The organism is Haloarcula sp. DT43, from assembly GCF_037078405.1.
GTDB classification, from domain to species: domain Archaea; phylum Halobacteriota; class Halobacteria; order Halobacteriales; family Haloarculaceae; genus Haloarcula; species Haloarcula brevis.
Genome location: NZ_JAYMGZ010000002.1, coordinates 57,672 through 498,264, shown reverse-complemented (window position 1 = coordinate 498,264; position 440,593 = coordinate 57,672). Strand labels below are relative to the sequence as shown.

The 440,593-nt window shown below is 67.7% G+C and carries 472 protein-coding genes, 5 tRNA genes, 1 other RNA gene and 2 pseudogenes (2 of these 480 only partly in view); 237 read left to right on the top strand and 243 right to left on the bottom strand.

Annotated elements, in window-relative coordinates; all coding sequences use genetic code 11:
* The 10 genes from VI123_RS09895 to hpt all read left to right on the top strand — a co-directional run.
* Positions 1-353: the 3' portion of a cation:proton antiporter subunit C gene (locus VI123_RS09895; RefSeq protein ID WP_336337889.1), read on the top strand. 4 nt of this gene lie to the left of the window's left edge; 353 of the gene's 357 nt are visible here — the last part of the coding sequence; its start codon lies off the left edge, out of view; the stop codon is at positions 351-353.
* Positions 346-1,839 carry a monovalent cation/H+ antiporter subunit D family protein gene (locus VI123_RS09890; RefSeq protein ID WP_336337888.1) on the top strand — a complete coding sequence of 498 codons (1,494 nt, stop codon included), beginning with the start codon at positions 346-348 and terminating at the stop codon, positions 1,837-1,839. The genes VI123_RS09895 and VI123_RS09890 overlap by 8 nt, the downstream gene beginning before the upstream one ends.
* Positions 1,836-3,506, top strand: a complete 1,671-nt coding sequence (locus VI123_RS09885) for a cation:proton antiporter (RefSeq protein WP_336337887.1) — start codon at positions 1,836-1,838, stop codon at positions 3,504-3,506. Before VI123_RS09890 ends, VI123_RS09885 begins: the two co-directional genes overlap by 4 nt.
* Positions 3,506-5,284, top strand: coding sequence for a Na(+)/H(+) antiporter subunit D (locus VI123_RS09880; RefSeq protein WP_336337886.1), 1,779 nt, complete (start codon positions 3,506-3,508; stop codon positions 5,282-5,284). Before VI123_RS09885 ends, VI123_RS09880 begins: the two co-directional genes overlap by 1 nt.
* Positions 5,285-5,478: 194 nt before the next feature.
* Entirely contained in the window at positions 5,479-5,937 is a 459-nt protein-coding gene (locus VI123_RS09875; protein ID WP_336338267.1) for a type IV pilin N-terminal domain-containing protein, read from the top strand.
* A gap of 111 nt (positions 5,938-6,048) precedes the next feature.
* The gene (locus VI123_RS09870) at positions 6,049-6,627 is read left to right on the top strand and encodes a DUF7344 domain-containing protein (RefSeq protein WP_336337885.1); all 579 of its coding nucleotides are present in this window, start codon (positions 6,049-6,051) and stop codon (positions 6,625-6,627) included.
* 257 nt (positions 6,628-6,884) lie between these two features.
* On the top strand, positions 6,885-7,343 hold the full coding sequence (locus tag VI123_RS09865; RefSeq protein ID WP_336337884.1) for a type IV pilin N-terminal domain-containing protein: 459 nt from the start codon (positions 6,885-6,887) through the stop codon (positions 7,341-7,343).
* A gap of 142 nt (positions 7,344-7,485) precedes the next feature.
* Positions 7,486-7,974: a hypothetical protein gene (locus tag VI123_RS09860; RefSeq protein ID WP_336337883.1), complete on the top strand. Its 489-nt coding sequence runs from the start codon at positions 7,486-7,488 to the stop codon at positions 7,972-7,974.
* A complete protein-coding gene (locus tag VI123_RS09855) occupies positions 7,971-9,905 on the top strand; it encodes a hypothetical protein (protein WP_336337882.1) in 1,935 nt (644 codons plus the stop codon). Before VI123_RS09860 ends, VI123_RS09855 begins: the two co-directional genes overlap by 4 nt.
* A 44-nt stretch (positions 9,906-9,949) precedes the next feature.
* Complete coding sequence (gene hpt / locus VI123_RS09850; RefSeq protein WP_336337881.1) at positions 9,950-10,519, top strand: hypoxanthine/guanine phosphoribosyltransferase; 570 nt, start codon at positions 9,950-9,952, stop codon at positions 10,517-10,519.
* Positions 10,520-10,737: 218 nt separating this feature from the next.
* On the opposite strand, the gene VI123_RS09845 is transcribed toward hpt, so the two are convergent.
* From VI123_RS09845 to VI123_RS09835, 3 genes are all read right to left on the bottom strand, one after another.
* Positions 10,738-10,812 (bottom strand) — tRNA-Met (locus VI123_RS09845).
* 74 nt (positions 10,813-10,886) lie between these two features.
* Positions 10,887-11,372 carry a GtrA family protein gene (locus tag VI123_RS09840; protein ID WP_336337880.1) on the bottom strand — a complete coding sequence of 162 codons (486 nt, stop codon included), beginning with the start codon at positions 11,370-11,372 and terminating at the stop codon, positions 10,887-10,889.
* Positions 11,369-12,136 carry a glycosyltransferase gene (locus VI123_RS09835; protein ID WP_336337879.1) on the bottom strand — a complete coding sequence of 256 codons (768 nt, stop codon included), beginning with the start codon at positions 12,134-12,136 and terminating at the stop codon, positions 11,369-11,371. The genes VI123_RS09840 and VI123_RS09835 overlap by 4 nt, the downstream gene beginning before the upstream one ends.
* Before the next feature lie 117 nt (positions 12,137-12,253).
* On the opposite strand from VI123_RS09835, the gene VI123_RS09830 reads away from it, so the two are divergent.
* The gene (locus VI123_RS09830; RefSeq protein WP_336337878.1) at positions 12,254-14,572 is read left to right on the top strand and encodes a DUF2298 domain-containing protein; all 2,319 of its coding nucleotides are present in this window, start codon (positions 12,254-12,256) and stop codon (positions 14,570-14,572) included.
* Positions 14,573-14,602: 30 nt separating this feature from the next.
* Here the strand turns inward: VI123_RS09830 and VI123_RS09825 are convergent, their stop codons facing one another.
* Complete coding sequence (locus tag VI123_RS09825; protein WP_336337877.1) at positions 14,603-14,875, bottom strand: HAH_0734 family protein; 273 nt, start codon at positions 14,873-14,875, stop codon at positions 14,603-14,605.
* Between the two features lie 182 nt (positions 14,876-15,057).
* Here VI123_RS09825 and VI123_RS09820 point away from each other — a divergent pair, with 182 nt between their 5' ends.
* The 8 genes from VI123_RS09820 (at position 15,058) to VI123_RS09785 (ending at position 19,757) form a co-directional block, all read left to right on the top strand.
* The gene (locus VI123_RS09820) at positions 15,058-15,324 is read left to right on the top strand and encodes a hypothetical protein (RefSeq protein WP_336337876.1); all 267 of its coding nucleotides are present in this window, start codon (positions 15,058-15,060) and stop codon (positions 15,322-15,324) included.
* Positions 15,325-15,436: 112 nt separating this feature from the next.
* Complete coding sequence (locus tag VI123_RS09815; RefSeq protein ID WP_004593654.1) at positions 15,437-15,715, top strand: 50S ribosomal protein L44e; 279 nt, start codon at positions 15,437-15,439, stop codon at positions 15,713-15,715.
* 2 nt (positions 15,716-15,717) lie between these two features.
* Positions 15,718-15,891 (top strand): 30S ribosomal protein S27e, encoded by a 174-nt coding sequence (locus VI123_RS09810; RefSeq protein WP_004518703.1) that lies wholly within the window; start codon positions 15,718-15,720, stop codon positions 15,889-15,891.
* 1 nt (position 15,892) lies between these two features.
* Entirely contained in the window at positions 15,893-16,693 is an 801-nt protein-coding gene (locus VI123_RS09805) for a translation initiation factor IF-2 subunit alpha (protein ID WP_336337875.1), read from the top strand.
* 18 nt (positions 16,694-16,711) lie between these two features.
* A complete protein-coding gene (locus VI123_RS09800) occupies positions 16,712-16,894 on the top strand; it encodes an RNA-protein complex protein Nop10 (protein ID WP_336337874.1) in 183 nt (60 codons plus the stop codon).
* Between the two features lie 5 nt (positions 16,895-16,899).
* Positions 16,900-17,658, top strand: coding sequence for a proteasome assembly chaperone family protein (locus VI123_RS09795; protein WP_336337873.1), 759 nt, complete (start codon positions 16,900-16,902; stop codon positions 17,656-17,658).
* Positions 17,659-17,717: 59 nt separating this feature from the next.
* Positions 17,718-18,341: a J domain-containing protein gene (locus VI123_RS09790; RefSeq protein WP_336337872.1), complete on the top strand. Its 624-nt coding sequence runs from the start codon at positions 17,718-17,720 to the stop codon at positions 18,339-18,341.
* 84 nt (positions 18,342-18,425) lie between these two features.
* A complete protein-coding gene (locus VI123_RS09785) occupies positions 18,426-19,757 on the top strand; it encodes an outer membrane protein assembly factor BamB family protein (protein ID WP_336337871.1) in 1,332 nt (443 codons plus the stop codon).
* A gap of 77 nt (positions 19,758-19,834) precedes the next feature.
* On the opposite strand, the gene VI123_RS09780 is transcribed toward VI123_RS09785, so the two are convergent.
* Both VI123_RS09780 and VI123_RS09775 read right to left on the bottom strand, forming a co-directional pair.
* Complete coding sequence (locus VI123_RS09780; RefSeq protein WP_336337870.1) at positions 19,835-20,848, bottom strand: alcohol dehydrogenase catalytic domain-containing protein; 1,014 nt, start codon at positions 20,846-20,848, stop codon at positions 19,835-19,837.
* Between the two features lie 83 nt (positions 20,849-20,931).
* A complete protein-coding gene (locus VI123_RS09775) occupies positions 20,932-22,104 on the bottom strand; it encodes a threonine synthase (RefSeq protein WP_336337869.1) in 1,173 nt (390 codons plus the stop codon).
* Between the two features lie 83 nt (positions 22,105-22,187).
* Between VI123_RS09775 and VI123_RS09770 the strand changes: the two genes are divergently transcribed.
* The gene (locus VI123_RS09770; RefSeq protein ID WP_336337868.1) at positions 22,188-23,441 is read left to right on the top strand and encodes an NAD(P)/FAD-dependent oxidoreductase; all 1,254 of its coding nucleotides are present in this window, start codon (positions 22,188-22,190) and stop codon (positions 23,439-23,441) included.
* A gap of 21 nt (positions 23,442-23,462) precedes the next feature.
* On the opposite strand, the gene VI123_RS09765 is transcribed toward VI123_RS09770, so the two are convergent.
* A complete protein-coding gene (locus VI123_RS09765; RefSeq protein ID WP_336337867.1) occupies positions 23,463-23,618 on the bottom strand; it encodes a hypothetical protein in 156 nt (51 codons plus the stop codon).
* A 37-nt stretch (positions 23,619-23,655) separates the two neighbouring features.
* Entirely contained in the window at positions 23,656-24,336 is a 681-nt protein-coding gene (locus tag VI123_RS09760; RefSeq protein WP_336338266.1) for a metallophosphoesterase, read from the bottom strand.
* A 126-nt stretch (positions 24,337-24,462) separates the two neighbouring features.
* On the opposite strand from VI123_RS09760, the gene VI123_RS09755 reads away from it, so the two are divergent.
* From VI123_RS09755 to VI123_RS09745, 3 genes are read left to right on the top strand one after another with little or no spacing between them, the layout of a single operon-like run.
* Positions 24,463-25,230 carry a DUF7839 domain-containing protein gene (locus VI123_RS09755; RefSeq protein WP_336337866.1) on the top strand — a complete coding sequence of 256 codons (768 nt, stop codon included), beginning with the start codon at positions 24,463-24,465 and terminating at the stop codon, positions 25,228-25,230.
* 45 nt (positions 25,231-25,275) lie between these two features.
* Positions 25,276-25,431 (top strand): hypothetical protein, encoded by a 156-nt coding sequence (locus tag VI123_RS09750; RefSeq protein WP_336337865.1) that lies wholly within the window; start codon positions 25,276-25,278, stop codon positions 25,429-25,431.
* Between the two features lie 47 nt (positions 25,432-25,478).
* Positions 25,479-26,642: a thiolase family protein gene (locus VI123_RS09745; protein ID WP_336337864.1), complete on the top strand. Its 1,164-nt coding sequence runs from the start codon at positions 25,479-25,481 to the stop codon at positions 26,640-26,642.
* A gap of 130 nt (positions 26,643-26,772) precedes the next feature.
* Here the strand turns inward: VI123_RS09745 and VI123_RS09740 are convergent, their stop codons facing one another.
* Positions 26,773-27,567 carry a spondin domain-containing protein gene (locus VI123_RS09740; protein ID WP_336337863.1) on the bottom strand — a complete coding sequence of 265 codons (795 nt, stop codon included), beginning with the start codon at positions 27,565-27,567 and terminating at the stop codon, positions 26,773-26,775.
* Positions 27,568-27,764: 197 nt separating this feature from the next.
* Between VI123_RS09740 and VI123_RS09735 the strand changes: the two genes are divergently transcribed.
* From VI123_RS09735 to VI123_RS09720, 4 genes are all read left to right on the top strand, one after another.
* On the top strand, positions 27,765-28,886 hold the full coding sequence (locus VI123_RS09735; protein ID WP_336337862.1) for a pyridoxal phosphate-dependent aminotransferase: 1,122 nt from the start codon (positions 27,765-27,767) through the stop codon (positions 28,884-28,886).
* Between the two features lie 217 nt (positions 28,887-29,103).
* Positions 29,104-29,382 carry an ArsR/SmtB family transcription factor gene (locus VI123_RS09730; protein WP_336337861.1) on the top strand — a complete coding sequence of 93 codons (279 nt, stop codon included), beginning with the start codon at positions 29,104-29,106 and terminating at the stop codon, positions 29,380-29,382.
* 52 nt (positions 29,383-29,434) lie between these two features.
* A complete protein-coding gene (locus VI123_RS09725) occupies positions 29,435-29,731 on the top strand; it encodes a hypothetical protein (protein ID WP_008310576.1) in 297 nt (98 codons plus the stop codon).
* 103 nt (positions 29,732-29,834) lie between these two features.
* Positions 29,835-30,065, top strand: coding sequence for a DUF2249 domain-containing protein (locus VI123_RS09720; RefSeq protein ID WP_336337860.1), 231 nt, complete (start codon positions 29,835-29,837; stop codon positions 30,063-30,065).
* Positions 30,066-30,411: 346 nt separating this feature from the next.
* On the opposite strand, the gene VI123_RS09715 is transcribed toward VI123_RS09720, so the two are convergent.
* The 5 genes from VI123_RS09715 to VI123_RS09695 all read right to left on the bottom strand — a co-directional run bounded on the left by VI123_RS09715 (position 30,412) and on the right by VI123_RS09695 (position 33,681).
* On the bottom strand, positions 30,412-31,059 hold the full coding sequence (locus VI123_RS09715) for a helix-turn-helix domain-containing protein (RefSeq protein WP_336337859.1): 648 nt from the start codon (positions 31,057-31,059) through the stop codon (positions 30,412-30,414).
* Positions 31,060-31,124: 65 nt separating this feature from the next.
* Positions 31,125-32,198: a radical SAM protein gene (locus VI123_RS09710; protein ID WP_336337858.1), complete on the bottom strand. Its 1,074-nt coding sequence runs from the start codon at positions 32,196-32,198 to the stop codon at positions 31,125-31,127.
* Positions 32,199-32,504, bottom strand: coding sequence for a CGCGG family putative rSAM-modified RiPP protein (locus tag VI123_RS09705; RefSeq protein ID WP_336337857.1), 306 nt, complete (start codon positions 32,502-32,504; stop codon positions 32,199-32,201).
* A gap of 138 nt (positions 32,505-32,642) precedes the next feature.
* On the bottom strand, positions 32,643-33,158 hold the full coding sequence (locus VI123_RS09700) for a hypothetical protein (RefSeq protein ID WP_336337856.1): 516 nt from the start codon (positions 33,156-33,158) through the stop codon (positions 32,643-32,645).
* 109 nt (positions 33,159-33,267) lie between these two features.
* Positions 33,268-33,681, bottom strand: a complete 414-nt coding sequence (locus VI123_RS09695) for an SRPBCC family protein (RefSeq protein WP_336337855.1) — start codon at positions 33,679-33,681, stop codon at positions 33,268-33,270.
* A 193-nt stretch (positions 33,682-33,874) separates the two neighbouring features.
* Between VI123_RS09695 and VI123_RS09690 the strand changes: the two genes are divergently transcribed.
* The 3 genes from VI123_RS09690 to VI123_RS09680 all read left to right on the top strand — a co-directional run bounded on the left by VI123_RS09690 (position 33,875) and on the right by VI123_RS09680 (position 35,884).
* The gene (locus tag VI123_RS09690) at positions 33,875-34,510 is read left to right on the top strand and encodes a helix-turn-helix domain-containing protein (RefSeq protein ID WP_336337854.1); all 636 of its coding nucleotides are present in this window, start codon (positions 33,875-33,877) and stop codon (positions 34,508-34,510) included.
* 47 nt (positions 34,511-34,557) lie between these two features.
* Entirely contained in the window at positions 34,558-35,121 is a 564-nt protein-coding gene (idi, locus tag VI123_RS09685) for an isopentenyl-diphosphate Delta-isomerase (protein ID WP_336337853.1), read from the top strand.
* 64 nt (positions 35,122-35,185) lie between these two features.
* A complete protein-coding gene (locus VI123_RS09680; protein ID WP_336337852.1) occupies positions 35,186-35,884 on the top strand; it encodes an SDR family NAD(P)-dependent oxidoreductase in 699 nt (232 codons plus the stop codon).
* 5 nt (positions 35,885-35,889) lie between these two features.
* Here the strand turns inward: VI123_RS09680 and VI123_RS09675 are convergent, their stop codons facing one another.
* The 3 genes from VI123_RS09675 to VI123_RS09665 all read right to left on the bottom strand — a co-directional run bounded on the left by VI123_RS09675 (position 35,890) and on the right by VI123_RS09665 (position 38,332).
* On the bottom strand, positions 35,890-37,683 hold the full coding sequence (locus VI123_RS09675; protein ID WP_336337851.1) for a histidine kinase N-terminal 7TM domain-containing protein: 1,794 nt from the start codon (positions 37,681-37,683) through the stop codon (positions 35,890-35,892).
* 42 nt (positions 37,684-37,725) lie between these two features.
* Positions 37,726-38,046 (bottom strand): hypothetical protein, encoded by a 321-nt coding sequence (locus VI123_RS09670; protein WP_336337850.1) that lies wholly within the window; start codon positions 38,044-38,046, stop codon positions 37,726-37,728.
* 127 nt (positions 38,047-38,173) lie between these two features.
* The gene (locus VI123_RS09665; protein ID WP_336337849.1) at positions 38,174-38,332 is read right to left on the bottom strand and encodes a hypothetical protein; all 159 of its coding nucleotides are present in this window, start codon (positions 38,330-38,332) and stop codon (positions 38,174-38,176) included.
* Positions 38,333-38,444: 112 nt separating this feature from the next.
* Between VI123_RS09665 and VI123_RS09660 the strand changes: the two genes are divergently transcribed.
* Positions 38,445-39,365 (top strand): molybdopterin-binding protein, encoded by a 921-nt coding sequence (locus VI123_RS09660; RefSeq protein ID WP_336337848.1) that lies wholly within the window; start codon positions 38,445-38,447, stop codon positions 39,363-39,365.
* A 192-nt stretch (positions 39,366-39,557) separates the two neighbouring features.
* Entirely contained in the window at positions 39,558-40,523 is a 966-nt protein-coding gene (locus VI123_RS09655) for a beta propeller repeat protein (RefSeq protein WP_336337847.1), read from the top strand.
* A gap of 13 nt (positions 40,524-40,536) precedes the next feature.
* Here VI123_RS09655 and VI123_RS09650 read toward each other — a convergent pair whose 3' ends face one another.
* Complete coding sequence (locus VI123_RS09650; RefSeq protein WP_336337846.1) at positions 40,537-41,046, bottom strand: hypothetical protein; 510 nt, start codon at positions 41,044-41,046, stop codon at positions 40,537-40,539.
* 257 nt (positions 41,047-41,303) lie between these two features.
* Between VI123_RS09650 and VI123_RS09645 the strand changes: the two genes are divergently transcribed.
* The 3 genes from VI123_RS09645 (at position 41,304) to VI123_RS09635 (ending at position 44,175) form a co-directional block, all read left to right on the top strand.
* A complete protein-coding gene (locus VI123_RS09645; RefSeq protein WP_336337845.1) occupies positions 41,304-42,128 on the top strand; it encodes an aldo/keto reductase in 825 nt (274 codons plus the stop codon).
* 223 nt (positions 42,129-42,351) lie between these two features.
* Positions 42,352-43,461: a glutamate-cysteine ligase family protein gene (locus VI123_RS09640; RefSeq protein ID WP_336337844.1), complete on the top strand. Its 1,110-nt coding sequence runs from the start codon at positions 42,352-42,354 to the stop codon at positions 43,459-43,461.
* Between the two features lie 39 nt (positions 43,462-43,500).
* Positions 43,501-44,175 (top strand): MBL fold metallo-hydrolase, encoded by a 675-nt coding sequence (locus tag VI123_RS09635; protein ID WP_336337843.1) that lies wholly within the window; start codon positions 43,501-43,503, stop codon positions 44,173-44,175.
* Here VI123_RS09635 and VI123_RS09630 read toward each other — a convergent pair whose 3' ends face one another.
* The 6 genes from VI123_RS09630 to VI123_RS09605 form a co-directional block, all read right to left on the bottom strand.
* On the bottom strand, positions 44,176-44,490 hold the full coding sequence (locus VI123_RS09630) for a DUF7126 family protein (protein ID WP_336337842.1): 315 nt from the start codon (positions 44,488-44,490) through the stop codon (positions 44,176-44,178).
* Positions 44,487-45,404, bottom strand: coding sequence for a glutamine-hydrolyzing GMP synthase (gene guaA, locus VI123_RS09625; RefSeq protein ID WP_336337841.1), 918 nt, complete (start codon positions 45,402-45,404; stop codon positions 44,487-44,489). Before guaA ends, VI123_RS09630 begins: the two co-directional genes overlap by 4 nt.
* Entirely contained in the window at positions 45,404-47,065 is a 1,662-nt protein-coding gene (locus VI123_RS09620) for a CTP synthase (protein WP_336337840.1), read from the bottom strand. The genes guaA and VI123_RS09620 overlap by 1 nt, the downstream gene beginning before the upstream one ends.
* Before the next feature lie 77 nt (positions 47,066-47,142).
* Positions 47,143-47,325 carry a hypothetical protein gene (locus VI123_RS09615; RefSeq protein ID WP_336337839.1) on the bottom strand — a complete coding sequence of 61 codons (183 nt, stop codon included), beginning with the start codon at positions 47,323-47,325 and terminating at the stop codon, positions 47,143-47,145.
* Between the two features lie 48 nt (positions 47,326-47,373).
* Positions 47,374-47,547 (bottom strand): hypothetical protein, encoded by a 174-nt coding sequence (locus VI123_RS09610; protein WP_336337838.1) that lies wholly within the window; start codon positions 47,545-47,547, stop codon positions 47,374-47,376.
* 82 nt (positions 47,548-47,629) lie between these two features.
* Positions 47,630-48,220: a dienelactone hydrolase family protein gene (locus VI123_RS09605; RefSeq protein ID WP_336337837.1), complete on the bottom strand. Its 591-nt coding sequence runs from the start codon at positions 48,218-48,220 to the stop codon at positions 47,630-47,632.
* 60 nt (positions 48,221-48,280) lie between these two features.
* On the opposite strand from VI123_RS09605, the gene VI123_RS09600 reads away from it, so the two are divergent.
* Positions 48,281-49,120 (top strand): PspA/IM30 family protein, encoded by an 840-nt coding sequence (locus tag VI123_RS09600; RefSeq protein ID WP_336337836.1) that lies wholly within the window; start codon positions 48,281-48,283, stop codon positions 49,118-49,120.
* A 33-nt stretch (positions 49,121-49,153) separates the two neighbouring features.
* Here VI123_RS09600 and VI123_RS09595 read toward each other — a convergent pair whose 3' ends face one another.
* The 5 genes from VI123_RS09595 to VI123_RS09575 all read right to left on the bottom strand — a co-directional run bounded on the left by VI123_RS09595 (position 49,154) and on the right by VI123_RS09575 (position 55,796).
* Positions 49,154-51,082: an SLC13 family permease gene (locus tag VI123_RS09595; protein WP_336337835.1), complete on the bottom strand. Its 1,929-nt coding sequence runs from the start codon at positions 51,080-51,082 to the stop codon at positions 49,154-49,156.
* Positions 51,083-51,178: 96 nt separating this feature from the next.
* Positions 51,179-52,081: a diacylglycerol/lipid kinase family protein gene (locus tag VI123_RS09590; RefSeq protein ID WP_336337834.1), complete on the bottom strand. Its 903-nt coding sequence runs from the start codon at positions 52,079-52,081 to the stop codon at positions 51,179-51,181.
* A 49-nt stretch (positions 52,082-52,130) separates the two neighbouring features.
* Entirely contained in the window at positions 52,131-53,171 is a 1,041-nt protein-coding gene (locus tag VI123_RS09585; protein ID WP_336337833.1) for a hypothetical protein, read from the bottom strand.
* A gap of 80 nt (positions 53,172-53,251) precedes the next feature.
* On the bottom strand, positions 53,252-55,180 hold the full coding sequence (gene thrS / locus VI123_RS09580) for a threonine--tRNA ligase (protein ID WP_336337832.1): 1,929 nt from the start codon (positions 55,178-55,180) through the stop codon (positions 53,252-53,254).
* Between the two features lie 49 nt (positions 55,181-55,229).
* Complete coding sequence (locus VI123_RS09575) at positions 55,230-55,796, bottom strand: HTH domain-containing protein (RefSeq protein WP_336337831.1); 567 nt, start codon at positions 55,794-55,796, stop codon at positions 55,230-55,232.
* A gap of 170 nt (positions 55,797-55,966) precedes the next feature.
* On the opposite strand from VI123_RS09575, the gene VI123_RS09570 reads away from it, so the two are divergent.
* The 4 genes from VI123_RS09570 to VI123_RS09555 all read left to right on the top strand — a co-directional run bounded on the left by VI123_RS09570 (position 55,967) and on the right by VI123_RS09555 (position 59,517).
* Positions 55,967-56,398, top strand: a complete 432-nt coding sequence (locus VI123_RS09570; protein ID WP_336337830.1) for a universal stress protein — start codon at positions 55,967-55,969, stop codon at positions 56,396-56,398.
* Positions 56,399-56,486: 88 nt separating this feature from the next.
* Entirely contained in the window at positions 56,487-56,999 is a 513-nt protein-coding gene (locus VI123_RS09565; protein ID WP_336337829.1) for a gamma carbonic anhydrase family protein, read from the top strand.
* Positions 57,000-57,052: 53 nt separating this feature from the next.
* A complete protein-coding gene (locus tag VI123_RS09560) occupies positions 57,053-58,966 on the top strand; it encodes an ICP22 family protein (RefSeq protein ID WP_336337828.1) in 1,914 nt (637 codons plus the stop codon).
* Positions 58,967-59,043: 77 nt separating this feature from the next.
* Positions 59,044-59,517, top strand: a complete 474-nt coding sequence (locus VI123_RS09555) for a redoxin domain-containing protein (protein WP_336337827.1) — start codon at positions 59,044-59,046, stop codon at positions 59,515-59,517.
* A 33-nt stretch (positions 59,518-59,550) separates the two neighbouring features.
* Here the strand turns inward: VI123_RS09555 and VI123_RS09550 are convergent, their stop codons facing one another.
* The 8 genes from VI123_RS09550 to VI123_RS09515 all read right to left on the bottom strand — a co-directional run bounded on the left by VI123_RS09550 (position 59,551) and on the right by VI123_RS09515 (position 65,792).
* Complete coding sequence (locus tag VI123_RS09550; RefSeq protein WP_336337826.1) at positions 59,551-60,201, bottom strand: DUF7504 family protein; 651 nt, start codon at positions 60,199-60,201, stop codon at positions 59,551-59,553.
* Positions 60,198-61,091, bottom strand: coding sequence for a GAF domain-containing protein (locus VI123_RS09545; protein WP_336337825.1), 894 nt, complete (start codon positions 61,089-61,091; stop codon positions 60,198-60,200). The genes VI123_RS09550 and VI123_RS09545 overlap by 4 nt, the downstream gene beginning before the upstream one ends.
* A gap of 83 nt (positions 61,092-61,174) precedes the next feature.
* Positions 61,175-62,224 carry a dipeptide epimerase gene (locus VI123_RS09540; protein ID WP_336337824.1) on the bottom strand — a complete coding sequence of 350 codons (1,050 nt, stop codon included), beginning with the start codon at positions 62,222-62,224 and terminating at the stop codon, positions 61,175-61,177.
* Complete coding sequence (locus tag VI123_RS09535; RefSeq protein ID WP_336337823.1) at positions 62,221-63,231, bottom strand: DUF1611 domain-containing protein; 1,011 nt, start codon at positions 63,229-63,231, stop codon at positions 62,221-62,223. The genes VI123_RS09540 and VI123_RS09535 overlap by 4 nt, the downstream gene beginning before the upstream one ends.
* Positions 63,232-63,305: 74 nt before the next feature.
* Positions 63,306-64,199: a Vms1/Ankzf1 family peptidyl-tRNA hydrolase gene (locus VI123_RS09530; RefSeq protein WP_336337822.1), complete on the bottom strand. Its 894-nt coding sequence runs from the start codon at positions 64,197-64,199 to the stop codon at positions 63,306-63,308.
* Between the two features lie 69 nt (positions 64,200-64,268).
* Entirely contained in the window at positions 64,269-64,934 is a 666-nt protein-coding gene (locus VI123_RS09525) for a helix-turn-helix domain-containing protein (RefSeq protein WP_336337821.1), read from the bottom strand.
* A gap of 228 nt (positions 64,935-65,162) precedes the next feature.
* Complete coding sequence (locus VI123_RS09520; protein ID WP_336337820.1) at positions 65,163-65,300, bottom strand: hypothetical protein; 138 nt, start codon at positions 65,298-65,300, stop codon at positions 65,163-65,165.
* Between the two features lie 126 nt (positions 65,301-65,426).
* The gene (locus VI123_RS09515) at positions 65,427-65,792 is read right to left on the bottom strand and encodes a DUF5802 family protein (RefSeq protein WP_336337819.1); all 366 of its coding nucleotides are present in this window, start codon (positions 65,790-65,792) and stop codon (positions 65,427-65,429) included.
* A 126-nt stretch (positions 65,793-65,918) separates the two neighbouring features.
* Here VI123_RS09515 and VI123_RS09510 point away from each other — a divergent pair, with 126 nt between their 5' ends.
* The 3 genes from VI123_RS09510 (at position 65,919) to VI123_RS09500 (ending at position 68,939) form a co-directional block, all read left to right on the top strand.
* On the top strand, positions 65,919-66,551 hold the full coding sequence (locus VI123_RS09510; RefSeq protein ID WP_336337818.1) for a DUF1405 domain-containing protein: 633 nt from the start codon (positions 65,919-65,921) through the stop codon (positions 66,549-66,551).
* A 108-nt stretch (positions 66,552-66,659) separates the two neighbouring features.
* Entirely contained in the window at positions 66,660-68,192 is a 1,533-nt protein-coding gene (locus tag VI123_RS09505) for a hypothetical protein (RefSeq protein ID WP_336337817.1), read from the top strand.
* A gap of 99 nt (positions 68,193-68,291) precedes the next feature.
* Positions 68,292-68,939 carry an ArsR/SmtB family transcription factor gene (locus VI123_RS09500; RefSeq protein WP_336337816.1) on the top strand — a complete coding sequence of 216 codons (648 nt, stop codon included), beginning with the start codon at positions 68,292-68,294 and terminating at the stop codon, positions 68,937-68,939.
* A 7-nt stretch (positions 68,940-68,946) separates the two neighbouring features.
* On the opposite strand, the gene VI123_RS09495 is transcribed toward VI123_RS09500, so the two are convergent.
* On the bottom strand, positions 68,947-69,423 hold the full coding sequence (locus VI123_RS09495; RefSeq protein ID WP_336337815.1) for a hypothetical protein: 477 nt from the start codon (positions 69,421-69,423) through the stop codon (positions 68,947-68,949).
* A 73-nt stretch (positions 69,424-69,496) separates the two neighbouring features.
* Positions 69,497-70,096, bottom strand: coding sequence for a DUF5789 family protein (locus VI123_RS09490; protein WP_336337814.1), 600 nt, complete (start codon positions 70,094-70,096; stop codon positions 69,497-69,499).
* 196 nt (positions 70,097-70,292) lie between these two features.
* On the opposite strand from VI123_RS09490, the gene gatD reads away from it, so the two are divergent.
* From gatD to VI123_RS09475, 3 genes are all read left to right on the top strand, one after another.
* On the top strand, positions 70,293-71,540 hold the full coding sequence (gene gatD, locus VI123_RS09485; protein ID WP_336337813.1) for a Glu-tRNA(Gln) amidotransferase subunit GatD: 1,248 nt from the start codon (positions 70,293-70,295) through the stop codon (positions 71,538-71,540).
* Between the two features lie 42 nt (positions 71,541-71,582).
* Positions 71,583-72,470: a GNAT family N-acetyltransferase gene (locus VI123_RS09480; RefSeq protein ID WP_336337812.1), complete on the top strand. Its 888-nt coding sequence runs from the start codon at positions 71,583-71,585 to the stop codon at positions 72,468-72,470.
* Between the two features lie 71 nt (positions 72,471-72,541).
* Positions 72,542-74,194 (top strand): sensor histidine kinase, encoded by a 1,653-nt coding sequence (locus tag VI123_RS09475; protein ID WP_336337811.1) that lies wholly within the window; start codon positions 72,542-72,544, stop codon positions 74,192-74,194.
* 12 nt (positions 74,195-74,206) lie between these two features.
* On the opposite strand, the gene VI123_RS09470 is transcribed toward VI123_RS09475, so the two are convergent.
* The 3 genes from VI123_RS09470 to VI123_RS09460 form a co-directional block, all read right to left on the bottom strand.
* A complete protein-coding gene (locus VI123_RS09470) occupies positions 74,207-74,485 on the bottom strand; it encodes a ubiquitin-like small modifier protein 1 (RefSeq protein WP_336337810.1) in 279 nt (92 codons plus the stop codon).
* 88 nt (positions 74,486-74,573) lie between these two features.
* The gene (locus tag VI123_RS09465) at positions 74,574-76,244 is read right to left on the bottom strand and encodes a TrkA C-terminal domain-containing protein (RefSeq protein ID WP_336337809.1); all 1,671 of its coding nucleotides are present in this window, start codon (positions 76,242-76,244) and stop codon (positions 74,574-74,576) included.
* Positions 76,241-77,518 carry a potassium channel family protein gene (locus VI123_RS09460; RefSeq protein ID WP_336337808.1) on the bottom strand — a complete coding sequence of 426 codons (1,278 nt, stop codon included), beginning with the start codon at positions 77,516-77,518 and terminating at the stop codon, positions 76,241-76,243. The genes VI123_RS09465 and VI123_RS09460 overlap by 4 nt, the downstream gene beginning before the upstream one ends.
* Before the next feature lie 29 nt (positions 77,519-77,547).
* Between VI123_RS09460 and VI123_RS09455 the strand changes: the two genes are divergently transcribed.
* Positions 77,548-78,756: an NAD-binding protein gene (locus VI123_RS09455; protein ID WP_336337807.1), complete on the top strand. Its 1,209-nt coding sequence runs from the start codon at positions 77,548-77,550 to the stop codon at positions 78,754-78,756.
* Here the strand turns inward: VI123_RS09455 and VI123_RS09450 are convergent.
* The gene (locus VI123_RS09450; RefSeq protein WP_336337806.1) at positions 78,753-80,261 is read right to left on the bottom strand and encodes an HPP family protein; all 1,509 of its coding nucleotides are present in this window, start codon (positions 80,259-80,261) and stop codon (positions 78,753-78,755) included. The genes VI123_RS09455 and VI123_RS09450 overlap by 4 nt on opposite strands.
* A 64-nt stretch (positions 80,262-80,325) precedes the next feature.
* A complete protein-coding gene (locus VI123_RS09445; RefSeq protein ID WP_336337805.1) occupies positions 80,326-81,051 on the bottom strand; it encodes a nucleoside phosphorylase in 726 nt (241 codons plus the stop codon).
* An 85-nt stretch (positions 81,052-81,136) separates the two neighbouring features.
* On the opposite strand from VI123_RS09445, the gene VI123_RS09440 reads away from it, so the two are divergent.
* A complete protein-coding gene (locus tag VI123_RS09440; protein ID WP_336337804.1) occupies positions 81,137-81,358 on the top strand; it encodes a hypothetical protein in 222 nt (73 codons plus the stop codon).
* Between the two features lies 1 nt (position 81,359).
* Here VI123_RS09440 and VI123_RS09435 read toward each other — a convergent pair whose 3' ends face one another.
* Both VI123_RS09435 and VI123_RS09430 read right to left on the bottom strand, forming a co-directional pair.
* On the bottom strand, positions 81,360-81,836 hold the full coding sequence (locus VI123_RS09435) for a hypothetical protein (protein ID WP_336337803.1): 477 nt from the start codon (positions 81,834-81,836) through the stop codon (positions 81,360-81,362).
* Between the two features lie 157 nt (positions 81,837-81,993).
* Entirely contained in the window at positions 81,994-82,830 is an 837-nt protein-coding gene (locus tag VI123_RS09430; protein ID WP_336337802.1) for a DUF63 family protein, read from the bottom strand.
* Between the two features lie 166 nt (positions 82,831-82,996).
* Here VI123_RS09430 and deoC point away from each other — a divergent pair, with 166 nt between their 5' ends.
* Both deoC and VI123_RS09420 read left to right on the top strand, forming a co-directional pair.
* Entirely contained in the window at positions 82,997-83,692 is a 696-nt protein-coding gene (deoC, locus tag VI123_RS09425) for a deoxyribose-phosphate aldolase (RefSeq protein WP_336337801.1), read from the top strand.
* 50 nt (positions 83,693-83,742) lie between these two features.
* Positions 83,743-85,026, top strand: coding sequence for a tRNA (N(6)-L-threonylcarbamoyladenosine(37)-C(2))-methylthiotransferase (locus VI123_RS09420; protein ID WP_336337800.1), 1,284 nt, complete (start codon positions 83,743-83,745; stop codon positions 85,024-85,026).
* A 24-nt stretch (positions 85,027-85,050) separates the two neighbouring features.
* Here the strand turns inward: VI123_RS09420 and VI123_RS09415 are convergent, their stop codons facing one another.
* From VI123_RS09415 to VI123_RS09405, 3 genes are all read right to left on the bottom strand, one after another.
* On the bottom strand, positions 85,051-86,079 hold the full coding sequence (locus tag VI123_RS09415; RefSeq protein ID WP_336337799.1) for a HAMP domain-containing sensor histidine kinase: 1,029 nt from the start codon (positions 86,077-86,079) through the stop codon (positions 85,051-85,053).
* 67 nt (positions 86,080-86,146) lie between these two features.
* Complete coding sequence (locus tag VI123_RS09410; RefSeq protein ID WP_336337798.1) at positions 86,147-87,061, bottom strand: cation diffusion facilitator family transporter; 915 nt, start codon at positions 87,059-87,061, stop codon at positions 86,147-86,149.
* 84 nt (positions 87,062-87,145) lie between these two features.
* On the bottom strand, positions 87,146-87,685 hold the full coding sequence (locus VI123_RS09405; RefSeq protein WP_336337797.1) for an HIT family protein: 540 nt from the start codon (positions 87,683-87,685) through the stop codon (positions 87,146-87,148).
* A gap of 242 nt (positions 87,686-87,927) precedes the next feature.
* Here VI123_RS09405 and VI123_RS09400 point away from each other — a divergent pair, with 242 nt between their 5' ends.
* Positions 87,928-88,125 carry a DUF7835 family putative zinc beta-ribbon protein gene (locus VI123_RS09400; protein WP_336337796.1) on the top strand — a complete coding sequence of 66 codons (198 nt, stop codon included), beginning with the start codon at positions 87,928-87,930 and terminating at the stop codon, positions 88,123-88,125.
* 165 nt (positions 88,126-88,290) lie between these two features.
* Here the strand turns inward: VI123_RS09400 and map are convergent, their stop codons facing one another.
* On the bottom strand, positions 88,291-89,187 hold the full coding sequence (gene map / locus VI123_RS09395; RefSeq protein ID WP_336337795.1) for a type II methionyl aminopeptidase: 897 nt from the start codon (positions 89,185-89,187) through the stop codon (positions 88,291-88,293).
* A gap of 278 nt (positions 89,188-89,465) precedes the next feature.
* Between map and icd the strand changes: the two genes are divergently transcribed.
* Positions 89,466-90,728 (top strand): isocitrate dehydrogenase (NADP(+)), encoded by a 1,263-nt coding sequence (gene icd, locus VI123_RS09390; RefSeq protein WP_336337794.1) that lies wholly within the window; start codon positions 89,466-89,468, stop codon positions 90,726-90,728.
* Between the two features lie 186 nt (positions 90,729-90,914).
* Here the strand turns inward: icd and VI123_RS09385 are convergent, their stop codons facing one another.
* Entirely contained in the window at positions 90,915-91,142 is a 228-nt protein-coding gene (locus VI123_RS09385) for a DUF7860 family protein (protein WP_336337793.1), read from the bottom strand.
* 80 nt (positions 91,143-91,222) lie between these two features.
* Between VI123_RS09385 and VI123_RS09380 the strand changes: the two genes are divergently transcribed.
* Positions 91,223-91,447, top strand: coding sequence for a hypothetical protein (locus tag VI123_RS09380; RefSeq protein ID WP_336337792.1), 225 nt, complete (start codon positions 91,223-91,225; stop codon positions 91,445-91,447).
* 5 nt (positions 91,448-91,452) lie between these two features.
* Here the strand turns inward: VI123_RS09380 and VI123_RS09375 are convergent, their stop codons facing one another.
* Entirely contained in the window at positions 91,453-92,244 is a 792-nt protein-coding gene (locus tag VI123_RS09375) for a hypothetical protein (protein WP_336337791.1), read from the bottom strand.
* A 37-nt stretch (positions 92,245-92,281) separates the two neighbouring features.
* On the bottom strand, positions 92,282-92,620 hold the full coding sequence (locus VI123_RS09370) for a cupin domain-containing protein (protein ID WP_336337790.1): 339 nt from the start codon (positions 92,618-92,620) through the stop codon (positions 92,282-92,284).
* A 95-nt stretch (positions 92,621-92,715) separates the two neighbouring features.
* Between VI123_RS09370 and VI123_RS09365 the strand changes: the two genes are divergently transcribed.
* Together VI123_RS09365 and VI123_RS09360 are read left to right on the top strand one after the other, a co-directional pair.
* The gene (locus tag VI123_RS09365) at positions 92,716-93,240 is read left to right on the top strand and encodes a DUF5817 domain-containing protein (protein ID WP_336337789.1); all 525 of its coding nucleotides are present in this window, start codon (positions 92,716-92,718) and stop codon (positions 93,238-93,240) included.
* A complete protein-coding gene (locus tag VI123_RS09360; protein WP_336337788.1) occupies positions 93,237-93,587 on the top strand; it encodes a hypothetical protein in 351 nt (116 codons plus the stop codon). Before VI123_RS09365 ends, VI123_RS09360 begins: the two co-directional genes overlap by 4 nt.
* 18 nt (positions 93,588-93,605) lie before the next feature.
* Here the strand turns inward: VI123_RS09360 and hmgA are convergent, their stop codons facing one another.
* Together hmgA and VI123_RS09350 are read right to left on the bottom strand one after the other, a co-directional pair.
* Positions 93,606-94,823, bottom strand: coding sequence for a hydroxymethylglutaryl-CoA reductase (NADPH) (hmgA, locus tag VI123_RS09355; protein ID WP_336337787.1), 1,218 nt, complete (start codon positions 94,821-94,823; stop codon positions 93,606-93,608).
* A 49-nt stretch (positions 94,824-94,872) separates the two neighbouring features.
* A complete protein-coding gene (locus VI123_RS09350) occupies positions 94,873-95,292 on the bottom strand; it encodes a hypothetical protein (RefSeq protein WP_336337786.1) in 420 nt (139 codons plus the stop codon).
* Positions 95,293-95,518: 226 nt separating this feature from the next.
* Between VI123_RS09350 and nadA the strand changes: the two genes are divergently transcribed.
* The 3 genes from nadA to nadC are packed head-to-tail and all read left to right on the top strand — an operon-like array spanning position 95,519 to position 99,032.
* Positions 95,519-96,646 (top strand): quinolinate synthase NadA, encoded by a 1,128-nt coding sequence (gene nadA / locus VI123_RS09345; protein ID WP_336337785.1) that lies wholly within the window; start codon positions 95,519-95,521, stop codon positions 96,644-96,646.
* A 2-nt stretch (positions 96,647-96,648) separates the two neighbouring features.
* Complete coding sequence (locus VI123_RS09340) at positions 96,649-98,211, top strand: L-aspartate oxidase (RefSeq protein ID WP_336337784.1); 1,563 nt, start codon at positions 96,649-96,651, stop codon at positions 98,209-98,211.
* Positions 98,211-99,032 carry a carboxylating nicotinate-nucleotide diphosphorylase gene (nadC, locus tag VI123_RS09335; RefSeq protein ID WP_336337783.1) on the top strand — a complete coding sequence of 274 codons (822 nt, stop codon included), beginning with the start codon at positions 98,211-98,213 and terminating at the stop codon, positions 99,030-99,032. Before VI123_RS09340 ends, nadC begins: the two co-directional genes overlap by 1 nt.
* Positions 99,033-99,039: 7 nt before the next feature.
* Here nadC and VI123_RS09330 read toward each other — a convergent pair whose 3' ends face one another.
* Positions 99,040-99,531 carry a pyridoxamine 5'-phosphate oxidase family protein gene (locus VI123_RS09330; protein WP_336337782.1) on the bottom strand — a complete coding sequence of 164 codons (492 nt, stop codon included), beginning with the start codon at positions 99,529-99,531 and terminating at the stop codon, positions 99,040-99,042.
* A 192-nt stretch (positions 99,532-99,723) separates the two neighbouring features.
* Between VI123_RS09330 and VI123_RS09325 the strand changes: the two genes are divergently transcribed.
* Complete coding sequence (locus VI123_RS09325) at positions 99,724-100,410, top strand: RNA 2'-phosphotransferase (RefSeq protein ID WP_336337781.1); 687 nt, start codon at positions 99,724-99,726, stop codon at positions 100,408-100,410.
* 21 nt (positions 100,411-100,431) lie between these two features.
* On the opposite strand, the gene gpmI is transcribed toward VI123_RS09325, so the two are convergent.
* A complete protein-coding gene (gene gpmI / locus VI123_RS09320) occupies positions 100,432-101,991 on the bottom strand; it encodes a 2,3-bisphosphoglycerate-independent phosphoglycerate mutase (RefSeq protein WP_336337780.1) in 1,560 nt (519 codons plus the stop codon).
* 159 nt (positions 101,992-102,150) lie between these two features.
* Between gpmI and VI123_RS09315 the strand changes: the two genes are divergently transcribed.
* Positions 102,151-102,543, top strand: coding sequence for a DUF7522 family protein (locus tag VI123_RS09315; protein ID WP_053966265.1), 393 nt, complete (start codon positions 102,151-102,153; stop codon positions 102,541-102,543).
* Between the two features lie 50 nt (positions 102,544-102,593).
* Positions 102,594-103,844 carry a DNA double-strand break repair nuclease NurA gene (locus tag VI123_RS09310; protein ID WP_336337779.1) on the top strand — a complete coding sequence of 417 codons (1,251 nt, stop codon included), beginning with the start codon at positions 102,594-102,596 and terminating at the stop codon, positions 103,842-103,844.
* 4 nt (positions 103,845-103,848) lie between these two features.
* Here the strand turns inward: VI123_RS09310 and VI123_RS09305 are convergent, their stop codons facing one another.
* The 3 genes from VI123_RS09305 to VI123_RS09295 form a co-directional block, all read right to left on the bottom strand.
* Positions 103,849-104,112 carry a DUF7521 family protein gene (locus tag VI123_RS09305; RefSeq protein WP_336337778.1) on the bottom strand — a complete coding sequence of 88 codons (264 nt, stop codon included), beginning with the start codon at positions 104,110-104,112 and terminating at the stop codon, positions 103,849-103,851.
* A gap of 38 nt (positions 104,113-104,150) precedes the next feature.
* Positions 104,151-104,501: a winged helix-turn-helix domain-containing protein gene (locus VI123_RS09300; protein WP_336337777.1), complete on the bottom strand. Its 351-nt coding sequence runs from the start codon at positions 104,499-104,501 to the stop codon at positions 104,151-104,153.
* Between the two features lie 71 nt (positions 104,502-104,572).
* Positions 104,573-104,908: a DUF7113 family protein gene (locus VI123_RS09295; protein ID WP_137682713.1), complete on the bottom strand. Its 336-nt coding sequence runs from the start codon at positions 104,906-104,908 to the stop codon at positions 104,573-104,575.
* A gap of 694 nt (positions 104,909-105,602) precedes the next feature.
* Here VI123_RS09295 and VI123_RS09290 point away from each other — a divergent pair.
* Positions 105,603-106,337 (top strand): MBL fold metallo-hydrolase, encoded by a 735-nt coding sequence (locus VI123_RS09290; protein ID WP_336337776.1) that lies wholly within the window; start codon positions 105,603-105,605, stop codon positions 106,335-106,337.
* 57 nt (positions 106,338-106,394) lie between these two features.
* On the opposite strand, the gene VI123_RS09285 is transcribed toward VI123_RS09290, so the two are convergent.
* Positions 106,395-107,186 carry an endonuclease/exonuclease/phosphatase family protein gene (locus VI123_RS09285; RefSeq protein WP_336337775.1) on the bottom strand — a complete coding sequence of 264 codons (792 nt, stop codon included), beginning with the start codon at positions 107,184-107,186 and terminating at the stop codon, positions 106,395-106,397.
* An 87-nt stretch (positions 107,187-107,273) separates the two neighbouring features.
* On the opposite strand from VI123_RS09285, the gene VI123_RS09280 reads away from it, so the two are divergent.
* Together VI123_RS09280 and VI123_RS09275 are read left to right on the top strand one after the other, a co-directional pair.
* Complete coding sequence (locus VI123_RS09280; protein WP_336337774.1) at positions 107,274-109,142, top strand: ATP-binding protein; 1,869 nt, start codon at positions 107,274-107,276, stop codon at positions 109,140-109,142.
* Between the two features lie 69 nt (positions 109,143-109,211).
* The gene (locus VI123_RS09275; protein ID WP_336337773.1) at positions 109,212-109,643 is read left to right on the top strand and encodes a universal stress protein; all 432 of its coding nucleotides are present in this window, start codon (positions 109,212-109,214) and stop codon (positions 109,641-109,643) included.
* On the opposite strand, the gene VI123_RS09270 is transcribed toward VI123_RS09275, so the two are convergent.
* On the bottom strand, positions 109,644-110,087 hold the full coding sequence (locus VI123_RS09270) for a universal stress protein (RefSeq protein ID WP_336337772.1): 444 nt from the start codon (positions 110,085-110,087) through the stop codon (positions 109,644-109,646).
* A 156-nt stretch (positions 110,088-110,243) separates the two neighbouring features.
* Here VI123_RS09270 and VI123_RS09265 point away from each other — a divergent pair, with 156 nt between their 5' ends.
* Positions 110,244-110,957 carry a DUF4013 domain-containing protein gene (locus tag VI123_RS09265; protein WP_336337771.1) on the top strand — a complete coding sequence of 238 codons (714 nt, stop codon included), beginning with the start codon at positions 110,244-110,246 and terminating at the stop codon, positions 110,955-110,957.
* Here the strand turns inward: VI123_RS09265 and VI123_RS09260 are convergent.
* Positions 110,954-112,003: a KaiC domain-containing protein gene (locus tag VI123_RS09260; RefSeq protein ID WP_336337770.1), complete on the bottom strand. Its 1,050-nt coding sequence runs from the start codon at positions 112,001-112,003 to the stop codon at positions 110,954-110,956. The genes VI123_RS09265 and VI123_RS09260 overlap by 4 nt on opposite strands.
* Positions 112,004-112,111: 108 nt before the next feature.
* Between VI123_RS09260 and VI123_RS09255 the strand changes: the two genes are divergently transcribed.
* On the top strand, positions 112,112-112,963 hold the full coding sequence (locus VI123_RS09255; protein WP_336337769.1) for an NAD(+)/NADH kinase: 852 nt from the start codon (positions 112,112-112,114) through the stop codon (positions 112,961-112,963).
* Here VI123_RS09255 and VI123_RS09250 read toward each other — a convergent pair.
* Both VI123_RS09250 and VI123_RS09245 read right to left on the bottom strand, forming a co-directional pair.
* Positions 112,960-113,247, bottom strand: a complete 288-nt coding sequence (locus VI123_RS09250; RefSeq protein ID WP_004593774.1) for a hypothetical protein — start codon at positions 113,245-113,247, stop codon at positions 112,960-112,962. The two genes, VI123_RS09255 and VI123_RS09250, sit on opposite strands and share 4 nt — an antisense overlap.
* Positions 113,248-113,305: 58 nt before the next feature.
* Positions 113,306-113,911, bottom strand: a complete 606-nt coding sequence (locus VI123_RS09245) for a hypothetical protein (protein WP_336337768.1) — start codon at positions 113,909-113,911, stop codon at positions 113,306-113,308.
* Positions 113,912-114,035: 124 nt separating this feature from the next.
* Here VI123_RS09245 and VI123_RS09240 point away from each other — a divergent pair, with 124 nt between their 5' ends.
* The gene (locus VI123_RS09240; RefSeq protein WP_336338265.1) at positions 114,036-114,578 is read left to right on the top strand and encodes a response regulator; all 543 of its coding nucleotides are present in this window, start codon (positions 114,036-114,038) and stop codon (positions 114,576-114,578) included.
* Here the strand turns inward: VI123_RS09240 and VI123_RS09235 are convergent.
* A complete protein-coding gene (locus VI123_RS09235; protein WP_336337767.1) occupies positions 114,575-115,195 on the bottom strand; it encodes a TetR/AcrR family transcriptional regulator in 621 nt (206 codons plus the stop codon). The genes VI123_RS09240 and VI123_RS09235 overlap by 4 nt on opposite strands.
* Positions 115,196-115,397: 202 nt before the next feature.
* Between VI123_RS09235 and VI123_RS09230 the strand changes: the two genes are divergently transcribed.
* The 3 genes from VI123_RS09230 to VI123_RS09220 all read left to right on the top strand — a co-directional run bounded on the left by VI123_RS09230 (position 115,398) and on the right by VI123_RS09220 (position 121,328).
* Positions 115,398-117,323, top strand: coding sequence for a COG1361 S-layer family protein (locus tag VI123_RS09230; protein WP_336337766.1), 1,926 nt, complete (start codon positions 115,398-115,400; stop codon positions 117,321-117,323).
* 3 nt (positions 117,324-117,326) lie between these two features.
* Positions 117,327-119,843 carry an efflux RND transporter permease subunit gene (locus VI123_RS09225; protein WP_336337765.1) on the top strand — a complete coding sequence of 839 codons (2,517 nt, stop codon included), beginning with the start codon at positions 117,327-117,329 and terminating at the stop codon, positions 119,841-119,843.
* 75 nt (positions 119,844-119,918) lie between these two features.
* Positions 119,919-121,328, top strand: a complete 1,410-nt coding sequence (locus tag VI123_RS09220) for a dihydrolipoyl dehydrogenase family protein (RefSeq protein ID WP_336337764.1) — start codon at positions 119,919-119,921, stop codon at positions 121,326-121,328.
* Here the strand turns inward: VI123_RS09220 and VI123_RS09215 are convergent.
* The 3 genes from VI123_RS09215 to VI123_RS09205 all read right to left on the bottom strand — a co-directional run bounded on the left by VI123_RS09215 (position 121,316) and on the right by VI123_RS09205 (position 125,141).
* On the bottom strand, positions 121,316-123,235 hold the full coding sequence (locus tag VI123_RS09215; protein WP_336337763.1) for a hybrid sensor histidine kinase/response regulator: 1,920 nt from the start codon (positions 123,233-123,235) through the stop codon (positions 121,316-121,318). The two genes, VI123_RS09220 and VI123_RS09215, sit on opposite strands and share 13 nt — an antisense overlap.
* 83 nt (positions 123,236-123,318) lie before the next feature.
* Positions 123,319-124,047 carry a 5-formyltetrahydrofolate cyclo-ligase gene (locus VI123_RS09210; RefSeq protein WP_336337762.1) on the bottom strand — a complete coding sequence of 243 codons (729 nt, stop codon included), beginning with the start codon at positions 124,045-124,047 and terminating at the stop codon, positions 123,319-123,321.
* A 2-nt stretch (positions 124,048-124,049) separates the two neighbouring features.
* Entirely contained in the window at positions 124,050-125,141 is a 1,092-nt protein-coding gene (locus VI123_RS09205) for a PGF-CTERM-anchored ABC transporter substrate-binding protein (protein ID WP_336337761.1), read from the bottom strand.
* A gap of 58 nt (positions 125,142-125,199) precedes the next feature.
* Between VI123_RS09205 and btuC the strand changes: the two genes are divergently transcribed.
* The 3 genes from btuC (at position 125,200) to VI123_RS09190 (ending at position 129,994) form a co-directional block, all read left to right on the top strand.
* Positions 125,200-126,270, top strand: coding sequence for a vitamin B12 ABC transporter permease BtuC (gene btuC / locus VI123_RS09200; RefSeq protein ID WP_336337760.1), 1,071 nt, complete (start codon positions 125,200-125,202; stop codon positions 126,268-126,270).
* Between the two features lie 29 nt (positions 126,271-126,299).
* A complete protein-coding gene (locus tag VI123_RS09195) occupies positions 126,300-127,514 on the top strand; it encodes an ATP-binding cassette domain-containing protein (protein ID WP_336338264.1) in 1,215 nt (404 codons plus the stop codon).
* A 74-nt stretch (positions 127,515-127,588) separates the two neighbouring features.
* Entirely contained in the window at positions 127,589-129,994 is a 2,406-nt protein-coding gene (locus VI123_RS09190) for a DEAD/DEAH box helicase (RefSeq protein WP_336337759.1), read from the top strand.
* A gap of 23 nt (positions 129,995-130,017) precedes the next feature.
* On the opposite strand, the gene VI123_RS09185 is transcribed toward VI123_RS09190, so the two are convergent.
* From VI123_RS09185 to VI123_RS09170, 4 genes are all read right to left on the bottom strand, one after another.
* Positions 130,018-131,118 (bottom strand): AI-2E family transporter, encoded by a 1,101-nt coding sequence (locus VI123_RS09185; RefSeq protein WP_336337758.1) that lies wholly within the window; start codon positions 131,116-131,118, stop codon positions 130,018-130,020.
* An 86-nt stretch (positions 131,119-131,204) separates the two neighbouring features.
* Positions 131,205-132,080, bottom strand: coding sequence for a mechanosensitive ion channel family protein (locus tag VI123_RS09180; protein ID WP_336337757.1), 876 nt, complete (start codon positions 132,078-132,080; stop codon positions 131,205-131,207).
* A gap of 91 nt (positions 132,081-132,171) precedes the next feature.
* Positions 132,172-133,626 carry an ATP-binding protein gene (locus VI123_RS09175; protein ID WP_336337756.1) on the bottom strand — a complete coding sequence of 485 codons (1,455 nt, stop codon included), beginning with the start codon at positions 133,624-133,626 and terminating at the stop codon, positions 132,172-132,174.
* 142 nt (positions 133,627-133,768) lie between these two features.
* Positions 133,769-134,182 carry an Lrp/AsnC family transcriptional regulator gene (locus tag VI123_RS09170; protein WP_336337755.1) on the bottom strand — a complete coding sequence of 138 codons (414 nt, stop codon included), beginning with the start codon at positions 134,180-134,182 and terminating at the stop codon, positions 133,769-133,771.
* A 102-nt stretch (positions 134,183-134,284) separates the two neighbouring features.
* Here VI123_RS09170 and carA point away from each other — a divergent pair, with 102 nt between their 5' ends.
* Together carA and VI123_RS09160 are read left to right on the top strand one after the other, a co-directional pair.
* Positions 134,285-135,331, top strand: a complete 1,047-nt coding sequence (gene carA, locus VI123_RS09165) for a glutamine-hydrolyzing carbamoyl-phosphate synthase small subunit (protein WP_336337754.1) — start codon at positions 134,285-134,287, stop codon at positions 135,329-135,331.
* A gap of 543 nt (positions 135,332-135,874) precedes the next feature.
* Complete coding sequence (locus VI123_RS09160; RefSeq protein WP_336337753.1) at positions 135,875-136,390, top strand: hypothetical protein; 516 nt, start codon at positions 135,875-135,877, stop codon at positions 136,388-136,390.
* Between the two features lie 160 nt (positions 136,391-136,550).
* Here the strand turns inward: VI123_RS09160 and VI123_RS09155 are convergent, their stop codons facing one another.
* The 10 genes and pseudogenes from VI123_RS09155 to VI123_RS09110 form a co-directional block, all read right to left on the bottom strand.
* Positions 136,551-137,171, bottom strand: a complete 621-nt coding sequence (locus VI123_RS09155) for a hypothetical protein (RefSeq protein ID WP_336337752.1) — start codon at positions 137,169-137,171, stop codon at positions 136,551-136,553.
* A 195-nt stretch (positions 137,172-137,366) separates the two neighbouring features.
* Positions 137,367-137,531 (bottom strand): annotated as a pseudogene (locus VI123_RS09150) (ATP-binding protein); the annotation flags it as partial.
* Between the two features lie 3 nt (positions 137,532-137,534).
* On the bottom strand, positions 137,535-140,786 hold the full coding sequence (carB, locus tag VI123_RS09145) for a carbamoyl-phosphate synthase large subunit (protein ID WP_336337751.1): 3,252 nt from the start codon (positions 140,784-140,786) through the stop codon (positions 137,535-137,537).
* Positions 140,787-140,927: 141 nt separating this feature from the next.
* Positions 140,928-141,158 (bottom strand): hypothetical protein, encoded by a 231-nt coding sequence (locus tag VI123_RS09140; protein ID WP_336337750.1) that lies wholly within the window; start codon positions 141,156-141,158, stop codon positions 140,928-140,930.
* Between the two features lie 68 nt (positions 141,159-141,226).
* Positions 141,227-142,006: a hypothetical protein gene (locus VI123_RS09135; RefSeq protein ID WP_336337749.1), complete on the bottom strand. Its 780-nt coding sequence runs from the start codon at positions 142,004-142,006 to the stop codon at positions 141,227-141,229.
* A 44-nt stretch (positions 142,007-142,050) separates the two neighbouring features.
* Positions 142,051-142,584, bottom strand: coding sequence for a DUF5815 family protein (locus VI123_RS09130; RefSeq protein ID WP_336337748.1), 534 nt, complete (start codon positions 142,582-142,584; stop codon positions 142,051-142,053).
* Positions 142,585-142,639: 55 nt separating this feature from the next.
* Complete coding sequence (locus tag VI123_RS09125; protein WP_336337747.1) at positions 142,640-143,419, bottom strand: DUF7847 domain-containing protein; 780 nt, start codon at positions 143,417-143,419, stop codon at positions 142,640-142,642.
* 83 nt (positions 143,420-143,502) lie between these two features.
* Entirely contained in the window at positions 143,503-144,351 is an 849-nt protein-coding gene (locus VI123_RS09120; RefSeq protein ID WP_336337746.1) for a hypothetical protein, read from the bottom strand.
* 74 nt (positions 144,352-144,425) lie between these two features.
* Positions 144,426-144,842: a DUF7124 domain-containing protein gene (locus VI123_RS09115; RefSeq protein WP_336337745.1), complete on the bottom strand. Its 417-nt coding sequence runs from the start codon at positions 144,840-144,842 to the stop codon at positions 144,426-144,428.
* Positions 144,843-144,961: 119 nt separating this feature from the next.
* Positions 144,962-146,212 (bottom strand): NAD(P)/FAD-dependent oxidoreductase, encoded by a 1,251-nt coding sequence (locus VI123_RS09110; RefSeq protein ID WP_336337744.1) that lies wholly within the window; start codon positions 146,210-146,212, stop codon positions 144,962-144,964.
* A gap of 131 nt (positions 146,213-146,343) precedes the next feature.
* Here VI123_RS09110 and VI123_RS09105 point away from each other — a divergent pair, with 131 nt between their 5' ends.
* Positions 146,344-146,952: a DUF6149 family protein gene (locus tag VI123_RS09105; RefSeq protein WP_336337743.1), complete on the top strand. Its 609-nt coding sequence runs from the start codon at positions 146,344-146,346 to the stop codon at positions 146,950-146,952.
* A 54-nt stretch (positions 146,953-147,006) separates the two neighbouring features.
* On the opposite strand, the gene VI123_RS09100 is transcribed toward VI123_RS09105, so the two are convergent.
* The gene (locus VI123_RS09100; RefSeq protein ID WP_336337742.1) at positions 147,007-148,362 is read right to left on the bottom strand and encodes an NAD(P)/FAD-dependent oxidoreductase; all 1,356 of its coding nucleotides are present in this window, start codon (positions 148,360-148,362) and stop codon (positions 147,007-147,009) included.
* A gap of 8 nt (positions 148,363-148,370) precedes the next feature.
* Positions 148,371-150,602 carry a sensor histidine kinase gene (locus tag VI123_RS09095; protein WP_336337741.1) on the bottom strand — a complete coding sequence of 744 codons (2,232 nt, stop codon included), beginning with the start codon at positions 150,600-150,602 and terminating at the stop codon, positions 148,371-148,373.
* Positions 150,603-150,723: 121 nt separating this feature from the next.
* Here VI123_RS09095 and VI123_RS09090 point away from each other — a divergent pair, with 121 nt between their 5' ends.
* A complete protein-coding gene (locus VI123_RS09090) occupies positions 150,724-151,599 on the top strand; it encodes a homoserine kinase (protein WP_336337740.1) in 876 nt (291 codons plus the stop codon).
* Positions 151,600-151,705: 106 nt separating this feature from the next.
* Here VI123_RS09090 and VI123_RS09085 read toward each other — a convergent pair whose 3' ends face one another.
* Entirely contained in the window at positions 151,706-152,158 is a 453-nt protein-coding gene (locus tag VI123_RS09085) for a peroxiredoxin (RefSeq protein WP_336337739.1), read from the bottom strand.
* A gap of 100 nt (positions 152,159-152,258) precedes the next feature.
* On the opposite strand from VI123_RS09085, the gene VI123_RS09080 reads away from it, so the two are divergent.
* The 9 genes from VI123_RS09080 to VI123_RS09040 all read left to right on the top strand — a co-directional run bounded on the left by VI123_RS09080 (position 152,259) and on the right by VI123_RS09040 (position 159,830).
* Positions 152,259-152,909 carry an adenylate kinase gene (locus VI123_RS09080; RefSeq protein ID WP_336337738.1) on the top strand — a complete coding sequence of 217 codons (651 nt, stop codon included), beginning with the start codon at positions 152,259-152,261 and terminating at the stop codon, positions 152,907-152,909.
* An 87-nt stretch (positions 152,910-152,996) separates the two neighbouring features.
* Positions 152,997-153,887: a DUF106 domain-containing protein gene (locus VI123_RS09075; RefSeq protein WP_336337737.1), complete on the top strand. Its 891-nt coding sequence runs from the start codon at positions 152,997-152,999 to the stop codon at positions 153,885-153,887.
* A gap of 45 nt (positions 153,888-153,932) precedes the next feature.
* Complete coding sequence (gene cmk, locus VI123_RS09070) at positions 153,933-154,511, top strand: (d)CMP kinase (RefSeq protein ID WP_336337736.1); 579 nt, start codon at positions 153,933-153,935, stop codon at positions 154,509-154,511.
* Positions 154,512-154,515: 4 nt separating this feature from the next.
* Positions 154,516-155,406, top strand: coding sequence for an RNA-guided pseudouridylation complex pseudouridine synthase subunit Cbf5 (locus tag VI123_RS09065; RefSeq protein WP_336337735.1), 891 nt, complete (start codon positions 154,516-154,518; stop codon positions 155,404-155,406).
* A gap of 49 nt (positions 155,407-155,455) precedes the next feature.
* Positions 155,456-156,076 (top strand): hypothetical protein, encoded by a 621-nt coding sequence (locus VI123_RS09060; protein ID WP_336337734.1) that lies wholly within the window; start codon positions 155,456-155,458, stop codon positions 156,074-156,076.
* A gap of 45 nt (positions 156,077-156,121) precedes the next feature.
* A complete protein-coding gene (locus VI123_RS09055) occupies positions 156,122-156,313 on the top strand; it encodes a DUF1328 family protein (RefSeq protein ID WP_004518555.1) in 192 nt (63 codons plus the stop codon).
* Positions 156,314-156,384: 71 nt separating this feature from the next.
* A complete protein-coding gene (locus VI123_RS09050; RefSeq protein WP_336337733.1) occupies positions 156,385-157,062 on the top strand; it encodes a nucleotide exchange factor GrpE in 678 nt (225 codons plus the stop codon).
* Between the two features lie 164 nt (positions 157,063-157,226).
* Positions 157,227-159,140, top strand: a complete 1,914-nt coding sequence (gene dnaK / locus VI123_RS09045; protein WP_336337732.1) for a molecular chaperone DnaK — start codon at positions 157,227-157,229, stop codon at positions 159,138-159,140.
* Between the two features lie 381 nt (positions 159,141-159,521).
* Positions 159,522-159,830, top strand: a complete 309-nt coding sequence (locus VI123_RS09040; protein WP_336337731.1) for a HalOD1 output domain-containing protein — start codon at positions 159,522-159,524, stop codon at positions 159,828-159,830.
* A gap of 60 nt (positions 159,831-159,890) precedes the next feature.
* Here VI123_RS09040 and VI123_RS09035 read toward each other — a convergent pair whose 3' ends face one another.
* Positions 159,891-160,403 carry a hypothetical protein gene (locus VI123_RS09035; protein ID WP_336337730.1) on the bottom strand — a complete coding sequence of 171 codons (513 nt, stop codon included), beginning with the start codon at positions 160,401-160,403 and terminating at the stop codon, positions 159,891-159,893.
* A 226-nt stretch (positions 160,404-160,629) separates the two neighbouring features.
* Between VI123_RS09035 and dnaJ the strand changes: the two genes are divergently transcribed.
* The 3 genes from dnaJ to VI123_RS09020 all read left to right on the top strand — a co-directional run bounded on the left by dnaJ (position 160,630) and on the right by VI123_RS09020 (position 163,034).
* On the top strand, positions 160,630-161,778 hold the full coding sequence (dnaJ, locus tag VI123_RS09030) for a molecular chaperone DnaJ (protein ID WP_336337729.1): 1,149 nt from the start codon (positions 160,630-160,632) through the stop codon (positions 161,776-161,778).
* Between the two features lie 165 nt (positions 161,779-161,943).
* Entirely contained in the window at positions 161,944-162,693 is a 750-nt protein-coding gene (locus VI123_RS09025) for a hypothetical protein (RefSeq protein WP_336337728.1), read from the top strand.
* A gap of 149 nt (positions 162,694-162,842) precedes the next feature.
* Complete coding sequence (locus tag VI123_RS09020; protein ID WP_336337727.1) at positions 162,843-163,034, top strand: DUF7333 family protein; 192 nt, start codon at positions 162,843-162,845, stop codon at positions 163,032-163,034.
* Between the two features lie 207 nt (positions 163,035-163,241).
* Here the strand turns inward: VI123_RS09020 and VI123_RS09015 are convergent, their stop codons facing one another.
* The gene (locus VI123_RS09015; protein WP_336337726.1) at positions 163,242-163,991 is read right to left on the bottom strand and encodes a hypothetical protein; all 750 of its coding nucleotides are present in this window, start codon (positions 163,989-163,991) and stop codon (positions 163,242-163,244) included.
* A 117-nt stretch (positions 163,992-164,108) separates the two neighbouring features.
* Between VI123_RS09015 and VI123_RS09010 the strand changes: the two genes are divergently transcribed.
* Positions 164,109-164,768, top strand: a complete 660-nt coding sequence (locus VI123_RS09010; RefSeq protein ID WP_336337725.1) for a halocyanin domain-containing protein — start codon at positions 164,109-164,111, stop codon at positions 164,766-164,768.
* Between the two features lie 9 nt (positions 164,769-164,777).
* On the opposite strand, the gene VI123_RS09005 is transcribed toward VI123_RS09010, so the two are convergent.
* On the bottom strand, positions 164,778-165,308 hold the full coding sequence (locus tag VI123_RS09005) for a type II toxin-antitoxin system RatA family toxin (RefSeq protein ID WP_336337724.1): 531 nt from the start codon (positions 165,306-165,308) through the stop codon (positions 164,778-164,780).
* Positions 165,309-165,449: 141 nt separating this feature from the next.
* Here VI123_RS09005 and VI123_RS09000 point away from each other — a divergent pair, with 141 nt between their 5' ends.
* Both VI123_RS09000 and VI123_RS08995 read left to right on the top strand, forming a co-directional pair.
* On the top strand, positions 165,450-165,725 hold the full coding sequence (locus tag VI123_RS09000) for a MarR family transcriptional regulator (RefSeq protein ID WP_336337723.1): 276 nt from the start codon (positions 165,450-165,452) through the stop codon (positions 165,723-165,725).
* An 83-nt stretch (positions 165,726-165,808) separates the two neighbouring features.
* Entirely contained in the window at positions 165,809-166,882 is a 1,074-nt protein-coding gene (locus VI123_RS08995; RefSeq protein WP_336337722.1) for a tubulin/FtsZ family protein, read from the top strand.
* A gap of 5 nt (positions 166,883-166,887) precedes the next feature.
* On the opposite strand, the gene VI123_RS08990 is transcribed toward VI123_RS08995, so the two are convergent.
* The 3 genes from VI123_RS08990 to VI123_RS08980 all read right to left on the bottom strand — a co-directional run bounded on the left by VI123_RS08990 (position 166,888) and on the right by VI123_RS08980 (position 169,097).
* Entirely contained in the window at positions 166,888-168,231 is a 1,344-nt protein-coding gene (locus VI123_RS08990) for an alkaline phosphatase family protein (RefSeq protein ID WP_336337721.1), read from the bottom strand.
* Positions 168,232-168,318: 87 nt separating this feature from the next.
* Complete coding sequence (locus VI123_RS08985; RefSeq protein WP_336337720.1) at positions 168,319-168,444, bottom strand: hypothetical protein; 126 nt, start codon at positions 168,442-168,444, stop codon at positions 168,319-168,321.
* Between the two features lie 119 nt (positions 168,445-168,563).
* Positions 168,564-169,097 (bottom strand): inorganic diphosphatase, encoded by a 534-nt coding sequence (locus tag VI123_RS08980; protein WP_004593839.1) that lies wholly within the window; start codon positions 169,095-169,097, stop codon positions 168,564-168,566.
* A gap of 298 nt (positions 169,098-169,395) precedes the next feature.
* Between VI123_RS08980 and VI123_RS08975 the strand changes: the two genes are divergently transcribed.
* Positions 169,396-169,755: a PadR family transcriptional regulator gene (locus VI123_RS08975; protein ID WP_336337719.1), complete on the top strand. Its 360-nt coding sequence runs from the start codon at positions 169,396-169,398 to the stop codon at positions 169,753-169,755.
* A 78-nt stretch (positions 169,756-169,833) separates the two neighbouring features.
* On the opposite strand, the gene VI123_RS08970 is transcribed toward VI123_RS08975, so the two are convergent.
* Genes VI123_RS08970 through VI123_RS08960 form a run of 3 tightly spaced genes read right to left on the bottom strand, consistent with a single transcriptional unit; the run spans position 169,834 to position 171,412 of the window.
* Complete coding sequence (locus VI123_RS08970) at positions 169,834-170,388, bottom strand: DUF7108 family protein (RefSeq protein WP_336337718.1); 555 nt, start codon at positions 170,386-170,388, stop codon at positions 169,834-169,836.
* Positions 170,381-170,977, bottom strand: coding sequence for a ribonuclease HI (rnhA, locus tag VI123_RS08965; protein WP_336337717.1), 597 nt, complete (start codon positions 170,975-170,977; stop codon positions 170,381-170,383). The genes VI123_RS08970 and rnhA overlap by 8 nt, the downstream gene beginning before the upstream one ends.
* A 39-nt stretch (positions 170,978-171,016) precedes the next feature.
* Positions 171,017-171,412, bottom strand: a complete 396-nt coding sequence (locus VI123_RS08960; protein WP_336337716.1) for a hypothetical protein — start codon at positions 171,410-171,412, stop codon at positions 171,017-171,019.
* 100 nt (positions 171,413-171,512) lie between these two features.
* Here VI123_RS08960 and nreA point away from each other — a divergent pair, with 100 nt between their 5' ends.
* The gene (nreA, locus tag VI123_RS08955) at positions 171,513-172,790 is read left to right on the top strand and encodes a DNA repair protein NreA (RefSeq protein ID WP_336337715.1); all 1,278 of its coding nucleotides are present in this window, start codon (positions 171,513-171,515) and stop codon (positions 172,788-172,790) included.
* A gap of 12 nt (positions 172,791-172,802) precedes the next feature.
* Here nreA and VI123_RS08950 read toward each other — a convergent pair whose 3' ends face one another.
* Complete coding sequence (locus VI123_RS08950) at positions 172,803-172,958, bottom strand: DUF7560 family zinc ribbon protein (protein ID WP_336337714.1); 156 nt, start codon at positions 172,956-172,958, stop codon at positions 172,803-172,805.
* Positions 172,959-173,170: 212 nt separating this feature from the next.
* Between VI123_RS08950 and VI123_RS08945 the strand changes: the two genes are divergently transcribed.
* The gene (locus VI123_RS08945; protein ID WP_336337713.1) at positions 173,171-173,584 is read left to right on the top strand and encodes an arsenate-mycothiol transferase ArsC; all 414 of its coding nucleotides are present in this window, start codon (positions 173,171-173,173) and stop codon (positions 173,582-173,584) included.
* Between the two features lie 32 nt (positions 173,585-173,616).
* On the opposite strand, the gene VI123_RS08940 is transcribed toward VI123_RS08945, so the two are convergent.
* The 4 genes from VI123_RS08940 to VI123_RS08925 form a co-directional block, all read right to left on the bottom strand.
* Positions 173,617-174,474, bottom strand: coding sequence for a hypothetical protein (locus tag VI123_RS08940; protein WP_336337712.1), 858 nt, complete (start codon positions 174,472-174,474; stop codon positions 173,617-173,619).
* Between the two features lie 110 nt (positions 174,475-174,584).
* A tRNA-Ile gene (locus VI123_RS08935) sits at positions 174,585-174,658 on the bottom strand.
* An 81-nt stretch (positions 174,659-174,739) separates the two neighbouring features.
* On the bottom strand, positions 174,740-175,285 hold the full coding sequence (locus VI123_RS08930; protein ID WP_336337711.1) for an FxsA family protein: 546 nt from the start codon (positions 175,283-175,285) through the stop codon (positions 174,740-174,742).
* Between the two features lie 63 nt (positions 175,286-175,348).
* Positions 175,349-176,725 (bottom strand): cytochrome P450, encoded by a 1,377-nt coding sequence (locus tag VI123_RS08925; protein WP_336337710.1) that lies wholly within the window; start codon positions 176,723-176,725, stop codon positions 175,349-175,351.
* An 81-nt stretch (positions 176,726-176,806) separates the two neighbouring features.
* On the opposite strand from VI123_RS08925, the gene VI123_RS08920 reads away from it, so the two are divergent.
* A complete protein-coding gene (locus VI123_RS08920; RefSeq protein ID WP_336337709.1) occupies positions 176,807-178,420 on the top strand; it encodes a DUF255 domain-containing protein in 1,614 nt (537 codons plus the stop codon).
* 81 nt (positions 178,421-178,501) lie between these two features.
* On the top strand, positions 178,502-179,308 hold the full coding sequence (locus tag VI123_RS08915) for a TrmB family transcriptional regulator (RefSeq protein ID WP_336337708.1): 807 nt from the start codon (positions 178,502-178,504) through the stop codon (positions 179,306-179,308).
* Between the two features lie 72 nt (positions 179,309-179,380).
* On the opposite strand, the gene mptA is transcribed toward VI123_RS08915, so the two are convergent.
* The 3 genes from mptA to ahbB form a co-directional block, all read right to left on the bottom strand.
* Entirely contained in the window at positions 179,381-180,310 is a 930-nt protein-coding gene (gene mptA, locus VI123_RS08910) for a GTP cyclohydrolase MptA (RefSeq protein WP_336337707.1), read from the bottom strand.
* A gap of 85 nt (positions 180,311-180,395) precedes the next feature.
* Positions 180,396-180,995 carry a HalX domain-containing protein gene (locus VI123_RS08905; RefSeq protein WP_336337706.1) on the bottom strand — a complete coding sequence of 200 codons (600 nt, stop codon included), beginning with the start codon at positions 180,993-180,995 and terminating at the stop codon, positions 180,396-180,398.
* Positions 180,996-181,040: 45 nt separating this feature from the next.
* Entirely contained in the window at positions 181,041-182,078 is a 1,038-nt protein-coding gene (gene ahbB, locus VI123_RS08900; protein WP_336337705.1) for a siroheme decarboxylase subunit beta, read from the bottom strand.
* Positions 182,079-182,187: 109 nt separating this feature from the next.
* Between ahbB and VI123_RS08895 the strand changes: the two genes are divergently transcribed.
* The 3 genes from VI123_RS08895 to VI123_RS08885 all read left to right on the top strand — a co-directional run bounded on the left by VI123_RS08895 (position 182,188) and on the right by VI123_RS08885 (position 184,972).
* On the top strand, positions 182,188-183,273 hold the full coding sequence (locus VI123_RS08895; RefSeq protein ID WP_336337704.1) for an anthranilate phosphoribosyltransferase: 1,086 nt from the start codon (positions 182,188-182,190) through the stop codon (positions 183,271-183,273).
* A 50-nt stretch (positions 183,274-183,323) separates the two neighbouring features.
* Complete coding sequence (locus VI123_RS08890) at positions 183,324-184,256, top strand: alpha/beta fold hydrolase (protein ID WP_336337703.1); 933 nt, start codon at positions 183,324-183,326, stop codon at positions 184,254-184,256.
* Between the two features lie 167 nt (positions 184,257-184,423).
* Positions 184,424-184,972 (top strand): peptidylprolyl isomerase, encoded by a 549-nt coding sequence (locus VI123_RS08885; protein ID WP_336337702.1) that lies wholly within the window; start codon positions 184,424-184,426, stop codon positions 184,970-184,972.
* Positions 184,973-184,993: 21 nt separating this feature from the next.
* On the opposite strand, the gene VI123_RS08880 is transcribed toward VI123_RS08885, so the two are convergent.
* The gene (locus VI123_RS08880) at positions 184,994-187,327 is read right to left on the bottom strand and encodes an amino acid permease (RefSeq protein WP_336337701.1); all 2,334 of its coding nucleotides are present in this window, start codon (positions 187,325-187,327) and stop codon (positions 184,994-184,996) included.
* Positions 187,328-187,494: 167 nt separating this feature from the next.
* Here VI123_RS08880 and VI123_RS08875 point away from each other — a divergent pair, with 167 nt between their 5' ends.
* The 4 genes from VI123_RS08875 (at position 187,495) to VI123_RS08860 (ending at position 189,774) form a co-directional block, all read left to right on the top strand.
* Positions 187,495-188,280 (top strand): MOSC domain-containing protein, encoded by a 786-nt coding sequence (locus VI123_RS08875; RefSeq protein ID WP_336337700.1) that lies wholly within the window; start codon positions 187,495-187,497, stop codon positions 188,278-188,280.
* A 57-nt stretch (positions 188,281-188,337) separates the two neighbouring features.
* The gene (locus VI123_RS08870; RefSeq protein WP_336337699.1) at positions 188,338-188,679 is read left to right on the top strand and encodes a ferredoxin; all 342 of its coding nucleotides are present in this window, start codon (positions 188,338-188,340) and stop codon (positions 188,677-188,679) included.
* A gap of 226 nt (positions 188,680-188,905) precedes the next feature.
* Positions 188,906-188,990, top strand: a tRNA-Leu gene (locus tag VI123_RS08865).
* A 271-nt stretch (positions 188,991-189,261) separates the two neighbouring features.
* Complete coding sequence (locus VI123_RS08860; RefSeq protein ID WP_336337698.1) at positions 189,262-189,774, top strand: DUF5813 family protein; 513 nt, start codon at positions 189,262-189,264, stop codon at positions 189,772-189,774.
* Between the two features lie 38 nt (positions 189,775-189,812).
* On the opposite strand, the gene VI123_RS08855 is transcribed toward VI123_RS08860, so the two are convergent.
* Both VI123_RS08855 and VI123_RS08850 read right to left on the bottom strand, forming a co-directional pair.
* Positions 189,813-190,043, bottom strand: a complete 231-nt coding sequence (locus VI123_RS08855; protein ID WP_336337697.1) for an Lrp/AsnC family transcriptional regulator — start codon at positions 190,041-190,043, stop codon at positions 189,813-189,815.
* A gap of 1 nt (position 190,044) precedes the next feature.
* The gene (locus tag VI123_RS08850; protein WP_336337696.1) at positions 190,045-190,731 is read right to left on the bottom strand and encodes a potassium channel family protein; all 687 of its coding nucleotides are present in this window, start codon (positions 190,729-190,731) and stop codon (positions 190,045-190,047) included.
* Between the two features lie 139 nt (positions 190,732-190,870).
* Between VI123_RS08850 and VI123_RS08845 the strand changes: the two genes are divergently transcribed.
* Both VI123_RS08845 and VI123_RS08840 read left to right on the top strand, forming a co-directional pair.
* Positions 190,871-191,101, top strand: a complete 231-nt coding sequence (locus VI123_RS08845; protein WP_336337695.1) for an Lrp/AsnC family transcriptional regulator — start codon at positions 190,871-190,873, stop codon at positions 191,099-191,101.
* A gap of 56 nt (positions 191,102-191,157) precedes the next feature.
* A complete protein-coding gene (locus VI123_RS08840) occupies positions 191,158-191,478 on the top strand; it encodes a hypothetical protein (protein WP_336337694.1) in 321 nt (106 codons plus the stop codon).
* On the opposite strand, the gene tmk is transcribed toward VI123_RS08840, so the two are convergent.
* A complete protein-coding gene (tmk, locus tag VI123_RS08835) occupies positions 191,475-192,059 on the bottom strand; it encodes a dTMP kinase (protein ID WP_336337693.1) in 585 nt (194 codons plus the stop codon). The genes VI123_RS08840 and tmk overlap by 4 nt on opposite strands.
* 118 nt (positions 192,060-192,177) lie before the next feature.
* Between tmk and VI123_RS08830 the strand changes: the two genes are divergently transcribed.
* The 5 genes from VI123_RS08830 (at position 192,178) to cofG (ending at position 196,913) form a co-directional block, all read left to right on the top strand.
* Positions 192,178-193,077 carry a complex I NDUFA9 subunit family protein gene (locus VI123_RS08830; RefSeq protein WP_336337692.1) on the top strand — a complete coding sequence of 300 codons (900 nt, stop codon included), beginning with the start codon at positions 192,178-192,180 and terminating at the stop codon, positions 193,075-193,077.
* A 137-nt stretch (positions 193,078-193,214) separates the two neighbouring features.
* A complete protein-coding gene (locus VI123_RS08825) occupies positions 193,215-194,396 on the top strand; it encodes a tubulin/FtsZ family protein (RefSeq protein ID WP_336337691.1) in 1,182 nt (393 codons plus the stop codon).
* Entirely contained in the window at positions 194,374-195,150 is a 777-nt protein-coding gene (locus VI123_RS08820) for a hypothetical protein (protein ID WP_336337690.1), read from the top strand. Before VI123_RS08825 ends, VI123_RS08820 begins: the two co-directional genes overlap by 23 nt.
* A complete protein-coding gene (gene cofC, locus VI123_RS08815) occupies positions 195,150-195,773 on the top strand; it encodes a 2-phospho-L-lactate guanylyltransferase (protein ID WP_336337689.1) in 624 nt (207 codons plus the stop codon). The genes VI123_RS08820 and cofC overlap by 1 nt, the downstream gene beginning before the upstream one ends.
* Positions 195,774-195,806: 33 nt before the next feature.
* Entirely contained in the window at positions 195,807-196,913 is a 1,107-nt protein-coding gene (cofG, locus tag VI123_RS08810) for a 7,8-didemethyl-8-hydroxy-5-deazariboflavin synthase subunit CofG (protein WP_336337688.1), read from the top strand.
* A gap of 284 nt (positions 196,914-197,197) precedes the next feature.
* On the opposite strand, the gene cofH is transcribed toward cofG, so the two are convergent.
* On the bottom strand, positions 197,198-198,550 hold the full coding sequence (gene cofH / locus VI123_RS08805) for a 7,8-didemethyl-8-hydroxy-5-deazariboflavin synthase subunit CofH (RefSeq protein ID WP_336337687.1): 1,353 nt from the start codon (positions 198,548-198,550) through the stop codon (positions 197,198-197,200).
* A gap of 89 nt (positions 198,551-198,639) precedes the next feature.
* Positions 198,640-199,656, bottom strand: a complete 1,017-nt coding sequence (locus VI123_RS08800; RefSeq protein ID WP_336337686.1) for a sodium:calcium antiporter — start codon at positions 199,654-199,656, stop codon at positions 198,640-198,642.
* Positions 199,657-199,745: 89 nt separating this feature from the next.
* On the opposite strand from VI123_RS08800, the gene VI123_RS08795 reads away from it, so the two are divergent.
* Positions 199,746-200,780: a phosphoribosylaminoimidazolesuccinocarboxamide synthase gene (locus tag VI123_RS08795; RefSeq protein WP_336337685.1), complete on the top strand. Its 1,035-nt coding sequence runs from the start codon at positions 199,746-199,748 to the stop codon at positions 200,778-200,780.
* Between the two features lie 104 nt (positions 200,781-200,884).
* Here VI123_RS08795 and VI123_RS08790 read toward each other — a convergent pair whose 3' ends face one another.
* A complete protein-coding gene (locus tag VI123_RS08790; RefSeq protein WP_336337684.1) occupies positions 200,885-201,862 on the bottom strand; it encodes a formyltetrahydrofolate deformylase in 978 nt (325 codons plus the stop codon).
* 116 nt (positions 201,863-201,978) lie between these two features.
* On the opposite strand from VI123_RS08790, the gene VI123_RS08785 reads away from it, so the two are divergent.
* From VI123_RS08785 to VI123_RS08750, 8 genes are all read left to right on the top strand, one after another.
* Positions 201,979-202,857, top strand: a complete 879-nt coding sequence (locus tag VI123_RS08785; RefSeq protein ID WP_336337683.1) for a GAF domain-containing protein — start codon at positions 201,979-201,981, stop codon at positions 202,855-202,857.
* Positions 202,857-203,516, top strand: a complete 660-nt coding sequence (locus tag VI123_RS08780; RefSeq protein WP_336337682.1) for a DUF7504 family protein — start codon at positions 202,857-202,859, stop codon at positions 203,514-203,516. Before VI123_RS08785 ends, VI123_RS08780 begins: the two co-directional genes overlap by 1 nt.
* Positions 203,517-203,567: 51 nt before the next feature.
* Entirely contained in the window at positions 203,568-203,822 is a 255-nt protein-coding gene (gene purS / locus VI123_RS08775; RefSeq protein WP_336337681.1) for a phosphoribosylformylglycinamidine synthase subunit PurS, read from the top strand.
* Between the two features lie 49 nt (positions 203,823-203,871).
* Positions 203,872-204,549: a phosphoribosylformylglycinamidine synthase I gene (purQ, locus tag VI123_RS08770; protein WP_336337680.1), complete on the top strand. Its 678-nt coding sequence runs from the start codon at positions 203,872-203,874 to the stop codon at positions 204,547-204,549.
* A 310-nt stretch (positions 204,550-204,859) separates the two neighbouring features.
* Complete coding sequence (locus VI123_RS08765; RefSeq protein ID WP_336337679.1) at positions 204,860-205,807, top strand: substrate-binding domain-containing protein; 948 nt, start codon at positions 204,860-204,862, stop codon at positions 205,805-205,807.
* Positions 205,808-205,809: 2 nt separating this feature from the next.
* Entirely contained in the window at positions 205,810-206,526 is a 717-nt protein-coding gene (locus VI123_RS08760) for an ABC transporter permease (protein ID WP_407066992.1), read from the top strand.
* Entirely contained in the window at positions 206,526-207,290 is a 765-nt protein-coding gene (locus tag VI123_RS08755; RefSeq protein WP_336337678.1) for an ABC transporter ATP-binding protein, read from the top strand. The genes VI123_RS08760 and VI123_RS08755 overlap by 1 nt, the downstream gene beginning before the upstream one ends.
* Positions 207,291-207,339: 49 nt before the next feature.
* Positions 207,340-208,065 (top strand): TOBE domain-containing protein, encoded by a 726-nt coding sequence (locus tag VI123_RS08750; protein WP_336337677.1) that lies wholly within the window; start codon positions 207,340-207,342, stop codon positions 208,063-208,065.
* A 14-nt stretch (positions 208,066-208,079) separates the two neighbouring features.
* Here the strand turns inward: VI123_RS08750 and VI123_RS08745 are convergent, their stop codons facing one another.
* The 4 genes from VI123_RS08745 to arcS form a co-directional block, all read right to left on the bottom strand.
* Complete coding sequence (locus VI123_RS08745) at positions 208,080-208,241, bottom strand: hypothetical protein (RefSeq protein WP_336337676.1); 162 nt, start codon at positions 208,239-208,241, stop codon at positions 208,080-208,082.
* 67 nt (positions 208,242-208,308) lie between these two features.
* Positions 208,309-209,385 carry an archaeosine biosynthesis radical SAM protein RaSEA gene (locus VI123_RS08740; protein ID WP_336337675.1) on the bottom strand — a complete coding sequence of 359 codons (1,077 nt, stop codon included), beginning with the start codon at positions 209,383-209,385 and terminating at the stop codon, positions 208,309-208,311.
* A 38-nt stretch (positions 209,386-209,423) separates the two neighbouring features.
* A complete protein-coding gene (locus VI123_RS08735) occupies positions 209,424-209,831 on the bottom strand; it encodes a VanZ family protein (protein ID WP_336337674.1) in 408 nt (135 codons plus the stop codon).
* 85 nt (positions 209,832-209,916) lie between these two features.
* Positions 209,917-211,704: an archaeosine synthase subunit alpha gene (gene arcS, locus VI123_RS08730; protein ID WP_336337673.1), complete on the bottom strand. Its 1,788-nt coding sequence runs from the start codon at positions 211,702-211,704 to the stop codon at positions 209,917-209,919.
* A gap of 352 nt (positions 211,705-212,056) precedes the next feature.
* Here arcS and VI123_RS08725 point away from each other — a divergent pair, with 352 nt between their 5' ends.
* Both VI123_RS08725 and VI123_RS08720 read left to right on the top strand, forming a co-directional pair.
* Complete coding sequence (locus tag VI123_RS08725; RefSeq protein ID WP_336338262.1) at positions 212,057-213,202, top strand: alginate lyase family protein; 1,146 nt, start codon at positions 212,057-212,059, stop codon at positions 213,200-213,202.
* 54 nt (positions 213,203-213,256) lie between these two features.
* On the top strand, positions 213,257-214,132 hold the full coding sequence (locus VI123_RS08720) for an NAD-dependent epimerase/dehydratase family protein (RefSeq protein WP_336337672.1): 876 nt from the start codon (positions 213,257-213,259) through the stop codon (positions 214,130-214,132).
* A 17-nt stretch (positions 214,133-214,149) separates the two neighbouring features.
* Here VI123_RS08720 and tgtA read toward each other — a convergent pair whose 3' ends face one another.
* The 3 genes from tgtA to VI123_RS08705 form a co-directional block, all read right to left on the bottom strand.
* Positions 214,150-215,622, bottom strand: coding sequence for a tRNA guanosine(15) transglycosylase TgtA (gene tgtA / locus VI123_RS08715; RefSeq protein ID WP_336337671.1), 1,473 nt, complete (start codon positions 215,620-215,622; stop codon positions 214,150-214,152).
* Positions 215,623-215,724: 102 nt separating this feature from the next.
* Entirely contained in the window at positions 215,725-215,979 is a 255-nt protein-coding gene (locus tag VI123_RS08710; RefSeq protein ID WP_336337670.1) for a hypothetical protein, read from the bottom strand.
* 44 nt (positions 215,980-216,023) lie between these two features.
* Positions 216,024-216,569 (bottom strand): NUDIX hydrolase, encoded by a 546-nt coding sequence (locus VI123_RS08705; protein WP_336337669.1) that lies wholly within the window; start codon positions 216,567-216,569, stop codon positions 216,024-216,026.
* 94 nt (positions 216,570-216,663) lie between these two features.
* Here VI123_RS08705 and VI123_RS08700 point away from each other — a divergent pair, with 94 nt between their 5' ends.
* Complete coding sequence (locus VI123_RS08700) at positions 216,664-216,789, top strand: hypothetical protein (protein WP_336337668.1); 126 nt, start codon at positions 216,664-216,666, stop codon at positions 216,787-216,789.
* Positions 216,790-216,798: 9 nt separating this feature from the next.
* Here VI123_RS08700 and VI123_RS08695 read toward each other — a convergent pair whose 3' ends face one another.
* Entirely contained in the window at positions 216,799-218,883 is a 2,085-nt protein-coding gene (locus tag VI123_RS08695; protein WP_336337667.1) for a hypothetical protein, read from the bottom strand.
* 127 nt (positions 218,884-219,010) lie between these two features.
* On the bottom strand, positions 219,011-219,607 hold the full coding sequence (gene trmY / locus VI123_RS08690) for a tRNA (pseudouridine(54)-N(1))-methyltransferase TrmY (protein WP_336337666.1): 597 nt from the start codon (positions 219,605-219,607) through the stop codon (positions 219,011-219,013).
* A gap of 176 nt (positions 219,608-219,783) precedes the next feature.
* Between trmY and VI123_RS08685 the strand changes: the two genes are divergently transcribed.
* Both VI123_RS08685 and VI123_RS08680 read left to right on the top strand, forming a co-directional pair.
* On the top strand, positions 219,784-220,200 hold the full coding sequence (locus VI123_RS08685; RefSeq protein WP_336337665.1) for a CBS domain-containing protein: 417 nt from the start codon (positions 219,784-219,786) through the stop codon (positions 220,198-220,200).
* 124 nt (positions 220,201-220,324) lie between these two features.
* Positions 220,325-221,032, top strand: a complete 708-nt coding sequence (locus VI123_RS08680) for a YqjF family protein (protein WP_336337664.1) — start codon at positions 220,325-220,327, stop codon at positions 221,030-221,032.
* A 105-nt stretch (positions 221,033-221,137) separates the two neighbouring features.
* On the opposite strand, the gene VI123_RS08675 is transcribed toward VI123_RS08680, so the two are convergent.
* From VI123_RS08675 to VI123_RS08665, 3 genes are all read right to left on the bottom strand, one after another.
* Positions 221,138-222,280: an outer membrane protein assembly factor BamB family protein gene (locus VI123_RS08675; protein ID WP_336337663.1), complete on the bottom strand. Its 1,143-nt coding sequence runs from the start codon at positions 222,278-222,280 to the stop codon at positions 221,138-221,140.
* Positions 222,277-223,497 carry an outer membrane protein assembly factor BamB family protein gene (locus VI123_RS08670; RefSeq protein ID WP_336337662.1) on the bottom strand — a complete coding sequence of 407 codons (1,221 nt, stop codon included), beginning with the start codon at positions 223,495-223,497 and terminating at the stop codon, positions 222,277-222,279. The genes VI123_RS08675 and VI123_RS08670 overlap by 4 nt, the downstream gene beginning before the upstream one ends.
* Before the next feature lie 245 nt (positions 223,498-223,742).
* A complete protein-coding gene (locus tag VI123_RS08665) occupies positions 223,743-224,222 on the bottom strand; it encodes a hypothetical protein (protein WP_336337661.1) in 480 nt (159 codons plus the stop codon).
* A 284-nt stretch (positions 224,223-224,506) separates the two neighbouring features.
* On the opposite strand from VI123_RS08665, the gene VI123_RS08660 reads away from it, so the two are divergent.
* The 3 genes from VI123_RS08660 (at position 224,507) to VI123_RS08650 (ending at position 226,519) form a co-directional block, all read left to right on the top strand.
* Positions 224,507-225,148 (top strand): hypothetical protein, encoded by a 642-nt coding sequence (locus tag VI123_RS08660; RefSeq protein ID WP_336337660.1) that lies wholly within the window; start codon positions 224,507-224,509, stop codon positions 225,146-225,148.
* Position 225,149: 1 nt separating this feature from the next.
* On the top strand, positions 225,150-225,677 hold the full coding sequence (locus VI123_RS08655; protein ID WP_336337659.1) for a PH domain-containing protein: 528 nt from the start codon (positions 225,150-225,152) through the stop codon (positions 225,675-225,677).
* Positions 225,678-225,799: 122 nt separating this feature from the next.
* Entirely contained in the window at positions 225,800-226,519 is a 720-nt protein-coding gene (locus VI123_RS08650; RefSeq protein ID WP_336337658.1) for a LamG-like jellyroll fold domain-containing protein, read from the top strand.
* Positions 226,520-226,620: 101 nt separating this feature from the next.
* Here VI123_RS08650 and VI123_RS08645 read toward each other — a convergent pair.
* Positions 226,621-226,693 (bottom strand) — tRNA-Pro (locus VI123_RS08645).
* 275 nt (positions 226,694-226,968) lie between these two features.
* On the opposite strand from VI123_RS08645, the gene VI123_RS08640 reads away from it, so the two are divergent.
* From VI123_RS08640 to VI123_RS08615, 6 genes are all read left to right on the top strand, one after another.
* Positions 226,969-228,141: an NAD-dependent epimerase/dehydratase family protein gene (locus tag VI123_RS08640; protein ID WP_336337657.1), complete on the top strand. Its 1,173-nt coding sequence runs from the start codon at positions 226,969-226,971 to the stop codon at positions 228,139-228,141.
* Positions 228,142-228,144: 3 nt separating this feature from the next.
* Positions 228,145-229,077: an NAD-dependent epimerase/dehydratase family protein gene (locus tag VI123_RS08635; protein ID WP_336337656.1), complete on the top strand. Its 933-nt coding sequence runs from the start codon at positions 228,145-228,147 to the stop codon at positions 229,075-229,077.
* Positions 229,070-230,065, top strand: a complete 996-nt coding sequence (locus VI123_RS08630; protein WP_336337655.1) for an NAD-dependent epimerase/dehydratase family protein — start codon at positions 229,070-229,072, stop codon at positions 230,063-230,065. Before VI123_RS08635 ends, VI123_RS08630 begins: the two co-directional genes overlap by 8 nt.
* A gap of 49 nt (positions 230,066-230,114) precedes the next feature.
* Entirely contained in the window at positions 230,115-232,454 is a 2,340-nt protein-coding gene (locus VI123_RS08625) for an STT3 domain-containing protein (protein WP_336337654.1), read from the top strand.
* A 65-nt stretch (positions 232,455-232,519) separates the two neighbouring features.
* Positions 232,520-232,993 (top strand): single stranded DNA-binding domain-containing protein, encoded by a 474-nt coding sequence (locus tag VI123_RS08620; protein WP_336337653.1) that lies wholly within the window; start codon positions 232,520-232,522, stop codon positions 232,991-232,993.
* Entirely contained in the window at positions 232,986-233,480 is a 495-nt protein-coding gene (locus VI123_RS08615; protein WP_336337652.1) for a hypothetical protein, read from the top strand. Before VI123_RS08620 ends, VI123_RS08615 begins: the two co-directional genes overlap by 8 nt.
* Before the next feature lie 5 nt (positions 233,481-233,485).
* Here the strand turns inward: VI123_RS08615 and aglM are convergent, their stop codons facing one another.
* Positions 233,486-234,790, bottom strand: coding sequence for a UDP-glucose 6-dehydrogenase AglM (gene aglM, locus VI123_RS08610; protein ID WP_336337651.1), 1,305 nt, complete (start codon positions 234,788-234,790; stop codon positions 233,486-233,488).
* Between the two features lie 88 nt (positions 234,791-234,878).
* On the opposite strand from aglM, the gene aglF reads away from it, so the two are divergent.
* Positions 234,879-235,634 (top strand): UTP--glucose-1-phosphate uridylyltransferase AglF, encoded by a 756-nt coding sequence (gene aglF, locus VI123_RS08605; RefSeq protein WP_336337650.1) that lies wholly within the window; start codon positions 234,879-234,881, stop codon positions 235,632-235,634.
* 157 nt (positions 235,635-235,791) lie between these two features.
* Entirely contained in the window at positions 235,792-237,198 is a 1,407-nt protein-coding gene (locus VI123_RS08600; RefSeq protein ID WP_336337649.1) for a sugar transferase, read from the top strand.
* A gap of 126 nt (positions 237,199-237,324) precedes the next feature.
* On the opposite strand, the gene glmS is transcribed toward VI123_RS08600, so the two are convergent.
* From glmS to VI123_RS08585, 3 genes are all read right to left on the bottom strand, one after another.
* Positions 237,325-239,115: a glutamine--fructose-6-phosphate transaminase (isomerizing) gene (glmS, locus tag VI123_RS08595; RefSeq protein ID WP_336337648.1), complete on the bottom strand. Its 1,791-nt coding sequence runs from the start codon at positions 239,113-239,115 to the stop codon at positions 237,325-237,327.
* A complete protein-coding gene (glmU, locus tag VI123_RS08590) occupies positions 239,115-240,305 on the bottom strand; it encodes a bifunctional sugar-1-phosphate nucleotidylyltransferase/acetyltransferase (protein WP_336337647.1) in 1,191 nt (396 codons plus the stop codon). The genes glmS and glmU overlap by 1 nt, the downstream gene beginning before the upstream one ends.
* Before the next feature lie 151 nt (positions 240,306-240,456).
* A complete protein-coding gene (locus VI123_RS08585) occupies positions 240,457-241,317 on the bottom strand; it encodes a CheF family chemotaxis protein (RefSeq protein WP_336337646.1) in 861 nt (286 codons plus the stop codon).
* A 157-nt stretch (positions 241,318-241,474) separates the two neighbouring features.
* Between VI123_RS08585 and acs (VI123_RS08580) the strand changes: the two genes are divergently transcribed.
* The 8 genes from acs (VI123_RS08580) (at position 241,475) to VI123_RS08545 (ending at position 250,664) form a co-directional block, all read left to right on the top strand.
* On the top strand, positions 241,475-243,418 hold the full coding sequence (gene acs, locus VI123_RS08580) for an acetate--CoA ligase (RefSeq protein ID WP_336337645.1): 1,944 nt from the start codon (positions 241,475-241,477) through the stop codon (positions 243,416-243,418).
* Positions 243,419-243,557: 139 nt separating this feature from the next.
* Positions 243,558-245,249, top strand: coding sequence for a bacterio-opsin activator domain-containing protein (locus tag VI123_RS08575; RefSeq protein ID WP_336337644.1), 1,692 nt, complete (start codon positions 243,558-243,560; stop codon positions 245,247-245,249).
* A gap of 69 nt (positions 245,250-245,318) precedes the next feature.
* Positions 245,319-247,313, top strand: a complete 1,995-nt coding sequence (gene acs / locus VI123_RS08570; protein WP_336337643.1) for an acetate--CoA ligase — start codon at positions 245,319-245,321, stop codon at positions 247,311-247,313.
* A 53-nt stretch (positions 247,314-247,366) separates the two neighbouring features.
* Positions 247,367-247,828 (top strand): DUF4212 domain-containing protein, encoded by a 462-nt coding sequence (locus VI123_RS08565; protein ID WP_336337642.1) that lies wholly within the window; start codon positions 247,367-247,369, stop codon positions 247,826-247,828.
* Positions 247,825-249,498 (top strand): sodium:solute symporter family transporter, encoded by a 1,674-nt coding sequence (locus VI123_RS08560; RefSeq protein ID WP_336337641.1) that lies wholly within the window; start codon positions 247,825-247,827, stop codon positions 249,496-249,498. The genes VI123_RS08565 and VI123_RS08560 overlap by 4 nt, the downstream gene beginning before the upstream one ends.
* A gap of 4 nt (positions 249,499-249,502) precedes the next feature.
* Positions 249,503-249,976 (top strand): universal stress protein, encoded by a 474-nt coding sequence (locus VI123_RS08555; RefSeq protein ID WP_336337640.1) that lies wholly within the window; start codon positions 249,503-249,505, stop codon positions 249,974-249,976.
* Positions 249,977-250,021: 45 nt separating this feature from the next.
* Positions 250,022-250,237, top strand: a complete 216-nt coding sequence (locus tag VI123_RS08550) for a hypothetical protein (RefSeq protein ID WP_336337639.1) — start codon at positions 250,022-250,024, stop codon at positions 250,235-250,237.
* A 202-nt stretch (positions 250,238-250,439) separates the two neighbouring features.
* On the top strand, positions 250,440-250,664 hold the full coding sequence (locus tag VI123_RS08545; RefSeq protein WP_336337638.1) for a hypothetical protein: 225 nt from the start codon (positions 250,440-250,442) through the stop codon (positions 250,662-250,664).
* A gap of 166 nt (positions 250,665-250,830) precedes the next feature.
* On the opposite strand, the gene VI123_RS08540 is transcribed toward VI123_RS08545, so the two are convergent.
* Both VI123_RS08540 and VI123_RS08535 read right to left on the bottom strand, forming a co-directional pair.
* Positions 250,831-251,697 carry a CheF family chemotaxis protein gene (locus tag VI123_RS08540; protein ID WP_336337637.1) on the bottom strand — a complete coding sequence of 289 codons (867 nt, stop codon included), beginning with the start codon at positions 251,695-251,697 and terminating at the stop codon, positions 250,831-250,833.
* 55 nt (positions 251,698-251,752) lie between these two features.
* Positions 251,753-252,565 carry an undecaprenyl-diphosphate phosphatase gene (locus tag VI123_RS08535; protein WP_336337636.1) on the bottom strand — a complete coding sequence of 271 codons (813 nt, stop codon included), beginning with the start codon at positions 252,563-252,565 and terminating at the stop codon, positions 251,753-251,755.
* A 90-nt stretch (positions 252,566-252,655) separates the two neighbouring features.
* On the opposite strand from VI123_RS08535, the gene VI123_RS08530 reads away from it, so the two are divergent.
* From VI123_RS08530 to rnhB, 3 genes are all read left to right on the top strand, one after another.
* Positions 252,656-253,756: a mechanosensitive ion channel family protein gene (locus VI123_RS08530; protein WP_336337635.1), complete on the top strand. Its 1,101-nt coding sequence runs from the start codon at positions 252,656-252,658 to the stop codon at positions 253,754-253,756.
* A gap of 65 nt (positions 253,757-253,821) precedes the next feature.
* On the top strand, positions 253,822-255,099 hold the full coding sequence (locus VI123_RS08525; RefSeq protein WP_336337634.1) for a tRNA pseudouridine(54/55) synthase Pus10: 1,278 nt from the start codon (positions 253,822-253,824) through the stop codon (positions 255,097-255,099).
* A 56-nt stretch (positions 255,100-255,155) separates the two neighbouring features.
* Positions 255,156-255,791, top strand: a complete 636-nt coding sequence (rnhB, locus tag VI123_RS08520; protein WP_336337633.1) for a ribonuclease HII — start codon at positions 255,156-255,158, stop codon at positions 255,789-255,791.
* A 482-nt stretch (positions 255,792-256,273) separates the two neighbouring features.
* Here the strand turns inward: rnhB and VI123_RS08515 are convergent, their stop codons facing one another.
* Entirely contained in the window at positions 256,274-257,830 is a 1,557-nt protein-coding gene (locus VI123_RS08515) for a preprotein translocase subunit SecD (RefSeq protein ID WP_336337632.1), read from the bottom strand.
* Positions 257,827-258,687, bottom strand: coding sequence for a protein translocase subunit SecF (gene secF / locus VI123_RS08510; protein ID WP_336337631.1), 861 nt, complete (start codon positions 258,685-258,687; stop codon positions 257,827-257,829). The genes VI123_RS08515 and secF overlap by 4 nt, the downstream gene beginning before the upstream one ends.
* 100 nt (positions 258,688-258,787) lie before the next feature.
* Between secF and VI123_RS08505 the strand changes: the two genes are divergently transcribed.
* Positions 258,788-259,102 (top strand): hypothetical protein, encoded by a 315-nt coding sequence (locus VI123_RS08505; protein ID WP_336337630.1) that lies wholly within the window; start codon positions 258,788-258,790, stop codon positions 259,100-259,102.
* Between the two features lie 6 nt (positions 259,103-259,108).
* Here the strand turns inward: VI123_RS08505 and VI123_RS08500 are convergent, their stop codons facing one another.
* Both VI123_RS08500 and VI123_RS08495 read right to left on the bottom strand, forming a co-directional pair.
* Positions 259,109-259,576 (bottom strand): DUF5812 family protein, encoded by a 468-nt coding sequence (locus VI123_RS08500; RefSeq protein WP_336337629.1) that lies wholly within the window; start codon positions 259,574-259,576, stop codon positions 259,109-259,111.
* A gap of 80 nt (positions 259,577-259,656) precedes the next feature.
* The gene (locus VI123_RS08495) at positions 259,657-260,196 is read right to left on the bottom strand and encodes a hypothetical protein (RefSeq protein ID WP_336337628.1); all 540 of its coding nucleotides are present in this window, start codon (positions 260,194-260,196) and stop codon (positions 259,657-259,659) included.
* Between the two features lie 103 nt (positions 260,197-260,299).
* Here VI123_RS08495 and VI123_RS08490 point away from each other — a divergent pair, with 103 nt between their 5' ends.
* From VI123_RS08490 to VI123_RS08480, 3 genes are read left to right on the top strand one after another with little or no spacing between them, the layout of a single operon-like run.
* On the top strand, positions 260,300-261,610 hold the full coding sequence (locus VI123_RS08490; RefSeq protein WP_336337627.1) for a glucose-6-phosphate isomerase: 1,311 nt from the start codon (positions 260,300-260,302) through the stop codon (positions 261,608-261,610).
* 23 nt (positions 261,611-261,633) lie between these two features.
* Positions 261,634-262,776 carry a CPBP family intramembrane glutamic endopeptidase gene (locus tag VI123_RS08485; RefSeq protein ID WP_336337626.1) on the top strand — a complete coding sequence of 381 codons (1,143 nt, stop codon included), beginning with the start codon at positions 261,634-261,636 and terminating at the stop codon, positions 262,774-262,776.
* 56 nt (positions 262,777-262,832) lie between these two features.
* A complete protein-coding gene (locus VI123_RS08480) occupies positions 262,833-262,979 on the top strand; it encodes a CopG family transcriptional regulator (RefSeq protein ID WP_336337625.1) in 147 nt (48 codons plus the stop codon).
* Here the strand turns inward: VI123_RS08480 and VI123_RS08475 are convergent.
* Positions 262,976-263,434, bottom strand: coding sequence for an NOB1 family endonuclease (locus VI123_RS08475; protein ID WP_336337624.1), 459 nt, complete (start codon positions 263,432-263,434; stop codon positions 262,976-262,978). The genes VI123_RS08480 and VI123_RS08475 overlap by 4 nt on opposite strands.
* Positions 263,435-263,674 carry a PRC-barrel domain-containing protein gene (locus VI123_RS08470; protein WP_162412324.1) on the bottom strand — a complete coding sequence of 80 codons (240 nt, stop codon included), beginning with the start codon at positions 263,672-263,674 and terminating at the stop codon, positions 263,435-263,437. It abuts the gene before it with no gap.
* Between the two features lie 164 nt (positions 263,675-263,838).
* On the opposite strand from VI123_RS08470, the gene VI123_RS08465 reads away from it, so the two are divergent.
* From VI123_RS08465 to VI123_RS08455, 3 genes are all read left to right on the top strand, one after another.
* Positions 263,839-264,369, top strand: coding sequence for a plastocyanin/azurin family copper-binding protein (locus tag VI123_RS08465; protein ID WP_336337623.1), 531 nt, complete (start codon positions 263,839-263,841; stop codon positions 264,367-264,369).
* A 94-nt stretch (positions 264,370-264,463) separates the two neighbouring features.
* Complete coding sequence (gene infB / locus VI123_RS08460) at positions 264,464-266,269, top strand: translation initiation factor IF-2 (RefSeq protein WP_336337622.1); 1,806 nt, start codon at positions 264,464-264,466, stop codon at positions 266,267-266,269.
* A 70-nt stretch (positions 266,270-266,339) separates the two neighbouring features.
* Entirely contained in the window at positions 266,340-266,534 is a 195-nt protein-coding gene (locus VI123_RS08455) for a hypothetical protein (protein ID WP_336337621.1), read from the top strand.
* Positions 266,535-266,568: 34 nt separating this feature from the next.
* Here the strand turns inward: VI123_RS08455 and VI123_RS08450 are convergent, their stop codons facing one another.
* The 3 genes from VI123_RS08450 to VI123_RS08440 all read right to left on the bottom strand — a co-directional run bounded on the left by VI123_RS08450 (position 266,569) and on the right by VI123_RS08440 (position 268,731).
* Positions 266,569-266,922 carry a DUF5811 family protein gene (locus VI123_RS08450; protein WP_336337620.1) on the bottom strand — a complete coding sequence of 118 codons (354 nt, stop codon included), beginning with the start codon at positions 266,920-266,922 and terminating at the stop codon, positions 266,569-266,571.
* Positions 266,923-267,003: 81 nt separating this feature from the next.
* Positions 267,004-267,474, bottom strand: coding sequence for a pyruvoyl-dependent arginine decarboxylase (locus tag VI123_RS08445; RefSeq protein WP_336337619.1), 471 nt, complete (start codon positions 267,472-267,474; stop codon positions 267,004-267,006).
* A gap of 42 nt (positions 267,475-267,516) precedes the next feature.
* Positions 267,517-268,731 carry an outer membrane protein assembly factor BamB family protein gene (locus tag VI123_RS08440; protein WP_336337618.1) on the bottom strand — a complete coding sequence of 405 codons (1,215 nt, stop codon included), beginning with the start codon at positions 268,729-268,731 and terminating at the stop codon, positions 267,517-267,519.
* Between the two features lie 352 nt (positions 268,732-269,083).
* On the opposite strand from VI123_RS08440, the gene VI123_RS08435 reads away from it, so the two are divergent.
* The 6 genes from VI123_RS08435 to glpR all read left to right on the top strand — a co-directional run bounded on the left by VI123_RS08435 (position 269,084) and on the right by glpR (position 274,593).
* Entirely contained in the window at positions 269,084-270,409 is a 1,326-nt protein-coding gene (locus tag VI123_RS08435) for a sugar ABC transporter substrate-binding protein (RefSeq protein ID WP_336337617.1), read from the top strand.
* A gap of 28 nt (positions 270,410-270,437) precedes the next feature.
* Positions 270,438-271,376, top strand: coding sequence for a carbohydrate ABC transporter permease (locus tag VI123_RS08430; protein WP_336337616.1), 939 nt, complete (start codon positions 270,438-270,440; stop codon positions 271,374-271,376).
* On the top strand, positions 271,373-272,293 hold the full coding sequence (locus VI123_RS08425; RefSeq protein WP_336337615.1) for a carbohydrate ABC transporter permease: 921 nt from the start codon (positions 271,373-271,375) through the stop codon (positions 272,291-272,293). Before VI123_RS08430 ends, VI123_RS08425 begins: the two co-directional genes overlap by 4 nt.
* Before the next feature lie 6 nt (positions 272,294-272,299).
* A complete protein-coding gene (locus VI123_RS08420; protein WP_336337614.1) occupies positions 272,300-273,430 on the top strand; it encodes an ABC transporter ATP-binding protein in 1,131 nt (376 codons plus the stop codon).
* Between the two features lie 2 nt (positions 273,431-273,432).
* Entirely contained in the window at positions 273,433-273,603 is a 171-nt protein-coding gene (locus VI123_RS08415; protein WP_336337613.1) for a hypothetical protein, read from the top strand.
* Positions 273,604-273,819: 216 nt separating this feature from the next.
* A complete protein-coding gene (glpR, locus tag VI123_RS08410) occupies positions 273,820-274,593 on the top strand; it encodes an HTH-type transcriptional regulator GlpR (RefSeq protein WP_336337612.1) in 774 nt (257 codons plus the stop codon).
* Positions 274,594-274,619: 26 nt separating this feature from the next.
* Here the strand turns inward: glpR and pan2 are convergent, their stop codons facing one another.
* The 3 genes from pan2 to truA all read right to left on the bottom strand — a co-directional run bounded on the left by pan2 (position 274,620) and on the right by truA (position 278,620).
* A complete protein-coding gene (gene pan2 / locus VI123_RS08405) occupies positions 274,620-275,840 on the bottom strand; it encodes a proteasome-activating nucleotidase Pan2 (RefSeq protein ID WP_336337611.1) in 1,221 nt (406 codons plus the stop codon).
* A 108-nt stretch (positions 275,841-275,948) separates the two neighbouring features.
* Positions 275,949-277,739: an oligoendopeptidase F gene (gene pepF / locus VI123_RS08400; RefSeq protein ID WP_336337610.1), complete on the bottom strand. Its 1,791-nt coding sequence runs from the start codon at positions 277,737-277,739 to the stop codon at positions 275,949-275,951.
* A gap of 38 nt (positions 277,740-277,777) precedes the next feature.
* On the bottom strand, positions 277,778-278,620 hold the full coding sequence (gene truA / locus VI123_RS08395) for a tRNA pseudouridine(38-40) synthase TruA (RefSeq protein ID WP_336337609.1): 843 nt from the start codon (positions 278,618-278,620) through the stop codon (positions 277,778-277,780).
* 95 nt (positions 278,621-278,715) lie between these two features.
* Here truA and VI123_RS08390 point away from each other — a divergent pair, with 95 nt between their 5' ends.
* Together VI123_RS08390 and VI123_RS08385 are read left to right on the top strand one after the other, a co-directional pair.
* The gene (locus VI123_RS08390; RefSeq protein WP_336337608.1) at positions 278,716-279,222 is read left to right on the top strand and encodes a GNAT family N-acetyltransferase; all 507 of its coding nucleotides are present in this window, start codon (positions 278,716-278,718) and stop codon (positions 279,220-279,222) included.
* 239 nt (positions 279,223-279,461) lie between these two features.
* Positions 279,462-280,034 (top strand): hypothetical protein, encoded by a 573-nt coding sequence (locus VI123_RS08385; protein ID WP_336337607.1) that lies wholly within the window; start codon positions 279,462-279,464, stop codon positions 280,032-280,034.
* A 381-nt stretch (positions 280,035-280,415) separates the two neighbouring features.
* Here VI123_RS08385 and VI123_RS08380 read toward each other — a convergent pair whose 3' ends face one another.
* Positions 280,416-280,838 carry an SHOCT domain-containing protein gene (locus VI123_RS08380; RefSeq protein WP_336337606.1) on the bottom strand — a complete coding sequence of 141 codons (423 nt, stop codon included), beginning with the start codon at positions 280,836-280,838 and terminating at the stop codon, positions 280,416-280,418.
* Between the two features lie 61 nt (positions 280,839-280,899).
* Positions 280,900-282,207 carry a histidine--tRNA ligase gene (gene hisS, locus VI123_RS08375; protein WP_336337605.1) on the bottom strand — a complete coding sequence of 436 codons (1,308 nt, stop codon included), beginning with the start codon at positions 282,205-282,207 and terminating at the stop codon, positions 280,900-280,902.
* A gap of 234 nt (positions 282,208-282,441) precedes the next feature.
* On the opposite strand from hisS, the gene VI123_RS08370 reads away from it, so the two are divergent.
* Positions 282,442-283,107 carry an RAD55 family ATPase gene (locus tag VI123_RS08370; RefSeq protein ID WP_336338261.1) on the top strand — a complete coding sequence of 222 codons (666 nt, stop codon included), beginning with the start codon at positions 282,442-282,444 and terminating at the stop codon, positions 283,105-283,107.
* A gap of 30 nt (positions 283,108-283,137) precedes the next feature.
* Here the strand turns inward: VI123_RS08370 and VI123_RS08365 are convergent, their stop codons facing one another.
* From VI123_RS08365 to VI123_RS08350, 4 genes are all read right to left on the bottom strand, one after another.
* Entirely contained in the window at positions 283,138-283,749 is a 612-nt protein-coding gene (locus VI123_RS08365) for a DUF7411 family protein (RefSeq protein WP_336337604.1), read from the bottom strand.
* Entirely contained in the window at positions 283,750-284,094 is a 345-nt protein-coding gene (locus VI123_RS08360; protein WP_336337603.1) for a DNA-binding protein, read from the bottom strand.
* Between the two features lie 85 nt (positions 284,095-284,179).
* A complete protein-coding gene (locus VI123_RS08355) occupies positions 284,180-284,641 on the bottom strand; it encodes a 30S ribosomal protein S19e (RefSeq protein WP_336337602.1) in 462 nt (153 codons plus the stop codon).
* Between the two features lie 106 nt (positions 284,642-284,747).
* Positions 284,748-285,782 carry a lysylphosphatidylglycerol synthase transmembrane domain-containing protein gene (locus VI123_RS08350; RefSeq protein WP_336337601.1) on the bottom strand — a complete coding sequence of 345 codons (1,035 nt, stop codon included), beginning with the start codon at positions 285,780-285,782 and terminating at the stop codon, positions 284,748-284,750.
* A gap of 96 nt (positions 285,783-285,878) precedes the next feature.
* Between VI123_RS08350 and thiL the strand changes: the two genes are divergently transcribed.
* The gene (gene thiL / locus VI123_RS08345; protein WP_336337600.1) at positions 285,879-286,745 is read left to right on the top strand and encodes a thiamine-phosphate kinase; all 867 of its coding nucleotides are present in this window, start codon (positions 285,879-285,881) and stop codon (positions 286,743-286,745) included.
* A 20-nt stretch (positions 286,746-286,765) separates the two neighbouring features.
* On the opposite strand, the gene VI123_RS08340 is transcribed toward thiL, so the two are convergent.
* Both VI123_RS08340 and VI123_RS08335 read right to left on the bottom strand, forming a co-directional pair.
* Positions 286,766-287,974 carry a site-2 protease family protein gene (locus VI123_RS08340; RefSeq protein ID WP_336337599.1) on the bottom strand — a complete coding sequence of 403 codons (1,209 nt, stop codon included), beginning with the start codon at positions 287,972-287,974 and terminating at the stop codon, positions 286,766-286,768.
* A 91-nt stretch (positions 287,975-288,065) separates the two neighbouring features.
* Positions 288,066-288,314 (bottom strand): DUF7123 family protein, encoded by a 249-nt coding sequence (locus VI123_RS08335; protein WP_336337598.1) that lies wholly within the window; start codon positions 288,312-288,314, stop codon positions 288,066-288,068.
* A gap of 398 nt (positions 288,315-288,712) precedes the next feature.
* Here VI123_RS08335 and pyrH point away from each other — a divergent pair, with 398 nt between their 5' ends.
* Positions 288,713-289,399 carry a UMP kinase gene (gene pyrH, locus VI123_RS08330; protein ID WP_336337597.1) on the top strand — a complete coding sequence of 229 codons (687 nt, stop codon included), beginning with the start codon at positions 288,713-288,715 and terminating at the stop codon, positions 289,397-289,399.
* On the top strand, positions 289,400-291,037 hold the full coding sequence (gene lysS, locus VI123_RS08325) for a lysine--tRNA ligase (protein ID WP_336337596.1): 1,638 nt from the start codon (positions 289,400-289,402) through the stop codon (positions 291,035-291,037). It begins immediately after the preceding gene.
* Positions 291,038-291,081: 44 nt separating this feature from the next.
* On the opposite strand, the gene VI123_RS08320 is transcribed toward lysS, so the two are convergent.
* Both VI123_RS08320 and VI123_RS08315 read right to left on the bottom strand, forming a co-directional pair.
* Positions 291,082-291,252 (bottom strand): hypothetical protein, encoded by a 171-nt coding sequence (locus tag VI123_RS08320; RefSeq protein ID WP_336337595.1) that lies wholly within the window; start codon positions 291,250-291,252, stop codon positions 291,082-291,084.
* A 58-nt stretch (positions 291,253-291,310) separates the two neighbouring features.
* The gene (locus VI123_RS08315) at positions 291,311-292,198 is read right to left on the bottom strand and encodes a universal stress protein (RefSeq protein WP_336337594.1); all 888 of its coding nucleotides are present in this window, start codon (positions 292,196-292,198) and stop codon (positions 291,311-291,313) included.
* 103 nt (positions 292,199-292,301) lie between these two features.
* Between VI123_RS08315 and VI123_RS08310 the strand changes: the two genes are divergently transcribed.
* Together VI123_RS08310 and argS are read left to right on the top strand one after the other, a co-directional pair.
* A complete protein-coding gene (locus VI123_RS08310) occupies positions 292,302-294,068 on the top strand; it encodes a site-2 protease family protein (RefSeq protein ID WP_336337593.1) in 1,767 nt (588 codons plus the stop codon).
* Between the two features lie 44 nt (positions 294,069-294,112).
* Positions 294,113-295,852 (top strand): arginine--tRNA ligase, encoded by a 1,740-nt coding sequence (argS, locus tag VI123_RS08305; RefSeq protein ID WP_336337592.1) that lies wholly within the window; start codon positions 294,113-294,115, stop codon positions 295,850-295,852.
* A 57-nt stretch (positions 295,853-295,909) separates the two neighbouring features.
* On the opposite strand, the gene VI123_RS08300 is transcribed toward argS, so the two are convergent.
* Positions 295,910-296,701: an alpha/beta fold hydrolase gene (locus VI123_RS08300; RefSeq protein ID WP_336337591.1), complete on the bottom strand. Its 792-nt coding sequence runs from the start codon at positions 296,699-296,701 to the stop codon at positions 295,910-295,912.
* Between the two features lie 127 nt (positions 296,702-296,828).
* Here VI123_RS08300 and VI123_RS08295 point away from each other — a divergent pair, with 127 nt between their 5' ends.
* Positions 296,829-297,515 (top strand): helix-turn-helix domain-containing protein, encoded by a 687-nt coding sequence (locus VI123_RS08295; RefSeq protein WP_336337590.1) that lies wholly within the window; start codon positions 296,829-296,831, stop codon positions 297,513-297,515.
* Positions 297,516-297,548: 33 nt separating this feature from the next.
* Here VI123_RS08295 and VI123_RS08290 read toward each other — a convergent pair whose 3' ends face one another.
* Entirely contained in the window at positions 297,549-298,367 is an 819-nt protein-coding gene (locus tag VI123_RS08290) for a MinD/ParA family ATP-binding protein (RefSeq protein WP_336337589.1), read from the bottom strand.
* A 338-nt stretch (positions 298,368-298,705) separates the two neighbouring features.
* On the opposite strand from VI123_RS08290, the gene prf1 reads away from it, so the two are divergent.
* Positions 298,706-299,962, top strand: coding sequence for a peptide chain release factor aRF-1 (prf1, locus tag VI123_RS08285; protein WP_336337588.1), 1,257 nt, complete (start codon positions 298,706-298,708; stop codon positions 299,960-299,962).
* A gap of 24 nt (positions 299,963-299,986) precedes the next feature.
* On the opposite strand, the gene VI123_RS08280 is transcribed toward prf1, so the two are convergent.
* From VI123_RS08280 to ahaH, 11 genes are all read right to left on the bottom strand, one after another.
* Positions 299,987-300,379, bottom strand: coding sequence for a DUF6276 family protein (locus VI123_RS08280; protein WP_336337587.1), 393 nt, complete (start codon positions 300,377-300,379; stop codon positions 299,987-299,989).
* Between the two features lie 38 nt (positions 300,380-300,417).
* Positions 300,418-301,107, bottom strand: a complete 690-nt coding sequence (locus tag VI123_RS08275) for a V-type ATP synthase subunit D (protein WP_336337586.1) — start codon at positions 301,105-301,107, stop codon at positions 300,418-300,420.
* Between the two features lie 104 nt (positions 301,108-301,211).
* Complete coding sequence (locus VI123_RS08270) at positions 301,212-301,964, bottom strand: bacteriorhodopsin (protein WP_336337585.1); 753 nt, start codon at positions 301,962-301,964, stop codon at positions 301,212-301,214.
* Positions 301,965-302,057: 93 nt separating this feature from the next.
* Positions 302,058-303,470, bottom strand: coding sequence for an ATP synthase subunit B (locus tag VI123_RS08265; protein WP_336337584.1), 1,413 nt, complete (start codon positions 303,468-303,470; stop codon positions 302,058-302,060).
* 2 nt (positions 303,471-303,472) lie between these two features.
* Positions 303,473-305,233, bottom strand: coding sequence for an ATP synthase subunit A (locus VI123_RS08260; protein WP_336337583.1), 1,761 nt, complete (start codon positions 305,231-305,233; stop codon positions 303,473-303,475).
* Positions 305,234-305,235: 2 nt separating this feature from the next.
* Positions 305,236-305,559: a V-type ATP synthase subunit F gene (locus VI123_RS08255; protein ID WP_336337582.1), complete on the bottom strand. Its 324-nt coding sequence runs from the start codon at positions 305,557-305,559 to the stop codon at positions 305,236-305,238.
* Positions 305,556-306,629, bottom strand: a complete 1,074-nt coding sequence (locus VI123_RS08250; RefSeq protein WP_336337581.1) for a V-type ATP synthase subunit C — start codon at positions 306,627-306,629, stop codon at positions 305,556-305,558. Before VI123_RS08250 ends, VI123_RS08255 begins: the two co-directional genes overlap by 4 nt.
* Positions 306,626-307,210, bottom strand: a complete 585-nt coding sequence (locus tag VI123_RS08245; RefSeq protein ID WP_336337580.1) for a V-type ATP synthase subunit E — start codon at positions 307,208-307,210, stop codon at positions 306,626-306,628. The genes VI123_RS08250 and VI123_RS08245 overlap by 4 nt, the downstream gene beginning before the upstream one ends.
* 22 nt (positions 307,211-307,232) lie before the next feature.
* A complete protein-coding gene (locus tag VI123_RS08240; protein ID WP_336337579.1) occupies positions 307,233-307,490 on the bottom strand; it encodes a F0F1 ATP synthase subunit C in 258 nt (85 codons plus the stop codon).
* Positions 307,491-307,708: 218 nt separating this feature from the next.
* Positions 307,709-309,955, bottom strand: a complete 2,247-nt coding sequence (locus tag VI123_RS08235; protein ID WP_336337578.1) for a V-type ATP synthase subunit I — start codon at positions 309,953-309,955, stop codon at positions 307,709-307,711.
* Positions 309,942-310,274: an ATP synthase archaeal subunit H gene (ahaH, locus tag VI123_RS08230; protein WP_336337577.1), complete on the bottom strand. Its 333-nt coding sequence runs from the start codon at positions 310,272-310,274 to the stop codon at positions 309,942-309,944. The genes VI123_RS08235 and ahaH overlap by 14 nt, the downstream gene beginning before the upstream one ends.
* Positions 310,275-310,389: 115 nt before the next feature.
* On the opposite strand from ahaH, the gene VI123_RS08225 reads away from it, so the two are divergent.
* Positions 310,390-311,010, top strand: a complete 621-nt coding sequence (locus tag VI123_RS08225) for a methyltransferase domain-containing protein (protein ID WP_336337576.1) — start codon at positions 310,390-310,392, stop codon at positions 311,008-311,010.
* A 202-nt stretch (positions 311,011-311,212) separates the two neighbouring features.
* Here the strand turns inward: VI123_RS08225 and VI123_RS08220 are convergent, their stop codons facing one another.
* Positions 311,213-312,445: a DUF7096 domain-containing protein gene (locus VI123_RS08220; protein ID WP_336337575.1), complete on the bottom strand. Its 1,233-nt coding sequence runs from the start codon at positions 312,443-312,445 to the stop codon at positions 311,213-311,215.
* 154 nt (positions 312,446-312,599) lie between these two features.
* Here VI123_RS08220 and VI123_RS08215 point away from each other — a divergent pair, with 154 nt between their 5' ends.
* From VI123_RS08215 to VI123_RS08180, 8 genes are all read left to right on the top strand, one after another.
* Positions 312,600-313,691 carry a helix-turn-helix transcriptional regulator gene (locus VI123_RS08215; protein ID WP_336337574.1) on the top strand — a complete coding sequence of 364 codons (1,092 nt, stop codon included), beginning with the start codon at positions 312,600-312,602 and terminating at the stop codon, positions 313,689-313,691.
* Positions 313,692-313,770: 79 nt separating this feature from the next.
* Positions 313,771-314,556, top strand: coding sequence for an electron transfer flavoprotein subunit beta/FixA family protein (locus VI123_RS08210; protein WP_336337573.1), 786 nt, complete (start codon positions 313,771-313,773; stop codon positions 314,554-314,556).
* A complete protein-coding gene (locus VI123_RS08205; protein WP_336337572.1) occupies positions 314,556-315,506 on the top strand; it encodes an electron transfer flavoprotein subunit alpha/FixB family protein in 951 nt (316 codons plus the stop codon). Before VI123_RS08210 ends, VI123_RS08205 begins: the two co-directional genes overlap by 1 nt.
* A 61-nt stretch (positions 315,507-315,567) precedes the next feature.
* Entirely contained in the window at positions 315,568-316,410 is an 843-nt protein-coding gene (locus VI123_RS08200) for a polyprenyl synthetase family protein (protein ID WP_336337571.1), read from the top strand.
* 45 nt (positions 316,411-316,455) lie between these two features.
* On the top strand, positions 316,456-317,019 hold the full coding sequence (locus tag VI123_RS08195) for an AAA family ATPase (protein ID WP_336337570.1): 564 nt from the start codon (positions 316,456-316,458) through the stop codon (positions 317,017-317,019).
* A complete protein-coding gene (locus VI123_RS08190; protein ID WP_336337569.1) occupies positions 317,016-317,435 on the top strand; it encodes an RNA-binding domain-containing protein in 420 nt (139 codons plus the stop codon). Before VI123_RS08195 ends, VI123_RS08190 begins: the two co-directional genes overlap by 4 nt.
* Positions 317,432-318,052 (top strand): HAD family hydrolase, encoded by a 621-nt coding sequence (locus VI123_RS08185; protein WP_336337568.1) that lies wholly within the window; start codon positions 317,432-317,434, stop codon positions 318,050-318,052. The genes VI123_RS08190 and VI123_RS08185 overlap by 4 nt, the downstream gene beginning before the upstream one ends.
* A gap of 114 nt (positions 318,053-318,166) precedes the next feature.
* On the top strand, positions 318,167-319,078 hold the full coding sequence (locus VI123_RS08180; protein ID WP_336337567.1) for a hypothetical protein: 912 nt from the start codon (positions 318,167-318,169) through the stop codon (positions 319,076-319,078).
* Between the two features lie 5 nt (positions 319,079-319,083).
* On the opposite strand, the gene VI123_RS08175 is transcribed toward VI123_RS08180, so the two are convergent.
* The 3 genes from VI123_RS08175 to VI123_RS08165 all read right to left on the bottom strand — a co-directional run bounded on the left by VI123_RS08175 (position 319,084) and on the right by VI123_RS08165 (position 321,557).
* Entirely contained in the window at positions 319,084-319,428 is a 345-nt protein-coding gene (locus VI123_RS08175) for a hypothetical protein (RefSeq protein WP_336337566.1), read from the bottom strand.
* Positions 319,429-319,520: 92 nt separating this feature from the next.
* The gene (locus tag VI123_RS08170) at positions 319,521-320,576 is read right to left on the bottom strand and encodes a molybdopterin-dependent oxidoreductase (protein ID WP_336337565.1); all 1,056 of its coding nucleotides are present in this window, start codon (positions 320,574-320,576) and stop codon (positions 319,521-319,523) included.
* Positions 320,577-320,621: 45 nt separating this feature from the next.
* Positions 320,622-321,557 (bottom strand): lamin tail domain-containing protein, encoded by a 936-nt coding sequence (locus VI123_RS08165; RefSeq protein ID WP_336337564.1) that lies wholly within the window; start codon positions 321,555-321,557, stop codon positions 320,622-320,624.
* A gap of 85 nt (positions 321,558-321,642) precedes the next feature.
* On the opposite strand from VI123_RS08165, the gene VI123_RS08160 reads away from it, so the two are divergent.
* Both VI123_RS08160 and VI123_RS08155 read left to right on the top strand, forming a co-directional pair.
* Positions 321,643-322,536, top strand: a complete 894-nt coding sequence (locus VI123_RS08160) for a CBS domain-containing protein (RefSeq protein WP_336337563.1) — start codon at positions 321,643-321,645, stop codon at positions 322,534-322,536.
* 102 nt (positions 322,537-322,638) lie between these two features.
* Positions 322,639-323,373: a GNAT family N-acetyltransferase gene (locus VI123_RS08155; RefSeq protein WP_336337562.1), complete on the top strand. Its 735-nt coding sequence runs from the start codon at positions 322,639-322,641 to the stop codon at positions 323,371-323,373.
* On the opposite strand, the gene VI123_RS08150 is transcribed toward VI123_RS08155, so the two are convergent.
* The 4 genes from VI123_RS08150 to VI123_RS08135 all read right to left on the bottom strand — a co-directional run bounded on the left by VI123_RS08150 (position 323,374) and on the right by VI123_RS08135 (position 326,526).
* Complete coding sequence (locus VI123_RS08150) at positions 323,374-324,420, bottom strand: nucleoside recognition protein (RefSeq protein WP_336337561.1); 1,047 nt, start codon at positions 324,418-324,420, stop codon at positions 323,374-323,376. It lies immediately after the preceding gene.
* Between the two features lie 74 nt (positions 324,421-324,494).
* Positions 324,495-325,061 (bottom strand): magnesium transporter, encoded by a 567-nt coding sequence (locus tag VI123_RS08145; protein ID WP_336337560.1) that lies wholly within the window; start codon positions 325,059-325,061, stop codon positions 324,495-324,497.
* Complete coding sequence (locus VI123_RS08140) at positions 325,062-325,640, bottom strand: magnesium transporter (RefSeq protein WP_336337559.1); 579 nt, start codon at positions 325,638-325,640, stop codon at positions 325,062-325,064.
* Positions 325,641-325,683: 43 nt separating this feature from the next.
* On the bottom strand, positions 325,684-326,526 hold the full coding sequence (locus VI123_RS08135) for a hypothetical protein (protein WP_336337558.1): 843 nt from the start codon (positions 326,524-326,526) through the stop codon (positions 325,684-325,686).
* Positions 326,527-326,657: 131 nt separating this feature from the next.
* On the opposite strand from VI123_RS08135, the gene VI123_RS08130 reads away from it, so the two are divergent.
* The 6 genes from VI123_RS08130 (at position 326,658) to VI123_RS08105 (ending at position 332,391) form a co-directional block, all read left to right on the top strand.
* A complete protein-coding gene (locus VI123_RS08130) occupies positions 326,658-328,052 on the top strand; it encodes a substrate-binding protein (protein ID WP_336337557.1) in 1,395 nt (464 codons plus the stop codon).
* A gap of 133 nt (positions 328,053-328,185) precedes the next feature.
* Entirely contained in the window at positions 328,186-329,124 is a 939-nt protein-coding gene (locus VI123_RS08125) for a branched-chain amino acid ABC transporter permease (RefSeq protein ID WP_407066997.1), read from the top strand.
* The gene (locus VI123_RS08120; RefSeq protein ID WP_336337555.1) at positions 329,121-330,212 is read left to right on the top strand and encodes a branched-chain amino acid ABC transporter permease; all 1,092 of its coding nucleotides are present in this window, start codon (positions 329,121-329,123) and stop codon (positions 330,210-330,212) included. Before VI123_RS08125 ends, VI123_RS08120 begins: the two co-directional genes overlap by 4 nt.
* Positions 330,209-330,967: an ABC transporter ATP-binding protein gene (locus VI123_RS08115; RefSeq protein ID WP_336337554.1), complete on the top strand. Its 759-nt coding sequence runs from the start codon at positions 330,209-330,211 to the stop codon at positions 330,965-330,967. Before VI123_RS08120 ends, VI123_RS08115 begins: the two co-directional genes overlap by 4 nt.
* Entirely contained in the window at positions 330,964-331,707 is a 744-nt protein-coding gene (locus tag VI123_RS08110) for an ABC transporter ATP-binding protein (RefSeq protein WP_336337553.1), read from the top strand. Before VI123_RS08115 ends, VI123_RS08110 begins: the two co-directional genes overlap by 4 nt.
* Positions 331,708-332,391, top strand: a complete 684-nt coding sequence (locus tag VI123_RS08105) for a thioredoxin family protein (protein ID WP_336337552.1) — start codon at positions 331,708-331,710, stop codon at positions 332,389-332,391. It abuts the gene before it with no gap.
* A gap of 7 nt (positions 332,392-332,398) precedes the next feature.
* Here VI123_RS08105 and VI123_RS08100 read toward each other — a convergent pair whose 3' ends face one another.
* Both VI123_RS08100 and VI123_RS08095 read right to left on the bottom strand, forming a co-directional pair.
* Positions 332,399-332,797, bottom strand: coding sequence for a universal stress protein (locus VI123_RS08100; protein ID WP_336337551.1), 399 nt, complete (start codon positions 332,795-332,797; stop codon positions 332,399-332,401).
* Positions 332,798-332,905: 108 nt separating this feature from the next.
* The gene (locus VI123_RS08095) at positions 332,906-334,312 is read right to left on the bottom strand and encodes a signal recognition particle protein Srp54 (protein ID WP_336337550.1); all 1,407 of its coding nucleotides are present in this window, start codon (positions 334,310-334,312) and stop codon (positions 332,906-332,908) included.
* A 161-nt stretch (positions 334,313-334,473) separates the two neighbouring features.
* Between VI123_RS08095 and VI123_RS08090 the strand changes: the two genes are divergently transcribed.
* The 4 genes from VI123_RS08090 to VI123_RS08075 are packed head-to-tail and all read left to right on the top strand — an operon-like array spanning position 334,474 to position 336,826.
* Entirely contained in the window at positions 334,474-335,382 is a 909-nt protein-coding gene (locus tag VI123_RS08090; protein ID WP_336337549.1) for an AEC family transporter, read from the top strand.
* A gap of 44 nt (positions 335,383-335,426) precedes the next feature.
* Positions 335,427-335,801: a cupin domain-containing protein gene (locus VI123_RS08085; protein WP_336337548.1), complete on the top strand. Its 375-nt coding sequence runs from the start codon at positions 335,427-335,429 to the stop codon at positions 335,799-335,801.
* Between the two features lie 54 nt (positions 335,802-335,855).
* Positions 335,856-336,140 (top strand): hypothetical protein, encoded by a 285-nt coding sequence (locus VI123_RS08080; RefSeq protein ID WP_336337547.1) that lies wholly within the window; start codon positions 335,856-335,858, stop codon positions 336,138-336,140.
* A gap of 35 nt (positions 336,141-336,175) precedes the next feature.
* Complete coding sequence (locus VI123_RS08075; RefSeq protein ID WP_336337546.1) at positions 336,176-336,826, top strand: bifunctional 4-hydroxy-2-oxoglutarate aldolase/2-dehydro-3-deoxy-phosphogluconate aldolase; 651 nt, start codon at positions 336,176-336,178, stop codon at positions 336,824-336,826.
* Positions 336,827-336,879: 53 nt separating this feature from the next.
* Here VI123_RS08075 and VI123_RS08070 read toward each other — a convergent pair whose 3' ends face one another.
* The 5 genes from VI123_RS08070 to VI123_RS08050 all read right to left on the bottom strand — a co-directional run bounded on the left by VI123_RS08070 (position 336,880) and on the right by VI123_RS08050 (position 339,872).
* Positions 336,880-337,320, bottom strand: a complete 441-nt coding sequence (locus VI123_RS08070; protein WP_336337545.1) for a cell wall anchor protein — start codon at positions 337,318-337,320, stop codon at positions 336,880-336,882.
* A 476-nt stretch (positions 337,321-337,796) separates the two neighbouring features.
* Positions 337,797-338,993 (bottom strand): signal recognition particle-docking protein FtsY, encoded by a 1,197-nt coding sequence (gene ftsY / locus VI123_RS08065; protein ID WP_336337544.1) that lies wholly within the window; start codon positions 338,991-338,993, stop codon positions 337,797-337,799.
* 6 nt (positions 338,994-338,999) lie between these two features.
* Positions 339,000-339,461, bottom strand: coding sequence for a prefoldin subunit alpha (gene pfdA, locus VI123_RS08060; RefSeq protein WP_336337543.1), 462 nt, complete (start codon positions 339,459-339,461; stop codon positions 339,000-339,002).
* On the bottom strand, positions 339,458-339,631 hold the full coding sequence (gene rpl18a, locus VI123_RS08055) for a 50S ribosomal protein L18Ae (protein WP_336337542.1): 174 nt from the start codon (positions 339,629-339,631) through the stop codon (positions 339,458-339,460). The genes pfdA and rpl18a overlap by 4 nt, the downstream gene beginning before the upstream one ends.
* 103 nt (positions 339,632-339,734) lie before the next feature.
* Positions 339,735-339,872 carry a hypothetical protein gene (locus VI123_RS08050; protein WP_336337541.1) on the bottom strand — a complete coding sequence of 46 codons (138 nt, stop codon included), beginning with the start codon at positions 339,870-339,872 and terminating at the stop codon, positions 339,735-339,737.
* Between the two features lie 95 nt (positions 339,873-339,967).
* On the opposite strand from VI123_RS08050, the gene VI123_RS08045 reads away from it, so the two are divergent.
* Positions 339,968-340,132 (top strand): hypothetical protein, encoded by a 165-nt coding sequence (locus VI123_RS08045; protein WP_336337540.1) that lies wholly within the window; start codon positions 339,968-339,970, stop codon positions 340,130-340,132.
* Positions 340,133-340,144: 12 nt separating this feature from the next.
* On the opposite strand, the gene VI123_RS08040 is transcribed toward VI123_RS08045, so the two are convergent.
* The 3 genes from VI123_RS08040 to VI123_RS08030 are packed head-to-tail and all read right to left on the bottom strand — an operon-like array spanning position 340,145 to position 341,243.
* Positions 340,145-340,810, bottom strand: a complete 666-nt coding sequence (locus tag VI123_RS08040; protein ID WP_336337539.1) for a translation initiation factor IF-6 — start codon at positions 340,808-340,810, stop codon at positions 340,145-340,147.
* A 2-nt stretch (positions 340,811-340,812) separates the two neighbouring features.
* The gene (locus tag VI123_RS08035) at positions 340,813-341,091 is read right to left on the bottom strand and encodes a 50S ribosomal protein L31e (protein ID WP_336337538.1); all 279 of its coding nucleotides are present in this window, start codon (positions 341,089-341,091) and stop codon (positions 340,813-340,815) included.
* Positions 341,091-341,243: a 50S ribosomal protein L39e gene (locus VI123_RS08030; RefSeq protein ID WP_004518346.1), complete on the bottom strand. Its 153-nt coding sequence runs from the start codon at positions 341,241-341,243 to the stop codon at positions 341,091-341,093. The genes VI123_RS08035 and VI123_RS08030 overlap by 1 nt, the downstream gene beginning before the upstream one ends.
* A 123-nt stretch (positions 341,244-341,366) precedes the next feature.
* Between VI123_RS08030 and VI123_RS08025 the strand changes: the two genes are divergently transcribed.
* Positions 341,367-341,882: a twin-arginine translocation signal domain-containing protein gene (locus VI123_RS08025; protein WP_336337537.1), complete on the top strand. Its 516-nt coding sequence runs from the start codon at positions 341,367-341,369 to the stop codon at positions 341,880-341,882.
* Here the strand turns inward: VI123_RS08025 and VI123_RS08020 are convergent.
* Complete coding sequence (locus VI123_RS08020) at positions 341,879-342,691, bottom strand: ZIP family metal transporter (protein WP_336337536.1); 813 nt, start codon at positions 342,689-342,691, stop codon at positions 341,879-341,881. The two genes, VI123_RS08025 and VI123_RS08020, sit on opposite strands and share 4 nt — an antisense overlap.
* 263 nt (positions 342,692-342,954) lie before the next feature.
* A complete protein-coding gene (gene thpR / locus VI123_RS08015) occupies positions 342,955-343,518 on the bottom strand; it encodes an RNA 2',3'-cyclic phosphodiesterase (protein ID WP_336337535.1) in 564 nt (187 codons plus the stop codon).
* Positions 343,519-343,682: 164 nt separating this feature from the next.
* Here thpR and VI123_RS08010 point away from each other — a divergent pair, with 164 nt between their 5' ends.
* The 6 genes from VI123_RS08010 (at position 343,683) to VI123_RS07985 (ending at position 348,063) form a co-directional block, all read left to right on the top strand.
* Positions 343,683-344,411 carry a tetratricopeptide repeat protein gene (locus tag VI123_RS08010; protein WP_336337534.1) on the top strand — a complete coding sequence of 243 codons (729 nt, stop codon included), beginning with the start codon at positions 343,683-343,685 and terminating at the stop codon, positions 344,409-344,411.
* Positions 344,408-344,698, top strand: coding sequence for a DUF424 domain-containing protein (locus tag VI123_RS08005; RefSeq protein WP_336337533.1), 291 nt, complete (start codon positions 344,408-344,410; stop codon positions 344,696-344,698). The genes VI123_RS08010 and VI123_RS08005 overlap by 4 nt, the downstream gene beginning before the upstream one ends.
* Before the next feature lie 52 nt (positions 344,699-344,750).
* Entirely contained in the window at positions 344,751-345,215 is a 465-nt protein-coding gene (locus VI123_RS08000; RefSeq protein ID WP_336337532.1) for a hypothetical protein, read from the top strand.
* Between the two features lie 44 nt (positions 345,216-345,259).
* A complete protein-coding gene (locus VI123_RS07995) occupies positions 345,260-346,507 on the top strand; it encodes an aminotransferase class V-fold PLP-dependent enzyme (RefSeq protein ID WP_336337531.1) in 1,248 nt (415 codons plus the stop codon).
* Positions 346,508-346,827: 320 nt separating this feature from the next.
* A complete protein-coding gene (sufU, locus tag VI123_RS07990; protein WP_336337530.1) occupies positions 346,828-347,256 on the top strand; it encodes a Fe-S cluster assembly sulfur transfer protein SufU in 429 nt (142 codons plus the stop codon).
* Positions 347,257-347,304: 48 nt separating this feature from the next.
* Positions 347,305-348,063, top strand: a complete 759-nt coding sequence (locus VI123_RS07985; protein ID WP_336337529.1) for a class I SAM-dependent methyltransferase — start codon at positions 347,305-347,307, stop codon at positions 348,061-348,063.
* A 15-nt stretch (positions 348,064-348,078) separates the two neighbouring features.
* Here the strand turns inward: VI123_RS07985 and VI123_RS07980 are convergent, their stop codons facing one another.
* Positions 348,079-350,058: a heme-binding protein gene (locus VI123_RS07980; protein WP_336337528.1), complete on the bottom strand. Its 1,980-nt coding sequence runs from the start codon at positions 350,056-350,058 to the stop codon at positions 348,079-348,081.
* A 123-nt stretch (positions 350,059-350,181) separates the two neighbouring features.
* Between VI123_RS07980 and VI123_RS07975 the strand changes: the two genes are divergently transcribed.
* Positions 350,182-351,108 carry a S49 family peptidase gene (locus VI123_RS07975; RefSeq protein WP_336337527.1) on the top strand — a complete coding sequence of 309 codons (927 nt, stop codon included), beginning with the start codon at positions 350,182-350,184 and terminating at the stop codon, positions 351,106-351,108.
* A 1-nt stretch (position 351,109) separates the two neighbouring features.
* Positions 351,110-352,165, top strand: coding sequence for a DUF4350 domain-containing protein (locus tag VI123_RS07970; protein WP_336337526.1), 1,056 nt, complete (start codon positions 351,110-351,112; stop codon positions 352,163-352,165).
* A gap of 48 nt (positions 352,166-352,213) precedes the next feature.
* Here the strand turns inward: VI123_RS07970 and VI123_RS07965 are convergent, their stop codons facing one another.
* The 4 genes from VI123_RS07965 to VI123_RS07950 all read right to left on the bottom strand — a co-directional run bounded on the left by VI123_RS07965 (position 352,214) and on the right by VI123_RS07950 (position 354,971).
* On the bottom strand, positions 352,214-352,531 hold the full coding sequence (locus VI123_RS07965) for a DUF5783 family protein (protein WP_336337525.1): 318 nt from the start codon (positions 352,529-352,531) through the stop codon (positions 352,214-352,216).
* A gap of 42 nt (positions 352,532-352,573) precedes the next feature.
* A complete protein-coding gene (locus VI123_RS07960; protein ID WP_336337524.1) occupies positions 352,574-352,807 on the bottom strand; it encodes a hypothetical protein in 234 nt (77 codons plus the stop codon).
* Between the two features lie 95 nt (positions 352,808-352,902).
* Positions 352,903-354,366, bottom strand: a complete 1,464-nt coding sequence (locus tag VI123_RS07955; RefSeq protein ID WP_336337523.1) for a DHH family phosphoesterase — start codon at positions 354,364-354,366, stop codon at positions 352,903-352,905.
* Positions 354,367-354,434: 68 nt separating this feature from the next.
* Entirely contained in the window at positions 354,435-354,971 is a 537-nt protein-coding gene (locus tag VI123_RS07950; protein WP_336337522.1) for a hypothetical protein, read from the bottom strand.
* Between the two features lie 216 nt (positions 354,972-355,187).
* On the opposite strand from VI123_RS07950, the gene VI123_RS07945 reads away from it, so the two are divergent.
* Positions 355,188-355,913, top strand: coding sequence for a PspA/IM30 family protein (locus VI123_RS07945; RefSeq protein ID WP_336337521.1), 726 nt, complete (start codon positions 355,188-355,190; stop codon positions 355,911-355,913).
* A 16-nt stretch (positions 355,914-355,929) separates the two neighbouring features.
* Here VI123_RS07945 and VI123_RS07940 read toward each other — a convergent pair whose 3' ends face one another.
* From VI123_RS07940 to VI123_RS07915, 6 genes are all read right to left on the bottom strand, one after another.
* Positions 355,930-356,712 carry a uroporphyrinogen-III synthase gene (locus VI123_RS07940; protein WP_336337520.1) on the bottom strand — a complete coding sequence of 261 codons (783 nt, stop codon included), beginning with the start codon at positions 356,710-356,712 and terminating at the stop codon, positions 355,930-355,932.
* Entirely contained in the window at positions 356,712-357,473 is a 762-nt protein-coding gene (gene cobA, locus VI123_RS07935; RefSeq protein WP_336337519.1) for a uroporphyrinogen-III C-methyltransferase, read from the bottom strand. The genes VI123_RS07940 and cobA overlap by 1 nt, the downstream gene beginning before the upstream one ends.
* Entirely contained in the window at positions 357,470-358,606 is a 1,137-nt protein-coding gene (hemC, locus tag VI123_RS07930) for a hydroxymethylbilane synthase (protein ID WP_336337518.1), read from the bottom strand. The genes cobA and hemC overlap by 4 nt, the downstream gene beginning before the upstream one ends.
* A 53-nt stretch (positions 358,607-358,659) precedes the next feature.
* Positions 358,660-358,932, bottom strand: a complete 273-nt coding sequence (locus VI123_RS07925; RefSeq protein ID WP_336337517.1) for a hypothetical protein — start codon at positions 358,930-358,932, stop codon at positions 358,660-358,662.
* A 43-nt stretch (positions 358,933-358,975) separates the two neighbouring features.
* Positions 358,976-359,521, bottom strand: a complete 546-nt coding sequence (locus VI123_RS07920; RefSeq protein WP_336337516.1) for a CDP-2,3-bis-(O-geranylgeranyl)-sn-glycerol synthase — start codon at positions 359,519-359,521, stop codon at positions 358,976-358,978.
* 154 nt (positions 359,522-359,675) lie between these two features.
* On the bottom strand, positions 359,676-360,050 hold the full coding sequence (locus tag VI123_RS07915) for a NifU family protein (RefSeq protein ID WP_336337515.1): 375 nt from the start codon (positions 360,048-360,050) through the stop codon (positions 359,676-359,678).
* A 170-nt stretch (positions 360,051-360,220) separates the two neighbouring features.
* Here VI123_RS07915 and VI123_RS07910 point away from each other — a divergent pair, with 170 nt between their 5' ends.
* Positions 360,221-360,718 (top strand): helix-turn-helix domain-containing protein, encoded by a 498-nt coding sequence (locus tag VI123_RS07910; protein ID WP_336338260.1) that lies wholly within the window; start codon positions 360,221-360,223, stop codon positions 360,716-360,718.
* Positions 360,719-360,730: 12 nt separating this feature from the next.
* Here the strand turns inward: VI123_RS07910 and VI123_RS07905 are convergent, their stop codons facing one another.
* A complete protein-coding gene (locus tag VI123_RS07905; RefSeq protein WP_336337514.1) occupies positions 360,731-361,204 on the bottom strand; it encodes a DUF6789 family protein in 474 nt (157 codons plus the stop codon).
* Positions 361,205-361,352: 148 nt separating this feature from the next.
* Between VI123_RS07905 and VI123_RS07900 the strand changes: the two genes are divergently transcribed.
* Positions 361,353-361,925: a peroxidase-related enzyme gene (locus VI123_RS07900; RefSeq protein ID WP_336337513.1), complete on the top strand. Its 573-nt coding sequence runs from the start codon at positions 361,353-361,355 to the stop codon at positions 361,923-361,925.
* A 5-nt stretch (positions 361,926-361,930) separates the two neighbouring features.
* Here the strand turns inward: VI123_RS07900 and VI123_RS07895 are convergent, their stop codons facing one another.
* Entirely contained in the window at positions 361,931-362,098 is a 168-nt protein-coding gene (locus tag VI123_RS07895; RefSeq protein ID WP_336337512.1) for an FmdB family zinc ribbon protein, read from the bottom strand.
* Between the two features lie 145 nt (positions 362,099-362,243).
* Here VI123_RS07895 and VI123_RS07890 point away from each other — a divergent pair, with 145 nt between their 5' ends.
* From VI123_RS07890 to VI123_RS07865, 6 genes are all read left to right on the top strand, one after another.
* Positions 362,244-362,381 (top strand): hypothetical protein, encoded by a 138-nt coding sequence (locus VI123_RS07890; RefSeq protein WP_336337511.1) that lies wholly within the window; start codon positions 362,244-362,246, stop codon positions 362,379-362,381.
* Between the two features lie 74 nt (positions 362,382-362,455).
* Complete coding sequence (gene twy1, locus VI123_RS07885; RefSeq protein WP_336337510.1) at positions 362,456-363,436, top strand: 4-demethylwyosine synthase TYW1; 981 nt, start codon at positions 362,456-362,458, stop codon at positions 363,434-363,436.
* A 187-nt stretch (positions 363,437-363,623) separates the two neighbouring features.
* Positions 363,624-364,322 carry a DUF120 domain-containing protein gene (locus tag VI123_RS07880; RefSeq protein WP_336337509.1) on the top strand — a complete coding sequence of 233 codons (699 nt, stop codon included), beginning with the start codon at positions 363,624-363,626 and terminating at the stop codon, positions 364,320-364,322.
* Positions 364,309-364,983 (top strand): 3,4-dihydroxy-2-butanone-4-phosphate synthase, encoded by a 675-nt coding sequence (gene ribB, locus VI123_RS07875; RefSeq protein WP_336337508.1) that lies wholly within the window; start codon positions 364,309-364,311, stop codon positions 364,981-364,983. Before VI123_RS07880 ends, ribB begins: the two co-directional genes overlap by 14 nt.
* 117 nt (positions 364,984-365,100) lie before the next feature.
* Positions 365,101-365,529: an RDD family protein gene (locus tag VI123_RS07870; protein ID WP_336337507.1), complete on the top strand. Its 429-nt coding sequence runs from the start codon at positions 365,101-365,103 to the stop codon at positions 365,527-365,529.
* 150 nt (positions 365,530-365,679) lie between these two features.
* On the top strand, positions 365,680-366,612 hold the full coding sequence (locus VI123_RS07865) for a branched-chain amino acid transaminase (protein WP_336337506.1): 933 nt from the start codon (positions 365,680-365,682) through the stop codon (positions 366,610-366,612).
* Positions 366,613-366,621: 9 nt separating this feature from the next.
* Here the strand turns inward: VI123_RS07865 and VI123_RS07860 are convergent, their stop codons facing one another.
* The 3 genes from VI123_RS07860 to VI123_RS07850 form a co-directional block, all read right to left on the bottom strand.
* On the bottom strand, positions 366,622-367,281 hold the full coding sequence (locus tag VI123_RS07860) for a DUF502 domain-containing protein (protein WP_336337505.1): 660 nt from the start codon (positions 367,279-367,281) through the stop codon (positions 366,622-366,624).
* Positions 367,282-367,385: 104 nt separating this feature from the next.
* A complete protein-coding gene (gene dgoD / locus VI123_RS07855) occupies positions 367,386-368,561 on the bottom strand; it encodes a galactonate dehydratase (protein WP_336337504.1) in 1,176 nt (391 codons plus the stop codon).
* 186 nt (positions 368,562-368,747) lie between these two features.
* The gene (locus tag VI123_RS07850) at positions 368,748-369,629 is read right to left on the bottom strand and encodes a ketopantoate reductase family protein (protein WP_336337503.1); all 882 of its coding nucleotides are present in this window, start codon (positions 369,627-369,629) and stop codon (positions 368,748-368,750) included.
* An 87-nt stretch (positions 369,630-369,716) separates the two neighbouring features.
* Here VI123_RS07850 and VI123_RS07845 point away from each other — a divergent pair, with 87 nt between their 5' ends.
* Entirely contained in the window at positions 369,717-370,271 is a 555-nt protein-coding gene (locus VI123_RS07845; protein WP_336337502.1) for a hypothetical protein, read from the top strand.
* Between the two features lie 43 nt (positions 370,272-370,314).
* Here VI123_RS07845 and VI123_RS07840 read toward each other — a convergent pair whose 3' ends face one another.
* The 3 genes from VI123_RS07840 to VI123_RS07830 all read right to left on the bottom strand — a co-directional run bounded on the left by VI123_RS07840 (position 370,315) and on the right by VI123_RS07830 (position 373,178).
* Positions 370,315-370,617, bottom strand: coding sequence for a DUF7130 family rubredoxin-like protein (locus VI123_RS07840; protein ID WP_336337501.1), 303 nt, complete (start codon positions 370,615-370,617; stop codon positions 370,315-370,317).
* A 75-nt stretch (positions 370,618-370,692) separates the two neighbouring features.
* On the bottom strand, positions 370,693-371,895 hold the full coding sequence (gene metX / locus VI123_RS07835) for a homoserine O-acetyltransferase MetX (protein WP_336337500.1): 1,203 nt from the start codon (positions 371,893-371,895) through the stop codon (positions 370,693-370,695).
* Positions 371,892-373,178 carry an O-acetylhomoserine aminocarboxypropyltransferase/cysteine synthase family protein gene (locus VI123_RS07830; RefSeq protein ID WP_336337499.1) on the bottom strand — a complete coding sequence of 429 codons (1,287 nt, stop codon included), beginning with the start codon at positions 373,176-373,178 and terminating at the stop codon, positions 371,892-371,894. The genes metX and VI123_RS07830 overlap by 4 nt, the downstream gene beginning before the upstream one ends.
* 142 nt (positions 373,179-373,320) lie before the next feature.
* Between VI123_RS07830 and VI123_RS07825 the strand changes: the two genes are divergently transcribed.
* On the top strand, positions 373,321-374,274 hold the full coding sequence (locus tag VI123_RS07825; protein ID WP_336337498.1) for an AAA family ATPase: 954 nt from the start codon (positions 373,321-373,323) through the stop codon (positions 374,272-374,274).
* A gap of 62 nt (positions 374,275-374,336) precedes the next feature.
* On the opposite strand, the gene VI123_RS07820 is transcribed toward VI123_RS07825, so the two are convergent.
* Genes VI123_RS07820 through VI123_RS07805 form a run of 4 tightly spaced genes read right to left on the bottom strand, consistent with a single transcriptional unit; the run spans position 374,337 to position 380,693 of the window.
* Positions 374,337-375,950, bottom strand: coding sequence for a DUF7519 family protein (locus VI123_RS07820; protein WP_336337497.1), 1,614 nt, complete (start codon positions 375,948-375,950; stop codon positions 374,337-374,339).
* Positions 375,951-375,952: 2 nt separating this feature from the next.
* Complete coding sequence (locus tag VI123_RS07815; protein ID WP_336337496.1) at positions 375,953-377,359, bottom strand: DUF58 domain-containing protein; 1,407 nt, start codon at positions 377,357-377,359, stop codon at positions 375,953-375,955.
* Positions 377,360-377,361: 2 nt separating this feature from the next.
* Positions 377,362-377,961 (bottom strand): DUF7269 family protein, encoded by a 600-nt coding sequence (locus tag VI123_RS07810; RefSeq protein ID WP_336337495.1) that lies wholly within the window; start codon positions 377,959-377,961, stop codon positions 377,362-377,364.
* On the bottom strand, positions 377,961-380,693 hold the full coding sequence (locus VI123_RS07805) for a transglutaminase TgpA family protein (protein ID WP_336337494.1): 2,733 nt from the start codon (positions 380,691-380,693) through the stop codon (positions 377,961-377,963). Before VI123_RS07805 ends, VI123_RS07810 begins: the two co-directional genes overlap by 1 nt.
* A gap of 170 nt (positions 380,694-380,863) precedes the next feature.
* Between VI123_RS07805 and VI123_RS07800 the strand changes: the two genes are divergently transcribed.
* The 3 genes from VI123_RS07800 (at position 380,864) to VI123_RS07790 (ending at position 383,150) form a co-directional block, all read left to right on the top strand.
* Positions 380,864-381,139, top strand: a complete 276-nt coding sequence (locus VI123_RS07800) for a hypothetical protein (protein ID WP_336337493.1) — start codon at positions 380,864-380,866, stop codon at positions 381,137-381,139.
* 86 nt (positions 381,140-381,225) lie between these two features.
* Positions 381,226-382,152, top strand: coding sequence for an ABC transporter ATP-binding protein (locus VI123_RS07795; RefSeq protein ID WP_336337492.1), 927 nt, complete (start codon positions 381,226-381,228; stop codon positions 382,150-382,152).
* On the top strand, positions 382,149-383,150 hold the full coding sequence (locus VI123_RS07790) for an ABC transporter permease (protein WP_336337491.1): 1,002 nt from the start codon (positions 382,149-382,151) through the stop codon (positions 383,148-383,150). Before VI123_RS07795 ends, VI123_RS07790 begins: the two co-directional genes overlap by 4 nt.
* Here the strand turns inward: VI123_RS07790 and ligA are convergent, their stop codons facing one another.
* The 3 genes from ligA to VI123_RS07775 form a co-directional block, all read right to left on the bottom strand.
* Positions 383,151-385,226: an NAD-dependent DNA ligase LigA gene (gene ligA, locus VI123_RS07785; protein WP_336337490.1), complete on the bottom strand. Its 2,076-nt coding sequence runs from the start codon at positions 385,224-385,226 to the stop codon at positions 383,151-383,153.
* A gap of 128 nt (positions 385,227-385,354) precedes the next feature.
* Positions 385,355-385,672: a HalOD1 output domain-containing protein gene (locus tag VI123_RS07780; protein ID WP_336337489.1), complete on the bottom strand. Its 318-nt coding sequence runs from the start codon at positions 385,670-385,672 to the stop codon at positions 385,355-385,357.
* A 141-nt stretch (positions 385,673-385,813) separates the two neighbouring features.
* Positions 385,814-386,917, bottom strand: coding sequence for a pyridoxal-phosphate-dependent aminotransferase family protein (locus VI123_RS07775; RefSeq protein ID WP_336337488.1), 1,104 nt, complete (start codon positions 386,915-386,917; stop codon positions 385,814-385,816).
* 149 nt (positions 386,918-387,066) lie between these two features.
* Between VI123_RS07775 and VI123_RS07770 the strand changes: the two genes are divergently transcribed.
* Entirely contained in the window at positions 387,067-387,222 is a 156-nt protein-coding gene (locus VI123_RS07770) for a hypothetical protein (RefSeq protein ID WP_336337487.1), read from the top strand.
* On the opposite strand, the gene VI123_RS07765 is transcribed toward VI123_RS07770, so the two are convergent.
* Positions 387,188-387,727, bottom strand: a complete 540-nt coding sequence (locus VI123_RS07765) for a hypothetical protein (RefSeq protein ID WP_336337486.1) — start codon at positions 387,725-387,727, stop codon at positions 387,188-387,190. The genes VI123_RS07770 and VI123_RS07765 overlap by 35 nt on opposite strands.
* A 73-nt stretch (positions 387,728-387,800) precedes the next feature.
* Between VI123_RS07765 and VI123_RS07760 the strand changes: the two genes are divergently transcribed.
* Together VI123_RS07760 and VI123_RS07755 are read left to right on the top strand one after the other, a co-directional pair.
* The gene (locus tag VI123_RS07760; RefSeq protein WP_336337485.1) at positions 387,801-388,421 is read left to right on the top strand and encodes a hypothetical protein; all 621 of its coding nucleotides are present in this window, start codon (positions 387,801-387,803) and stop codon (positions 388,419-388,421) included.
* Between the two features lie 33 nt (positions 388,422-388,454).
* The gene (locus VI123_RS07755) at positions 388,455-390,200 is read left to right on the top strand and encodes an excinuclease ABC subunit C (protein ID WP_336337484.1); all 1,746 of its coding nucleotides are present in this window, start codon (positions 388,455-388,457) and stop codon (positions 390,198-390,200) included.
* A 97-nt stretch (positions 390,201-390,297) separates the two neighbouring features.
* Here the strand turns inward: VI123_RS07755 and VI123_RS07750 are convergent, their stop codons facing one another.
* From VI123_RS07750 to VI123_RS07740, 3 genes and pseudogenes are all read right to left on the bottom strand, one after another.
* Positions 390,298-391,014, bottom strand: coding sequence for a fumarylacetoacetate hydrolase family protein (locus VI123_RS07750; protein ID WP_336337483.1), 717 nt, complete (start codon positions 391,012-391,014; stop codon positions 390,298-390,300).
* 443 nt (positions 391,015-391,457) lie between these two features.
* Positions 391,458-391,715, bottom strand: a complete 258-nt coding sequence (locus tag VI123_RS07745) for a hypothetical protein (RefSeq protein ID WP_336337482.1) — start codon at positions 391,713-391,715, stop codon at positions 391,458-391,460.
* Positions 391,716-391,719: 4 nt separating this feature from the next.
* Positions 391,720-392,454, bottom strand: a pseudogene (locus VI123_RS07740) (MMPL family transporter); the annotation flags it as partial.
* 139 nt (positions 392,455-392,593) lie between these two features.
* On the opposite strand from VI123_RS07740, the gene VI123_RS07735 reads away from it, so the two are divergent.
* The 6 genes from VI123_RS07735 to VI123_RS07710 all read left to right on the top strand — a co-directional run bounded on the left by VI123_RS07735 (position 392,594) and on the right by VI123_RS07710 (position 400,220).
* A complete protein-coding gene (locus tag VI123_RS07735; protein WP_336337481.1) occupies positions 392,594-392,932 on the top strand; it encodes a DUF7521 family protein in 339 nt (112 codons plus the stop codon).
* A 129-nt stretch (positions 392,933-393,061) separates the two neighbouring features.
* The gene (locus VI123_RS07730; protein ID WP_336337480.1) at positions 393,062-393,997 is read left to right on the top strand and encodes a M48 family metallopeptidase; all 936 of its coding nucleotides are present in this window, start codon (positions 393,062-393,064) and stop codon (positions 393,995-393,997) included.
* 1,086 nt (positions 393,998-395,083) lie between these two features.
* Positions 395,084-396,529: a 2,5-dioxovalerate dehydrogenase gene (xacF, locus tag VI123_RS07725; protein WP_336337479.1), complete on the top strand. Its 1,446-nt coding sequence runs from the start codon at positions 395,084-395,086 to the stop codon at positions 396,527-396,529.
* Between the two features lie 408 nt (positions 396,530-396,937).
* Complete coding sequence (gfo6, locus tag VI123_RS07720; protein ID WP_336337478.1) at positions 396,938-398,020, top strand: D-xylose 1-dehydrogenase Gfo6; 1,083 nt, start codon at positions 396,938-396,940, stop codon at positions 398,018-398,020.
* Positions 398,021-398,063: 43 nt separating this feature from the next.
* Positions 398,064-398,930 (top strand): MBL fold metallo-hydrolase, encoded by an 867-nt coding sequence (locus VI123_RS07715; RefSeq protein ID WP_336337477.1) that lies wholly within the window; start codon positions 398,064-398,066, stop codon positions 398,928-398,930.
* Positions 398,931-399,044: 114 nt separating this feature from the next.
* Complete coding sequence (locus tag VI123_RS07710; RefSeq protein ID WP_336337476.1) at positions 399,045-400,220, top strand: mandelate racemase family protein; 1,176 nt, start codon at positions 399,045-399,047, stop codon at positions 400,218-400,220.
* 31 nt (positions 400,221-400,251) lie between these two features.
* Here VI123_RS07710 and VI123_RS07705 read toward each other — a convergent pair whose 3' ends face one another.
* Positions 400,252-401,178 (bottom strand): nucleoside hydrolase, encoded by a 927-nt coding sequence (locus VI123_RS07705; RefSeq protein WP_336337475.1) that lies wholly within the window; start codon positions 401,176-401,178, stop codon positions 400,252-400,254.
* Between the two features lie 347 nt (positions 401,179-401,525).
* Here VI123_RS07705 and VI123_RS07700 point away from each other — a divergent pair, with 347 nt between their 5' ends.
* Together VI123_RS07700 and VI123_RS07695 are read left to right on the top strand one after the other, a co-directional pair.
* Positions 401,526-404,972 carry a CehA/McbA family metallohydrolase gene (locus VI123_RS07700; protein ID WP_336337474.1) on the top strand — a complete coding sequence of 1,149 codons (3,447 nt, stop codon included), beginning with the start codon at positions 401,526-401,528 and terminating at the stop codon, positions 404,970-404,972.
* Between the two features lie 3 nt (positions 404,973-404,975).
* A complete protein-coding gene (locus tag VI123_RS07695; protein ID WP_336337473.1) occupies positions 404,976-405,692 on the top strand; it encodes a hypothetical protein in 717 nt (238 codons plus the stop codon).
* A gap of 45 nt (positions 405,693-405,737) precedes the next feature.
* Here the strand turns inward: VI123_RS07695 and VI123_RS07690 are convergent, their stop codons facing one another.
* Positions 405,738-405,932 (bottom strand): XapX domain-containing protein, encoded by a 195-nt coding sequence (locus tag VI123_RS07690; RefSeq protein WP_336337472.1) that lies wholly within the window; start codon positions 405,930-405,932, stop codon positions 405,738-405,740.
* Positions 405,933-406,407: 475 nt separating this feature from the next.
* Between VI123_RS07690 and VI123_RS07685 the strand changes: the two genes are divergently transcribed.
* On the top strand, positions 406,408-407,448 hold the full coding sequence (locus VI123_RS07685) for a zinc-binding dehydrogenase (RefSeq protein ID WP_336337471.1): 1,041 nt from the start codon (positions 406,408-406,410) through the stop codon (positions 407,446-407,448).
* A gap of 4 nt (positions 407,449-407,452) precedes the next feature.
* Here the strand turns inward: VI123_RS07685 and VI123_RS07680 are convergent, their stop codons facing one another.
* Together VI123_RS07680 and VI123_RS07675 are read right to left on the bottom strand one after the other, a co-directional pair.
* The gene (locus VI123_RS07680; RefSeq protein WP_336337470.1) at positions 407,453-408,664 is read right to left on the bottom strand and encodes a cation:proton antiporter; all 1,212 of its coding nucleotides are present in this window, start codon (positions 408,662-408,664) and stop codon (positions 407,453-407,455) included.
* 31 nt (positions 408,665-408,695) lie between these two features.
* Positions 408,696-409,184, bottom strand: a complete 489-nt coding sequence (locus VI123_RS07675; RefSeq protein WP_336337469.1) for a cation:proton antiporter regulatory subunit — start codon at positions 409,182-409,184, stop codon at positions 408,696-408,698.
* Between the two features lie 165 nt (positions 409,185-409,349).
* Between VI123_RS07675 and VI123_RS07670 the strand changes: the two genes are divergently transcribed.
* Positions 409,350-410,123: a CbiX/SirB N-terminal domain-containing protein gene (locus VI123_RS07670; protein ID WP_336337468.1), complete on the top strand. Its 774-nt coding sequence runs from the start codon at positions 409,350-409,352 to the stop codon at positions 410,121-410,123.
* Here the strand turns inward: VI123_RS07670 and VI123_RS07665 are convergent.
* The 4 genes from VI123_RS07665 to cobN form a co-directional block, all read right to left on the bottom strand.
* Complete coding sequence (locus tag VI123_RS07665; RefSeq protein WP_336337467.1) at positions 410,120-410,338, bottom strand: hypothetical protein; 219 nt, start codon at positions 410,336-410,338, stop codon at positions 410,120-410,122. The genes VI123_RS07670 and VI123_RS07665 overlap by 4 nt on opposite strands.
* The gene (locus VI123_RS07660) at positions 410,339-411,103 is read right to left on the bottom strand and encodes a cobalt-precorrin-7 (C(5))-methyltransferase (protein ID WP_336337466.1); all 765 of its coding nucleotides are present in this window, start codon (positions 411,101-411,103) and stop codon (positions 410,339-410,341) included. It lies immediately after the preceding gene.
* A 66-nt stretch (positions 411,104-411,169) separates the two neighbouring features.
* Positions 411,170-411,883 (bottom strand): precorrin-8X methylmutase, encoded by a 714-nt coding sequence (locus VI123_RS07655; RefSeq protein ID WP_336337465.1) that lies wholly within the window; start codon positions 411,881-411,883, stop codon positions 411,170-411,172.
* The gene (gene cobN, locus VI123_RS07650) at positions 411,873-415,769 is read right to left on the bottom strand and encodes a cobaltochelatase subunit CobN (protein ID WP_336337464.1); all 3,897 of its coding nucleotides are present in this window, start codon (positions 415,767-415,769) and stop codon (positions 411,873-411,875) included. Before cobN ends, VI123_RS07655 begins: the two co-directional genes overlap by 11 nt.
* A gap of 35 nt (positions 415,770-415,804) precedes the next feature.
* Here cobN and VI123_RS07645 point away from each other — a divergent pair, with 35 nt between their 5' ends.
* From VI123_RS07645 to VI123_RS07635, 3 genes are read left to right on the top strand one after another with little or no spacing between them, the layout of a single operon-like run.
* Positions 415,805-417,943, top strand: a complete 2,139-nt coding sequence (locus VI123_RS07645; protein ID WP_336337463.1) for a VWA domain-containing protein — start codon at positions 415,805-415,807, stop codon at positions 417,941-417,943.
* A 57-nt stretch (positions 417,944-418,000) separates the two neighbouring features.
* A complete protein-coding gene (locus tag VI123_RS07640; protein ID WP_336337462.1) occupies positions 418,001-418,207 on the top strand; it encodes a CbtB domain-containing protein in 207 nt (68 codons plus the stop codon).
* The gene (locus VI123_RS07635) at positions 418,207-418,914 is read left to right on the top strand and encodes a CbtA family protein (RefSeq protein WP_336337461.1); all 708 of its coding nucleotides are present in this window, start codon (positions 418,207-418,209) and stop codon (positions 418,912-418,914) included. Before VI123_RS07640 ends, VI123_RS07635 begins: the two co-directional genes overlap by 1 nt.
* A gap of 9 nt (positions 418,915-418,923) precedes the next feature.
* Here VI123_RS07635 and VI123_RS07630 read toward each other — a convergent pair whose 3' ends face one another.
* The 17 genes from VI123_RS07630 to VI123_RS07550 form a co-directional block, all read right to left on the bottom strand.
* Complete coding sequence (locus VI123_RS07630; protein ID WP_336337460.1) at positions 418,924-419,688, bottom strand: hypothetical protein; 765 nt, start codon at positions 419,686-419,688, stop codon at positions 418,924-418,926.
* Between the two features lie 147 nt (positions 419,689-419,835).
* A complete protein-coding gene (locus VI123_RS07625) occupies positions 419,836-421,104 on the bottom strand; it encodes an outer membrane protein assembly factor BamB family protein (RefSeq protein ID WP_336337459.1) in 1,269 nt (422 codons plus the stop codon).
* Positions 421,097-421,468: a DUF3209 family protein gene (locus VI123_RS07620; RefSeq protein WP_336337458.1), complete on the bottom strand. Its 372-nt coding sequence runs from the start codon at positions 421,466-421,468 to the stop codon at positions 421,097-421,099. Before VI123_RS07620 ends, VI123_RS07625 begins: the two co-directional genes overlap by 8 nt.
* 24 nt (positions 421,469-421,492) lie before the next feature.
* Positions 421,493-422,716 (bottom strand): CbiX/SirB N-terminal domain-containing protein, encoded by a 1,224-nt coding sequence (locus tag VI123_RS07615; protein WP_336337457.1) that lies wholly within the window; start codon positions 422,714-422,716, stop codon positions 421,493-421,495.
* The gene (locus VI123_RS07610) at positions 422,713-423,372 is read right to left on the bottom strand and encodes a cobalamin biosynthesis protein (RefSeq protein ID WP_336337456.1); all 660 of its coding nucleotides are present in this window, start codon (positions 423,370-423,372) and stop codon (positions 422,713-422,715) included. The genes VI123_RS07615 and VI123_RS07610 overlap by 4 nt, the downstream gene beginning before the upstream one ends.
* The gene (locus tag VI123_RS07605) at positions 423,369-423,680 is read right to left on the bottom strand and encodes a ferredoxin (RefSeq protein WP_336337455.1); all 312 of its coding nucleotides are present in this window, start codon (positions 423,678-423,680) and stop codon (positions 423,369-423,371) included. The genes VI123_RS07610 and VI123_RS07605 overlap by 4 nt, the downstream gene beginning before the upstream one ends.
* Positions 423,680-424,687: a precorrin-3B C(17)-methyltransferase gene (gene cobJ, locus VI123_RS07600; RefSeq protein WP_336337454.1), complete on the bottom strand. Its 1,008-nt coding sequence runs from the start codon at positions 424,685-424,687 to the stop codon at positions 423,680-423,682. Before cobJ ends, VI123_RS07605 begins: the two co-directional genes overlap by 1 nt.
* 2 nt (positions 424,688-424,689) lie before the next feature.
* Entirely contained in the window at positions 424,690-425,616 is a 927-nt protein-coding gene (locus VI123_RS07595; RefSeq protein ID WP_336337453.1) for a precorrin-3B C(17)-methyltransferase, read from the bottom strand.
* A 137-nt stretch (positions 425,617-425,753) separates the two neighbouring features.
* Complete coding sequence (cbiG, locus tag VI123_RS07590) at positions 425,754-426,725, bottom strand: cobalt-precorrin 5A hydrolase (protein WP_336337452.1); 972 nt, start codon at positions 426,723-426,725, stop codon at positions 425,754-425,756.
* Between the two features lie 345 nt (positions 426,726-427,070).
* A complete protein-coding gene (locus VI123_RS07585; RefSeq protein WP_336337451.1) occupies positions 427,071-427,955 on the bottom strand; it encodes a cobalt-precorrin-4/precorrin-4 C(11)-methyltransferase in 885 nt (294 codons plus the stop codon).
* Positions 427,948-428,745 carry a cobalt-factor II C(20)-methyltransferase gene (locus VI123_RS07580; RefSeq protein WP_336337450.1) on the bottom strand — a complete coding sequence of 266 codons (798 nt, stop codon included), beginning with the start codon at positions 428,743-428,745 and terminating at the stop codon, positions 427,948-427,950. Before VI123_RS07580 ends, VI123_RS07585 begins: the two co-directional genes overlap by 8 nt.
* Positions 428,742-429,356 carry a precorrin-6Y C5,15-methyltransferase (decarboxylating) subunit CbiT gene (cbiT, locus tag VI123_RS07575; protein WP_336337449.1) on the bottom strand — a complete coding sequence of 205 codons (615 nt, stop codon included), beginning with the start codon at positions 429,354-429,356 and terminating at the stop codon, positions 428,742-428,744. Before cbiT ends, VI123_RS07580 begins: the two co-directional genes overlap by 4 nt.
* 171 nt (positions 429,357-429,527) lie before the next feature.
* A complete protein-coding gene (uvrB, locus tag VI123_RS07570) occupies positions 429,528-431,588 on the bottom strand; it encodes an excinuclease ABC subunit UvrB (RefSeq protein WP_336337448.1) in 2,061 nt (686 codons plus the stop codon).
* A gap of 44 nt (positions 431,589-431,632) precedes the next feature.
* Entirely contained in the window at positions 431,633-432,244 is a 612-nt protein-coding gene (locus tag VI123_RS07565) for a rubrerythrin family protein (protein WP_336337447.1), read from the bottom strand.
* A gap of 61 nt (positions 432,245-432,305) precedes the next feature.
* Positions 432,306-432,756: RNase P RNA component (rnpB, locus tag VI123_RS07560), an RNA gene on the bottom strand.
* A gap of 325 nt (positions 432,757-433,081) precedes the next feature.
* A complete protein-coding gene (locus VI123_RS07555; protein WP_336337446.1) occupies positions 433,082-434,845 on the bottom strand; it encodes a nitrite/sulfite reductase in 1,764 nt (587 codons plus the stop codon).
* Positions 434,846-434,937: 92 nt separating this feature from the next.
* Positions 434,938-435,279, bottom strand: a complete 342-nt coding sequence (locus tag VI123_RS07550) for a hypothetical protein (RefSeq protein WP_336337445.1) — start codon at positions 435,277-435,279, stop codon at positions 434,938-434,940.
* Positions 435,280-435,551: 272 nt separating this feature from the next.
* Here VI123_RS07550 and VI123_RS07545 point away from each other — a divergent pair, with 272 nt between their 5' ends.
* The 4 genes from VI123_RS07545 to VI123_RS07530 all read left to right on the top strand — a co-directional run bounded on the left by VI123_RS07545 (position 435,552) and on the right by VI123_RS07530 (position 437,042).
* Entirely contained in the window at positions 435,552-435,698 is a 147-nt protein-coding gene (locus tag VI123_RS07545) for a hypothetical protein (RefSeq protein WP_336337444.1), read from the top strand.
* A 127-nt stretch (positions 435,699-435,825) separates the two neighbouring features.
* On the top strand, positions 435,826-436,503 hold the full coding sequence (locus VI123_RS07540) for a DUF7119 family protein (RefSeq protein ID WP_336337443.1): 678 nt from the start codon (positions 435,826-435,828) through the stop codon (positions 436,501-436,503).
* A 34-nt stretch (positions 436,504-436,537) separates the two neighbouring features.
* Positions 436,538-436,611 (top strand) — tRNA-Lys (locus VI123_RS07535).
* Positions 436,612-436,820: 209 nt separating this feature from the next.
* The gene (locus VI123_RS07530) at positions 436,821-437,042 is read left to right on the top strand and encodes a hypothetical protein (RefSeq protein ID WP_336337442.1); all 222 of its coding nucleotides are present in this window, start codon (positions 436,821-436,823) and stop codon (positions 437,040-437,042) included.
* Between the two features lie 38 nt (positions 437,043-437,080).
* Here VI123_RS07530 and VI123_RS07525 read toward each other — a convergent pair whose 3' ends face one another.
* From VI123_RS07525 to VI123_RS07515, 3 genes are all read right to left on the bottom strand, one after another.
* Entirely contained in the window at positions 437,081-437,947 is an 867-nt protein-coding gene (locus VI123_RS07525) for a hypothetical protein (RefSeq protein ID WP_336337441.1), read from the bottom strand.
* A 90-nt stretch (positions 437,948-438,037) separates the two neighbouring features.
* Positions 438,038-438,211 carry a hypothetical protein gene (locus tag VI123_RS07520; protein ID WP_336337440.1) on the bottom strand — a complete coding sequence of 58 codons (174 nt, stop codon included), beginning with the start codon at positions 438,209-438,211 and terminating at the stop codon, positions 438,038-438,040.
* Between the two features lie 90 nt (positions 438,212-438,301).
* Positions 438,302-438,610 carry a hypothetical protein gene (locus VI123_RS07515; protein ID WP_336337439.1) on the bottom strand — a complete coding sequence of 103 codons (309 nt, stop codon included), beginning with the start codon at positions 438,608-438,610 and terminating at the stop codon, positions 438,302-438,304.
* Between the two features lie 78 nt (positions 438,611-438,688).
* Between VI123_RS07515 and VI123_RS07510 the strand changes: the two genes are divergently transcribed.
* Entirely contained in the window at positions 438,689-439,102 is a 414-nt protein-coding gene (locus VI123_RS07510) for a hypothetical protein (protein WP_336337438.1), read from the top strand.
* Positions 439,103-439,195: 93 nt separating this feature from the next.
* Complete coding sequence (locus VI123_RS07505; RefSeq protein WP_336337437.1) at positions 439,196-440,341, top strand: signal peptidase I; 1,146 nt, start codon at positions 439,196-439,198, stop codon at positions 440,339-440,341.
* A gap of 6 nt (positions 440,342-440,347) precedes the next feature.
* On the opposite strand, the gene tafC is transcribed toward VI123_RS07505, so the two are convergent.
* On the bottom strand, positions 440,348-440,593 hold the end of the coding sequence (gene tafC / locus VI123_RS07500) for a TafC family fimbrial protein (protein WP_336337436.1). The gene runs 855 nt beyond the window's last position; only the last 246 of its 1,101 coding nucleotides appear in the window; its start codon lies off the right edge, out of view; it ends in the stop codon at positions 440,348-440,350.

The following is a 440,593-nucleotide window of genomic DNA, read 5'->3' as shown; positions in this document are numbered from 1 at the left end:
TTGAACTGCTGGATACGCACTACAACTACTTCGCGGTGATGCTCCTGCTGGGTATCGGCCTCTACATGCTCATCGAGTCCCGGAACCTCGTGAAGAAGGTCATCGGGATGAACATCTTCCAGACGGGCATCTTCCTGTTTTTCATCACGCTCGCGTTCCGGGCGGGCGGGAACCCGCCAATAATCGAGGACGGGGGCGGCCCCTACGTCAGCCCGCTGCCGCACGTCCTCATCCTGACCGCTATCGTCGTCGGGGTGAGCCTGACCGCGGTGGCGCTGGCGCTCATCATCCGCATCTACACTGAGTACGGGACGCTGGACGAAGACAAACTCAAACAGCTCTACTATGATTGAACAACTCCCTGTGTTGCTGGTGGTCCTGCCGATAGTCGGCGGCGCGGTGCCGCTGGTCGCCAGCCTCGTGAGCGACCGGGCCGGCTGGCCCGTCGCGACGCTGACGCTCGTCGGTCAGGTCGGCCTGGCCGGACTGCTCGCCTGGACCGTCAGCACGAGCGGGACCGTCTCCTACGCGGTCGGCGGCTTCGCCGCCCCGTACGGCATCGAACTCGTGGTCGACGGGCTCTCGGGGGCCGTCGCCGTGCTCGTGGCCGTCGTGTCCCTGGGCGTGCTCGCGTACGCCCGGCAGGCCGGCCCGCACTCGAACACCTTCTACGGCCTGTTCCTGCTGCTGGTCGCCGGGCTGACGGGCATGACCGTCACCGGCGACGTGTTCAACCTCTACGTGTTCCTCGAAATCACGGGGCTTGCGGCCTACGGCCTCGTGGCGAGCGGGCGCGACGCCAGCGCCGCCGTCGCGGCGCTGAAGTACCTCATCATCGGGACCGTGGGGGCCTCGCTGTACCTGCTCGGCGTCGGCTACCTGCTGGCGGCGACGGGGACGCTCAACATGGCCGACCTGGCGACGAAACTCGGTGAGATGGCGGCCTACGACTCGACGCTCGTGCTGACCGCCTTCGGGCTGATGGTCGGCGGGCTGACGGTGAAAGTCGCCCTGTTCCCGCTCCACACCTGGCAGCCCGACGCCTACGCGAACGCCCCGGACACGGTGAGCGCGTTCATCTCGGCGCTCGTCTCGACGGTCTCGGCGTACGCGCTGGCCCGCCTGCTGTTTTCCGTGTTCACCGTCGAGTTCCTGACGGCCGTGCCCGTCGCCCGGTGGGCACTGGTCGGCCTGGCCTGTGTGAGCATCGTCGCCGGGAGCGCGCTCGCCGTCTCGCAGGACAGCGTCCAGCGGATGCTCGCGTACTCCTCGGTGTCGCAGTTCGGCCTCGTCGTCGCCGGGTTCGCCATCGCGACCCCGCTGGCCGTCGTCGGCGCGACGGTTCACCTGCTCGGCCACGCGGTGATGAAGGGCGGGCTGTTCGCCGCGACGGGGGTAATCGAGCGGAAGACGGGTGCGACGACCGTCAACGGCTACGCCGGGATGGCGAGCCGCGTCCCGCTCCCCGCCTTCTCCTTTGCCGTCCTCTCGCTGGCGATGGTCGGCGTCCCGCCGGCGGTCGGCTTCGTCGGCAAGTGGTACATCGTCCTCGGCGCGGTCAACGCCGAGAACTGGCCCGTCGTGGTCGTGTTGCTCGCGAGTACGCTGCTGACGCTGGCGTACTTCGCCCGCCTCGTCGAGCGGCTCTACTTCGCCGAGCCGACCATCCACGCGGAGGCCGACGAGACGACCGTCGCGGACGGGAGCGGACAGGCAGTCTCGTTCGGGATGGTCGCCGTCATCGTCGTCGCGGCCGCCCTCGCGGTCGCACTGACCGCAGCCGTACCGGAGTTGCAGAGAGTGCTCGAAGAGACGCTTCCACCCCTTCTAAACCAATGACTGAGTTACGACCCATCCTGGCAATCCTGGTTTCGGCGGCGGCTATCCCCGTGATTCTCTCGCTCAAGGGCCGGCCGAATCTGCGAGAGGGGGTGACCCTGACCGTCGCGTTCGCGAAGTTCGGTATCATCGCGAGCATGGTCCCCGGCGTCCTCGGCGGGACGGAGTACGGGTTCGTCGTCGGACAGTTCGCCACCGGCATCGAACTCGCGTTCCGCGTCGACCCGCTGGGGCTCCTCTTTGGCCTGCTTGCGAGCCTGCTGTGGATAGTGACGAGCTTCTACAGCATCGGCTACATGCGCGGGCTGGACGAACACGCCCAGACGCGCTACTTCGCCGCCTTCGCCGCCAGCCTCGCGTCGGCGGTCGGCGTCGCGTTCGCGTCGAACCTGCTGACGCTGTTCGTCTGCTACGAACTGCTGACGGTGTCGACGTACCCGCTCGTCACCCACGACGAGACCGACGAGGCCCGCGCCGCCGGCCGGAAGTACCTCGCGTACACCTTCGGCGGCGGCGTCGCCGTGCTGGGCGGGACGGTGCTGGTGTTCGTCCTCGCGGGAACGACCGCGTTCACGCCGGGCGGACTCGAAGGCCTCGCGACCGCCGACCCGACGCTGGCGAGAGCCGCGTTCGCGCTGCTGGCGGCCGGCTTCGGCGTCAAGGCCGCGCTGATGCCGATGCACTCCTGGCTCCCGGACGCGATGGTCGCGCCGACGCCGGTGTCGGGCCTGCTTCACGCCGTCGCCGTCGTTAAGAGCGGCGTGTTCGGCATCGCCCGCGTGGTGCTGGACGTGTACGGGACCGGGACGATGGAGCAACTCGGCGTCGGCCTCCCGCTCGCCGCGATTGCCGCGTTCACCCTGCTGACCGCGAGCGTCATCGCGCTCAGACAGGACAACCTCAAGCGGCGGCTGGCGTACTCGACGATTAGCCAGCTGTCCTACATCGTACTCGGGCTGGGACTGCTCCACGGGCAGGCGCTGACCGGCGGCCTGCTCCACATCCCCGCTCACGCGTTCATGAAACTCACCCTGTTCTTCTGTGCCGGCGCGATTCACGTCGAGACCCACACCGACGACATCAGCGACATGGCCGGCATCGGGAAACGGATGCCACTGACGATGGCCGCCTTCGCCGTCGCCGCCGCGGGGATGGCGGGTATCCCGCTGGTCGCCGGCTTCGTCAGCAAGTGGTACCTGGTCATCGGGGCGCTGAGCCTCGACGGCGGCCTCGTGTTCGCCGCCGCACTCCTGGTCTCGGGCGTGCTCAACATCGCGTACTTCTGGCCCATCGTCTACCAGGCGTACTTCGAGTCGCCGGAGGGCCACGACGAGAAACCCCTGCTGGAAGGGCCGTTCGGCGGCCGGAGCGAGGTGCGAGCCGACGGCGGGGACGCGGACGACCACGCCGTCGAGGGCGACGTTCCGGACCCCCAGCACGTCGACCACCTCGGCAAACACCGCGAGGAGCACGAACACCACGGTGGCCCGCCCGAGGGCGGCTGGGACGACCGCGGCTGGCGCGGCGGCGAGAGCACGTGGTTCATGCTCGGGCCGATACTGACCGCGGCCACGCTGTCGCTCCTGCTCGGGACGATGCCGTACACGGCCGTGTTCCTGCGAATCGTCGACACCATCGTCGGTAACCTCCCGGGGGTGACCGCCTGATGTCGGCGCTGACGACGGTGCCGCCGGTCGTCGTTCTGCTCGCGCTGGCAGTCGCGGTCTCGCGGCTCCCGCGGCGTGCCGGGCACGCGGTCGGGGCGCTCGTGCCCGCGCTGGCGGTGCCGTGGGCGCTCGCGGTGCCCGAGGGCGCGCATCTACAGACCCAGTTCCTCGGGTTCGACGCCGTGTTGCTGAACGTCGACCCGTTCTCGCGGCTGATGGGAATCATCTTCGGGCTCATCGCCGCCGTCGCCGTTCTCTACTCCTACGCCAGCGAGGCCGACACGACACAGACCGGCTACGCCCTCTCGTACGTGGCGACGAGCTTCGGAGCCGTCTTCGCCGGCGACTGGCTGACGCTCCTCTTCTTCTGGGAGCTGATGGCCGTCACCAGCACCTTGCTGGTGTGGCACTACGGCGGCAAGGCGGTCCGGGCCGGGTTCCGGTACGCGTTGTTGCACGGCCTAGGCGGCACGCTGCTGATGGCCGCCATCCTCCGACACTACGTCGAGGTCGGGACGTTCCTGTTCTCGTCGGTGCCGGGCGGGCCGGAGACGGCCGGCATCACGTCCGGGCTGGCCGCCGCCCTAGCGGCCATCGGTATCGGCGTCAACGTCGGCTTCATCGGCCTGCACGCGTGGCTGCCCGACACCTACCCGCGCCCGCACATCGCCGCCAGCGTCTTCCTCTGCGTGTTCACCACCAAGACCGGCGTCTACGGGATGTACCGGGCGTTCCCCAACGGCCACGAGGCCATCGCGTACATGGGCGGCGGGATGGCTATCTTCGGGGCGCTGTTCGCGCTGTTCCAGAACGACATGCGGCGACTCCTCTCCTATCACATCCAGTCCCAGGTCGGGTACATGGTCGCCGGCGTCGGCATCGGGACCTCACTGGCCCAGGCCGGCGCGTTCGCCCACGTGTTCAACCACATCCTCTACAAGGGCCTGCTGTTCATGACCGCCGGCGTCGTCGTCTACCGGACCGGCACGGAGAGCCTGAAGAAACTCGGTGGCCTCTGGCGGGAGATGCCCGTCACCGCGGGTGCGTTCTCCGTCGCTGCGCTGTCTATCGCCGGGTTCCCCGGCTTCAACGGGTTCGTTAGTAAGGGGATAATCATCTCTGGGAGCCACTACACCTTCGGAAAGGGACCGCTCCCACTCGGAGAGTTCTACACGCTCGAGTGGATGCTGCTGCTTGGCGGCGTCGGCACGTTCATGTCGTTCATCAAGTTCGGCTACTACGCGTTCTTCCACGGGGAGTACGAGGGGAGCGTCCCGGACGCGAACCGACTGCAGAGCGTCGCAATGGTGACCGTGGCTGCGCTCTGTATCTTCTACGGGGTGTCGGACGCGTCCCTGTTCGCCCTCCTTCCCTTCGACGTGACGAGCGAGGCCGTCGTCGACCACGTCTACGAGACGTACACCGTCGCCCACATCGTCGAGGGCGTCGTCCTCGCCGTACTCGGCCTCATCGGATTCGCGGCGACGAAGAAGCCGCTCTCGAAACTCGGCCGCGTTCCAGACATCGACCGACTGTACAACCCCGCCGTCTTCTACGGCTCGCGCGCCCTCGTCGTCGGCGTGACCGAACTGTACGCCGCGGTGGACCGCGCAGTGGTCGGGGCCACGGCTGTCGTCACGCGGACGGTGACGGCTCCGAACGACGTGATTGAACGACGGCACGGCGACGACCTCGTACACCCGATGCGGGCCGGCATCGGCCTCAGCATCCTCATCCTCGCCGTTTTCGTCACGGTGGCCCTGCTGGCCCTCTCCTGATTCCTAATACATCGTCTATGATAATGACGGGGCCGACCACCCGCAGCGGGGTTGAGAAGTCCTGGGAATAGTTATCAATAGCGAAGGTAATTACAGGCTCTGATAATACAGGTGCAGACTTATATATCTCCATAGCCACGTTTCCGATAAGCACTGCATAACAGGACGCCCTGTTGATGCGTGCGGACATAACCATGGAACTCAAACGATTCTTCGACGACGACGACGCTGTGTCGCCGGTCATCGGGGTCATCCTGATGGTCGCAATCACGGTCATCCTCGCGGCCGTCATCGCGACGTTCGTCCTCGGCCTGGGTGACCAGGTCAGCAATACGGCCCCGCAGGCCAGCTTTAGTACGGACTACGATAGCGGGAACAGTCACCTGACGATAACGCACGACGGTGGTGACTCGATTAAGGCTAGCAATCTCTACATTCGAGGCACTGATATCGGTGGTTCGGGCGACGACATCAACAGTAATAATCAAAACTGGCCGTCGGGCCAAGCAAGCGGCAGTAATTCACAGGTCGTCGCTGGCGACCAGATTGACGTCGGCGTGAGTAGCGGGTCCTTCGAAATCAACGTCGTCTACCAGTCGGCCACCGGCGACAACTCCGCGACGCTCGCCACCGCAACCGGCCCGAGCGCGTAAGCTCGCGTCGTCTTGTTTTTTCCGGGTTCGAACCCGTGATTTTATAACATATGAACACCCTGATTTCCGCTGTATTCCTCGATATGGGTCCTTGGAACCGGAGACTGCGACATGAGTAAGCAGGTAGAGCGGACGGACGCGGACACGGAGACCGACCTCTCGAAGGGGGAGATATTCGACGTGCTGCAAAACGAGCGGCGTCGGTACACGCTCCAGTATCTCCGCGAACACGACGGGCCGGTACAGCTCGGCGACCTCGCGTCACACGTCGCGGCACAGGAGTACGACTGCCCGAACGCCGAAGTCACGAGCGCGCAACGGAAGCGCGTCTACACCACGCTACAACAGTCCCACCTCCCGCGGATGCACGACGCCGGTATCGTCGAGTACGACGACGAGAACGGGACAATCGCTCGGACCGCACACACCGAAGAGCTTACCGTGTATCTCGAAATCGTGCCCGGCAGCGAGTTCCCCTGGCGCGAGTACTACCTCTCGCTGGGCGCGGTCAGTCTGGCAATCGTAACGGTTCTCTGGGTCGGCGTCTACCCGTTCACGGTGATACCGCCGCTGGTCTGGACCACGCTGATAGCTGTCGTGCTCAGCGTCTCCGCGGTCTATCACACCTACGCCGGCCGCGAGATGACGCTGACCGAGTTTGCGGCTCGGGAAGCCGAGTCCGAGGACTGAACGCCACAGCGTCGCAAGCGACCGTCGTTTTCGCTGTACCGTATCGAGGACCACTCCGACGCGGCCACGTCGAAAACCGGCAGTACAGCCAGCCTTGAAGGGTTTCAATCCAGTGTTGAACGGCTAAAACGTCTTCGGAGTATAAGTGGGCACGTCACATGTGATTGAGTCAGCACACCTCCGCGAGTCAGTAAGGGCATCCTTCATCGTATAAGGTGGTCTTACTCGGGTCATGCTCGCGGTGTGCGCCGATAACCATGGACATCAAACAACTCATCCACGACGACGACGCTGTGTCACCGGTCATCGGGGTCATCCTGATGGTCGCAATCACGGTTATCCTCGCGGCCGTCATCGCGTCCTTCGTGCTCGGTCTCGGCGACCAGGCACAGCAGGCAACGCCACAGGCTAGCTTCTCATGGGAGTACAGCGAAAATGCCAGTAACTCCCCTGACGGGAACGTGACGATTACGCACGATGGCGGAGATTCCATCGAAGCTCAAGAGCTGTACGTCCGAGGAGACTTTGACGGAGGCGAGGGAAGCGGAAGTTGGGGGGAGATGTCGAAATCTACTGCTAGCGGTGCGTCTGAGGTCACTGCCGGTCTGAGTGTCGAGCCAGGAGTCGGGTCTGAATACGACCTCCGTGTTGTCTATCAGACGCAGGAAGGCGACACCTCCGCAACGCTGTCGCAGGACACCGGTCCGGACGCGTAATCGGCTTCGATTCTCTATTTTTTCGGCGACGAGAGATGCTGACAGTTGAAGCGACAGGTCCGCGACCCCTGTGTCGCCACGGAATCACATGTGAGAAACCGCCATGATGTTTTTATTCCGTGGTGTCCAGTGACCGACAACGATGGAAAAAACGCGGGCCGTTGTTACCAGTGTGGCCGCCGTTATCCTCGTCATAACACTCCTTTCCGGCCCGCTCGTCCCCGGTGTCACGGTGGCATCAGAACCAGCCCCGGTCGAACTCGAAACTGGCAACGTCACGGTTTCTGCGGTCGAGATGCCGAGCCAGGTGACGCTCGAAGGGGGGTCCTACGGCGCGGCGAGCTACTACCTCGACGCGCCGCCGGTCCGCGTGCAGTTCTCGAAGCTCACCGGCCGGCCGACACTCGTCTACGAACTCAGAATCGAGGAACTCAGCTACAGCCGGACGACGAACCACTTTCTGGACGACTCGACCGGTGACACCTACGACCTGACGCTGGCGTCGGACACGTTCACCGAAGGGGAGATAGACCGCGATCAGTACAACGGGACCGTTACCGTGCGGAAACGCGACGGCGCGGGCCACGGCGTGGTGGCGGCGCGAAACGTCACGATACCGGTGGTCGAATGACGGCGACGGAGTTCGTCGGCCACCTACGGCAGCGAACGCCCGCGCTGTCGAACGCCCGACAGACCGCGTACGCGGTCCTGTTCGGCGACCGAATCGGCCTGACCGTGTTTCTCGCGACGGTCGTGCTGTTCGGGCTGGTATGGCGGACGGCGTTTCTGATTACTGACTCTTACACGCTGGCGAACGGCCTGTATACCCTCTCGAACGGACAGCTAGCGATGACCGGCGCGGCCTACGGACCCGGGCTCGATACGCCGGGAGCGAACAGCTACGGGGGCCAGTGGTACGCGCGCAACTACGGCGTCATCGTGCTCTCGCTGCCGGTCGTGTTCGTGTTCGACTTGCTCGCCGCCGCCGTCGACCTGCGCATCGCGCTGGTCGCGCTGTGGGCGCTCGCGCTGTTGGCGCTCGTGGTCCAGGCCAGTCACTACGCCGACGGCGACTGGCTCCTCTACGGCGGTAGCGTCGTCGTCCTGGGGGTGTTCGGGCTGAACGTCGCGGTGGCACAGCCGCTCGACGCCGGTCGAATCCACCTGTACGCGCTGCAACTGACGCATCTCCTCATCGCGGCGTTCTCACCGGTGGTTCTCTACAGGCTCTTCGCCCGGATGCACACCCGTCGGCTGGGGCTTCTGAGCGCCGTCGTGCTCACGGCCGGGACGCCGCTGGCGTTCTGGGCGCCGGTGCCGAAACGCCACGTCGTCACCGGCACGGTGGTCGTTTGCGTCGCGTACTGCCTCTACCGGAGCCGCAAGCCGGCAGACGGGGTCCTTATCAGACGGCGACAGACGTTCCGTGCGCTCTCTTACGGGCTGGTCGGGCTGTACGCCTGGGTCCACTCTCCCGAGGCGCTACTGCTCTGTGTCGCGCTGGCGCTGGTCGATTTCCCGACGGCCCCGGACAACAGTCCCCGGACGCTCATCCGTGTCGGCGTCGTCTTCGCTCTCTCCCTGCTGCCGTTCGCTCTCACCAATATCGCTCTCTTCGGCTCCCCAATCAAACCGCCGAGAATGGTTTCCAAGGTCGGTACCCTCAGCGGGGAGGCTGCGAGCAGTGCCAGCGGTGGCACTGGTGGCGGTAGCGGCAGTGGTGCCACTGGCAGCGGTAGCGACAGTGTCGGAACCGGTCGATTCGTCACGTTGCTGGCGTCCGTGGTCGGCCTCGTCGAGAGCGCGATACGGCCGCTGGCTCTCCTGGAGGACCAACTCGCGTTGGGGCTTCACACGGTCCAGCAGCGGCCGAACGACGTGTACCACGCGTTCGTCAGGTCGGGGGGCGCGACCGGGGCGCTCGATATTGACGGCGAGGAATCCGTCAACCTCTCGCTGCTCGAATCCGCGCCGGTGCTCGCCGCTGTGGTCGGTGCGCTCCCGGTCGTCCGCCGGTTGCGGTTGCCGTCGTCGCTAGCTGCCCGAACGCTCAGCGCCGACCGCGCCGTGGACGCGTTCGCGGTGACGACGTTCGTCGGGGTCGTCCTGCTGTACACCGGTCGCTTGCCTCTGCACGCGCAGGTGACCGCCCGGTATCTGTTCCCGCTCTATCCGCTGGGCGTGTATCTGGTCGTGCGGCTTCCGGTCGTGCGCCACAGCCTCACCAGACATTGGCGTCCGTTCCTCTGGACGGTCGCGGGCACGGTGTTGCTCGGCGGGCAGGTGACGGTCGTTCTCGTCGCGCTGACGGTGAACGGCATCGGGGAAGCGTTCCAGTTGCACGCCCTGCTCGGGCTCGGGGTGGCAGTCCCGCTCGGTGTCTGGGCACTGTGTGGTCGCTCCGAGGGATTGACTGGGCGAGCCGGAGCGGTACTTCTCGGAGCGGCGACGGGTTTGTCGGCCGTGTTCGTACTGCTGACGTGCATCGAGTACTACGCGCTGGACGATACGCAGTTCCTGCCGATGATGCGGGTGCTGGGCGAGTTGTTGACGCTCTACTGAGCCGGTGACGGTGAATTTTAGTACGGCCTTGTAGTACCGCCAGCATGGACCGACTCAAGAAGTCCCTGCTCGATGCGCCGATTATAGAGAAGGACGGGTATCACTACTTCGTCCACCCCATCAGCGACGGGGTCCCGATGCTTCGACCGGAGCTTCTGCGCGAAATCGTCATCAAAATCATCCGGAAGGCAGAACTCGACGACGTCGACAAAATCGTCACACCGGCGGCGATGGGCATCCACATCTCGACAGCGGTCTCGCTGATGACCGACATCCCGCTCGTCGTCGTCCGCAAGCGCCAGTACGGCCTCGACGGCGAGGTGTCGCTGTCGCAGGTGACCGGCTACTCCGAGAGCGAGATGTACGTCAACGACGTGTACGAGGGCGACCAGGTGCTCGTCCTCGACGACGTGCTCTCGACCGGCGGGACGCTGGCCGGCCTCACAGGCGCGCTCGAAGACATCGGCGCGGACATCCGCGATATCGTCTGTGTCATCAAGAAAGCCGACGGGACGAACAAGCTCGACGAAGCGGGCTACGACGCCAAGACGCTCATCAACGTCCAGGTCGTCGACGGCGAGGTCACTATCGTCGACGAGCACGGCGACGACTAGGGCGAGTTGCTACGGGAACTGTAAGCGAGTCGGAATCGGCTCGAACGGGGGCGTGTGATATCCGTACCGACACTGGCTCTTTCCGTCATGCGGCCCGTCGGCCGGGATTCGTCGGCGCTATGCGAATCTGGAAGGACTGTCCGCGTTCGAGTTGGGTATCACGTTTTCACAACGACTGGGGGAGCTACGTCGCTCACGGAGTTGTGGGCGGCAAAACATAGCGGGAGGTAGATTTGAACTACCGATCTGCGGGTTATGAGCCCGCCGGAATCTCCTGGCTATCCCATCCCGCTACCTTCTGGTAGTCCGGTCCCCTCATTAAGGGTTGTGATTCGAGAGCCGTCCGTGAGTTAGTACCGCGCTATGGTCACCCGTCCAGGTGGACCTGCCAGGTGAAGACGCTCTCGGCGACGTAGTTGACCAACATTGCGACGCCGATAGCGAGCGGGCTCGCGGCGATGAACCACAGGTCAGTTCCGGCGATAATAAGTTCAATCGTCAGCCACTGCGTGAGCAGCCAGTACACGGCGAGCTGTACCGCGACGCCGCCGGACCGGACCAGATGCGATTTGCCGAGGCGCTTGGCGAACGAACGGCGGCCGGTCTCGCCCTGGCCCGCGAACGTCCAGTGTTCGTTGACCAGAAACATCACGAGAATCGCCGTCTCGACGCCCGCGGCTTTGGCCCACATGTCGCTGACGCCGAAGACCAGGCCGAGCACGGCGAGGACGGTGTTGTCGCTTATCGCGCCGACGACGCCGACGGAGACGAACTGGCCGAACCGGACGCCGGACACCAGCGACTCGAACCGGTCCGGAACGAGGCCTCGGACCCGCCGTTCGAGGTCCGTCATCGGTCCTTCTCGACGAGGGCGGTCGGCTCGTCGAGGTGCTCGGCCAGGGCCGTGTGGAACCCGTCGTCGCGCAACTGTTTCGACCGGTGGCGGGCCGTCAACAGCGCTTCGAGCAGGTCTATCGACGTTCGTATCGGTGAGACCGTCGAGCCGGGCTTGTCTTCCCACTCTATCGGTACCTCTTCGATACACAGGTCCAGCGCGGCCGCCATGGCTATCAGTTCGACGTCCCACGCGAAGCCGGGCTCGTACAGGTGGTCGCGGACGCGCTCCCAGGCGACCGCGTCGATGGCCTTCGCGCCACATTGGTAGTCGTACAGCCTGGCGTCGAGCAACTGACCGGCGAGCCACGCGAAGCCGTCGCCGAGGAACCGGCGGGCGAACGTCTGGTGGCTGGCGACGGTGGCGTCCGGGTGACGGCGGGAGCCGACGGCAAGGTCCGTCCGACCGTCGGTGACCGGAGCCAGTATCCGTTCGAGCGAGGCGACCGGTGTGGACCCGTCCGCGTCGACGAAGGCCAGCACGTCGGTGTCTAACCGCTCGAAGCCGGCGGTTATCGCTGCGCCCTTGCCGCGGCGGTACGGGACCGTGTGGACCTCGACCGGCAGCGAGCGCAGTCGTGCGGCAACGCCGTCACGGGGCGCGTCGAGTTCGACAGCTATCGTCTGAGGGGCCAGGGCGTCGTCGATAGCGGCGACGTAGGTCCCGAGCTGGTCCGTGTCGGGACGGTAGGCAGGGAGAACGACCCCGACGGAACGCGACATTGCCGGATAGTGGGACAGGCGGAAGTAAAAACAGTTCGGAGCTATCGGTCCCTAGCCGGTCGATAGTCGCGGGAGCAACGAAAAAGCGTATAGGCCAGCGAACCGGTCCCTTCACTGATGGAATACGGGCTCCTCGCCACCTGGCTCGCCCTCTACCTCCTGTTACTGTACGCTGGCGGCACCCTCGCCGGAGTGCTGTTTCCCCGCTTTGTCGACCGCGGAGTCGCCTTCGGCGTTCCGGTCGCCGTCTCGATACTGTGGCTCGTCACCTATTTCGTCGGTCGCCTGTCGCTGACGCTGGGCGTCTGGCTCGGCGTCGCGGTCCTCGCCGCAAGCACCGTCGCTGTCTGGCGGTTCGACGGCGCAGTCGACCCCCGGGCCTACGCCGAGACGGCCGGCGTGTTCACGGCCGCGTTCCTGTTTCTCGTCGGCGTGCGGGCGCTCGACCCCGCTATCGTCCCTCTCGGCGGCGAGAAGTTCCTCGATTTCGGCCTGTTGCAGTCGCTGGTCCGGGCCGACAGCCTCCCGCTGGAAGACATGTGGTTCGCCGGCGAGTCGGTCGCGTACTACTACGGCGGGCACCTCGCCGCGGCGGTGCTCACCAGACTCACGGGGACCGCCGGCCAGTTCGCGTACAACCTCGCACTGGCGGGCTTTTACGCCACGCTGGTCACTGCGGCGTACGGACTGGCTGGTACCGTCGCGAGCGACCGAGGCCTCCCGCGGCAGCTGGCCGCCGGCCTCACGGCGTTCTGCGTCGGCCTCGCGAGCAATCTGTCGACGCCCGCGAAGTTCGTCCTCTGGCTCCTCCCCGACGGACTGAGCCGGACAGTTGCCCGGCGGGCCGGTTACGAACTGGAGGGGCTCGCGGCCGGGCCGGACTCGTTCAGCTACTGGGACGCGAGCCGCGTCATCGAGGACAGCGCGGCCGACTTCGCCACGTACGAACCCGGTGCGGCGCTGGTCATCGACGAGTTCCCGCTGTTCGCCTGGCTCAACGGCGACATGCACGCCCACATGATGAGCACGGGCTTCCTGTTGCTGGCCGCCGCGCTCTGTTTCAGCTACTACCAGACCCCGGCAACTGAACGCCGGCGGCGGCTCGCGCTGCTTTTCGGCGCGCTCCCGGCCGTCGCCGGCATCGTGGCCGTGACGAACACGTGGTCGTTCCCGTCGATGGGCGGACTGGCACTGCTGACGGTCACCGTCGCGCCGGCCGACCCGACGACGCTCCTGCCGAAATCCGCCGGACTGCGGCTCCGGCTGAACGGACCCGGTCAGGAGGGCGTCAGGGTCGGGATGGGGCTGGCCGTCGCCGCCGGCGTCCTCGCGCTGGGACTGCTCTGGTCGCTCCCGTTCTGGCTCGGGCCGGCCAGCGGGCGCGAGATAGCGGTCCTGCCCGACCGGACCTCGCTGCTGGAGTTGCTGGCCGTCCACGGCCTGTTCGTCGGCCCGTTCTGGCTGTACCTGTACGCCCAGACCGGCCGTGCCGTCGGGCGGGAGACGGCTCGGGTCGTCGGCCTCGTGGCCGTCGGAACGGCGGCGCTGGCGGCGACGCTTGACGTCGCGGCGGTGGGCCTGCTCGTGCCACTGCTGGTCGGCGCGTGGCTGTTCGCGCGCTCGCCGACGCTCGACCGCACCGTCGACGCGGTCCCGGCGCTGGCCGACGGCGGCGACCGTCCCGTCGGCTTCGAAGCCGTGTTGGTTCTCGCCGGTGCGGGCCTGGTCCTGCTCGTCGAGTTCGTCTTCGTCAGGGAGAACATCGGCCGGATGAACACCGTGTTCAAGACGTACATGCAGGTGTGGGTGCTCTGGGGGGTCGCCGCCGGCCCCGTGCTGGCGTGGCTGCTCACCAGCTGGCGGCCGACAGGCGAACGGGCGCGAGCGTGGGCCGGGACCGGCGTCCGGGTGTTCGTCGCCCTGCTGGTCTGTTCGGCGTCGCTGTACGGCGTGTTCGCGCTCTCGAACCACGTCGAGTACGCCGGCGACCCGACGCTGGACGGCCTGGCGTACCTCGACGACGACCACCCCGCGGAGGCCGAGGCGATTCGGTGGCTCGACGCGACGACGGAGGGCCGGCCGACCATCGTCACGGCCGCGCCGGCGGGCTACCAGTGGGACGCCAGCGAGGGCGAGGGCGCGAGTGCGCCCGCGAGCCTGACCGGCCTGCCGACCGTCGCGGGCTGGACCCACGAGGCCCAGTACCGCAACGACACGGTGTACGACCGCCGCGTCGACGACGTGGAGACGATATACACGGGCGAGCCGACCGAGCAGCGTCGCCTCCTCGACGCCTACGACGTGCGCTACGTCTACGTCGGCCCCGCCGAGCGGGCCCGCTACGGCGAAGTGACGGTCGACCAGCTACAGGGCGTGACCGTGGCAAAACGGACCGAGGGAGTCACGATATATCGGGTCCGGCCGGCGCAGTTCTGAGATGGGGAGGACGGCGAAAAGACGGGCCGTTCAGGACTCGGCGTTCGGCGGCGCGCGCTCGCGGAGGACGGTGACGGCTTCGGCCTCGATGTCTTCGGTGTCCAGGTGCATCGGGATGTACTCCTGTGTCTTGAACGTCTCCTCCTCGTCCTCCGAGCCGATGGTACACCACAGCTGTGGCCGGTCCGGGCCGTGCCAGTCGCCCTGCCGCGAGACCGAGAACACCTCGTACTCCTCGTCGTCGTACTCGATGCGGCCGCCCTTTCGGAGCCCCGGGTCGCCGTGGATAATGAGCTTCTTCATGCGCCCTCCTTCGCCAACAGCGTACTTAGTGACTTCGAAGGCGACTGCGACACCGAACGCGGGCTGGCAGGAGCAGCGGGCCGACCTGTAGCTAGAATGCCCTTATATTCTTACGAATGGTGTTTAGATGCTTAACATCCTGATAGCGGAGATTTATATATCCGAATCGACGACAGTCATGTATGTTGAAACAACAGCAGCGGGCGTGCGAGCGGGCCTCGGTCGTGGTCAACGCGATGGACGACGGGGGACGGATGGAACTCAGGGACGTCGAGACCGACGAGACCTACGAGGTCGTGGACTACATCGACGACGAACTGGCCGCGAAACTGGGGTCGCTCTCGGCCGGCGAAGCGGTGAATCTCGAACTCGTGGCCGGGACGGACGCGTCCGACGTGTTCGGCGCGGTCCGCATCGAATCGACCGGTCCTTCCGCGCGGTTCCAGTAGAGTGTCACGGGCGGGCGGAGCGAAGCAGACGCGGGAAGCGGGGGCAAACGGTAGGTGCGAACCAAACGGGTTTTAAGCGGTCACGTCAAATCGCTCGGTAAGGCCGATATCTATGCAGATGCCACGACGATTCAATACGTACTGTCCGCACTGTAACGAGCACCAAGAACACGAGGTCGAGAAAGTCCGGAGCGGCCGCCAGACGGGAATGAAGTGGATCGACCGCCAGCGCGAGCGCAACTCCGGTATCGGGAACGACGGGAAGTTCTCGAAGGTTCCGGGTGGCGACAAGCCCACCAAGAAGACGGACCTCAAGTACCGCTGTGGCGAGTGTGGGAAAGCCCACCTCCGCGAGGGATGGCGCGCCGGCCGACTGGAGTTCCAGGAGTAACGATGGCAGGAAGCTTCATCACCGTCGAATGCCCCGACTGCGAGAACGAACAGACCCTCTTCGAGAAGGCCGCGAGCGAGGTCTCGTGTGCCGTCTGTGGCCACACCATCGCTCGCCCCACCGGCGGGAAGGCCGACATCGAAGGCGAAGTGACCGCCGTCGTCGAGGCCCGATAGGATGAAATACAGCGGCTGGCCCGAACCGGGCGAACTCGTCGTCGGCAAAATCGACGAGATCGAGGACTTCGGCGTGTTCGTCGACCTGGACGAGTACGAGGGCAAGCGCGGCCTCTGTCACATCTCAGAGGTCGCCAGCGGATGGATAAAGAACGTCCGCGACCACGTCAACGAAGGGCAGACAGTCGTTGCCAAGGTGCTCGACGTCGACGAGAGCGCCCAGCAGATAGACCTCTCGATAAAGGACGTCAACGACCACCAGCGAAAGGAGAAGATTCAGGAGTGGAAAAACGAGCAGAAGGCCGACAACTGGATGGAGCTGGCCTTCGGCGAGGACCTGGACGACGAGACCTACGCCGCCATCGCCAACGAGCTGCTCGCGGAGTTCGGCTCGATGTACGACGGGTTCGAGTCGGCGGCGATTCACGGCGAGGACGCCCTCGAAGACGTCGACCTCTCCGAGGAGGAAATCGACGCCATCGTCCAGACGGCTCGGAACAACGTCTCCGTCCCGTACGTCCAGGTCACCGGCTACGTCGACCTGTCCTGTCCCGAAAGCGACGGCGTCGACGTCATCAAGGAAGCCCTGCAGGCCGCGGAGGGTAACGGCGAGGTCCCCGACGAGATAGAACTCGAAGTGACCTACGTCGGCTCGCCCGAGTACCGCATCCAGGTCCAGGCACCCGACTACAAGACCGCCGAGGACGCCCTCGAAGAGAGCGCGGACCGCGCGGCCGCGGTCGTCGAACAACACGGCGGCGCGGGGCAGTTCCACCGCGAGCGCAGCGAAGACGACGAGTAAGCGGTCTCGGTCACATCGATGAAATCGGACATCCGCGTCTGTGCCGCCTGGACATCTGAACACGACCGGCCGGTGTACACGCTCGCGTCGACCTGTCCGGACTGTGGAGGCGAGGCGGTCAACAGCGCACCCGCTCCGTTCTCGCCTGAAGACAGCTACGGCGAGTATCGACGTTCTCTTAAGCGACGCCGCCGCGAATAAGCCGTATGGACGAATTCGACATCGAGACTGTAGCGGACCCCGACCTCGAGGACCCGGTTCTGGTCGAGGGGCTGCCCGGCGTCGGCCACGTCGGCAAACTCGCCGCCGAGCATCTGCTGGAGGAACTCGAAAGCGAACTCGTGCGCCGCGTCTACTCGACGCACTTCCCGCCCCAGGTCAGCATCGACGAGGGGCAGGCACAGCTCGCCTGTGCCGAGTTCTACGCCGTCACGCCCGACGAGGGCCAGGACCTGCTCGTGCTCTCCGGGGACCACCAGGCCCAGGACAACCAGGGCCACTACGGCCTGACCGACACGTTCCTCGACATCGCCGACGAGTTCGGCGTCCAGCGGGTGTTCGCCCTCGGCGGCGTCCCGACCGGCGAACTCATCGAGGAGTACGACGTGCTCGGTGCGACGACGACCGAGGATTTCAAGGAAACGCTGGAAGACGCCGGCGTCGCCTTCCGCGAGGACGAGCCCGCCGGCGGCATCGTCGGCGTCTCCGGCCTGCTGCTGGGCCTGAGCAAGCGCCGCGACGTTCCGGCCGGCTGCCTCATGGGCGAGACCTCCGGCTACCTGGTCGACCCCAAGAGCGCACAGGCGGTCCTCGAAATCCTCCAGGACGTCATCGGGTTCGAGGTCGACTACAGTTCGCTCGAGGACCGCGCCGACGAGATGGAGGAGGTCGTCCGGAAGATACAGGAGATGGAACAGCAGAACTCCCCGTCGCCCGCCGACGAGGACCTCAGATACATCGGCTGAGGCGGACAGCCTCGCGGAGAGCGAGAATTTCTTTACCGCCGGGGCACTAACGACTGCCCGTGCAGACACAACCGGGCGTAGTGCCGGAGTGGCTGGTCCTCGGACTCGTCCTTGGTGTCGCTGGAACTATCGTCGTCGCCGGGCTGTTCGTCCTCGCGAACCGCGTGTTTCCGGCCGAGCGGCCCAACCGACAGGCGACCGACGGCGGCGAGATGCGGCGGCGCGCGGAGCTACGGGAGTACCTCACCGCCATCGACGAGCAGTTCGCCGAGAACCACTTCGTCGAGGGGCAACACGTCGCCTTCTACCTGCCGAAACGCGACGTGGCGATAACGTTCGACGCGCGGGCGTACTACCGCATCGAGCGGTCCCCGACAGTCCCGGTACTGGTCGAACACGAGATGCCCGGGGCGGCTCTCGGTGCGCGCCTGCCCTTCGAGACGCCGACGGTCGACCTCGGTCCGGACCCCGAAGAGCAGGTCCACCCGGCGGTCCAGGCGTTCGGCGAGCTGGGACTGACGCGGAACGCCACCCTCGACGACGTGAAATCGGCCTACCGCGAGCGCGTCAAGGAGGTCCACCCCGACCACGGCGGGACCGAAGCCGAGTTCAAACGCGTCCGCGAGGCGTACACGACGGCGAAACAGCACGCCGCCGAGCCCTCGACACAGCGAGCGTCCTGAGAGCGGGGGTTCGGGCCCGGAGCGTGCCCCGCCGGGCGGTCGCTCGGTCAGTAGGCTTTTGTCGAACTCTTTGGAAGTCGGCCTATGCCCGAGTTGCCCTCCGTTTCCCGACGCCGTGCCCTCGCGGCCGTCGGCGCTACCGCGATAGGGGTCGGGAGCTACGTCGCGGGACTCCGGTCGGCAGACGCCGCGCCCGACTGGCTCGCCGGCCGCGACTGTGCCCCGTCCCCGCTGGTCACGAGTCCGACCGACTGGTCGTTTCCGCGCCACGACCGGGCGAACACCGGTCACGCCCCCGCCCGCGCCGGCCCGGACTGGCCGCTCGACCGTCGCTGGGAGCGGTCGTGGCCCGTCGGGGACCTCCACGAACTCCGAGCGCTCGCCGTCGCCGACGGCGTCGTTGTCGCCCTCCTGGTCGCCAGCCCGCGGAGCCACCTGCTCGCGCTCTCGCTCGCTGACGGGCGAGTGCGCTGGCGTCGCCCGGTCGGGGACGCGGGCTACGGATACGCCTTCGCCGCTGGCGGGACGGCCTTCGTCGAGGGGGCGGTGCCCGATTCGTCGGCCAGGTTCGCCGCCCGCTCGCTCGGCGACGGCGAGGCGTTGTGGACCGGCCCCGTCTCCGCACACGTCCCACAGACGCTCGCTGACGGCCGGCTGCTCGCGGTCACCCGGTCCCCGGACCGGACGCGCGACGAGGCACACTTCGCCGTCACCGCGTTCGACGCCCGGACCGGCGTCGAGTGCTGGCGCGCCGTCCACCGGGGACGCCCGCACGACATCGCGGTCGCCGACGGCCGGCTCGTCCTCCCGACGCGCGACCGCGGCGTTCTCGCGCTGGACCCCGCCTCGGGCGACCGACAGTGGCGGTCCGACCACGGGGGCGACGGGGTCGCCGTCGTCGACGGACACGTGGTAGCTCAGCGGTTCCCGGGCGAGTTGCGAGCCGTGTCGCTTGCGGACGGGTCGAGCGAGTGGCACGTCCGGAGCGAGCACTTCCTCGACGGTGGGGAGAGCGACGACGGGACGCAGTACGCCCGCCCGGGCTTCGAGGTCGGCGCGGTCACGCCGGCGGCGGTCGTGTACACGCTAAACGTGTACAGCGACTATCCTCGGCGACTGCGGGCCCGCAGTCTCGACACCGGCGACCTCCTGTGGAACGTCGGACCGGAGCCGACTCCCGTCGAGTTCCACGGCTACTCGCGGCCGATAGTGGTCGGAGACGAGGTCCTGGCGGTCCGGTACGCCCGGCGAGCGGAGACCGACGACCCGCCGGACGCGCTCCTGCGGCTCGACGTCGACAGCGGGACCGAACGCGGCCGGATTCCCTTCCCCACCGACGAGCGCGTCTACGCCCCGGTAGTCGCCGACGGCACGCTCGTCGTCCCGACGGACGAGCGGGTGCTCGCCTACACGTAACGCCGGCTGGGGCCGGGACTTCGAGGGCAGCCAGGAAGTGCCGACCGACGCCAGCTTCGGGCGCGGTCGGACAGCGACTACGGCGTCACGACGAGCTTGCCGACGCTGTCGCGGTCCTGCATCGCGGCGAAGGCCGCACCGGTCGCGTCGAGCGGGTACGTCGCGTCGATTTCCGGGGCGAGTTCGCCGTCTGCGAGGAGCCCGACGAGCCGTTCCAGGTCGCTCTGTGTTCCCATCGTGCTCCCGATGACGCGCTTGTGACCGAGGAACAGGTCGGGGACGTCGATTTCGGACGTGCCGCCGGCCGTCCGGCCACAGACGGCCATCCGGCCGCCGCGTCGCAGCACGTCCAGGCCGACCTGCGTGTACTCGCCGCCGAGGTGATTGAGCACGCCGTCGACCGCTCCGATATCGCCGACTGCCGCCCGAATCTCGTCCGGGTCGGTGCTCTGGATGGCGTGGTCCAGGCCGAGCGACTCGACGCGGTCCAGTTTCGCCCGAGCGGAGGAGGTGCCGACGGTGTGAGCGCCGAGCACATCGGCCAGTTGGACGCCCGCGACGCCGACGCCGCCGGTGACGCCCGGGACGAACACCAGGTCGCCCGGGCCGGCCTCGACCCGCCGGAGCATGTGGAAGGCGGTCATGTAGGCCGTCGGCAGCGCGGCCGCCTCGACCGTGTCCACGCCGTCGGGAAGCGCGACGAGGCGGTCGGCCTGCACGCGGGCCGCCTCGGCGAGGCCGCCGTGGTACAGCGAGAAGTTCGCACAGAGGTTCTCCGGCCCCTCCCGGCAGTAGCGGCAGGTCCCGCAGGTCTCGTTCGGGCAGAGGACCACGCGGTCCCCGGGTTCGACGCCGGTGACGCCCTCGCCGACGGCGTCGACGGTCCCGGCGACGTCGAGGCCGGTGACGAACGGCAGGTCGTCCGCGTCGACCATCGCGGAGTCGCCTTCGAGAATCCAGAGGTCGTGGCGGTTGATGGCACACGCCTCGACGGAGACCACCGCCTCACCGCGTCCGGGGTCGGGGGTCGGTTGGTTGACAATCGAGACGCCGTCCGGGCCAGTGAGTTCGCTGAACGCTGCGGCGCGCATCGGGCCATCCTTGTGCCACGACGGTCTAAACGACACCGAAGTGTGCGGTGCTGTGTCACGACGGTTCCACGCCGACCGCGCCCTCAGATACCCTGGCTCATGAGGTGACTCCGCAGCAGGTCCGCCTCCTTGCTGCCGGCGACGGGGTTCACGAGGACGACCACGTCGTCGCCGTCGAAGGCACCGTCGTCGGAAAGCGCCCGCGCACCGGCGACGGCCGTCCCGCCGGTCGCGCCCGTTTCCGGCCCCATCTCGCAGCCGTCAACGGCACCGGCCAGGATGTCCTTGTCCGGGACGGCCACGCCGCCCCCGCCCGAGCGCTCCAGCGAGTCCAGCGCCGCCGTGCCGGCCGCGGGGTCGGGGACTTCGAGCGGGCCGACGATGGTGTCGGGGTGCTCGACCGTCGTCGGCTCGTCGTCGCCCTCGCGTGCGGCGTCGGCGATGGCGGCCGCTGAATCCGGCTGTGCGGCGTAGATTCGCGGGACCGAGTCCGCGAGGCCGCTGTCGACCGCCGCCCGGAACCCGCGTTCGAGGCCGACGACCGTCTCGCCGTGGCCGGTGGGGTGGACCACCGCGTCGGGAGCCGCCCAGCCGAGGTCGTCGGTGGTCTCGAAGGCGACGGACTTGGCCCCCTCGACGCGGAAGGGGTGGCCGGGCGCGACGGGAACCCAGTCCCCGTCGGCCCCGGCCAGTTCCTCGTCGAAGGCCGAGACAGCGTCGTCGTAGCGGCCCTCGACGACGCGCATGTCGCCGCCGTGGACGTTCACCATCGCCTTGTTGAGGAACGGACACCGCGAGGGAACGAAGCCCTTCGACTCGACGCCGGCGCGGGCCGCGTAGGCGGCGCTGGCCTGTGCGCCGTTGCCCGTCGAGGGCGTCACGACGCGCTCGGCCCCGCGCTGCGTGGCGGCGGTGACCGACAGCGAGAGCTTGCGGTCGCCCAGCGAGGCCGTCGGATTGCGTCCCTCGTCTTTGACGTACACCGAGTCGACGCCGAGTTCGTCGGCCAGGTCCGGGACCGGGACGAGCGGCGTCGCCCCCTCGCCGAGCGTCACCGTCGCGTCGCGCGGGAACGGTCGCAGCGGTTCGTACCGACTCGGCCCCGTCGCGTCGGGTAGCGCCGCGGGCGTCAGGGGCGGGAGGTCGTAGTCGCCGACGAGGACCCCGCCGCAGTCGGGACAGCGGTCGGCCGTGCTGTCGGTTGTTGCGCCACACGCCGTGCAGATGAGGCCGCGAAACGCCGCAGTCGTCTCCATGTCTCACCCTCTGGCCGGGACGACCAAGTGTGGTCCGGTCCGGCTTCAGCACGCTCTTGTCCCGGGCGCTCGAACCGGAGGGTATGACAGATGTCGTCGTCGCCGGGGGCGGACTCGCCGGGCTGGTCGCCGCCCGGCACCTGGCCGAGTCGGGCCGTGACGTGACCGTCTTCGAACAGGCCCCGGAGGTCGGGGGCCGCGTCCGGACGGTCCGCGAGGACGGCTACACGTTCGACCGCGGGTTCCAGGTCATGTTTTCGGCCTACCCCGCGGCCGAGCGCGAACTCGACATCGAGGCGCTGTCCCCGCGCACCTTCACGCCGGGGGCGACAATCGCCGGCCCGAACCACCGCTCGGTGCTGTCGGACCCGCTTCGCAACCCCACGGCCGCGCCACAGACGCTGCTCAACACCGACGTGCGCACGGCCGACAAGCTCAGGCTGTTCCGGCTCCAGCGCGAACTGGCCGGCGTCGAGCCGGCCGAACTGCTCTCCCGTGGCGGGCAGACAATCCGGGAGTACCTCGCCGACTACGGGTTCTCGAAGCGGTTCGTCGAGCGGTTCGCCGCGCCCTTCTACGGCGGTATCACGCTCGACCGCTCGCTGGGGACCGACAGCAGCATCTTCCAGTACACCTACAAGATGCTGAGCGAGGGCGAGATATTCGTCCCCGCCGAGGGGATGCAGGCGATGCCGCGCCAGCTCGCCGACCGCGCTCGTTCGGCGGGCGCGACCATCGAGACCGACGCGGCCGTCACGGGCTTAGAGGCCCACGAGGACGAGGTCACGGCCGAGGTGGGCACGGAGACGGTGACGGCCGAGAGCGCCGTCGTCGCGACGGACCCGGAGACGGCGGCGAAGCTGACCGGCATCGGGGCGATTCCGACCGAGCCCGTCGGCTGTGTCACCCAGTACTTCGCGCTCCCGACGAACCGCGCGCCGACGACCGGCAAGCGTATCGTCCTCAACGCGGCCGACGACCGGCCCAACACCGTCGCGCCGCTGTCGGCGGTCGCCAGCGAGTACGCACCCGCCGGCATGGAGCTGTACAGCGCCACGTTCCTCGGGACGCCCGACGCGAGCGACGCTGACCTGGCCGACGAGGTCCGCGACGCGCTCCGGTCGTGGTACCCGAACGCGAGCTTCGAGGCGCTCGAACACCTCCGGACCGACCGGGTCCCGTTCTCGCAGTTCGCCCAGCCGCCGGGGTACCGGGAGTCGCTTCCGGACCCGACAGCGCCGGACGGGAACGCGGTGCTGGCCGGTGACTACACCCGCTGGTCGTCGATACAGGGCGCGCTGGAGAGCGGAAAAGTGGCCGCCGACCTGCTCCGATAAAAAAAAACCGACTGCGACGGTCTACGCGGCCGGACCGCCGCTATTCGTGTTTCCCTCGTGGTCGTGTCCCTCCCCTTCGAGGACTTCCGAGACGTACTTTATCGTCGCGAAGTACAGCGCCACGAGCGAGAGCAGCGTAATCGCGATGAGACCCAGCGCGATTTCTGTCTGAACCATATTCCAGCGTCCACCGTCGCGGGTCAAATACTTACCGTTATAGCATGCGGCGGAACTCCCCCAGCGGCGGGAACGACAGCGTCTCGCGCCCGCTCTCGTCCCAGACCACTGGCTCCAGTCGGTCGGCGTCGGTGACCAGCGGGGACTGGAAGTCACCGGCGCGCATCTCGTTGACCTCGACGCCGGCGTTCAGCCTGTTGAACGACGGGAGCATCACCACGTCGCTGCCGCGGTACTGGCCGGGCCCGGCGAGATAGCAGGGCCGGCGCTGGCCCTCGATGGAGATCGTGGGATGGTCGTGCCCGACGACGTAGCGGTCAGCGTCGGCCGCGGGGGCCTCGTGGCCGTGGCAGACGACCGTCTCGCCGACCCGGTACTCCGGTTCAGTCGGGCCGTCCCACACGCTGTCGAGCATCGTGTCGTGGTTGCCCGGCGTTACGAGGAGACGGGCACCAGCCCCCTGACAGGCGCTTTTGAGCCCCGCAACAGTGCTCTCGACCGACCGGGGGACGGTCCGGAACGAGTGCAGCAGGTCGCCCGCGACGACGACCTCGTCGGGGTCGTGGCGCTCCACGAGCGACTGGAACCGCTGGACCATGTCGGAGCCGGAGCCGACCGGGAGTTCGAGGGAGCCGCCCGTGCCGCGGCCGACGTGGAGGTCCGCGACGACGAGCGTGCCGTCGAGCAGGAGCGCCCGGTCGTCGTAGCTGACTGCCATCGCCGTGAGGTCGGCGCTGACGACGCTTATATTGTCGGTCACGCGGACGGTCAGCGCGGGGCCGCCCGCCTATCCGGCCCTGACAGTGTCGGTGGTATTTTTACCTGCGACTCCCGTGAATCCTGTATGGTCGACGTCCTGGAGAACAAGCGGGCCGCGACGCGGTTTCGGGTCCTCGTGGAGATCGCCGAGCGCCAGCCCGCTGTGAGTCAGGGCGAAATCGCCGAGGCTGTCGGCGTGACGAGCCAGGCCGTCAGCGAGTACATCCGCGAACTCGTCGACGACGGCCTGGTCGAGAAGGAGGGGCGGTCCCGCTACCGCGTCACCAAGGAGGGCGTCGACTGGGTGTTCCAGTCCGCGACCGACGTGCGCCGGTTCGCCGACCACGTCACCGACGACGTGCTCGGCAGCGTCCAAGAGGACGCCGCCATCGCTACGGCGGACCTGGCGGAGGGCGAGACGGTCACGCTCTCGCTGGCCGACGGCCTGCTACACGCCCACCCCGGCGGCGGCGACGCGACGGGCGTGACGACGACCAGCGCCGCGGAAGGCGAGGTCGTCGGCGTCACCGGCTTCGAGGGCGTCATCGACCTCGACCCCGGCCACGTCAGCGTCATCCAGGTCCCGCCGGTCCGGTCGGGGCCGGTCGAGAACGTCGACGACATCGCCGCGGCCTGCGCCGACGTGCCAATCGTCACCGCCGCCGGGGTCGAGGCCGTCGTCGCGCTCCGGAACGCCGAGGTTGAGCCGACGACGCACTTCGCGGCGGGCGAGGTGGCCGCCGCCGCCGCGTCCAGGGGACTGGACGCCGTCGTCGTGGCCACGCAGGACACCGTCGGGCGCGTGACCGACGCGCTCCGGGACGCGAGCGTCGACTACGACGTGACGCAGTGACCGCGAGTGGCGGGACTTTTCCGGCCGGCTACCGTCGGGACAGCCATGAGTGACCACGACGTACACGACGCCGTCGAAGCGTTCTTGGACGAAGCCGACGACGCCTACGGCGAGTACGAGCAGGGGTACGCCGACGCCGACGCGACGCTCCGGCGGCTGGAGACAGCCATCGAGGAACTGCGGACGGCGAGCGCGGAGTAACGCCCGGTCGGGCGAACAGATTTGTAGTCACAGAGTCATGTAGCCGTATGACCGACGTGGTTCTGGTCGACGGCGCACGCACCGCACACGGCGACCTGCTCGGGGGGCTCTCGGGGCGGTCCGCCGTCGAACTGGGCGGTGCGGCCGTCGAGGGGCTGCTCGACCGGACCGGACTCGACCACGGCGTGCTGGACTGGGTCGGCCTCGGCAACGCGGTTCAGGCCGGCGTCGGCCAGGTCCCCGCCCGACAGGTCGTCGTCGAGTCGCCGCTTCCCGACGGCGTGGCCGCGACGACGCTGAACGAGGCCTCGGGGTCCGGCCTGCGGGCGGTTACGACCGCCGTCGACCGCATCGAAGCGGGCCGCGCCGCGACCTGCATCGCCGGCGGCATGGAGTCGATGTCGAACGCGCCGTACCTCGTGCCGGACATGCGCGGCGGCCGACGGCACGGCAACGGCGAACTGGTCGACGCGATGATATGGGACTCCCTGTGGGACAAACAGTACGACGCCCACATGGGGACGCTGACCGAGGAGTTCGCCGCCGAACACGACATCAGCCGGGAGGCACAGGACGAGTACACCCGCCGGAGCAACCACCGGGCCGCCGACGCCATCGAGGCGGGGACGTTCGGCGAGGAGCTGGTGCCCGTCGAGACGGCGGACGGGCTCGTGACCGAGGACGAGGGACCGCGGGCCGACACCACGGTCGAGCAGTTGGCGGCGCTCCCGCCGGCCTTCGTCGAGGGCGGCACCATCACCGCCGGCAACGCCTCGAAGCTCTCGGACGGCGCGGGCGCGGTGGTGCTCGCCGACGCCGAGACCGTCGAGCGCGAGGGCATGGGGCCGATGGCTCACGTCGAGGACTACGCCGTGTCCTATCGCGACCCTGCAGAGTTCTCGCTGGCTGTCGCCGACGCCGTCGAGGAACTGCTGGAGCGCAACGACCTCGCCGTCGCCGACGTGGAGCACTTCGAACTCAACGAGGCCTTCGCCGCCCAGATGGTCTACGTCGCCGACGAACTGGGGATTCCCAGCGAGAAGCACAACCCGCTCGGCGGCGCGGTGGCGCTCGGTCACCCAATCGGGGCCAGCGGCGGCATCCTTACGACGACGCTGCTGTACGCGATGGAGCGCGAGGACCATCACCGCGGCGTGGTGGGGATGAGCGTCGGCGGTGGCGGCGCGATAGCGATGTCGGTCGTCCGGTAAGTCCCGTCAGCGCCGAGGCGAGTGAGCGTCGGCGGTGGCGGCGCGATAGCGATGTCGGTCGTTCAGAAAACACGCCAGCGGGCCGGGAGTGGGCGGCGGTTCCCCCGTTGCAGTCGCTCTCGGTCGGCGTTCACCCGGTTTCGTTCGGCGTGATCCGCACTCTGATGACGTCCTCGGTCGCCGGGTAGTCGTACCCGTTGACATCCGCGATGGGCGCGACGGTGCCGCGTTCGACGAGACCGACGTTCGCGCCGCGCTGGCGGGGAGCCTGGTCGCCTCCGACGCCGGGTTCCTCGTTGACCTCGGTCCCGGCGTCCCAGAGGCCGGCCCGGTCGGTCACGTCGCCGGCCACCGGGGCGTTCCCGTCGCCGGTGAAAAGCGCCATCCCGGCGGCTCCGCCGAGGGCGTAGAACAGGTCGTTGGACTGGATGAACATCGTCACCAGCGAGAGGTACTGCGTCGGGCGGCCGCTCGCCGCCTCGACAGTGAACTCGTAGGCGTCGCCGGGACCGATGGGCGCGGGGCCGTCGGCACCGACCGGGGTCGTGAACGCGCCGCTTTCGAGCACGGTGTCGCGGGCGTGCAGCGACTCTACGAGGCGGCCGGGCATCCCGTCCTCGGCGATCTCTTCAAGGCCGTTGTCGCGCTCGGGATGCCCAGCGGAGAACATCGGCTCGTCGCGCGTGTGGACGGCGTAGGCGCCGGGCGAGAGCGGAACCGGTTTCGTCCCGTCCGTGGTGTCGAGCGTCGACCCGTCGGAGACGTTCTCGATGCGGACGGTGAAGGTCCTGCTCGTCGACTGTGCGTCGTTCTGTGCCGCCGTCGCGCCGATGCCGATGGCACCGAGGCCGACCGCGGTCCCCGCGGCCAGGAACCCGCGGCGACTCAAGCGGGCGTCGGCGGCTGTGGATTCGTCTGAACTCATGGCGTCTCTGTCCCGAGTGGGACGTCGGGAACGTCGCCGAGCAGCGATATATCAATATTTCAAACTTTCGATCGAAACAGTACCAACTCTGTGACCAGTTCGGCCCGGTTCCGGCGGTCGACGCAAGCGTGCCCGCGCGTCGACCGTGGCTCGCGGAATCGGGAAGAATTATCGGGCCGGCCCACTCCAGAGAGAGTATGACAGGGTTCTCTCGACGAGTCGAGCAGGTATCGATTTCGGGCATCCGCGAAGTGTTCGAGGCCGCCGGCGAGGACGCCATCAACCTCGGGCTGGGTCAGCCGGACTTCCCGACGCCGGACCACGCCCGCGAGGCGGCCGTCGAAGCCATCCGGAGCGGGAAGGTCGACGCCTACACGTCGAACAAGGGGACCGAGGCGCTGCGCGAGGCCATCGCCGCCAAACACGCCCGGGACAACGACCTCGACGTGGACCCGGAGGACATCATCGCCACGTCGGGCGGGAGCGAGGCGCTGCACATCGCGCTCGAGGCCCACGTCGACGCGGGCGAAGAGGTCATCTTCCCCGACCCCGGCTTCGTCTCCTACGACGCGCTCACGCACCTCGCCGGCGGGACGCCGCGGCCGGTTCCGCTGCGCGACGACCTGACGATGGCCCCCGAGACGGTCGAGGAAGCCATCACGGACGACACGGCGGCGTTCGTCGTGAACTCGCCCGCGAATCCCACGGGCGCGGTGCAGTCGCCCGAGGACATGCGGGCGTTCGCCCGCATCGCCGACGAGCACGACGTGCTGTGTATCTCCGACGAGGTGTACGAACACCAGGTGTTCGAGGGCGAGCACCGCTCCCCGGCGGAGTTCAGCGAGACGGGCAACGTCGTCGTGGTCAACGCCTGCTCGAAGGCGTACTCGATGACTGGCTGGCGACTCGGCTGGGTCACCGGCGCGAACGACCGTATCGAGCGGATGCTGCGCGTCCACCAGTACGCACAGGCCTGCGCGTCGGCCCCCGCGCAGTACGCTGCCGAGGCGGCGCTGCGCGGGCCACAAGACCCCGTGGCGGAGATGCGAGCGGCGTTCGAAGAGCGCCGAGACGTCTTGCTAGACGGGCTCGAATCCATGGGACTCGACTGTCCCACGCCGAAAGGCGCGTTCTACGCGATGCCGAAGGTCCCCGAGGGCTGGGTCGACGAGGTCATCGACCGCGGCGTCGTCGTCGTCCCCGGCGAGGCCTTCGGCGAACACGGCGCGGGCTACGCCCGAATCTCCTATGCGACGGACATGGAGACGCTGAAAGAGGCTATCGAGGTCATGGCCGACGCGACGGCGGCCGTCCGCTGAGGCCGGAACGCGGCCGCGTGACCCACTATCGGTCCGGCGACACTGGACCCGAATTTGGAACAGTCTCGGAAGGGAGTGCGAACAAGGGTTATGCCGGTCGCTGTCCTGTCTCCGACAATCCACCGTGTCACATGCGAACGAAACCGGAGGCGGACTGTTCGGCGGGGAGAGACAGGACTATAAAACGGGCCGACGCAGTTCTCGGGAGGACAGTGGGATGGAGAAAGCGCTCTGGTATCTGCTGACGGCGACGCGCGGCGGCGCCAACCGAGCGCGCATCATCGACGCCCTCTCGGACCGACCGATGAACGCGAACGAGCTCGCCGACGAACTGGACGTGGGCTACAAGACCATCAGACACCACATGGAACAGCTAGAAGAGCACGGCGTCGTTGAGTCCGGCGACGAGAGCTACGCCAGACTGTACTTCCTGACCGACCGGTTCGACAACTACCGCGACACCTTCGAGGAAATCGTGGAGAAGATGGACGAATGAGGCGACGAACCAGCATCCGGGCCGCGCTCGGCGGGCGGGGGGAGCGGCGCTGATGGCGATGGGACCGCTCATCACCGCCGCGGCGGCGCTCGCGGGGCTCAACGTCCTGCTGTTGCTCCCGCTGCTTGGCGTGTGGGTCCGCAACTACGCGACGTTCCGGACGGGACTGGTCGCCGGTCTCATCGCCTTCGCCGTCGCCATGCTCGCGGAGAACGCCATCGCCGTCTACTTCTTCTTCTCGATGCAAAGCTTCTACGCCGGCGACCCGCACGTTCAGCAGGCCGTGCTGGTCCTGCGCTCGCTGCAGTTCGTGGCGATTGCCGGGCTGAGCTACACGACGCTGCGGTGACCCGTCACAGCGGCGGCCGTTCTGGCCGGCCCGAACTGACCCACACCGCCGAGCGAACACGTTCGGGGCAAGTGCCTGCCCAAACGGGACCGTCGTCGGACGTATGCACACGGACCGGGAGACCGTACGTGAACTCGACGTTCGACAGGTCGACGGGGAACCGTTCGGACACATCATGGACGCGCTGGACTCGGTCGGCGAGGGTGAGACGCTCCGGCTCGTGAACAGTTTCGAGCCGGTGCCGCTGTACGACGTGCTCACGAGGAAGGGGTACCAGTACGACGCCGAACAGGTCGCCGACGGGGAGTGGCACGTCACGATACGACCGGAGTGAGATGCGGACCGAGCGCGTCTCGCGGTGGTTCGTCGCCGCCAGCGCGCTGTTTTTCGTCTGCTTCCACGCCGCGATGGCGGTCGCCGTGCCCCGCCGTGTCGTCGTCACGCTCGGGCTCTACCCGCCGGCAGTCGGCGTCTGGCCCTGTGCAGATGACCGGACGGCGCTGCTCTCGATTGCACTGCTTGGGAGCGGACTCGGCATGCAGCTACTCGGTCTTGTCGGCCGTGTCGGCTGGACGAGACCGGTCGGCGCGGCGGCTGGCGTTCTCGGCGCAGTTCTCTATACGTATCTCCTGGGAGCAGCGTTCGCTCGCCGATGGGGGTCGTGGCGACCCACTGTAGGCCTACTCCGCGATGATGCTGTCGAGCAGTTTCGTCTGGGCGGCGGCGAGGTGTTCCGCGAACGTCGAGACGGAGATGTCCAGTTCCGCCGCCACGTCGCCGGCGTTGGCCCCCTTCGGGTACTCGAAGTAGCCCATCTCGACGGCCGTTTCGAGCACTTCCCGCTGGCGGTCGGTGAGCTGGCTCCGGTCGACCAGAATCGAGTCGACCGGGTCCACGTCGCCGTTGCGCCGCATCGACCGGAGCGAGACGCCGTCGTACAGTTCCTTCAGCCGCGTCACGATGGCGCGCACCCGGTCGACGTCGGGGGCGTGAAACGTCAGCTGGAGCCGGCCGCCCTCGGCGCGGATGTCCGCGACCGGGCAGTCGAAGGTCTCGATGGCCTCACAGGCGCAGTCGGTCCGGGACCGCGAGAACTGGTAGCGCGCCCCGTTGCCCGTGGCGAACACCTTGTCCATGTCCCCCCGTGCCTCGATTGTCGCCTCGTCGCTGTCCGTCGCGGTGAACTCCTCGATGACCTGGCCGTCCGAATCCGGGCTACTTCTGGCGATGTCGGTCACCGCCGCGCCCGCCTCGTCCGAGACGCTCGCCACCGGACAGGCCTCCGGGGCGTCGACCGATAGTTCCACTCTGATGCCGGAGTCGCTCATACCGAATACTGTGACACCGTGTTACAAAACGGGCGAGGCGCGTTCCCACGGAATGAAAAACCCCCTCAATCTGCCGGGTGCTGGTCGGGAACGGACCCATCGAACCCCTCGGGCCGGTAGTCACACAGCGGGTCCGCCGCCAGCGGGTCCCCCGTCGTCGCGTAGGCCCGCGACCGACTGCCGCCACAGACCGACCGGTACCGGCAGGCCCCGCACTTGCCCGTCAGCGCGTCGTCGTCCCTGAGCTGCTGGAACAGCGACGACTCCCGGTAGATGTCCACGACGCTCTCCTCCCGGACGTTGCCCGCCGACTCCGGCAGGAATCCGGATGGGTACACCTCGCCGGTGTGGCTCACGAAGGCAAAGCCCTTGCCGGCGCGGATACCCAGTCGACGCTTGAGCCCGCTGGCCCCCTCGTCCTGGTTCTGTATCGCCACGCGCCGGTAGTGGGGCGCTTCGGTCGTCTTGAGGCCGAACGACGCCTCGTCGCTGACCTCGCGGAGCCACTCGAGCACGCGCTCGGCCCGCTCGGGGGGAATCGGCGTCAGCAGCCGCCCGCGGCCGACCGGGACGAGGAAGAACACCGACCACAGCACCGCGTCGAGGTCCGCGACGAGGTCCCGTATCGCCGGCAGTTGCTCGACCGTCTCCGCGCAGACGGTGGTGTTTATCTGCAGCGGGATGTCGAGGTCCCGGGCCGCCTCGGCGGCCTCCATCGTCGCCTCGAAGCTCCCGGACTCGCCGCGGAAGGCGTCGTGCGCCTCGCCGTCGCCACCGTCGAGCGACAGCGCCAGCCGCCGGAGCCCGGCGTCGTCGAGGTCGGCCAGCCGGTCCCGCGTCAGCGAGGTCGTCCCACTTGGGGTCAGCGTCATCCGGAGGCCCTGCTCGGTCCCGTAATCGATGAGTTCCGGGAGGTCCGCACGGGCGAGCGGGTCCCCGCCGGAGAGGACGACGAGCTGGCCCTCGCCGAACTCGCGGGCCTGGTCCAACAGCGCCTTCCCCTCCGCCGTCGACAGTTCGTCGGGATGGCGGCGGGGCTGGGCGTCGGCCCGACAGTGTTTGCACGCCAGTTCGCAGGCCTGGGTCACTTCCCATATCAGCACCAGCGGCTGGCGGTCGAGGTCGAGGGTCCCCCGCATCTATGCCTCCCGGTGGACGCGGGTGACGTGGCCCCCGCAGCCACACTGCTGGACGTACTCCACCGAGACGCTCTCGCCGAACGCCGCCGCCAGCGCGTCGAACAGGTACGTCTCGGGGTGGCCGTGGTCGGCATGGCTCACCAGATTGACGTGGTTCCCCGCCGTCGTCTTTTCGACGGCGTCGATGGCCTGCTCGACGACGACGTCGGGGTCCTCGGCGTGTGCGGGCGTCTCCAGGTTCGCCGACCAGGAGTTGTCGTGCACCTCGGTCGTGACCGGCGGCAGGTCCTCGTGGGAACGGCTCATGGATACCCGTTACCGGCGGATGTTCCTCGGTTCTCTCCCGAAGATGTTCGGGCATTTATCCGTCGGTGGGAACGCCAGGAAGCTCCTCGTGGCGGTCGGGACAGGGGATGGCCCTATCGGTTAGCACAGTGAACACCACTAACAGCCCATATTCGTGGCGACGGTCCGGGAGTCGACGTCGCCATCGCTATCGATACGGACCTCTGCAAACCGGGAATTGCAGTCGAACTGGTCGGTCGTGACTGGGTACGTTCCGGTGGTCTGTGTCGATTCGTCGGTCACTTCGAGGAGATACCCCGGAGACCGAATCTCCAGGCGAAGTGTCCCGTTCGGTGGAAGCGGTTCTGTACGGGTCAGGACCGTCGAACCACTGGCATTGTGGAGTAATGCTACAGACACGGTCCGGTTCGCCGGGCTGTCGTTCCAGACCTGGATTGGCAGGCCACCCCTGCCTCCCCCGACCTGGATGACCGCAGTGGGTTCGGCTTTCGTACCGTCGTACGGGGCGGGAACGGACGGGTCGACCGTCGGTGTGTCAGCTGTCGTTACCTCGGGAGGAGGGCTGAGATGAGAGAGTGTGGGAAACAGGACCAGCGAAGCCACGATGCCGGCACAGATGATGAGAGCCACCGTCAGAAGTGGACGGAAAGCCATGTCGCAAGCAACCTCCCCTGACCGTATCGGTCTTCTGGTTGTCATATTCGGGGACACACAGAACAGTTACTTCACGCCCGTGAGGCGGGCGACCGTAGCCACGCGGCCGCTAGTCCACCTGCTCGATGAGCCAGTCGAACTGCCTGTTGAGTTCCTTCGTGCGCTGGCGGGAGATGACGGTCGAGTCGAGCATCTCGCCCAGCACCGGGAGGTCGAGGGCGCTGTACTCCGTCGTCGCCGTCACGTCGGTCCCCTCATCGACGGCTTCGACGCTGTACTCCGTCATCATCGACTCGAAGATGCCCTGGCGCTGTTCGTACCGCAACACGGCGTCGGTCTCGACGAGTTCGAGGTCGAGGTCGATTTCGAACAGCCCGACGCGGTTCGTGATGCCGAGGGTGTCCCCGTCGAGGGTCACCTCGTCGAACCCCGCCGCGCGCATGAACGGCGCGACGTCGGTCATCAGGTCGGTGACTGTCGCCGGGTCGGCCGGGACCGTCCGGGTCAGCGAGACGCGCTCCATATCGGACGGCGAGTGGCCGACGGAATAAGCGTTCGCCATAGCCGGAGATGTTCGGCACGTCGGTCTTGCGTGGTCGCTGCCCGCGCCGACAGCGGACGGCAGTTCCCCCCAAGATTCTTTTCCCAGCCACCGGTAGCCGAACATGTTCGGGAGCAGGGCCGCAGGGGCCGGGCGAATATATTCGGATATACCCATGCCACACGCTGAACTCACGCTCACGATTCCGGAGGAAATCTGGATCGGCGAGGTGTCACGCACGTACGCCGACGCGACGTTCCGAATCCTCTCGGCGCTCCCCGGCGAGGACTCCGGCGTCGGCCTGGCGGAGATAACGTCCGACGACCTCCCGGCGGTGCTGCGTGACATCGAAGCCCGGGACTCGGTCACCACGCTGGAGATACTCTCCCACCGCGACGACAGCGCGCTGGTCCAGTTCGAGACGTCGATGCCGCTCCTGCTCTTTCCAGTCCAGGGGTCGGGCGTCCCGCTGGAGATGCCGTTCACGCTCTCGGACGGCGAGGCCGTCTGGGACATCTCCGCGCCACAGGAGCGACTCTCCGAGCTCGGCGAGCAACTGGAGGAGTTCGGCATCTCCTTCAGCGTCGACCGCATCCGGCAGCACCTCGAAACCGAGCAGGTGCTCACCGAGAGCCAGTTCGAACTGGTCGAGGAGGCCATCGACGCGGGCTACTACGACACGCCGCGGGAGTGTTCGCTGACGGAACTGGCAGACCGCGTCGGCATCGCCAAGTCGACCTGCAGCGAGACGCTCCACCGCGCGGAAGAGCAGATACTCAAGCAGTTCGTCTCGGAGCATCCGGCGCGGTGACGGGAAGTCGAAGGGCGTAATACGCGCCTCTGTGAGAGGTACGACATATGAGTTCCGACGCGGTCGACGAGACACACGAGAACGCCCGACAGGAGGTCGTCGCGGTGGACGCCGACGACAACGAGGAGGGGCTGGTCAATCGGCTCGATGCCCACACCGGTGACGGGGTTCGCCACCGCGCGTTCACCGCCCTGCTGTTCGACGAGGACGGCCGAATCCTGCTCGCACAGCGGGCCGCCAACAAGCGCCTCTGGGACACCCACTGGGACGGCACCGTCGCCTCCCACCCCGTCCAGGGCCAGACGCAGGTCGAAGCCACCGAGGAACGGCTCGAAGAGGAACTGGGTATCGAGCCCTCCCAGTACCGGGACCTCCGCGTGACCGACCGGTTCGAGTACAAGCGCTACTACGAGAACGCCGGCCTCGAATGGGAGGTGTGTGCGGTTCTGCAGGCGACGCTGACCGACACCACGCTCGACCCGAACCCCGAGGAGGTCGACGGTGTCATGTGGGTCCCTTACGACCGACTGCGCGAACACCCCGAGTACTACCGCCAGCTCCGCCTCTGTCCCTGGTTCGAAATCGCGATGCGTCGGGACGAGGAACGGTAGGTCGGCCCCGGCACCGCGTCGCCACGACCCCCCTCCTTTTCGGCCCGGCCGCCCAACGCCGCGTATGGACGTTCCGCTCTACGACAGCCTCGACGGGCAGGTCGTACTCGTCACCGGCGCGACACGGGGCATCGGGAAGGCAATCGCCGACGGGCTGGTCGACCTCGGCGCGACGGTGTACGCCGGCGCGCGCGACACCGACGACATCGGGGCGTCGGACCGCCGCGCCATCGAACTCGACGTGACCGACGACGAGGGGATGGTCGCCGCCGTCGACCGCATCGAGCGCGAACAGGGCCGTCTCGACGCCCTGGTCAACAACGCCGGGGTGATGGACTCGCGGGAGCCACTCGACGAGATGCCGGCCGACGTCATCGACCACACCCTCGACACGAACCTCCGGGGGGCGGTCCTCATGACGAAGTACGCCCTCCCGCTGTTGTTGGCCGACGAGGGCGGCCGCGTCGTCAGCATGTCCTCCGGGCTGGGGGCCATCACCGAGAGCCAGTCCGGCGGCACGCCGGCCTATCGAATCTCGAAGACGGGCGTCAACGGGCTGACGAAGTACCTCGACGGCGAGTACGCGGCCGACGGCCTCGTCGCAAACTCGGTGTGTCCGGGCTACGTCCAGACGGACATGACCGAGGGCAGCGCCCCGCGGACGCCCGAGAAGGGGGCCGAGACGCCGGTCTGGCTCGCCCGCTTCCGGCCTGATGCGCCCAGCGGACGGTTCTGGCGCGACAAGGCCGAAATCGACTGGTAACGGACTCAGTCGGCGCGGTCGCCGCGGGCCGGTGTCGCCTCGTCCGGGACCGAGTCGTCGGGTACCGAACCGCCCGGGACCGAGTCCGTCGGTGACGTCCCGTCCGGTTTCGGGTCGGCCGCCGGCAGTTGCAGTTCAACGGTCGTTCCCGGCCCGTCCGTGTCGGGGAAGGACATCCGGCCGCCGAGGTTCCGGACTATCCAGTTGACGAGCCAGAGGCCGACTCCGGAGCCGTGCTTGAGCGGCGTCTCGGTGCCCGAGCGGATGACCTCCCGCTCGTGGGCGGCGATACCGGGCCCGTTGTCGTGGACGGCCACGCGGACGCCCGGCGTCCCGTCGGTCCGGCTCGCGGTAATCTCGACCTCGACAGGCCCCTCGGCCGTTGCCCGGTGTTCGACGGCGTTCTCGACCAGTTCCTCCAGCGCGATGTGGACCGACGGCCCACCTCGGACCCAGATGGTCCCGTCGCAGGAGAACGTGACCGACGCGTCGGGGTTGCGCCGTCGGGCGTCGCTCACGACCGACGCCAGCAGTTCGTGCAGTTGCGTCGGGCTGTGCTGTTCGGTCTCCAGGGCTTCGGTGACCCGCCCGATTTTGTTGCTCCGGTCGACGATGTCGTCGACCGTGCTGATGATGCGGCCGAGTCGCTCGCGCTCCTCGGTGTCGGCCGTGTCCCGGAGCAGGTCCGCGTTCCCCTTGACGACGTTCATCTCGTTGCGGATGTCGTGTCGGAGCAACCGATTGAGCACGTCGAGGCGCTGCTCGCGCTGTCGGCGGTCGGTGACGTCACGGAGGCTGACGAGATGGCCCGAGACGACGCCGTAGGCGCGGTACAGCGGTATCACGCGGACGTCGTAGTACCGGACGCCGCCGTCGTGTTCGAGGGGCGTCTCGGTTCGCGCCCGCTCGCCGGGGTCGGGGACCGTCTCGGCGAGTGCCGGTAGCGTCCGCGCCAGCGAGCGGCCGAGCAGCGCGCCCCGGTCGGCGTCGAACAGCGCCGTGGCGGCCTCGTTGACGTCGACGATGCGGCCCTCGCCGTCGACGATGATGACCTGGTCGTCCATCTCGGCGAACACCGCCTCCCGGCCCAGTTCCCGGGTCACCGGGGCCACGTCGAGCAACTGGCCGCGGAGGATGGCGACCGAGAGGACGACCCCCGACGCGACGTAGCCGAGGCTCGTCGGGTCGAAGGCCGTCGGTACCGCCCCGAGCACGAACAGCATCTGGATAATCGTCGGAACGGCGATAGCGGAAAGTAGCGCGATGCTCTGCCCTCGAAACACCTGGTTCGACCGGAACAGCATCCGCAACAGGAGGCCGCCGCCGGCCAGAACCAGCAGCAGAATGTAGGACATGTGGCCCCAGTACACGACGCCGTACTCGGGAACGAGCGTCACCGACGACGCCGAGACGTGCTGGGTCCCGCTCCCGGACCAGATGAGCTGGTGGGCGCGGTTCGACCACACGAGCGTGACAAACACCGCCGGTTCGGCGAGCAACAGCGCCGTCCGGCGTCGGGTGAGCCAGTGTGGGTGGCCGGTGTACTCGACGACGGTCACGAGCCACGCGACGGGGATGACGACCGATAGCGTCAGCTGGAACTGGACGAGCCGCTCCATGGTTGGCAGTCCCGGCACCGCGAGTTCGATGCCGTACGTGACGGCCCAGAGGCTCGCCGCGACGACGAACACCGCCAGCGGTCCCGCGCCCGGTCGGTCCCGGTGGAGCCACACCAGAAAGGCGACGCCCATCCCGACGACACCTGACAACAGGACGACAGCGAGCGGCGACAGGACCATTCGATAGCGTAGTAATGGCGACCCTGATATAACTAACCTCGGTCAGTTCGACTGCGAGCGGACCGCGGACCAGACGGCGAGGACGCCGAGGACGAACGCCGGCACGAGCGGGAGCGTGAGGTAGGCGTCCCGGAGCGTGAGCCCGAGGCTGCTGATGACGCCCTGTGCCGACGGCAGGAACAGAATCGCCCCGGGGACGAGCAGGAAGGCGACGCCGACCATCCCAACGAGAACCCAGCCGCTCGCCCCGAACTCGGGGCCGTCGGCCGATTGCGCGTCCGCCTCTCCGTCCACGGCGGTGGCGTCCGCGGACGGGGGCTCCCTGTCGGGGCGGTGGACGTAGCCCGATTCGTCGTCAGCCATCGGCACGCACCCCGCCGTGGCCGCAGGAACGGTGTGTCACGATGGGTCCACCCCGGAGAGACCGTCGGAACAGCGTGGCTGCATGTCTCGGAGTCAGGCAAGCGAGCGCAAAACGCTAACGGTCCCGCTACCGCCCGACCGCGTCCCGGCCCGAGATGTCACACAGGCTCATCCGGTGCCCGCTGGCGGACGCGTGTGCGTCCCGCCGGCCCTCCGCGACCGACGGCTCCTCGTACAGTCCCTCGAACGCACACTCGTGGCAGACGACGTGGTAGGTCCCGGCCATATATTCTATATTTTTCTAACATATTTTAACTCTGTTGATAGCAGATATTATTCACGCCACAGTTCCGGAAACTGTCGTCAGGGTATTTATCGACCGGGACCGGTGGGGGAGTATGGTGGATTTCCAGTCCCGCGACACGCGCCGGGGCCCGACTGACGACGACGCGGGGGACGACGAGGCGAGCGACGACGAATCCACGGAGGGCGACACCGAGACTGCGAGCGAAGAATCGACCGAGCCAGCGGCGAGCGGCGACGAAACGGCGAGCGAGGAGGCAGAACCCGGAGCCGACGACGCGGCGGCCGCCGAGTCCGATCCGCTGGCGACCGAGAGCGACACCACCGTCGCGGACAGAATCGACGAGGCGGCGGACCGAACGGCCGACAGCCAGCCGGACACGGAACCGCAGGCTACCGAGCAGTCTGCCGAGGGGCCACGGGAGACGGCTGAGGACGCTGTTCCGGAGACGCAGTCGGGTGGTCCATCGGAGGAGACGCCAGCCGCCGGGGAACAGACGGCTGACGGGCGGCCAGAGCAGACGGCACCCCGGACCGACGCTTCAGCGGACCGGGGGGTCGCCGCCGCCGTCGTCACGGTCGGGACGGCGACGGCCGAGGGCGACCCGACGGGCGAGGCAGTGGAAGCGGCTCTCGAAGCGACCGGACAGACGGTCACGGCCCGCGAACGACTGCAGGGGGGCTACGACGGCATCCAGGGAACCGTCGACAGGCTGGTCGGCCGCGAGGACGTGGAGGTCGTCGTCACCGCTGGCGGCCTCGGCGTCACGCGGTCGGAGCAGACCCTCGAAGCGGTCCACCCGCTGTTCGAGAAGGCCCTGCCGGGGTTCGAGGAGGTCTACCGGAGCCTCCTGTTCGAACACAAGGGGACCGGCGTCATCGCCGTTCGCGCGACCGCGGGGGTCGCCGACGGGACGCCGGTGTTTTGCCTGCCCGCGGACCCGGCGGCGGCCCGCGTCGGTATCCAGGAGGTCATCGCGGCGGAGGCCCCGTCGCTCGTCGCTGAACTGTCCTGAGGCTGCCCGGTATCAGTCTTGTGTCCGTTTAGCCGGCTTAATGTGATATTTGCCGGTTGTGCCGCGCCGACCGGTTTTCTGCCGAAACCGGCCCAATACCGCTATATCGGCCGTTTAAACGTTTAAATCGGCGTGAAAGGTCGTTAACTGCGCCGCCCATTGAAGTGCAGCCAACCCACAGAGTCGGGTGCCATGTCCGAACGCAACGCGACGCGACGCGGCGTGCTCAAGGGTATCGGCGCGACAGTTGCGACTGCGCTGGGCGGTGCGGCCGTCTCCGGCACGGTTGCGGCAACCGGTCCCTGGGAGTCCGTCGAGTCCCCGACCGGGAACACCCTCCACGACGTCGAATACACCGCGGCCGGCGCGTACGCGGTGGCGGGCGGCGGCATCGTCCTCGAACGGACCGGCGTGGGCTGGCAGAAGGTCCTCGGCGGCGGCCCGACCGGCAACGGCAACAGCCTCTACGGGGCCGACGTGACCGACGACGGCAAGGCCCTCTGGTTCGTCGGCGCGTCCGGTGCAATCGGCGAGTACGACGTGGAGTCCGGCGTGCTCACCGACCACAGCGCCCCGATGGACGTCACGAACAACTTCAACGACGTGTCCGTGACCGGAGCGGCCGGCGAGGCGAACGTCTACGTCGCCGGCGACTCCGGGAAGATGTACTACTCCTTCGAGAACGGCGCGAGTCAGACGTGGGACTACACCACGCCCGGCTCCGGGTCGGCCATCAACGCCGTCGACTTCCACGGCGTCCGCTCGGGGCACATCGTCGACGGCAACAAGAGCGTCTTCGTCACCGACGACGGCTCGACGTGGGACAAGATAGGGCTGGCCGACGCCAACGTCAACTTCTACGGCGTCGACTCCGACGGCCCGGACGACGTGTGGATATCCGGCGGCGGCGGCATGATATTCCACTGGAACGGCTCCGAGTGGACGCCGACCGACACGGGCGACGCCGGCCTGCGCGACATCGAGGTCACCGACGACGACAGCACCGGCTACACCGTCGGGGGCGGCGGCAAGGTGTACGGCCTCGGCGGCGGTGACTGGACGCAGGAGGAGACCCCCGCCGGCGAGAACCTGAAGGCCGTCGTCCGCGGCGGCACCGACATCGCGGTCGGCGCGGGCGGGACTATCCTCGAGAAGTAGTCGGCGAGGCTCGCTACTTCCGGTCGCGCTGGCACTCGGCCTCTCCGTCCGCGGGGATGCGCGCGTCCCGATAGGTCCCCTGGTGGAACGACTCGGCCAGCCAGACCTTGTGTCCGTACTCGTTTCCGAGGCGTGCCGTCCCGGTCGAGACGAACTGTCGGGTCGACGACCGCGAATGGAGGTTGACGTGACACTCGTCTAACTCCCAGTAGTCGTCGCCCGACGTCGTCCGGTTCCCCTGTTTGCGGAGATAGACGTGCGTGACGTTCGGCAGACAGATGGTCATCCGGTCGAGTTGGTCCGCCGCGGTCCGAGGGTCCTTCCCACCGTAGAAGTTCGCGTACTGTCCGAACGAGTACGTCACGACGCTTCCCTCCTCCCAGTCGTCGAAGTTTTCGACGTCAAGCGCGAACTCGCGGCCGCCGACCGTGCCACAGATGCCGAGGTACACGTGGTCGTCGGTGCCCGCGTATTGTCCGGCACCGGTCGTCAACGAGACGAACACACCTGACAGCTCGCTCATGTGCGATACCCCCGGACCGCGGACTGTTCGTGTGCTGACACCAGCAGTCGTCGTAGGCGGTAGTTGTCCATGAAGCTCATTCCTGTCCCTCGTGAGACAGGACCAGTAAAACGGACGCAGTGTTAGTACCTAGCAATTGTTCATAAAGAATACCGGTGGCCTCCGCCGGTAGCCCCGACATACCCCTGACCTGTAACCGCTTGCCGTGCCGCCCGTACGGACACCGACGTTTTACCTGCGTGACGCGAACGAACGGTATGGACGAGATTCAGGTCCAGGGAACGTCGGTCCCCGCAATCGGCCTCGGAACGTGGCAGCTGACCGGGCCGTCCTGTACCGAGACCGTCGAGGCGGCCCTGGAGATGGGCTATCGCCACGTCGACACCGCACAGGCCTACGGCAACGAACGACAGGTGGGCCTGGGGATAGAGGCCGCCAGCGTCGACCGCGAGGACGTGTTCCTGACGACGAAACTCGACGGTTCCAACCGCGACGAGCGCAGCGTCCGCCGGTCGACCCGGGAGAGCCTGAACAAACTGGGGACGGACTACCTGGATCTCCTGCTCATCCACTGGCCGAACACCCCGTGGATGGCCCCGCTGTCGGAGACCCTCGGCGCGATGAACGACCTCGTCGAGGAGGGACTGGTCCGGAACGTCGGCGTCAGCAACTTCTCGCCGTCGCTGCTGGACGAGGCCCGAAGCATCTCCTCGGCCCCGATCCTGACCGACCAGGTGCAATACCACCCATACTGGGACCAGCGCAAACTGCTCGACTACTGCCGCATCCACGACGTGCTCCTGACCGCCTACAGCCCGCTGGCCCGCGGCGGCGTCCTGGACGACCCCGCGCTCGTCCAGATAGGGAACCGCTACGGCAAGTCCCCCGCACAGGTCGCGCTCCGGTGGCTCGTCCAGCAGGACGGCGTGGCCGCGATTCCGAAGGCGTCCAGCCGCGACCACCTCGAAGCGAACCTCGCGGTGTTCGATTTCGAACTCACCGACGCGGAGATAGAGCGGATTCGGGACCCGTCGAAACTCAAGACCGGCGTGCAGTTCGTCCGGTCGCAGTGGCCGTTCTGAGCGGCGTTCCGCCTCGACCCGAACCGGGACGTACGGGGATTCGACGGATTGTGGCCTGTCCGTTCGGTTTCACGGCGGCTATCCCGATAATCGTGGCCGCAGGTGTGGGCAAATATTACTAATCACACAACAATCATTAGCTGTCTGGCCCCAGGATTCATGTGGTGTGTTATCATTAGGGCCCAACACGGGGACACACCGCGGCACCCACAGCGAGGCCACTGTGTCAGTACACGAATCCGAACCGATACGACGGAGCATCGAAGTGGAATACTGGGTCGTCGACGACGCGGGCCGACTGGTCGAACCGGGCGCGCTCGTCGACGCAACTCCGGGGGCGGAGCGGGAGTTCGTCGAGCCTCTGCTGGAAATCAAGACGACGCCGTGTGAGACAGCGACAGAGCTACACGAGGAACTCCTCGACCGACTCGAGAGCGTGCTGCGGCGGGGCGACGACCTCGGGAAACGGCTCGTTCCGCTCTCGACCCCGGTCAACACCGACGAAATCGCGGAGCTACCGAGCGACCGGACCCGGATTCAGAACCGCGTCGTCGGCGAGGACTTCGAGTACGTGCGCCACTGCGCCGGCACGCACATCCACGTCGAACAGCAGCCGGGGCGGGCCATCGACCAGCTGAACGCGCTCATCGCCGTCGACCCCGCGCTGGCGCTCGTCTCGTCGTCGCCGTACTTCCGCGGCCGGCGGCTGGCCGACAGCGCCCGCTCGAAACTGTACCGCTGGATGGCGTACAACTCGGTGCCACACCAGGGGTGGCTGTGGTCGTACCTCGACGACGCCGAAGAGTGGGACCGCCGGCTCGAACGGCGCTACGACGACTTCGTGACCGCGGCTATCGACGCCGGCATCGACCGCCGGACCGTCGCGGCCTGCTTCGACCCCGAGAGCGCCATCTGGACGCCGGTCCAGCTCCGGGAGGAGTTCGGCACCGTCGAGTGGCGGTCGCCGGACGCCGCGCTCCCGAGCCAGGTCCTGCGGCTGTCCGACGACGTGGCGTCCCTGATGGACCACCTCAGGGGTACCGAGGTGCGAATCGACGGGGCGACGGGCCGCGTGACCGACGACGAAATCGTGCTCCCGGAGTTCGACGCGGTGCTCGAGTACGCCAACGACGCTATCCGGGACGGGGTCAGCGCCGACGTGGCGTCGTACCTCGACCGGATGGGGTTCGACGTGGACGCCTACGAGCCGGTCTCGCCGACGTTCGACAGGCCGGAACCGGTCACGGTCAGCGAGGCCCGCGAGATTCGACTGGAACACGCCGACCGACTCCAGGACGACGTGCGACAGGCCGAGCCGGTCGCGCTCGACTGAGACGGGACAGTTTAGGGACCGCCACACTAACGCCGCGGTATGGTAACGGCGCTCGCCGACGACAGCTGGTGGTACGACCTCACGGGCGTCAACGCGACACTCGTCGACGACGGCGGGGCGCTGACGCTCGTGGACACTGGCCTGCCCTGGCACGGGAACGAACTCGTCGCCGGTCTGCGCGACGCCGGCTACGAGCTCCGGGACCTCGACAGAATCCTGCTGACGCACTTCGACTTCGACCACGTCGGCGGCCTTCCCGCCTTCGACGGCGTCGACGTGACCGTCTACGTCGGGGCGCGGGACGCGCCGCTGGTCACCGGCGAGCGGGCCCCGCCGCTTGGCAACCACAAGGGCGCGTTCCAGCGCCTGCTCTCGCCGTTCCTCGACGCGCCGGCCAACGACGTGGTCACGCTCGCCGACGGCGACACCGTCGGCAGTTTCACCGTCTACGAGACGCCCGGCCACACGCCGGGCCACGTCTGCTACGTCAGCGAGTCGCTGTCGCTTGGCCTGCTGGGCGACCTCGTCCGGGAGGACGGCGGCCGCTTCGAGCCCTCACCGCGGCTGATGAGCTACGACATCGACGCCGTCGCCCGGAGTATCAGTGACTTCGCGGACCGGTCGCCCGCGTTCGAGGTCGCGGTCCCGGGCCACGGCGTCCCCTTCGAAGAAAACGGCTCGGAGCGGCTCGACCGCCTGGCCGGGACGCTGTAGTCAGTCCAGTTCCTCGGCGACGGCTTCGGGGCCGAGCAGGGCCGGGTCGACGACGAGGTCGGCCTGCCGGCTGGCGAAGTCCGGCAGCGACCCCTCGGCGTAGACGACGACCCGCAGGTCGGGGTTGAGGTCCTTGGCGACGGCGATGGAGGTGGCCTGGGACATCTCCGTCAGCAGGTACACGTCAGCCTCGTGGACGCCGGCCTCCTCCAGGCCCGGCCGGTTGCCGACGTCGGCGACCGTGATGGCGTGTCCCTCGGCATCGAGCGCGTCGGTCAGCCCGTTGGGGTCCGTCCCGACGAGGACGACCTTCATTCGTACTCGATGGTCGCCGGCGGTTTGTGGGTCACGTCGTAGACGACGCGGGCGACGTTCTCGTGGGCCCCGGTGATGCGCGACTGGATGCGCTGGAGCGTGTCCCAGTCGAGTTCCTGCGCCCGGGCGGTCATCCCGTCGCGGCTCTCCACGGAGCGGACGGCGACGACCCAACCGTGGACGCGGTTGTCGCCCTTGACCCCCGTGGCCTTGCCGATGACGGCGGCCAGCGCCTGCCAGGGCTCGTACTCCTCCAGTTCCTCCTCAACGACGTGGTTGGCCTCGCGAGCCACCGCCAGTTTCTCCTCGGTGACCTCGCCGATGATGCGGACGGCGAGTCCGGGACCGGGGAACGGCATCCGCTCGGAGATTATCTCTTCGAGGTCGAGCGCGCGGGCCACTTCCCGCACCTCGTCCTTGTAGAGGTCCCGCATCGGCTCGACGATGCCGTCGAAGTCGATGCGCTCGGGCAGGCCGCCGACGTTGTGGTGGGACTTGATGGTCCCCTCGCTCTCGATGCGGTCGGGGTAGATGGTCCCCTGAACGAGGTAGTCGGCGTCGACCTCGCGGGCGACCGTCTCGAACTCCCGGATGAACTGCTCGCCGATGATATGGCGCTTCTCCTCGGGGTCGGTCTCGCCTTCGAGTTCGTCGAGGAAACGGTCCTGCGCCTCGACGATACGCAGCGAGTCCATGTAGTCGAAGGTCTCGCGGATCTCGTCGGTCTCGCCCTTCCGCATCAGCCCGGTGTCGACGTAGACGGCGGTGAGCTGGTCGCCGATGGCCTCGTAGGCCAGTGCGGCAGCGGTCGAGGAGTCGACGCCGCCCGAGAGCCCGATGACGGCGTGTTTGTCGCCGATTTCCTCGGCGATTTCGGCTTTCGCCTCCTCGATGAACTCGTCGACGTTCACCATCAGTGGCTCACCTCCTCGGTCGTCGCGGTGTGCGGGTCCTCGCCGAGCACGGCTTCCAGCAGGCCGACGAACGGCGGGCTGGCACGGGTCGGTCGGGAACGGAACTCGGGGTGGAACTGCGTCCCGATGAAGTAGGGGTGGTCGTCGGACGCGAGTTCGAGTATCTCCATGCGGTTGCCGGCGCGGCCCGAGAACGTCAACCCTGCGGCTTCGAGGTCGTCGATGTACTCGGGGTTGACCTCGTAGCGGTGGCGGTGGCGCTCGGTGCAGGACTCGCCGCCGTACAGCGCCGCGGCGAGCGTGCCGCCGTCGATGTCGGTCTCGTGTGCGCCGAGCCGCATCGTCCCGCCCATGTCCTCGATTTCGTACTGCTCGGGGAGGATGTCGATGACGGGGTGGGGCGTGTCCTCGTCGAGTTCGGCGGAGTGGGCCCCGTCGAGGTCCAGCACGTTCCGGGCGTACTCGACGACGGCCATCTGGAAGCCGAGACACAGCCCGAGGAAGGGCACGTCGTTCTCGCGGGCGTAGCGGATGGCGTCGATTTTCCCCTCGGTCCCGCGCGCGCCGAACCCGCCGGGGACGACGATGGCGTCGGCCTCGCGCATCCGGTCGGCGTGGTGGTCGCTCATCTTCTCGGAGTTGACCCACCGGACGTTCACGTCGACGTTCTTCTCCAGGCCGGCGTGTTTCAGCGCCTCGTGGACGGACATGTAGGCGTCCTCGAGGTCGTACTTGCCGACGAGCGCGACCTCGACCTCGCCCTCGGTGTTCTGGGTGACGAGGTCGCGCCAGCGGTTCTCCCGCTCGTCTTCGGGCAGGGCCTCGTCGGCGATGTCCAGCCGTTCCATCACGTACTCGTCGAGCCCCTCCTCCTCGACCATCAGCGGGACGTGGTAGATGTCGTCGACGTCGGGGTTCGAGAAGACCGCCTCCGTCGGCACGTCACAGAACAGCGCGATTTTCTCCTTGGTGTCGATGTCGAGCTTGTCCGAACACCGCCCGACCAGGATGTCCGGCTGGAGACCGATAGAGCGCAGTTCCTTCACGGAGTGTTGGGTCGGCTTGGTCTTTTGCTCGCCGTTCTTCGAGTAGGGGACGAGCGTGACGTGGGTAAAGAGAATGTCGTCCTCGTCCTCCTCGTGGGCGAACTGGCGCAGGGCTTCGAGATAGGGCATCCCCTCGATGTCGCCGACGGTGCCGCCGACCTCGATGATACAGACGTCGTTGCCCTCGGCGGCCTCGCGGATGCGCCGCTTGATGTCGTCGGTGATGTGCGGGATAATCTGGACGGTGCGACCGAGGTAGTCGCCGGCGCGCTCCTTCTCGATGACGTGCTGGTAGGTCTTGCCCGTCGTGACGTTGTGGTCGAACGTCATGTCGATGTCGAGGAACCGCTCATAGTTCCCCAGGTCGAGGTCGACCTCCCCGCCGTCTTTCAGCACGTACACCTCGCCGTGCTGGAACGGGTTCATCGTGCCGGCGTCGACGTTCAGATACGGGTCGATTTTGACCGCTGTAACGTCGAACCCGGCGTTTTTGAGTAACCTGCCTGTGCTGGCGGCGGTGATGCCTTTCCCCAGGCCAGACATCACGCCGCCGGTGACGAAGATGAACTTCCGACCCAGCTCGGGGTCGTAGTCCGTTTCGGGTTCGGTCGGCATACCGACGGTGAACCCCGCGTGGTCTAAACGGTTTCGGAGCGCGCCATCTTCGCCACCCCGTCGCACTGTCAGCCCGGCTACAACGCGAGGACGCGCCACGCGGCGACGAGACCCGCGAGAGACAGCGCCGAGAACAGCGCGTCGCCGTGGCTGGAGCCGATAGCGACGAACAGGGCGTAGCCGGCGACGAACCCACCCAGAAGCGAGACCGCGCCGTGGCGCGTCGACCGCGACACCGCGTCCCTGGTGTGTGTCGCCATACTACATTATTAATCAGTACATAGTATAAACCTACCCTCGACTGCCCGTCAGGATTTGAGCACGCCGGACCTGATGGCGAGGTATGTCCCGAGGCTCCCCAGAGCGGCGAGGACGAGCGCCCGGGCCGGTCCGCCGGCGACCAGCGCCGTCTGCATCAGGACCAGCAGCGCCAGAAGCGTGGCGACGAACGAGACGACGGCGAACGCGAGCGGGCGATTCATGTCCCGTGATTGGGTCGGCCGGGCCTCTGTCTTTCGATACCGTCCGGCGGTCGTGGCTGTCGTCGGTCGGGCTGGACGACGGCTACAGGTGGCCCCGGAGGAAGGGGCCGACGGTCTCGCCGATACGACCGCGCTGGCCGACGAAGTGGTGATCGGCCGGCAGGCGCTCGACGGCGTGTCCCAGGTCGGCGGCGCGGTCGGCGACCGGTTCCCAGTCGACGGTGTCGTCGCGCTCGCCGACCACGACCTGTACCGGGCAGTCGAGAGCGTCGAGCGCGGCGACGGCGTCGAGGTGCTCGGTCAGTCGGGCGGGCGGGGCGAGGACAGAGAGGACCGCCGGCCCCGCCTCGCCGACCTCGGCGGCCGCACGGAGCGCCACGGCCGCGCCGAAACTGTACCCGAACAGGCCGACGGCGTCCGCCCGTTCGCGGGCCCACCGGAGCGCGTTCTCGGCGTCGGCCCGCTCGCCGCGGCCCTCGTCCCACGGACCGTAGTCGAAGCGGAGACAGCCGACCTCGGGGGCGAGGGCGTCGCTGACCGCCTCCAGGCGGCTGTCCGAGCGAGTGCCGCCGTACTGTGGGTGTGGCGGGCACGCGACGACGAGAGCGTCCGACCCGGGGCGGTCGAGCGACGCGGTGACGCCACGCCCGCCCGGTATCCCGACGGGAGCCATACGTGTTCAGACAGCACAGTGCTGTAAGAAATTTAAGGTTGGAGGGACCAATGCGCATGTATGGGAATCCTCTCGCGCGCGTCGTACGTCATCCGCTCCAAGCTCAACGCCGTCCTGAACCGGGCGGAGGACCCGACAGAGACCCTCGACTACAGCTACGAGCAGTTGCGCGACGAACTGCAGGACGTCAAGCAGGGCATCGCGGACCTGACGACCCAGAAGAAGCGACTGGAGATACAGAAGCGCCGCCTCGAAGAGAACGTCGAGAAGCACAACGAACAGGCCCGCCAGGCGGTCGAGCAGGACCGCGAGGACCTCGCCCGCCAGGCCCTCGAGAAGAAAAAGCAGAAGATGAGCCAGATAGAGGAACTGGAGGGCCAGATACAGGACCTGCAGGCCCAGCAGGACCGGCTGGTCGAGCAGAAAGACGAACTCCAGAAGCAGATAGAGCAGTTCCGCACGAAGAAGGAGACGATGAAGGCCCGGCACGAGGCCGCGAAGGCCTCCGCCCGCGTCAACGAGGCGATGACCGGTGCCGGCGACGAGATGCAGGACATCAACCAGGCCATCGAGCGCGCGGAGGAGCGCACCGAGGACATGGAGGCCCGCTCGCAGGCGATGGACGAACTCCGCGAGGACGGGGTGCTCGAAGACCAGCTCTCCGACAAGAGCACGCTGGAGCGCGAACTCGAAGAGGTCCAGCAGCAGGGCTCGGTCGACGCCGAACTCGACACGCTGAAAGCCGAGATGGGGAAAGGCGACGCCGACGGCGGGTCGAGCGACGCCGACGTCTCCGAATCCGAACTCGAACGGGAACTGGCCGACGAGAGTACGCAGGTCGACGTCGACGAAAGCGAGGTCGAAGCCGAACTGGACGAGCTGAAAGAGGACGAGCAGTAGCCCGCCGGGGCCGGGCATCGCGGACGGTGGTTTTCACAGCGGCCAGACGACCGACACCGAGAGCGTCGTGACCACGCACAGGAGCAACTGTAGCGGGCCGCCGACCCGGGCGAAGTCGGTGAACCGGTAGCCGCCGGGGCCGTACACCATCAGGTTCGTCTGGTAGCCGATGGGTGTCAGGAACGCCGTCGCGACGGCGAACGTCACGACGACGAGGAACGGGAACCCGGCGACGCCGACCTCGGCGGCGGTGGCGACGGCGATGGGGACCATCAGCACGACGGTCGCAGCCGGGGTGATGACGCTGGCGAGGACGGCCGTCAGGAGGTACACCAGCGCCAGCAACGCGAGCGGCGGGAGGACGCCGGCGGCGTCGACGAGGAGTCCGCCCACGAACGCGGCCCCGCCGGTGGCCTGCATCGCCTGGCCCAGCGGGAGCAGGCCGGCCAGCAGGAACACGACGTTCCAGCTCACCGCGTCGTAGGCCCGCGACGCGCTCAGCGTGCCGGTCGCGACCGTGGCGACGACGCCGCCCAGCGCGGCGATGTAGATGGGGAGCAGGTCCAGCGCCGCGAGCGCGATGACGGCGAGCAGCGTCGCGAGCGGGACTGCCGCCGCGGCGTCGAGCGACGGCGGGCCCCCGTCGAGCGCGTCGAACAGCTCCGGCGGCCCCTCGGTCAGGGTCAGGTACCCCTCGTCCTGGAGGTGGCCCACCTCGTCGAGGGGCGTCTGGAGCAAGAGCAGGTCGCCGGCGGACAGTTCGACCGCCGCGAGGTCCTCGTGGATGATGTCGTCGCCGCGGCGGACGGCGAGGACCGTCACGTCGAACCGGCTGCGGAGTTGCACGTCGGCGAGCGTCCGCCCGCGGAGCCGCGACTCCCTGTCGATGACGGCCTCCGCGAGAACGCCCGGATGGCCGCTCTCCGCGAGGAGGTCCGCCGTGACGGACTCGCGGGCGAGGTCCCGCAGGTCGAGCGTCTGTGCGAGCCGATTGACGGCCTGGCGGTTCCCCCGGACGGTCAGTACGTCGCCGGGTTCCAGCGGCCGGTCGGTGGCGGTCGCGAAGAACGACTCGCCGTCGCGGTCTATCTGGAGCACGTCGACGTCGAGCGGGTCGCTCGCGGCGAGGACCTGTTCGGCGGTGGCGTCCGCCGGAAGCGACTCCCCCGCGCCGGCCACGTCGGCGACCGCCGCGACCGCGTCGTCGGGGACGCCGCCGTCGAGCGCTTCCTGCACCGTCAGCCCGACCAGCGGTGACGCCTCGCGTACCTGCAACTGCGCCAGGTGCCGGTCCATGTCGAACTCCTCGGTGAAGTCGGCTGCGGGGTGGACCCGCTCGGGGACGAGCGCCCGGCCGACCGTCAGCAGGTAAGCCACGCCGACGGCGAGGACGACGAGCCCGACGGGCGTCAGCGTGAACATCGAGAAGGGGCGACCGAGCAACTGCGCCGAGAGGTCGCTGGCAAGGAGGTTCGTCGCGGTGCCGACCAGCGTGAGCGTCCCGCCGAGCATCGCGGCGAAGGACAGCGGCATCAGCAGGTTCGACGGCGAGATGCCGTAGCGCTCCGAGAGCCCGGTGACGAGCGGGATGAAGACGGCGACGACCGGCGTGTTGTTGACGAACCCCGCGCTGACGCCCGTCGTGCCCACGATGGCGGCGAGCAGGCGCTGCTCGTCGCCGCCGGTCAGCGCCGCCAGCCGCCCGGCCAGCCAGTCGACCACACCCGCGGACTCGACGCCGGCGCTGAGGACGTACATGGCGACGATTGTGACCACCGCCGGGCTGGCGAACCCCTCGATGGCCGTCCGGGCCGGCACGCCGGTGTACGGTTCGAGCACGACCAGCGCGACGAGGACGGCGACGGCCGTCATGTCCGGCGGGAGCCACTCGGTGACGAACAGCGTCAGGGCGGCGGCGACGAGCGCGAAGACCACGAGCGCACCCGTCGAGAGGGGAGCCATACCACCCTTCTCGACGGACGGCGACAAAAACACCGGGGACGCCGTCGGGGGATTTCGCGCAGGTGGCCGCTGTCGCCCTCCGGTCGCGCCGGCCGGTCACTCCGGGGTCGGCTCGTAGCCCGGGCCCACGCGGAGCGTGAGGGAACGCTCGCGCACCGACAGCGAGAGCGTCTCGTGCGTGCTGAGTTCGCCGTCGCGGCTGAACCGGAGCGGGGCGTCGTGGCCGTCGACGGTAATCTCGTTCGCCCGGACGTGGGTCACCCCGTCGGTGTCGAGCGCCAGCAGGCGCTGGCCGATGGCTTCGGCGACCAGATTTCCGGCGGGCATCTGTTCGACGACGGCGACGTCGAGCAGTCCGTCTTCCATGTTCGCCTGGCCGCCCTCGGCGACGAACTTGCGGGCGTTGCCCACCAGCAGACACGTGGCCTCGCCCGACCAGGTGAACGGCCCGTCCTCGCCGACGGCCTCGATGGTGATGTCGAGCCCGTCGAAGCGCAGCGCCTCCTGGGCCCCAGTGAGGAGAAACGCCAGCGTGCCGAACCGCTCTTTGAGGTCGCCGGGCGTCGAGACGCTGGCGTCGGCGGGGAGGCCCGCGATACACGAGACCAGGAACGGCTCGCCGCCGGCGACGCCCACGTCGACGGTCCGTTTGGTCCCGGTGTCGGCGATTTCGACGCCGTGTTCGACGTCCCTGATACCGACGGTCCCGGCCAGGAGGTTCGCCGTCCCAGCCGGGACGACGCTCAGCGTCACGTCCGAGAGGTGACCGGCGTCGTCGAGTCCGCGGACGACCTCGTTTACCGTCCCGTCGCCGCCACAGACGGCGACCTCAGCGGCCTTGGCCCGACCCGCCTCGCGGCCGAACTCGACGGCGTCGCCCGCCGCCTCGGTCTCGTACACCTCGAACCCGCGTGCCGCCATCAGCCGCGGAACGTAGTCGGCGTGCTCGCCGTCGCCGCTGACGGGGTTGAGGATACACCGGCGCGAGCCAATCTGCATACGACTACCGAGTCCGGACCGATACTTATACCGTGGTGGTGTGTCGCCGTCACTCCCAGTCGACGTCGGCGCTCCGGTCCGTCTCCCGGAGAATGAACGGGCCGATGGCGAGGGTCCGCTTGGTTATCGTGACGATGCGGAGGATGTACGACAGCAGGACGGTGAAGGGAAGGACCGCCGCCGTCGTCGCCACGGCGACGAGCCACAGTACGTCGGGCACGCCGGCCGTGAGGCCGATGAAGTCCTGCGTATCCAGGAACAACAGCGACGTGACCGCGACGGTAAGCGCCGGAATCGCGACATACAGCAGCGTCCGGGAGAGGTTCGACAGCTCCCACTGGAAGTACAGCGTCTTGAAGTGTTCCCGGGCCGGGCCGAACAGTTCGAGCGTCTCGACGAGTTCCGCCAGCGAGTCGTCGAGTTCGTCGGTGAGTTCGTCGGCGTAGGACTCCTGGATGCGCCGGCCGACGTACAGTTTCCAGGAGTAGTTGTAGTTCAGGGCGGCCTTGATGACGTCGAACTCCCCGAAGGTCCCGCCTTCGAGCTGGTCAGTGACCCTGTCGGCGTTGCTCGTCACGTCGTCCAGATACGTCGACAGCAGCGCCGTCAGGTCGTCGTCGAGCGCGGTGTCGTCGACGGCGTCCCGGACCGTTTCGGCCCGCTCGGCGGTCCCGCGGACCAGCGACCGGAGGAACGCCGAGGGCTCCGCGGGACTGACCTGGGCGTCGACGGCGTCGGCTACGTCGGCACGGAACTGCATCGCCCCGTCCATCCGCTCGCGCTGGTCGCCGGCCGCGCCGAGTTCCTGTGACAGGACGAGCTGGCTCAGCGTCAGGACCAGCGTCACGGCGGTTATCGTCCCCGTAATCAGCGCCTGGAACAGCGTTTCCACCGGGTCGCCGCGGGTCAGCAGCGCCAGGGCCGGCGTGGGGTGGAGGAGGCCGACGGCGAGAATGCCACAGAACAGGACGCCCGAGAGGAGGGCAGTGACGAGCCAGCGGTCCGCGTCGAGGAGGAGCCAGAGGAGTCGGGTGTCACCCGCGGCACGCTCCCGCATGGTGTCGCTCGACTCCCCGTTGTCGGCGGTCATACAGGTCGGCTCGCCCGCCGGGTACAAAAGGGCGCGCCCGGCGAGTGCCGGATGTGGGCGCGGTCAGCGCGTCGCGGCGACTACCGCCCGGCGAGGAACGTCACGGCGGTCCGCTGTTGCTCGATTTCGGTTTCGAGGTGGTCGCGGAACGCCGCGACGTCGATGTCCTTCTCCTCGCGCTCCTTGCGGTCCCTGACCGAGATGGTGCCGGCTTCCTCCTCGTCGTCGCCGATGACGCACATGTAGGGGACCCGGTCGTCGTGAGCCTGCTGTATCTTCTTGCCGACGGTCCAGGAGCGGTCCTCGATGGTGACGCGGATGTCCTCGAGTTCGTCCCGAACCTCCTCGCAGTACTCGATGTTGTCGTCGCTGACCGGCAGCAGACGGACCTGTTCGGGGGCGAGCCACGGGGGGAACTTCCCGTTGTAGTGCTCGGTCAACACCATGAAGAACCGCTCGTAGGAGCCATACAGCGCGCGGTGAATCATCACCGGGCGGTGGTCCTCGTTGTCCTCGCCGGTGTAGGTCAGGTCGAAGCGCTCGGGCATGTTGAAGTCCAACTGGACGGTCGGGCCGTCCCAGTGGCGGCCGAGCGCGTCCTCGAAGGCGAAGTCTATCTTCGGGCCGTAGAAGGCCCCGTCGCCCTCCTCGACGACGTAGTCGATGTCCTGCTCCTCCAAGACGGCCGCCAGCTGGGACTCGGCTTTCTCCCAGATTTCGTCGCCGCCGACGGACTTCTCGGGCCGGGTGGCGAACTGAACCGTGTAATCGAGGTTGAAGGTATCCAGCGTGTCGAGGATGATGTCGACCGTCGCCAGCACCTCCTCCTCTATCTGGTCGGGACGGACGAACAGGTGGCCGTCGTCGATGGTGAAGGCCCACGTCCGGGAGAGTCCGGAGAGTTCGCCGCGCTGTTCCTTGCGGTAGACCTTCCCGTCCTCGAAGTACCGGACCGGCAGGTCCCGGTAGCTCCAGGAGTTCTGCTCGAAGATGGTCGCGTGGCCCGGGCAGTTCATCGGCTTCAGGCCGTACTCCTCGTCGTTGACGTCGAGCAGGAACATGTCGTCGACGTAGTTCTCGTAGTGGCCCGACTTCTTCCACAGTTCGGTGCGGAACACGTGGGGCGTCTCCACCTCGTCGTAGCCGGCGTCGCGGTTCAGGCCGGCGACGTACTCGGAGAGCTCGTTGAGTATCGTCTTGCCGTTTGGCTCGTACAGCGGCAGGCCCGGCCCCGTGGTGTCGTCGATTGAGAACAGGTCCATCTCCTGCCCTATCTTGCGGTGGTCGCGCTCCTCGGCCTTGCGCCGGCGTTCGAGGAAGGCGTCGAGTTCGTCCTGCGTCGGGAAGGCGGTGCCGTAGACGCGGGTCAGCGTGTCGTTGTCCTCCTCGCCGCGCCAGAACGCCGCCGAGATTTCCAGCAGGGCGAACCCGCCGATCTCGCCGGTCGACTCGACGTGTGGCCCCTGACAGAGGTCCTCGAACTCGCCCTGGGTGTAGAAGGAGACGGGGTCCTCGTCGGCGGCCTCGGTTTCGAGGATGTCCTGTTTGAAGGGGTTGTCCTCGTAGCGCTCGAAGGCGTCCTCGCGGTCGACGAGTTCGCGCTCGATGTCGTAGTCCTCCGCGATGACGTCCTGGGCTTCGTCCTCGATGGCTTCGAGGTCGTCCTCGTCGATGTCGACCCCGGTGATGTCGTAGTAGAACCCGTTGTCGGTCCACGGCCCGATTGTGAGCTTCGCGTCGGGGTAGAGCCGCTGGAGCGCCTGTGCGAAGACGTGGGCCGCCGAGTGGCGGAGCACGTCGAGGTACTCGTCACTGCTCTCGGTGACGATTTCGAGCTCGACGTCGGCCGTCAGCGGCGCGTGCTTGTCGACGAGTTCGCCGTCGACGACGCCGGCGACCGTGTCGTCACCCAGCCCTGGCCCGATTTCGTAGGCGACATCCTCGACCGTGCTGCCGCGCTCGACCTCTAGGGGGGTCCCGTCGGGCAGCGTGACCGTGACCGTACTCATACCCGGGAATACGATGGCGGCCGGGGATAAGTGTATTGAGACGCGGGCGCTACTCTGGCAACAGCGGGTCCGAGTCCTCGTCGAGGGCGTCGGCGGCCGGCGAGTCGGACCGGGTCGGCGGCCGCGGCGCGTGTGCCCGTTCGAGCGCGGCGAACGTCGCTTCCTCTTCCCCTTCGAGCATGGCGAGCCGGTCCGTGACGGTGACCGTCTCCCCGTCGGCCGTGTGTGGCGTCACGCACCTGAGTTCCGACCCCTCGTACTCCGCGAGTAGTTGGATAGGGAACACGAGTGCGCGGTACTGCTCGCCCGAGAGTTCCGAGTCCACCGACCGAACCCGGAACGCGGGTTCGAGTGAACAATCGTTTCGTTTCGCCCACTCCTGAAAGACGCTGACCCGGTTCAGCGCGAACAGCCCGAACTCGGTCCGCGCCTCCGCGGGCGTGGACGGAAGCTGCCGTCCGATGACCTGAACCGAGATATCCGAAAGAACGTCGGCGTCCGACAGCCACTCCAGGCGGTCGAGTATCGCAGCCTGTTGCTGCGTGTGACCGTCGGGCAGTAGTGAACGGACGTACAGTTCTGCCCGCGTGTCGTCCGGCTGCGTGCTCCCCTGCATCGTAAGACACGAATGGGTAGCGACGGGCAAAAGCATTCGTGTTGACAAATAATGGTTAGAAGGATTATAATCTGAGCGACGGATGCCGAAGGAACCGCTCCCGGCGCGACCGGCCCGTGTCAGCGTGATAGGGAATACTATGTGGGCACAGTTCGCATGAGAAGCCGCATATGTACGACTCGGTGCTCGTAGCCACGGACGGCAGTTCGGGAACGACGGAGACGCTCGCCCACGCGGCCTCGATTGCGCGCGACAACGACGCGACACTCCACGGCCTGTACGTCGTGGACAAGCGGCTGTACCTCGCGGCCGACAAGGCCAACCAGGACGAGGTGCGCCAGTCCCTGGAGGAGGAGGGCGAGGTCGCGCTCGACGACATCGTCGTCGGCGGCGAGGAGTCCGGGGTCGAGGTCGTCACGACAATGGCGGAGGGGATTCCCCACAAGACGATTACCGACTACGCCGAGGCGGAGGACATCGACCTCATCGTGATGGGGACCCACGGCCGGACCGGTCGGGACCGGGTCGCAAACCTCGGGAGCGTCACCGAGCGCGTCGTCCAGAGCGCGCCCGTCCCCGTCCTCGTGGTCCACATCGAGTAGCGCTCGCACCTGTCGACGGCGGGACACACCGCCAGGAGACCCCGTTCTGACCGGTATCTTTTCCAGCCGCCGACACGATGGGACGCGTATGGACAGCCGAGAGTACGCGTTCGAGGGGGCCACACCGGACATCCACGGCTACGCTCACGTCAGCCGCGAAGCGACGCTGGTCGGCGATGTGACCGTCGGCCCGAACGCGAACGTCTGGCCCGGCGTCGTGTTGCGCGGCGACGTGGCACCGGTCGAAGTGGGCCGCGAATCGGCCATCGGTGACGGAGCTATCGTTCACGCCTCGACCGTCGGCGAGAAGGCGATGGTCGGTCACGGGGCCGTCCTCAACGACGCGGCGGTCAGCGACGGGGCACTCGTGGGCTTCAACTCGACGGTCAGCGACGCCACCATCGGCGAGGGCTCCATCGTCGCCATGGGGACCGTCGTCCCGCCGGGCTACGAGGTGCCCGCGGAGTCGTTCGTCCGCGGGAGCCCCGCGACGGTGACGCCGCTGTCCGAGACGACCATCGACCCCAACGAGGTGTTCGAGGCGTTCAGCTCCGGTGATTACGCCAACCTCGCGGCCCGCCACGAGGACCTCTTCGAGTAACGGCCGGACAACGACGGGTCACTTATAGTGGAAGAACACACACAGTACCGAGCATGGACGATATCGTCGACCTGGTGACCCGGTCGCTCGCCGACGAGACTGCCGCGGAGTTCACTGAACGGGTCGACGAACAGGCGATGCAGCTCCGGCGTGCAATCGAAGCCGGGGAGTTCGACAACGAGGCGTTCTCCGTCGGACTGGAGGTCGAACTGTACGCCGTCAACGCCGAGCCGGAGCCGCCCGAACCGGACGAGGGGGAAGACGGCGAGGAGCTCGCGGAGGAGGACCTCGACGACGACCTGAGCGGGTCGGGTGAGGCCGCCTGGAGCGGGTCGCTGGACGCCCCGGCGGAGCCGGCGGACGGCGGTGGCGCGTCGCTGGAGCCGGACGACGGGTCGCTGGAACCCCTGGGAGACGAGTCAGCGGACGGGGAGACGGCCGAAGCCGGCGACCGGGCCGACGACGCGTTCGGCCCCGGCGAGGGACCGTCGCTGGACGTCGACCCGGACAGCCCGCTGGCCGAGGAGGAGCCCGAGACGCCCGACGCGGAGGCCGAACCGGGCGTCGAGCCGTCGGTCGAGGAAGCGGCCGACGAGCCGTACATGGACCCCGAGGACTGGCGCGGGCGGCTGACGCGCCTGCCCGACGTGGTGTTCGAGGGCGAGGCCAACAAGGAGCTGGGCCTGCACAACGCCGAGGTCAACACCGAGCCCAACAGCTTCGACGAGACGGGGATGGAGGTCCAGACGACGGCGGTGGAGATGCAGACGAAACAGGCCCGCCAGCAGGCGAGCAAGCACAACTGCGAACTCGTCCTCGACGCGATGTGGACCGTCCCGCCCGAGGGCGGCAGCGAGCAGTACCTCTCGGCCCACGAGACCCGCGACGGGGTCGTCCTGGCGGACAACATGCGGCAGGCCCCCAGGTACGTGGCGCTCGACAACGAGGCGCTGGACCACGCCGACGGCAGCATCGGCTTCGACGTGCCGGGGTACAGCGGCTCGTTCCCGACGATTCTGTTCGAGTCGCTCGCCACGTCGATTCAGCCCCACCTCCAGATTCCCGACGCAGGGGCGTTCTCCGAGTACTACAACGCAGCGATACGGACGCTCGGACCCCTGCTCGCGCTGTCTGTAAACTCGCCGTTCCTCCCGGCGGACATGTACGACGACACCGACGGCGAGTGGCTCTGTGCCAACACCCACCACGAGCTCCGCATCGCGGCCTTCGAGCAGTCGGTCAACACCAGCGCGAACCCGAAGGTGCGGGTCCCGCGGGACCTCGACTCGACGACGGACGTGGTCGGCCGCGTCGTCGAGGACGACCTGTTCGCCCCGTTCCTCCGGGAGTGGCTCGAAGAGAGCGACCGCGACGGCCTCGCCGACGACATCTGGGAGTTCGACCACAAGCGCGGGACCTACTGGCGCTGGCTCCGCTGTGTCGTCGGCGGGACGCCGGTCGAGGGGGCCAGCACCGAGCGGTCGCTGCGCATCGAGTACCGCCCGCTCCCGACCCAGCCCCACGTCAAGGACATGATAGGGCTGCAGGCGCTGACGGTCGGACTCATCCGCGGGCTGGTCGCCGCCGACCACCCCGCCGCGGAACTCCCCTGGCAGGAGGCCCGACGGAGCTTCTACAACGCCGCACAGGACGGCTCCGCGGCCGACCTCTCGTGGGTGACCGCCGGGGGCGAACGGACGGCCGACCGCGCGGCCATCTACGACGAGGTCTTCGAGTACGCCCGCCTGGGACTGGCCGAGCAGGACGTGCCGGAGGCCAGCATCGACGAGTACCTCGGCCCCATCGAAGCGCGGTACGAGGCCGGCACGACCCCAAGCGACTGGAAAATTGCCCGCGTTCGCGAGTCTCTCGACGGCGGCGACGACCTCTCGACGGCCATCCAGTCGATGCAGCGGGACTACCTCGCGGCGAGCCGCGAGCACCACTCCTTCGACGAGTGGCTGTAGACGAGCAGTGCCGCGGCGGCGGGGACTCCCTGCCGGATGGCGGGTATTTATTCGGGTGACGCCGTTATATTCGGGTGATGGTATCCACAGGCGACACAGCGCCGGACATCTCGGCGACACTCGCGAACGGTGAGGTAGAGGCCTTCGAACTGAGCGACCACCTGGGCGACGGCCCGGTCGTGCTCGCCTTCTTCCCGGGCGCGTTCACGCCGCCCTGCTCCAACGAGATGGTGGCCCTACAGGAGCACCTCGGGGACTTCCACGACGCCGGCGCGACGGTCCTCGGCGTCAGCGCCGACTCGGCGTTCTCGCTGAACTCCTTCCGGGAGGAGCACGGCCTGGAGTTCGACCTGGTCAGCGACATGGGCCGGTCGGCGATACAGGACTACGGCCTCGAAATCGACATCGAGGACCTCGGCCTGCTCGGCGTCGCCAACCGCGCCGTGTTCGTCGTCGACGGCGACGGCGAGGTCACCTACAGCTGGGTCGCCGACGACCCGACGAACGAGCCGGACTACGAGGCGCTGGTCGACGCCGCCGCGTCGGCGTAAGCGGGCCACCACACACTTTTCGCGTCGCGGCCGTCAGACCGACACGTCGACCGTCCGCTCGCCGTCGTCGTCAGAGATGGTCAGCGTCGCCTCGGTTCGGCCGGTCGATTCCACGTCAACGTGGGTCTTGAACGACGTTTTCAGGCCGGTGACCGTGCTGTTCATGTTCGACCCGATGTCGGCGCTCGTATCGAGCGCGCAGACGCCGATGCCGTCGCTCCGCCGGATTTCGGTCAGGAACGTGGAGTTGAGGAATCGGTACAGCGACCGGGTGTCGTCGAGTTCGCCGGCAATCGTCGAACAGAGGAAGATGCCGGTCCGGAACCCCGCCGCCGCCTGCTGTGAGTCGGCGGCGAGCGCCGAGAACTGCATCCCCATGCCGGTGAGGTCCGAGAGGTCGTCGACCGTCTCGATGTCGTCGCCGCTCGAACGCCCCGCGGCGGTGAGGACGGCCGACCGGTCCCCGGCACCGCGTTTCGCGCCGTTCAACGACCGCTTGACCGCGCGCCCGCGGCTGTCCGTGGCGATGACGACGCTTCGCTCGCCGTCGGCCGGGGCCGCGACGCGGGCGAACACCGATTCCAGCGCGTCCGTGTCCTCGCCCGTCAGCAAGACGCTCGTGCCGCTGTCCAGCGGTCCGATGTCGCCGGGTACGTCGAACTTGTCGGCCGAGACGGTGTTCATGGTGTGACCTCCGTCCGCTCGGCGTCACGAACGGTCTGTCTGAGTTCCAGGATTTCCATCGCTGTGTCGGCGAAGTCCTCGAGTTCGGCCTGCTCCTCGGCGTCGTAGCTGCGGGGCACGTGGTCGAGCAGGCACACCTGCCCGATGACCTGCCCGTTGCTCGCGGTCATGTTCGCGCCGGCGTACGAGCGGATGCCGAGGTTCTGTAGCTGCTCGTTCTCGGCGAAGCGGGCGTCCTCCATAATGTCCTCGACGACCATCACGTCCTCCTGGAGCATGCTGTGGGTGCAGATGGTGTTCTCGCGGGTCAGCGTGTCGAAATCGCCGCCGTGACAGGAAAGGAAGTTCTCCTCCTCCTCCTCGATGAGCCCGATGAACGCCACGGCGGCGTCGAAGTGGCTGGCGATGAGGCCCGTCAAGCGGTCGAAACTGTCCTCGATGGGGAGCTCCTCGACGTCGTACTGGGCGAGCGTCTCCAGTCGCTCGTCCTCGTCGTCCGGGCGGATGAAACTCGCCTGGGCACTGTAGTCGATGACGTCGTTGGCGACGAACGCCAGCCGGTCGTGGGCGTCGGGGAGGTCGCGGTTGAGGTACTCGACGATGCTCTGCTCGAACGACGCCGTGTCTATCTCCGCCGGCTGGACGTCCGTGAACAGGACGCAGGGCGTCTGGGGCGCGATGTCCCGAATCGCACCGACGATTTCGAGCCCGGTCCCGTCCGGGAGGTCGTACGCCGTGACCACGCAGACGATTGGCTCCGATTCGAGCGTCTCGCGCGCCGCCTCGACCGTCGTCGCCGTCCGTGCCGTCAGCGACTCGTCGTCCTCGACCGCCGCCGCGACGTCGTCGATTCGCTCTTCGATATCAACACAGAGAACTGCACGTGTCATAACCGGGAATCACAAGACTCGTACAAAGTAGTTAGTCTCTAAGTATCAATAATGATTATATGAACGCACCTCACAGCCGTCGCTCAGTCCGGGCCACCGCCGGACGAGCGCCGAGTCGCGCCGGTGCCGGCCGCCACCGTCCGCAGGTCGAAGACGTCCCCGTCCAGTGACACGCCGGCGTAGGGGTCAGACTCCAGTAGGAGCGCGCCGTCGAGGTCGAGGTAGTCGACGAGCGGCGCGAGGTGAACCGCGGCGGCGATACTGGCGTTGGACTCGACCATACAGCCGAGCATCAGGTCGAGGCTGTGGGCTGTGGCGGCGTCGAGCAGACGCATTGCGGGGCGGAGCCCGCCGCATTTGAGCAGTTTGGCGTTGACGACATCGCAAGCGTCCGCGACTCGGGGCACGTCCGCCGCGGTCAGGCAGGACTCGTCGGCCGCCACCGGGATGTCGGTCGCGCCGGTCACGCGCCGGAGGCCGTCGATGTCATCGGCTGCGACGGGCTGTTCCAGCATCGTGACGCCGGCATCGGCGAGCCACGCCGCCTTGTCGATAGCCTCGTCGGCGGTCCAGGCGGCGTTTGCGTCGACGCGGACCTCGGCGTCCGGGGCGGCGTCCCGGACCGCGTCCAGCCGCGCCCGGTCGTCGTCCGTGCCGAGCTTGACCTTCAGGTGGCCGAAGCCGTCGTCGGCCGCTCGTTCGGCTTTCTCGGCCATCCGCTCGGGCGAGTCGATGCCGACCGTGTAGGTGGTCGGCGGCACCGCGTCGGGGTCGAGCCCCCACTGGCGGTACAGCGGCAGGTCCAGGCTTCGGGCGGCGAGGTCGTGGACGGCGATGGAGACGGCCATCCGCGCGGCCGGCCGGGCCGGCGCGAACTCGGCGAGGTCCCGCTCGATGCGCTGGTGGTTCCACGGGTCGCCGATTCGGTCGACGCGTTCGAGCAGGGCCGGGAGGGCGTCGGCGACCGACGGCGCGCGCTCGTCGTAGTACACGGAGGGCGTGACGGCCCCGATACCGGTCGTTCCTTCGTGGGTGAGTTCGACCACGACGGCCTCGCTGGTCTCGCTGGTCTCCCGCGAGATGCCGAAGGGGTCCGACAGCGGCAGGTCGTGTCGCTCGACGGCCCAGTTCATACGACGGCGTCCAGTACCGCGTCGGGGACCCCGTGGCGGACGGGGTCGGTCGCCGGCACGCCGAGGTCGTCGGCGTAGTCCGCGACGGCGTCGGCGGCCGCTTCGTCGGCGAGGTGGCGCGTGTTCAGCATGCCCGCCGTGACCGCCGCGTCCGAGACCGGCGCGGCCAGGCGCTCGTAGATGTCGACGTACTCCGACAGGGGCGGGATGGCGAACGACTCGTAGCCGTGAATCGCCTCGCGGCCGGCCTCGTGGCACATCACGAGCGCGTCGGGAGCCGACCCGTGGAGGATGCTCGTCGTCACGCCCGAGTAGGCCGGGTGGGCGAGCGCGCCCTGGCCCTCGACGACCAGCAGGTCCCGGTCGCCCGCCTCCTCGACCAGTCGCTCGACCGCGCCAGCGGCGTAGTCGGCGATGACGCGGTCGACGACGATACCCCGGCCGGTGATGGCGATGCCGGTCTGCCCGGTCGGGACGACAGCGGCGTCGAGGCCCCGTTCCCGCGCCGCGTCTCGGATTTCGAACGACGCGGTCATCTTCCCCGTCGAGCAGTCCGTCCCGACGGTCGTGACGACCGTCGCGTCCACGTCGCCAGCGGTGCCCGCCGCCACGGTCAGGTCCTCGGGCGGCTTGCGCAGGTCGTGCAGTTCGGCGTCGTGTGCCGCGGCGAGGCGGGCGAACTCCTCGTCGTCAGCCAGGAAGTCGTGCAGGCCCGAGTACACGTCACAGCCGCGTTCGAGCGCCGTGCGTACGTCTTCGCGCCAGGACTCGTCGAACTCCCCGCCGATGGGCGAGATGCCGACGACGAGCGCGTCCACCTCGGGCACGTCGGCCATCGACGCGACGATGGGGGCGTCCTGTACGTCCGGAAGCGTATCGTGGACGCGCTGTCCGGCCCGCTCGCGGTCGACGAGGGCGTGGACCGTTCGGTCACCGTACCGCAACAGCCCGACGGCCGTCTTGGCCCGGTCGGGGAACGCGTCGTGTGTCAGAATGGCTACGGCCATAGCCGGAGAGAGTCGCCGCCCCGCGAAAAACCTACGGAACCGGCCCCAGCTGGATTCTGACGTGCGGGACCGCGCTACGGGACGCGGAGCCGGACGGTCCACAGCGACCGCACGGCGTCTTCGAGTGCCTCGGCCGGCTCCCCGGTCGCGTCGACGGCCTTCGTCGCCGTCGCGCGGTCCTCGAACTCGTGGATGACCGACCCCTCGCCGACGACGTACAGTCGGTCGGGCGATACCTCCTCGATAGCCGCCTGACAGCGGTCCAGATGGGTGTCTATCTGCTGGTCGCGGAGCCGCTCGAACCGGCCCTGCGAGAAGCCGCCCTTCGAGTGCTGGCTCTTCAGGTCCGAGTCGAAGCCGTGGAAGGCGGTCCGCTCGCGGCCGTCGTACTCGCCCAGCGCGAACAGGTCCGAACGGACCAGGGCGACGACGTGTTCGCCGGTCGGTTCGAACCACGACCGCTTCAGCCGGACCCCGTCGGCCCACTCGGTAAACGGCGACGGCGGCGCGGGGACGGACAGACACGCCGACAGGAGGCCGGCGTCGTCGGTGACCGCGAGACACGGCGCGGCGCTCGCGACCAAGGACGCGCGGTCGCCGAAGGCGTCCCGGACCGGACCGGGCAGGGAGCGCTCCGCCTCGACGTAGGCCGTGAACACGCCCTCGGGCCCCGTCTCGAACGATTCGAGGCGGTCGAGGACGGCCCCGAGCCGCGCCCGACTGAGCGTCTCCTCGGCCCGGAAGGTCGATTCGCCCTCCTCGTTCTGGAGTCGCTGGACGCGGTCTTCGAGTTCGGCGACGCGGTCCTCCAGCCGATTGACCTCGGCCTCGGCCCGCTGGCGCTCGGTCGCCGCGTCGGCACGGCGCTCCTTCTCGGCGTCGAGTTGGCGTTCGAGGTGGTGGTTCTCCTCTTCGAGTTCGGCCACCCGCTCTTTCAGCGACGCGCGTCCCAGCAACCGGTCAAGCATCGGATTGATGGCAGGCGGGGACGGGCTTAAAAGTGACTTCCCGGAGCGTCGCTGCGCCGGGGCGCCGTCTCACTTCGGGGTTTCGCCGTCGTCTCTCAGTGACGACATGATGAGCCGCTTGACGCCGCGCCGAAGGAGACCGCTGGCCGCAGGTTGGGAGATGTCCAGTTCGGCGGCGACGTCGCTGAGCGTCGCGTTCCGCGGTTCTTCGAAGTACCCGGTTTCGAATGCGACGAGGAGCGCTTCCCGCTGGCTGTCGGTCAACCCGGCGTCCGTGTTCCCCAGACTGGCGTACTCGTTCACGCGCACCAGGTCGATGTCGATGTCGTTCCCCTGTGCGTAGTCCCAGAGGTGGGCCAGGTCCGTTCGGTCGGACATCCACACCGTCAGAATCCAGGCGCGCCCGTCGTTCTCCATGTCGAGGATGACGCCGTTGGCGGCGGAAATAACGGGCGAGAGTATCTTCGCCTCGTCCGTGTACTCGAAACTGTAGATGGCCTCGTCGTCCCTGGTCTCGATGACGCGTTCGAACTCGCCGACGGTGCTGTCGCCCCGCAGTCCGTCTTCGAACCGGTGGAAGTCGGACGACTCGATGTGGTAGAAGAACTTGCCCGACGTCGGGTCCGTGCCCGCCTCCGACACGGACCTGACTTTCGAACTCCGGTCGTGGGCGACGGTCTGTGTGAGGACGATGTCGGGGTGTTCGGCCCGGACGACCGCCTTGATGTCGGTCATTGTGCTGTGTAGTTTGGGTGTGCCGAGTCGTACGGTCTGATGGCTGTTCGAGGCGCGTGGGACCGATATCGAGTTCCGAGTGGCATAATGGTGGCGTGCTGTATCGTAACCGGGTCGGTCGGGTGTGGAGCGTGAAGCCGCTGTCCGGGCTGTCGCGTCCCGCACGTGCCAGTCGGCCCGAAACCACCCCACTGCAGTACCGTAGTCCCGCGAAACGGTGTCGGTGAGTCAGACGCGGTGGTTGAACAGCGCGGCCCAGAGCCGCCCGAACCAGTTGCTCTCGGACGACGGGGTAGTCCCGGCGGGGAGGTAAAATTTCGATTCGGTAGCGTCGTCCCGGTCGTCGGCGTGGGTCCGCTGTGGCATACAGGTGAACGGACGCCGCTGGACCGCATCGGTCTGTAGCTTAAGCGTATAACCCACTTATATCGGGGTCCGGGAATCCGACCGTTCTGTCCCAGCAAGAACCTCACCGGAGCCGTGTCTGCGCCGTCAGACCGCTGTATCGGGCAGTGTCGGCGTCCCCTCGGAGATAGAGAGCAGTTGTGCGGCGTGGTCGGCCTTCGCCAGGAACACTTCTTCGAGGCTGGGTGGGTTCCGGACGTTGGCGTCTTCGAGCATCGATTCGGGAACGACGAGTGTGTCCGCCGGGACCTGTTCGTCCCCGTGGACGGCGAAGTGCTGGGAGCCGAGTTTCATCACGAGCGGATAGTCTGTGCGCTCGATTCCCTCGCCGGAGGCGTACAACTGTTCGTTCACTCGTTCGTGCTGCTCACGACACATCGCGGCCGCCGCGTCGTCTCTCGGTTCGACGTAGAGGCGGCCGAGGTAGTATCCGCGCGAAAACTGTTCGAACATCGGTGCACCCGAATGTGTGTCATTGACATACATAAGTGTTCGCCGGCACGCTTTTGCCGTCGTGCAAACAGCGCGGACTCGGCCCCGTCCGACAGGGCTTTGCCGCGAGCGGTCCCGAGTCGACCCATGAGCGAGCAGCGGGGGCCGTTGCCACGTCGGTACGCGCGGTACTACCTGGAACAGACGCCGAGTCTCGTGTGGCTGCTGGTCGTCAACGCCGTGGCGATGCTCGTCGGCGTCCGGTACTACGTCGAGACGATGCCCGAGGTGTCGACGTTCCTCTGGCCGCTGTACGCCGACTCGCCGGCCGCGCTGTTCCTGATGACGCTGTCGGTGGCGACGCTGCTGCCCTTCCTCGGGGAGTCGCTCGACGAGGTCCCCCTGACGGTCCCGCTCGCGTACCTCCACACGATTGCGCTGGTCTGGCTGGTCAAGATGGGGCTGTGGACCGTCGTGGCGTTAAACATCGGCTTCGACGCCTACTTCCCCGCGCCGTGGGCGTACTTCGGCATCATCGTCACCCACCTCGGCTTCGTCGCCGAGGGGCTGTTAGTCCCCCACTACGCCCGGACGACGAAGGGCGCGCTGGCGACTGCGATGGTGCTGGCCCTGTGCAACGACGTGCTCGATTACGGCTTCGGCTACCACCCGCCGTTGCGCTACGAGCCCGGCCTCGCGCTGCCCGCCGCCACCGTCGCGCTTTCCGTGCTGTCGGTTGGACTCGCCTGGCGATTGCTCCCGTCGGGGAAGCCGACTTAAATTCGCTGTTAAACACTCTTGGACTATCTGCGGTCGTTTCAGACGCTCGTGAACGACACGAACGAAGGCGTTTCTTTTTGACGTGGGAGGGCAGAGATAGTGGTACGAATGAGCCCACGCCAGGCCACGCTCCTCGCCGTACTGGTCATCGTCGGGAGTGTCGCCGTCGGCCTCCCGGCCGTGGCGGCGCAAGAGACCACGACGGAGACGGTGGCCACGCAGAACGACTCTGGCAGCGGGATGGGGGCCCAGCTCACGGCGTTCCTGCAGTCGAACTCGGCCGCCGCGAACGACACGGTGGAAAACGGGATGTGGCGGTCGGCGTACAACCAATCGAACGACACCGAGCGTGCCGAACTCGTCACGAGCCGGGCCGGTTCGCTCGAGCGCCGGCTGGAACGGCTACAGGAGCGCAACGCCACAATCGAACAGCGACACGAGAACGGCTCGCTCCCGGAGCAGGCCTACGTGGCCCAGCGGAGCCGTCTCACCGCCGAAATCACCGGCCTGCAGGCCGCGATTAACGACACCGACACGGCCGCCGAACAGGCCGGCGTAGACGACACCGAACTGGAGCGGTTGAAACGGAACGCCAACGAGTTCTCCGGCCAGCAGGCGGCGTCGGTTGCCCGCGGCATCGCCGGTCCGCCGAACACCGCCGGCCCGGACGACCAGGGTCCGCCGGAGGACGCGGGAGTCAACCGAAGTGAACAGGGCCCGCCGGAAGTCGCGGGCGTCAACGAGAGCGAGCGGGGACCGCCAGCCGAGACGCCCGAACGGGGAGCCAACGAGAGCGACCCGGGACCGCCCGACGAGGCACCCCGCCAGCAGGGAAACGAGAGCGAGCGGGGCCCACCTGACGATGCTCCCGGACAGCAGGAAACCGGTAGCGAACAGGGCCCACCCGCTGACAGGGGCACCGACGGCGATAACGGGGCGTCCGACGACGCGGCCGAGAGCGAGGGAAACGGGTCTGACAGGGCTGCGGAACGGGGCAACGGGAACGGGGAGCGTGGAGCGTCCGGCACCGAGAACAGCGACGGAGGCGACAGCGGTGACGATGCCGGGAACGGCGCTGGTGGGGAGAACGGTTCTGACGCCGACGGGTCCGGCGACGGTACCGACGGCTCGTCCGAGACGGATTCCAGCGGCGATGCGGACGGTGCGAACGACGAGGGAAACGATAACGGGAACGAGCGAGGCAGTGACGGCGGCGACCAGGGCAACAGCCAGGCCGGCGGCGGGGGAGACGGTGACGCGGATGACCGGGGAAATAACGGAGACGACCAGGCCGGTGACCGAGGAAACAGCGGCGGAAACGACCAGGGCACCGGCGACGAGACCAACCAGGGCGACAACGGAGACGACCAAGGGAACGACAGCGGAGAGGGGCAGGAGGATAATGGAGACGCCCAGACCGGGGACCAGGGAGATAACGGAGACGACCAGGGGAACGACCAGGCCGGTGGCCAGGGAGACGGTGACGCGGGTGACCGGGGAAATAACGGAGACGACCAGGCCGGTGACCGAGGAAACGGCGGCGGAAACGACCAGGGCACCGGCGGCAGTGACCAGGGAAACGACCAAGGTAGTGGCCAAGGAGACAGCGGCAATCAGGGCAACGGGAACGGCGGCGCGTAGGTGGGGCGTGGGCTCGGTCAGTAGCTGAGCAGGTCACTCACCAGCAAACCGCCCGACGAGAGTCATGCTTTTGAACCGTGACCCGCTACCTACGACTCGATGGACTCCGCCGAGTTACTCAATCTCCTTGGAAACGCCAACCGCCGGCGGATTCTCAAACTACTCGCCCACAAGCCCTGCTACGTCACTGAAATCAGCGAATACATCGGTGTCAGTCCGAAAGCGGTCATCGACCACCTCCAGAAGCTCGAAGACGCCGGGCTCATCGAGTCCCGGACCGACGACCAGCGCCGGAAGTACTTCTCTATCGCCCGGAACCTCCGCCTGGAGGTCCGCGTCTCGCCCTACGAGTTCGGTACCAAGAGCGCATACCCGGCCAACCCCGAGTTCGAGATGCCGTCCTGTCGCCACCTCTCGATAGACGTGGGTGCCGCCGCCGACGGCGACTTTCACGACCTGGCGCGGGAACTGGAACACCTCCAGCAACTGGAGAACGAACTGTCGCTGGCCCAGCGGTGGGTCCAGGCCCGCATGACCGACGTGCGGGACCGCATCGACTCCGGCTTCGAGAACGGGGACGGCCGGCTGTACGCGGAACTCGTCAGCGGGCTGGCGAACGGTATCGACACCGTCCCGGCGCTGGCCCGGGAGATAGAGGCCCCGCCGGAAATCGTCGAGGAGGCGCTCAGCCGACTCGAAGACGACGACGTGGTCGAGCGGACCGACGACGGCTGGGAAATCGTCTGAGAGCGAGTCAGTCCAGGTCTTTCGTCAGCCCGCTGCGGAGGTCACGGCCGAAGTAGTGGCCGACGACCGCGAGTACCAGCCCGACGCCGCCGGCGATGGCGAACAGTCGAGTGCCGTTCAGCCCCGCGGCCAGCTGTGGCAGGAGGGACAGGACGGCCGTCGTGCCGCCGCTGACGCCGCCGGCGACCGCCAGTTCGAGATAGCGCCGTTCGCTGGCGAACAGCCCGTAGACGAACCCGCCCAGCAGGACGCCGAGCAGTTCGGTAAACGGTAGGAGGGGAATCAGCCCGCCCAGCACCATCCCGCCGCCGACTGCGCCGAAGGCGTACAGCAGCGCCCGCAGGGAGAAGTAGCTGTGCGTGGACTCCGACGACTGCGACGCGGCGTCGGTCGTCCCGGACAGCGACTCGGTCGCGTCGACGCCGAACTCGCCGCTCGACTCGGCGTCCGCGTCGCGGGTCCGTTCTTTGGTACGTTCGGCCATACCGGAAGTGGGACGGCGAGCGGTATGGTCCTTGTGGGGAGCACCTGCCGTTCGTTTGGCCGTGCCGCCGCTCTCAGACACCGAGCCAGTCGTCGTTTCGGACCGAGTAGCCGTTCGACCGGCAGAACTTCGCCGCTCGCCGGCGAACGTCACGGGAGCTCGGAAGCCGCTCTTTCTCGTGGACGCGTTCGACGATCCAGTCGGCGACGACCCGGATTCCCTCGTCGTCGTCGTCCTCGTCGATAGCCTGCAACTCCCGGAAGGTTCGCTCGTAGCCGTCGCGCTGTGAGGTGCCAAAGGACGCGCTCTGGTGTGCGTCGGCGGCCTCCACGACGCGCTTCATCGCCCCGGCAATCGTCGGCCGCTGGACCCGCGTCCGAACCGCGGCGGGCGATTCGAACGACTCGACCGTCGCATCCGGGAGGAGGTCCGCGACGGCGTACGCTCCCTCGACGGACTCGACTTCGTGGTCGCCCACGGCATCCACCACGTCAGCCGCTGTCGCCGGGAACTCGAGCGTGTCGAGTTCTGTCTCGAAGTAGGCGAGCGCCGCCGGGTCGACCGGCGGCTCCGGATCGTCCGCGCGTTCGAGTTCCTCTGCGATAGCGCGTTCTCGCTGGCGGCGCTCGTCGTTCCGGGCCTGGTTTTCCCGTCCGGTCTTGTTGTCAGCCATACTTGTTAGGAGAGTGTCTAGTCGGATAACCTTGTGGCCTGGTATCCCTCGGAAGTTTCAGTCGCGAAATTGAGTGGTGTTCGGTGAGTCCGCTGGCCGCTGGTCGGTCTGGGACGGTCCGTGCCAGACGCACCCTCGGTTGGACACGCTGGCCGAAACGAGTGGGTTCAAGTCCCACCGGCGGAAAGTCCCGCGCATGAACGCAGGCGACCGGGTCCGCGTCGAGCGCGCGGCCCAGACCTACGAGGGCGTGTTGCTCCCCTCCAGCACGCCGGACCACCTCGTCGTCAAGCTCGACGGCGGGTACAACGTCGGTATCGACCGCGAGGACGCCGAGGTCGACGTGCTGGAGTCGGACGTGTACGACGTCGAGAGCGCACAGGACGAACAGGGTACGTCGGAAATCGAGTTCGACGACGACCTGCCGACGGTGTCGCTCATCTCGACCGGCGGGACCATCGCCTCGACCGTCGACTACCGGACCGGCGCGGTGACGGCGCAGTTCGACGCCGAGGACGTGCTGCGGGCGGTCCCGGACCTCGCGGGGATGGCGAACTACCGCGGCCGCGTCGTCGCCAACATCCTCTCCGAGAACATGACGCCCGCGGTCTGGCAGGACCTCGCCCGCGCCGTCCACGAGGAGATCGAGGCCGGCGCGGACGGCGTCGTCGTCATGCACGGCACGGACACGATGCAGTACACCGCGTCGGCGCTCGCCTTCATGCTCGATACGCCGGTCCCCATCGTCTTCACCGGGAGCCAGCGCTCGGCCGACCGCCCGTCCTCGGACAACGTCATGAACGCCGTCTCGGCCGTCGAAGCGGCCACGAGCGACTGCGCGGAGGTGCTGGTCTGCATGCACGCCGACGAGTCCGACGACCGCTGTGCGCTGCACCGCGGCACGCGCGTCCGCAAGAACCACACCTCGCGCCGGGACGCCTTCGAGACCGTCGGCGCGAAACCCCTCGGCGAGGTCGACTACGACATCGACGGCGAGAGCCGCGTGACCTTCCGCCGCGAGTACGCCGAGCGCGGCGCGACCGACCTGGCGCTGCACGACGCCGTCGAGACCGACGTGGAACTGGTGAAGTTCTCGCCCGGCATGGACGCCTCGCTGCTCGACACGGCCGCCGCCGACAGCGAGGGCCTCATCATCGAGGGGACCGGCCTCGGCCACGTCAACACCGACTGGATAAGCGTCATCGAAGACCTCGACATCCCGGTCGTCATGACCAGCCAGTGCCTCGAAGGCCGGGTCTGCGACCGCGTCTACGACACCGGCCGCGACCTGCTCGACGCCGGCGTCGTCGAGGGCGAGGACATGCTGCCCGGCACGGCGAAGGTCAAACTCATGTGGGCGCTGGCAAACAGCACCGACGTCGCCGACGCCATGCAGGAACCGCTCGCCGGCGAGATTCAGCAGCGGTCGACCCCCTGGCTGTAACGAGCGACCGAACTTTTCACGCCCCGTCCCGCAGTGTGGAGTATGTCATCGACGGTTCGACAGGCGCGAGCGGACGACTACGACGACGTGGTGGCGTTCGTCCAGGAGGTCTGGAGCGACCGCGACACGGCGGAGTACATCCCGGCGGTGTTCCGCGACTGGGTTGCCAGCGACGGCCCGGACCAGCGGACCGTCGTCGCGACCGTCGACGGGACCCCCGTCGGCCTCTGCCAGGGCGTCGTGCTGAGCGACCACGAAGCGTGGCTCCAGGGCATCCGCGTCGACCCGGCCCACCGGGGCGAGGGCCACGGGCTGGCGATGGTCGAGGACCTCCTCGAGTGGGCGGCCGACGGCGGGGCGACGGTCGCCCGGAACATGGTGTTCTCGTGGAACGACGCCGGCCTCGGCCAGTCCGTCGCGGCGGGGTTCGAGCCGACCTGTTCGTTCCGGTGGGCGTCGCCGGAGCCGCGCGAGGCGACCCCGTCGCTGTCTGTCACCGACGACCCGACGGTCGCCTGGACCTACTGGACCGACAGCGACGCGCGGACCGCCCTCTCGGGGCTGGCACTGGACCGCGAGCAGTCGTGGGCGCTCTCGGAACTCACGCGCGACGACCTGCGGGCCCTCGCCGACGAGGAGGCCGTGTTCGCCGTCACGGACGGCGGGACCCACGGCGCGGCGTGTCGCGCCCGCGTGACGCGCGACCCGGGCGACGACGTTCGTCTGGCAGAGTACGCCGTCGGCGCGTGGGACGACGCCGACGCCGCCGCGGCCCTGTTCGATGCGATTCGGGACGACGCCGCCGCCCTCGGCGTCGACCGGACGCGGGTCCTCATCCCCGAGACGCCGCGGCACGTCGCACAGGCGGCCGCCGTCCGCGGGGCGACGAGCGACTGGCCCACCTTCGTCTGCAGCGCGGACCTCACCTGAGCCCCGTCCCGTTATCAGCCATGGAAACGAGGCCAGTGCGTTCATGACCCGAACGGTCTGTACTAGAGTCCATGTCGGTTTCCGGACTCTCGCTCTCGTTTGCGGTCTACGTGGCGGCGTACGCCGTCGCCACGCTCGGGTGTCTGGCCGCCGTGCCGCGGGCGCTCAGCGTCGCGGAGCCGGACACACGGCGCGGGCTCGTCGGCCTGCTCGCCGGGAGCGGCGGGTGGGCCGCGCTGGAACTGGCGTTCCTGGTCGCACCGACGCCAGGGCTGCGGTACGCCGCCTACGTGCTCAGCCTCGTCGTGGGGCTGACGACCGTCGGGTCGTGGCTCTACTTCACGTCGGCGTACACCGGTCGCTCGCTCCACCGGACGGCATCGTACCGCCGCCTGGCCGTCGGCGTCTACCTCGCCATCGTCGCGGTCAAAGTGACGAACCCGCTCCACGGGCTGTACTTCCGGACGGTGTTCGTCCAGACGCCGTTCCCGCACCTGACGATAGAACACCAGACGTTCCACTGGCTCGTGGCCGGCCTCTCGTACGCGCTCGTCGCCGTCGGCTTCTTCATGCTGTACGAGCTCTGTGCGGAAGCGGACTACGACACGCGCCCGCTGGTCGCGCTCGTCGGCGTGACCGGGCTGCCCGTGCTCCTCGACATCGTCGGGTTCACGAGCGACCGGCTGCTGGACATCAACTACGAGCCGCTCGGGGTCGTCGTGTTCGCCCTCGGCGTCCTCTACGTCTTCGACACCACGTTCCTGGCCGTCCAGTTGACCGACGGGGTCGACGGACCAATCGTCTACCTCGACGACACCGGGCGAATCCGCGAGTACAACGACCTCGCGGCGTCGACGTTCCCGGCCCTCGATGGGACGGTCGGGGAACAACTCGGCGACACGCTCCCGAGCGTCGCGGGCGCGCTCGACAGCGACGACCAGATACTCGAATACGTCGAAGACGGCGAGGTCCGCTACTACCTCGTCAGCGGGACCTCGTTCTCCCTCGGGCAGACCAGCATCGGCGAAATGGTCGTCTTTTCGGACGTGACGGAGGTAGAGCGCCAGCGGCGCGAGCTCTCGCGGCAGAACGAACAGCTAGAGGGGTTCGCCGCCGCCATCCGCCACGAACTGCTCAACACGCTCCAGACCGTCAACGGACGGGTCGACATCGCCGGGAGCGCCCTGACCGACGGGAACGTGACCCGGGCCCGCGAATCGCTCCGGGCGGCGTCCCGGTCGGCCGACCACATGGCCGACGTCGTCGGCAAACTCGCACAGCTCGCACAGCACGGGCAGACCGTCGAATCGACGCGGCAGGTGACTGTGAGCGAGGTCGCCGAGCGCGCGCTGGCAGCGGCCGACGTCGGCGACCTCACGCTCGTCGTCGCGGCGGACGGCGCGGTGGAGGCCGACCCGCCGCGCTTGCAGACCCTCTTCGAGAACGCGTTCCGGTTCGCGGCCCACAACGGCGCGGCGTCGGTGTCGGTCGCGGTCACCGACGACGGGTTCACTATCACCGACGACGGCCAGCCGCCGGCCCGGGACGACCCCGCGCCGTTTTTCACCTACGGGCAGGCGATTCCGGACGGCCAGTCCGGGCTGCCGCTCCCGAACCTGCGGTTGCTGGCCGAAACGCACGGGTGGGAGGCCACCGTCGACACGGCCTACCGGGACGGGTTCCGCATCGTCGTCACCGGCCAGGTCGGGACGAGGCGAGCGTGAGAAGTCGGGCCGTCACCCGCCGCTGACCGGCGGAAACAGCGCGAGTTCCGTCCCCTCGTCGACCGGCGTCGCCAGCCCGTCGCCGGCGGAGAACGGGTCTTCACCGTCGACGAGCACACGGATGTGGTCGGCCAGTTCCTCGTTTTCGTCGAGCACCTCCTCGGCGAGCGCCGGTCGCGCCGCGAGCAGCGCATCGAGCGCCGCTTCGACCGTGGCGTCGCCCTCGACATCGACGCTGACCGACTGGCCGTCGGCCGCGTCCCGGAGGTGTGCGAACAGTTTCCACTCCATACCGGTACTGCGGGCGTCCGTCAAAAGAGGGTTCCGGACCGCGGCGTGTCCGGTCGGGGCTCCGCCTCCGAGCGTCCGCTGGTGGCGGTCAGCTCTGTTTCTCCGGGTCCTCGTCGGCGTTCGATGTGTCGCCGCCCTCGTCGGCCGGCGGGTCGGGGGCAGTCGGGTCGTCGGTGGCGCCGTCCGCCTCGCCGATTCGCTCCTCCGGGTCCCACACCTCGACGGTGTCGTCGTCCGCCGCCGGCTCGTCGAACGGCTCGTCAGCCGAGAGGTCGTCGGGCTCCTCCGCGTCGGCGTCCGAGAGCGCCGACAGCGGGTCCTCGTCCGGGGCGTCGTCGGATTCGTCCGTCGGCCCGTCGGCGGGTTCGGCCGTCGATTCGTCCGCGCCGGTGTCGGGCTGGTCCGTGTCGGCGGCGGTATCGGCCGTCCCGTCGTCGATAGCGTCGGCGTTCCCGTCGTCGGTCCCGGCCGGTGTCTCCGCGGCGTCGCTGTCGGGTTCGGCCCCAGCACTGGAGGCCGACGCCGACGCGACATCCTCGCCGTCGGCGTCTGCCTCGTCCGCCGGGGCGGCCGTCGCGGGCGGGTCGCCGGTCCCCGCCGTGGCTTGCTCCAGTCGCCGGAGCGCGTCCGGGGTGGCGATGGCGTAGATGGTGTCGCCGGCCGCCAGCACCCGGTCGCGGGACGGAATCGTCTCCGGTGCCGCGTCGTCGCGGGTGATTGCGACCACCGCGACCGCCAGGCTCCCGACGGGCGCGCCGTCGAGCGCGCTCCCCGGCCCGACGGTGGCCGTGCCCATCGTCTCGTCGGCCGCCCGGAGCAGCGAGGCGAACTCCCGGTCCGAGCGGTCCTGTACCGGGAGCGTGACCAGTTTGTACTCGGTCTGGGGGTCGAGTTTCGGCGTGTCTGCGGCGTCGATGGCGACCGTCACCACGTCGTCGGCGACTCCCCGGAGTTCGCCGGTGAGCACGCGCCTGGCCGGCGCTCGCTCCCAGACCTGGACGAGGTCCCCGGCGCTCGCGGCGTGGGCCGGGTCGGCGCGGATGGCGACGGCGTTCGTCGAGGGCGGCAGTGTCGGGCCGATACCGGCCGCCCGCGAGCCGACCGCGAGGTAGTTGACGGTGCCGTCATCGGCCAGTTCGACGTCCACGTGGCCGACGCCGTAGTCGGTCTTGAGCCGGGCGACCAGCCGGTCCCTGAGTTCGTCTTTCGTCAGCCGCCGCGGGAAGAGGAACCGCCGGTCCGCGAGGGTCTCCTTCGTCTCCTCCGGCATCGGGTCGTAGCCGACGATGTCGTCGACGTCCTCGGGGAGGCGGACCGAGGTAACCCGGCCGACGGTCTGGACGATTTCGCTCACGTCGGCGTCGATGTTCCGGCCGCCGGTCGCGGCGAAGAGGTCGACGCCCAGCCGGTCCCCGATACGCATTCCCCCGTAGGCCCCGGCCCCGCCGGCGAAAAAGGCCGCGAGGTTCAGCAGGACCGCGCCGGCCGCCAGCACGTCCTCGTCGCCGAGGATGACCTCGCTGAGCGCGGTCGTCGCGCCGATGACGAGGACGACGGCGGTCAGCCCGAACAGGAGCGCGAGCCCGGTCTGAATCCGCTCCCGGACGTACCAGCGGTAGAAGACGGCGATAGCGCCCGCCGGCGTCGCGGCGAGGACGGCGATGGCGAGGAGCCACGCCACGCCCTCGACCACCACCTGCGATAGCAGCCCCAGTTGCAGGTTCGCACCGACCTGTGCCAGCGGTCCGGCGAGCGTCATGCGACCGCCTCCTCGAAGGCCTCGAGGTCGGCGCGGCGGCCAATCGCGTACAGTTCGTCGCCGCCCTCGACGGCCGCGTCACCCCGCGGCGCGACCTGCCAGCCGTCCGGCGTCCGGATGGCGACGATGGCGACGCCGTGGGTCTCGCGGACGTGGGCGTCCCTGAGCGTCGTCCCGTCGAGGGGGCCGTCGGCCCGGACGGTCAGCCGCCGGAACCGGTTGCCGGCCCGCCGGAGCAGAGAGACGAGTTCGTACTCCCGATGTGTCCCGCGGGGCTCGACCACGACCTTCGGCTGGGCCGACCGCAGGAGCGGCTGGACGTCGGTCCGGGTCACGGCGACCGTGAGCCGGCCCTCGCCGCCATCGGTCGTCGGTGCCTGGACCGGTGCCGGGGACGCCTCGTCGTCGACCTCGGGCGGCGTGGGCGTCTCGGCGGCCGTCTCGTCGTCCGCCGACGCCGACCGGGCACTGACGACGGTCCCGCGAACCTGCGCGTCCTCAGTCAGCACCGTCACCTCGTCGTTGCGGGCCAGGCCGGTCGGCAACAGCGCCTCGACCGAGACGGCGTGGCGGTTGTCGCCGACGCGCTTCGACAGCCCGGAAAACGGCGGCGCAGCGACGACCGTCGCCCGCCCCTGTTCGTCTATCGAGACGGCGGCGTCGCCGAGGTCGAACTCCGATTTCAGCCGCTCCTCCATGCGGTGTTCGAGTTCGCCGATGCGGAGGTCCGCCGGGAAGCGCCACTCCTCGGTTCGTATCTCGGCCCGGAGTGGCTCTGACAGCGGGGGATACCCCTCCATGTCGGCCACGTCGCCGACGACGCGGATGCGGACCTCGTCGCGGCCGCCGACGAACTCGACCACGTCGGCCGAGAGCTTCTTCTCGCGTAGCCCCTTCAGCGAGAGCCGCTTCGGGAACTCCGCCCCGAGCTTGTCCCCCTTGCTGTGGGCGTACAGCGACACCATCCCGACGAGGATGATGGCAGTGATTATCCGCTCGGCGTTGGGGGCCTGCGTTATCGACTTGTCCGCCAGCGACATGAGCCCGCCGCTGACGCCGGCCAGCGCGATTGCCAGCACGACGACACCGAACCCGGGCACGGTGATGCCGGTAAAGTACTTGAAACTGAACCCCAGCGCCCACGACACGAGCGCCGGTATTACCCCCACCAACAACCCCAGATAAATCCCCATCAATACCTCAATCGGGAGCGACGCCATGTCCCCATCCTGCGTGTCCGGTAGTAAATCGCTTCCGGCCCGCGGACAGTACATTTACACCGGGCGCTGTAATCTGGATGGGTATGGACAGACCACGGGACTGGCTCGGGGCGCGGGCGACCATCATCCTGCCGGTGATAGTGGCGGTGCTGTCGTTCGTCACCGGAGTGGTCAACATCAGCGCCGTGTCCATCAGCGGGCCGCTCGGGGACTTCATCCCGCCGAGCATCCAGCGGACCGCCGGATTCACCGGCGCGCTCACGGGGTTTACGCTGCTGGTCAGCGTCGTCGGGCTCCGTCGCCGCCTGCGGATCGCGTGGTACGCGACCGTCGTCTTGCTCCCCGTGGCGGCGATACAGGGGCTGGTACAGAGCTCCGCAGTGACGATTCCGTTCGTCGGCGTCGTGCCGAGTTCGGCGGTTTCGGTCCCGCTCGTCGTCCTCTCGCTGGTATCGCTCCCGACGATGCTGGTGAACCGGCGGCGGTTCGACCGGCCGATAGACCTCTCGACGGCGCAACTGGCGGCCGGGGCGGCGCTGATAGGCTCGCTCATGTACGGGACCGCCGGCTCGTACGCGCTCCGGGACGAGTTCGCCAACCTCTCGACGGCGACCGACGCGTTCTACTACACGCTCGTGACGGCCAGTACCGTCGGGTACGGCGACATGACCCCACAGAGCCAGCAGGCGAAACTGTTCGGCATGTCGGTGGTCGTCCTCGGGACGGCCAGTTTCGCCATCGCCCTAGGGTCGCTGCTGGGGCCGGCAATCGAGAAGCGGCTTTCGGAGGCACTCGGAAACATGACTGACGCACAACTGGACCTGCTCGAGAACCACGTGCTGGTGCTCGGCCACGGCGACCTGACGGAACCGATTATCGACGAACTGACTGGCGCGATAGAGTTCGTGGTCATCACCCCGGACACGGAGACGGCCACGCAACTCCAGCAACGGGACATCGCCGTGCTGACCGCCGACCCGAGCGACGAGGACCCGCTCTTGCGGGCCGGAATCGAGGACGCCACGGCGGTCGTCGCGGCGACGAACAACGACGCCCAGGACGCGCTGGCGATACTGACGGCACAGACGCTCAACCCGGAGGTCAACATCGTCGCCGCGGCGACCGACCGCGAGAACGTCGAGAAGCTCCGCCGGGCAGGGGCCGACACCGTCATCAGTCCGGCGGTGCTCGGCGGGCACCTCATCGTCCAGTCCGCGCTGGGTCGGGAGGGGATGGAGAACGTCGCCGACCACCTGCTCGACGTGAGAGACGAGGAGGACGCGGACATCTAGGCCCGGCCGCGGTCGACGATGGCCACGTCCGTCTCGACGTCTTCCAGCCGCTCGAAGGTCGGCGGCGAAATGAACCGCGACGCCTTGCTCCGGTCGCGGCTCGCCCCGATAATCACCAGGTCGTACTGCGGGGCGGTGTCGGCGAGGAACGCCTGGATGTCCGTCCGCGGGACCCGCGTCTCGAAGGCCCCCTCGTACGGTTCGATGAGGTCCGCGAGCATCTCCTCGGCCCGGCGGCGGTCGCCGCGGGAGCCGATGCAGGTGGCGACGGCCACCCGCCCGCTCCGGCCGGCCAGCCGCGTGGCGAAGTCGACCATGTTGTGGGCCACGTCGCTGACGGACCGCACGGGGACCAGGACCTGCTTCCAGCGGGTCCGGTCGCTCACCGACCGGTGGACGACAACGTCGCTCTCGCTGCGGAACAGCCGCTGGAGGTACGGCGTCAGCGCGCCGTGGCGGCTCTCGTAGGGCGCGACTATGAGGTCGCAGTTGGTCTCGGCCGCGGTCTGTAGCGTCGTCTTGGCCGGCGACCCGTCGTCGCTCGCGACGACGACCTGACAGGAGACGCCCGTCCGCGTCTCGATGCGTGCGGCGTGGGTCTCCAGCCAGTCGATTTCCGCTTCGAGGTCGGTCCGGTCGGGCGACGCCGGGGCGGTCGCCGGGTCGCCGCCGTCGCCGACCGGACGGGTCTCGGCCGACGGCGGCTCGGCCCCGTTCTCGGACCGGATGTCCAGCTGTATCGTCTCCCGCGTGAGCGAGTGCTCGGCGGCGTCGCCGGCGGAGACCATGTCCAGCAGGACGACTTTGCCGGCCTCGTGGGCGGCCGCGAGGCGCGCGCCCAGCATCGCCGTCCGGCCCGCCGACTCGCCGCGCATCGGGACGAGGACGTGGTCGTCGCCGGACATCGACTCGTAGAGGTACGTCGCCCGCCGCTCGTAGAACTCCTCGCGCCAGACGACGAAGATGGCCGCCACGAGCGAACTGGCAACGAAGACGCTGGCGACGAACGCCGCCCGCTGGTTCGGTTCCACGAGCAGCGCCAGCAGAGCGGTCGAGTACGACGACGGCTCCTCGATGTCCAGCGGCCAGGTGACCACGCCGGTGGCGAAGACGGCTAGCCCGGCACCGAGGGCGTTGACGCCGAACTGGCCGCCCGGGACCGGGAGGTAACTGTTCGAGACGGCGAGCGCGACCAGTCCACAGACCGCGCCGATGGTCAGCCCCGCGACGAACCGCTTCGGGTCGGAGTACTTGCTCGTCGGGTCGACGAACAGCGTGTACGTCCCCGCCGCGAGCGGCGGGAAAAGCAGGAAGCTCAGTTGCGGAACGACGTTCGCCAGCGTCGTCACCAGCACGATAGCCAGCGGGACGAACACCAGCATGGAGATGTGAACGAGGTTCTCGGTCACCTCTGCCCAGCGCCTGAAGTCCTGGAGTTCGCGGCGCTCGACCCGCCGGAGCCGCCTGGCCGCCGCGCGGAGCCGCTTCCGGAACTGGTCGAGCATACAGGGGTGCACGAGGGAGCGTCTGTTAAGCCCTCCGCCGGGCAGCGGCCCGTCCGGCCTCGACCTACAGCGACGCGGCCGCGGTCAGGCTGATTTCGATGGCGCGCTCGACGTTGTCCTTGGCCTTCTCGGGCAGTTCGTCGGCCTCGGTCTCGCCCTTCTGTGTCCCCTCGACGAGGTTCCCGTCGACGGTACAGATAGCGCCCGAGCGCAGGCCCTTGCGGCGACACAGCGAGAACAGCGCGGCGGCCTCCATCTCGACGGCGAGCAGGCCGGCGTCCTCCCAGTCGTTGATGTACTCGTCCGTCTCGGCGTAGAAGGCGTCGTCCGTGGCGATGGGGCCGACGTGGACGTCCTCGTCGTTGGCCTCGGCGGCGTCGACCAGCGACGAGAGCACGTCGTAGTCCGGGACCGCCGGCACCGTGTCCGACTCGTAGCGGCCGGTCGTCCCCTCGTCTTTGGCCGCGCCGTTGGCGACGACCATGTCGCCGATTTCGATGCCCTCCTGGAGCGCGCCGGTCGTCCCGACGCGGATGAGCGTCTCGACGCCGACCGCCTCCAGTTCCTCGACGGCGATGGCCGTCGAGGGCGACCCGATGCCGGTCGAGCAAACTGTCAGTTCGCGGCCATCGTAGGTCGCGTTGACGAGCTTGTACTCGCGGTTCTCCGCGACGACCTCGTGGTCGTCACAGAGGCCCGCGATGCGGTCGACCCGGCCGGGGTCGCCCGGCACGAGCGCGATGTCTGTCAGGTCGCCCGGTTCGACGAGCAGATGCGGCTGTTTCGCCATACCGGCCCGTCGGCCGGCACGGTTTAGTAGCCAGTGGATTCCCGCCGGCACAACAGTGACGGCGGTCCCGCGACAGAGGGAACGTATGGGAAACGACGTCTCGCTGTTCGACAGGCGGATGCGGGGGCCAGCAGGTATCGCCGTCGGTGCCGGGGTCGTCCTCGGTCTGCTGACCGGCTACACCGTCGACGCGGGCACGCCGGACGGCCCGTCGTGGGCCCTCGTCGTCCCCTTCGCAGTGCTTGCGACCGCGTTCCTGTATTTCGGTGCCTACAGGAACCTCTCGAAGCGGGTCCGGGACCAGTAGCTCAGAGTTGGGTGACCAGCACCGGGACGAACAGGGCCAGCGCCGTGCCGAAGATGAACGCCGTCAGCGCCCACTGTCTGACGGTCTCGTCGGCCCTGTCCTGGAGGCTCCCGCCGAAGCGGGGCATGGCGACGCGGGCGAAGAAGGCGTAGATGAACGCGGTGACGCCCGCAGCGCCGAGGACGTGTGGGAGCAGCGGGACGCCGTTGAGCGAGACTGCCGTCGGGAGCACGACCGAGAGGACGGCGACCACCGCACCGTACAGCAGCGCCGCGAGGAGGGCGGTGACGTGGTGGACGGCGACGGCGAGAGGACGGCTCACCGCGGCCGGGTCGGCGCGGGTGAGTCCGGCCGCGGCGACGTACGCCGGCAGGTACCCCTCGTCCTGTGTCACCATCGGGATGTTCAACAACAGACCGACGACCGCGCCGGCGACGGCACAGACGAACGCCCACTGGGAGAGGGGGTATTCGAGCACGTGTGGTCCCTCACTCGCGGTGCCAATGAGCGTTGCGTCACGTGTCCTAACAGTAGCAGAGTCGACACGTGTCGCTGGGGCGCGACAGCGCAGTGAGTCGCTCCGCCGGGGTTGCGTCCGGCTCCGGAACTGTCGCCTGGATACACGAAACGCCCACTCAGACCGGGATGAACAGGAACAGGACGATGTTGTTCGTCGCCGGGCCGATGCCGACGGCGGTCACGAGCGAGAGCAGGAGGCTCGCCTCGGCGGGTTCCTCTTCGAGGTACTCGTCGAGCAGGAAGACGATCCCGACCGCGACGAGCAGTTTGACGAGGACGAACAGCCAGCCCGTGCCGAGGTACGGGGCCGTCGGGAGCGTGCCGGCGAACTCCATGATGCGGGCCGGAATCGGCGTTCGCTCGCTGATGCCGATGACGTCGGCACCGACCGCCGTCGAGACGCCGTCGAGCATGTGCGCGAACACGACCGTCGGGGCCGCGTAGCGCATCCGGACCACCACCGGCGTCCGCCACAGCGCGACCACCAGCACCGCCACGGCGGTGGCGACGATGGCGACGACGACGGCGACGGTCGGCCAGACCAGCCCCAGCAGGTCGGACTCCAGTGCCATCACGACGGCGATGACGACCAGCACCGTCAGGAAGCCGGTCCCGATGAGCCCCAGGTTCCGCGATATCGTCTCGCTGTGGCCCCGCCGGACGCTGAACAGCGTCAGCGTGACCCAGACGACACCCAGCGTGACGAACGTCGTGAGATACACCGCCGGCGCGCCGAAAAGCGGCGCGACCACGGGCCGGTAGGCCTCGATGGGGGGCTGGGAGAAAGCGTGCAGCGCGCCCCCGAGCGCCATCCACGGTGCCAGCGCGACCACGGTCCGCTGGCCGAGTGGCGGTTCGAGGGCGTACAACAGCGCTGTCACCACGAGCGTGCCCGCAAGGAGCGCCACGGCGTACTCGAGCGGCGGGAGCGCCAACCCCGAAGGCAGTACCATGTCCCCCACGCCGACCCCGACGATGGAAAACCTTCCGAACGCGAGCGGCGGTGCGGTCCCGGCGGAGACAGCGCCCCGCAACGGTGGTTTCGACGGGAACGGGACGGCTCGACCGCGGGCCCGTCGCCCGCCGTCTTTACGTAGGCACCACGCCTCACCCCGTGGTATGGACGACGTACCAGACCGCATCGAGCACACGGTCCTCGGACCGACGACGACGCCGGACGACGTGCGGACCTGCCTCGACGAGGCGCTCCAGTACGGGATGCGGGCGTGCATCCCGCCGTGTTACCTCCCGCTGGCGACGGAGTACGCGAACGTGCCGCTGACGGCCGTCGTCGACTTCCCGCACGGGCAGGGCCAGACCGACGCCGTCTGCCGGGCGGCCAAACTGGCCTGGGACGCCGGGGCCGACGAACTGGACATGGTGTGTAACGTCGGCCTGCTCAAGGCCGGCGAGGACGACGCGGTGGCCGACCACCTCACCGAAGTCGTCGCCAGCGTCCCGGTCCCGGTGAAGGTCATCGTCGAAGCGCCGCTACTGACCGACGAGGAGCTCGAACGGGTCGGACAGCTCGCCGCCGACGCCGACGCCGCCTACCTCAAGACCGCGACGGGGTTCAGCGAGGGCGGCGCGACGGTCCACGACGTGGAGATTCTGAGCACGTATCTGCCCGTGAAGGCGAGCGGCGGCGTCGGGTCGTGGGCGGAGGCGAAGGCGATGTTCGAGGCCGGAGCCGAGCGCATCGGGGCCTCCAGCGGCGACACCATCGTCCGAGAGTGGCGAGCGGAGACAGAGGGCGACGCCACGGCGGAACCGGAGCCGGGCGGGAACGACGCCGACGCGGCCGACGGCTACTGACCGGGGCAATCCGTCGCCCTTTTGCCGCCCTGGCGACAGTGTTGTGATGAATGGCCCGGTATCACATCGAGACGTACGGGTGCACCTCCAACAGAGGTGAGACCCAGCAGATAGAGCAGGCGCTCCGGGAGGGCGGCCACCACCCCGCCGGCGGCCCCGAGAGCGCCGACGTGGCGATTCTCAACACCTGCACGGTGCTCGAGAAGACCGAACGCAACATGCTCGCACGGGCCAAAGAGCTCGACAGGGAGACGCCGGCGGACCTCGTCGTCACGGGCTGTATGGCGCTGGCCCAGGGCGAGCAGTTCCGGGACGCCGACATCGACGCGGAGGTACTCCACTGGGACGACGTGCCCCAGTACGTCCTCAACGGCGAGTGCCCGACGGTGACGCCGGACACCGAGACGGTGCTCAACGGCGTCGTCGGCATCCTCCCCATCGCCCGGGGCTGTATGTCCGACTGCTCGTACTGCATCACCAAGCAGGCGACCGGCCGCATCGAGTCACCGTCGGTCGAGGAGAACGTCGAGAAGGCCCGGGCGCTGGTCCACGCCGGCGCGAAGGAAATCCGCATCACGGGCCAGGACACCGGCGTCTACGGCTGGGACACCAACCAGGGGACGAGTCTCCTGCCAGAGCTACTGGACCGCATCTGCACCGAAATCGACGGCGGGTTCCGCGTGCGGGTCGGAATGGCGAACCCGAAGGGCCTCCACGGCGTCCGCGAGGAACTGGCGGCGGTGTTCGCCGACCACGACGAGCTGTACAACTTCATCCACGCCCCGGTCCAGTCCGGCAGCGACGACGTGCTGGCGGACATGCGCCGGCAACACGCCGTCTCGGAGTACCGCGAGGTCGTCGCGGCGTTCGACGAGGCGCTGGACTACTGGACGCTCTCGACGGACTTCATCGTCGGCTTCCCGACCGAGGAGCCGGCCGACCACGACGAGTCGATGGCGCTGCTGCGGGAGACCCGCCCGGAGAAAATCAACGTCACGCGCTTCTCGAAGCGGCCCGGCACCGACGCCGCCGACATGAAGGGACTGGGCGGCCAGGTCAAGAAAGACCGCTCGAAGGCGATGAGCGAGGCGAAGATGGAGCTGATGGCCGAGGCCTACGAGGAGATGGTCGGACGTACCTCGTCGGTGCTGCTCGTCGAGGACGGCACCGACGAGTCGCTGGTGGGCTACGACGAGGCCTACCGGCAGGTCGTCATCGCCGACGCACAGGACCGCGGCCTCGAAATCGGCGACACGGTCGACGCGGAGATCACGAGCCACAACACCGTCTACGCCTTCGGCGAGCCCGTCGAGCGGGCGCAACTGGCGGACTGAGCGCCCGTCGCACGGGGCGTCGGCTCACTCCGAAAGCATCGGGACGGTGAACTCGGCGACGTTCCCTCTGGGCTCGTTCTCGCGGATTTCGAGACTGCCGCCGAGCGACTCTGCACACCACTGCATCACGAACAGGCCGACGCCGGTCCCGTGGTGAATCTCGGAGAACTCCACGTCGGCGTCGATGGCGTCGATTTCCCGCTGGGGTATCGGCGGACCGTCGTCGACGATACGGACCACGACGCGCGGGGGCTCGGTTTCGACCGTCGCCTCCAGCCGGACCTCGGGATTGGAGCCGTCGTGGTGTTCGAGCGCGTTCTCGATTGCGTGTTCGAGCCCGTACTCGAACCCCCGGTCCGCAGCGATGCGGGCGGTTTCGTCGGCGTCGACCGACACCGTCGCGTGAGGGTAGCCCGACTCGAACTCGTCGGCCAGCCGTTCGAGGACCGCGGGGACGTCCGTCGGCGTGAAGTCCGAGGCGTCGTTGGTCGCGATGTCCTCAATCTGGGCGACGGACCTCGTCATCCCGCCCACGTCCTCGGCGACGTCCTGTATTATCTCGGCCTGGCGCTCGTAGTCCTCGTCTTCGAGGGCGCGTTCGAGGCTCTCGGCGTGGCCCATGACGACGGTCATCTCGTTGCGGAGGTTGTGCCGGATGATGCGGTTGAGCAACTGGAGGCGGCGCGCTCGCTTCTTGAACTCGGTGATGTCCTGAATCTCCGCGAGGACGAGCGTCTCGTCGGCGGGGGCGAACGGCCGGAGTCGAACCGTGACCCAGCGCATCTCGCTGTCGGCCCGCCGTATCTGCCACTCGAAGGCCGGCCGGTCCCCGGTGGCGGCGGCGTGGATGGCCTCGACGGCTTTGTCGCGGCTGAACCGCGGCGACTCCGTGCTGATGTCGCCGACGGTCAGGTCCCGGAGTTCGGCCCGCGTGTAGCCGTACAGCGACTCGGCGGCCGCGTTCGCGTCGAGTATCGCGTCGGTCTCGGGGTCGTGAAGGAGGAGCGTCACGTCCAGGAGCTCGGCGAAGTCCGGGAGCGCTGCGGGAGACATGTGACTGAATCGCTCCCGGCGGTATTGGGTGTTCCGGACATCGTAAAAGCCGCGGGCACGAGGGCGCTCACTCCAGGTCGGCCAGCCGCTCGACCTCGGCGTCGTCTTTCCACTCGCCGAGTTCCTTCGGGTCGACGTGGACGAAGGCGTCGTCGACCTCCGGCAGGTCCTCGATGGAGCGAATCACCGCCGTCTCGATGTCGTGGGCCTCGAACAGCGTCAGGTCCCCCTCGACTTCGATGTGGAGGCTCACGTCTATCTCCGGCCCGACGTAGTGGGCGATGACGTCGTGTGCGCCCTCGACTTTCGGGTGGTCCAGCGCCCGCCGGAGAATCTCCCGGCGGAGGTCCTCGGGGGGCGCGCCGCCCACGAGGTAGGTGACGTTGTCCTGGACGACTTCGATGCCGGTGTAGATGATACCGACGGCGACGACGATGGCCGCCAGCGGGTCGGCGATCGGGTAGCCCGCCATCGCGCCGGTGACGCCGACGAGCGCCGCGACGGCGGTGAGGATGTCGTTGCGGTTGTCCTTCGCCGTTGCCACGAGCGCGGGGGAGTGGCTGTTCCGGCCGGCACGGAGGCAGTAGCGATACAGCCCGTACTTCGCGGCGGCCGACAACACGAGGACGCCGACGGCCGTGGGTCCCTGGGTAACCTCGATGTCACCGGTCATGAGCGCGTTCCCGGCTCCCCAGAGGACGACGCCCCCCGCGAGGAAGATGCCCGCGGCGACGAACAGCGAGACGAACGGCTCGATGCGCTCGTGGCCGTGGGGGTGCTCGAAGTCCGGCGGCTGGGTCGTCAGGTACAGTCCGGCGACGATGACCAGCGAGTAGGCGGTGTCGGCGGCGCTGTTGACCGCCTCGGACTGGACGGCCAGACTGCCCGTCGAGAACCAAACGGCCCCTTTCGCCAGCACGAGAACGAGGTTCACGACGAGCACGAGCAGCCCGACCCGTCGGAGCGTCACGCGGCGCGACATCGACCGATGGTTGTCGGGCCCCGGTCAAAGCCGCTTCGACACCCGTTCGGGACCGGGTCGTCCCCGGCCCGTCGCGCGCGGCAGTCAGTCGATTCGGACCGCGGCGTCGTCGCCGACGACGGTCGTGCCCGCCTGCTCGGCGAAGGCCTCGTGGAGGCGGTCGTAGGTGTCTTCGACGGCCTCGACGACGACCTTCGTGTCGCTGACGACCGGCATGAAGTTCGTGTCGCCCTCCCAGCGCGGCACGACGTGGGTGTGGAGGTGGTCGTCGATGGACCCGCCGGCCGCCGAGCCGCCGAGGTTCAGACCGGCGTTGAAGGCGTCGGGACCGAGCGCCGCCTCCAGCGCGTCGAACGTCCGCTGTTTCAGCCGCGCGTGGTCGAGTAAGGTCTCGTCGTCGAGGTCGCCGTACTCGCCGGTGTGGTCGTGGGGGATGACCATCGCGTGGCCGGGGTTGTACGGGTAGTTGTTCAGGAGGACGAACGCGCGGTCGCTCCGGGCCACGAGGTTGTTCGCCCGGTCGTCGTCGTCCTCCCGGAACGCACAGAACACGCAGTCGGCGTCGGGGTTCGTCTCCTCGCGCTCGACCCACTCGATGCGCCACGGCGCGAACACCTTGTCCATACCGCCGGTTGTCGACCCACCAGCAAAAGCGGCGTGACTGGCGCCGAAAAGTGGTATATAAATGCGTTGGCCGTTCACGGTCGAATAACGGATTTGGAAGCCACAGACCGGGTATTAAACGTTCTCCACCCCTCTGAGACTGTATTCGGCGAAAACCGCTTCCCGTCCGGCGATAAACAGTGCTGAACGGACCAGAACGGAATGCGGTTTTTATACTGTCTACCCGACTCATATCGACCGGGATGGCAGCGACAAACGACGGCGTTGACATGGCAGAACACTGTACGGCGTGTGACCGCGAGACACCACACGCCGTCCGTGTCCAGATACAGACGGAGTCCGACGAACCGGAGAACGCGGCGTTTTCCCGCGAACCGTACCGGGTCAGCGAGTGTCAAATCTGTGGCACGACGACGTCGACGCGGATGAACAACGCCTGACCATCCCCACACCCCACCCTTTCAGTACGCCACGTGGTCTCTGACTACGTGGCCACACACCCCCCACCCCACCTTTCCATACGCTGCACACCAACGAGACGCGGGGCTCGCGTTCTGTCACGCGACGCCGAACCTGAACCGCTGTCGCCCGAATAACAGTCCGCCCTACCGCGACCGCGTCGTCACTTCGCAGCCGTCCTCGGTGATGATGACGGTGTGTTCCTTCTGGCTGACGTACGCCCCGTCCTGCTCTTTGAGCACGGGGTAGCCGTGGACGATGTCCTGCTGTTTCAGGCGGCGCAGCGCCATCTCCGCCCGCGGCGAGTCCAGCCAGCGGGCGGCGAACGGCAGCGTCCGGTACTCCTCGGTTATCTGTTCGAGGACCTGCCGGGCCTGCCGGTTCCGGACCGAGCCCTCGCGTTCGAGCGCGAAAATCTCCTCGTCGGCCCCCTCCTGGACCTTGCCGCGGCCGTCGGTGGCGAACGGTTCGATGGCGACCACGTCGCCGACGTTCAGCGTCGCGCCCTGTGCGACCTCGCGGTTCGGGATGTTCGGCGACGTGTGCTGCTCCCAGTGGCCCAGGCCGTGGCCGGTGAGGTTCACGACGGGGTTGTAGCCGTACCCCTCGATGACTTCCTCGACGGCCGCGCCGATCTGACCCACGTCGACGCCGGGACCGGCGACCTCCAGCGCGGCGTCCAGGGCTTCCGCGGGGGCTTCGGCGAGTTCGGGCTGCCCGGAGAGGTCGACCGTGACGGCGGTGTCGGCGAGCCACCCGTCGACGTGGACGCCGATGTCGAGGTTCACCATCTCCTCGCCGAAGGTGGCGTCGTCGTCGCGCTCGGGCGTGGCGTGGGCCGCCTCCTCGTCGATGGAGATGTTCACCGGGAACGCCGGTTTGCCGCCCAGGTCCCGGATTTTCTCCTCGGCCCACTCGGCGACTTCGAGATGGGAGACGCCCACCTCGACGCGCTCGGCGGCCTCGTCGCGTACCTGTGCCAGAATCTCGCCCGCTTCGCGACACTTCTCGTACTGCTCGCCGTCGAGGTCCACGTCGGTCATGCACGCCGGTTGGTCGCTGGCGGGCAAAGGGGTTTCCCTCTGGCGTCCGGAGGGTTCCGACGACCCCCGATGACGCTCCGAGGGCGTGCGACCACAGTCGAACTGCCGTCCGACCGCAGTCGAAACCGAGCCGCGGTCGATTCGCACCACGCTTCGAGAAGGGAGGGTTCAGACGCTCACGGTCCCGGAAATCCCAACAAAATGATTATTAGTGAGGTTTGTTACCAAAGGATGCGCAAAACGGCACGCCTTTAGGGGCGACTGTCAATTGGCGGAATATGGGCTACGACTACGACAAGGTGGAAGTTCCCGACGAGGGACAGCAGATTCAGGTCACGGAGGACGACGAACTCGACGTTCCGGAGAACCCCATCATCCCCATCATCCACGGGGACGGTATCGGGACCGACGTGGGGCCGGCCGCACAGAAGGTGCTCGAAGCCGCCGCGAACGCGACCGGCCGTGACATCTCCTGGATGCGCGTCTACGCCGGCCAGTCCGCCCGGGACAAGTACGACGAGAACCTCCCCGACGACACCGTCGAGGCCATCAAGGAGTTCAACGTCGCCATCAAGGGGCCGCTGACGACGCCGGTCGGTGCCGGCTTCCGCTCGCTGAACGTCGCGCTCCGGAAGACGCTGGACCTCTACGCGAACGTCCGCCCGACCTACCACATCGAGGGCGTCCCGTCACCGGTCAAGGACCCCGAGGAGATGGACATGGTCACCTTCCGGGAGAACACCGAGGACGTCTACGCCGGCATCGAGTGGGAGGCCGGCACCGACGAGGTCGAGGAGGTCAAGGAGTTCGTCGAGGACGAGATGGGCTTCGACAGCACCATCCACGACGGCCCGGTCGGCATCGGCGTCAAGCCGATAACCGAGTTCGGGACCAAGCGCCTCGTCCGCGAGGCCATCGACTACGCCCTCGAAGAGGACCGCGACAGCGTCACGCTGGTCCACAAGGGCAACATCATGAAGTTCACCGAGGGTGCCTTCCGTGACTGGGGCTACGAGGTCGCCGAAGAGGAGTACGGCGAGGACGTCATCACCGAGGACGAGCTGTGGGACGAGTACGACGGCGAAGCGCCCGAGGACGCGCTGGTCGTCAACGACCGCATCGCCGACAACATGCTCCAGCAGCTCCTGACCCGCACTGACGAATACGACGTCATCGCGACGATGAACCTCAACGGGGACTACATGTCCGACGCCGCCGGCGCACAGATCGGCGGGCTCGGCATCGCCCCCGGCGCGAACTTCGGTGAGGCCCGCTGTCTCGCCGAACCGGTCCACGGCTCCGCCCCGAAGTACGCCGGCGAGGACAAGGTCAACCCGACCGCGATGATTCTCTCCGGCCGCCTCATGCTCGAATACATGGGCTGGAAGGACGCCGGCCAGCTCGTCCGCGACGCCGTCGAGGAGACCATCTCCTCCGGGAACGTCACCTACGACCTCGAACGCCAGATCGAGGGCGGCACGAAGCTCGCCACCAGCGAGTTCGCCGACAAGGTCGTCGAGAACATCGAGAAACTCGCATAAGCGGGGTTCCGGGCTCGCGCGGTGAACCGCGCGAACACCCAGAAGCGCCCGTAATTGAGCGAACCGCCTACCGGACATCTATTTTTCGCGTGTCACAGCCCGAGACTGGCGAGACGAGCGGTCATCCGGCGGGGGAACGGACCAGCCGCTCGGGAGCCGGTCTCCCGAGTTCCCGACCGGGAGCCGTCACTCCGTCAGCGGGAGGACGACGCCGAACACGAGCGGCGAGAGGAGGCCGACGAGAATACCGAGCAGTTCCATGTCGACCAGCAGCGTGTCGCCCCAGGCGGGGAGCGTCCCGAGGACGGCACCCCCGGCGACTTCGCCCGCGATGCCGAGCAGGAACAGCCCGGCCCCGAGCATGAACCCGCGCTTTGCGAGTGTCGCGTAATCCGCGTTCCAGTTCTGGCTCATACGGGTCCGTTCTCGTGAGCCTACTAAGCTCTCTCGAATCGAAAGAGCTACAACGCGTTTGGAGAGATATTCGGGCAGACATGGCCACAGAATCGATTCCGGAGCTACTGGAACTCCTCCTTTCGGCGCTTCTCGCAGCCGGGCTCACCGTCGGCGGGGCACTCACCGAACAGGCCGCTCTCGCCGAGCTGTCCGGCGGCGTCTCCGCGTTCGCTGCCTGGGAGGTGTACATGGGGCTGGTCCTCCTGTACGCCGGCTACACGCTCGGCACCCGGCGGGTCCTGCCCGCGCTCGGTAGCGCCTGAGTCTGTCAGTCCTGAAGTCTGGTGGTGTTCGTGGCCCACTCCGGCCGCACGACCGTCGTGGACCCGATAGCCGTCACCCTGAGGTCGTGCGTGACACGCACCCGCTGACTGCTCCGCTCGGCGTCGTAGGCCAGTCGGAGCGCCTCGACGATGCCGGCGTGGCTGACGCGGAGCCTGACCGAGACGTTGCTGGGCTCGCTGACGAACAGCGGAGTGACGAGCCTGTCGGGGTCGGTGAACCGGGTGCCGGCGAGGACGACGCCACCACCGACCCGGTCAGTCACGGAGAGGTCGACGGCCGCCGCGACGCCGTGGACCGTCCGGCGCTCCGGGAGGTCCGAGACGGGGCCGTCGTTCCGGACGGTCCACTGGACCCGGCGGGGACGGTTCACCCGCTCGTCGTACCGGGCCACGACGACGGAGCCGTTCGTCCAGTAGTCGATGCGGTTGGTGAAGACGTTCAGCTCCGTCCCGTTCTGCTGGAACCGCCCCGCGTACGTCGCGTTGCTCGCCGCGACGTAGCGCCTGTGGGTGGACCGCCGGAGCACCGTCCCGTTGCGGTCGGTGACCCACTGGCGAGTAGTCACCGTGTAGTTCCGCGTCGCGAGCGTCCGTGCGTGGGCACTGGACAGCGCCGACGGCACCACGGCGTCGTCGCTCACGCCCGGGGGATAGCCGGCCCCGTCGGTCGGCACCGCCGCCGGCGTGACCGTCTCGGGGCCGTCCCCGCCGACGAACCCCGAACACCCGGCGAGCAGGAGCGCGAGCGTCACGGCGGTAGCCACTGCGCGCGTCATCGATTGTCATAGGGCCGCGGGACTCAAACAGTTGTGGTTAGTCCTGCCAGTCCGGGTCCGGTCTGGGCGGGCTGAACACGTCGATGCCCCGAACCGACTCCTCGCCGTCGTTGCGCGCCTCGTGTGGCTCCCCGCTTGGGATGACGTAGGAGTCGCCGGGGCCGATGACGTACTCCTCGCCGTCGACGTGGAAGGTGAAGGTCCCCGCCGCGACGTAGCCGACCTGCTCGTGACGGTGGCTATGTTCCGGGACGGCCGCGCCGGGTTCGATGTGGAACCCCTGAACGCTCATCCGCTCGCCGGCCGCCAACTGGGTGAGGTGGACGCCCTCGACCGCTTCGACCGTCTCACAGGCCGCCTGTGGTACTTCCTCCATGCACCGTGGTGTCGCGCCCGGCCCACCTAAGCGTTCTCCGTTCACAGCAGTTCGCTGTCGGTGGATTCAGTACCGTCCGGCCCCGACGAGGAGGTATGTACGCGGTCGTCGGGTGTAGCGAGTGTAGCGCGCTGTGGGTCACCGAAGGCCGGCCGGAGACGACCCAGTGCCCGCGGTGCGGGACGCGCCGGAAACACGCCAAACGCCGGAAGTTCGTCGAGACAGACGACGAGGCCCACGCCCGCGAGGTCCGGGCGTCGATGCTGGCGAACCGGCAGGGGGAGGGCGACGCCTTCGCGGAACTGGACTCCTACGCCGAGATGGAGCGACAGGTCGACGACGCGGGCGTGGACGACGAGACGTACCTCTCGGATTCGGGGGTGGACACCGAGGCCGTGTCGGCGGCCGCCGACCGCGCCGAGCAGGGCGCGACCGGCGGAGCCAGCCGCAAGGAGACGGTCACGAACGCGCTTCGGGACCTGGACGAGCCGACCGAGGACGAGGTCGTGGCCTACGCCGAGGAACGCGGCGTCCCGGCGTCGTACACCCGGACGGCGCTGGAGAAACTCGTTCGCGCCGGCGAGGTGTCAGAAAGCCGGGGACGGTACCGCCTCCTATGACCGCGGCGCTGGACTTGGAGCCAGGCCCCGTCGCCGTCGGCTCGCTCGTCGGCCTCGCGGGGCTGCTGTTTCTGCTCACGCCGGTTGTCGAACCGGTCGCAGTCGGCTCGCTTCGCGTGAGTACGGTCGCCCTCTCAGCGGTCGTCCTCACGCTCGGGTTCGCGCTGGGGACGGCCGTGTTCGCCCGGCGGGGCCGCCGCCTGTTCGCCATCGCACACGGCGTCTTCGCCGTGGCGTGGGCGCTGCTGGTGCTCGGGCCGCTGCTCGGACGGGAAGCGCTCCTGCTGGCCGGCGTGGTCGTCCTGGTAGCCGGAGCGGGGTTTCTGGTGAGCCAGCGCCGGCAGTGACGGCACACCGACGCGGCGCTACCGCCCGAGGTCGGCGTGTGCCGAAGACAGATGCCGGGAAGACAACGCGGCGAGCAGAGAGAGTTCGCCGGCCAGCGCCGCGGCGGCGATGACCTCCGCGAGCGCGTCGGCGTTGCTCCCGGCCGGGTCGCCGCCGCCGGCGTACCCCAGCACGTCGAGCGCTTCGGCCTGCGTGGGGAGCTTCGTCCCGCCGCCGACGGTGCCGACCTCCAGCGAGGCGATGGTGACGGAGGCGTAGAGGCCGTCCTCGCGGGCGTCGACGGTGGTGATGGCGTTGCTCCCCTCGACGACCTGCGCGATGTCCTGGCCGAGCGCGAGGAAGGCCGCGGCGACGATATTGGCGGCGTGGGCGTTGAACCCGAGCGCGCCGGCCTTCGCGGAGCCGACGAGGTTCTTGCGGGTGTTGGCCTCGACGATGGCCTCGGTGGTCGTGTCAAGTCGCTCCTCGACCTGTTCGTGGGGGACCAGCACGTCGGCGGCGACGGTGCGGCCACGGCCCTCGACGGCGTTGATGGCGGCGGGTTTCTTGTCCGAACAGAGATTGCCCGAGAGCGCGACGAGTTCGGCGGGCGTCTCGGCCTCGACAACCTCACAGGCCGCCTCCGTGGCGATGGTGGCCATGTTCATCCCCATCGCGTCCTTGGTGTCGTAGGAGAATCGCAGGAAGACGCTGTCGCCGACGACGTACGGCGTCACGCCCTGTAACTCGCCGTGGCTCGTCGTCGACTCGGCGGCGTCGGCGAGGTCCTCGACGTGCTCGCGCACCCAGGCCGACACCTCGCCGGCGGCGGCCACGTCCTCGACCTTGAACACCGGCGCGCGGGTCATTCCCGACTTGAGGACGCGTGCCGTCGCGCCGCCGGCGTTCCGGATCGTCGAGACGCCGCGATTGACCGAGGCCAGCAGCGCGCCCTCGGTGGTCGCGAGCGGGAGGTGGTGGTCGCCCGAGGCGGCCCCGCCGTCGACGGGCAGGGGGCCGACGACGCCCATGGGGACCTGCGCCGCGCCGATCATGTTCTCGATGTTGCTCTCGGCGTCGGCGGCGTCGAACGTGTAGTCGCCGACCGCCGCGAGGTCGGCCCCGGTCTCCGCGGCGAGCAGGCGTCTCCGGGCCGCGGCGGCGGTGTCGGCGTCGGCGTGGTCCTCCAGTTCGTACAGCCGCAGGTCCCCCTCGCGGACCCGCTGTGCGAGGTCGGCGGCGTCAGCGTCGGTCATACAGGGCCGGTTGCGGGCCGCCCCCCTAACAGTTGCTCTTGCGGGCCGCCTAGTCGTCGGCCGTCGGCGTCCCGGTCGGTCCGCTCTCGGTCCCGCCGCCCTCCCCGGTGACCGTCACGTAGAACATGATGAGCATCGAGGCGATGAGACACCCGCCCCAGAGGAACCCGGTCGGCATGAGGAGCGTCAGCCCCGCGCCCTCCCCCAACCAGACGATGCCGGGGATGCCCCACTGACCAGCGACGTACAGCCCCGTCACGGCCGACCTGAGGGTTCCCGTCACGCCCAGCGCCGGGACGGCGAAGCCCATCACGATGGCCAGAATCGACAGGACCCCGAGGTGTGCGTGCCCGCCTATCATCCACCCAGGAACCCCGCTCCCGCCCGAGAGGAGGATAAACTGGTACATGCCCACAGTCATCATCACTGCCAGTCCGAGGAAGCCGGAGGCTTTGAGTGTGCGTGTCATACACAAGGAAATGTAGTTTAGATAATAATAACGTTTTCTCTCGGTCGCCAATCCACCACTCGCGGGATTCGTGGTCGATATTGGCTGGTGGTAACACGTGTCGTAACTGAACGACGACCCCGTTACCCGCTTCGATGTTCACCACACCCCAGTGTTGAAGATAAAATCTTTTCAATAAAGCAGTCCGAACGCTAGTACACCCACAGGTGGGCATATCGTGCCAGAAATGGAAACCGCAACGTTCGAAACGGACCTGAGTCTCTTCAAGTACGACAACCTCGAACAGCTTCCCCCTGAATACCGGGAACTGGAGGAAAACGAGCGAACGGAGCGCATCGAGTCGGCGCTCGACGAACTCGGCGACGACGTGGTCATCCTCGGCCACAACTACCAGCGCCGGGAAATCGTCGAGCACGCCGACTTCATCGGCGACTCCTACCAGCTCTCGAAGGAGGCCGCCGACTCCGACGCCGAGTACGTCATTTTCGGCGGTGTGACGTTCATGGCCGAGTCCGCGGACATCATCACCGACGACGACCAGAAGGTCATCCTCCCGTCGATGGAGGCGTCCTGCCCGATGGCCGGCATGGCCGAGGCGCTCCAGGTCGACGCCGCGTGGGCGGAGCTGACCGTGGCCCTGGACGACGACGAGGACATCATCCCGATAACCTACATGAACAGCTACGCCGACCTGAAGGCCTTCTGCGCCGAGCAGGGCGGGCTCGTCTGCACCTCCTCGAACGCTCACAAGGCGTTCGAGTACGCTTTCGAGAAGGGCGACAAGGTCCTGTTCCTGCCCGACAAGCACCTGGGCGAGAACACCGCCCACCGGCTCGGCATGGCCGACGAGACCGTCGAGTGGGACCCCTGGGACGCCGAGGGGACCGACGCCGCGGCCGCCGTCGAGAACGACGTGATTCTCTGGGAGGGCTACTGTCAGGTCCACGAGCGGTTCCGGACCGACCACGTCGAGCAGGTCCGCGCCGACCACCCCGGGGCGAACGTCATCGTCCACCCCGAGTGCCGCCGCGAGGTCGTCGAGGCCGCCGACAGGGCCGGCTCGACCGCCGACATCTGCCAGACCGTCGCGGACGCAGAGCCCGGCGACACCTGGGCTATCGGCACCGAGATCCACCTCACGCACCACCTCCAGCGGTGGCATCCCGAGGTGAACGTCCTGCCGCTGTGTGGCGACGCCTGCATGGACTGCAACGCCATGCGCCAGATCGACCCGAACTACCTCGCGTGGGTCCTCGAAGAGCTCGTCGAGGGCCGCGAGCGCAACGTCATCGAGGTCGCGCCCGAGGAGAAGGACCTCGCCCGGGTCGCCCTCGACCGGATGCTGGAGATATGACCATGACGGACGACGCTCTCACGACGGACGTGCTGGTCGTCGGCTCCGGCATCGCCGGGCTGGCGGCCGCGCTGGCTGCCGCGCGCGCCGGCGACGAGGTGCTGCTCGCCACGAAGGCCACCCGGCCGGAGGGGGCCTCCTCGTGGTGGGCGCAGGGCGGAATCGCCGTGTCCCGCGACGACCCCGAGCAGTTCAAGCGCGACATCGTCGCCGCCTCCGACGGAACCGCCGACCCAGACGCCGTCGACGTGCTCGTCGAGAACGCCAACGAGGCCGTCGAGGACGTGCTGTTCGACACGCTCGACGTCGAATTTGACGAGAACGGGGCCGGGCTGGACTACACCCGCGAGGCCGCCCACAGCGAGGACCGCATCCTCCACGTGGACGCCTCGACCGGCAAACACGTCCACGTCCCGTTCCTGAACTCCCTCGACGACCGCGAGGACGTGGACATCCGCGACGACACCGCCGTGCTCGAACTCATCCGCCACGAGGGCCGCGTCCACGGCGCGATGCTCGAATCCGACGGGGCCGTCGACCCGTGTTTCGCCGGCAGCGTCGTGCTGGCGACCGGCGGCATCGGCGACCTCTACCCGCGGACGACGAACCCGGCCGACACGACCGGCGACGGCATCGCGATGGCCGCGCTGGCCGGAGCCGAGGTCGAGGACATGGAGTACGTGCAGTTTCACCCCACCGCCTGTACGCTGGACAGCGAGCCACCCCATGGCTCGGACGGAGGCGGTGGAACCGCCGGAGCGGGCGAGGTCGCCTTCCTCGTCAGCGAGGCCGTCCGCGGCGAGGGCGGCCTGCTGAGAAACGGGGATGACGAGCGGTTCATGCCCGACTACCACCCGGACGCCGAACTCGCGCCCCGCGACGTGGTCGCCCGCGCCGTCAAAGCCGAGCGCGAGGCTACGGGGGAGGTCACGCTCGACGTCTCGCCGCTCGATTTCGCCGAGGCGTTCCCCGACCTCGCACAGCGCTGTGCGGACCACGGCGTCGACTGGACCGCGGGCATTCCGGTCGCCCCCGCCGAACACTTCCTCTGTGGCGGCGTCAGCGTCGACGACCGCGGGCGGACGACGCTCGACCGGCTCTACGCCGTCGGCGAGTGCGCACGCACGGGCGTCCACGGTGCGAACCGCCTCGCCAGCACGTCCCTGCTGGAGGGCCTCGTCTGGGGCCTCCGCGCCGGCGCGGACGCCGCCGGCACCGACCCCGAGCCCATCGACGCCCCGGACCTGCTGGAGCGCGACCCGGACCTGCCGGACCGTTTCGCCCGCGACAAGTTCCACCGGCTCACCCGCGTGATGGACGAGTACGTCGGCGTCGAGCGCGACCCCGACGACCTCCGGCGCGCGATGGCCGTCCTCCGCCGGCTCAAGGGCGAGGTCGACGCCTACGTCCGCACGCGGACCAGCCGGTCGCTGTACGAACTCCGCAACGCGAGCGTCACCGCCCTGCTGGTGGCTCGTCACGCCGCCGAGAACGACGAGAGCGTCGGCACGCACACCCTCGTCTCCGGCGAGCGCGACGAGCGCCGGGAGCAGACGGCAGACTGATGCTCACCGACGCAGACGTGGAGCGCTGGCTCCGCGAGGACGTGGGCCACCACGACGTGACCAACGACGTGCCCGGCGAGACGACCGGGCGGCTGGTCGCCAGAGAGTCCGGCGTCGTCGCCGGCCTCGACGCGGCCACCGCCGTCTTCGAGTACCTCGGTTGCACCGTCGAGACCCCGGTCAACCCCGGAAACCGCATCGACGCGAGCGACGTGGTGCTCCGCGTCGAAGGCCCGGCCAGAGCCGTGCTCCGCGGGGAGCGCGTCGCTGTGAACGTCACCGGCCACGCGTCCGGGGTCGCCACCAAGACCCGCGCGGCCGTCGACGCAGCGGCGGCGGCCGACGTGGATTCGATTCCACGCATCGCCGGCACGCGCAAGACCACGCCCGGCCTGCGCGGCGTCGAGAAGCGCGCGGTGGCCGCCGGCGGCGGTGACACCCACCGCCTCGACCTCTCGCACATGGTGATGGTCAAGGACAACCACGTCGCCGAGATGGGACTGGTAGACGCCGTCGAGCACTTCCGCGAGCGCGTCTCGTTCGCGACGAAGCTCAACGTGGAGGTCGAAGCTCCGGACGACGCGCCGCGGGCCGCCGCGGCCGGCGCGGACATCGTCCTGCTCGACAACATGACGCCCGCCGAGACCGAGCGAGCCGTCGACCTCGTGGCGGCGGCCGACGCCGACACGCTGACCGAGGCCAGCGGCGGTATCACGGTCTCGGACGTGCCCGCCTACGCCGAGACCGGCATCGACGTCGTCTCGATGGGGACGCTGACCCATTCAGCGCCGACGCTCGATCTCTCGTTTCGGACGGGCTGAGCCGCGTTCAGTCCGGCCCGCTCGTCGAGGAGTCGGTCCTGAGCTCGGGCGGGAGTTCGAGTTGCTTGATTCCGGACTTGTCCGTGATCCGGAATCGATACAGCGCCGTGATCTCCGACTCGGCCGCCCGTTCGAACAGGTCGGGCTTCCAGTCGGTATCGATCCGTGCTTCGATCGCCGCGCGTTCGTCGTCGGACACGCGCTCGATTGTCCCCGTGAGCAGGACGCTGCGCCAGTTGAACGTCGTCTCGATGTCGTAGACGAGAAACCCGGCAACGTCCGCCTCGTCGCTCACCGTCGCTTTCCGGCTGTCGGAACCGAGGACGTAGACGAAATAGAGGTCGGACTCGCCGTCGTACCAGTAACTGAGCGGCCGCAGTAGCGGTTCGGCGTCGGTCGAGACGCCGAGCACCCCGACGCTCTTCCGTTCGAGGGTCCGTTCGATGTCTTCATCGTCCATCCGGAGCATTCCGTAGTCGTCGAGTTCGTCGACTGTCATGTCTGGATTTGTCTGGAGACGGTCATAAAGCCACGGGCGATTGCCGAGAGTTCGCTGTTCGCCACGCAGATGCCCCCGCTGACGATCTGCCTCAGTCCAGCCGCCGCGCCAGCATCACCTCGTCACGTCGCCGTCGACTGGCACGCCGAACACCGCGTGACGCTTTTGGCCCGCGGGGACGGACCACCGGTGATGCCAGACCCGATTCGCCGCTGTCCGGACCACGGCTTCTTCGAGGGCACGGCGTGTCCGACCTGCGACGTGGCGGGCGTACACGTTCTCGGCGGTAAGCGCCGGCGGCAGCTCTCGAAGTACGTCTCCGGGGCGCTCCGGCACTTTCCCGACGACGCGGGCCTCGAACTCGATTCGTCGGGCTGGACGCCCTTCGCGGCGCTGGTCGACGCCGTCGAGAAACAGTACGACTGGGCCGACGCCGACGCGCTCGCGGGCGTCGTCACCACCGACCCGAAGGGACGATTCGAACGGACGGGTGTCGAGGAGACGGCGACCGCATCGGGAACCGGGGACGTGGACAAGGTCGGTCGAATCCGCGCCGCGTACGGCCATTCCGTCGACGTGTCCCTGGAGGCGACGGACGCCCCGGTCCCGGAGACGCTGTACCACGGGACCGCGCCGCGCAACGTCGCCGCCATCCGCGAAGACGGTCTCCGACCGATGTCGCGTCAGACGGTCCACCTCTCCGGGACGGTCGCCGAGGCCGAGGCGGTCGGCCGCCGCCACGCGGACGACCCGGTGGTGTTCGCCGTCGACGCCGCGGCGATGGGCGAGGACGGTCGCCGCGTCGTCAAGCGCGGGACCGGGACCTACACCACTGACCGCGTGCCCCCGCGATACCTCACCCTGCTTGACGACTCGTGAGGTCGCCGTCGTCTCTGGACCCTACTCCAGGAGCGGCGTGCCGGTCATCGCTGCGGGCCGGTCGACATCCATGAGCGCCAGCGCCGTCGGCGCGAGGTCGGCGAGCGTCCCGCCGTCGCGGGCCGTGCGACCGTCGGCCGTGCCGTCCGGCGAGAGGTAGACGAACGGCACGGGATTGGTCGTGTGAGCGGTGTGGGGGTCGTCTTCGGTCCCCATGTCGTCGGCGTTGCCGTGGTCGGCGCAGACGAGCACGTGCCCGCCGGCGGTCTGAATCGCGTCGACGAGTCGCCCGAGTTGCTCGTCGACGGCCTCGACGGCGGTCACGGCCGCGTCGAAGTCGCCGGTGTGGCCAACCATGTCCGGGTTCGCGTAGTTCAGCACCAGCGCGTCGGGGTCCTCGTCCTCGATGAACGCGATTGCGGTGTCGGTCAGCGCCGGCGCGCTCATCTCGGGCTGGAGGTCGTAGGTCGCCACGTCGGGGCTGTCGACGATTTCCCGGCTCTCGCCCTCGAAGGCCACCTCGCGGCCGCCGTTGAGGAAGTAGGTGACGTGGGGGTACTTCTCCGTCTCGGCCATCCGGAGCTGGGTGTGGCCAGCGTCCGAGAGGACTTCGCCCAGCACGTCCTCGGGCTGGTTCGGCGGGAACGCGACCGGGAGCTCGAACGTCTCGTCGTACGCCGTCATCGTCACGAGCCTGGTCTCCGGCGGCTCGGTGTCGGCCCCCCAGTCGTCTGGCCGGATGTCGCCGAGCATCCGGGTGAGCTGTCGGGCGCGGTCCGAGCGGAAGTTGAAGAAGATCACCGCGTCGCCGTCCGCGGGTTCCTCGTGGTCGCCGACCGTGGTCGGTTCGACGAACTCGTCGGTGGTGTCGCGGGCGTACGACTCCGTGACGGCCGAAACGGCGTCGGCTGCGTGGTGGTCGCCCTCGCGGCCGACGATGGCGTCGTAGGCCCGGCGCGTGCGCTCCCAGTTCTGGTCGCGGTCCATCGCGTAGTACCGGCCGCAGACGGTGGCGACGTGGCCCGTGCCGTGTTCCTCGGCCTGAGCCTCGAGGGCTGCGAGGTAGTCCTCGCCGCCGGTCGGCGAGGTGTCCCGGCCGTCGGTGAAGGCGTGCGAAACGGCGTCGGTGCCGCGCTCGCCCGCGAGTTCGATGAGCGCGTGGAGGTGGTCCTGGTAGGAGTGGACGCCGCCGTCGGAGACCAGTCCCATGAAGTGGACCCGGCCGCCGTGGTCCTCGGCGTACTCGAACGCCGACAGTATCGTCTCGTTCTCGAAGAAGGGCGGGTCCCGCGCCTCGTCGTCCGGCGGCGACTCGCCGCGCGAGCGGGCGATGCTGTCGCTGACGCGCGCGGAGTCCTGCTTGACGACGCGGCCGGCCCCGATGTTGAGGTGGCCGACCTCGGAGTTGCCCATCTGGCCCTCCGGGAGGCCGACCCGGCGGCCGTGGGTCTCAAGCGTCGACGTCGCGCCCGCGTCCCAGTACCGGTCGAAGTTCGGCGTGTCGGCGGCGGCGACCGCGTCCCGGACGCCCTCGTCCGGGTTCAGTCCCCAGCCATCCAGGATGATGAGTCCGACGTTCATGTCCGGAGGGTCACGCGACCGGCCTAATACACTGTCGGTCAGGCCCGAACGCCACGGTCGATGATGCGGAATCCGGCGGCTCCGGCGGCCCAGCCCCTCGCTATCGGTGCCGATACTGAGAACCCCGAAATTAAGAGGGTGGCCCGCCTTCGGTCGGGCATGACTCGGAATATTCTCTCGGACGATCTGGCCGACGCAATCGTCACGACAGCCCGGACCGCGACGGGCGACTCGCTCCGGTCAGTGACGTATTTCACACGTGCGAACTTCGAGCAACTCTACCTGCGGGACGACCTCGAACAGGACGCCGACCTCAACGACTTCGTCGGCCACGAGTGGCAGGGGTACAAGCAGACCAAGAACGCCTACCAGGAGTCCGAGCTGGGCGACTACCGCTTTACCGTCCGCGCGTTCTCGAACGGCTACCTCCTCCGGGCGACGACCGAGCGCCAGGGCGTGCTCATCACCACGGACGGCCTGACGATGCAGTCCTACGAGGAAATCGCCGAGGCCATCGAGCGCCTGCTCCGCGAGGAGTCCGGCAAGGAGTGAGCGCCGGCAAGTGACCAAAGCGTTATGCCCGTCCCGGCGAACCCACGGGCATGACGCTCGACCCGGTCCACGTCGACGGTATCGCGCAGCTTGCCGAGCAGGTGCGCGAGACCGTCGAGACGAGCGACCAGGAGGCCGCCGCCGAGGAGGTGTGGGAGCACTTCCTCGACCCGCTGTGGCAGGACGGGACGAAGGTGCTGGAGCCGCTGGGCGAGCAGCGCCGGCGGAAGGTTCCCGTCGAAGACATCGCGCTCGCTGACCCCCCGTTTCCGACCCAGCACGGCCTGGACTCGGGCACCATCAACCCCACGACGTTCAAGAACGGGCTGGTCCTGGACGTGGCGCAGGCGGCGATGGGCAGCGTCCCCTCGGACGTGGACCTCCACCGCGGCCGGACCATCATCATGGCCGTCCACTCCAACGACGCGACGCTGGGGTTCGACGGCGACTGGCAGGGCGGGGACCGCGGCTACGCGAAGCGGCGCGTCCTCGACGTGCCCCAGGTCGACCGCTACGAACAGCGGGTCGTCCACGCGCTGGCGCTGTACCTCGCGGAGAGCCAGCACGCCCTGACCAACGCCGACGTGGTCGACGACCTCTTCATTCTCGACGGTCCCATCTACCCGACTGGCGTGCTCCGCTGGGCCGACCGCGACACCGAACTCGCGGACCTCCTCGCCGAGGACGACCGCCCGAAGACGGTGGTGAACAACTACGTCGACCTCGTCGAGCGGTTCGTCGAGCGGGACGTGCCGCTGGTCGGCTTCGTCAAGAACTCCTCGACGAAGGCGCTCACGCGGGCGGTGCGGCGCAAGACCAACGCGCCGTGGGTGAACGACACCGCCTTCTTCCGCCGGGTACTGGAGCGCCGCGACGACGACGGCGAGACGCTGACCGACTGCCTGACCGCGACGAACTGGTTCCGTTCGCGGGCCGGCACCGACGGCATCATGGCCGCCGACGGCGACGCCCTGGGCATCGAGCGGTCGCTCGACCCGGAGGCCTACGAGGTGACCTTCTTCGTCTGCTACGACCCGCGCTCGGACCTCGTGTTCCGCGTCGAAGCCCCCTACGCGTTCACAGAGGACCCGGAGTGTCGGGCCAGGCTCACGCGCCAGTTGCTCCACGACGTGGCCGCCCAGCAGGGGCCGCCGCTGGCTATCGGGAAGGCCGACGAACTCGCCAAAATCGACCGGCAGGGCAGCGAGGAACTCACCCGCCGCATCGAGCGGACCTTCGAGACCGACCGCGAGCGGGAGTTCAACGACATCCGGTGGGGTGCCGTCGAAGAATCGTTCTGAAGGGCTAGTCTCGGCGGGCCAGAACGATAGCGTAGAGGAGGACGAGGAGGCCGACGAGTTCCGTGATAGTGCCCGGAAGGGGAAACACCATCCGCGGGAGGAACTGCACGGCACTAAGGGTAACAAGGTACGAGACGAAGGTGAGGAGGCTGATGCCGATAGCCAGTGCGAGCATGGAGCGGGTCCGCCGTCGACGGTAGCCAACGAGCGCCAATGCAGCAATGAGCAGTCCGACCCCCGTCTGTGCGAGGTGGAACGCAGTGTTCACAGTAACCCACGTTTCGGCAGAGAGGCCGGCAACCGCCATCAGAGCCCCTCCCAGAGGTCCACCAGCGCATCGGCGAACTCGTGTGTCCGCGACTCGACGGAAAGGCTCACGTCGAAGGTCCCGTCGGTGAGACGGACGGTGAGTTCGTCCATCTGTGCCTCGTACACGTCCGCATGGTGCCCGTCGTCCGCGATTTGCGTTCGAGCGACGACGAGGCCGCAGTCTTCGAGGGCGTCGAGACGGCGATACACGGTCGAGAGTGACATGTCGCAGTCGTTGCTGAGTTCAGTTGCTGTCATCGGTCTGTGACTCGTGGCTGCAAGGAGCGCGCGAGCGTACTCGTCATCGAGGAGGGCGAACACCTCAGTCGGGGACGGATCCTCGGCCACGGGCAGTGGTTTCACCCGGCGCTGTGGTATAACTCACCGGTCGTTCGCTGGCTCAGAAAACGGCGGCCAGACTACGCCGTCTCGGCCTGCTGGACCGTCACGTCGACCGTCTCGCCGGCCACGCCGAGCCGGGCGAACTGCGTCCGGACGTGTTCCTTGGCCGCGTCGATGGCCGCATCGCGTGTCTCGAAACCGCGCGGCATCGGGGACTCGAAGGCGATGCGTATCTCGCGGTCGCCGATGGCCTGGACCTGCCCACCGCTCTCGACCTCGTAGAAGGCGTCACAGACCCAGACGTAGGGGGTTCCCTCGTCCGGCGCGCCGTTGAACTCGGGCGGCTCCTCGCCCGGTTCGTACAGCGTCCCGGTCAGCGCCGTCCCGCCCGCCGTCCCCCGAATAAGCAACATAGTTTCACGTAAGGGCCCCAACGACAAAAGATTCTCCCCCGGGGCAAGCGCCGCGACAGCCGCGGCCGATAGCCGGCGGCGTCTGTGGTCGGAGGACTGCCCACCAAGAGGGAGCGGCACCGGCTGGGACCGACGCATCCGATTCGGTCTCCGAGAGGGAAACACCCGCAGGCCGAGTGAGAGGGGCCCGTACACCGAAAATCACCTACACCGCGAGGGCTTGATTGTAGGTGGGTGGTCGAAGTGAACGCCGAACGCATCGACGTTTCGATACTTGCGGCCGCAGCAGCCGTCGCCGGCGGAGCGTCCCTCGCAGTCGACGTCGAAAGCAGCGTTTTCGGGATATGGATCTTTCTCGACGTAGCGACGTCGTTCCTCCTGTACAGCGGTGTGACTATGACGACGACACCGGAATGGAATGTCGCCACGCGGGAACGACTCGTTCCCGCGGGACCGCTCGCATCCCGACGGAGTCCTCGACCGGTGGCGGCCCCGCAGATGGCCGACGGTCGGGAGAACGGGGAGTGTACGGTGGCTCCGCGGTCACCGGCACCCCGCGACGACTCCGCTCACGAATCACAGCGGAGTTGCTCACCCGCACCGAGCTGGTGGGGCTGAACGACCGTCCCGAGTGCCACGGAGGTTGGCACGTGCCAAGGCAAGTCGCATAACGGTGGGTGCCACAGATGGTCGTATGTCAGCCTCGACTGGCCCCAGTGTTCGGTTACTCCGTAACGCGACTGTACTCGTGGACATCGGGGACGTGACGTTCCTCGTCGACCCGATGTTCGCGCCACCTGGCGAGAACCCGCCCGTGCCGAACTCGCCGAACGACCGTCGAAACCCGCTGGTCCCGATGCCGGACAGTGACCTGTCCTACGACGCCGTGGTTGTCACGCACCGCCACCAGGACCACTGGGACGCGGCGGCCAAGGCGGCACTCGACGCCGACGTGCCGCTGTTCTGTCAGCCCGAGGAGGCGGACGAGTTCACTGACGAGGGGTTCACCGACGTCCGACCCGTCGACGACGAGGCGTCTATCGAGGGTATCTCGATTCACCGAACGCCCGGCCGGCACGGGCACGGAGAGCTGGCGGCGGAGATGGGCCCCGTTTCGGGATTCGTGTTCGAGGGTGACGAGACGGTGTACGTCGCAGGCGACACGGTCTGGTACGAGCCGGTCGCGGAGACGCTCGACCGGTTCGAGCCCGACCTGGTCGTGTTGAACGGCGGCGAAGCGCGGTTCGAACAGGGCGACCCCATCACGATGGGCGTCGAGGACATCACGGCCGTCCGGGATGCGACCGACGCCACGGTCGCCGTCGTCCACATGGAGGCGATAAACCACTGCCTGCTCAGTCGGGACGAGCTACGGTCGGCGACAGAGGGCGTTCGGGTTCCCGACAATGGGGAGTGGGTCGACCGATAGGCACTGCCAGTTAGCAGGTGCTTCGGCGATGGCGGGTGCCACGGCGACACCGCCGGGTCAGGGCCGGCAGTCGACCACGACCGGCAGGTGGTCGGAGCCGTAGTGGTCGTCGTCGCGGTCGGCGACGACCGCCCTAGTGTCGACGGCCACGTCCTCGGTGACGAACACGTGGTCGATGCCCATCTCGGGGAGCAGGTCGTGGAAGTCGGTCCGACTGGTCGTCGGTCCGTGGGTGACCGTCGCGGTGTCGCGGGCGTCGACGAGCCGGCGGCCGTCGGGGAGTTCGTGGCCCGCGGCGCGTTCGTAGGCCGGCTCCCCGACCACACAGTTGAAGTCACCGGTCACCACGGCGGGGGCCGCGCGGGCGATGGAGTCGAGGTGGTCGAGCACCAGTTCGATGCCCTCGACGCGCGCGTCTGCCCCCTGGTGGTCCAGATGCGTGTTCAGACACAGCAGGTCGTCGTCCGTCTCGCGGTCCCGGAGGCGGGCCCACGTCGCCACGCGGGGGTACGCGGCGTCCCAGCCGACGCTGCTCGGCTCGGCCGGCTGTTCGGAGAGCCAGAACGTGTTCGTGGCCGCGCAGTCGAACCGGTCGGTCCGGTAGCCGATGGCCGTGTGTTCCCCGCCGGCGTCGACGGACTCGCGCGGGTCGCCGACCCACTCGTAGCCGTCCAGCAGGACCTCTAGCTCCCGGAGCTGGTGGGCCATCGCCTCCTGGACCCCGACCACGTCGGGGCTGTGGTACTGGATTGTACTCGCCACCAGCCGTCGTCTGTGGGGCCACCCGTCCAGCCCATCCCCGGCGGTGTCGTACCGCACATTGAAAGACATCACCCGCGTCGGATTCATATGCGTTCGTTGACAGCCACCGGGGTAAGGTTTCACTTTCACGCCGCTGGGGAAAGGTGTTAATCCCCGGCTACCCTGGAGTCGGGTATGTCCGACCTCGGGGATTTCACCGATTTCGACGGCGACGACGCGGCCGACGACGAGCCGGCCGGTTCGACCGACGACGGCGAGCAGGCCGTCGACGCGGCGAGTACCGACCCGACAGACGACGACTTCGAGGAGATGGCGGTCGCGTCGGCGGGGACTGACTCCGGGCTGGGCGTCCTCTCGGCGGCGAACGGCCTCCGAATCAGCGAGGAGGAGGGGGAGTCGGTCCTGCGGGCGTACGTCACCGCCCGGAACCGCTCGCGCCTGCGAATCGGGACGTACCTGCTGGTCCCGTACCCCGACGGCGAGCGCCTGTTCTGTCGCATCGAGGCCCTGGAGTACGCACAGGAGTTCCACGCCGACGACGCGACAGAAATCCACGCCCGGCGGGCGATGCGCGAGCGAGGCATCGACGAGCGGGACTTCAAGTTCATCGCCGAACTGGACCCGGTCGCGGTGCTGTACAGCGACGGAGCGACGTCGGGGACGTCGCAAGCAGCCGGCGGAGCCGGCGACGGCGGCGACCTCAAGCGCCGGATGACCGACCGGGTGCCCAAACCCGAGACCGTCGTCCGGGAAGCCACCGACAAGTCGGAAATCAAGACCGGCCTGAAGATTCCCGAGGACGGCGTCTTCCTGGGCCATCTCGCCGTCGGCGGCGAGAAGGTCCGCACCGCCGCCGAACCGCCGACTATCGACTATCGGCTGAAAGACGACTACGAGGCCGGCGACCCGCTCGTGTTCCGCCACACGCTCGTCGCGGGCGGGACGGGGTCCGGGAAGACCCACAGTTCCAAGAACGTCCTGCGGCAGTATCTCGGGCGGACCTACGAGATGGGCGACGGCCGGACGCCCGAACTCGCTGTCGTCCAGTTCGACCCACAGGACGAGTACGCCCAGATGCACGACGACAACCCCGCGATGACAGACGAGTTCAGGCGGCGTTGCGAGCGCGAGGGCGTCGCCTACGGCGGCCACGACGACACCATCGCGTTCGTCCCGAAGGTCGCGGGGGCCGACTACAACGCCAGCCACCACCGGGCCGAGCAGGTGGAGTTCACCATCCCGTTCTCGCTGGTCCACGAGAACCCCTGGCTCATCGCGGGGTCGAGCCTGAACGACAACCAGTACGGCGCACTCGTGAACACGCTCCTCCCGCGGTTCGAGCGCGAGTACGGGGAGAGCGGGACCTACAGCGACTTCCGGACCTTCCTCGGGGACCCCGCGCTCAAGGAGGAACTGGACGAGGCCGGCGACGTCCACGAGGCCACCTTCGACGCCGTCAAGCGCCGCGTCCAGGGCTTCGGTGCGGTGTTCGACCAGGACGCCCGCCCCATCACCGACCAGATATCGCAGTTCGTCCGCGACGGCGGCCTGACGGTCATCCCGACCTACCACATCACGGACTCCCGGACCGCCTCGACCGTCGTGCTGGCCGTCTCCAGCCTGCTCATCGACCAGAAGCTCTCGAACGACCCGACCTACGACCGCATCAAGGAGACGCCGCTCGTCCTGGGGATGGACGAGGCCCACAACTTCCTCACCGACGCAGACAGCGTCCAGGCCCGGAAGGTCATCGGGAAGTTCACCGAGGCCGCCAAACAGGGGCGGAAGGAGCGACTGGGACTGTACCTCATCACGCAGGACCCACAGGACATCGCCGACCCGGTGTTCAAGCAGATAAACACGACGATGGTGCTCAACCTCGGCGACGAGGACGCCATCAAGGCCGTGAACATCCCGAGCAACCTCGAATCGAAGGTCCCCTACATGGAGAAGGGCCAGCGCGTCGTCCACTCGCCGGACAACTCGGAGTCGGTGGAGCTCATCGGCCTCTCGACCTGCGTGACCCGCCACGGTCGGGAGTGACGAACCGCAGGCCGGCCCGTGGATTGCAGCGGGCCGAAGATTCAAACCGCCCCCAGCGGAAGTGGGCGTATGGCAAAGCGAATCCTCGTTCCGGTCGACAGCTCGGACCAAGCGACGGCGGCCTGTGAGTTCGCGGCCGAGGAGTACCCCGATGCGACGCTCGTGCTCCTGCACGTCATCAACCCCGCGGAGGCCGGCTACAGCGCAGAGGCGTCGATTCCGTCCTTCTCCGAGGAGTGGTACGAGACACAGAAGGCCACGGCCGAAGAGCTGCTCGACGACCTCGAAGCGACGGTGACCGAGGCCGGCGTCGAGTCGGTCGAGCGCGTCGTCGAGGTCGGGCGGCCGACGAAGGTCATCGTTGACTCGACCGACGACCACGACATCGACCAGATTATCATGGGGAGCCACGGCCGCTCGGGGATGTCCCGTATCCTGCTGGGCAGCGTCGCCGAAATCGTCGTCCGGCGCGCCTCCGTCCCCGTGACCGTCGTCAGATAGCTACGCGTGGCGAACGATGTGGACGTCGTACTGGGGGTCTTCCGACACCGGCGAGCCGACGCTGTAGACCGGCGACGACACCCGTCCGGCGTTCTCGCTGCCGATGAACACGATTGAGGCCCTCGTGTCGTGGGCGACCTCCCTGATGGTCCGGCTGACGTCCGTCGTCGTCGACGCCATCGAACTCACGTCCTCCGGGGTTTCGTAGCGAAACGTCGCCGTCGGGGCTATCGCCTCGGCCTGCTCCCGCATCCGGTCGGCGACAGTCTCGACAGAGAACGCCTCGTCGGCGTCAACCCAGCCGCGCTCCCGCGCGTACGCCGCGTCGTCCGGAATGACCGACAGGACGGTGACCTCTTCGTCGCGGTAGTCCGCGAACTCCGTCGCCCGCTCCAGGGCGGCTTCCGACAGCGCCGAGCCGTCGAAAGGCACGAGTAGTACCATAGCCCATCTGTCTCACGGTCGTGATTTATTGGTTCCGCAAGCCGACAATATACGAGCGACGCGGCGCGTGACCGGGGCAGCGGAGTCCCCCGGTAAGCCGAGCGAACAGGTCGGCAAGGTGTCTGTAACTAACTGTGCGGAGTGTGGACAGCCCCCATGGACTCGCTAGAAGAGACGCTCAGGTATCCCATGGAAGACGACGACTGGACCACGACTGTACTCATCGGCGGCGTCCTCAGCCTCCTGTCCGTGCTCGTCGTCCCCGGCATCCTCGTGTACGGCTACCTCGTCCAGGCAGTCCGCGAGCGGGCGGCCGGAGCGACGCGACCGCCGGGATTCGAGGACTGGGGCGACCTGTTCGTCGACGGCCTCAAGGCCTGGGTCATCGGCATCGTGTACATGCTCGTCCCGCTCGTCGTGTTGGGAGTGACCGTCGGCGGCAGCCTGATTGCGATGGCGACGGGTACCCGCGCCGGAGCGGGGGCCGGCCTGGCCGGCCTGTTCGGTGGCCTGGTGATATCGACCGTCCTGTCGCTGGTGTTCGGGTACGTGGCGACGGCGGCTATCATCCACTTCGCCTGCACCGGCGAGTTCGAGGCCGGGTTCGACTTCGGGACGCTCCGGAAGCTGGTCCTGTCCCCGGAGTACGCGACGCCGTGGCTCGTCTCGGTCGGGCTGGTCGTCGCCGCCAACATCGTGGTGAACCTGCTCAACGTCATCCCGTTCCTCGGCTCGCTCGTCGCCGTGCTACTCAGCCCGTTCGCCACCTTCTACGTGGCGGTCGTCGCGACGGACCTCTGGGCGGGCGGCTACAACGCCGCGCTCGACGAGCGGGAGGAGACCGGGTCGGTCGGGACGGCGACCGTCTAGAAGATGTTGGCCTGCTGATAGACCGAGATGCCGTCGTTCGTTATCTCGTAGGGTTTCGTCTCCCGCGAGTGGTTCGCGTTCCGTATCTTCTGTATCTCGACGGCGAGTCGCGTCTCGCCGGTGTCCGACCGGACGTACTGGAGGATGAACACGGCGTCGGTCAGGTACTCGATGATGCCGTGTCTGGAGGCGAAGGGGTTGCTCTCGCTGGCCTCGGAGACGAGCATCGTCGTCACGCCGGCCTGTTTCAGCGACCGGGTGAAATCGAACACCTCGGTGCGCCGCCGGGACTGGTCGTCGTACATCATCTCCAGCAGGGAGACGGAGTCGAGCACCAGTCGGTCGGCGTCGAACCGCTCGATGAGGTCCGGGAGCTCCCCGCGGATGTTGTCGAGGCTGTTGGCCATCTCGACCGGGTCGAGGTCGACGACGGCTAGCTGGCCCGCCTCCTCGTACTCCTCGAATCCCCAGTCGCGGTCACTGGCGGTGTCCAGTATCGCGTCGTGGGACTGTTCGAGGGTGAGAAACACCGCGTTCTCGCCGTTCTCCAGCCCGTGCTGGAGGAACTGCAGTCCGAACGTCGTCTTCCCGGTCCCGGCCGAGCCGATGGTGACGATGAGATGGCGTTCGGGAATCCCGCCCTGAATCATCTGGTCGAGCCCCTCGATGCCGATGTCGACACGCGGGATGTCGGACTCGAACTCCTCGTCGAAACCGTCGCCGTCGCCGTCGCCGTCGCCGCTGCCGGCGGACTGAAAGGCGGTGGCGAAGTCGTCGTCAAAGAGGCCGCCGTCGCCGCCAGCCCCGTCGTCGGCGTCGGCTCCCTCGCCGTCGAAAGGGCTGTCTTCGGTCCCGTCCTCGAAGGGGCTGTCGTCGCCTCCGTCGAAGGGACTGCTGTCCTCGTCGTTCCCGGTCTCGAACGGTCCGGCATCCGCGGACGCCGTCCCGTCGGAGTCGCCCTCGGACGGCGTCTCCGTCGGTTCGGCGTCCTCGTCGTCAAGCGCGCTTTCGAACCAGTCGTCGTCGGACCCGTCGTCCCCGCTCATACGCACGACCACCGGCCACACGAACGGCCCATGGAAGGGGATACGCGTCGGGACGGATATAAGTGCCGTCGTAGAGGGTTTATGTACGGCCGGCCGGAACGTCCGGCAATGACTGTCGGCATCGTCGCGCAGCGGGACAACGACCGGGCCATGTCGCTTGCGAGCACACTGTGTGACCGACTGCGCGCCACCTCCGCGGCCGTCGTCGTCGACGAGACGACCGCCGGCGCGCTCGGCGACCACGACGCGTGGGAGGCCGCCGTGCCCGAGTCGGCCCCGGTCGAGGAGATGTCCGCCTGCGACCTGGTCGTGAGCATCGGCGGCGACGGGACCTTTCTGTACGCGGCCCGGGGGGCGGGGTCGACACCGATACTGGGGGTCAATCTCGGCGAAGTCGGCTTTCTGAACGCTATCGCGCCCGAGGAGGCCGTCGAGACGGTCGTCGCGGAGGTCGAGCACATCCAGAAGACCGGCAGCGCCCGGACCCGGGCCAAGCCGCGGCTCCAGGCCAGCGGCGATGACTGGGAGCTGTCGCCGGCGCTGAACGAGGTCGTCGTCCAGGGCGAGCGCCGCGGTCACGGCGGCGGGGCGACCCTCGACGTGTACGTCGACGGCTCGCTGTACGCGTCCGGCCACGCCGACGGCGTGCTCGTGGCCACCCCCACGGGGTCGACGGCGTACAACCTCAGCGAGCGGGGGCCGCTCGTCCACCCCGACGTGTCCGGCCTCATCGTCACGACGATGGCGGACGAGGCCGGGACGCCGCCGCTAGTCGTCGACGTCGACAGCGAAATCGTCATCGAACTCGCGGACGCCGACAGCGGCGTCGTCGTCAGCGACGGTCGCGTCCGAAAAGACGTGGTTCCGCCGGAGCGAATCGCGCTCTCGCGTGCGAGCGAACCGGTCCGGCTCGCCGGTCCGCCCCTGGACTTTTTCACCGCACTGGACAAGCTCGCCTAACGCCGACCGACGGCGTACAGCACCGGTGCGAGGACGAGCAACACCAGGCCGAACAGTTTGTACTGGAACGACGACGCGAGGACGCTCGCGCTGTTCGGTTCCATCGCCGACGCCGGCGTGATGACGAGCAGCGCGCCCAGCGCAATCGTGTGCAGTCCGAGCATTCGGAGCGACCGTTGTGGGAGAATGGCGACGAGCCCCCCGACAAAGCCGAGCAGCAGGACATCACCGATGGTGTAGTTCAGCAGGAAACTATCGATGAGTTGCAGCGGTGACGCGAGCATTCCTATCCAGGATTTCGCCGTGATGGAATCTTTAAAGTTCCGTTCCGCCGCCGACCGCTCAGTCGCCCGCCGTCCCAAGCGGCGTCAACAGGAGGTAGCCGGTCGAGGGGACGCCGGCCGTCCGCAGCCGGAACCGTGTCGGTTCGTCGTGGGCCGTCGAGAGCGCCACGACGTCGAGGTCGGCCGTGTTGACCGACTCCGCGTCCACTTCGTCGATGCCGGCCACGAGCAGGGCCTCGGAGAGCGCCGTCCCGGTGAGCCGGTCGGCGGGCACGTCGAACGTGGTGCCGAACGCCTCGTTGGCCGCGCGCACGACCGGACCGTGGCCGTCGTCGGCGAAGTACAGCACCGGGTCCGGATGGCCGTCGAAGAGGTCGACCGGCTGTGGCTCCGGCGTGGCCTCGGCGTCTGCCGACACCGACACCGTCTCGTCGGCCGACTCGCCCGGCGAGTCGGTAAACAGGAGGTAGGAGACGCCGCCGACCCCACCGCCGAGCGCCAGTCCGAGGCCGACGGTGACCTGTTCGGACAGCCCCAGCGACAGCGTCGACTGTACTAGCAGCGCGACGGTCGCCAGCACGACCGCTCCGGCCCCAATCCACCCGAGGATGGCGGCGAGGCTCCCGAGACGGCGTCGGCCTGCGTCCGTCGACGACTTGCTCATCATGGGACACTCCGGAGGCCATGGGTTAACGCTTTTCGAGAACACGCCGCTGGCAAGACATATACAGCTACCAGCCCTACCACTCGCTACGACTGTGTCCAGAACTACAGGCGGTCCGCCGCGAGTGCTCGTCGTCGACGACGAACACGACGTCGCCGACACCCAGGCGCTGAAACTCGGCGACCGGTACGAGACCGCTGTCGCCTACAGCGGCCAGGCGGCGCTCGACACCGCCGGGCCGGAGTTCGACGCCGTGTTGCTCGACCGCCGAATGCCGGACGTACACGGGGACGAGGTGCTCTCGCGGTTGCGCGAGCGGGGGTACGACGGCACCGTCATCATGCTGACGGCGGTCGGCGCGGACCTGAACATCCTGGAGATGCCCTTCGACGACTACCTCCAGAAGCCGGTCGACCAGTCGACGCTCCTGTCGACGCTCGACCAGCACCTCGACAGGGCCGACGGGGACGACCGGCTCGACGAGTACTTCCGCATCTCCTCGAAGCTCTCCGTGCTGGAACGGGAGAAATCAACGTCACAGCTGGAGGGGAGCACGGAGTACACCGAACTGAAAGAGCGGGCCAAGAAACTGGAGTGGGTCCTGCAGGCCGAAACCGACGACTTCGAGGAGCTGAAACGGACCCACCAGTCCATCAGCCGGAACTAGGCGTCGAGAATCAGCGTCTCGTCGATGTACTCGTCGATGGTGTCACGGACCGTGGCGACGGGGTTGTCGTTTCTGGTCGCGTTCTGCAGAATCACGCCGTCGAGGACCATTATCATGAACTGCGAGACCTCCTCGGGGTCGACGTCGGCGAACTTCCCCTGTTCGATGCCGTCCTCGATTATCTGTGCGAACTGCCGGGCGAACAGTTTGTCCGTCTCGGTGAACTTCTCCCGGAAGTCCGGGTTCTGGACCGCCTGTGCGCGCATCTCGACGTAGGAACCGAGCACCGCGTTCTTCTCCGGCGTCTCGACGCAGTCGGTGAAGTCGTCGAGAATCAGGCTGACGAACGTCTTGATGTCCTGTTCGGGGTCGCCGGTCGATTCGAGCTGAAAGATGCGGTTGAACTCCGTGAGAATGAACTCCTGAAACGACAGCAAGAGGTCCTCTTTCCCGTCGAAATGGTGGTAGAACGTCGATTTGCTGAGGTCGGCCTCGTCCGCGATTCGCTGTATCGAAAGTCCGGCGTACCCGTATTCCCGGAGCGCCCGGAACGTGGCTCGCATTATCGCCTCGTGGGAGTCCTCCGGCTCCCCGGCGAACGGAATTCCATCACTCATCCCGACCGAATATTCGGTCGGTCGATAAATACCTTCCCACTGTCACCGAACCACAACGTTGATAGGCGACCGAACGTTCGTTCGATGTACACGGTTCGGGCGGGCGTCCCCGCAGAGGAATGTGGGGTGGTACCCAAGCGCTCTGTCACAGCATCCGTTCCGAACAGAAACGACCCATGGAATGTCCGAAGTGTCCCTACGTATGAAACCACGAACACTGCTGACGCTGACTGTTGTCGCATTGCTCATGGCGTCCGGCACGGCGCTTGCCGCCGTGACCGGGAGCCCGGACTTCGACGCGACGTTCGTCGATGACACCGTCGCACCCGGCGAAGAAACGACCCTCGACATCGTGCTCGTCAACAGCGGGACCGTCGACTCCGGGTCCTCGACCCAGGGCGTCCAGAACAGCGAGGTGACGACCGCCCGCGGGACCATCGTCAAGGTCAACAGCGGCGACGCCCCGATTACGGTGACGACGAGCAAACGGGCCGTGGGGTCCGTCCCCGAGGGGCGGACCGACCCGCTCTCCTTCGACATCAGCGTCGAGGACGACGCGAGCCCCGGCAGCTACACCGTCCCCGTCATCGTCGAGTACGAGTACACGAGCTACATTTCCGAAGCCGACGGCGCGCGCGACGAGAGGAGCACGACCGAGCGGATAGAGCTCGAACTCGAAATCGACGACGACGCGGCCTTCGACGTGGTGGACGTCGACTCCGGCGCACGCGTCGACTCGACCGGTACGGTCGCCGTCACCGTCGAGAACACCGGCGACGAGCCGGCCCGCGACGCCTCCGTGACGCTGTCGTCGACGAACCCCGAACTCACGGTCGGGAGCGACACCAGCAGCGCCCGGTTCATCGAGACCTGGGAGCCCGGCGAACAGCGCACCCTCCGCTACCGCGTCGGCGCGAGCAGCGATGCCCGGGCCGAGCCGTACCAGTTCGACCTCCAGGTGGACTTCGACGACACCGACGGGGTTCGCAAGAGCGCCACCGCGTCCTCGCTCGGCATCACGCCCGAGCCGGAGCAGACGTTCAGCGTACGCGGGGTCGAGAGCGACGTCGCCGTCGACGACTCGGGAACCTACAATGTCACGCTCCACAACGACGGGCCGGTGACTGTCAACGACGCGACGGTCTCCCTGCGCTCACAGAGCAGCCAGATTACGTTCGGCGGGTCCGAGACCGCCGAGCAGTACATCGGGACGTGGGAACCCGGTGAGAGCCGCACCATCAGCGTCGAAGCGTCCGCGAGCGGGGACGCGTCCGTCAGGGGGTACGCGCTCTCCGCCACGGTCGGCTACACGGACCCCGAGGGCGACGCCGGTGCCGACGACGGAATCGCGCTCGGCATCCGGCCCGAGCCCGAGCAGTCCTTCGAACTCGAGAACGTCGAGTCGACGCTCCAAGCCGGCGACGACGGGACCCTCGAAGCCACGCTGACCAACACCGGCGACCAGGCGGTGCGCAACGTCGTCCTGAACTGGGAGAGCGACCACGCCAACATCTCGCCGAAGGAGACCCAGTACGCCGTCGGCGACCTCGAACCCGGCGAGTCGGCCACCGTCTCCTTCGACGCCGACGTGTCGGACAACGCCAACGCCGGCCCGCGGCAGTTCGACTTCGTCGCCAACTACCGCAACAGCGAGGGCGACAGCCGCGAGAGCGACACGCTCGAAATCCAGCAGAACGTCGGCGGGAGCGCCGACGAGTTCACCATCGAGACGACGAACGCGTCCGTCGACGTCGGGGGCTCCAGCACGCTCGAAGTGACTATCACCAACGACGCCGGCGAGCGACTGACCAACATCGAGGCGAAACTGTTCGCCGAGTCCCCCATCTCCGTCTCCGACGACCAGGCCTACGTCGCCGGCCTCGACCCCGGCGAGTCCGCGACCATCGAGTTCGGCATCAGCGCAAGCGGTGCCGCGATGACCAAGGACTACCCCGTCTCGGTGGACTTCCAGTACGAGGAGCCCGACGGGGACACGCCGGTGTCGGACACCTACCGGCTGCCGGTCTCCGTGACGAGTTCCGGCGGTGGCGGCTCGCCGCTGACGGCGATTATCGGCCTCGGACTCGTGGCCGTCCTGGCCATCGGCGGCTACTTCAGGTTCCGCTAACGCATGGACTACCAGCGCTACATCGACTGGGCGGACGACCGCATCGTCAACGACTCTCGGAAGGTGGTACTCGCCTTCCTGGTCGTGACGGTGGTCTTCAGCGCCGGCCTCGGCGGCGTCTCGACCAATTCCGGGACCTCGCAGTTCACGACCGGGCTGCCGGCCGAGGAGGCACTTCAGGAGGTCAACGACAAGTTCTCCCCGCCGTTCTCGCCGGACACGGGAAGCACACAGCTCATCCAGCAGAACAACAACGTGCTCTCGAAACCGGCGCTGTTGCGGATGCTGCGGTCACAGCACCGGCTTGAACAGCACCCGGAGCTACGCGTCACGTCGACGTCCAGCGCCGCGAGCATCGTCGCCCAGCAACTGGACACCGAGGCGACGACGACCGAACAGCAGATATACGCGGTCGAGTCCGCGACGGCGAGCGACACCGACGCCGCGGTCAGGCGTGCGGCGGAGCAAAACACCCGGTTCGAGTCGCTGCTGAGCAAGGACTTCAACCGCAGGGCCGCCTCGGCGTCGGCGACAATCGGCGTCGTCACACACGAGGTCCCGGCGGGCATCTCCTCCGGGTCGGGCCAGGGCGGTTCGAGCCCGCTGACGAGCATCCAGCAACAGGCGGGGTTCACCGTCTCCAGCGCCGACCACGGTAGCATCACCCTGTTCGGCAGCGGTATCGTCGCCGAGGAGTTCTCGAACGTGGTCGGCGACTCGCTCATCCTGACGGTCCCCGCGGCGGTGCTTTTCATCCTGTTTTTCCTGACGATTGCCTACCGCGACCTCGCGGACATGGCGCTTGGCCTGCTGGCGCTGTTTATGGCCGTCGTCTGGACGTTCGGCTTCATGGGGCTCGCCGGCATCCCCTTCTCGCAGATGCTCATCGCAGTGCCGCCGCTGATACTCGCCGTCGGGATCGACTTCGGCATCCACGCGGTCAACCGATACCGGGAGGAGCGCGAGGACGGGACGTCGATACAGCAGTCGATGCGAATCACGACCGACCAACTGCTCGTCGCCTTCTTCATCGTCACCGGGACGACGGTCATCGGGTTCGCCGCGAACCTCACGAGCGCCTTGCCGCCGATTCAGGACTTCGGCTACGTCGCCTCCGTCGGCATCACCTTCACGTTCCTCATCTTCGGGGTGTTCCTGCCAGCCGCGAAGGTGGAACTGGACCGGCTCCGGCAGCGCTACCCAATCCCGACGTTCAGCGAGACCCCGCTGGGCGCGGAGGACTCCGCCCTCAGCGACGTGTTGCGCGGCGGCGTCGTCATCGCGGACCGGACCCCGATACTCTTCCTCGTGCTCATCCTCGCCTCGACGGTCGGGGCCGGCTACTACGCCACCGGCGTCTCGACGTCGTTCAGCCAGGAGGACTTCCTGCCGCCCGAGGAGAACCCTGACTTCGTCGAGGCCCTGCCGGAGCCGTTCGCCCCCAGCGAGTACACCGTAACGGAGGTGACGAACTTCCTCGACGAGCGGTTCGACACGACACAGTCCAGCCAGGCGACAATATACGTAGAGGGGCCGATGCGGAACGACGCGGCGTTAGAGCAGATGTACCGGGCGGGCAACGACCCGCCGGACTCGTTCATCCGCGAGGACGGGCGCGCCGATTCCACGTCTATCATCACCGTCATCCAGGACCGAGCAGCAGATGACCCCGAGTTCCGCCGGATGGTCGAGCGCAACGACCGGAACGACAACGGCGTCCCGGACGACAACCTCGGGGAGATATACGAGTACCTGCTCGACTCGTCGTCCCGAAGCGAGGCGCTGAACTACATCACCGAGGACTACCGGAGCGCACGCGTCGTCTACACGGTCGAGTCGGACGCAACCGACGCCGAGGTGACCGCCGACGCGCAGGACGTGGCCGGCGACTTCCGGTACCAGGCGACGGCGACCGGGTCGGTCGTCGTGTTCCAGGCCGTCTCGGACCTCATCCTTGAGTCCGCGATTCAGTCGCTGGCTATCGCGCTCGCCGGGGCGGCGGTGTTTCTCATCCTCGTCTACAACATGCTGGAGGGCCGCCCGTCGCTCGGCCTCGTGAACATCGTCCCCGTCGTCGTCACGGTGGCGTGGCTCGGCGGGACGATGCGGGTTCTCAACATCCCGTTCAACGCGCTCACGGCGACGATGCTTGCCATCACCATCGGGCTGGGGGTCGACTACTCGGTCCACGTCACCCACCGGTTCGCCGACGAACTCGACGAGAACGACCTCGAAACGGCGCTTGACCGGACCGTTCGTGGGACGGGCGGCGCGCTGTTGGGCAGCATGCTCACGACGACGTTCGGCATCGGCGTGCTCGGACTGGCCGTGTTCCCCGCAATCGGGCAGTTCGGCATCCTGACGGCGCTGTCGGTCGCGTACGCCTTCGTCACCTCGCTGCTCGTGATTCCCTCCGCTCTCATCGTCTGGGACCGGGTGTTCAACGCCGACTGGTCGGTCAGTGGCCTGGTCGGGTTCGGCCGGTCGCGGCCGCCCGCGCCCGTCGACGGCGACGACTGAGGCCGCGACACCGGTCGTGTCCGGCGCCGACACGCCACTGAAGCCTTTATTTGACGGCACGGTCCTAGCACGAGTATGACTCACGTCGTCATCATCGGCGCGTACGGGAGCGCCGGGGCCGCGGTCGCCGGGGAACTCGTCGGGGAAGAGGACATCGAACTCACGCTCATCGACAACGGCGAGCCCGGCGGCGGCCTCTGTATCCTGCGGGGCTGCATGCCGTCCAAGGAAGTCCTCTCCGCGGCCGCACACCGGTTTCAGGCGCGCCACGACGAGCGCCTCGTCGGCGACGTTCCCGAGGTCGACCTGGAGGCGGTCGTCGAGCGCAAGGACGACCACGTCCTCGGTTGGGCCGGCCACCGGCGGGCCTCCATCCACGAGATGGCCGAGCGCGAGGACGTGACCTTCGTCCACGACACCGCGACGTTCGTCGACGAGCACACGGTCCGGGCCGGCGGCGAGGACCACGAGGCCGACTACGTCGTCGTCGCCACCGGCTCCAGCGTGAACGTCCCGGACACGCCCGGCATCGGCGGGGTGGATTTCATGACCAGCGACCAGGTGCTCGACGCCACGGAGTTCCCCGACTCCGGCATCGTGATGGGCTTTGGCTACATCGGGATGGAGTTGGTCCCGTACCTCGCCGAGGCCGGCGGGATGGAGCTCACGGTCGTCGAACACGACGACCGGCCCATCGACGAGGGCGACCCGGAGTTCGGCGACGAGGCACTGGACATCTACGAGGACAACTGGGACGTGACCATCCCGACGAACTGCCACGAGAAGGCCCTGGAGGAGACCGACGACGGCGGCGTCCGGCTCACCGTCGAGTACGACGACGGGCGCGAGGAGACCTTCGAGGCCGACCAGCTGTTCCTCTTTACCGGCCGCCGCCCGACCGTCGAGGGGCTGGGGCTCGAAAACACGCCCGTCTCCGTCGTGGGCGACTGGGTGCGGGACACGATGCAGACCCGCGACGCCGACCACATCTACGCCGTCGGCGACGTCAACGGGAAGGAGCCGATTCTCCACGTCGCCAAGGAGCAGGGCTTCACCGCCGCCGAGAACATCCTCCGGCAGGAAGCCGGCGGGACCCTCGAAGAATACCGGAACGTCCACCACCACGTCATCTTCTCCGGGCTCGGGGTCTACCCGTTCGCCCGCGTCGGCCACAGCGAACAGACCGCGAGAGAGGCGGGCTACGACGTGGTCACGGCGACGCGCCAGGCCAGCGACGACGGCGTGTTCAAGTCGAAGGACGTGCCCGAGGGGCTGGCGAAGCTCGTCGTCGACGCCGACGACGGGACGGTGCTGGGCTGGCAAGGCATGCACTACCACGCCGACAGTTTCGCCAAGACGTTCCAGATTGTCGTCGAGCTAGGGCTGGACGTGCGTGACCTGCCCGACCGGGCCTACCACCCGACGCTGCCGGAGAACGTCGACGGGCTGATTCGGGACTGCGTCGACGAGCTTCAGTCGACCTGAATCCCGGTCACGTCGAAGCGGACACCGCCGTCCTCGCTCTCCGCGACGGTGATGCGGCCACCGTGTGCGTCGACGATTTCGGAGACGATTGCCAGCCCGAAGCCGGTCCCCTCGTCGCTCGTGGTGTAGCCGCGTTCGAACACGTCCTCGCGCTCGTCCTCGGGGATGCCGGGGCCGTCGTCGGCCACGTAGAACCCCCGCCCGCCCGAGAGGGTTCCGACGCTGACGGTTACGGGGCCATCGCTGTGTTCCACGCTGTTTCGAAAGAGGTTCTCGAACAGTTGCTGGAGGCGCGTCTGGTCGCCGGTGATTTGCGCGTCCGTGTCGGTCCGTTCGAGCGTCGCGTCCGAACTCTCGACGGTGTCCCAGGCGGCCGTGATGATGTCGTCCAGCGACCCGTCGGTCGCGTCGACGACCTTGTGGCCCCCGCGCGCGAGCGCGAGCACGTCGTCGATGAGTTCGTCCATCCGTTCGAGCGCGCGGCGGAGCGACTCGACGTGGTCCGGGTCCCCGTCGTACTCGTCGTCGATGAGCGCGAGGCGGCCGAAGGCGACGTTCAGCGGGTTCCGGAGGTCGTGGGAGACGACGCTCGCGAACTCCTCCAGCCGGTTCCGCTCGCGGGTGAGTTCCCGCTCGCGACGTTCCCGTTCCTGCTCGTAGCTGACCCAGTTGCCCATCAACTCGACGAGCGTGACCTCCCACTCCGAGAAGGAGTCCCGGGGTTCCGTCCCGTAGAAGCAGAACGTGCCGTACACCGACCCGTCGACAACGACCGGGGTTCCGAGGTAACAGGAGACGCCCATCTCCGTGTACCCCGCCCTGTCGGTCAGGTCCGGCCGGTCCGCGGCGACGTCGGCGAGCACCAGCGTCTGCTCCTCGGCGACGGCCCGCTCGCAGTTCGTCGCCTCCAGCGGGACCGTATCGCCCGCCTCGGTGGCCCCCGTCCGGTCGTGGACGATTTCGAAGACGTACCGGTCGCCGTCGATGTGCGAGAGGGCGGCCGTCGACGTCCCGAGGACGTTCTGGCCGATTTCGAGCAGTCGCTCGACCTTCTCCTCGAACGCCAGGTCCTTGCGGGAGACGACCCGGTAGACCTCCCTGACCGTCCGCTCTCGCTCGCGTATCTCCTCCTCGCGTTCGTGGCGCTCGGTGATGTCCCGGAAGTACACCGAGATACCCGTCGGCGACGGGTACACGGACACTTCGAACCAGGTCTGCAGCGGCTCGAAGTACGCCTCGAACGACGTCGGCTCCTGGTTGGCCATCGCCTTCCGGTACTGCTTGCTGAACTCCGTCCCCTCGAGGGACGGGACCGCCTCCCAGACGTTGCGCCCCAGCAGGCCCGACGTCTCCCCGTCCTCCGCCATCGCGCGGCCGATGACGCGCCGGCCGCGCTCGTTGGCGTAGGTGAACTCCCAGTTCTCGTCCACCGCGAAGAACGCGTCGGTCATCCGGTCGAGGATGTCCGCCTCCTCCTGGTAGCGGGTGACGGCCGACGTGATGCGCTGTCGGAGCCGTTCCGTCTGTTCCGGGAGGGGCGTCTTCGTCACGTAGTCCGTGACGCCGGCCGAAATCGCGTCGCTGGCCACGCGTTCGTCGCCGTCGTCGGTAAAGAGGAGGAAGGGGAGGTCACGCGACCGCTCTCGGACGGACTCAAGCAGTTCGACCCCGTCGCGGTCCGGCAGCCGGTACTCGCTGACGACGCAGTCGTACGCCGCACTCTCCAGGGCTTCGAGCGCGTCGTCCGCCGTCTCACACACCGTCAGGGTAAACTCGTCGGTGTTCTCGGTCAGCGCCTCTCTGACCGCAGTGACGTCGTCACAGTCAGGGTCGACGTAGAGGAGACGGAGCCGCCCGGCCGCTTCGTCGCTCCCGTGACGGTCCGACGCGGCCACGGGTGTATCCATACCTGTTCAAGGGTGTGTGGGGCTAAAGTTGTACCGCCAGTAAGGAGTCGCTACCACGGGTGGCCCGCCGTCGCGGGTGCGATTCAGTCGGGCCGGCGGGTCGAAAGCACCGGCATCTCGTCGACGCGGGCCGCCGAGAGCGCGTCCCAGTCGACGCCAGTCGGTCGCGGGTGTGGCGTCTCGGTCTCGACGGTGCGGTCCGGCGTCACGACCCAGTCCATCGGCACGTCGTGGTCGTCGACGGGCACGGCGGTGTCGACAACACCCTCAGGGCCGCCCACAATCTGAAGTTCGTGGACCGTCGTCGCGACCGGCGTGTCGTCGTCGACCAGCCCCAGTTCCCGGAGGACGGCGTATTCGAGGTCGCTGTACCCCTCGCCCTTGCCGATTCGCGCGCCGTCTTCGGTGACCGCGACCGACCCCGAGACGACGAGGTCGACAGTCCCGACGGCCTCGGGCCCGACCTGGCGCGCGTGGTCGGCGACGTTCGACACCGCCGGGGCGGCCTCGATGTCGGTCAGTTCGGCGGGGTCGAGTTCGTAGAAACACCGCTCGTCTCGCAGGCGCGGCACGGCCATGTACACCGTCTTGCCCGCCCGGAGCGCCGCCCGTCGGACCGCCAACTGCGGCGCGTCGGGGTTCGCCTTCACCGTCTCGGCGGCGTCCCAGACCGGTGTCTCGGTCAGGCGCTGTGCGGCCGCCTCCGCGCCCGCGAAGTTCGGAATCCGGTCGTGTGGCGGGAACGGAAAGCGGGCGACGCCGCGCTCTTCCAGCGCGTCCCACACCCGCTCTCGGATGGCTTGCTTGTCCACGGCTACTCCCGCCGTCGGACCCCGAGCGCACAGAGGAGCGCGAGCAGTGCGACGAGCGCCCCGACGGCGGTGAAGCCGGGGCCGCTGGCCGCCGTCGTGGGCTGGTCCGTGCTCGGCGTGTGGTCCGCGGGCGTCGGGTCGCTCGTCCGGGTCTCGGTCGGCGTCGCCACCGACCGGGGGACGTAGCTGTCGGCGTCGTAGCGGTCGGGATACAGCTGTGCGGTGGCGTTGTGCGCGACGTTGACGACGCTCCGGGGCGCGGGCTGATTGAGGTTCCTGACCAGCAGGGACACCGTGGCGTTTCGCTCGCCGGCGGTGGTGCTCGCGTACGGTTCCGTCGCCGCGATCCCCGCCGAGTTCTCGGTGACGAACAGCACCTCGGGGTCCAGTCGCAGGATCACTTCGTCGCTGAGTTGCGGGTACCCCGTGTGGTTGCGCGCGGCGACGTTCTCCGCGCCGGCGAGGTCGATGAGCGAACTGATGAACGTGTCCCCGGCGGCCACGTAGCCGCTCCCCAGCGGGTACAGCGCCTTCGGGCGGTCCTCGACGCCGGCGGTCACCTCGTCGACGGCCGCGACGTTCGCGTCCATCCAGGCGTTGGCCGCGGCCGCACCGTCGCAGTTCCCGGTCAGCCGACCGGTCGTGGTCGTCTTCTCGCGGATGTCGTCGACGGTCGTCGCGGCGCGGAAGTGATACACCGTCAGGCCGGCCTGTCGGAGCGGTGCCACGTCGCCGGCGCTGGCGTTCGGGGCGAGCACGAGGTCCGGCTCGGTCCCGACGACTCTCTCAACGCTGACGCCGAAACTGGCCGAGACGTTTTCCCGGCTCTCAGCGCCGTCCAGGTAGCCGGCGTACTGGGTCAGCCCGACGACCTGCGACCGGCCGCCGATTTCCCACATCGTCTGGGCGGCCGAGGGGTTCGTCGTCGTGACCCGCTCCGGGCGCTCCTCGATGGTGACCTCGGTCCCGGTCGCGTCGGTCACGGTCACCGGGAACGAGCAGTCGTCGGCCTGCGTGGTCGCCGTCGCTGCGGTCGGGGCCGCAATCGAGCCCGCGAGCAAGACGAGGACACAGACGAGAGACAGGCGTCGCATGGTCTATGCGGGTGCCAGGAGCAATAAATACTTATCTACTGCAACTGGGCTTTCATACATGCGTTTCGCGGGGCGTTCCGTCGGGTGGTCGGTCGGCCTCACCGCCGTCCTCGGTGTCGTTGTGACGGTTAGCGCCGGCATCGGCCCGGTGTGGATACCGCCGGCCGCGGTCGCGAAGGTGCTGCTCAACGCCGTCGCCGTCCCGACCGGCGTCTCCCTCTCCGGCCCCGCGCTCGACGTGTCCACGACCCGCCTGTTCGTCTATCCCGTCACCGACCTCCAGACCCAAATCGTCATGCAAGTCCGTCTGCCCCGCATCCTGCTCGGCGCTGTGGTCGGCTTCTCGCTCGCCGCCGCGGGCACCATCATGCAGGGCATCTTCCGGAATCCGATGGCCGACCCCTCCATCATCGGCGTCTCCTCCGGCGCGGCGGTCGGTGCTGTCGGCTACATCGTCGCGCCGGTCGCGATTCCGCTCGGTCTCGGCCTGCGCGGCGCGGCCTTCGCGGGGGCGATCCTCTCCGCCTTCGGCGTCTACCTCATCGCGACGCGCAACGGCGAGACGCCCGTCGCCACGCTCCTGCTGGCCGGCGTCGCCGTCCAGACGTTCCTCGGCGCGGTCGTCTCCTTTCTGCTCCTCCACAGCGGCGAGAGCATCCGTCGGGCGCTGTTCTGGCTGATGGGCCACCTGAAGGGGGCGTCCTGGCCCGAGGTCACCACCAGCGTCCTCCTGGTCGCCGTCCCGTTCGTCGTCCTGCTGGCCTACGCCCGCGACCTGAACGTCATGCTGCTGGGCGAGGAGGACGCCCAGAGCCTCGGCATCGAAGTCGAGCGGACCAAGCGGGTCCTGCTCGCCCTGTCCTCGGTCGTCACCGCCGCGGGCGTCGCCGTCGCCGGAATCATCGGCTTCGTCGGCCTCATCGTCCCCCACGTCATGCGACTGCTCGTCGGCCCGGACCACCGGATACTGCTCCCGACGGCGGCGCTCGCGGGGGCCTCCTTCCTGGTCGCGACGGACACGCTCGCGCGCTCGGGCAGCGCCGAGGTCCCGGTCGGCATCGTCACCGCCGCGCTGGGCGCGCCCTTCTTCCTGTACCTGCTCCGCAAACGGGAGGTGCGAGAGCTGTGAGCGACCGCGCCCGAGACCGCCGTCGACCGATGCTCGACGTGTCCGACCTCTCGGTGACGTTCGGCGACCAGCACGTGCTCTCGGGGGTCGACTTCGCGGTGGACCGCGGGACGTTCGTCGGCCTCGTCGGCCCCAACGGCGCGGGCAAGACGACGGCCCTGCGGACGGTCAAGGGGACGCTGGCTCCAGACCACGGGACGGTCCGCGTCGACGGCGACGCGGTCTCGGACCGCTCGGCGAAGGCGGTCGGCCGCCTGGTCGCGAGCACGCCCCAGGGCACCGACCTCTCTTTCGACTTCACGGTCAGGCAGACCGTCGAGATGGGGCGGACGCCCCACCTCGGTCGCTTCGACCGGATGGGCGAGCGCGACCACAGCGCCGTCGAGAGGGCGATGGAGCGCGCGAGCGTCGACCAGTTCGCCGACCGGGCGTTCACCTCCCTCTCCGGCGGCGAGCGCCAGCGCGTCCTGCTGGCCCGCGCGCTGGCCCAGGAGACGCCCGTCCTCATGCTCGACGAGCCGACGGCGAACCTGGATATCAACCACGCCGTCCAGACGCTCGAACTGGTGCGCTCGCTCGTCGCCGACGGGAAGACGGCCGTCGCCGCCATCCACGACCTCAATCTGGCGGCGCGGTACTGCGACGAACTGGTGTTGCTCGCCGACGGCACGGTCCGCGCCGCGGGCCGTCCCGCCGACGTGCTCACAAGCGAGACGCTCCGGGACGCGTTCGACGCGGAGACGCTGGTGACGACCCAGCCGGGCACCGACGCGCCGCTGGTGACGCCGCTGGCCGAGCGCGAGTCGGTCGCCCGCCGCGTCCACGTCGTCGGGACCGGTGGACCGGCGGCCGACGCCGTCGCGAGACTGGTCGGAGCCGACTGCCGGGTGAGCGTCGGCGTCGTTCCGGCCGGCGACGCGGCCGCCGAGCGGGCCGCCGACCTCGGTTGCGAAACGGTGACGGTCCCGGCGTTCGCCGGCGTCGACGACGCGGCCCGCGAGCGCGCGGTCGCCCTCGCCCGGGCTGCCGACGCCGTCGTGGTCGCGGGGGCGGTCGGCGACGGGAACGCGCCGGTGGTCGAGGCCGGCCGCGTCCGCCTCGGCGTCGAGACGGGGGGCGCTGGCCACTCACAGACCGTCAGCGACACGATACCGCTGGCCGCGCTCCCGACCGCTGTCGCGACGTTGCCACCGCCCAGGCAGGCGGACGCGGCCCCGCCGGTCGGCCGGTCCTCGACCGACTGAACGGGTGACGGTCAGCGGCCGATCCGTGGGTCGAAAACAGCAACACCGATACTTCTCGTCCCCGTAGCCCGCCCGTGGACGACACCATCGCGTGGCTCCGCGAGCGCCCGTACTACGAGGGCCAGATCGTCGACGAGCGGACGATCCCCGGACGGTCCGGGCGGACGGCCGACTGCGACGTGCACGACCGCCTCGCCGGCGTCCTCGCCGACGAAGGGATCGAGGACTTCTACGCCCACCAGGTCGCGGCAATCGAGGCGGTCCGCGGCGGCGAGAACGTCGTGCTCGCGACCGAGACGGCCAGCGGCAAGAGCCTCGCCTACACCGTCCCCGCGTTCGAGCGAGCGCTCGACCGGCGCGCGACGGCGCTGTACGTCGCCCCGCAGGTCGCGCTCATCAACGACCAGACGGAGACACTCTCGGAACTGGCGCGGGGCCTCGGCTTCGCGTCCGGCGTCTCGGTCGCGCAGTACACCGGTCGGCAGTCCAAATCGGAGAAGGAGGCCATCAGGGAGCGCCAGCCGACGGTCCTGCTGACGACGCCGGACATGCTTCACTACGGCATCCTCCCCCACGCCTACCGCCTGTGGGACTGGTTCTTCCAGCGGCTCGAAACCGTCGTTATCGACGAGGTCCACGGCTACCGCGGCGTCTTCGGCAGCCACGTCTCGCTCGTGATGCGCCGCCTCCAGCGGGTCGCCGAGCGCTTCGACGCGGGGAGCGACGGCGGGACCGCGGGCGGTCCGGAGTGGGTCTGTTGTTCGGCGACCATCGGGAACCCGGTCGAACACGCCGCGGCGGTCACCGGACAGGCCGAATCGTCGTTCGCGCTGGTCGACGAGGACGCGAGCGCCAGCGGCCCGCGCCACTGGCTGCTGTGGAACCCCCCCGAGTACGAGGGCGCGGGCTGGGGGAGCGGCCGCCGCCGGTCGAACCACGTCGAGACCAAGCGGCTGTTCGTCGACCTCGTGTCGCGGGGGCTCCAGACGGTCGTCTTCGCCGGGTCGCGCCAGACCGCCGAGCGCTACGCCAGCGACAGCGCCGACGAACTCCACGACCGCGGCCACCACGACCTCGCCGACGCCGTCGGGGCGTACCAGGCCGCGCTGACCGACGAGCGGCGCCGCGAACTGGAACGCGGCCTCCAGTCCGGCGACCTCCAGGGCGTCTGGTCGACCAGCGCGCTCGAACTCGGCGTCGACGTGGGCGGTCTCGACGCCGTCCTGCTCGACGGCTACCCCGGCACGCGGATGCGGGCGTTCCAGCAGGCCGGACGGGCCGGCCGCGGGACCGACCCGGCGCTCGTCGCGCTCGTCGGCGGCGAGGACCAGCTCGACCAGTACGTCCTGCGCAACCCCGACGCGCTGTTCGAGACCGGGGCCGAGCAGGCCGTGACGAACCCTGAAAACGAGCAGTTGCTCCCCGACCACGTCCACGCGGCGGCCTGCGAGAACTGGCTCTCGCCCGACGACGACCGCCACTTCGGCGAGCGCTTCCCCGACGTGGTCGCGGACTTGGAGTCCGCGGGCGCGCTCGACCGCCGCCAGACCGACCAGGGCATCCGCTGGCTCGGCACCGGCAGCCCCCACCACGAGATGAACCTCCGCACGGTCGACGACCGCGAGGTGAAATTGGTGGCGAAAGGCGACGTGATCGCGACGCTCCCTTTCGAGGACGCGCTGCGCGACGCCCACCCCGGCGCGATATACCACCACCAGGGCCGGCGTTACGAGGTGACCGACCTGGACCTCGCGACCGGCGTCGCCGAACTCTCTCGCACGTGGGCGGACTACTTCACGCGCGTCCTGCACGACAAGACCATCACGGTCGAGGCCGACCTCGACGAGCGGCGTCTCCCGGCCCGCGAGGACGTTCCGGTCCGCTTCGCCTCGGTGACGATGCGCAAGCAGATCACCGGCTACGAGCGCCGCGACGGCTCATCGGGGGAGGTTCTCGGCCAGCGCGCGCTCGACCTGCCCGAGACGACGCTGGAGACGAAGGCCCTGTATCACACCGTCCCGTCGGAACTGGACGCCCAGATTCGCCGCGGCGAGTACGGGCCCGACGGCGGTCGCGGGGACAGTCGTGCCGGCGACACGGCCGCGGACGGCGGCGAGGCCGGTGACTTCCCGGGTGCGATTCACGCCGCCGAGCACGCGATGATATCGATGTTCCCCTTCGAGTACCTCTGTGACCGCGGCGACATCGGCGGGCTCTCGACGCCCCGCCACCCCCACACCGGGGAGCCGACGATATTCATCTACGACGGCTACCCCGGCGGCATCGGCCTGACGCGAGCCGGGTATCGGGACATCGGACCGCTGATGGACACCACGCTCTCGATGCTGCGCTCGTGTGACTGTGCCGACGGCTGCCCGGCCTGCGTACAGTCGCCTCACTGCGGGAACGCCAACGACCCGCTGGACAAACACGGCGCGATACACCTGCTGGACGGGCTGACGACCGACGGGGTGGAGTGAGAACGCGAGCGTGCCAAGCGGCGTTACCGGAAGTCGCTGAGCCGCATCTGGTCCGGCGACAGGCTGTCCGGTTCGCTCGCACCGAGCAGTCGGGGCAGCGCCGTGTTGGCGAACGTCAGCCCGACGACGAGCAGTATCGGGGCGAAAAAGAGCCCGTAGAACCCCAGCACGACCGGCCCCAGCGTGTACGCGAGCATCAGGAGACCGACGTGGGTGCTCTCGCCGCTGAGAAGCGGCCGGAGCAGCAGGTCCGGAACCGTGTCGACGACGACCGCCGCGAGCAGGAGGAACCCGAGCACGTACACGAGCAGCGAGGACCGGCCGTCGAGGACGACCGGGAGGGCGGTGATGCCGGTCAGCGGGAGGTAGATGACTTTCATCCCGACGACGGGAATCAGGCTCGCGATACCGGTCAGCGCGCCGGCGAGCGCCGGGTACGGGACTTCGACGGCCGCCGGTGCCACGGTGTTGTAGCCGGTGAACGCGGCGATGGCGATGAGCGAGATGGCCAGCACGTTCAGGAGATTGCCGAACAGCACCGCCTCCAGTTCCTCGTCGACGGCTTCGAGGTACTCGCGGATGACGGTCCCGTCGTCGAATCGGAGCAGCCACTCGCGGATGCGCCGCCCGTCGACCAGGAGGTAGTACGTGACGATGGTCGTGACGAACAGATTGAGGACGAACTCGGAGACGACCGAGGTGAGCACCATGGCGTGCTGGCCGAGGAAATCGACGAACGGGGAGAGCCGTCCCGACTGGTAGGCGCTGTACAGCCCCTCGACCGTGAGGTCCGGCACCGACTCCGCCCCGTCCAGCCAGGAGACGTGCACCGCGGCCGCGTCGACGAGCGCGTACTGCGTGACGAACTGCCGGGCCTCGACGACCAGGAGGACGGTCGCGTAGCTGACGAGCAACAGGAGGGGAATCACCAGCGACGCCATGACGACGACGGCGCGCACCCGCGCCGGGAGTCGGAGCCGGCGCAGCGAACTGTAGTACCGTCGCGTCGAGTAGTAGAGGAACACGGAGACGGTCAGCGCCGCGACGAACTGGTAGGCGAGCGCGCCGACCACCACCGCGACGGCGAGACCGAAGAGGGCAACGACAAGGCGGTTCTCGTCCATATACGTACCATTTTAGGGGCAAATATAAACGTACGGGCGCAGAGATGTCGACGACGGAACGGGGCGGCTGCCGTCCCGAGCGATGCTCACTCGGGGCGGTCGTCGAGTGGTTCTGCGGGGTCCTGAAGCGCCACTTCGCCCGACAGCGAGTGCTGGGTCGTCTCGCTGAGGTCGATGCCCTCGGCGCGACAGGCCTCGTGGACGCCGCGGACGAACGCCGAGTGGACGCTGGGCAGTCGGTTCCGGCGGTTGTTCGGAATCCAGATGCGCCCGGTCACCACGACGGCGGTGTCGGCGAGGTCGTCGACCCCGACCACCGGTTCGGGCTTCTCGGCGACGTGGTCGATGTCGCGGGCGACGTTCTTGATGATGGCCTCCACTTCGTCGAGGTCGGCGTCGTAGCCGACGCCGAAGTCGTATGAGATGCCGATGGGTCCCGTCGAGGTCCGGTTCGTCACCGCGCTCGTCGCCAGGTCGGTGTTCGGGACGATGACCCGCTCGTTGTCCGGCGTCCGGACCCGCGTGACCCGGAGGTCGATGTCGACGACGACGCCGCGCTTGCCGTTCCACTCGATGGTGTCGCCGACGTTCAGGTCCGGGTCGGTGACGATGAACACGCCCGAGACGAAGTTCCCCAGCACGTCCTGGGCGGCCAGTCCGACGGCGACCGTCACGCCGGCCGCGACGAGCGTCGACCCGGCGAGGGTCCCCTGGAATCCAGCGACGCTCGCCGCGACGACGACCGCGAGGACGACGACGAGGAGGTGGCTGGCGCTACCCAGCGCGCTCTCGAGCGTCCGGTCGATCCGCGACCGCTCCAGTCCCCAGCGGATGGCCGGGACGACGAGGAGCCGCCCCAGAAAGTAGAGGGCCGCTCCGACGACGAGAAACTGCGCGCCGTCCTCCGCGAGCTGCGCGTACGTCGAGGCGAGGTCGCCCGAGAACGGGTCGGTGGCCTGCATACACGCCCCTACTGTCGGCGGTACCGTAAACGCTGGCTGTCAGAACTGTCGCGGGTCCCGTGTCCGACGGCAGCCACGGGTGGCGGTGTGGTCACGATGACGTCGCCGTCGGGACCGTCACCGTCACCTCGTTCCCGCCGTCGATTCGGTCGAAACTGACCGTGCCGTCGGCGTGCTTTACCACCCATCGGGTGATCCACAGTCCCAGCCCAGTGCTGTGGCGCAGTTGGTCGGCCGACTGCCGACCGGTCAGTATCGCTACCTCGAACTGCGGAATGGGGGCACACTCGTCGGCGACGCGCAACGCCACTTCGTCGTCGCGTTTTTCCAGCGTTACCTCGACTCGGGGTTCGGAACGGTCGCTGTGGACGACCGCGTTCTCGACCAGTTCCGCGACGGCGTGTGAGATATTCTCCGTAGCGGACCCGACCACTCCGTCTTCGACGTCCGAGTCGATAGTCGCGTCCGGGTAGCGCCGGGCGAGCAGTTCGAGTTCCGACCGGAGCGTCGTCGAGAGGTCGACCGGATGGGGGTCCGGTTCGCCCACCATGATGTCAAGTATCGTCTGTTGCTTGTCCAGTTGCTCTATCAGCTCCGCGGCGGCGTTCAGGATACAGTCGACTTCCTCGGAAGCGGCGTCCATGTTGTCGCGGAGGTACTCGGCCCGGCCGCTGATGACGTTGAGTTTGTTTCGCAGGTTGTGGCGAAGGAGGTGGTTGATAATCCCTAACTGCCGCTCGCGCTCCTTCCGGTCGGTAATCTCCTGCGCGATACCGAGAACACCGAGCGACTGGCCCGTCTCGCTCTCCCACGGTACTTTCGAGGTCAGAAACCACCGCTCGCTCTCCGCGTAGTACTCCACTTTGTTGTGAATCCGCGCACCGGACTCGATGACCGCGATGTCGTCCTCGTACGGTTCTGCCGCCTCTGCGTCGGGGACGATGCCGTCGATGTCCCGCCGACCGAGGTACGCGTCGCTCTGCCGGTGAATCCGGTGGTCGACTGCGCTCTCGCTCACGACGACGTGCCGAGCCCTGGCGTCCTTGACGAACATGTGCAGGGGAATCTCGGTGAACAACTGGTCGAAAATGTCGGCCTTCCAGTCGTTCATCGCCCGCGAGTCGGGCAGGGGGAGAGCGGCGATGTCCGGGTCGGTGGTCTTCGGCAGCACCCCGTCGACGACCTCGGCAAGCTCGGCCGCGTCCACGTCGCCGGTGACGGGGACCACGTCGGCGAAGGGTTCCGACACGGCGCAGACCGGGACGGTGCCGTCGCTCGCATCAGCGACGAGGACCACCGGCGGGTCGGGATGGTCGGTCGCCGCTCCGTCGAAGAGGTCGACGGCGGTGCCACCGGGAACCTCGAACCCCGAAATCAAGCAGTCGACCGTTTCCGAACGGCGGGCCTGTGCCTCGGCGAGCGTGTCGACGATTTCGACTGTGGCCCCTGGAAGGTGCTGGCTGAGTGCCTCGGCTGTGACGTTCCAGTCCTGTTCGGCCGGTAGACAGAGAACGTGGCGCTGGGAGCTATCGGTCGGACTGGACATGTTACCGATGTGATGGTGCGTGGTCTTAAGACATCGCTCTCGGTATCGACCGTGGTCGGGAAGCGAGCGCCCACTGGGGGCCATCTGAAACGAGGCCGAGTCCGGTTCGACGCCGTCGGTTCGCACGCGGCGCTGCCGGACGTCACCCGACGCGCTCGTTCAGAATCAACCTCGTCTTCGTGCCCACGACCTCCTCCAGTTCACGCGCCTGGGTGATGAGTTCGTTGACGGCGTCGGTGTCGGCCGCGTCGACGACGACGACGATGTCCTCCTCCCCGGAGACCTGCCAGACGAAGTCGACCTCCTGCCACTCGGCGATGCGGTCCGAGACCTCGGCGGTGTCGACGTTCACGTCGACGCTGACCTCGATCATCGCTTTCACGTTGCCGGTCCGCGTCGCGACGGTGAAGCGCTCGATGACGCCGTCGTCGACGAGGCGCTCGACGCGGTTCCGTACGGTCCCTTCCGACGTTCCGACTCGGTCTGCGATTTCCGTGTACGGGGTCCGAGCGTCCCGGCGGAGTATCGAGAGTATCTCTCTGTCGAGGTCGTCCATCGAGATGTGACGGTACCACCGGTCGTGACTTGAGGATTACGAAATTCGAAATTCGTCTTCGAAAGCAACCCTTATGGCCGACTGTAGTATACGCATCTCGTAATGGCTGATGCATACGTGGCCCTGGAGGGTGACCGCGTCATCGAAGCGCGCGCTCGCGCTCCCGGCACCGCTCGCGGCGAACTGGTATTTACAACGGCGTACACCGGCTACGAGGAGAGTCTCACCGATCCGTCCTACGAGGAGCAGGTCCTGACGTTCTCGTACCCGCTCATCGGGAACTACGGCGTCCGGGAGGAGCGCTTCGAGTCCGACCGCGTGCACCCGCGTGCGGCCGTCGCCCGCGAGATGACCGACGACGTGGCCGAGTGGCTGGAATCCGAGGGCGTCCCCGCCGTCGACCACCTCGACACGCGCGACATCGTCACCGAAATCCGGGACGAGGGGGCGATGAAGTGCGGCATCGCCGCCGGCCCGGACGTGACCGAGCAGGACGCGCTCGACGAACTCCACGAGTGCAAGCACATGTCCGACCACACCGACATCGGCGCGCAGGTCTCCGTCGACGAGGTGGAGGTCCACAACGAGGGCGGCGACGGCGCGACGGTCGCGCTCGTCGACTGCGGCGCGAAGGGCTCTATCGTCGACTCGCTGGTCGAACGCGACGCCGAAGTCCACGTCTTCCCGTACGACGCCAGCGAGGACGACGTGGCCGCCGTCGACCCGGACCTGCTGTTCATCTCGAACGGCCCAGGTGACCCCCAGAACTTCGAGCAGGCCGGCGACCTCGTCGAGACCTACGTCGGCGACGTGCCGCTCGCGGGCATCTGCCTCGGCCAGCAGGTCGTCGCCAACGCGCTCGGCGGCGAGACCGAGAAGATGGAGTTCGGCCACCGCGGCGTCAATCAGCCCGTCCGCGACCTGCGCTCGAACCAGGTCGTGATGACGACCCAGAACCACGGCTACACCGTCGCCGACCCCGGCGACAAACTGGACGTGACCCAGGTCAACGTCAACGACGATACGCCGGAGGGACTGGAGAACGACGACCTGAACATCATCACGCGCCAGTACCACCCCGAGGCCAACCCCGGTCCGCACGACTCGCTGGGCTTCTTCGACGACGTGCTGGGGATGGCTGGAGAGTAGCGAGGACTCGAACGGAGTGAGAGGCATCGTTTTGTTGCGAACGGCGAGCGATAGCGAGCCGTGATCAGGGAGAGCCCAAGCGTAGCGAGGGGTCTCCAGATATCCGAACGGTGAGTGATAACAGTGGTTGTGAATACGGCAGTTCTATTCGTGGGCCTTCTGGTCAGTACAGAGGGTGAATCTACCAATCTACCTTTACCAGATGTCAATAATATTCATTTCAAATATGGGAATTAACTAACTTGCCGAGAATAAGCACGACGACGAAAACACCGACCCAGATTACCACGGCCAAAAGGAAGTCGACCGGGCTTCTAGACCCTTCAAGCCCAATTTGTAGAATGGAATACATGCTGCTGAAAGACATATATGGGCTATCCTTACAAAAATACTGGGGATGATGAATACGCACACCCATCTAACGGCTGTTTCACCACAAATCAATCGGTGAGAACTGGCTTTAATGCGATGAATCACTTCGGTAAGTACAGAGTGTGGGTGTAACGTTATAGAGTGGAGATACGTACGGGCGAGGAGAAGCTAATGAGCGAACTATCCGTGACGGGGCCGTCAGACGAGACTGAATACTACCTCTACCGTCCCCGAATGACCGAACACGAGTACCAGGATGTCGCTCGCTCGCTGACTCGGCAGGTGCTTGCGATCAGTCCTCGTCAAGTGAACGAAATCAGAATACAGGGAACGGTTTCACTGATGAAGTCGGGAGGAGCAGAAGACAGTTCATTGGAAACACTCCGTGAGGCAGGGTTCACGATTACTGACGGACACATCAACGGGCAGGCTGCGTCGTCACCAGATGTCGTTGACGCCATTCTTTCGGCGTACACGCCTGGGCTCCATCACGCGCTGTTCGTCGATACTGATGGCTACGGTATCGCCGCTCGCTATGATGGGTCTCTTCAGCACTACTGGCTCCCCACGACGACCGCTTCTGAACTAAAAGAATCGCTTGATCCAGCGGTTCGTAGTGCATTCCTCAGCACAGATGAATTGGAAGACATCAAGGAGGAGGGGCGGACCGAGAATGGGGTGTCCTGAAAGGCTTGCAAGTGTATTGAGCAAGGCTTTCAGCCAGTCTAACGAATAAAGAAACCGTATTCACGACAACTGACGAACCGTGAGGAGGGAGTCCGAGCGAAGCGAGGGGGCACGCGAAACGCGGCTCTCGGAACAGCAGTAGCGCAGTACGCCGCGTAACTCAGTCGCCGTCGTCGATTGGCTGGCCGCGGTAGTACGTGGTCTGGTCGCTGTCCGTCTCTTCCGGGGTGTCCTGTGGCGCGACGGGACGGCCGCGGTACATCACCCGGTTGGCGGTGTCGTCGCCGTCGATTGCGTCGGGCGTCTCCTGCTGGTGGTTCTCGATGAACTCGGCGGCCGCTTCGAGCGTCTCGGTGTCGGTCTTGCGGTGGACCCAGCAGTGATACATCTTCCGCGGCGTCCGGAGCGCGAGCCGGTGTGCGCGAAACCCGGTCTTGGTGGTGACGTCGGCGACCGACTCGTGGGGGACCTCGATGACCTCGTCGTCCTCGTCTTTCCCGATGAGACAGAGCGTCCGGCGGCCGGTGACCATGATGACGGTGCGGCGGTCGCCGACGGGGGACTCGGTCTTGCGTTTCGTCCCGCGCCCGATGCCGCGTTTCCCGTTCGTCAGGAGGTACGCCGGGGCCTCAGCGCCGTCGAGGTACGTCAGCGGCGGGTCGTTCAGCGGCGGGTGTGCCGAGAAGCGGCTCGCGTGCCCGGCGAGAACCGCCGTGGTCACCGAGCTACTGGGAGCCATCTCCGCGACTGTCTCCGCCCGTCGGGTGATGTCCTCTATCATCGGGGTCCCGAGGCGGCGACAGCAGTTTCAACGCTATCCATACAGGTAGTGCCACAGCGCCTGGAAATGAGTGTTACGAACGTGCCATTATTGTCCCAGAAGAAAACAGACGGACACCGAGACGCAGCCAGTTACGTTCAGTCGGCACTCTCCCGACCGAACGGTCCGGACTTGTAAGCCGAAGACGGGAGGGCCTCAGCACCCCCGGTCGACGCCCGTGAACTCGAACCGCGCGCCGCCGGCGTCGCTCTCGGTCACCGACACGGACCAGTCGTGGGCCGCCGCTATCTCCTTGACGATGGCGAGACCGAACCCGGTGCCGCCGTCGGTGGTGGTGTACCCGCTCTCGAACACCGCCTCGCGTTACTCGCTGCCCCACTCGCGCTGGGTCTTTGGCCGTTCGTCGATGGCCTGGACGGCGAGTGGCTGGTCGGCGGAGTTGATAGCCTCCAGCGCCGCCTCGGCGCTCTCGCGGGTCGAGAAGTACGTCACGGTCTCCTCGACGCAGGCCTCCAGCACGTCGCGGTTACGGGAGACGACGAGGTCGACCTCGCCGCTCTGGATGGCCTCGATGATGGCGTCGGTGTCCTCGTAGTCGTCGAAGTCCTGCACGTCGAAGTGCTCCTCGAAGCCGAGGATGGGCAGGTCGACGATGGCCGTACCGGAGAGCGGAATCGGCTTGCCGACGGCCATCTGGGCCTTCTGGTAGGCCTTGCCGAAGGAGCCGGCGGTGCCCATGACCTCGCCGGTGGACTTCATCTCCGGGCCGAGACGCGGGTCCGAGCCCGGCAGGCGGTCGAACGGCAGGACGACCTCCTTGACAGAGACCTGCTCGGGAATCTGCTCCTGGACGTCGAGGTCGGACAGCGACGCGCCGGACATCACCTTGGCGGCGATTTTGGCGATTGGGACGCCGGCGGTCTTGGAGATGAACGGCACAGTCCGCGAGGAGCGCGGGTTCGCTTCGAGGACGAACACCTCGCCGTCACGCACCGCCAGCTGGACGTTCAGCAGGCCGACCGTGTCGAGCGCGTCGGCGATGTCCTCGACGACCTCGCGGATGCGGGGCATCACGGCCTTGATTTCCTGGGAGCGGGGCGGAATCATGCAGGCCGAGTCACCGGAGTGGACGCCGGCGGTCTCGACGTGTTCCATCACGCCGCCGATGAGGATGTCGTCCTCGTCGGCGACGGCGTCGACGTCCAGTTCCACGGCGTCGGCGAGGAACTCGTCGACGAGGATGGGCTTGTCCGGCGAGACGCGGACGGCCTCCTCGATGTAGGTCTCGAGGTCGTCGTCGTTGTACACCACGTCCATCGCGCGGCCGCCGAGCACGTAGCTCGGGCGCACGAGGACGGGGTAGCCGATGTCGTGGGCCAGGTCGAGGGCCTCTTCCTTGGAGGTCGCGGAGCCGCCCTCGGCCTGTGCGATGCCGAGTTCGTCCATCAGCTTGTTGAAGCGGTCGCGGTCCTCGGCGAGGTCCATCGCGTCGACGGACGTGCCCATAATCTCACAGTCGAGGTCGCGGCGCTGCAGTTCCTGTTCGAGCGGGTGGCCGATGTCGACGGAGGTCTGGCCGCCGAACTGGACCATCACGCCGTCGGCGTTGGTCGCCTCGATGACGTCGGCGACCTCCTCGGCGGTGACCGGCTCGAAGAACAGGCCGTCGGAGGTGTCGTAGTCGGTCGACACCGTCTCGGGGTTGTTGTTGACGACGTGGGCGTCGATGCCCAGTTCCTCCAGCGCGCGGACGGCGTGGACCGAACAGTAGTCGAACTCCACGCCCTGTCCGATGCGGATGGGGCCGCCGCCGACGACGACGACGCTCTCCAGGTCGGGGTCTATCTGGAGTTCGTTGCGGTCGATGCCCGAGATCGGGTCGCGCGTCGAGTAGTAGTACGGCGTCGTCGCCTCGAACTCGCCGGCGCAGGTGTCGACGAGCTTGAAGTCGCGGTCGGTGGTGTCGGTCTCGACGGAGTCCACCGTGACGCCGGAGCCGTCCGTCGCAGCCTCGACTTCCGCCTCGTCGCCGCCGTCCCCGTCGAGGTCGGCCGGGAGCCAGGAGACGTGCGTGTCGTTGAACTCGCCGCCGGCCAGCGCGGTTATCTCCTGGTCGGTGAAGCCGGCCTGTGCGGCCGTCTCGTAGTCGCCCTCGCGGGCGGCCTCGGCGGCGTCGGCGACCTCCTTGAACCGCTCGACGTACCACGCCTTGATGTCGGTGATGTCGACGACTTCCTCGACGGTGTAGCCGCGGCAGAACGCCTCGAACATCGCGTACGGGCGGTCCGGCGTCGGCTTTTCGAGGTACTCCGTCTCCAGCTCCGCGTCGTCGATGTCGTTGAAGTCCGCGGCCGGGTTGTACTCCGAGGAGCGGAGCGCCTTCAGCAGGCTCTCGGGGAAGGTCCGCCCGATGGACATCGCCTCGCCGGTCGATTTCATCGCCGTCGAGAGCTCGAACTCGGTGTCCTGGAACTTGTCGATGGGCCAGCGTGGCACCTTCGTCACGACGTAGTCGATGGCCGGCTCGAACGCCGCCGTCGTCTCGCCGGTAATCTCGTTCTCGATTTCGTGGAGGCGCTTGCCGAGCGCGACCTTCGCGGTGACGCGGGCGATGGGGTAGCCGGTCGCCTTCGAGGCCAGCGCCGAGGAGCGGGAGACGCGGGGGTTGACCTCGACGACGCGGTACTCGCCGCCGGGGGTGCCGTCGTCGTGCCAGGCGAACTGGATGTTACAGCCGCCCTGGATGCCCAGGTCGCGGATGACCTTCAGCGCGGAGTCGCGCATCTCCTGGTGGCCCTCGTCGGGGATGACCTGCGAGGGCGTGACGACGGTCGACTCCCCGGTGTGGATGCCCATCGGGTCGATGTTCTCCATGTTGCAGATGATGATACAGGAGTCGTCGGCGTCGCGCATCACCTCGTATTCGAGTTCGACCCAGCCGGAGATGGACTCGGTGATGAGCACCTCGTTGTTGCGCGAGAGGCGCAGACCCTTGCGGACGCGTTCGATGAGTTCGTCCATCTCGTCGACGACGCCGGAGCCGGAGCCGCCCAGCGTGTACGTCGTGCGTGCGATGACGGGGAGCCCGCCGACCTCGTCGACGGCGGCCTCGACGCGGTCGACCAGCGATTCCTCGTCCAGGTCGGTGACCGACTCGCCCTCGTCGAGCGTGATGGTCGTCGAGCGGGGCACCGGTTCGCCGATGTCCTCCATCCGCTGTTTGAACAGGTCGCGGTCCTCCGTCGCGTAGATGGTGTCGAGCGGCGTCCCCATCACGTCCACGTCGAATTCGTCGAGGACGCCCTCTTCGGCGAGTTCGGCCGTGACGTTCAGACCGGTCTGGCCGCCCAGGCCGGCGATGACCCCGTCGGGGTCCTCCTTCCGGATAATCTCCGAGATGGCTTCGGTGTTGATGGGTTCGAGGTACACCTTGTCCGCCATCTCCGGGTCGGTCATAATCGTCGCCGGGTTCGAGTTCACGAGCACGACGCGGGCCCCCTCCTCCTGGAGGGCGCGACACGCCTGTGCGCCGGAGTAGTCGAACTCGGCCGCCTGGCCGATTTTTATCGGGCCGCTGCCGATGAGCAGGATGGTACGGTCCTCGTCCGCTGTCATTGTACGAGCGGAGTCTACACATCGTAATAAGCCCGGCGAAAGGATGCGAAGCTCGAAGTCTAATTTCGAATATCGTAATGGGGGGCCGTCACACGGGAGGCTGTGTCATCCGCTCGTCGCGGCCAGCGGCCCCGGAAACCGTCACCCCTCGCGGTCGGGGATACGATACCGATAGGGCTGGTCCTGGATGACCTCGATTTCGCCGGCCTGGGCACGGCGACCGAGGACGGTCGCTACGCGGTGGGCGCTCCCGAACGGCTCGTCGTGCTCTTCGAGCAGGTCACATATCTCGCGGGCCGTCAGCGTGCCGTCGGCGTCGGCTTCTTCGAGCACTGTCAGGATGCGCTCGAACTCCCCCTCGCGCATAGCCATACAGAATACAACACCGCATCCACCATATAACACCGTCAGACAGCAGTCAGACGGCTGATTTCGGGAAATCAGCCGACGGCGTCGCGGCGGTGGCTGTCGGACAGCGCGGGGTCGCTGTCTGTCGCGTTCGCCCAGTGCCGTCGGACCCACCCTGGTCGGGAGACGGTCGTGTCGTCGACCGCGGAGTACCGGATTTCGTAGTCGACCAGGGCGCTCCTGGAGCGGTCCCAGTACGAGACGGTGAGCGACTCGACGAGGCCGCCCGGCCGGACCGCCGCCCGGACGCTGTAGTCGTCGGCCGGTTCGAACGCCGCCGGCGGTTCCGTCGCCGTGAGTACCACGGGACAGGTATCACAGCCGTCTCTGGGCCGGTCGACGCTGACGTTCGTCGCGAGGTACGCCTCGACCAGCCGGGCGGGGTCGGGATCGAGCCACTCGTCGACCGGGGCCGGCCGCCCCGTCGTCGTCCAGGCCCCCTGTGCTCGCTCGTCGTAGACGAACCGCCGGTCGCCGTCGGCGTACACCCGCTTCGTGTACTGCTGGCCGACGATTTCGGTCCGGTACTGGTAGCGATACCGGTCTTCGACGACGAGGGAGACGACCTGCGTGCCCCATTCGAGCGAGAGCCGCATCCCCAGCACGTACGAGCGGTTCCGCGTCGCGCGCCGGTGGGCCGCCGCGAGTCGCCTGGCGTCGACAGCGCCCCCGGAGACCGCGGGTTCGACCCGGCTGTCCTGTGCCGCCTCGGGGACCGGAACCGGGGTCACAGTCTGTCGCTCCGCGCCGCCGAAGGCTCCACAGCCCGCAGAGAGGGAGAGCAAGAGTAGGACCGCCACGCGACCCGCCATGTGTCACTGTGGGGGTCGGAGCAACTAAGTACCGGGTGGCCGCCTCAGATGGCGGTGTCCGACCGCCCGTCGAAGTCCCGCTCATCGCGGTACTGCTCGACGAACGCGTCGACGTCGAACTGGAGCATCTGCTCCTCGAACTCCGCCATCACGTCGTCGTCCTCGGCGTGGCTGATCGCGTGTTCCATCAGTTCCACCAGCAGTTCGACGACGATTTCGTGCAGCCGGCGGGAGTCGAAGTCGCTCACCCACGCCAGCGAGAACCCGACGGACCCGTCCTCGCTGGTGTCGGCGGCGACGACCTTTTCGGGGAACTCCTCCATCACGACGCCCATCAGGTGGACGGTGGTGAACTCCTCGTAGTCGTCGTTGGTCTCGATGGTCGCGTGCAGCACCTCGGTGAGAAACTCCGGGACGAAGCGTGCCAGCGGGTGCGGGTCGAGGACGACGGCGTGGGTCTTCCCGCAGTCACAGACGAACTCCCGCATCCCCAGATGGAGGTCGTGCGTGTCGACGCGGTCGCCACAGGGCAGTTCGAGTTCGGACTCGCGCCCGCCGGGCACGCGCGGTTCAGCCATTACTCGCGGTTGGTCGCTCGCGTGGTTAAAGGCCGCGATACGGATACAACCCGGCTCAGAGCCCACCGACGGACTCAGTCCCGTGGGTGACATCGTGGTCAGACTCGGTCGCCTGGAGATATGCGACAGTCGTCACAGCAATCGAGAACACGCCGACGAGGCTAGAGAGTATCGTCGAGACTGTCGTCAAAACCATGGGCGGCAACGAGATCGGGAGGAAGCCAAAGGCACTTCCGAGAACGAGTCCGAGCACCGCGAGCACGACAGCGATAACGAACGTGGCGAGGAGGTTGTCGGTGACGAGACCGATGCTGTTGCTGATGGACTCGAGAACACCGCTGTCGTTCAGCGCGATCTCCTGCCGGACGAAGAAGAACAGAAACGCCAGGACAAGTCCAGGAATGATGAGGAAAACGAATCCGATGATTACTGCGACGCCAGTGAGGATACCAGCGGCGATCCCGATTGCAACGGTCTTGCCCAGCCGCCGACCGATATTGTCGGGAATCGGGTCGTTGGCATCACTGGCAAAGGCACGAATCGTGACAATGTTCAGCGCCTCGCTAATGATAAACAGCGCGAGCGCACTGACGGCGGCCACGGCAACCGGGATATCGAGGGATACCGCCGTATTACTGCCCATCGCCGCCTGATTGACCTGTGCACTGGGTGGCAGCATTTCCAGCAACATGTCAAGCAGACCTTGGGACAGCGATGCCCAGATGATGCCGTTGGCCAATCCGAGGACAATGAATGCGCCAGCAAACACCGCACCGCGTTCACTGAGAAACTCGTCGATACCGTCTTGGAAGGCACGGCCGATTTGGAGGGCCATACACACTACCCCTAATCGGGGAACTATAAATCTGAATAAATATTTTAGAGCGAGTGAGTACCCAGAGCACGTGAATCCAGCTCTCAGAACTCGTCGTCAGCCCGGTCCGCCCGCACCTGCAGGTATGCGTCCGTAATCACTGCGAGACTGAACGCCTGCACTGGTGCGTTTAACACCATCGACGCGACCTGCAGAACCGACTGGGACGGCAGGTCAAACGAGCCGGGGAGAAACACCGAAATAATGGACGCCGTAGAGGGAATCCCCGGAATGATACCGAGAAGGAACAGGAGAAAGAGGAGGACGATGATCTGTGCCGGGGCGTCCATGAACCGTGCGACGCAGTGCTTGAGTGTCGCGACGTAGCCGCCGTCGTACAGGGCAATCGACTGCAGCAGATAGACAAAAGCGAGACCGACGATCAGGGACAGGAGGCCGCCGAGAAGGCCAGCTAGCCCCCCAAGCAGTGGCCGCCCGCCGACGTTCAGTGCGGTCGAACTCATCGAGACCGCGAACGTGAGAACCGCGACGCCGCCACCGAGGACAACGGCCATAACGGCTCTATCGGACGTCCTGGGTTCCATGATCTCCTGTGGCTCGGTGAAGAGCCTGATTCCCCAGAACTTGACGAGCTGGCCGACAACCAGAAACAGGAGGACCATCACGACAGCGACCGGCAGTGCGATGTCAAGGCTGAACGGGCCGGTGAAATCCGACACCGAGAACACCGGTGCACCTGCTCCCGCAGCGCTTCCCGGCCCAGCGGGGCCGCCCATGTTCATCACTTCGTCGAACAGTGCCTCGGTGAACGAGGAGTTTGCGACGGTGTTCCCGAGGTTGAACAGGAGGAAAACGCCGGTAACGAGGAGTCCGTCCTCACTGAGGAGTGTATCGAGACCGCTACGCAAGGCGTCGCTGATCTGGAGGGCCATATCTTCAGTCGCTCTTCGGAAAAATATAAAACTAGTCGAAGCGAAGATTCCCGCCGACAGCGGGGGTGTGTCACCTACGGCCAGTCGTCGCGCGCCTCGTCCGCGTCGGCTGTCGCGTCCGGGGCCTCCGGGTCGCCGAGTTCCCACTCGGCCGCCTCGGCCGCCTGTTCGACGGGGAGATACTCCCAGCCCACCGCCTCTGCGAGGTCGGCGTCCTCGTCGTTCGCACCGACGAAGACGTGCCGGTCGGTGTCGAACTGCTCTTTGACGTTTTCGAGGCTCTCCTCGCGGCCCCGCGGCCCGGAGAAGAAGTCCTGGCGAATCCGGTGTTTCCGGGTGAAGTTGGTCACGACGTAGGTGGGCTGTTCGGAGATGACGCCGACGTACTCCGACCACTGGCGCGCGTCGTTGAAGACGCTGTCCGGATAGGCCAGTTGCTTGAGGGCGTCGAGGTCGAACGCGAGTGTCATGTCGCCGCTGCCGCCATCCATACGCGTCTCTCCGCCTTAGGTCGAAAAAAGGGCGTCGTTCTCCCGCTGACGGTCACCGCTCGCGGCCGACCGACGCGTCGCTACGGCCCCAGCACGCGAAAAATCGGTGTCGGCGGTCGTTACTCGGCGGGCGCGGGCGTCTGTGCCTTCACTTCCTCGAGGTCGACGTCCTTCTCCAGCAGGAGTTCCTTCTTGTCCGCGACCTGGCGCTCCTCGCGGATGAGCTGTTTGAACGTCGACTGCTGCGAGAGGTCGCCGATGAGCACGCCGCCGATGAGCTGGCCGTCCTCGAAGGCGAGCCGCCGCCACTCGCTGTCGGAGTACTTCCGTTCGGCCTCGTCGTCGCCGCGGGTCGGGTGACCGAACGAGAGGAACGGGAAGTCGAAGTGGGTGATGGAGTACGAGGAGACCCAGCGGAACTCCTCTTCCTCGGCGTCGGCGACCATGTTCGTCCCGGCGACGGACCCCTGCTCCTTGGCCGACCCCCACGCGCCGTTCTGGGCCTGGGAGTCGAGGATGGTGTCGTAGAACTGGGTGAGGTCGCCCGCGGCGTAGATGTCCTCGATGTTGGTCTGCATGTACTCGTCGACGACGACGCCGTCGTCGAGTTCGAGCCCGGTCCCGTTGAGGAACTCGGTGTTGAAATCGAGGCCGATAGCGACGCCGGCCCACTCGCCGTCGTAGTGGTTGCCGTCGGGGTCGACCGCGCCGGTGACGTGGCCGTCGTCGTCGACCTCGAAGCGGTCGACGCCGGACTCGAAGACCGGTTCGACGCCGTTCTCTTCGAGGGCCTCGTGGATGATGGCCGCGCCGTCCTCCGAGAGCGCGTAGCGCCACCAGCGGTTCCCGCGCATCAGGTACTTGGCGTCGATTTCCTGTGCGGCACACACGGCGGCGAGGTCGATGCCGAGCAGGCCCGCGCCGACGATGATGCCCTGGTCGGCCTCGTCGGCGTGCTCGCGGATGCCACGGGCGTCCTGGAACGTCCAGAAGTGGTGCACGCCGTCGGCGTCGCTGTTCTCGACCGGGAGCTGTGCCGGCGTCCCACCCGTCGCGACGAGCAGTTTGTCGTACTCGTAGGTGTCGCCCTCGTGGGTCTGTATCTCGTGGGCGTCGGGGTCGATGTCGGTCACGTGGGTGTTCAGCTGGAGGTCGATGTCGCGCTCCTCGTACCACTCCGGCTCGTGGATGGAGATGGGCGCTTCCGGGAGCTTGCCCTTGGCGAACTCCTTGATGAGGATTCGGTTGTACAGCGCCTCCCCCTCGTCGGTCAGGACCGTGACCGACGCGTCCGGGTCCGCTTCCCGGATTGTCTCGGCTGCGGACGCACCCGCGATGCCGTCACCGATGATTACGTGCGACGTGCTCATGTACGGTCGGTACGAAATCGGGCTTAATGTGGATTGCTATCTGCGTATCGTTTGCGATAGCCGCCTGAATCCAGCGGGAGACGCCGGTAGTCGGGGATTTGAAGGCGCTCGGGCCCGTATCCGGAGTCGAGATGAAAATCTACCAGAACCCGCGCCACTGGGCGAGCAAGAAGGCCCTGACCACACCCGGCGTCCGGTCGGTGGCCAACTACGGGCTGGTGAAACTCCACACCAAAATCTTCCTCGGGAAGGCCGACGAGGACCGCCGGGCGGAGCGGCGGGACCACCTCGATGACTTCTTCGACGCCACGATGGACACCTACGTGGCCGCACTGGAGGCGGACTACTCCGAGGCCGAGGCCCGCGAGATAACCCACATCCAGGCCAACTTCGACTTCTACAACCACGGCTGGACGGAGATGATGGAGTTCCCGGCCGGGGAGCTGGAAGCCCACTACGAGCGGTACGCGGACTTCTTCGAGACCCACGGCATCACCATCGACGACCCGCTCGGGACGTTCCGCCCGGCCGACGGCGTCGCCGACGCGCCGTCCACGCCGGAGCGGCTGGACGAGCCGGAACACCCCCACGCCGTCGGTGGCTTCGCCGACGACGTCTACGTCGAGACCGAGGACGGCGAGATGATTGTCGGCGGCGGCCGCGAGGAGCCGGACGACGTGAGCCCGACCGACGCGCCGGTCATCGACGAGGACGACGTGGAGAACGCGGCCGGCGACTGACCCAGCGGCGATGGGTCGGCGTATCGGACCGTAAAACGGCTTGCACGCGGCGTCTCAGCGCCGGGCTTCGGAGAGCGGCGAGTCGGCGTCCGTCGCCGCCGAGCCGTCCGCGATTCGGTCGGCGCACTCGAAGCCCGCGACGATACCGCCGTTGAGCGACCGTTCCGGGTACTGGGCCCGTGAGGCCATGCCGGCGTAGTAGAGCCCGTCCGCAACGGCGTCGCCGAGGTCGTAGGGGACGACCATGTCCAGATAGCCGCGCTCGTAGACCGGCGCAGTCCGGGGGTTTCGGGCCGTTCGCACCCAGTTGACGGCGTCGCGGTCGAACTCGGGGAACAGGGACTCGATGCCCGAGAGCCACGTCTCGCGGACCTCGTCGTCGTCCTGTCCCCAGATGGCTTCGGATTCGTCCTGGATATACCGAGCGACGTACAGCAGGTGCTCGCCGCCGTACCGCTCGGGAGAGACGAAGTTCGTGTGCTCGATGAGCGCGCCGAAGGGGGCGTCGTCGGCGATGTTCAGCCAGTAGGTGTCCAGCAGGGACTCCTCCATGCTGACGACCGAACACACCGTCCCCTGGAAGTCGATGTCGCAGGCGTAGCCGGTCAGCTCCTCCAGCACGTTCGGCATCGCCGCGACGACGACGTCGTCGACCGCGTGCGTCGTCGCCCCGGTGCCGTCGGAGACGGTCAGCGACGAGACGGCCCCGCCGCCGGTGTCGATGTCGGTCACGCGCGTGCCCGTAGCGATGTTCTCGCGGCCCACAGCGTCGACCAGCGCGTCGAGCAGGCGGCCGAACCCGCCGTCGAAGTACCCCAGAATCTCGCCGTTCAGAATGTCCCGCTCGCCGCGGAACTTGACCCGGCCGAGCAGCCACGCGGCGCTCACGTCGTCCTTCCGGTCGCCGAACTTCGCGTCCAGCAGCGGCTCGAAGAAATTCTCGTAGACGCCCCGCGTGGTGTGTTCGACGACGAACTGCTCGATAGGGACGTCCTCGAAGTCCTCCAGTCGCTCGTAGGTGTCGAACGACGGGACGCCGCCGCGAACGTCGATATCGAGGACGAGCATCCCCAGCCGGAACGTGTCGTACAGCGAGAGATGCGGGTACGCGAGGATTTCCCAGGGCTTGTCCATCGGATGGACGACGCCGTCGACGTAGTAGGCGTTCTTCCCGATGTGCCACTCGACGGCGTCGCCGAGCCCCAGTTCCCCGGCGAGTTCGACGATGGTCTCCTCGGACTTCGAGAGGTGGTGGTAGAACTTCTCGATGGGGTCCCCGGCCGTCTCGTAGGTCGCGGCCAGGCCGCCGAGGTCCTCGCTCGCCTCGAAGACGCGGACCTCGTAGCCGCGCTGCTGGAGCCGGTACGCTGCCGAGAGGCCGGCGATACCGCCGCCGACGACGCCGATCATACCCCGACCTACCCGCGGTTGTGGGATTTAGCTTGCGCTTCGGCGGCCGCCCCGTCGTCGCTGTCGCGGTGGGGACCGTCCGCCGGCTGTTCGGCGGCCGCCACCCGCTGGAATTCGAGGACGGCGACCGTCCCGGTCGGGTCGTTGTCCTCGAACCAGAACGTCCCGCTGTACAGCTCCATCATGACCGAGACGAAGTAGAGGCCGAACCCGTCGGCGGTCTGGTCCGGCGAGAGCCCGCGCTCGAACACCTTCGTCTTCAGTTCGTCGCTCATCCCGGGGCCGTCGTCGGCGATGCGGACCTGCAGCCAGTCGCTGGCCCGCTGGACCGACACACACACCCGCGGGGTCTCGGCGTCGTTGTGGTCGACCGCGTTCCGGAGGACGCTCAGGAGGACTTCGTCGAGCAGTTCGTTCGCCTGCACGCAGTAGTCCCCGTCCAGTTCGCAGGTCACCGACGCCGAGTCGTACTCCGCCCGGAGCGACTGGACCGAGCGACGGAGCGTCGCGTTGAGGTCGACGGCACCCAGCCGCTCCGCCTCGCTCGCGGTCACGGTGTTGTTGATGTCCCGGATGGTCTCGCTCATCTCCGTGAGCTTCGTACACCAGTCGCTGATGCTGTCGATGTGGTGTCGCTCCGACGCCGACACGTCGTCCCTGACGTGCTCGGCGCGGCCGCGGATGACGACCATCGCGTTGTGCAGGGAGTGTCTGAGCAGGCCGTTGAAGAACTCTATCTGCTCGCGGCGACGCTTGACCGAACTCCGGCTCCGGCGGAGTTCGCGCTCGCGTTCGACCTGGTCGAGGGCCACCTGGGTCGTCTGTGCGAGAATCGCGGCGTATCGCCGGTCCTCCGTGGCGAACGTGTCGTCGTGTGACGCAACCGCCATCACGCCGTGAGAGCCAAGCGGCAGCATGAGCGCGTTGTCGAGGGGGTCGAGGCCGTCCTGTTCCAGCGAGACGGTCTGTACCTCGCCGGTCTCGTAGGTCCGCCAGAGCTTGCTCTCGGGCTCGTCCGTCGGCCGGCCGTACAGCAGTTCCGCCTCGACGTGTTCGGCGACCGTGTCGCTGACCACCGCCGGTTCGAGGACGCCGTCGTCTTCGAGGAACACGCCCGCCGCGTTCTGGTCGAGGACTGCCGTCGCGAACTCGACGGCCATCTCCGCGACCGCCTCGGCAGTCTCGGCCTCGATGAACTGCTGTGTCGCGGCCTGGAGCGCTTCGAGCCGGTCCTGGCGGCGCTGCTGGCCGGTCACGTCCCTGAGGACGACGAGCCGGCCGCGCTCGGTCCCGAACTGGTCCGTGAGACTCGTCGTCTGTGGGTTGTAGTACGTGAGCGAGTCCCCGAAGGAGAACACCTCACCGTGGGTGATGTGGTCGGAAAGGCCCGGCGCGAGGGCGTCGAGGGACTCCCCCTCGGGGTCGGGGTGGTCAAGTTCGGCCGCAGCAGCGGCGTTGTAGTCGATGACCGACCAGTCCTCGTCGAGCGCGACAACCGGGTCGGGGAGGTTGTCGACGAGGGTGTCCCCCGACAACGTCGTCACCGACAGCGACTCGTCCTTGAACAGCACCCAGCCGACGAACAGGATGCTGACCGAGAACGCCATCGGCGTGAAGTCGATGGCCGGATGCGGCGTGTAGCCGAAGTCGTACAGCACGGCGATGACCCCGGGGAGGACGGCCCCGACTGCGATGGCCGCCGTCTGCCGCCGGTAGATGTTCTCGGACCGGAACAGGAACTCGAGCAGGAGCGCGTAGCCCAGCAGTAACGGCACGTAGGAGACCGCGAGGCTCGGCGTGTAGACCGCGCCCCGTTCTACGACGAACAGCGTCACGCCGCTCTGTGTGACCGGGACGGCAGTCGCCTCGACGAAGCGCCCCTGGCCGACGAGCAGTAGCAGGACGTCCGCGTTCGCCGCGAGCAACAGCGGCGCGAGACGCGACGGGCGGAGCCACGACCGCCGGCCGGTGTAGACGAGCACGAAGACGGCCCAGAGGCCGATGAGCTGGGCCGAGGTGGTCCGCGCCAGCACGTACGCCGTCTCCGCCACGTCGGGGCCGGTGGCGAGGACCTGCCCGAGAGCCACGGCACACCAGCAACCCCCGGCGAGTGCGAGCCAGCCGTACTGGCGCGCGCCGGGGGTCTCCTGGTGTCGAGTGGCCAGAACCGCGACTGCGAACCCCACGAGCGCTCCGCCTACGTTCCCGAGGATGGCGACCGTGGCGATGTCGACATCCATATCGATACCTACTCGCAGGTCGCGTTTCCCCGGGTTATGCCTTTGGGCCGCGTTCTCAGGACTGCAAACACGCCGGTGTCGGTTCGCTACCTTTTTGCCTACACTGCTGAAATTCCCGGGCATGCTGACAGTCCGGGCGCCGGCTACCAGTGCGAACCTCGGGAGCGGCTTCGACGTGTTCGGCGTCGCACTGGAGCGTCCGGCCGACGTCGTCCGCCTCGAAAAGGCCGACCGGGTCACCATCGAGATGACCGGCGCTGGCAGCCAGTACATCCCGGAGGACCCCGACAAGAACACCGTCGGCGCGGTCGCCGAGGCGCTCGATGCGCCGGCCCGCATCCAGATTGACAAGGGCGTCCGCCCCGCCTCGGGGCTGGGATCCTCAGCGGCCAGCGCCGCCGCGGCGGCCGTCGGACTGAACGAACTGTACGACCGCGGCTACTCCCGCGAGGAACTGGTCCCCATCGCCGCCAAGGGCGAGGCCGTCGTCTCGGGTGACGCCCACGACGACAACGTCGCCCCCTCTATCCTGGGCGGGTTCACCATCGCCACCGAGCAGGGCGTCACACAGGTCGACGCCGACATCCCGCTGGTCGCGTGTCTCCCCGATATCGTCGTGTCCACGCGAGACGCGCGCAACGTCGTCCCCGAGAGCGCCAGGGTCGAGCAGCTGGTGGAGACGGTGGGCAACGCCGCGTCGCTGACGACGGGGATGCACCGCGACGACCCCGAACTCGTCGGGCAGGGGATGCACGACACCGTCGTGACGCCGGCCCGCGCGAAGCTCATCGACGGCTACGAACAGGTCCGCGAGGCCGCCCTGGCGGCCGGTGCGACCGGCGTCACCATCTCCGGGGCCGGTCCGACCGTCATCGCGGCCTGCGCCGAGGCGGACCGCCGGCGGATTGCGAGCACGATGCTCGACGCTTTCGGCGAGCGCGGCGTCGACGCCCGCGTGTATCAGACCCGAATCGGCCGCGGCGCGCAAGTGTTCTGAGGCCGCCGGGCCGCCGTCGCCGCTGCTGACAGCCGGAACGGGCCGACCCGGCGGGTCGCATCCGCGACCGAACGGCCTGCAGGTGCCGCTGGGGAACGACGGGGGTCTACCCGCCCTGGACGAATTCGTTGCGAACGTCCCGAAGGACTTCCTGGGCGTGGCCCTCGGGGTTCGAGCGGTCCGGGTCGTAGACAGACTTGACTTCGCCGTCGGCCAGCACGAACGTCCGGCGGTCGGTCCGGCCGCCGCTGGTGTCGAGGCCGAACGCCTCGGCGACGGTCCCGTCGGGGTCGGCCAGCAGGTCGTACAGCAGGCCCTCCTCCTCGGCGAACTCGTCGTGGGTCGCCACGTCGTCCATCGAGACGCCGTAGACGGTGATACCGCCCTCACGGAACTGCGGGAGGTGGTCCTGGAAGTCCCGGGCCTCGATGGTACAGCCGCCGGTGAAGTCTTCGGGATAGAAGTACACCACGGTCGGCTCCTCGAAGTCCGGTGAGACAGTGTCGCCGAACTGGTTCTGTGCGCTGACGTCGGGCGCGGGCGCTCCGGGTTCGAGCATCACCCGCTGTTCGCCCGAGAGGCCTACACACCTTTGGGTGGCGGCAGCGCGCCAGCAGGATTTGGACAACCATTTAACGGACCCCTCGGAAACCCAGACTATGTCGAATCCGCGAATCCTGATTCTCGGGCCGCCGGGAGCCGGCAAAGGAACCCAGAGCGCCAACCTCGCCGACGAGTACGGCGTCGAGCACGTCACCACCGGCGACGCGCTCCGGGCGAACAAGGACATGGACATCAGCGACATGGACACCGAGTACGACACGCCCCGCGAGTACATGGAGGCGGGCGACCTGGTCCCGGACGCGGTGGTCAACGCCATCGTCGAGGAGGCGCTCTCGCAGGCCGACGGCTTCGTGCTGGACGGCTACCCGCGCAACCTCGACCAGGCGGAGGAACTGGAAGGGATGACCGACCTCGACGTGATTCTGTCGCTCGACGTCTCGCGCGAGGAACTGGTCGACCGGCTCACCGGTCGCCGCGTCTGTGACGACTGCGGCACGAACTACCACGTGGAGTTCAATCAGCCCGCGGAGGAGGGCGTCTGCGACGAGTGTGGCGGCGACCTCATCCAGCGCGACGACGACAACGAGGAGTCCGTCCGCAACAGGCTGGACGTGTTCGACGACAACACCGCACCGGTCATCGACCACTACGAGGACCACGACGGGTTCGTCGCCGTCGACGGCGAGCAGACGCCCGACGAGGTCTGGAGCGACATCCAGGACGCCGTCGACGCACAGACGGCCTGAACCCGGACGGAACCGCCGTTCGGGACCGACGCAGCCAGGACCGCCAGAGTAAAACGTTGATATGCCGTCGCGCCTCAAACACACACAATGGCACGTACCGCGCCGAAGGTAGAACGACTCGCCGAGGACGGCGAGGCAATGACTGACGCGCTCTCGACGGTGCTCGCCGCGGCCGAGGAGAACGGGACCGTCACCTGGAGCGACGTGAGCGACGACCTCACGAGCGGCGAGTGGGGACGGCTCATCGAGTCCGGGCTGCTCATCGACGCCGACGGCGAGGGCTTCGTCATCGACGACCCCGAGGGCGTCCGCGAGGCGCTCGAGGAGTCCGACGCGGCCCCGAGCGACGATGACGACGACGGCGGCTGGTCGAAGTGGGACAAGCTCGCCGGGCTCGGGACGCTCGGCCTCTTTGCCGGCTACTCGCTGACCTCCGTCAGGGACGTCATCGCGGGCGGCGTCATCGACATCTTCCTCGGGCCGCTCAACGACATGCTGCCGTTCTACGTCGTCATCCTGGTGCTGGCCATCATCACCGGGACTACCTCGACGATTCTGCAGGACAACCTCATGGACATGTCGGGGATGAGCGACCACCAGGAGAAGATGGAGGACCTGAAAGAGCGCCGCAAGGCCGCGAAGGAACGCGACGACCAGGAGGCCCTGGACCGGCTCGAAGAGGAGCAGATGGAGCTGATGACCGACCAGATGGGGATGTTCAAACAGCAGTTCCGCCCGATGGTGTGGATAATGCTGGTCAACATCCCGCTGTTCCTCTGGCTCTACTGGATCGTTTTCGGCGCCGGCGTCGAGGCGAGCCCGGTGATTACGCTCCCCATCTTCGGAGCGGTCGAGGCCTGGAGCAACGGCGTCGCCGGCCCGGTACAGGCGTGGATTGTCTGGTACTTCCTGTGCTCGCTCTCCTTTACCCAGATTATCCGGAAGGCGCTCAACGTCGAGACGACGCCGACCGGGTAGGCGCGAAGAGACAGCCCTTTCTATCGGGGCCTCCCGAACACCTCTATGTTGATTACCGTCTCCGGCCCGGCCGGCAGCGGCAAGAGCACACTTGCCAAGAGCCTGGCCGACGCACTGAACTACGAGCACGTCAGCGGCGGCGACATCTTCCGCTCGCTGGCCGAGGAACGCGGGATGACGCCGCTGGAACTGAACAAGGCCGCCGAGGAGGACGACCAGATAGACCGCGACCTCGACCGGCGGCTCCGGGACATCGCCGCCGAGCGCGACGGCCTCGTGCTGGAATCCCGTCTCGCCGGCTGGATGGCCGGCGAGTACGCCGACATGAAACTGTGGCTGACCGCGCCACTGGACGTGCGCGCCGACCGCATCGCCACGCGGGAGAACAAGCCCTTCGAGCAGGCCAAGACCGAGACCAGGGAGCGCGGCGAGAGCGAGGCGCAGCGCTACAGCGACTACTACGACATCGACTTCGACGACCTCTCTATCTACGACCTGTCGGTCAACACCGCCCGCTGGGACCCACAGGGCGTCCTGAGCGTGACGCTGCACGCCGTCGAGTCGTACAGCCCCGACGGGGATGAGGGGCAAGCGCCGGTCGAGAACGTCCGGTACGAGTTCTGAGCCGATGACGCTCCGTGCCCCGCCCGAGGACCGCAACCTCGACTCGCTTCGCTCTTTCGGCGTCGTCAACCTCGACAAGCCGCCGGGGCCGTCGGCCCACCAGGTCGCGGCCTGGATTCGTGACGCGACCGGCCAGGACCGGGTCGCCCACGGCGGGACGCTCGACCCGAAGGTGACGGGCTGTCTGCCCGTGTTGCTCGGCGACGCCGCCCGGATGGCGCAGGTGTTCGACGACGCGGTCAAGGAGTACGTCACCGTTCTCGAACTCCACGACCGGGCCCCGGCGGACATCGCGGACATCGTCGCCGAGTTCGAGACCGAAGTCTACCAGAAACCCCCGCGCAAGAGCGCGGTGAAGCGCCAGCTTCGCTCCCGCCGGATTCACGCCTTGGACGTGCTGGAACGCGAGGAGCGCCGACTCCTCCTGCGGGTGCGCTGTGAGTCCGGGACGTACGTCCGGAAACTGTGTCACGACATCGGCCTCGCGGCGGGGACCGGTGCACACATGGGCGACCTCCGACGGACGGCGACGGGGACCTTCGACGACGCGTCGCTGTCGACGATGCACGACCTCGTGGACGCGCTCGCGTTCGCCGAGGAAGGGGACGAGTCGCAGGTGCGCGAGGTTATTCAACCGGCGGAGCGCGCGCTGGTCCACCTGCCGCGGGTCAGGATTGCCCCGAGCGCGGCCCGCGAGGTCGCCGAGGGCGCGCCGGTGTACGCGCCGGGCGTCATCGATGCCGGTCCGGCCGAGGCGAGCGAGGCGACGCCCCAGCAGGGTTCGCAAGTGGTCTGTGTCACGCCGGACGGCGCGGCGGTCTGCCTCGGGACGCTCGTCGGCGACCCGGACGCCGAACGCGGCCTCGTCGTCGAACTCGACCGTGTGCTGGTCTGAGACCGCGCCCCGCGGGAAAAACTAAGACCGCGTCCCGCGTATTGTGAGCATGGACCGATGGGTCGATCCCGACGAGGCCGACCCGGCGCAGTGGCGCGGTGCGGGCCCACACGAGGACCTACGCCGGGGCGCGGAGACGGTCTCGGTGCTCGAACGAGCCTGCCGGACGCCGCTGCCGTATCAACACGAGATAGACGTCCACCACTCCGACGACGTCGCCGAGCAGTTCCAGTCCAGCGAGTACGAACACGCTCGGGTCGTTTACAACAGCGGCGTGGACGCCGAGCGCCGAATCAAGCTCCTCACTCGCGGCGTGCTGTGGGGCGGCGACGAGACGCACCAGCGGTTCCAGGCGCAGTACCGCCGACCGCCGCCACCGACAGAGACCGTCCCGTTTGGGGAGTACACCGTCTGGAGCCGGTACCAGTACGGGACTATCGAGCGAACCGACGACGGACTGACGTTCACCGCGAACGAGGGAGGCCCGGACGAGACGCTCCGGGAACTCGACTGGGGGACCCTCTTCGACCCGGTCCAGGAGCGCCTCGCGGAACTGGAGCTGGTCCGGAACCCCGCCTTCGGCAAGTACCGGTTCGAAGAGCTCGGCGAGTGGGAGGCCTACCGCACGCGATTCAAGTACGACCCCGGCGCGTTCGCCGTCGGTCCCTGATTAGGGACTGTATAATAAACCGGGGCGAGGGCGTCGGCTGTCGTCATGACCCACCTACTGACTGCGGTCCCGCTCCAGGCCGGCGGCGGGTTCCTCGAACTGGCGCTGCTGTTTCTCGTCCTCGCCGTCGTCGCCGGACTGGCCGGTCTGGGCGGTATAGCGGGACTCAGCATGCGAATCGCGAAGATTCTCGTCGTCGTGTTCCTCGTCCTGATGGTCGTTAGCTTCCTCCTGTGACACCGGTGTCGGTGGTCGGTCCGCCACGCCGTTTCTGAATCCTTTTATCCACGTGACGACTTCTGTCGGGTATGACCGAGCAGGACGCAGCCGACGACACGGCCGCGACGGAGGAGTCGACCGCAGGCGAGGCGCGAGCGGACGACGCGAACGTCGAGGGCGCGCCGGAGGACGTCGACGCCGCGGAGGTCGACTTAGGCGAGTTCGAGGTCGACGACGACCTGGTCGACCGGGTCGCCGAGTCGGACCCCGAGGACACCGCCCGAGAACTGGCCGCGCTGCGAACGCGCGTCGACAGCCTCGAATCGCAGGCCACTCAGCAGGACGGCGACATCGAGGAGCTGGAGGACAAGCTCAAGCGCAAGCAGGCGGAGTTCCAGAACTACAAGAAGCGGATGGACAAGCGCCGCGAACAGGAACAGAAGCGCGCCACCGAGGACCTCGTGACGCGCCTGCTCGACGTGCGGGACAACCTGGAGCGGGCGCTCGACCAGGACGAGGACACGGACATCAGAGGCGGGGTCGAGTCCACGCTCCGCCAACTCGACGACGTGCTCGACGCCGAGAACGTCGAGGTCATCGACCCCGAGCCCGGCGAGGACGTGGACCCGACACAGCAGCAGGTGCTCGCCCGCGTCGACAGCGACCAGCCCGAGGGGACGATTGCAGACGTCCACCGGCCGGGCTACGAGATGGCCGACAAGGTGTTGCGCGAGGCGCAGGTGACCGTCAGCGAGAGCGAGGAGTAGCGGCCACCCTGCCGGCGTAGCGGTCGTGTTGCGGTACATTAAATAATCACCGGTCAGGGAACGCCGCCGAGTATAAAACCGCCCGGAGGAGGGGCCGTTGGGTGTTTTTCGAATCAGTACATCTAGCAACTTTTAACCGGCCCAATCCGCTATGAGCGGGTAAGATGGCGAGCAACAAGATTCTGGGTATCGACCTCGGGACCACGAACAGCGCGTTCGCGGTCATGGAAGGTGGCGACCCCGAAATCATTGTCAACGGCGAAGGCGAGCGGACGACACCCTCTGTCGTCGCGTTCGACGACGGCGAGCGGCTCGTCGGGAAGCCGGCCAAGAACCAGGCGGTAAAGAACCCGGACCAGACCATCCAGTCCATCAAGCGCCACATGGGCGAGGACGACTACACGGTGGAGCTGGACGGTGAGGAGTACACGCCCGAGCAGGTCTCGGCGATGATACTCCAGAAGATAAAACACGACGCCGAGGAGTACCTCGGCGACGAAATCGAGAAGGCGGTCATCACGGTGCCGGCGTACTTCAACGACCGCCAGCGGCAGGCGACCAAGGACGCCGGCGAAATCGCCGGCTTCGAGGTCGAGCGCATCGTCAACGAGCCGACCGCGGCCGCGATGGCCTACGGGCTGGACGACGAGTCCGACCAGACCGTCCTCGTCTACGACCTGGGCGGCGGGACGTTCGACGTGTCCATCCTCGACCTCGGCGGGGGCGTCTACGAGGTCGTCGCCACGAACGGGGACAACGACCTCGGCGGCGACGACTGGGACCACGCCATCATCGACTACCTCGCCGAGGAGTTCGAGGCCGAACACGGCATCGACCTGCGCGACGACCGGCAGGCGCTCCAGCGGCTGACCGAGGCCGCCGAGGAGGCCAAAATCGAACTCTCCTCCCGCAAGGAGACGCGGATCAACCTCCCGTTCATCGCGACCACCGACGACGGCCCGCTGGACCTCGAACAGAAGCTCACGCGCGCGAAGTTCGAGTCGCTCACCGAGGACCTCATCGAGCGCACCGTCGGCCCGACGGAGCAGGCCCTGGCCGACGCCGACTACACCAAAAGCGACATCGACGAGGTCATCCTCGTCGGCGGCTCGACGCGGATGCCCCAGGTCCAGGACAAGGTCGAGGAGATGACCGGCCAGGAGCCCAAGAAGAACGTCAACCCCGACGAGGCCGTCGCGCTGGGCGCGGCCATCCAGGCCGGCGTCCTCTCGGGCGACGTGGACGACATCGTCCTGCTCGACGTGACGCCGCTGTCGCTGGGCGTCGAGGTCAAGGGCGGTCTGTTCGAGCGTCTCATCGAGAAGAACACGACCATCCCGACCGAGGAGTCCAAAATCTTCACGACCGCCCAGGACAACCAGACGCAGGTCCAGATTCGCGTCTTCCAGGGCGAGCGAGAAATCGCCGAGGAGAACGAACTGCTCGGGGCGTTCGCGCTCTCGGGCATCCCGCCGGCCCCCGCGGGCACGCCGCAAATCGAGGTCTCGTTCAACATCGACGAGAACGGCATCGTCAACGTCGAGGCCGAGGACAAGGGCTCGGGCAACAAGGAGGACATCACCATCGAGGGCGGTGCCGGCCTCTCCGACGACCAGATAGAGGAGATGCAACAGGAGGCCGAACAGCACGCCGAGGAGGACGAACAGCGCCGCGAGCGCATCGAGGCCCGCAACGAGGCCGAGGCGTCGGTCCGCCGCGCCGAGACGCTCCTCGACGAGAACGAGGAGGAGATAGACGACGACCTCCGGGCCGACATCGAGGCCAAAATCGAGGACGTCGAGGACGTCCTCGACGACGAAGACGCCACGAAGGAAGACTACGAGGACGTCACGGAGACCCTGAGCGAGGAGCTGCAGGAAATCGGCAAGCAGATGTACCAGGAGCAGGCCCAGCAGGCCGCCGGCGGCGCTGCGGGCGCTGGTCCGGGCGGTGCGGCCGGTGCCGGCCCCGGCGGGGCTGCCGGACCGGGCGGCGCAGCGGGCGGCGCGGCCGAGCAGGGCGAGGAGTACGTCGACGCCGACTTCGAGGACGTCGACGAGAACGACGACGACGAGTGAAGCGAGCCGAGCCGCGCTCGTCCGCTCGGTAGACGAGTAAGCCGGTTTCGCCAGTTCGGAAAGACACGGAGCGACTCCGGAACGAACGTGCGTTTCTCCTATCGCTCCAACGTAGCCGAGCCGTGACGGAATACGGCACGGGGACCAGTCGTGGGCCGCGGTGGTACCGACCGCACTCTGTGTAGCCGGCTCGTCGGCCTGAATTATAAGTGTATTAGATAGTCAGTGTGTCACTTCGAAGTTATGTGCGACGTTGCTGCCGAAGTGAACGCGCGTGAAACAGCACTCCAGCGGAGATATCGAGCCGCCGCGCTTCGTGTCAGTCCACGTACCGATGAATTGACAGCAGAATTAATATGATATACCAACAAATCCTCAGTAATGGGTGAATCCGACGACCGGTCCAGCTGGATATCCGACGCGCCGGACGGCCTCCACGAGGAGTTCGACTGGGACGTCATGTCGCCGTCGGTTGCCGTCGTCCAGACGGTCGCAGCCGCGGCCGACCGGGAGGCGAGAGAGCTCTCGCCGCTCATCGAGGCGCTGGACCCGGACGCGCTCGACGAACTGCTCGGCCACGCCACGGACTCGGACGGAGACGTGTCTCTGTCGTTCCAGTTGGACGAGTTCGCGGTGACCGTAACCGGGGCCGGGGACGTGTACGTCCGCACGAAACGCGTCGGTCCGTGACGACGCGCCCGGTGCGTCGCCACCGGTCGTCGGTGGCGCTTCGGCGACGACAGGACCTCCTCAGCCGGTCCCGTTGCCGAGCGTGACAGTGTCGAGCGTCGTCGTCCGTTCGGCCGGCGCGCCGAGCGGGCGGCCGGTCCAGCGGACCGCGACGGTGTCGCCGGCGTCGAGGTAAAAGCCGACGGAGACGTGGCCGTCGAGGTAGTTCCCGTCACCGTTCGAATCCACGCGCGGGTCGTCGACGACGAGCGTATCGCCGGGTTCGACGGGCAACTGGCCCGCCCCGGCCCACGTCAGCGTGGTCGAGCGGTTCCGGTCGGCGTCGGTAACGACGAGTTCCAGCGCGTGCGTGCTGGTGGCCGTGAGGCGGTCCCCGCCGGCGTGGGTGAGCGTGACCGTCCCCGCCTCGGCGTCGAACTGGCCGTCGACGTCGACCGACGGCGCTGCCGTCCGCAGGTCCGCGCCGGGGCCGACGACGAGTGCGGCCAGGCCGAGGACGGCCAGCGCCGCGAGCCCCCAGACTGCGACGCGCTCGACCGTGACGAGACCTCGGTGACCGCGCTCTGGACTCATTGCCGGAACCGTCCCCCGGCACGGAAATAAGCGCCCCGGTACGGGCCGAAGGTCGACGCGCCTCAGACGAGCGTGCGAAGGATAGACAACTGCGAGGAACCAGACCGCGGGCGTCGATGGCGCGGATGCCGTCCGGCGGTTCGAGGTCCGGGTCACGGGTACGGACACTGTTAGTCGGCAACCCGTTCTTTTGAAGTAGCTCAATCGTCTAAGCCTCGTACAACGAATGAGTCAGGATTTCTACGAGATACTGGGTGTCTCTCGGGACGCCTCCGGAGACGAGATAAAGGAGGCCTATCGGGAGAAAGCCCGGGAGTACCACCCGGACGTGAGCGACGACCCCGACGCGGAGGAGAAGTTCAAGCAAGCGAAGAAGGCAAAGGAGGTGCTGACCGACGACGAGAAGCGCCAGATGTACGACCAGATGGGGCACGAGCGCTTCGAGCAGGCCGAAAAGCGCGGCGGAGCCGGTGGCGGCGGCCGCGGCGGGATGGGCGGGGACCCGTTCGGCGGCGGTGCCGGCGGCTTCGATATGCAGGACATCTTCGACCAGTTCTTCGGCGGCGGTGGCCGCGGCGGACGGGGGAGCCGACGGCGGCAGGGCCAGGACCTCCAGACGCGGCTGGAAATCGACCTCGAAGAGGCCTACGACGGCGCGACCAAGCAGTTGAACGTCACCCGGCCGGAGACCTGCGGCGACTGTGACGGAGCCGGCCATCCGCCGGGGGCCGACTCGGAGACCTGCCCCGAATGTAACGGGCAGGGCCAGACGACGCAGGTCCAGCAGACGCCGATGGGGCGGGTCCAGCAGACCACGACCTGCCGCCGGTGTGACGGCGAGGGGACGCTGTACGACGAGACGTGTTCGACCTGTCGGGGCAACGGCGTCGTCCAGAACGACGCGAGCCTCGAAGTCGAGATTCCGGCCGGCATCGCCGACGGGCAGACGCTCCGGATGGAACGCGAGGGCGCGCCCGGCGAGCACGGCGGCCCGAACGGCGACCTGCTCATCGAGGTGAGCGTCCGCGACCACCCCGAGTTCGAGCGCGACGGCGACGACCTGCAACACCAGCAGGCCATCTCGTTCCCGCAGGCCGTCTTCGGCGACACCATCACCGTCCCGACGCTGGACGGCGAGGTCGAAGTCGACGTCCCGGACGGAACCCAGAGCGGCGAGGTGTTCCGCCTGGAGGGGAAGGGCATGCCGCGGCTCCGCCGCCGCGGCCGGGGCGACCTCTACGTCCAGGTGCAGGTCGTCACGCCCGACAGCCTCAACGCCGAGCAGAAGGAGGCACTCGAGCAGTTCGCGGAGGCCGGCGGCGAGGAGGTCGACGTCGAGGAAGGATTCTTCGAGAAACTGAAGAACTCGCTGTAAGCAGTCGCCGCTGGCCGGCGTCCCGGTCCGGTCGCCTCGCCGACAGCGGCCGCGGTATCGATGATTTCCGTCACCACGTCGAGCAGCCGGTAGGCGGGCGGCGTGTCGACGTCGCTGTGCCTCGTGTCCGCGCGGTTTTTCATCGGTGGAGCCGAACGTCGACCCATGCAGGTACTCGGTGACCTCGTCGCCCAGGCACGCGACCGCGACGGCGTCCTCTTTCGCTCGCCGGAGCGGTCGACGCCGTACAGCTACTCCGATTTCGCCACGAACGCCTGGAAAGGCGGGAACCTACTGCGCCACTACGGCGTCCGGCACGGGACGCGGGTCGCCGTCGTCGTCGGCCCGAAAGAGCCGACCGACGAGGACCGGCCCGGCTACCTCCGGGACGCGCCGGACGCGCTGCTGGCCTTCCTCGCGGCCGCGCTAGACGGCGCAATCGTGGACATGGACCCGCCGAGCGCGGTCGACGCGACGGCGCTGGTCGCGCCCGCGGCGTGGCTCGACCGCTACACGCAGGGCCCGGGGACGAAGGGGCTGGCCTACGGCGGCCCGGTCGACGACCCGACAATCGCACAGTTCGAGCGGGAGCTGTGGAGCGAGAACCCGCTCCAGCCGCCGGGTGAGCTCGCGCCCGACGACGAGGTGCTGGCGGCCGATAGAACCTACACGCACGGCGAACTCATGGCCGAGAGCGGCCGCGTCGTCGCCGACTACGACGTCGACGCAGCGACGACCGTCGCCCTTCGGGCACCGATGACGACGGCGGGTGCGCTCGTCGCCGGACTGCTCGCGCCGATGCGGGCCGGTGCGACGGTGGTGTTCGGTGGCGACGAAACCGCCGACATCGCCGTCGCCGACGGGGACGCACCCGAAGAGACGGTCGTTCGCCCGGCCGACGCGACGCCGTCGTAGCGACTCGGCAGACGTTCGTCATTGATGTACTCATCGGGTACGCGGCACTCGCCGTGTTGCTGTGGACAAGAAGCGGAACCGCTGGTCAGTCACTTGAAGACAGCTATTGCTTTGTTAAAGAATATATCCGTCCGGCCACAATCACGGGTATGGATTTTGACTTCAAAACTGCGGTAGCCCCACTCGTTGTAATTGTCGCCATTGCGACAGTGGCATTCATCTCTATGGATGTGATGGGGCGCTCGACAGTGTTCATGATGGTGCTGCCATCGATGATAGTGTTCTCGGTCATCGCGTTCTTTTTCGGAATGAAACACGGCGAGTTCCGCGCCAGTCCGTAACAGCCGCCCTCAGTCCGCTCGGTCACGGAACAACGACCCTGACTCCGATTTCAACGCCACTCGGTTACCGGCAGGACTGCGTATTGACTGGGACAGGATTCTATGCGGAATCACTGTCAAGCGGCAAAATGCCATTATGCTCGGGAAGTGCCTCGACGGACTCAAGCCCGGGCTGTCGCCGGAGTCGTCTACACGGTAGCTTTGCAGTCACTCCGTCGGGCGCACGAGGTCCGCGAGCGTCACCAGCAGGCCGAGCACCCACCCGACCGGGATGGAGATGCCGAGCCAGATGAGGATGTGGGCGATGTCGTCCCGCTCGAAGTTCTGGATGAAGAACTCCGCGAGGCCGACCGACGCCAGCACTTCGTAGAGGAACCACCGGGACAGCGAGTCGCTGGCGGGGATGACGACGGCGGCGACGGTCGTGGAGTACAGCGCCGCGACGACCGGCGGCAGAAAGACCGCCGTCACGGCGAACGGGTACGCCAGCACGACGGTCGTCCCGCGCCCGCCGACCCGTCGGAAGGTGACGGCGAGTGCGGCCGACAGCGTCGCCACCCCGCCGGCGACGGCGACTGCGGTGAACCCACCGGACACGAGGTTGATGCGGCCCGGCTCGTACCGGGCGAGCGCCGCCAGGCCGCCCCAGACGAGCGCCGAGAGGAGGACCACGCCGACGACGCCGAGACGCGTCGCCGTGCCGTCGATGCGCCGTGTCTGGTACCGCAGAACGACGCCACACAGCACCAGGGGGTAGACCAGCGCGATGACCGGGACCCCGAGCGCCGACCAGAGCCGGTAGAGGGCCATCCCGACCGCCGAATCGGGCGTCCACGTCCCGAGAACGGTGTCGGTGGCGTTTCGCTGGCGCGGATACACGAGCTCCATCCACGTCTCGTGCAGGCGGTTGAGGTCGATACGGATACCGCCGACGACCCCGTGGCTTCCGGTAGACATACGGGTGGTTTCGGCCTACCGGCGTTAAATGTTTCACGGCACCGGGGGCGGCGCGTCGTCTCTGAGGGCCGATTCGAAACCGACATATTCAGGACGGGGAGCCCCAAACGGTCAGGTATGACAGACGGTAGAGCGGACGTGTCCCGTCGGGGCTTTCTGCGGACGGCGGCGGGAGCCACGGCTGCGTCGGCCGCTGCAGGTACCGCGACCGCACAGGAGAGCACCGAAAGCGGCGGCAGCGGGGGCGGCCCGCCGGACTTCGGCGGGTTCCTCGACCAGGTCGGGAACTTCGACGGCTCCGTCGCCGACGCGACCGGACAGGACACGGCGACGGTGGAGGTCGGCGTGCAGGCCAACGGTGGGGCTTTCGGCTTCGGCCCGCCCGCGATTCACGTGGACAACGGCGCGACCGTCCAGTTCGAGTGGACGGGCAACGGGGGCGGCCACAACGTCGTCTCGGACGGCGAGGGGCCGCTTGACTCCGGGAGCGCCGTCTCCAGCGCCGGCGTCAACTACGAGCACACCTTCGAGGAGGACGGCATCTACCCCTACGTCTGTGTCCCCCACGAGGGGCTCGGCATGAAGGGAGCTGTCGTCGTCGGGACGGACTACCCGACCCAGTCCTCCGGTGGCGGTGGCGGCGGGAGTTCCGGCCCGCCCGAAGTGCCAAACAGCGCGAAGACGCTCGGCGTCGCCACCTCGTTCGTGATGGTCGCGACGCTGGGACTCGCGTACTTCTTCATCCGGTACGGCGGCGACTACGAGACGCCCGAATAGACCGCCGCGCTACACCGAGTCCGGACCGGTGTGAATCTCCAGGTCCACGTCCCGTTTCTGCCCTTCGAGGTCCTCGACGACGCGTTCAACGATTTTGGTCGCTTCCTTGCGGATGAGCGGCTTGACTTTCTCGATGACCCAGTCCATCGAGACCAGCCGGGGGAGGTCGACGGCGTCGCCCGAGGCCGACCCGGGGTCGAACGCCACGTGAAACCGCACCCGTGACGCCGTCTCCACGTCCGCCGGGACCCCGTCCGGGTCCGGTTCGACCGCCCAGTACCCTTCGGCGTCGATGTCCTTGACGATGCGCCAGTCGATTCGCGTCGGCGGCGACACGTCGGTCACCTCCGACCGGGCGGTGTAGGAGAGCTTCCACCAGGAGAACACGAGGTCGTAGTTCGTCCCCGGCGAGCCATCACCGTCCTGGACGACGCGGTCGAGGTACTCTGAGTACCGCGCGTACCCCGGGAAGTCCAGCAGGAACTCGTAGACCTCTTCGGGCGGGACGTACACGACCGTGCTAACCTCGACTTCGTCCACGTCTGTGACACCGGATGTACCGAAGGTAAACTTTCGGGCGTCGTCCGGGGTCTTGCCCGCGCTTTTTGCCGAAACATTTCTGTAAAGCATAATCGTGAACAGAAAATATTATCACTCTGTATTGGATACAGGGGAAATACCATGAGCGCATCCGACATCCAGTCCGCCGAGACCGACAGCGACCCCGAGGACAGCGGGTGGGACGCCGTACGGGACCTCCCGCCGAGCGCGAAGCTCGTCGCCAAGGTCCTGGAGTACAACGAGACCCTGACTCAGAGCCAGCTCGCCGAGGAGACGCTGCTGCCGCCGCGGACGGTCCGGTACGCACTCACCCGACTCGAAGAGGTCGGCGTCGTCGACTCCCGGTTTTCCTTCGCCGACGCGCGCAAGCGCATCTACACGCTCCAGGTCGAGTAGCCGCCCGCCCGTTTTCGCGTCCGACAGCGCCCCTTCGCCCTCCGGGGACAACGTTGATTAGTCAGCCTCACGAGACATCCGATATGAAAGTCGTCCTGATTGGTGTCGGGCAGGCTGGCGGCAAAGTGACCCAGTCTCTCGCCCAGTTCGACTACGACATGGGGTTCGACGCCGTCCGCGGTGCCCTCGCCGTCAACACGGCCCGGGCGGACCTCCAGAACCTCGATATCGACACGGCCCTCATCGGACAGGACCGCGTGAAAGGACACGGGGTCGGCGGCGACAACGAGCTCGGGGCCCAGATTATGCAGGAGAACGCCACCGAGGTGCTCGACGAGCTCGACGGCCGCATCACGACCGAAGCCGAGGCCATCGTCGTCGTCGCTGGACTCGGCGGCGGCACCGGCTCCGGCGGTGCGCCGATGCTCGCCCGCGAGCTCAAGCGCATCTACGAGAAGCCGGTGTACGTCCTCGGTATCCTCCCCGGCCGGGACGAAGGCGGTCTCTACCAGGCCAACGCCGGCCGCTCGCTCAAGACCGCCGCCCGCGAGGCCGACTCCCTCCTCCTCGTGGACAACGACGCCTGGCGGGGCAGCGGCGACAGCGTCGCCGCCGGCTTCGAGCGCGTCAACGACGCCATCTCGCAGCGCATCGGCCTGCTGTTTGCCTCCGGTGAGGCGGTCGAGGGCGTCGGCGAGAGCGTCGTCGACTCCTCAGAGATAATCAACACGCTCCGGGGCGGCGGCATCGCCTCCATCGGCTACGCCAGCGCACAGGCCAGCGAGGACGCCGGCGAGAACGTCAACACCATCACCAGCGTCACCCGAAAAGCCCTCCTCACGAGCATGAGCCTGCCCAACGCGGTCAAGGCCGACTCCGCCCTCCTCGTCGTCGCGGGCGACCCCGAACGGCTCTCGCGGAAGGGCGTCGAACGGGCGCGCCGCTGGGTGGAAGACCAGACCGGCAGCATGGAGGTGCGGGGCGGTGACTTCCCGCTCGGGTCCGAGAAAATCGCCTCGCTCGTCGTCCTGTCCGGCGTCGAACGCTCCGAGCGGGTCGACGAGTTCATGAGCCGCGCCCGCGAGGCGGCCGACTCACAGGGCGGGACGACCGACCCCGACGAGTTCACGAACGAGGAACTCGACGGGCTGTTTTAGGCGTCTCAGGCGAGGCTGCTGCCGTCGAAGTTCGTGCGGTCGTAGTCGTGGTCGAGCAGGTCGAGGATGGTCGGCGCGATGTCGTAGAGGTCGGCGTCGTCGATGCGGACGTCCGGGTCGTCGACCACGAGCGTCGCGTTGTCGAAGCTGTGCATCCCGTTTCGCGGCCCGACGCCGAACACGTCCTCCGAGCCTTTGAACCCGGCCTTCAGGTCGAAGCCGTGGTTCGGGACGACGGTGAGGTCAGGCGCGATGTCGTCGTGGTCGCCGCGGAAGGCGTCCTCCTTGGTGACCACGCGGTCGGCGACCTTCTTGCCGTCCGGGCCTTCGAGTTCCTCGAGGCGCTGTTTGAGGTCGGCGCGGACGGACTCGTACATGTCCCGCGGGACGCCGCCGTTCGGTTCGCGGTCCTCTAGGTTGATGTAGAAGCGACCTGGGATGAGCGAGTAGGCCTTCGTGTCCTCGCTGATGTCGCCGAGTTCGGAGTGGTCGGCGTCCGCGTAGCCGAGCCACCCCTCCTGCTGGAGCCACTCGTTGAAGTGGACCTCGTAGTCCAGCGAGGTGAACCCGTGGTCGGAGGCGACGACCATCGTCACGTCGTCGGGGAGCCGGTCGCGCAGGTCGCCGAGGTAGGCGTCGACCTGCTTGTAGAACTCGAAGAAGGCCTCCTGGTTCTCGCCGTCGCGCTCGTAGTCCTTGAACAGGAAGTGGTTGACCCGGTCCGTGGTCATGAACACGCCGAAAAACAGGTCCCAGTCGTCCTGCTCGACGTAGTGTTTGAACGCCTCGTAGCGCTTGTCCAGGGTCTTGTGTGCGTCCTCGACGAACTCGGTCTTGTCGTCGTCGTGGCCGAGCTTGGCGTTGACGTCGATGCGGTAGTCGTTGTCCTGGAGGTGGTCCCGGAGTTCGTCCGGGTAGGCGGCCTTGTCGACGCCGGGCGAGAGGAAGCCCGACACCATCCGCTGGACGTTCCGCTGGGGCGGGAAGGTCACGGGGACGTTGAGCACCGTCGCGTTGCGGCCGTCGTCGGTGACGCGGTCCCAGAGCCGCGTCGCCTGCACGTCACGCCCCATCGGGACGTAGGTGTCGTAGGAGCCGACCTCGCGGTCCTGGAAGCCGTACACGCCGGTCTGTCCGGGGTTGACGCCGGTCGTCAGCGCCGGCCAGCAGGCGCTCGACTCCGGCGGGACGATGCTGTCGATGGGGCCGGCGCTTCCCTCCGCCGCCATGTCCGTGAGGTTCGGGAACACGTCGGGGTGTTCGTCGATGAGGCTGAACGGTACGCCGTCGATGCCGAAGAAGGCAACACGCGGTGCGTCGTCTCCCTTCAATCGGTCGAATAGTCCCATACGACCCGTTAGTCAGGTCAGGAACAAGAAACTTCTTTTCGGAGTCGCGTCACCGAAAGCGGCAATATCGTCGACCGAATCGGCCGGTCACGACGAGCGGTCGGCGTTCTCCGGAACCACGGTCAGGTGCGCGATTCCTGGCGTCGACCGCCCCTGTGCTCGCGGAACGACAGTCGTGTGGTCCAAAGCCCCGTCGGTATCGTCGGTAGCCATACACTCGTGAGTACCGGCTACACGGGCAAAAGATTACCCATGCTCATACATAATCGGAGAGGTCTGCCGGTATTACTTCTGGAAATACACCGGCGAGGGAGCGAAAACGCGCTACGGCCTCAGTTGAACTCTTCGTCGTACAGTTCCTGCGCGTGGACGATAGCGTCCTTGGCCGCTTCCTTGTCCTCCCAGCCCAGCGTTTCGACTTCCTTGCCCTCTTCGAGGTTCTTGTAGGTCGAGAAGAACTCGTCTATCTCGTCGAGGGTCTGCTGTGGGATGTCGTCGAGGTCCTCGATGTGGTCGTAGCGCGGGTCCTCGATAGGGACCGCGATGACCTTGTCGTCCTGCTCGCCGTCGTCGTCCATCTTCATCAGAGCGACGGGACGGGCCTCGATGACACAGCCGGGGAAGGTTTGGTCTTCGACGAGCACGAGCACGTCGAAGGGGTCCTCGTCGTCGTAGTACGACTGCGGGATGAAGCCGTAGTCGGACGGGTAGTGGACGTTCGAGTGCAGGACGCGGTCGAGGACGACGCCGGGGATGTCCTTCTCGTACTCGTACTTGTTACGCTCGCCTTTCAGGCACTCGACGACGGCGTATATCTCTTCGGGCGGGTTCGGTCCGGTTTCGAGGTCTTCCCAGAGGTTCGTCATCACCGCCGACTGCGCGACGCCGTCAAAAAATCCTTTCGTAATAGCCACAGCTATCGGCCGTTATGTCCTATATAACATAATATAATATCTGACTAGAGATATATTCTTAAATTACACTTACTACCTGTAAACGACAATCTGAAAGCAGATTAATCGGAACTCAGTTTGTTCGAAAGTACCTTATATAAATTTTCCTATACTAATGCGGATGCTAGTTGTGTGGTCGTTAATCCCCTACAGAAGGCGTTGTGCGCCAGCGTTAACAAGTGTTAAATAGCTTGCTGACATTTGCTCAACTATGTCAGAGGCACAAACAGTTACTGACAGTGCGGGCATCGCAAAAGAACTCACCGCTTTTCAGCAGAACATTTTGGTAATACTCGCTGAAGAGCCGCGGTATGGTCTCGCTATCAAGCGCGAACTCGAAGCGTACTACGACGACGAGGTCAATCACGGCCGCCTGTACCCGAACCTCGACGACCTCGTCGAGATGGGTCTCGTCGAGAAGAGCGAACTCGACAAGCGGACGAACCAGTACTCCCTGACGGAGACGGGCAAGGACGCGGTCCTCGACCAGCTCGGATGGGTGTTCGGGAAGTTCCTCTCCGAGGACGGCCGGGCCGACGAACTCCGCGACCTGATAGCGGCACAGCAGTAGATTCGCAGCTGGGCACCTGCGAACTACTGGTAATCCGTTCCTAACGCGTACAAACACTCCCTACCGGCGGGTGAAGCGCTACGTCTCGGGGACGCGGCCGCCGGCTTCTTCCACGGCCAGACGGATCGACTCTTCGAGGACCGTCTGTTGGTCCTCGGTCGGCCAGGCGTTCCGGGGGACGTAGTCGTCCCGGAACTCGGCGAGTTCCGCCGGCGTCGCATCCGAGATGTGTTTCGCGTAGTGGTTGCCCATGAAATCGGCGAGGAGCTCCGCGTTGGCCCCGTGTGTCTCGCCGTGGGCGTCCGTGACCGCCTCGACGACGGCCCGGTTTTCCGCGTCGATTTCCGCCCACGCGTCCGGGTCGCCGGGCCCCGAGAGCCGCCTCTCGACGCCGCGGTCGATGTCGTCGACCCGCTCTGGGCGGATGACGCCGTCGTCGACCCAGTCGACGGGGTGGCAGACGAGCACGTCGCCCGTGTCGTCGTTCCTGATGCGGGCGGTGTAGTCGTACTCGGCGAGCATGTCGTCGCGTTCGGTCCGGTAGGCCTCGGCCTCGGCCTCGTCGACCGCGTCGCGGGCGAGCCTGGTCAGCCGTTCGGCCTCCTCAGTCACGTCTGTCGGCAGGTCAGTCATCGTCGAGTGCGTCGTTTGCTAGTTGGTCCGCGCGGTCGTTTATCTCCCGCGGAACGTGCTCGATGTGCCAGTCGTCGAAGTCCGTCAGCAGTTCCCGCACACGGACGCGGTGCTCGCGCAGTTCGGGGTCGTTCGTGTCCCACTCGCCCCGCACCTGCTTGACGATGAGCTCCGAGTCCCCCCGGACGTGGACCTCGTCGAACCCGTAGTCCCGCGCGACTTCGAGTGCTCGGACGAGCGCCTCGTACTCGGCCTGGTTGTTCGTCGCCGTCCCGATGGTCTCCCCGCCCTCCGCAACGATTCCGCTGTCGTCGACGAGCACGTAGCCGACCGAGGCCGGCCCCGGGTTGCCCCGCGACGCGCCGTCGAAGTACGCGTGGACGCGACCGCCGTCGCTGCCGCGCAACAGGGCCTCCAGTCGTGCGGTCTCCCCGCCCTGGACGACGACTTTGCCGTCGTAGGCGACCGCCGTCGCGCCGCCGTGGTCGACGCGCCAGCGCTCGTGGTCGGTGTTGCCCGACTGGACGTCCAGCCCCGCCTCCGCTAGCCGCTCGCGGGCCGCCGTCTCGTCGCATTCGATGACCGGCATCGTCCGAGGGTGGCCGACCCGTCGGTATAGACGTTCCGGTCAGTTCCCGGCGTTCCGGCTGATTCGCTCGGCACCGGTCTGGCGGCCCTCTTCGCCGCCCAGTATCCGACCCAGGACGCCGGCCAGCCCACCGACGACGATGACGGCACCGGCGGCGAACATCACCGACAGGATGGGGTCGACGGGCTCGATGAAGAGCGGCGAGAGAAACAGGATGACACCGGACAGGACGGCTACCGACCCCGCGAACGGACTCACTTGTTTGCCCGAGGAGACGCGGTAGGCGGAGTGTGCGAGCGTGATGGCCGCGAGTTCCCCGACTAGCAGATTGACCAGCGCCTGCTGGTACGCGACTGGAATGAGCGCCGACACGAAGATGACGACGATGCTGACGAGCGTCGCACCGAACAGGACCCACTTCGTTGTATCTACCATGATTTATATCACCTGTTGTTACTCAACCCAACCCCGTAAGAGTTGCTCCCACACGGCCCGCCGGAAAGGTTCTTATCGGGGAGGGCCGAAGGCGTGACAGATGCAACTCGACGAGTTCATCGAGGGGTTCGAAGAGGACGAAGCCGCACAGCGGCGACGCCTCGCAGCGGAGAAGTCCTACGCCATCACCGACCACCTCGAAGACGTCGAGCGGCAGTTCGAGGCCGCGGTGCAGGGCGATTCGCTGTTCGGGTCGACGGCCCCGGAGATATTCGTCGGCCGCTCGGGGTATCCGAACGTCTCGACGGGCCTGCTCTCCCCGGTCGACACCGACGCCGCGGCTGCCGGGTTCGCGACCAGCGGCGAGTGGTACCAGGAGGGGCTGGGCATCGAGGACGTGCTCCAGCGCCGGACCGGGATGGTCAACTCCACGCAGACGGCGTCGGTCGACTCGGTCAGTAGCGGACGCGGCGGCGTCCACGACGTCTGGAACGGCTTCGTCGGCGTCCAGCGGGAGGTCGCCATCGCGGACCACCCCGTCGACGTGGAGGTCGGACTCGACGGCACGCCGGAGCTGGACGTGGCGTTCGACGACGTCGGAACGCCGACGGGGCCGCGAGCACACGCGACGGGGGCCGACCTGGCGGAGAACCCCCACGTCCCCCGGCCGGTCGAGAAGACGCTGTCGGACGACGACTGGCGCGCGGAGGGCGCGATGGCGTACCTGTACCGACGGGGGTTCGACGTCTACGACATCAACACCATCCTCTCGGCGGGCGCGCTCGGGCAGGCCAGCGAGCGGTCGCTGGTGCCGACGCGGTGGTCGATTACGGCGGTCGACGACACGGTCGGCCAGTACGTCCGCGGGACGCTGCGCAACGCCGACACCATCGACAAGCCGGAGGTGTGGTACAACGAGTACATGGGGAACCGCTACTGGGTCGTGCTCGCGCCCGGCCGCTGGGAGTTCGAACTCGTCGAGATGAAAGCGCCCCAGAGCGTCTGGAATCCGCGACCCGAAACCGGCTACTACATGTCCAGTGCCCACGAGGGCTACGAGGGACGGACCGCCTACGTCGAGGAGACGGCCGGGGCGTACTACGCGGCGCGGCTCGGCGTCCTCGAACACCTCCAGGAGCGCGACAGGCAGGCGAAGTGTCTGGTGCTGCGGGAGATTACCGACGACTACTGGGCCCCGGTCGGCGTCTGGCAGGTCCGCGAGGGCGTCCGGAACGCCTTCGACGGGGAACCCGGGACCGCCCAGTCCTTCCGACAGGCGCTGACGGCTATCGCCGACCAACTTCCGGTCAGCCTCGGCGGACTGCGGCGCAAGTCCGAACTCGTCGCCGGGCTCCAGTCGCAGCTGAGCGATTTCTAATCGACCGACCCGTCAGGTGTCGGTGTGTGCCGGGACTTCGACGAACGCCCGGGCGTCGGCCGGTTCGGCACAGACCGGACACCCGACCGCCAGCAAGCGCTCCCGAACGCCGCCGTCGACCGTCGTACACGCACCACAGTCGGGACACGCGAAGCGGTACTCCGGCATGTGGCAGGCACGGACGGGGACGACCGAAGGCGCGCGCCCTCAATCTGGAGGGAATATAGGTTCGCCGACGTGTCTCCCGCCGGACGGCCCCCACTCGGCGGCTCGCAGTCCCTCCGGATGACCGGCGTCCGGAGCGGACGGTGGCCGCCGAATATATAGCCCACAATAGCGGTCTTAGGAAGGGTTATTCCGCTCGCCAGGAACAGTCCGGTATGGCTGATACGCTACGGTTCGGGTTCGTCTGCGTCCAGAACGCCGGTCGGAGTCAGATGTCCGCGGCGTTCGCCGAGCGAGAACGGACCCGTCGCGGGCTCGACGACGAGGTCGAAATCCTGACCGGAGGCACGGACCCCGCGGACGAAGTGCATCCGGAGGTCGTCGAAGCCATGCGAGAGGTGGATATCGACCTGTCCGACCGGGTCCCGCGGGCGGTTTCGGACGACGAACTCAACAGTTGCACCGTCGTCGCGACGATGGGGTGTTCGACGCTCGACCTCGACGCCGACGTGGCGGTCCGCGACTGGGCGCTGGACGACCCACACGGACAGTCCGTCGAGCGAGTGCGGGAAATCCGAGACGAGATAGCGGCGCGCGTCGCCGACCTGTTCGACGAGCATACCGACTAACGGACCCCGGCAGCCGGCGTCCCCGACCCCGGCTACCACTCGACGTACGTGAGGTACTCGGTCCCCTCGTACGCCAGGAGCCACGTCCCGTAGCTGTCCGTGACCTCGATGCCCTCGTGGCCCCGGATGCGGTCCGTCACCGACCGGAACGCCTCGTCGTCCTCGAAGTAACCGCCGTCGATGGCCGCCTCGACGACCTCGCGCTCGGCGTCGGAGAGCCCCGTCAGCGCGAACAGATACCGGTCTCGTACCCGGTCGGCAAACGGATCGACGCCGGACGCGACCCGCGTGGCCTCGTAGCGGTATTCGGTCTCCGATGCGGTCCGCGTCTCGACGGCGACCCGGTAGCGCTCGTCGTCGCGGACGACGATATCGTACTGCTGTTCGGGGACGAACACCGACTCGTTGCCCACCTCGGCAGCGGTTCCGTACGCGATTCCCACGTCGTACCTGTCCCCGGTGGGCGGGTCGTCGTCCGAGAGTATCGGGCCGAGGCGCTCTCGGTCCACCGCCGGTAACGCCTCGTAGGCGATTTCGCCCACCGTCGCCGTCGCGTCGGCTGGGTCGAAGTCGATTCGGACGTCGTAGACCGTCACCTCGCCGGTGGCGAGCGCCGTCTCCGAAACCTCGTAGAAGGCGTCGCCGATGCGGACCGTGTCGGTGCGGTCGAACAGTTCGTAGCGACCCCGGCGCGTCGCCGAGCCGTTTTCGATGGCTTCGGAGACGACCCTGTGCTCCACCGACTGTGGCTCGGGCGACATCGAAACCTCGTCGACGATGTCGGCCGCCGTCGCTTCGTCCATGTCGAGGACGACCGACGGATGCCCACAGCCCGCGACGGGAACCGAGAGGAGGGCTGTTCCGCTCGCGAGGACCTGGCGTCGTCGCATACAGCCACTGATTGGTCGCCGGGCCGAAATTTTTCCGGTGGGCGACCTACCCGGGGCCCGAGTCACGACGTAGCCGGCTCTCAGACGGCATCAGGACGCGTCGAGAATAGTGGGCCAACGCGGATTTGAACCGCGAACCTCCCGGTTATCAGCCGAGCGCTCAACCTGATTGAGCTATTGGCCCGACGCATTCGTCTGTACCCGAGGGGTATTGAAAAGGGTAACGTTTCGCTGGCGGTTGGGGATGTGAAACCGCGTCAGGGCTTCAGTTTTCGTCGTTGTCTTCGAAGTCGACGTCGGTGGCTTCGTCGGGGTCGAAGGAGCCGCCGGCGGAGCCGGGACCCGAGCCACCGTCCGGACCGTTCGGGCCGGGACCGGCGGGGCCGTCGTCGTTGGGGAAGCCGCCGACGTACACCTGACCGCTGGCGAAGCCGCCGGTCTTGGCGTCGACGTAGGGCTGGACGACCCAGCGCCGCGTGGCTGCACGGACGGGGTAACGGGTGAACGGCACCGCGAGCAGGAGGCCGACGAAGTCGGTCACCAGACCGGGCGTGAGGAAGAACGCGCCGGCGGCGATGAGGAGGCCGCCGTCGATGAGTTCGTCGGTCGGGAGTTCGCCGACCGCGAGCCGCTGCTGTATCTGCCGGAGCGTCGCACGGCCTTCGGCACGGACCAGCAGCATGCCGACCAGCGCCGTCAGGACGACGAGCGCGACCGTCACGAGCGGGCCGAGGAACGGTATCGCGACCGTCACCAGCAACACGATGTCGAACAGCGGGATGAGCAGCAACAGCCCGATGACCCGGAGCATACCACCGCTTGCAGGTCCGCCCCCAAACGCCTTTCGAGAGCGGAGCCGTCGACCGGCGGTCGCTCACCGCTCGCGCAGTCGGACCTCGACGGGCTCCGTAGGGCTCAGCGTTATCTGCATCGCCAGCGACAGCGGCGGTTCGGTGACCGCTTCGACGGCGTACTGCTGAGCGATGGTCGCCAGCGCGAGCTTGGCCTCCATCCGGGCGAAGCGCATCCCGATGCAGTGGCGCGGGCCGCCCCCGAACGGGTAGTAGGCGTAGTCCGGAAGGGACGCTTCGAGGCCGTCGCTCCAGCGCTCGGGGCGGAACGCGTCTGGCGCGTCGTACCAGCGGTCGTCGCGGTGGACGAGCCACTGCGGGAGGGTGAGCTGTGCGTCGGTGGAGAGCTCGTACCCGCCCAGCGTCACCGGCTCCGTCGGCTGGCGGAACACGGTGAAGGCCGGCGGGTACAGCCGGAGCACCTCGTTCACCACGGCGTCGAGATACGGCAGGTCGAACAGGTCTTCGGGCGTCGGCTGCCGGTCCCCCAGCGTCGCGTCGAGTTCCTCGTGCAGGCGGCGCTGGCAGTCGGGATTGTTCGCCAGCAGGAACCAGGCGTAAGTCAGCGTCAACGCCGTCGTGTCGTGGCCGGCGACGAGGAAGGTCAACAGTTGGTGGCCCAGTCGCTCGCGGTCCATCGTCTCGTCGTCGAGCGAGAGCAGCAGGGAAAGCACGTCGTCACGGGCCTCGCGGGCGCGGTCGGCCTCGCGCTGGCGGGCGGCGATGACGTCGTCGAGCGTGGCCTGGAACTCGGCTAGCGAGCGATTGACGACGCGGTTCGTCTGCGTCGGGACCCACAGCGGGAGATACGCCGACAGCGACCGCGGGTCCAGGCGCTCGCGCAACGCGTCCAGCAGCGGTTCCAGCGCGCCCGCGGTGGTCTCGATGTCCACGTCGAGCAGGGTCTTGCCGAGAATGTTCAGCGTCAGCGACTGCATCTGTGGGCGCACGTCGAGACGCTGGCCGTCGTGCCAGTCCGTCGCCGTCCGGTCGGCGAACGCGGTCATCGTGTCGCCGTAGGCGGCGATGCGCTCCCGGTAGAACGCCGGCTGGAGCGCCGTCCGCTGGCGCTGCCACTCCTCGCCCTCCAGCAGGAACAGCCCCTCTCCGATGAACTGGCCGAGCGTGTCCTGGAGGAGCCGACCCTTCTCGTAGGCGTCGGCGTCGGTCACAAGCACCTGCTCGACGAGGTCGGGATGGCAGACGAAACAGCCCGTCGTCCCGGCGACGCTGTACCCCACCACGTCAGCGTCGTGAGCGCCGGCACGGTCGTAGAACCCGAGCGGGTCACGCAGCATCGCGACGGTGTTGTCGAGGAACGGGACGCGGCCGAGGCGGGGCGGCCGGTCGCCCGGCGTGACCGGGTCCGGGATTTCGTGACGAGCCTGCGGGGTATCCATCGCCGGCGCTTGGGTCGCCCCGCAAATCGGTCTTTCGCCGGGAGTGAGAGGGCCTTTGTACGCCCACCGCCCAGAGCAGGTATGGACGAGTACGCACGCGACACGAAGGTCGAGTGGCGCGAGTGGGGACCGGCCCCCTTCGAGGACGCCGCCGAGTCGGGGAAGCCGGTGCTGCTGGCGTTGACGGTCCCGTGGAGCGCCGAGTGTCGGGCGATGGACCGGGGGACGTTCGGCGAACCCCGCATCGCGGCCAACATCAACGACGGGTTCGTCCCGGTCCGCGTCGACGCCGACCGCAATCCACGCGTCCGGGAGCGGTACACGATGGGCGGGTTCCCGTCGACGGTGTTCCTGACCCCCGACGGCGAGGTCATCACCGGGGCGACGTTCCTCGGGCCGGACGGGTTCCGCGGCATCCTGGACTCCGTCCGGGAGTCCTGGGACGCCCAGGGCGCGGCGGCGGGGTCGGTCCCCAGACAGCTCCAGGACGAATCGCCGCCGGCCGGCGAACTCCGGCCGCGTATCGAGGAGCACATGGTCGAGCAACTGCTCGGCGCGTTCGACGACGAGTTCGGCGGCTGGGGGGCCGACGTGAAGTTCCCGCTGCCGCGGACCGTGGAGTTCGCCCTCGTCCGGGCGCGGGACCAGGCCACCCGGACGCTCGAAGCGATTCGCACGCACTTGCTCGACACCTACGACGGCGGCTTCTTCCGGTACGCGACGGAGCGCAACTGGGGGAACCCACGGCGGGAGAAACTGCTGGACGAGAACGCCGCGCTGGTCCGGGCGTTCGCCCACGGCTACCGGTACACCGGGACCGAGGCGTACCGGGACGCCGCCCAGCGGACCGTCGACTACCTCACGACGACGCTGTGGGCCGGCGACGCCTTCGCCGCGAGCCAGGCCGGCTCCGACGAGTACTACCGGCTGGAGCCGAGCGAGCGCGAGGGGACGGTGCCGCCGAACGTCGACGAGACGGTATTCGCCGACCGCAACGGGCTCGCCATCGACGCCCTGCTGTGGGTCGCGGCCTACACCGACGACGAGCGCGCCCGGCGGTACGCGACTCGCGCACGGGACGCCGTCTGTGAGTCCCTCGTCGACAGCGGCGAGGTGGCCCACTACGACGGCGCGGACAGCGACACCGGCCTGTTGCTGGACCAGGCCCAGCTTCTCCAGGGGCTGACGACGAGCTGGCAGGTCCTGGGCGAACCGGGGCCGGCGAGAGCGGTCGCCGACTGGACCATCGAGAACCGACAGCAGGGCGGCGGCGCGTTCCGCGACGGGCCCGACAGCGGGGCGGGGCTCTGTGGCCGCTCGCTCCATCCCCTCGACGCGACGGTGGAACTGGCCGACGCGCTGGTCGACCTCGCGGCGCTCACCGGCGAGGACCGGTACCGCAACGCGGCGCTCGCGGCCGTCGAGTCCTTCGCCGGGGCGGCCGAGCGCATGGGCGTCGAGGTGGCCGGCTACGCCGGCGTCGCGGCCCGGCTCCAGCAGCCACAGACGCTCACCGTCGGCACCGACGCGGGGACCGACCTCCACCGCGCGGCGCTGCGGCTGGCCGACCACGAGACCACCGTCGTCCCGGAGCCGGACGGCGACGGCACGGTGCGGCTCCTCGACGGCGACGCTATCGTCGCCGAGGGGACGACCCCGACCGAGCTCGAAGCCGCGCTGACCGGCGAGAACTGACGGCCGGATTCAACGACCGGAAACGTTGACAAACGGTAAACGCCCGATAAGTTTTTCAGAGGTGTGGCCGGATGTAGAGGTATGTCCAGTCTCAGAGACCTCGGGCTCTCCGAGTACGAGGCCAGAGCCTACCGGTCGCTGCTGGAGACGGGGCCGACGACGGCCAAGGAACTGTCACGGGCCAGCGACGTGCCGATGGGCCGCATCTACGACGTGCTCAACAGCCTCGAAACGTACAACCTGGTCCGCAGCCAGACCGCCAGCCGGCCCAAGAAATACGTCGCGGTCGAGCCGGACACGGCGCTTGACCGCCTGCTCGAAGACAAGAAACGCGAACTCCAGGAGAAGGTCGGCCAGTACGAAGACATCGTCGACGACCTCTCGTCCCAGCTTGAGTCGGCCGACCCCGTCGAGGAGCCGTTCTGGACGGCCGCCGTCGGCCCCGAGGACTCGCTCGACCTGCTGTTGGAGCGTCTGGCCGCCGCCGACGACGAGATAGTGATGGTCGGGTCGGCACCCGCCCGCCAGGTCGACATCCTCTCGGGCACGGAGCGAATCGTCGAGGAGCTCGAAGCGGCGCTGGAGCGGGGCGTGGACGTGTCTCTGCTCGTCCGACCGGACCTCTTCGAGAGCCTGCCCGACGAGGCCAACCGCGAGTACTACGAGCGGCTCTTCCACTACGACAACTACAGCGCCCGCGCCAGCCCAAACATCCGGACCACCTTCGAGCTACTTGACAGCGTCGAGGTCTGCATCGAGGTCCCCCATCCCCTCGGCCGCGAGGAGACGTTCGGCGTCATCGACATGAAAGACTCCGACTTCACCGCCGACATCAGCAAGGCGTTCGAGGAACACTGGGCCGAGGCGACGCCGGTCGGGCCGCCGTAACTGCGTGGCGAGCGACCGCCGTTGCGCGGGTCGCTGCGCCCTCCGCACAGATTTCCGAGGACGTCGCTGGGCTCAGTCCTCGCTGACTTCCTGCCGCAAATCGCCCAGCTGCGCCACCCGCTCGGCGTGAGCGTTGTGCTGGTGGATGGACTCGTCGTTGGACTGTTTCATCGTCACGACGGCGTCGTCCGGCAGGTCCGGGAACGTCTCGACGACGCCCTCAGCGAGGGCGCGGACGCAGTCCTCGACGAACTTGGCGTCCTTGTGGGCCTCGTAGGTCATGTGGTCCTCGTCGGGCCGCTTCGCCAGGTTGTAGATGCGTGCGCTCATCGAGTCGCGGGCGACCTCGATGAGTTTGTTCAGGTCGACCTCGGGCGCGCCCTCGCTCTGGACGGTGAGCGTAGCGTGGCCCCGCTGTGAGTGGCCGGCCTGCGGGTTGGTTTCGAGGAACTCCTCGATGACGTCGTCGTCGACGTCCAGTTGCTGGAGCGTCTCGCGGGCGCGGGAGGCCGACATCCCCTGGGAACACGGACAGACAGTCATCCCGGTGACGCGGGCACCGATTTCCTCGCTCGTCCCGTCCTCCGTCGCCGTCGCCGAGGCGATGATGTCGGCGGTCGACTGCGTGGGCATCCCGGAGGCCGGCGTGGACTCGTGGGTGACGTACTCCGCTTCCATCCGGACCTCCGCTTTCGTCGTGTAGTCGTGTTTCTCCAGCAGGAGTTCGGCAGCGTCGCCACAGACGTCCTCGACCCGGTAGGCCTCTTCCGAGACGGCGGTCTCCAGCGTCTCGTCGATGACCTCCATATTGCGGGACATGTCGGCACCCTTTCGCCAGGACGGCAGGTCGACGAACACTTCGAACTCCGCCATGAGCACGATGGGGTCGCGGTCACGACGCCCCAGTTTGACGAGCTTCTCGACGCCCGTCACACCGACGCGATTGAGACCGACCGTTACGTCCGGACTCGACGCCTGCACGTCCGGGAGTTGCTGACTCATTGCCCACTCTATGGAAGAGAATCGGTTAGTGCTTTCGGAAGGTCGGGCGGGTCGCCGTGAGTGCCGAACCGGCCGCCGACTCACGTCAGGACTGCGTGCTGTCCGGGGCCGAGTCGGCCGTCTCGAAGTCCCGGAACAGCATCTCGAAGTCCGTGGCGTCGAACGAGTCCGTGATGTCGTCGAGTTCCGCCCGGACCTCCGCGAGTTCGGCCTTCAGTTCGGTGAACTCCTCGTTCTCTGCGAGGGCCGACGGTGGTTTCGAGGCCTCCAGTGCGGCGTATTTCGCCGTGAGCGAGTAGCACTCGCGCAGGCGTTCCTCGTAATCGGCGTGCAGGAGCAACTGTTCGACGGTCTCGACCAGGTCCGCCCCCGACACCGGTTTGATGACGTAATCGTCGAAGGGCATCTCGATGATGTCGAAGTCCGGGTCGACGGCGGTCACCATCGCCACGCGCGTGTCGTGGCGTTTCTCGCGTATCGCCGACAGCACCTCGTCGCCCGACAGGTCCGGCATCCGGCGGTCCAGCAGGACCACGTCGACCGCGGCGTCCAGTTTCGAGAGGGCAGTTTCGCCGCTGTAGGCCGTCTCGACCGTGTACCGGTCCTGCAACTGCTCCGCGTACACGTCGGCCACCGCCCGTTCGTCGTCGACGACGAGGACCGTCGCTGGCCGACTCTTTGACATTAGCTAGCACATTTATAACAGAATTGCAAAAGGGTTCCGGCCGCCCTACTGGCCGACGATGTCGTCGTAGCGCGCCCCGGTCTGTTTGAGCGTCGCCGTCGAGTACAGCCGGTCGTGGTCGTAGGGCAGGTGCTCGGCCGCGAGTTCGTCAATCTTCTCGTCGACGACCGCCGCTTCGCGGCCGTGAATCATCGTAAAGAGGTTGTACGGCCAGTCCTGGTCCTGGCGGCGCGGCCGGTGATAGCAGAGCGTGACGTACGGGAGTTCGCCGACGGCCTCCCCCCGCTCGTCGAGCGCGTCGTCCGGCACGTCCCAGACGACCATGCAGTTGTTGTCGAACCCGGTGACGATGTGGTTGACGACACAGCCGATGCGTTTGATACAGCCGGTCCGCTGGAGGCGCTCGATGGCCGAGAGCACGTCCGCCACGTCGGCGTCGACGGCCGCCGCCACCTCCCGGTAAGGGGTTGCGACGAGCGGGAAACCGGTCTGGATTTCCAGCAGCAATCGGCGGTCCAAGTCCGAGAGGTCGGCGGCGGCGTCCTCGCTTATCCGCGTGGCGCTGGCGTCGGTCGCCTCCAGGCTCTCCCGGGCGAAGCGGTCGCCGTTGACGACCGGGAACTCCAGGTCGATGTAGTAGTCGGTCAACATCGGCAAGACGAGCACCGAACAGCCGGTTCGCTCCTCGATTTCGGCCAGAATCTCGTCGCGGCGCTGTCGTGACCCCGCGGTGACGACGAACCACATGTTCCACTCGTGGTCGCGGGCGTAGTTGTGGTTCACCTGCCGGTACCCGTTGATTACCTCGGCGACCTCGTCGAAGCGGTCCTCGGGGGCGCTGACGGCAGCCAGCGTCGAGGAGCCGATGACCGGCGGATTGAGCACCGGGCCGAAGCGACGGAAGATGCCGTCGTCACGGAGCGCCTCGACCCGGTCGAGCGCCGTCGCCGCCGAGACCCCCAGCGTCTCGCCGACGGCCTCGAACGGGCGTTCCCGAATCGGGAAGTCGCTCTGGAACTCGTCGATGAGCGCGGCGTCGACCTCGTCGATGCGCTCGCGCCACTCACCCGACTTGAGACTCATTGCGTATCATTGGGCACCAAGTAGTGTATCCCTTTCGGGACCGTCGCTGGTTCCCACAAATTGAGAACGAAACACAGGGGCTTTTGAACTCTGGCCCGAACACGTTTCCATGGCACAAGCGACCCGGGAGTACGGCGAATGGCCGCTCAAACGACTCGTGACCGAGGTCATCGGTTCGGGACCGAAGTCGGCCGACGACATGACCCGCGACCAAGCCCGGGAGGCGTTCCAGCGAATCCTCGCCGGCGAACCCGACCACACCACGCTCGGTTCGTTCTGGCTCGCCAATCGCTGGAAGCGCAACACCCCCGAGGAACTGGGCGGGTACGTCGACGTGATGGCCGAGGAGTCGGTCGAGACAGCGGCCCCGGACGCCGACCCGGTCGACTGCGGAGCCAACTACGACGGAAAGGGTCGCTCGGCGATTCTCGGCGTCGCCGCTGGCGTCGTCGCCGCCGCCGCCGGCACGCCCGTCGCCGTTCACTCCGGCGACCGCGTTCCGACACAGAAGCAGGACGCCTACAAGCACGTCCTGGACGAACTCGGCGTCCGAACCGAAATCGAGCCCCAGGAGAGCGCCGACATGGTCGACGACGTTGGCTTCGGCTTCTACTACCAGCCCGCGTTCAACCCCGGCATCGACGCCCTGTTCGACCGCCGCGACCAGATGGGCGTCCGGACCTTCGTCAACACCGTCGAGACGCTGGCGAACCCGGCCGACGCCAGCGTTCACCTCGGCAGTTTCTACCACCTGGCCTTCGCGAAGAAGATGGTCCGCACGCTCGTCCAGTCCGAGACCAGCAGCCTCGAACGGGCCCTGTTCTTCCAGGGGATGGAGGGCTACGATGACGTCCGCCCCGGAGAGACCATCGTCGCCGAGTGGCCCGTCGCGGGCGACGAGTCCGACGACGAGGACATCGCGGACTTCGAGATTCGGACCGGCGAGTACGGCATGGACATCGAGAGCGAGGACCTGCAGGTCGAGGATGTGGCCGAGGAGTCGGCGGCGATAACCGAGGCCGTACTGACCGGCGAGCGCGAGGACGGCTTCGCCGACGCCGTGGCGCTCAACGCCGCGCTCCGCATCTACGCCCGCGAGGACGCCGACAGCATTCGTGCCGGCCTCGAACAGGCCCGCGATGCGATTGCCGACGGCAGCGCCGGCGACACGCTCGAGGACCTCAGGGACTTCTAACCTGACAGCGGAACGGAACGCACTTCTACGGCGCGGGCGAAGGCGGTTCGATGGGACAACACGCCAGCGCTCGTGACGGCACGGGGTGGACAGTCCCCGCCGCGGAGACCCCCGGCATCCACGACCTGGTCGACACCAACGGCATCAGGCTCCACACCGTGACCGCCGGGCCGCCGGACGGCGACCTCGTCGTCCTGTTGCACGGCTTTCCGGAGTTCTGGTACGCCTGGAAGCACCAGCTCCCGCGGCTCGCCGACGCCGGCTACCGCGTGGTCGCGCCGGACCTCCGGGGCTACAACCACTCTGACAAGCCCGACGGTGTCGCCGCCTACCACATCGACGAACTGGTCGCCGACGTGGCCAGCCTCGTCTCGGCGCTCGGCCGCGAGCGGGCCCACGTGGTCGGCCACGACTGGGGCGGGCTGGTGGCCTGGCAGACCGCCATCGACCGGCCCGAAGTCGTCGACCGGCTGGCGGTCCTGAACGCGCCCCACCCGTCGGCCTACGAGCGCGAACTCCGCCGCTCGGTCGACCAGCTCCTGCGGTCGTGGTACGTGCTGTTCTTCCAGCTACCCGTGCTTCCGGAGGCCAGCCTCCGCCGGAACGGGTTCGCCACGGTTGACCGTCTCTTGACCGACGGGCCGACCCGCCCGGACGCGTTCACCGAGACAGACGTCCAGCGGTACAAGCGGGCGCTCGGACAGCCCGGAGCGCTCACCGCGGCGGTCAACTACTACCGGGCGCTCGCCCGTCGGAACGCGAAACTAACGCTCACGCAGGGCGGCGTCGGCGACCGCCCGGTGACGGCGTCGACGCTCCTCGTCTGGGGCGTGCAAGACGACGCGCTCTCGCTGGCTCTGACACGGGACCTCGACGAATGGGTGCCGGACTGTCGGGTCGAGCGGCTCCCGGCGGCGAGCCACTGGGTCCAGTTCGACGCCCCCGAACGGGTGTCGGACCTGCTACTGTCGCACCTGCCGTAGCCGCAGAATAGCGAACAGCCGACACGTCTCGGCGCGTGGCGGCGTGTCGGACACCCGCTGGACGCCACGCGGTCACTCGTCAGGACACGGCGGGGGTGCCCGCGTCCCGGTACTTGAACTCTCGGTCAGTGGGTAGGCTTTTCTGCCGTGGTTCCCTCCGACCGGGTATGAGCGACCTGACCGCGACTCTCCACACGACAGCGGGCGACATCGAAGTCGAACTGTACGACGAGCGCGCGCCGACCACCGTCGAGAACTTCGTCGGCCTGGCCGAGGGGGCCGACGACTACGACGGGACCGAAATCGGCCCGGGGACCGGCGCGTGGGCCGACCCCGAGTCCGGCGAGAAGCGCATCGACCCGCTGTACACCGACGTCGAGATTCACCGCGTCATCGACGACTTCATGATACAGATGGGCGACCCGACCGGCACCGGCCGCGGCGGTCCCGGCTACTCCTTCGACGACGAGTTCCACGACGACCTCACCCACGACGGCCCGGGCGTGCTCAGCATGGCCAACAGCGGCCCGAACACCAACGGCTCGCAGTTCTTCATCACCCTCGACGCCCAGCCCCACCTCGACGGCAAACACGCCGTCTTCGGGACGGTCGTCGACGGGATGGACGTCGTCGAGTCCATCGGCAGCGTCGACACCGACCGCAACGACGCGCCGACCGAGGAGATGCTGCTCGAATCGGTCGAGATTCACCGATAAGGCATCGCACGCGGGACCGAGCTAGTTCCAGTCGGGGCTGGACCCCTGTTTCCGGCCCGACCGCGACAGCCGCTTTCTGAGGTACCGCGTGACCGGGAACAGCCGCTCGCTCAGCCGGCCGGAGACGCCGGTCTGGCTGGCGTAGACGAGGACCGGCACGTCCCGGTCGGCGGCCAGCGCGATGACCTCGTCCGGTGTGCTCCCGAACAGGGCCTGTCTGAGCCAGCGGTCCCGGGACGCGCCGATGACCAGCACGCCGCCGTTCTCCGCCGCGGTCTCGACGAGGCCGTCCGCGACGGTGCCGGCCCGGACGTTGTGGACCTGCGTCGTCTCGACGCCTTCGAGCGCGTCGAGCGTCGTCCCCGACGCCTCGTTTGCCCCCTCGTCGTCGGTGCTGACGTTGATGAGGTGGAGGTCGCTCCCCAACTGACCGAGCGCGTTCACGAGCGGGAGCACGGCCTGGTGATGGGGGCCGCCGCCCGCGCCGATGTTGATGACGCCGAGGTCGTCCGCGGACGTGGTCTTGTCGGCGAAGAACACGTCGCAGGGGGCCTCGTGCTCGACGGTCTCGGTCACGTCCTGATGGCGTTCGGGATACCCCATGAGGATGAGGTCGGCGTCGTCGTCGCGCGCCGTCTGGAGGATGTCGAAGGCCACGTCGCGGCAGGTGTGGCCCTCGATGAGGAGGTCGACGCCGTAGTCGTCCCCCAGTTCCGACCGGATGCGCTCGGTTCGTGCCTTCGCAGTGTCCTGGACGGACTCCCAGGGCGTCTGGTCGGGCACCTGCGTCACGTTGAGGACGTGGACGATGGGGTCCTCGTCGGACACCTTCGCCAGCGCCGCGGCGAGCTCGACGTAGCGGGCGGCCCGGTCCGGGCGTGCGACGGGGACGAGGACCCGGAAGCCGCCGGCCCCGGCGACCGATTCGGCCTCGGCTCCTGCTGTCGCCGCACTCGACGCTGGCGTCTCCGGAACCACCTCCCGAAGCAGGTCCTCGGTCTCCGGCGCGCCGCCCCAGGCGAGGTACACGACGACCATCGCGCCCGTCAGTACGAGTCCAGTCACGACGCCTTTGGTCGGGAGGTTGTAGATGAGCCCGAGGTTCGCCAGCACACCGATGACCGGGACGACGGGGACGCCGGGGACGCGGAAGCCCCGCGTGATGTCGGGGAACCGCCGCCGGGAGTAGATGAGCGCGACGTTGACGACGGCGAGCGGCAACAGGAGGTTCAGCGTCGCGAAGCCGGTCAGGGCGTTCAGCCCCAGGTGGAGGCCGAGCCCGCCCAGCAGGCCGCCCTCGGCGGGGAACAGCGCGATGAAGAACACGATGAGCGCGACGATGGTCGCCGTCGCGGTCGCCACGCTCCAGGAGGGAGTCCCGTAGTCGGGGTGGATGCGCGAGAACCGCCGGGGAGCCTGCCCGCGGGTCCCCATCAGCGAGCCGATGCTGCTGGCGGCGAGTATCGACGCGTTCGAGGCCGAGACCATCGAGAAGATGGCCCCGGCGACGATGAGGCTCTCGCCGATGCTCCCGAGGAACGAGGCGGCGACCCGACCCATCGCCGTCTCGCCCTCCTGTGCGATGACCTCCGCGGGAATCGGGGAGTTCACCATCGCGACGATGACGAACGCGTAGAGGACGGTGACCGTGATGATGCTCGCGGCGATGGCGCGCGGGACGGTCCGCTTGGGCTTGATTATCTCGCCGGCGCTGGCCGCGATGGCCGAGAAGCCGAAGAAGGTGATAAAGGCCAGTGCGGATATCGCGAGGATGTCGACCGGGCCGCCGCCGAAGTTTCCGGCGAACGTACCGACGGCCGCCGAGGGCCCACGGAAGGCGAACGCGCCGCCGATGAACGCGAGCAGGACGGCGACCTTCGCGCCCGTGACGATGAGCTGGAAGCTCCCGCTCTCCTCGGTCCCGCGGGCGTTGAGGACGCCGAGCAGGACCGCGGTCGTCACGCCGGCGGTGCCGTGGGGCAGGAAGTGAAGCGCTTCGGGGAGGATGAACCGGACGACCCACTCGTCCATCGTCGCGAGGTAGAACGCCGTCGTGCCGGTGTAGCCGAGAAACAGCGACATCCCGATGCTGTAGGTCAGCAGGTCCCGGTCCTCGAAAGTCCGCGAGCAGAAGAGGTAGCCGCCGCCGTTCTCGGAGTAGACCGACGCGAACTCGGAGTAGGCGGCGGCGGTGACGCCCGCGATGACGGCGGCGATGACGAACGCGATGACGGCGCTCGAACCAATCGCTGCGACGGCGGTACCCGACAGGGAGAAGATCCCGGCGGCGATCATCGTCCCCAGCCCGATTGCGAACGCGATCTTGAAATCTAGCGTTCGGGTGTGCTCAACCATTCGTCTGGCAACTGATTGCTCCAGTCGATACGTAATAGTATCGTTCAGAGGATTGGCCGAACACCCGCTGTCGTTCCGGGTTCCGACGGGGCGACGCCGTCGTGTCGATTTCGCTTGCGGGCGGGAACGGAACACTGCTATAGGCCCGGCCGCCGAACCCGGTGACAGTGGCACACGTCGAGCGACTCACCGTCTACCCCGTCAAGGCGCTGGACGGCATGGACTGCGAATCGGTATCGATACGGCCGGGCGGCACGCTAGCACACGACCGCGAGTTCGCCATGTTCGACGACGGCGGCGACGTGGTCAACGGCAAGCGGACCGACCGCGTCCACGACGTCGACGCCGACTACGACCCCGACACGGGAACGCTCTCGGTCACGACCGACGGCGACAGCGCAGTGTTCGACCTCCGGGACGAGCGCGCCCGTTCGGAAGCGGCAGAGTGGCTCGGTGCGTTCTTCGACGTGACCCTGACCGTCGAGCGCGACGAGACGCTGGGCTACGTCGACCGCCGCGAGATGGGGCCGTCGGTTATCAGCACTGCGACGCTGGAAACCGTGGCGTCGTGGTTCGACGCCGTGACCGTCGACGGCCTGCGACGGCGACTCCGGGCGAACGTTGAGGTCGGCGGCGTCCCGGCGTTCTGGGAGGACCGCTTCGTCGGCGCGGACGCCCCCGCTTTCCGGGCCGGCGGCGTCCGGTTCGAGGGCGTGACTCCCTGCGGTCGCTGCGTGGTCCCCCAGCGGGACCCCGACACCGGCGAGGAAACGCCGGGGTTCCGGGAGCGGTTCGTCGAACGCCGGCGGGAGACGTTTCCGGAGTGGGCCGACCGGGACGCCTTCGACCACTGCTACACACTGATGCTCATCGCCCGCGTCCCCGAGGCCGACCGCGGCGCGGAACTGGCCGTCGGGGACCCCGTCGACGTCGTGCCGGCGGCCGAGACGTAGCGAGTCCCCGACGGCGAGACCGACAATCGAAAGACAGTCCGCCACCAACGGTGGGTAATGGCAGACGCGGACGACCACGTCGACCCGAGCGAAATCGGCGAACAGGACGGCCCCCCGGTCGAGGAGAAGCCCTACAAGATAATCTTCGAGGCCAACAAGTGCTTCGGCGCGGGCAAGTGCGCCGAGAAGTCGCGCAACTGGACCCTCGACATAGACACCGGTATCGCCAAGCCCGAGGCGTACTTCTTCGGCGAGGAGGAACTGGAGCACAACGTCGCAGCCGCCGAGGCCTGCCCGGCGAAGAAGGACCGAGGCATCATCCACGTCGTCGACCGCCGAACCAACGAGGAAATCGCCCCCGACCCCAACGGCGACGGCACCCTCTCGGTCGACTGGTAGCCGCCGTCCGGCGTCGGGGTGGAGTCAGCCCCGTCCGCCCCGACCGACGCACGCGCTCTCACTCGCCCCGGTCGAACCCCGCACAGCACGTTCGCGGAACGGTTTCGTGATGCAGAAGCGTATGATTCGTCCGGGTCGGTGTTTTCAACGTGTAGCGCCGGCGTGGCACATTTGCCACAGGGATATCGAAAGGACCATTCACTAGCCCCCGCAGAGTTCAATCTGCGCGAGGGTAGCCGAGCTTGGCCAAAGGCGGTGGGCTTAAGACCCGCTCCCGTAGGGGTCCGTGGGTTCGAATCCCATCCCTCGCATCTGCGACGAACGGACGTGAGGAGCGATTCGTGCGGGGTTCGAGGCCTATCAGTCGCACGCAACGGAGTACGTCTGATTTCGGTTCGAATCCCATTTCTCGCATCTGGAGTGGACGGGAGAGCGGCGTGCACTCGTCCGTGCCACAGTCTGTGGCCCGACACACACCGGCTTGGCACACTTGGGTGACAGCCGGCGGGAGGCCGGCCCATCGAGACCGGGACCCGCCCGGACACGACGCGCTTTTGGACGCCTGCGGCCTATCCCAGCCTAATGACTGACGTGCCAGACGACGTCGCCGAGGCGTTCGACCGACACGACGCGCTGGTCCCAGCGGGGGACGGCTACGCCGTCGAGACGACGAACTTCGACGGGCGAGTGACCGCCAGCGAGGGCGAGGACTGGCGGACGAACTACGAGGTCACGGTCACGGTGCCGTCGTTACAGGCCGCGACGAGCGACGAAGTCGGCGACGCCGTCGTCGACGGCTGGTTCGAGACGCTCGAACGGCGGCTGGAGGACGCGCCGAAGGCGACCCGCATCGCCGTCGAACTGGACGACTACAGCGTCGTCGCTGACGGCGAACAGGTCGTCGTGACCTTCGAGTACACGATGGGCGGGGAGCGGGAGGCCGCCGACATCGCAAAGACGTTCGTCGAGTACGTCGAGGGGACGTACGTCGAGGGGGTCGTTCCCGGCTACGACTACGTCGGCGTCGTGGCGGACCTGCTCGACTCGGCGAGCACCGGCGGGAGCGAGGGGACCCGCGGCGGCACGCCGCTGTAGCTATCTCGTCTGTGGACGAAAAACCGCGGCCGCGCCGCTCAGTCCATCGCGATGTAGGTCTGTGTGGTTTCGACGCCCTGGATGTCCTGGATGTGCGTCGCCGCGACGTCTTTGACTTCGGCGGGCGTCTCCACCTCGACCTTGGCGATGAAGTCGACGTCGCCGGCGACGATGTGGGCCTCGACGACGCCGTCGACAGCTTCGATTTCGGCTTTCAGGCGGTCCGCGTCGCCGGTGTGAGCCTTGACCATCACGTAGGCGATGACCATCTCAGGCACCTCCGAGCGCGGTCGCGCGACCCGATTCGCCGACGACGATGCTCCGGACGTCCGAGAGCGTCCCGAAGTCCGCGAGTATCACGACCCGGTCGCCGGCCTCTAGCGTCTCGTCCGGGTCCGGGATGGCGAGCGGGGCCTCGCCTTTCCCGTGGGCCATCAACCGGGAGTCCGAGGGCAGTTCCAGCTCCGACAGCGAGTACCCCTCCATCGGCGACTGGGCCTGAATCGTGAACTCCACGAGCTGGAGGTTCTGTGCGATGTCGGCGACTGCACGGATGTTCCCGCCCAGTAGCGCGTTCTTCGCGGCGATGGCCCCCAGCCGTTCGGGGTAGATAATCTCGTCCACGTCAGAGGCGTAGCGCCGGTAAATCTCCTCGCGGTAGTCCTCGTCGATGCGCATGACGGTGCGACAGCCGTGTTCCTTGGCTATCATGCAGGCGACGAAGTTGTCGTTCAGGTCGCCGGTGAGCGCGCCCAGCGCGTCGGCGGCGTCGAGGTCGGCCTCGCCGAGCGTCTCCTCGATGGCCCCGTCGCCCGCAATCACCTCGAAGCCGGCCGTCCGTGCGCGTTCGACCGCGCTCTCGTCGCGCTCGATGAGGACGACTTCGTGGCCACTCTCCTGCAGGACGCGAGCCGTCCGCAGTCCGACACGACCTGCACCCACGATAACGAATCGCATACACACCCCTATGGCACGGGGGTGAATAAAAGTACCCACGCAGCGGAACCGCCGGACACCTGGAGGCCGCCACCGGCGGACAGACGCGTTCGTTCCAGTGACGGAACCTTTTTCGCGCCATGACACTACATACCACGACATGGTCAGTGCGTTTATCATGATAAAGACGGCTGCCGGCAAATCCGAGGAACTGCTCGCGGCGGTCCGTGCGGCCGAAGGCATCACCGAGGCACACATCGTCGCCGGCCAGTACGACATCATCGCCGAGGCGACGGGCACGGAAGTGTACGACATCATGCAGTCCGTGGCGACCCACGTCCGGGACCTCGACGGCGTCGCCGACACGCGCACGTACATGTGCCTTGAGTGACTGGGGCGACCGACCCGTTTCGACACGGCAAAGGGACTCGCCGTCCTACGAGCGGTATGGTCAGTGTCGCCGGTATCGTCGGCCTGCTCGTCATCGTACTGGTCAACAGTGCCGTGACGGCGCTCATGACGCGCTTTTTCCGCGTTCGCTTGCACACGCAATGGGGGAGTATCGTCTACTCGCTGCTCCTCTGTCCGGTAGTCATGGTCGTCCTCCTCCTGGTGTTGAGCGGCGTGTTCAGCCTCGGCGCGGACCTCGGGAGCCAGACGGCCGTCATCCTCGTGACCGTCGTCATCCCCCTCGCCGTCGGGATGACGTTCGACTACTTCTGGATGCCCGCCCCCGACGAGGTCGAACTGCCGGCGTCGATGGACTAAACTATCGCGTCCCGGACCTGCTCGTACACGGTGTCCGGGTCGGCAGTCGCGTCGACGCGGACGAACCGCTCGGGGTCGGCGTCGATGAGGCGCTCGTAGTTGTCACGAACCCGTGCCAGATAGTCGGCGGTCTCGAACTTGTTCGTCGCGCCGCTTCGCCGTGCGGCAGTCTCGGGGTCGAGGTCGAGGTACACGGTCCGGTCCGGCGGCCGGGTCCAGGGCGCGTGGACCTCCCGGACGAACCCCAGCGGGTCGTCGAACGTCTCGCTCGCTGCGAGCGTGGCACCCTGGTAGGCGTACCGCGAATCGCTGTAGCGGTCGGAGACGACGAGTCGGCCCTCCTCAAGCGCCGGTCGGACTGTCTCCGAGAGATGGGCGGCGTGGTCGGCCGTGTAGAGGAACAGTTCGGCCAGCGAGTCCGCGCCGTCGTCGTCGATGGAGCGCTGGACGGCGTCCCCGTACCAGGAGTCGGTCGGTTCGCGCGTGAACACGGCCCCGTCGGGGACCGCGTCGTCGCTTCGGAGCCGTTCCCACACGGTCGTCTTCCCACTCCCGTCCAGTCCTTCGAGCGTGACGAGCATACCTCACAATCCGTGTGGGGGGACGTAAGCGCCCCGACCGACGGAACTCGTCGAGAGGGACAGACAGCGGCCCGGTCGGATACGCACTTTTACGGGCGTACCCGCCGTACGGGTCGACATGGACGTACTTGTCGTTGGCGGGACTGGATTCATCGGGCAGCACCTGTGCCGTGAACTCGACGACCGGGGCCACGCCGTGACCGCGCTGTCCCGGTCACCGGAGGACGCGACGCTCCCCGATAGCGTCGAAACCGTCGCCGGGGACGTCACGGAGTACGACAGCATCGAGGGGGCGTTCGAGGGCCAGGACGCGGTGTACTACCTCGTGGCCCTGTCGCCCCTGTTCAAGCCCGACGGCGGCGACAGGATGCACGAGCGCATCCACCTCGGCGGGACCGAAAACAGCGTGCGAGCCGCCGAGGAACACGGCGTCGACCGGTTCGTCCAGCTGAGCGCGCTGGGGGCGGACCCCGGCGGCGACACGCACTACATCCGGGCGAAGGGCCGGGCCGAGGACGTCGTCACGGAGTCCTCGCTGGACTGGACTGTCTTCCGGCCGTCGGTCGTCTTCGGCGACGGCGGGGAGTTCGTCTCCTTCACGAAGCGTCTCAAGGGGATGTTCGCGCCCGGCGTCCCGCTGTACCCGCTCCCGGGCGGCGGCAAGCGGACGAAGTTCCAGCCCATCTGGGTCGGCGACCTCGTGCCGATGCTCGTCGACAGTATCGAGTCCGAGACCCACGTCGGCGAGACGTACGAAATCGGCGGGCCGGAGGTGCTGACGCTCAGGGAGGTGACCAACCAGGTGTACGACGCCGAGGGGTCGTCGGTGAGCGTCGTGCCGCTCCCGATGCCGCTGGCCAAAGTCGGACTTTCGGTTCTGGGCAGCGTCGGGTTCCCGATGGGGGCCGACCAGTACCGCTCGCTCAAATTCGATAACAGTCCGGCCACGAACGACATCGACGCGTTCGGCGTCAGTAGTAGCTCTCTAACGACACTCAGCGGATATCTCCGCGGGTAAGCGCCGGTAGTAGCCACCTCCTACAGGGCGTCGTATTGGGGAGGATTAGTTTTTGAGTCTAAGTTTCAGGGCTGAGAGCCGGGCAAAACACTTATACTCGCTATCGCTCTTTGACCGTTTAAGCGGAGAACCATATAATGAAACTGGCGATGATCGGCTTCGGGCAGGCCGGTGGCAAAATCGTGGACAAGTTCCTCGAGTACGACAAGGAGACCGGCTCGGGAATCGTCCGCTCTGCGGTCGCTGTGAACACAGCGAAGGCAGACCTGCTTGGGCTAGAACACATTCCGGAGGAGAATCGAGTGCTCATCGGCCAGGCCCGCGTCAAGGGCCACGGCGTGGGCGCGGACAACGAACTCGGCGCGGAAATCGCCGAGGAGGACATCGACGAGGTACAGGGCGCTATCGACAACATCCCTGTCCACGAAGTCGACGCCTTCCTCATCGTCGCCGGCCTCGGCGGCGGGACGGGGTCGGGCGGGTCGCCGGTCGTCGCGAAACACCTCAAGCGTATCTACACCGAACCGGTGTACGGGCTGGGCGTCCTGCCGGGCAGCGACGAGGGGGGCATCTACACGCTGAACGCCGCCCGTTCCTTCCAGACGTTCGTGCGCGAGGTGGACAACCTCATGGTGTTCGACAACGACGCCTGGCGACAGACCGGCGAGTCCGTCGAGGGCGGCTACGACCACATCAACGAGGAAATCGTCCGCCGCTTCGGCGTGCTGTTCGGGGCCGGCGAAATCGAGGCCGGCGACAACGTCGCCGAGAGTGTCGTCGACTCCTCCGAGATTATCAACACGCTCGACGGCGGCGGCGTCTCCACCGTCGGCTACGCCTCCGAGGAGGTCGAGGTCTCCTCTGGCGGCGGCCTCCTCTCGCGGTTCAAGGGCGGCGACAGCGGTACCGACGACGGGATGGACACGGCGAACACGACGAACCGCATCACGTCACTGGTCCGGAAGGCCGCGCTGGGTCGGCTCACCCTGCCCTGTGAAATCGAGGGCGCTGAACGCGCCCTGCTCGTGATGGCCGGGCCGCCGGAGCACCTGAACCGGAAGGGAATCGAGCGCGGCCGGAAGTGGCTCGAGGAGCAGACCGGCTCGATGGAGGTCCGCGGGGGCGACTACCCGACCAACGCCCCGAAAGTGGCCGCGTCCATCCTGCTCGCCGGTGTCCACAACGTTCCACGCATCAAGGAACTCCAGCAGGTCGCCATCGAGGCACAGGACAACATCGACGACATCCGTAACCAAAGCGAAGATAACTTAGAGAACTTGGTCGAAGACGACGAAGATGAACTTGATCCGCTGTTCTAACAAGACCGCCGCACTCCTCTGTGTTGTCGCGCTGCTCGCGACCGCCGGCACAGCGAGCGCGTTCTCTGTCTCTGCCGACGGAGTCCCCACCGAGTCGGCCGTCGACGAAGAGGTTTCAGTGACGTACACGATAGACGACCCGTTCACCGACGCCCCCAACGAGTGGACGCTCTCCGGGTCGACCGAACTCGAGAACGTGGGCTGGACGGTCACCGTGTTGCGCGCGGGCGACCAGGTGGACCAGGAGACCTACGGCGACCAGTCCTTTGAGCAGGACCTCGACATCGACGACAACGGGGACCAGGTCCGCATCGAACTCGTCGGGACGACCCCGGCCGTCTCGAACTACACCTACGAGCCGGCACAGAACTACCAGGTCGCCGCCCTCAGTCGCATTAGCGGGAACAACGAGGACGAGTTCCGCAACGACACCGCCCACCACTACACCGAGGAGAGCCAGGCGGCCAGGCAGGCAATCGACGACGCACAGGCCGCAATCGACGCGGCCGGCGGGAACGATAACGCCGAGGAACTGGTCGGGAGCGCCATCTCCTCCTACGAGAACGGGAACTTCCAGAACGCCCAGGATCTCGCCGGACAGGCCGAGAGCCAGGCCCAGCAGGCCCAGCAGAGCGCCCAGACCCAGCGGACGCTGCTCATGGTCGGTGGCGGAATCGTGGTCCTCCTGTTGCTGGCCGGTGGCGGCTACTACGCGTACACCCAGATGAGCGGTGACGACTACTCCAAGCTGTAATGCGTCTCGTCGTCCCCGTCTCGGGGTCTGACCCCAAAACGCGGCTTGCCGCCGTTCTCTCGCCCACCGAGCGCCGCGAGTTCACCGAGGCGATGCTCGCGGACGTCGTCGCGGCGGCGACGGCGGCGGGCCACGAGCCGGAGGTCGTCTCGACGGCACCGCTCGACTGTGCCGCGCCGGTCACCGTCGACGACCGCGGCCTGGACGACCTCGTCAACGACCTGCTCGCGTCGACGGTGACCGACGGCGGCGGCACGCTCGCGGTCGTGATGGCGGACCTGCCGCTCGTGACTCCAGAGAGCATCGAGCGGCTCCTCGCCCCGGACGCGGCGGTGGTGCTGGCTCCGGGACTGGGCGGCGGGACGAACGCCTTTGTCTGTCGCCACCCCGAGTTCGGGGTCGACTACCACGGCGCGTCGATACGCGACCACCGACGGATTGCCCGGGACGTGGGCGCGAGCGTCGCCGAGGTCGACTCCCGGCGGCTGGCGACCGACATCGACGAACCCGGGGACCTCGCGGAAGTGCTGCTCCACAGCGACGGCGCGGCCGCCGACTGGCTCGCGGCCGCCGGTTTCAGTCTGTCGCTCACAGACGGCCGTGTGGCCGTGAGCCGCGAGTGAAGGTTTTTGTCCCTGGGGTGCAGACCCCGTGACGTGATACCCGGCACGGACGAGTACGACGTCGACATCGAGGTGTCCGACGCCGACATCGAGAGGGTCCTGTCCGTGATGCCCGAGGATGTCGAGTCGGCGTCGGCGCTGTCCTACTGCCGGAACGTGTTCCTGCCGCTGACGACTGCCTGTCGGTACACCTGCACGTACTGCACGTACTACGACCCGCCGGGACAGGCGGAGCTGATGGCCCCCGGGGAAATCCGGGAGACCTGTCGCCGCGGGGCCGACGCCGGCTGTACGGAGGCGCTGTTCACGTTCGGCGACGACCCCGACGACCGGTACACCGCTATCCACGACCAGCTGGCCGAGTGGGGCCACGACTCCATCCACGAGTACCTCCGGGAGGCCTGTGAAATCGCACTGGAGGAGGGGCTGCTCCCCCACGCGAATCCCGGCGACCAGACGCGCGAGCAGATGGCGCACGTCGCCGACCTGAACGCCTCGATGGGCGTGATGCTGGAGACCACCACCGAGGTTCAGGCCCACGGGGGCCCGCGGTCGAAGACGCCGGGCCAGCGGCTCGACACGCTCCGCGTGGCCGGCGAACTCGGCGTCCCGTTCACGACGGGCATCCTCGTCGGCATCGGCGAGGACTGGCACCACCGGGCCGAGAGCCTGCTGGCCATCCGCGAGATGCACGAGCGGTACGGCCACGTCCAGGAGGTCATCGTCCAGCCGGTCGTCGAGAACGAGCGCTGGCAGGGCGGCTCCCCGGACCTGGCGACGATGCGCCGGGTGACGGCGATGGCCCGCGCGGCACTGCCCGAGGCGGTGTCCGTGCAGGTCCCGCCGAACCTCGCGCCCGCCCGTGACCTGACCGACTGCGGCATCGACGACCTGGGCGGCGTCTCGCCGGTCACGGTCGACCACATCAACCCCGAGTACGAGTGGCCCGCCCTCAGGGAGTTGACGGCCGTCGCCGACGCCGCCGACGTGCCCCTCACGGAGCGACTGCCCGTCTACGAGCGGTTCGTGGACGACGGCTGGCTCTCGGCCCCCATCGAGGCCGCCATCGGAGCCGAGGACGACGCCGGCGAGCGGTTCCGGTCGATACTGGACCGCGGCGTGAATCCGGTAACCCTGTGACTCTCGGCTGTTCGTGGACAGTCGTCACGGTCGAGCGAGTTCTCGGTAACAAACACCTAGTTGTCTAGGCTTCATCTACACGTACGCTGGGGCACCAATATATTTCATGCCTGGACGTGCCTCTGACAGCAGGTCCAGGCGAGATACTCTACCACGTCGGCCGCGGTCGGTGCCCAACCGTGGCCCACTCTCTCAGTGTCACACCGTGAACACGTGAGCGGTTGTGCCGTGGCGAGAGGCGAGCCGTCCGTGCCCGCGCGGCGGGCGTCGGCTCGCTCGACGGGTCAGTCGAGCAGCGGCGTCCCGTCGGCTCGTGGCCCGAGTTCCGGCCCGAGCACGTCGGCGTCGGGGTCGATGACGCGGCGCTGTTCGTAGTCCGTCGACCGCTCGACCGGCGTCCGGCCGATGGCGGTAATCATGTCGGCGTACTCCTGGAACGACCGGAACTCGCCGTAGTCGCCGCCGGCGCGCTTGGTTATCTCCTCCGAGAGGATGGTCCCCATGAAGTCGTCCGCGCCGCAGGTGAGCATCTTCAGCCCCTGCGTGTCGCCGTATTTCACCCACGAGGACTGGATGTGGTCGACGTTGTCCAGGAAGAGCCGCGAGACGGCGATGAGCAGTTCGTCCTCGGCGACCGTCGCGCCCGACTCGACCATGCCGCGCTCGTACAGCGGCGTCTCCTCGTGAACGAACGAGAGCGGGACGAACTCCGTAATCGCGCCGGTCCGGTCCTGCAGGTCGCGGATGCGTTTCAGGTGCAACGCTCGGTGGCGCTCGTTCTCGACGTGGCCGTACATCATCGTCGAGGTCATGTCGAGGCCGACCGACGCGGCCGCCTCCATCGCCTCCAGCCACTCGTCGGTGCGTATCTTCCCCGGGCAGATGACGTCCCGGACCTCGTCGACGAGGATTTCCGCGGCCGTCCCCGGAACGCTGTCGAGGCCGGCGTCCTTGAGCCGTCGGAACACCGCCTCGTAGGACCAGTCGGTGCCACGGCGGGCGTGGTACGCCTCCTCGGGCGTCATCGAGTGGAGGTGGACATCGCCGACGTTCATCGCGCTGAGTTGTTCGCAGTAGGTAGCTGGGTCTTTCTCGTACTCGTCGGGCGAGCGGTAGTTCAGGTCGCCGCGGTCGCTCGACTCCAGTATCTCGCGGTGTTCGTCGTCCAGCGCGAGCGCGGGGTGGAGTCCGGAGACGGAACAGACCTCGTAGATGCCGCGGTCGAGGGCGTCACGGACGATGTCGCGGGACTCGCTCGGCGTCTTCGTGAAGCCGCCGTGGGCCTCCTGGTAGTCGCTGCGGAACTGCTCGGAGCGGTCCTTGAAGTTACAGAACAGACAGCCCGTGTTACAGGCCGTCGTGACGTTGTTGTTGAGGTTGGCGACGAACGTGACCTCGTCGCCGACGACCTCGGCCCGGCGTCGGTCGGCCGCTTCGAGGACCTGCTCTTTCCGGCGGTTGTCGATGCCGTCCCGGTCGGTGCCCGTGGTGAACAGTTCGACCGCGTCGGCGACCGTCAGTCGTGTCCCGTCTCTCGCCTTTGCCAGGGCGTTCTCGAACGACTGGTCAGTCGTCGGACGGTGCTCGAACTCGAGGGAGCCGTCCGGAGTACCGACGGCGTCTGGGACATCCGGCATTGCTGAACAGGAGGGAAAGAACGGTCAAAAGCGTATGGGTCCGCACACGGCCCACACACGCGGTGTGGCCGTCCGGCGTGCCGCGAGCGTCAGGTCGGCAAGACGCCGCCGACCCACCCCGCGGTCTCGGCGACGACCCAGATGACGAAGGCCGCGTAGGCACCGAGCAGGACGTACGATTCGGGCTCGCTCAACACGAGGTCGGTCCGGAGCACGGTAAACAGAAGAATCGTCGCCCCGGTCAGGACGCCGAACATCGGCACGGCCATGGCGAAGTCGACGGTCCACGCGCCGACGATGAGGACGCCCAGCGGGATGGCGACGAGCAGGTCGAACGTGTTCGAGCCGAGGACGTTCGCGAGCGACGTGACCCCGCGGTCGTCGCGGGCCGCCCGGACGCTGACGAGCGTGTCGGGGAGGCTCGTCGCCGCCGCGAGAATCGTCACGCCAAGCAGGAACTCCTGGACGCCGGCGGCCCGGCCGACGACGCCGACGGCGTGGACGAGGTTCTCAACGGCCACGAGGATGACGGCGAGGCCGAGCAGGAGGAAGAGCCACTGCCGCCCGACGGCGACGTCGGCGGTCCAGTCCTCGGCCGGGTCGTGGTCGGCCGTGTCCTGGTACTGGATGAAGACGTACAGGCCATAGAGCGCGAGCGGAATCGCCGCCAGCGGCCGCGTGACGACGCCGGTCAGCGTCGCTTCGCCGGGGTAGTAGATGACCGCGAAGGCGAACGTGATGAGCAACACGGAGACGGCCAGCATGTAGAACTGCGCCTCCTTGTACACCAGCGTCCGGTTCGACTCCACGGGGTCGTCGGTGGCGACGCCCGCGACCGCGGGGATGACCAGGATGTTGAAGATGGCCGAGCCGACGATTGCACCGACGCCGAGCGGCATCGAGCCTTCGAGCGCCGCGACGACGACGGTGGCGACCTCCGGGAAGCTCGACCCGACGGCGACGATTATCGCCCCCTGGACGACCTCGGGGAGGCCGTAGTACGTCGCGAGCCGTTCGCTCGACGATTCGAGCCAGTCGCTGCCCTTCCATATCGCAACCGTCGCGGCGACGATTATCGCGACCTCGACCGACAGACTGAGGGCCATCAGACGGTCGGTCGGGGCCGCGACGGAAAACAGTGCCCTCCGAAGGCGAGTGAGAAACGTCTTTGTCCCCGGCCCGAAAGGCGGGCACAATGACGAGCGTCAAGGAGTTCCGCGTGGACGAACCGGCGACGGCCGAGGAACTGGGCCGCGGCGCGTTCGTATTCACGGACGACTACTCCGTGTTCGACTGGGGCAAGATGCCGGACCGGATTCCCGACAAGGGCGCGTCGCTGTGTACGATGGGCGCGTACAACTTCCAGCTGCTGGAGGAGAACCACGTCCCGACACACTACGAGGGCGTCAGGCTCCCGGACAGCGACGAGGTGCTCGACCTCGGCGAGGCGCTGTCGGCCGACGCCGCCCCCGAGGAGATGGTCATCGAACTCACGCAGGTCCCGGACCTCCCGTTCGAGGACGGGCGCTACGACTACGACGCCTACCACGCGGGGGCCGACGAGAACTACCTGATTCCGCTGGAAATCGTCTTCCGGAACCGCGTCGGCGTCGGGTCGTCGCTACGGTCCCGAACCGAGCCCGCCGACCACGGCCTCGACTACGACGACTGGCCCGAGGAAGTCGTCGACCTCGAGGAGCCAATCGTCGAGTTCTCGACGAAATACGAGGAACAGGACCGGTATCTCGACCGCGAGGCGGCCGACCGCATCGCCGGGACGGCCAGCGTCGACCGCCTGGAGGAACTGGCCCGTGCGGTCAACCACATCGTCACCCAGCAGGCCGCCGAGGCCGACCTCGTCCACGAGGACGGGAAAATCGAGTGCCTGTACTACGACGGGGAGATACGCGTCGCCGACGTGGTCGGGACGTTCGACGAGAACCGCTTCTCCTACCGGGGCCAGCAGGTCAGCAAGGAGGTCATCCGCCAGTACCACAAGCGCACCCAGCCCGAGTGGGTCGCGGCTGTAAGCGATGCCAAACAGCAGGCCGACGCGGAGGGCGTCGCCGACTGGAAGTCCCTCTGTGCGGAGTCGCCACAGCCGCTCGACGAGAGCGTGATTCGGGTCGCACGGGACCTCTACTGCGCCGGGACGAACGCCTACGTCGAGGGGAGCGTGTTCGACGCGCCGTCGCTCGACGACGCTGTCGCGGCCGCCGGCGACCTCTAAGCGGTCGGGGCCGTCGCGACGGACCCGTCGCTGCTGGTCGGAGCGGACAGCGACGCCACGAACCTGTCTCGCGAAACGACGCCGACAGCAGGCAACGCGACCGCTCAGTCGTCCGCTTCGAACTCGTCCTCGGCGACGAACTCCCCGAGCCCGTCGATGGGGCGGTCGGGGTTGTTGCGGTCGAGTTCCTCGGGCGCGCCCAGCTGGACGGACGTCTCCTCGGGGTCGCGGAGCTTCGTCCGGCCGCGGTGGACGGTCACCTCGTCGTTGAGGTGCAGCTTGATGGCCTCGATGAGCGCCTCGGCCTCCAGGGGCTGGCCTATCCGCTGGAGTTCCTCCTCGGTGGCGTCGTCGGGGACGTTGAACGCCCGCTGGGTGATGATGGGGCCCTGGTCGAGGTCGGTCGTCACGTAGTGGGCGGTGACGCCGGCGATGCGGACGCCCTCCTCGATGGCCTGCATGTACGCCGACGCGCCGGGGAACGCGGGCAGCAGGCTCGGGTGGACGTTGATGATGCGGCTCTCGTAGCGGAAGACCACGTCCGGCGAGAGGATGCGCATGTAGCGGGCCAGCGCGATGAGGTCGGCGTCGTACTCCGCCAGCAGGTCGAGCAGCTGGTCCTCGTCGGGCGTCCCCTTCTCGTCGCCGATGTCGTGGAAGGGCACGTCGTACTTCGCGGCCAGCGGTTCGAGGTCGTCGTGGTTGCCGATGACCACCTCGATGTCGGCCCCGAGGTCGCCGTTGGCCCACGCCTCGAACAGGGCTTCGAGGCAGTGTGACTCCTTCGTGACGAGGACGGCGATGGTCTGTGTCTCGCGGTCGGCGGGGAACCGGACCTGCACGTCGACGCCGAGTTCGTCGCCGAGTTCGGTGAGGTCCTCGCGGAGTTTCTCCTCTGTGGTCACCATCTCGGCGGTGTCGACGCGCATGGTCATCCGGAACACGCCCTCCCGGACGGCCTGGTCCAGGTCCTCGATGTTGATGCCCCGCTCGAACAGCAGCGAGGTCACCTCGGCGATGAGGCCGGTGTCGTCCTCACCGACGACGGTAATCTCGGTCAGGCCGCGCGTCACGGTACACACCTCCGGACAGCGTCGTGATTCATTTGCCCCAGAGTCGGCAGTCCCCGGGCAAAAGCCTTCGTTTTCCACCCGATGTGACGCCAACGCTTTGTGTGTCGGCCCGCGTACGTACGCCCGTGACGAGTGATTCGCCGACCGTTCTCTGTGCCCAGCCGGACGCCGGCGAGCGCGCGGAGACGGTCGACGCGCTTGCCGAGGCCGGACTCGCCGTCGACGAGGTCGGGTCCGTCGGGTCGCTTGCGACGGCGCTCGACGGGTCGATTGACTGCGTCGTGACGGCCTTCGACTTCGAGGACGGGGACGGGTTCGACGTGGTCGACGCGGTCCGCGAGGTGAACCCGGACTGCGTGGTGGTCCTCTACACGGAGCGCGCGCCGGCGGACCTCCCGCGGGGCGGCCCCGAACAGGTCGTCGAGTACGTGCCACGGACGGTCCCGGAGTCCCGGGAGCGGCTGGCGGACGTCGCCGCGATGGCCGCCGCCGAGGTGACGCAGGCGGCTTACCCCGTGCCGGAGACCGAGCCGGAGCGGCTGGCCGCCGTCCGGGAGTACGACATCGACCAGCTGGCGGCGGCCAAGACGTTCGACCGGCTGACGGCGCTGATGACCAGCCACTTCGACATCGACGTGGCCTTCGTCGGCCTCGTGGACGAACACGAGGAGCGGTTCCTGGCGTGTGAGGGGGCCAACTGGCGGACCCTCTCCCGCGAGGATACCATCTGCACGCACACGATTCTCTCCGACGAGACGATGGTCGTCGAAGACACCCACGAGGACCCCCGTTTCGCAGACATCGACGCACTGGACCGGCTCGACATCAGGTCCTACGCGGGCGTGCGAATCACGGACGAGGCGGGGAACGCAGTCGGCGCGGTCTGTTGTATCGACAGCGAGCCGCGTCGCTACACGCGGACGGAACTGGACGACCTCCGGCGGTTCGCCGACGAGGTCGAGGAACAACTGCTGTTGCGACGGCGGCTCCAGAGGGATACCTGATGTCACAGCGCCGGGACGACCGCTACGCGTTCGACGACCTGCCCCTGAACCCGGTCGAGCCGGGGACGAGCCTGCTCGTGACGGGGCCCGTTCTGAGCGGCGCGCGGGAGGTGGGACTGCGACTGCTCTGCAGTTCCGACGCCGACGGCGGCACCGTCTTCATCGCGACGGACAGCGACGCCGCGACGATGCTTGAGGAGTTCGGGAGCCACGGCGGCGTGCTCGAACGGGAGCGGGTCCGCGTCGTCGACTGCGCACAGGAGAGCGACGACCTGCCCGAGGAGAGCGTCTCCGCGGTGAGTACGCCGGCTGACCTGACGGGCATCGGCATCGAGTACTCCGGTCACTACGAGTCGACGTACGCCAGCGGCTACACGCGGGTTCGGACCGGCATCGTCACACTGACGCCGCTGCTGGTCTACAGCGACGACGTCCGGGCGGTGTACCGGTTTCTCAACACCGTCACCGGCCGCATCGGGACCGCGGACGGGCTCGGCATCTGCGTGCTCGACCCCGACGCACACGAGACGCAGGTCGTCGAGAGCGTGGCGCAGTTCTTCGACGGCCGAGTCGACGTGCGGGCCGACGCCGGCGACCTCGAACTCCAAGTGGCCGGCCTGCGTGACCAGCCCAGCGACTGGACCCCGGTCGGCACCTGAACTGCCGGGAGAACACAAGCGTTTTCTCCGCTGCCCGCACGCTTGCCAGTAATGACTGCCTTTACCGCGACCGTCACCGTCCGGCTCAAGCGAGGGGTCCTCGACCCCGAGGCCGAGACGACACAGCGCTCACTGGAACGGCTCGGCTTCGACCTGAACGACCTCCGGTCGGCGGACGTGTTCGAACTCGACCTCGACGCCGACAGCGCCGACGACGCGGCCGACCGGGCCGGCGAGATGGCCGAGCGGCTCCTGGCGAACCCCACCATCCACGACTACGACGTCGAGGTGGCCGAGGCAGAATGACCGTCGCCGCCCGACTGACGCCGCAAGCCGGTTCCACGGGGTGGTCGCTGTGACTATCTCCGTCATCCAGTTCGGCGGCTCGAACTGCGACCGCGACGCTGTCCAGGCCCTCGAATCGGTGGGGCTGGACGCCGACCTCGTCTGGCACGAGGACGGTCTTCCGGAAGACATCGACGGCGTCGTCCTCCCCGGGGGCTTCTCCTACGGCGACTACCTCCGCGCTGGCGCGATGGCCGCCCGCTCGCCCATCATGGCCGACGTCCGCGAGGCCGCGAGCGAGGGGACGCCGGTGCTCGGCGTCTGCAACGGCGCACAGATAGGCTGTGAGTCGTCGCTGACCCCCGGCGCGTTCACGACCAACGAGAGCGCCCGGTTCCAGTGTGAACACGTCCACCTGCGCGTCGAGAACGCCGACACGCCCTGGACCAGCCAGTACGACGAGGGCGAGGTCGTCGAACTCCCCATCGCTCACGGCGAGGGCCGCTACGAGATTCCCGACGACCGCCTGGACGAACTCGAAGCCCAGGACCGGGTGCTGTTCAAGTACTGCGACGAAGACGGCGAGGTCACGCCCGAAGCGAACCCGAACGGCTCGAAACACAACGTCGCCGGCGTCACCGGCGAGGACGAACACGTCGCCGTCATGATGCCCCATCCCGAGCGGGCGACGCTGTCTGACCTGGGTCGGACTGACGGTCGGGGCGTCCTCGAAGGGTTCGCCGAGTAACGCCGGCGGGTGTTACTGCAGCGGTATCGAGAAGCGCCGTACTCACCGCTACCGAGTTCGTTTCAAAGGGGAAGGGACCAGCGGAGCGTGTGACATCGTCCGGCGGTCCCTACGTGCGGTTTATCCGTCAAGCCGTATAAGTACACGCTTACCGGAGTGTAAGTATAAACGCAGGACAGCGACCGCTTTGTCGCGGCCGTCGGGGAGCGTTTCGAGTGACCATCTCTCAGCAGCGAACCGCAGCCACGACCGGACGGACGACACCGCAACCATCACAAATTATATCTATTATTAGTCCGACGCTGTATCCATGCCGATACAACGCCGAGAGTTCATCGCAGCGATAGGCACAGGGGTCGTGGCCAGTACCGCTGGCTGCACCCAGCCAGGGCAGAGCAACAGCCAGTCCGACGGGGAAAGCGGCGGCAGTCAGGCGGGAGTGGCCGGCGAGACGCTCACACTCACGACGACGACGAGCACGTACGACACGGGCTTGCTCGACGAAATCCACCCCGCTTTCGAGGACATGTACGGGGTGTCCGTCGACGCGGTCGCACAGGGGACCGGGGCGGCCCTCGAATCGGCCCGCAACGGCGACTCCGACGTGGTGATGGTCCACGCCCGCGGCCTTGAAGACGAGTTCATGCGCAACGGATACGGCATCAACCGCCGGGACCTGATGTTCAACGACTTCGTCATCGTCGGCCCGGAGAGCGACCCGGCAGGCATCCAGGGGATGGGCTCGGCGACGGAGGCGCTCACCGCCATCGCCGAGTCGGAGGCCCAGTTCGTCTCGCGCGGGGACAACTCCGGCACCCACACCAAGGAACTCAACCTCTGGGAGGCAGCGGGTACCGAGCCGGGCGGTGACTGGTATCAGGAGACCGGGACCGGAATGGGAGAGGCGTTGAACGTCGCCAATCAGCAGGGGGCGTACACGCTCTCGGACCGCGGGACGTACATCTCCCAGCGCTCGGAAATCGACCTCGTCATTCTGGTACAGGGACCCATCGAGGACGGGCCGGAAATCCTCGCGAACCCCTACGGGATTATGGCGGTCAACCCCGGCGTCCACGACAACGCCAACTACGACCTCGCGATGGCCTACATCGGGTGGATTACCAGCCCCGGCGCACAGGACGCCATTTCGAGCTACCAGGTCAACGGGGAACAGCTGTTCTTCCCCGAAGCCGTCTCCGAGAACCCGAACTTCCAGCAGTACGTTCCCGAAGGGTGGAGTAGCGACTCCGACGGGTAAGCGTGCCGCTCGATTCAGTCGGACACCTGCTGCAGACTGTCGTCGACTTGCCTTTCAGAGACGGGTATGTCTCGAGTATCATCTACGTCTCGCTGTACGTGAGCGTCATCGCCGTGACGCTGAGCACGCTGTTCAGCATCCCGGTGGCCATCGTGATGGGCTTTGGCGACTTTCCCGGCAAGCAGTTCGTGAAGTCGGTCATCAACACTGGGATGGGGTTTCCCAGCGTGGTCGTCGGCCTCCTCGTGCTGTTTACCGTCTCCAATCAGGGACCGCTGGGGACGCTGGAGCTGATATTCACCAAGGAGGCGATGATTATGTCTCAGTTCGTCCTCGCGACGCCGCCGATTACGGCCATCAGTCTCGCGGCCATCAGCGGCGTCGACGAGAACGTCCGGGACGCCGCCCACGTCCTCGGCGGGACGCGCGTCGACGTTGCGCTGGTCGTACTCAAGGAAGCGCGGTACGGGATTGCGACTGCGGTGCTTGCGGGCTTTGGGCGCGCTATCAGCGAAGTCGGCTCCGTCCTCATCGTCGGGGGAAACATCACGAGCGCGGGGGGAATTTCGAAGACGCGCACGCTGACGACCGCGATTCAGCTCGAGGCCCGGCAGGGGCAGTACGAGACGGCGATGATACTCGGAGCGGTTCTGGTCGCGCTCGTGTTGACGGTCAACGCCGTGGTCGTCCGGTTGGGCGACCAGGAGGTGCAACGCTAATGTTACAGGTGTCTGACGTGTCAAAGTGGTACGGAGTGGACTGCGTGTTTCGCAATCTCTCGATGGACGTCGAAACGGGAGAGGTCGTCGCCGTCATCGGTCCGTCGGGCGTCGGCAAGACGACGCTGCTCCGGATGCTCGCACTCTCGCTCGAACCTGACGACGGAACGGTCACCTTCGACGATACAGACGTGTGGGCCGCCGACGAGGCCGAACGGCTCTCGCTTCGACGACGGGTCGGGATGGTGTTCCAGGAGGCGAGCCTCTTCGACGCTCCGGTCGCTCGCAACGTCGAATACGGGCTTCGCATCCGTAGGTCCTGGACGAAGCGGCTCCAGAGCGAACTCCGCTCGGTCCTGCGGTCGAACGGTACCGCGGACGCCGTTCGTGAGGCCCTCGACGTCGTCGGGCTAACGGACAAGATGGAGCAACGCGCGGAATCCCTCTCGGGTGGCGAGGCCCAGCGGGTGTCGTTCGCCCGGGCCTTGGCTTACGACCCCGACGTGTTGCTCCTCGACGAGCCGACATCAGACCTGGACCCGCGAAATACGGCGGTCATCGAGGACGCGATTTCCGAGGCGCGGGACCGGGGCATCGGCGTCGTCGTTGCGACACACGACATGCACCAGGCGGAGCGCGTCGCGGACCGGGTCGCAGTGTTACTCGACGAGAGCATTACGGAGATCGCCCCGACAGAGGTGATTTTCGAGAACCCGTCGGACGACCGAACCCGGCAGTTCATCTCGGGCGAGTTGGTGTACTGACCGAGTACCCGGCGATACTCTCTTTGTAACCGCCCGCCGATGCGACGGTATGGACGCGACTGCGGACGTGGAAGTGCAACTCGGGCAGGGCGACATCGCGCTGACCGCGCGTGACCGACAGCTCCTGCAGGCGGTCGCCGCGCACGGGTCGCTGAACAGCGCCGCCGACGCGCTGGGCCGGTCCTACGCCCACGCCCAGCGGCGCATCGTCGAACTCGAAGAGGCCTTCGGCCCGCTGGTCGACCGGAGTCGGGGCGGGAGCGGCGGCGGCGGCAGCGAACTCACGGCGACGGCCGAGCAACTGCTGGCCCGGTTTCAGCGGCTCCAGGCCGAGTTCGACGGGGTGGCGACGGCGGAGGAGACGGTCCTCAGCGGGACGGTCGTGGACCGCGACGGTGAACTGGCGACCGTCGAGACGCCGCCGGGGACGGTTCGGGCCATCGTCGACACCGAGGCCAGCCCCGGCGACCCGGTGGAGGTCGGTATCCGCGCCGACACGGTGACGCTAAACGCGCCGACCGAAGCCCCGGAACCGGCGGGGACGAGCGCGCGCAACCAGTTTTCGGGAACCGTCGAGCGTATCGACAAGGGAACCGCTATCGCGCTGGTCGCGCTGGCAATCGACCCGACCACGACGCTGTCGGCACTCGTGACCGACACGAGCCTCGACAAACTCGGCATCAGCGAGGGCTCGGAGCTCGTCGCCTCGTTCAAGGCGACCGCTACCGTCGGCGTCATCCCCGCTATCGAGCCCGTCTCCGACGAACAGTCCTGAGCGAGCGAAAGAACCTAGAGGCCCCAGCCGGACGGCAGCAGGTCGGACTGGCAGGCTGTGCACGCGACCATCCCGTCGCCGTCGATGCACTGCCGCCGTTCGCCACACAGGTCACACTCCGTGACCGTGCCGCGCGTGTTGAAACTGCGCCGGTCCTGGTTGCCGTTGGGGGTCATTCGAAGGGTCTTATGCGGGAAAGACGGATAAGCGTTGGTCGACAGGCAATAATACCGTTTCCGGGTCTTACCGAGCGAGCGGGAGCGAGTAGCTGCGCTCGCGCTCGACGACGGCGTCCCACGTCGCCTCGCACTCGCAGGACACCTGCTCGAACACCGACGGGTCCTGGCGCAGGTCGAAGTCCTTGATGGCTCGCTGGACCTTGTCGTCGCACTCGCCGCAGTTGTGTGGGCCGCGGTCGCTGCCGTGGCCGACGGGATCGGAGACGACGATGACGTCCTCCTCGGCGGTCGATTCGAGCACGTCGGCGACCGACCAGAGCCACGGCGGGCGGTAGCCGCCGTCGTGGTACAGCTCCTCGACCATGGTGTAGCGCTGGACGTTACAGGGGTTCATCGAGACGGTGTGACAGCCGTCGACGGCGGCACAGCGGCGCACCGACCGCTTCATGTCCTCGACGGCCTCCGATTCAGAGAGGAAGGGCGGCTTCATCAGCAGGTAGGCCTTGACGCCCGCGCCGGCGTCTCGCGCGGCCTCGCAGGCGGCCTCGAAGTCAGCGAAGTCGAAGTACTTGTTCACGCAGTCGTGGCGCACGCGGTCGGTCGCGGTCTCGAGGCCGACCGCCACGTCCGTCTCCAGGCCGGCATCGACGAAGTCGCCGACGGTCTCCCGGTCGACGAAGTCGGGCAGGGACTCGACGACGATGCGCTCGCGGTCGGCGAACGTCTCGGCGATGGCCTGCCGCGTCTCCGCCGGCACCTCGCGCTCGTCGAGGAAGCTCCCGGAGGTGTAGATCTTGATGAGCCCCGACGGCTCGTCGGCGTTCTCGGCCTCGTGGTCGAGGCAGTGCTGAATCTGGGCCATCAGGTCCTCGTGGGCGACGCTGCCGCCCTCGACGCTCTCGGCGACGTAGCCACACATCGTACAGCCGCCGGCGCGGGCCCACCGGCAGCCGCCGGTGTTCAAGATGATGGTCAGGCTCTGGTAGACGCCGTCGGGCGTGTTGTCCTCGTCGAGCCACACGCGGGTCGGCTCACGAGGGTCGTACGTCGAGTCGTTCCGCGACCGGATGTCGCGCATCACGGCGTTGTGGGCGTCCATGCCCTTGCCCTGCTCGTACACGTCGGGACTGGGCTTGCTCATTAGAGCCGGGTAACTGATGTGTGCGTAAAGCCGCTTCGTTACCGCCGGGAGAAGGATTCCGTCCCGCCCCACGCGGTGTCGGCGTGCGCGAGCGCCAGCCACAGCACGCCGGCGAGCACCGCTCCGATGCCGTTGGCGAGCAAATCGGCACCGCTCAGTCCGCGAGACGGAACGAGCCCCTGAAGCAGTTCGATGCCCGCCCCGTAGCAGACGGCGACCGCCGCGAGCGCCGCGACGAGCGGCACCGAGCGGGCGCGTCGAGCCCACGCGAGCAGCGCCGTCAGGACCCCGTAACTCAGCGCGTGGACCCACTTGTCGAGGGCGATTCCGAACAGCGCGGGGACCTGCTCGCTCGCCCCCTCGGGAACCGGGAGCAGCGAGGTGCCGAGCAACAGCAGCGCGAACCCGACTGCGGGCAGATACCGCCGGCGTCCCGACCAGTCCATACCGGCGGTTACCCCGCACTCCGGATAAGTCGCGCGGTCAGGCGGAACCGCGAGCCGATTCCGTCGGTAGCCGGCGAAAACGGCGCTACTGCTCTTCGACGTGGCGCATCTGGACGGCGATGCCCCGCGTCGAGGAGCGCATCTCCGGCCCGCTCATCTCGGCGCGGCCGACGCCGAAGGCCGCTTCGCCCCGGACGACCACGTCGTCGCCGACGCGGATGTCGTCGCTGGCGTCCGTGATCCCCGGCGCGAGCACCGAGCCGTGGGGCACGAACGGTTCGATGTCGACCGTCTTGGTCGGCACGTCGCTCTCGACCCAGCGGCGCGCCCCGGCAGTGGTCAGCGAGAGGACGCCGTACTGCTGGGCCAGGGCCGCCAGTTGCTCGCCGTCGGCGTCGTCGGCCCGAAGCTGCGGATACCGGCCCTGCGTCGAGAGGTCGTCGAACAGTTCGTCGCCCGCGCCTGCGCCGAACTGGTAGTCCGCGACGGCGCGGATGGTGTTGTGTTCGCGCTCCCGCTTGGGATACCGGTCCCACCCCTCCAGTTCGGCCGCGAGATTCCCGAGCGAGTCCGCCGTCGTCGGGTGGTCCGTGACCGTGTAGGTGAACTCGCGGCCGAGCGAATCGGCCACGCGCTCGCAGATGTCGCGGTACCCCTCACCGGGTACGTGGGCGATAACCTCGGGGTAGTCGGTGCCTTCTAAGTAGCGTTCCAGCACGCTGCTGACGAACTCGATTTCGGTGGCGGTCCAGTTGCCCGTCACGACGGAGTCGTAGTGCTGGGCGGGGTAGGTGAGTTCGAGTTCCTGCGGGACGACGCCGATGGGCGAGGTCATCGAGACGACGTGGGCGCGCCACTTGATGGCGTCGTGGTACTGCTTGTGGCTCTGGGAGTCGCTGTAGGGCTTGCGCGCCGAACAGGGGACGAGGACGAGCGGTCGGTCGTCGAAGCGGGGGACGTAGCGGTCGGTGACCCGCTCGGCGAAGCGCTGGATTTCGACCCGGCGGAGCGAGTCGTCGCTGGCCGCCGACAGGTCGGCCCGGCGGATGAGCGGCGTGCGCTCTTCGAGGTAGCCGTACTCCTGGTCCAGCCGTCGGAACGTCGCGGTGAGCCAGTTGTCCTGTCTGGCCTGGCCCTCGACGTAATCGCGGAGGCGGCCGTCCCGGATGCGGCGGCGGACGCGCCGGAGTTCCGCGGCCAGCGCGTTGACGTTGTGCTCGACGCAGTCCTCGCGGTCGAAGGCCTCGCGCGGCTGCTGGCAGGCCGGACACGAACAGGGGAGTTCGTCGAGGTCTTCGAGGAAGTACGCCTCGTCGGTCGTGAGATACCGGCCCTCGGTCCCGCGAACGACGACGCGGTGCGGGTCCACGAGATCGACCCCGGCATAGACGAGCGTGGCGACGTTTCGCGGCGTGGCGACGCCCGGGAGATAGAGCGCGGTGTCGGCGGGGACGGCCTCGCGGACGGTCGTGACGGCGTCGACGAACGCCGAGGCGTGCCCGACGTAGCCGGGTGCGCCGGCCAGCACGTAGGCATCGCTGCCGTGGTCGGTCGCGGTGTCGGGCGAGACGACGGCCGCGCTCGGGAACTCGACGTCGGGATAGTCGACCGCGAAGGCCGATTCGACCTCGTCCGGCGTTCCGGCTGGCAGGCCGCGGTGGGGGAGGACGGTGAGCAGCGACTCGTCGCCCTCCGGGTCGTCCTGTGGCGTCGGCCAGCGGCTGCCGGCGTCGTCGAGGACGTGTCGACAGTCGCCCGGCGTCGCCGTGTCCACGTCGTCGACCAGCGCCGGCGTCGTCACGGGGTCGGCGAGGCGCAACGCACCCACTCGCGCGGCGCTGTCGCGCTCGTGGACCTCGAAATAGTCGGTCATGCAATGGCGTCGGCCACGCGCAACCAACTATCTTGCCTTTGGACCAGCGCCGCCGATAGGACCCGTAGCTCTGCTGTCGACCGTGTCAGCCCGGCCGGGAGACGTCCCTCGAAAGTGTCGCCATCCGTCGATTAACTACATCCTAACTAACCCTGTGGAGGACGGTGGGTCATCCGTGCAGCGACAGACACGACGAGACGTGTTGTTCGCCCTCTCGGGGACAGCCGCGGCGCTGGGTGGCTGTTCGACCGACCTTTCGTCGGGAGACCCGGACGCCAGAGCCGCCCCGCAGGAGACGGACTCGACGCCGACCGAACAGGTAACCGAGCCGGCGGAAGCCAGCAGGCCCGCGATGTTCGTCCACCTCGACACACTGACCGCGATACGGTCCCGCGTCGAGGACGGCTACAGCCCGTGGACGGCGGCCTACGAGGCGTTCATGGAAGACGTCCGCACCGCGTTGGCAGCGCCCCCGGAGAGCGTCACGGACAACGGTGACGGCCACGAGTTCAAGACGAAGGGGCCCGAGAACCCCTCGGCGCGCAAGGACTACGTCGCCGCCATCAGGACCGGGGACCGCATCCGGGACCTCGGGCTCGCCTACCAGTACAGCGGCGAGGACCGGTACGCCGAGAAGGCCGTCGAGCTACTGGACCACTGGTTCCTGAACGCCGAGACCTACATGGCCCCGGTGAAGACAAACAGCATCGAGCAGTTCATCACGCTCCCGAAGATGTGGTGGGGCGCGGAACTCATCCGCGGCCACGAGGCGTGGGACGACGACAGCGTCGGGTCGGAGGCCGCCCTCCAGGAGTGGGTCCGGACGTTCCTCGACGACGTCGGCCACGGCATCCCGACGTCGATGGGCCAGCAGAACATATTCAACTGGAAGGAGATGACCCACGCCGCGGGGTCGGTGTACCTCCGGGACTGGGACCGGTTTCGGGACGCGATGCAGCGGAACCGGGAAGACGGCTTCACCCAGCTCCGGGAGGACGGACTTCTGGAAAACGAAATCGTCCGCGCGTCGAGCCTCGCGTACTCGCTATACGCGGCGAAGGCGCTGGTCACCGCGGCGGAACTCAGTCGGCTCTACGCCGACAGGCTCGACGGCCCCACGCTGTACGAGTACAAGAAATTCGACGGTGACAGGGGCGCTATCGAGCGGATTCTCGACGCCCACGCCCCCTACGTCGCCGACCCCCAGGCCTGGGAAGCGATGGGCGAGGGCGACCCCGACCGGTTCGTCAACAGCGACGGCTTCCCGGCCAGAAAGCAGGAGGCCGCGTCGTCGCTGTACGAGGTCGCCTACTCCTACTACGAGAAGGACACGTACCTGGAGACGCTCAAACAGCGCGGCCAGCCGGTCAAGAACGTCCCGACGTACGTCTCGGCCCAGCAGGCGGCGATTGACGACCCGGGCCGGCCACACCGGGACGAGCGCATCCTCGGCTGGACGACGTTCACGCACGGCGAGCGGTTCCGGCTCGACCTATAGCCGTCGACCCACCCACACCACCACGCTTTGGGTGCTGGCGGTCCCAGCGAGGACATGGACGTTGTCGTGACCGGCGGCCGGGGCAGTTCCGGGCGCTGGGTCGTCGACCGGCTCGCCGAACCGCACGACGTGACAGTACTCGACCGCCGACTCCCGGACGACGGGGGCCACCCGGCCGTCGACTACCGGGCGCTCGACCTCACCGACGCCGGGAGCGTCTTCGACTCGCTCACCGCCATCGACCCCGACGCGGTGATCCACTGGGCGGCGATTCCGGTGGCCGGGACCCACCCCGGTGTCGACCTGTTCCGGAACAACGCGCTCGCGGCGCACACCGTCCTCTCGGCGGCCGGCCGCGTCGGCGCTGACGTGGTCCAGGGCTCCTCCGACGGCGCGTACGGCTTCTTCTTCGCCGAGGAGACTCCCGTGCCGGACGAGCTACCGATTACCGAAGCCCACGCGCGCAGGCCCGAGGACGACTACGGCCTCTCGAAGGTCGTCACCGAGGAAATCGGGAAGACGATTGCCCGCCGGGACGGCATCTCGGTAGCCTCGATTCGCCCCTCGTGGATACAGATTCCCGGCGAGTACCCCTGTCGGGCCGCGGAGTACGTCGACGACCTGGCGGCCGGGGCGGGCAACTACTGGTCGTACGTCGACGTGCGGGACGTGGTCGATCTCGTCGAGGCCGCGCTCACGGGCGAGGTCGAGGGGCACGAGGTGTTCAACTGCGTCGGCCCCGACAACGCCTTGGGCCGGCCGCTGGTCGACCTGATGCGCGACCACTACGGTCGCGTCCCGGACGACTGCACGGTCGACGGGGACGCCGCGGCGTACGCGACGGCCAAGGCCACGGAGCTGCTGGGCTGGGAGCCGACCCGCTCCTGGCGCGAGGCTGCCGACGAGGACGTGGCCGTCCCAGTGGTCTGACGGCGGCTGGAACGCGGTCAGTCGCGGGCGTGCAGGTCACGCAGGCGGACGCGCTCGGGCACGCGGTCGAGCGCCGTCGCCGGCCAGTCGTCGTGGACCAGCGTGAAGGACACGTCGGGGTGGAGGTCGACCAGCCGCCGGACGCCCGCCGCCGCGGCCTCGTAGGCCGCCCGGTCGGTCCGGTCCGGCGTTTCCGCGGTCAGCGGATAGGTGTCGGCGAGTTCGCGGGGATACGGGCCGAAGGGCGGCAGAACGCCCCAGGTCTCGTCGTACTGTGCGCTGGAACTGCCCTCTGTCAGCAACACGTCGTCGCCCTCGACGGGAAGCCGCTCCAGTCGGTCCTGATGCCGCCGGACCTCCGGCCGGCGAGCGCTCTCGGTCGAGGTGTAGAAGAAGGCGTCCTTCGAGACGGGGTCGGTCCGTTCGAGTTGCTCGGCGTGGTCGAGCAGCGCGCGGTAGCCGTCGAGCATCGCCGGGTGGCCGCGGGCGCGGCTGTCGACCAGTTCCATGAGGTTGCCCGAGCGAATCGCCTGTTTGACCGTCCGGATTTCGCCGTAGGTGACGTGGAGGTTGTGCCGCGCGAGCAGTTCCTCGCGCGTGTCGGCGTCCATCGCGTCGAGTTCCGCCGGCGTGTGGTCGGTACAGACCGGGCAGTGACACGGGAAGTAGGTCAGTTCGTCGAGCAGTTCCGTCCCCTGGACCGTCAGATAGCGGTCGTCGCGGGCGTACAGCGCGTAGGCCGCGGAGTCGAACAGGTCACAGCCCAGCGCCGCCGCCATCGCGAACATCATCGGATGGCCCGCGCCGAACAGGTGGACCGGGCCGACTTCGCCCAGTCCGCGCTTGCAGGCCGCGACGACGTCGGCGAGGTCGGCGTAACGGTACTCGTTCATCAGCGGGACGACGGCCCCGAGCGGGAACACGTCCAGCCCGGTCGAGACGGCGTCGGCGGCCGCGCGCTCCCGCAGGTCCGGATAGGTCGCCCCCTGGACCGGCGCGCTGACGAGCATCTCCCCGGTGTCGACGGTCGCGGCGCGTTCGAGCCGCTCCTGGGTCGTTTTGAGTTCCGCGGTCGCCCGCTCGCGGTCCACGTCCGGCGGCGTCGGGATGTCCACCGGTGTCCCGATGTCCGAGCCGATTTCGCGCTGGAACTGCAGTATCTCCTCGGTCGTCACGTCGATGTCGCCGTACTCCGCCAACTGGAACGACCCGGAGTCGGTCATGATGGCCCCGTCGAACCCGAGCAGGTCGTGCAGACCCCGCTCCAGCACCGGCTCGCGGAGGTCCTCGGACCCGTGCAGGATGTAGCTGTTCGTGATGAGTATCTCCGCCCCGAACTCCGACGCCAGCGTCGCCGGCGCGACCGTCTGGACGTGGGGGTTGACCACCGGCAGAATGGTCGGCGTCTCGACGGTGACGCCGGCCCGCGGCACCGTGAGTTCGCCCAGCCGACCCGCGGCGTCGTACTGGCGGACCTCGAAATTCGTCATTACACGTCGTCGTCGGCCGGCGCGCCTAAGGGTTGTGTTCCCCCGTGGCCCGACCGTTCGCGGCCGGGGCGACAGTGGCCGGGACGCAGCAGTCAGACCGGACTACTCGTCGGCTCGCTCCGCCCCGCCGGGAACTAGGCGGTCGGGTCGGCGGACCGTCCCGGAGTCCTCGTCGGCCACGTACGTCTGTGCGGTCCGGAACATGTCGCCCACCTCGCCACGGGACTCGTAGGCGTCGTCGACGAGGCGTTCGAGCAGTTCGGCCCGCGACACCGGCTGCCCGGTCCGGCGGCGGACAGCGGCCCTGAGCTTGTCGAGTCGGCGTTCCGTCCGCTCGTCGAGTGCAATCGAGCCCATATGTTAAATATTATCACACAATAACAGTTCAAACTGTCGTCGGCTCACGACTCGAACAGCGCGTAGTGCATGATACCCAAGGCGGTGCGGCCGTCCCGGAGCGTGCCGTCGCGGACCGACCCGACCAGCGAGTCGAAGTCGGCGGTGTCGACCCGAATCGACTCGTTGTGGTCGAGGTCCTGGTCGGCCGTCGCCTCACACCCGTGTGCGACGTAGTAGTGGAACACGTAGTCGGTGTTGCCGTTGGCCGGTTCACCCGTGTAGAGGTGCTCGAGCGCGTCGGCCTCGTACCCCGTCTCCTCGCGGAGTTCGCGGGCCGCCGCGGCCCGCGGGTCGTCGTCCCCGGCCTCCATCGTCCCGGCGGGGAGGCCGCGGTTGACCCGCCGGACCGACTGCCGCCACTCCTCGATGACGACCACGTCGCCGTCGGTAGTGAAGGGGAGAACGACGACGCTGTCGCCGTTTCGCACGTAGTCGAAGGCTCCTTCGGTCCCATCGGGGAGGCGAACGTCCTCGCGGACGACCTCGAACCCCGGACAGGTGTAGGCGGTCTCGGCACCGAGCGTCTCCCAGGCGAGTTCCTCGTCCATACCGGCAGTGGGGCTCCGACGGGCAAAATCCACACGGGTCCACGCAAATGCAGGCACCGGACGGATACGGCGGGCCGCGCTACCTATGACTGAAATGAGAATATCGAATCTCGTGCTCCTGCTCGGCGTCGTGTTGTTCGTCCTCCCGGTCCCCGGTACGTTCATCGGCGGGGGACTGGTGCTCGTGGTCGGCGCACTGGCTCGGTGGTTCGGCCTCTGAGAGGGGCAGCTACAGTTTGTCGGCCGCCTGGGCCTGCTCGACCCGACGCTGGGCCTGTTCGAGGCGCTTCCGGGCCGCGTTCGACAGCGGGTCCGAGAGGGCGTCGCTGGCTCCCTCGATGCCCGTTGCGACCCGCTGGAGTCGGTCGGCGACGGCCTGGAGTTGCTTGTCCGCGTTCCCGCGGTCGCCGGCCTCGGCGCGTTCCGTCGCCCGCTCGGCCGCCTCGACGACGGCGGCCAGCGCCCGTTCGAGGCCCCGGACGGCGTTGACCGAGCCGCCGTCCTCGAAGAGGTCCGCGTCGCCGTCGACCTGTTCGGCGACCGACTGGCGCGTCTCCTCGGCGATGTCGGCGAGAAACGACGCCAACGAGGCCTTTCCGGTTCGGGGCTCCGCGATTCGGGCGGCGACATCCGCGGCGGGGTCGGGGTTCACGCGGAACGCGCCGACCTCGTCGTCGCTGTCCCGGACCTCGGTCGTGTACGCGCCGCCGCCGTGGACGTAGACGGCGTCGGGTTCCGACAGCGGGGCGTCGTACAGTCGGCCGGCGAAGTCGTCCTCGACGGCGAGGTCGGTGAGGTCGCTGTCGGCCCCCGACGGGTCGACTTCGAGGCGCGTGGCGTTCTCCCGAGCGACGAGCGGGACCTCGCCGTCGACGCCGGCCCGGGTCGGTCCATCGGTCTCGTTCGTTTCGGGGACCGACACCGGTTCGCTGTGTGGCGCGACGCCGGCCCCGTTGACGGTGAACCGGTGCTCGCCCGCGGGCACGTCCTGGACCACGGCCAGGCCCCCGAACGTCGGGACGGCTTCGGGGTCGCTCTCCAGCAGGGCGACGGACTCGACGGCGGTGTCCTCGGTCGTCAGTCCCTCGTTTTCCGGTGCGTCGTCGTTCGAGACGGCCGCCGAGAGGCTGGCGACGACGGTCCGTATCTCCGCCGGCGCGCCGATGGCGTCGTAGCGCTCGGCCAGCGCCGCCCGGTGGTTCGGCTCGGAGATGTCCGCGGCGGGGTTGTCGTACCGGGGCTGGTCCCAGGGCGCGCCGGTCGTCGTGATGTGGCCCGCGACGGCGTCCTCGGCGAACTGGGGCACGGCGAACTCGAAGCTCAGTTGCGGGCCGGTGAAGTCGGCGATGTGCTCCAGTTCGCTGCTCGCCACGAGGTCGTACTCGACGTCGGGGTCGGCCTCGCCGCGGTCGGTGTGCTGGAAGACGAGCCCGGTCTCCCGCGTCGGCAGGTCCGTCGGCGGTGCCGAGAGGCTGTCGAACGAGCGGAGCGTCAGCCGCTCGGGAACGAGGTCCGCGCGGCTGACCGACGGCAGCCGCTCGTGTTCGTACAGCGGCGCGCCCTCGTACTCCGGCACGAGGTAGGGGAGCCGCGAGCCCTCGTCCCGCGGGAGCCCGTAGGCGACCGGAATCTCCGCGAGGTCCTCGATGGTCTCGACGGCGCTGTTCGTGATGTCCGCGAACCGGTCGCCCTCCGGCAGCCGGGTGAACCGGTCGCGGACGTCGTTGACCGACAACGCACTGGAGTGTGACCCCAGCTCAGAGAGGATGCGCGGCACCATCTCCGGGTCCGGGTCCAGGAACTCGTTGTTGGGCACCTTCCGGGAGTGTGAGCTGGCGACGTACAGCTGCGGGTCGCCCGACTCCGTATCGACGAACACGTGCAGGACCTCCCAGTCGTGCCAGTGGAAGTTCGTCGTGAACTGGTCGAACGCCGAGTAGAACCAGAACTGGACGGCGGCCAGCGGCGACTGCTCGTACTCGACGACGTGGTAGAACACCGTCGGGTCCGGCGGCTCGCCGTCGGTCATCCGCTCGTGGTACCCGTCGAAGGCGTCGAACCCGTCGACGACGGTCTCCCCGTCCTGCTCGCTGGTGTAGGGCCGCGGGTCCGTCGGGAACCACGGTTCCGCCCGGTCGAAGTACAGCGTCGGCGCGAACCGGCGCGCGAGGGCCGCGGCCTGCTCGCCCTCGACCGTCGAGGCCGCGTCGTCGGGTTCGCCCTCCAGCGCCGAACAGCCGGCGACGGACGCGAGGCCGGCCCCGGCGGCCGCCCGGAGGACCGCACGACGGGACGGGTGTTCCCGGTCGGTCATCGGTCCCTCACCGCTTCGATACGTCGGCGGACGGCGCGACCCGGCCCCGTTTCCGAACCCAGTAGTCCCATACACCATCCAACGAATCGCGGAGGAAAACCCTTCTGGCAACCGCCCGAGCGCGCCGTCAGTACTGCTGGAACCCCGCTGTGTCAAGGTAGTTGTGTGCGACCGTAATCGAGTGGTCGGCGTGGAGGGCCCGTGGCCCGAGCGAGACGCGCTCGTCCGCCCGGTCGGCCAGCAGCACCGCCTCCGCGTCCCGGAAGTCGTGGTGGTCCGAGAGGACGAACACCGGGTCCGACGGCGGTTCGACGTCGACGACGGGGTCGCCGTCCTCGTGCAGTTGCACGACGGTCCCCCGGCGTGCCACGTCGTCGAGCGTCGCCTCGAATCCCCGTCGCGTGAGCGACACGCCGGGCGAAGTCTCGACCGGGACGTGGCCGATAGCCTCCTCGCGCTCTTCCAGGGCCTTGCGTATCAGCGCCGCCGTGGACCGCTCGTCCGGGTTCAGCCGACGGAGGTCGGCCCCGTCGAACGTGACGGTGTACTCGTCCGATAACGTCAGGTGGACCCGCACGTCCTCGCGGATGGCGTGGCTCAGGAAGAACGCGCTCGTGACACACCGACAGAGCACGTCGAGCCGGCCGGCAGCGCCGGCCAGGTCGTCGAGGGAGAACTCCGGCGTCGTCGGGGCGTCGTGACCGATGATGACGAACTGGCGCATACCGGTTCGAAGCCGGTCGAGGACTTACGTGCGTCGACAGCAGGCCGACGGGACTTCGTGATCTGGTATGTCAGGCCGAGAGAGTGCCGAGACACGGCCCTTTCGGCCATTGTGGGCGTCAGTGAAGCGATTGCGGGAGTCAAATGACTTATCATGTGTGTTTCCCAACTTGTGGCATGAATGCACTTGACACACCCGTCGAGCAGGTGATGACCAAACCGGTGAAAACCGTCGACAGGGAACTCACCGTCCGGGACGTGTCGAAGCTCCTCGCGGGGGAGGCGGTCGGTTCGGTCGTCGTCGAAACCGAGTACGGGCGGGGCATACTCACGAAGACGGACGTCATCGGCGGCCTCCGGGACGGCATCGACCCGGACACGACCCCGGTCGGCGACCTGATGACGACCCCCGTCAAGACCATCGGTCGCAACGCCTCGCTGGAGGAGGCCGTCGATACGATGGTCGAGCACGGCATCAAGCGGCTCGTGGTCGACGGACAGACCACCTGCGTCGGCGTTCTCACGACGACGGACGTGATGCGGGAACTGTCGCCCGACCTGGACCGCGTGGTCGAGAAGTTCGCGGAGGGGTGAGCCCGCGCGGCGACGCGAACGGACGCGGTCGGTCGTCGTCCGACCGCGACGGGCCGTTCTGCGAGACCCGTCACACGAGGCGGACGGCGGGTGGCTTTTTGCCCGGTGTCTGTGTAGCACCGGTATGGTCGTCCCGCTGGAGATGGGCTGGCGACACCTGCTCTTTGAGAACTGGCCGGTCGACCCGGAAGTGATGGACGCCCATCTCCCAGAGTCGCTCAGCGCAGACCGTCACGACGGGCGTGCGTGGCTCTCCGTGGTGCCGTTTACGAACGTCGCCGTCCGTCCGAAAGGCCTCCCCCGACCACTCGGGGTCCGGCTTCCGGAAGTCAACGTCCGGACGTACGTCACCCGCGACGGCGTCCCGAGCGTCTACTTTTTCAGCCTGGACGCGCAGGGACTCGCGAGCGTCGTCGGTGCCCGCCTGTTCCATCATTTGCCGTACTACTACGCTCGAATCGCGCTGGAACTGAGCGACGGGCGCGTCCAGTTCGAGAGCCAGCGGCGGCATCCGGGTGCCCGCCCCGGCCACTACGCGGCCACCTACTGGCCGACCGGAGAACCGTTCGCCGCGCCAGCGAACCCGTTGGCGGCGTTTCTCGTCGAGCGGTATCGCTTCTACACCGAAGCGCCCGACGGCACCCTCCACTACACCGATGTCGACCACGACACGTGGACGCTGTACCCGGCCGAAGCGACCGTCGAAACCGACACGCTGTCGCGGGCCGACGGCTTCGCGCGCCCCGACGCGGACCCAGTGTACTACTACAGTCCCGGGCTGGATGTCGTCGCGGCTCGGAGCCGACCAGCACCAGAGGACGGGGCAACGTGACGCCACCGGCGACCGGTTTCGCTACCTGAAGGCGACGGCGGGACAAGCCGAGGCGCGTGGTTTCGAAGCAGCTTCCGGACAAGGTCAGACCGCCACGTGACGCGATTAGCTCACTCGAAGCTCGAGCGTTTCGTACCCCGAGTCGATGACGACTCCGCCGGTCGTCGCAGCGATGACCGAGAGGTCGGCCGACAGTGAAAACGCGGTTTCGCCCGACGGCGGAACGAGGCCGTAAAGCTCCTCGGCAGCAGTCCCGTACCACAGGAGGCCGCCCTGGTACACCAGCAGTTCTGGAGTGAAGCCACTCACGGACTCTAGCGTCCGCGACCAGCGCTGCTGCCCGTCTGCGACGGTCGCACAAAGGAGGCCATCTGTTGTCGGGACGGCGACGTGTTCTCCCACGACCACCGGTCGCCCAGCGACCTCGCTCCCGACACTCCAGTCGTACGCTAACGTCTCCGGGTCGAACCGGCGCAGTTTCCGGTCCACATCGGCGACCAGGTCGCCCTGGTAGGCCACTGGGTATCCGACGTTCAGCGGTGCGCGGTACCGAATCGTTCCGTCTGTCACCGCGAAACCGACGAGGAAATTCGTAAAGCCGACGTGAAGCGCGTCGTCTAACCGGCAGACGTCGCCGGTGATTGCGCCGTTCCCGACCGCCGTCGTCCACTGTCGGTCGAGACTCGCCCGGTCGAAGACGGTGATGTGGGTCCCGGGCTGTGTCGCACCCTCGGTCGACTCCCGGTTCGTGCCACACACGAGCAGGTCGCCGGCCGTGGTGAGCTTCGAGACGCTCCCTCGAATCTCGGTTCGTGCCTGGAGGGTCCCGCCCTCCGTGTCGAAGCGGTATATCGTCGAGCGGTCCCCGCCGGCTATCTGACTGCCGACATAGCAGTCCGAGTCGGTCAGTTCGACGACGGAACTGTTGACAGGGGCTTCGAGCGTATTTCGAGGGGATGCCGAGCCAAAATCTCGGAGCTGAATCTCGTCGAGAGTGGCGACCAGGTACGACGGGCCGGCAGCCGAGAGTGCGGTGATATCCATCGAGAGCGTTTGTACCGTCTCGACAGACGCGGCCGTCGACGCGTAGCCCGACGGTGTGCTGGTCGCTCTCTGTGGGTCTTGAGAATCGACCGTCGTGTCGAACCCCGTCTGTGTTGCCGGTTCCGCCTCACCGGCCTCTCGAAAGCTCAGGCACCCGCCGGTTCCAGCCGTTGCCAGTAGCGTGAGTAACTGCCGTCGGTTCATGTTGAGGTCTCCAGTGAGAAAGCGGCAATCTGGTTCTCCATCACGACTGCCAGCGTGTTCCCCAGCGCGAGCGCGGCATGCGTCGAGGCAGCGAAGCGAGTGTGGACCACTTTGTCTCCCGTCTCGATATCGAACCCGTACAACACGCGATTGCGCTCTTCGTCGGGCAGCTCGGTCGGTGTCACCCACACGTAGTCGCCGACGACGGCCGGTGACGACTCCATCGGCCGGTCAGTGGTCGTCTGCCACACTGTCTCGCCCGTGTCGAGGTCAACGGCGTGTACCTGCGAGTAGGACGCGAAATACGCGCGATTACGGTAGAAGGTCGGTGCCGCGGTGTAGACGTACATCGAGTCGGTCCGCTCCTCGAGTAGATGTCGCCAGGCAACCGAGCCGTCGGGGTCGATTTTCACCAGTTCCACGCCGGCCCCACCGGCAACTGGCGCGTACAGGGCCCCGTCGTACTGTCGAAGCGGCGCGATCACGTAGCCGTCGACAGCCCAGTCGACGGTCCCCGTGGCCGGATTCCGAGCCTCGATTCGGTTCTGGTCGCCGGTCCCGAATCCGACGATAGCCTGCCCGCCGAACGCGACGCCGCCCGTGTATGACCGTCCCGTTTCGGAAACCGACCAAACGCGGCTGAGATCGCGTTTCGACAGTCCGACGACCTCGTTTGTCGTGCCGTCGTTGGCGTTGTGGTCGGTCCCAACCACGACGTGGTCGCTCGTGACGACAGGCGAGCCGCCGGCGGGGCCGATATCCGCTGTCGCGGCGATTGCCCCGGTTTCCGTGCTCGCACTGTACAGCCCGGGCTCCAGAAACGACGTGTAGTAGAGAGAGTCACCCTCGACTGTGCCGAGCAGTGAGATACGGTCTTGTTCCGTCCGCCAGCGCTCTGTGCCATCCGTTACAGAGAGCGCCCGAACGCCCTCCCGGGACCCGGAATAGACCGTGCCGTCGTCTACCACGGCCTCGCCTGTCGGGTGAAAGAATGCGTTCCACTCTCGGGTCAGTGACACCGGCGGTTCGGGCGTACTCGTTACCGTCGGCGACGCCGTCACCTCGCCCGTCGAAAGTTCGGCGTCCGACTGCGTCCCGGCCGGAGTCGCTGTCGCAGGTGGTCCGGTTCCCGTTCTGAGACACCCGGTGAGGAGTCCGCTCCCAAGCGTCGCCAGGAGCGTCCGTCGGCTATAGTTCGGCAGACCGGAATCGGTCATGAGGCACACCAAGACATCGAGGGACCGCGGGTTCTCACCGCGTCGCCTGCGGAGAACTGCTCGAAATCTGTGTCTGCGCTCGAGCGAGCCTGGCGTGGTTTCTGAGAGCGTGACATAGTCATGCCAAGAATATCTGTAATAAAATGGTTTTCAAATGGGTAATATCCGGGGTAGACTGGGGTTGTGACGTGGCGGAGCGAGCGGAGACCGGCTATTGCGAGTCCGGCAGCGACCCGCTCTAATCGTCAGAGAAGTGGCCCGGGGCGAAGGAACAGGAACACGACCGCGTTCAGTGCTAACCCGAACAGCATGGTGGCGCTCCCGGTTGTCAGCAGGAGCGCCCCTTCCCGGGCGCTGTACCGTCGCCGGACCACGTAGCCACAGACGAGAGCGACTGGCCCGAGCACGTACGGGGCAACGACGACAGCGAGTGTGGCGGCGGCGACACCGGAGAAAAAGAGCAAGCCGTGACGGTTGCTCGGCTTCCCGTGTCGCTGCCGGAACTGTGACAGGGCGTAGGCGGCACCTACGAGCAGATTGAGTCCCGGCACGAGGAGTCCACCGAGGACGGGCCACGAGAATGACCCGGCCTGCCGACCGTCGACAGCGACGAGCGGCAGCAAGACGACTGAGGCACCCCAGCAGGCCCAGAGGAGGTCTCGGGCGGAACCGAGGGTGAGCAAGTACCCGAGCACGAGTCCAGCAGTCCAGAGCGACACGGTCACAGTAATTGTCAGGGGAAGTCTCCCGGCCCGACGAGTCATATTCACCCAATATAATCGTCGATACTAAAAATAGACTATTCAGAGAGTATTCTTGGACCAAAAGCTAAGTATCCTTGATAAAATAGGAGGAGTATATGCCTGTGAGAGGTGTGGGGGCAATACTCCGTGGCGGGTTCGATGCCGTCTTCCGCCCACACAAGTTCGTAGAGTTTCAGACAGACTCGTACGGGGCGTCCCGACTCGGTGTAGTCCGACAGTTAGGCTCACTTTTGGGGGTCTACTTCGTGAACCTTGCCGCGTACGCAGCCCCGCTCACTCTCGCTGGCATCGGTGTCCAGTCCTCACAGCCGGCCCCGGAGAACTTCGCCAGCGTCGCCGGGTCGTACGGTATCGACCCGGCGGCCAGTTGGCAGTTGCTCGCGGCGTTCGTTCAGAACTCCCTGTTCATCTCGATAGCAACTGCAATCACGCTCGTGACGTTTCACGTGGGCGTTCTCATCGTTCGGGACTCGCAGGGCATCGTTCAGAGCATGCACACAGTCGTGTACACGACAAGCGCGTATCTCGTCGCGACGTTCTCCGCGGTCTGGTATCTGACCAATCAGGCCGGCGTCAGCGGTGCACGCCAACTCATCAGGAACCTCCAAGCCGCGTTCGTGTACGCTATCATCGACGCTCTCGGAGCGGGCGTCCAGCTCCCCGGTGGTCGGCCAGACACTCTGGGCGTCACCACTATTTCCACCGAAGGCCAGTGGATACTGGCGATACTCACGCTGACGCTGCTGTATTACCTCTTCTCGCTGTACCTCGGCGCTCGAATCAATCACCGGGCAACGCGGAGTAACGCGGCTATCGCCGTCGTCGCTGTCGCCCTCTCCCCAATCGTGTACGTCACCGGGTCCATCGTCGCATACATCGTCACCTGATATGTCACAGCAAGACCAACAGACTTCGAACGGAGCGAAAGAGTCGACTACGACAGACCGAGCGAGTGGCCACGACGACGTCATTCTCGAAACGAATCCGACGACCAAGCCGACGCTGATTCGACTGGCGGTCGTCTTGCTCTTCAGTCTGGGCGTGGTCGGGTATCTCCAAGCCACCCCAGAAGCGCTGGGGTCGCCGGACATCACGAACACAGCGGCACTCGTCGTCTTGCTGCTCGGACTCGTGTTGACCGTCCGGTTTCTGGTCCGGACTATCATCCTCGTCAGGACGACCTACACTGTGACAGACAGCCGCGTCGAGCAGGAGTACGAACTCCTGTTTCGGACCCACTCGAAAGGGGTCCGGTTCGATAAACTCCGGAGCCACGAGCTGAGCCAGAATCGGATTCAGTCGGTCCTGGGGTACGGGACGATATCGATGAACCGCGGCCTCGGTCCGCTCCGCCTGGAGAACGTCGACGAGCCGGAAGCGGTCTACGAGACCATCAGAACGTGTGCAAGCGGGTAGCAACACGTCACACTCCGAGTGCCGGAATTGTCTCAGGCCAGTGCAGTCCGCACGAGCAGGCGTCCGAAGCCGGGCGGCTCCTACGAGGGTCGGCTGTTCACCTACGTCGAGTGCGGCTCCAAGTGGCGCGCGTCCTGACGGAAGCCAGACCAGCGCGGGTGAGCCGGTGGCCGTTCCAGTCCGGCTTCGGTGATGTCGCCGGCGAAAACGACATCTCAATCGAGCGAGGCGACCCCGAACTTGGAACCTATCAGGGCCGGGAATCGGTTGCGCTGGACAGGTCCGTTGGAATGATGATATCTCGCGGCGCGAACGAGGAGCTGAGCATCATGGCTCCTGATAGCGGGGCCGCGAGTCTCGGCGGCTGGGTGTATTTTGACCAGCCGTCCGGGATGCGACACCAAAACGGCGACCAGCCGAGACACCACATCTTCAGAAACGACGCAGAGTACGTCGTTCAGGGTGTCCCCGTGGACGGTCAAGTGCGACTGGAACTGAGCATCAGGTCACAGAGTGGCGGTGTTAGTTACGCGACAGCGGACCACACCAACGGTGAGATGGTTATCCCGACGAACGAGTGGCACCATTTCATGTACGTCGTGACTCCGCAGTCGTCAGTGAGGTTCTACCTCGACGGCGAGCAACGGTTCGTCGACGAAACGATGCCCGGCTACAGCCCCAACGTCTCGGACTACTGGTCACACGAAACCGTTGGGAGTTGGTACGGGACCGGGAATCCGGACTGGTACAACCTGATGGTCGGGAAGCTAGCCGACCTTCGGATATACCAGACTGGCCTCACCGGTGCCGAAGTCGAGCAAATCGTCGACAACACGCGCTGAGTCATCCAACATACGTCAGTTGCAGACACGCAGTAGCGTACCCACGCCCAGACGCTGTGGTTGAGGGACAGTAGACTGCCCGAGGTAGCGTGCGGGAGAAATGGGCCGGCGCGAATTCGAATCGCGGTTACGGCCACCCGAAGGCCGAAGGATACCAGGCTACCCCACCGGCCCGTGCGATAGCAATAGGGTAGAGGACAGGGTCGGTTTTAACGGTTGCGAAACGACGAGAACCGGAGCCGGCTGATGCACCGGCGGGTCGGTGAGGCTGTGCGGAATCTCCAGGCCTGACCGACAGCCATACATCAGAGAGATATCAGCCACGATACCCCCGTGGCTACTATTTCGGGTGCGAGAACTGACGCGGTGGTACCCACGTGGCACAGGACTACCGCGCAACTGAACAGAAGATTGATTACGCGCCGGAGTTACTCACCATCTGAGTAACTATGACTATCCTCATCACTGGCGGCGACGGCTACGTCGGATGGCCGACCGCCCTGCGCATCGCCGACCGGACGGACGACAGAGTGCTGCTCGTGGACAACTTCGGCCGACGGGAGTGGGTCGAGGACGTCGGCGCGACGAGCGCGACACCGGTCGCCAGCATCGACGAACGCCTCGACGCGGCCCGGGAGGTCCACGGCCTGACGAACCTCTCGTTCGTCGAGGGCGACCTCGCCGAGAAGTCCTTCGTCGACGAACTGCTCGCGGTCCACGAACCCGACGTGGTCGTCCACACCGCCGCCCAACCCTCCGCGCCGTACTCCCAGATAAACGGCGAGCGGGCCAACTACACCCAGCACAACAACCTCCAGGCGACCCGGAACCTCCTGTGGGGCCTCGAAGCACACGACCTCACCGACACCCACTTCGTCGAGACGACAACGACGGGCGTCTACGGCGCGCCGGAGTTCCCCATCCCCGAGGGCGGCGCGGTGATGGAGAACCAGGGCGAGCGCGACGACGTGCCCTTCCCCAACATGGGCGGGAGCTGGTACCACGCGACGAAGGGCTTCGACGCACAGAACATGCGGCTGGCCCACACGCAGTTCGACATCCCGATTTCGGACGTGCGCACGGCCATCGTCTACGGGACCGAGACCGAGGAGACCCGCGCGGACGACCGGCTCAAGACCCGCTTCGACTTCGACTACTACTTCGGGACCGTCACGCACCGCTTCTGTGCGCAGGCGGTCGCAGGCTACCCCGTCACCGTCTACGGCAAGGGCGAGCAGCGCAAGCCGTTCGTCTCGCTGGAAGACGCCGTCGAGGGGCTGGCCGAAGTCGCGCTCGCCGACCCCGACGACCGGCCTGACGGGCTGACGGTCTACAACCAGGTCACGCGGGCCATCAGCATCGTCGAGATCGCCGAGACCATCGCAGACGTTGGCAGCGAGTTCGACCTCGACGTGGCCGTCGAGCACTTCGAGAACCCCCGCGACGAGGACGAGACCCACAAGATGGAGATCGAGAACGACCGCTACGCCGACCTCATCGGCGGGCAGTCCCAGTCCTTCGAGGACGGCGTCCACGACATCTTCGAGACGCTGACGCGCTACGCCGACACCATCGAGGCCCACGAGGACCGCTTCCTGCCGGGCGTTCTCAGCGAGGACTGACCCGTGGACATCCTGGTCACCGGGGCCTGTGGCTACATCGGCAGCGCGCTGGTCCCGCTGTTGCGCGCGGACGACCGCGTCGACAGCGTCGTGGTCTTCGACGACCTCTCGACCGGATCGCCCCGGGCGCTGCTCGGGACGCTCGGCGACGGCCTCGAGTTCCGGCGGGGCGACGTGCGCGAGTACGGCGACGTGGAGAGCGCCATGCGGGGCGTCGACCGCGTCGTCCACCTCGCCGCCATCACGGGCGCGTCGAGCACCCACGACCGCCGCGAGGAGACGTTCGCCATCAACTACGACGGGACCGAGAACGTCCTGACCGCGGCGGGCAAACTCGGCGTCGAACACGTCGTCTTCGCCTCCTCGTGTAACGTCTACGGCCGCGCGACCAGCACAGACATCGACGAGACGGTCGACCCGGACCCCATCAACCCCTACGCGGAGACGAAACTGGAGTCCGAGACGCTGCTGCGGGAGTACTGCGAGGAGTTCGACATGACCGGGACCGCCCTGCGGATGGCCACCAATTTCGGCCACTCGCCGGGCATCCGGTTCAACCTCGTCGTGAACTACTTCGTCTTCCGCGCGCTGACCGACCGACCGCTCACCGTCTACGGCGACGGCTCGAACTGGCGACCGTTCATCCACGTCCGCGACGCCGCACGGGCCTACGCCGAGGCGGTCTGCGACCCCGACTCGTGGGACGAACCCGTCTACAACGTCGGCTCCGCGGCCGGGAACTACCAGATAGAGGATGTCGCCGAAGTCGTCGCCGACGAGGTCGCGCCGGTCGACGTGACCTACCTCGAAGACGAACACCCCGGCCCGTCCTACCACGTCAACTTCGACCGGCTGGGCGGGACCGGCTTCGAACCATCGTGGACGCTCCGCGAGGGCGTCCGCGACCTCGCGGAGCGATTCACCACCAATGACTGACACAGAGACCACGAGCGAACGGCCCCACGTCGCCGTCACCGGCGCTGCGGGCTACATCGGCAGTCGCGTCGTCCACGAGCTACAGCAGGCCCACCCCGACTGGGAGCTGACCGCCCTCGACAACTTCTATCTCGGTACCGTGCAGTCCGTCGGCGATGTCGACGTCGAACACGTCGACATCCGGAACCGGGACCGCCTGGAAGCGGCGCTAGACGGCGCTGACGTCGTGATGCATCTGGCCGCGATTTCCGGCGTCGACGACTGCGAGGAGAACCAGGATCTGGCCTACGAGGTGAACGTCCAGGGGACCGACAACGTCGCCTGGTTCTGCCGCAAGACCGGCGCGGGGCTGATATTCCCGTTCTCGATGGCTGTCATCGGCGACCCGCAGGAGTTCCCCATCACGGTTAAGCACCCGCGGGACCCGCTGAACTGGTACGGGCGGACGAAACTGCTCAACGAGCGCGCCATCGAGGACTACGCCGACGGCGCGTTCCCGGCCCACCAGTTCATGATTTCGAACCTCTACGGCGGCCACGAGGTCGGCGGACAGACGGTCTCGAAGGGGACCGTCATCAACTTCTTCGTGAACCGCGCGCTCGCCGGCGAGACGCTGACGGTCTACGAACCGGGCACGCAGTCGCGGAACTTCATCCACGTCAAGGACGTGGCCCGCGCCTACGTCGACAGCTGCGAGCGTCTGCTGGCGCAACTGGACGCGGGCGAGACCGGCGTCGAGAAGTACGAAATCGCCAGCGACGAGGACCCGAGCGTCCACGCCGTCGCCGAACTGGTCCGAGACGTCGCCGCCGAGGTCGCCGGCATCGACGCCGACGTGGAACTGGTCGAGAATCCCCGTGGCGACGACGAGACGCTGGTCGACTCGTTCCCCGTCGACACCAGCCGAACGACCGACGCGCTGGGGTGGACGCCGGACCACGACGTGGAGTCGGCCGTCCGGGCGGCGCTGGAATCGGCCGACGAGTAGGGCGTCGAGTCCCGATGGATTTATTCGCCAGACCGGAAAGAGAGGACACATGAGCGACACGCCCGGGGCGGTGCTCGACGACCGGCCCGAGCTACGGGACGCGGCGGCGGCGGCACTGGCCGTCGACGACGAACGGGACGGGTGGTCGTTCGACGACATCCCCGTCGATTCGGGCCAGTTCGGCGAACTCGTCTCGGCGGGCATCGTCGAGAAAGACGGCGGCGAGTACCGCGTCGCCGACCCCGACGCGGTACGGGCCGCGCTCGACGGCGACGCCGCCGTCGCAACCGACAGCGGACGCGACGTGGCCGTCGGGGACGCCCTGGACGTCGACCTGAACGTCGACCTCGACGCGCGGGCGACCGGCCTGCTCGCCGCCGCGCTCGCCGTCGTGGTCGTCGCCCGAACGTACGCCGTCGGGTCGATATACCGCGGCGGCGACATCGTCCTGTCGAGCAACGACCCCTACTACTACAGGTATTACGTCGAGCAGGTCGCGGCGAACGCCGGCGGCGCGGCCGACGTCGGGGCGCTCTCCGTGCTACCCAGCGCAGTGACGAAGGGAGAGCCGCTGATGGTCGCGACGCTCTGGTGGGTGGCCAGCCTCTTCGGCGGGAGCGAGGAAGTCATCGGCCACGTCCTCGCCTGGTACCCCGTCGTGTCGGCGCTCGTCACGGCCGCCCTGCTCTATCTGCTCGCGGTCCGGGTCACCAGCGACCGGCGCGTCGGGCTCGCGTCGGTCCTCTTTCTGGCGTTCGTTCCCGGCCACGCCTTCCGGACGAGCCTCGGGTTCGCAGACCACCACGCCTTCGACTACCCCTGGCTGGCGCTGACCGCGCTGGCGCTCGTGGTCGCGCTGACGACGGTCACGGACCGGGCGTCGCTTCGCCGACCACAGCCGTGGGTCGCCGCGGTCGGCATCGGGGTCGGGACTGCCGGCCAGGTGCTCGCGTGGGAGGCGGGACCGTTACTCCTCCTGCCGGCCGGGCTGGTCGTCCTGGGGCAGACGCTTCTGGACGTGGCGAACGACCGGTCGTCGCTGGTCAGGACGACACCGGTCCTCGCCGGGGTCGGGCTGGGTGCTGTGCTCGCCGGCGCGGTCCACACAGTCGTCGGCTGGCAGACCGCGCTCGTGGCCAGCGCGCCGGGGCTGCTGACTGGTGGGACCCTCGTCGTCATCGCGACGGCGGAGGCGGCCAGACGCGTCGGCGGCACCGTCAGGCAACTGGCTGCGGTCGACGGCGTGCTGGGAATCGTGGCAATCGTCGTCTTCCGCTTTGGCTTCACAGAACAGTGGGGAACGTTCAGGAACCGGCTCGACACGCTGTTTCGGTCCGACGCGATTGCCGAGACGTACGGGCTGTTCAACACCGACGCCTTCGGCTTCCTGCTTTTGCTCGGCCTGACCCTGTTCGTAGCGCTTCCGGCGATGGTGTGGGGTGTCGACCTCGCGCGCAGGGACCGGAGCGGCTGGCTCGTCGCCGGGAGCTACGCCTGGGTGCTGCTGGGCCTCGCCGCGATTCAGGTCCGCTTCGTCGGCGAACTCGCCCCGTTTCTCGCGCTGTTTGCCGGCCTCGCGTTCGTCTGGGTCGCCTCGTGGGTCGACGTCGCTCGGCCGGTGCTGGCGGCTGAAGACGAGGGGCTACGGGACGTGCTCGTCCCGGACAGGCGCGCGGTCGTGTCGCTTCTCGTGTTGTTCCTGTTGTTCGGTTCCCTCGGGATGGTGCAGGTCCCGGTGAAGACGAGCCAGGTGCTCGTCGAGGACGGGACGTACGGCGCGGCGACCACAATCGAAGCAGACGCGGCCGACCGGGAAATCAACCACCCCGAGAACTACGTCCTCAGCCGCTGGGGGCAGAACCGCGTGTACAACTACTTCGTCAGCGGCGAGTCGCGGAGCTACAGCTACGCTCGCAGTACATACGGCCCGTTCGTCGGGACGACGGACCCCGGTGCGGCCTACAGCCAGATTTCGGGACGCGTCGGCTACGTTGTGACGACGGGGACCGAAATCGAGGAGCCGACCACGATGTACGTCCGGCTCCACCAACAGTTCGGAAGCCGGAACGGCGACGTGGACGGACTGGCCCACTACCGGCCGCTCTTCGCCAGCGAGGACGGCAGCCACAAGGCGTTCGCAGTCGTCCCCGGCGGGACGATACAGGGTACTGCGGCCCCGAATTCGACCGTCTCGGTCACGACGACGGTCGCCCTCGGGGACAGGGAAGTGGCCTACGAGCGCCGGACGTCGGCCACCCGGAACGGGGAGTTCTCCGTTACCGTCCCGAACCCCGGAACGTACACTGTGACGACGGCCGACGGCGAGGAGACGACCGTCGAAGTCCCGGAACAGACCGTGTACGGCGGCGGGAACGTCACTGTCGAGTGAGATTGGGCGCGCCGCCGTGATTCCGAAGCGAAACGACCATGCCACCGACCGAAAGAAGACAGCGTGTGCGCGTCTGGATTCGTCTCGCCGTCGTACTCGGCCTGTGTCTGACGCTCGGAGGGCTGTTCGTCCACGCGGAGGTCACCGAGGACGAATGGTCACCCTACCCGGACGCCGCGGACCTCTCTACCGGCTACGACTCGCACGTCGGGCAGCAACTCCTGATTATCGGAACCGTCACAGAGACCGGCGAAAATGGACTGGAACTCAGGGCCGAGAGCGACGGGAGGTCTATCAACCTCACGGTCATCGGAGCGAGGACGGCCGTCGAGCCCGGTGGCGTCGTCCAGGTCTACGGGACGCTCGAACCCCGTCGGACGATAACGGCCGAGCGCGTCGAAGTCGTCAACAGCAGCCGGTGGGCGGAGTTCTACAAGTACGGGGCCTCGGCCGTCGGCGCAGTCGGGTTCCTGCTGCTGTTCGGCCGGCACTGGCGTCTCGACCGGGACACGTGGACGCTGGAGGCGCGCGATGGCTGACCTGCTGACCCACCTGCTGGTCCCGTATATCCTCCTGACGGTGGCGAACTGGATAGTCGCGTGGCTTGACCGGCGCTGGGTGGTCGTCGGAATGGGCGGCGCAGCGGTTCCCGACTTAGTCAAGATCGAAATCGTGCTGGACGATGGGACGGTCGCGGCTCTCCTCGGCGTTCCGTTCACCTACGGCCCGCTCTCGACGCTCGGGGGCGTCCTGTTGCTCGCCGGAGCTATCGCCGTCGCGTTCGAGCGACGCTACTGGAGACGGGTGTTCGGCCTCGTGACGTTCGGCGGCCTCACCTCGCTGGTGCTCGATGGGCTGCGGGTGTACGCCGACGGGCGGGCGAGCGCCTGGCTGTACCCGTTCACGAGCTGGCGGCCGCCGACGCCGAGCCTGTACGTGTCCTCGGACCCGACCGTACTCGTCGTGGCGCTCCTTGCAGCCGGTACGGTCGCCGTCCTCGACAGGCGGGTACGGGCGCGTGGCTGACCTGGCTACCAGGTCAACCCCTCGTAGGTGATGCCGTCCCGGCGCTCGATGATGCGGCGGCCGTCGACGACGACGGGGTCAACCATCTCGTCGAACTCGGCGTCGAGTGCCGCGAACTCGTCCCAGTCGGTGACGACAACAGCGCCGGACGCGCCGTCGAGAGCGGCCGCCGCCGAGTCGGCGTACTCGATGTCGGGATAGCGCTCGCGCATGTTCTCTGCCGCCACGGGGTCGTAGGCGACGACGTCGGCACCCCGCTCCTGCAGTCCCTCGATGACCGGTACCGCCCGCGTGTTCCGGATGTCGTCGGTCCCGGGTTTGAACGCCAGTCCGAGGACGGCGACGCGTTTGCCGGACACGTCGACGTGGCCGTCGAGGAGGTCGAGGAGCCGTCCGGGCTGGGCGTCGTTCAGTTCCACGGCCGCCGAAAGGACCGCGGGGTCGTAGCCCTGCTCCCGCGCCGCGGCGATGATGGCGTCGGTATCCTTCGGGAAGCAACTGCCGCCCCAGCCGACGCCGCTACGGAGGAACTGCTCGCCGATGCGGTCGTCGAGCCCGATTGCGTCGGCCACCTCGTAGGCGTCGACGCCGAACTCCTTGCAGATGTTCCCGATGTCGTTGATGAGGCTTATCTTCGTCGCCAGGAACGTGTTGTTGGCGTACTTTATCATCTCGGCCTCGGCGATACCGGTCTCGACGACCGGCACGTCGCCGTCGGCGGCCTCTCGAAGTGGTGCATAGAGGTCATGGAGCAGCGCCGTCGCGCGGTCGTCGTCCGTTCCGAACACGAGCTTGTCGGGGTTCAGGAAGTCCGCGACGGCCGTCCCCTCCCGCTGGAACTCGGGGTTGGAGGCGACGAGGAAGTCGGTCCCCCGTTCGAGTCCGGCGTCCGCAATGCGGGACGCGAGCCGGTCCTCGGTCGTGTTCGGGACGACGGTGGACTTCGTGACGACGAGGTGCGGGTCGTCGGTCGACTCGCCGCCGGCCAGCGCCTCGCCGATGGACGCCGCACCGGCCTCCATGAACTGGAGGTCGATACTTCCGTCGTCGTTCGAGGGCGTCGGGAGCGCGAGCATCGTCAGTTCGGTGTCGAGAATCTCGTCATAGTCGGTGCTCGCACGGAGCCGACCGCCGCCGTGTTCGGCCACGAGTTCGTCGAGTCCAGGCTCGTGTATCGGCGACTCGCCGTCGTTTACCGCGTCGACGATGTCCTCGTCGATGTCTATCGTTACGACTTCGTGCCCGAGGTCCGCGAGACACGCCGCGACCGTCGTCCCGACGTACCCGCTCCCGACAATACTGACGTTCATCGAGCCAGGGTAGTCGAGCAGCGGGTATTATAATTCGGGTCTTACAGTTCGACAAGAGTTTTATCGGACGCCCGACCAATGAGGAGGTATGAAAGCTGTCGTACTCGCCGCCGGTGAGGGAACCCGTCTCCGCCCGCTGACCGAGGACAAGCCCAAGGGGATGGTAGAGGTCGCGGGGAAACCGATTCTGACCCACTGCTTCGAGCAGCTGATCGAGCTGGGCGCCGACGAACTCCTGGTAGTCGTCGGCTACAAGAAGCAGGCCATCATTAACCACTACGAGGACGAGTTCGAGGGCGTCCCGATAACCTACACGCACCAGCGCGAGCAGAAGGGCCTCGCCCACGCGCTCCTTACCGTCGAGGAACACGTCGACGACGACTTCATGCTGATGCTCGGGGACAACATCTTCGAGGCGAACCTCCAGGACGTCGTCAACCGACAGCAGGAGGAGCGAGCCGACGCCGCCTTCCTCGTCGAAGAAGTTCCGTGGGACGAGGCGGGGCGGTACGGCGTCTGCGACACCAACAAGTACGGTGAGATAACCGAAGTCGTCGAGAAGCCCGAGGAACCGCCGTCGAACCTGGTGATGACCGGCTTCTACACGTTCACGCCGGCCATCTTCCACGCCTGCCACCTGGTCCAGCCCTCGAACCGCGACGAGTACGAAATCAGCGACGCCATCGACCTTCTGTTGCACTCCGGCCGAACGATCGACGCCATCAGAATGGACGGCTGGCGCAACGACATCGGCTACCCCGAAGACCGCGACCAGGCCGAAAAGCGGCTACAGGGCGAAATCGACCCCGAAATGGCCGCCGAAAACATCGCCGCGAGCGAGTGAACCGGCCGACGGCCGTGCTGGCACCTCGTCTCGGGTCGTGAGTGTCTCTCCGGTTTGCTGACGATACCAGCAGACGGGACGTAGCCGCCCCACCGCGTCCACTCATCTGAGGCCCGTGACGCAGGACTTATCACGTGACTCCGCAATCACACTTATGATGGATAGTGGCTGGCGATACCGGGTCGCGAGCGTCGCCGGCGTCGTCGTGCTGACAGCGGCCGCTGTCGCGGTCGTCAACAACGCGGCCGTCCAGTCGATAGCGACCACCATCCCGGTGCTCGGTCGGCTCCCAACCGACCCCCCGACGGGGTCCGAGTTCACGTTCGAGCTCTTGGTCACAATCGCGGTCGTCGTCAGCGTGTTCTTCCCGCTGTACAAGCCCCGCCCGCGCCGGATTCTCGACGCGATTGCGCTGGCGCAAAAGCGGGTGCTCGTAGCTGCTCTCGTGTTGGCGACAATCGGCTATTTCGACTACACGTACCGACTCCCGCGCTTGACCGTCGTGTTGGTGACCCCGCTGTTACTTGTCACACTGCCCGCGTGGTTCGTCTGGATCCGGGAGCGGCCGTCGCCGAACGGCGAGCGCACCGTCGTCGTCGGCGATGACCTCGAAGTGATCGAAGAGGTCGCCAGTGAGGTCGACGAGACGCTCCTGGGGTATCTCTGTCCGACAAGTGTTGTTACGACGACAGAGCAAATGGAAGCCATCGCGGACGGCGGCATCCGCTCCGGAGGGCTGGAACGGTTGGGCGGGCTCTCACGGATCGAGGACATCCTCGTGGAATACGACGTCGACACCGTCGTGTTGGCGTTCGAACACGCCGACAGGGCGGAGTTCTTCGGCGCGCTCGATGCCTGTTACGAGTACGGCGTCCACGCGAAAGTTCATCGGGACCACGCGGATTCCGTGTTGACCGCCAACGATGAGTTGGCAACACTGGTCGATGTGGAAATCGAGCCGTGGGACGTTCAGGACTACATCCTGAAACGAGCGTTTGATGTCGTGTTTGCGACGGTCGGGCTGCTACTCTTGTCGCCTGTTATCATCGTGATCGCGGTCGCTATCAAAATGGATGACGGCGGATCGATCCTGTACACACAGGAACGAACCGCGGTGTTCGGTGAGGCTTTCAACATCTACAAATTCAGAAGTATGTCCCCGGACGAGGAGTCGGCGACGCCGGTCGCGGACGAAGAGAACAACCGTATTACTGATGTCGGGAAGGTACTCCGCCGAACGCATCTGGACGAAACGCCACAGCTCTGGTCTATTCTCGTTGGAGACATGAGCGTGGTCGGGCCACGGGCGGTCTGGACGGCCGAAGAGTCCTTACTAGAGGCCGATACGCGGTCCTGGCGTCAGCGGTGGTTCGTCAAACCTGGGCTAACTGGCTTGGCACAGGTGAACGACATCAAGAGTACAAACCCCTCTGAAAAACTCCGTCTCGACCTGAAATACATCCGCGAACAGTCCTTCACTTTCGACCTGAAGTTGGTTATCCGGCAGGTCTGGAAAGTGGTTGGAGATGTGCTTACTGTTGTTCGAACGGCGATATCTCCATAGGAAACCAGTCTACGACCTAGAAGTCCACGCACCGCTGTTCCCCGACAGGTTCTCCGACGAAGCCAGCCCCGTTCTGTGGTGAAACACCCCACCCACAGAAACGCTGCGGTTCCCCGGCGGGGCCGCTCACTCCACCGTCACGCTTTTCGCCAGGTTCCGGGGTTTGTCGATGTTTCGCCCCAGCAGCGCGGCCGTGTGATACGACACTAGCTGCAGGTGCGTGTTCGCCAGCACGGCAGCGGCTCGCGGGTGGGTCTCGGGAATCTCGAGCACGTGGTCGGCGTACCGCTCGACGTCGCTTTGCCCGTCGGTAATCGCGACGACCGGGGCGTCGCGGGCTTCGACCTCCTTGACGTTCCCGATGGTCTTTCGGGCGCGCTCGTCGTCGCCGGTCACGATGGCGAACACCGGGGTGTTCTCGGTCACCAGCGCCAGCGGGCCGTGTTTGAGTTCGCCGGACGCGAAGCCCTCGGCGTGCTTGTAGGTGATCTCTTTCATCTTCAGTGCACCCTCCAGCGCTACGGGCTTCTGATACCCGCGGCCGATGAAGAAGTAGGCGTTGGCGTCCTGGTACAGTTCGGCGATCTCCTGGGCAGCGGACTCGTCGAGCACCTCCTGGACGTGGCCGGGGAGGTCACGGAGCGCGCTGATGACCTGCCGGGCGTCGCCGGTCGAGGACGTTCCGAGCGCGAGCAGGTTCAGCGCGGCCAGCTGCGAGGCGAAGGTCTTGGTCGCGGCGACGCCGATTTCGGGGCCGGCACGGATGTACAGCGCGTGGTCGCACTCGCGGGCCGCGGTGGAGCCGACGACGTTCGTGACGGCGAGCGTGCGCGCGCCCCGGCGGCGCGCCGCCCGGAGTGCCGAGAGCGTGTCCGCGGTCTCGCCGCTCTGTGTGACGCCGACGACCAGGGCGTCGCCGATGGGCGGCGTCGTGGTCGCGTACTCGCTGGCGAGGAACGCCTGGGAAGGGATGCCCGCCTCGCGGAACAGTTGCGCGCCGTGCAGGGCGGCGTGGTAGGAGGTCCCGCAGGCGACGAACTGGACGCCGGTCGGGGAGAGGTCCCCGAGGTCACCGATGTCGACCGCCCCGGAGAGTTCGTCCACGCGACCCCGCAGGCACTGCCGGAGTGCGCGCGGTTGCTCGTGGATTTCCTTGAGCATGAAGTGGTCGTAGCCGCTCTTGCCGGTTTCCTCGGGGTCCCACTGGACGGTGTCGACGTCCTTCTCGACGACGGTGCCGTCGGTGTCGGTGACCGTCCACCCGTCGCCGTTGAGGCGGGCGAACTCCCCGTCGGCGAGGTAGACGACCTTGTCGGTGAAATCCCGGAAAGCAGGCACGTCACTCGCCAAGTAGGTCGCGCCCTCGTCGATACCCAAGACGAGCGGCGAGTCGTTCCGGGCGGCGAACACCGAATCACAGCCGGCGACGACGACGGCGACGGCGTAGCTCCCGTTGAGGCGGCCGATGGCCTCGCGAACGGCGTCTTCGGGGTCGGCACCGTCCTTCAGCGCATCCTCGATGAGGTGGGGGACGACCTCCGTGTCGGTGTCGGAGGTGAAGGTGTGGCCGGCTCCGACGAGTTCGTCCCGGAGCGACTGGTAGTTCTCGATGATGCCGTTGTGCACGACGGCGACGTCACCGGTGCAGTCCTGGTGTGGGTGAGCGTTCTCGTCGGTCGGCGGCCCGTGCGTGCTCCAGCGGGTGTGGCCGATGCCGACCGAGCCCGATAGCGTCCGGTCGGAGAGGGCCTCGCGCAGGTCGGCGATTTTCCCGGAGTGTTTGCACATGTCGATATGACTGTTCGCCAGCGCGACACCGGCGGAGTCGTACCCGCGGTACTCCAGTTTCGAGAGGCCGTGAACGAGCGTATCCAGAGTTTCGTCGCCGCGGCCGACGCAACCGATGATGCCACACATCAGCGGACCACCTCCGCGCCCTCGGGGACAGTTCCGTCGACTGTGACGCCGGTGGCGAGCCGGGCGTTCGGTCCCACGAGCGACCCTGAGACGAAGCTCACGTCACCGAGCGCGGCGGCGCGGTCGGCGATGACAGCGCCGAGCCGCTGGTCTTCGAACACGTCCGTGCCGACCTGCACGTCGGCCGGGCCGCCTGGGACGACCGTGTTGACGCCGAGGTTCACGTCCTGACCGGTGACGGTGTCGACGAGGGTCGAACTCGGGTCGACGCGCGTGTCCGCGTCGAGGACGGTGTGTTGGACGACGCTGTTGGCTCCGACAGTGACGTTGCGGCCGAGCGCCACGTCAGGGCCGATGACTGCGTCGGGGCCGACCTCGCAGTCCGGGCCGATGACGACCGGTGACTGGAGGACGGCCTCGTCGTGGACGCGCGCGGAGGTGTCTACCCAGACCTGTTCGTCGCGGGCCGACTCGACGACCCGCCCCCTGGCAAGCACCTCGCGGGCGACGGTCAGCAGGTCCCACGGGTAGGTCGCGTCGACCCACATCCCGTCGACCTCGACCGCCCGGACGCGGTCGGACTCCAGCAGGAGTTCGATGGTGTCTGTCAGCGCCAGTTCCCCGGCGTGGCGCGTCGTGTCGTCGATAGCCTCGAAGACGTCGCTGCCGAAGGCGTACACCCCGCCGTTGATGAGGCGGAAGTCGTCGTGCCGGGGCTTTTCGACGATGTCGACGATGTCGCCGTCCTGTACTTCGACCGCGCCGTACCGGCTGGTGTCCTGCCGTTCGAGTACGGCGATGCTCGTGTGCCCGGCCTCCGCGTAGGAAGCGTCTACCGCCTCGATGGTGGCCGCGTCGACGAGCCGGTCGCCGTTCATCACCAGCAGAGGGTCGTCGACCACGCTGCGGGCCTGCAGCAGCGCGTGGCCGCTGCCGAGCTGTTTCGTCTGGCTCACGTACGTGACGGGCACGCCGCGGTACGTCGGGCCGAAGTGGTCCTGAACCCGGTCGCGCTTGTAGCCGACGACGACGACCAGTTCCTCGATACCCGCCTCGACCAGGGCGTCGAACACGTGTTCGAGAATCGGCCGGTTCGCGGCCGGCAACATAGGCTTGGGCCGGTTTCGCGTCAACGGCCGCAGACGAGTCCCTTCGCCCGCGGCGAGGACCACAGCCGTATCGATGTGCATACCTGATGCAGACGGAGGAGGGGCTTCAATATGGCGCACCTACTGTGATTGGTCGGCGGCTACTCCCACGCATGTCCAGATTGGGGGCCGGAAACCGAACGGCAGATGGGGGCGAGACGGTCGTGGCATCGGGTCCCGGTGCGGGGCCGCACTACTGTTCGCCCATCCGCTCGCCGGCGACCCGACGGCCCTTCGTCGTCAGGTTCACTTCCGTTCGCTCGCGGAGCACGCTTATCACGTCGAGTTCGATGAGGCGGTCGAATATCTCCTCGGTCTTCTCGACGGAGATGCCGACGAAGTTGGGGATGTCGAACGGCGAGACGCCGGAGTGCAGCGCCATGATGACCCGTTTCTCCGTCGAACTCAGGTCCAGGTCGGCGCGGTTCTGCTCGGCGCTCTCCTCGAGCATCGTCCGGAGGACGGTGGCGTGGAACTCCTCGCCCGCGAGGTGGGTCTCGACGCTGATGTCGTCCTCGCTGTGTTCGACCTGGATGACCGTTCGCTCCTCGCCGTTGACCTGTTTCTCCTCGACGGCGAGGTCGCCGATGTCGGCGCGGTCGACGACGACGGCCTGCCCGTCGGCCATCGCGAGTTTCAGCGCCTCGTCGCCGACTTTCAGCCGGCCTTTCGTCCACTCGGCGGACTGGACGACGCCGCCTTTCAGTGCGGGATGTTGGACCAGCACGATTGCGCCGTCGAGGCTCGCCCGGTAGAAGTCGGTCTCGAAGGCCTCGTGGTCCGACGCCGACACGAGGATCACGTCCTCGCCGACGTAGAGCGCGATGTACTCGGAGACGCCGGCGCTTTGCTGGTTCACGTCGAACCGGTCGGCGATGCGGTCGATGTCGGTCAGCGATATCTGTCGCTTGTCGTCGCCCAGCAGGGCGACCCGCTCGGTGGTGAGGATGATGCGGCAGTTTCGCCACTCGGCGTCGGTGAGGCGCTGGCCCTGTGAGACCGCCTGAAGGAACTGTCCTTTCGTGTCGGCGATCTTCTTTTCGGTGTCGCTCATGCCCCGTCCCGGCCTCTCGTACACCAGTTGGCCGCAGGACTCAATATAAGTTCCGTCGCCAGTGTCGAAAGTGAGAACGGCCGACCGCGCCGACCTCGCGGAAAATAGTACATAATTAGAGAGGAGGTTTTTGAGTGCGCGGCCGTATTGTCAATTGATGACACGGGGTGACGAACCGGGTCGGGACCGGTCCCGCGCGGGGCGCGAGACAGTCGAGCCACCGGACTGGTTCGTCGAGCAGGCGAACGTGACGGACCCGGCTGTCTACGACCGCTTCGAACGGGAGTGGCCCGATTGCTGGCGCGAGGCCGCCGAGTTGCTCGACTGGGAGATGCCCTACGAAACCGTGTTCCGCGGGACGGACGGACCGCCGTTCGAGTGGTTCCCCGGTGGCCGGTTAAACGCCGCGTACAACTGCCTCGACCGGCACCTCCCCGAGCGGAAGAACCAGCTCGCGCTGGTCTGGGAGGGCCACCTCGGCGAGTCCCGCACCTACACCTACTTGGAGCTGTACCGGGAGGTCAACGCCTTCGCCGCGGCGCTGCGCGAGCGCGGCGTCGGCCCGGACGACGTGGTGACGCTGTACCTGCCGATGGTGCCCGAACTCCCGGTGGCGATGCTCGCCTGCGCGCGGCTCGGCGTGCCACACAACGTCGTCTTCGCCGGCTTCTCCGCGGACGCGCTGGCGACGCGCATGGAGCGGGCCGAGTCGGAGTATCTCGTCACCTGCGACGGCTACTACCGCCGCGGTAGCGCCGTCGCCCAGAAGAACAAGGCGGACAACGCGCGCATCGCCGTCGACCACGACGTGTCGGTCGTCGTGCTGGACCGACTCGGCCGCGACGTGCATTTAGGCGACGACTACGACGACTATCACGACCTGCTGGCGGCCCACGAGGGGGCCGAAGTCGAACCCATCTCGCGGGCGGCGGACGACCCGCTCTTTCGTATCTACACGTCGGGGACGACCGGCCGCCCCAAAGCCGTCACCCACACGACCGGCGGGTATCTCGCCCACGTCGCCTGGACCGCCCGGTCGGTGCTCGACATCAAGCCCGAAGACACCTACTGGTGTTCGGCCGACATCGGCTGGATTACCGGCCACTCCTACATCGTCTACGGCCCGCTCGCGCTCGGGACCACGACGGTGCTGTACAACGGCACCGCGGACCACCCCGAGAAAGACCGGCTGTGGGAACTCATCGAGAAGTACGCCGTCGACGTGTTCTACACCGCGCCGACGGCCGTCCGCGCGTTCATGAAGTGGGGCAAGGAGTACCCCGAGAAACACGACCTCTCCAGCCTGCGCCTGCTTGGCACCGTCGGTGAACCGATGGACGCGCGCGCCTGGGAGTGGTACCGCGAGCACATCGGCGGTGGCGAGTGCCCCATCGTCGACACCTGGTGGCAGACCGAAACCGGCGCGGTGCTCGTGTCGACGCTGCCGGGCGTCGACGGAATGAAGCCGGGGGCGGCGGGAACGCCGCTCCCGGGTATCGAGGCGTCCGTCGTCGACCGCTCGGGTGCGGCGGCCGGGCCGAACGCGGCCGGCGAACTCGTCGTGACGCGCCCCTGGCCGGGGATGCCCCGGGCGCTGCTGGAGGGGACTGGCTGGGGCAGCGTGCCGGACGACAGTCACGAGTGGCGGTACTACCCGGAGGACAGCGTCTCGGTCGACGAGGACGGCTACATCACGTTCCTCGGGCGCATCGACGACGCGATAAACGTCGCCGGCCGGCGGTTCAGCACCAAGGAACTGGAGTCGACGGTCGCGGGCGTCACCGGCGTCGCCGAGGCCGCCGTCGTCGGTGCCGACGACGAGACGACCGGAACAGCAGTGTACGCCTTCGCCTCCCCGGAGGACGGCTACGCTGAAAGCGAACTCCGGGCGGCCATCGAGGAGGCCATCGTCGACGCCATCGGCGGTATCGCCCGACCCAAGGAGATAGTGTTCACGCCCGACCTCCCGAAGACGCGCTCGGGCAAGGTTATGCGCCGCCTGCTGACGGCAGTGGCAAACGACGAGGACCTGGGCGACACCAGCGCGCTGCGCAACCCCGAAATCCTCGGCGAAATCCAGTCGACGACGAGCGGGGAGTGACGCGTTTCGTTTTTCTCGAAAAATTCGAAGTTCTAACCCGAGGTATTCCCGCGCTCAACGCACAGTATCTCTCAAGCACACCAGTAGCGCTTTTTCGACCGGAATTCTTATTTCGGTATTGTTCGATATTCCGAAACAGATGGACGGCCCAGCGGACCGAATCGGCGAGCGAGGGTACGAACGGCTCCGGCGCGCAGCCGAGACGCACCGCGCGGACCTCGTGCTCCGACTCGGCGCGGAGGTCGGGCTCCGTCCGGCCGAGATGACGGCCGTGCGGCTGGCCGACGTCGCCGAGTTCGAGGGGCACCGCCTGCTTTCCGTCCGGGCGGAGGGCGAGGTCGTACGCGAGACGTACCTTCCGGACGCGGTCGAACACGACATGCGGAAGTACGCGAACGCGGCCGGGAGAGCCGACGACGAGCCGCTGTTTTCGGTCTCCCCGCGGCGGCTCCAGATGCTCGTCAGCGAGGTGGCCGACCGCGCCGCCGACGCGGCCCCGCACCTGCGCGAGGCGTCCTCGCGCGACCTCCGGTGGCGGTTCGCGGCGGCGCTGCTCGACGACGGGGTCCCGCCGGACGTGGTCTGTGCGCTCGGCGGCTGGGACCGGCTCGACCGGCTCGACCCCTTGCTCGACGAGCCGGACCGCGAGGCCATCGTCGCGGCCGTCGACGGGGCCGGCGAGCGTGTCACCCCGGGCGAGTGCCGAAACCCCGCGGACTGGGTCGGGGCAGTCAGCGAGGCGCTCGCGGCAGCCGCGACCGGGGAGGCGATTGCGGCGACGGTCTGTGACCACCTGACGGGGGCCGCGGGCTTCGAGTTCGCCTGGCTCGCCGAACGGACCGGCGACGGGCTGACGCCGCGTGCGGCGACGGACGTCGACGAGGCGGCCGTCGAGCGGCAACTCGACGCTCACGTCGAGTCGGTCGCCGCCCCGCTCGACGTGGGCGAGGTTCGCGTCGTCGACGACAGCACTGGACCGGTCGCGCTGGTCCCGCTCGTCAGGGAAAACGCCGTCTCCGGCGTGCTCGGCGTCGGGACTGACGGGGGACTCGCCGACGCGGAACGGGCCGTTCTGGCCGCGCTGGGCGTCCAGACCGGCCACGCGCAGGTCGCCGCCGAGCGCAAACGGCTCCTGCTTGCCGACACGGTGACCGAACTGGAGTTTCACTGTGGGGACGAGCGGACCTTCACCGCCGGAGTTTCCGGGGCGTTGCAGTGTACAGTCGAACTGTCCGGGGTCGTCCCCGTCGCGGACCAGTCGCTGCTGTACTACCTGATGGTCGAGGGTGCCTCGGCCGACGCGATACTGTCGTACGCGGCCGACGTCGACGGCGTGGCCGACGCTAGACTCCTGGAAGAGCACAGCGACGGCGCGTTGCTGGAGGTGGTCGTGACCGACACGCCGGCGTTGCGGTTGGTCGAGAGCGGCGGCCGCATCCGCTCCGTGACGGCCACCGACGGCGTGGCGACCATCGGCGTCGAACTCCCCAGCGAGGCCGACATCAGACCGACGGTCAACGCCGTCACCGACGCCTACCCCGAGACCTCGCTGGCGGCGAAGCGGGAGACGGAGCGGCCGGCCGAGACCGACACCGGCTTCCGCGACCGGCTGACAGACACCCTCTCTGACCGCCAGGAGACCGTCCTCCGGGCGGCCTACCACAGCGGCTACTTCGAGTGGCCCCGCGGGTCGACCGCCGAGGAGCTGGCGGACTCGCTCGACGTGTCGTCGCCGACGCTACACAACCACCTCAGGAAGGCACAGCAGAAGGTCCTGACTGCGTTTTTCGACGACCGGCCGACGGAGCCGCGGCGACCGACGGACGGGTGAGCCCTGTCTCGTGTTATCGTAGTTAGACCCCCCGTTTATATGGCCGCTGTGAAATATCGATGATAGACTATGTCAGATGAAGATGTCCAACTAGAAGCGCGGCTCGAGGAGCAGGAGGTTTTCGAGCCCCCGGAGTCGTTCGTCGAGCAGGCGAACGTCACGGACGAGGGTATCTACGACGAGTTTACCGAGAACTGGCCGGAGTGTTGGGAGGGTGCCGCCGACCTCCTCGACTGGGAAGAGGACTACGACCAGGTACTGGACGACTCGAACCCGCCGTTCTACGAGTGGTTCACCGACGGGACACTGAACGCGTCGACGAACTGCCTCGACCGACACCTCGACGAGCGCGGCGACGAAGCCGCAATCGAGTGGGTAGGTGAGCCGGTCGAGGAGGACAACATCACCTACACCTACGAGGAGCTCCACCGGAAGGTAAACGAGTTCGCGGCCGGGCTGCGCGAGATGGGCGTCGGCGAGGGCGACGTGGTCACGATGTACATGCCGATGATTCCGCAGCTGCCAATCGCCATGCTGGCCTGTGCCCGCATCGGCGCGCCCCACTCCGTCGTCTTCGCCGGCTTCTCCGCGGACGCGCTGGCGACGCGGATGAACTCCGCCGACTCGGAGTATCTCGTCACCTGCGACGGCTACTACCGGCGTGGCGACCCGCTCGACCACCTCTCGAAGGCCAACGAGGGACTGGGTGGCGTCGACCACGAGGTCGAACGCGCCATCGTCGCCGAGCGCCTGATGGACGGCGACGGCTTCGACCACGACTACGCCGACAACCAGGTCGCCTTCGAGGACGTCGTCGCCGACAACGAGGGCGCGACGGTCGAACCGGTCGACCGCGACGCCGAGGACATGCTGTTCCTCATGTACACCTCCGGGACGACCGGGAAGCCGAAGGGAGTCAAACACTCCACCGGCGGCTACCTGGCCTGGGCGGCCTGGACCTCGCAGGCGGTGCTCGACATCAAGCCCGAGGACACGTACTTCTGCTCGGCCGACATCGGCTGGATTACCGGCCACTCTTACATCGTCTACGGCCCGCTCGCGCTCGGGACCACGACGATGATGTACGAGGGCACGCCGGACTACCCCGACAAGGACCGCCTCTGGGACATCGTCGAGGAGTACGAGGCCGACCAGCTCTACACCGCGCCGACGGCCATCCGCGCGTTCATGAAGTGGGGCAAGGAGTACCCCGAGAAACACGACCTCTCCAGCCTGCGCCTGCTTGGCACCGTCGGCGAGCCCATCAACCCCCGCGCCTGGAAGTGGTACTACAAGCACATCGGGGGCGAGGAGTGTCCGGTCGTCGACACCTGGTGGCAGACCGAGACCGGCGGCATGATGATAACGACGCTGCCCGGCGTCAAGGACATGAAACCGGGGTCGGCCGGCCCGCCGCTGCCGGGTAACGACGTACGTATCGTCGACACCGAGGGCGACGAGGTCGAACCCGGCCGCGCCGGCTACCTGACCGTCGACAAGCCCTGGCCCGGGATGCTCCGGACGCTGTACAAGAACGACGAGCGCTTCATCGACGAGTACTGGGCCGAGTACTCCGACACCGACAGCGACGACTCCGACGACTGGGTGTACTTCCCCGAGGACGGCGCGAAGATAGACGAGGACGGCTACATCACCGTCCTCGGTCGCGTCGACGACGTCATCAACGTCTCCGGTCACCGACTCGGGACGATGGAAATCGAGAGCGCCATCGTCGGCGTCGAGGGCGTCGCCGAGGCAGCCGTCGTCGGCGGCGACCACGACATCAAGGGCGAGGCAGTGTACGCCTACGTCATCACCGAGGACGGCTACGAGGAGACCGAGGAGCTCCGGAGCGCGATTATCGACGGCGTCGAGGACGCTATCGGCCCAATCGCCCGTCCGGAGGCCGTAATCTTCACGCCGGAACTGCCGAAGACCCGCTCCGGGAAGATAATGCGTCGGCTACTCGAAGACATCGCCAACGGCGAGGAGCTTGGCGACACGAGCACCCTGCGAAACCCCGAGGTCGTGAGCGACATCGAGCGGAAGGTCCAGGGAGACTGACTCCACACCCTTCTCGAATTACGATTTAGACACACCAGAATCCGACGCCGACCATGAGAGAAAACGACACCCACGACAGCAGTAGCGGCTGCGCTGTCGCTCCCGACGGCGGGACGACGACGGACGCGGCACAGAAGCATCAAAACACGAACTACCTCGAAGAGGAGGTGAACCTCCTGAGCCCCAGTACGGCGTTCATGCGCGATCACCTGCGCATCGTGTGGTCCGGCTTCATCGTCTGGGCGCTCATCGTCTTCGGACCGGTGACGCTGACCCTTATCGCGCCCGAGACGATGACGTCGATAACGGTTCCGCCGGGCTTTCCGCTGCACTACTTCACGGTGGCCTTCGGCGGCCCGACGGGCGCGCTGATACTCGCCTTCTGGTACGCACGCAAGCGCGACGCGCTCGACGAAAAGTACGGTATCGACCCCAGCGTGGTCGAGACCGACATCGAGTCGGACAACGGTGATCAGGCCGACGCCGCGGCCACGGACGGGGGTGTCGAGCAGTGACGGTCCCCCTGCAGGCCGAGGCGCTCGACATCTCGTTCAAGCTCGTCCCGGCCATCCTCGTCTTCCTGATGATGGCCTCGTTCCTCGTCATCGGCTACGTGTTCAAGGTGGCCGACACCGAGGGGATGTGGGTCGCCGGCCGCGGCATCGGAAACATCGAGAACGGGATGGCCATCGGCGCGAACTGGATGTCCGCCGCCTCGTATCTCGGACTGGCCGGGCTCGTCGCGCTCTCGGGCTTCTACGGCCTGGCGTTCATCGTCGGCTGGACCACCGGCTACTTCGTGTTGCTCATCTTCCTCGCGGCGCAGATGCGCCGGTTCGGGAAGTACACTGCGCCAGACTTCGTCGGCGACCGGTTCAACTCGCCGACCGCCCGCGCGCTGGGGGCGTTCACGACGCTGCTTATCGCGTACGTCTACTCCGTCGGACAGGCCCGCGGCATGGGCCTGGTCGGTCAGTACGTCTTCGGGCTGGACATCATCCCGATGATCGTCGTGATGATGACCATCACCGTCGGTTACCTCGCGCTCTCGGGGATGCTGGGCGCGACGAAGAACATGGCCGTCCAGTACGTCATCCTCATCATCGCGTTCCTCGCGGGCGTCTACGTCGTCGGCTTCTCGCAGGGGTACTCGACGATCCTGCCACAGATCGAGTACGGCGCGCTGATCAGTGAACTCGGCCGCCAGTTCTCGGCCCCGTTCCGAGCCAGTTCCTACTACATCTGGGTCGCGACGGCGTTCTCGCTCATCTTCGGGACCTGCGGCCTCCCGCACGTCCTGGTTCGGTTCTACACCGTCGAGAACGAGCGGACCGCGCGCTGGTCCTGCGTCTGGGGGCTGTTCTTCATCCTCCTGCTGTACTGGGCCGCGCCCGCGATGGCGGCCTTCGGTGTCGACCTCTTCGGCAAAGTGACCGGTACGGACGCCTACGCCGCACAGGGCGGCATGTCCGGCGCTGAAGGCGACGTGATCGTCGTGCTCGCCGCGCAGTTCGCCAACCTCCCGACCTGGTTCGTCGGCCTCGTCGCGGCCGGCGCGATGGCCGCGGCGATCGCGACCACCGCCGGGCTGTTCATCACGGCCTCCTCGGCGGTCGCACACGACATCTACACCGAACTCATCAATCCCGACGCGACCCAGCGCCAGCAGGTGCTCATCGGTCGGGCCACTATCGTCGCCATCGGCGCACTGGTGACCGTGACCGCGTTCAACCCGCCCGCGCTCATCGGCGAACTGGTCGCCTACGCGTTCTCGCTCGCGGGCACTGTGCTGTTCCCGATGTTCTTCCTCGGCCTCTGGTGGGAGAACACCAACCGAGAGGGCGCGCTCGCTGGCATGACGGTCGGACTGTTGCTGTGGATCGGCTCCGTCGTCAACAGCGTCCTGCCGAACTACATCGGCGCGCTCGGTGCGGCGGCGGGTGAGAGCGGCGCGCTGATTCCCATCTACGCCCAGTACGTCCCGCCGATCGGCGCGGCGCTCGTCGGGACGCCGCTGGTGTTCCTCGTCACCATCGCCGTCTCGCTGGTGACCGAGGAGCCACCGATGGAGACCAAGCGGATGGTCAGACAGTGTCACAGCCCCGAACCGATGGGCCAGCAACAGTCCGCCGAAGACATCGTGAGCGAAAGCGGCGGTAGCGGCGGTACCCCTGCAGACGACTAAACCAATGTACGAACACATCCTCGTTCCGACGGACGGTAGCGAAACCGCAGAGAACGCGGTCGACCAGGCGATAGACATCGCCTCGAAGTACGGCGCGACGGTCCACGCGCTCTACGTCGTCGACGTCGATGCCACCAGCTACTCGCTGGGCACGGAGCAGGTCGACCGCATCCGGCAGGGCCACCTCGACGAGATGACCGAGGTCAAAGAGGCGGCGGACAAGGCCACCGGCTACGTCCGGGACCGCGCCGCCGAACACGGCATCGAAGTCGAGGAACACGTCACCGCCGGCGAGCCGGCCCGCGCCATCCGGAAGTTCGTCGAGGACAACGACATCGACCTCGTCGTGATGGGGTCCCACGGCCGGTCGGGGCTCAAGCGCGTCATCCTCGGCAGCGTCACCGAGAAGGTGCTGCGCCGGACCCGCCTGCCCGTCCTCGTCGTCGACGTCCACGGCGACACCGAGGTCGAAGCCTGACACGACCATGGAACTGACTCGACCACGGCCGACGCGAGGCCACCGATGAGCGTCGTCGACACCATCCGCGACCACGTGCGCGACCACAAGCGTGGCATGTTCGTCGACCTCGTGTTCGCCATCGCCTGGGTGACGGCCGTGAGCGTCATCTTCGACCTGCTGTCGGCTCCACAGTGGGCCTACTACCTCACGCTCGCCGGCGGCGTCGTCGCGTACTACGGCTTCTTCTGGTCGCTCGAACTGGCGCTGCAACAGCAGTAGCCCGGCCCCGTTTCCGGGCCACCCACAGCGCCGCCGAGTCGACACACCTGCGTGCTAGCGATGCTCTCGGAAAGCGTACCGCCCCTGTCCTGTCCAGGCACCCTCTATTCTCAGGTTTGGCGATTTTCGGTCCCGTCGGTAGTAATAATACCATGTAGGTTCATTGACCTGTTCGACGGCAGCGGACGCGGTGGACCCAGCAATGATATACCAAAGTTCAACGGGAGAGTATTACAGTGGTCTCGACATCTGGATGCGCTTCGAGTCGGGGTACTGGGAACCACACGACTGGAGTCAGGAGACGGGACAGGAGTGGGTTCGAACCGAGGCGGGCGACGTACTCACCCTGACGCCGGTCCCGGAGTCCGACCTTCCGGACGGGGTGTCGGTGATGGAGGCCGACGACGTGGACTTCCCGGAAGAGTAGCGGCGACGGGCGGTCCGAGCGTGGCCTGAACCGGTCAAGTACCGCCGGGAACGGGTCGCTGCGGGTCACTAGCGTGCCCCGCTCGCTGTCCGAGGGCCGCTCCCTGTGGTCGGCGCCCCTCGCTACTCACGGCTTCGCCGTTCGTTCTGTGGCGCGTAGCGCCACACTACTTCTCGCTCATCGCTTCACTCGCCATATTCCGCCCCTGGGCGTTCAGCGCGACCTCGGTGCGGACCCGGACCTCGTCGACCGCGCCGATATCGAGGAGTTTCTGATAGATTTCCTCGACCTCGTCCGGTGTCGTCCCGACGAAATCCGACATCTCGAAGGGCGAGACGCCCGAATACAGCGCCATCAGCACCTGGCTCTCCATCTCCGAGAGCTCGTAGTCGTCCTCGCGGCCTTCGACGACCCGGGTGAACAGCGTCTCCAGCGCGCGGGTGTGGTGGTCCATCCCCGACAGGTGCGTCTCGACGCTGCGGCCCTCGTCGTCGGTGTGTTCGACCTCGATGACCGACCGCTCCTGCCCCATCACGGTGCTGGTCCCGGTCTCGATTGTCCCGACGTCCTCGATTTCGAACGACATGCGCTCGCCGCCGGGAAACTGGAGGCGGATGACGTCCTCGTCCAGCTGAAACCGCGCCTTGCTCCACTCGGCGTCCTCCTGGACGACGCCGCCGACGACGGCCTGCTGGCGCGCGAGGATGACCTCGCCCTGGAGGGTGGCTCGGACGTACTCCGTCTCGAAGTCGTCCAGGTTCGGCGTGTCGACGAGCAAGACGTTGTTGCCTACCTCCAGAGCGGTCGCACCGCCGGTGCCGCCGTCGGGAACCATGTCGTCGGGGTCCGAGGGAAGCGTGATATTGGAGTGAGGAATCGGCTGTTTCGAGCCGTTCGTCGCCAGAACGAGGCGCTTGTTGGTGACGATGAGTCGACAGGACCGCCACTGCGGGTCGGACACCTGGTCGCCGTCGCGGACGACGTACTGGAAGTCCCCCGACGTGTCGACTAGCTTGCGTTCGTCACCACTCATAGCCGCTGATACTTGAGATTCGTCGCCGAAGGATAAATAAGTTCCAGCACTGCGCTCACAGCGCGACGAGCAGGCCGCCGACGACGCCGAGGCCGCCAAACACCGTACAGACCGCCCAGAACGGGACCTGGCGCACCAGCCGGACGAGCGCGTCGACGGTCAGGTAACCGACGACGGCGCTGACGGCCAGAGCGACGACGGCCGGCAGCGGGTCGATTGCCGGCACGCCGTCGTCGACCAGCACCAGCGCGTTCGCGGCGAGGGCGGCCGGAATCGACAGCAGGAACGAGAGCCGAAGCGACGACTCGCCCTCGTGGCCCCGGAGCAGCAGGGCGCTGACCGTCGTCCCCGACCGGGAGACGCCGGGGAGGATAGCCAGCCCCTGCAAGACCCCGACGAGGACGGCGTCGACCCAGTCGGGCACCGCGCGCTCGCCCAGCGACAGCACCACGGCGAACCGCTGGAGCAGGCCCGTCAGCACGAGCAGGCCGCCGACCAGCGCCAGAAAGAGCCCGCCCTCGAGCTCCGAGACGGCAGCGTCGAGGGCCATGTACGCCGGGAGACCGGTGACGGCGGTCGCCGCGGTGGCGACGACGATAAACGAGAGGTCGGCCGTCTCGTCGGCGAACGGGCGGCGGGAGAGCCTGCGAATCGAACGCAGAATCGTCCCGACCTCGGCGCGGTAGTACGCCGTGGCCGCGACCGCCGTCCCGGCGTGGAGAAAGAGCGCGAGGCGGGTCGCGGCGGCGGGCGAGACGCCCGTGACTACCGTCGACGCGAGCGCGACGCCGCCCTCGCTTGAGACCGGAATCCACTCCAGCACCCCTTGCAACAGGCCCAGCAGAACGGCGACGAGAATCGGGTTCATACCCACGGAGCGGACGCCGCGGGACAAAGGCGGTTCGGTTCGGCCCGCTGACGGGACAGTATATATACCGCCGGTATCCAAGCGGGGGGCATGCAACTGGGAAGCGAGGCGGTGGACCTGCTGTCGGGGCTGCCGGCCTGGCAGGGGTTTCTGCTACTCGTCGGCGGTGGGGTCGCCCTGGCGCTGGGCATCCGCGTGTTCGGCGACCGACTGCTCCGGCAGGTCACGCCCCGCATCGAGGGCGACATCGACGACATCGTCTTCCGGGGGATTCACACCGCCATGTACGTCACGGTCGGGCTCGGCGGGGCCTACGCCGGCGCACAGATTTACGACGTCCGGCCGGCCGTCGCCGTCTCGCTCGAAGCCGGGACCCTCTCGGTCGTGGTCGTCGTCTGGATGGTGACGCTGCTGCGCATCGGCCGCCGCGCGTCGGCGGTCGCGACGGATTCGGCGTACATCGACCGTCAGATGGTTCCCATTCTCCAGAACGTCTGGAGCGCGCTCGTCTCCGGCGGCGGCATCCTGCTCTTGCTGATTCTGTGGGACATCGACGTGACGCCGCTGCTGGCCTCGGCGGGGATTATGGGCATCATCGTCGGCCTGGCGGCCCGGGACACGCTGGCGAACTTCTTCGGCTCGCTGTCGCTGTACCTAGACGGCACGTATGCGGTCGGCGATTTCGTCGTGCTGGAGACCGGCGAGCGGGGCCGCGTCGAGGACATCTCCGTGCGCTCGACGGTCATCCGCACCCGCGACGACATCCTCGTCACCGTCCCGAACTCGAAGCTCAACAACGCCGCCATCGTCAACGAGTCGACGCCGCGGCGCAAGCGGCGGATTCGCGTCCCCGTCGGCGTGGCCTACGGCACCGACATCGACCGGGTCGAGGAGGTGCTCCTGGAGATAGCCGAGGCCGAGGACCTCGTTCAGGACCGGCCGAGCCCGCGGGTCCGCTTCCGGACGTTCGGCGACTCGGCGCTGAACTTCGAACTGCTGTGCTGGGTCGGCAACCCGGCCCTGACGGCCCGCGCGACGCACGAACTCAACAGCGCCATATACAAGCGGTTCCAGGCCGAGGGCGTCGAAATCCCGTTCCCCCAGCGGTCCGTCTCGATTTCCACGGCGGACGACGGCGACCGCGTCGACCGAGCGCCGGAGGACACGGCGGACGGCGTGGCGGGCGAGTGAGGCCGACCCGTCCCGCGACCGAGAGGTCGAAACGCAGTTACGGGGGCGACGCGTCGGCTCAGGCAATGAGCATACTGGAGGACGCCCGCGCGGCGCTTGCGACGGGGCCGCTGTGTGATTCCTGTCTCGGCCGGCTCTTCGCCGACCGGAGTTTCGGACTGGCCAACGCCCAGCGGGGCCACGCCCTGCGGGTGACGGTCGCGCTCGCGGACGACGACCCCTTCGAGGAAGGCGAGGACTGCTGGGTCTGTGAAGGCGAGTGCGACCGCTTCGACTGGTGGGCCCAACAGGCCGCCAGCGCCGTCCGCGGCTACGAGTTCGACACCTACCAGGTCGGGACGAAGGTGCCGCCGCTGCTCGAAGAGAACGACGCCCTCCTTCGAGAGGACGTGGGACTCGACGAGGACGCCGGCGAGGCGCTGAAGACCGAACTCAACCGCGAGGTCGGCAAGCGCATCGGCGACCTGACCGGCGCGGAGGTGGAGTTCGGCCGCCCGGCGGTCCAGCTCACGCTCGACCTCGCCACGGACGAGGTCGAGACCCACGTCAACTCCGCGTTCGTCTACGGCCGCTACCGGAAGCTCGAACGGGACATCCCCCAGACGAAGTGGCCCTGCAACGACTGCAACGGGACCGGGCTGTGGCAGGGCGAGCCCTGCGACGGCTGCGGCGGCAGCGGGTACCGCTACGACGAGAGCGTCGAGCAACTGTCCGCACCGGTGGTACTGGAGGCGATGGACGGCGAGAAGGCGGTGTTCCACGGTGCCGGCCGGGAAGACGTCGACGCGCTGATGCTCGACTCCGGTCGCCCGTTCGTCATCGAGGTGATGGAACCCCGAAAGCGCGACGTGGACACCGACGAACTCGAAGCCGACATCAACGCCTTCGCCGACGGGAAGGTCGAAGTGATGGACCTCCGCCTGGCGACCCACGAGATGGTCGAGCGCGTCAAGGAACTGGACGCCTCGAAGACCTACCGGATGGACGTGGAGTTCGGAGAGCCGGTCGACGCCGACGCGCTCCGGGACGCGCTGGCGGAACTGAACGGCACCACGGTTGAGCAGGAGACGCCCCAGCGGGTCACCCATCGCCGGGCCGACATCACCCGGACGCGAACGGTGTACGACGCCGAGGGCGAACTGACCGACGAGCGCCACGCCGACCTCCGCATCCACGGCGAGGGCGGCCTGTACGTGAAGGAACTCGTCTCCAGCGACGAGGGCCGCACGGAGCCGAGCCTGGCCGGCCTGCTCGGCACCGACGCCGTGGTGACCGCCCTCGACGTAATCGACGTGCAGGGCGAGGACGAGCCGTTCGCGAAAGCCGAGTACCTCAAGGAGTAGCACGCGGCCGCTGTCCAACCGGAAGCTGTTTTTGCAGTGCCATCCAGAAGACAGCCATGCGATTCGGCGTCGACGAAGCCGGGAAAGGGCCGGTCCTGGGGTCGATGTTCGCCGCCGCGGTCAGGGCCGACCCGGCAGCCCTGCCTGACGGCGTCGGCGACTCGAAGGCTATCAGGCCGGAGCGCCGGGAGCGACTGGCCGGCGAAATACGCGAGTCGGCCGACGCCGTCGGGGTCGCCGAGGTCCCGGTCGAGCGCATCGACGCCGACGGGACGGACATGAACACGCTGACCGTCGACGCACAGGCGGCGGCGCTCTCGTCGGTGGCCCGCGAAGGACTGTCGGGGACGGTCGACGCCGGCGACACCGACGCGGCGCGGTTCGGTCGCCGGGTCGCTGACGCGGTCGAAGCCGACGTGACCGTACGGGCGGAACACGGGGCCGACGAGACGGACCCGCTGGTCGGCGCGGCCTCGATTGTCGCCAAGGTGGCCCGCGACGCACACGTCGCGGAGCTGGCCGATGCGTACGGCGACGTGGGGTCGGGCTATCCCAGCGACCCGACGACGCGAGCGTTCCTCGCGGAGTACGTCGACCGCCACGGCGAACTGCCGGCGTGTGCCCGCCGGTCGTGGTCGACGTGTGACGACGTGCTGGCCGCGGCGGAACAGGCGTCGCTGGGCGATTTCTGAACGGGAGACCCCGACAGAGGCGGTGTGGAGTCGGACGGGAGCTGTTTTCCACAGCCCGTACGGCCCTGCCAGCGCGTGTCCGACTGTAGCCGGGCTTGCACCGGCCTCGCCCTCTCGGGCTTTACCCGGGCTCGCACCGGGTTTTGTCGGCGTGCTGGGTTCCCGAACGTCACTTACGTGGCGTCCGGTAGTTGGCCTTCGCACCGGTCCGGCCGGCCGGGCCGGCGGTGGGCTGGTTCGGTTCTCCTTCGGAGCGTTCACCTCGGAGTCGTGTGACGGACCGCTCGGTTGTTGCCCCCAACGCGTCCCGTTCCGTCCTGTGTGGACAGTCTGAGACCCGTCGTCCGATTGCTCCCCGCATCCGGCGGGATGTGTAGCTTGGACCGACGGGATAATAAGTCAATCTAAAATAATATGACACTCAGTATCATGAAAATAGTCGCCGACGGCAAGACCTGAGTGAGCAGGCTGAACGGGACCGTTCAGTCCTCGTCCAGCACGAGGTTCCGGAGGATGTCACCGTAGGCCGGCCGGGTCACCAGCACGCCGACCAGCACGCCGACGATGGTGATGATGGCGAACCCGGAGAGGTCGCCCAGCGAGAGCACCATCAGCGGGCTCATGGCGACGATAGTCGTCGCCGCGGCCGCGCCGATGACCCAGAACGCCTTGCGGAAGCGGCTCTGGAACACGCGCCCGGTCTCGACTTTCCCCTGCTGGAGTATCTCGTCGGCGATGATGATGAGGTCGTCCACCCCCGTCCCGATGACCGCGATGAACCCGGCCAGGTGCGAGAGGTTCAGCGGGTACTGGACGAAGGCGACGAACCCGAGGAGGATGAACACCTCAGACAGCGCCGTGACTATCATCGGCAGGGCGACCTCGGGCCGACCGTACCGGAGATACACGACCAGGCTCACCGCGATGACCGCGAGGATGCCAGTCAGGAGCGAGCGCTGCTGGAACTCCTGGGCGAGCGCGGAGGAGAGCGTCTGGCTCTCCGCGCTGTCGAAGTCGAGCGGGGCCGGGAGGCGACCGGCCTTCAGCGCCAGTTCCAGCTCGGTCGCCTCGGACATGTTGCTGGTCTGCATGATGAACTGCGGGTTGTTGACGAACTCGCCGTTCCGGTAGGACTCACCCAAGCCCGGGTCGACGCCGCCGACGAACACCGGCTCGCCGTTCAGCGTCGTCACCAGACAGTCCGCCTGCGAGTTCTGGAGGTTGTCGTGGTCGTAGTCCGAGCGGCGGCAGGTCGACCCGCTCCCGAAGCCGGCCTCGACCATGTCGTTCGCGTAGCGCTCGGCGACGCTCTGTCTGACCGTCACCGGGACGTGTGTCCCCTGCGTGTCGCTTCGCTGTGCCGAGCCGATGCCGGCGAAATCGCCCTGCGAGAGGACCTCCTCGCGGACGTAGGTACCGTTCTCGGTGTTGTCGTGGACGGCGTACACCCGGACGACGCCGCGTTCTTCGAGCAGGCCGATGAGTTCCTCGCGACCCCTGTCGGGGGCCGTGACGCTGATGAAGCTCCGGCCGCCCGGGGAGCTGACCTGCTGGACGGACCCCCCCGTCAGCGCCGACTCGCGCAGTTTGTCGTCGATGACCGTCACCATGTTCTCCCGAGTCTCCCGGGTCACGCCGGGGCGAACCTCGCTGGGTTCGTACCCCTCGGCTTCGAGCGCTGACTCGACCTCGTCGGCGGTCGCGTTGTTCGAGAACACCTCGACGGTTTCGGTCCGGTTCGAAACGCGCACGTCGATTGGGTCGACGCCCAGCCGGTCCGACATCGACTGTGCGAGGGCGGTCTCGTCGGCAGGTTCGACCTCGACGCCCTCGGCGGTAGTGCCGACGATGGGGGCCTGGATGCGGGTCCCGCCGCTGAGTTGGATGCCGTACTGGAGGTTCGTCGACTGGTTCGCGGCCCCGGCCCCTTCGGAACCGGACGTGCCCGGCGGCACGCCGGGGATGAACAGCGCGACGGCGCTGAGGAGCAACAGCGTGACAAGCGCGACGACGCGCCAGTTCTCCTTGAGCGTGCTCATCGGTTGACCCCCTCGTACTTGTACCAGCGAAGCAGCGTGACGTTGAGCATGTAGGTGTTCATCAGGTCGGCCGCAAGCCCCACGACGAGGACGAACCCGATGGCGGCCATCAGTTCGATACCGAATATCGTCGCCGACACCGCCATCACCGCCATCGCCGCCATCGACGTCAGCGTCATCGTCACGCCGGTCCGCATCGCGCGATAGGTAGACTCGTAGAAGCCGCCGGACCGCCGGAGGACGTGGTTGTTCAGCAGGATGTCGGAGTCGACGCTGTAACCGATGAGCATCAACAGGGCGGCCACGGTCCCCAGCGAGAGTTCGATGCCCAGGAGGTTCATCACCGCGAGCGGGATGACCAGGTCGGAGAACGCAGAGAGGACGACGGCGATGCTCGGCACAATCGAGCGGAACATCGCGAAGACGAGCAGGCTCATCCCGAGGAAGGCGACGCCGATGCCGACGACCGCCAGCCGCTGGTTCTCCTGGCCGAATATCGGCGACGTCGTCCCGCTACCGAGGAACTCCATCCGGTCGCTCGACCGCGCGGTCTCCTCGATTGGCTCCAGGTTCGACGAGTCGAACGTGATGATGTAGCGGCTCTCGCCCTCGACCTGCTGGACGGAGACCACTGGCTCGTCGAAGGCGGCCCTGAGTTCCGCCTGTGAGAGGGACGACTCGACGGTGAGTTCCGAACCGCCGGTGAAGTCGATGCTCGGAGAGACCGGCGCGCCGGTGACCAGGTACCAGCCACCGAGCACCGCGAGCGCCAGGCCGAGCACCACCAGCGGAACCGCCACCAGTTGGCGGTTCGAGTACTTGGTGTAATCGACTTCCGGGACCTCGAACTCGAACATGACCGAACGGTGTGAGACGGGGGCGAATAAGCCTTCTCAATCCCCGCCACTGACAGGGCCGTACCGTACAGCTATGCCATCGCGTCACGTCCGTCCGTCTATGTCCGACAGCGCAACCAGGGTCGAACTCTCCTATCCGGCGGACCTCAGCGGCTGGGGCCGCGACAAAATCGACGGCTCGCCGTTCCGCGCGTACCTCCGGAAGACACACGACACCGCCGCGCCCGGTGACGTGTGGACGGAGTTCGTCGGCGTCGGCTGCTGTGGCGACACGCTCGATTTCCCGCTGCGGGTCGAGTCCGTCGAAGGCGGACCGCGGGTGACAGAGGACACCGCGTTCGTCTACACCGAGCGCGAGGCCTGCGGGGTCGCCGGCGGCTGGCGGGTCCAGAGCGCCGCGGGGCCGACCGAGTAGGGCGACTCAGTCCGGCAGATATCGCACGCTGACGACGCCGTCGGTCGTCCGGACCTCGACTCGGTCGACGCCGAGCCTGGCCGCCCGCGAGACGGTGGCCTCGTCCTCGACGACGTCGGCGGCGGCCGCGGCCGTCTCCGCTTCCGGGACAGTCAAGACGTGTATCTCGCCCTCGCCGGCGCGTTCGACCGTCGTTAGCTCGCCCGGTGCCTGGTCGGCGGCGACGTCGGTCGCCTGTGTCGTCGGCGCGAGGTCGACCTCCTCGACAGGGATGCGTCGGCGGTCGTCGACGTCGGTGACGGTGTAGGTGACCTCCATCGGCGGCTCGGGTTCGACCGTCCCCTCGACGACCTCGCCGGCCTCGACGCCGGGGTTGTCCGACAGTGTCAGTACTTGCGAGTCCGCGACGTTCCGAAGCGTCGCCGACGTGTCGTCGGCGTGGGTGACCAGAAACGTCCCCTCAATCGCTGTCATGGAGAGACGTTGGCGGCGGGCGTTCTTGCCCGTTTCGACCACGGACGGGCTCGGGTCTCGTCCGGCGGGAGGCCTGCCCGCTACTTCAGCAGCCGGTGTGTGAGATACATCAGCAGCGTCGCGAGCAGCGGCGGGACGACGCCGGCAATCGGCGACAGCGAGTAGAAGAACCCGACGACGGCGCTCTGTGTCGGCTCGCGGAGCGCCGCCGGTGCCGAGGTCAGCAGCGCGAGGTATATCGACCCGATGAACAGGAACGCGGCGAGGGCGATGGCGCGGTCGTAGCTCACCGAGGAGACGGTCCGCCGGTGCCGGCGCGCGACCGACAGCACCGGGGCCAGCAGCGGCGCGACCAGCAACAGCCCGACGAACAGGAAGAAACTCCGCGAGAAGGTGAAGGTCCCGCCGCGGACGCGCCCGGTCTCGGCCAGCTGGGTTATCAGTCCGAACGAGAACACGAGGGTAATCGCCGCCGAGAGTAGCAGCGCGACCGGGACGTAGGCCTTGAACAGCAGCGAGTCGCTGGCCCGGAACGCGTACGGGAACGCGCCGGGGAGCCCGCTGTAGGGCTCGGGCCGGTCGTCGTCCGTGACGGACTGCTCTGCCGTCGCGTCTGTCATAGCTGTCGATAGGGTGAGGGCGAGGTTAAGCGCGGTGTTGTCCGGCCGAGGCCGCCCCGCGTTCTCCGGGAGTTGTTTGTACCCGCCCGTCGACACCCCCAGTATGCACGTCGATATCGGAGCCGCGCTTGCCAGTGCCGCCGACCCGGGCGTCGAACGAGCGACGCTGGAGGAGCTAGACGAGCGGGTGGCCGCGGCCCACGACCGCATCGAGCAGGGGCGGGCGGAGGGCGAGTTCGGCTACGCGTCGCTGAACCTCCCGGAGACGACCGACGCCGGGACGATTCGGGACGCCGTCGCCCCGGTCGACGACGCCGAGTCCGTCATCACCGTCGGCATCGGCGGCTCCGCGCTGGGCGCGAAAACCATCACCGAGGCGCTGGTCGAGGACCCGGGCAGCCACGTCGTCCTGGACAACGTCGACCCGGAACACGTCCGGCGGACGCTCGACGACCTCACGCTCGCCGACGCGGCCATCAACGTCGTGTCCCGGTCGGGGACGACCGCGGAGACGCTAGCGAACTTCCTCGTCGTCCGCGAGGCCTACGAGGACCGCGGCGTCGACTGGACCGAGCGCATCGTCGTCACGACGGGCGAGTCCGGCCCGCTCCGGGCGCTGGCCGACCAGCACGACCTGCCGACGCTGCCGGTGCCCGAGGGCGTTCCGGGCCGGTTCAGCGCGCTGTCGGCGGTCGGGCTCGTCCCGCCGGCCATCCTCGGCATCGACATCGAGGGGCTGCTCGACGGCGGCCGGGCCGCGGCCGACGACCTCGCGCCGTCGCTGTACGACTCGCCGGCCTACGCCTACGGCGCGATGGCCTACGCGCTCGAAGAAGCGGGCGCGAAAGTCAACGCCGTCATGCCCTACGCCGAGCGCCTGGAGTCCTTCGGCGAGTGGTTCGCACAGCTCTGGGCCGAGAGCCTGGGCAAGGACGACCGGGGCCAGACGCCGGCGCGGGCGCTCGGCGCGACCGACCAGCACTCCCAGCTCCAGCTGTACCGGGCCGGCCACCGCGACAAGGTCGTCACGTTCGTCCGACCACGGGAGCGGGCCGACGTGGCGATTCCCGACCCGGACCACGAGGACCTCTCGTACCTCGCCGGGACCGACCTCGGCGGCCTCATCGACGCCGAGTACGAGGCGACGGTGGCGAGCCTGCCGGCGGCGGACCGACCGGCGTTGGAGGTGGAAATCGACCGGCTCGACGCCGAAAGCCTCGGCGAACTCCTGTACGCGATGGAGGCCGCCTGCGTCCTGGTCGGCGAACTCGCCGACGTGGAGACGTTCACCCAGCCGGCCGTCGAGTGGGGGAAAAACGCCACGCGGGCGCTCATCCGCGGCGAAGCCACCGACGAGACGGCGGTCGTCGACGAGCGCGAGCGGCTCCGTATCGGCGAAACGGAGTCCCTTTAGGCCGCCGTCACGGACTGCCGATAATGGACGACACTGCCGCGAACTGGGGCGTCCTCGCCGCAGGCCTCGGTCTCGTCGTGCTCGTCGCAACCGAAACCGGCGTCGTCGGCTGGGTGACGCCGCCGACTGGGGTCGGCCCGGTCACCGCCCGCGGGGTCGCCGCCGCGGGCTTCGTCGCCGCCGCACTCGCCTTCTCGCTCGCCCGCCACGGCGCACTCGACGGGCGGCAGGCCGGTCTGGGCGCGGCGGGCGCGAGCGCACTGGCGACGTTCGCGACGCTCGTCGCCTTCTTCGGGCCGGAGTTCCGCGCCGGTGTCGAAGCGACCGTCGGTCTGGCTGTCTATCTCGCAGTGCTGGCCGGCGGCGTCACGGTCGCGCTGGGCTGGGCGCTCTCGACCGGCGTGGCGAACGACCGGCTGTACACGGTCGCCAGGGCGCTCTCGGTGGCGACCGGCATCGGTCTGGCCGGCTTCCTCGTGGGGACGGTGTTCGCCCAGTTCGTCGTCCTCGGGGCCGCGCTGGCCGGCCTAATCAGCGCCGGAGCGCTCGACGGCGGGACCGTCACCGGGCCGACGTACATCACGCTCACCGTCGGCATCGGCGTCGGCTTCGTCGGCTTCGGCGCGGCCGTCGCCAACCGGTTGGGCCGGGACTGGGCCGACCTGGACCTGCGTCGACTGACCCTCCGCGATATCGGCTACAGCGTCGGCGGCGTCGTCGTCCTCATGGTCGCGCTCGTCGGCTTCAGTTACCTCATACAGGCACTGGGCCTGGAAGCGGCCCGCAGCAGCGTCGAGGAACTGGCCCGCGAGGACCCGTCGTTCCTGCTCGTGATGGTCCCGCTCGCGTTCCTGACCATCGCGCCCAGCGAGGAGTTCATCTACCGGAACCTCATCCAGAAGTACCTCTACGACGACTTCGGCGACCTCCAGGCGATTGTCCTCACCAGCGCCGTCTTCGGTGTCGTCCACTTCGGCCAGTACAGCACCGGCACGCCGACACAGACGGTCCTCTCGCTGCTGCTCGTGTTCGTTCTCTCGACGCTGCTCGGCCTGAGCTACCTCAAGACCGAGAACCTGCTCGTCCCCATCTTCATCCACGGTGCGTTCAACGCCATCCAGTTTCTCATGCTGTACGTCGAGATTGCGGGAACGCCGGTCGTCTGAACCGTCGGACTGCCGTCTGACGGGTGTTTATGCGACCGACTGCTGTAGGGGCGGTCATGGCGCGGCGGTACACTGTCGTCTGTGATGACGACCAGGCGCGAGTCATCGAGACGCTCGCCCGGCGCTACGGCATCACGGAGGAGGAGGTGCTCGCCCAGCTTGTCGACCTCGGACTCGAAGCCCGGGACGAACGGACCGTTTAGGCCGGGTTCTTCCGGGAGAGCGAACTCCCACAGACCGGACAGCGGTCGCGGTTCTCGTCGAACTCGCGGCCACAGCCGGCACACTGGAACAGCCAGTCGCGCTGTTCGGAGATGCCCTCGCGGGCGATGACTTCGACCGCCACGTCGAGTTTCTCCGCGACGTTCTGCATCGCGTAGTCGTCCGTGACCAGGCGGCTGTCGAGTTCGAACGCGGCCGCGACGAGGCGAATGTCGGTCTCGGAAAGCTCCGCGAGGTCACCGGTCTCGCTGGCGGCGCGTTCGATGCGTTCGACAGTGTTGTCCTCGGGGATGTGGAGGTGCATCCCCGAGCCTTCGAGCGCGTCGAAGCGGTAGGCGGCCTCGTCTTCCAGTTCCTCTCTGACGAGCGGAATGGTCGCTATCTGCTCGTCTGTGTGGTACTCGTTGATAAACGCCGAGGAGTCAAGAACGTACATCTAACGCTGAACGATCATGTGGTCTTTCACGGCCTTGACCCGCCCGACGGGGACGAGCAGACGGCCCTGGTCACTGTACTCGAAGTCTGTGTTGCGAAGCGAGTCCGCGGGGTCGATGACGAGGTTGTGCAACGCGCCGGAGGAGAAGTCCATCGTGATGTTGTAGAGACTGCCGATTTCCGCGCCATCAGTCCCCATCACGTCTTTCCCCGACAGGTTTTCTGCGAGTATCGCGGCCATACCCCTTGTTCCGAACGAGGTTACATAAACGCCACGGGGATGTCCGACGGGCGACTGCCGGGCGATGGCAGGTGCGTACTGGCAGTCGGTGGCCGTAGTCTCCAAGCCACCAGAGCACTCACAGCGGACCACAACCCTATGCGAGAGGCGGCCTACGGTACGGCATGGACAGGACAAGGCGGCAGTTCCTCGGGGGCCTCACGGCCGCCGTCGTCGGAGCCGTCGCGGGATGCAGTAGCGACGGCGGCGGGACGTCGTCGCCGACGACACAGACGTCGACAGCGACCGAGACGACGGCGGCGACGGAGACGGCGGAACCGACCGGGACGCCGACACCAACGGCGACACCGACTGAAACGGCGACACAGACGCCCACCGCGACCGAGACGCCGACTGCCACGCCAGTCGACGCCGACCGGGTCGTCGCCGTCGCCCCGGGCGATTTCGTCTTCGACCCGGAGACCTTCGACGTCCCGGTCGGGGGGACCGTGCTGTGGGTCTGGGAAGGCGGCGGCCACAACGTCAAGCCGACCGCGACGCCGGCCGACAGCGATTGGTCGGGAACCCCGGGGGACGGGACCTACAGTTCGGGGTACGAGTACGCCCACACCTTCGCGGCCCCCGGCGAGTACGAGTACCACTGTGTCCCCCACCAGAGCCTCGGGATGACGGGGTCGTTCACTGTGACCGAGTGACGCCCGCTTAGCCCGACGTTCGGTCGCGCGCGACTGATGACGACGAACTTAACTGCCACCGACGACTCGGTTCCGACAACTTCTGGAGCCATTTATGTCTGACACGGACCCCACCCCAGCCACCGACGACACCCTGCGGACGCCCATCGTCGCCGTCCTCGGCCACGTCGACCACGGGAAGACGAGCCTGCTCGACAAGATACGCGGGTCGGCCGTCACCGCCGGCGAATCGGGCGCGATTACACAGCACATCGGCGCGACTGCCGTCCCGCTGAACGTGATTTCCGAAATCGCCGGCGACCTGGTCGACCCGACGGACTTCGACCTGCCCGGACTGCTGTTCATCGACACGCCGGGCCACCACTCGTTCTCGACGCTTCGCTCCCGGGGCGGCGCGCTCGCCGACATCGCCATCCTCGTGGTCGACGTCAACGACGGCTTCCAGCCCCAGACGCTGGAGGCCATCGACATCCTCAAGCGGACCCAGACGCCGTTCATCGTCGCCGCGAACAAGATAGACACGATTCCGGGCTGGAACCCCAACGAGGGGCAGCCGGTCCAGCAGACGATGGAGGCCCAGTCCGACCGCGTCCAGTCCGACCTGAACGAGAAACTGTACGAGATTATCGGCGAACTCTCGGACAACGGCTTCTCCGCGGACATGTACTGGCGCGTCCAGAACTTCCAGGCCAACATCGGCGTCGTCCCCGTCTCCGCCGAGACCAGCGAGGGCATCCCCGACCTGCTGACGGTGATGATGGGGCTGTCCCAGCGGTACATGAAAGAGGAGATGGAAATCGACACCACCGGCCCCGGTGTCGGCACCGTCCTCGAGGTGAAAGACACCCAGGGCTTCGGAACGACGCTGGACGCCATCATCTACGACGGGACCATCCGCAACGACGACACCATCGTCGTCGGCGGCCTGCAGGGGTCTATCGTCACCGACGTGCGTGCGCTGCTTCGCCCCCGCCCGCTCGAAGAGATACGGACCGAACAGGAGTTCGAACAGGTCGAGCAGGTCGCCGCCGCCGACGGCGTCAAAATCGCCGCACCGGACCTCGGGGACGCGATGGCCGGCGCGCCGATACGCGTCGTCCGCGACCGCGACCGCAGCGAGGTCATCGCCGAAGTCGAGGAGGAACTCGCCGAAATCGAGGTCACGACACAGGAGGAGGGGGTCGTCATCAAGGCCGACACGCTGGGCTCGCTCGAAGCCCTCTCCAGCACGCTCGAGGAGGAGGAAATCCCGGTCATGCGCGCCGAGGTCGGCGCGGTCGCGCCCCGGGACGTGCGGGTCGCCGAGACGGCGGGCGAACCGACGAACCAGGCGATTCTGGCGTTCAGCGTCGAGGTGCTCGACGACGCGCGGGACCTCGCCGAGCAGGAGGACGTGGAACTGTTCGAGGACGACGTCATCTACCAGCTCGTCGAGGCCTACGACGACCACGTCACTGCCATCGAGGAGGCCCAGCAGGAGCAGATTCTGGAGAACATCACCCGACCCGCGAAGTTCCGGATTCTGCAGGACCACACGTTCCGCCAGTCCGACCCCGCCGTCGTCGGCGTCGAAATCCTCTCGGGCGAACTCCGGCGGAACGTCAACGTCGTCAGGTGGGACGACGGTGAGGCCAACCGCGTCGGGACTCTCAAGACGATTCAGGACGAGGGCGAGGACGTCGACTCGGCCCGTGCCGGCGAGCGCATGGCCGTCTCAATCCAGGGGCCGACCGTCGGCCGCCAGATAGAGGAAGGCGACGACCTCTGGGTCGAAATTCCGGAGAAACACGCGAAGATTCTGGAACAGGAACTCAAGGAGGACATCTCCGTCGACGAGCGCGAGGCCCTGTCGATGTACCTGGAGAAACATCGGAACCGCGACCCGTTCTGGGGGAAGTAAGCGGCTCCCAGCGCGCCCTTTGCGCGAGTAATAATATTTAATTAGGAGGCGTGTCTCTGCAGAGACACGAATGTTCGGCTCGCCGTCGATGCCCGACCTCGTGCTCGCCAGCATCGCGCTCTCGATGCTGCTGGCGTCGCTCGGCGCGGTTGTCACCTCGGTTAGCCTCGTGACCGCACTGAGTGCCGGCAGTCTCCCGGCGACTGGTTCCATCGGCTACGCGCTATTTTACAATCCGCCGGTCGCCAGCGGCGGCCGCGCCTGACTCGCGGCGCGTCGACGAGAACTGAGAGCGGCGGCTACTGTGCCGTCGGCGACGTGTCATCGCCCATCACTTGCTTGACCTGCAGTGCGGCGGAGGCGGCGATGCCCTGGGCCAGGTCGTCGCGCTCGGCGTCGGAGATGCTCGCGCTCTCCGGGTCCTCAGGCGTGTAGTCGGCGCTGACGACCGACCCAACCGGGGGCTGGACCGCGATTGTAGCCCGCGGGCCGGTCGTGCTGTCGCTGATTTCTGAGCCGACGACGAACTCGCCGGGCAGAAGTTCGCGGGTCCGGGCGGCGACGCTCGAGAGGTCCCGTCGGAGCTCCTCGCGCTGTTCCGCGGTCAGCGTCACTTCTTCCGTCTCCCCGCCGAACGACGTATTACCGTACATGAACGTTCTCTGTCTCTATGGGGGGGAGGACTAAAAACCCAGGGTCCAGCGCAGGTCTGGCCGGGTCCGGTCGCGGGCGGCTCACACGACCGGGTGGCTCTCGCCGTAGGTGGCGAGGACGACGGCGCTGGCGTACTCGGTGTCCGCCGCCGCCGACTCGACGTACACGTTCTCCTCGACGAACTCCCAGTCCCGGAGGTCACGGCCGGCGGCCAGCCCCTCACGGATTTCCGTCCGGACCGCGTCCGCGCTGGTCCCGTCGACCTCGTAGAAGATGCCCGGGCCGTCCTCGCTCCGGGCCCAGCCGACGCCCGCCGCCCCGCATTCCCCCGGTAGCGCGGTCGCCGAGGACTGGACGACCTCTAGCGCCTCGCCGGGCGGCCCTAGGTCCGGTGCCGTCCCCGTCACTTCGATGGCCGGTTCGGACGGGATGACAGAGGACAGCGAGACGAGGTTGTAGTTGTGGACGCCCGCGTCTGCGAGTGCCGCGTCGTACGCGGCCAGCGCGGTCGGGCCGGTCGCAGTCCCCCACACGACCCGGATGGTGCTCATAGCCGACTGTCGACGGTCCGCGGGGTAAGGGGTTTCGCTTCGCTACGTCGGGACCAGCCTGTAGCACATCCCCGGCCGGTCCGGGTCGCCATCGACCGCACGCTCCGTGTAGTAGATGCCGTCGGCGGTGACCAGCGGCGCGCTCGTCACGTGCCCGCGGTTCTCGACGGCCCAGGCCACTGTCCCCGAGCCCCGGTCTAGCGCGTACAGTTGGCCGTCGTAGGACCCGACGAGGACGTGGGTCCGGGTGACGACGGCGCTCCCGATAATCCAGCCGCCGGTGTCGTAGCGCCACTGCTCCTCGCCGCTGTCGAGGTCGATTGCGTACACCCGGTCGTCGTGGCTGCCGACGTAGACGGTGCCGTCGTGGACCGCCGGCGCGCACATCACGTCGGCGTCGGCCTCGAAGGTCCACCGTTCCGACCCGTCGGTCACGTCGACAGCGGTGACCGTCTCGGCCCACGACGGCACGACGGCGGTCCCGTCGGCGACGGCGACGGGGGCTTTCACGTCGCCGCCGGTGTCGTACCGCCAGGTCCGCTCCAGGTCCGGGAACGACCACGCGTAGCAGTAGCCGTCGTTCGACCCGAACAGGAGGCGACCGTGCTCGCGGTCCAGCGCCACCGTCGAGTGGGGGTGGTCGGTCGGCCGGCTGTCGCGCCACTGCACGTCGCCGGTCGCGGCGTTGACGGCGACGACGCTGCCGCTCGGAGCCGCGTGTTCGACGGCGACGTACAGCGACCCGTTGTAGTAGGTCGGGCTCGCGCCGATGGCGTCGCCCAGCTCCGTCCGCCAGCGACGCCGCCCGGTTTCGAGGTCCAGCGCCGACAGCGCGCCGTCGTAGGCCCCGACGTAGACGGTGTCGTTGGCGATGGCCGGCGTGCCGTGGCTCCCGCGGGTCGCCCGCGTGATGGTCGTCGTCCACCGGACCTCGCCGTCGGTCGAGATAGCCCGCACGCGGCCGGTGTCGTCGGCAAGAATCAGGTCGCCGGTCGGTGCCAGCGCCGGACTCCCCTTCGCGGCGGTGTGGTCGCCGCGGTTGGTCGGCAGTTCCCAGGCCACCTCAACGGCGTCGGGGACCGCCGCGTTCTGATACCCCGTATTCAGGAGCCCCTGCCGGAACTGCGTGGCGGCGTGCTCGTCCAGGGCCGTCGACGCGAGCGGGTCGAACTGCGACTGACACCCCGCAATCGACCCCGCCGTCGTCGCCGCGAGCGTCCCCAGAAACGCCCGCCGCGTCCGTGCGCGCTCTGTCACGGACACCGATACCGGGCGGGGTGGCTTAAATCGGGCGGGCCGCGAGGTGGGTCGGGCGTCGGCGACGAAATGGGGGACGGGACGTCGACTCGGACCGACTCCCCGGGGCTGCACAGTTCGGTGAACGAATCGCGCAAAACATGCGCGAATTCAGGTTTGTGAGCGAAATCAATCACACAGAATGGTTCGACGATTTTTATAAGTAATTAGTCAATATCGCCTTCAGATTCTAAAATCTATTTTTAGCCTCTAAAACGTCTTTTCTTCCAATTATTTTGCGCGGTGCGAGATTTCTTTTCGTTTTTGGATACCCCCATAATTTATAATCCATGGCTGTCTCGTGAGCGATTGCATGCAGAAGAATTCAAAACGCACTCGTCGAACGTTCATCAAAAGCGCCGGTGTCATCGGGACAGCAGCACTCGCCGGCTGCAGTGGCGGCTCCGATTCGACCACGGAAGGCGGCTCCGACGGAGAGAGTTCCGACGGGGCCACGACCGGCACCGGCTCGGAGACGATGGCGGACGAAATCGTGTTCTACAACGCCGGGTCGCTGGAGTTCGACCCCGGGACGGAGGCCAACATCGAGCGGTTCGAGGAGGAGACCGGCATCTCAGTCGAAGTCAACGAGGTCCCGTGGAGCAACCTCAAGACCAGCCTGACGACCATCTGGCGGAACCAGGACAGCACCGTCGACGCGTTCAACGGGCCGACGTGGTGGCTGGCCGACTTCGTCAGCTCCGACTGGCTCGAACCGCTCGGCCTCGGGAGCGACCACATGGGGAAGTTCCCTAGTTCGCTGACCGACCTCGTCCAGTTCGACGACCAGACCTACATGGCCCCGGAGTTCGGGAAGTGGGGGAGCTACCTCTACGACCAGCAGTACCTGAGCGAACAGGGCTTCGACGCGCCGCCGGACACCTGGGACGAGGTGCTGAGCCAGGGCGAACAGCTCTCACAGGGCGACAAGTCCGGATTCGCGTTCACGTGGGCCGGTAAGTCCGTGTTCAGTTTCAAGCAGTTCCTCTACCAGGCCGGCGGCCAGCTGTTCAACGACAGCTACGAACCCGTGTTCGTCGAGGAAGGGACGGAAGTGCTGGAGTTCTTCAACGGGCTCCGCGAGCGCGGCATCATCCCCGACGGGATGTCCAGCCTCGGTGAGGGCGGCGTCGGCGACAACTTCATCGCCGGCCAGTACGCCACCGTCGAGTCCTGGACGCCGCTCGGGTCACGCGCCATCGACGAGTGGGAAGAGGGCCGCATCGGCAGCGCCAAGCCGCCGAAAGGGCCGGAGAGCCGCGCGACCTTCCAGGACACGAACGGCATCAGCGTCTCGGCGTTCTCCGAGCGCAAGGACGCGGCCAAGGAGTTCGCCCGGTTCATGACGACCCGGGCGTCGTCCAAGAACAACATGCTCGTCGAGGGCAACCCCGCCGTCGTCCCGGAAGTGTACGAAGACGACGAGGTCCAGAGCGAGTACCCGTCCTGGCTGCTCGAGGACATGCGGTTCAACCTCGAAAACGCGCAGAGCGAGACCTACATGGCACAGCCACAGGTCGACGACTACCTGAACGAACAGCTCACGCCGGCGCTGCTCGGGAACAAGGACCCCGAGGCGGCACTCAACGACGCCTACAGCAACATCGAGCGCCTCTACCAAGACATCGGCCTGCTCTGACTGGCGCGGCCCAAGATTTATATATAACATGTCAATCGAAAAGAGCCCACTGCGTCGCAAACTCGACAAGCTGTTCGTCCCGCTGACCGTCGGGCCGACGCTACTGTGGATTGCCGCAATAATCGTCTATCCGACCGCGAAGTTGCTCTTCAGTAGCCTCCAGTTCCGGAACCCGGTGACAAACGAGATAGAGTTCGTCGGCCTGCGGAACTTCCGGCGGTTGATTTTCGCACGCGAGGGGGGCCAGGCCGCCCTCGGCGTGTTCAACCCGAGTTTCGTCTCGATTACGACGAACACGGCCATCTACGTCGGCTTCAGCGTCTCTATCTCGTTCCTGCTGGGACTGGGTATCGCGCTGTTGCTCGATAAGGACCTGAAGGGGCGGGGCTGGTTCCGGACGGCCGTCATCGTCCCCTGGATTCTCCCGTACGTGATGAGCGGACTGATGTGGCGCTGGATGTTCCAGTCCGACTTCGGCGCGATAAACGGGGCGCTTCAGCGGCTCGGTATCATCTCCGGGAACATCCCGTTCCTCTCGGACGGTGCGCTGGCGATGGTGGCGCTCATCATCGCCGACGTCTGGGTGTTCACGCCGTTTATCATCATCATCCTGCTCGCGGGGCTGCAGAACGTCCCCGAGCAACTGTACGACGCCGCCGAGGTCGACGGCGCGAGCCGGTGGTCCCGGTTCTGGAACGTCACGTACCCGTTCCTGAAACCGTCGATACTGGTGGCGCTGACTATCCGTATCATCTTCGACATCCGGGCACTGGACCTGGTCTGGGTGATGACCCAGGGCGGCCCCGGGAAGTCGACCGAGGTGTGGGCCTCCTGGCTGTACCGGACCGCACAGGTGTTCAACGAACCCGGATCCGGCGCTGCACTCGGGGTCGTCCTGCTGGCCGTGACCTTCGCCATCGTGGCCAGTCTGTACAAGATATTCGGCGAGTCACCCTACCAAGCATGAGTACGAAGAGATCACCACTCAACCGACTGCGGCGGTCGCTGGGACTGGAGACACAGAACGAGTGGCCGTCCGTCGCCCGCGAGCGACTGCTGGCCTACGGACTGCTTGCCGTGTACGTCCTAATCATCTGGTTCCCTATATACTACATCTTCATCACGAGCCTCAAGCCGTCGAGCGAAGTGCTGTCGCTGCCTATCACGTTCCTCCCGCAGAACCCGACGGCACAGAACTACGTGGACATCTTCACGAACCGACCGTTCGACAACTACACGATAAACAGCATGCTCGTCGCGACGACGACGACGCTCATCTGTATCACCCTGGGGACGGTCACCGGGTACAGTTTCTCCCGCTTTGACTTCATGGGGAACAAGTCGCTGCTGCTGTCGATTGTCGGCGCGCGGATGATTCCGCCCATCGCGCTCATCGTCCCGTTCTTCCAGATAATGTCGAACCCGCCGCTCATCGGCGGATTCACCGGAAGCCTGTACGACACGCGGCTCGCGCTCATCCTCACGTACACCTTCTTCAACCTCCCGTTTGCCGTCTGGATAATGAAGAACTACTTCGACGGCATCCCCGAATCGCTGGACGAACAGGCCCGTATCGACGGCTGTTCCCGCTGGGAGGCGTTCGTCAAGATTATCCTGCCGATGGCGAAGCCGGGCATCGCGGCCACCGCCATCCTCGCATTTATCTTCTCGTGGAACGAGTTCGTCTTCGCGCTCGTTCTCACGTCCTCGGAGCAGGCCCAGACGCTGCCGATAGCCGTCTCGCTGTTCGTAGCCGACGACTTCGTGGACTGGGCGCACCTCGCGGCCGGCGGGATGATAGCCGCGTTACCCGGCATCCTGTTCGGCCTGTTCTTCCAGCAGTACATCGTGAGCGGACTCACACAAGGAGCAGTCAAGGAGTAACTAACTATGGCACACGTAGAACTCACCGACCTCGTAAAGGAATTCGACGACGTCACCGCAGTCGACGGCATCTCACTCAACATCCCAGACGAGAGCTTCACCGTCCTCGTCGGCCCGTCGGGATGTGGCAAGACCACGACCCTGCGCCTCATCGCGGGGCTCGAACGGGCGACCGACGGCGAAATCCGCATCGGCGAGAACGTCGTCAACGACGCGCGCGCATACGAGCGCGACATCGCGATGGTGTTCCAGAACTACGCGCTGTACCCGCACAAGACGGTGCGGGACAACATGCGGTTCGGACTGGAGCAACACGACACAGCGGAGGACGTCATCACCGAGCGGGTCCAGGAGACCGCGGAACTGCTACAGATAGAGGAGCTACTGGACCGGCGGCCGTCGGAGCTGTCCGGCGGTCAGCAACAGCGGGTGGCGCTGGGGCGAGCCATCGTCCGCGACCCGGCGGTGTTCCTGATGGACGAACCGCTGTCGAACCTGGACGCGAAGCTCCGGGTCCAGATGCGCGCCGAACTGAACAAACTCCACGAGGAGCTCTCGACGACGACCGTCTACGTCACCCACGACCAGGTGGAGGCGATGACGCTGGCCGACCAGATAGCGGTCATGGACAACGGGCAGATACAGCAAGTCGGGGAACCGACCCACGTGTACTCGAACCCGCGGAACATGTTCGTCGCCGGCTTCCTCGGCTCGCCGAGCATGAACTTCCTCGAAGGGACCCTCGAGGAGTCCTCCGCCGGCAAGTTCGAACTGGACCTCGGCGGCGCGATTCACAACGTCCCCGACGAGTTCACCGACGCGCTCGAACCGTACCTCGGTGACCGGGTGACGCTCGGCATCCGCCCCGAGAACATCGCGCTCAACCAGGACGGCGTGCCGGCGAACGTCCACCCGGCGACGGTGGAGGTCGTCGAGCCACAGGGCGAGAAGACCGTACTGGAACTCGAACTCGACACCGGTCAGACCATCAAGGCCGCGGTCGACCCCGATACGACTGTCGAGATGGGCGACGCGGTGAACCTCCGGTTCGACAGGGACTCGCTCCAGTATTTCGACCCCGCCACGGGCGAATCGCTGACCTACGACTCGAAGGTCGAACGACAGGCGACCGTCTGACGATGGCGGCGGAGATTACCGAGCGGGTGACGGCCGTCGACCTGCTCGCGTTCGGGACCGCGTTCGGGCTGGCCGGCATCGCAGCGATCAACTACGCGAGCGGTGTCTACGGCGGCGCAATCGTCAGCAGTATCGGGACCGTCGTCGCGACACTGTTCGGTGTCCTTAGCTAATACTGGGAGAGAGTTTTTTTATGACCGTCTTCATACTAGATGATATAACATCGAAGGTAATCGAGAGCTCTCGCGGACTGCTGTATTGCGACGCCGGCCCCGAGAGCGGGGCCGATTCTTTCGAGGTTGACGATGACAGGAAATAACATAGACACACGTCGTAGGCCGAACTCGCCCGCAGGGTCCGGACCCGCCGATGTAGCACTGTGACAGAACATGATACCTGATGAACGACGGAAGGAGATCGTCCGACGAGTGAACAAGTCGGATCGGGTCACGGTCGAGGAACTCACCGAGGAGTTCGGTGTCTCCGAGGCGACGATCCGACGGGACCTCTCGTCACTCGCGGAGGACGGACTCATCGAACGGTTTCACGGCGGTGCCCTCCCGGCGTCGGAAGAAGCGGCAAACGGGTCCGGGACGGCCGACAGCATCGACAATCCGAGCGGCAAGCGAGCAATCGCCGAGCGGGCCATCGAGGAACTGGAAGACGGCGACGCCGTCTTCTTCGACACGGGGCCGACAGCGCGGGAAGTGGCGAAGGCCATCCCGGAGCAGGTGTCGCTGCTCGCCGCGACGAACTCGCCCGAGAGCGCGTTCGAACTCCGCGAGACCTGCGGGGAAGTCAAGGTCGTCGGCGACTCGCTGCGCCAGACCTCGGACGCGCTCGTCGGCCCCAGCGCCGAGTCGTACCTCCGGAAGACGAACTTCGACATCGTGTTCCTCGAGACCGACGCCGTCCAGAGCGACGGCGGCCTCTCCGTCTCGAACGAGGACGAGGCACGCATCAAGACGCTGCTCTGTGAGGGCGGCCGGCACGTCATCCTGGTCGCCGACGGCAGTAAACTGGACAGTCGGAGTTTCCGCGAGTTCGCGACGCTCAGCGACATCGACATGTTCATCACGGACGTGTCGCTGAGCGACGAGATGCAGCGGGCGTTCGAACAGGCCGGCGTCACCGTGGTCGACAACCTAGTTGCCGTTCCGTGAGCGCGGAGTAACAGTCGGGAAGCCGTTTACGCGAACGCGACCGGCACGCTGCTGGCGTCGTCGTCGGCTTCGATTTTCTCCAGGGCGTCGTGGAGGTCGGACTGCTTGACCGTGGTCCGGCCGTCGCGGATAGCGAACATCCCGGCCTCGGTCGCCAGCGAGGCCAGTTCCGCGCCGGACAGCCCGTCGGTTTCGGTCGCGAACGCGCCCAGGTCCACGTCGTCGTCGAGGTTCATCTCCTCGGTGTGGATTTCGAGGATGCGCTCGCGGCCCTCGACGTCGGGGTTGGGGACCTCGATGAGGCGGTCGAAGCGGCCGGGGCGGAGGATGGCCCGGTCGAGCATGTCGAAGCGGTTCGTCGCCGCGATGATGCGGATTTCCCCGCGCTCGTCGAAGCCGTCCATCTCCGAGAGCAGTTGCATCATCGTCCGCTGGACCTCGGCGTCACCGGAGGTCTTCGACTCCGTTCGCTTTGCCGCGATGGCGTCGATTTCGTCGATGAAGATGATAGCCGGTTCGCGCTCGGCGGCGAGTTCGAACAGGTCCCGGACCAGTCGCGCGCCCTCGCCGATGAACTTCCGGACCAGTTCGGAGCCGGCCATCTTGATGAACGTCGCGTCGGTCTCGTTGGCGACGGCCTTCGCCAGCATCGTCTTCCCGGTGCCGGGCGGGCCGTGCAGCAGGACGCCGCTGGGCGGTTCGATGCCGACCTCGCGGAACTGGTCGGCGTTGACCAGCGGCTCCTCGACGGCCTCCCGGACCTCGCGTATCTGCTCTTCGAGGCCGCCGATGTCCGAGTAGCTCACGTCGGGGGAGCCGTCGACCTGCATCGCCTGCGCGCGGGCGTCCGTCTCGGGGTCGAGAATCTGCTTGACGCCGAAGGAGTCGTTGATGGCGACGCGGTCGCCGGCCTCCAGCCCGTCGCGGATGGACGGCGAGACCTCGGTCAGCACCTCCTGGTTGTTGCCGTGCTGTTTGACGACGACGCCGTCGTCGGTCAGCTCCTCTGCCGTGGCGATGTACAGCGAGGAGGTCTTGAGCGTCTCGTTTTCCCGCTCGAGCTGGTCGACTTCGTCCGTGAGGTCGTTCTGCCGGTCACGGGCGTCGTCGAGTTGCTCGGTCAGCTGTTCGTTGACCTGTACTATCTCCTTGAAGTGTTCCCGGAGTGCCTCCAGACGCTCGTCGGGCGTCATATCGGGGTCGAGTTCCAACCGTGGTCGTTCCGGAAGCGAGGGACTGCGCGACATTTGGATGTCGGTACTATACGGTTGAGACACAAAGTGCCTTCGGGTCACATGGGGGTGAAACAGTTATCCGTCTCGGGACGCGGCCCGGGCGACCGGGGGAGCCGCCGGTTACAGCAACTCGGCGAACTCGTCGAGATAGTCGCCGTACGTCGAGAGGGCCGACTCGACCGGGTCGGGACTGGCCATGTCGACGCCGGCGTCCCGGAGCAGTTCCAGCGGGTACTGCCGCGAGCCGCTCCGGAGGAAGTCGACGTACCGCTGTGCGGCCGGCTCGCCCTCCTCCAGGATGCCGTCGACGAGCGCGACGGCCGCCGAGATGCCCGTCGCGTACTGGTAGACGTAGAACGACCGGTAGAAGTGCGGGATGCGCATCCACTCGCGGGCGATGCGGTCGTCGAGCGCCGCGGGCTCGTAGTAGTCGCCCTTCAGGTCGGCGTAGAGGTCGTCCAGGCGGTCGGGCGTCAGCGGCTCGCCGGCCTCGGACATCTCGTGGGTCCGCTGTTCGAACTCGGCGAACATCGTCTGGCGGTACAGGGTCGAGCGGAACCGTTCGAGGTACTCGTTGAGGATGTGCCGGCGCAGAGTGGCGTCCTCGACGGTGTCGAGCAGGTGGTGGGTCAACAGCGTCTCGTTGACCGTCGAGGCGACCTCGGCGACGAATATCTCGTAGCCGGAGTAGACGAACGGCTGTTCCTCGCTGGTGTACTCTGAGTGCATCGAGTGGCCCAGTTCGTGGGCCAGCGTGTACATCGACTCCACGTCGTCCTGGTAGTTCAGCAGGATGAACGGCTGGGAGTCGTAGGTCCCGCCGGAATAGGCGCCGGACTGCTTGTGTTTCGTCTCGTAGACGTCGACCCACCGGGAGTCCAGCCCCTCGGCCAGCCGGGACTGGTAGTCCTCGCCAAGCGGCGCGACGGCCTCGGTGACGTACTCGCAGGCCTGCTCGTACTCGATTTCAGGCGACTCCTCCTGAACGAGCGGGACGTAGAGGTCCCACATCCGCAGTTCGTCGGCCCCGATTGACTGGCGTTTGAGGTCGGCGTGGCGGTGGAGCGTGTCGAGGTTGTCGTGGACGGTGTCGACGAGCGTGTCGTACACCTCGGTCGGCACGTTCGGGCCGTCCAGCGCGGCCTCGCGGGCGGTGTCGTAGTCGCGCGCGCTGGCCATCTTCACGTCCGTCTTGACGGCGTTCTTGTAGGCCGTGCCGACGGCGTTTCGGACCGTCTCCCACTCGTCGTAGAACGCCTCGTAGACGCGCTCTCGGAACTCGCGGTCGGGGTGTTTCTGCAGCATCGTGAAGTTGTTGAGCGTGATGGGCTGTTGCTCGCCGTCGGGGTCCTCGACGGTCGGGAACTCCATGTCCGCGTTGGCGAGCATGTTGTACACCTCGCCCGGCGCGCCGGTGACCTCGCTCAGTTCCGCGAGCAGGGTCTCGACCTCGGCCGAGCGGGTGTGGGGCTTCATCCGGAGCACGTCGTCGAAGTAGTGCTCGTAGGGTTCGAGGGCCGGTTCTGCCTCGACCATCGCCTTGATGTCGTCGTACTCCAGGTCCTGCAGTTCCGGTTCGAGGAACGAGGCCGCCGAACTGGCCTCCGAGGACAGCGACTGCGAGCGCGCGGTCAGCGCCTGATACGTGTCGTCGGTCGTGTCCTCGTCCCGTCGCATCCGGGCGTAGGCCGCCACGTTCGAGACCGTGCGCATCAGCTCCTCGTAGGTCTCTAGCGTCTCTAGCAGGGTCGCGGCGTCCTCCGTGGCCCGCCCCTCGTAGGCGGACAGGTCCTCGATGAGGCCCTCCGCCTCTTCGTAGGCGGCTTCCCAGTCCTCGTCGCTGGCGTAGAGGGAGTCGAGGGCCCACTTGTACGCCTCGTCGATGTCGCTCCGTGCGGGTACCGAACTCATGGCCCGCTCTTGGGCCGGCGGCGAAGTAAGCCTTCGTTTCAGTCGCGGCCGCCCGACAGCCCGTCGGCGACGTGACCGGCGACACGCGCGGCCGTCTGTGCGTTCGCGCGCCGACGCGCAAAGACGGCCTGTGCGTCCGCGGCGGCGTCCTCGTCCGGGGTGAACGTCACGTCCGGGTAGCACACGTCCGAAAGCACCAGCGGCTCGGCCGAGACCGGGGGGACGCCGTCGGGGCCGGCGACGGTGTCGGGCGAGAGGACGCGGTCGACCTTCGACAGCGGGGCCGAGCCGTCCGCAACGGCCGCCGCGAGCGAGACGAGGCGACGGACCAGTTGGCGGCAGAACCCGCCGGCGCGCACCCGGACGACGAGGAACGGGCCGTCCCGATGCCAGTCGATGGCCACGGTCCGCTCGGTGCCGGTGTCGTCGGACGTGAGGTTGTGGAAGTCGTGGCTCCCGGCGAGCGCCGCGACGGCGTCGGCCCACCGCCCGTCGTCGACCGGGTCGCGTCCGGGCCGGTCGGCATCCGTCGGCGCGTACAGGTAGTAGGTGTACGTGCGCTCGGTCGCGTCGTGGGTGGCGTGAAAGTCGTCTGTGACGTCGGTGCTGGCCCACACGCGAACGTCGGTCGGGAGTTCGCCGTTGAACGCCGACGGCGAGAGCCACGCCGGGGCGTCGAAGGCGACGGTCTGTGCCCGCGCGGAGACGCCGGCGTCGGTCCGGCCGGCGGCCGCGTACCGCTCCGGCAGGCCGTCGCCACGCTCGCAGACCCCAAGACGAACCAGCGCCGAGCGCAGTCGGCCCTCGACGGTATCGACGTCAGGCTGGCGCTGGAACCCGTGGTACGGTCGGCCGTCGTAGGCCACGCGATAGGCGCGCATACCGATTTCTCGACCGCGAGCCACTTGTCTCGCCCGAATCTCAGTCGCTGGGAAGGATAGACGAACTTAGGCATGCTGAGAACGAAAGGCAGAGTATGTCCAACGCCGCCGCGGCGGATCACGACTTCCCCCGCCCGCCCGAAACGTTCACCGACCACGACGGGCGGACGGTGACAATCGAGGCTTACGACGGCGACATAGACCCGCTGGTGGAGATGTACGCCGACTTCGGGAACGACTCACGGTCACAGGGCGTCCCGCCCCGGACCGAAGCGGACATCCGCGACTGGCTCCCGAATCTCGTCGGAAACGGTCTGAACGTCGTCGTCTGGCACGAGGGGAAAGCCGTCGGCCACGCCGTCCTCGTCCCGTATCAGGACACCTCCGAACTGGCGATTTTCGTCCATCCGGACTACCAGTACGCCGGCATCGGCTCACGGCTCATCCGTGTGCTGCTCGGCTACGGACAGGAAAACGACCTCGAACGGGTCTGGCTCTCCGTCTCGAACACCAACCACGTCGCACGAGCGCTGTACGAGTCCGTCGGCTTCGAGACGGTTGCCAAGGAGCGCGTGGAGATGGAGATGGAGCGGGCGCTCTGAGGGGCGGAGAGATGAGCCGCACAGGTCTAAATAGAGTCCACTCGAACAGCGCGGTATGGACCTCGCTTCGCACCCGGAGACGCTAATCTGCGCGGAGTGTAGCCTCTTCCAAGACCGAGAGTATTTGAGCAATCAACTGAGGGGCAACAGGAGGTGAATATTCGTGAGGACTATTTGTCATCTTTCCGGTGGTTTATACCGAATAGACAGGAATCAGAGTCATGAGTGAGCGAACTGATATGAGCGAGGATGAAATGCAGGCAGGTGAGACAACCGAGTCTGAGAACGAAGCCGAAGAGAAGCTACAGAGTGAAAGGACAAAAGCTCCTTGTGTGGTCTGCGGCACTCGGACACGCCGGCGTGTGGACGGAACCCCTCTCTGTAGTAGTTCATGCGTGCCAAAGAATAAACGGGGGATGCTATTCAGACAGTATTCGAGCCTGCCGAACGGGGTGAAAAAACTCCCGGTAATGGTCATGATAGGAATCGTCTCCATCATTGTATTGGGAACGATTGCTAATACCTCCCTTGCGGTGAATGCCGGCCTTACGGTAGCTGCATTCTACATCCTCCAACTGATTAGAAGCCCATATTCAGTAACTGACGTTGGAACGTACAATCGGACTGACTCGGTAACAAAGACGCTCTGGGTAGACAAGTGCGTAATATGCGATACAAAGACAACAGACGGGGTAGAACGGGTAGCCACGACTGATCTTGTTATCTTCGGTGCTCATCTGATATGGAGTGTCGACGCCCGCAACTATTACTGCATGGAACACGCAAAAGAGACGGGAACTGACGCCGTATAGGGGCACTACTGGCCAGTGTATCGGAAGCGGACTGATAGCTGATATCCTACGCGAGAGTTTTTCACTTACCCTTTCGTAATCAGGGATAGTACGAATGTCTGAACTGACGGGATCGGATATCGCGGAGCGGGCTATCTCCCGGCGACCGAACGGGACGGTACCATCCCCTGATCGACGCGGCGGTCTGTGACGCCTGCGGCTTCAACGACCTCGGGATGACGGGCTGTGCGCCCGAACTAGATGACGTTGTCGACCCGGGACCCGACGACGTGCTTCTGTACGTCCGCCTGACTGACAGCGGTATCGAGGTCGGTAGCACGAAGGGGTGAGACGAGAGTGGCCAGCGAGTCGGCCACGGCGACCACGAACGACGGCCCGCCGTCACTCGGTTTCGAGACTGAGTTCTCTGTCCGTCTCACGGGCCTCGTCCTCGGACTCGTCGGTCGCCGAGAGCGATTCGGTCTCCAGCAACCGGTCCAGCCGCCGCTCGAACTCGCTGTCGGTCAGTTCGCCGCGGGCGTAGCGCTCCCGGAGGTGATCGACCGGGTCTTCCGTCGGTTCTGCTGTGTCAGTTACAGCGGTTTCGTCGGCCGCTGTCTTGTCTTCCGGGGACTCGATCATCGGCAGTTCCGAACCCAGCAGGGCGACGAGCGGGGCCAGGATGAACCAGCCGAGGATTATCGCCACCGGTGTGAGTACGTTGCCGAGGCCGGCCGTCCCGCCGAGCATGGCGACGCCCGTCGAAACGATCAGAATAGCCGCGACGAGCTTCCACCTCGGGAGGGCAATGGAGGGAAGCTGCATGTCGACTACTCAACACGGCGGTCGCAAAAAGCTACTGTCGTTGACCGCCCGCTCGGCCGCGCTATTCCGTGAAGTCCTCGAACGTCGGGCGGTCGTGGTCGCCCGGGAACTCAGAAAGCGGGACGCTGACCTGCTCGCCGTCGTCCATTTCCTTGAGCGTCACCTCGTCGTTTTCCAGGTCCTGCTCGCCGACGATGACGACCGTCTCGGCGTTGACACCGTCAGCGTAGCCCATCTGCGCGCCGAAAGACCGGTCGGCAACGTCGCTCTCGACGACGTGACCGCGCTCGCGCAGGTCCCGGGCGATGCGGGCCGCAGTCGGGCGCGTGTCGCCGACCTGCAGGACGTAGTAGTCCGTCGACAACTCCTCGGCGGGCCAGGCGCCGGCCCGCTGGCAGAGGAGTTGGAGCGTGGCGTGACCCGGTGCGAAGCCGACGGCCGGCGTCGGCTGGCCGCCGAAGCCCTCGATGAGGTCGTCGTAGCGGCCGCCGCCGAACACCGACCGTGACACTTCGCCCGTCGAATCGAAGCACTCGAAGACGACACCGGTGTAGTAATCCAGCCCGCGTGCGGTCGTCAGCGAGACGGTGAGATACTCGCGGACGCCGAAGTCCGCGGCGGCGTCGAGCACCGCCTGGAGGTTGTCGGTCGCCGCGCGAACGTCCTCGGAGCCGGTGATGTCGGCCAGCGCCTCGATTTCGTCGGCGTCAATCTGGAGCATCTCGTCGAACGTGTCGGCCTGGCCGTAGTTGAGCCCCGCCTCGACGAGGGCGTCGAGGTACTCGTCGTGGTCGATTTTCGCCCGCTTGTCGACGGCGCGAATGGCCGCGGGCACGTCCACGTCGGCCCCGAACGACTCCAGCACGCCCGAGAGGATGTCGCGGTGGGAGACGCGGATTTCGAAGTCCTCGGCCGTCAGCCCCAGTTCCGTGAGCATGTCCACGGCGACGGCCAGAACCTCCGCGTCGGCCGTCGGCTCCGACGACCCGAAGATGTCGACGTTAGTCTGGTAGAACTCCCGGAACCGGCCCTGCTGGGGCTCCTCGTAGCGCCAGAACGGCCGCGTCGACACCCACTTGATGGGCTTTGACAGTTCCTGTTGCTTCGCGACGAACATCCGCGCGACGGTCGGCGTCAGCTCCGGCGTCAGGGCCACCTCGCGCCCGCCCTTGTCCTCGAAACTGTACAGTTCCTCGACTATCTCCTCGCCGCTCTTGTCGACGTACATCTCGGTCGGCTCCAGCGCCGGCGTGCCGATTTCCCGGAAGCCGTACCGCCGTGCGACGTCTTCCAGGGTGTCCATGGCCCAGCGCCGAGCCTGCATCTCCTCGGGGTAGAAATCGCGAAAGCCCTTGACGGAGTCGTACATACCCGCGCCTACAGCGAGGGCGCGCTTGAACCTGTTCGTTCACGTCGACAGCGTGTCCCGACTCGGCCCGGTAGAGAGTCCCTAAAACGGGGGGACGCTGCCGCGTTCGCGGTCGTGACACGGGGCGTGGCAGCACGCGCCCGGTCGAGCGGGCTAGTGACCGGCTATCCGGCGGCCGGCCCGCGTTAGTGAGGCGACAACGAAGACGTGTACAGCCGAGCTGGGCTGTATGGGATTGGCACGGTGTCCGTGGACGCGCCGCGGGGTGGAACGGTGACACGGCGGTTCGAGACGGGGGTTCGAGCGCTCGACCGGAAGCTCGACGGGGGCATCCCGGCCGGCAGCCTCGTCACACTGCTGGCCGACCCGGCGAGCCAGGCGGAGTTGTTCCTCTCGGGGTTCGCCGCCCGACAGGCGACGGTGTACCTCTCCGGCGAGCAGGCACCGACGGCCGTCACGTCGGCGCTCCGGTCCCAGCGAGGGACCTACGACGACCTCTCGGTCAGCCAACTGAACCGCGAGGCCCCGGTCAGCGATGCGCTGGGACACGTCGAGAGCCTCGGGTCCGAGTCGCTGCTGGTCGTCGACCCGGTCGGACCGCTCGAACGTGCCGACGCGGGGGAGTTCCGGGCGTTCCTCGAAACGCTGCAGGCCAGGCTCGCACAGACCGACAGCGTCGCGGTGCTGTACGCGCTCAAACACGACGCCGCGCCGGCACAACGCCACCGGACGGAGTACACCAGCGACGTGGTGTTCGACCTCGAGACGACGCGGGCCGAGGACGTCATCGAGAACAGGCTCTTCGTCCCGAAGTTCCGCGGGGGGCGGGCACTCACCGAGCCGATACGCCTCGACCTCACCGACCGCATCAGCGTGGACACCAGCCGGGACATCGCATAGCTGGGGACGCCGCGCCCGGACCGCCGGCGGCTACCGCAGGCCCCGGACGCGGGACTGCGTGTGGTCGGGGAACACGTCGGTCACGGCACCCTCGCCGTAGCGCTCCCGCAGGAGTGCCCGTAGCTCGACCTCGTAATCGGCCTTCGGAATCTCGGCGCTCGGGCCGCTTTCGACGACGAGCCGGTCGGCGGCCATCGCGTCGATAGCGCCGCGGCCGATGCCCGCGAGCGGCGCGAGGTAGTCCACGCCGAAACGGTCCTCGACGCTCTGGGCGAGCGGGCGCTCGACGGTCGGCACCCGGTCGTCCCGGCGCGTGCCGTCGGCGACGGCGTCGAACTGGTCGTCGCCCGCGGCGAGCCAGTCGCCGTCCGCGGCGCGCTCGACGGCGTGTTCGTGGACCTGCTGGATACCGTTTCGGGGGTAGCCGTCGTCGTGCATCCGCTCGACGGCGTCGCGGGCCACGTCCGGGTCCAGGTCGACCGTGGCGTGGTCGAAGCCCACGGCTGTCGCGCTCTCCCGGGCAGGGTCGACGGCACTGACGCCGAAGGTGCCGCTGACGAGCGTCACGTCGTAAAAGGGGTCGAGCAAGAGCGCCGCCAGCGTCGAGTCCTTCCCGCCGCTGTACAACAGGGCACAGCGCATCTAGCGGCGCTTGATGTCGAAACTCTTCGAGTCGGGCGTCAGCTCCGAGAGGAGCTCTTTCATCTGGTCCTCGTCTATCTGGCCCTGGACGCGGCCGCTTCGCGCCAGCGCGACGACCTGCTGTTCTATCTGCTCGCCGACCTGCGGCTTGGACATCTTGACCGTGTTGAGCCGCTTTCGCGCGCCGTCGGTGAGGTTCTGCTTGAGGACCGCTTGCTTCTGGGCCTCGGCCTGCTGTTGGGCCGCTTCCTGGGCCTCGTCCTCGCCGCCCTGCTGTTCCTTGAGCTGCTCCATCTTCTGCTGCCGGAGTTCTTCGAGTTCCTCCTCGCTGGGGTCGCCACTCATAGTTGTACGAATGTACTGGTGTCGGCCGGAAAACGATTTCGGAGCGGGGGCTACGGGACCACAGAGAGCGGCGAAAAGGCGTCAGTTACGCGTAGCGCTCGAGTTCCGGACGGTCGAGTTCCGTCAGGAGGTCGCCCGCGGTGTCGTCGAGGAGGCTGCGACCCTCGCCGGTGACGCGGCGGCCGTCGTTCTCGCTGGTCTCGACGTAGCCGGCGTCTTCGAGCTGCTGGAGCGCCGTCCGGATGATGTTGCCCGAGCCCTCGGCCTTCTGGTGGGGGCGGACGCGGTAGCGGGTCGTCCCCTGCTTCGAGGAACCGTATTCGGAGCGGAGGGTGTTGACGCCGACGGGGCCGTCGACGGCGACCTTCCGGAGGAGGCTGGCGGCGCGTCGCGCCCAGAAGTCCTCCTGCTCGGGTGGGAGTTCGCGGTCGACGCCGGTCTTCGTGTACTCGGCCCAGTCCGGCGCTTCGATGTCGTCTTCGTCTGCGAGCGTCTCCGTGAGTGCCTCGATGAGTTCCTCGGGGGGAACGTCGTAGAGTGTAGCCATTGCAGATTCCTTTCCGTCGCCGTCATTTAAACGCGTCGTTCGCAGTCGGCGGTCGTGAACCGTTCACTCGCCCGCAGGCCGGCGATGATGCACTTCGGGAAGCGCGTCACTCCGGGGGCGACGCGGCGCGGTCGACGCCGAGTGCGGCGGCGACGCCGCCGCCGACAATCGTCGGCAGCAGGTAGCTCCCGACGCGGTGGACCAGCACCGCCGAGGTGGCGAGGGCGGCCGGAACCGGGGCCGCCGAGACCAGCAGCGTCACGAGGACCGTCTCAATGGCCCCCGACCCGCCGGGGAGCGGCACGACGCTGGCGATGCTGGCGACGGGGACGACGAGCAGGACGACTTCGGCCGACACCGGCGTTCCCACGGCGTACAGCGCGGTCCACAGCGACGCCGACAGGCAGGCCCAGCCGAAGGCAGAGAGGCCGAAGGTCTGGAGCACCGTCCGTCGGTCGGTGGCGATGCGTTCGATGGCCGAGAAGAACCCCGCGATGCGTGCCTCGATGTTCGCCGCCGACGGCGGGGACCACCGGGGCACGACCCGCGAGAGAGCCGTCAGGGTCGGTGCCACGCCGCGGATGACCGCCGCCTGTACCCGGTACCGGTGTCGCCAGCCCAGGACGGCGGCGACAGGGATACCGACCGCGAGCGCCGCGACGGCCCCGGCGGCAAAGGCCAGGTTCCGGGTCAGTTCGACCGCGCCGGCGGCGACGAAGGTGAAGCCGACGACGGCGTACCCGACCGACGGCAGGAAGTGGACCGTGTCGACGGTGGCGATGGCCGCCAGCCCGGTCTCGTACTCGGTGTCGGCGGCCGCCGAGATGAGCAACGCGCTCACCGGCTCGCCCCCGGCCTGACCGAAGGGCGTGACGTTGTTCGAGAACACGGCGGCGACGAACACGAGGACGGCGGTGTGTGGCGCGACCGGCGCGCCGAGCGCCCGCAGGACCGTCCACAGCGCTAGCCCCCACGAGACGAGCCACAGGACGGCGATGGCCGCGACGGCGAGCAGCGCCCCCGGGTCAGCCCTCGTGAGCGCGTCCAGCGTCTCGGCGATGCCGACGAGCCACACCAGCCCCGCGAGGACGGCGAGCGCCGCCGCGAATCCGGCGACCGTCGCCATCCGGTTCCCGTCCATGTGGATGGGATTGTCAGTCTCCGGTTTCAACCCACCGACCCTGTCCCGGCGGCCGATACCCGGGGGGTTTTGCCCCGGGGGCACCGACGACCGGGTATGGACGAGCGGGCTGCACTCGCCGACCTCGCCGACCGGCTCCCGGACGCGGGCGACGACTGCGCCGTCGTGGACGGGCAGGTCATCACGACGGACATGCTCCACGAGAAGACGGACTTCCCGGCGGGGACGACCCGCTACACGGCCGGCTGGCGGGCCGTCGGGGCCTCGCTGTCGGACGTGGCCGCCATGGGGGCCGACGCGACCGCCGCGGTGGCCGCCTACGGCGCACCGTCGTTCGAGCCCGAGGAACTCGCGGCGTTCGTCGACGGGGCACAGGACGTGTGTCACGCGGTCGGCGCGGAGTACGTCGGCGGCGACCTGGACGCCCACGACGAGTTCACCGTCGCCACGACGGCCATCGGCACGGCCGCTGACCCGGTCCGCCGCTCGGGCGCGACGCCCGGCGACGCTGTCTGTGTCACCGGAACGCTCGGCCGGTCGGCCGCCGCCCTCGAACTGTTCGACCGGGGAGAGACTGACGGGGCGAACGACCTCTTCCGGTTCGAGCCTCGCGTCCGTGCGGGCGTCGCGCTCCGACCGCACGCCACGGCGATGATGGACTCCAGCGACGGGCTGGCCCGCTCGCTGCACCAGTTGGCCGAGGCCAGCGGCTGTGGGTTCGCTATCGAGGAGCCACTGCCCATCGACGAACAAGTCGACGCGGTCGCAGCGGACGAACGGGAACGCAGAGAGCTGGGGGTGTTCTTCGGAGAGGACTTCGAACTGGTCTGTACGATGCCCGAGTCCGCCGTTCCCGAGGCCGAGGAAGCCGTCCCCTGCCCGCTCCACCGAATCGGGACGGTCACCGATGGCGGCGTGACGCTGGACGGTGAGTCGCTCCCGGACCGGGGGTACTCACACTGAAAAAGGGCCGCCAGTGACGGTCACACGGCGCTGATTTCGAACGGGACCGGGGTGAAACAGGCAAGTCCCAGCAGGAAGGTACACAGCCCCAGCAGCGCCCGGCGGCGGTCCAGCGCCGCGTCCACCGTCGGTCTGGCGGGCCCCGCATACGCGAGCCCGGTGGCGAACAGGCCCCAGAACACCCACAGCCCCCAGGCCCCGAAGCCGACCGGCGGCGGGTCGCGGGTGAAATACAGGTAGCCGGCGAGCGCAAACAGCGCGCCGGGCACCGCGGCCGCGACAGTTTCCTGTCGCTGTCCGACGATGGACCGCACGATGTGGCCGCCGTCGAGTTGCCCCACGGGGAGGAGGTTCAGGAACGTGAAGAACATCCCGGCCCAGCCGGCGAACACGATTGGGTGGACCGATTCGCCGGGGCCGATCTCGCTCCCGAGTCCCAGCGCGTTCACGAGCGCCTCGAGCGCCTGGAACAGCAGCGGATAGTTGAACGTGATGAGGACGCCGGTGTCGCTGTTTGCCACGCGTTCCGGGACGGTAATCGGGTCTATCGAGAGGCCGACGACCGTGACGACCGTCGTCGCGACGAGGCCGGCCAGCGGGCCGGCGACGCCGATGTCGAACAGCGCGGTCCGGTCGGGGATACGCCCGCGGATGTTGATGACCGCCCCCATCGTCCCCAGGTACGAGGGGAACGGGATGAAATACGGGAGCGTCACGTCGACGCCGTGGTAGCGGGCCGCGGCGTAATGGCCCAGTTCGTGGATGCCGAGCACGCCCAGCATCGCCACGACGAACGGCCAGGCCTCGAAGATGCGAAGCGGGGCCTCGGCGACCGGGATGTAGTACCAGGCGCTCGCCCCGACGTACAGCGTCGAGGCGATAGTCGCCAGCAGCAGCCCGATGTTGAGCCACGGGACGCCGGCGTCCGTGTCGACCGGCTCCGCTACCAGCGCGTATCCGTCCGAACGCGTGCGCGGAACCCCGAGACCGCTGTCGCCCGGGTCAACGACGACGGTCGTCCCGCCGTTGCTCGCGGAGCCAAGCGGTTCGAGCCGAACGTCGTAGCCCTGCTGTCGGAACACCGGCCGGACCTGCTCGGCCACGGCGTCAGGCGGCACCAGCGGGTCGCCGATGTACTCGACGGTCTCGCCGGTCCGTTGCACTGACGAGACGGAGAACACGCCGGCCAGTCGGTCGGGCGACGGCGGGTCGGCGGCGGGACCACTCATCGGCTACTCGTAAACGATGGGCGCACAAATACTCCGCGACCGGTCACGCGGATGGCAGGTGCTCACAGAACTGTACGCGGGGACCAGTCGCCTACGCCGGTTCGACGCGCCAGGTGGTCGCGCTCGTGTACGACCACTTCTCGACGTTTATCTCGGACGCGCTGTCCTTGAGCTTGACCATCAGGGCACCGATCTCCTTCGGGGAGAGACCGACTTCGTCAGCGATGAACTTGCTCTTGAAATACATCTCGCCGTCACTGGCCTTCTCTGCGAGGAACGACTTCAGTCGCTCTTCTTTGGAGGGCTCTTCCTCGCCGGAGGGCGTTGCGGTAGCGCTCATCTTTGTCACCTCACTCCTCCGTAACCCCGCCGGGAGTATATAAAGGAGGGAACCTTCAGGTCGCTTCGGTCACTTTCAGGACAAATCGGGATAAAACGGATTCTTTACGACCGTTTGAGATTCTTTTAGACGTTTTACGAAGCTTTCTCATCCCGCAGATAGCCAGTTCGTCTGGCGTGGTTTGAACAGTCTGTGAAAGAGGGATATCACCTTCCACGGGGCCAATAAGCGGCATATCTCGCTGGTAGTTCGCCGGGTCCGTCAGACGCGCGTCAGCGCGTCGGCCACCCGTCAGACGGGCGGTTCCACCGCCGACCAACGCGGAAAGCACTGACTACGAAGAGCGCGCCCAGCGGCCTTGACAACCCTTAAGAGTGCATCGCGGTTACGGCGGGCTAATGAAAGTCGTCGTCTCCATCGGTGGAAGCGTACTGGCCCCGGACCTGGACGCAGGCCGGGTTGCCGACTACGCCGAAGCCATCCAGTCGCTCGATGCACAGGGGCACACGCTCGGGACCGTCGTCGGCGGCGGGCCGACCGCACGCGACTACATCGGCAGCGCCCGCGACCTCGGTGCGAACGAAATCGAACTCGACCAGCTGGGCATCTCCGTCACGCGGCTGAACGGCCGCCTGCTCATCGCCGCCCTGGACGACCGCGCGGCACCGACGCCCGCCGAGAGCTACGACGAGGGCCGGGAAGCCATCCGCCGGGGGGACATTCCCGTTCTCGGCGGCATCGTCGCCGCACAGACCACCGACGCCGTCGCGGCCGCGTTCGCGGAGTACGTCGGCGCGGACCTGCTCGTGTACGCCACGTCGGTCCCGGGCGTCTACGACGCCGACCCGAACGAGGACGAGGACGCGACGCGGTTCGACGAACTCGGCGCGAGCGAACTCGTCGACGTCATCGCCGACATCGAGATGGACGCCGGCAGCAGCGCCCCCGTCGACCTGCTGGCCGCGAAAATCATCCAGCGGTCCGGCATCCGAACGGTGGTGCTCGACGGCACGGACCCCGAGCGCGTCGTGCGCGCGGTGGAAGACGGCGAGTTCGACGGGTCCGAAATCCTCCCGGAGGCATAGATGGCGGAAGACCCCTACGAGGTCGGCCGCGGCAGCGACCGGGCGTTCTGGGCCGACTCCGTCGCGGACGCCATCGAGGCGCGCGACCCCGAGGAGCCCATCGTCGTCAAGGGCGGCGTCTCGCCCTCCGGGGTCCCCCACATCGGCCACTTCAACGAGATAATGCGGGGCTACTACGTCGCCGAGGCCCTGCGGGACCGCGGCCACGAGGTCCGGCAGGTGTTCACCGCCGACGACAAGGACCGCCTGCGTGCGGTTCCCCGCCAGCTGGCCGACCTCGACTGGAACGTCGTCGGCCTCGGGGAGGTCGACGCCGGCGCGCTCGGGCGCAATCTCGGGAAACCGTACACCGACATCCCGGACCCGTTCGGCTGCTGTGACTCCTACGGCGCGCACTTCACGACCCTCCTGAAACAGAGCGCCGATCTCGTCGGCGTCGACGTCGAGTTCGTCTCCAACACCGAACTGTACGCCGACGGGGAGTTCGAGGCGGTCACGCGCCGCGTGCTCGAACGCGCGGACCGCGCCCGTGACGTGCTCGCCGAGTACCAGAACAAGGTCGACGACGACTACGTCCCGTTCCTGCCCCAATGTGCCGAATGCGGGAAGCTCACCGAGGGCGTCACTGCGGTCGACCTCGACGCCGGCGAAGTCGAGTACGTCTGTGAAGACGTCGAGGCCGGCGACCAGACCATCGAGGGCTGTGGCCACGAGGGGACGGCCTCGCTCCGGGACGGGAAGCTCCCGTGGCGGTTCGAGTGGCCCGCGCAGTGGGAGATTCTGGGCGTCGACTTCGAACCCTTCGGCAAGGACCACGCCGAGGGCTCCTGGCCCTCCGGCGAGGACATCGCCGAGAACGTGCTCGACATCCAGCCACCGGTCCCGATGGTGTACGAGTGGTTCACGCTCGACGGCGAGCCGCTCTCCTCGTCGTCGGGCAACGTCATCACCGTCGACGAAGTGCTCGATATCCTCGAACCCGAGGTGTTCAAGTACTTCTTCGTGAAGGACCCGCGGAAACAGCGGGACTTCTCCGTCGAGAGCGTCGACCGGCTCGTCGACGAGTTCGACCGGTTCGAGCGGCGCTACTTCGGTGAGGCGGACGCGAGCGATGACGAGGCTGAACTCGCAGAGCGAGCCTATCCGATGGTCGTGGACGAACCGCGCGAGGAGCGGGTGCGCATCCCATACACGTTCGCGGCCGTACTCGGGATGACCGACGACCCCGAACTCCGCGAGCAAATCGCCCGGAAGGAGGGCCACATCCCGGACGACGCCCCGGAGTGGGCCGTCGAAGGGGCACTCGCCCGCGTCGAGCGCGCCCAAGAGTGGGCCAGCCGCACGGACAACGAGTTCAACTACGAACTCAAGCGCGCCGAGATGCCCGACGCGTCCTTCGACGCGGAGACGGCGGCCGCGCTGGACGAACTGGCCGATTTCATCGCCGAGGGCCACGACGGCGAGGCGATTCAGGCCGAAATCTACGAGACGGCGAAGCGAAACGACATCGACATCGGCGAGTTCTTCTCGGCCGGCTACCGGCTTCTGTTCGACGACACCGAGGGCCCACAGCTCGGAACCTTCATCGCGAAACTGGACCGCGAGTTCGTCGTCGAACGGTTCCGTCGGAACGGGTAGGGTAGGCGACCCCTACTCGCCCGAACGGCCACGGACCAGTGGTTTCAGAGCGGCTGCTCCGCAGCCCGCTCGAACATCGGTCCGAGGCGCTCGTCGTAGCAGTCCCGACAGACGTACGCGTCGATGACGCCCGCCTCGTCGTGAGTGTGAATCATCGCGTGGACCGTGGCGTCGAACGGAACCGTCTCGCCACAGATACCACAGGTTTCTGGCATTGCCGGACACCTGCTTGCGGTACGTTCTCACAGTACATAGAACGGGTGGTTCGTCCACCTACCGCCGGGGCGTCACCAGCACGGGAACCGAGACGGTGCGGAGGAGCTGGGACGTGACGCTGCCGAGCAGTCGGCGCTGCAGGTTCGAGCGGCCGTGTGACCCCATCACGACGAGGTCGATGTCGTTGTCGGCGACGTACTCGCGGATTCCGGGGGCGACACCGTCGAACGAGTCCGTCCGCGCTACCGCGGTTTCGACGGCCACGTCGGGAGTCGCCGTGTCGAGCGCGTCGGCGACCGACGCGACGGCGTCGCGGCCGTTCGCTTCGAGCCGCTCGACGAACGCCTCGTTCAGCCCGCCGGCGTTGAAGGTCCCGCCGGCGGCCTGGATGTCGACGACGTTGAGGACGTGGACCGTCGCGCCGTACCGGGCCGCGAGCGCCGCGCCGTGACGCGTCGCCGTTTCGGCGTTCTCGCTGCCGTCGGTCGGGAGGAGTATCTGCGAGTAGTCAAACCCTTCCGTCGGTTCCGCGCCCGATACGACGAGGACGGGGACCGTGGCCCGGTGCAGGAGCTGCTCGGTGACGCCGCCGAGGAGACGCTTCCCGAGCCCGGTCATCCCCTGTCGGCCGAGGACGACGAGCCCCGCGTCGGTTTCGCGGGCGTGCTCGTCTATCCGCACGCTCGGCTTGCCCTCCAGCAGTGCCGTCGTGACGGGCTGGCCGACATCGGCGGCGAGGGCTTCGACGTCAGCGAGGACCGCCTCGCCGTGGTCCCGGAGTTGGTCGCGCTCGCGGTCTGTCCGTGCGAGTCTGCGCGCTCGCCCCTCGACGACGTAGACCGCCTCGGCGGTCGCGTCGAAGGCTTTCGCCAGTGCGAGGCCGCGCCGCGCGGCGGCCGTCGCCTCGTCGCTCCCGTCGACCGGGATGAGAACGTGGTCGTACATTGTGTAGCCGTTCGCGGCGCGGTCACTTCACCGTTGGCCGCCGGGGGGCGGCGGCCTATCCCAAACCAAACCCTCTTGCTTGGCTACGCCTAGTTTCGGGTAAATGGTGAGTACGCTGACGTGGGTCCTCGCGGGCCTTGTCGCCTACACCCTCCTCGCGATGGCGCTCCGGACCCGCGGCGTCGTCCCCGAGTACATCCGTTTCAGCGGCCCGATTACGACGATTCACACGCAGAAAGGCAAGGCCGTGCTCGACTGGCTCGCGCGGCCAAAGCGGTTCTGGCGGGCCTGGGGGAACCTCGGCGTCGGGTTCGGGCTGGTGGTGATGGTCGGCTCCTTCCTCCTCGTGGCGCTCGGCGCGTACCAGGCGCTGGTCAACCCACAGCCCTCCGCCCTGAACGAACCCCGGAACGCGCTGGCGATTCCCGGCGTCAACGACTTCCTCCCGCTGTCGGTCGCGCCCGAAATCGTGCTCGGACTGTTGCTCGGGCTCGTCGTCCACGAGGGCGGGCACGGGCTCTTCTGTCGCGTCGAGGACATCGGCATCGAGTCGATGGGGCTTGCCCTGCTCGCGATTGTCCCGGTCGGCGCGTTCGTCGAACCCGACGAGGACGAGCTCCTGCGGTCGGACCGCGGCGCACAGGCCAGGATGTACACGGCCGGCGTGACCAACAACTTCGCGCTCGCCATCGTCACGCTCCTGTTGCTGTTTGGCCCGGTCGCCGGCGCTGTCGCCGTCGTCGACGGCGTCCCGGTCGGGAGCCCGGTCAGCGGGACCCCCGCAGCCGCCGCGGGCATCGAGTCGGGCGACGTCATCACGGCGGTCGACGGCCAGCCCGTCGCGAACCAGCAGGAACTGGAGACCGTACTGGCCGAAAGCGACGCGCGGACCGTCGAGATAGCCCGGAAGGACAGCGACCCCGTCACCGTCGAGCGGTCCGTGGTCGTCTCGGCCGCCCTCCAAAGCGCGCCGCTGGGAACGGGCGAGACGATTGTCGCCGTCAACGGGACCGCCGTAGCGACCGGTAGCGAGTTCGAGCGGGCGGCCCGAGACCACCCCGTCGCGACGCTGGAGACCGAGTCCGGGGAGACCGTCACGACTCCACTCGGGGCGTACGTGCTGGTCGCCGATGACGGGCCGCTCGCCGGGGAAGGCGCGCCGAGCGGCGAGGGCATGATAATCACCGCGGTCGACGGGGAGCGAACGCACAGCGGAACGGCGCTGATTGAGGCGCTCGACGGCGGTCAGCCCGGCGACCGGGTGACTATCACCGGCTACGTCGACGGCTCGCGCGAGACCTACCAGGTGACGATGGCCGAGAGCGAGCAGGTCGACAACGGCATCGTCGGCGTCAGCATCCAGCAGGGCATCAGCGGCATCCAGGTCAGCGACTTCGGCATCGACGCCTACCCCGCGGCCGCGTTCCTCGAGTTCCTCGGCGGGTCGCCCGACACCCCCACGTCCGTCTCCGAGTTCTCGTTCGCCCAGCGGATTTTCAGCACGCTCTTGCTCCCGTTCATCGGGGTCGCTGGCGGCTTCGGCTACAACTTCGCCGGTTTCACCGGTATCGCGACGAACTTCTACACCGTCCAGGGCCCGCTCGGGGCGCTGGGAACGACGCCGGTGTTCCTGCTGGCGAACGTCCTGTTCTGGACCGGCTGGATCAACCTCGTCATCGGGCAGTTCAACCTCATCCCGACGTTCCCGCTCGACGGCGGCCACATCCTCCGGGCGGCGACCGAGTCGTTCGTCTCGCGGCTGCCGGTCTCCGACGGGCGACGGGTGACGACGGCCGTCTCGGTCGCGATTACGGTGTCGATGATAAGCGGCCTCCTGCTGATGGTGTTCGGCCCGCGGCTGCTGACCTGAGGGGTTTCGTTACCCATTTACTCCCCGCCGCGAAAGCCGGGCGTATGTTCCTGCAGCTCCGCGCGGAGGTCGAGGACGCCCTCGCCGACGCGCTCACAGCACTCGACCTGCCGGCCGAGGACCTCGGTATCGAGGAGCCGCCGGAGGGCGTCGACGCCGTGCTCGCATCCAGCGCCGCCTTCCGGCTGGCCGGTGAGGTCGGCGCACCGCCGCCGGAGGTCGCCGCCGACATCGCCGAAGCCATCGACGCAGAGGCCCTCACCTACGTCAGCGACGTGACGACCCAGGGCCCGTACGTGAACTTTCTGCCGAGCGAGGCGTACTTCGCGGCGACCCTCGATGCGGTGATTGATGACGGCTTCGGCCGGCTGCCCGACCGGGAGACGAGCGTCGTCGTCGAGCACACCTCGGCGAACCCGACCGGCCCCGTCCACGTCGGCCGGGCGCGCAACCCCATCATCGGCGACGCCGTCGCCCGCGTGCTCGACTACGCCGGCTACGACGTCGACCGCCACTACTACGTCAACGACGCCGGCCGCCAGATCGCAGTGTTCACGTGGGCCTACGAGACCTTCGACGAGGACGACCTGCCCGAACCGGAACGGGACTCCCCCGAGTACAAGATGGTCCGGTACTACCGCAAGGGCAACGCCGTCCTCGAAGACGGCGATCCGGCGGACGTAGAGGCGGCCGAGGCGGAGATTCAGGCCATCCTGCAGGGCCTCGAAGACGGCGACGAGGAGACCTACGAGCGGGTCGCCGAGGTCGTCGACACGGTGCTGGGCGGGATGCAGACCACGCTGGAGCGCCTGCCCGCCGAGTTCGACGAGTTCGTCAAGGAGACGCGGTTCATGCGCAACGGCGACACCGACGCACTCGTCGACCGCCTCAAGGCCCTCGACTGCGCGGTCTACGAGGAGGACGCCTGGCAACTGGACCTGCCTGACTTCGAGAAGAACCTCGTCTTCCTGCGCTCGGACGACACCTCGCTGTACACGACCCGCGACCTGGCCCACCACGAGTGGAAGTTCGAGAACTACGACCGCGCCGTGACGGTGCTGGGCGAGGACCACAAGCTCCAGGCCGACCAGCTCGACGCCGCGCTCGGCCTGCTGGGCAACGACACCGACCAGCTCCGCCAGGTGTTTTACTCCTGGGTGAACCTCCCCGAGGGCGGGATGAGCACCCGCGAGGGGACCGGCATCGACCTCGACGACCTGCTCGACGAGGCCATCGACCGCGCCCGCGACGAGGTCGAGTCCCGACTGGACGACCGGACCCGCGGCGACCTCGACGAAGACGACGTCGAGCGCATCGCCCGCCAGGTCGGCATCGGCGCGGTCCGCTACGACATCGTCTCGAAGCAGCCGACGAAGGGCATCACCTTCGAGTGGGACCGCGCGCTCGACTTCGAAGCCCAGTCCGCCCCGTACGTCCAGTACGTCCACGCCCGCTGCTGTGGCATCCTGGACGACGTGGAGGGCGACGTGCCCGACGAGCCCGATTTCGGCCCGCTGTCGGAGCCGGAAGAGCGGGACCTGCTCCGCGAACTGGCCCGGTTCCCGGCCGTCGTCGAGGCGGCCGCGGACGACCTGACGCCCCACACCGTCGCCACGTACACTCGGGACCTCGCCGAGACGTTCAACGCCTTCTACCGGGAGTGTCCCGTGCTCGACGCCGACCCCGAGACCCGCGCCGCGCGGCTGGCGCTCGTGGACGGCACCCGGACGACGATAGCGAACGCGCTCGACGCACTCGGGGTCGACGCGCCGACCTCGATGTAGGCCGTCACCGGCTATTCGGTGTGGACCGGTCGACAGGCGGAACCCCGCACTCGACGACTATGTCTCCAGGAACGCCTCGACTTCCGCCGCAACTACCGCGGGTGCCTCGGCGGGGCCGCTGTGGCTGACGCCGTCGAACTCGACGAACCGGCTGTGTGGCAGTGCCTCGTGGACGGACCGCGCGCTCTGCCGGAGGAAATCCGGTCCGTCAGTGCCGGACAGAACGAGGGTCGGCGCGTCAACGTCGAGACGGTCGGGGAGCCGGTACCGCTCGACGGACCGGTTCATCCGGACGACCTCCTCGGCGAGGGCCACGCAGTCGGGCCAGACGGGCCACTCCGCCAGCCAGGCGTCGAGGTCGTCGATGCCGTCGGGGTGGAGGACCTGCTCGACGTAGCGTTTCACCGCTTCCTCTCGCCGTCCGTTCGCGACGAGCGACGCCATCCGGTCGGCGAGGTCGGCCTCGGCCCGGTACTCGGCGGGAAGCACCGCCGGCTCGTACGCGACGACCGCATCGACTGGCATCGCGGTCGCGGCCTCGATGGCGGTGAGCGCGCCGTAGGAGTGGCCGAACAGAACCGGGTCGCCGTCGACGGCGTCGGCGAGCGCCCGGACGTATCTGGCTTCGCGGTCCAGCACCGCGTCGGCGCTCGTCTCTTCGGGGGCGTCGAGACAGGTCCCGAAGCCGGGCCGTTGCGGGACGACCGCCCCGTAGCCCTCGAACTGCGAGAGGACAGGCCCCCAGTACTCCGTGGGTGCCATCCCGCCGTGCAGGAGGAGGAGCGGCTGACCGTCGCCGTAGCGTTCGAACTCGACCGCAAGCTCGTCTGTGGAGTGTGTCGACTGCATGCACCAGTAGGTCGGGCCGAGCCTGGCTAAGCCGTTCTCTCAGTGGTTCGGCCGTTTAAAAGGGAGTTCCGTCAGCCGATGCCGCCGTTCCGACAGGCGCTTCATCCTCGGCCGGGTACGGGAGCGTATGGGGCTTATCGCGGAGTTTCGGATTCGCTGCGACGCACTGCCGCTCGTGTCAGTCGCGGACGCGGTGCCCGACGCGTCGATTACCCTCTCGCTGCAGTACAACCACGGTCGCCAGCCGCTGTTTCTCACCACCGTGACGGGTGGGTCCGAGTCGGCCGTCGAGCGGGCACTCACCGACGCCCGCGACGTGGCAGAGTGGACGCACATCGGGTCGGCCGGCGACACCCGCCGGTACCAGGCGGTGCCGGCGCTGAGCTTCGAGGCGCAACTCGGGGAGCAGATAGACGACCTCGACGGGCTCGAAGCGCTCGCCACCGCGGACGCCATCATCGAGCGGATAACCGTGACCGCCGACGGCTGGGAGCAACTGGGCTGGTTCGCCGACCGGGCGGCGTTCACCGCGTTCTCCTCGTTCTGGCAGCGAAACGCCGGCTTCGGGCTGGAGCGGCTGACCCGCGAGTCGGAGCCGAAACGGCCCGGCGACGGACTCACCGACCGCCAACTGGAGGCGCTTCGGACGGCGTACGAACTGGGGTACTTCGAGATTCCGCGACGTGCGTCGCTGGAGGACGTCGCCCGGGAACTGGACATCTCGGCGTCGTCGCTCTCCGAGCGACTGCGCCGGGCACAGACCCAGATCATCCAGGAGACGGTGGCGACGCTGTGGCCGCCGCTGCCGGAGTGAGTCACAGTTCGGGACCGGAACAGGTGGGACGCGTCAGTTGAACAGCCCGAACATGCCGCCGGAGTCCTCGTCGTCGTCGACGTCGGAGGGGTCCTCGGCGTCGTCGAGGAACCACTCGTCGTCCAGTATCGTTTCGAGGTCCGTTTCGGGGCTCTCGTCGCGGAAGAACACGCCCTCCAAGGCCGCCGCCAGCCGCTGGTAGGCGTCGGCGGCCGCGCTCTGTGGGGCGTTGAGCACGAGCGGTTCCTCGGTCGTCGCCTGCGGGTCGTCGGGGATGACCGCGAGCAGCGGGAACGCCATCCCCTCGGCGATGGCCGCGACGTCGGTGTGTCGGGTCGCCCGGTTGATTATCGCGCCGAGGACGGTCCCGTCGATGCGGTTCGCCAGCTCGGCCGTCTTGACCGTATCGCCCACCGCGACGTCGTCGGGAGTCGTCACGAGGACGATACCGTCGGCCAGACCCAGCGGGACGGCGACCTCGTGGCTCAGACCGGCCCCGGTGTCTATCAGTACCACGTCGTAGGCGTTCCGGAGCGTCTTGATGACTGTCCTGAGCTTTGCGGGGTCGGCGTCAGCGAACGCCTCCAAGGACTGCTCGCCCGGAATCACCGTGAGTCCGCCCGGCACGTCGGTCAGGGCCCCGCTCACGGCCGCCTCGCCGGCCAGCACCTCGTGGAGGCTCTGTTCGGGCTCCACGGCGAGCATCGACCCGAGGTTCGCCATCCCAAGGTCCGCGTCAACGACGGCGACGTCGTAGTCCATCTCCTGAAGGACGGCCCCGAGGTTCACTGCGGTCGTCGTCTTCCCGACGCCGCCCTTGCCGCCCGCAACCGTACACACGTACCCGGCCATAGTCTGATTGCTTGGGTACAATGCAGGCAGTTATATAAATGCGACTGTCGTTGTCGGACCGCTAACGGCCGGCTGCTGCCCGGAACGGCCCGTTCGGCGCGCGCCCTTCGTCCCCGTCCTCCACGACTCCCGCCGGTCGCCGTTCCGGTCCGAGACCCCTCGCTTCGCTCGGGCTCTCGCTGCTCGCGGGTCGTTCCTCCCCGCTCGCACGTCCTACAATTCGAACGAAGCGAGAATCGCACGGCTCCCGCCGGTCGCCGCTCCGGTCTGAGACCCCTCGCTTCGCTCGGGCTCTCGCTGTCAACAGGTTCTTACGCCACCTCGGCCAACACAGAGTAATGAGCGAGCAGCAGGAACAGGAACAATCTGACAAGCAGAAATACGAGTTCCGGAAGGTCATAGAGGAGCTCAAGGGGTACCAGGGCTCGGGCACCCAACTGGTCTCTATCTACGTCCCCGAGGACAAGCAGATAAGCGACGTCGTGGCCCACGTCACCCAGGAGCACTCCGAAGCCTCGAACATCAAATCGAAGGACACACGCACCGCGGTCCAGGACGCGCTCACCTCTATCAAGGACCGGCTCCGGTACTACGACAACACGCCGCCGGAGAACGGCCTGGTGCTGTTCTCGGGGGCGTTCGACACCGGCGGCGGCCGGACCGACATGGTGACGAAGGTACTGGAGTCGCCGCCGGACCCCATCGAGTCGTTCCGCTACCACTGTGACTCGGAGTTCCTGACCGAGCCACTGGAGCACATGCTGGCCGACAAGGGGCTGTTCGGCCTCATCGTGCTCGACCGGCGCGAGGCCAACGTCGGCTGGCTGAAGGGCAAACGGGTCGAACCCGTCAAGTCCGCCTCCTCGCTGGTGCCGGGCAAACAGCGGAAAGGTGGCCAGTCCGCCCAGCGGTTCGCCCGCCTCCGGCTCGAAGCAATCGACAACTTCTACCAGGAGGTCGCCGGCATGGCCAACGACCTGTTCGTCGCCGACCGCCACGACATCGACGGCATCCTCGTCGGCGGCCCCTCTCCGACGAAAGACGAGTTCCTCGACGGCGACTACCTCCACCACGAGCTACAGGACATGGTGCTCGGGAAGTTCGACGTGGCCTACACCGACGAGTCCGGGCTGTACGACCTCGTGGACGCCGCCGACGAGGTGCTGGCCGAACACGAGATGCTCCGGGACAAGGAGCTCATGGAGGACTTCTTCAAACAGCTCCACAACGGGGACAAAGCCACTTACGGATTCGACCAGACCCGGCAGAACCTCAACATGGGGGCCGTCGAGCAGCTGCTCATCTCAGAGGACCTCCGGAAGGACGTGGTCGCCTACACCTGCGAGAACGGCCACGACGAGTACGACCTCATCAACAGCTCCGCGGCGACCGACGACCACGAGTGCACCCGCTGCGGTGCCACAGTCGACGCCGACGACGGCGAGCGCGAGGACGCCATCGACCACCTGATGCAACTGGCCGACCAGCGCGGCACCGAGACGGTGTTCATCTCGACGGACTTCGAGAAGGGCGAGCAGCTCCTGACCGCCTTCGGCGGCGTCGCCGGCCTGCTCCGGTACTCGACGGGCGTCTGAGGACCTACGTCGCTGTTTTCGCGTTCACAGTAACTGTTCGAGCTGTCGGCGGCGGCTCCCAAGGTCGACGTGGGCTCGGTCCCCGTAGCTGGCGTCGAGGCGGTCAAGCACCAACAGCGGGTCGACGCCCTCCCGCTCGACGCGTTCCAGCAGGGCGGTTATCTCCTCGCGGTGCATCGCGAGCGAATCGAGCAGGCCGACGAGCAACGCCAGCGGGACCGCCGCCGCGTCGTCGTCGGGGAACGCGCCGTCGAGGGCCGCGAAATCCGGGGTAGTACCGGGCGGGTCGACCGCCGGCTGGAGCGCTAAACAGGCCCGGCAGACGCTGGCTCCGGGCTCGTCACCGGGGAGGAACTGCCGGAGGTCGGCCGGGACCGGGAACGAGACGAGGTCGCCGCCGCAGTCGGGACAGGACATACTCATCTACGGGCGGGAGAGCGCAAAAACGGTACCGCTCAGTCGTCGGCAGTGACCGGCTCGACTTCCTCTTCCGTCTCCGCGGCCGCGAGTTCGTCTTCCTCTTCTTCCTTCTTGGCCTTGATTTTCTTCATGCGGAAGATTTCCTCGCGCTCCTGCTCTTCGAGCTTCTGCTCGATGTACTCCTGGTTGTCGTAGAGGTCGGGCAGGAGTTTGAACTCGAGGGCGTTGACGCGCCGTTTCGTCGTCTCTATCTCTTCGAGCATCTTCTTCATCGCCGTCTCGACCTCGGCGGCGAGGATGATGTTCTCCAGCAGTTCCTCGTAGGCCTCCGCGGCCTCGTCGATTCGGGCCGAGGTCCCCATGACGCCGTACCCGCGTTCGTCCAGCGACTTCCGGACCTTGCTGGACTCTATCTGCGGGACGACGACGCCCATGATGTTCTTGGACTGGGTCGTCAGTTCGGGATGTTCCTTGAGCGCGGCGGCGGCCCCGCGGACGGCCACGTCGCCTTCCATCGCCCGCGCCATGTTGATAGCGCGCTGGGCCCGGTCGTAGGAGTCGTCGAGGTCCTCCCGGACGTCCTGTGCCTGGTCCAGGATGTCCATGAACTCCATGATGAGGCCGTCACGCTTCTTCTCCAGCGTGTCGTGCCCACGCTCGGACAGCTCGATGCGGTCCTCTATCTGCATCAGGTTCTTGCGCGTGGGTTTGACGTCCTTAGCCATTACGGGCCTGTTTTCGACGTAGGCAGTTAACGGTTTCCAGTTATTACGGCCCGTGCACCGTCGCTACCGGATTGGCACTGAAAAAACGGAGTCGGCGACCGTCGTTAGTCGTCCGCGGGCGTCGCGCCGGTGGCGGTGGACTCAACTGCACCGTCAAGCACGCCGTGGCTCCGGAGCAGGATGAAGCCGAAGCCGACCTTCGCGACTAGGTCGATGACCATGAAGCCGGCCGTCTCGATGCCGATACCGACGAGGCTGAGCCCCTCAGTGCCGACGAGCCACCACACCGGGTACACCAGCCACACGACAGTCACGAGGTTGCGCAACGTCTTGAAGGTGCTGCGCGTGTCACTGGGCAAGTCGCTGACCCGGCCGGACAGCGAGCTGAACAGGAAGTACAGCAGGACCAGCAGGAACGCGGTGCTGATGCCCCACCAGACCAGCCGTTCCGCGCCGGCCGACAGCACGCCGCTGCCCGCGCTCAGCGTCGCGACCACACCGGTCCCGATCATCAGCACGTCGAGGCTGACGAGCGAGTAGATTGTGTTCCGGTCTGCTCCCGCGAGCAGCCCGAGGTCGTACAACAGCAGCGGCGTCGTGAACAGCCAGTCGGTGTATCGCGCCCAGTAGATGGGGTGTTCCGACCCGCCGAACTCGATGAACGTCAGCCCGAACCCGAGCGCCATCGCGAGATAGTTCACGAACGCGATTGCCGTGATGAGTATCGTCGCGATGTAGAACTTCTGGCGCCTGTCGTCGGTCTGGCCCCAGCCACGCGCGATGAAGTATAGCATGCCGAGGAACATGCCCGCTGTACCTAACCACAGCCAAATTCCTTCGCTCCCTGGTGCTGGCATAGTGCAGTTTACATTAGGCACTCAAAGCGAAATAGTGGCATACCCAAAATATTAGGTACAAACGGCGGGCGGCCGTGAGATGTAGGGCCGTCGTTACGCTTCGACGGCTTCGGCGGTCTCGTCCTCGCGGTAGTGCTCCTCGATGAGCTCCTCGTCGATGCGGTTGAGCGCGTCCTTCGGGAGCATCGAGAGCAGGTCCCAGCCGAGTTCGAGCGTCTCGTCGATGTCGCGGGCCGTGTCGAAGCCCTGGTCGACAAACTCCTCCTCGAAGCGGTCGGCGAAGTCGAGGTACTTGTTGTCCAGTTCCGACAGCGCCTCGCGACCGACGATGTTCACGAGGTCGCGCAGGTCCTCACCCTCCGCGTACGCGGCGAATATCTGGTCTTTCACGTCGGCGTGGTCGGCGCGGGTCAGCCCCTCGCCGATACCGTCGTCCATCAGCCGCGAGAGGCTCGGCAGGACGTTGATCGGCGGCTGGATGCCCTGGCTGTTGAGGTCGCGGTCGATGTATATCTGCCCCTCGGTGATGTACCCGGTCAGGTCCGGAATCGGGTGCGTGTCGTCGTCGCCGGGCATCGTCAGAATCGGGAGCTGGGTCACGGAGCCCTCGCGGCCCTCGATTCGACCGGCGCGCTCGTAGAGCTGGGCCAGGTCGGTGTACATGTAGCCGGGGTAGCCACGGCGGCCCGGGACCTCCTCACGTGCGGCACCGATTTCCCGCAGCGCCTCGCAGTAGTTGGTCATGTCCGTCAGGATGACCAGGACGTGGTAGTCCTTCTCGAAGGCGAGGTACTCGGCGGTGGTCAGGGCCAGCCGCGGCGTAATCGTCCGCTCGACGGCCGGGTCGTCCGCGAGGTTCATGAAGACGACGGAGCGTTCCAGCGCACCGGTGCGCTCGAAGTCGTCCATGAACTCGTTTGCCTCTTCGGCCGTGATACCCATCGCGCCGAAGATGACGGCGAACTCCGAGCCCTCGTCGTCTTCGCCCTCCTCCTCTTCCGGCACCGTCGCCTGTCGCGCAATCTGGAGCGCCAGGTCGTTGTGCGGCAGGCCGGAGGCGGAGAAGATTGGGAGCTTCTGGCCGCGGACGAGCGTGTTCATGCCGTCGATGGCCGAAACGCCCGTCTGGATGAACTCCTCGGGGTACTCCCGCGAGAAGGGGTTGATGGCTTCGCCGACGATGTCGCGGCGCTCGTCGGGGACGATTTCCGGGCCGCCGTCGATGGGCTGGCCGGTCCCGTCCATGACCCGCCCGAGGAGGTCCTCGGTGACGGGCATCTTCATCGTCTCGCCGAGGAAGCGAACCGAGGCATCGCGGTCGATACCTTCGGTGCCCTCGAACACCTGGATGGCGACGTAGTCGCTCGCGGATTCGAGCACCTGGCCACGGCGGGTCTCGCCGTCGCTGAGCTCGATTTCGACGATGTCGTCGTAGCCGACCGGTTCGTCGGTCTCGACGAACACCAGCGGTCCGCTGATCTCCGTGATTGTCTGGTACTCTTTCATTGTTAGTACAGCTCCCTGAGCTGTGACTCGATGTCGTCTTCGAGGTCGTCGATGTACTCGTTGTAGTCTTCCTGCACGCCGATACGGTTGAGCCGCGGTGCGGCGTCGATGTCGGTGATTTCCTCGACGGGAACACCGGCATCCAGCGCCTCGAAGGCCGCATCGTTGTACGTCTTGGCGGCGTTCATGATGCGGTAGGTCTTCTCGGGCTCACAGAAGGTGTCGACGTCGTGGAAGGCGTTCTGCTGGAGCCACGCCTCGCGCAGGTAGCGGGCGATTTCCAGCGTCAGCTGCTGGTCCTCCGGCAGCGCGTCCTTCCCGACGAGCTGGACGATTTCCTGCAGTTCGGCCTCCTCGTCCAGCGTGTCGATGGCCCACTGGCGCGTCTCCGACCAGTCGTCCCGGACGTTCTCCTCGAACCACGGGTCGAGCTGGTCGCGGTACAGCGAGTACGACTCGTTCCAGTTGATAGAGGGGAAGTGCCGGCGTTCGGCGAGGTCGGCGTCCAGCGCCCAGAACGTCTTGACGATACGCAGCGTGTTCTGGGTGACCGGTTCCGAGAAGTCCCCGCCCGGGGGCGAGACGGCCCCGATGACGGAGACCGACCCCTCGGTGCCGTTGATGTTCTCGAAGTAGCCGGCGCGCTCGTAGAACTCGCTCAGGCGAGCGGAGAGGTACGCGGGGTACCCCTCCTCGCCGGGCATCTCCTCGAGCCGGGAGGAGATTTCGCGCATGGCCTCGGCCCACCGGGAGGTGGAGTCGGCCATCAGCGCCACGTCGTACCCCATGTCGCGGAAGTACTCCGCGATGGTGATACCCGTGTACACACAGGACTCACGTGCCGCAACGGGCATATTCGACGTGTTGGCGATGAGGCAGGTCCGGTCCATCAGCGCGTTGCCGGTGGTCGGGTCCTCGAGTTCCGGGAAGTCCTCGATGACTTCGGTCATCTCGTTGCCGCGCTCGCCACAGCCGACGTAGACGACGATGTCGGCGTCGGCCCACTTGGCGAGCTGGTGCTGCGTGACCGTCTTCCCGGAGCCGAAGGGACCGGGAATGGCGGCCGTCCCGCCCTTCGCAATCGGGAACAGGCCGTCGAGCACGCGCTGGCCGGAGATGAGCGGCTCCGTCGGCGTCTCCTTCTCGACGGTCGGCCGCTGCTGGCGCACCGGCCACTCCTGGTGCATCTGGATTTCCTCGCCGCTGTCCAGTTCGACGACCGTCTCCTCGACGGTGAAGTTGCCCGATTCGATGGCGACGACCTCGCCGCCGTCGGAGTCGGGCGGGACCATCACTTTGTGGTCGATACTCGGCGTCTCGGGGACGGTGCCGACGATGTCGCCGGCCTCGACCTCGTCGCCTTCCTCGACTTCGGGGGTGAACTCCCAGGTCTTCTCCAGGTCGATACCCGGCGCGTCGACGCCGCGGTCGAGGAACGCCGACCCCATCTTCTCCTCGAGGACGTCGAGCGGGCGCTGGACGCCGTCGTAGATGGCGTCGAGCATGCCCGGCCCGAGGTCCACGGAGAGGGGCGAGCCCGTCCCTTCGACGGGTTCGCCGGGGGAGACGCCGGAGGTCTCCTCGTACACCTGAATCGTGGTGATGTTTCCTTCTATCTCGATGACCTCGCCCATCAGCCCTTCCGAACCGACGTAGACGACGTCGTTCATCCGGGCGTCGAGGTCCCGAGCCGTTACGACCGGTCCCGAGACGCTTTCGATAATGCCGTCCTCGCGGACGTCTGTGTCTGTTGCTTGACTCATGGTTAGTCCTCGTCCATCAGGTCGATACCGATGGCTCGTTTTATCTGTTCACGCAGTCCGCCGCTCCCAGTGCCGCCGCCGAGCGTGACCATCACCGGCTCGACACTCGTCTCCGCGTCCTGCCTGACACCGCGTGAGAGATGCGACAGGTCGTCGTCGTGCATCACGACGATGCCGACGTCGTCGTCGTTGAGCATCTCCTCGACGGCGTCGTCGAGTTGCTCGTCTTTCTCCTCGGCAGGCACGTCCGCGAACTTGCGGACGCCAGCTAGCCGAAAGCCCGTCGTGAACTCCGGGCTCCCGATGACAGCTATCTCCTGGCTCATAGTATCACCAGCTCCTGTTCGACTTCGTCGGGACCGAGGCCGGCCTCGCGACCGCGGGCGATGGCCCGGATGTTGTCGACCTCGCGCTCCTTCGCGAGGACGTACGACAACACCGGACAGACCGACAGCGGATAGCGGTTCGAGAGCCGGTCGGCGTACTCGAGCAGCGCCGCGTCCAGCGCCCGCTCGAAGTCGATGAGGTTGTCGGCCTCTTCGAGCGCCGACAGCGCCTGGTCGAGGTCCTCACCGTACCTGCTCTCGCGGACGGCCCCCACCAGCTGGTCGAGGTTCGTCGACAGCTGCGCGACCGTCTGTTCGTCGAACAGCTGGCCGCCCTCGATGAAGTACTCGGAGGGGTCGATGTCGGCACCACTGTGGGCCAGCCGGAGCGCGTTCCGGAGGTTCCGGAAGTCGACCTCGGTTTCGAGGAACTCGACGTACAGCCCGGTCGGGCTGTCGACCTCCGGATTGTCCGGCAGCCCCGACAGCAGCGTTTCGTAGAACGCGCGGTCGAGCGCGTTCTCCAAGGGCACGAGGACGCCGCTCTCCTCGTAGACGTCGAAGGCCTCAGCCAGCGACTCGCCGAAGATAGTGTCGTCGAGTCGCTCGACGACCTCCTCGATAGAGCCGGCGTTCAGCAGGTCCTCGATGCGCCGGTCGGTGAACTCCCCCGCCCGGATGAGGTCGTCCTCGACCTCCGTCCGTTCGGCGTCGGAGTAGAGCCCGCGGATGACGGTCTTGACGTTCCACACGTCGAACTTCCGCAGGTAGCGGGCGATGTAGTCGTACAGCGCCCCCTCGGACCAGCGAAGCAGGTCGTCGAAGTGTTTCGCGAGGTTCCGGTTCAGCGCGTACTCGACGAGGTCGACGCCGTCGTACCGGGAGCCGAGCGCGTTCATCTCGGTCTCGTACTCGGTTTCCTCCATGAAGCGGGCGATTTCGCCCGTCCCCATGCGGACCAGTTTCCGGTAGTCGTCGTCGTCGAACAGCGCCGCGCTACGGGCTCGGACCCGCGCGATGACGTACTCGTAGTTGCTTCCCTGGCCGCTCGTTCCCGTTCGCGAACTCATTGGTCTTCGAACAGGCGGTTGCTGATTGCTTTCAGGTTGTCCTCCCAGACGTCCTCCAGGATGGAATCGAACGTGTTGTTGACACGGACTCGTGACTCGCTGCTCTCGACGACGACGCCGCCGAGGCAGTCCCGCTCGCCGGCGTAGGTCGCGCCGTCGTAGTCTTCGAGTACATCCTCGAGAAGCGACTGGTCAGACGCACGGCCGTACACCGACAGCTCGTCGCTGTCGTCGAACTCGTCGACGGCGGCGTCAAGCAGTGCGCGTGTCAGTTCCTCTCGTCTGTCCCCTTCGAGGGCCGCGAGCGCGTCCTCGACGTCGCCGTGAACGTCTTCGAGGATGTCACGCCGGGCGTTGAGTCGGGCCTGCTTGGCCTCGAGCTTCGCGGAGGAGAGCCGCTGCTCCCGCTCCTGCTCGATGGTCCGCTCGACCTCGGCCTCGCGGTCCTCGCGGATCTGCTCGGCGTCGGCCTCGGCGTCGGCGATTATCTCCTCGGCACGTTCGTCGGCCTCGTCGCTAATCTCCTGAGCACGCGCGCGGGCCTCGTCGCGGATATCCTCTACGACTGTTTGAAGGCTCATTATTGGAAAAGGCGGAGTGTTGTTAGACGACGAAGACGACGACAAGCGCGAGAATGACGAGCGTTTCCGGCAGGACTGTTAGGATGAGCCCGCGGCCGAACATGCTCTCGTCCTCAGCGATTGCGCCGACGGCGGCGGCCCCGATACCACGTTCCGCATACCCCGAACCGAGCGCGGCGAGTCCGACTGCGAGCGCTGCGCCGGCGGAAGCCGGAATAGCTGGAGCACTGGCACCTTCCTGCAGTACTGCGTTGACAAGGAGTGCGATGGTTTCGATCATGGATGTGTAGTCTCTGGAATTGCTCGTGTCCGAACAGGCGTATGTGAATCCACGTAGTTCATAAAGCTTCCCAAAACGGTTCGTCAGCGTGCTGTTCGGGCGGTTTAGCGGCTCTGCTGTCGTCGGTTGTGAGCGTGTGGCAGTCGACACTCACGAGACAGAAAAGGAAACCGGCGGTAAACGGCCACTGTCAGGCCGAAAGCGGGGGAAGCGCGCGCTCAGTCTTCAGTCGTGTAGTTGCGCTCGTAGCCGAACGGATTGTACTGCTTCCCGCCGCCCTCGAAGAACTTACCGAAGAACTCCACGTACTCGAGTCGGACGCCCTGCAGGCCGGCGCTGGTGATACCCAGCACCAGCACGAGCAGGTGCCCGATGACCAAGATGAGTACCCCGACCAGCGCGGCGGCGATGCCGGAGTGGACGAGCCCGGGGAAGGTCACGCTCGTGACCTCGTAGCCGTGATACATCACCGACTCCGTCCCTTCGGGTATCGTCGGCATGCCACCGATACCGAAGTGCCAACCGCCCTTACTGTCGACGTAGGCCCCGAAGAACAGGAGGTTGACCACGAAGGCCATCCCGGCCTTGGCCAACAACACGGCGGCCAGCCGCGTGTACGACAGGACGTTCACCAGCACGTTGAGGAACTCGACGACCTCGATGGGGTCGGCGAGGGCCAGCAACACGATACCGGCGAAGAAGAGAATCAGCCACGCCGAGAACGGCGCGCCCAGCCCCGGAATCGTAAAGAGGTTGATAGCAGGCAGTCCCGTAAAGCCCCACGCGTACGGGTTCCCGGCGAAGACGCCCGCCTCGGCAGTGTAGAGGAAGTCCGGCGCTGCGCCGTTCGCACCGGAGAACACCCACGCCCAGAGGCCAAACAGCATCAGCAGCCAGGAGCCGCTCTCGGTGATGGCGTCCCAGAGGCCGTGGCTCAGGTTCTCGACGAAGTCGAACACCCAGCCCGCGGCGAGGTGCGCCGTCCCGGCGAGCAGGCTCAGCGTCAGCCAGGCCAGCGCGTAGTTGGAGTATGCCGGCTGGAGCCCCTTGTGCATCGGCGGGTGACCGCCCCAGACGATTTCGCCGAGCTGGTGGAGCCCGAAGACTTCGCCGTACAGCACGCCGAACAGCGCGGTGAATCCGCCCGCCCACATGCCGACGCCACCGAGGCTCTTCAGCACGTCGCTGTCGACCTTCGAGTACAGCCCGTAGCCCAGCGCCAGGTACAGTAGCCCGTACCCGAGGTCGCCGATCATGAACCCGAAGAAGGCCGGGAACGTCAGGAAGAAGGCGACCGTCGGGTCGAACTCGCCGTACTTCGGCCGGTTGACGACCTCGACGAGGTCCTCGAACGGCCGGACCCCGCTCGGGTTGTCCTGGATGACCGGCGGCGCGTCGTCGCCCATGGTGATGACGCCGCCGTCGGCGACGGTCTCCTGGGGTTGGCGCCCGCTTTCAGGCGCGTCGACGGAACTGCCGACGGGTTCGCCGCCGTTGCCGCCCTCGCGCTCGACTTCCTCGTGGGACTCGGCGTGGCCCTCGCTGTCGTACTCGGCTATCTCTATCTTGTCGATGTCGACCGCGTCGCCGACGGCGTCGGAGACGGCGCGTTCGAACTCCGCGTAGCGCTCGTCGGGAATCCAGCCCTCGGCGATGAAGGCGTTCTCCGTCGTCGCGAACGTCAGCGGCGCTTCGCCCTTCTGGGCCTCGATGGCCAGTTTCTCCTCGGCGGCGAGCAGGAACCCGGCGTGGTCGAGCCGGAGCTCGTCGAGTTCGTCCTCGACGGTCGAGAGCTTCGATTCGAGCTGCTGTTTCTCGTGTTCCAGCTCCTCGAGGTACGTCGACGGGTCGCCGTCGCCGTCCGGGATTTCGAGCCGGGAGAACGTCGCCCCGACCAGCGCGTCCTGCAGGGCGTCTTTTTCCGCCTGTGCGAACACGGCGACGACGCCGTCCTCGGTGAACAGCTCGAAGGTCCCGACGTCGCTGTCTTCGAGTTCGGCCTCGATTTCGTCGCTGTCGCCCTCGCCGACGACGACGGACAGCGAGTCGTAGCCGCGGAGAAGGTCCAGGTCGATGCCGAGCGTGACGAACGGCGCCATCGTGTTGATGCGGTCCTCGACGGCCCGGAGCTCGTCACGGACCTCGTCGCGCCGGTCGTCGAGGTCGTTGACCGCCGTGCGGACCGCTTCGAGTTGCTCCTCGATGGCCTCGTCGGTGACGACGCGGGTCGGACCGGCGTCTTCTTCGCTGACGTCGAGGATGGACTGCAGCGAGCGAACCGTGACGAGCTTATCGGAGACCTCGTTGGTCCCCGAAAGCGAGTTCCCCGGTTCGAACCCGTCCCAGGAGCCGTCGTATTCGGTGACGTGGAGCATATCGAGGTCGTGGACGGCCTCGATAGTCCGCTCCATCGTTCGCTTCGACCCCGTCACCGAGACGCGGCACATCTTCTCAGGTCTGAGCATGCACCGCCTCCTCGAACAGGTCTGTGACGTATTCGACTACCTCGTCGATCTGTTCACTGGCCTGCTGTTCGAGGTCCTCGCGGGCGCTCTCACCGTCCTCGATGAGCTGCTCGCGCTCGGCCTCGATCTCTTCGCGAGCCGATTCGAGGCGGTCCTCGGCAGCCGATTCGGCCTCCTCTCGCGCGGTTTCGCGGATTTCCTCGGCTTCCTCGCGAGCCTCCGCGATGCGGTCCTCGCGGTCTTGTTCGGCCTCTGCGACGATTTCGTCGGCCTCCTGCTCGGCCTCTTGTATCCTGTCGAGAACTTCTGGCCGTGGCATTCTCTAATCATGTGAGCGTTGCCAGAGCGGCTATTTGGTAGTTGCGAAGTTTCCGCGCGTGACGGACCGGCCGAAATCCGGGGAATTATGACCGCCAAGCCCCAAACCGACGGCGATGGGAGTCCTCGAGAACAAAGCCCGCGCGCGGACGTTCTACAAGTACCTCTCGAAGGTGTACGACCAGATCAACCCCTTCATCTGGGACGAGCGGATGCGCGACGAGGCAATCGACATGCTCGACCTCTCGCCCGACGACAGGGTTCTCGACGTCGGCTGTGGCACCGGCTTCGCCACCGAGGGGCTCCTCGAACACGTCGACACGGTGTACGGGCTCGACCAGAGCCCCCACCAGCTCTCCAAAGCCTACGAGAAGTTCGGCAAGTTCGGCGACGTCCGCTACCACCTCGGCGACGCCGAGCGGCTACCGTTCAAGGACGATAGCTTCGACGTCGTGTGGTCCTCGGGCTCAATCGAGTACTGGCCCAACCCCGTCGAGGCCCTCGCCGAGTGCCGGCGGCTGACGAAGCCCGGCGGCCGGGTCCTCATCGTCGGCCCCGACTACCCCAACTCGACCGTCTTCCAGAAGATGGCCGACGCCATCATGCTGTTTTACGACGAGGAAGAGGCCGATAGGATGTTCACCGAGGCCGGGTTCGAGGAGTTCGAACACCACATCCAGCAGTCCCGGCCCGGTAGTCCGCGTGCGATTACGACGATTGCGCAAGTGCCCGAATAACCCTCGGCCACGAGTGAAGTGAGTGGCCGCTTTTTCATCCACGTTTTTGCGGTGAGTGGTGGCCGACGGTCACCCGAACCGGAAAAAGGTGGTACGGCAGTCCCGGCCCGGTAGTCCGTGTGCGATTACGACGATTGCGCAAGTGCCCGAGTGACGGCAGGCGTGAGACGGCCACCGGGCCGCCCTCAGTCGTCCACTTTGCTTACGCCGCCCCGCTGACAGGGACCCGCACGCGGTCGCCGGCCTGCGTGGTGGCGGTGACCGTGTACTGCCCGCGGGGTTCGACCGTCCAGAGAGCGCCGTCAGCGCCGGTGGTTCCGATTCGCTTGCCGTTTATCCGGACGGTCGCGTCCGTCGTAGCGCCCGTGCTGTTGTCGGTGACCGTGAGTAGCAGCGGTCCCGACTCGAAGGACTGCTGGACGCGGACGCGGACCGACCCGTTCACGTTCGTCGCCACCTCCGACCGGTCGACCGTCGTCAGTTCGAGGTGCTGGGTTTCGTAGAAGACGTTCGTCGTGCCGCCGTCGAGGTAGGCGGTCAACTGTCCGTTCGGGTGGTCGGCCTGAATCTGGTATATCGCGCTCCGGCCGTAGGCCTGGACGGACGGGTACTGCTCGCTGTAGAGCCACGGGTAGAGGCTCTCCGCCCGCGTGTTGACCGCACCGAGGGGGTCGTCGGTCTGGGCGAACTGGTCAACCGCCGTCGGCTCGCGGTCCTGACCGAGGTACGTTTCGCGCGTGTACCGCCCGTCGGCGACCGTCGACAGCATGTAGCCCTCCGCGGACGCCTCGACGTACACTGCGTGGGGCTCGGTCGTCCCAGCGGTTTCGGCGCTGATGCGCTGGCTTATCGGGCCGCGGTACGTCCTGAGCACGCCCCGGTTGTTCTCCAGCCGGAAGCGCTGGTCCGGCGACAGCGAGTAGTCCGGCGCGGTGCCGGCGGCCGTCCGAACCCGTTCGAGCCGGTCGGCCAGCTGCCGGGACTCGGCGTCGACCAGCGCGCGCTGTCGCAGGAACTCCGTGGCGGTTATCGCACCGCTGGCGTACCGCTGGATTGCGACCCGGTGCCGTCGTTCCAGGTCCGTCCGCTGGCTCTCGATGTCGGTCAGCGTCTCGTCGACCAGGCGGTCGCGGGCGAGTTCGCTGTCCTGCTGGAAGAACTGCCGCTCGAAGTTCGTCGTCGCGTAGTCGCTCCGGATGTCGCGGGACCCGGCCGCGACCGCGACGCCGACGTCGAGCGAAGACCGGTTGTACGTCGTCGACATGACGTCGCTGGCCGGGATTGCCAGGTGGTTCGTCGTGTTGTCGACGGCCGTGATCTGTGGCAACTGACCGCTGCCGTCGGCGGTCTGTGCCGGCGGGGCGAACCCGGCCACCGGAGCGGCCACCGAGACGACCATGAGGAGGATCACACCGACTGCGGGGAGGGGACGCATCAGCATCGGTTACTCGCCCGCCGTACAAAAATCCCCCCATTCTCCATATCTCTGCTATTAGCTGAGAGAGCACGAGACCTTTCAAAACGCGCGCTGACGTTTTATTTGTGGATGGAAAGGGTTTTGCCCCCAGGACGTTCATCGATGAACGAGAATGACCCCGCGGGTATCAGGTGCCCTCCTCCTCCTTGTCCTGGTTGCGCTGGTGGCGACCCCGCCGCTCGCGACAGCGGCTGCGACGGACCCCGTCGTCGCGCAGCAGACGACCGGGACGCCGGCACCGGTTGCGGAGAACACGACGTTCGCCCTGGCGATACAATCCAACGGCGACGCCAGGTGGACGATAACGGACACCTACGCGCTCGAAGAAAACGAGACCGAGGCGTTCAGAGACACCGGCGAACAGTTCGCGGCCGAGGACGACCAGGCGGTGTGGCTGCCGGCGTTCCGGGAAGCAAGAGCCGAGGCCAGCACCGTCACCGGCCGCGAGATGTCCATCACCGGCGTCGACCGCCGCTACGAGGTGTCCGACCGGAAGGGGCAGCTCATCCTCGAGTTCACGTGGACGAACTTCGCGACCGTCGACGGCGAGAACATCGTCGTCGGCGACGCGTTCAACGCCACGGACGGGACGTGGTTCGGGACGCTGACCGCCGACCAGCGGCTCGTCATCTCCCCGCCGCCCGGATACGGGGTCGAGAGCGCCCCCAGCGCCGTCACCGACGGGAAGCTCGTCTTCGAGGGACAGCGGACGTTCGAGCCGGGGTACCTGTCCGTCGTGTACACCGGCGAGCAGCCGAACACGCAGACGCCGACGGACACCCCCGGGTCGGCGTTCGGCGGCGTCGACTCGGTCTGGCTCGGCGGGGTCGTGTTGCTCGTACTGCTTGTCGGTGCCGTCGGCTACATGTTCAGGACGGGTTACGCCGACGGACTCCCGTCGGCGACGGCCGACGACGACGGCGGCGACAGCGCCGGAACGGCCGCGCCGACGAGCGACACGACGGACTCGGAGGAGGTCGACGTCGAACTCCTGAGCGACGAGGAGCGCGTCGAGCGACTCCTCGAGGAGAACGGCGGGCGGATGAAGCAGGCCCGCATCGTCTCCGAGACCGGCTGGTCGAACGCGAAGGTGTCACAACTGCTCTCCTCGATGGACGAGGAGGGCCGCATCGACAAGCTTCGTATCGGCCGGGAGAACCTCATCTCCTTCCCGGACGAGGACATCACCGACTTCGACGAGTGACCCGGACGCGGCTGTAAACGACCTGGGCGTGGTTTCTGGTTCGGAAACGTTTATTCGCCGCCCGGTCGCACTGCAGGGTATGAAAATCCTTGTCACGGTGAAGGAGGTGGCAGCCGTGGACGACGAGTTCGAAATCGACGGACTCGAAATCGACGACCGGTACGTCACGGCCGACCTCAACGAGTGGGACGAGTACGCCGTCGAGGAGGCCGTCCAGATAAAGGAGGCCGGCGACGACGTCGAGGTCGTCACCGTCACCATCGGTCCGTCGGAAACCGACGAGACCATCCGGCAGGCGCTGGCGAAGGGGGCCGACCGTGCGGTCCGCGTCTGGGACGAGGCGCTGGAGGCGGCCGGCCTGCTGGACCCCGAGACGAAAGCCGAGGTGCTGGCCGCCGTCGCGGCCGAGGAGGACCCCGACCTGGTGCTGACCGGCGTCCAGTCCGCCGACGACGGGTTCGGGGCGACCGGCGTCACGCTGGCCGACAAGCTCGGCATGGAGTGGGGTGCGGTCGTCAACGACCTCGACCTGGAGGCGGGCGTCGCCAGCGTCCACCGGGAGCTGGAGGGCGGCGTCGAGGAGCTCACCGACATCGAGCTCCCGGCGGTGCTGACGATACAGACCGGTATCAACGACCCTCGATACGCGAGCCTCCGTGGCATCCGGCAGGCCCAGAGCAAGGAACTCGCCGAGTACGACCTGGCCGACCTCGGCCTCGACGCGGCCGGGATAGCGAGCCCGCTGGAACAGACTTCGCTGTACGAGCCCGAGACGGAGGGCGAAGCGACGGTGTTCGAGGGGAGTCCCGAGGAGACGGCGGCCGAGCTCGCTGCACTGCTCGAAGAGAAGGGGGTGACCAACTGATGTCGGTTCTGGCTATCGCTGAACACCGCCGCGGGGAACTGCGGCTGGTGAGCCTAGAGCAGCTGGCGGCCGGCCGCGACCTCGTCGACGACCTGGGCGGCGAGCTCCACACCGCTGTCATCGGCGGCGACGTCGAGACGTTCGGAGCGAAGCTGAACCGCGAGGGCGTCGACACCGTCCACACCGTCGACGTCGGCGAGGAGTTCAACCACGACGTGTACACGCAGGTCGTCACCCAGTTGGCCGAAGAGGTGGAGCCGACGGTTCTCCTGATGCCAAACAGCGTCAACGGCCTCGACTACGCGCCGGCGGTGGCCAACCGTCTCGACCGGCCGCTCGTGACCGACGTGGTCGGCGTCGACGCCGAGGACGGACTCACCGCCACAAGGGAACTGTACGGCTCGAAAGTCGAGACGACAATCGACGTCCACGCCGAGCAGGCCGCGGTGACCGTCCGACCGGCCGAGTGGCCGACAATCGAAACGGACGGTGACGCTGCAATCGAGGCCTTCGACGCGACCGTCGACGAGAGCGCGGTCAGGTCCACCGTCAAGGGCTTCGAGGAGGTCGGCGGCGGCGACGTCGACATCACCGACGCCGACGTGCTGGTGTCGGTCGGCCGCGGTATCGAGGAGGAGGAGAACCTGGACATCATCTACGACCTCGCGGCGGCGCTCGATGCGACGGTCGCCGGGTCGCGGCCGCTCATCGACAACGGCTGGCTGGAGAAGGACCGCCAGGTCGGCCAGAGCGGGAAAGTCGTCACGCCGGACGTGTACATCGCCATCGGCATCTCCGGGGCCGTCCAGCACGTCGCCGGGATGAAAGGCTCCGAGACGATTGTCGCCATCAACACCGACCCGAACGCGCCGATATTCGACATCGCCGACTACGGCATCCAGGACGACCTGTTCGAGGTCGTCCCGGCGCTCACCGAACGGTTCCGGTAGCCGCCACGCACCGAACCGCGGGTGACAAGGTACTTTTTACGCTAGTCCTAAGGGGGCGGTAATGGAGTATCTCGAGCGCCGGCGGGACCAGGTCGAGGAGCGACTGGAGGCCGTCCTCGACAGCGTCGAACCGGACGAGCTCGCCGAGGAAGTCCGCCACGTGGCCCTCTCGGGCGGAAAGCGGGTACGGCCGACCGTGACGGTGCTGGTGTGTGAGGCGCTGGGCGGGGAGCCGGCCGACGCCGTCGACTTCGCGGTCGGCATCGAACTCGTCCACAACGCCTCGCTGGTCATCGACGACATCATCGACGAGTCGGAGCTCCGACGGGGGACCCCGGCGGCGTGGCAGGCCTTCGGCCACGGCCCGGCCATCATCGCCTCCGACGGCCTGCTCGGCGAGGCGTTCGACCTCTTCTCGACGGACGAGCGCGCCATGCAGACCGTCTCCGAGTCGATGGTCGAACTGGGCGAGGGCGAGGCGATGGAGCTGGTCGCGGAGCCGTCCAACGAGGCGGAGTACATGGAGCTGGCCCGCCGGAAGACCGGGGCGCTGTTCCGCGCGGCGGCGGAACTGGGCGCGATTGCCGCCGACTCGGACCCGTACACGGTCGAGGCGGTCGGCCAGTACGCCGAGCGGGTCGGCGTAGCGTTCCAGATGCGCGACGACGTGCTCGACGCGACGGCCGACGCCGAGACCCTGGGCAAGCCGGCCGGGACCGACGCGGAGATGGAGCGGCCGTCGCTGGTCGAAGTGACGGAGCTGACGACCGAGGAGGCGAACGAGCGGGCCCGGGCCGAGTCCGACGCCGCCCTGGAGTCGCTGTCGACCGTCGACGCGCCGGACTCCCAGTCGATGGAGTACCTCCGGGACCTCGCGGAGTTCGTCGTCGTCCGCGAACGGTGAGGCCGAACGGGAGGGCTTTTGCCCGCCGCTCGACTACGCCCGGCAATGACAGTTATCGGTATCGTCGGGCTGCCGGGCAGCGGGAAAAGCGAGGCAGCGAACGTCGCCGCCGAGATGGGCGTGCCGGTCGTGACGATGGGCGACGTCATCCGCGAGGAGTGCCGCGACCGCGGGTTAGACCCCGCCGCGGACCACGGGACCGTGGCGAAGGCGCTCCGGGCGGAGAACGGGCCCGCCGCCATCGCGGAGCGCTCGCTACCGATGATAGAGGCGGAACTCGAATCGAGCGACACCGTTCTCGTCGACGGCATCCGGTCGGACGTGGAGGCCGAGGCGTTCGCGTCGGCCTTCGGCGACGCGTTCCTGCTGGTCGAAATCGACGCCCCGTTCGAGCTTCGGGCCGACCGCCTGGACCTCCGCGGGCGCGACGCCTCGGCGGCCGACGGCGGCGAGTCCCTGGAGGACCGCGATGACCGCGAGCTCGGGTTCGGGATGGGCGAGGCCATGGAGATGGCCGACCTGACCATCGAGAACACGGAGACGCTGGCCGCGTTCCAGCGGAAAATCCGCACGCTGATTCGGGACGGACCGGAGGCGCTGGACCGATGAGCGCCGTCTACTCCGTCGACGTCCGCATCGAAGCCCCGGTCAACGACACCGAGGTGACCGACCGGGTCGCCGACGCGGTCCGGAACCTCTTCCCGGAGGCCGACCCGTCCCACCAGCAGGGCGCGCTCGTCGCCGAAGTCCACACGATGGACGGGTTCTCCGAGCTCCTCCACCGGCGGGAAATCCTCGATACGGCCCGGTCGGTCTTCTTCGACAATCTGGCGGGGGACACCTTCGCGTTCGACGTGAAGAAGCAGGCGGCCTTCGAGGGGCGCATCAACTTCGCGGTCGGCGACCCCTCGGAACTGGGCGACATCCACGTGAACGTGACCGTCCACGAGCCGACGGCCGAGGAGTACATCGACTACGTCGCGCCGCCGACAGAGGACGGCAAGCCGGTCTCCGACGACAGATGACGACCATCTGTTTCGACCTCGACGACACGCTGGTCCACTACCCGGAGCCGTACGAGAACATCGTCCGCAGGACGGTCGAGGCCCACGGCATCGAGTACACGGACGAGCTCCGCGCCGTCAGCAAGGACGCCTTCTACACGGCCTTCGAGGCGCTGGAACCGGAGCCACACCGCCGGTCGATGGCCGCCGTCGTCGAGGCGGCCGGGGCGGACGCGGACCTCGACGCGCTGGTCGGGACGCTCAGGGAGACCGAGTACGCGTCGACGACAGTGCCCGACGCGGCCCGGGACAGCCTGCCCGCACTCGCCGCCGACAACCGGCTCGCGGTCGTCACCAACGGCCCGCGGGACTGGCAGGTCGGCAAGCTCGACCACCACGGGCTGGCCGACTTCTTCGACTTTTTCGTCGCCTCCTACGAGGTCGGTGCGCACAAGCCCGACAGCGCGCCGTTCGACCGGGTCCGCGAGGAACTACCGGCCGAGGAGTACGTCATGGTCGGCAACGAGTACGAGACCGACGTCGAAGGCGCGCGAAACGCCGGCTTCGTCCCGATTCACTACGAGTCGGGCGAGGACGGGATGCCGGGCCTGTGGGCGACCATCGACGCGCTGTTGTAGCCAAGGGACGCGGCGGACGCCCCATTGAAGCCAGGCCGAGATAAGCCGACAGTACTCTCACGGGAGCGGAATAGCTCTCACATAACTAAGCGTGCATGAATGTGAATGTCCCACATGACAGGGGCTGATGAAACAGGCCACGCAGCGTCTATCGACCGCCGCCGCCTCCTCGGTGTCATCGGCGGTGGAGCCGCGACCGCGTTGCTCGGAACGGGGGTCGGTGCTGCGAAACCGGGTCACGGGAACGGAAAGAACGGCAACAACGGGAACGGTGGTGACAACGGGAACGGCAACAACGGCGTCGGTCCGTGTACCTGTGACGGCTGCCCCGAAGGGACGTTCTGCGGGAAAATCGAGGGTGCGCCCGAAGCCGGTGAGACCTACACCTTCGGGTCAGACGGGGACAGTTTCAGCGTGACAATCGAGAGCGTGACCGAGAAAGAAGAGGGCGAGGTCACTTGCTTCTCGTTCAGCACCGACGACGTGGTCGAGCAGGTGTGCGTGAAGGGCGGACCGGACACGGCGACGTACGACGACGACCCGGAGGGGGATGAGTTGTGCGCGCCGACGAACCCGGGCGGCCAACAGGCGGCAATCAGCAACGTCTCGTTTTGCGGGAGCGCGCGGGAGTGTTACCAGATAGACCTCGTGGAGGGCGATGCTATCATCGACTTCGGCGAGGAAGGCCCGTACGGCGAGCGGAAGTTCGAGGACTTCAGCGTCTGTGAGGACGGGAGCAACCTCACGGGGCTCGAATCCGACAACGACGGTCAATCGGTGGACGGCTGTACGGTCAGCTGGAAGGGGCTTGGCTTCGACGAGTCCACCAACACTGCGGGTGTCGACGTGACGCTCGAATCAGCCACGTCGGAACCCTGTACGGTCACGCTGGCCGGCTACCTGCTCCCCGATGGCGAGACGAAATTCAACTCCGGGTCGCTCGAAGAGCAGGAGTACCGTAACCACGAGACGGTCAGCCTCAACGAGGGCGAATCGGCGACCCTGGAGATTAGCCTGGACGGGTAGACTCCTCAGCCGGTGACGGCGACGAGGATGACGCCGGTGTTCCATATCGTCACCGCGACGCCCAGCAGCGCGAGCCCGAGCGGGACGCCGGCGGAGTACGGCCAGGAGACGTACTTCCAGACGGCGAAGAAGCCGAGGAACGCGACCACTTTCAGGCCGGTCAGGGCGAGCAGCGCGTGCCGTTCCAGCAGTAGTTTGACGACCGGGCTCAGCTCCGTCACGCCGGTGACGCTGTAGCCGACGACCGTCGTGACGAGGTCGCCGACGCCGAAGAAGGCGACGGCCACTGCCCAGAGGGCGACGACGGCGTTCGACTGGGCGGGGCGTCGGGCGGGCTGTCGCCAGTTCATACCCACGCTACCGCGACACGGTACTTCGTTAGTGGTAGCTTCAGTGACAGGTGGGGGCGGTAAGCTCCGCTTTCGAGCGGTGAAAGCGGCGTTCAGAGCCCGCTGACGAATATCGCGAGCCACTCGCCGAGTTCGCGGCGCTCGCTGACCCGGACCGACTCGACCCACTTCACCCACTGGAAACCCCGTCGGCCGGGGGCGACGAGCCGGAGGGGGTAGCCGTGGCCGTGGGCCAGGCGCTCGCCGTCGACGTGCGTGGCCAGCACGGCGTCGCGGGCCTCCGGGAGCGGGAGGCTCCACCGGTAGCCGGTGACCGACCGAAACTGGACCCACGCCGCCGCGGCGTCGGGGTCGGCGGCGTCGAGCAGGTCGCCGACCCGAACCCCCTGCCACTCGTGGCCGGAGTACCAGCCGCTCGTGCAGTCGAGGACCGCCGACTCGGTCGCCGCCGGCGAGAGTTCGCTGGCAGCGTAGCTGGCCTCGCTTGCGACCCGGCCGGTGACCGACAGCGACCAGTCGGCCGCCGCGACCGGGTCCGGGTCGTCCGCGACCCAGCTGGTGACGGGGAACCGGTTGCCGTCGTCGGTTCCCTCCTCGCGCGAGCCGGTGTAGCGGCGGTCCGCGCCGGCCGAGTCCAGCGCGTCGTTGACCGGGCCCTGGACGCGCCAGAGGAGCGCCCCGGCGGTCACCAGCCCGGCGTACCGGAGGGCGTCCCGGCGGCCGCCGCGGGTCACCTGTGCCGGGGAGTAGAACCGGGCACGGAGATGTACCAGCAACAGCGGCGGGACCAGCAGACCGAGGGCGACGTGGAGGTGAAACAGCCCCCAGGGGCCGAGGTCGAGCGTGCCGCCGAACACCCACCAGACGCCGGTGGCGAGCGCGCCCAGCGCGACCGCGGCCAGGACGACCGAGAGAACGCGGGTGCCGGTCAGCCGCGACGGGGCGACGCGGCGGGCGACCCGGCGGAGCTTCACCGGCAACAGGAGAATCAGGGCCACGCCCGAGAGCGCGTGGAGGTCGATGACCCACGCGCTGCTGGGGGTGCCGGCGAAGATAGTGGCGACACCGGTGGCGAGCAGCGCGGTCACCGCCGCGAACAGCCCCCAGTCGACCGCCCGCGGCGTCGGCGTCACCCGGCGGATAACCATGGTATCTGTTGGCACTGGAGCGGTTTATACTGTCACGTCGCGCGGTCAGTACGACCGCCGCGCGACGGGTTCGCCGTCGGCGTTCCGGACGACGACGGTGTCGCCGCCGTTGTTCCAGACCGCCCCGGTCCGCCCCCAGTACCGGTCGGCGTCGGTGTCGGTCCCGCTTCCGGTGTGGAGCGTGACCGACGCGCCCGGGTCGAGTGTCAGGGCCGCGAACGCGTACCGGTGGCCCGCGGCGTCGCTGACCGTCCAGCCGGAGAGGTCCAGCGCCGCGTCGCCGGCGTTCGTGAGCGTGACGTACTCGTCGTTCAGGTTCTCGTTGTCGTTGCCCGCGGCGTCGGCGTTGATGTCCGTGATTTCGACCGGCCCGCCGTCGGTACCCGTCCGCGTCGCCGCGCCCGGGTCCGTACAGCGCCAGAGCCCGTGCCGGTCGGCACGGGCGGCGTCCTCGGCCGCGTAGAACCGCTCGGCCCGCGTGAACTCGCTGTCGTACACGCGCCCGTGTCCGGTCTCGACGAGTCGGTAGTTGAACAGCGTCCCGTCGAGGACGACGTACGCCAGCAACCGGTCGTAGTAGCCCCGCCGGTCCACGTTCGGGTCGAAGGCGAGCCCGACCGACTCGCCGAGGAGGCGCTGCTTGGCGAACGACGACGCGTTCGTGCCGGCCCCGCGGAGGCACGACGCGCCGGCGGCCGTCGCGGGGACGCCCTCGAACTCCGCGGGGTCGTTCTCGGCGTGGACTTCGGGGGTGTCGACGCCGACGAGCCGGACCGTGTCGCCGGTGCCGTTGCCGTAGGCTATCTGTACGGTGTCGCCGTCGACGACGGCCGTGACGGTCACGGTGACAGCGGCCGCCGGGAGGTCCGCCGACTGGCCGTCGACGGCGGTCCCGGCCGGCTGTGACGGCGGTCCCGCGAGGCCGCTACAGCCGGCGGCGACCGCGAGGGCGATGCCGAGAGCGAACGCGAGCCGGCGCATTGTCCGGCTGTCGGCGGCCGACGACACAAGGGTACCGGTGTCGCCGGGCGGACTTATAGGTCTGCCAGGTCTGGGTTCCGGTACAATGCTCGTCCCGCTGCCAGTCAGGGAAATCATGCGGACACCGGTCAAGACCATCGGCCCCGACGCCCCCGTCATCGAGGCGGCGAAGCGCCTCCGCGACGAGGACATCGGCTCGCTCGTCGTCGAGGCCGACGGCACCTGCGTCGGTATCATCACGGAGAGCGACATCGTCGCGGTCACCGCGGCCGAAGGGGACACGAGGGCGCTATCGGTCGGCGACGTGATGGCCGAAGCGCTGGTGACGATCGGTCCCGACGCGGACATCGAAACCGCCGTCGACCGACTGCGGACGAACAATATCAAGAAACTGCCCGTCGTCGAGGACGGGTCGCTGGTCGGCATCGTCACGACGACCGACCTCTCGGACTACATCCCGCACCTCTCGCGGACGGGCGGGCCGGACGCCGAGCCGTCGCAGCGAAAGCGGTTCACCCGGCCGGACACGCTGTACGAGGACGAGGACTGGACCTTCGAGAGCTACGGGACCGCCGACGGCATCGACGTCGGGGACCACGTCCGGTTCAGCAAGACGATAACGGAGGCCGACGTGGAGGCCTTCGCGGAGGCGAGCGGCGACACGAACCGGCTCCACCTCGACGCGGAGTTCGCCGAGGGAACGCGGTTCGGTCGCCGAATCGTCCACGGGACGCTCGTGTCCGGACTCATCAGCGCCGCCCTGGCGCGCCTGCCCGGGCTGACGATATACCTCTCCCAGGAGCTGAGCTACCAGGGCCCGGTGGACATCGACGAGGAGGTCACGGCCCACTGCGAGGTCGTCGAGCGCATCAGGGAGGACCGCTTCCGCCTGACCACGGCCGTCGACGACGCCGAGGGGAACTGCGTCGTCGAGGGCGACGCCGTCGTCATCTCCGACCCGATTCCGGACACGACCTGAACCGTCGCGCTCGACGGGACTGTTCGACCGGCGCTTCCACGCATCTTTGAATCATGTTACCAAATAACAATTGTTAAGAATCTGCCAACGGATGGACCAGGTATGGACGCTGTCGAACGGCCGACCTTCGAGACGAGCGCGGCGATGGCGGTGTACCAGTACGTCGAGCGCCACGGGACGGCGGCGCGACACCGGGTCCGCGAGGCGGTGGACCTGTCGCCGGAGGTCTTCGAAGAGACGCTGACACACCTCCTGTCGAAGGGGTACCTCGAGGACGACGGCGGGACTCTGACGCTGGCGCTCGACGTCGGCTCCGTCGAGCAACACACCACGGGCGGGCTGACCTACACGATTCGGCCGGCCCGCAACGACGACTTCGAGGGGCTCGTCCAGACGATTCGGAACGTCTCCAGCGGCGGCACCTACGTCGTCGCCGAGAGCATCGCCGAGCAGTTGCTGTACGAGGACGCCGTCACGCGGCACAACACGGTCGAATCGCGGGTGTTCTTCGTCGCCACGGTCGACGGTGCGGTCGTCGGCTGGTGTCACCTCGACATCCCGCAACTGGACAAGCTCCGCGAGACGGCCCAACTCACCGTCGGGGTCAGAGAGGAACACCGGGGCCGGGGCATCGGCAGCCAGCTCATGGAACGCGGGCTGGACTGGGCACGCGCCAACGGCTACCGGAAACTGTACAACAGCGTGCCGGCGATAACGGAGAACGCGATGGTGTTCCTCGAAGAACACGGCTGGCACACCGAGGGCATCCGCCGGAACCACTACACCGTGGACGGCGAGCAGGTCGACGAGGTGATGATGGCCTACTCGTTCGAGTGACTACAGCAGGACGACCAGCGCCAGCGCTATCCAGACGATTTTCAGCCCCGTGTTGACGACGATAACCTTCGAGCCGAACTCCCGGCCCCAGATGCCGTACTGGAAGGGAATCGAGCGCTTGAACGTCGAGACGGCGAAGGAGATGATGCCGCCGACGAGCATCGTCGCCACGGCGGTCCGGGCGGTGAAGGTCCCGTTCCGGATGAGCGGCGCGATGACCGTCGCCCCCGAGGTCGTGTCGAGCGCGTAGGCGGCGATGACGGGGATGGCCGCGCCGGGTAGGCCGAGCAGCCCGGCGAACCCGTCGGCGGCAGCGGTCAGGGACGCGCCGTCGCTGCCAGCCAGCGCTAGCAGTTCGTCGCCGTAGGCCACCAGCAGCGAGACGATGGCGTAGATGGCCGCCAGCCGCGGCAGGATGTCGCGGACCTTCTCGGCCGTCGCATCGACCGCCGACCTGACGGCCGCCCGGCGGGTGGACGGGCGCTCGTCGAACACGTCGGCCGGGTCGTCGGCCGTCCCGCCGTCGGGGGTCGGACCCGCACCGGCTCCCGACCGGCCGACGGTGGCCGGGTCCAGGAGGACCGCGCCGGCAGCGATGCCGGTCAGCGTAATCGCCAGCGCGACGAGCCCGCGGGTGGCGACGTACAGCACCCCGACACGGAGGCCGAGGATGGGGACGAGAATCGGCGCGTAGAACGTGATAATGTGCTGGGCGAACCCGAAGAAGGTGTTGATGGTGACGGCGACGAGCGTCGCGCGGTCGGACAGCACGCCGGACTCCCGGAAGTCGGCGAGCATACCGTAGCCGGCGGTCGTCGAGGCCGTCGTCGTCAGGATGGCGGTCCCGACCTCGTCGGGGAGGTTCGCCGGCGACGTGAGATAGCGGGAGACGACGGCGATCTTCTCGACGAGGCCGAACGCCACGGCCAGTTCCGCGAGGAACACGCCCAGCGAGAGGAAGACGGTGATACGCAGGACGCGGACGGCGACCTCACCGAGGACAGCGACTGCCGGATGTCCGAGGACGGCGGCGACGAGCGACTGCACGGCCCGACGTAGCGGCCTGTCCCGCAAAGGCCCATCGGTAGCGTCAGCCGCCGGGGCCGTACTGCGGTCCCGGCTCACACGAACACGCGGACGGCACCGAACAGCACCACCACGCCGAGCACGTCACAGACGTTCGTGACGACAGGGATGACCACGTCGTCGGGGTCCAGTTCGAAGCGGTAGGCGGCGTAGGTCGTCACCGTCGTCACGGCGACGGCCAGGACCGCCAGCAGGCTCCCGCTGACGAGCGCGACGAGGACGACCGTCCGGAGCGGGAGCGCGGCCCCGCCGATGGCGGTCTGGAGGAGCCACGCGCCGACACCGACGAGCGGGAACAGCGTCACCGCGAGCGCGACGGTGGCGACGGCGTTGCCGGCCAGCCGGTCGTCGGTCGCCGAAAAGGACAGCACCCCGAGGTGAAAGGCCGTCGAGAGCCGCGCGGCGAGGATGCTGCCGAGGTTCCCCGCCATCCCGATTGTCACCGGGACGAGCACGAGCAGCGAGGGGTACTGCAGCAGCGTCCCCTCGAAGGTATCGAGCACGAGGCCGCTCCCGAGTTCGATGGCGGTGAGCACGACCAGGATGGGAAACATCGTCCTGACGATGCCGGAGACGGACCACTGGGAGGCGAACTCCGTCACTCAGCCACCCCCCAGCGCGAGGACGAGGCGGGTCGCGCCCAGCAGCGTCGCGACGCCGACCACGTCGCCCGTCGTCGTCACGACCGGGCCGGCGAGCGTGTCGGGATTGAGTCCGCGCCGGTAGCCGACGAACACGACCGACACGACAGCGAGGGTCAGCAGCAGGCCGGAGACGAGGCCGGCGACGAGCGCGATGGCGACGAGCGTCCCGAGCGAGGCCGACGGGCGACCGACCAGCGCGAGCAGGGCGACGGCCAGCACCGCGGCGACGCCGCTTATGAGCACGCCGTTTGCCAGCGCCGCGGCGACGGCGGCGTTGATGCGGTCGTCGTCGAAGGAGAAGGTCGGGTCGATGAGCCCCTGGTGGAGCGCCGACCCCAGGCGCGCGCCCAGCGAGCCGTAGACGTTCCCCCGAGTGGCAAGCAGCGCCGGGACGAGCACGAGCAGGCCGGCGACGTCCTGCAGCTCCGCGTCCATGCCGCCGAGGACGACGCCCGCGAAGAGGCCACCGACCGCACTGAGCGCCAGCACCGGGAGCGACTCCCGGTAGGCTTCGAGTGCCACCTCGCGGACAGTCATTGCAGGGCGAACAACGGCGAGCGAAAAAAGCCCCCCGATACTCTCAGCCGTCGGTCGACAGCGCTCTGTCGCGCCACGGCGGCGGCCCCACCGTCGTGTTCCCGACCGCATCGAAGGCGACAGTCCTGGTCACGGTGACCGGTGCGCCCGCCGCCGTCGTCGCGTACTCGGTCCGGGACTCGCGGACGAGTCCGGCCGGGGTGACGCGGGCGACGAGCGTCGCGTTCTCCCGGCCCGCCCACGCGGTCGTGTTCTCCCGGAGTCGGTCGCCCCTGACGACGTAGATCGTCTCGCCGGACTGCTGGGACCGCGAGGTCCGCGTGTGGAACGGCGCGACGGTCCGGGCCACGTCCGCGGCGGGACGGCCGTTCAGCGCCGCGGTGTGGACCCAGTACTGCCACGTCCCGGCGTAGCTGTCCGGCGGGTCGTACTCGTTGTAGACGGTGCGGTTGTCCCGCGAGAGCCGGCGGAGGTACGTGTCGCCGTCGGACCAGAACGACGCGGTCGCCGGCGGCCGGCCGAGGAGCACCGGGGCCGCGTCCCCGCGGACGGAGATGGTCGCCAGGTGCGTCCGGTTCGAATCCAGCGCGACGCGGACCCGGAGCGACGACCGCAACGACCCGTTTGCGTACCTGACGGTCCGGGCCGTCGTCAGCGTGTACCCGGTCCCGTTGAGGCGGGCGGCGTGGGCGGCCCCGAGCAGCGACGGACTGGTGACGCCCGTCGGCCCGATGCCGGGCGGATACGTGCTGGCCGACCCGGTGGGCACCGGCGCGGGGGTCACCGCCGACGACGACGACCCGTCACCGCCGAGCCCGAACCCCCCACAGCCGGCGGTGACGACGACGGCGACGACGAGCAGCGCCTGCCGGAGTTTCCACGCCATGGTATAACAAACCATTCAGGTCGAAATAAGTCTACGGACCGCCGTTCTGCCGTGACATGTCGGGGAGTAGATGTGAAATCGCTGGTTAACTTACCGAAACTATTATGATGGATTCAGACACCGTATGGAACATGCCAACTAATGGCAGTACGGTCAACCGACGACAGTTGCTGAAGAGTACGGGCGTCGCAGGTGTGGCAGGACTGACGGGACTGGCCGGTTGCTCCGGTGGCGACGGTGGTGACGGCGGCGGTGACGGCGGCGACGGTGGCGGTGACGGAGGTGGCGACGGTGGCGACGACTACCCCGCGCTCGGGAACTTTCCGGTCGAGGGCGACACGGTCACGTTCGGGTTCAACGTCCCGCAATCGGGCCCGTACTCCTCGGAGGGGCAAGACGAGCTCCGGGCTTACGAACTGGCCCAGCAGCACCTCAACAACGGGGGTGGCTGGGTGGACAGCTTCGAGGACCTCAGCGGCGACGGCGTCCTCGGCTACACAGTTGAGTCGGTAAACGGCGACACGGCGACAGACGCCGACACCGCCCGACAGTCCGCCTCACGGATGATAAACCGCGACAACGTGGTGATGATTTCGGGCGGCTCCTCCAGTGCTGTGGCCATCGCCGTCCAGGGCCTCTGTCAGACGGAGCGGGTCATGTTCATGGCCTGTCTGACCCACTCCAACGACACGACCGGAAAGGACTGCGCCCGGTACGGGTTCCGGGAGATGTTCAACGCCTACATGACCGGGCAGGCGCTGGCCCCGGTGCTCGAAAGCGAGTACGGCTCGGACAACTCCTTCTACCAGCTGTACGCCGACTACTCCTGGGGTCAGACCCAGCAGGAGTCGATGAATCAATTCCTCTCCGATATCGGGTGGTCGCAGGTCGAGAGCGTCCCGACGCCGCTGGGTACCTCCGACTTCTCCTCGTACCTCTCAGAGGCCGCGAACTCGGGGGCCGACGTGCTGGTGCTGAACCACTACGGGCTGGACGGCGCGAACTCAGTCTCCCAGGCCGTCGACGCGGGCATCGACGAGGACATGGAAATCGTCGTTCCGCTGTACAACCGGCCGATGGCCCAGGCCGCCGGCGGTGCCATCGAGGGAATCTTCGGGACGATTGCCTGGGACTCCCAGATAGACAACGAGCCCTCGAACGCCTTCACGCAGGCGTTCCAGGACGAGTACGACCGCGTCCCCTCCGGACCGGCCCAGCTCGCCTACGCCCAGACGCTCCAGTACGCGGCCGCCGCCGAGCGGGCGGGGACGTTCTACCCGCCGGAGGTCATCCGCGAACTGGAAGACTACGAATACAGCAACATCGGCATGGGCGAGGAGACGATGCGCGGCTGCGACCACCAGGCCCAGCGGGCGATTCCGGTCGCCCGGGGACTCCCGGAGAGCGAACAGGGTGGCGGGAACTTCATCGAAATCGTCGAAATCACGTCCCGAGACGACGTCGGCTACGGCTGTGACTCCGGCCCGGCCGCGGAGTGCGAACTCGGTGAGTACGGGGACGAATAGCGGCCGCAGTTCGGGGAGGGTGCCGTACCCCTCATGATTTATAGTGCATGAGTTCGCCTTACGTGATACACCAGAAATACATGATTAGAAATTCAGAATTCGTACGAGAAGAGTGCGGTGGGGGGCGTTCGACGTGACGCTGCTCGCGGATATCCTCACCATCCTACTGAACGGGTTGCAGCAGGGTGCTATCTACGTCCTGCTCGCGGTCGGACTGTCGATTATCCTCGGGACGCTGAAGTTCGTCAACTTCGCCCACGGGGCGCTGTACCTCGTCGGCGCGTATCTGGGACTGTTCATCACGGGACAGGTCCCGCTGAACAACGGGCAGCTGGCGGAGTGGGGCATCCAGTCCTACGGCATCGGACTCGGGTTTATCGCCGCGCTGGTAATCGTGCCTATCGTGGTGTTCATCGTCGGGCTCCTGATGGAGCGGTTCGTCGCGCAGGCGTTCTACGAGCGCCCCGACACCGACCAGATTCTCGTGACCTTCGGGCTCGCCATCATCGTCCAGGAGACGCTCCGGGCGCTGCTGGGCGGGAGCAGCCAGCCGTTCCCACAGCCCTCGTGGGCGTCCGGTCCCATCGCGTTGCCCGTGGTCGGGAACTTCCCGCGCTGGCGGCTCGGCGTCATCGCCATCACGGCGGTCCTGGTCCTCGGCGTGTACGCCCTCGTCGAGTACACCGACTTCGGGCTCATCGTCCAGGCCGGGACCCTCGACGGCGAGATGGTCCGGCTCCTGGGAATCCGGCTGAGCCGGCCGTACCTCGTCGTCTTCGGCATCGGTGCCGCCCTCGCCGGCGTGGCCGGCGTCGTCGGCGGCCCGCTCGCTAACGTCAATCCCAACATCGGGACCGAACAGCTGGTCCCGGCGTTCCTGACCGTCGTCATCGGCGGCGTCGGGAAGATAGAGGGGGCCGTCGTGGCCGGGCTGATGCTGGGGACCTTACAGGTGCTTCTCATCCAGACCGGCTACGCCGCCTGGAGCCAGGTCGGCATCTACGCGCTCGCGGCGCTGGTCCTGCTGGTGCGTCCGCAGGGTCTGCTGGGCTCGGAGGTGGAGGTCTCGTGAGCGACGAACCGCGCGACGCGACCGCCACGGCGGCGGCCGACGCGGACGCGGAGGTCTCCGGCGGCTTCGCCGACCGGTGGGCCAACTTCCGCGACCGGGAGATATCGACGGTCCTGCTCACGGTGGTGGGCGTGGCCGTCTTCCCGTTCCTGTTCAACAACTTCCTCGACGGCTACACGCAGCTGGCGACGCTGATGCTCATCTACGGCATCTTCGCCGTCGGGTTCGACATCCTGCTGGGGTACACCGGCCTGCTGTCGTTCGGTCACGCCGTCTTCTTCGGCGGCGCGGCCTACGCCGCCGGCATCTTCAGCGCGAGCGTCAGTAGCTCGCCGCTGCTGGTGTTGCTCGCCGGCACGGCGTTTGCGGTGTTGCTGGCGTGGATAGTCGGGTTCCTGTCGCTGCGCCGCGGCGGAATCTACTTCGCCATCCTGACGCTGACGTTCGGCCAGATGTCGTTCTATCTGGCGGCGTCGCCGCTTGCCTTCCTCACGAACGGGGAGAACGGCTTCACCTCCGTCGACATCGGCAGCCTGCTGGGCGTCATCGACATCCACGGCGGCGTGCCGTTCCCGCTGTCGATGCTGGTCGACAACATGCTGTACGTGTTCGTCGCCGCCATGACTGTGCTGTCGGTGGCGATGGCCAACCGCATCCTCCACTCGCCGTACGGGACTGTGTTCCGCGCGATTCGGGAGAACGAGCGGCGGGCGGAGTTCGTCGGCCTCGACGTCTGGCGGTACAAGCTGATGGCGTTTATCATCTCCGCGGCCTTCGCCGGCATCGCCGGCAGCCTGTTCGCCATCGAGGGGAACTACGTCCCCCTGGAGTCGCTGTACTGGACCGAGTCCGGGCGCATCGTCATCATGACCGTGCTCGGCGGCGTCGGGTCGCTGTTCGGCCCGCTGTTCGGTGCCGGGCTGTACCTGTACATCGAGAACATCGTCAGCGGGTTCCCGACGCTGGGGCCCTTCTGGCACCTCATCCTCGGCGTCGTGTTCGTCGTCGCCGTCGTCCTCTTCCCCGACGGTATCTGGGGCGGCATCGACTACGTCCGCAGGATGGTCGTCGGTGGTGAGGACGAATGACGGTCCTCGAAACACAGCAGCTCACGAAGCAGTTCGGCGGCCTCACGGCCGTCGACGAGGTCGACCTGGAGATAGAGCAGGGCGAGGGCGTGAGCCTCATCGGCCCCAACGGTGCGGGGAAATCGACGTTCATCAACCTCGTCACCAGGCGGCTCGAACCGAGCTACGGCGAGATAGCGTTCCAGGGGAACTCCATCCTCGGGATGGACCCACACGAGGTCGTCCAACGGGGGATGAGCAAGTCCTTCCAGACGGCCTCTATCTTCCCGGAGCTGACCGTCAAGGAGAACGCCACCATCGCCGCGCTGGCCGCCGAACACGGCTCGTTCCGGTTCAACTTCTTCCGGCACGAGAACAGCTACCCGGCCGTCGAGGAGCTGGCCAACGAGGTGCTCGAATCGGTCGGGCTGTACGACGAGCGGGAGAACCAGGCCGACAGCCTCGACTACGGGAACAAGCGACGGCTCGAACTCGGCATCGCGCTGGCCGCCGAGCCGGACATGCTCCTGATGGACGAGCCGACCGCCGGGATGTCCCCCGACGAGACCAAGTCGACGGTCGAACTCATCAAGCGGGTCAAGCAGGAACTGGACCTGACCTTCCTGCTGGTCGAACACGACATGGAAATCGTCTTCGACATCTCCGACCGCATCGTCGTCCTCAACCGCGGATCGGTCATCGCAAAGGGGACCCCCGACGAAGTGCAGGACGACCCCGCCGTGCAGGAAGCGTACCTCGGAGGTGTCGAGGAATGACGCTGCTCGACGTGGATAACATCAACGGCTACTACGGCGAGAGCCACATCATCCAGGACGTGTCGATGAGCGTCGACGACGGCGAAATCACCGCCCTGCTGGGCCGCAACGGGGCGGGGAAGACGTCGACGCTCCGGTGTATCTCCGGCGCGACGCCGCCGGACGTCCGGAGCGGCACGATTCAGTTCGCCGGGACCGACATCACCAACGACCCGCCGGAGGACATCGCCGTCCGCGGTATCTCGCTGGTGCCGGAGGAACGGCGCGTGTTCACTGACCTCACGGTCGCGGAGAATCTGCACCTCGCGGAGACGGTCCGGAACAAGTCGAACACCTGGGGGCGGAACCTCGACTTCCGCGACGAGGGGATGTCGACCGAGGAAATCTACGAGTACTTCCCCCGACTGGACGAGCGCCGGTCACAGAAGGCCGGGACGCTCTCGGGCGGCGAACAGCAGATGCTCGCCATCGCCCGCGCGCTCCACCAGAGCACCGACCTGCTGATGCTCGACGAGCCGTACGAGGGGCTGGCTCCGCAAATCATCCAGTCCGTCGAGAACGCAATCAAGCGCATCAGCAAGGACGGCACGACGATACTGCTGGTCGAGCAAAACGCCGTCGCGGCGATGAAGATAGCCGACCGGTGTTACGTGCTGGACCGCGGCCAGGTGGTCTTCGAGGGGCCCGCCGAGGAACTGCAAAACGACCAGGAGACCCGCGACAAGTATCTAGGTGTCTGAATGGCGGACGCACAATCCCCCGAGGCGCTGCTCGACGCACTGGAGTCGGAGGACGTCGTCGCCATCGACGCGGAGACGGACGAAGTCAGCACGACGGCGGCGTTCGAGGCCGACCGCGAGGTGTATTACGACACGTACGTCACGATGGCCGACGCGGAGTTCCACGAGTCCGTCGCCGACGTGTTCGGCCTCGATTCGGCGACCGAAGCCGCCGAGCGGGTCGCCGAACTGGACGTGTCCCGCGAGGAGTTCGCCACGTTCCTGGCCCTGCGGTCGGCCGTCGACGGGGACTACACCACCGTGGAATTGACGACGATGGCACAGATGGCGACCGAACTCGGCCCGGAGACGCCGGTGCCGGACGGGGTCGAACACCTGGGCGACGACAGCTACGAGGCCTTCGTCGACGCCCACGACCGGTGTGTCGTCACCGTCTGGAAACTGTTCTGTGACCCCTGCGAAGCGATGAAGGGCGAGCTGGACGAGGTCCTGGCCGCGTTCCCCGAGGGCGTTCCGGTCGGCGGCATCGCCGGCGAGCAGTCACCCGAGTTCTGCCGCTCGGTCGGCGTCAACGCGGCCCCCGCCGTCGTGCTGTTCGAGGACGGCGAGCCCGTCGAGCGAATCACCGGCCGGACGGACCCGGAGCCGCTCGCCGAACGGGTCGCAGAAGTGTACGGGGTCTGACTGCGGCTCAGTCTTCTTCGCCGCTACAGACGAGCACGGAACGGTCCGTGCCCAGAATCACGCTCTGTGTGACGCTACCGAACAGCACCTTGCCCGTCGGCGTCCGCTTGCGCCCGGCGACGACGACCATGTCGGCGTCCTGCTCGTCGGCCAGTCGGAGGATGGCGTCGGCGGGTTCGCCGCTCGACTCCTCCAGTGTCACCTCGACGCCGGCGTCTTCGAGAACTTCCCGTGCCCGGCGCACGGAGGACACCTGGTCGACCGACGCGCCCTCGGGGTTCTCCTCGAAGTCGTGCAGCAGTGTGACCCGGACCTGGCTGGCGTCCATCGGTATCTCGGTTATCGCTTCCGCGATGGCGGTCCCACGAGCCTCACTCTTGTCTATCCCAGCGACAATTTCGTACATGCTCGCTTCGTCCGTACGACGGGCCAACCCTTAGTTCTGGCCCGTATTTCGGATATAAATCATCAAAATCACGCGGGGTATCACGGCCCGCGGCTCGACACAGCGGCGTCAGTCACCGAACGGTCCCATTCCGCCGCCGCCCATACCGCCCATGCCGCCGCCACCGCCGCCCTGCTGCATCTGTTTCATCATCCGCTCCATGTCGCCGTCGCCCATGCCCTGGAACTGCTTGAGCATCTGCTCCATCTGCTTGTGCTGCTGGAGCAGTTCACGGACCCGCTCCTCGGGTTTGCCCGAACCGCGGCAGATGCGTTCGGTCCGGGACTGGCCGACGACGCGGGGGTTCTCCAGTTCCTCCTCGGTCATCGAGTCCATGATGACGTCGAAGTCGCGCATCCGCTCCTGGGTCACGTCCATCGCGTCGTCCGGGAGCTGGTCCATCAGACCGCCGCCCAGGCCGGGAATCATGTCCATCACCTGGTCGAGCGGTCCCATGTTGTTCATTGTCTGCATCTGCTTGCGCATGTCCTTGAGGGTGAACTGCCCCTCCAGCATGTCCTCGGGGTCCCAGTCCTCGTCGTCGCCCTCCTGGGTCTCCTCCATCGCGCGCTCGACGCGCTCGGTGAGCTGTTTGAGGTCGCCCATCCCGAGCAGCCGGGAGATGAACCCGGACGGCTCGAAGCGCTCGATGTCCTTGACGGTCTCCCCCGAGCCGAGGAAGGCGATAGTCGAGTCCGTCTCGTTGACGGCGGCGAGCGCGCCGCCACCCTTCGCCGTCCCGTCGAGCTTGGTGATGACGACGCCGTCGATACCGATGGCCGCCTCGAAGTCCGCAGCCTGGCTCTTTGCGCTCTGGCCCATCGCGGCGTCCAGCACCAGGAGGTTCCGGTCGGGCTGGACCTCCCGCTCGATGCGCTCTATCTGCTCGATGAGTTCCTCGTTCAGGCCGTCGCGACCGGCCGTGTCGACGATGCGCACGTCGGCGCTCTCCGTCTCGGCGAGGCCCTCGCGGGCGATTTTCACCGGGTCGTCCTCGTCGGGGTCGCCGTAGAACTCCACCTCGGCGCGCTCGGCCATCTCCCTGGCCTGGTCGTACGCGCCGGGGCGGTCGGTGTCGGTCTGGATGATAGCCGGCCGGAGCCCCTTCGTCGAGAACCACCACGCCATCTTCGCGGCCGTCGTCGTCTTCCCCGACCCGTAGAGGCCGGCGAGCATGATGGTCTGTTCCTCCAGCGGCAGTTCGGTGGACTCGCCGACAAGTTCGACCAGTTCCTCGTAGACGATGCGCAGGACCCAGTCCCGCGGGGTCGTGCCCGCCGGCGGTTCCTCCTCCAGCGCGCGCGTCTCGATGCTGCTAGAGAGGTCCTGGACGAGCCCCACGTCCACGTCGGCCTGGAGCAGCGACCGCTGAATCTCCTTGACGATGTCCTCGATGTCCTCCTCGGAGAGCCGGGACTTCCCCCTGAGGTCGTCGAGGGTCCCCCGGAGCGAACTCCCCAAATCGTCGAGTACCATTGTTGGAGCGAGGTACGCGACCACGCGGGTAAAGGCTTGTTGTCGGGCCGCCAGGCCCTGGCCGAGAGCGGAATCTCGCCAGCCGCGCGGAAACTACATGATTAAATTTCGCGTTCCGCTGTGGCGAAAGGGTCAAGAGTTCGAGCCGACTGGGCGACAACATGGCCGTCCTCGGGCAGCTCGGATTCATGGTCGCCTTCCTCTCGGCCGGCGTCGCCGCCGGGTCCATCGGGCTGTTGACCGAGCGACGGACGGAACTGCTCACCACGCTGGTGTTCTCCGTCGCGCTGCCGGCGCTCATCTTCCGGTCGACGTACAACCGCCCGCTCAGGGAGATTATCTCGCCGGCGTTGCTGGTCGGCTTCTGGGCCGTCATCGCGCTGACGGTCGTCCTGGGCTGGGTCGTCCACAGGCGGCTTGAGTCGGCGGGTCGCCGGAGCGTGTCGGTCGTCCAGTCCTACCACAGCAACATGGGGTTTCTCGGACTCCCGCTGGTGGCGGAGACGATGGGCAGCGACGCGACGGCGGTCGCCAGCGTTATCCTCGGCATCGGCGCGGTGACCCACGTCCCGGTGACGGTGTTCCTGCTGGTCCGCATCAACGGGAGCGACGCGTCGCTGCTGGGGGAGTGCAAGGAACTCGTGACGAACCCGGTGCTCGTCGCGCTCGCGGCCGGTATCGCGGCGTCGGTCCTGTCGCTGCCGGTACCGGAGCCGTTCATCGCTGTGCTCGGCCCGCCGGCTGAACTGGCCCTGCCCGTCGCCCTGCTGTGTATCGGCGCGACGCTGGACACGGACCTGCCGCTGTCGGATCTGCAGAAGACCGTCAGCGTCGTCGGGCTGAAGGTGCTGTGGATGCCGGCGCTGGCGTGGCTGGTGTACTCCACGCTGTCGGTCGACGCGACAGTTCTGGGCGCGGCGGTCGTGATGTTCGGCGCGCCCACCGCCGTCTCGACGTACGTCTACACGACGGAGCTGGGCGGGGACGCGGCCTTTGCCTCGCTGAACGTCTTCACCTCGACCGTGGTCTCTATCGGGACCCTCTCGGTGCTGGTCTGGCTGTTCGGCTGAGGGGCCGTAGCCACGCTTTTGCCCCCGACGCCCCCACCGACGGTATGGGCTATCACCACCTCGACCCCGAGGACCTGCCGGAGACCGAGGACTACCCCTGTGACCGGCGGGGCATCTCCGACGCCGCCGAACTCCACGCGCTCCACGCGGCCACCTACGAGATGGCCCCCAGCGAGGACCTCTCGCGGACCTACCACTACCACGAGACGCGCGAGGAACTGTTCTACGTGCTCGACGGGACGCTCCACGTCGAGACGCCCGACGGGGAGTACGTCGTGTCGGCCGGCGAGACCTTCGTCGCCGAGCCGGAGAGCCCACACCGCGCGCACAACCCCGCCGACGCCGACGACCCAGTGACGGTGCTCGGCGTCGGCGCGCCGCCGACCGACATCGCGCTGCCCTACGAGCCCGAGACGTGAGTCCGGCCGCGTCCCGGCCGCTGGACTGATGAGAAATGGGCCAGAACGGTAGGTATGCCCTCCGAGACTGACGCCGAATCGCGTTCTCGCTCCATCCGCCGCTGGCTCCAAGTCATCGCGTTCACGCTGGGTATCGGCCTCGTCACGCTCGCGGACATCGGCTACGTCGTCACCGGCTACCAGGAGGACGTACTGTTCACGGTGACGGGCGTCGCCGGCGGCCTGGTCGCGCTGGCGGCGGCGGTGACGCTCGTGGTCGACCTGCTGCCGGAGTCTTCCGCGCCCGACCCCGACGACACCACTCGGGTGGGGTCGGACGACACCCGACACCCGGAGTAGCACGTTTTTTCTCCCCACCGCTCGCACCGTCGGGTATGACCAGTAAACAAGTGGTCCAGCAGCAACTCGTAGACAGCGGGGTCACGGCCGTCCTCCGTGGCATCCCCGAGGAGAAGATGGTCGACGTGGCGACGGCGGTCCACGAGGGCGGCGTCACGGCGCTGGAACTGACCGCCGACGCGAAGCGCTGTTCGGACATGATTGCGGCCGTCGACAAGGCCCTCGACGACACCGACGCCATCGTCGGGGCCGGCACTGTCATGGACGCCGCCGCCGCCCGCAACGTCATCGAGGCCGGCGCGGAGTTCGTCCTCGCGCCGAACCTCAACGAGGACGTCATCGACGTGTGCAACCGCGAGGGCGTCCTCGCCATCCCCGGGGTCATGACGCCGACGGAGGCCGCCGACGCGATGGAAGCGGGCGCTGACATCCTGAAGATGTTCCCCGCCTCGACGGTCGGCCCGGGCCACATCGGCGCGCTGCAGGGGCCGCTGGGCGACGTGCCAATCATGCCGACCGGCGGCGTCTCCGTCGACAACGTCGAGGAGTACTTCGACGCCGGCGCGGTCGCCGTCGGCGCTGGCTCGGCGCTGGTCAACTACGAGGCAATCGAGAACGACGACATGGACGGCGTCCGCGAACAGGCCGCGGAGTTCGTCACCGCCGTCGAGGCCGCCCGGGAGTAACGGCGGACCGCGGGTCGGTCCCCAGCCGAGACGGGCGTACCGGCGTCAGCGGCTCACTCTTCGGTTTCGTTCGCGGCCGTCGCCGTTTCGTTGCCCGGCATCGCTGTCTCGTTGTCTTGGATAGCCGTCTCGTTGTCTGGCATCTCGGTCACGTTACCGGGTCCGTCGGTCTCGTTGCCTGGCATCTCGGTCACGTTACCGGGTCCGTCGGTCTCGTTACCCGGCATCTCGGTCTCGTTTTCGGGAGTGTCGACGCCGGAGTCGTCGGTCACCGTCTCGGTTCCGGTCTCCGCCTCCGTCTCGGTTTCCATCGCCGGTTCGGTACCGGTTTCGGTCATCGCGTCGGTCTCTTCGGCCGTGGGCGTGCCCGGGGCTTCGGCCCCACCGCCATCGGTCGGCGTGCCGCCGCCGTCGGAGCCGCCACAGCCGGCCAGCGCCACGAGTGCGCCGCCCGCGAGTTTGATGACGTTCCGTCGGGATGTGAGTCGTCTCATAGCGTTTGCCCGGAGACCACCGGGGCAGTTTATGAATGACCTGCTAAGCATCTGGCGGGCAGCGACAGTGCGGATTAGCCACGCCCAAACCCGACCGCGTGGCAAAGGACATGTAAACAGCTCGCTCCGGATCGGAACCGGGGTACAGCGGCGTCGGAGCGGTGTCTTGGGGTCGGCTCCAGGCGGTTATCGAACGCATAGGTATCCGTCGCCGGAGCGCGTTGCTGATTGCCCCGCGGCCCGGCCGGATGACCGCGTCACGGTCGGCGTCGGCCGGACTGCCGGTTAACAACGGGATAACTCTCCCTCGTCGCTAACCGCTCTCGTGTGGGTGCAGTTCGGTCCCGTTGCGCTTGGCGTGGTCGGTGCTGTCCCAGTCGAAGTCCCGTAGACTCGGCCGCCCTCGCTCGCAGGGCATGCTGACCGAACTCTCACAGCCCGCGAGTGGCGGCAAAAATGTTCGGAGCGTCCGAGCGCTACTCGCCGATGAGGCTGTCGACGATTTCCTCGGGGTCGAACGGTTCGAGGTCGCCGTAGTCCTGACCGGTCCCCAGGAAGAGTATCGGCTTCCCGGTGACGTGTGCGACGGAGATGGCCGCGCCGCCCTGCGGGTCGGCGTCGGCCTTCGTCAGTATCGCCCCGTCTATCTCGGCGGCGTCGTCGAACTCGCGCGCCCGGTTGACGGCGTCCTGGCCGGCGACAGCCTCGTCCACGAACAGCGTCATGTCCGGGTCGATGTTGCGGTCTATCTTCTCCAGTTGGGCCATCAGGTCGTCGGAGGTGTGGAGCCGGCCGGCCGTATCGCCCAGCACCACGTCGACATCGTTGGCCTTGGCGTACTCGACGGCGTCGTAGATGACCGCCGTCGGGTCCGAGCCCTGCTCGTGGGTGATTATCTTCTTGTCGAGGTTCTGGGCGTGCTTCTCGAGTTGCTCGTTCGCGCCGGCGCGGTAGGTGTCGCCGTTTGCCAGCACCGTCGAGAGCCCGCGGTCCTCGAAGTACCGGGCGAGCTTCGCGATGGTCGTCGTCTTCCCGACGCCGTTGACGCCGGTGAACACGATTGTGACGGGCTTGTCGGCGTCCTGCACCCGCTCGTCGAAGTCGAACTGGCCGACGTTGATGACGTCGTACAGCGACTCCCGGAGCGCGTCCCGGACGAGGTTCCCCGTGCTGGAGAGCCGTCGCCGGGTCTGGCCCGTGAGGTTCTCCTTGACGCCGTCGAGAATCTCGTTGGCGACGCTCATCTCCACGTCGCTGGAGAGCAGCGCCAGTTCGAGGTCGTCGAGGTGTCCCTGCAGGTCCTCTTCCTCGATGACCGTCTTGCCGGTCGCCATGAGCTTCGCCTTGGCGGCGAGGCCGCGGCCGTCGTCGTCGTCTCCGGCGTCGGGGTCGTCCTCGGTCGCCGGGCCGGCCTCCGTGGCGTCGGCGTCGTCCGCTTCATCGAGGGCTTCGTCCGCGTCTTCGGCCGGCGGGAACGGCTCCCCGGCAGGCTCGGTCGCCTGGGCGTCGTCGCCGGCCGCGTCCGCCGGGGACTCGGCTGTGTCTGCCGGGTCGGGCGCGTCCTCGTCCGCGCCGTCGGCGTCTTCCTCCTCGGCGTCGAGTGCGCCCTCGTCGACGTCTTCCTCGACGTCACTCGTGAACCCGCTGAGCTTGTCCTTCAGTCCGTCGAACATGCGGCCTTACTCGTCGTCCTGCTCTTGCTGTTGCATCATCTGCTGCATCTGCTGCTGTTGCATCTGCTGGGCCTGCTGTTCGAGCTCCTCCATCTCGGTCTCGACTTCGGCCTTCTCGTCTTCCAGGTCGCTGATGTGGTCGTCCAGCGTCTCCTTTTTCGTCTCCAGTGTGTCGACAGCGCCGTCCTGCTCGCGCTCGGCGGAGTAGCCGCCGCCCAGCGAGACGACGACTTCGTCGATGTCCTCGATGGTCGCGCGGATGTAGGCGTCGCCGCCGAGCGGGACCTGCACCGTGGAGCCGGAGTCGAGCGTCTCGATGGCCTCGATGGCCTCGTCGATGTCCGACTGCTTGTCGCGGAGGCGCTCGATTTCCTCGTCGATGGCGTCGACTTCCTGCTCCATCTGCTCTATCTCCTGTGCGACCTGCTGCATCTGACCGCCGCCGCCACCGCCGCCACCGCCCATCATGCTGCCACCTCCTCGATTGTGATCTGCGTGCGCTTGAGGTTGTGCTGGGAGCCGAAGTCGCTGTAGACGCGCTCCTCGGCGACGTCCTCGTTTGGCGCTTCGACCTCCTTCTCGAACTCCTGTGGGCCGTCTCGGGCCGGGAAACTACCGCGAACAGTGTACGTGCTCATACACTGAGGTGCGGGCAGGGCAGGGAAGTATCTTCCCCTTCCGCCCGTCCCGCGGCGGACGCGACGCGGGCTCGGACACACGACGGGAAAACGGCCGATTAGACTACTCCTCGGACGCCGGTGCGTACACCATATCGCCCCCGCACTCGGGACAGGACGGCCGGAGCACCGCTGTGGAGTAGTCACACTTCCGGCAGACGAGGCTGTTCTGGTCTTCGGCGGGTGGGTTTCGTTGGCCCATGTGTGCTAGTTGGGCACACACTATATTATCCTTTGACACGAGCTATCATGGTCAGCGACCCCGACGGATTTGCCGGGGCAGCACGTATGTCGGGCATGAGCGAGACGACCTACCGGTGCCAGTGCGGTGCGACCCTGCGGTTCAGGCAGGACCTGTCGCTGGAGCGTGGCGGGACCAGCCGGTCCTGGGCGTGTGGGGACTGCGGGCTGCCCGTTCCGGGCGTGGTCGCGGAGAAACTCAGCCACCAGCACCCGTCCTGAGCGGGGAGAAACTCAGTCGATGTACCCGAGCGCCTGGTCGATACGGCCCAGTTCCGGCCCGGACGTGTCCGAGCCACAGACGTAGCCGTGGTCGTTGGCGACCAGCCCGGAGCCAACGAGCGGGCCGCCGTAGTTGATGGTCCCGATGTCGGCGGGCACGTCAAGGACGTCTTCGAGGGCGTCGAGTTCGCCGTCCGTGGCCTTCGGATGGCAGAGCACGCCCTTGTTGGTCGCGACGGCGGCGGTCCCGACGGTCGTGACGCCGGCGATGACCCCGCGTTCGACTGGCACGTCCAGTCCGTCCCGGATTGCCTGGACGGCCTCCCGCGAGAGGTCGGGGTGGACGTACGCGCCGTAGTCGTTACAGCAGACGACGTTGCCGGCGGCGTTTATCCGGCCGGGCAACCGCGTGACGGACACGTCGACGGCGTCCTGAATCCGCTCGATTTCCGTCTCCCGGACGCGCTCGGAGACGACCAGCCCGTTCTCGTTGCCGGTCGCGAGCGCGCCGACGGTCCCGGAGTGGCCGACGGTCGTCGGCACGGCCGGAGCGTCGAGTTCGTCGCTCAGGTCATCGAGCAGCGATTCGTCTAAGTCGGGGCGAACCAGCACACAGTCGTCGGTCGCACGGGCGAACACACCCACGTACGACGACCCGGAGAAAGCCGCGCGGAGCAACGTTACTCTGCGGTCTCTGCTTCGACGATGGCTTCGCCCTCTTCCTCGAAGCGGGCGGCGCGAACACGGATTTTGCTCGGCGTGTTGGCGCGACCGCGGGCCCAGGCCGCCTCGTTGATGGAGGGGTCCAGACGGACGGCGCTCTCGTCGACAGAGAAGTGCTTGGCGAGGTGCTCGCGGATGAGGACCATCGCCTTGTCCGCGCGCTTGTGGTTCGGTTCGGCTCGTGCGTCTCGGAGCGGGACGGTGACGACACGCTCCTCGAAGTCACTGGCGCTCATTATTCGTCAGTGTCGTTGCGCCGCCAGTGGCGTCGTTTGTGGTTGCGCTGGACCTCGCGGTCCGTCTTGAGCATGACCCAGGCCGGGACTCGACTGTTCTGGTTGTCGAGTTTGGCCAGCCGCTTCTTCGTAGCCTTCGATTTCTTACCCATGGTATGGTGCTTGTTCCGCGCCGTGGTTTAAATTCCTTCCTTTTCGAGCCGGTCGCAGCGCGTTATCAGCGGCTGTAACTGCGGACGTAGAACTAAGTGGCACAGTGGCCTGATTATCAATGGATGAAGCGCCGGAGATTCCTCCAGACAGCAGGTGTCGGGGCGGCGGCCGTCGGCACCGGGTGTATGGGTGGTGGCGGTGAGGTCGTCGTCAGCGTACAGCGGGACGTCAGGGTCGAGCCACAGGGGGCATGGATACGAGCAGACATCCCGGACGTGTCCGACCCCAGCGGCGAGATTCGCTACATCGTCAAGTCCGAGACCCCGTTCAGCGTGTACTTCTTCACCGACCGTTCGCAGTTCGAGCGGTACGACGCCTACATCAAGGGGCGAGAGCCCGACGAGACGCCGCCGGGGAACCCCAAGTTCAGCCAGAAGGCGGTCCAGCCAGAGGGAGCCGACATCTACGAAGCGTCGACGGACGACGGCGGCGCACGGGAGGCCCTCGACGAACCCGGCCCGTACTTCTTCGCCGTCGACTACTCGAACTACCGGATGGAGACGCGGGTCGAGGAGTTCGGCGACCCGCTGACCGCGTTCGTCGACCTCACCGTCATCCGGAACCGGCTCCCCTTCTAGACGAACGCCAGCGGGACCATAGCTAGTACGCCGACGGCGACGCCGGCGGTGAGTTCACGCTTGCCCCCGCCCGGCAGGTCGTTCCCGTACTCCAGCGCCTCGGGGACGAACTCGGTGAGCACGAGAAACACCATCGCCCCGGCAGCGAAGCCGAAGCCGAAGGGGAGAAACGCCTTCGCCAGCGTGACGAAGTAGTACGCGATGACGGCCCCGAGCGGTTGTGGCAGCGAGGAGAACACCGCCCACCAGACCATCTTCCACTCGCTGACCCCCAGCGAGCGGAGGGGGATGGCGATGGCAGTCCCCTCCGGGACGTTGTGGATGGAGATGGCGACGGTCATGAACACCGCGAGCAGCGGGACGGAGACGCCGGCGATGCCAACGACGGAGTCGGGCGTGGTCGACGCCAGTCCCAGTTCCGCGAAGGAGACGCCGACCGCGACGCCCTCCGGGAAGCTATGAACCGTCAGAATCCCCAGAATCAGCAGGAGCTTCTTGAAGTCGGCCCGCTCGAACTCTTTGGGCGAGTGGTCGAAGTCCTCCAGCGCCCGGTGGGCCACGACGACGAGGACGACGCCGGCGACGAGTCCGGGGACCATGAGCAGCGGTGACCCGTAGGCCAGCCCCTCGCGGACGAGGCCGAACAGCGAGGCGGCGACCATGATACCCGAGGCCAGCCCCCACAGCAGGACGTTCCACCGGTCCGAGAACTCGTCGACGAGGAAGAACGGTATCGCGCCGAGGCCGGTGGCGAGCGCCGTGAGCAACCCCGCGACGAACACGAACGCAACGTTCTCGACGGCGACCATACCGGAACTACGCCGCACGGCCCGATAAAAATTGTCACTAACCTGATTTGTTTTGGTCGGCCTAAACACCCGACCGTGTGCCCGATTCGAAGACTGGACAGTGATGTGACAGTCGCGACCGCCGGCCTCTTATATCGTCGTTAGTATCAGTTTCAGAATAATATGCGGTGTTCGTGCGGCACTCGCACCGCCCGCGGGGTCGTGACACGGTCCGTGTCCGGTGCGTCGCCACGCATCGGCCCGGACCGCCCGGTGGCTCGCGCTCACAGCGGCACCGACGCGATGGTCCGGTACGTCGGCCCGTCGGGCCCCAGTTCGCTCTCCTTGAGTCTGATTGCCGCGACTCGCAGGCGGCCCACGTCGGGGTCGCCGTTCTCGACGGCGTCCTGTACCGTCTCCTTGCCGCCGGCGTGGTCCATCCTGGCGACGGTCGCGTGGGGCGTGAACGCGTGGTCAGCGGGGTCGAACCCCAGCTCGACGGTCCGGGCCTCGACGGCCTCGTGCAGCGCGGTCAGTTCCGTGTCCCCCCGACCCTCGCGGACGCCGACCCAGACCACGCTGATGTAGGACAGCGACGGGAAGACGCCCAGCCCGCCGAACTCGGCCACGAACGGGGTGACGCCGCTGTCGTCGACCGCGGTTTCGAGGGCGGCGACGACGTCGTCGACGCGGGCCGGGTCGGTGTCGCCGAGGAACTGCAGCGTGACGTGGGCTTGTTCGGGGTCGGTCAGCCGGAGACCGGGCACGCCGTCGAAGCGGTCCTGAACGGCCGCCACAGCGTCCCCGAGCCCGTCGAGGTCGACGCTGACGAACAGGCGCTTGGACATGGCCGGGCGTTCCCGGCCGGTCGGCAAGAAAGCACCGGGCAACCGAGATGGAGACGCGTCCAGCATCGGCAGACGGGCGCACCCCGAAATCCCGCCACAGGCCACCCACATCCTGGCGAGCCGTGGACGTAGCCCTTAACCGGATTGGCCGTCAATCAGGAGGTATGACAGACCACGACGACGACCACTCTTTCTCCGAGGGCCAGGGGTTCGACGACCCCTACGAGGGGTTCGACCTCGAACCCCCGGAGTTCGAGGTGGACCCGGACAAGGTCGACCCCGTCGACTCCCGTGTCGTCACCGACCTGCTGGACCAGCGGAACGTCTCCTCCGACGCCGTCGACCCCGAGCAGTTGCTCGACGTCGGCCTGGAGTACATGCACATCAACCGCCACGAACAGGCCGCCGAGACCTTCGAGCGAGTCGCTCAGTACACGGACGACGAGCGGCTCGAGCAGGAGGCCTGGACGAACAAGGGCGCGGCCCACGCGGAGCTCGAAGAGTGGGACGCCGCCATCGGCGCGTACAAGGAGGCGCTCAACTTCGACGAGGAGTCCGACCACGCCGCCACGGCGGAGACGAACCTCGCGTACGCGCTCTGGCAGTCCGGTCGCTCCGAGCAGGCGCTCGAACACGCCGAGCGCGCCGTCGAAATCGACCCCCGCTTCGGCGAGGGCTGGTACAACCGCGGCTTCTTCCTGCTGGAGCGCGGGCTGGCCGAGGACGCCATCGAAGCGTTCGACAACGCCGTCCGCCTGGGCTTCCGGAACGCCGACGTGCTCGAAGAGAAGGCCCGCGCACTCGAAGAGATAGGCGAGTTCGACCGCGCCGAGGAACTGGCCGAGGAAGTCGACGAGATGCGCGAAGAGGCCGAACAGCAGCTGCTCGAATGATACTCAACGAGCGCGACACAGACGAAGGGTTGCTCGTCTCGGTCTGTGACCCGGACATCATGGGGGAGACCTTCGAGAACGGCCCCGTGTCCCTGACCGTCGACGAGGAGTTCTACGGCGGTCAGTCGGCCACGGAGGACGAAATCGTCGACAGCCTCGCCCGCTGTTCGGTCGCCAACATCGTCGGCGACGACGCCGTCGGCGTCGCCGTCGACCACGGCTTCGTCGACGAGGAGAACGTCCTCGACCTGGGCGAGACGCGCCACGCGCAGCTGCTCTGGATGTAGCCGGGCCCGCGTGACCCCGACAGTCTTTGCACACGCCCGCCGACAGACGCGTATGTACTCCCGAGAGCACGCGCTCGTCTCGGCGGCCGTCGGAGCCGCCGGCCTCGCCGTCCTGCCGGTCCCGCTGCCGTGGTGGGCCGCCGTCGGTTACGCGGTCGTCGTCGGCGTCGCCATCGATATCGACCACTTCGCCGTGGCTCGACTGGAGACCGGGGACTGGGCCGCGCTCCGGCGCTGTCTCCGGACTCCGCGGCTCGTCGTCAGCGGCCAAGACGAGATATTCGACCCGCAGGACCTCTGGCCGCTCCAGCGACTCCTCAGCCACCATCTCATCGGCGGCGTCGCGGTCGGCGCCCTCTGGCTCGTCTCCGAACCGCTGGCGCTGTTTACCGCCCTCGTCCTGTACGCCCACGTCCTCTGTGACCTCGTCTGGGACAACTACCTGCTGGAGACGTACCGCGAACAGCACGCGATGGCCGCCGCGGCCGAGTCGGGCGAGGGGGACACAGAGTTCTAGGTGAACCGAAGGAATGTTGCCTGTCGAGTCCCTGTCTGGAGGTAATGGGACACTCTGAATCCGAACTCCTGGACGTGGGACGCATCCGCGAGGACTTCCCCATCCTCCAACGCGAGTTCGACGGCGAGCAGGTGGTGTACCTCGACAACGCGGCCACCACGCAGACGCCCGAGCCGGTCGTCGAGACCATCGCCGACTACTACCGGACGACGAACGCCAACGTCCACCGCGGGCTTCACCAGCTCAGCCAGGAGGCCAGCGTCGCCTACGAGGACGCCCACGACCGCGTCGCCGAGTTCGTCGGCGCGTCGGGCGAACGCGAGGAAATCATCTTCACGAAGAACACCACGGAGAGCGAGAATCTCGTCGCCTACGCCTGGGGCCTGAACGAACTCGGCCCCGAGGACGAGGTCGTGCTCACGGAGATGGAACACCACGCCTCGCTGGTGACCTGGCAGCAAATCGCCAAGAAGACCGGTGCGACCTGCCGCTACATCAGCGTCGACGAGGACGGCACGCTCGACATGGACCACGCGCGGGAAATCATCACCGACGACACCGCGATGGTCAGCGTCGTCCACGTCTCGAACACGCTCGGGACGGTCAACCCCGTCTCGGAGCTTGCGGACATCACCCACGACCACGACGCCTACATCTTCGTCGACGGCGCGCAGTCGGTCCCGAACCGCCCGGTCGACGTGGAGGCCATCGACGCCGACTTCCTGGCATTCTCCGGCCACAAGATGGCCGGCCCGACCGGTATCGGCGTCCTCTACGGCAAGAAACACCTCTTAGAGGAGATGGAGCCGTACCTCTACGGCGGCGAGATGATACAGAAGGTCACCTTCGAGGACGCCACCTGGAACGACCTCCCGTGGAAGTTCGAAGCCGGCACGCCGGTCATTTGCCAGGGCATCGCGCTGGCGGAGGCCTGTGACTACCTCGACGACATCGGGATGGAGCGGATTCAGCGCCACGAGGAACAGCTCGCCGAGTACGCACTGGAACGGCTCCAGGACGAGGGCGACGTGGAGACCTACGGCCCGCCCGCGGGGACGGCACGGGGCGGCCTGGTCGCGTTCAACCTCGATTCGGTCCACGCCCACGACCTCTCCTCGATTCTCAACGACTCCGCCGTCGCCATCCGGGCCGGCGACCACTGCACCCAGCCGCTGCACGACAAGATGGGCGTCCCCGCCTCCGCGCGGGCCTCCTTCTATATCTACAACACGCGCGAGGAAGTGGACAAGCTCGTTTCGGCCATCGACGACGCCCGGCAGCTGTTCGCGTAATCGTCTCTGGGACCGAACGGAGTGAGGTCCCACCTTTTTCGCCCACGTTTTTCGAGGCGTGGTCGCCACAGGCGACCCAACGATGAAAAAGGTGGTCTCGCGATACGCGCGAGGAAGTGGACAAGCTCGTTTCGGCCATCGACGACGCCCGGCAGCTGTTCGCGTAATCGTCTCTCTGGGACCGAACGGAGTGAGATCCCACCTTTTTCGCCCACGTTTTCTACGGGGGTTGAGCGTTCGCCCCTGACGAGCGCGATGCCCCCGTGGAAAAAGGTGGCTCGGAAGCCTTTTCCGACTGACAGCCGTATCGTAGTTCAATTATGGGTATCGGTGGCTCGGACATGTACCGGCAGCAAATCCTCGACCACTACAAGAACCCCCGGAACTACGGGGAAATCGAGGACGCCACGTTCACCCACGTCGGCGAGAACCCGATGTGCGGCGACGAGATACGAATGGACGTCGTCCTCGACGACAGCGAGGAGACCATCGAGCGGGTCGCCTTCCAGGGCGACGGCTGTGCCATCTCACAGGCCTCCGCGTCGATGCTCTCACAGGAGCTTGCGGGGATGGCAATCGAGGACCTGCAGGCGATGGACCGCGACGACATCACGGAGATGCTCGGCGTCGACATCTCACCGATGCGGGTGAAATGCGCCGTCCTCGCCGAGAAGGTGGCACAGGACGGGGCGGAGATTTACTTCGGCGAGAAGGACATCGACCGGACGACCACCGAGGACGACGACTGAGGCTCACCGGCGGCATCCTTTTGTCCCACGTCGACAGTCACTCAGTGCATGACAGGCAACGACTGGGACCCCGACGACTACGACGAGGGCCACGGCTTCGTCCACGAGCACGGCCAGTCGGTCGTCGACCTGCTGGACCCACAGCCGGGCGAGCGGGTGCTGGACGTCGGCTGTGGCACCGGCCACCTGACGGCGGAAATCGCGGACAGAGGTGCCGAAGTGGTCGGTATCGACGCGTCGCCGGAGATGGTCACGCGGGCCCGGGAGGCCTATCCGGACCTCACGTTCGAGCGGGTGGACGTGCGGTCCTACGCCGCCGAGCGGCCGTTCGACGCAGTGTTTTCGAACGCGGCGCTGCACTGGATTCCCGGCCCGGACCACGACGCGGTGCTGTCGACGGTCGCCGACGCGCTGACCGGGACCGGCCGGTTCGTCGCTGAGTTCGGCGGGGCGGACAACGTGGCGGCGATAACCGACGCGGTCGGCGCCGAACTCGACGCCCGCGGGTACGACGCCGCCCACCCGTGGTACTTCCCGAGCATCGGCGAGTACGCGCCGCGGGTCGAGGGCCACGGCCTCGAACTACGGCTCGCACGGCTGTTCGACCGGCCGACGCCGCTGGACGGGGGCGAGGACGGGCTCCGGAACTGGCTCGGGATGTTCGGCGACGAGTTCTTCGCCGCTGTCGACGACGCCGAGCGGGACGCGGTGCTGTCGGCCGTCGAGGAGCGGCTCCGGCCGACCCTGTACGACGGCGACAGCTGGGTTGCCGACTACCGGCGGCTCCGGTTCGTCGCCGACCGGTAACAGCCGGCCCGCGGTTCAGGCCAGGAACACGTGCCGCGGCCGGTCGGCCAGCACGTCCCGGCCCCAGTCGACCGTCTCCGAGAAGTCGTCCGAGCGGAAGAAGGCCATCGCGTCCTCCCGCGAATCCCACTGGCTCGCGATGAACATGTCGTTCTCGTCGTCGTGGTTGAAAAGCAGCGAGGTCTCGCGGTGGCCGTCCATCCCTTCGAGCAGGCCGCCGACGGTGTCGAACTTCTCGACGAAGTCCTCGCGGTATTCGGGCTTGACCGTGTAGAACATCCCCATCGTCCCGAACCCGTCGCCCTCGCCGTGGCGGCCGACGACGCCGGGCAGGTCGGTGAGGTAGTCGCTGGCGGTCCCCGCGGCGTCCTCGGTGTCCCACAGCGACGCGACGGCCGCGAGGTCGCCGTCGCCGTACACCGTGGTCCGGACGTGCGTGTCGTAGCGCTCGAACGCGCTCCGGAGGTCCGCGACCTCCGAATCGAGCGTCTCGGCGTCGGCCTCGGAGTAGACGACCAGCGCGTACACGTCCTCGCCGTGTGGCTGGCCGGCGTAGACACCCGCCGATTCGAGCGTCTCGCGGATGGACTGCGAGGACTCGGCGGTCTGGGGGTCGTCTTCGCCGTCGTCGGCCTCGCCGAGCGGACCGCCGAGTTGCTCTTCGACGCCGTCGATGTCTTTCAGGAACCCGGCTGCTGTCTCGGCGGCGTCTTTCGCCGTCCAGATGCTGACGACGTAGGTCTGGCCGCTGTCGGCGCGCACGGCCGTCCGGACGTGGCGGTCGTAGTGGTCGAAGCTGCTCTCGAGGTCCGAGACGTCGTCGACGATGTCCTCCGCGTCCGCCGACGAGTGAAACACCAGCGCGTAGTCGCCGGCGTCGTACGCCTCGCCCTCGTGGAGCCCCAGTCGGCCGAGCCGCTGTTCGGCGTCGTCGACCTCCTCGAAGTCGGCCGAGACGTCCGGCCGGCCGCCCGAGCTACCCGACGACCCCGAGTCGTCATCGTCGGCCGACGCCTCGGAGTGGGGATGGTCGCCCTCGCCCGCACTGCCCGGATGGGCACCGCCGTGGCCGCCGGTGTCGCCGCCGTGTGTCGCCTCCGCGTCGCTCGCGGCCGAGTCCCCGGCGTGGCCGTGACTCGCGCCGGCCCCGGCCGGGTGGTCGTGGCCCGCGACGTCCGCCGGCGTCTCGGGGGCCGACTCGTCGTCGGTCGGGACCCGCTGGCCGGCGAGGACGGCCGGCAGGTCGGCGGGGTCGAACCGCCGCCCGACGTAGAAGGGGCCGAACTCCGCGAACTGCGAGGTCGAAGGGTCGAAGCGCATCTCGGTCAGCAACTCCTTGATGTTGCGCATGTCGTCGCTCCAGAGCGTGATGCCCCACTCCCAGTCGTCGAAGCCGATGGAGCCGGCTATCATCTGGCTCACCTCGCTGCCGTAGCCGCGGCCGATGTCGCCGTGGCGCTTGATGTGGGCCGCCCGCTCCTCGAAGGACGTGTCGTACCAGTTCTGGTCGGGCTGGCGGCGCTTGCTCATCGGGTAGAAGCAGACGAACTCCTCGTCGGGCACGTCGGGGTGGAGCCGGGCCTGGATGTACTGTGCCAGCCCGGAGTCGTCGTCGACCTCGCCCTCGAAGTACTCGCGGGACTTCTCGGTGTAGCCCGACGCCTCCGTCACGGAGACGTAGGAGAACTCCTGCTCGGTGAAGGCAGCGAACTCCGTCTGCTCGAAGTGCCGTTCGGCCGCATCGAGGTCGCTCATCGTCGGCCGCAGGTGGAGAATCATGATGTCGGCCTTGTGGCCCATGACGGTGTACACCGCCGTCTGGCCCTCCTCGGCGTCCTCGACGGCCTCGTAGGCGTCGAGGAAGCCAATCCCCTCCGAGAGTGCACGGTCGCGGACTCGCTGGGGGGCCTCGCGCCAGGCGTCCCAGTCGATGCTCCGGCAGTCGTGCAGCGCGTACCAGCCCTCTTCGGTGGCTGGCGGCTTTCGTTGGTCCATAGTCGCCGGTTGCAGGTCGATAGTAAGGAAACTTCCCATGTCGCTCCGGCGGGGCGACTTCCGGGCCAGTAGTTCGGACTGTGATTTTATTACGCCGACGTGTCAGCGGACCCGTGTTGTCGCATGAACAACCCAATCGATAGACGGGTGGCAACGGCCCTCCAGTCGTACACGGTACTCGCGGTCATCGCGGTGCTCGTCGGTGCCGCCGTCGTGCCGTACGCGGCGGCGGTCGCCGAGGGCGACGAACAGTACGTCGCTGTGGTGAACATCGACGAAACGATAACCAGCGCCAGTTCGCAGGACACGATACAGACGCTGCGGGAACTCCGGGGCAACGAATCGGTTGAAGCGGTCGTCCTCCGGGTGTCCAGTCCGGGCGGCAGCGCCGCCTCCAGCGAGTCGATGTATCTGGCCGTCAAGCGGCTCGCGGCGGAGAAGCCGGTGTACACGAGCGTCGACCAGTACGCCGCCTCCGGCGCGTACTACACCGCGGTCCCGAGCGACCGCATCTACGTGACGCCGGCCAGCATCGTCGGCCACGTCGGCGTCATCGGCACCGCGCCCAGCGACGGCCTGAGTTCCGCCGCCACGACCGGGCCCGACAAGGCCCACCAGGGGATGACGCGCGACGAGTACTTCGCCAGCCTGGAATCGATGAAACGCTCCTTCGTCGGCGCGGTCATGACCGAACGCGGCGACAGGCTCGAAGTCTCCCGGGAGACCGTCGCCGAGGCGTCCGTCTACAACGGCGGTCGCGCGGTCCAGACCGGCTACGCCGACGAGGTCGGCGGGCTCGAAGCCGCGATAGCCGGCGCGGCCGACGCCGCCGGCCTCTCGGAGTACCAGGTGGTGTATCACAATCCCGCGAGCGCGCAGGGACTGCTCGTCCTCAGCGGGGGAAGTGGAGCCGACGGGAGCGCGGCTGTCGCCGCCGACGGCGCACCGTACACCTTCCGCGGCGTCGATTCGGTCCACTTCCTCATGATATACGGCACGCCGGAGGACCAGCGGGTCGTCGCTAACACCACCGCGACGGGAGGGGCCTGAGATGGCGGGCCAGAGTGCGCTCGCCCGTGCGGGCTTTTTCGCCGCTGTCGTCGCGCTCGCGGTGCTGGTCGGGACCGTCGCGGTGGGCGGCGGCGGCGGGCAGCCGGCCCCCGACGTGGCCCAGGTAGACGCCGCGTCGTTCAACAGCGACGGAGCCGTCGCGACCCCGCCGGCCGAGAGCGGCGACCTCTCGATGTCGGCCGACGCGTCCGGGCAGGTCGTCGTCATCGACGTGGCCCACGCCGGGAGTATCGACCGCGAGGCGCTCACGCCGCTCGTGTCGACGCTGACCGAGAACGGCGCGACGGTGCGGTACCACGTCGGCGAGCGACAGAACGGGCGTCCACTCAACGCGTCGCTCCGTTCGGCCGACGCCTTCGTCGTCCTCGGCGCGGAGCAACGCTACACGGAGAGCGAGCTGAACGGCCTGGCCGCATTCAGCGACGCCGGCGGACGCGTCCTCCTGCTGAACGAGCCGTCCCAGGCGAGCACCGCCGGACTGGGCCTTCTCAGCCCGGTCGGCACCGACAGCGTGACCAAACCGATGGCCCCGCTGACGAGCCAGTACGGCCTCGCGTACGGGAACGGCTACCTGTACAACATGCACGAGTACGACACCAACTACCGGAGCGTCCCCGCGACGCCCGCGAGCGAGACGGCGCTGACGGAGGGGGTCGACCGGACGGTCTTCTACGCCGCCGTGCCCGTCCAGGGCGGCGAGGCCGTCGTCACGGCGACAGAACGGACGACGCTGTCACAGACCCGGCGACAGGACACTTACGGCGTTGTCGCCCGCTCGGGCAACGTCGTCGCCGTCGGTGACACGAACGTCCTCACACAGGAGTTCCTCTACCGGGCCGACAACGAGCGACTGGTCGGGAACCTGCTCGATTTCCTCGTGTCGGGCGAGAAATCGCCCGCCGACGCGCCACAGCCCCAGGAGGCCGGCGCGTCCGGTCCCGGCAGCGCGTTCCCCGGTGCCGGCACGGGCGGTGGCGGCGTCCCGCCCACCGTTCCGGAGTCGACGCCCGAGCCGACCGAGACGCCCGACGAGTAGGGCGTCTACGGGCGTTCCGCCGGAAGCCCCGAACCGCGGCGAACGCGGTCAGTCGTCGACGTCGAACACGCGGCGCAGTTCGCGCTCTATCTCGTCGACGTACTCGGCGAGGACGGCGTCGAGTTTCTCGTCGTCGACGATGACCGCCGAGAGCCGCTCGGTCGGGTCATCCGGCAGTTCGACGGTGAAGGCCCCGTCCTCGTAGAACGGCTCGGACTCGTTGAGGATTTGCTGGTCGATGGCGTGGACCAGTTCGGAGTCGTACGCGTCGTTCATCCGCTCGAAGGCGTTCTTGTAGGCCTTCTGGAGCTCCGGGAAGTAGTTCGCGTACTTGTCCTCGAACTTCTCGGGGTCGAACTCGGTCATTGCCAGAACCGTGCGGGGCTGGGGATAAAGATGACCCGATGTTCAGCGTTGTATCGACCGTGCGTCCTTCTGCGGGAGGTACATGGTGAGGTACGCGACGAAGCAGATACCGAAGATGCCGCCCAGGACGAGGAAGACGCGGACGTCAAGGCCGGCGACGGCCGCGAGTATCTCTTCCAGTGTCGTCCGCGGGTTCGCGAAGCCGAACGTCTCGGTGTAGGCCAGCAGGCCGGCGACGACGACGAGCACGAGGTCGAACAGGCCCCGGGAGTCCATCGTGGAGTGTTCGGAGAAGCGGACGTATAGCTCTTATTGCTGATACTGGCGTTGGGAGTCGCCCGCTCCCTGCCGGGGAGTTCGGCTCCTCTCGGCTACGAGAGTTGGTCGCTGATAATCCCGTCGGCCGCGTCGATGAAGGCCGATTCCTCGCCGGCCGGGATGGTCGCCCCCGCCGCGATGTCGTGGCCGCCGCCGTCGCCGCCGACCGACTGGGCGGCCTCGCGCATCACGACCGAGAGGTCCACGCCACGGCCCACGAGCGGGCCGGTCGCCCGCGCGGACACCTTCGTCTCGTCGTCGTCCGTGCTGGCGAAGGCGACGATTGGCTTGTCCGAGTCGACGCCGTCGGTGCCCAGCGCCATCCCGGCGACGATACCGACGATGGTCTCGCGGACGGCGTCGCCCGCGTCGAACCACTGGACCGCCCCCGCCTGCGTGACGCCGCGCTCCTTGACGAGCGACAGCCCGTCCGAGAGATTTCGGCGGTGGTTCGACAGCAGCGTCCGCGCCCGCTCCAGCGGGGCGTCGCGCTCGCCGAGACACACCGCCAGCCCCACGTCCGCCCGCTCGTAGCGGGCCGTGGCGTTCAGCAGCGTCGAGAACTCGCTCGCGTCCCTGAGTTCCGTCCCGCGCGGCTCCGCGGTCAGGGTGTAGGTCGTGCCGACGAGCGTCTCTATCTTGTCGGCCGGCACGCCGCGCTCGACCGCCCGGCGGACCAGCGCGCTCGCGACGGTCTGGCGCTCGTCGTCGGAGAGGTCCGCCCACGTCCGCCACTCCCCGTCGGCTTTCAGGTCCACGCCGAGGCCTTCCAGGAACCGGGTCGCGCCGGCCTGGTCGTTCGAGATGCCCGGAATCGGCACTTCGGTGGCGTATTCGAGCAGCTTCGGCAGCGGGCGGGTCTGTTTGCCGTACAGCGAGAGGTCGGTGCCCTCTTCGAGGACGCCGGCGTCGACACCGTCCTCGACGATGCCGGCGTTGGCCCCGACGAGTTCGCCACCGACGGCCTGCATGTCCCCGACCGCGCCGACGACCGCCAGCGCGGCGAGGTCGCGGTTGTCCGTCTCTCCGGTCGAAAGTGCGCGGGCGAGGACGTACGCCGCGCCCGCACCCGAGAGCTCCGACGCGCCGTTGATGCCTTCGAGGAGGGGATTCAGGTGCGTCTCGAAGTCGGCGTAGCCGTCGGTGTCGACGACCGCGTCGGGGTGGCAGTCCTCCGGGTCCGACGGCTGGTGGTGGTCGGCAACGACCGCCTCGAAGTCGCCCGCGGCGACGTGCTCGGAGATGACGTCGAGCTGGCCCGAGCCGAAGTCGGTGAACAGGACGGTGTCGTACTCGCGGACCGCGATGCTCTCGATTTCGGCCGCGTCGAGTTGCTTCTTGAACACCGTCTCGACGGGGATACCGGCCCGCGACAGCGCCGCGGTGGCGATGGCGGCGCTGGTCAGCCCGTCGGCGTCGATGTGGGACGCGAGCAGGACGCGGTCGGCCGCCCGGAGTCGGTCGGCACAGGCGGCCGCGCGGTCTGCGAGCGCCGGAACGGGGCCGGTCGTAGTCATCGTACCGGAGATTGGTGCGCACCGGGATAAAAACGTTCAGACGTGCGGTCGCTCGATGGGACGACCCGTCAGGCGACCTGCCGCTGGCTGGTGAGCGTGACGGACCGGTCGGCGGTCTCGACGGTCGTCCGGACGGTAATCCAGCCGCCCGCCCGTCGGATGGCGACGGCGTCGCCGAACGACAGGTCGACGCGCCGGGTCGTGGTGTACGACCCCGCCGGGGCGAGTGTCCCGACGGCTTCGGACCCCTCCCAGACCACGTCGCCGTCGGTGGTGTTGCCGGCGTAAATCCGCGTGGCGACGGTGACGTCCGCGGCCGTGCTGTTTTGCCGGTTCGTCAGCGTCGAGGTCACGTCCCGACAGGTCCGCCCGCACTCCTCGATGGCCCCGACAGTGAACCCGAACGGCGGCGTCCCGGCCGTGCCATCCTCGGCGTCACTGCCGTCCTCGGCGTCGCCACCGCCGCCGGCGTCGGCGGCGCTCCCGGTCGTCTCGCTCGGGACAGCCGTGCCCTCCCCGGCGTCCTGGAGCGGGCCGGTGCCGACGGCGACCGCGCCGGCGACGACAGCGAGCAAGAGCACGGCGGCGAGCGGTTTCCGTCTCATCGTCGTCGGTTGGTTGGGCCCCGAGCATCATCAATTAACCAGGCGCGACGGTCGAATCGCCGCGGAGGGTCGCCGGCGTCGGCCGTTCGTCCCGATTCACGCCGGGTGGCACCCTGTTATTATAATGGTGTCAGTCATACGAGGGGCTATGCACGCTGTCACAGCCGAGCCACGGGCGGGACCGATTCGAGACGCGGGCGGTCGGGAGCGAGCGCGATGAGCCTGCTCCGGCGGTTCGCGTTCGCGGTCCGGGCCAAGCTCAACGCCCTGCTCAACCGCACGTCGGACCCGGCGGCGGAACTGGACTACTCCTACGAACAGATGCGTGACGAGCTACAGGAGGTGACCCGCGGTATCGCCGACGTGACGACCCAGAAGAAACGCCTGGAGATACACCGCCAGCGCCTGCGGTCCAACGTCGAGAAACACGACACCCAGGCCCGGGCCGCCCTGCAGGAGGGCCGCGAGGACCTCGCGCGCCGAGCGCTGGAGAAAAAGCAGGTCAACGTCAGCCAGATTACGGAGCTGTCGGGCCAGATTGACGACTTACAGGAGACGCAGGACCGGCTGGTCGGGAAGCGGGCCGAACTCAGCAGCCAGGTCGAGCAGTTCCGCACGAAGAAAGAGACCATGAAGGCCCGCTATCAGGCCGCCGAGGCGTCGGCGCGGGTCTCGGAGGCCTTTACCGGTGCCGGCGATACGATGGCCGACGTCCACCGCTCCATCGAGCGCGCGACGGAGCGCACCGAGCAGATGGAGGCCCGCGCGGCCGCGCTGGAGGAACTCGAAGCGAGCGGCCAGCTCGAATCCGTCCTCGACGAGGGCGATTCGATTGACCAGGAACTCGACCGCCTCTCCAGCGAGCGGGCCGTCGAGAACGAACTGGCGACGCTCCGGGCCGAGGTCGAGGGACGAGAGGCCGCCAGAGAAGCGGCGGAGTGACCGGCCCGCAGCCGGGTTACTCGTGGTGAGTCGGGGCGGCTGCCTCGACGGTCTCGCAGGCCAGCGCCTCGAAGTCGGCCTGCTCGGGGACGACGTCGACCGCGATGCCGGCGGCCTCGGCCGTCTCCCGCGTCGGCTCGCCGATAGCGCCGACGGTCGCCTCGTTCAGCCCGTCGACGGCGGCCTCGCGGACCCCGCGCTCGGCGGCCGCATCGAGGAAGTGCTCGACGGTGAGCGAGGAGGTGAACAGCGCCGCGTCGAGGTCGCCATCGGCCGCCAGAGCCGCCGAATCGCCGGATTCAGGCGGGCGGACCAGCCGGTAGAGGACGGTCTCGTGGACGTACGCGCCGGCCGCCTCTAGCCCGTCGGTCAGCACGTCCGAGCCGTGGTCCGAGCGGGCGACCTCGACCTTCGCGCCGGCCACCGCCTCGGCCAGCGTGTCGACCAGTCCCGTCGAGGAGTACTCGGCGGGGATGATGTCGACGCCGTAGCCGGCCTCGTGGAGCGCCGCGGCGGTCGACTCGCCGATGGCACACACCGTCGCCTCGCCGGGGTCCCAGCCGGCCGCGGCGGCGAGTTCGACGCCGGTCTTGCTCGTCAGGACGACGTAGTCGGCGTCGGTGCGTGGCGTGACTTGGTCGTCGTCGGCATCGCCAGCGTCGCCGGTCGCCGGCTCGACGGCCAGCATGGGGTCCGGGACGGGGTCCGCGCCGAGGGATTCGATGAGTTCGACCGCGTCGTCGAGGCGGTCGTCGGCCGGGCGGAACGCGGCCACGCGGAGACGCGGTTCCTCGCGCATCAGTACCCCTCCAGGAACTCCATCACCCGCTCGCGCTCGCCGGCCACCTCGCCGATGACGGTGATGGCAGGCGGTTCGATGCCGGCCTCGTCCCGGACCGAGACGATGGTCGCCAGCGTCCCGGTGGCGACCTGCTGGTCGGGCCAAGTCGCGCGTTCGACCAGCGCCACCGGGGTGTCGGGGTCCAGCCCCGCCTCGCGCAGGGCCTCGGTGTACTGGGGCAGTTTGCCGACGCCCATCAGGACGACCAGCGTGCCGCCGGTCGCGGCCAGGGCCTCCCAGTCGACGGCCGACTCGTCTTTCGTGGGGTCCTCGTGGCCGGTGACGAAGGAGACCGAGGAGGTGTAGTCCCGGTGCGTGACCGGGATGCCGGCGGCCTCGGGGCCGGCGATGGCGCTCGTGATGCCGGGGACGACCTCGACCGGAATGTCGTTCTCCGCGAGATGGGCCAGTTCCTCGCCACCGCGGCCAAAGACCGTCGGGTCGCCGCCCTTCAGCCGGACGACCGTGTTGCCCTCTTCGGCCAGTTCGACCAGCCGTGCGTTAGTGTACTCCTGGGGCGTCCACTCGCCGCCGGCGCGTTTGCCCACGTCCTCGCGCTTCTCCTCGGGAATCATCCCGATGATTTCGGGGCCGGGGAGCTTGTCGTGTAACACCACGTCGGCCTCCTCCAGCAGGCGCTTTGCCTTGACCGTCAGGAGGTCAGGGTCGCCGGGGCCGGACCCGACCAGGTACACCTTGCCGGGTGCGGTGTCGGTCATTCCTCGTCGTCCTCCCGCGCCGTCGAAGCGTCGTCGTCCGCGCCCGGCGAGTCCCGCTTGGCCTCGGCGATGAGGTCGTCGGCTCCTCGCTCGGCGAGTTCCGCCGCGAGGTCCTGTGCCGCGTCGATGTGGTGCTCGGCCGGGACGTCGCGGCCGACGGAGACCTCCTCCGTGCCGTCCCGTGAGAGGACGCGCACCCGCGTGTGGACGACCCCCCCTTCGAGGGTGGCGTGGACGCCGATGGGCGCCACGCAGCCGCCGCCGAGTTCTTCGAGAATCGTCCGCTCGACGGTCGTCTCGACGCGGGTCTGTGGGTCGTCCAGCCGGTCCTTGATGTCCAGCGCGAGGTCGCCGTCGACGGCGGTCACCGCCAGCGCGCCCTGACCCGGGGCCGGCACGAACCGGTCGGGGTCGAGGTCGGACATCTCGACGTAGCGCGTGAGGTCGGCGCGGTAGAGGCCCGCCTTCGCCAGCACGATGGCGTCGTACGCCACGTCCGGGTCCCGCTCCATCGCCCGCCGCTCGAACTCGGTGAGGTCGTCGAACCACTCCTCGACCGTGCGGTCGTAGGGGTGGTCTTCCTCGTCGGCGTCGCCCTTGCGCTCCTGTTCGGCCTCGTGGCGCTCCTGGTGGTCCCGCTGGAGCGACGGGGCCAGCAGTTTGGCGATGCGCGTGTCGACGTTGCCCCGGAGCGGCTCAACGGTGAGGTCCCCGCGCTCGGCCAGCAGTTGGGCGCGCCGGCGCAGACTCGACGTGCCGACGGTCGCGCCCTCGGGCAGTTCCTCCAGCGAGCGGCCGTCGGGCGTCACCAGCACGTCCTCGGCGGCGGCCCGCTCGGGGACCGCCGCGACGACGAGGCGGTCGGGCCGTTCGGTCGGCATGTCCTTCATCGAGTGGACCGCCGCGTCGAGTTCGCCCGCTAGCACCTTCTCGTCGAGGCTGCGGACGAACGCGCCGGTCTTGCCGAGCCGGTGGATGAGTTCGTCCCGAATCTGGTCGCCCGTCGTCTCCACCTCGACGAGTTCGACCGCCAGCCGGCGACTGCTCAGCGAATCCCGGACCGTCGCCGCCTGGCGCAACGCGAGGTCAGAGCCCCGCGTCGCCAGTTGCAGTGTCTCCCCGCGTGTTGTCATACCCGACACTCCACGGTCAGCGCGTAAAAACGCACTTCTTCGTCGGTTCGCCGTCACGCGGGCGTCTCGGCGAGGAGCGTCTCGGTGACGAACTGCGAGACGAACCCCGCGAGGAACGTCGTCGCGCCCCCGGCGACGAGGGCGAAGTCTAGCAGCCCCTCCAACGTATCGACGGGACCGACGCTTATCGTGAGAGCCAGGTACGCGTGCAGGAGGACGTACATCGCGGGCAGGAAGACCGCCGTACAGAGCAGGCCGGCGACTGTCGCGCGTCGAACGGTCGGCGGGGCGCGGCCGACGACCGGGAGGGCGTTTGTCAGGGCCATCACGAGCGGTATCGCGCGCTGGACACGTAGGTTTACGGGTCGCCTACCACGGTTCGTTTTTCAGCCCGAGCAGGTAGGCGATGCCGTTGGTGACGACGTGTAACACCGGCGTCGCGACGACGACGACGGCGAGCACCGGGAGGGGAAACGTGGCGGTGAACCACGACGGCGCGGCCACGAGCGCACAGAGCAACGCTCCGACGACGAAATCCAGTTGGTCAAGGCCGGGGAACGCGGCCCCGCGTTCCCGGCCCGTCCGGCGCTTGAGGAAGGACGCACCGATGTCCCCGAGCATCGCGCCGAAGGCGAGACCGAGCCCCGCGCGGAAGGGAAACGTCGGCAGGTCCGCACCCAGCACGGCGCTCACGGCGGGCGCGGCCTGTGTGAGGCCGAGCGCGAGAACCGTTCCCACGGCGGTCCCGACGAGCGTCCCGCGCCAGGTCTTGCCGTCGCCCAGCACCCGCCGGCCGCCCCAGGTCCGACCGCCGTCTATCGGTCTGCCGCCGCCGGCGAGCACCGCGGCGTTGTTCGGGACGTACGCCGGCAACATCGCCCACAGCGCCCAGACGACCGTGTCGACCGTCTCCATATCCCCGCCGTCTGCCCCCGTCGTCTTAACGTGTGTGACTCGCCGGTGCGGTCCGTGTCTCGGCGTCCGGAGCTGCGAACGCGGTTCCGGGACCCCACGTGGAATCGTCACAGCCGCGGCTGACCACGACTCTAAAAAAGAGCGAGAGCTGACCTCAGAACGGCGCTTCGGGGCCTTCGTCGTCGTCGCCGCCGACGTCGCCGCCGCGGGACTCGCCGGGGAAAGAGGGGCTCATGCCGCCGCTGCCGCCGGCCATGCCTTCCTGCTGGTCCATGCCGGTCCGGGCGGTGACCTCGTTTATCTCCGGGATTTCCTTGGTCATGCGCGTCTTGATGGCCTGGATGGTCATCGGCGAGATGCCACAGCCGGAACAGGCCCCGCCGAGGCGGATGGTGACGCTGCCCTCCTCGCGGTCGATTTCCTCGATGGCCGCGCTCCCGCCGTGCATCTGAATCTGGGGGAAGTTACGGCGCAGGAAGTTCGTGATTCGCTCGCGCAGGTCGTTGGCGTCCTCTGTGTCTGTGCTCATAGTGACTCGTATTCGGTCCCGGGAGGGCTTAGACCTTTGGACTAACAGCGCTCTCACGGGGGCGGGACCGCGGCCCGCAGGGGCCCGTGTCGGTTACCATCACCATACCTCAAGCTTCTACGGGCGGGGCGAGTAACCGATTGCATGACACCCCCGCTGACGAACCGCGGATGTTCGAGTGTGCGACCTGCGGCGGCGTCGGCATCGGCGACACCCGCCCGGAGTGCTGTGACGGGCCGATGGAGACGGTCGGGACGGCGGAGACAGCGGCAGCCGAACCGTCGCTGGAGACCCTGCTGCGGACCGTCTTCGACATGTCCGGCACCGAACTGGACGTCTGTCTCTGTGTGATGGAGGGCGGGGAGCTGACCGTGGCGGAACTGGCCGAGCGGATAGGCTACGACCGCAGCGTCGTCGCGCGGCACCTCAATCACCTCGCCGAGTTCGGCGTCGTCGAGAAACGCCGTCGCATCAGGCCGGCGGGCGGGCACGTGTACGTCTACACGCCACAGCCGCCCGACGTCGTGCGGGAGCGGCTCCGCGGGGAGTTCCTGGCGTGGGTCCGGCTGGCCACCGTGCAGTTGGACGGCCTGCAGCGCGAGAAAGTCGAGGCGATAGCCGACGCCGGGACCGACGAACGCCAGTGGACCGTGTTTCAGGAGGAGTAACGGGAGAGTCTGTCAGAGCCGGTCGGCGGTCGCGGCGTAGACGACGGCGAGGACGGCCCCGTAGACGACGTGCCACAGCAGCGACGGCAGCGCGAAGTTCGGGAACGGCGGCGAGGCCGGCGAGCCGACGACGCCGAGCCAGACCGGCATCACGAGCGCGGCGAAGATTGCCCACGTGACGACGCCCCAGCCGACGCCGAGTCCGAGCAGTTGCCCGGACGTGTCCAGGGCCAGTGCACTCGCAAGCCCGGCGAAGACCACGCCCAGCACGGCCCCGTGCGAGAGGTGGACGACGAGCCCGGCCCCGGGACTCGGCGGCGGCGCGAGCCCGTACAGGGACGGGATTGCGACGGCGAGTGTCGGCGGGTTCATCAGCAGTATCAGCGCCCCCATGACGACGCCCCCGGCGATGCCGCCGAGCACGCCAGCTTTCCAGTTGCCGGTCCCGAAATCGTACGTCCGCGTCGTTTCCGTAGTCGTCGACATGCACCCGGGAGGTCGCTCGGGGCGTCAAAAGAGCCGGCGTGGCTGTTCGACCCCCTGCCACGTCCCCGCAAGAACTATACGCCGGTTCTCGGCGGCCATGACCAGGCAGGCGGCGAACTTTCAAGCCGGGGGCGGACCGACGTGTGATATGGTAGACCCCGACACGGTGATGCGTCGGTTCGAGACGCCCGACGTGGACGACCTCCCCGAAGACCTCCAGGACCGTATCGCGGAGGAGACCGACCGCGCCGGCTTCACGCCCAATATCTTCCCGGCGCTGGCGTACCGCCCCTCGCACTTCCGGGCGTTCTTCGCCTATCACGACGCGCTGGTCGAGGAGACGGCGCTGGAACGCGAGGAAATCGAGCTGATTATCGTGGCCGTCAGCGGCGTCAACGACTGTCTCTACTGCATCGTCGCCCACGGGGCACTCCTGCGTATCTACGCCGACGCGCCCAGACTCGCCGAGCAGGTCGCCGCGAACCACCGGACGGCCGACATCAACGAGACCCACAGGGAGATGCTGGACTTCGCGGTGAAGCTGACCGAGTCGCCCGCCCGCATCGAGGAAGCGGACTTCGAGCGGCTGGCGGAACACGGCTACAGCCGCCGGGCCATCTGGGACATCGGCAGCGTCGCCGCCTTCTTCAACCTCTCGAACCGCCTGGCGCACCTCGCCGACATCCGCCCGAACGACGAGTTCTACGACCTGGGCCGCTGACCCGCTCACGCCGCCTCGGCCGGCCGCACCGCCCCGGCACCGCAGTCCGGACAGGTCAGGTCCTCGACCGCCGCCGCGCGCTGTGCGAACTCGGTCCCGCAGTCGTCACAGCGGAACCGGTAGTGGGGGTCCCCCGAACCGAACAGTTCGGATACCGTGTCAATCACCCTCATACTAGCGCACTCACTGTCCGCAGCCCCCAAAATCTTCCGGCTGAGCTACATCTCCGGCGGGATTTAATACATATAGCATACGTCATGGCGCGGGCCTATACAGCTAGTAGTTCCGGTCTTGCCCCTCAGGGGCATCCACACGTGTATGAACAAGACGCTCTATCTGATGCAGAAGGACAGCGAGACGCGAATCGAAGTCGACGCCGACGGCTACGACCGAATCATGGAGAACGGGAACGTCGTCGGCCACCACATGAGCAACCCCATCGTCAAACTGACCTGAGGTGTCCGGCGGAGCGGACTGGCTGACGCACAACATCCGGGAGTTTTTGCCGCTGGCTGTCGAACCCGTGCCCAATGAGCGACGCTGACGGCGGTCCCAAGCAGGTGTCGGACCCGGCCTACCACAGCGAGAACCACACGGCCGCCCAGACCTGCGGCTGGACGAAGAACGCGCTGCGCGGGGAGGGGAAGTGTTACAAGTACATCTTCTACGGCATCGAGTCCCACCGCTGTATCCAGATGACGCCGGTCGTCAAGTGCAACGAGCGCTGTGTCTTCTGCTGGCGCGACCACGCGGGCCACGCGTACGAACTCGGGGACGTGGAGTGGGACGACCCCGCGGCGGTCGCCGACGCCTCCGTGGAACTCCAGCGGAAACTGCTGTCGGGCTTCGGCGGCAACGACGAGGTGCCCCGCGAGGTGTTCGACCAGGCGATGGAGCCACGCCACGTCGCTATCTCGCTCGACGGCGAGCCGACGCTGTACCCCCACCTGCCGGAGCTCATCGAGGAGTTCCACGACCGCGACATCACGACGTTCCTCGTCTCCAACGGCACGAACACGGAGATGCTGGAGCGGTGTGACCCCACACAGCTGTACGTCTCCGTCGACGCCGCCGACCGGCGGACGTTCGACTCGACGGTGAAGGCCGTCGAGGACGACGCCTGGGACTCGCTCGTGGACACGCTGGACGTGCTGGCGGAAAAAGACGACACCCGCACCGTCATCCGGACGACGCTCGTGAAGGGGCACAACATGCACCACCCCGAGTGGTACGCGGCGATGTGCGACCGGGCCGACGCGGACTTCGTCGAGATGAAGGCGTACATGCACGTCGGCCACTCGCGGGGCCGCCTCGACCGCGACTCGATGCCCGAGCACGGCGAGGTCAGAGCGTTCACCGAGGAACTGGGCGAGTACCTGCCCGACCACGACGTGCTGAAGGAAGTTGAGGACTCCCGCGTGGCGATGCTGGCCGAGGACGAGAACACGTGGGTCCCGAAACTGGAGAAGTCCAGCGAGTTCTGGGAACAGGACCCGCTCGTGGAGTACTGAGTGCCGCTCGGCGGCACAGCAGACAGCGTGCGGGCCGCGAACGCGTTCGCCGGCAGTTTAAGTTGCGTCCGGCCCAAGTGCGTGGTACGCGCCCGTTGCCAACTGCGACGTAGTTTCTAGCCGTTCCAAAAGTGGGATGCATTCCATCTTCGGTATGCTTATCCGGCGGGACTCCCTACGTCGGCGTATGGCTGAATCAACGGGACAGGGCGTCGGTCGGGACGAACTGGCGACGCTGAAACTGCTCGCCCTCGACGGCGCGCTCGACGAGCCGACGAAAGTGTCCTGTGCCGACCTCGGGGACCGGCTGGACGCGTCGAACCAGACCGCCTCGCGGCGGCTCCAGCGGCTCGAAGACGCCGGGTTCCTCTCGCGGGACATGGTCAGCGACGGCCAGGAGGTGGAGCTGACCGGCGACGGCGAGCGCCGCCTCCAGTCGGAGTACGCCGACTACCGGCGCATCTTCGAGTCCGACGCCGGCGTCGACCTGACCGGCGTCGTCACCTCCGGGATGGGGGAGGGTCGACACTACATCACGCTGCCGGGCTACATGGAGCAGTTCATCGAGCGGCTGGGGTACGAGCCGTTCGCGGGCACGCTCAACCTCGAACTCACGGCCGAGAGCGTCCGCAAGCGGGCGCGAATGAGCGCCGTCGAGCCGGTCACCATCGAGGGCTGGGAGGACGACGAGCGGACCTACGGCCCCGCGTACTGCTACCCCGCCTCGATAGAGGGGAGCGACGGCGAGTACGAGCCGGCCCACGTCATCGCGCCCGAGCGGACCCACCACGGCGAGGAGCAACTCGAAATCATCGCGCCGGAGAAGCTCCGCGAGGTGCTGGAACTGGCCGACGGCGACGAGGTGATAGTGCATGTCTCGGAGTGAGGACGCCGCCGTCGAGGCCGACAGCGTGACCGACGCCGTCGCCGCCTTCGCCCGCGGCGAGCCGGTGCTGGTCCACGACGCCGCCGACCGCGAGGGCGAGACGGACCTCGTCTACCCGGCCGGGGCCGTCAGCCCCGAGGCCGTCGCCCGGATGCGCAACGACGCCGGCGGACTCGTCTGCGTCGCGCTCTCGGACCGCGTCGCCGACGCGCTCGAACTGCCGTTCATGCAGGAGGTGCTCGACCACCCGACGGCGGCCGACCACGACCTCGCCTACGACGAGCGCTCCTCGTTCTCGCTAACGGTGAACCACCGCGACACGTTCACCGGCATCACGGACGAGGACCGGTCGCTGACCATCCGCGAGCTGGCCGCCGCCGCGACGGACCCCGACCCCGCGAGCTTCAGCGAGGCGTTCCGGTCGCCGGGCCACGTCCACCTCCTCCGGGCGGCCCCGGGCGGCCTGGCCGACCGCGAGGGCCACACCGAACTCGCGCTCGAACTCGCCGCCGCGGCCGACCTGCCCGAGGCCGCCGTCGTCTGCGAGATGCTCGACGACGAGACCGGCGCGGCGCTGCCCCCGGCGGCGGCACGGGCCTACGCCGAGCGCGAGGGGCTGGTCTACGTCGAGGGCGCGAGCCTGCTAGAGCGGTTCGAGTGACGCGAGGGCAGCAATCGCCCGCCTGGGCGTTCGCCGAGCTTCTCGTGTGATGTTCGGGACGGATACGAAACTGCCGGCTAGCCCGGATTTATATCAGTGGCGTGTCAGCCGGAGAGTATGGCCTGGTTCGAACGCCCGCGGCCCGAGATGGGCACCGAGGGCGACGTGGTCTGGCGGCGCATCGTCGCGATAATAATCGACATCGTACTCATCGGTGTCGTCTCGTCGGCTATCACCGGGGTGCTCGGGCAGGTCCGGCTCGCCGTCCTCGGGAGCCTGTTCGGCCTCCTCATCGGCTTCGGCTACTACATCTACCTCGAAGGGACCTACGGACAGACAATCGGCAAGATGGCACTCGGCATCGTCGTCGTGACGGAGGACGGCGACCCCATCGAGTACGGGCCTGCGGCGATACGGACGCTCCTGCGAATCGTCGACGTGCTGCCGGCCTTTTACCTCATCGGCATCGTCGCCGTGCTCGTCACGGACCGCAAGCAACGGCTCGGCGACATCGTCGCGGACACGGTCGTCGTCCGCTCCAGCTAGGGTGGACCCGGTAAGGCGCTGGACGCGGCCGGGCGGACCGTCAACACTCTTAAACACGGGAATCAATGGAGTAGATATGACACACGACGAGACAGCAGGGGGCATCACCCGCGGGCACCGCGACTGCCGGCTCACAGGGAGGGGCGGCCGATGAGCGACCGCCCGGAGATGTTCGAGGGGGCCGACCGCATCTGGATGGACGGCGAGTTCGTCGACTTCGAGGACGCACAGACTCACGTCCTCACCCACGCGCTGCACTACGGGACCGGCGTCTTCGAGGGCGTCCGCTGCTACGACACCGAACAGGGCCCGGCCATCTTCCGCTGGGAGGAGCACCTCGACCGACTGTACAAGTCCGCCAAGCCCTACGACCTCGACATCGAGTTCAGCAAAGCGGAACTCACCGAGGCGACGACGGAGCTCATCCGCTCCGAGGGCTTCGAGTCGTGTTACATCCGCCCCATCGTCTACTACGGCTTCAATTCGCTGGGCGTGAGCCCGAAGAACTGCCCGACGAAGACCACCATCGCGGCCTGGCCCTGGGGCGCGTATCTGGGCGAGGAGGCCCTGGAGGACGGCGTCGACGTGATGGTGTCGTCCTGGCGCAAACACGCCTCCAGCCAGATTCCGACCAACATCAAGACCACGGGCCTGTACGTCAACAGCATGCTCGCCGGCGAGGAGGCCCGCCGGAACGGCTACACAGAGGCCATCGTCCTGAACAAGGAGGGCAACGTCGCCGAGGGGCCGGGCGAGAACGTCTTCGTGGTCCGCGACGGGGAAATCTACACGCCCGGACTGGCCGAGAGCATCCTCGAAGGCATCACCCGCAACACCGCCATCACGCTCGCCGAGGAGATGGGCTACACCGTCCACGAGGAGGCCACCATCTCCCGGGGCGAACTGTACACCGCCGACGAGCTGTTCTTCACCGGCACGGCCGCGGAGGTCACGCCCATCCGGAGCGTCGACGACAACGAAATCGGCGAGGGGACGAAAGGGCCGGTCACCGACGACATCCAGTCGGCCTTCTTCGACGTCATCGAGAGCGGCGACCGCGAAGAGTGGTTCCGCTACGTCTGAGCGGCGCTACTAGTCGTCCGCGAGTTCCTCCTCGTCCGCGACCGGAATCGGCGTCGCGTTGCTGCGGTCCGTGTCGCCGAACCCGGCGCTGAGGATGCGCGTCAGCGCTTCTTCGACGCGCTCGTCGACTTCCTCGTAGCGGTGGGGTTCGACCTCGACGACGTAGCCGGTCGTGATGTTCGGCGCGGTCGGCAGGAAGAGCACGTCGCGGCCGTCGTCGGTCGTCTGGCCCGTCTTGAACGCCGTCATCCGCATCCCGTCCCATACCTCGATTTTCACCGGCTTCTGGAGGTCCTCGGTCCCCGAGACGGCCGTCTCGACCGCCATCTTCGAGGCGTTGTACACCACCCGCAGCCCGGGGACGTGGTTCATCGCGTCGTCGATGGCCCGCTCGACGATGTCGCCGAAGGCCGTCCGCATCAGGTACCCGATGGAGAACACGATGAGCACGAAGATAATCAGCGTCGTGAACACTCGCGCGAGTTCGACGGCGGTGGTGCCCGAAGGGAGCCCGAGCGCCCCCAGCAGTTCGGCGTCGATTGCCGGGATGACCGCCGCGGACGCGAGGATGGAGTAGAGATAGAGGATGACGTAAACCGTCACCAGCAGGGGCAACAGGACGATGAGCCCGCTCGCGAAATCGCGCTTCCACGACGTGGAGGAGGCCATACAGGTACCTATCGGGCGCGGGATATGAGCCCTTTCCTTTGGTACGTGGCCGCGCCGTCAATCGTCGCGACCGGGTCCGCGAGAACCGCGGACGGCGAGTCGGCCTACCACTCGGCGACGCTGCCGTCGTCGTGTCGCCAGACCGGGTTGTGCCAGTCCACGTCCTGCTGGGACTGCTCGCGGAGGAACGCCTCGTCAATCTCGATTCCAAGGCCGGGGTCGGTCGGCACGGTGACGAAGCCGTCCTCGTAGTCGAACACCGACGGGTCGGCCAGGTAGTCGAGCACGTCGGAGGTCTCGTTGTAGTGGATGTCGATGCTCTGCTCCTGGATGAGGGCGTTGGGCGAGCAGGCGTCGACCTGGACACAGGAGGCCAGCGCGACGGGGCCGAGCGGGCAGTGGGGGGCCATCGCCACGTCGTAGGCCTCGGCCATCGACGCTATCTTGTACACCTCGGTGATGCCGCCGGCGTGTGAGAGGTCGGGCTGAATCACGTCGACGGCCCCGTCCTCGAACACCTCCTTGTAGTCCCACCGCGAGTACATCCGCTCGCCCGTGGCGATAGGGATGTCAGTGTGGGCCGCAAGCGCCGGCAGCGCGTCGTTGTGCTCCGGCAGGACCGGCTCCTCGATGAACATCGGGTCGTAGGGCTCCATCGCCGAGGCCAGCCGCTTGACCATCGGCTTCGTCACGCGGCCGTGGAAGTCGACGCCGATGTCGACCTCGGGACCGACGGCCTCGCGCACTTCCCGGAGCCGGGTCGCGGCGGCCTCGACCGTCGCCGGGGTGTCGACCCGCTCGATTTCGGGCGTGGCGTTCATCTTCAGCGCCGTGAACCCGGCCTCGACCTGCTCGCGGGCGGCGTCGGCCACGTCCGACGGCTCGTCGCCGCCGATCCACTGGTAGACGCGGATGCGGCCCCGGGCCTGGCCCCCCAGGAGCTGGTGGACCGGCGCGCCCAGTTGCTTGCCCTTGATGTCCCACAGCGCCTGGTCGATGCCGGCGATGGCCGACATCAGGACCGGGCCGCCGCGGTAGAAGCCGCCGCGGTACATCGCCTGCCAGTGGTCCTGGATGTCCTCGGGGTTCTCCCCGACGAGATAGCTGTCGAGCAGTTCCTCGACGGCGGCGCGGACGGTGTGGGCCCGCCCCTCGACGACGGGTTCGCCCCAGCCGACGGTGCCGTCGGCCGTCTCCAGTCGCAGGAACAGCCACCGCGGCGGCACCTCGAACAGTTCGTAGTCGACGATTCGGGTACCGGCGGCGTCACTCGCTGTCATACCAGTCCCCTCCGAGCCGTGCAGGTCCGCCAGCAGGACGGCGCGACGCTCTGAGACGCCGTCCGGCGGTTCGTGCGGTCATATGAGAGCCATCGGCGACGCTGTATTTAGCGGTTGTGTCATCCCCACTGAGGCCGGTGACACGGGCACCGAGCGCCGATGGGCGCTGATGTCGGGTCCACCACGCTACCCGCGGTGTCGCTCCCACGTCCGCACGAGGGCGGCGAGCGTCTCGTTGACCGGGACCGGTGCCGTCGCGGTGTCGGCGACGTAGCCGTTGATGGCGTCGATTTCCGTCCGCTGGCCGGCCGAGACGTCCTGGAGCATCGACGAGCGGTTGGCGGCGGTGTCGCCGACGACCCCTTCGAGGAGCGACACCGCGCGCTCGTCGGAGAGGTCGACGCCCTGCTCGCGGGCGACGGCGGCCGTCTCCCGGGCCGCGTCCGCGGCGAGGCCGTCGGCCGGCGGGTCGGCCAGCGCACCGTTCGCCACGCGGGCGAGCGCCGTCACCGCGTTGATGCCGGTGTTGACCGCGAGCTTCTCCCAGAGCCGCGTCGGCATGTCGGTCGCGACGGTCGTCTCGACGCTGGCGGCCCGGAACGCCGCGCCCGCCCAGTCGGCGACCGCTGACTGGCCGCCGTCGCGGTCCCCCAGCACGACCTCGCCGCGGCCGGTGAACGCGACGGTGCCCGGCTCCCGGAGCCGCGCGCCGTAGGAGCACGTCCCCGCGAGCACCGGACAGTCGAGTGCGGCGGCGAGCGTCTCCTCGTTTCCCATCCCGTTCTGGAGTGAGAGGCAGGCGTCGAACGCGCAGTCAGCGAGGGCCGCGGCGGCGTCGGCGGTGTCGTAGGCCTTCACCGCCACCAGCGCGAGGTCGGCGCTCTGGGGAACCGTCGTCCGCGCGCTCGGATGGACCCGGAACGACTCGGTCCCGACCACGGAGAGACCGCGCTCGGCGACCCGATCCACGTGTGGCTCCCGGCCCACGAGCGTCACGTCGTGTTCGCGGGCGAGCAGGCCACCGACGAGGCTGCCGAGGCTCCCGGCCCCAACGACGGCGATGTCCATACCGACGGACAGGGCGGGCCCGGACAAAAATCCATCACCGGCGGGGGAACCAGCACGCACTTGGCCGCGAGCGACGAACGGGCGGCCATGGGCGACTCCGACGACGCCGAGGCGGTAGTCCGGGCCATCGACGAGATTGGTATCGACCAACTGACCGAGACGATTGTCACGGCGTGGGAGGGACTCGGCGGCGGCGAGCCGGGACCAACCTGGCCACAGGACGAGACCACACAGCGGTTCGAGCTATCTGACCCCGACGAAGCGGTCGGACTGGACGTGCTCGCAGCGGTGCTGGACGCGTCACCGCGGGCTCCGGAAAAAGCGTTCGTCCACCTCGGCGTCGGGCGGCGGGACCCGCCCGTCGGGGAGCGGTTCGCCGTCGAGACGATTGCGGGCCACACCGACGTGTCAGCTACCGACACGCACACGACCGGGACGGTGCCGCTGACGGCGGGGACGTTCGACGCGCTGGCGCGGGTCTACGGCGAGTCGCTGGTGTACGCGGTCGTCTGTGACGACGACGGACGGGCGGTCGTCGAACGGGACTGGACGACGCTGCGGTTCTCGCTCCCGCCGTCGGCCGCCGAGACGGTTCGGGAGGCAGTCGGACCGGCCACGGCGGAGCGGTTCGAACGAGCGTAGTGCCGACTCTGCAGACAGCAGACGGGGCCGGCAACGGCCCGGCTCAGTCCTCCTGCCAGTAGTAGATGTCCTCCTTCGGTGCGCCACAGGACGGGCACTCCTCGGGGATGTCCTCTATCTGTCCCATCTCGCCACATTCCCAGCAGCGCCACATCAGTTCGGCCTCACCCGCGGCCCCGGCGCTGAGGTGTTCGCTCGACAGCGCCTCGATGCCGTCCTCGACCGTGACGTAGAAGCCGTGCTCGTCGAACCCGCGGATGGTCCCGAGCGCGGTGCCGTCCTCGTCGTACACCGTCTGTCCGAACGAGTACTCGTCACTTTCGATGTTCGTGGTCATGTCGCTCATACAGAGTTACTGTCGGGTCGAGGTGTGATAAATACTAGCGTGGCACACGGCGGCCGGTGTGGGCGAGCGCGGCGCTCACCGCGAGAAGAGGCTGTTGTGGACCGGCGCGAAGTCGCTCTCCTGGCTGTCCTCGACGACGGAGTCGGTGACGGCCTTGCCGGCGACGCCGCTGTCGAGGAAGTCCGACAGCGGCGGGCCGACGTTGTCCGGTTCGACGAGGAAGGCGTCGTGGCCGTGGTCGGAGTCGATGACGTGGTGGGCGACGTTCGCGTCGGCGTCCCGGAGCGAGTCGGCCAGCGCCTCGGCCTGCTGGGTGGTGAAGTGCCAGTCGGCGGTAAAGGACATCACGAGCGCCTCGCCGTCGAAGGCCGCCAGCGCGTCGGCGTCGGACTCGAACCCGGCGGCGAGGTCGTAGTTGTCCATCGCCCGCGTCAGGTAGAGGTAGCTGTTGGCGTCGAACCGCTCGGTGAACTTCTCGGCGTTGTAGTCGAGGTACGACTCCACGTCGCGGTACGGGAAGAACGCGCCCGCGGCGTCCGTGGGGAACGTGCGGACGGCGTCCCGGCCGGCGGCGCGGCGGCCGAAGCGGCGCTCCATCGACGCCTTCGAGAGGTACATCACGTGGCCCAGTTGGCGGGCCAGCGCCAGGCCGTCGCTGGGCGGGTCGCCGTCGTAGTAGTGGCCCTGGTTCCAGTTCGGGTCGGTCGTGATGGCCCGGCGGGCGATGGCATCGAGCGCGAGACACTGCGTGTCCAGCCGCGCGGCGGCGGCGATGGGGACGATGCGGTCGACGTGGTCGGGGTGGCGCTTGGCCCACTCGATGACGTTCATGCCGCCGACGCTGCCGCCGACGACGGCGTGGAGGTGCGGAATCCCGAGTTCGTCCAGCAGGGCGCGCTGGGCCTCGGTCCAGTCGCCGACGGTGACCGGCGGGAAGTCGGTGCCGTAGGGCTCGCCCGTCTCCGGGTGCTCGCTTTTCGGCCCCGTCGAGCCGTAACAGGAACCGGGCACGTTCGCGCAAACGACGTAGTACTCCGTGGTGTCGATGGCCTTGCCCGGCCCGACGATGTCGTCCCACCAGGCGCGAGCCTGGTCGGCGCTGTCGACGCGGTCGCGGCCGGCGACGTGGGCGCTACCGGTCAGCGCGTGACAGACCAGCACCGCGTTGTCGCCGTCGAACTCGCCGTAGGCCTCGTAGGTGATTTCGAGGTCGGGAATCGTCTCCCCAGAGTCGAACTCGAACTCGCCCAGCGAGAGGGTGTCGTGTTCGACGTTCATGTTACACGGGCGATGGCGTCGTCGATGTCCGCGACGACGTCCTCGGGGTCCTCGATGCCGACGCTCATCCGGACCAGGTCGGGCGTGACGCCGCTGGCGCGCTGTTCCGCCTCGCTGAGTTGGGCGTGGGTGGTCGAGGCCGGGTGGATGACCAGCGTCTTCGCGTCGCCGATGTTGGCGAGGAACTGCGCGAGGTCGGTCTCCTCGCAGAACCGCCGCCCGGCGTCGTAGCCGGCCTCCAGTCCGAAGGTGACGATGCCGCCGTACCCGCCCGAGAGGTACTCCGACGCGAGGTCGTGGGTCTCGTGGCTCTCCAGCCCGGGGTAGGTGACCCAGGCGACCTCGGGGTGGTCGTCGAGGTGCCGAGCGACCGTCATCGCGTTCTCGCAGTGCCGTTCCATCCGCAGGGAGAGCGTCTCGGTCCCCTGGAGGGTCGCCCAGGCGTCGAACGGTTTCTGGCCGTCGCCCAGCGAGCGGAGGGCGCGCTGGCGGGCGGCCACGGAAAAGGCGCGGTCGCCGAAGGCCTCGGAGAAGTTCTTGCCGAAGGCCTCGTTCTCGCCGCCCAGTTCCGGGAACTTCTCGGGGTACTCGTCCCAGGGGAACGAGCCGCCGTCGACGAGGACGCCGCCGACGGTCGTCCCGGAGCCGTGAATCCACTTTGTCGTCGACTCCCAGAGGAGGTCCACGCCGTGGTCGAGCGGGTTACAGAGCGCCGGCGTCCCGAACGTGTTGTCGACGAAGACCGGTACGCCGTGGTCGTGGGCCACCTCGGCGATGTCCTCCATCGGTGGCACCACGAGCGAGGGGTTGCCGATGGTCTCGAAGTGGACGTAGGCAGTATCCTCGTCGATGGCCTCCGCGTAGGCGTCCGGGTCGAGCGTGTCGACGAAACGGGTCTCGATGCCCCGGCGGCTGGCGGCCTTCGAGAAGTACGAGTGGGTGCCGCCGTAGATGGAGGAGGCCGTCACGATGTTGTCACCGGCGGCCGCGAGGACGAAGGTCCCGGCGTCGAGGGCGGCCATCCCGGACCCGGTGGCGACGGCGTCGACCGCGTTTTCCAGCGACGCGATGCGGGTTTCGAGCATCCGAACGGTGGGGTTGTCGAACCGCGAGTAGACGTTGCCGTCGTCTTCCAGGGCGTACCGGTCGGCCGCGGTATCGGCGTCCTCGAAGACGTACGAGGAGGTCTGATAGATGGGCGGCGCGCGTGCCCCCGTCGCCGGGTCCGGCTCCTCCTGGCCGGCGTGGACACAGCGCGTCCCGAATCCGTAGTCGTCGGTCATGTGCAGTATGCATATATCTCCATACATCTATAACTCAGAGTTACGGCAATACTCTCTTATTGTGATAGCGTGGCACGGGCCCGGCCGCCGGCCGGCGAAACCGAGGGAGAGGGTATTTGTCGGAGGCTGTCGACACGCCGGTATGGACCACGACACTGCCGGACGAACCAGCCGACAGATTCTCGACGCCGTCGGCAGTGCCGTCATCGCCGACGACCGCTTCCTCGAAACCGTCATGACCGGGATTCTCGCCCGGGGGCACGTCCTGCTGGAAGACGTGCCCGGCACGGGGAAGACCCTCACCGCCCGGTCGTTCGCGACGGCGCTCGACCTCTCCTTCAAGCGGGTGCAGTTCACGCCGGACCTGCTGCCGTCCGACATCACCGGCTCGAACGTGTTCAACGAGGCCACCGGCGAGTTCGACTTCCAGCCCGGCCCCGTCTTCGCCAACGTCGTGCTGGCCGACGAAATCAACCGCGCGCCGCCCAAGACCCAGGCCGCCCTGCTGGAGGCGATGGGCGAGAAGCAGGTGACCGTCGACGGCGTGACTCACGACCTGCCAGAGCCGTTCTTCGTCATCGCCACGCAGAACCCCGTCGAGCAGGAGGGGACCTTCGGCCTGCCGGAGGCCCAGCGGGACCGCTTCATCGTCAAGACGTCGATGGGCTACCCCGACTTCGGCGGCGAGCGCGAACTCATCGACCGGCGGGCCGACCGGACGGCACAGGCCCCGAGCGTCACCAGCGTCATCGACGGCGAGCGCATCCCCGCGCTCCAGCGGGCCGTCGAGTCGGTCACCGTCGACGGGAAGCTCAGGGACTACGTGGTCGAACTCGGGCGGGCCACCCGCGAGGACGACCGCGTGGACGTGGGCGTCTCCCCCCGTGGCATCCAGCGGCTGTTCGAGGCGACCCGCGCCGCCGCGGTGCTGGACGGGCGCGACTACGCCGTGCCGGACGACGTGACCAGCGTCGCCGTGGCGGCGTTCGCCCACCGGCTCGTGCTGACCGCCGACGCGGGCGTCCGCGGCGTCGACCCCGCGACCGTCGTCAAGGACGTGCTGGACCGCGTCGAGGTACCCGCCGTCAGCCCCTGATTTCTCGGGACCGCGCCAGCGGGGTCGGCCGGTCACGCGGCCGACTTCGGCCCCGCGAGCCGCTACCGCATCGCGACGACGAGCGCCACCACGGCGACGAGACAGACCACGAGGCTGGCCACGGCGGCCGACGGCTCGACGGCGATAGCACCCTGCGCGACGGCGGCCAGCCCCAGCGTCGCCGCCACGCCGACGCCCCCGACCGCGACGGTCCCGCCGGTGTGGACGAGTTCGGCGCGGCGGGTCGCAGCCCCGGTGCCGACCTCGCGCCCGAGCGTCGTCCCGAAGGCACCGGCGTCCCAGACGACGACCGCGCCGACCAGGCCCGCGAGCACCAGCCACGTCGGCGTCGCGAGCGTCGCGGCGAAGGCGCTGGCACCGAACAGGCCGGCCGCCGCGAGCGTGACGCCTGCCGTCCGCTCGGGCAGGTAGCCCGCCGCAAGCGCCAGCCACAGCTGTCCGGCCGCGGCGACGACCGAGAACAGCGCGACGACGACCAGCACCAGTGCGACCGTCTGTGGCCCGTACACGTCCAGTACCGGGACGACGAACCGGTCGACGGCTGCCGCGGCCGGGGTCGCCCGGAGCGCCGTCTCGACGGCTTCGACCGCCGGCCCCGCGACCGAGACCACGGCGAGAGTGACGACGACGCCGCCGACGTAGGGCGCGAGGACAGAGCCGACGCGGTCGGCCGAACTCCGGACCGCCCGCCGGAGGGCCCAGACCGCAGCGGAGACGGCCGCACCGCCAAGGAACAGCCACCAGAGGAGCCCGCGCAGGCCCGGCGCGGCCGTGACCCCGACGGCGACCCCGTACAGGCCACCGGGGAGTGTGCCGGCGAGGAACTGCTGGCCGACGGACAGTTCGACCAGCCCGGCGACCGGAGCGACGAGCAGGGCGAGCCGGCCCGTCCACCGGAGCGTCCGCTCGGCGGCGGCGACGGCCCCGTCGACGTCGGGCGCGTCGCTCGTCTCCGGGACGAGTTCGGCAAGCGGCAGAGCGTCGAGGCCGCGGGCCAGCGCCGCCGCCGCGAGCGCGAGCAGCAGGCAGAAGATGGCGATATGCGTTCGCCCAGGGGCCGGGTCGAACACCGGCCCCAGCACCCGGGCGAGGAGTTCGCCGGCCAGCTGCTGGACGCCCGGCGTCCCGGCGTTGGACTGCAGGAAGTCGACGGCTCCCCGCGCGAACAGCGCGAGGGCGACGACGAACGGGACGGCGGTCGTCCGCACGACGACGCCGCCGTAGGCCGCCACCCGCTCGGTGTCCACGACGCCGCGGGTGGCCGCGCTCGCACCGAAGACAGCGGTCAGACAGCCGAGGACGACGGCCACCTGCGACGCCAGCGTGACGACCGCCGGCCGGACGCCGGCCTGCGAGGGGACCGGGAACAGGTCGGCCCCGAGCGTGACGACCGCACCGCCGGTGGCGACAGAGAGCCCGACCGCGACCGGGAGCGCGAGGATACTGGCCAGGACGGCCCCGACCGCCCGCCAGCGGTTCCAGCCGCTCAGCCACAGCGACAGCGCCAGCGCGAGGCCGGTCCCCGCGCCGACGAGCGCGACCCGGTCGGCGCTGACGGCCCCCAGCAGTCCGGCGACCAGCAGCGCCGTCACGCCGACGACGACGGCGAGGCTGGTCCGGGGCATCCGGGTCGGGAGTGTGGTGTGGTCGGCCATGGTTACACGCTGAACAGGTCCGCGAGCGAGGCCCGCAGAGCTACGTCGATGGGGCTGTCGAGGTCCCAGTCGATGACGGTCGCGCCGGACAGTTCGGCCCGCTGGAGCCGGGCGGTGCGTTCGACGCCGGCCACGGCCGCGCCCAGCGAGCCGCCGCGGGCCAGCGCCGGGCTGACGAGCGTCGTCGGGTAGTCACGGACCGCGAGCGACGAGACCAGCGAGACGGCCCACTCGTCGGCGACTGGCGAGAACACCACCACCTGCGCGGTCGGCGGGAGCCGGGCGAGCACGGCGAGCAGGGCCGGGTCGTCGGTCGTGCCGCCGTCGGCCGTCGTCATCCGCGCGTCGCCGTCCCGTGACTGCGGTGTGGACTCGGCCCCGGCCACGTCTGCATCGTCGGCCGTACTGGGGCCGCTGGTCGCGTGGTCCGCCGACTGCCGGGCCGCGGCGCGACCCACGCTGTCGAACACCTGTCGCGCGTGAGCGGCCGCGTGGCCGCCGGCGGGGTCGACCCACGCCAGTCCGTCCGGACCGAGCCCGCCGGGGACGTCCGACTCGGCCAGCCCCACGGCACAGACGCTGGCGACGACGCTGGTCCGCGAGAGGGCGTCGAACAGCCGCTCGGCGGCGTAAGCCGACAGTTCCGCTCCGGTCGGGAACCCCGGCTCCGGCGTCACGCGGGCCGGCGGCCTGGCGTCGACCACCAGCACCGTCCTGACGGCCTGTTCCTCCCGGTAGTCGACGGTGGTCAGTTCGTCCGTCTTGGCGTAGCGCCGCCAGTCGATGCGGTTGACCGGGTCCCCGGGCTGGTAGCTCCGCGTCGAGTGGAACTCCAGGCCGCTCCCGCCGGTGTCGGTCGGGAGCGTCCCCGCCCGCGGGAGCGTCGCGTCGGCCATCGGCACCTCCGAAACGGTGTTCGAGCAGGTCAGCGACCCGTCGCCGGCGGCTGGCAGGTCGACGGTGACCGCGTCGCTCGCCGACAGCGTCCGCACCCGCACCGCGGCGGCGTCGAACGTGTAGGTCCCGCGCTTCGCCATCACGGCGTAGGACAGCGTCGCACTCTCGTCGGGCCGCAGCGAGGTACAGAGCCGCGGCGACCCCTCGACGACTGCCAGTTCCGCGGGCACGCCGTCGATGACTCGCACGTCGGTCAGCGAGCCGTTCCCGGTGTTCGTCACGGTCAGTTCGACGGCGACCGGCTCGCCCGGCGTCGGCTGGGCGTCGGAGACCGACCGCGTCGCCCGCAGGTCGGTCCCGGCCGGCACCCGCGACAGCGCGCCGTAGGCGACGTAACCGAGCGGTAGCACCGTCGCCGCGAGCAACAGCGGCTCGGCGGTCAGCAGCGAGACGCTGACGAGGAACAGCGCCGCGGCGAGGCCGCCGCGCCAGCGCCGCATCCGGCGGTGCATCGTCAGCGGTCACCCCCCGACACCCGCTCGATAGCGTCGACGGTCCGGCGGATGCGGCGACGGCGCTCGCTCTCCGGGTCGAGCCACAGGCGGAGCCGGGCCACCAGTGACTGCGGTTCCTCCGGGGCGAGCAGCGCCGCCGCGACGGCGTCGTCGGTCCAGGTCCCCGCCCGCACGGCCCGGCGAGCGGCCTCCTGTGAGACGCCGGCACCGATGGCGTGGGCCGTCGCCGCCGCCGCAGTGAGTCGCTCGGTGACGGCGTCCATCGCCGCGTCGTCGCCCGCGACCGCGTCGTCGATGGCCGCGTCGACGTCGGCGGCGACCAGCCGCCCCTCCGTCGCCGTCACGGCCTCCGGCGGGCTGTCGCCGGCCACGTCGAAGGCGGACGCCGCCCCGTCGGTCCCTCGCCCGCCGAGCCAGCCGGCGAGGGCCGCACAGAGCCCGACGACCAGACTCCCGGCGAGGAGGGCGGTCGTCGGGGCGACGCTACCGAGGACGGCGACCAGCGACTCGCCGACGACGGCCGGGGCGACCACCAGGGCGACCGCGACGGCGGTCGCCAGCAGGCCCACCGTCCCGAACACGACCGTGCGGGGGCGCATCAGGACCGCCCCTCCGCGTCGTCGTCGGTCGCGTCCTGTGTCCCGGCGGCCGACTCGATGGCCCGAATCGCGTCCTCGACGGCCGCCACGTGCTCCTGTGGGTCCCGCTGGCCGTACTCGACCGCCCGGAACGCGTCCCGGACCGTCCGAACCGCCGCTGGCGGAAGCCCGTCCCGTTCGATGGCGTGGGCGGCGATGTCCCCCGGCGTCCGCGTCCAGTACCGCCGGAGCGACACCTGGGCCAGCAGGCGCGTCCAGGCCTCGCGGATGGTGACCCGCGCCGCGGGCGCGCCGTCGGCTTCCTCGGCGTCGGTCCCCAGCGCGCCGCTTGCGGCCGCTTCGGCTGCCGAGAGGCGGGCGTCGACCCACGCTCGGGCCGCCTCAAGCAGCGCCGACGGCGACCGGCGGCCGGCGAACAGGTCCCGGAGCGCCGCGGCCGTCAGCCGCGCCCTGGTTCGGAGACCGCCCAGCAGGCCGTCCACAGCGGCGGCGAGACCGACCAGCGCGCCGACGGCGAGTTCGCGCGCGGCCCGCACCCACGCCCGGAGCGTTCCCGGCGTCACCTGCCGCCGCCGAGCGCCGACGACCGCCCCGGCGAGGAGAGTTCCTGAGACGGCCAGCACGCCCGCGGCGTTGACGAACAGGCCGCCGACGGTCGCCGTGGCCGTCTGGCCGTACTTCGAGACCGTGACCGTGGTGCTGGCGGCAAACGGCATGCCGACCGTCGTCCGCCCGGTCGCGCCGGTCCGGGCCGCCGGCTCCCCGTCGACTTCGACCGTCGCGTTCGATACCGGTTCGCCGTCCATCGTCGCGTTCACCCGCTGACCGGTCGCGGGCAGGGCCAGGGGGAGCGTCGGCGACGTCGCCACGGCGAGCCGTTCGAGGACGACGGTCGTGTTGCCGCTGACAGCGTCCCGCTCGACGGCGACGGTGACGTTGCCGGGTTCGGTCGGGAGCGTGACCGTCGCGCGCCCCCGTCTGTTCGTCGTCGCCACCCGCTCGCCGTCGAGCCACAGGCCGCCGTCCCGCACCGGCACGCCGTCGACGGTTGCGGTGACGACCACCTCGCCGCCGGTGACGGCGTCGCCGGTGACAGTCACCGACGCGGTCGTGTTCAGCTCGTAGCTCGTGTTCGTCGACTGCTGGGCCCGCGGGCCGGCGACGGCGAAGGCGCGCGTCCCGTCACGTGGTACCGAGGGGGCGACGAGGGCGGCCGCGTCGCCGGGTGCGTCGACGGTTATCGTCAGTTCCGCTTCGTAGGGGACCGTCCCGGAGACGGTGCCGTCCGGCCCAGTCGTCCCGACCGGCTCGCCGTTGAAGGCCACGGCCGCCCCCTCGACCGGCGCGCCGTCGCGGGTCACCGTCGCGGCGACCGCCGCGCCCGGCGTCGCCGTCCGGTTGAGTTCGACGACGAACTCGCCGGACCGCGAAGCGGACTGGTCGTCGCCCGACCCGTCGGTTCCGTCGTCGGCACCGTCCGCACCTGTCTCGGTGTCCTCGTCCCCGCTCCCGCCGGGCTCCTGCCCCGTCCCGTCGGTCGGGGTCTCAGTCGGCGTCCCGACGGCGAACTCCTCGCCCGGGCTCCCGGACTCGGCGGCGCTGTACTCCTGACTGCTGTCTTCCATCGCCTGCCGTTCGGATTCGAGTCGCTCTCGGCCCGGCGTCGGGTCGAACCGTACCCAGCCGACGCCCTCGAAGTACACCTCGACCCACGCGTGGGCGTTCATCCCACGGACGGTGTACCGGTTCTGACCGGTCCGCTCGCCGGTCGAGTAGCCGACGACGTAGCGGGCCGGGATGTCCTGGCTCCGCAGCATCACCACCATCGAGGTGGCGAAGTACTCGCAGTACCCCCGGTCCATCTGGAAGATGAACTCGGAGGCCACGTCGTCTTCGGGCTGTTGGCTGACGTTCAGCGAGTAGTTCTTGTTCGCCTCCAGCCACCGCTCGATGGTCGCCGCCGTCTCGTAGGGCGAGTCGCTGTCCTCGGTCAGTCGGTCGGTGAACGGCCCCACCTGCGCCGAGGTCGACGCCGGCACGCCCGTGTACCGCGACTCGACGGCGTCGGGGTAGTCTCGGCCGCTCGTCCGCAACACGTCGGGGTCGTCGGGGGGCGTCACGCTGGTCGCGCTGTAGGTCGTTCCGGCGGGTAGCGGACGCTCGGACGTGACCGCGCCGTAGGCGGTGACCAGCACGTCGTCGCGCGAGACCGACTTCGGCCGCCAGACGGTCGGGAGCGACGTGGCGGACCTGGCCAGCTGGACCTCGTAGTCGACGGTCGTGTCGGCCATCCCGTCGACCGCCAGCGGCCCCTCGTAGGCCCGCGGGTCCGCGCGTCCGTCCCACCCGGTCCCGGTGTAGGTCTCGTAGGCACCGGTCCGCCAATAGGCCGGCTCAGAACTCGTGACGGTGAAATGGGGCTCCGTGTCCTGGGACCGGTACGGGCTGTCGCCGCCGCCGAGCGACCCGCCCACGCTGGTCTGGCTGCCGGGATTCAGCGCCCCGAGTTGCCCCCCACCACCACCGGTCGAGGCACCCCCCGCCGACCCGAAGGGGCTCTCCTGGGGAAGGGGGACGAGGGACTCCATCGGGGTCTCGGTCCCGCCGGGGGAGAGAATCGGGAGCGTCGCCGTCGCCAGCACCACGGCGACCACACACACGGCAGTGAGCAGGACCCGGAGGTAGTCCCTGTCTGCCGACACGTCGTCGAACGGCGAGTCGTCGGAGCCCACGTCGGATTACCGTACCGTCCCGGCGCTGTCGGCATAAATCTGCTGTCAGTTGCGGGGACGGCGCTGCCAGTCGCGCAGTTCCGGACGAGCGGACGGACCCGTGGCCCCGTCACGGGCAGCGACGGAGGCCGCTGTAAGATATAAACCGCCGGCCCGCAAACGACACGGCAATGACCGACGACGAGGAGACGGTCCAGTGCTGGCTGGTCGAACGCTCCAGTTTCGGCGACGAGCGCATGGTGACGCTCATCTACGCGCCCCCGGCGGGCGACCGCCACCTGACCAAACAGCTCTCGCCGAACCTGCTCCGGCGCAAGCGGATTACGGCGGCTGTCGACGTCGAACCCGACCGGCTCGAACCCGTAAACGACGCGGAGACCCGGGAGCGCTACGCCACGGAGGCCCGGCGGATGGCCGAGCGCCACGAGCCCGACGCCGAGGTGTAAACGGCCGCTGGGGCGGGCGAGACCTCCGTTTTATTTGATATTTCGAACACGAAAGACTATACACGCGGCCGTCACAAACCGGCCGTATGGCAGCGATAGAACTGGATGGCGTCACCAAGCAGTTCGGGAGCCTCACCGCGCTGCAAGGGGTCGACCTCACCGTCGAGGAGGGCGAAATCTTCGGCTTCCTCGGCCCGAACGGGGCCGGGAAGTCGACGACCATCAACATCCTCCTTGATTTCGTCCGCGCGACCGACGGGTCGGCGACGGTGCTCGGTCACGACATCCACGAAGAGCCGAAGCAAATCCGTGCCCGCACTGGAGTCCTCCCCGAAGGCTACGACGTGTACGACCGGCTCACCGGTCGCCAACACCTCTCTTTCGTCATCGAGTCGAAAGACGCCGACGACGACCCCGACGAACTCGCAGAACGGGTCGGCATCGCCGACGCCATCGACCGCAAGGCCGGCGGCTACTCCAAGGGGATGCAACAGCGCCTCGTGCTGGCGATGGCGCTGGTCGGCCAGCCCGACCTGCTCATCCTCGACGAGCCAACGACCGGACTGGACCCCAACGGAGCCCGCCTGATGCGGGAACTCATCCGCGAGGAGAACGAGCGCGGCGCGACCGTCTTCTTCTCCAGTCACATCCTCGGCCAGGTCGAGGCAGTCTGTGACACGGTCGGCATCCTCCAGGACGGCCGCCTCATCGCCAAGGACAGCGTCGCCGGACTGCGCGAGGCCGCCGCCGGAGACACCGTGCTCCGCGTGACCCTGGCCGACGGCGAGCGCACCGACGACGCCGTCGCGGCTATCGAGGGGCTCGACGAGGTCTCGACGGTGACCGCGGACGGCACCACGCTCACCGTCGGCTGTGACAGCGACGCGAAGATGGCCGTCCTCAACGCCGTCGAGGAGAGCGGGAACGAAGTCGCCAACTTCGAGACCGAAGAGGCCTCGCTCGACGAAGTGTTCGCCGCCTACACCGAATCTCAGCCGGAGGCCGACGCATGAGCGCCGAGAACCCCGTCAAGCGCTTCCTTGGCGACGTCGACACGAGCATCAGGAACTCCGAGTTCGCCGACTGGTACCCCATCACGAAAAAGGAGTTCCGCGATACGGTCCGCTCGCCGTGGATATGGGTCCTCTCGTTCATCTTCATCGTGCTGTTCGCGCTGCCGGCGGTGCTGGGCCTGTATTTCAACATCGGCCAGCAGTTCGCCGAGGCCGGGGCGTCGCTGACGACGGACGCGTACGTCCGCTTTGCGCTGCCGATTGCGGCACCGCTGCTCCCCGCCGTGGCAATCGTCATCGGCTACGCGGCGATTGCCCGCGAGAGCGAGCGCGGCTCCCTGAAGATACTGCTGTCGCTCCCGTACACGCGCGGGGAACTGCTCGCCGGCAAGTTCGTCGGCCGGAGCGCCATCACGCTCATCCCGGTGACGGTCGGGTTCCTGACGACCCTGCTCGTGTTGCTCCCGTCGCAAATCGAAATCGCGTGGGAGTCGTTCCTGCTGTTTGCCCTGGCGACGATGGTCTACGGGGTCGTGTTCACGGCATTCGCAATCGGGCTCTCGGCGGCGATGAAGACCGCACGCCGGACGATGGCGGCGTCGCTCGGCATCTACGTCTACCTGCAGGTGTTCTGGTCGAACCTCGGGGCCGGGCTGGGGAACCTGCTGTCGGACTACACGGACATCGGCCAGGTGACCCAGCTTCACGTCGAACTGTTCGTCTCGCTGCTGAGCCCCATCGCGTCGTACCGCACGCTCGTCCGGGAGGTACTGCAGGGGTCGCCGATACGCTCGCGGCTCATCCTGACCTCGAACCCCCAGGCCACGTGCGAGGAGATGCTGGGTGGCACACTCGAAATGACACAGACCGGCGTCGAGTGTACCAACGCCGCACTGCCGCCCCAGTACAGCACGGTCGCGGTCGTCGCCTACCTCCTGCTGTGGCTGGTCGTCCCGCTGGTCGCGGGCTACTACGTCTTCGAAGGGAAGGACCTGTAGCTACACCCCGGCGTCGTCGAGCAGCGCTTCGAACCCTTCCTCGTCGAGCGTCTCGACGCCGTGGTCGGCCGCGTCGTCCCGTTTTCGCTGGCCGGGGTTGTCGCCGAGCACCAGATAGTCCGTGTTGCCGGAGACGCTGCTGGTGGCCGACCCGCCGTTGCGTTCGACCAGTTCCTGGGCCTCGCTACGGGTGTACCCCTCCAGCGACCCGGTGAAGACGAGCGTCAGGCCGTCCAGGGCGTCACCGCCCCCCTGCTCGGCGGCCTGCGGGTCGACGTGGTCGAGCAGACGGTCGATGACGGTGCGGTTGCCCGCGCCCTCGAAGAAGTCGACGATGGAGCGGGCGACGGTCGGTCCCACGTCCGGGACGGCCTCGAAGGAGTCAGTGTCGCCGGCGTCGGCGGCCCCGAGTATCGCCTCGAACGTCCCGAACTCCCGGGCGAGGGTCCGCGCGGTGACGGTCCCGACCTCGGGGATGCCGAGCGCGGTGAGGAAGTCCGCGAGCGGCGGCTCCCGGGCGTCGTCCAGCTCGTCGACGAGATTCGTCGCGCTCGTCTCGCCCCATCCATCCAGGTCGGCCAGGTCCGCGACGGAGAGTTCGTAGAGGTCCGCGGCATCTTCGACGAGTCCGGCGTCCAGCAACTGCTGGACGGCCTTCTCGCCGAGCCCCTCGATGTCCAGCGCGTCGCGGCTGGCGTAGTGGACGACGCTGCGCTCGCGCTGGGCCGGGCACGTGAGGCCGCCGGTACAGAACGCCATCGGGCCGTCGCGCTCGACCGGGCTGTCACAGGCCGGACACGTCTCGGGGAACTCGAAGTGGCCGTCGCCGTCGTCGTCGAGCACTTCCACGACGTCGGGGATGACGTCGCCGGCCCGCTTGATGCGGACGCGGTCGCCCACGTCGACGCCGAGGTCGGCGACGAGCGAGGGGTTGTGCAGCGAGGCCCGCGAGACGGTGACGCCGCCGACTTCGACGGGGTCCATGAGCGCGACGGGGGTGAGCCGGCCGGTCCGGCCGACCTGGACGACGATGTCCCGGACGGTGGTCGCCTCCTTCCGGGCCGGGAACTTGTAGGCGAACGCCCAGCGGGGGGCGCGAGAGGTCGACCCGAGTTCATCGCAGGCGGCCATGTCGTCGACCTTGATAACGACGCCGTCGATTTCGTAGTCGAGGTCGTCGCGGGCGTCGAGTTGCGCGTCGCGGTAGTCGACGGCGGCGTCGATGTCCCCGACGACGGCGGTCCGGTCACAGACCCGCAGCCCCCACTCGGGGAACCGCTCGTGCATCTCGCTGTGGCTCTCGAAGTCGACCGAGGCGTCGAGGACGCCGAAGAAGAACACCGACAGCGGGCGCTCGGCCGTCACCGACGGGTCGAGCTGGCGGAGCGTCCCGGCGGCGGCGTTGCGCGGATTGGCGAAGGGGTCCTGGCCGCGCTCGACGCGCTCGCGGTTGAAGGCCGTGAAGGCGTCCCGCGGGATGTACACCTCGCCGCGGACGGCCAGGTAGTCGGGGTAGTCGCCGCGCAGGCGCTGGGGGACGGCGGCGATGGTGCGGACGTTCTCGGTCACGTCCTCGCCGACCTCGCCGTCGCCGCGGGTGGCGGCCCGCTGGTAGACGCCGTCCTCGTAGACGACCTCGACGGAGAGCCCGTCGAACTTCGGCTCGCAGAAGTACTCGACGGCGTCAACCCCCAGTCCGTCCCGGACCCGCTCGTCGAACGCCCGCGCGTCGGCCGCCTCGCCGCCCTGGTCGATGGAGCGCATGGGCGCGTCGTGTTCGACCTCGGGGAGTTCGTCGAGCGGGTCACCGCCGACGCGCTGGGTCGGGCTGCCGTCGGTATCGAGGTCGAAGGCCGCCTCCAGGTCCTGCAGGCGTGAGAACAGCGCGTCGTAGGCCCGGTCGCCGATAGCCGGGTCGTTCTCGACGTAGTACCGGTGGTCGTGGTGGCGAATCGCCTCGCGCAGCGCCTCGGCCTGCTCGCGGGCGGTCGCTTCGTCGATGTCCTCGACGGGGTCGAAGTCGGTCGACGGGTCGGAGACGTAGGGGTTCCCGGCGACGTCCTCGGCGGTGGTCATTTAGCGGAGTGTTGCCCTTCGCGTACAAAAACGGCTCTGCTCCGGGAAGAGACAGCAACGGGGGTGGTGCCCGCGTCGCTACGAGCCACTACGGTGTCGGCGGAGAGAGACCAACCGCAGACAGACGGCTATCGGCCGATTTTGGCGCTCGGCGCTTCGACGACGAGTTCCCCGTCGCTCCGGACGGTGACGGCGTGGCCGGCGTACTCGAACGAGATGCTGACCGGTGACGCGCGGTCCGAGGGGGCGACGAGCGAATCGACCGCTTCCGGGTCGACCGTCTCGTACAGCGGCGGGAAGTCGGTCTGCTCCCGCCCGGTCATCGCGGAGATGTACTCAGTCACGGCCGCGCTCGGTCGGGTCTCGGTCCAGTCGAACTGTTTCCGGGTCACCGTCGTCGGCTGCGAAGGGTCGCTGTCCCCACTCCGCCTGTTACTCTTGCTCATAGTAGTTCGTCTGTCTACACCAAGACAGTAGGCGGTAATATAGTCTTCCCAGCATTATCAAACTATGAAAATACCGGACGCCGTCGGCGCTCCGCTCGAAATAGGGGCTGAGAGTCGATTTCCGTCGGTCCTCGTCCCGGACTACAGGTCGGCCACGTCTTCGATTGCGTCGGTTAGCTCCTTGATACTCTCGACGGTGTGTTCGCCCATGTGACCGATGCGGAAGCTCTCCTCGCTGATGTCGCCGTAGCCGCTGGAGAACACCATGTCGTACTCCTCGGAGACGGCGTCGACCGTCTCGGCGACGTTGATATCCTGCGTGTTCTCGATGCAGGTCACCGTCTGGGACTCGTACCCGTTCTCGGGGTAGAGGTCGAAGTGCTCGCGGGCCCACTCGCGGGTGTACTCGGCCATCTCCCGATGGCGCTGGTCGCGGGCGTCGTGGCCCTCGTCGAGCATGTGCTTCATCTGCTGGCGGTAGGCGAGCATGAGCGGAATCGCCGGCGTGGAGTGGGTCTGACCCTTCCGGTCGTAGTAGTCCAGACAGCGCTGGAAGCCGCCGTACCACGACGCCGACTCCTTCTCCAGTTCCCGCTCGTAGGCGTCGTCGCTGACCGCACAGACGGCCAGTCCGGGCGGCATGGCGAAGGCCTTCTGCGTGGACGTGAAGATGGCGTCGATGCCGTGGGCCTCGATGTCTATCTGGTCGCCGCCGAGACAGGAGATGGCGTCGACGACGAAGTAGGTATCCGGGTACTCAGCGACCACGTCGCCGATCTCCTCGATGGGGTTGCGGACGCCGGTCGACGTCTCGTTCATCACGGCCCCGACGGCGTCGTAGTCGCCGGCTTCGAGCGCGTCGCGGACGTCGTCGGGCTTGACCGCCGTGCCCCAGTCGTACTCGATGCGGTCGACGTCCTTGCCCAGCCGCTCGGCGACGTTGGCCTGGCGCTCGCTGAACGCGCCGGAGGTCGGCACGAGCATGCTGTCCTCGACCAGGTTCAGCGTCGTCGACTCCCAGAACTCCGTGCCCGACGCCGTGAGCACGATGACGTCGTTGTCGGTGCCGAGGAACTCCTTCGTGTCCTCGACGATGGTGGTGTAGAGGTCAGTCATCCGGTCCATCCGGTGGCCGAACATCGGCTCGGCCATCGCCTCGATGACGTCCTCTCGCACCTCTGTCGGCCCCGGGAGATACAGCGTCTTGTCCTGGTAGTCGTCTTTGTATTCGCGTTTTTCGGTCACAGAACCACCTGTAGTAGGTGGACTCTCGAATCCGGGGGGCATGGTAGTTTTGATACCGGGCGAGTCTCGACTGGCCCCACCGGCGAAAGGCTCAGACAGCGGTTGTAGCCTCCAGGAAGTATTTACCGGTTGACCAGTCATACTCGTCTATGGGCCGTCACACTCCGCTCACGGACGCCCAGCGGGCGGCCGCGGCCGACAGGGCCGTCGAGCAGGTAGCCGACACGCTCGTCGAGATGCACGACCGCTCCGGCGAACGGACAGACCGCCTCAGCGTCGTCGGTACAGGCGGACGGCGTAGGTGACAACTCCGGCGTACACCGCCGGGCCGAGCAGGACCGTGGGGCCGGCAACGACCGCGCCGCTGAGCAGGTAGCCGAGGAGCACGTCGAGAAACACCAGCAGGAAGGGAGCGAAGGCGAGTGCCTTCCCGCCGGTCCTGATAGCCGCGTCGACCGTGGCCTTCGTCGCGGCCACCGCGCCCACCCCGGCGACGACGAGGAGGGACGCCAGCGTGAGCCCCGGCGGCGAGACGAGCGGGAGGGTAAACAGCCCGATAGCGGCGAGGCCGACGCCGACGAGCGTCGGGCCGCTGTCGCTCCGGGAGAGGGCGGCCCGGATGCCGTCGACGTCGCCGGCGTTGAGCGCCGTTTCGAGGTCTGACGCGGTCCGGCCGCCGCCGGCGTCGAGGACCGTTGTCCCGGTCCCGGCGTCGACCGGGCTGTCGAAGTCGCGGCCGCAGTGCATACACCAGGTCGCGGTCGCACTGACCTTCTCCGAGCAGTGGGGGCAGCGGGGGTCGGCGGTCATACCGTCATGTTCACGGGCGCACAGTTAGCGGTTACGGGGGAGAATATACACGTCTCCGCGGTAAACGGGGCGTATGGATTGGGTCGCACGGGCCGAGAGCCTCCTGTACGACGGCGAGGTAATCGAAGAAGACGTTCGCCTAGACCACGGCGGGGTCGTCGTGACGAGCCACCGCGTCCTCGTGTTCACGCCGGACCGCGCAGGGTCGAACTACCGACAGGTCGACCGACCCAACGTCGAGGGCGTCGATGTCACGACGAGCGGCGACTGGTCGTTCCTCGACCTCGGCGTGAAGGCGCTGGTCGTCGGCGTCGTGCTGGTGGCCGCCGGGACGACCGTGAGCCTCGACGGCCTCGTGGGCAACGTCTCGCTCGACAGCGGCGGGACCGCGGGTGCCGTCGGTATCGGCGGGATGCTGGGGCTGCTCCAGACGATGCTGGCGCTGCTGGCGCAACTGGACGACCTGATGCGCCTGTTCGGCGGCCTCGCCCTGGCCTTCGCCGTCGTCGTGCTCGGGGTCTACCTCTGGAGCCGCGACCGGCTGCTCGTCGTCCGCGTCGCCGGCGACGACGACATCGAACTGGCCGCGCCGACCGACGAGAGCGTCGCCGAACGCATCGAGGCCGCCGTCGTGCCGGGCGCGGCCCCGGCCGATGCCGGGACGGGCCGGCAGCCCGACGACCCGCTCCCGTGACGTTCAACTCCGCCGAGCGCCAACTCCGACCCGATGGACGCCGACGGAGTTCGGGAGCGCGCCGGGTCGCTGCCGCGGGAGCCCGGCGTGTACCTGTTCGAACAGGACCGGGACGGAGAGCGGCGGGTCCTCTACGTCGGGAAGGCCGTCGACCTCCGGGACCGCGTGCGGTCGTACGCCGACCCGCGGAGCGAACGCATCGCCAAGATGGTCGACCGCGCGGAGACCGTCGACTTCGCCGTCACCGACACCGAGACGCAGGCGCTGTTGCTCGAAGCGAACCTCATCAAGCGCCACCGGCCGCCCTACAACGTGCGACTGAAAGACGACAAGTCCTATCCGCTGGTCCAGCTGACCGATCACGCCGTCCCCCGAATCGAGGTGACCCGCGACCCCGCGGACGGCGCGACCGTCTACGGACCGTTCACCGACAAGGGGCGCGTCGAAACGGTCGTGAAGGCACTGCGGGAGACGTACGGACTGCGGGGGTGTTCCGACCACAAGTACCGCAACCGGGACCGGCCCTGTCTCGACTACGAGATGGGCATCTGCACCGCGCCCTGTACCGGCGAGATAAGCGAGGCGGACTACGCCGAAGACGTCGAGTCCGTCAGGCGGTACTTCGAAGGTGAGGCCGGTGTGCTCGCGGACCCGCTGCGCCGCGAGATGGAGGCCGCCGCACAGAATCAGGAGTTCGAGCGCGCGGCGAACCTCCGGGACAAGCTCGGCGCGGTCGAGGCGCTCCACGGCGAGGGCGACACCGCCGTCAGCGACTCCGGTGGATACCGGACGATGGACGTGCTCGGAGCCGCCATCGAAGGGGAGCGCGCCATCGTCGCCCGGCTCCACGCCGAGGGCGGCAAGCTCGTCGAGCGGGACCGCCACACGCTCGAAGCACCGGACGGCGAAGGGACCGCCGGCGTGTACCGGGCGTTCATCCCGCAGTACTACGCCGAGCGGGAGCTGCCGGACCAAATTCTCTGTGCCGAGTCCCCCGCCGACCCGGACATCGAGGCGTGGCTGGAACGCGAGGGCGTCACGCTCGGGGTGCCCGGGGCCGGCCGGGAGGCGACGCTGGTCGACCTCGCGCTGAAGAACGCCCGCCAGCGCGGCGGGACCGACGACGAGACCGGCCGCCTGGGCGACGCACTGGGCATCGACCGCCCGGACCGCATCGAGGGCCTCGACGTGAGCCACGCCCAGGGCCGGTCGGCCGTCGGGTCGAACGTCACCTTCGTCGACGGGACGCCCGAGAAGAGCGACTACCGGCGGAAGAAGCTCACCGAGCGAAACGACGACTACGCGAACATGCGCGAACTCGTTCGGTGGCGGGCCACGCGGGCCGTCGAGGGCCGGGACGACCGGCCGGACCCCGACCTGCTGCTCATCGACGGCGGCGACGGCCAGCTCGGGGCGGCCCGCGACGCACTGGCCGAGACCGGCTGGGACGTGCCGGCCGTCGCGCTGGCGAAAGACGAGGAGCTGGTCGTGACGCCGGACCGCGTCTACGACTGGGACAGCGGCGCTCCGCAGCTCCACCTGCTCCAGCGGGTTCGAGACGAAGCTCATCGCTTCGCCGTGCAGTACCACCAGACGCTCCGGGACGACGTGTCGACGACGCTCGACGACGTGCCCGGCATCGGCCCGGAGACGCGGAAGCGACTGCTCCGGCGCTTCGGCAGCGTCGACAACGTCAGGGCGGCCTCCAGCGAGGAACTGACGGCCATCGACGGCATCGGCGAGCAGACCGCGGAGACGATTCGGACCAGACTGCAGTGATTTCGTATAGCAGATAAGGATTTATCGCGGACACGACGGTTCCACACGGACTCCGGAAGAACGGCATCGAAAAGACGCTACAGCCCTGTTCAGCCAGCTACGGCTCGACGACCTCGTTTCGGAGCGTGCCGACGCCCTCGTAGGTTATCTCGACGCTGTCTCCGGGTTCGACAGTCCCCGGATTGGCCGGGCTGCCGAAGGCGATGACGTCGCCGGGGCGGAACGTGAACCGCTCCGAGAGGTACGCGACCACCTCGTGGGGACCGAACAGCATCTCGCTGGTGTTTGCGGCCTGGCGGCGCTCGTCGTCGATGTCGGTGTACATGTCGATAGCGGTGGGGTCGACGTCGGTCTCGACCCACGGCCCCAGGGGCGCGGACCCGTCGAAGGCCTTTCGCGCGGTTCGACCCTGCTGGTCCAGCGCGTCGACGTCGTTCAGTATGGTGTAGCCCCTGACGACGTCGGGAACGTCGGCCGGGTCGAGGTCGTGGCACCGCTCGCCGACGACGGCGGCCAACTCGCCTGCGTAGGTGAGTTCGTCGGTGAACGGCGGATAGGGGATGGCCTGTTCGTGCGCCACCAGGGCCGTCGGGGGCTTGATGAAGAAGTCCGGCTCCTCGGGCCGGTCGTAGTCCATCTGGTCGTTGGTCGCTGCGTAGTTCCGGCCGACGCAGTACAGCGCGGTCGGGTCACACGGCGGGAGCAGCCGCCCGTCGCGGCCGACCGCGTACTGGCCGTCGTCGGCGTGAACGACGCCGTCGACGTATTCGCCGGTGACTGGACCGTCGTCCGTCAGCAGTCGCGCGATTCGCATACCTGTGGTCCGAGGGCCGGTCAAAAAGGCGTGTCGCCCCGGAGTCGCTCGGTGGGCGGCCAAACGGAGGTATAAAATAAACTAGCTACCGCTATATGAAATAGCTCCTGGGGCAGGTCGACACGGGTGGGACAGCGCTATCGACCGACTGGCCCGTCGTTCACTGCGCAGTCCTCTGTCGTCCAGATTATCTCGTCTTCGTGGGTACACCATCACGATCCAGTGAGACCACCGGAAGACGGCGGGATTGACGTAATCGCTGGTCGTCGCTGCGTTTCCGAGAGCGTCGGTCCGCCAGTGCGTGTCGTACGCCGGCCGGTCGAGACCCTGTGGTGTCGCTATCGAACAGGGTGCGTCACGCGAGACGGCAGTCGGTGTCATCGGCGACACGCCTGCCGCCTTCGACCACCGGGATGACAGTCTCTGCAACGCTTACGGATGGCTCAGGCGTCCTCGATTTCAGGGTCATTCACAGACAGCAGTCCCGTAACCATCAGCCGCCGGGCAATCGCGACCAGCCCGTTGTCGAATCCGCGGCCGAAGACACCCTGTTCGTCCTTGCGGTCGTCTGGCCCCGATTCGGTGAAACTCGTGTCGTTAACCCGAATCCTCAAACGGCCGAAACAATCACCAGCAGGGAGCGACTGTGCACCGCAGAGACGGGCGTTGTCGCTGAAAGCGTCCCGGTCGACACGGCACACGTCGCTATAGCGCCGGTCGGAGACGCGCCACGATATCGAGGTCCCACTGATGGATTCGTTCCCAGAGCAACACCGCGGGCGGGAGCGCTATCACCGCCGCGAGGAACGAGTAGGTGACGCTCAGGCCGATCAGGACCCCGAAGTTGCCGAGAATCGGGGTAATCGCCAGCGCGAGCGCGCCGGTCCCCAGCGCTGTCGCCAGCATGCTGCCGAACAGCGCGCCGCCGGTCCCTGTCAGCGTGACCATCATCGCCTCGTGGGCACCGGTCGTCGCGTCGTACTCGTCGATGAATCGGTGAGTCGTGTGCACCGAGTAGGCGATGCCGACACCGACCGAGATAGAGAGAATCGTCGCCGTCAGTGCGTTCAGCGTGATGTCCATGTATCGCATCGTTCCGAGCAGGAACGCGATTGCCACCAGTATCGGGAAGACATTGACCACGCCGAGCAGTGGCTTCCGCTCCAAAAGGCCGTAGATGAGCACGAGGAACGCGGCGGTCAGTCCGACCGCCATGACGAGTCCCTGAATCGCCGACTGGAAGATGCGGTCCATCACCGCCGCGAGGACGACGACGACGCTCCCCGTGTCGGTCGCGTTGAACCGGAATCTGTCTGCTAGTTCGGCCCCGCCAGCGGTCACTGCTGTCTGTGAGGCGTCGGAGTCAGTTCGATACTCTATCTGGGCGGCCCGGTAGTCCTCAGTCAGGTATCGTTCGGCCTGGTCACTCGCCGAAGACGAGGGGCACCACCACAGCGTCTACAAGGCGGCTCAAGCGACTCACAATCGAACTGGAGGACAATGAACTCACAATCGACGTCAAAGAACGACCGGCCGAAAAGATGGCGGACCGTTTCACCAACATGTTGGGGGAACTCTGATGCACCCGCTCCAAGTTAATCCCTCTCTGATTCCCTCGTACTACCTCGTTTTGCTACTGGTCGTGTTACTCGCCGTTGCGATGGGGCTGTTTTTGGTCTACCAGGCGTACCAAGGTTACCGGAGAAACGAACGGCGACAGATGCTGTTTCTCGCCGTCGGCCTCGCGCTCATTACGGTCGTGTCACCGCTGACGACGCTCGTCGTCTCGTCTATCGGGCTCTCTCTCGAAGTCGACCTCATCGTCTACACGTTCTACACGCCGTTGCTGAGCAACGTCATCGAAATCGTCGGCATCGGGTCGATAATTTACTCCCTCTCGCTGCGGAGTCGCTCGTGACCCGCCACCGGGAGACGCCGCCCCGGTAGTTCGACCCCGGCATCCCCGTGGTTCGGTTGTCGTCCCACCATGACGGGTCAGCGACCAGGGTTCCCGAAGCGATTTTCCCGGGCAGCACGTACGCCGGGTATGGCTGTGACCCGACGGCTCCTCATGGCCGTCGTCGGACTGCTGTCCCTGCTGGTCTATCTCGCGGCGGCGTACGTCGGATACGCGTTACTCCTGCCGGTCTGGGATAGCCGCCCGTCACCGCTGGTGGCCGTCCTGGTCATCACTGGGACGGCTGTCGGCCTCGGCGTCGTGAACTACTGGGCCGCGACGGCGCGGCTCAAGCGGTCCCTCGACGCCGTCGAACTCCCGCGGGCGCAGTCGCCCGAGACGTACCGCCACCTCGATGCGCTCGTCGAGCGGATGGACGTGGCGACGCCGACGCTGCTGCTGGCGGACCTGCCGGTCCCGAACGCGTTCGCCATCGGCGGCGGGGCCGGTGCCATCGTCGTCGACCGGCGGCTGTTCCGACTGCTGTCCGCGGCGGAGTTCGAGGCGCTGCTGGCACACGAACTCGCGCATCTGGAGACCCGCGACGCGCTCGTCCAGACCGTCGCGTACAGTCTCGTCCAGACGGTCGTCGGGCTCGTCGGCCTCGTGTTGTTCCCCGTCGTGGTGCTGACCGGTGGCATCGCCCGCTCGCTCGCACTGCTGCGCGGCGACCCGTCGTCGTGGTCGCAGTCCGTGCTCGGTCGCACACAGCGGTACGCACTGCGGGTGGTCGCCGGACTCGGGCTTGTCGTGACGCTACTGGTACTTGGGTACTCCAGGCGCCGTGAGCTGGCGGCCGACGAGCGCGCGGTCGAGGTCACGGGGAATCCCGGCGCCCTCGCCCGAACTCTCAGGACAATCGAGCGCGCCTCGGAGCCGGAGTTTGGCCCTCTCCGACAGTTGTACGTCCACGGCGAGGGGGACGAGGAACTGTCGCGGCTCCTGTCGACCCACCCGCCGATGGACGAGCGGATTCAGCGGTTGCGTGAGAAGGCGGCGCAGCAAGGCGGTTTCCGGCGGCGATAGCCAGACGTGGATGTTCTATTGCTATCCAGTCGAAAACAGCCACAAAGCACCCATTTTGACCACAGTTCGGGAAGATTTCGTCTCCGAATGCCCGATAGAATCACAGAGCCAGAGCAGTCTCGTGGACAGCCGGCGTCGGATATTTCGGGGTCTTCGTCCGATAGACAAGCGTAGCACTGGAAGTGGTGAAACGGGCCGGATGAGACCGGACCCGGGGCCGGCGACCGTCTCTATATGCACACAGAGAGCGACATAGCGGTCCTAGAAACCGCTATGATGGAGGGCGACCGGCACTCACGTATGCAAGCCAGCATCCCGCGGCGAGCGACGGAGACGGTGGCCGGGCACAGGTACGGATGCCCGCTGTGTAACTGCGGTGCAGACAGTGAAGACGATATCTACTGTCACCTCCTGGTATCACACCGAAAGAGCGCGCTCGCCACCGCTCTCCTCGAGCAGGTCGATTGCGCCAACTAGCCCCCGCGGACGCCCCAACGGGGCGACACCGTCTTGCCGTGGAACGGACGGGTTCCATACGCTGAGGACGGTCTGGGTAGATATTGACGTATCCGTGGACAGATACCCGGAATCGAGTTCCAGACGAGCAGTCGATTCGGCAATCGCGGCCGTTTCGAAGTATCGGTGACGTCCTGTGGCTCGTCGGTCGGGTCCCTCTTTGCGGCCAGTTTCCATCGATAAACCACATGTCCCGATATCAAATCGACGTGGCTACCGTCCGCACAACTGCGTTCGGAGTATATATTACTGCTTCCAACGCATTAATATGTTAGTTTGGGACTCGGACAGTGGAGATTTGGACAGTCAACCGCGGAGCAGCGCGGCCGGGACACAAGCGACAGCACAGGAGCGACTGCGGCGAAGACGCTGTGTGCAGCACTGGCGTCACAGACACCGGACCGCCCGGCCGTCCCTCATCGTCGAACACAACGTCGGGCCGGGCTGGCTCGACGCACGGAGCCCCGGCGTCGTCAGTAGCCACGTCCCGCGGACGACAGGACTTCGACCGGGGCAGCGCGGCGAAGGATGGGAAACGTGTAAGTATCGGGAACGAAATGAATCGAACGTATGACGCAGACGTACGAGAACTATATCGGTGGCGAGTGGACCGGAAGCGGGGAGACACAGGACGTCACGAACCCGGCGGACGAGACCGACGTGGTCAGCACGGTTCCGGTGTCCTCGGCAGCCGAGGCCGACAAGGCGGTCGCGGCCGCGGCGGACGCGACGGACGAGTGGGCCGGGATGTCCGGGCCGGCGCGCGGTGCCATCCTGCGCGAGACCGGCGAAATCCTGAAGTCCCGGAAAGACGAGCTGGCGGAGACGCTGACCCGGGAGGAAGGGAAGCCCCTCGGGGAGGCAGAGGGCGAGGTACAGCGGGCGATAGACATCTTCTACTACTACGCGGAGAAGGCCCGAGACTTCGGCGGCACCGTCAAACAGCCCAGCGGCGGCCGCGCCGGCCTACAGACGAAGAAGGAGCCGATGGGCGTCGCGGCGCTGATTACGCCGTGGAACTACCCCATCGCGATTCCGGCCTGGAAAATCGCGCCGGCGCTCGCGGTCGGGAACACCGTCGTCATCAAGCCCGCCATGCAGTCTCCGACCGTCGGCACGATGATTGTCGAGGCGCTGGACGAGGCCGGCATTCCGGACGGCGCTATCAACCTCGTCTGTGGCCCCGGGAGCGAGGTCGGCGAGCGGCTGACCACGCACGACGAGGTCGACGTGGTGTCGTTCACCGGCAGCGCCGCCGTCGGCGAGCACGTCTACGACCAGGCGACGAACAACGGGAAGCGCGCCCAGGCGGAGATGGGCGGGAAGAACCCGACCGTCGTCATGCCGAGCGCCGACGTGGACAAGGCGGCCGACATCGTCGGTGCCGGGGCCTTCGGGGGCACGGGCCAGGCCTGTACGGCCACGTCCCGGGCCATCGTCCACGAGGACGTGTACGACGAGTTCCTCGAGGCCGTCGTCGACTACGCCGAGTCCCTCGAAATCGGGAACGGCCTCGACCGGGCGGACATGGGTCCCCACGTCAGTAAGGACGAACTCGCGGGGAGCCTGGAGTACGTCGACATCGCACAGTCCGAGGGCGCGACCCTGGAGACGGGCGGCGAGGAACTCACCGGCGGCCAGTACGACGCCGGGAACTTCATCTCGCCGGCCGTCTTCTCCGACGTCGAGCCCGACATGCGCATCGCACAGGAAGAGGTGTTCGGCCCGGTGCTGGCCGTCATTCCCGTCTCCGACTTCGACGAGGGCGTCGAGGTCGCCAACGACATCGACTACGGGCTCTCGGCCAGCATCGTGACCGACCGAATCGAGGAGGAAAACGAGTTCATCGAGCGCTCCGAGTCCGGCGTGGTCAAGGTCAACGAGAAGACGACCGGGCTGGAACTGCACGTTCCCTTCGGCGGCCTCAAGCGCTCCTCGACGAACACCTACCGCGAGCAGGGCGACGCCGGTCTGGAGTTCTTCAGCTACATCAAGACGGTGTACCGCAACAGCTAATCGAGGCTGACACGCTCCCGAACCGTCACGACTCTGTGGACGGCGGGGCGCACTTTTGGCGCGGAACGTAGGGGCGAACGTGGCCGCCTGGGACCGCCCGTTCACCATTCCGGAACGCATCCCGTAACGGTTGTACTGTCGTTATTCTCGATGCGCAGGACCGGTCGGGCGGCCGGGTAGCGCTGAAAACGCCCGTGAGACGGCGCTCTGAACTCGGCCGGACGAACGCCGCGCAGCGACCACGCGCCGGTTCGCGCAGACAGTAGTCCCATCATACCGAACGAATATCTCACTAATCGGGACAGCGTGCTCGATAGGTGAACTAGCATTCGCTCCCCCGGGAACGGCTCGAACCGACAGCAGTGTGGCAACGCAAAACATAATATCGGGCCGGTCGATGCCGGCGGCATGAACGTCGACGCACTCACGGCCGGGTTCGACCGTCGAGACTGGCAGGAGCGGACAGAGACAGACAGCCCGGTCCGGTTCGCGATGGTCGGCGTCGGGTGGTGGACCACCGAACAGGCGATGCCGGCCGTCGACGCCGGGGACCTCTGTGAGACGACGGTCTTGGTCAGCGGCGACCGCGAGAAGGCGGCCGACGTCGCGGCCGGTTCGGAGACGGTCGAGCACGCGCTCACCTACGAGGAGTTCCACGACGGGACGGCGAGCGACGCCTACGACGCCGTCTACATCGTCACCCCCAACGCCCGGCACCTCCCGTTCGTCGAGACGGCCGCGGAACTGGACAAGGCCATCCTCTGTGAGAAGCCGATGGAGGCCACCGTCGAGCGCGCCGAGCAGATGGTCGCGGTCTGTGACGAGCACGACGCGACGCTGATGGTCGCCTACCGGATGCACACCGAGCCGGCCGTCCGGCGGGCGAAGGACCTCATCGACGAGGGGTACATCGGCGAGCCGCTGTTCGTCCACGGCAACATGACCGAACCCATCCTCGAACTGGTCCCCGACCCCGACCAGTGGCGGTTAGACTGGGAGCTCTCGGGCGGGTGTGCCGTGATGGACATCGGCCTGTACCCGCTGAACACGAGTCGGTTCCTGCTGGACGCCGACCCCGTGGCCGTCCGGGGCACGGTCGCCTCCGTGCAAGCGGAGTTCGCGGACGTCCCCGACGAACACGGCGCGTTCCAGCTCGATTTCCCCGGCCACGTGTACGCGGTGTGTACCGCCAGCCAGAACGCCCACCTCGACAGCCACATCTCCGTGCTCGGGACCGAAGGGAAGGTCCGGGTCGAACCGGCCTTCTACCCCTGGGACGACCGCGCGCTCCAGCTGTCCCACGAGGGCACGACGGTCGACGTCGACTTCGAGCAGGTCGACCAGATGGAAGAGGAGTTCGAGTACTTCGCCCACTGCCTGCTGACCGACACCGACCCCTACGCGGACGGCGAGCACGGGCTCGTCGATATCAGGACTATCAAAGCCGTCTACGAGGCTTCCGAGACGGAGTCGACGGTTCACCTGGAGTGATGTCGCCGCGGGGTTTTTTGTCCCGCCAGGTGTAGCCCGGGGTATGGTGCAGTCAACGTGGGACGACTGGTTCGTCCGCGAGGAAGTGGAAGCGACGGACCCCGGCGACGGCGTCGTGGTCTGGTACCTGGGCTGTAACGGCTTCGTGCTCCGGTCACGGACGACGACGCTGTACATCGACCCTTACTTCGGGACCGGCGACCCGCCGACTCTCGTCCGGATGATTCCGGTTCCGATGGACCCCACAGACGCCACACAGTGTGACGCCACACTCGTCACACACGAACACATCGACCACATGCACCCGCCGTCCTACGGCCCGCTGGTCGAGGGCCTCGGGGCGGACCTGTACGCGCCCGCGGCGTCGTACGCGTCGCCGGACTACGACGGCGAACTTCGGGTGTCCGACAGCCGGCGAAACGAGGTCGCGGTCGGCGACGCGTTCGAGGTCGGCGATTTCACGGTCCACGTCGCGGGCGCGAACGACCCCGACGCCATCGAGCCGGTGAGCTACGTCGTCGAACACGACGCCGGGACGTTCTTCCACGCCGGCGACAGCCGGCCGGCTGAGGCGTTCGCCGAGGTCGGCGAGCGGTTCGACGTTGACGCGGGCGCGCTGGCGTTCGGCACCGTCGGCTCCATCTACGAGCCCGAACCGGACTGTGGCGTCCGGACGAAGTGGTACATGGACGAGAACGAAATCATCGAGGCCGCGAACCAACTCGGGCTGTCCCGCCTGCTCCCCTCGCACCACGACATGTGGCAGGGCGAGGGCGGCGACCCGAAAGTGCTCCACGAACACGCCGCGTCTTTCGAGTACCCAAGGGTCATCGAACCGCTCTACGTCGGCTGTTCGGTGCGGCTGGGCGATCCCGGCATCCGCCGACTTGGCGCGCTGGGCGAGGAGTAGCCGGGGCGACGCCGCATTCGATAAAGCGGATAGGGGTTCAAACAGCCGCCCGCGTCGCCGGCTCGCGTTTGCGGCGGGGTAGCTTTAAGAGCCCGACCCCGGAACGTCACACGGATGTCGCCAACGATAACGAAAATCGAGAGCCGCGAGTTCGAGTACCCGCTCGAAGACGTGGGGACCGACGAACACGGCTTCAATCTGGTGTACACGCCGGGGGAGACGACGACGCGGAAACTGTTCGGCGTCCGGGTGCACACCGACGAGGGCATCACGGGCGAGTACGTCGGCGGGAACTCCCCGGCGGCCGCCCAGTACAACATCGTCGCCAAGTACCTTATCGGCAAGGACCCGCTGAAACGCGAGAAACACTGGTCGGAGTGCAAGCGCGCGCTCCGGAAGTACGACCGGATGGGCATCGGCCCCATCGACATCGCGCTGTGGGACTTCGCGGGCAAGTACTACGACGCGCCCATCCACGAGCTGCTGGGGACCTACCGCGAGCGTATCCCGGCGTACGCCTCGACCTACCACGGCGACGACGCCGGGGGGTTGGACTCCCCCAAGGCCTTCGCGGACTTCGCCGAAGAGTGTCGCGACGAAGGGTTCGGCGGTTTCAAAATACACGGCTGGGGCGGCGGTGACGAGTCCCGGAATCTCGACCGCGAGATTGCGGCGGTCCACGCCGTCGGCGAAGCCGTCGGCGACGAGATGGACCTGATGCACGACCCGGCCTGCGAACTGGAGACGTTCGCCGACGCGCTGGAACTGGGTCGCGCGCTCGACGAGGAGGGCTTCTTCTGGTACGAGGACCCCTTCCGCGACGGCGGCATCTCACAGCACGCCCACAGGAAACTGGCCCAGAAACTCGACACACCGATACTCCAGACCGAACACGTCCGCGGCCTGGAGCTGAAGTCGGACTTCGCCGCCAGCGAGGCCACCGACTTCCTCCGGGCCGACCCCGAGTACGACGCGGGCATCACCGGCGCAATCAAGGTGGCCCGCATGGCCGAGGCGTTCGGGCTGGACGTGGAGTTCCACGCGCCAGGCCCGGCCCAGCGCCACTGCATCGCCGCCTGCCGCAACTCCAACTACTACGAGATGGCGCTGGTCCACCCGGACTGCCAGAACACCCAGCCGCCGGTGTACGAGGGCGGCTACTCCGACCTGATGGACGCCGTCGATTCCGACGGGACGGTCGGCGTCCCCGACGGTCCCGGACTGGGCGTCGACTACGACTGGGACTACATCGCGGACAACACCACCGGGAGCGTCCACACCTACGAATAGCGGCGGCCGTTGCGTCGCCGCCTCAGCAGGCTCACTCGGCGGCGTAGGCCCGGACGCCGGCTTCGAGGACCTCGCGGTAGCGAGCCACGTCGATGTCGACGGCGACGCGGCCGTTGGGGTCGTTGTCGGTCGTGCCGTGTTCGTCACAGATGACCGCGCCGTGGCAGGGGCCGCCGGTCGTGTCCACGTCGAGGTAGTACTCCTCGAAGCCGAGCACCGAGTCGTCGACGATGTCGGCGACGACGGCGGCGTCGTGGATGGCCGGCGCGTCGGCCAGCGGGTAGGTCCCGGAGTCGGGCCGGTAGTCGAGCCACTCGGCGATGGTCCCGCGGACGCCGCCGGCCGCGCGGAACGACTCGATGAACTCCGGGGAGACGGTGGCGCGATTTGTCACGTCCAGGCCGACCATCTTCGGGGCGGCGTCCTGCAGGACGCGGCTGGCCGCCGCGGGGTCGTTGTGGAAGTTGGCCTCGGCCATCGGCGTGACGTTCCCGCTCGTCATCGCGGCCCCGCCCATCAGATAGATGTCCCCGACCAGGTCGGGCAAGCGGGGCTCTTTCGCCAGCGCAATCGCCAGGTTCGGGAGCGGGCCGACGGCCGCAATCGTCAGGTCGTCGCCGTGCTCGCGGGCGGCGTCGACGATTGCGTCGGCCCCGTGGACGTCCCGCGTCTCGCCGTCGACGGCGGGCAGGTCGCCGCGGAGTCCGTTCTCGCCGTGAATCCACTCGGCGGTGGCGAGGTCGTCGACCAGCGGCCGGCCACAGCCCCGGGCGACCGGCACGTCGTACCCGCCCAGTTCCAGTATCGCGTGGGCGTTCCGCGTCGTGTTCTCGATGGTCGTGTTCCCGCAGACGGTCGAGAGGCCGACGACGTCGATAGCGTCGTGGCCGAGCGCCATCGCCAGCATGACCGCGTCGTCGCAGCCGGGGTCCGTATCGAAGAACACTTTCCGTGGCATATCCCCGACGTTTCCTCCATCGGATATTAAATGCTGGTACGGACTGACCGTCACACGTGTGCGCCTCGCGGAGGGGGTCTGTGGGACGTTTGTCGGCCGCCGTCGCGCCACACAGCGGTGTGTCGGAATGTGTGGCCGACAAACCAGGTGTGGCCGCCCCAATCCTCTTGTACGGGCCGAGCGGTGCGATACCAAGGGACAGTCGGGCCTGCGCCCGACCCCGGAAGCGGGGACACGACGCGGCGGCGATACCGGGCCGAGAGTTCGTTACAGAATCCAGTCAGTATCGAGAAATAGTCCGTCAGGGTAAATTTTAACTATATACTCTCGATACGGTACAGGAAGTGATGGACAGACACCACCTTCGGTCGGCGACGCTCTGCGTACTGCTCGTCGTCTCGGTCATCAGCACCGGATTCATCGGAAGCGCCGCTGCTGTACCGGGCGAGCGAAACGGACTGTCGACGGCGAACAGCCAGACAGCGGCACAGACAGCATCGGGCGGTGCCGTCACCTGTCAGCTCGACGGGGACTGCCCGAGACCTGATAGTTCGGTCGACCTCAACGCGAGCGGAGCGGGGGTCGACGTGCTCATCGACGGGAGCCACCAGGGCTCGACGTTCACGGAGTTCGCGAACCGGCTCAGCGAGCGCGGGTACGACGTGGACACGAAACGCTCCACCACGGGGGGACTGACCTCGTGGGGCGACTCGGCTGCCAGCGGGCTGGGGGACTACGACGTGGTCGTCATCCCGGTGCCACAGACCGCCTACAGCGAGGCCGAACAGGAGGCGCTGGACGAGTACGTCCGCAACGGCGGCAGCCTGTTCGTCGTGGCCGACTGGACTTCGCCGCTGCAGGGTAACGCGGGGAAGCTCAACGACATCACCGACCCGTACGGGCTCCATTTCAACGGCGAGAGCGACAAGTGGCTGCGCAACATCCAGGACCCGACCAACAAGACCGTCGAGGACTACGAGTGGCGGGTAATCCTGCACAACACGGGGGACCACCCCATCACCGACGGCGTCGAGACGGTGGAGTACGACGGCGTCAGCATCAACGTGACCGACACGGCCAACGGGACGCAGGCCCCGCTGCTGTACGGCGACGAGGACACCTACGAGTACACGTACTCGACCACCGAGGAAAGCTTCCCGCGCGGTGAGCGAATCGTCGGTGCGGCCGCGACGTGGGACATCGGCCAGAACGGCCGCGTCGTCGCCTTCGGCAGCCAGAAGTCGCTGACGACCTACCTCACCGACGAGTGGCAGGCCGAACACCAGCAGACCGACACCCGGCCGTTCCTGTTCCGGACGGTGAAGTGGCTGGCCGCCTCGGGTCACGTCGAACGGCCCGAGAGCCCGGTCGCGGTCACCGGCGAGCGGCTCAAGGGCGGCGAGACGCCCGCGAACGAGACCATCGTCCTGAAAAACAGCGAGATAGCGGTCGCCATCGGGACCGAGAGCAACGGGCCCTTCGGCACGCTCCCGGGCGGCATCTACGACGCCAACGCGTACGGGCTGACGACGGACCAGATAGGCGTCGCCGAGTTCGCGTTCAACAACTTCGGCACGTGGCCCGTCTACGAGTCCTTCGAGCGCCAGAACGCCACCGGGCCGAACGGCGCGGCGGTCGTCACCGCGACCGGCCACGTCAGCACGAGTCCGAACGTCTCCGTCACGACGACGTACACGCTGCCGGCCGACTCCAGCCACGTCTGGATAAACACGACGATGGAGAACGGCGGCGACCAGCGCCTCCCGGTCAACGACTCCGAGCGCCTCCAGAGCGGGGCGGCGCTCAGCTCAGAGGGCCAGTCCACCTGGCTCCCCGGGTCGGGGACCATCGAAGAGACGCGCGCCCCGCCGGTGAGCGCCGACACGCTCAGCCAGCCGTGGGCCGCGCTCACCGGCGACCGCGTCAGCTACGGCGTCTGGGGCGGGAACGGCTCGTTCACCTCGTACACGGCCTCCTCGACGTGGGTCGACCCGTGGCTCGAACACCGCCTCGACCCCGGTGAGACCCAGTCCGCCGAGTTCGCCTTCTTCGTCGGCGCGGACGGTACCAGTAGCGCGACCAGCGAGTACTACAACGAGCGGACCGGTGCCGACGTGGGCACGGTGACCGGCACGGTCGAGAGCGCGGGCAACGAGTCCGTCTCGCGGGCCACGGTCACCGCCTCGACGGACGAGGGCGCGTTCACCTACACCGTCGGGACCGACGAAGGGGCCTTCGACCTCGACCTGCCGGCCGGCGAGTACACGCTCCGGGCGGAGGCGCAGGGCTTCGCGCCCTCCGAGTCCAAGACCGTGACCGTCGCCGACGGCGAGACGACGAGCGTCGCCTTCGATACGCTCGAAGGTCCCGCGCCGGTCAACGTCACGGCGTCGCTGAACGACAGCGGCCAGGTCAGCCCGGCCGACGCTCGCATCACGGTGCTCAACGAGGGCACGGCGGTCAGGACCGTCTACACGCAGACGACGCCCGCCGGGACGGCCTCGTTCGAACTGCCGCCGGGCAACTACACGCTCGTCCTGAACCACGGGACTGAGTACAACACCGAGCCGGTCCGCAAGAACATCTCCGTGACGCCGGGCGAGGCTGTCACGGTCGACGCCACGTTCACGGAGGAACTGGACCCCAGCGAGAACGACTGGGTCAGCGTCGACCCGCACGCCCACAGCAGCGTCAGCTTCGACGGCACGACGCCCATCGACAACTTCGTCGCCATCCAGAAGTCCTCGGGCGTCGACGCGGTGTTCATCTCCGACCACAACGCCATCGGTGGCTGGGGCTCGATGCAGTCCCAGACCGAGGCGCGCGACGTGCTGTTCATCCGCAGCGAGGAGATAACCACCGGTGACCTCGGGCACTTCAATCCCTACCCGATGCACGGCGAGGAGATGGTCGACTCCGAGGGGACGCTCGTGGAGTTCATCGAGGAGTCCCGCGCGCGACACAACGCGACGGTCTTCCAGATAAACCACCCCGGTGACCGCTTCGTCGACCTCTCGGAAGCGCCGGGACAGGAAGACGAGTACCTCCCGATGGTCGACGCCATCGAGGCGTACAACGGCGAGTACGGGGCCGGTGACGCCAGCAGCGTCCAGGGGCTGTTCAACCTCTGGAACCAGGGCTACGACATCGCCGCGACCGGCGTCAGCGACGACCACTGCTCGCAGTGCTTCCCGGTCAAGTACGGCAGCGCCCGCACGCGGGCCTACGTCGAGGGCCCCGTCACCGCCGACAAGTGGGCCCAGTCGGTCAAGGACGGCCACACCTACGCGACGTACGGGCCGGCCGTCCAGTTCACCGTCGACGACCGGATGCCCGGCGAGACGGTGAACACCACCGCCGGGTCCTCCGTTACGGCGTCCGCGACGGTCCGGAACCTCGACGAGCTCGCCTACGCCCACGTCATCCGGAACGGGACGACCGTCGCCAACGTCACGCTCGACGGGACCACCGACACGATGAGCACCGACGTGGCCGTCGACGGGAACGCCTGGGTCGCGTTCCGCGTCGTCGACGAGGACGGCGACCGGGCGCTGACCAGCCCGGTCTGGATTTCGGCCGGCCAGCAGGCCGAGTCCGGAACCGACGGGGACGGCGAGTCCGGCGGAGCCACGGTGACCGCGACGCCGGCGACCGAGAGCGGGGCGACACCGGGCGGCGACACCGCGACCGCGCCGCCGGAGACGACCGCGGGGTCCGGTCCCGGATTCACCGCCGTCGTCGCGTTGCTCGCGTTCGTCGGCGCGGCGCTGCTCGCCGCGCGGCGGGGGACGTAAGCGATGCCCGACGCCAGCCAGCGACGGACGCGGCGGGGGTTCCTCGGAACCCTCGCGCTGGCGGTGGCGACCAGCGCCGGCTGTAGCGGCCTCGGCAGCACCCGGAACAGCCAGCCGGGCGTCGGCAGCGGGTCCACGGCGACGCCCGACGCGCCTGAGACGCCCGCACGGACGGCCGGCGAACCACATCACGACGAGAGCGGGCACACGCACGCCGACGGCGAGCACACCCACGACGACCACGGCGAGGGGGACGCCGACGGCGGCGACCTCGACGCCGACCCCGGGACCCGGCTGGCCGCGTTCGAGTCCCACCTCCGGGAGTGGTTCGTCGACGTGGACTCGCTGGCCGTCGAGGACGACCGGGTCAGGCTGACCTACGTCACGGAGACCACGCGCAGCCACGAACTCGCCGCCGGCATCGAGACGGTCGTCGTCTCGTTCATCCAGGCCTACACGGACGACTGGGGGGTCGAAGGCCTCGACGCGGAGGTAATCGAACCCGCCGGCGACGTGATGGGGTACTGGCGGACCGAGTCGCGCTGGGTCGAACCGGTCGTCGAGGGCCACGAGACGCGGACCGCGCTCCTCGAACGGACGCTGGATACGTACCACGGGCGGCTCACCCGCGACCACGACCACGATTCGACCGGAACCGGCCACGGCGGGACCGAGAGCGGCCACCAGCACCGGAACGGAACCGAACACGCGGACCACTGACGGCACTGCCGTCACGGTCTTCGAAGAGAAAGAGGCGGTAGCCGCTCAGACCTTCAGCAGCGACAGCAGACTGACGCCGACGTCGAAGTACTCGACGAGGCGATAGCCGACGAGGATGCCGAGGATGCCCATGACGCCGGCGAGGTTCGGCGGGGCCGGGATAGGAACGTCGAGCAGTCCGAACAGGACGCCGGTGGTGACGCCGGTCATCGTCGCGACGATGACGAGCGAGAGATTCATCGGACGGTCACCGCAGCCCCACAGCGAGGACCCGCGGCGTCGCGGCGCGGAGCGCTCCGAGCGCGGCCGGTTGGTGTGTTCGAAGTGTGTGTCATTGGTAGCACAAGGAACGGGTTCGAGCGGTAAGTATGCACCACCTCGGGCCGACAGTGGTGTGGCGTAGCATACAACAGTGCCAGAAAGGTACAGATGTCGAGATACGGGGCTGTATATTCAGTTTCCCCGAGAAAATGTAGATATATTCTACATATCTACGTACACATGAGACAATACGTGAATCGATTGCTCCAGTAGCACTTTTTCTTCGATATACGTCGGCAGAGCGGAGTTGACAGAGATATAGTCCCCACAGATGTGACTATCACAGCGAGAGTTTCTCCGGGCCTGCCGAGCAGGCGAGCGGCCGCCGCTCACCACGGGACGGAGAGTCTCCGGGAAGCTTGCGTTTATAAGAGTGCCACGATAAATAATGACGATGCAAGCCGTTCAGTTCGAGAGTCACGGCGACCGCGACGTACTCGAGTATGGCGAGTTTCCCGACCCCGAACCGGGCCGCGACGAGGTGGTCATCGACGTGAAGGCGGCCGCGTTGAACCACCTCGACATCTGGACCCGTCGCGGGCTGCCGGGCATCGACCTCGACCTGCCACACATCCCCGGCAGCGACGCCGCGGGCGTCGTCGACGAGGTGGGCGACGGCGTCTCGCGGTTCGAACCGGGCGACCGGGTGGCCGTCCTCGCCGGGAAGAGCGGCGGGGGCGACGAGTTCACGCGGAAGGGCGACCCGACGCTCGCGCCGGACTTCCACATCATCGGGGAGCACGTCCGGGGCGTCCACAGCGAGTACGCCGCCGTACCGGCCGAGAACCTCACACCGGTCCCTGAGGGCGTCGACTGGGAGACGGCTGCCGCGTCGCCGCTGGTGTTCCAGACCGCCTGGCGGATGCTCCGGGACCGCGGCGACCTGAAGGCCGGCGAGTCGGTCCTAGTCCTCGGTGCCTCCGGCGGCGTCGGCCACGCGGCCGTCCAGATAGCCGACCACGCCGGCGCGGAGGTGTTCGCCACGGCCAGCAGTCAGGAGAAGCTCGACTACGCCGAGGAACTGGGCGCGGATCACGCCATCAACTACGAGGAGACCGACTTCGCCAGCGCGGTCCGGGACCTGACCGACGGGCGCGGCGTCGACATGGTCGTCGACCACATCGGCGCACAGACCTGGCAGGACTCGCTCAAGAGCCTGGTCAAGGGCGGCCGCGTGGTCACCTGCGGCGCGACGACGGGCGGCAACCCGGAGACCGACATCAACCGCATCTTCTGGAACCAGCTCGAGGTCATCGGCTCAACGATGGCCACGCCGGGGCAGGCCGACGAAGTGCTGGACCTGGTCTGGCAGGGAGAACTGGAACCGCGCGTCCGGGAGACGCTCCCGATGAGCGAAATCGCCCGGGCACACGAGATTATCGAGGACCGCGAGGGCTTCGGGAAGGTCGTGGTCGTGCCCGACAGCGAACTGTAAGGCCCTACTCCGTTCCGAACCGGGCCGTCGCGAACTCTTCGAAGGGAGCCGAGTACTGCATCAGCATCGTCCCGAGGATGCTCATCACGAGCACGTAGGCGACGGTAAAGGAGTAGACGGCGTTGGCTAGCTCAACCGACAGCGACGTGCCCGCGCCGGTGAGCGCAACGGCGGCGATAATCAGGGAGAACTCCCCACGAGTGACCATGCCGAGGCCGACGCGCATCGACCGACGCGGGGGGAGGTCGTAGGCCCGGCCGCCGAGATAGCCCGACAGCAGTTTCGTCGGCGCCGTGACGACGACGGCGGCGGCGACGAGCCCCGCGACGCCGGCGAACAGCCGGGGGTCGGTCTCGACGCCTATCCAGAAGAAAAACACCGCCGCGAACGTGTCGCGGACGGGCTCTAAGAGGTTCTCCAGTTTGTGCGTGTGAGACGTCGAGGCGAAGGCCATGCCGACGAAGAACGCGGCGACGGCCTCGCTGACACCGATGGCGAGGGCGACCCCGGAGATGAGAACGGTGATGCCGACGGCCCGTATCACCGTGAACTCGTTCGAGTTCGTCTGCAAGGCCCGCTCGAACCACGGCGTCCCGTAGCGGGCCAGCAACAGGAGCCCGACGATAAACGAGAGCGCGACGCCGACGGAGGTCGCGGCGGCCCCGAGGTCCGACCCGCCGGCGACGAGCGCGGCGGCTATCGTGAGATACACCGCGATGACCAGGTCCTCGAAGACGAGGGTCCCCAGCAGCGGGTCGGCCTCGTCGTTGGCAATCCACCCGAGGTCGATGAGCGACTTCGTGATGATGGCCGACGAGGAGATGTAGACGATGCCAGCGATAAGGAAGGCCGCGAGCGGGTCGCGGAACAGCGCGAACCCGAGCGCGAGCCCGGCACCGAAGTTGACCGCGAGGTCGATGGTGCCCGCCCTGGTGATGCGGCCCCAGCGCTCCAGCAGCCGGTCGAGGTTGAACTCCAGGCCGAGGAAGAACAGCAGAAAGACGATGCCCAGCTCCGCGCCGAGTTCGACGAACTCCGAGGACTCGACCACCGGGAGGGCGTAGCCGGCGACGGAGAGTTGTCCAGCGACCGACGGCGACAGCGCCATCCCGAAGACGATGTAGAACGGAATCACCGACTTGTTCAGCCACACGGCGACGAGGGTCGCGACCGCGACGGCGGCGAACAAAACGCCGACACCGAGCAGGTCAGCCACGGCGGCCCCCCGGCGAACTGGTCGCGGACATCTACAGGTCTCCGGCCAGGAGCTTCTCGAACTGCTCGCAGTTGTCGCGCTCGCCGATGACGACGACCGTGTCGCCGGCCTCGATTTCAACGTCGGAGGTGGGGGCGGCGATGACGTCGTCGCCGCGCTGTATCGCGACGACGGTGACGCCGGTGCGCTGTCCGATGTCGGCACCGGCCAGCGTCTCGCCGACCAGCGGCGAGTCGTCCTCGACCGCGTACCACTCAAGCAGCGTGCCCTCCGACAGCATCGTCTCGACGTGGTTGGACTCGACCGGCTGGAAGTACGCCCCTTCGAGTATCGTGCCGACCATTCGCGCCATCCGGTCGGAGAGTTCCACGAGCTTCTCGGAGTCGGCGTCCGCGCTCTCTTTCAGGTACAGTTCGCGCGTCCCCGTGTTGTGGGTCACGACGACCAGTTGCTGCCCACCGCCGATGTCCACCTCGTGTTTCTTTCCCACACCGGGCAGGTCGCTCTCTGTCACGTCCATAGCCGCGAGATTGCGGCGGCGAGGCAATAAGACCCGGTGCCCGAGGCCCGGCCGCCGGGACCCGAGACGACGGGGACCCAAAGGTATTAGTGGGTTCCTACCAACGTTCAGACAAGCAAACTTTCGCTAAAACAACTAAGATTGTTTTAGCGTCGGGAGCTACCAATGCCACACGACACACTCCTGCTCATCGGTCGGGACACGTCACGCGCTGCGCCCTACGAGACACACGCTCGCCGGCTGCGCGAGCGCGGGGTAGCCGCCGACGTGACGGTGCTGACCTACGACCACGAACCCCGTCGGGAGTTACACGACGACCTGGTAGCCATCGACGCCGACCGCGTGTTCGCGCTGCCGATGACCGTCGCTCACGACCACACGACGGTGGCGGACGTGCCGGCGGCGCTGGACGCGGTCGACGCCGAGACGCACTACTGCGAGCCGGTCGGGCGCAGCCCGCTCGTCACCGAGGCGCTCCGGGATCGTGCCGCCGCGGCGGTGCCCGAGACCGGCGACGCCTCCGTCGCGCTCGTCGCCTTCGGTTCCAGCGGCAAGCCGTACCAGCGGCAGGTGACGGAGTATCACGCCGAGCGCCTGCGCGAGCGGACCGCCTTCGGCGAGGTCGAACCCTGCTATCTGCTCCAGAACCCCGCCGTCGAGTGCGTGCGGTACAACCTCACCCGCGACCACGCCGTCGCCGTGCCGCTCTTTCTCGCGCCCACCGACGCCACCGAGACGCAGATTCCCGCCAAACTCGACCTCGACAGGGGCGGGCTCGCCTACGCCGACACGCTCGACGACCACCCGCTCGTCACCGAGGCCGCCGCCACTGCCGTCGAGACGGCGCGGACCATGGCCGACGCGGGCACGCCGCGGACGTTCGAGGCGACCCTGGCCGCGACGAACCGGCCGATGGCGACCGACGGCGAGGGCGACTAGGCGTCGGTTGGTGGGTTCCCGACAGTAGCCTGTTCGGACGGAGCAGCCAGCGAGAACGGTATCTTCACCGCTTCGAACGCCCTCGACCGCTCGCGGTCGCCGGCCGGCACATCCTCGGTCGCGTCGCTCGCTCGGATAGCGGCCGCCCGGCCACAGCAGTCGAGCGTGTCTCGAAGCGACGGAGAATAGCCGAAGACCGCCCGACGCTGGCGCACTCAGTCCCGACGGACGACTAGCACCGAGAGGTCCGAAAAACGCGTGTCCTCACGGCTATCGCCGCCGGCGTCGTCGGCGAGGTCGCCCAGCGTCGTCGCGGTGCGGGCCTCGTCGGCGTGGGTGAGGCGCTCGTACACCAGCGCCGGCAGGTCTGGGTCGCCGCCGGCGTCGAGCAATTCGGCCGCGACGTCCTCGGGCATCAGGTCGAACGGCCGCGGGAGGACGAGCAGGTGGCGCTCGCCCACGTCGCGGCGGAGGCGGGCGCGGTCGTCGGCGAGGTCGCCGCTCTTGTGCAGCGTGACGAACGTCGTGTCCTCCATCGGCGTCCGGGCGCGGCTGGCCGCGACCTGGAGCGACGAGATGCCCGGCACGACGCGAACGGGGCGGTCGACGGCCCGCTGGACCTTCCCGACGAACTGGTAGCCCGAGTGGTTCGGGTCGCCCATCAGGACGGCCGTCCCGCGCTCGCCGGCGGCCACGCGCTCGGCGAAGGCGTCGAGCGTGTCGAGTTCGTCCCGGTAGCCACAGGGCAGCAGGTCGGCCTCCGTCCGGTCGGCGACGAAATCGACGACCGTCTCGAAGCCGACGACCACGTCGGCCTCCCGAATCGCGTCTTCGCCCCGTGGCGTGAGGAAGTCGAGGTTTCCCGGGCCGATGCCGACGGCGTGGACCGGTCTGTCGGCGTGGGGGTCTTCGGGCGCGCTCGCCGCGAGGGCGGCGGGGTCCGGCCCGCTATCGAGGTCGTAGTCGTCGTCCTCAGTCATTCAGAGAGACCACTCCCTCGCGGCTCGCGGGTCGTTCCTCCCCGCTCGCTCTCTCCGAGGGGGAGGTCATAGATCGACCACCCCCTCGCGCACGTCACTGGCGACGTGCACCAGTTCGTTCGTCAGCCCGGCGGCCAGCCCGCTCCCGCCGCGGCGGCCGACGTTCGTGATGGTCGGGACGCCGTGCTCGGCCGCCACCTCGCGGAGTCGCTCCCGGCTCTCTGCGGCCTTCACGAAGCCGACCGGCGTCGCGACGACCACCGCGGGCCGGGTGCCGTCCTCGATGCAGTCGGCGAGCGCGAGCGCCGCCGTCGGCGCGTTGCCCACGACAGCGATAGCACCGTCGTAGACGCCCTCCCGGTCGAGTTCGAGCACCGACGCGGCGGTCCGGGTCATCCCGGTCTCGGCGGCCAACTCCGCACCGTTGCCGATGGCCTTCCGCACCGGACAGTCGTGGCCGCGGCCGGTGATACCCGCTTTGACCATCGTGATGTCGGTGACGATGGGCCGTTCGTCGAGGACGGCGCGCGCCCCCGCGCGGACCGGCTCGTCCTCGTCCGCGCCGGTGAATCGGACGAGGTGCTGGAACTCGGGGTCGCCGGTGGCGTGGACGGACTTCTGGCGGATGCGGTCGGCGAGCGTCTCGTCGGAGACGAGCCTGCGGACGCGGTCCATCGACGTCTCGGCGATGTCCATCGCGTTCTCCGTGGTCGCGCCGAGGTCGGCGTACTCCTCGAAGTCGCCCTCGCTGTTCGCCTCACCGTCTGTGTTAGTCGTCATCGGAAGTCACCTCCGTCGAATCGACAGCCCGCTCGGAACTGGCGCGGGCCTCAAGGGTCCCATCCACTTCCAGATTCAGGTCCCGCAGGCGGTCGCGCGTCTCGTCGTCGGCGTCCCAGAGGCCGCGGTCGATGGCCTCAAGCAGGGTGTCCGTGATGGAGTCCAGCGCCCAGGGGTTCACGTCGCGGAGCCACTCCTGGCGGTCCGCGTCGAAGGCGTAACGCTCGGCCACGTCGTTCCAGAGCGCGTCGCTGACGACGCCGGTGGTGGCGTCCCAGCCGAGCACCACGTCGACCGTGGTCGAGAGGTCGCCCGCGCCCTTGTAGCCGTGTTCCTCCATCGAGTCGAGCCACGCGGGGTTGAGCACGCGGGCCCGCATCGCCTTGCGGACCTTCTCCTCGTTGGTGTAGACGTCGACGTTGTCCGGGTCCGATGAGTCGCCGACGTAGGAGTTCGGTTCCTCGCCCGCGATCTCGGTCACGGCGGAGATGAACCCGCCGTGGAAGGCGTACCAGTCCGAGGAGTCGAACTCGTCTTGCTCGGCGGTGTCCTCGATTTTGACGGTCGCGTCGACGGAGGACAGGCGGCGCTCGAAGGCGTCGTGGGCGTCGCTGACGCGGCCGCGCGAGCCCATCGCGTAGCCGCCCCACTGGACGTACACGTCGGCGAGGTCCGACCGGTCGTCCCAGTTGCCCTCGTCGACGGCCTTGTTCGTGCCAGCGCCGTAGCCGCCGGGGCGCGTCGTGAACACGCGGTGCGTCGCGGCGGTGCGGGCGTCGCTCTCGTCCATCCCGTCGGCCACGAGGTCGTCGGTCTCCTCCTCGACGTGTTTCTTCACGTAGTTCATGTCGTGGGGCTCGTCGAGGTCGACGACGGCGTCGACGGCGTCGTGGACCACGCCCGCCGCCGCGGGGAAGGCGTCCCGGAACAGGCCGGAGACGCGCGTCGTCACGTCGATTCGCGGACGACCGAGTTCCTCCAGGGGAATCGGCTCCACGTCCTCGACGCGGCCGGCGTCGGACCAGACCGGTTCGACGCCCATCAGCGCGAGCACCTGCGCGATGGTCTCGCCGCGGGTGCGGACCGTCGGCGTGCCCCAGACGACGACGCCGATTTCCTCGGGATATCCGCCCTCGTCGCTCTCGTGGCGCTCGACCACGCCGGCGGCGACCTCGCTGCCCACGTCCCAGGCCGTCTTTGCCGGGACCTTCCGCGGGTCCAGCGTGTAGAAGTTCCGGGCCGTGGGGAGCAGGTCGACGCCGCCGCGGGTCGGCGCGCCGGAGCCGCCGGGCGGGACGTACTCGCCCGCCAGCGCGTCGGCGGTCCGGGGAATCTCGTCGGCCGCGCCGGCCACCCGCGGGGCGGCCTCCTCGCAGATGTAGGCAAGCACCTCGCGGAGGTCGTCGTGCGCGCCGGAGCGCGCGCGGGCGTCCCCGATGGGGTCGATGTCGACGACGAGGAGGTTCATGTTCACCTCCGAGTCCCCGTCTTCGAGTTCGCTCACGGGCACGTCGAAGTCGTGCTCGGCGAGCGTCCGCACGAGGTCTTTGCTGGTCTCGTGAACGCGGTCGGCGGCCTCGGCGTAGGTCATGCCGAGGGCCTCGTCGTACTCGCCGGGGGCGTTGCGGAGTGTGTCGTAGTCGACGCCCAGGACGCCGGCGACGCTCTCGCGCAGTGACGGCGCGCCGGGGTTTTCGAGCCGCGTGAGGGCGACGAGATAGTCGACCAGTCGGTCGTCGGCCGGCGGTTCGCCCATCGTGTGCAGGCCCTTGCGAATCTGGGTCGTCTTCACGTCGGTGAGGTACTCGTGGACGCGCTCGACGAGGTCGTCGATGTCGAGGTCGTCACCCTCGACGTCTCCCTCCGCAAGTGTGGACCCTGCTTCGTCCGGGCCACGTACGTCGGCTTTCTCGTCAATCTCGCCCGCAATCCCGAGTTCGACGGCGAGGTCCAGTTCGTCGACCGTCTGGCGAATCTGCTCAGCGAGGTGTTCGCCGTCGTCGGCGCGGGCGTCCTCCATGCCGGCCTCGCGGTAGCGGTCGGCCAGTTCCTCCAGGTCGGCGAGGTCGTCGTAGGTGCCGGCGTTTGCCATCACCGGCGTCAGGTAGTCCACGATGGCGGCGTAGGAGCGCCGTTTCGCCTGCGTCCCCTCGCCGGGGTTGTTGACGATGTAGGGGTAGACGTTCGGGATGTCGTCGATGAGCTGGTCGGGCGCGCTCTCGCCGTCGAGGCCCACCGTCTTGCCGGGGAGCCACTCCAGGCTGCCGTGGGTTCCGAGGTGGACGACGGCGTCGGCCTCGTAGTCGTTGCGGAGCCAGCGGTAGAACGCGACGTAGTCGTGTGGCGGCTGGAGGTCCGAGTCGTGGTACACCTTCGAGGGGTCCATACCGAAGCCCCGCGGCGGCTGGACCGTGACGAGGACGTTGCCGAATTCGGCGCCCGGAATTGCGAACGGGCGCTCGGGCGGGTCGCCCCACTCCTCGACCACGTTCGCGCGGAAGTCCGGGTCGAGGGCGTCGAACCACTCGCCGTACTGGGCCGGCGAGACGGTGTCGACGCTCATCTCGCGCACGTCCTCCGGCGCGACCCAGCGGTCGTCGAGCGTCAACTGGGCGGTGAGTCGTTCGACGAGCGACTGGCCGCTCTCGGGCGTGGTATCACCCAGCTCATAGCCGCGGGCGTCCAGTTCGTCGAGCAGATTCACCGTGCTCTCGGGCGAGTCCAGCCCGAAGGCCGTCCCGATACCGTCGTCGCTCGGCGGGTAGTTGTGGAGGACGACGGCCACGTTCTTCTCGTGGTTGGGGGTGTGGCGCAGTTCCGCCCAGTTGACCGCGAGGCGCGCGACGTGGTCGACGCGGTCCTCGATGGGGAAGTGCTGCTTCGGGGCGCTCCCGATGTCGGCGTCGTCGTCGGTGCGTTCCTTGCCCGAGATGGGGTGGGTGATGACGTTGCCGTCGAACTCGGGGAGCGCGACCGAGAGCGCGAGTTCGAAGCCCATCACGCCCGTGTCGCTGGCGTCGTACCGGGAGCGCGAGCGCATCGTGGTCACCGTCTGAATCACGGGGACGCCGAGTCGGTCGAGGAACACGTCCGCCGCGCCGTCGCCCTCGTCGTCGGCGCTCCGGCCGCGCTCGTCCATCGACAGCGAGAACATGAACGACGAGCAGACGGCGTCGACCAGTGGATTGCCATCAGCGTCCAGCAACCACTCCTCGGTGACCCGCTCGGCGTTCCACTGGCCCTCGGCGTCGGTCGCCGGTTCGCAGAATATCGGGAGCGCGTTCGCGCCCTGGGCCTCGATGGCTCGGACCTGCGCGTCGACGTAGCGCGTGTTCTCGTGGGTCCAGTGGGACTCGTAGAACCAAACGGCGACCGTCGGTTTCGCCGGGTCGAACGTCGCCCGCAGGTCCTCGATACTCGCCCCGGGGTGGTCGGGGTGGTAGACGCCCTCCGTCGGGAGCGTCACCGGGCCGTCGTACGAGGGGGCGGCGTCGCCGTACTTCGCGACGAGGTAGCGGGCGCAGTTGGCGACGTTGCTCGCGCCGCCCTTCTCCAGGTACTCGTAGACCGTCTCGCGGTGCTCGTCGGGGACCGACGTGTCCTCGACGGCGAAGGCGTCGCCGGTGGCTTTCACGACCAGCGGGACGCCGGCCTCGCGCAGGCGCTCGACGGCCCGCTCGTAGCCGGGCATGCTGTCCTCGGCTCCGTGGAGCCAGAGGATCACGGCGTCGGCGTCGGTCAGTTCGTCGACGAACGCCTCGACCGCCGGTTCGTCGTCGAGGTCGCTCTCCGAGCGCACGACGAGGTCCGCGTCAACCTCGCCAGCGGCCCGCTGGACGGCCCCGAGTTCGTTCTCCGTCGCGGTGTAGAGTCCAAGCTGTGGCATAACGTTATTAAATCTCCGTTTTCACTAATACAAGTATGGTTGTATTCGGCGCGGGCAAAAAAGCTTCGCAGGGGCCGACGTTCGCGGGCGTCGTCGGCCAGCGCGACCTGAAAGAGGGCCTGCTCGCGGTCGCGACGGACGAGGACCTGGACGGCCTGCTGGTCCGCGGCGAGAAGGGCACGGCGAAGTCGACGGCGGTGCGCGCACTCGCCGACCTGTTGCCCGAGCAGCGCGCGGTCGCGGACTGCCCCTACGGCTGTCCGCCCGACCGCCCCGCGGCCCAGTGCGAGGACTGTCGAGCGCGGACGGACCCGCCCGTCGAGACGCGGGCGGTCCCGCTGGTGACGCTCCCGCTCGGCGCGACGCGGGACCGCGTCGTCGGCACGCTCTCCGTGGCCGACGCGCTGGACGGCGACCACGAGTTCGATCCCGGTCTGCTGGCCCGCGCGAACCGCGGCCTCCTCTACGTCGACGAGGTGAATCTCCTCGACGACCACCTCGTGGACGTACTGCTCGACGCCGCCGCGAGCGGGGTGAACCGCGTCGAGCGCGACGGCGTCACCGTCACCCACCCCGCCAACTTCACGCTCGTCGGCACGATGAACCCCGAGGAGGGCGACCTGCGGCCCCAGTTACGGGACCGCTTCGCCCTCCAGACGTCGGTCAGCGCGTGCGAGGCCCTCGACGACCGCGTCGCCATCATCGACCGGGCGCTCGGGGACGGCGACGAGGATGGAGACGAGAACGAACCCGACCGCGACCCCGGCGAGCGACTGCGGACCGCCCGCGACCTGCTCCCCGATGTCGACCTCGCCCGCGAGTTCCGCGAGGAGATAGCCGAGCTGTGTCGCGACGCCGGGCTGGACGGCCACCGCGGCGACATCGCCACCGCGCGGGCGGCCCGGACGTTCGCCGCCCTCGACGGCCGGACGACCGTGCTCGAATCCGACGTAGAACGCGCCGCCGAATTCGCGCTCCCGCACCGGCTCACCAGCCGCCCCTTCGAGGACGCGCCCGACGTCGAGGACGTGCTGGACGACCACTTCGACGACGAGAACGGCGATTCCGAAGGCGAGCCCGACGACGGAACCGACGTAAACGGCGACGAGGACGGAGCGGCCGGTGATGAGTCAGCAGACGCCGGAGGCAGTTCCGAAGGCGACGGCGAGGGAGGCAACGAACGGGAACAACGGCCGGACGACAGCGGGGAATCCGACGAGGGGGAAGACGGTTCGGACGAGCGCGGTGAGCAGCCGACGCCCGTATCGGCCGACAGCGACGGCGAACGGCAGGAGCGCAATACTGGCGACGAGTACGCTGACGGCGACGGCAGCGAATCCGGCGACGGCGAGTCGGGCGAGCCCGATCAGTCCGAGGACGCGACGCCGCTCCTGCCCGGCCAGTCCCGAACCGCAGTCGGCGACAGCGGCGCGCCCGACGTGGACGCACCGACGGTCGACACGGACGGCGGCGCGGCGAGCGGCCGCGCGAGCGCGACGGGCACGACCCGCGGCGTGACGGTCCGCACCGAGCGCGCCGGGCGGGACGAAGAAGTGGACGCCGCAGCGACGGTCCGAGCGGCGGCCGGGCGCGGGAGCGACCGCGTCGAATCCCGGGACCTCCGGAAGTCCGTGCGGGCGGGCGACGCGGAGACGCTGGTCGTGTTCGCCGTCGACGCCAGCGCGTCGATGAAACCGGCGATGCGCGCGGCGAAGGGTACGGTGCTCGAACTCCTGAAGGACGCCTATCAGGCCCGCGACGGGGTGGCGGTCGTGACGTTCGCCGGCGACGGCGCGGACGTGGTCCTGCCGCCGACCGACAGCGTCTCGCTGGCCGCCCGTCACCTCAAGGACCTGCCGACGGGCGACCGGACGCCGCTGCCGGCCGGCCTGACCGCCGCCCACGAGGTGCTCGACCGCGCCGACCCGGACGCCGGCGTCGCCGTGGTGGTGACCGACGGCCGGGCCAACGCCGCCGACGGGAGCCCCGTCGAGGCGACGCGGACCGCGGCCCGGGCGCTCGGCGAGGCGGTCGACCGGACCGTCGTGGTCGACGCGGGCGACGGGAGCCGCGCCGGCCTGCTCGATTTGGTGGCTGGCGAGACGGACGCGCAGATGGTGTCGCTCGACGCATTGAGCGCCGAGCGCGTCGACGCCGTGGCGGGCGAGCAGTAGGGCGGGCGAGGCGGAAGTTTTACAATCTTGCTTGTTCTTTAAGCAACTGAGATTTCAATGCAGGACGACACTGACACCGCACGCGCCACGGACAGCGTGCACGACCGACTCGACCGCGCCAGAGCGGGCCTGACCGGGCCCCAAATCGCAATCGGCGTCACGCTGGTGGCGGCGCTTGGCTTCACGCTCCTGTTCGTCCAGGACCCGATGCTCCACGACTCGCTGCACAACTTCCGGCACAGCGCCGGCATCACCTGCCACTGATGGCGACCGACTACCTCGAACGGGGCGCGGTCGCCGGCGTCGCGGGCGGGCTCGTCTACGGGCTGTTCGTCGCGACCGTCGGCAACGCGTTCACCGCCGGGCTGGAGACGTTCGAGCACGGCCACGGCGGCGGGCCCGCGGTCTCCGCGCTGACGACGACCGTCGCCAGCGTCGGCGGCGGCGTCCTCTGGGGCGTCCTCTTCGGCGTCGCCGCCTTCGGCGTGGCGTACTTCTTCCTCGAACCGGCCCTGCCGGGGACGGGTGCGACGAAGCGGCTGGCGCTCGCCGGGGCGGGCTTTCTCACCGTCTCGGGCGCGCCGTGGCTCGTCTTGCCGCCCCAGCCGCCGGGCGTCGAGCAGGCGCTGGGCACGGACGCGCGGCTGGCGTGGTACGCCGGGCTGATGGTCCTCGGCGCGCTTGTCGCGGCGCTCGCCGGCCTCACAGCACGGCGGACCGCGGACCGGCACGTGGCCGTCAGGCTCGCCGCGACCGCGTCCCCGCTTGCCCTGCTCGCGGTTCCGGTGGCACTCGCGCCCGCCAACCCCGTCCACGGCGACGTGCCGGCGTCGCTGGTCGCCGCGTACCGCTGGACGGTAGTCTTCGGGCAGCTACTCCTGTGGGCCACTATCGCCGGGGTCCACGCGTGGCTCGGCGACGCCGAGACGACAGCGACCGATGACCTCGACTACCCCGCGACGGCCGACTGACGCCGCCGCTCAGATTTTTCCGGCGACCGTCCCGAGGTTCAGTGCCAGGCCGACGATGGCGACGACGGCCGCGACGGCGAGGTTCGCCGTCGTCCCGCCGAGGCTGACCGACGTCATGCCGGCCGACGCCAGCGCGCCGAACCCGATGCCGGCGACGACGAGCGCCACGCCGGCCAGCCCGACGAGCATCGTGCCGGTCGGGCCGAACCGACCGGTCGACCGGGTCGCCTCGTACCGGTCGAGCGCGTCGCGCATCGTCTCGGTGACCGACGCCTCGACGTCTTCCATCTGCCCGGAGAGGTAGGTGTTCAGCGTCTCCTCGTGCTCGTCGAGTTCCTCGGCGCGCTCGGACAACCGGGCGTCGTACTCGGTCAGTTCGGCCTCGCGCTCGTCGAGGTCGGTCTCCCGGTCGTCGAGGGCCGCCTCGCGTTCGTCGAGCCGGAACTCCCGCTCGTCGAGTTCGGACTCGCGCCTGTCCAGTTCCTCCTTGCGGGCGTCCAGTTTCTCCTCGCGCCGGTCGAGTTCCGTGCCCCGCTGGTCGAGGCCCATCTCGCGCTCGTCGAGCCGGCGCTGCATCTTCGCGAACTCCCGCTCGCGGTCGGTCGGGCGGTCCGGCGAAGCGGTGTCGCCATCCTCGTCCGGAGCTTCGGACGACGCGTCGGCGTCGTCGGTCAGGGCCGCGACCGGGTTCGCGTCCTGTTCGTCGTCGTCGGCCGACGCGTCGTCCGCGTCCGCCGGCGTGTCCTCGTGGTCCGTGTCTGTGTCATTGGCCATGTTCGACGCTCCCGTATCGGGCGGCTACGGGCAGCGAACGGTTAGTTTGACAGTCCATAACACAGTAATCGGTGCCAAACCGACGGGTCGCGAGCGGGCGGAGGAACGGCGGAACGAGTCGCCACTGGGGGACTGCGCGTCGGCGCGTCAGCGGTTCGGTCGAGTCACGCCGTCGGTCACCGGCAGCCGATGCAGACGGTAGGCCCCGCGCTCGCGGCCCTCGTCGTGGTAGACGACCGGTTCCTCAACGGCGACGGCGGTCCCGTCCCCGACCGCGGCCGCCGTCACGACGCCGTCGGTGTCCAGCGTGTCGACAGGGCCGTCTGCGACATCGAACAGCCGAAGCGCGTGGTCGTCGGCGTCGCGGTCGCGGAAGTTCTGTGCGCCGGGGACGGCGAGCAGCGAGCCGTCAGTGCCAAGGCCGCTGGCGAATCCGCCGACGGGCGCGTCCCAGCGCCGCTCGCCGGCGAGCGAGACGCCGACCGCGGTGTGCTCGTTCGGGTGGCGCGCGTCGGTCTCGCGGCCGTCCTCGGGGTAGGTGTTCCCGGTGACGAACACCGCGCCCGCGGCGGTCGCGCGGACGTGGTTCGGGTACGCGTAGACGGTGTCGCCGGCCACGTCGGTCGGCGTCGCGAGCGGGACGCGCCAGCGTTCGCTCCCGCCCTCACCCAGGCGGTAGCCGCAGTAGTCGCCGTGACTCGACAGCACCACGCCCTCGTCGAGCAGTGCCACGTCGCCGACGCGCCGCTGACCATCGGTGCCGGGATCCCACATCCAGCGCGGGTCGCCGTCGGCGGCGTCGAGGACGACCAGCCCATGTTGGTGGTCGCCGGGACAGCGGTTGTACGCGACGGCGACGCGGCCGTCGCGGGCGGACAGCGAGATTGGCGAGCCGTCGGTTCGGTAGGTCCACGCAACCGAGCCGTCCGGGTCGAACGCGTAGACGACGCTCTCGAAGTGTCGAACGTCGCCGCCGGCCGCGTCGGTCCGGCGTTCGTACCGCCGGGCGGCAGCGTAGCAGCGGTCGCCGTCAGTGGCGAGGGAAGCGACGAACGGCAACAGAAAGCGCGTCGTCTGCTGTGGGTCGCCCAGGTCCGCCCTGCTCTCGTATCGCCAGCGCAGGCCGCCCTCGGCGTCGTGACAGCGGATTTCGCCGCGGGCGCTTCGTTCCCCGACGACGAGGCCGCCGTCGAAGGGGACGGCCGCGACGACGCTCGGGTCGCCCTCGGTCTCGTATCGCCAGCAGCGACGCGGCGGGCCGTCGCTCGCGGTGTCGAACGCCTGGAGGTCCCCGTCTGCGGTCCCGACGACCGCGAGCCCGTCGGCCAGCGCGACGGCCGACCGGCGGCCCCCGTGGCGCGAGCGGGCCGGTGGTACCTCGCCGAGCGACGCGGTCCGTGCGCGCCGGCTACTCATCGACGGGGAACGCCTCGTGGAGCACGTCGTGGGCCTCGCCGAGGCCGGCGAGGACGTCCTCGCCCTGGGTGGTGAGCCGCGACACCGCCCGCTCGGCGTCGCGGACCGCGACGAGTCGCCCCCGGAGGTAGTCGTACTCGGGGTCGTCCGCGTCCGTCGCGGCGATTTCCTCTTCGAGGTCCACGAGCGCGGCGTCGAGGTGGCGCTCGATGGCGGCGAGCGTCTCCGCATTCGCGAGCGCCTCAATGGGGCCGTCGAGATGCCCGTCCAGCTCGTTTTCGGCGTGCTGGCGCGCGTGGTCGTCTTCGGTACCGAGAACGGTCATGAGGCCGAGTCGGAGGGCCTCGAGTTCGTAGCAGCTCATGTGTGTATTGAATCGGGTGTGGTTTCAGAGCGTCTGGTCGACGAGTTCGCTCACGATGCGGTCGCGGTCCAGGTGGGATGAGACGATGTCGGCGGCGTCCGCCGCCTCGACGCCACCGTACCAGACGCCGTCGGGGTAGACGGCGACCATGGGTCCCTCGCCGCAGCGGCCGAGACACGACGACCGCGTGATGCGGGCGTCGCACTGGTCGCTGTCGCGGGCGGCCTGCCGCAATCGTTCGAGGACCGCGGGCGAGCCCTCGCCCGCGCAGGTCTGGTTCGTGCAGACGGCGACGTGTTTCTCGGGGGCGTCGTGGACGTGCGGGGCGTCGTCGACGTCCTCGCGGTCGGCGTGTTCGGCCTGGTGGGTCAGCGCCCGGAGCATCGCCCGCGCGCCGCCCTGGTCTTCCTCGTAGCCGTCGAGTTCGACCTTGTACTTGCAGGTGTCACAGGACATCTCGACGCTCCCCGTGCGGGCCTCCTGCCAGCGGTCGCCGAGCACGTCGAGCAGGCGCGAGTCGGTCCCCAGCGGCTCGCCGGGCGCGGCGTCGACGTAGGGGTACTCCTCGTCGAACTCGCGCGTACCGTCCTTGATGCGGCCGGTCAACACGCCGTCGCCGAGCATGTACGGGACGACGACGACGGCGTCGGGCCGGGTCTTGGCGATGTCGTGCAGCGTCTCGTCCAGGAGCGGCTCGGTGACGCCGATGAACGACGCCTCGACCCGCGAGAACTCGCGGCCCTCGTACAGCAGGCGGGCGAGCTTGTGCACGTCGGCGTTGGCGTCGGGGTCGCTGGAGCCGCGGGCACAGACCACGACGGCCACGTCGTCGTCCTCGCGGTCGACGCCCAGGTCGGCCTCCACGCTCGCCGCGCGGTCGTCCAGCAGGTCGAGGATGGCCGGGTGGACGCCCAGGTGTGCGCCGTTGTTGATGGTCAGTTCGGGGTGGGCCTCGCGGGCCTGCTCGACGGCCAGGGGGACGTCGTTTTTGACGTGGCTGGCGGCAAACAGCGAGAGGTGGACCACCGACACCTGCGAGACGGCCGCGGCCAGCCCCGCGATGGCCTCGTCGATGGCTGGCTCCGCGAGTTCGAGGAAGGCCGCGTCGACCGGAATGCCGAGCCGCCCTTCCAGTTCGACCGCGAGGTCGCGGACCTGTTCGTTGGACTTCTCGCGCCGGGAGCCGTGGCCGACGAGCAGGACCGCCTCGTCGTCCAGCGTCTCCGGCGCGGTGATGGCTTCGCTCATCGGACTCGTTCGATGCTCTTCCGGAGCTTGCGCCGCCGACTGGGCGCGAACAGCCCCGTCTCCTCGCTGCCCTCGTAGAGCCAGTCGCCGAGGGCAGGTGCCACGTCGTCGTCGACGCCGAACCAGTAGCCCGACGAGGCCTCCGAGAGGTCGTCGTAGGGCGCGTCGACCGGACAGCGGTCGAGCAGCGACTGTATCGTCCGGAGCAGGCGCTCGTCGCCGTGGACGAACGAGATGCCCACGGCCTCGTCGTCGGACTTGAAACACACGGTGCCACAGCCCTCCAGCAGACCACGGAGGAGCTGGCGGTCGTAGTCCGCGAGCGCGTCGAAGCGGTAGCCGCCGGAATCGCCGTCGAAGGGCAGTCCCAGCGCCGCGCTCGCGCGGTCGGCGAGGCCGCCGACGACCTGGACGGTGAACTCCTCCTCCTGACGGGTGATGGAGGTGTCGTGGGCGTAGGCCCGCTCGACGATGCGGCGGTCGGCCCGCTCCGCGCCGGCGACGGACGCGAGCCGCCGAGCGGCCGTCTCGTCGTTGGTCCGGACCGTGACACAGCTGTCCGCGCAGTCGCCGTCGGCGGCAACCCGCCCCCAGAAGTACGCCGTCTCGGGGTGGGCCGCGAGCATGTCGGCCGGCGCGCCGGTCTCGACGCTCACGGCTCCGCCTCCCCCGCAGGGACCGCGTCGTCCTCGTCCGACACCGTTTCGACGGCAATCGCGTCCAGCGGACAGGCCGCGGCGGCCTGCTCGGCGTCGTCCCGCCGGTCGTCGTCGAAGGTGGCCTGGATGGCCGTCCGGTCGTCCGTCTCGATGGCCGCCAGCCCCGCGCTATCTTCTCGCGGGCCTTGCCCGCTCGAATGGGCCGCGGAGCGCCGCTCCGCGCTATCTTCGACGAAGCGGTCGTCGCGGACGAGACAGGCGAACACGCCGTCACAGGCCTCGCGGTCGATGGTGATGCGGTACATTAGTAGTCGTACTTGGTCTCGTAGCCCCGCGGCGTCACCATCCGGTCGTCCCAGACGTAGGTGTCCTCGTTGCCCACCAGCAGGGTGGTGGTCATGTCCACGAGATCCGTCTCGCCCAGGTCCGGCAGGTCGCCGAGTTCGACGATTTCGACCTGCTCGTCCTCGCGGCCGGCAGCGTGGACGACGCCGACGGGGGTCTCGGGGTCGCGGTGCTCCAGCAGGATTTCACAGCACTTCTCGTAGTTGTCCCGGCGCTTGCGGCTCCAGGGGTTGTAGATAGTGATGGTAAAGCCCTCCTTGGCGGCGGCGTGCAGGCGCGACTCGATGGTCGGCATGTCGGTGAGGTGGTCCGACAGCGAGATGGAGACGGTATCGTTGACCAGCGGCGCGCCCACGCGGGCCGCACAGGACTGGGCCGCGGGGACGCCCGGGACCACGTCGAAGTCGAGCATCGTCGCCGTTGCGCCCTTCGATTCGATTATCTCCAGGGCGAGGCCCGCCAGCGCGTAGACGTTCGGGTCGCCGCTGCCGATGATGGCCACGCTATTGCCCGCGAGCGCGCGGTCGATTGCCTCCTCCGTCCGCGAGACCTCCCCGCACATCGGCGTGTCGTAGATGTCCTCGGCCCCGTCGGTGATGTCGTCGGGCAGCAGGTCGACGTAGGTCGTGTAGCCGACGATGTGCTCGGCGTCGTGCAGGGCAGCGCGGGCGCGGGCGGTCATCCCCTCAGGCTGGCCGGGGCCGAGGCCGACTGCGATGAGCTGGCCCGGCTCGGCGTCGAAGTCGTCGACCGTCGCGCCGACTTCCTCCTCGTCGCTGTCAGCGGACGCCCCGCAGGAACTGCTGCTGGACGAAGACGACGACGCGCCACACTTCGAGGCCGTGTCGTCGCCCGTGTCCGGCGTCGTTTCGGTCGACGAACTCGCTTCAGTGGCAGTCTCGGCCTCGCTCGCTCCGCACTTCGATTCCGTCTCGGTACTCCCGTCGGTGGTGTTGTCAGTGCTCATTGTCAGAAATCGTCGACGTCACGCCCGCCGCGCGGGGTGACGAGGAACTCCCGGTAGTCGTTGCGCCAGACGCGCGTCTCGTGGGTGCCGACGACGATAGACGACCCCATGCCGCCGACCTCGTCGTCGTGGTCGGGCAGGTCGCCCAGCGTCGTGACGGTCTCCGTCTCGTCGTCGAGGTTCCGCCCGGCCGTCCCGCGGCCGGCGTCGTTGACGATGGCGGCGGGCACGTCGTCGGCCCGCTCCTCGCGGAGGACGGCGACGGCCCGCTCGTAGTCGCGCCAGCAGTTGTAGAGGACGACGACGAATCCCGAGATGGCCGCCGCGCGCAGTTTCTCCTCGATCTCGTCCCAGCCGCGCCACTTGTCCGACAGCGAGATGGTACAGAAGTCGTTCGACAGCGGCGCGCCGAGGTTCGCCGCGCCCGACAGCGCCGCGGTCACGCCCGGAACAATCTCGATGGGCACGTCGTCGGCGTCGTCGGCGTCGGCCATCGTGAACAGCAGGTCGGATTTCCCGTAGACGTTCGGGTCGCCGCCGGAGACGTGGGCCACGTCCTCGCCGGCACGGACCCGCTCGAACGCCTCGCGGGCGAGTTCGACCTGCTTGCCCATCGACGACCGGATGAGGGTCTGGCGGCTGCCGTCGGACCGTTCCAGCACGGTCCCCTCCTCGTCGGCGACCACGCCGTCGTCGGTTTCACCGTCGAGTTCGGCGGACTGTGGCGGGAGCGTCCCGTCCTTCCGGAGGAACTCCTGGTAGAGGTTCGAGGCGACGATGCAGTCGGCGGTCTGGACGACGTCCTTTGCCCGCTGGGTCATGTCGTGGGGCAACCCCGGCCCGATGCCGACGACGTACAGCGTCCCGTACTCGGCGGGACGGGGCGCCTCGGTCGCGGCCGTCGCCGACTGGCGTCCGTCGCTGCTCATCCTGTCGCTCCGGGAGCCGACGGTCGAATCTCGGTACTGTGGCGCATAGCGAATACAACGCTGCTTTCGCATAAAACAATTTTGCTTGTACTAGTGCAACTGAAGATGCAGACGGGCGCCGGCTGCTCCAGTCCGGGTTACTTCCCGATAGCGACGGTGACGGCCTCGTCGTAGCGGGTCTTCTCGGCCAGCAGGTCGTGGTCCCGGCCGGCGGCGATGGCCGACGCCTCGGCGATGCCGGGCCAGCCGATGAGTTCCTTCGAGCGCGAGGGCGTCGGCCCCTCGAAATCCTCCAGCGTCTCCTTCTCGAAGGCGACCACGCCCAGTCCCCACTCGTCGGCGGCTTCGAGCATCCCCTCCTCGTCGGCCTTCCGCGTGCCGGTGGCGACGAACTCCACGTCGGAGCGGTCGCAGCCGGCCGCGTCGAGGGCGCGCTCCCACGCTTCGTGGAACTGTTCCACGTCCGCGCCCGCGACGCTGCCACAGCCCAGCACGACGCCGTCGTCGCTGTTGCGCTTGAGGACCGTCACGTCGTCGCCGACGAGGACCGCCTTCGGGCCGTCAAGGCGCTCGACGGGACCGAGTTCGTCGTCCAGCACGGCGAGGTTGGTGGCGACCGTCGAGTCGCCGTTGACGACGTGGGCGTCCAGCGCCTTCGCCTGCTTCTCGACGCCCTGCTTGTCCGCGGCCTCGCTGGCGGTGGTCATCGCCGGCACCGCGCCCATCGACGCCAGGTCGTCGGCGACCTGGTTCGCGCCGTGGTGGCCGCCGGTGATGGGGATGGCCCACGTCAGTGCCTCGTCGACGACGCAGATGGCGGGGTCGTCCCACTTGTCGTCGAGCAGGTGCGCGGTCTTGCGCATCGCGATGCCGCTTGCCATCAGGCCGACGAAGCAGTCGTACTCGCCCCAGTGCTCGTCGAACACCGCGCCGTGGTATTCGAGGATGTCGATGGACTCGTAGCGGTCGCCGATGCCGTCGACGATGTCTTCGGCGGTGTCCAGTTTCCGCTCGAAGGCGACGATGGCGATATCCTCTGCTACTTCGCCGTCGGAGTCGGGCGCTTTGCAACTGTTCGAACTCGAATCGCTATCGCTGTCTGTGCTCATGGGTTCGCTCCGGCCAGTTGTCCGTCCGCGCACGGCTGCCGGCCGGTCAGCCGCGCGCTCCCCATCCGTGATTCGATTCCCGACCGCGGTCGGCACGCGCCGGCGCGCTCGGATGGCGCGCCGGAGCCGTGTGAGGGATGAGTGAAGGCGTGAAACGACCGAGCGAATCGGCTGGGGAGGTGTGTGGGTTGCGTGGGCTGTGCTTCGGGCGGGACTGAAAGGGGCCGTTCGCTCCGGGAAGACGACCGATGCAAGCACGCGAGCGGCGCGAGCGCGCACAGCGAGGTCCTCGACCGGAGCGAACGGGGGCTTTCGAGGTGAGCGCAATCAAATAGACAAGTCATCCTAGTCGTCGGCCTCCTGCGAACTGTCGCCCGAATCACTCCCGCGGTTCGCCCAGTCGCCGTAGAGGAACGAGCGCTCGTAGTCCTCGCCGCCGACGGCGTCGCCGACGACGACCATCGCGGAGGCGCGGTACCCGGCGTCTTCCAGCTTCTCGCCGATGGTCGCAATCGTCCCCTCGATGACGTCCTCGTCGGGCCAGGACGCGTGGTAGACGGCCGCCACCGGCGTTTCGGGGTCGTGGCCCTCTTCCAGCAGCCGGTCCATCGTCTCGCTGACGGCGTGAGTCCCCAGATAGATACACGTCGTCACGTCGCCCATGCCGACGAACTCGGAGATGTGGTCCTCCTCGGCGTCCAGCGTCTTGCCCTGCGGGCGGGTGAAGGCGACGTGGTTGGCGACCTCGTTCAGCGTCAACTGCGTGCGCATCGTCGCGCTGGCGGCGAACGCCGAGGTGACGCCGGGGACGATGTAGGTCGGGACGCCCTCGTGTTCCAGGGCGTCCATCTGCTCCAGGGCGGCTCCATAAATCGCGGGGTCGCCGCTGTGGAGGCGGACCACGGTGTCGCCGGCCTCGTAGGCGTCGCGCATCAGCGGAATCAGCTCCTCGAGGTCTTTGCCGATAGAGGAGACCGTCTCGGCGTCGGCGCAGTACTCCTCCAGGAGTTCGCTGTTGACGAGCGAGCCGGCGTGGACCACGAGATCGGCGTCGGCGAGCAGGTCGCGGCCGGCGACGGTCAACAGGCGAGGGTGCCCCGGCCCCGCGCCGACGAAGGGGATGCCGTCCTGTTCGTCGCCGGCGCTGTGCTCGTAGACGCGGTCGTCGCGGTTGCCGGCGACGGCGTCGATGGCGTCCTGCGGGTCCGTCTCGCCAGCCTGGTCAGTCATGCTGCACCTCGTCACCACAGAGGGCGGCTTCGGAGCGCTCCTGTCGCAGGAGTTCTCCGGAACCGTTCTCACCGCCGTCGGTGACGACGCCGCTCTCGTCGGCCGCTTCGAGGAAGGCGTCGGTCGCCTGCTCGACGCGCGTCTCGGGCTTCTCGGCGTAGGCCAGCGTGTAGTAGTCTCGCTCGTCGATGTCGGTCGGGTCGTCGGTGACGACCGTCTCGCCCTGTTCCATGAACAGCCGGCGGCCGTACACCACGTCGTAGCCGGCCTCGACCAGCCCCTCGTGGGTGGCCGGCGCGTCGGTCACCTTGAACAGAATCATCCGGTCGGGACCGGTCGGGGACGCGCCGCGGTCGGCCTCGCGTAGGGCGAGGCTGGAGCCGGCGGTGATTTCGACGCCCAGCGCCGTCGCGAAGGCCGACATGGCGCTGACGCCGGGCACCACTTCGAGGTCGACCTCGGGGTGGAAGGCGGCGAGGGTCCGCCGGAGGTGGCCGAACGTCGAGTAGACGTTCGGGTCCCCCAGCGTGACGAAGGCGGCGTCGCCGTCGCGGGCGGTCGGCGCGATTTCGGCGGCGGCCTCCTTCCAGGCCGTCCGCAGTTTCTCCTCGTCGCGCGTCATCGGGAAGTCGAGGTCGCCGATGCGCTCCTCGGGGACGTGTTCGGTCGCGACCGACCGCGAGAGCCGCCCCGGCGAGTACACCACGTCGGCCGATTCGAGTGCGCGTTTGCCCCGCACCGTCACGAGGTCCGACTGTCCGGGCCCGAGGCCGATACCGTAGAGGGTCATCGCCGCCCTCCGTCTGCCGCCGCCGCGTCGCGCGTTCCGCCACAGCCGTCGGCGGCCACGTCCTCGCTGGCGCTGCCGACGAGCATGTACACGGGGTTCTCCGAGTCGAAGCTCGTCGCGCCGGCGAGTTCGTAACCGTGGCTCACCTGGAACTGGACGACTTCCTCCAAGATGTCGCGCTCACGGAAGGCCTCGGTCGCCGCACCGGCGACTTCCAGGCGCGAGACGTTCATCACGATGCGGTCGACGCCGGTCTCGACGGCGTGGTCGAGGACGGCCTCGTAGTTGCGCGACCCGCCCAGAAAGAGGGCGTCGGCGTCGTCGGGCAGCCCCTCCGGAGCCTCTGCCTCGCGGAGTTCGACATCAGCGTCGGCGTCGATGCCGTTGGCGGCGAGGTTCTTGCGAGTCACGTCGAGTCGACTGGCTTTGCGTTCGAGCGCAGTGACCCGCCCGGCCCGGCGCGCCGCCTCGACGGTGACGGCTCCGGTACAGGACCCGACCTCCGCGAAGTGGTCGGCCCCGGTGAGAGCGAGTTTGCTGGCGAGGACGGCCCGGACCTCCGGCTTGGTGGGACCGGCCTTCGCGTCGTGTGGGAGCGAGACGCGGGACATCACGCTATACAACTGCGGTAGCGCGTAAAACAATTTTGGTTGTATTAACCAAAGTGGAGATGGTGTCCGAGCAGACCGAACACAAGTATCGTTGCAGTCCGTGCTAGCCGCTCGACCGAGTAAGCGGGGTGTAGAGCCACAGAACTGGGGCCCGTATCGGGGACGCCAGCCTCAGAAATCGGGACCGGGCGCGGGGACGCCGCCGTCGTCGCCGCCGCCGTCGAGGTCGAACTCCTCGCGCAGTTCGCGGATGCGGTCGCGGATGTCCGCGGCCAGTTCGAACTCCAGGTTGTCCGCGGCTTCCTGCATTCGCTCCTCCAGTTGCTCGACCTGCCGGGCGGCGTCGTCGGCGTCGCTCGCCCCGTCGGCCGAGATGCCGCCGGTGTCGGTCTTGCTCCCCGGCAGGTTCGTCTCGCCAACCGCCTTCTCGATGGTCGTCGGCTCGAAGCCGTGTTCCTCGTTGTACTGCTGCTGGATGCGCCGGCGGCGCTGGGTCTCCTCGATGGCCGACTGCATGGCGTTGCTCCGCTCGTCGGCGTACAGCACCACCTCGCCGTTGACGTTTCTAGCTGCGCGCCCCATCGTCTGGACGAGCGTCGTCTCCGAGCGGAGAAAGCCCTCCTGGTCGGCGTCGAGGATGGCGACGAGCGAAACCTCGGGGATGTCAAGTCCCTCACGCAGGAGGTTGATGCCGACCAGCACGTCTATCTCGCCCAGGCGGAGCGAGCGGATGAGTTCGTGTCGTTCCAGCGTGTCGGTCTCGTCGTGCATGTAGGCCACGTCCACGCCGGACTCTTCCAGGTACTCGGTGAGGTCCTCCGCCATCCGTTTCGTGAGTGTGGTCACCAGCACCCGCTCGTCGCGCTCGATTCGCCCGTCGATGCGTTCGAGCAGGTCCTCGACCTGCCCCGTCGCCGACGCCACTTCGACGGCCGGGTCGACGAGGTGGGTCGGGCGGACGATTTGCTCGACGACCTGGTCGCTGTGGTCACGCTCGTAGTCGCCGGGCGTGGCGCTCACGTACAGCGTCTGGTCCGTCTTCTCCTCGAACTCCTCGAAGGTCAGCGGGCGGTTGTCGAACGCCGTCGGCAGTCGGAAGCCGTTCTCGACCAGGCTCTCCTTGCGGCTCTTGTCGCCCTCGAACTGACCGCGAATCTGGGGGAGCGTCTGGTGGGACTCGTCGACGACGGTGAGGAAATCGTCGGGGAAGTAATCCAGCAGGGTGTAGGGGGCCTCGCCCGTCTCGCGGTCCGAGAGGTGGACCGAGTAGTTCTCGATACCCGAGCAGTAGCCCGTCTCCTGCATCATCTCGATGTCGAACGTCGTTCGTTCCTCGATGCGCTGGGCCGCGACGTGGTTCCCCTGGCGCTCGAAGTAGCGGATGCGCTGGTCCAGGAGCTCCTCGATTTCGTCGATAGCGCGCTGGAGCCGTTGCTCGGGGATAGAGTAGTGTTCCGCCGGGTGAATCAGCGCCGCCGGCTCCTCGCTTTTGACCTCGCCCTCGAGCGGGTCGACCTTCAGCATCCGGTCTATCTCGTCGCCCCAGAACTCTACCCGCAGGGCGTAGCGGCCGTACATCGGATAGATTTCGAGCGTGTCACCGCGCACGCGGAAGGTCCCCTGCGTGAAGTCCACGTCGTTGCGCTCGTAGTTCAAGTCGACCAGGCGACCGAGGAGGTCGTCGCGCTCGATTTCCTGCCCGACTTCGAGCGAGAGGGACATGTCGATGTAGTTGCGCGGGTCACCGAGCCCGTAGATGGCCGACACCGAGGCGACGACGACGACGTCGTCGCGGGTCAGCAGCGAGCGCGTCGCCGAGTGGCGCAGGCGGTCGATTTCGTCGTTGATAGAGGCGTCCTTGTCGATGAACGTGTCCGTCTGCTCAACGTAGGCCTCGGGTTGGTAGTAGTCGTAGTAGGAGACGAAGTACTCGACGGCATTGTCCGGAAACAGCTCGCGGAACTCCTCGTACAGTTGGGCCGCGAGGGTCTTGTTGTGGGCGATGACCAGCGTGGGTTTCTGAATCTCCTCGACGACCCAGGAGACGGTGTTGGTCTTCCCGGAGCCGGTCACGCCGAGCAGCGTCTGTCGGTCCAGCCCCTGGCGGAAGCCGGACGCGAGCCCTTCGATGGCCTCGGGCTGGTCGCCCGCCGGTTCGAACGGGGCGTCGACGCGGAACTCGCGGTCGGCGTCGGGACGGTCGATAGAGAGGGGGCCGCCGGTGTCGCTCATTGTCGGCTGCTAGGGCCGAACGGACTTGAGCCGCGTGGTTCCGGTTAGCAGACCGGCTTCGGGTTCACGCCGAGGTCCTCGAGCGTCTCGAAGTACTCGTCGTAGGCCGTCGCGACGACGTCGACGGCGGCCGCCTCCGCCGCGTCCCAGTCGGCGTCGCCGTCACAGACGGCATCGAGCAGGTCGGCGGCCGAATCCCGGAGCGCTTCCACGTCGCTCCCGGCACTGCGGAACGTACTCGCGGTCTGTGGGTCCGCCTGCCCGGTGAAGAAGCCGGTGTACTGCTCTTTGACCTTCTTGTCGACGAGCGTCCAGCCGACGAACCCGCCCAGGCGCTCGACGGTCCCGTCGAGGTCGTCGAGCACGTCGTGCATCGCCGGCGTCCGGTCGACCGGGTCGGCGTCGATGCTATCGCGGCGCTGTGCCGTCTCGGCCGCCGCGTCGGCAAACAGTGCCGCCGCGTCGTCGTCGACGTCCTCGCTCCAGGCATCGAAGGTCGCGTGGGCCGCCCCCTCGCGGGCGGCCGCCGCCGCCAGCACTACGTCCGGTTCCATCTCGCCGCGGGTGTCGGCGTACAGCGTCTTCGAGGAACCCAGTCGGGAGAGTTCCGTCTGCTGGTCGTCACGAACGGCGTCGATGAGATCGGCTGCGGTCATACCCGGGCCTGCGGCCGGCGCGGGCTTGTAACCATCGAACCCGTCGCTGGCGACACACAGTGGCTGCGGGGAGTAAGCCCCCTTCTGTTCGGGCCGGCATTCGGCTCAGCGGCCGCGTCCAGCGCTCGCGCGCGGCGTCGGACTACCTGTCGACGCGGCCTTGCACCGGTGAGGTTTCGCCGTTCCATCGGTCCGTCGCCGGAAGCGTGGGGCATCGAAGATGGCCCACGTGTGGAGCACGGCTGTGGTCCACAACTGCGCGCCCCGGAGTCACCGGGTCGCGGCTGCCCTCGGTGGGTTAACTCTCCCTCGCTTTGGCCGCGTGCCGCACCGTCTGGTGGGGCACGACCAGCCTCGCTCGGGATTCGCACACCTCATCGGTCCGGCGACGACGTGTCGTTGCTGTTCCAGAGCCGACGGTCTCCCGCCCCGGGCTTGCGCCCGGTCACCTGTCCGACAGGTGGGGGGACTTTCCTCATGGCTTGCGCCACGGGAGCCGGCCTCCCGCTGCCACCCACAGGTACGCCAGTGGCGCGAATAAGGCTTACCAACCACCTTTTTCCCGCTCGGGTGAGCGCATTGCGCTCACCTCTCGCGGCAAAAACGTGGGGGAAAAAGCGCGAATCGCGGTGCGATTCGCGTGAAACCGCTCGCTTCGCTCGCGGTCTGCTCGACAGCAACGGCGACGAAAGGTGTGTCTCACCTCAGGCACGCCTGCCCTTCCCCGGGTCGCGCGACGGAGCGCGCTCCCGGCCACAGGAACGACAGAGAGCAATCAAAACGTGGACAGCCACGCGGTTCCGCGAGAAGCGAGGCGCGAGAGCCCAGTAGTCCGTCCTAGTCGTCAGACGGCAGGGGCTCGCCGGAGCCGTCGGTCGGCGCGGGCGAGGCCTGCATGTCGTCGTCCTCGGCGTAGGGGTACCACGTCATCTTCGTGTTGTGCATGTACGGGTCGTCGTAGTCCGTCTCCTCGGGTTCGACCATCTCGGCCAGCGTCTCCTCGTCGCGGTCCGCGACGAAGTCACGGAAGGTCTCGCCGCCCTCGCGGGCGTCCTTGAAGTTGTTGACGAGGTTCTTGATAGCGCCGGGCACCTCGTCGGCGGGGACGCGCATCTCCACCCAGTCGGCGAAGCGCGGGTCGTCGCCGAGGCCGCCGCCGAGGCCGATGTCGAGCGCCTCGACCGGTTCGCCGTCCTTGCGCGTCTTCATGCCGCGCAGGGACACGTCGGCTATCTGTGGCTGGGCGCAGGAGGCCGTACAGCCCGAGAGGTGGATGTGGAAGTCCTTGTGGTCCTCGGGGAGTTCGACGTTGTCTTTGAGCCAGCGGGCGTAGCGCACCTGGCGGTTCTTCGTCTCGACGATGGAGAGCGAGCAGTACTCCGTGCCCGTGCAGGCGATGGAGCCGCGCATGAACGGCGACGGGTCCGGGGAGTAGTGCTCGAGCAGGGGTTCGCTGGTGAACTCGTCGAGGTTCTCCTCGGGCACGTCGGTGATGATGATGTTCTGACGCTGGGTCAGGCGGACCTCGCCGGAGCCGTACTCGTCGGCGAGTTCGGCGAGTTCGAGCACGTCGTCGGCACCCATGCGGCCGACCAGCACGTTCAGGCCGACGTAGTAGTTGCCGTCCTTCTGCTCGTGAATCCCGACGTGGTCGTTGTGCCCGTCCTGGGACCCGGTGTTGTAGCTGTACTGGTCGCGCATGTCCTCGCCCGCGGTCGGGAGTTCGAAGTCGACGTACTCCTCCTGCAGGACCGAGCGCATCTTTTCCGGACCCCACTCGTCCATGAGGAACTTGATGCGGGCGTTGAAGCGGTCCTCGCGGTCGCCGTGGTCGCGGAAGAGCGCGGACATACCGTGGGCCACGTCTGCGGCCTGCTCCGGCGGCACCCATACATCGAGTTCGCGGGCGAGACGGGGCTCCTTGCGGGAGAGGCCGCCGCCGATGCGGACGTTGAAGCCGAGTTCGCCGTCCTTTTCGGCGGGCTCGAAGGCGAGGTCGTTGATGTCGCCCTGGCCACAGCCCTCGTCACAGCCGGCGATGGCGACCTTCCACTTGCGCGGGAGGTTGGAATAGTCGTCGTTGCCCTTGAACGTCTCGTGGAGGTCCTCGGCGACGGGCCAGGCGTCGACGTGCTCGTGCTTGTCCTTGCCGGCGACCGGGCAGCCGACGATGTTGCGCCAGGAGTCACCGCAGGCCTGCTGGGTGCCGAGGCCGACGGCTTCGAGTTTCTCGAAGATTTCCGGGATGTCCTCCAGTTTTATCCAGTGGAGCTGGATGGACTGGCGGGTCGTCCAGTCACAGTAGGCGTCGCCGAACTCGGGGTTGTCGGCGGGGCCGGTCGCGTACTCCTTTGCGATTTCGCCGATGACTTCGAGCTGGCCCGGCTTGATGACGCCGTTGGGTGTCCCGATACGCATCATGAAATACGACTCCTGCCCGGAGCGCTGGTGGTACAGGCCCCACCACTTGAAGCGCTCGAACCAGGCGTCGTGTTCGTCCTCCGGGATGGCGTCCCAGCCTTCCTCCGCGAACTCCATCAGATGCTCCCGTATCTCGTTGCCGTAAACCTCGTCTTTCCATTTCTCGACTTTACTGGGCATAGCTAATGTGTTCTCCCACAAGCCTCACAGACTTATACAACACACTTTGCCGTCAACCGTCTCCCCCACTCCCCGAAACAAGACAGTATTGCCTATTCTTCGAGACGGGCGAGCCGGGTTCGCTTCTCCGGGAAATGGACGCTCTCGTGGACGACGCCGTGGAACTCGCCGGAGTCGGGGTCTACGACGCGGCCGACCGTCAGCCAGTCGGTGACGCCGCTCTCGCCACAGGCGATACACTGTCCGGCGATGCGCGCCTGAATATCCGGATAATCGACACCCACTTTCACGAACCCCTCGGCGAGGAAATCCGTCGTCTCACACCCACAGAAGTCGCTTCGCGCCAACAACCACAGGTCCGAGACGTTCACTTCCCGCGAGTCGTTGACGGAAATCCAGGCCCCGTCGTCGAGCTGGTGAACGTCGGTCGTCATTACATCTCATTAGATTCCCGAGGCACCTGAGGGCATCGGCGGTCGCAAGTATCACCGGGGCCGGGCCGAAGCCACCGCAGTCATGCGGTGGATGCGTCGAGGTATCATGACCCACTATTTGTTGGGTGCCGTACCAGATACACACATATGTTGCCTGTAAGTCGCAGTGCGGGCCAAGCTTACAGGAGAGTCCGTGTTTAAGATAATGGGACCGTTACGAAGGAGTACGACACCACGTGGCGGCCACGCCGGTCGCCGCTGTGACAGAAACGATGACGAACGCACAACAGACCCACGACGACGACGCCGAACGCGAAGAGCCGACCACAGACCACCTCGACGACGTCGAGGATGGCTGCGGTTGCACAGAAATCTGGGAGCACATGAGCGAAGAGCGCGAGAGCGCATCCGACGACTAGACAGCCTGTTGTAACTGCGTTCCGACTGCGCCGACGCCGGGTCGGCGACATCCTCGAACGGCTTACAATAGCCTGTGTGGCACCCCGTACGGGATACTTTTGTGCGGCGCTCCCCAAGCACGTCTCGATGCCTGAGGGGCCCGACAACTACGTTCCATCGACCGACCGCGAGTCGCCGGTCGGTAAACCGGTCATCCGCGGGGACCCGGCGCTTACCGGACAGCGACCCGAGGAGGCCATCGAGTTCGACCCCGACGACCCCGAGAGCCTCGAACTCGCCGCCAGAACAGTCGAGCAATTCTCCGAGAACACCGCCGGTGCCGACGACAACGTGTTCATCCTGCGCGGCGCGGCCGCGTGTGCGGCCCTGGTTCGCGGGGAGGGGTCCTACAAGGCCGCCGCCGAACGGGCCGGCGGCGAAGCCTCGGTCTCGTTTATCCGCAAGTGGTCCCGCGTCCACGACCTCCCCCGGTCCGTCCGGATTCACGTCGCCAAGGGGGAGATTGCACCGACTGCGGCCAAACACATCGCCAGAGTCTCCGGCGAGTCCCGCCTCCTGCTCGCGTGGGCCGCCCTCGACCACGACCTCACCGTCCGGCAGATACGGTCGGTAGCGAGCAGCGTCAACGACGGCGCGTCGGTGGACGCGGCGCTGGCCAGGAACGGCTACGCGCTGGGCGAACTGCGGACGCAACTCGACCGCGACGCCTACTGCCGCCTCCGCCGGCAGGCCGCACTCGACGGGGCGTCCCCCGGAGAGGTCATCAGCGAGGCCGTCGAGTCGTACTTCGACGACGGACCGTAAGGTCTTAATCGCCACTCCCCCGAGCGAATAGCGAGGGCCGGTAGCTCAGTTAGGCAGAGCGTCTGGCTTTTAACCAGATGGTCGGGGGTTCAACTCCCTCCCGGCCCGTTCGAACTCCGCGAGCGATAGGGAGCGGTGTCGAACAGGAGTGGGATGGCGGTGAATGAGGACGGTCGCAGCGCCGAGGGAGGGACCGTCTTTCCGTGGTTCAACTCCCGGCCTCGGGAACGACGACGGATTGGCACGACACCCCGACCGTCGAGCGTCGCGAGCACGAGACCGGTTCATTTACCACCGAGACGGCGGATGCCCCCAGTATGAACGGAGATACAATACAGCGCGTACTCGCGGAGCCGCTGCGCCCGCTGGGCGTGACCGTCGGCGTACTGCTCGTCGTCGCCACGCTCTCCGCGGTCGCCAGCACGCCGTGGCAGACGTACGCGTCGATGGGAGCGGTGGTTGTACAACTGGCCGCGGCGGTCCTGATGGGCGTACTCGGCGTCGGACTGGCCTACATCAGCTGGGGAGCCGACGCGTAAGCCGGTCGCCGAGAACGGAGCCGAAAACGAGAGAGTCGTTATCCGCGGACGGGCAGGTACGCCATTCCAAGCATCAGCACGGCCGCGATGCCGGAGAGTATCGAGACGCCCCAGATGCCGTTCTTGCGCTCGTGGAAGTAGTCCTGCTGGTCGAGCGTCGCCTGGTACTGGCTGTACTGCTGAATCGGGACGATTTCGACGGTGCTGTGGTCGGGGAAGTGCGTGAAGAACTGCTGCTCGCTCAGCGTGACGTTCCCGCCCTCGGAAAGCTCGATTGTGTTCTCACGCGGTGCGAACCACTCAAGCGTCGCGCCGCTGTCGGTCACCGCGGAGATGGTGGTCTCCTGGGTGCCGCTGTCGGTCGCGTGCGGGTAGGTGTCGCCGGTCGTGAACGTCACCGTCTCCGGTTCGGGCAGCCACTCGCTCAGCGGTGCCTGCGTGTTGTTCGACCGGTAGACGACGTACTGGGTCCCGTTCTGGGTCGCCAGCGTGTTCTGGACCGAGGAGTCCGCGGCGAGGAGCGCGCTGACGTTGAACTGCTCTTCGAGCGTCACCGTGCTCTCGTTGCCGTCGGTGTACACGCGGTAGGTCTCGTTCTGGTAGGTCGTCGTGGCGTTGTGTTCCAACGTCGCCGTATACCGTGACGACTCGTTCGTCCACGAGAGGTCGGCCGCCATACTGCCACCGCCGCCGCCATGGCCGCCACCGCCGCCGCCAGACATGTGGATGTTCGTGGCCGTGTATTCCGTTCCGTCGACAGTGAACGTACTCTCGTTGGTCAGTTCGGCGTCAGCGTCGAGCGACACCGCCGGCCGCTGACTCTCCGCGACGCCGATGTAGGCGTACGCAGCAACACTGATAACGAGGAAGAACGCGAAGTACGCCGCCGCGGCTCGTCGTTGCATATCAGGACGGTCAGTCGCCGCGCCGTTTAATGATTACTTTTCGAGCGCATCGGAGAGCGCGCTGTCGGGGCGCTGGCACGGCACCCAGACTCAGTCGGCGAAGTAACTGGTGCAGAAGCCGGAGAGGAACGACGAGATAGCGACGGCCAGAGCCATGTCCGTCAGGCTCCAGGGCCCGTCCTCGTCGTCGGCCAGCCAGACCGTGATAGCGACGCTGATTGCCAGTGAGACGACCCCGTTGAGCAGGTGCTTGCGCAGGCTCATACGGGCGTTCGTTGGTGTGGGTCTCGTATAGAGATTACTCACGGCAGGCAGTGTGACACGAGGACCACCGGACCGGCCTGCCGCGTGGCGTCAGCCGTCACAGCAAACAGTGTACCGAACCTCGGAGTCGAGGAGCGATTCGACCCGCTCGACGACAGCGTCGACAGTCTCGAACGGTCCGAACTTGCTCACGACGGCCCCGTCAGCGCGTAACGCGACCGTCCACCGGTGCCCGTCGGGACCGTCGGCGCGTTCGACCGCGAGTTCGCGGTCGGGCAGTCGAACCACGAGCGGGTCGTCGGTGGGTATCTCCCAGGGGGCACTCTCGGCGAGCGTGCGCTCTAGCGAGGCTTCGAGCCGCCGACGGAGGGCGGCCGTGGGTTCGTCCCGCGTGTCCATACCGAACCGTCGGGCCGCGGGCGGATAAGCCGTTGTGTACTACACAACGTTCAAACGGCCGAACCCCCTACTGTGGGTGTGACTCAGTCGCTTCTCGTCTACGACGGCAGTACCGACCTGTTCCGGCGCGCTGCCGAGACGGTGACCCGCTGTGGGACGGACATCACGCCCGTCCCCTGGGAGTCCGAGTCGATTCAGGCGTTCCTCCGGGCGCAGTTCGAGGAGCCCCCGTTCGCGTTCATCCTGATAGAGGGGGAGTCGGTCCACGTCGGCGAAGCGGCGGTGAAGGAAGCGCTGGAGGGGCTCGACGTCGCGGCTCCCGTCGCCCGGCTGGCCGAGCAGGTGTACCCCACCGCCGCCGGGCCGTTCGGGCGCCTCGTCCACGGTCGGGCCCCGGCCGACGTTCACGGGACCTTCCCGCTGAACGAGGCGGCGAAGGCACACATCGCACCACTGCGGCGGGTCCACACGATTCCCGTCGAACCGGAGTGAGCGGGCCGGCGACCGGAGGAGACGCCGACACAGCAACGCGAACCGCTGTCCGCCGGTCGGTGGGTTGAAAACCGACGGCGGGTTACTGCGAGTATGCTGCGGCAGTCCGTCGAGGACGCACTCACCCTGCTTGCCGTACTCGTCGTTCTCGCCCTCGTTATCGGACAGCTCCTCGGGCAGCCGGTGCTACTGGGGTACGTAACCTCGGGGAGCATGTCGCCGACGCTGAACACGGGCGATGCGTTCGTCGCCGTGCCCGCGCCGCTGGCCGGTGACATCGAGCCGGGGGACGTCATCGTGTTCGAAGCGATCGAGTTGCAGGGCGGCGGGCTGACCACGCACCGGGTCGTCGCGGAGACCGAGGCGGGCTACATCACGAAGGGGGACAACAACCCCTTCAGGGACCAGAGCGGCGGCGAGCCGGTCGTCACGGACGACCGCGTCGTGGCGACGGCACTCCAGGTCGACGGACAGGTCGTCCGGCTCCCCGGCCTCGGGGCCGCCATCAGCTCCGCCCGGACGGCGGCCGGGAGCGGGGTGGCACTGCTCGACGGGGCGGGCGACAGCGACCTGACGAGCGGCCAGGGGCTGAGCGGTCTGTTCATCTCAATCGGGCTCGGGCTGTTCCTGCTCGTCTTCGTCGACAGCGTCCGGGACGGCGGGGAGCGGACCAGGGAGCGAACGCGTTCCCGCGACGGGGACGCCGTCGACGGCCGGACGGTCATCCTCACACTGGCGGTGCTGATTCTCGTGCCGGCCAACGCCGCGATGCTCGCGCCGAGCGGCACGCACAGCGTCACCATCGACAGCACGAACGAAGACGTCCAGCCAGGCGAGCCCGTCGAAAGCGCGTTCACCGCCGAGAACGGCGGCCTGGTGACGATGCTCGTCGTCCTCGAATCCCCGCACCCGGACGCGGCGATGGACCGCAACCACCTCGTCGTCCAGCGCGGCGAGTCAGCGACGGCGACGCTGTCGGTGACCGCCCCGCCGCCCGGCGAGCAGACCGTCGTGTCCGTCGAGGAACACCGATACTTCCTGCTGGCACCGCCGGGCGTCATCGGCGGACTGCACCGGATTCACCCACTGGTGGCTATCGGAGCGTTCAATTTCCTGGTTCTCGGCAGCCTTGCAGCGGCAGTCGGGGCGACCTTCGGGTTCGGCGAGACGCGCCGCCGGAGTCGTGAGCGGGCGGTTCCGCTGAGACGGCGGGTGCGCCGGCTGCTCGGGCGCGAGTGAGACGGGTCAGCCGGTGATGTCGCCGCCGCTACCGCCCCTGCTCGATTCGTAGAGGGTCGCGACCTGTTCGGCGGTCAAAGCGGCGTCGTAGACTTTGGGTTCGTCCAGACCGCCGACGAACCCGTACGAGAGATCCCCTCTGGAATCGACGCCCCCACCGATTCGGAGCGGTTGCGTCGAGGCCGCCGCGTCTGGGAGCGAAAACGTCTGCCCCTCTCTGGCACCATCCACGTACACCGCATCCTCTTGCGG

Bases quoted from the DNA above. Each gene is read 5' to 3' on its own strand.
- dnaJ (WP_336337729.1), top strand. From the start codon at position 160,630: ATGAGTCAGGATTTCTACGAGATACTGGGTGTCTCTCGGGACGCCTCC.
- pan2 (WP_336337611.1), bottom strand. From the start codon at position 275,840: ATGTCGCGCAGTCCCTCGCTTCCGGAACGACCACGGTTGGAACTCGAC.
- uvrB (WP_336337448.1), bottom strand. From the start codon at position 431,588: ATGAGCGACACCGGCGGCCCCCTCTCTATCGACCGTCCCGACGCCGAC.
- VI123_RS08200 (WP_336337571.1), top strand. From the start codon at position 315,568: ATGGAGTATCTCGAGCGCCGGCGGGACCAGGTCGAGGAGCGACTGGAG.
- VI123_RS09770 (WP_336337868.1), top strand. From the start codon at position 22,188: ATGACAGATGTCGTCGTCGCCGGGGGCGGACTCGCCGGGCTGGTCGCC.
- VI123_RS08870 (WP_336337699.1), top strand. From the start codon at position 188,338: ATGGCAGACGCGGACGACCACGTCGACCCGAGCGAAATCGGCGAACAG.
- VI123_RS09860 (WP_336337883.1), top strand. From the start codon at position 7,486: ATGGAAAAAACGCGGGCCGTTGTTACCAGTGTGGCCGCCGTTATCCTC.
- VI123_RS09155 (WP_336337752.1), bottom strand. From the start codon at position 137,171: ATGATAGAGGACATCACCCGACGGGCGGAGACAGTCGCGGAGATGGCT.
- VI123_RS09805 (WP_336337875.1), top strand. From the start codon at position 15,893: ATGAAATACAGCGGCTGGCCCGAACCGGGCGAACTCGTCGTCGGCAAA.
- VI123_RS08190 (WP_336337569.1), top strand. From the start codon at position 317,016: ATGAGCGCCGTCTACTCCGTCGACGTCCGCATCGAAGCCCCGGTCAAC.
- nadA (WP_336337785.1), top strand. From the start codon at position 95,519: ATGGAAACCGCAACGTTCGAAACGGACCTGAGTCTCTTCAAGTACGAC.
- thiL (WP_336337600.1), top strand. From the start codon at position 285,879: ATGGACGAGCGGGCTGCACTCGCCGACCTCGCCGACCGGCTCCCGGAC.
- VI123_RS09700 (WP_336337856.1), bottom strand. From the start codon at position 33,158: ATGGCTTTCCGTCCACTTCTGACGGTGGCTCTCATCATCTGTGCCGGC.
- VI123_RS07700 (WP_336337474.1), top strand. From the start codon at position 401,526: ATGGACAGACACCACCTTCGGTCGGCGACGCTCTGCGTACTGCTCGTC.
- VI123_RS09635 (WP_336337843.1), top strand. From the start codon at position 43,501: ATGGTAACGGCGCTCGCCGACGACAGCTGGTGGTACGACCTCACGGGC.
- VI123_RS08290 (WP_336337589.1), bottom strand. From the start codon at position 298,367: ATGGCCGGGTACGTGTGTACGGTTGCGGGCGGCAAGGGCGGCGTCGGG.
- pfdA (WP_336337543.1), bottom strand. From the start codon at position 339,461: ATGATGGGCGGTGGCGGCGGTGGCGGCGGCGGTCAGATGCAGCAGGTC.
- VI123_RS07810 (WP_336337495.1), bottom strand. From the start codon at position 377,961: ATGCGCCCCCGCACGGTCGTGTTCGGGACGGTGGGCCTGCTGGCGACC.
- secF (WP_336337631.1), bottom strand. From the start codon at position 258,687: ATGTTCGAGTTCGAGGTCCCGGAAGTCGATTACACCAAGTACTCGAAC.
- VI123_RS08480 (WP_336337625.1), top strand. From the start codon at position 262,833: ATGGCGCGGCGGTACACTGTCGTCTGTGATGACGACCAGGCGCGAGTC.
- VI123_RS09570 (WP_336337830.1), top strand. From the start codon at position 55,967: ATGTACGACTCGGTGCTCGTAGCCACGGACGGCAGTTCGGGAACGACG.
- VI123_RS07825 (WP_336337498.1), top strand. From the start codon at position 373,321: ATGGACCACGACACTGCCGGACGAACCAGCCGACAGATTCTCGACGCC.
- VI123_RS09290 (WP_336337776.1), top strand. From the start codon at position 105,603: ATGTCAGCCTCGACTGGCCCCAGTGTTCGGTTACTCCGTAACGCGACT.
- VI123_RS08010 (WP_336337534.1), top strand. From the start codon at position 343,683: ATGACAGACCACGACGACGACCACTCTTTCTCCGAGGGCCAGGGGTTC.
- VI123_RS08075 (WP_336337546.1), top strand. From the start codon at position 336,176: ATGACCAGTAAACAAGTGGTCCAGCAGCAACTCGTAGACAGCGGGGTC.
- mptA (WP_336337707.1), bottom strand. From the start codon at position 180,310: ATGAGTCAGCAACTCCCGGACGTGCAGGCGTCGAGTCCGGACGTAACG.
- VI123_RS08180 (WP_336337567.1), top strand. From the start codon at position 318,167: ATGACAGGGGCTGATGAAACAGGCCACGCAGCGTCTATCGACCGCCGC.
- VI123_RS07865 (WP_336337506.1), top strand. From the start codon at position 365,680: ATGAGCGACCGCCCGGAGATGTTCGAGGGGGCCGACCGCATCTGGATG.
- VI123_RS08070 (WP_336337545.1), bottom strand. From the start codon at position 337,320: ATGAGACGACTCACATCCCGACGGAACGTCATCAAACTCGCGGGCGGC.
- VI123_RS09230 (WP_336337766.1), top strand. From the start codon at position 115,398: ATGAAACCACGAACACTGCTGACGCTGACTGTTGTCGCATTGCTCATG.
- VI123_RS09505 (WP_336337817.1), top strand. From the start codon at position 66,660: ATGAGCCCACGCCAGGCCACGCTCCTCGCCGTACTGGTCATCGTCGGG.
- VI123_RS08270 (WP_336337585.1), bottom strand. From the start codon at position 301,964: ATGCCAGCACCAGGGAGCGAAGGAATTTGGCTGTGGTTAGGTACAGCG.
- VI123_RS08435 (WP_336337617.1), top strand. From the start codon at position 269,084: ATGCAGAAGAATTCAAAACGCACTCGTCGAACGTTCATCAAAAGCGCC.
- VI123_RS07800 (WP_336337493.1), top strand. From the start codon at position 380,864: ATGACCGACGACGAGGAGACGGTCCAGTGCTGGCTGGTCGAACGCTCC.
- hisS (WP_336337605.1), bottom strand. From the start codon at position 282,207: ATGTACGACTCCGTCAAGGGCTTTCGCGATTTCTACCCCGAGGAGATG.
- VI123_RS08455 (WP_336337621.1), top strand. From the start codon at position 266,340: ATGTTCGGCTCGCCGTCGATGCCCGACCTCGTGCTCGCCAGCATCGCG.
- truA (WP_336337609.1), bottom strand. From the start codon at position 278,620: ATGCGCGCCTATCGCGTGGCCTACGACGGCCGACCGTACCACGGGTTC.
- VI123_RS08530 (WP_336337635.1), top strand. From the start codon at position 252,656: ATGCAACTGGGAAGCGAGGCGGTGGACCTGCTGTCGGGGCTGCCGGCC.
- VI123_RS09865 (WP_336337884.1), top strand. From the start codon at position 6,885: ATGGACATCAAACAACTCATCCACGACGACGACGCTGTGTCACCGGTC.
- rpl18a (WP_336337542.1), bottom strand. From the start codon at position 339,631: ATGAGCACGTACACTGTTCGCGGTAGTTTCCCGGCCCGAGACGGCCCA.
- VI123_RS08250 (WP_336337581.1), bottom strand. From the start codon at position 306,629: ATGAGTTCGCGAACGGGAACGAGCGGCCAGGGAAGCAACTACGAGTAC.
- VI123_RS07965 (WP_336337525.1), bottom strand. From the start codon at position 352,531: ATGACCGAGTTCGACCCCGAGAAGTTCGAGGACAAGTACGCGAACTAC.
- VI123_RS09115 (WP_336337745.1), bottom strand. From the start codon at position 144,842: ATGGATGGCGGCAGCGGCGACATGACACTCGCGTTCGACCTCGACGCC.
- arcS (WP_336337673.1), bottom strand. From the start codon at position 211,704: ATGACCGACTATTTCGAGGTCCACGAGCGCGACAGCGCCGCGCGAGTG.
- cofC (WP_336337689.1), top strand. From the start codon at position 195,150: ATGCGTCTCGTCGTCCCCGTCTCGGGGTCTGACCCCAAAACGCGGCTT.
- VI123_RS08685 (WP_336337665.1), top strand. From the start codon at position 219,784: ATGAATGCACTTGACACACCCGTCGAGCAGGTGATGACCAAACCGGTG.
- VI123_RS09235 (WP_336337767.1), bottom strand. From the start codon at position 115,195: ATGAGTGATGGAATTCCGTTCGCCGGGGAGCCGGAGGACTCCCACGAG.
- cmk (WP_336337736.1), top strand. From the start codon at position 153,933: ATGTTGATTACCGTCTCCGGCCCGGCCGGCAGCGGCAAGAGCACACTT.
- VI123_RS08890 (WP_336337703.1), top strand. From the start codon at position 183,324: ATGGGACAACACGCCAGCGCTCGTGACGGCACGGGGTGGACAGTCCCC.
- VI123_RS07615 (WP_336337457.1), bottom strand. From the start codon at position 422,716: ATGAGCGAAGCCATCACCGCGCCGGAGACGCTGGACGACGAGGCGGTC.
- VI123_RS09325 (WP_336337781.1), top strand. From the start codon at position 99,724: ATGCCAGACCCGATTCGCCGCTGTCCGGACCACGGCTTCTTCGAGGGC.
- VI123_RS07845 (WP_336337502.1), top strand. From the start codon at position 369,717: ATGGGCGACTCCGACGACGCCGAGGCGGTAGTCCGGGCCATCGACGAG.
- gpmI (WP_336337780.1), bottom strand. From the start codon at position 101,991: ATGAACGTCGGACTCATCATCCTGGATGGCTGGGGACTGAACCCGGAC.
- VI123_RS09265 (WP_336337771.1), top strand. From the start codon at position 110,244: ATGGACTCGCTAGAAGAGACGCTCAGGTATCCCATGGAAGACGACGAC.
- VI123_RS09040 (WP_336337731.1), top strand. From the start codon at position 159,522: ATGGGTGAATCCGACGACCGGTCCAGCTGGATATCCGACGCGCCGGAC.
- VI123_RS09440 (WP_336337804.1), top strand. From the start codon at position 81,137: ATGGGAAACGACGTCTCGCTGTTCGACAGGCGGATGCGGGGGCCAGCA.
- VI123_RS09750 (WP_336337865.1), top strand. From the start codon at position 25,276: ATGAGTGACCACGACGTACACGACGCCGTCGAAGCGTTCTTGGACGAA.
- VI123_RS09695 (WP_336337855.1), bottom strand. From the start codon at position 33,681: ATGGAGCGCGTCTCGCTGACCCGGACGGTCCCGGCCGACCCGGCGACA.
- VI123_RS09745 (WP_336337864.1), top strand. From the start codon at position 25,479: ATGACCGACGTGGTTCTGGTCGACGGCGCACGCACCGCACACGGCGAC.
- VI123_RS09445 (WP_336337805.1), bottom strand. From the start codon at position 81,051: ATGGCGAAACAGCCGCATCTGCTCGTCGAACCGGGCGACCTGACAGAC.
- hpt (WP_336337881.1), top strand. From the start codon at position 9,950: ATGGACCGACTCAAGAAGTCCCTGCTCGATGCGCCGATTATAGAGAAG.
- VI123_RS08165 (WP_336337564.1), bottom strand. From the start codon at position 321,557: ATGCGCCGGCTCGCGTTCGCTCTCGGCATCGCCCTCGCGGTCGCCGCC.
- VI123_RS09620 (WP_336337840.1), bottom strand. From the start codon at position 47,065: ATGCCGACCGAACCCGAAACGGACTACGACCCCGAGCTGGGTCGGAAG.
- VI123_RS09410 (WP_336337798.1), bottom strand. From the start codon at position 87,061: ATGTCGCGCCGCGTGACGCTCCGACGGGTCGGGCTGCTCGTGCTCGTC.
- VI123_RS09490 (WP_336337814.1), bottom strand. From the start codon at position 70,096: ATGGCTGACAACAAGACCGGACGGGAAAACCAGGCCCGGAACGACGAG.
- prf1 (WP_336337588.1), top strand. From the start codon at position 298,706: ATGAGCGAGCAGCAGGAACAGGAACAATCTGACAAGCAGAAATACGAG.
- VI123_RS07920 (WP_336337516.1), bottom strand. From the start codon at position 359,521: ATGGAGACGGTCGACACGGTCGTCTGGGCGCTGTGGGCGATGTTGCCG.
- VI123_RS07565 (WP_336337447.1), bottom strand. From the start codon at position 432,244: ATGACCGCAGCCGATCTCATCGACGCCGTTCGTGACGACCAGCAGACG.
- tmk (WP_336337693.1), bottom strand. From the start codon at position 192,059: ATGCTCGTCACGCTCGAAGGACTGGACGGGAGTGGGAAGACGACCGTG.
- VI123_RS08855 (WP_336337697.1), bottom strand. From the start codon at position 190,043: ATGGTCATCGCCTACGTGATGGTCAAGGCTCACACCGGCGACGCGGAC.
- VI123_RS08095 (WP_336337550.1), bottom strand. From the start codon at position 334,312: ATGGTACTCGACGATTTGGGGAGTTCGCTCCGGGGGACCCTCGACGAC.
- VI123_RS08235 (WP_336337578.1), bottom strand. From the start codon at position 309,955: ATGCTCAGACCTGAGAAGATGTGCCGCGTCTCGGTGACGGGGTCGAAG.
- VI123_RS08975 (WP_336337719.1), top strand. From the start codon at position 169,396: ATGTCAGAGGCACAAACAGTTACTGACAGTGCGGGCATCGCAAAAGAA.
- btuC (WP_336337760.1), top strand. From the start codon at position 125,200: ATGCGTTTCGCGGGGCGTTCCGTCGGGTGGTCGGTCGGCCTCACCGCC.
- VI123_RS07530 (WP_336337442.1), top strand. From the start codon at position 436,821: ATGAACGGAGATACAATACAGCGCGTACTCGCGGAGCCGCTGCGCCCG.
- VI123_RS08985 (WP_336337720.1), bottom strand. From the start codon at position 168,444: ATGGCTACCGACGATACCGACGGGGCTTTGGACCACACGACTGTCGTT.
- VI123_RS08365 (WP_336337604.1), bottom strand. From the start codon at position 283,749: ATGCGCTGTGCCCTGTTGTACAGCGGCGGGAAGGACTCGACGCTGGCG.
- VI123_RS09415 (WP_336337799.1), bottom strand. From the start codon at position 86,079: ATGTCTCCCGCAGCGCTCCCGGACTTCGCCGAGCTCCTGGACGTGACG.
- VI123_RS09535 (WP_336337823.1), bottom strand. From the start codon at position 63,231: ATGGCCGTAGCCATTCTGACACACGACGCGTTCCCCGACCGGGCCAAG.
- VI123_RS09890 (WP_336337888.1), top strand. From the start codon at position 346: ATGATTGAACAACTCCCTGTGTTGCTGGTGGTCCTGCCGATAGTCGGC.
- VI123_RS07975 (WP_336337527.1), top strand. From the start codon at position 350,182: ATGAACAACCCAATCGATAGACGGGTGGCAACGGCCCTCCAGTCGTAC.
- VI123_RS09215 (WP_336337763.1), bottom strand. From the start codon at position 123,235: ATGGATACACCCGTGGCCGCGTCGGACCGTCACGGGAGCGACGAAGCG.
- VI123_RS08850 (WP_336337696.1), bottom strand. From the start codon at position 190,731: ATGCGATTCGTTATCGTGGGTGCAGGTCGTGTCGGACTGCGGACGGCT.
- VI123_RS09280 (WP_336337774.1), top strand. From the start codon at position 107,274: ATGTCCGACCTCGGGGATTTCACCGATTTCGACGGCGACGACGCGGCC.
- VI123_RS07910 (WP_336338260.1), top strand. From the start codon at position 360,221: ATGTTCGAGTGTGCGACCTGCGGCGGCGTCGGCATCGGCGACACCCGC.
- VI123_RS09530 (WP_336337822.1), bottom strand. From the start codon at position 64,199: ATGCTTGACCGGTTGCTGGGACGCGCGTCGCTGAAAGAGCGGGTGGCC.
- cobA (WP_336337519.1), bottom strand. From the start codon at position 357,473: ATGACCGACACCGCACCCGGCAAGGTGTACCTGGTCGGGTCCGGCCCC.
- VI123_RS07970 (WP_336337526.1), top strand. From the start codon at position 351,110: ATGGCGGGCCAGAGTGCGCTCGCCCGTGCGGGCTTTTTCGCCGCTGTC.
- dnaK (WP_336337732.1), top strand. From the start codon at position 157,227: ATGGCGAGCAACAAGATTCTGGGTATCGACCTCGGGACCACGAACAGC.
- VI123_RS09680 (WP_336337852.1), top strand. From the start codon at position 35,186: ATGGACGTTCCGCTCTACGACAGCCTCGACGGGCAGGTCGTACTCGTC.
- VI123_RS09170 (WP_336337755.1), bottom strand. From the start codon at position 134,182: ATGGACGACCTCGACAGAGAGATACTCTCGATACTCCGCCGGGACGCT.
- VI123_RS07815 (WP_336337496.1), bottom strand. From the start codon at position 377,359: ATGCACCGCCGGATGCGGCGCTGGCGCGGCGGCCTCGCCGCGGCGCTG.
- VI123_RS09140 (WP_336337750.1), bottom strand. From the start codon at position 141,158: ATGGCTATGCGCGAGGGGGAGTTCGAGCGCATCCTGACAGTGCTCGAA.
- VI123_RS08670 (WP_336337662.1), bottom strand. From the start codon at position 223,497: ATGACCGATTCCGGTCTGCCGAACTATAGCCGACGGACGCTCCTGGCG.
- nreA (WP_336337715.1), top strand. From the start codon at position 171,513: ATGCAACTCGACGAGTTCATCGAGGGGTTCGAAGAGGACGAAGCCGCA.
- VI123_RS08215 (WP_336337574.1), top strand. From the start codon at position 312,600: ATGACCCCGCGGGTATCAGGTGCCCTCCTCCTCCTTGTCCTGGTTGCG.
- VI123_RS08915 (WP_336337708.1), top strand. From the start codon at position 178,502: ATGTCCAGTCTCAGAGACCTCGGGCTCTCCGAGTACGAGGCCAGAGCC.
- pyrH (WP_336337597.1), top strand. From the start codon at position 288,713: ATGAAAGTCGTCGTCTCCATCGGTGGAAGCGTACTGGCCCCGGACCTG.
- VI123_RS08960 (WP_336337716.1), bottom strand. From the start codon at position 171,412: ATGGTAGATACAACGAAGTGGGTCCTGTTCGGTGCGACGCTCGTCAGC.
- VI123_RS09250 (WP_004593774.1), bottom strand. From the start codon at position 113,247: ATGCTCGCGTCACCGCTGCAACTCATCGATAGTTTCCTGCTGAACTAC.
- VI123_RS07690 (WP_336337472.1), bottom strand. From the start codon at position 405,932: ATGAATCTCTCGCTCGTCATCGTCGCGACGATGACCGGCGTCACCACC.
- VI123_RS09605 (WP_336337837.1), bottom strand. From the start codon at position 48,220: ATGGCTCCCGTCGGGATACCGGGCGGGCGTGGCGTCACCGCGTCGCTC.
- sufU (WP_336337530.1), top strand. From the start codon at position 346,828: ATGGGTATCGGTGGCTCGGACATGTACCGGCAGCAAATCCTCGACCAC.
- VI123_RS08525 (WP_336337634.1), top strand. From the start codon at position 253,822: ATGAGCATACTGGAGGACGCCCGCGCGGCGCTTGCGACGGGGCCGCTG.
- VI123_RS07605 (WP_336337455.1), bottom strand. From the start codon at position 423,680: ATGTACCGCATCACCATCGACCGCGAGGCCTGTGACGGCGTGTTCGCC.
- VI123_RS08505 (WP_336337630.1), top strand. From the start codon at position 258,788: ATGTCCGACAGCGCAACCAGGGTCGAACTCTCCTATCCGGCGGACCTC.
- VI123_RS09800 (WP_336337874.1), top strand. From the start codon at position 16,712: ATGAAATCGGACATCCGCGTCTGTGCCGCCTGGACATCTGAACACGAC.
- VI123_RS09470 (WP_336337810.1), bottom strand. From the start codon at position 74,485: ATGGAGTGGAAACTGTTCGCACACCTCCGGGACGCGGCCGACGGCCAG.
- VI123_RS07715 (WP_336337477.1), top strand. From the start codon at position 398,064: ATGGTGCAGTCAACGTGGGACGACTGGTTCGTCCGCGAGGAAGTGGAA.
- VI123_RS09600 (WP_336337836.1), top strand. From the start codon at position 48,281: ATGGGAATCCTCTCGCGCGCGTCGTACGTCATCCGCTCCAAGCTCAAC.
- VI123_RS09225 (WP_336337765.1), top strand. From the start codon at position 117,327: ATGGACTACCAGCGCTACATCGACTGGGCGGACGACCGCATCGTCAAC.
- VI123_RS08195 (WP_336337570.1), top strand. From the start codon at position 316,456: ATGACAGTTATCGGTATCGTCGGGCTGCCGGGCAGCGGGAAAAGCGAG.
- VI123_RS08030 (WP_004518346.1), bottom strand. From the start codon at position 341,243: ATGGGTAAGAAATCGAAGGCTACGAAGAAGCGGCTGGCCAAACTCGAC.
- trmY (WP_336337666.1), bottom strand. From the start codon at position 219,607: ATGCGCCAGTTCGTCATCATCGGTCACGACGCCCCGACGACGCCGGAG.
- thrS (WP_336337832.1), bottom strand. From the start codon at position 55,180: ATGAGTACGGTCACGGTCACGCTGCCCGACGGGACCCCCCTAGAGGTC.
- VI123_RS09465 (WP_336337809.1), bottom strand. From the start codon at position 76,244: ATGACGCTCGCCGGACCGCTGGCACAGGTCGGTGCGAACCTGCAACTG.
- VI123_RS09075 (WP_336337737.1), top strand. From the start codon at position 152,997: ATGGCACGTACCGCGCCGAAGGTAGAACGACTCGCCGAGGACGGCGAG.
- VI123_RS09710 (WP_336337858.1), bottom strand. From the start codon at position 32,198: ATGCGGGGGACCCTCGACCTCGACCGCCAGCCGCTGGTGCTGATATGG.
- VI123_RS08555 (WP_336337640.1), top strand. From the start codon at position 249,503: ATGTACGAACACATCCTCGTTCCGACGGACGGTAGCGAAACCGCAGAG.
- VI123_RS09575 (WP_336337831.1), bottom strand. From the start codon at position 55,796: ATGCAGGGGAGCACGCAGCCGGACGACACGCGGGCAGAACTGTACGTC.
- VI123_RS08675 (WP_336337663.1), bottom strand. From the start codon at position 222,280: ATGAACCGACGGCAGTTACTCACGCTACTGGCAACGGCTGGAACCGGC.
- VI123_RS09220 (WP_336337764.1), top strand. From the start codon at position 119,919: ATGACTCACGTCGTCATCATCGGCGCGTACGGGAGCGCCGGGGCCGCG.
- VI123_RS09450 (WP_336337806.1), bottom strand. From the start codon at position 80,261: ATGCTCGACCAGTTCCGGAAGCGGCTCCGCGCGGCGGCCAGGCGGCTC.
- VI123_RS09585 (WP_336337833.1), bottom strand. From the start codon at position 53,171: ATGACCGCCGACAACGGGGAGTCGAGCGACACCATGCGGGAGCGTGCC.
- VI123_RS09475 (WP_336337811.1), top strand. From the start codon at position 72,542: ATGTCGGTTTCCGGACTCTCGCTCTCGTTTGCGGTCTACGTGGCGGCG.
- VI123_RS07860 (WP_336337505.1), bottom strand. From the start codon at position 367,281: ATGGCCTCCTCCACGTCGTGGAAGCGCGATTTCGCGAGCGGGCTCATC.
- VI123_RS08025 (WP_336337537.1), top strand. From the start codon at position 341,367: ATGAAGCGCCGGAGATTCCTCCAGACAGCAGGTGTCGGGGCGGCGGCC.
- VI123_RS09195 (WP_336338264.1), top strand. From the start codon at position 126,300: ATGCTCGACGTGTCCGACCTCTCGGTGACGTTCGGCGACCAGCACGTG.
- VI123_RS08720 (WP_336337672.1), top strand. From the start codon at position 213,257: ATGGACGTTGTCGTGACCGGCGGCCGGGGCAGTTCCGGGCGCTGGGTC.
- VI123_RS08115 (WP_336337554.1), top strand. From the start codon at position 330,209: ATGACGGTCCTCGAAACACAGCAGCTCACGAAGCAGTTCGGCGGCCTC.
- VI123_RS08755 (WP_336337678.1), top strand. From the start codon at position 206,526: ATGTTACAGGTGTCTGACGTGTCAAAGTGGTACGGAGTGGACTGCGTG.
- VI123_RS08820 (WP_336337690.1), top strand. From the start codon at position 194,374: ATGAACTTGATCCGCTGTTCTAACAAGACCGCCGCACTCCTCTGTGTT.
- argS (WP_336337592.1), top strand. From the start codon at position 294,113: ATGTTCCTGCAGCTCCGCGCGGAGGTCGAGGACGCCCTCGCCGACGCG.
- VI123_RS09430 (WP_336337802.1), bottom strand. From the start codon at position 82,830: ATGGTACTGCCTTCGGGGTTGGCGCTCCCGCCGCTCGAGTACGCCGTG.
- VI123_RS09400 (WP_336337796.1), top strand. From the start codon at position 87,928: ATGGCAGCGACAAACGACGGCGTTGACATGGCAGAACACTGTACGGCG.
- pepF (WP_336337610.1), bottom strand. From the start codon at position 277,739: ATGAGTTCGGTACCCGCACGGAGCGACATCGACGAGGCGTACAAGTGG.
- nadC (WP_336337783.1), top strand. From the start codon at position 98,211: ATGCTCACCGACGCAGACGTGGAGCGCTGGCTCCGCGAGGACGTGGGC.
- VI123_RS07585 (WP_336337451.1), bottom strand. From the start codon at position 427,955: ATGACTGACCAGGCTGGCGAGACGGACCCGCAGGACGCCATCGACGCC.
- VI123_RS08360 (WP_336337603.1), bottom strand. From the start codon at position 284,094: ATGAGTGGCGACCCCAGCGAGGAGGAACTCGAAGAACTCCGGCAGCAG.
- VI123_RS09815 (WP_004593654.1), top strand. From the start codon at position 15,437: ATGCAGATGCCACGACGATTCAATACGTACTGTCCGCACTGTAACGAG.
- VI123_RS09135 (WP_336337749.1), bottom strand. From the start codon at position 142,006: ATGGCGGGTCGCGTGGCGGTCCTACTCTTGCTCTCCCTCTCTGCGGGC.
- VI123_RS08940 (WP_336337712.1), bottom strand. From the start codon at position 174,474: ATGCGACGACGCCAGGTCCTCGCGAGCGGAACAGCCCTCCTCTCGGTT.
- VI123_RS08355 (WP_336337602.1), bottom strand. From the start codon at position 284,641: ATGGCTACACTCTACGACGTTCCCCCCGAGGAACTCATCGAGGCACTC.
- VI123_RS07540 (WP_336337443.1), top strand. From the start codon at position 435,826: ATGCCTGAGGGGCCCGACAACTACGTTCCATCGACCGACCGCGAGTCG.
- VI123_RS07755 (WP_336337484.1), top strand. From the start codon at position 388,455: ATGGACGCCGACGGAGTTCGGGAGCGCGCCGGGTCGCTGCCGCGGGAG.
- VI123_RS09055 (WP_004518555.1), top strand. From the start codon at position 156,122: ATGACCCACCTACTGACTGCGGTCCCGCTCCAGGCCGGCGGCGGGTTC.
- VI123_RS08895 (WP_336337704.1), top strand. From the start codon at position 182,188: ATGGCACAAGCGACCCGGGAGTACGGCGAATGGCCGCTCAAACGACTC.
- VI123_RS09785 (WP_336337871.1), top strand. From the start codon at position 18,426: ATGCCCGAGTTGCCCTCCGTTTCCCGACGCCGTGCCCTCGCGGCCGTC.
- cobN (WP_336337464.1), bottom strand. From the start codon at position 415,769: ATGCCACAGCTTGGACTCTACACCGCGACGGAGAACGAACTCGGGGCC.
- lysS (WP_336337596.1), top strand. From the start codon at position 289,400: ATGGCGGAAGACCCCTACGAGGTCGGCCGCGGCAGCGACCGGGCGTTC.
- VI123_RS09515 (WP_336337819.1), bottom strand. From the start codon at position 65,792: ATGTTCGAACAGTTTTCGCGCGGATACTACCTCGGCCGCCTCTACGTC.
- VI123_RS09765 (WP_336337867.1), bottom strand. From the start codon at position 23,618: ATGGTTCAGACAGAAATCGCGCTGGGTCTCATCGCGATTACGCTGCTC.
- VI123_RS09825 (WP_336337877.1), bottom strand. From the start codon at position 14,875: ATGAAGAAGCTCATTATCCACGGCGACCCGGGGCTCCGAAAGGGCGGC.
- VI123_RS09255 (WP_336337769.1), top strand. From the start codon at position 112,112: ATGACTGTCGGCATCGTCGCGCAGCGGGACAACGACCGGGCCATGTCG.
- VI123_RS07870 (WP_336337507.1), top strand. From the start codon at position 365,101: ATGGCCTGGTTCGAACGCCCGCGGCCCGAGATGGGCACCGAGGGCGAC.
- VI123_RS08335 (WP_336337598.1), bottom strand. From the start codon at position 288,314: ATGAGCGCTACCGCAACGCCCTCCGGCGAGGAAGAGCCCTCCAAAGAA.
- VI123_RS09660 (WP_336337848.1), top strand. From the start codon at position 38,445: ATGGTGGATTTCCAGTCCCGCGACACGCGCCGGGGCCCGACTGACGAC.
- VI123_RS09730 (WP_336337861.1), top strand. From the start codon at position 29,104: ATGGAGAAAGCGCTCTGGTATCTGCTGACGGCGACGCGCGGCGGCGCC.
- VI123_RS08905 (WP_336337706.1), bottom strand. From the start codon at position 180,995: ATGTCAAAGAGTCGGCCAGCGACGGTCCTCGTCGTCGACGACGAACGG.
- VI123_RS08020 (WP_336337536.1), bottom strand. From the start codon at position 342,691: ATGGTCGCCGTCGAGAACGTTGCGTTCGTGTTCGTCGCGGGGTTGCTC.
- VI123_RS09690 (WP_336337854.1), top strand. From the start codon at position 33,875: ATGCCACACGCTGAACTCACGCTCACGATTCCGGAGGAAATCTGGATC.
- VI123_RS08310 (WP_336337593.1), top strand. From the start codon at position 292,302: ATGGTGAGTACGCTGACGTGGGTCCTCGCGGGCCTTGTCGCCTACACC.
- VI123_RS07670 (WP_336337468.1), top strand. From the start codon at position 409,350: ATGCCACACGACACACTCCTGCTCATCGGTCGGGACACGTCACGCGCT.
- VI123_RS07985 (WP_336337529.1), top strand. From the start codon at position 347,305: ATGACAGGCAACGACTGGGACCCCGACGACTACGACGAGGGCCACGGC.
- VI123_RS07710 (WP_336337476.1), top strand. From the start codon at position 399,045: ATGTCGCCAACGATAACGAAAATCGAGAGCCGCGAGTTCGAGTACCCG.
- VI123_RS08490 (WP_336337627.1), top strand. From the start codon at position 260,300: ATGCACGTCGATATCGGAGCCGCGCTTGCCAGTGCCGCCGACCCGGGC.
- VI123_RS09810 (WP_004518703.1), top strand. From the start codon at position 15,718: ATGGCAGGAAGCTTCATCACCGTCGAATGCCCCGACTGCGAGAACGAA.
- VI123_RS08545 (WP_336337638.1), top strand. From the start codon at position 250,440: ATGATATACCAAAGTTCAACGGGAGAGTATTACAGTGGTCTCGACATC.
- VI123_RS09780 (WP_336337870.1), bottom strand. From the start codon at position 20,848: ATGCGCGCCGCAGCGTTCAGCGAACTCACTGGCCCGGACGGCGTCTCG.
- ahaH (WP_336337577.1), bottom strand. From the start codon at position 310,274: ATGCCACGGCCAGAAGTTCTCGACAGGATACAAGAGGCCGAGCAGGAG.
- VI123_RS07840 (WP_336337501.1), bottom strand. From the start codon at position 370,617: ATGAGCGACATGACCACGAACATCGAAAGTGACGAGTACTCGTTCGGA.
- VI123_RS08515 (WP_336337632.1), bottom strand. From the start codon at position 257,830: ATGAGCACGCTCAAGGAGAACTGGCGCGTCGTCGCGCTTGTCACGCTG.
- VI123_RS08535 (WP_336337636.1), bottom strand. From the start codon at position 252,565: ATGAACCCGATTCTCGTCGCCGTTCTGCTGGGCCTGTTGCAAGGGGTG.
- VI123_RS08600 (WP_336337649.1), top strand. From the start codon at position 235,792: ATGGATAGTGGCTGGCGATACCGGGTCGCGAGCGTCGCCGGCGTCGTC.
- rnhB (WP_336337633.1), top strand. From the start codon at position 255,156: ATGCGATTCGGCGTCGACGAAGCCGGGAAAGGGCCGGTCCTGGGGTCG.
- xacF (WP_336337479.1), top strand. From the start codon at position 395,084: ATGACGCAGACGTACGAGAACTATATCGGTGGCGAGTGGACCGGAAGC.
- VI123_RS08045 (WP_336337540.1), top strand. From the start codon at position 339,968: ATGAGCGAGACGACCTACCGGTGCCAGTGCGGTGCGACCCTGCGGTTC.
- VI123_RS08135 (WP_336337558.1), bottom strand. From the start codon at position 326,526: ATGGCGTGGAAACTCCGGCAGGCGCTGCTCGTCGTCGCCGTCGTCGTC.
- VI123_RS09880 (WP_336337886.1), top strand. From the start codon at position 3,506: ATGTCGGCGCTGACGACGGTGCCGCCGGTCGTCGTTCTGCTCGCGCTG.
- VI123_RS07685 (WP_336337471.1), top strand. From the start codon at position 406,408: ATGCAAGCCGTTCAGTTCGAGAGTCACGGCGACCGCGACGTACTCGAG.
- VI123_RS07765 (WP_336337486.1), bottom strand. From the start codon at position 387,727: ATGACCGCCGACCCCCGCTGCCCCCACTGCTCGGAGAAGGTCAGTGCG.
- VI123_RS09340 (WP_336337784.1), top strand. From the start codon at position 96,649: ATGACGGACGACGCTCTCACGACGGACGTGCTGGTCGTCGGCTCCGGC.
- VI123_RS07660 (WP_336337466.1), bottom strand. From the start codon at position 411,103: ATGACTGAGGACGACGACTACGACCTCGATAGCGGGCCGGACCCCGCC.
- VI123_RS08795 (WP_336337685.1), top strand. From the start codon at position 199,746: ATGACGAGCGTCAAGGAGTTCCGCGTGGACGAACCGGCGACGGCCGAG.
- VI123_RS08860 (WP_336337698.1), top strand. From the start codon at position 189,262: ATGACTGACGTGCCAGACGACGTCGCCGAGGCGTTCGACCGACACGAC.
- VI123_RS09650 (WP_336337846.1), bottom strand. From the start codon at position 41,046: ATGAGCGAGCTGTCAGGTGTGTTCGTCTCGTTGACGACCGGTGCCGGA.
- VI123_RS09665 (WP_336337849.1), bottom strand. From the start codon at position 38,332: ATGGCCGGGACCTACCACGTCGTCTGCCACGAGTGTGCGTTCGAGGGA.
- VI123_RS09080 (WP_336337738.1), top strand. From the start codon at position 152,259: ATGTCGAATCCGCGAATCCTGATTCTCGGGCCGCCGGGAGCCGGCAAA.
- VI123_RS09085 (WP_336337739.1), bottom strand. From the start codon at position 152,158: ATGCTCGAACCCGGAGCGCCCGCGCCCGACGTCAGCGCACAGAACCAG.
- VI123_RS09480 (WP_336337812.1), top strand. From the start codon at position 71,583: ATGTCATCGACGGTTCGACAGGCGCGAGCGGACGACTACGACGACGTG.
- dgoD (WP_336337504.1), bottom strand. From the start codon at position 368,561: ATGACAGCGAGTGACGCCGCCGGTACCCGAATCGTCGACTACGAACTG.
- VI123_RS09565 (WP_336337829.1), top strand. From the start codon at position 56,487: ATGGACAGCCGAGAGTACGCGTTCGAGGGGGCCACACCGGACATCCAC.
- VI123_RS08930 (WP_336337711.1), bottom strand. From the start codon at position 175,285: ATGCTCCGGGTCATCGGGCTGTTGCTGCTCATCCCGCTGTTCGACATC.
- VI123_RS09705 (WP_336337857.1), bottom strand. From the start codon at position 32,504: ATGAGCCGTTCCCACGAGGACCTGCCGCCGGTCACGACCGAGGTGCAC.
- deoC (WP_336337801.1), top strand. From the start codon at position 82,997: ATGGACGACGTACCAGACCGCATCGAGCACACGGTCCTCGGACCGACG.
- hmgA (WP_336337787.1), bottom strand. From the start codon at position 94,823: ATGACCGACGCTGACGCCGCCGACCTCGCACAGCGGGTCCGCGAGGGG.
- VI123_RS09645 (WP_336337845.1), top strand. From the start codon at position 41,304: ATGGACGAGATTCAGGTCCAGGGAACGTCGGTCCCCGCAATCGGCCTC.
- VI123_RS08100 (WP_336337551.1), bottom strand. From the start codon at position 332,797: ATGTACGAAATTGTCGCTGGGATAGACAAGAGTGAGGCTCGTGGGACC.
- VI123_RS07730 (WP_336337480.1), top strand. From the start codon at position 393,062: ATGGCTGTGACCCGACGGCTCCTCATGGCCGTCGTCGGACTGCTGTCC.
- VI123_RS09260 (WP_336337770.1), bottom strand. From the start codon at position 112,003: ATGAGCGGGGACGACGGGTCCGACGACGACTGGTTCGAAAGCGCGCTT.
- VI123_RS07625 (WP_336337459.1), bottom strand. From the start codon at position 421,104: ATGAGTAGCCGGCGCGCACGGACCGCGTCGCTCGGCGAGGTACCACCG.
- VI123_RS07905 (WP_336337514.1), bottom strand. From the start codon at position 361,204: ATGTCGACGACTACGGAAACGACGCGGACGTACGATTTCGGGACCGGC.
- VI123_RS09720 (WP_336337860.1), top strand. From the start codon at position 29,835: ATGCACACGGACCGGGAGACCGTACGTGAACTCGACGTTCGACAGGTC.
- VI123_RS07555 (WP_336337446.1), bottom strand. From the start codon at position 434,845: ATGCCCAGTAAAGTCGAGAAATGGAAAGACGAGGTTTACGGCAACGAG.
- VI123_RS09525 (WP_336337821.1), bottom strand. From the start codon at position 64,934: ATGACCGACATCAAGGCGGTCGTCCGGGCCGAACACCCCGACATCGTC.
- VI123_RS09285 (WP_336337775.1), bottom strand. From the start codon at position 107,186: ATGAATCCGACGCGGGTGATGTCTTTCAATGTGCGGTACGACACCGCC.
- VI123_RS09130 (WP_336337748.1), bottom strand. From the start codon at position 142,584: ATGGCTGAACCGCGCGTGCCCGGCGGGCGCGAGTCCGAACTCGAACTG.
- VI123_RS09375 (WP_336337791.1), bottom strand. From the start codon at position 92,244: ATGACGCGCGCAGTGGCTACCGCCGTGACGCTCGCGCTCCTGCTCGCC.
- VI123_RS09245 (WP_336337768.1), bottom strand. From the start codon at position 113,911: ATGAGCAAGTCGTCGACGGACGCAGGCCGACGCCGTCTCGGGAGCCTC.
- VI123_RS07895 (WP_336337512.1), bottom strand. From the start codon at position 362,098: ATGAGGGTGATTGACACGGTATCCGAACTGTTCGGTTCGGGGGACCCC.
- VI123_RS09740 (WP_336337863.1), bottom strand. From the start codon at position 27,567: ATGAGTTCAGACGAATCCACAGCCGCCGACGCCCGCTTGAGTCGCCGC.
- VI123_RS09120 (WP_336337746.1), bottom strand. From the start codon at position 144,351: ATGGCCCTCCAGATCAGCGACGCCTTGCGTAGCGGTCTCGATACACTC.
- VI123_RS09065 (WP_336337735.1), top strand. From the start codon at position 154,516: ATGACGCTCCGTGCCCCGCCCGAGGACCGCAACCTCGACTCGCTTCGC.
- metX (WP_336337500.1), bottom strand. From the start codon at position 371,895: ATGAACGTCGAACACGACACCCTCTCGCTGGGCGAGTTCGAGTTCGAC.
- VI123_RS09835 (WP_336337879.1), bottom strand. From the start codon at position 12,136: ATGTCGCGTTCCGTCGGGGTCGTTCTCCCTGCCTACCGTCCCGACACG.
- VI123_RS09510 (WP_336337818.1), top strand. From the start codon at position 65,919: ATGAGCGAGCAGCGGGGGCCGTTGCCACGTCGGTACGCGCGGTACTAC.
- VI123_RS09110 (WP_336337744.1), bottom strand. From the start codon at position 146,212: ATGAGCACGTCGCACGTAATCATCGGTGACGGCATCGCGGGTGCGTCC.
- VI123_RS08615 (WP_336337652.1), top strand. From the start codon at position 232,986: ATGGCTGACCTGCTGACCCACCTGCTGGTCCCGTATATCCTCCTGACG.
- VI123_RS09000 (WP_336337723.1), top strand. From the start codon at position 165,450: ATGAGCGCATCCGACATCCAGTCCGCCGAGACCGACAGCGACCCCGAG.
- VI123_RS09125 (WP_336337747.1), bottom strand. From the start codon at position 143,419: ATGGCCCTCCAAATCGGCCGTGCCTTCCAAGACGGTATCGACGAGTTT.
- VI123_RS09100 (WP_336337742.1), bottom strand. From the start codon at position 148,362: ATGATCGGCGTCGTCGGCGGCGGTATCGCCGGCCTCTCGGCAGCGTAC.
- VI123_RS09350 (WP_336337786.1), bottom strand. From the start codon at position 95,292: ATGACACGCACACTCAAAGCCTCCGGCTTCCTCGGACTGGCAGTGATG.
- VI123_RS08920 (WP_336337709.1), top strand. From the start codon at position 176,807: ATGGACGAGTACGCACGCGACACGAAGGTCGAGTGGCGCGAGTGGGGA.
- VI123_RS09830 (WP_336337878.1), top strand. From the start codon at position 12,254: ATGGAATACGGGCTCCTCGCCACCTGGCTCGCCCTCTACCTCCTGTTA.
- VI123_RS09050 (WP_336337733.1), top strand. From the start codon at position 156,385: ATGACCGAGCAGGACGCAGCCGACGACACGGCCGCGACGGAGGAGTCG.
- ribB (WP_336337508.1), top strand. From the start codon at position 364,309: ATGTCTCGGAGTGAGGACGCCGCCGTCGAGGCCGACAGCGTGACCGAC.
- cbiG (WP_336337452.1), bottom strand. From the start codon at position 426,725: ATGAGCACAGACAGCGATAGCGATTCGAGTTCGAACAGTTGCAAAGCG.
- VI123_RS08350 (WP_336337601.1), bottom strand. From the start codon at position 285,782: ATGGACGGGAACCGGATGGCGACGGTCGCCGGATTCGCGGCGGCGCTC.
- VI123_RS08265 (WP_336337584.1), bottom strand. From the start codon at position 303,470: ATGAAAGAGTACCAGACAATCACGGAGATCAGCGGACCGCTGGTGTTC.
- VI123_RS09495 (WP_336337815.1), bottom strand. From the start codon at position 69,423: ATGGCCGAACGTACCAAAGAACGGACCCGCGACGCGGACGCCGAGTCG.
- VI123_RS09330 (WP_336337782.1), bottom strand. From the start codon at position 99,531: ATGACAGTCGACGAACTCGACGACTACGGAATGCTCCGGATGGACGAT.
- VI123_RS09180 (WP_336337757.1), bottom strand. From the start codon at position 132,080: ATGCAGGCCACCGACCCGTTCTCGGGCGACCTCGCCTCGACGTACGCG.
- VI123_RS07550 (WP_336337445.1), bottom strand. From the start codon at position 435,279: ATGACGACCGACGTTCACCAGCTCGACGACGGGGCCTGGATTTCCGTC.
- VI123_RS08945 (WP_336337713.1), top strand. From the start codon at position 173,171: ATGGCTGATACGCTACGGTTCGGGTTCGTCTGCGTCCAGAACGCCGGT.
- VI123_RS08385 (WP_336337607.1), top strand. From the start codon at position 279,462: ATGAGCGAGGATGAAATGCAGGCAGGTGAGACAACCGAGTCTGAGAAC.
- VI123_RS08050 (WP_336337541.1), bottom strand. From the start codon at position 339,872: ATGGGCCAACGAAACCCACCCGCCGAAGACCAGAACAGCCTCGTCTGC.
- VI123_RS08035 (WP_336337538.1), bottom strand. From the start codon at position 341,091: ATGAGCGCCAGTGACTTCGAGGAGCGTGTCGTCACCGTCCCGCTCCGA.
- VI123_RS09820 (WP_336337876.1), top strand. From the start codon at position 15,058: ATGTTGAAACAACAGCAGCGGGCGTGCGAGCGGGCCTCGGTCGTGGTC.
- VI123_RS08245 (WP_336337580.1), bottom strand. From the start codon at position 307,210: ATGAGCCTTCAAACAGTCGTAGAGGATATCCGCGACGAGGCCCGCGCG.
- VI123_RS09595 (WP_336337835.1), bottom strand. From the start codon at position 51,082: ATGGCTCCCCTCTCGACGGGTGCGCTCGTGGTCTTCGCGCTCGTCGCC.
- VI123_RS08255 (WP_336337582.1), bottom strand. From the start codon at position 305,559: ATGAGCCAGGAGATAGCTGTCATCGGGAGCCCGGAGTTCACGACGGGC.
- VI123_RS08655 (WP_336337659.1), top strand. From the start codon at position 225,150: ATGTCACAGCAAGACCAACAGACTTCGAACGGAGCGAAAGAGTCGACT.
- VI123_RS08825 (WP_336337691.1), top strand. From the start codon at position 193,215: ATGAAACTGGCGATGATCGGCTTCGGGCAGGCCGGTGGCAAAATCGTG.
- VI123_RS09360 (WP_336337788.1), top strand. From the start codon at position 93,237: ATGACCGCGGCGCTGGACTTGGAGCCAGGCCCCGTCGCCGTCGGCTCG.
- acs (WP_336337643.1), top strand. From the start codon at position 245,319: ATGTCAGATGAAGATGTCCAACTAGAAGCGCGGCTCGAGGAGCAGGAG.
- VI123_RS08925 (WP_336337710.1), bottom strand. From the start codon at position 176,725: ATGGATACCCCGCAGGCTCGTCACGAAATCCCGGACCCGGTCACGCCG.
- VI123_RS08205 (WP_336337572.1), top strand. From the start codon at position 314,556: ATGTCGGTTCTGGCTATCGCTGAACACCGCCGCGGGGAACTGCGGCTG.
- VI123_RS09520 (WP_336337820.1), bottom strand. From the start codon at position 65,300: ATGCCACAGCGGACCCACGCCGACGACCGGGACGACGCTACCGAATCG.
- VI123_RS08315 (WP_336337594.1), bottom strand. From the start codon at position 292,198: ATGTACGACCACGTTCTCATCCCGGTCGACGGGAGCGACGAGGCGACG.
- VI123_RS07950 (WP_336337522.1), bottom strand. From the start codon at position 354,971: ATGAGACGGAAACCGCTCGCCGCCGTGCTCTTGCTCGCTGTCGTCGCC.
- VI123_RS08320 (WP_336337595.1), bottom strand. From the start codon at position 291,252: ATGCCAGAAACCTGTGGTATCTGTGGCGAGACGGTTCCGTTCGACGCC.
- VI123_RS08585 (WP_336337646.1), bottom strand. From the start codon at position 241,317: ATGAGCGACACCGAAAAGAAGATCGCCGACACGAAAGGACAGTTCCTT.
- glmS (WP_336337648.1), bottom strand. From the start codon at position 239,115: ATGTGTGGCATCATCGGTTGCGTCGGCCGCGGCGACGAAACTCTGGAT.
- VI123_RS07520 (WP_336337440.1), bottom strand. From the start codon at position 438,211: ATGAGCCTGCGCAAGCACCTGCTCAACGGGGTCGTCTCACTGGCAATC.
- VI123_RS08080 (WP_336337547.1), top strand. From the start codon at position 335,856: ATGCCCTCCGAGACTGACGCCGAATCGCGTTCTCGCTCCATCCGCCGC.
- VI123_RS07655 (WP_336337465.1), bottom strand. From the start codon at position 411,883: ATGACGACTAACACAGACGGTGAGGCGAACAGCGAGGGCGACTTCGAG.
- VI123_RS07955 (WP_336337523.1), bottom strand. From the start codon at position 354,366: ATGACTACGACCGGCCCCGTTCCGGCGCTCGCAGACCGCGCGGCCGCC.
- VI123_RS09370 (WP_336337790.1), bottom strand. From the start codon at position 92,620: ATGGAGGAAGTACCACAGGCGGCCTGTGAGACGGTCGAAGCGGTCGAG.
- VI123_RS09755 (WP_336337866.1), top strand. From the start codon at position 24,463: ATGGTCGACGTCCTGGAGAACAAGCGGGCCGCGACGCGGTTTCGGGTC.
- VI123_RS08090 (WP_336337549.1), top strand. From the start codon at position 334,474: ATGGCCGTCCTCGGGCAGCTCGGATTCATGGTCGCCTTCCTCTCGGCC.
- VI123_RS08425 (WP_336337615.1), top strand. From the start codon at position 271,373: ATGAGTACGAAGAGATCACCACTCAACCGACTGCGGCGGTCGCTGGGA.
- VI123_RS09380 (WP_336337792.1), top strand. From the start codon at position 91,223: ATGGCCACAGAATCGATTCCGGAGCTACTGGAACTCCTCCTTTCGGCG.
- VI123_RS08995 (WP_336337722.1), top strand. From the start codon at position 165,809: ATGAAAGTCGTCCTGATTGGTGTCGGGCAGGCTGGCGGCAAAGTGACC.
- VI123_RS09405 (WP_336337797.1), bottom strand. From the start codon at position 87,685: ATGGACAAGGTGTTCGCGCCGTGGCGCATCGAGTGGGTCGAGCGCGAG.
- VI123_RS07525 (WP_336337441.1), bottom strand. From the start codon at position 437,947: ATGCAACGACGAGCCGCGGCGGCGTACTTCGCGTTCTTCCTCGTTATC.
- VI123_RS08470 (WP_162412324.1), bottom strand. From the start codon at position 263,674: ATGGCCGCGATACTCGCAGAAAACCTGTCGGGGAAAGACGTGATGGGG.
- VI123_RS08225 (WP_336337576.1), top strand. From the start codon at position 310,390: ATGGGAGTCCTCGAGAACAAAGCCCGCGCGCGGACGTTCTACAAGTAC.
- VI123_RS08980 (WP_004593839.1), bottom strand. From the start codon at position 169,097: ATGACGAACCTCTGGGAAGACCTCGAAACCGGACCGAACCCGCCCGAA.
- VI123_RS07705 (WP_336337475.1), bottom strand. From the start codon at position 401,178: ATGCCACGGAAAGTGTTCTTCGATACGGACCCCGGCTGCGACGACGCG.
- ahbB (WP_336337705.1), bottom strand. From the start codon at position 182,078: ATGAGTCTCAAGTCGGGTGAGTGGCGCGAGCGCATCGACGAGGTCGAC.
- VI123_RS07580 (WP_336337450.1), bottom strand. From the start codon at position 428,745: ATGACCCTCTACGGTATCGGCCTCGGGCCCGGACAGTCGGACCTCGTG.
- thpR (WP_336337535.1), bottom strand. From the start codon at position 343,518: ATGTCCAAGCGCCTGTTCGTCAGCGTCGACCTCGACGGGCTCGGGGAC.
- VI123_RS08680 (WP_336337664.1), top strand. From the start codon at position 220,325: ATGGTCGTCCCGCTGGAGATGGGCTGGCGACACCTGCTCTTTGAGAAC.
- VI123_RS07915 (WP_336337515.1), bottom strand. From the start codon at position 360,050: ATGAGCACAGACACAGAGGACGCCAACGACCTGCGCGAGCGAATCACG.
- VI123_RS09555 (WP_336337827.1), top strand. From the start codon at position 59,044: ATGGTATCCACAGGCGACACAGCGCCGGACATCTCGGCGACACTCGCG.
- tgtA (WP_336337671.1), bottom strand. From the start codon at position 215,622: ATGACGAATTTCGAGGTCCGCCAGTACGACGCCGCGGGTCGGCTGGGC.
- VI123_RS09385 (WP_336337793.1), bottom strand. From the start codon at position 91,142: ATGAGCCAGAACTGGAACGCGGATTACGCGACACTCGCAAAGCGCGGG.
- VI123_RS09610 (WP_336337838.1), bottom strand. From the start codon at position 47,547: ATGAATCGCCCGCTCGCGTTCGCCGTCGTCTCGTTCGTCGCCACGCTT.
- VI123_RS08625 (WP_336337654.1), top strand. From the start codon at position 230,115: ATGAGCGACACGCCCGGGGCGGTGCTCGACGACCGGCCCGAGCTACGG.
- VI123_RS08880 (WP_336337701.1), bottom strand. From the start codon at position 187,327: ATGGTTGAGCACACCCGAACGCTAGATTTCAAGATCGCGTTCGCAATC.
- VI123_RS09035 (WP_336337730.1), bottom strand. From the start codon at position 160,403: ATGAGTCCAGAGCGCGGTCACCGAGGTCTCGTCACGGTCGAGCGCGTC.
- VI123_RS07820 (WP_336337497.1), bottom strand. From the start codon at position 375,950: ATGGCCGACCACACCACACTCCCGACCCGGATGCCCCGGACCAGCCTC.
- VI123_RS09015 (WP_336337726.1), bottom strand. From the start codon at position 163,991: ATGTCTACCGGAAGCCACGGGGTCGTCGGCGGTATCCGTATCGACCTC.
- VI123_RS08765 (WP_336337679.1), top strand. From the start codon at position 204,860: ATGCCGATACAACGCCGAGAGTTCATCGCAGCGATAGGCACAGGGGTC.
- infB (WP_336337622.1), top strand. From the start codon at position 264,464: ATGTCTGACACGGACCCCACCCCAGCCACCGACGACACCCTGCGGACG.
- VI123_RS07640 (WP_336337462.1), top strand. From the start codon at position 418,001: ATGCAGGACGACACTGACACCGCACGCGCCACGGACAGCGTGCACGAC.
- VI123_RS09315 (WP_053966265.1), top strand. From the start codon at position 102,151: ATGACTCGGAATATTCTCTCGGACGATCTGGCCGACGCAATCGTCACG.
- VI123_RS09010 (WP_336337725.1), top strand. From the start codon at position 164,109: ATGACAGACGGTAGAGCGGACGTGTCCCGTCGGGGCTTTCTGCGGACG.
- VI123_RS07995 (WP_336337531.1), top strand. From the start codon at position 345,260: ATGGGACACTCTGAATCCGAACTCCTGGACGTGGGACGCATCCGCGAG.
- VI123_RS08185 (WP_336337568.1), top strand. From the start codon at position 317,432: ATGACGACCATCTGTTTCGACCTCGACGACACGCTGGTCCACTACCCG.
- VI123_RS09295 (WP_137682713.1), bottom strand. From the start codon at position 104,908: ATGTTGCTTATTCGGGGGACGGCGGGCGGGACGGCGCTGACCGGGACG.
- gfo6 (WP_336337478.1), top strand. From the start codon at position 396,938: ATGAACGTCGACGCACTCACGGCCGGGTTCGACCGTCGAGACTGGCAG.
- VI123_RS08485 (WP_336337626.1), top strand. From the start codon at position 261,634: ATGGACGACACTGCCGCGAACTGGGGCGTCCTCGCCGCAGGCCTCGGT.
- carA (WP_336337754.1), top strand. From the start codon at position 134,285: ATGGCTGATGCATACGTGGCCCTGGAGGGTGACCGCGTCATCGAAGCG.
- VI123_RS09365 (WP_336337789.1), top strand. From the start codon at position 92,716: ATGTACGCGGTCGTCGGGTGTAGCGAGTGTAGCGCGCTGTGGGTCACC.
- VI123_RS08220 (WP_336337575.1), bottom strand. From the start codon at position 312,445: ATGCGTCCCCTCCCCGCAGTCGGTGTGATCCTCCTCATGGTCGTCTCG.
- VI123_RS09020 (WP_336337727.1), top strand. From the start codon at position 162,843: ATGGATTTTGACTTCAAAACTGCGGTAGCCCCACTCGTTGTAATTGTC.
- VI123_RS07850 (WP_336337503.1), bottom strand. From the start codon at position 369,629: ATGGACATCGCCGTCGTTGGGGCCGGGAGCCTCGGCAGCCTCGTCGGT.
- VI123_RS09310 (WP_336337779.1), top strand. From the start codon at position 102,594: ATGACGCTCGACCCGGTCCACGTCGACGGTATCGCGCAGCTTGCCGAG.
- VI123_RS08840 (WP_336337694.1), top strand. From the start codon at position 191,158: ATGGTCAGTGTCGCCGGTATCGTCGGCCTGCTCGTCATCGTACTGGTC.
- VI123_RS08175 (WP_336337566.1), bottom strand. From the start codon at position 319,428: ATGAACTGGCGACAGCCCGCCCGACGCCCCGCCCAGTCGAACGCCGTC.
- VI123_RS07830 (WP_336337499.1), bottom strand. From the start codon at position 373,178: ATGACCGACGACTACGGATTCGGGACGCGCTGTGTCCACGCCGGCCAG.
- VI123_RS09615 (WP_336337839.1), bottom strand. From the start codon at position 47,325: ATGGCGACACACACCAGGGACGCGGTGTCGCGGTCGACGCGCCACGGC.
- VI123_RS08705 (WP_336337669.1), bottom strand. From the start codon at position 216,569: ATGGACGAGGAACTCGCCTGGGAGACGCTCGGTGCCGAGACCGCCTAC.
- cobJ (WP_336337454.1), bottom strand. From the start codon at position 424,687: ATGAGCACTGACAACACCACCGACGGGAGTACCGAGACGGAATCGAAG.
- VI123_RS08750 (WP_336337677.1), top strand. From the start codon at position 207,340: ATGGACGCGACTGCGGACGTGGAAGTGCAACTCGGGCAGGGCGACATC.
- VI123_RS09545 (WP_336337825.1), bottom strand. From the start codon at position 61,091: ATGACACGTGCAGTTCTCTGTGTTGATATCGAAGAGCGAATCGACGAC.
- VI123_RS08005 (WP_336337533.1), top strand. From the start codon at position 344,408: ATGATACTCAACGAGCGCGACACAGACGAAGGGTTGCTCGTCTCGGTC.
- VI123_RS08170 (WP_336337565.1), bottom strand. From the start codon at position 320,576: ATGGTTATCCGCCGGGTGACGCCGACGCCGCGGGCGGTCGACTGGGGG.
- VI123_RS08780 (WP_336337682.1), top strand. From the start codon at position 202,857: ATGTCACAGCGCCGGGACGACCGCTACGCGTTCGACGACCTGCCCCTG.
- VI123_RS08735 (WP_336337674.1), bottom strand. From the start codon at position 209,831: ATGGACTGGTCGGGACGCCGGCGGTATCTGCCCGCAGTCGGGTTCGCG.
- VI123_RS09025 (WP_336337728.1), top strand. From the start codon at position 161,944: ATGCAGGTACTCGGTGACCTCGTCGCCCAGGCACGCGACCGCGACGGC.
- carB (WP_336337751.1), bottom strand. From the start codon at position 140,786: ATGACAGCGGACGAGGACCGTACCATCCTGCTCATCGGCAGCGGCCCG.
- VI123_RS09060 (WP_336337734.1), top strand. From the start codon at position 155,456: ATGGACCGATGGGTCGATCCCGACGAGGCCGACCCGGCGCAGTGGCGC.
- gatD (WP_336337813.1), top strand. From the start codon at position 70,293: ATGAACGCAGGCGACCGGGTCCGCGTCGAGCGCGCGGCCCAGACCTAC.
- glmU (WP_336337647.1), bottom strand. From the start codon at position 240,305: ATGCACATCGATACGGCTGTGGTCCTCGCCGCGGGCGAAGGGACTCGT.
- VI123_RS08140 (WP_336337559.1), bottom strand. From the start codon at position 325,640: ATGACTGTCCGCGAGGTGGCACTCGAAGCCTACCGGGAGTCGCTCCCG.
- VI123_RS08000 (WP_336337532.1), top strand. From the start codon at position 344,751: ATGTACTCCCGAGAGCACGCGCTCGTCTCGGCGGCCGTCGGAGCCGCC.
- guaA (WP_336337841.1), bottom strand. From the start codon at position 45,404: ATGGTGAACGTCGACGAGTTCATCGAGGAGGCGAAAGCCGAAATCGCC.
- VI123_RS08420 (WP_336337614.1), top strand. From the start codon at position 272,300: ATGGCACACGTAGAACTCACCGACCTCGTAAAGGAATTCGACGACGTC.
- VI123_RS09670 (WP_336337850.1), bottom strand. From the start codon at position 38,046: ATGGCTGACGACGAATCGGGCTACGTCCACCGCCCCGACAGGGAGCCC.
- twy1 (WP_336337510.1), top strand. From the start codon at position 362,456: ATGAGCGACGCTGACGGCGGTCCCAAGCAGGTGTCGGACCCGGCCTAC.
- icd (WP_336337794.1), top strand. From the start codon at position 89,466: ATGGGCTACGACTACGACAAGGTGGAAGTTCCCGACGAGGGACAGCAG.
- VI123_RS09630 (WP_336337842.1), bottom strand. From the start codon at position 44,490: ATGAAGGTCGTCCTCGTCGGGACGGACCCCAACGGGCTGACCGACGCG.
- VI123_RS07645 (WP_336337463.1), top strand. From the start codon at position 415,805: ATGGTTGTATTCGGCGCGGGCAAAAAAGCTTCGCAGGGGCCGACGTTC.
- VI123_RS09840 (WP_336337880.1), bottom strand. From the start codon at position 11,372: ATGACGGACCTCGAACGGCGGGTCCGAGGCCTCGTTCCGGACCGGTTC.
- purS (WP_336337681.1), top strand. From the start codon at position 203,568: ATGACTGCCTTTACCGCGACCGTCACCGTCCGGCTCAAGCGAGGGGTC.
- VI123_RS08445 (WP_336337619.1), bottom strand. From the start codon at position 267,474: ATGAGCACCATCCGGGTCGTGTGGGGGACTGCGACCGGCCCGACCGCG.
- VI123_RS08830 (WP_336337692.1), top strand. From the start codon at position 192,178: ATGGACGTACTTGTCGTTGGCGGGACTGGATTCATCGGGCAGCACCTG.
- VI123_RS08160 (WP_336337563.1), top strand. From the start codon at position 321,643: ATGCTCGTCCCGCTGCCAGTCAGGGAAATCATGCGGACACCGGTCAAG.
- VI123_RS07735 (WP_336337481.1), top strand. From the start codon at position 392,594: ATGCACCCGCTCCAAGTTAATCCCTCTCTGATTCCCTCGTACTACCTC.
- VI123_RS08745 (WP_336337676.1), bottom strand. From the start codon at position 208,241: ATGACCCCCAACGGCAACCAGGACCGGCGCAGTTTCAACACGCGCGGC.
- VI123_RS08970 (WP_336337718.1), bottom strand. From the start codon at position 170,388: ATGACTGACCTGCCGACAGACGTGACTGAGGAGGCCGAACGGCTGACC.
- VI123_RS08500 (WP_336337629.1), bottom strand. From the start codon at position 259,576: ATGACAGCGATTGAGGGGACGTTTCTGGTCACCCACGCCGACGACACG.
- VI123_RS08740 (WP_336337675.1), bottom strand. From the start codon at position 209,385: ATGAGCAAGCCCAGTCCCGACGTGTACGAGCAGGGCAAGGGCATGGAC.
- VI123_RS07880 (WP_336337509.1), top strand. From the start codon at position 363,624: ATGGCTGAATCAACGGGACAGGGCGTCGGTCGGGACGAACTGGCGACG.
- VI123_RS08990 (WP_336337721.1), bottom strand. From the start codon at position 168,231: ATGGGACTATTCGACCGATTGAAGGGAGACGACGCACCGCGTGTTGCC.
- VI123_RS08800 (WP_336337686.1), bottom strand. From the start codon at position 199,656: ATGGCCCTCAGTCTGTCGGTCGAGGTCGCGATAATCGTCGCCGCGACG.
- VI123_RS08630 (WP_336337655.1), top strand. From the start codon at position 229,070: ATGACTGACACAGAGACCACGAGCGAACGGCCCCACGTCGCCGTCACC.
- VI123_RS08275 (WP_336337586.1), bottom strand. From the start codon at position 301,107: ATGGCTAAGGACGTCAAACCCACGCGCAAGAACCTGATGCAGATAGAG.
- VI123_RS08950 (WP_336337714.1), bottom strand. From the start codon at position 172,958: ATGCCGGAGTACCGCTTCGCGTGTCCCGACTGTGGTGCGTGTACGACG.
- map (WP_336337795.1), bottom strand. From the start codon at position 89,187: ATGACCGACGTGGACCTCGACGGCGAGCAGTACGAGAAGTGTCGCGAA.
- VI123_RS09090 (WP_336337740.1), top strand. From the start codon at position 150,724: ATGCTGACAGTCCGGGCGCCGGCTACCAGTGCGAACCTCGGGAGCGGC.
- VI123_RS08695 (WP_336337667.1), bottom strand. From the start codon at position 218,883: ATGACCGACCGGGAACACCCGTCCCGTCGTGCGGTCCTCCGGGCGGCC.
- VI123_RS07780 (WP_336337489.1), bottom strand. From the start codon at position 385,672: ATGAGCAAGAGTAACAGGCGGAGTGGGGACAGCGACCCTTCGCAGCCG.
- VI123_RS09675 (WP_336337851.1), bottom strand. From the start codon at position 37,683: ATGGTCCTGTCGCCGCTCGCTGTCGTCCTGTTGTCAGGTGTCGTCGGG.
- VI123_RS08340 (WP_336337599.1), bottom strand. From the start codon at position 287,974: ATGAGTGGTCCCGCCGCCGACCCGCCGTCGCCCGACCGACTGGCCGGC.
- VI123_RS08565 (WP_336337642.1), top strand. From the start codon at position 247,367: ATGAGAGAAAACGACACCCACGACAGCAGTAGCGGCTGCGCTGTCGCT.
- VI123_RS09540 (WP_336337824.1), bottom strand. From the start codon at position 62,224: ATGAACTGGGCCGTCGAGCGACACGACCTGCCGCTGTCGGACCCCTTC.
- VI123_RS08280 (WP_336337587.1), bottom strand. From the start codon at position 300,379: ATGTCCTGTCCCGACTGCGGCGGCGACCTCGTCTCGTTCCCGGTCCCG.
- VI123_RS08885 (WP_336337702.1), top strand. From the start codon at position 184,424: ATGAGCGACCTGACCGCGACTCTCCACACGACAGCGGGCGACATCGAA.
- VI123_RS07770 (WP_336337487.1), top strand. From the start codon at position 387,067: ATGGGCCGTCACACTCCGCTCACGGACGCCCAGCGGGCGGCCGCGGCC.
- acs (WP_336337645.1), top strand. From the start codon at position 241,475: ATGACACGGGGTGACGAACCGGGTCGGGACCGGTCCCGCGCGGGGCGC.
- VI123_RS07595 (WP_336337453.1), bottom strand. From the start codon at position 425,616: ATGAGCAGCGACGGACGCCAGTCGGCGACGGCCGCGACCGAGGCGCCC.
- ligA (WP_336337490.1), bottom strand. From the start codon at position 385,226: ATGACCACCGCCGAGGACGTCGCCGGGAACCCCTACGTCTCCGACCCG.
- VI123_RS08845 (WP_336337695.1), top strand. From the start codon at position 190,871: ATGGTCAGTGCGTTTATCATGATAAAGACGGCTGCCGGCAAATCCGAG.
- VI123_RS09185 (WP_336337758.1), bottom strand. From the start codon at position 131,118: ATGGACGAGAACCGCCTTGTCGTTGCCCTCTTCGGTCTCGCCGTCGCG.
- VI123_RS08540 (WP_336337637.1), bottom strand. From the start codon at position 251,697: ATGAGTGGTGACGAACGCAAGCTAGTCGACACGTCGGGGGACTTCCAG.
- VI123_RS07630 (WP_336337460.1), bottom strand. From the start codon at position 419,688: ATGGCCAATGACACAGACACGGACCACGAGGACACGCCGGCGGACGCG.
- VI123_RS08415 (WP_336337613.1), top strand. From the start codon at position 273,433: ATGGCGGCGGAGATTACCGAGCGGGTGACGGCCGTCGACCTGCTCGCG.
- VI123_RS08110 (WP_336337553.1), top strand. From the start codon at position 330,964: ATGACGCTGCTCGACGTGGATAACATCAACGGCTACTACGGCGAGAGC.
- VI123_RS08210 (WP_336337573.1), top strand. From the start codon at position 313,771: ATGAAAATCCTTGTCACGGTGAAGGAGGTGGCAGCCGTGGACGACGAG.
- VI123_RS09590 (WP_336337834.1), bottom strand. From the start codon at position 52,081: ATGCAGATTGGCTCGCGCCGGTGTATCCTCAACCCCGTCAGCGGCGAC.
- VI123_RS09870 (WP_336337885.1), top strand. From the start codon at position 6,049: ATGAGTAAGCAGGTAGAGCGGACGGACGCGGACACGGAGACCGACCTC.
- VI123_RS09460 (WP_336337808.1), bottom strand. From the start codon at position 77,518: ATGTACTGTCCGCGGGCCGGAAGCGATTTACTACCGGACACGCAGGAT.
- VI123_RS09455 (WP_336337807.1), top strand. From the start codon at position 77,548: ATGGACAGACCACGGGACTGGCTCGGGGCGCGGGCGACCATCATCCTG.
- VI123_RS07750 (WP_336337483.1), bottom strand. From the start codon at position 391,014: ATGCGAATCGCGCGACTGCTGACGGACGACGGTCCAGTCACCGGCGAA.
- hemC (WP_336337518.1), bottom strand. From the start codon at position 358,606: ATGACAACACGCGGGGAGACACTGCAACTGGCGACGCGGGGCTCTGAC.
- VI123_RS07900 (WP_336337513.1), top strand. From the start codon at position 361,353: ATGGTAGACCCCGACACGGTGATGCGTCGGTTCGAGACGCCCGACGTG.
- VI123_RS08700 (WP_336337668.1), top strand. From the start codon at position 216,664: ATGAGAATATCGAATCTCGTGCTCCTGCTCGGCGTCGTGTTGTTCGTC.
- VI123_RS07515 (WP_336337439.1), bottom strand. From the start codon at position 438,610: ATGGACACGCGGGACGAACCCACGGCCGCCCTCCGTCGGCGGCTCGAA.
- VI123_RS08430 (WP_336337616.1), top strand. From the start codon at position 270,438: ATGTCAATCGAAAAGAGCCCACTGCGTCGCAAACTCGACAAGCTGTTC.
- VI123_RS09205 (WP_336337761.1), bottom strand. From the start codon at position 125,141: ATGCGACGCCTGTCTCTCGTCTGTGTCCTCGTCTTGCTCGCGGGCTCG.
- VI123_RS09275 (WP_336337773.1), top strand. From the start codon at position 109,212: ATGGCAAAGCGAATCCTCGTTCCGGTCGACAGCTCGGACCAAGCGACG.
- VI123_RS07620 (WP_336337458.1), bottom strand. From the start codon at position 421,468: ATGAGCTGCTACGAACTCGAGGCCCTCCGACTCGGCCTCATGACCGTT.
- VI123_RS09270 (WP_336337772.1), bottom strand. From the start codon at position 110,087: ATGGTACTACTCGTGCCTTTCGACGGCTCGGCGCTGTCGGAAGCCGCC.
- VI123_RS08725 (WP_336338262.1), top strand. From the start codon at position 212,057: ATGTTCGTCCACCTCGACACACTGACCGCGATACGGTCCCGCGTCGAG.
- glpR (WP_336337612.1), top strand. From the start codon at position 273,820: ATGATACCTGATGAACGACGGAAGGAGATCGTCCGACGAGTGAACAAG.
- aglF (WP_336337650.1), top strand. From the start codon at position 234,879: ATGAAAGCTGTCGTACTCGCCGCCGGTGAGGGAACCCGTCTCCGCCCG.
- VI123_RS09885 (WP_336337887.1), top strand. From the start codon at position 1,836: ATGACTGAGTTACGACCCATCCTGGCAATCCTGGTTTCGGCGGCGGCT.
- VI123_RS07925 (WP_336337517.1), bottom strand. From the start codon at position 358,932: ATGGCCCTGACAAACGCCCTCCCGGTCGTCGGCCGCGCCCCGCCGACC.
- VI123_RS07795 (WP_336337492.1), top strand. From the start codon at position 381,226: ATGGCAGCGATAGAACTGGATGGCGTCACCAAGCAGTTCGGGAGCCTC.
- VI123_RS08465 (WP_336337623.1), top strand. From the start codon at position 263,839: ATGGACAGGACAAGGCGGCAGTTCCTCGGGGGCCTCACGGCCGCCGTC.
- VI123_RS09715 (WP_336337859.1), bottom strand. From the start codon at position 31,059: ATGAGCGACTCCGGCATCAGAGTGGAACTATCGGTCGACGCCCCGGAG.
- VI123_RS09095 (WP_336337741.1), bottom strand. From the start codon at position 150,602: ATGGATGTCGACATCGCCACGGTCGCCATCCTCGGGAACGTAGGCGGA.
- ftsY (WP_336337544.1), bottom strand. From the start codon at position 338,993: ATGTTCGACGGACTGAAGGACAAGCTCAGCGGGTTCACGAGTGACGTC.
- VI123_RS09875 (WP_336338267.1), top strand. From the start codon at position 5,479: ATGGAACTCAAACGATTCTTCGACGACGACGACGCTGTGTCGCCGGTC.
- VI123_RS07790 (WP_336337491.1), top strand. From the start codon at position 382,149: ATGAGCGCCGAGAACCCCGTCAAGCGCTTCCTTGGCGACGTCGACACG.
- VI123_RS08495 (WP_336337628.1), bottom strand. From the start codon at position 260,196: ATGACAGACGCGACGGCAGAGCAGTCCGTCACGGACGACGACCGGCCC.
- VI123_RS09760 (WP_336338266.1), bottom strand. From the start codon at position 24,336: ATGGCAGTCAGCTACGACGACCGGGCGCTCCTGCTCGACGGCACGCTC.
- VI123_RS09655 (WP_336337847.1), top strand. From the start codon at position 39,558: ATGTCCGAACGCAACGCGACGCGACGCGGCGTGCTCAAGGGTATCGGC.
- VI123_RS07960 (WP_336337524.1), bottom strand. From the start codon at position 352,807: ATGGACTCCCGGGGCCTGTTCGACCTCGTGCTCGTCGTCGTCGCCGGC.
- cbiT (WP_336337449.1), bottom strand. From the start codon at position 429,356: ATGTCCCGCGTCTCGCTCCCACACGACGCGAAGGCCGGTCCCACCAAG.
- VI123_RS07980 (WP_336337528.1), bottom strand. From the start codon at position 350,058: ATGGACCAACGAAAGCCGCCAGCCACCGAAGAGGGCTGGTACGCGCTG.
- VI123_RS08380 (WP_336337606.1), bottom strand. From the start codon at position 280,838: ATGCAGCTTCCCTCCATTGCCCTCCCGAGGTGGAAGCTCGTCGCGGCT.
- VI123_RS07890 (WP_336337511.1), top strand. From the start codon at position 362,244: ATGAACAAGACGCTCTATCTGATGCAGAAGGACAGCGAGACGCGAATC.
- VI123_RS09420 (WP_336337800.1), top strand. From the start codon at position 83,743: ATGGCCCGGTATCACATCGAGACGTACGGGTGCACCTCCAACAGAGGT.
- VI123_RS08105 (WP_336337552.1), top strand. From the start codon at position 331,708: ATGGCGGACGCACAATCCCCCGAGGCGCTGCTCGACGCACTGGAGTCG.
- VI123_RS07940 (WP_336337520.1), bottom strand. From the start codon at position 356,712: ATGCGCGAGGAACCGCGTCTCCGCGTGGCCGCGTTCCGCCCGGCCGAC.
- idi (WP_336337853.1), top strand. From the start codon at position 34,558: ATGAGTTCCGACGCGGTCGACGAGACACACGAGAACGCCCGACAGGAG.
- VI123_RS07945 (WP_336337521.1), top strand. From the start codon at position 355,188: ATGAGCCTGCTCCGGCGGTTCGCGTTCGCGGTCCGGGCCAAGCTCAAC.
- VI123_RS09795 (WP_336337873.1), top strand. From the start codon at position 16,900: ATGGACGAATTCGACATCGAGACTGTAGCGGACCCCGACCTCGAGGAC.
- VI123_RS08155 (WP_336337562.1), top strand. From the start codon at position 322,639: ATGGACGCTGTCGAACGGCCGACCTTCGAGACGAGCGCGGCGATGGCG.
- cofH (WP_336337687.1), bottom strand. From the start codon at position 198,550: ATGCCGGATGTCCCAGACGCCGTCGGTACTCCGGACGGCTCCCTCGAG.
- VI123_RS09775 (WP_336337869.1), bottom strand. From the start codon at position 22,104: ATGGAGACGACTGCGGCGTTTCGCGGCCTCATCTGCACGGCGTGTGGC.
- VI123_RS08450 (WP_336337620.1), bottom strand. From the start codon at position 266,922: ATGTACGGTAATACGTCGTTCGGCGGGGAGACGGAAGAAGTGACGCTG.
- VI123_RS07505 (WP_336337437.1), top strand. From the start codon at position 439,196: ATGCTGCGGCAGTCCGTCGAGGACGCACTCACCCTGCTTGCCGTACTC.
- VI123_RS08240 (WP_336337579.1), bottom strand. From the start codon at position 307,490: ATGATCGAAACCATCGCACTCCTTGTCAACGCAGTACTGCAGGAAGGT.
- VI123_RS08295 (WP_336337590.1), top strand. From the start codon at position 296,829: ATGGGGCTTATCGCGGAGTTTCGGATTCGCTGCGACGCACTGCCGCTC.
- VI123_RS09725 (WP_008310576.1), top strand. From the start codon at position 29,435: ATGGCGATGGGACCGCTCATCACCGCCGCGGCGGCGCTCGCGGGGCTC.
- VI123_RS07545 (WP_336337444.1), top strand. From the start codon at position 435,552: ATGACGAACGCACAACAGACCCACGACGACGACGCCGAACGCGAAGAG.
- VI123_RS08710 (WP_336337670.1), bottom strand. From the start codon at position 215,979: ATGGGCTCGATTGCACTCGACGAGCGGACGGAACGCCGACTCGACAAG.
- VI123_RS08390 (WP_336337608.1), top strand. From the start codon at position 278,716: ATGTCCAACGCCGCCGCGGCGGATCACGACTTCCCCCGCCCGCCCGAA.
- aglM (WP_336337651.1), bottom strand. From the start codon at position 234,790: ATGAACGTCAGTATTGTCGGGAGCGGGTACGTCGGGACGACGGTCGCG.
- VI123_RS09855 (WP_336337882.1), top strand. From the start codon at position 7,971: ATGACGGCGACGGAGTTCGTCGGCCACCTACGGCAGCGAACGCCCGCG.
- VI123_RS08550 (WP_336337639.1), top strand. From the start codon at position 250,022: ATGAGCGTCGTCGACACCATCCGCGACCACGTGCGCGACCACAAGCGT.
- VI123_RS08640 (WP_336337657.1), top strand. From the start codon at position 226,969: ATGACTATCCTCATCACTGGCGGCGACGGCTACGTCGGATGGCCGACC.
- VI123_RS09105 (WP_336337743.1), top strand. From the start codon at position 146,344: ATGAAAATCTACCAGAACCCGCGCCACTGGGCGAGCAAGAAGGCCCTG.
- VI123_RS09175 (WP_336337756.1), bottom strand. From the start codon at position 133,626: ATGTCCAGTCCGACCGATAGCTCCCAGCGCCACGTTCTCTGTCTACCG.
- VI123_RS07675 (WP_336337469.1), bottom strand. From the start codon at position 409,184: ATGGACGTGACAGAGAGCGACCTGCCCGGTGTGGGAAAGAAACACGAG.
- VI123_RS09735 (WP_336337862.1), top strand. From the start codon at position 27,765: ATGACAGGGTTCTCTCGACGAGTCGAGCAGGTATCGATTTCGGGCATC.
- VI123_RS07695 (WP_336337473.1), top strand. From the start codon at position 404,976: ATGCCCGACGCCAGCCAGCGACGGACGCGGCGGGGGTTCCTCGGAACC.
- VI123_RS09550 (WP_336337826.1), bottom strand. From the start codon at position 60,201: ATGAACACCGTCTCGGCCGACAAGTTCGACGTACCCGGCGACATCGGA.
- VI123_RS09500 (WP_336337816.1), top strand. From the start codon at position 68,292: ATGGACTCCGCCGAGTTACTCAATCTCCTTGGAAACGCCAACCGCCGG.
- VI123_RS07635 (WP_336337461.1), top strand. From the start codon at position 418,207: ATGGCGACCGACTACCTCGAACGGGGCGCGGTCGCCGGCGTCGCGGGC.
- VI123_RS07760 (WP_336337485.1), top strand. From the start codon at position 387,801: ATGGATTGGGTCGCACGGGCCGAGAGCCTCCTGTACGACGGCGAGGTA.
- VI123_RS08300 (WP_336337591.1), bottom strand. From the start codon at position 296,701: ATGCAGTCGACACACTCCACAGACGAGCTTGCGGTCGAGTTCGAACGC.
- VI123_RS09160 (WP_336337753.1), top strand. From the start codon at position 135,875: ATGAGCGAACTATCCGTGACGGGGCCGTCAGACGAGACTGAATACTAC.
- rnhA (WP_336337717.1), bottom strand. From the start codon at position 170,977: ATGCCGGTCATCGAATGCGACGAGACGGCGGCCCGCGAGCGGCTAGCG.
- VI123_RS08575 (WP_336337644.1), top strand. From the start codon at position 243,558: ATGGACGGCCCAGCGGACCGAATCGGCGAGCGAGGGTACGAACGGCTC.
- VI123_RS08085 (WP_336337548.1), top strand. From the start codon at position 335,427: ATGGGCTATCACCACCTCGACCCCGAGGACCTGCCGGAGACCGAGGAC.
- VI123_RS08130 (WP_336337557.1), top strand. From the start codon at position 326,658: ATGCCAACTAATGGCAGTACGGTCAACCGACGACAGTTGCTGAAGAGT.
- VI123_RS09560 (WP_336337828.1), top strand. From the start codon at position 57,053: ATGGACGATATCGTCGACCTGGTGACCCGGTCGCTCGCCGACGAGACT.
- VI123_RS08260 (WP_336337583.1), bottom strand. From the start codon at position 305,233: ATGAGTCAAGCAACAGACACAGACGTCCGCGAGGACGGCATTATCGAA.
- VI123_RS08475 (WP_336337624.1), bottom strand. From the start codon at position 263,434: ATGTACGTTCTTGACTCCTCGGCGTTTATCAACGAGTACCACACAGAC.